The following is a 461,373-nucleotide window of genomic DNA, read 5'->3' as shown; positions in this document are numbered from 1 at the left end:
TCGCTGACCTAGAATAGTGTTCAGCCAATTCTAGTGTTTTGTGTAATATATCAGGATATTTTTCAATTACTCTCATCGCTTCACCTTTTTGATAAAAATTACAGCTTAATAAACTCTCAATATTCGTTCCAATGACGTCTACATGGATTTTATATATATTTTCTAACTTCATTACTATATCAAGTAGTTCTTGAAAATTAACTAATACTTCTTCTCCACCACCAGAACCACTATCTCCCATTGATACTTGCATTATTGAATACCTCCTAACGAGAATTGTCTCGGGTCAATTAACTTTTTATATGGCATTTTTAACACGTCATACAATTTCTTATTAACCGCATAGAGGCTCACCCAGTCATATCGATTACGATCTACATCTATTTGAACGAAATCTTCTCCTTCAGTAAAATATAAGAAACATTCCCATTTTCCTCCTCTATTACTTCGAGGCCTCGTATACGTTTCTATCGCTATAACGTCTTTATTTGATAAATCTTTTTCCTCAAATGTTTGTTGTTCTGCCTCTGTCATTCTCTTTGAGAAAAATGTATCTTCTATTTCCCTCGGTTCTCTCAATAAGAAAGGAATGCGTGTTAATAATGAAAAATATACGTCCGGTTTTGGTATGTAGTCGATCTCGTATTTTTTATTTGGTTCTATTTCTGTTAATACAGCCACTCGGTCTTTATCCTCTTTTAAAAAGCCAATTAATACATTATTCATTCTCGTGTATTCATGACAATTTTCATATTCCTTTAATAGTTCAATTATTTGAAAAGCTGCAGGGGTAATTCCATTTTCACTTGTAAGTAGGCCTTTTTCTTTTAAACTCGTAGTTGCTTTCGTGACACATTCTGCATCAAGTAAAATAATTGCGTCACGGTTTGGCAATCCAAATATATCGGTAACCCCAGCTGCACCTGCGAGAACATATAATTCAGCAGGTGCAAAACTCATTTCTTTCCCCATTCTTTTATCCCTCGTTTCTCCATCACAGTTGTTTTATCTCCCTTACTTCCGATTTATCTCCGTACGTTTGAATGCTTTTATCTAACTCTTTCAAAGCTTTCGTATGTCCTTCAAATGCCTCTACCATTTCTGAATTATATTGAATGATCAAATCAAGATAACTTAAAAATGCATCTCTCGTTTTTCCATTCCATTTCGCACCTGTGACATATGCTTTTAAGTCTTTCGCTTGGTTTAAAGAATCCTTCATACCATTTTCAATGTTTTGTGCGTAAGAAATGGCACTTGCAGTGTTACTTCCTATAATTTCAACCTCTTTACCACTCATGTTGGTTCCCTCCATTCTTTGTATGGTTAATGGATAAGTTTTTCAAATTCCTTTTTCTTTTCTTCAAAAGCCTTGGTCGCTGCAGCGTATGCTGACGCTTTCTCCGATTCTGCTTTCGCTTTATATTCCAAATACTTTGCATAAGCTGTACTTTTTGCAGATCCAACATCGCTTAATGCACTTTTAAAATAGGATACTAATGTATGTAATTCTTCATCCTTTTCATGACGTTTTTGTTCAAATTCAACTGCCGGAATTTTATTAGCTTCTAAACCATTACTTTTACTCTCATAATCTCTCTTCGCTGATTCAGCATCTTGAATGAATTGCTTTAACTCTCTTTCTTTATCTTTTAAATAATCATGTAAATCATCATACCGATCTCGTTTCCTCGCACTTTCTGTAAAACCAGACGCATTTAAAAAAGCATTGTACAATTCATCTAACATCTTTCTCCCCCTTTAGCACAATAACTATGTAGTTAAATTCGTATATTTAAACATGAATATTCATTACATTAAGAATTAACAAATAATTATTTTTACATATTGCTATTTTATCAAAGGGATTTTAACATTTCCATATTTTATGAATGGCTTTCGCATTTTTCTTCAATAAAGTGAAACTTTAATCAATATGACTATGTATTTATGTGCAGAAATAATAAAAAACACTGCCAAGCGCAGTGTTTTTTATTATTACCTTTTATCCAATTCATTCGTATTAAATCCTTGCTTGAGAGTAAGACCAGTTCTTTCTTATTTCATAAACAACTATTTCTGGATAATCCCAATGAAGCGTACGAGTAGGCTCCCGGACTCGTTTTACTATTCCTTGGGCTGTTTTATTTCTATATTCATTCCAATATTTTGGCTCAGTCGCTCTTAAAAGAACAATAGAAAAAGGATCTGATATGAATATCAGATCCTTAACTTTAATTTCTTAATACATACATCTTTTTACACGATAACTGGTTCATACGTGCTCAAATTATCATACTCAGTTTTTACAATACTAGGCGGAAGGTTAACACATCCTCAGATTCACCTTTTCTTGTAGCAGTGCATAATGTTTAATAAAATTAAAGCATATTTTTACTTACCAGACTTAATTTTTTCGTTATATTCTTCTAAAGTTAACCCTTTTTCTTTTAGATAAACAGCAACTTCTTTCCCTACATAACGATAGTGCCATGGCTCATACTTAATGCCAGTAATATTCTCTTTATCTTTTGGATAGCGGAGAGTAAATCCATATTCTGCAGCGTTCTTATCTAACCATTTGAATGCATCGGTAGTTTCAAATTTTGCATTTAAATCTTCTACAGTATTTTGCCATTCAACTGAAATAATGTCTAACGCTAATCCAGTATGATGTTCACTTGCACCAGGATACTGAAGATATTCCAATGCCTTAGCACTAGCCTCTTTATCCGACAAGCCTTGAGATTTATAGCTTTTAACTGAAGCATCATAATAAGTTTGTTGTAATTTTATAGCTCGATAACCTGATCTTAAATAAAGATTGATTCCCTCTTTTTTTGCAGCTGCTACCATATCCTGATAGGAAGTTGCAATTCTACTATCTATTTTCATATTTGGCTTCGCATTTTGAGTGATACTTGTTAATTCAATTCCTAGTTCCTTTGATAACATATGCTCTCTATTTACAAGGATAATTCTCCAATCATTAACATCAGAGATAGGTAAAACATCTTTTTTCTTCGCATGTATTTCATTTTTATTTTTATCGTTATTATTAGTAGTTGCCTGAGATGTTTGCTTTCCACTACAAGCAGCAAGACTCCACCCCATTGCTAATACCAATGCTAAAATTATAAATTTTTTAATTGTATCTCATTCCCTTTTTGTTTATTAGTCTTTATACCAATTTCCCAACACGTCTCTAGGAATCTCCTTGAAATCCTTCAAAGAAACGGGACCGACAAATTTTTTAATTCCATGTTTTTTAGAATTTTCATCCGAATAATCTTTTAAAAATTGAATTTTAAATTGTTTCTTACCATCGGCATAGTCGGTTACTGTCGGTACGATTGCCGCTTGTCGTATACCAAAAGTTTTATCTTCATACTTAACAAATTGTACATAAGATAATCCTCCAACTAATGTTTCTAATTTTTCTTGCGCAGAAATAAGATTTCCAAGAGAATAATAGATTAGCGTTTCATGTCCATCTTTATTTTGTTTCCACTCAATTGGTTGAATTACATGTGGATGATTTCCAATTACTACATCTACACCTAAATCTGTTAAATATTGAGCAACTTCTTTTTGTTGCTTTGAAGGTGTTGAGGTATATTCTACTCCCCAATGCACCATAACAATCACCATATCAGAGCTACTCTTTGCCTTTTCCACATCATTTTGTATCGCTTTTTTATCAATTAAATTTAAAGCCCAAGACTTATCAGCTGGAATTTTAATTCCATTCGTACCATATGTATAATTTAGTAACGCAAAACGAATACCATTTTTTGTAATCGTTTTTATTTCATTACGCTCGTTTTTACTCTCATTAATACCTACCGGGATAACATCCGGATATTTCTTCCAGTATTCTCTTGTATTCGCAACACCTTTAATACCCATATCCATAGCGTGATTTGTCGCTTGCGTCACTATATTGAATCCAGTGTCCACTAAAGATTGGCCTACTTCTTCAGGTGTATTGAAAGTCGGATATCCCTGTACTTTTAAATTATTTCCGGCAATCGGAGTCTCCTGGTTCACTATAGCAAGATCACTTGATTTAACAGCTTTTTTGATATTTTCATAAATATAATTATAATCATATGAACCGTCTTTTTGTTTGCCATCTTTAATTACTGCGTCATGATATAAATTATCACCCGTAGCTATTAAATTCACAACCGATTGTACTTTTTTATCTTCCGTAAAATTAGGAGACTGTTGGATAGGACTTTTCTCTACCCAATTTGGTGCTTTTAATGATGTATCTATATTGGATTCAGCCGGTGGTAATGAAGCTTTAGACGTCTTAACATCTGTATTACCACAAGCGGTTAAAAGCACTAAAAAAATAAGACATACTAAAAAAAACTTTTTACTTCTCTGTAAAGTATCTAACATGTGATCCTCTTTTCTGTTTTATTCCTTATAACCAGTTCTAACAAATCATTCTTTAAAACAACGTATTTTGGTTTTACCCTTAATTATGGAAGGACACTCTGTTACACCTGCTTCGGAATATACTAATAATTGTTTTCCGCTTTCTAGCAATCTATCGATTCCATCAGAAGTGATAGGTTACTAGAAAAAGATGATCCATCAGGATGTCGACTAGTTTGATATACCTATTCCAATTGCAATAACTCGTTTAATATTTAAACAAGATAGGAGAATCGTTCATATAGCCTCTTCTCTCGCTTTATGTTTAAAGTGCCTCCAAAAAAGGGATCGTTGCTGTACCCCTTTACATAGTACGAAATTTTTGTAACTAATTTCTTTCATTCAAGCGACAAACATTATACCGATAACAATAAGTAAGACCCAAGAACTTATTTTACCAATATACGAAAAAAGTAGCAATCTTTTGTCCCATATAAAGAAGCCCATTAGGAGAAATGAACGAGAGATTCATTCTATTCAATTCCTGCATTGATTAATAAAAAAACAAGCCACCCAACTATTGGATGGCTCTATACTATAAAGAGAATTTGTTATTGGATTACTTCAATTTCCCTTCAAAAACAATCTTCCTACCGCACGGTTCAACTACTGTTTTGCCGTCTTTTTTTACTTCATGAAAGATTGGCTCTTCCATACGACGAGACGGAGCGTAGCCTTCTTGTTCCATACGTGCTAAGCAGTCTGTAATTGTTTCATTTTCAAGTACTTCAAATTTCTTTTTATTAGGTTGTTTTGTCATGCCCTAACCTACTTTCTATTTTTCTTGATGCAAATTGATTTTTCATGTAGACCATATATAACATTGCGAGAATTCCCATTATAATCATAACCGCAATAAAAAAGCTTGTATACTGTATTTTTTCTATAAATACGCCGCCTAATACAGGTCCCATAATACTTCCTAAACTAAAAGCGATTCCGGATAATATATTACCTGCCGGTAGTAAATGTCTCGGTAATAAATCAGTCATAAATCCAAGCCCTAAAGAGAAGCACGATCCAATAACCATACCCGCTAAAAGCATGCAGGCAAAGACGATCCAGTAATATTGATCAAATACGGCGGCAAGTAGAAAAATGCCCGTACTTATGCTAAACGTCCACGTTAATATACGGTCCCTTCCGTATTTATCACTCAATATACCGAGCGGAATTTGTGTAATAATACCCCCAACTGCAAATGCTGGTAATAAGAAGGATACATCTGAAACAGACCACCCTTTACGAAGTGCGTATACTGGTAAGTTACTGTTTAACATTGCTTCAAGTACGCCATATGCAAGTGGTCCTAGCAGTGCAATCCATCCTAATCCAACAACTTGTTTATAACGAGAAAATGATGATTCACTCTTCACTTCTCTTTCATCTTGCGCTGGGAATGCATTTTTTGTTGGAAGTAGTAAAAGCCAACCTATTAAACAAAGTAAAGTAGATATAATAAATGGCGTTGCAAGACCGTACTGCACAGTGCTTGCTAAATACGGGCCAACGGCAAAACCAATTCCGAAGAATACACCGTATATCGATACTTGTCTCCCTATTTTACTTGGGTCTGATGTTGTCGTGATCCACGTTTGTGTTCCGACATGAAGCATATGATCTCCGACTCCAACTAGAAATCTAAGGATAAACCATACCCAAAACGAAAATGTTTGTGTAAAAAAGAATAATGAAATAATAACGAGAAACCCACCTATAACAATAATCGGCTTCATTCCAAACCTTTGCATCGGTTTTTCAAGAAACGGCGAAATGACTAATATCCCAATGTACAATGCCGTCGCATGAATACCATTAATACTTGAACTAACCCCTTCTTGTTCAAAAATCATTGCAATGGCCGGTAAGAGCATTCCTTGTGATAAACCCGAGATTGCTACAATCCCAACCATAATCCAAAAAGTAAAACGCATTGACATCCCTTTCCCTCTCCTTCTCACGCTTCCACTTTTCATTATAAACTGTTTCTGCAAATGCGTGTACGAATATTCGCAATAAAAAACAAGCTAAAAGAATGAATCTTTTAGCTTGTTACCTTATCCTTCCCAAACTTGTGCTTTCACATTGTTATGAAATTGCTTAAAGTATGGATGTTTATAAAAAGCAGTTTCATATAAGTATTGCTGTGCGTTAGCGATTGGTGGCTGCGGATATTGCATTTGTAAAGGAACTACAGCTGGCGAAACTTGCATATACAGCGGTTTTATCATCATTTTTGTATATGCGTAATGATTATATGGCGAATAAGCGATGAAAAATGGTTGATGCATTGATAATCTCCCCTTTAACATACAAATGTTATAGTATATGCAATACTGTTCATTTCGGGGATTATTTCTGTTCTAACCAATTCTCTACATGTTTTATAAATACATCTAAACAATCAATAAACGGCGAGTGTCCGCAATCTTCTAATACCTTCAACTCTGCATTTTGCAAATGTTTCGCTAATTCCTCACCGACTACTTGCGGAACGACATAATCTCTATCGCCTTGTATGACGAGTGTTGGCGCTTTAATACGATGAATTTGCTTACTTCCCTCTACAACCCCATTATATTCATCTGAAATATTAAATGTAATGAGCGCATAATTCACATCTACGAAATTACGTTGCGTTAACATATCATCTAAATACTTTTCATAACGGTCCGGTTCAGGTTGGTTATGCGTATATATTAATAGATTCCATACTGTACGGTAATATAGTTTGTTCATATTTTTTATCGCGTCTAATACTGGAGCGATTTGTACTGGATCTTGTGCAATTTCTTCTTTCGTCTTTACTAAACTTGATACAATCGGCTGCCCATTCGTATCTTTTTTAAAGATTGGGTAACCTTTCATTCCTACTGATTCTACTAAAATTAACTTTTCTACAAAAGTTGGGTGGTTCGCTGTAAATTGCATCGCAACGCCACCGCCCATTGACCAGCCCATTAATGAGAATTTCTCTAGCTTTAACTCGTCGATAAATAATTTTACATCTTCTGCAAAGTCTTGTAATGAATCTATCGATTGATTATACGTTGATTGTCCAAACCCTCTTAAATCAAGAGCGTAAATATGGTATTGATCTTGCAACTTTTCAATAACTAAATCCCAATGTTGTGACGATGTCATGTTCCCGTGAATGAGTACAAGAATATCTGTATTTCGCCTTCCAACTTCCTGATATGCAATCGTTTCTCCGTTCGATAGTGAAACAAACTCCATTGTTGCAGGCTTAATCATCACAAGTTCCCCCATTCTATTTAATAGAAAGAAAATTCTTTACTTAATTAAAGAATAGCACGTAGAATGTACGTTCGCAACATAAAACCTATAAGAATTTTTTACATAAATCAACATGTCTATTACTAGACAATTATTATAAAAAAGTATATAGTTAGCTAGGTAACTAATTTGAAAGGATCAAAATACATGGACGAAAAACAACATTTTTTTCACATCGTCAGCCAGACTTCTCGAAAGTTTACGAAGAAATTTAATGAACGTGTATCTCCAACAGGGTTATTTAGTGCGCAATGGGCTGTTATTTTCCGCATTAATCAAACTGGTTCTTGTACGCAAACAGAATTGTGCCAGTATTTAAATGTTGAATCACCAACGATGACTCGTACGTTAACACGTATGGAAACGATGGGATGGATTATTCGTACAGAAGGTAAAGATCGCCGTGAGAAGCTCATTTCTTTATCCGAAACAGCGATAAAGATGATTCCAATATGGCAAGAAGAAGTTGATACTTTCGAAGAAAAAACGCTAGAAGGTATTAACGAAGATGATTTACATCAAGCATTTCAAGTGTTACAACAAATTATTAAAAGTTTAGATTAAATTGGAGGGATGACGATGCAAAGTGAGAAACTTTGGACGAAGGATTTCCTCGGAACTTGTTTTAGTAGTCTATTTCTCTTCTTAACATTTTACATGCTTATGACTACTCTACCTGTCTATGTAATAGACGGCCTAAAAGGAAAACCTGAGGAAATTGGTTTAGTTGCAACTGTGTTTCTTATTTCTTCTGTTTTATGTAGACCATTCACAGGAAAATGGCTCGATGATTTAGGAAGAAAGAAAATATTATTTATTTCACTTTCATTATTTTTAGCCGCTACTGTTATGTATTTCGGTGCGCAAAGTTTATTCTTATTACTTGCCCTTCGCTTCTTACACGGTATTGGGTTCGGGATGGCAACGACAGCTACTGGTACGATCGTAACTGATGTTGCGCCAGCTCATCGACGAGGCGAAGCACTTGCATATTTCGGCGTATTTATGAGTCTGCCGATGGTAATTGGTCCTTTTTTAGGTTTAACAATTATTTCTCATTTTTCGTTTACTGTGTTATTTATCGTTTGTTCCGTATTTTCATTACTTGCATTTTTATTAGGACTACTTGTAGATATTCCACACGAAGCACCTGTTAGCAAACAAAAACGTGAAAAAATGAAATGGAAAGACTTAATCGAACCATCTTCTATTCCAATTGCACTTACAGGATTTGTTTTAGCCTTTTCTTATAGTGGTATTTTATCCTTTATTCCTATTTATGCGAAAGAACTCGGTTTAAGTGAAATTGCAAGTTACTTCTTTATTTTATACGCACTTGTTGTTGTCATTTCTCGTCCATTTACAGGAAAGATTTTTGATCGCTTCGGTGAAAATGTACTCGTTTACCCTGCTATCATTATTTTCACAATCGGAATGTTCATATTAAGCCAAGCACAAACTTCATTTTGGTTCCTTGGCGCAGGTATGCTAATCGGTTTAGGTTACGGAACATTAATTCCGAGTTTCCAAACGATTGCGATTTCTGCCGCTCCAAACCATAGACGTGGTTCTGCGACAGCTACGTATTTCTCATTCTTTGATAGTGGTATTGGCTTTGGTTCTTTCATTTTAGGTATTGTCGCAGCGAAATCCAGTTATCATAATATGTATTTTATCGCAGCTATTATCGTTGCGTTCACTTTACTTTTATATTATGGATTACACGGACGAAAACAAAAATTCAAGAAACAACCTACAGACGGAAAAATTTCCGCTTAACGTTAATAAGGAAAGTAAACTTCCCCGTTTACTTTCCTTATTTTGTATTTCTTTCAAGACGAGCGTATACTTATAGTAGAAATAAAAAGGAGGGCCATATATGAAACTAAAAAAATCTCCCCTACTCTTACTTATACTAACATTCATATTTGTAATTACAGGGCTTGGGTTTACTTACTTCAAACAAAATAAAACGACCCCATCAAAACATAATGTGACAAAAGAAAACTGGTTAAATGACCCTTACTTACGTTGGTCATATACCCATATGAAAGAATTCACTTTAGTTAATAACGTAAAAAACAATCCTGACCAAATTGCTCACTTCCCTTCCGCATTGCAAAACTTAGACGATTTTGCTGTGGAGCGTAGATTCGGAAATACAACTCCTCTAAAAAAACTTTTAGACGATAACAAAACAGATGCTTTTGTCGTTGTACATAATGGACAACTTGTTTATGAACGATATTTCAATGGGTATAAACAGAATGAACCTCATGGTATGGCATCATTAGCAAAAGTCTTTACCGGGGCGATTATACAATCTCTCGCTGAAGAAAAACGTATTGACTTAGAAAAAACAGCTGACACTTACATAAAAGAATTAAAAAACACACCGTTCGGTAATGCCACACTTCAGCAATTAATGGACATGCAAGTGTCAGCTGAATATCCTACTCATGGATATGAGCAGCCTGGGCTAGAAAATCAAGATGCACAATTATATTTAGCTAGCAATATTTTACCCCGCGGCAAAAATTACGACGGTCCGATGAAAATTTATGATATGTTACGAGAAGCCGAAGAAACTGCACCGCCTGGTTCTTCCTTTTCTTACAATAACGGATCAACAGAAACGCTCGCTTGGATTATTAGAACTATTACTGGTAAATCACTAGCTGAAAATGTAAGTGAACGAATTTGGTCTCAAATTGGTATGGAAGAAAACGCGTATTACGTTACAGATGAAACAAAAGTAGAACAAGCTAGTGCTGGATTAAATGCAACTGCTAGAGATATGGCGAGATTCGGGCAATTACTATTAAACAACGGGGAATATAACGGAAAACAAATTCTCCCTTCTTCTATTACAGAAAGTGTAAAAAATGTACAAGAAGGTGAACTTGAAATTAGTAGTGGCGCTTCTATTTCTTATCATAATCAATGGTGGATTCCCCACAATGAACAAGGTGCTTTCGAAGTGTTAGGTAGTTACGGACAAACACTTTACATCGATCCGAAAGCAAATATGGTAATCGCCCACTTCTCTTCTAACGCAACGCCAAGTAATGAAATACATTCGGTTTATTCAAATATGTATATTGATATTGCACATTATTTAGAAAAGCTTCCACAGTAGTGGAAGCTTTTTCTTGTTGGGACATTTTATTTATACTCCTACATATTAGAAGATACTGAAAGAATAACTGCTTAAAACACGCCTATCAAAATTTATATAAGCAGTTTACATGTTTAATTAAGTGTTTAACTAATACATCCACACCTTTTGGAGAATTCGTTAAAACACTTCCCTTACAAAGATTGTCTGTTCATATTGGTCGAAAATTTCTTCTATAGATGAAAATAAAGTTTCTTCCGGGATGATGAACTTTATTTTTTGACCATTTTTTAACATAAAGGAAATTGTTCCATTATCATTAAAACCTGTATGAAACGTTCCTCGTTTATTTAATACTACCTCTTCAATTGTATTTATTTCAATTGAAAAGTTATTCTTTAATTGCAAGAGTTCATGTACATCGCCAGTATGTATTTTTGTATCTATTTCAGTTTCTAAGTTTAATTGTTTTTTCTCAATTTTTTTGAACCAGAACAAAAACAATAGCTCTGAAATACCAGGTAATTGTTTTTTATAAGCATATCGACTATGAAACTGTCCGCCAATCTTTATAAAATATATACAGTCACCTGTAATAAAAACTTTATAATACATATCTGCCGTAAACATTTTAGGCTTTAAAAGATAAAAACTTTTGATCATAATTCCCCCATCAATTTTAAATGTATTTGTATAAACATTTTTAGCTAGATTTGTGCTAAAACATATTTCTCATGTAATACAACACTATTGTATTGAATCTCCTCTCCCTTTGCAACAGTTGCTTTGAAGCCAGCTAGTAACCTTTCTGTATACTATCCCTATAAGTGCTACCCCATTTCCAACCGTTTTCTTCTAGTATATTAAAAGCAGAATCTGATACAAGGCTCTATATCAACCTATCAATAAATTATCACCCTATAAATATCTGAATTTTCTTTATATTAGAGGTTATCTCCTAAACAACCTCGAATAATTGTACTACATATACATAAGGAGGGTGATCTATTTTGTTTCGTTCCTTTACAAATGGTTGCGTCGCCTTAGTGCAACGCTTCTTGCCAGAACCGTTTATTTTATCATGTTTACTAACTGTTTTTGTTATCTTCTTTGGTATGTTTGCGACTCACCAAACCCCTGTAGAAATGATTAATCACTGGGGTAATGGAATTTGGGGACTCCTCGCCTTTTCTATGCAAATGGCACTTGTACTCGTGACTGGATCTGCTTTAGCAAATGCTCCTCTTATTAAAAAGGGATTAACGAAAGCTGCCAGACTACCAAAAACGAATGGACAAGGCATTATTGCCATTTCAATTGTAAGTTTACTTGGTGCATACATAAACTGGGGCTTTGGAATTGTTGTATCTGTTTTATACGCAAAAGAAGTGGCAAGGCAGCTGGACGGATTAGATTATAGACTAGCAATCGCCTCTTCTTACTCTGGGTTTCTCATTTGGCATGCCGGTCTTTCTGCCTCTATCCCTCTTACGTTAGCAACAGGCGGTGAAACGTTAATTAAAACGACTGCTGGAAGTATTAAAGAGGCGATTCCAATAACAGAAACGTTATTCTCACCATACGCTCTCGTTCCAGTTATTATTTTTCTCGTTACGATGCCTCTCATTAATAAAGCGATGCATCCAGATGAAAAACATACGATTACAGTAGATCCTAGCGTGTTCCATGAAGAAGCTGCTGCTCAAGAAGTAGAAAAAAATACGTTCGCTGAAAAGATGGAAAATAGCATTATTATTACACTTTGCGTTGGATTGTTAGGTCTCATTTATATTTTCAATTACTTTTATACGAAAGGTTTTAACCTTACTCTCGATATCGTGATTTTTATGTTATTAATTGCAGGTCTTATTTTCCACCGTACTCCGATTCAGTATATTCGCGCTTTTTCAGACTCTACGAAAAGTGCTTCTGGCATTTTACTTCAATTTCCGTTTTACGCAGGAATTATGGGCATGATGATTGGAGCAAATAGTGAAGGACTTTCACTTGGAGGAGCTATTTCTAATTTCTTTATTAGCATTTCAAATGAAACGACTTTTCCGCTCTTTACATTTTTAAGTGCTGGCATTGTTAACATTTTCGTTCCATCTGGCGGCGGTCAATGGGCTGTGCAAGCACCAATTATGATTCCAGCTGGCGCTGAACTTGGTGTACCTGCTGCAAAAACAGCAATGGCAATTGCATGGGGCGATGCTTGGACGAATTTAATTCAACCTTTCTGGGCATTACCAGCATTAGCGATAGCTGGTTTAGGTGCTCGTAACATTATGGGATTTTGTGTTGTGAACTTACTATATGCGGGTTTTATCATTAGTCTATGCTTCTTATTTATTTAAACGAAAAGCTAGTTTTATACTAGCTTTTTTACATAATAAATCACTTATTTCCCATGCAATTTATAATCTTCTCCCACTCTATCTCCGTAAGATGTAATGACTCAAATGCAAAAAAATCTTCGCAAATTTTTCCGATTAAGTGTGGATGTTCACTCAAAAAATTCCACTGTAACGCTTTAGGAAGAAAATATGTTTCATATTCTTTACTTCCCCGTACTATCTCATCTACTTCTCTTTCACAAATTCCTCTTATTAAATAATCATTTCTTAACTCTATTTGAATTTGCTGAAATGTTTCGCTACATTTTTTCAATTGAAGTAAACGCGTAACATACTTCCGAAAAAGTTCGCCATCATACTGAACACAGTTTATAATACAGTCAACTTCATTCATAATGTACGAGCCTTTTCTTCTATTTGTAATAACCATTTTTCACGCTTTGATACTTTACTCTTTTTCACAGATTGAAACACTGACCGTTTTATATTGCGAATGCCACAAAAACGTAAAACACCTCTCTTCATCATAATCCAATCTGCTGATCGATATAACAATGCGACGTACCATAGGGGCGAGTCTAACTTATTAATAACCCATGCTTTTTTCCCTTGCAATAATCCTTTCGGCAGAGCCCCTTCATATTTATAAGCAAATCCAGCTACGAAAATACGATCGATAAATCCTTTTAAAATTGCTGGCATCCCCCACCACCATATTGGATAGATGAATAAAAGTGTATCTACTTCTTCTACTAACGTTCTGTACCGAGCTGTTTCTTCTTCATTTACTAAATCACGTCTTTTCTTCTCTTCATTAAATACGAGGACTAGATCAAATTGTTCTTTGTATAAATCAAGCAGCGTAACTGAATGATTTGTTTCCGGTAGTCCTTTTTGCACATGATTTAAAATCGCCGCGTTAAAACTTGAAGGATTAGGATGAGCGTATACAATTAGTACGTTCACTACATAACAACTCCCTCTATACGTTAAAGTTTCCCCTTCTTTAACATCTTCTCTACAATCTGTACGTTTTTCGAACTTTGCAATAATCGATTCAATAATATAAGTAATTCTTCTTTTTCTAAATCTCTCAGTTTCTCTTTAACTGCACTCTCACCAGCACCTTGAATATCATAAACAACTGCCGCCATATGCTTACAAAGATTCTCATATGGACATTCGCAGCTACTTTCTGAAAAATCTTCGAGATCGATAACTACTTCATAATTTCCTGCATTTCCAGTAACGAAAGCAAACACTTTTTTATCATGTATTTCAACATCTTCTACATGTCCATCTTCATAATATTCATATCCCTTATCTACAATGTACTTTGGGATCCATTTCGTTATATCTTTTAATAAGTAAGCGTACATAATTGTACCCCTTCCTTTAATTCCCTTTTGACTTCAAAAATCCTGTATGTTATTCTAATAACTGTCAAATAGCAAGTCTATATGACAAAACGACTGACACCTATTCGGCGAAGGTGTCTCTTTTCATTTGCAGCCGATATGAATTGCCTCTTTCAGGCACATTCAATTTTTGACACTACACACTCAACACCATTCCCTGTATCAGGCTGCTTTAGCAGTCTTTTACTCTACATACTCCGTTATTTTAAGAAAAAAAGAGAGCTTAGCTCCCTTTTCTCGCCTTATACAATACCCCTTTTTCAGCATAGAGATATTCATCAGCTAATGTAATTTTCCCATCCAGTTTTAGTTCGTCTAATAATCTTGATAAATAAAATTGATGCAACATCTTTTTCGTGAATTTTCCTTCATGATGCGAAACGATATGTTCTTGAATATCTAACAATGATATCGGCTTATCTTGCTCTATCATATATTCATAAACTGTACTACGCAGTTTTACGTATTTTTCGAGTGTCACAGTAATGCGCAACCCCTTTCTTCTTAATATAAATTTTCGTAATCGGTTTTTTTGCAATAAAAAAACCTCTCCGATAAGAAGAAGTTACGTATATATCTTCGTCTTATCTCCCAGAACAAATATGTTCTGCTGGAATTAGCACCTGCATCGCGGTTGCTGGGTTTCATCGGGCCAGTCCCTCCACCTCTCTGGATAAGAAAATATTCACTTAATTCTTACTATACGTAATTCCACTTTAATTGTCAAATAAATATAACAAATTATATTTTCTTCCTTACTGTTCATACTACCCATATACGAACACGCAAGGAGGATTATGAAATGCATCAAAATGCTCGCGGATATGTACAAGATTCTTTTCAATCATTACAAGAAGCTAAAAATTGTTTAGAAGAAGCGCTCGAAACAGTTGAAAAAGATTTTAATCGCGCTCGTATTGAACAATCACTTTATGCTGTTGAACAAGCTATTCAACGTTGCGAGTACACCGTTCACATTTTAGAAAAAGATTAAAAACTTCCCATCAATTGATGGGAAGTTTTTTCAAATGGCATACTTCATAATTATTGCCGTTATAATTAAAAAATATACAGAATTAGCAATTTCTAAAATTCCTACTTTTATAATAGAAATTTTTTTGCCATACAACACAATTGCTCGAATGGCACTTGGTATAAAAATAAGAGAACACCAGGGATTAATCACAAATATGATTATCGTTAATACGATATGATATCCCCAAGATATAAGACGATACTTCGGGTTATTTTTTTCACGAATCATCGTTTTCACATAGAACGTACTACCTAAAAAGTATAAAAATGAAATAAGTGCAATGAATATAGCTGTATGACCGATTTGCTTCATTGAAAAGTAATAACTAATTAATCCACCGATACAAAACACAATAATCGCACAAATATCATTTAATAGTGCTCTTTCATTTTTTTGACGAGCGTAATACATATTCACTATAAATAATGGAATCATTACTATTACGAATAAAAGAATTCGCCACTCATATAATAAAGAAATCATCCCAAATAGGAACGCAATACTGAAATAAACAATGGCAGCTTGTAAAAACTCTTTTTTTCGTCTTTGCTTTATGTACGTAAGAAATGGATACGTGGCTAAATAGATAAAAAACCACGCTAAAAACAATGGAATATGATAAATAGTAGGTTTCCCAAGTATGACACTTAATAAAAAAGGAATAACAAGCATAGCCCATGCACCATGTTGCTTCGGAATAACTAACTTCATTAACTATACACCTCCCTTTTGAAAAAAGTTCTCACCTACCATTATACAAATAATTTTATATAATAACGGATGTATATTAAATCGATTTTTTGACAAAAAAATGCTCCTTACAGTATGTAAGAAGCATGAAAGAGGCAAACGAATATGTAAGTCGCGACCCTACCTTATATGAGTATGCTTTTCTATGTCACGTTATGCTCATCTAATATACCGTATTTCTTTTTAAATCTTGTAAGAATCGTAATCCATGAAGTACTAAATAGTAATAAGAAAATAACATTCGAAATCGCATGGCTCAAATCAAAGTAAAAACTTGCGATATAATACGAAATGACAGTTTCCCATGTTGCTTCTCGTATAAAACCGAGAAGACCCCAGAAATTCATAATCCAGCCAAATAAAAAGCCAACAATTACTCCGTAAAGAAGTCTTCCCCATAGCTTTTTCATAAAAAATGTATTACGAAGTAAACCTGCTATAAAACCAATCATGCCCCATGAAAACATTTGCCACGGTGTCCATGGACCTTGTCCTAAAAAAATATTAGATACGATTGCTGCTGTAGCACCAATCATAAAACCAGTTTCACTACCAAATACAATTGCAGAAACGATAATGACAAAAGAAGTTGGTTGTACACTTGGTAAAATAGAAAATGGCACCCGGCTTACTGCTGCAATTGCCGCTAATACAGCAACGAGAACAATTTCACGTGAAACAAACGCCTTTCTTTCAAAACGGATATAGAAAGGTAACATAATAACCGCTAATATAAACAAACTACTTAACATGTAATAACCGTCCATGACAAGTGTCGTAAGGAGTAATGTGCCGATTATTACTGCAAAGATACATATTATGAATGCAACATATCTTTTGGACAAGCTTCGTACACATCCTCCCACGTTAATGCATATGGCAATTCTTTTCGAATGAATCGGTTAATAGATGTTGTATAAAAGAAGTTGCCGCTAAAAAATTCTTTCGGTGCATCATTCATAATGACTGTTCCATCAAATAACATCATACATTGATCAACGTATTTCGCTGCAAACTCAATATCATGCGTTGCCATTACAATTGTTGTACCTTCTTTTTGTAGCTTCCTAAATAGCTCTCCTACTCTTTCTTTCTTCCATGGATCTAATCCCTTTGTCGGTTCATCAAGTAATAATAAAGTCGGCTTTGATAATAACGTTGTACATAATGCAAGAAGTTGTTGCTCTCCCCCGCTACAATCGTGCGGATGGCGTTCTTTAAGCGAGTACAACCAAAACTGTTTTAGCGTATCTTCTGCTATTTCTTTTCCTTGTTCTCCATATAATTCACGCGCACGTTCATAAACCTCGTCCCATACTGTATCAAATGTAAAATGGTAATACGGATGCTGCGATACATACCCAATACTTTTAAAACGTTCTTTCGAATCAATTTTATGTATTACTTTTCCGTTCCACTTTACTTTCCCTCTTCTCGCTTTTTGTAATCCTGCTAAAATCGTTAACAGTGTAGACTTACCTGTACCATTCTTCCCAACGAGTGCTACCCATTTTCCTTTTTCAATCGAAACTGATAAATCACGTAAAATAAGCGGACTATTTTTTTCATATTGGAACGAAATATGCTCTGCGCTTAAAATTACCTCTTGCTTTTCACTTTGTGCTATTGGCTCATTTACATATGATATCGCTGCAAAATCATTCATTTTCATTTGCGCCTCTCGCACTGTAAACGGAATATCTCTCACATTCCACTCTAAAAATAGCCTTGGAATTTGCGGAATAAATGGACGGAATGTTTCTACTCCCCACATATCCGTAATAACAATTTTAGGACTACCATCATACATAATACGGCCATTATCCATACAAACAACGCGTGTTGCAAGCGGGATAACTTCATCTAAACGATGTTCACTTAAAATAATCGTAATTCCAAGTTCTTCATTAATCCGTTTTAATAATCCTAAAAACTCTTTTGCAGCGATTGGATCTAACTGCGCTGTCGGTTCATCTAATAATAGCAATTTCGGCTGCATAACTAATACCGCAGCTAAATTAACAAGTTGCTTTTGCCCACCAGATAACGTGTGAACAGATTGATGCAATAAATCTTGAAATCCTAAAAAGCTAATAAGCTCTGCTATTCTTTTTTGAATAATATGTGATGATAATCCGATATTTTCTAAAGAAAATGCTAATTCTTGAATTACTGTATCCATAACGATCTGATTTTCTGGGTTTTGAAATACCATCCCAATTTCTTGGGCAGATAACAAATCAGCTACTTCCTCTATTAAAACACCCTCATAAAATATCTCTCCAGAACGCGTACCAATTGGAAGTAACTCCTTTTTAAAATGTTTTAATAAAGTCGTCTTCCCAGATCCCGATCCTCCAGCAAGTGCAATAAACTCACCTTTTTGAACAGAAAGAGAAATATGCTGTAACGCTTTTTCATTTTCATCAGCATATACAAATGATAAATTGTTTATTTCTGCATGCGCCACCATATCCATTCTCTCCCTTCCATTATGATTGGTAAACTAATAAACATCGTAAATACGACAAACATCATCCCATCGTATTGCTGAAATAGAATCGATTCGACTTTCGGATAAATAATCAATTTCCCCCCGCCATAATTACTACATATAATAGCAGCTATAAATAAAATGATTAAATAACTGAGCGTATACCAATCGCGCCTTTCCATTCTATAGCGAATATACGTCGTACGCTTCGTTACACCAAATCCACGAGCTTGCATAGAATCTGCCGTTTGCAGTGCATCTTCTAATGAACAAATTAATAATACTTGCAGCAATTGCATACCATTTTTGACGCGTTCAATTATCGAACCTGAATCTACCTGCACACCTTTCGTCTTTTGAACGAGTGTGATTTTCTTTAATCGCCTTATAAACAAAGGAACAAATCTCACTGTAATCATCGTTAACAATGCAACTTTCGGTGAAATTCTTGAAAACAAATATAAAAATTTATGACTGGAAATAATATCATTGTATGACGCAAACGTAAACATAACTGCAACTAGTAATAACCCCATTACTATTCCAAACATAATCGCCTCAAGCTTAATACGGCTATCACCTAACCAAAATAACGTAGTTCGACCTCTATGCGTTAATAACGAATTAAATAAAATTACCATAAAGAAGAAAACAATTGTGCTCGGTAGCATCTTTCTTATCTTTTCGCTATTTCCTTGCATCACATTTAACATAATAATTAATACTATTGCTCCAATTAAAAAAAGAGGATGAAGACACATCATACATAGTATCATCACCCCGATATAATAGAAAAAATTCACAAAAGGATGTAAAGAAGAAAAACTTATTTTCATAGCCCTTTACCGAATGCCTTTCTTATTGTAATACGTATACCCACTCAATTGTATCTCCTGGTTTTACCGTAGCTACACCAGCACTATGGTTTGGAAAAGCACCGTTCACACGATATTTCCATCCACTAGTATCCGCAATATCTTTTTCATATAAATCATTAATACCTTTTACATAAATACTATCTCTAGATCCGCTTGCATCAACATCTAATCCTGTACGTTGCAATACTTTATACACAGTATCGCCATCTTGTACATCCATCTTTTTCGCACCCATTATATATCCGTTATTTCCTTTTACTGAGATTGTTACTTGTTTTGCTTGCGGTTTCGGTACTGGTACTGGATCTGGTTTTGGTGGTTCAGGTTTTGGTACTGCCGGAGTCGGTATCGTTTTCTCCGCTTTATTCGGATCTTCTTTTTGCTCCTGCTTCGGTGTTTCTTTCGGCTGATTCACAACCTTTGCTTCTTCTTTTACTTCTGGTGCTTTCGGTTGTTGTTTCTCTTCTTGTACTTGTTGCTGCTCTGGTTGCTTATTTACAGCAGGTTGCTCTTTCGGTTGTTCCTGTTGTTTCTCTTCTTTCTTTACCTCTGGTTGTGCCTGCGGCTTTTCCTCTTTCGGCTTCTCTTCTACTTTTTGTTCTTGTTTCTCTTTCTGTTCTTCTTGCTGCTTTTGCTCTGATTCAGCTTGCTTTTCTTTTGTTTTTTCTTCCGGCTTCGCTTCATCTTTTTGTTCTTTTTGTTTCGCTACCTCTTCTTGCTTCGGTTCTACCTTCTTCTCAGGCTTTACAGCTGCCTCTTCACATCCGGCAAGTAGCCCGAGCGAAAGCAGTAAAGAAATGAACCATTTCACCTTACTCATCCTATCTCTCACCTTTCATACGAAAATTAGGAGCAAATAATTGCTCCTAATTTTTTGTTAAGCTGCTTTACGTCTCCATAATACATATGCAGAAGCAATACATAATACACCCATACCTACTTCTGTTGCTGGACTATGAGAAGATGCTCCTGTTTTTGGTAGACTGTTACCGTTTCCGATTTTTTTATTCTTAACCGGTTCGTTATCTACAACTACTTTTAGATTTTCATCTTTTGTTTCTTGTTGTACTTGTTTTTGTTCTTTCGGTTCTTCAGTAACTTCTTTTTCTACTACATTATTTTCTGGTTCAACGACCTTTTCTGGCTCTTCAATCGGTTTTGGCTTAATTACATCACCAGCGTCTACATTAGACCAATCATAAATAGATTTTCCCATTTCCTTAAATTGAAGTAATGCTAAAAGAGCCTGTTCTGTAGCCATTCCGTTACCATTTTGATCACTTGGTAACCATTTAAATTCACCATTTGAAAGTTGATATGATAATAGGTTTTGCATTGCCTTATGAAGACGATTTTGATCTACATCTTTAACAAGCGATAATCCAATAATTGCTTGCGCAGTACTATTTGAATTTTCTTGTCCATCAGCTGAAAAACCGCCATTTTGCAGTTGTTCGTTATATAAATACGCAACAGCTTTTTGTATAGCTGGTTTCACATCTGATCGCTCTTGATAAGGAGCTAATGCTGATAAAACCATACCTGTTACATCAACGCTACTAGCACTATCTTTACTACCTGAACTATTATAAGTCCATCCACCGTCTGTATGCTGATTATTTAACAGTGCTTCCACTAGAGCAACTCTGTTCCATTTTGATTCAACTGGAATCTCATACTTCTTCGTATCAAATGCAAGTAAAGCAAATGCATAACCTGTAACAGAATTCACTTTATCTGACTCATACAATTTTTGAACTAAATTATGTCCACCTACATTTTTAGGGTCTGCACTCATTGCATTCATCATAATAATTGTTCTAGCTAAATCTGTCGCTGAAAAACGGTTAATACGCTTTTCTACTTTTTCAGTTACTGACTTAACATAATTTAATTTCGCCTCAATTGGCACATTCTTTCCAGAACGAGAAAGCGCTACAGCTACCCAGTCACTTTCAATTCCATCTTGTAACATCTTATCTGATGTTTTAGAAATGGCTTCGTTTAATTGTGCACTTGGAACTTGAATGTTCTCTTGCTGTGGTTGTTCTGGTTTTTTACCATCTTGGTCACCTTGATTTTTCCCATCTAGCGTTTTATCGTCTTGGTCACCTTGGTTTTTCCCATCTAGCGTTTTATCGTCTTGGTCACCTTGGTTTTTCCCATCTAGCGTTTTATCGTCTTGGTCACCTTGGTTTTTCCCATCTAGCGTTTTACCATCTTGATCACCTTGGTTTTTCTCATCTGGCGTTTTACCGTCTTGGTCACCTTGGTTTTTCTCATCTGGCGTTTTACCGTCTTGACCTTTTGATTTTGGTTCTTCTGTTTTGCCACCGTTAGGTTCTTCTGTTTTACACGTCCCGAACTTATCTAACGTTTCTTTCAATGTTTCCTGGCTTATATTGCTCCAGTCTGAAACAAAGCGAAAGACAACAACATCTCCAGATTTTAATTTATAACTATCTACTCCGACTTCTGCAGACTTATCATTTACATCATACAGCCAAGCACTTGTAGCCCCGGCCATTAAACCATCGATGCCTTTTACATATGTTCCAAACGACATCGTTTCAGATTCTACCTTGTCCCCCATGACCTTTTGCAGCAAACTTAAAGCTGTTTCCCCATCTTTAATTTGCTCTTCTTTCGGACATAACATAATGCCTTTTTGTGATTCCCCAATAATTGCAAGTTTTGCTGTATTTTCTTCAGCAAACGTAATATGTACTGTATTCGCAAAAGAAACAAATACAAGTGTCACTGCCATTAACGACGTAAGCAGCCACTTTTTCAACATTGCCATCCCAAAATTTCCTCCCTTACTACCATTTACACAAAAAAAGGCCCTTCAAGGGCGTGCGATTGACACTCTCTTTTTGTAAGTGTCGAACAAAAATGTACAACACCTCCTACCCGCATTATTCGCGGCTATATTTGTATAGGAAAAATAATTTTGTTTATGAACGTATCATTGTGATAACATTCACTTTTCTTGGCACAACTTACTTCCATTTAAGTTATCGTAAAACGATAAACCTATACATTCTGTAAATTTTAAATTTCTGTATTATTTTACTATTGACAAAGAATTTTGTCCATGCTTTATCGGATTTATTTTCTAAGAATAATAACTTATTAACTCTTAACTATGTAAACTCTTTTCACTAATAATGACGCCATCTTCATCCGCATAGACATATTCATTTGGATTCCAATCCACTTGTCCAAAGTGCAATGAAATATTTCGTTCTCCTTTTCCTTCTTTCACACTTCTATTTGGCATCGTTCCTAACGCTAAAATACCAATATTAATATTCTTTAGTTCACTAGAATCACGAACATACCCATTCACAATAATTCCTGCTAGCTTTCTTTCTTCCGCAATAGCTGCCAAATTATCACCAAGTAACGCACAATTAGTAGACGCTCCGCCATCAACAACTAATACTGTTCCTTCTGGTAATGTTTGCAATCCTTCCTTCACTAGTACATTATCATCTTTCACTTTTACAGTTGCAATTTTCCCGTGGAATTGTTCTTTCTTCCCAAAAGACCGAAAAGACTGGCGACATATTTGTAATTCCTTTTCAAACTCATCACATAGATCTGTAGTTTTCCACATCTTGTTCCCTCTTTTCCTTTTTCTTTCTACATAACATATTCTTGGCTTATTATCGTTTCCCTGTCTAATATTGCAATAATTTGTATGTACGGGAAAAGGATACAAAAACTATTGCCTTAAGAAGCTACCTTTATTATAATCTATTTCACGGATTGAATTCAGAATATTAAAATTAATAAAGTGAAGAAGGAGGAATTTTATGCAAATACAAACTGAGGCAAAAAAACAACCTAGTAAACAAAAGTTTAAAATGCCTGATGCGTACGTACTACTATTTTTTATTGCCTTACTTTGCGCCATTGCTACGTATTTCGTTCCTGCTGGAGAATTTAAAAGAGTTACAAACGGGACCGTTACAACGACAATACCAGGTAGCTATCATTCTGTTCCGCAATCACCTGTAGGATTTGTTTCTTTTTTTACCGCTATTGAAAAAGGAATGACACTTGCTGCTCCGATCATCTTTTTAATTTTATTTACAGGCGGTGCCATTGCCATTCTTGAAAAAACAGGTGCTCTTGACGGTTTAATCTATCATGTTATAAACAAATTTCGTAATCAGCAATTACTTTTCATTTGTATCGTTGCCGCACTTTTTTCTATTCTCGGAACGACTGGCATTATCGTTAATTCAGTTATCGGTTTTATCCCCATCGGTATCATCGTTGCACGCACATTAAAATGGGACGCTATCGTCGGTGTAGCAATTATTTATTTAGGCACTTATGCTGGTTTTAACGCTACTATTTTATCCCCCTCACCTTTAGGCATTTCACAAAAGATCGCAGAACTTCCGATGTTTTCGGGAATTGGTTTACGTACAGCTATCTATATATCTTTTTTACTTGCCACTATCCTTTATATTAATTGGTATGTAAAGCGCTTGAAAAAATTGAATAAAGGAAGCATTCTTGGCGACAACTGGTTTCCAAGTAACGCTCTTTCAAGCGAAAAGGAAGCAGAGAAAAAAGAAGTTCCTTGGACGATACGTCATAAATTAATTTTACTCGTTTCAGCTTTATCATTAATTGCATTTTTAATAGGCGCTTTTCGTCTACATTGGACGGACGCAGAAATGACCGCTACTTTTATTTTCATAGCAATTACAGCCGGAATAATAGGTGGCATGAAAGCAAACGATATCGCTTCTACTTTTCTAAATGGCTGCCAAAACCTTATCTATGGTGCTTTAATTGTCGGAATGGCTCGCTGTATTTCAGTCATTTTAGAACAAGGCAAATTACTTGATACTATCGTTAACCAGCTCGCACAGTCTCTTGAAGGACAAAGCCCTGTATTTGGTGTTATCGGTATGTACGTAAGTAGTGCCGCATTACATTTCCTTATTTCATCCGGAACAGGAGAATCGGTTATTTTTATTCCGATATTAGCTCCATTAGCTGATTTCATGCACATTACACGCCAAGTTACAGTACAGGCTGTTATGCTCGGCGAGGGTGTAGTAAACTGCCTTAATCCAACTTCCGGTGTTTTAATGGGCGTTCTCGCAGCGAGCGGCATTTCTTATGGAAAATGGATTCGTTTCATGGCTCCACTTGCACTCATTTGGTTTATCATTGGACTTGTTTTTCTTATTGTTGGGGTGAATATTGAGTGGGGACCTTACTAAATACTTAACTAGATAAATAAGTACTATCGTTCCATATAAATATCTATTCTATTTCCCTCACTAGTCCTATAAAAATCATTTATTCTAGTAAAAATATAAGAAGGGATTGATCATAATGATCAATCCCTTTTATCAAAATATAATACCTTTAAAGATCTTAGTTCCAGATTTTATTTACCCATTCAGGATGATCAATAAAAGGATTGCGGTTATGTTGATATTTTGTAAAAATCACTTCATTACGCTTTCGCTCTAAATCATCGACCGGGTCTTGTTCATTCCATTTTAATAAAACAGATACAGTCTAAGACAGAAATAATAAAAATCAAGATGATAGCTCGACTTTTCCCTTTTCCATAACTGTCTTTATTTTTGTGTAAAACCTTTTTTTCTCTGAATAATACGTACAAAAATAGATTGGATACCATGTAGGCACCAATCTATTTTAATTAAAGAAACTGTGTCAATTCTGAGTTCACAATACGTTGTGCAGTAATGATAACACTGTCAGCTGTTAGTCCATAAACACTATATAGTCCACCAGGTTGATTAGGAACAATTTGAACTTCATATTCAAATGCTTGTCCAAAAGCAGGATGAACTAAACTTAGAGTTACAAAAGTAGAAGCATTAGAATTCACATTGAAGTTTACCTGTTCAATTAATACTAATGAACCGTCAAGTCTAAAAACTCTAGCTACTCCAGTAAGTGGGCCCGCAGTACGGTTAAGGATTTTCACCCTAACTCTATTTGCATTAGCAGGTTGATTTCCTACGTTTTCAATTGGTCCTGTAGTAAGAGCCATATAACATCACCTCCATTATATTATTATGATATTCAACGATAAACATTAATGTTATAGTCTAATTACCCAATCTACTTAAAATAAAAAGAAGCTCCAAATTCTATTATATTTAGGTCATAGATATTAAACTTAATAAAATCAAAGGCAGGAGCATATTTGATATGTTCCTGCCTTTTTATTGTGGGATACCGATAAATAGCCCTCTAGCTAAGATTTTAAAGTGCTACAAAATCAAAAATTTTATCTCACCACAGTTTTCTACGAGAATCCAGTGAACAGCTTATTTACATAATTTTTGTTCTCGGAAGTTGATTTTGTAGCGCCCTTTCTCGTAATTCACTATGTTTTCCAAAGAAAATAGTGAAAAACAGGGCGATGAATACATTTACAAAATGACAAAACTGTAAGAATACACGAATGTTTGTAAGAAAGTTCGATGTTTTCTTTTTCCTTTTTTTATTATAGTGAAAAAGAAGAACAAAATATTCTCTTATGTAGGAAAGGAAGATAATAATGATTGATCTATTAAATAAATGGATGTTAGAAAGTACAGCCAATTTTAATATCGTTGTAGGACTTACAGCACTTCTATTTTTGGGTTCAGTAATTGCACTTATTATTATTTACAAAAAATTGGTAAACCGGTTGAAAGAACAAATACTATTTATTTAAAAATTACTTCTCGTATGTTTACTACTCAAATTCTAATGAATGCTATATTTATTTCTTTAGTTGGTAAAGATATTGAGAATTTCCGTCAAATCTTTATATTATTTGAAGCTTTTGTATTCTTTATTGGAGCTATTTATTCGTTTAAATTATATAGACAGGAGTACAAATAGTTGATCCCCATCTAATTTCTTTGCTTCCGCTGAATTTTGAGGTGAGGGTCTTACTTCCCGGCGAATAGCGGGATAAAACTAGAACTTCTTTTCCTATGTATCATTATTTCGTTACTTCACCAAACTGCGCTCTCGTCACTTTCGCCAAGTCCTCTACTTTAAGCTCAATTTGTATACCAATTTTCCCGCCACTCACTATCATCGTTTCAAGTGATTGGGCACTTTCATCAATACATGTAGAAAATAGCTTTTTCATTCCAACTGGTGAACAACCGCCGCGAATGTATCCTGACACTTTCGTAATATCTTTAACAGGAATCATTTCAATTTTCTTTTCACTTACTGCTTTTGCGGCAGCTTTTAAATTTAGTTCCTCATCTACCGGAATGATAAACACATGATAATTTTTACTATTCCCTTGAGCAATTAACGTTTTATATACTTCTCTCACTTCTCGTCCAATTTTCTCAGCTACTGATACGCCATCAATTTTTCCATCGTCTGGATCATATGACATCATCGAATATTCAATTTTTTCTTTATCTAATATTCGCATCGCATTTGTTTTATCTTTTTTCATAACGTTCTCCTTAAAAGGTTATTTCATATTATTAAGTTTTATTATACACCCTTTTCCATTTCTCCTACATAACTTCACGTATATTTCAAAACTAAAAATATTGATAATTCAAAAATCATCTGATATAATTTGGAAAAACTTATGTTAAGGAGAGATTTGTCATGCGAAATGTTAATACTTCTTTCCAACTTCATCATCATACGTAACGCCGTGTATCCGAAGAAAAATTTTTCTTCGTGGGTACAGGGCTTTTCCTGTTGACCCACGAAGCGTTCATAAAGCTATGTGGGTATTTTTATACCTGCATAGCTTTTTTTAATTTAAAAAAGGAGTGATTATGATGGAAATGAGAAATGTAAAAGGAACGAAAGACTATTTACCAGAGGAGCAAGTGCTGCGAAATAAAATTAAAAGAGCTTGTGAAGATACGTTTGGACGATACGGATGCAAACCTTTAGAAACGCCGACGTTAAATATGTATGAGCTTATGTCTTACAAGTACGGCGGTGGTGATGAAATATTAAAAGAAATATATACACTTCAAGATCAAGGAAAACGTGATATTGCCTTACGATACGATTTAACTATTCCATTCGCAAAAGTTGTGGCAATGAACCCGAACCTCCGCCTCCCTTTTAAACGTTATGAAATTGGGAAAGTATTTCGAGATGGGCCAATTAAACAAGGAAGATTTCGTGAATTTATACAATGCGACGTTGATATTGTCGGTGTAGAATCAGTCATGGCTGAAGCGGAACTCATGAGCATGGCGTTTGAGCTGTTCCGAACATTAAACTTAGAGATATCGATCCAATATAATAACCGAAAATTGTTAAATGGTATTCTTCAGGCCATTAACATCCCTACTGAATTAACAAATGACGTCATTTTATCATTAGACAAAATCGAAAAGATTGGGATTGATGGTGTACGAAAAGATGTATTAGAGCGCGGAATTTCTGAAGAAATGGCTGATACAATATGTAATACTGTATTATCTTGTCTAAAGCTTACAATTGTTGACTTTAAAGAAGCTTTCAATAACCAACTCGTTGCCGATGGCGTAAACGAATTGCAACAATTACAGCAATATTTAATCGCTCTCGGAATAAATGAAAATACGATATTCAATCCGTTTTTAGCAAGAGGACTGACAATGTACACAGGTACTGTATATGAAATCTTCCTAAAAGATGGCTCAATTACATCTAGCATAGGTAGCGGCGGCCGTTACGATAACATTATCGGAGCATTCCGTGGTGATAGTATGAACTATCCAACAGTCGGTATTTCATTCGGTTTAGACGTTATTTATGCAGCACTATCGCAGAAAGAAACAATCTCATCTACAGCGGATCTATTTATCATCCCGCTCGGGACAGAATTACAATGCTTACAAATTGCCCAGCAATTACGTTCTACCACTTCCTTAAAAATCGAACTCGAACTAGCAGGACGCAAATTAAAACGTGCCCTTAATTATGCCAATAAAGAGAATATCCCTTATGTGCTTATTATTGGTGAAGAAGAACTTAGTACAAACACTGTTGTGCTGCGGAATATGAAGGAAGGTAGTGAGATGAAGGTTCCGCTTACTTCTTTGAAAAATAATACATTGAATAAATATTTTACTACGCCTACTACGTTATGACTGTGAAGTATTCTCAAAATGTAAATCAGGTAAACAAAAAAGGGCTGTCCGCGCATGACAGCCCTTTTCCCTTAATGAACAACACCTTCATAAGTGAAATTATATTAACGATTTTCCGAATATATCTATCATAATTTACACTATATCAACGATACATAGATTTTTCATTTGATAGATAACCGGGCAATTAGTTTACATAAAATAATTATACTCAATTTAATCTTACAAAACTTTAACATCCAATTACCTATTTTAATAATATATGGTTTTCTAATTTCACTACCAATTTAAGAAAAATTCATATCCTTCTCTACTATACCACTTTCATCTATTAACTTTTATTTTGTGCATTCCTACTCTCCAAAACTTTCTCCATATTATGAGTTGCCCATTCCATCATTAATAGAATCATTGGACGAAGTGATTCACCAAGCTCGGTTAACGAATATTCTACTTTAGGTGGCACTTCACGGTATACTTCACGATGTATGATGCCATCTGCTTCAAGTTCTCTAAGCTGCAGTGTTAACATTCTTTGTGTGATATTAGGTTTTAATCTTTTTAATTCATTAAACCTCTTTTTCCCATCTAATAAATGATACAAAATAACACCTTTCCATTTTCCACCAATCACCTCAACCATAGCTTCAACTGGACAAGAATATTTATTTAAAAATGGGTAATTTATATTATTTTCATTTGAACAATCCATAATAAATCCCTTCCCTTAACATTAGTATCTTTTTTGATACTATACCACATAAATGTGCGTACTTGTATCTATGTTACTTTAAAAATATAATTTACTTACAAAATAAATTAAAGAAAAGAGGAACTTTTATGACAAATACAAACGAAATTACAAAAGAGAAAATTATGGAGGCTTTTCATTTCAGACATGCATGTAAAGAGTTCGATCCTATGCACAAAATTTCAGAAGAGGATTTTAAATTCATTTTAGAAACAGGCAGATTATCTCCTTCTTCTTTTGGATATGAACCTTGGAAATTTATTGTCGTACAAAATAAAGAATTAAGAGAAAAACTACAACCGTATTCATGGGGCGCTGGTGGGCAACTTGCAACAGCAAGCCATTTCGTCATTGTTCTTTCAAGAAACATTAAAGATATGCATTATGATGCAGAGTATATTAAATATATGATGAACGATATTATTGGATTGCCTGAAGACACTCAAAAAATTAGATATGAATTCTTCAAAAAGTTCCAGGAAACAGATTTTAACTTATTACAATCCGATCGTACTGTATTTGATTGGGCATCTAAACAAACTTATATTGCTTTAGGTAATATGATGACGAGCGCAGCTCAAATCGGTATTGATTCTTGTCCGATAGAAGGATTCGATAAAGAGAAAGTAGACTCTTTACTTCGTCAAGAAGGCATTATACAGGGCGATAACTTTGAAGTATCTGTTATGGTTGCCTTTGGTTACCGTAAAGAAGATCCAAAACGTGATAAAACAAGACAGACTATAGATACAATTGTTGAATGGATTAAGTAATGTAGCACACACAAATAATGCTCCTAATAGCTGGATACTTATACTAAAGAACTATTAGTCGTTTTTCTTATGTATGAATTTGGTTTTTCATGGAAAGATATATTAGTATGTATGCAGTTTGAGCACTCTATTTTTTAGAGTCGAACAGGAGGAGAATGAATATGTCTGATATTGAAGTTGGCGAAGTGTTTACTCTTAGTGATGAGAATAACGAAGAGCAAGAAGTAGAAGTACTTGGAGCGATGGATGTCGAAGGCGCAGAATATATTGCAGTTGCCTTTGTTGAAGATATCCAAACAGAAACTGAGGAAGACATTGATATTTTCTTTTTAAAAGTAGAAGAAGATAATGAGTTTTCATACATTGAAAATGATGAAGAGTTTGATAAAGTATCTGCTGCGTTTGAAAAGATTTTGGATGAGCAAGAGCAAGAATAGTATGAATGAAAAACACGAGGGCGGATGCATATCCGCCCTCTTTTTATTACTCATCCAGAGACTCACGCAGTAATTGCAGTACATCTTTCATCGCAAAAGGTCCATCTTTTTTAACATGCTCCGCAAATTCTGAAACGAGACGTAATGTTCTCACACTTTCGATTGGATGTTCTCCTGATGCACTTTCAGCTGAAAGCATAACTGCATTCGTCCCGTCCAGTACAGCTTGAAACACATCAGTCACCTCAGCCCTTGTTGGAATAGAATGATCTACCATAGATTGAAGCATTTGTGTTGCTGTAATGACATATGTATTCGTTCGATTACATTCCTGAATCATCATTTTCTGTAAAAGCGGAATGCATTGATACGGTAACTCTACTCCTAAATCGCCCCTTGCAATCATAATTCCATCTGCTTCTTTACATATATCCTGAAAATTCTCGATTGCTTCCATCGTTTCTATTTTTGCAATTATATTAGGTGACGTTTCTTTATACTGTTGTATAAAATCTCGTATTTCTTTTATATGACTAGGTTTTCTTACGAAAGAACATGCGATAAAATCAACATTCTCCTCTAAAAGAAACTGAATATCTTTTTTATCTTTCTCTGTAATAGCTGGTAAACGAACAGCCGCACCTGGTAAATTAACTCCTTTATGAGATGAGATATTGCCACCTGTTTTTACCTTCGTTTCTATTTTGTCCGTACTTATCTTTTCAACAATTAATTCAACTTCTCCATCATTAATTAAAATTCTACTGCCTACTTTCACATCATTCGGTATTCCTTCATAATCAACACTCGCTTCTGTATTACTCCCTGTAACTGGTTGTGTATGTAAAATAAAAGAATCTCCTGCCTGAAGTGTAATTTGCTCTCCCTTCACTTCACCTAATCTTATTTTAGGTCCTTGTACATCACCCAAAAATTTAATAGAGTCATCTAATGATTTCACTAAACGAATGATGTCTTTATGACTTTCATGCGTGCCATGCGATAAATTCAGTCGAATAATTTTCATACCATTCTTTATTAACTGTGCTAATGTTTCTTTATTATTACTTGCGGGTCCAATTGTACAAATTCGATCGATTGTCATTTTTGTCACCATCCTTTTTTTAATAAGTTTCCCATATGAACTTAAAAATAACAGAGATTCTGACATGAATAGATTTAAATTTACATGAATTTCATAAAATTAAACCTGTATCCCTTGCTGGCTAAGCATTAGAAGATATATTCGCTTTTTTGCAAATGAAGACATGTTGAATCGAAAGTAAAAGAAAAGTTAAGTATGGGATAAACCATTGAGAGTTTCGAAATTTTCATATATTGTATGAATTGAGTTCGAACTCAAAAATTTAAAAAGGTGGGAAAATTAGTGAATATGAAAAAATCTTTATCGGTGACAACTTTAGGGTTAGCGGTTTTAGGTTTTGGTTTTACTAATAACGCAAGTGCTTCAGAGATCGATACTGTAGACAAGCAGCCCGTTTTAGTTGACTTTGATACAATTCAATCAACAAAAACATCTAGTGTTCCTAGTTTGACTATTGCAGCTGCACCTAAGAATGACTCTAACATTAGCGTATATACTCCCTTTTTTGGTAACCCATATGCAGTTGCTAAATCGACATCAACTACGACCGAAGACTATGTTTATGCAAAAGCAAGAACTTTCAATGGCGATAGCTCATTAGTAAATACGAAAAGTAATAGTGCAAAAAAATCATCCTTTGTAAGTGCTACAGCGACCAACACAAGCATTTATTATGGAGATGATTACGCTATCGGTAATCATACCTATAAATTAAGTGGTTATAATGATGTGAATCACGAAACAAAAGCTTTCTGGTAAGAAAGAGAAAAAAGATATGCATCTTGCATATCTTTTTTCTCTAATATTTTACATATATTGAGGTGCTATTTATGAAACAAATATATATTATTAGCGGTGTTTTACTTATTTCATTACTTACAATTTATATTTTGTTCAATACTTCAATCATACAACCTCATCCACCTTCCATAGAAAATAAACGCGAGCAACAAACCAATACTATTTCTTACGGATTGAAGGATAATCAAGGCCAACATATTAACAATGGCAGTACAATTACTAGTGAGGATAATAAAATTAATGTAACATTATCATTCGTACATACTATTAATGAAAACCGAAAATATGGATTAATTGTTCTAGAAGATTACGAACAAAAACCTTTTAAAATAGAAGATACTACTAATGAAATATCACACTATTTTTTTGATATGAAACCAAACAGTTCAATGACTACGAAAATCTCTTTACACACTTCTCCTAATGCAAGTGCATTAACCTTTTTAATAATAAAAAAACCTGAATACAAATTAAAAGATAATAACTTAAATAAAGCAGCTATTTTAGAAGATATTCTAAGTATGCGATATTCAATGCATCCTCTTCAGAAAGAAAACGAAAAAATAAAACTCCCCCTTATAGATCCAGATGCTATTTTAAAAGATGGTCTTTACGAACCAGTATTTGTTACGAACCGTGAAGAGAACTTACAAACTGTCTTCTTTGAAAAGGAAGGCAAGCAATTAATTTTATCAAACGGTAATGAAACAAATGATGAAATGACTTACGCAATCGTGGCTTTTAAAGATTGGAAACAAGTTGAAATATTTAGCAATAGAAAAGTCGTTTATACTAAGGTTGCACCTGAAACAAGACAAATCTTTAATTTCACATTGCCTTCAGTGGATCAAGAAAGTAATTTTCAACTCGTCGCTTTTCCATTTCCTTATAAAGTTAGCGAAGAAGATTATGTCAGTCAACAAGCATTCAGTTCCTTTCGCATCGTAATTGAAAATGAAAATAAATAAGTTATACTGTGCACATTACAACAACCTAAAAAAGGCCTACTCACACGAGTAGGCTTTTGAAACTATGAAAGTTTCGTCAATAACTGATTTAAATCTTTTTTCGTTTTCGTCGTTAATGATTTCATTTTATTAACATCAATCTTTTCCTTCTCCGCCCCTACAATTAACGGATACATACTTTGACCGATTGTTTTAGAATCCGTCGGATGTGATGCTTCTAGCTCTTTTTCAATCACATCCCACTTTTCGTTAATTTGTTTGCCAAGCTTATTCACTGTTTCCAATTTCGGATTAGCAGCTAACTGCTTGTCCAAGCTATCAATTAATGCTACAACTTCTTTAACATTCGTTTTCACAGCAACACTTTTCTTCGGATCTTTCGTTGCCTTTCCGTTATTGTTTGTGCTTGTACTTGTGCTTTGATCTGCTGTTTTCCCGCTAGTCGTTTGATCATTCGTTTTTCCTGTCGTTTCTTTTTCTTTTGTTTTTACATTTTCGTTTTGAGTTGACGTTTTGCCGTTACTTTCTGTTCCTGATGATTCTTTCGTATTTTTTGCATCCTTATCTGTTTTTTCATTTGAAGAAGTATTTGTTTCTTTTTCAGTATCTTTCGTTGTTTTTGAAGCTTCATCTGCACTTGTCGTTTTTGCTTCTCCATCCTTTTGCGCAGTTACTTGCTCTTTCTTTTCCGTTTCTTTATCTGCTGAAGGACTACAAGCTGCCATAGTAAGCATTGTACCAATTGTAATCGATGCGATAGCGACCTTTTTCATTTTCATATAAATCCCCCTATGTTTTACATAATTTATCCTCCCCTTTACGATTCGATTCCCCCTTAAAAAATCCCTTTTCATACGAATTATCATCTTTCCGACAGTAATCTTCATAATAATACGTACAAAAACTGATAAACTCATTTTAATATTCGAGTTTCTTCTACTTCATTTTTCTGCTCACAAGTAAAAGAAAAAGAGTATATTGTCACATTAAGAATTACTATCTTCATATGACAATATACTCTTCTATCAAATTTTTATCTTTCTTGACATTTTATTTATACAAAAAAATAAAATTTTCTTTCGTTTTTTGTTTCTCAACATTTGTTAACATAATATTTTTATGAATAACCACCATTCGAGTGAATGACTTGCCCAGTAACCCATTTCGCTTCTTCACTTACTAAAAAAGAAATTAAGCGCGCAGCATCCACCGGTTCTCCTACTTTACCTTGCGGGAATTTCCATACTAAATGATGCTTCAGCTCCTCTGTAATCCATCCTGTATTCGTCGGTCCTGGATCTACAGCATTCACTGTAATCCCCTTCTCCATTGCAACTGGTGCTACTGACTTTGTAAATGCTTCAATTGCCCCTTTCGTTGCTGCATATGCTAGTTCATCTGGCATTGGGCCTACTGACTGTCCTGAAGTAAGATTAATAATACTCCCGCCCGTTTTAAGTGAATAATGTTTTATAAACATTGAACTTAATAGCATAGTAGCCCGAACATTAACTGTATAATGTTTATCCAACTGCTCTACATCTAATTCCTCAATCCTCGTATGATTAGAATACACTGCATTATTAACTAGAATAGATGGATCACCTAACCGTTCTGATACCATATAAAACAAACGATTTGGCGAATAAGACTGCGATAAATTGATTTCTGCCATTTCACATCGAACATCGTAACTTTCAATTTCCTTTTTCAGCAAAAAGGGTTCTTGATCACTCATTCCCCATGGCATCGCTTTATCATACTTTGGCCAGTACGTGAAAAAAATGTCTATCCCCTTTTGAGCAAGCACCTTGCATACAGCTGCACCAATTCCATTCAGACGAGTTGCCCCTGTTACAATTGCTATTTTCTTCACCTTTTTCTCCTCCATCTATACACAGATCCCCTGCATGAATACAGAGGATCTATCTTCTTATTGAATATTTGACAGTATACGTTCAGCACCTAATTTTAACATTTTAATAAAGATATAATTTACAATCGTAAACATTACAAATAAAACGATAAACATAACCCACAGTCCGACATGAAGGAAGAAGTATAATACACTTACTCCCCCCACAATAATTAAAGCTATTAAAATATTAGCTAAAAAATTCCACAAAGTTGTATATCGACTTTTAAATAATTTCTGCTCTGTATCCCAATGAATATCTGCAGTTTGTGCGTCCCAGCGTGTTCCGATTAAATTAATTAATAACAACCCGTTCGCACTTAGTAAAAACCACAGTATCATAAAGACTGGAGAAATCCCAGCTACAACTGCCATCGTAATACCGAATACTGCTAAAATGATCACATTAATTAACCAAGCAGTGATTGCTTTCGCAAAAAAGATATCCGAAGCCTTTACTGGTAAATAACGATTCACAAACCAAGAGCTTCCATCTCGCGAAAATGACGTTGTTGCAATGACGTTACTACCCATTAAAAATAACGATGCACAAAGGCCAACACCAATTGCAAATCCCGTTGTCTCTGGATTGTTAATATACTCTGTAATAAACTTTAAATTTCCATCTTGCACAAATAAAATAAAGAACAACATAATTGGCATAACGAAAGTTTGTACAATGCAATTTAAGAAAAATTGTGGTGTACGGAATAACGTTTTAAATTCTTTTTTCACATACGCTTTTAAATGCGAACTTTGTACTGTTGATTTCTGTAAACCTTCCGCCGAAATAACTTGTTTCTTTGCTGTACTCGTCGAAAGTCCAATAACCCCTTTTAAATATGTACGCTCTGCTATGTAATAAAACAACACAAAGAAGACAAATGAAATAACTGCAAAGATTATTACATATAAAGGTCCCTTCCAATTTGCATTTTCTACTAATGCCACTGCTCCAAAATATGTAGTTGGAAAATAGTTTGTCATTTGTACTAAAAGAGAAGACTGGTTGTTTGCAAGGTAATCCGCAATTGCATCTTCAGAAAACGAACTTTTATTTTTCCACTGCAAAAATACGTTAATTCCTACAATAAATAGTATACTTACGATTCCAATAAATATATTTCCTCGGTCTTTATTTTTCGCTATATTTGTATACCTCATAATAACTGTCATCAGTAACGAAGCTAGTACTAACGGCACAATTGGGAAGAGTAAGTAAATGAAAATCATATATATGTAATATGTAATAAATGCGCCACTTTTTAAACCGTACGTAATAAAGATCGGTAATAAAATAAATGAACTCATTACGTATTGTGTAATTAATACTGTTAAAAATTTGGCTGAAATAATTTGCGCTGGTTTTAATGGTAATGGTAATAACATTTCAATGTCATTGCTGTAGTAAAATACAGTTAAAATGTTCGTAATACTCATTAAAAATACCCATATACTCGCAATCGCAAGTCCCATTGCGATAATCATTCCTGGATCTTGCCCTAAATGTATCATTCCCTCATACATTGCATGCGTGATAGAACCAAACAGTAAAAAGCCGACAAATAAAATAGCTGCAAATGAAAATACATACGCCCATCGCTTCTTCTTATCTGTTATAAAATCTGCATAATTTAATTTCAATAATACCTTCGTTAACGTCCAAATTTTACTCATTGCCCGTCATCTCCAAGAACATTTTTTCAAGTGATTCATTGGATTTAAAATGATCTCTCATTTCATCTAAATTTCCTTTAAACTGTAAATTCCCCTTATTAATAATAGCAACCCGGTCACATATTTTTTCCGCTACTTCTAATACGTGTGTAGAGAAAAATACAATCTTTCCTTTATCCGCATGCTCTCTCATCATTTCTTTTAAAATATATGCAGATTTCGGATCAAGCCCAGTTAATGGTTCATCTAAAATCCATACATCTGGCTCATGTACGAGCACACCAATAATAACGATTTTTTGTCTCATACCGTGCGAATAACTTTGAATTTGATCAGATAAAGCATTATAAAGATCAAACTTCTTCGCTAAAGACTCTATTCGTTCTTGTCGTACTTCTTTCGGCACTTCATACATATCGGCCATAAAGTTTAAATATTCAATTCCTTTTAATCGTAAAAACATATCTGGACTATCTGGTACATAACCAAACGTCTTCTTCGCTTCCATCGGCTCTTCCATAATATTTTTTCCGTTAATCGTAATAGTCCCTTTGTCCACCCCGTGAATGCCAGTAATCATCTTAATTGTCGTTGATTTACCCGCACCATTCGGTCCTAAAAATCCAAAGATTTCGCCGCTAGGTACAGATAAACTTAAGTCTTTTACTGCATAGGTAGACCCATTATAACTTTTTGACACATTCGTAATTTCAATCATTCCATCCAATCCTTTCCTTAATTACCAAATAACTATATTGATATTATAGCATAGTTCTATTTTAATATTTTTACATTTTTCAGTTTATTTAACCTTTAAAATAAATATACACCCCTAATCCAACAACTAAAACGACAGCTAGTATAATATAAATCATTGTTAAGCGTTTAATATTCCCCTTTGTCGCTTTGCTATAATTTGCATCACCATTCCGCCCAATTAACACCGTCGCAATGACAGTAATCACTACAAGTAATACAACGATCATGATCCAAGTTAGCATTTCTTCCTCCCCCTCCTTACAACCATTTTACAATATTATCCTCTTTATTTCGCAGCATATTTCCTCTTTTTACTATTATTATGAAGCAAACTGGAAAACTATTATTACCATTCCTATCCAATTGCGATATATTTATAACATAACGTGACTTATTTCTAACAACATAAGGAGGACCTATCATGAAAACAACTTGGATAAAATATTTAGGATTTCTCGGTTTCTTCGGATTTTTTTATGAAAAAGGATTGTTTACTATGTTCTGTTTCTTCTCCTTTTTCACATCGTATAGAACAGTTCAACACGATGAACTGTTTGAACAAATTGTCAATAAATCGTGTCGCAATGCATTTATCGTTACGTTACTAACTACCACAATCATTATGTTTATTGAAATGTTATTTCCAAACCCTACGCTACAAGAGATTGATATCGCTCTTATTTTCGGCACACTCATTCTTACATTCGGCTTTTCTATGTTCTTTTTCGATAAACCAATTGATGAAATGGAAGATGCACCATGGCGTTCGTAACGAGAATAAAAGAATACCGTGCCAAATTGAACATGACACAAGAAGATTTAGCGAAGAGCGTTGGTGTGCGACGTGAAACAATTAGTCATCTCGAAAAAGGTAAATACAACCCTTCCTTACAACTTGCTCACGATATAGCGAAGGCATTACATAGTACGATTGATGAGATTTTTATTTTTGAGGATTGATTAAAGACGTCCAGTCACAAGAATCACATAAAAAAATACCGTCATTCTTTCCAAGAAGAATGACGGTATTTCTCATTGATTATCCATATAAAACCGCATGAAATACGCCTAATAGCAAGTATTGATCCTGCATGTAATCTTCATCATATACATTCATCTCAATGTAATACATATCTTCCTCAAGACGAATATTCCAATCTGCAATTACATAGCCCTTTCGTAATAACTTTCCCATTCCAAATGAAGTTTTATGAACAACATATTCTTCTGCCTTATATGTAAAGGTAAATAAGAAATTTGCATCCAATAACTTTCCGTCACATACAAGTATTTCATGCTCTGCATCATGATTATCTTTGTACGTTACTAAAATCCTTCTTTGGCGCTGCCTACTTACATCCTTTGCAATGACGCGAATATTGTCCTTACTATCCTTTATTTCATAAATAATATTACCACCAATTTTTGGAATGAAATCCAGCACTCTCATCAGCGTATTTTTATAATAGCCCCTTACTACGCCTACTTGCTCACTTCCATTATAAACCTCTATCGGTGTCGTATCTGCTTTGCTATCACACGGTCGTTTGTAAGAGAGCTGCATCATTCGCTCTCCTCTTAAGTACTGATCAAACGTCACAGGATATTCTATCATGCGCAGTTCTTTATTTAGCTCATACAAATAGCGTTGAACACTCTCTATTAATGTTGTAGTAGCTATACGCTCTTGAAGTTCAAATTCTTGCCAGCTGGAAAAAACATTCCATTGATTATGATCCTCTTCATAGAAGAAACCAAGAATTACCTCTTCACGGTCAGCCGTTTCATATTTCATAGGCACGTTCTGCCCATGTTGAACTTGTTCCATCCACTGACCTAAATAAATGCCCAGCTCTGCAACCTTCATACATGATTTTTGAAAAAATACGCTGTCACTCGCGCAAATCGTTACATCTCCTTCGATAAAGCCCTTTGAATAAGCATCATACCGTGGCTCATCCTTCTGCGGGATACTCTTATCTAACTCAAATAAAAACGTTAACATCCTTTATTCACCTCTAGTTGTTACACTAATCATACATGACATCGCATCACTCTGAGAGACTATTTATATACGCATATTTAATTCACGCATTATAACACGTGAATGATCTTGTATAGTAGCGCTATTTTTTGTTCTATATCTTAGTATATGAATTTATATGAGCGATTTTTCAAATATATCTATCACAACTTACAATATATCAACGATTTTTCAAATATATCGATTTTTCGACAAATATCAGCACAATTAAAATGAAACTACCTTTTCTTCAGCCACTTCTACAATTTCTAAAATTTGTAGCAGACTCTCCACTTCATAAGTCGGATTAACACTCGTCTTATTCTCTTTCAAACTCGGATTATACCAACACGTATCAATGCCGAAGTCTTCTCCGCCTTTCATATCAGAAGTTAGCGAATCTCCGACCATTAGTACACTTGATTTATCCGTAATTCCAAATTTCTCAAATGCATAATCAAAAATCTCACGCGCTGGTTTTTGATGACCAACTTCTTCAGAAATAATAATGTGATCAAAGAAATTACATAAAGGCGAATTTCCGATTCTTGATTGTTGCACCTTCGTATATCCATTCGTAATAATACCTAACTTGCAATCTTGAAGATTTTCACATAATTGTACTGCGCCTTCTATAAGATGTACCTCTTTTCCTAAGTTTTCAAGATATACATCACTAAATTGCTGTGCATCTACTTTTATATTATGAAGGGCAAATAATTGTCTAAATCGATCTACTGCTAATTCACTTAGCGTAATCATTTTATTTTCTAGATCTCTCCATAATCCATTACTAATCTCTTTATAACTTGCAAGATAATCATTATACCCTGTAGGCATACCAAACTGTACAAACGCATTATGTAATGCGTGTCTTTCTGTTTCAGGGAAATCTAATAATGTATCGTCTACGTCGAATAATATAAATTTGTATTTCATGATGTTCTCCTCAATTCCTATTTTAAAAGCTTCGTTCTCATTGCTTATAAGTTTTTATATATGTCGTGATGAAGCGCTTTAACCCGCTCTTTATAGAATACACCTTTATCTTTTATTTTCAAATGTGCTATAAATAAGTTTGCTAGCATGACTGCTGTATCTAGTCTATAAAATAAACTAACAATATGAGGAGTAACATTAAAGATACTATCATTCTTATATCCATCTTTAAATTCATCCCAACTAACCTCATTTGTTTCAGCTATTCTCATAAGCTCCAGCAATGGATGACCAATTAAAGCATTATCCCAATCAACTATTGCTTTAACTTCTCCATTATATCCGATTAAATTGGCTGGTCGAATGTCCATATGTAATAAACATTTTACATGATCTGCTGTACTAAGAATATATTCAATTGTTTTTGTATCCGGAAGATTAATTTTGCAGTTCGTGATTGTATTAAACCCTTCTATCCGTTTCACAATTCGTTCTGCTATATACTTACTAATGGGCTCTCTAATATTTTGTTTGTAATACAAACCATCAATTGGCATACTATGAAGATTGCTCACTAACTCCCCTATTTTGCATGCGGAAATTGGCATATGATCAGCATACACACAATCCGAAATTAAAAAATCAAGTTCGGTTGAAAGATGCAATCCGTGTATCCTTGGTACTGGAATACCTTTTGAATGACAATACTTAGACAGCTCCGCTTCCTTTTGCAACGAAATCCGACTGTTAAATAAGTCTTCATTTATATTTTCCACTTCTCTTTCCCACGGTACTCGAAATGCCAAAGACCCCTTTTCTGAATCTCCTTGAAAAACAATATTTTGCACTCCCGTTCCAATCACCTTTAAATCTTGAATAGCTAGTTCCTTATACTCTTGACTTAGTATTGTTGCCAGCTTTTCTCTTATCCCCTCTGCTTTTACACGTGTATGAATCATTTTATCCCCCGATTCTTAAGCTCTTTTCATCCATTTTCTCCTCGGTGCACAACATCCTCATTAACAAAATTATAGCAACAATAGTAAAAGGAGGCTAATCCGCTCAGCCTCCTTCTCATTATTAATCTTCTAGCAATAACTCTTTCATTTCCTCTAACGACTCTTTCGTAAAGCCAAGAGCTTTTTCAGCGTATGCTTCAACTGATCCGTATTGCTTTTGAATTTCACCAATCGCAGCTTGCAAGTATTCAGCACGTGCTTCAAACATTGCACCTAATATCGCTCTGCTCTCATCGTTTTGTAATTTCGCACCTAAAAAGGCCATCATTTTTTCATTTAGCTTTTCACGGAATCCGTTACTTAGTAAGTAGTCTTCCATTACTGTTTTTTCTGGTACACCTAGTAAAAGTAGTAATAATGCTGAACCAAATCCAGTACGATCTTTTCCAGCTGTACAGTGGTTTACTAACGGTAAGTTTTCCGGGTTTTGCGCTAAGTTTAAGAAGCTCACGAATGCTTCATTACCACTTACGAAATCTTGATTCATTTTCACAAGATACTCACCTGGTTTTCCTAACATAGAAAGGTCACCAACTTGGAAAAACTCATTTATATTTAAGTCTTTCGCTAAGTCTTGCATAACTGGTAAGCACACTTGACGAGCACCTGTAATTTCTGGATTCGGCTTATGCTTCACTTCAAAGTCTGTACGGTAATCGCAAATTAACTTTAAACCAGACTTTTGTAAATAGGCAATATCCCATTCAGTTAGCCCTGCTAATTCTTCAGAGCGGTATAATTTGCCCCATTTTACTTTACGGCCTTCAGTCGTTTCATATCCTCCCATATCACGGAAGTTAAACGCACCTTGTAATGGCAATCTACGCTCGGCTACTGTTACTGCTTGTCCATTACTTCCTACTAATCTAAAATATGGACGTTCATTTTCACTGGGGTTTTCAATTGTATATGATAATTCCCCATTTACTGTTGCAAGTAATTCTCCATTTTCTTCAATATGATCTGGTGAAGTACTCCAATAAATACGAACTTCTTCTATATTATTTTCCCACTTTATTTGTAACGTATTATCTTTATTTCTTTCTACAGTTGCTTGTAACCAATTTCTTTGCTGTCCCATTCTTTCACCAACGCTTTCTCATATAATCGAATCTCACTCTATTGTATTATACAAATATCTACTTTGTCGTTCTCATTTTTCTTTTTATCTTACAAACAGGCGAAAAGTTCTTTTACTTGTTCAAAATTTGTACAAGGATTACCGCGAAATACGTATGCGATTTGTTCATTACCTAAATCTTCGTATACAACTGTTCCGCGATTAGGGTGCGGATAAAACTCTAACCCGTTTATAATTTGTTTTGGGCCATAGTTCATTGTCCATGAAGAAATAGGATAATACGCTTTGTTTTTATGTCTACAAACCCAAAGTGCATATAGTTTATTAACTTCGTCCCAGTATACATACTGCGTTTCGTCATTTCCGAAACCGACCGATTCAAGTTTCCAATTTAGTTTTTCATGAATTAACAAATTTACATAGGATACGTCATCTGGAGCATTCCACTCTCTACATCTTCCTATCTCACCAATTCCATCTCTTTTTGCTTGAAAGCTCAATAGGTGAAATGGTGTATGTAATATCATTTTCGCAAACTCCATATTTACTGGTTGTAACCCGAATAGAAATCTTTCCATTTCATCTTTGTTTACATACCCACGATCAATAGAAATTTCAACTTGTGTTTTCCATATAGATGTAACGTAACTTTCTTTTCCTTTATAATTTATACCTTTCCAATACACAAGCCCTTTATATTGAAAACAATCTCCTTTTGCTTGAGAAATACAGCTATCCGGAAATACTGGTTCCATTATATCGAGAAAAAATTCCTTTACTCGAAACATCCCAGTTGGAGTAACAACCTGAAACCAAAAAGTTCCCCACTTTTCACCTTCATAACGTTCTGAAACTTTTTCAACATTCCAGCCTTCTAACAATACATTTGGATACAATAACACGAATGAATGCATGGATTGCTTTAACATATATAGTCCCCTCCCGCTATACGAGTTCGAGAGTATACATCATTCATCCTCCTAAAACTTTCTCACATATCTCTCAGTTGAACTAAGCAGCTGACATCCATTCTTTTCAAAAACATCCTTCATCCATTCATTTTGTATATTTGTCTCACCAATATAATAAGATGCACCTATTTCCTTTAAGACAAACATCGCAGCTGCAAATAATGCCGCTTCATATCCCTTATTACGCATATTTGGAGTAACTGCGAAGTACATAAGTTTCCCTTCTTCTAACGTACCTCTTTCAATATGCGGGATTACAATTCCTATCGGCTCTTCATCGACACTCGCTGTTAAGCAATGTTCTTTCCATTGCTCACCAATTTCTTGTAGCATCATATGCACAAATTGATCATGAGCGACTGGTTCTCCCGTCGCTTCATTCCACAGTGAATAAAAAGCCTCTTCTCCAACTTCTTCAATAAGCTTAAAATCAATTTCACTTTCTGCATCTTCTACTTCATATATATCTTTAAATACAATCATGTTTTCCGTAACATATTCAAATGAATACGTTTCAAAACATTTTTTATACACATCATAATTTGGACTTTTTGAAGAGATTTCAAAATGTAGTTTTTCTAATCCATCTTTTTTAGCTTCAGCAACGCAATATTGCATCATTTCCTCTAATTGCTCTTCTGTAAAAATCTCTGCATTATTTTCTTTTATCATAATAGAAGAAGCATTTCTTCTTATTTTAAAATATTTTTCTAACTGTTCTATCGTCGTCATATTCTTCCCTCATCTATATCATACTCGAATTTCTAATCGTTCTCCTTGCATGAGCAGGATTGTCCTTGAATATATAGAATACTAGAAAAGATCGCATCTTTAAAGTGCGGAGGAGGTTCTCCAGTGGATATTACAGCATTGCAACAACAGTTAGAGCTTATACAACAAAATGACTATACGCAACTACAGCATATAGACGTAAATGAGTTAACTTTGAACATGCTTCAGTATATCGGAACGACTGATAGCTACGTTCGTTACCAACTTATATATAAATGTTTTGCGCATTTCATTCATCATGAATTCCTTATGGATGATCAGCTGAAATTACTTCTGCAAACTTGTTTAAGTGATGAGTATTTATATTGTGACATTTACTCCCCACATTCAGATGGGGTTTTCACACGTTCTTACACTATTTCGTTAATTGCGTTAATACTCCAATTTGCTAATTCGCACTACTTTTGTACAGAGGAGGATATCGAAGAAATAAAAAACAAACTCATTACATACACAAACTTAGAAACGGATTTTCGGGGCTATATCGAAAATAAAGGATGGGCTCATTGTCTTGCTCACGTATCTGATGCCTTTACTGAAATTGTTCATAATACGTATACAACTTTTGAATGGTACGAAGAATTAATTCATTGTTTATTAAATAAAATCTTTATTCCATCTGACCTTTTTCATAATAACGAAGATGAACGCATTGTTACTCCATTACTAGCAATGCTGTATCATGATTTTCCTCAAAACGAGTTAATTTCTATTATTCATAAAAAAATAAAAAGGCTTCCTCAAATTAGAAAACGCCTTTCGCTTAATGAGTATTGTATTTTATGTGCCAATATTAAAACCTTTTTACGCACATTATTTTTCAGAACGAAAGATGACCATAACTTAGCCTTTACAGCACGTAAAACAGAAAGAATGTTAAAAGAACTTCCTAACTATTATTAAATACAAGGAGCAATGACATGGGTTATATTGAAGATATGAGAAATCTAGTAGGAAATCATCCACTTATTTTAATAGGATCACACGCCATTATATTAAATGAAAAAGATGAAGTATTGCTGCAGCTCCGTACAGATTTTAAACGCTGGGGCATTATTGGAGGCGCATTAGAATATAACGAAACGTTAGAAGAAGCTTTAAAACGAGAAGTATATGAAGAAACTGGACTTATCATTAAAAATCCAGAACTATTCCGTACATACTCAGGGCCTGATTTCTTTCAAATCTATCCAAACGGCGATCAAGTACACGGTGTACTCGTTGTTTATATTTGCCGAGAATTTTATGGTGAATTTGTATGCGATCAAAGTGAATCAAAAGAACTACGCTTCTTTTCACTTGATGAATTACCTAATAATCTTCCCCCTGTTATTGAGAGGATTATTACAGATTATCAAAAAAAATAAGGGAACGCTTAACGTTCCCTCTCAAATCCAATCCGTTTTTTAATTTCCGCTAAATTTACCTTTGCAATAGCGCGTGCCTTCTCAGCACCGTTTTCTAATGCTTCATATAATAAATCCGGCTCATTCATATACATTGCGTACTTTTCACGAGGTCCAGCTAACTCTCGATCTACAACGCGAAACAACTCTTTTTTTACATCGCCCCATCCGATTCCAGTCTCATATTTTTCACGTAATGACTGTATTTCGTCTTCTGTCGCAAATTCTTTATAAATTGTAAATAAGGTTTCTAGTTCTTTCGGTTCATTTGGAAGTGAAGAATCTGTTTTGATTTTAAATATTAACTTTCGTAGTTTTTCTTGCTCTGCAAATAATGGGATTACATTTCCGTAACTTTTACTCATCTTCCTTCCGTCAAGACCAGGTAAAATAGCTCCTTCTTCTTGTATGACATACTCCGGAAGTGTAAATGTCGTGCCAAATGTATGATTAAAATACGTCGCAATATCACGCGCGATTTCAATATGCTGAATTTGGTCTTTTCCAACTGGTACATGGGTAGCTTGAAATAATAATATGTCAGCTGCCATTAAAATCGGATACGTATATAACCCCATATTCACTCCTGCATCGACCTCTAACCCCGCTTCTTTATTTTGCTCCACCTTCGCTTTATACGCATGAGCACGGTTCATAAGACCTTTCGGAGTTAGGCAAGCTAAAATCCAAGCTAATTCTAGAATTTCTGGTACTTCTGTTTGCCGATAAAAAACAACATCTTCCCCAAGTCCAAGCGATAACCAAGTAGCTGCTACCTCTTTCGTATAACTGCTGAACTTTTCTGAATCATGCACAGCATTTAATGCATGATAATCAGCTATAAAGTACAATGCTTTTCCTTCATTATTCTTTGACATTTGTAATGCAGGTTTAATCGCACCAATATAATTCCCTAAATGCGGATAACCTGTCGGCTTAATTCCTGTTAACATTATTTTTTCACTCACACTAACTCCTCCTTTCGCAAAATAAAAAGAGCCCCTCATCCTTAAAAAGGACGAGAGACTCCCGCGGTACCACCTTAATTAGCTATCATTAGCTCACTTCATACTTCAATAACGTGAAGTAACCGTCTTTACCTACTCATTTCAGTTAGAAGCTCCAGAGTCCATTCCATATTCATCCCTTACTGATTCTCACCACATATCAGCTCTCTGAAAAGTTTCGAATATGTACTCTTCTCTTTCATTGCTTTTTCGTTATTTTTTACAGTTTATCACATTTCACTTCCAAACAAACCCGAATTTTCTATTTTATATAGCAGGAATTTCCACTTCAATTGTCTAATATTATATAGGTTTGCAGAAATATTCGAAACAACTTTGGAGGTTTTTTCATGGTAAAATATATATCCATTTTAGGTTCCACAGGATCCATCGGCACATCTGCATTAGATGTCGTTTCAGCTCATCCTGAACATTTCAAAATCGTCGGTTTAACCGCAAATTATAATATCGATCTTCTTGAGCAACAAATCAAAACGTTTCAACCTCGTATTGTAAGCGTTGCAACAAAAGACTTAGCAGACACGCTTCGTACGCGTATTTCAGCGAATACAAAAATCACATACGGAACTGATGGCTTAATTGCGGTAGCTACTCACCCTGATTCAAATCTTGTATTAAGTTCTGTTGTCGGAGTTTCCGGACTACTTCCAACGATTGAAGCATTAAAGGCGAAGAAAGATATTGCCATCGCTAATAAAGAAACGTTAGTTGCAGCTGGACATATCGTAACTGAACTAGCGAAACAAAACGGATGTCGCTTAATTCCAGTAGATAGCGAACATTCAGCTATTTTCCAATGTTTAAACGGAGAAAATAATAAAGAAATTGAGAAATTAATCGTTACAGCTTCTGGCGGTGCATTCCGTGATAAAACACGTGATGAAATGCAAACATTACAAGCAAAAGATGCTTTAAAGCACCCAAACTGGTTAATGGGCGCAAAACTAACGATTGATTCTGCCACATTAATGAATAAAGGGTTCGAAGTAATGGAAGCGAGATGGCTATTTGATATTCCATATGAAAAAATTGATGTAATGATTCATAAAGAAAGTATCATTCATTCTTTAGTAGAATTTATTGATGGATCAGTTATGGCACAGCTCGGTGCTCCTGATATGAGAATGCCGATTCAATATGCGTTTCACTATCCTACTCGGCTACCTTCTTCCTATGAAAAATTAAATTTATTAGAAATCGGTAGTTTACATTTTGAAAAACCAGATTTAGAGAAGTTCCCTTGTCTACAATACGCATATGAATGTGGCAAAATCGGTGGTACTACTCCCGCTGTATTAAATGCAGCAAATGAACTTGCGAATGCACTATTCTTAAAAAATGAAATTGCCTTTTTCGATATTGAAAAAACAATTTACAAAACAGTTGAAGCTCATCATAACGTAAAAGATCCTTCACTAGATGCTATATTAGAAGCGGATCAATGGGCGCGCCAATATGCAAATGAATTGTTAATAAAAAAGCGCTAAAATAATCCCCATAATCCCGAATAAGTTTCCGGCAGTTAAAATGATAAAAATGATAGTAATCGGGTGAATATCTAACTTTTTACCCATGACTTGCGGAGAAATAAATTTACCTTCTGCTAATTGTACAACCATCATAACGATGATTACTTTTAACACCATTGCTGGCGAGTCGATAAATGCGATAATTAACGCTGGTGTAATGGCGATAATTGGTCCTACGTACGGAACGATATTTACAATCATCGCTAAAATAGCAAGCAGTACAGCATATTTAATACCGATAATAAGGTAACCGATTAATAACATAATACCGATAAATAAGCTCACGATAATTTGACCTCTAATATACGAGCTAATCGCATAATGCATATCATCTAGTATTCTCATTGCTGCTGGTTGTCTTTGCTCTGAAATAAACTTTAAAAAGTGATTCGGCAATTGCTCACCATCTTTTAAAAGATAGAACAATATAAATGGAACCATTACAAATGTTAAAACAACCTCTGTAACAGTACTCAAAAATCCAGTTACATTCCCAGTTACTGATGATAATGACTTTGTAAAATCAACTGTGTATTCTTTTACCATATTCGCAACATTAATATTTAAATTCTCTTGAATTTTACCGAGTAAATTACTTTCCCCGAATCTACGTGCTGCTTGTTCAATCTCATGGCCAAAATACGGTAAGTTATCAATTAATGCATCAATTTGATCTTTAATAATAGGGATAACCGTTACAACTAAAAATACAAATAATCCTAGTACGATTAAATATATGGAAGCTATCGATACGATTCTTGAAACACCTTTCTTTTCTAAAAGCGAAACGAATGGATGTAAAATATAGAATAGTACGCCTGCTAATAGTACTGGGAAGAAAATTGTTTTTAAAAATACGATAAACGGTGTAAAAACAAATGATATTTTTGTTAGCAATAAAATATTAATGAACAATAACGCAAATCCAAGTAATACCGCCAAATAATTTTGTTCTCTAAAAAACTTTCTTAACTTATCTCTTTTTCTTATATTTATTTTCTCCAATGAAACCACCTCTTCGAATGATGAAAAGCCCTTATTCAGGGCTCTTCATCATAATCTATATATCTATTTCTTTGCAGCTTTCACTACAAATGATACAATAAAAATTAACACGATTGCACCTAATAATGCTGGCACGACGTGAATCCCACCAAATGATGGCCCAAAGGAGCCAAATAATCTACCACCTAACGAAGCACCTAATAAACCTGCGATAATATTTCCGAACATACCACCTGGGAAATTTTTACCTGTTATAGAACTAGCAATTGCACCTATAATAGCACCAACTATTAATGTGATAATCCACCCCATTTTTAGTCCTCCATTTCTATTATAGTTTGTATGATTTAATACAAACATATGTATTTATCATTGCTAACCATATTTCACTATAGAAATATATTTACTACTATTTTACATATGGAGATACATATATTATATGCAAAAAAGAAAAATATTGTCAAACTCACCCATAAAGCAATTATATTCATATACCATATTTAAAGGAGGCTTCATTATCTATGATTCTTAAGTTAAATTCCACTTCTTTTGAAGTAGCAACATCCATTTTACAGGTTCAAATTCCAGCTTATAAAGTTGAAGCAGGCTACTTAAATAGTACTGCCATACCTCGTTTATATGATACTGTAAACGATATTCAAAATTGCGTTGAAACATTCTATGGATATTTTTCTGAAAATAAACTTGTCGGTTTTATTTCTTTTGTACAAGAAGAAAAACTAATCGATATCCACAGGCTAGTTGTATCGCCCGATTTTTTTTCAAAAAGGAATCGCAACGAAACTCCTAATTTATATATTTAACATGTTTCCCTCTTCAATGACATACATTGTACAAACAGGTAAAGCGAATACCCCTGCTATTACTTTATATAAAAAACACGGATTCATTACAGTATCAGATACAATACTTCCTGACGGTATGATTCTTACGCAATTAAAAAAGACAGAATACACAAAATAATTTGACTTGTTCGCTCCTTTATGTTATTTTTTACTTTATAAAACCTTTTGCTGAGTCCAAATTTTGGAGCGGGGGAACCATTTTTGTAGCTATGCTACTTGGGGCGAATCTTTTTTAAGTAGGGAAACTCTCACTTCCCGAGTCCGACAGCTAACCTCGTAAGCGTAATGGGAGAGGAAGGTGCTTTTTGCCTATGTTACACATTTTGCCTCCTTAATTATAAATATGGGATCGATATCAAATAGTCACCTATATTTATAGAAAAGGAGAATGTATTATGTTACGTTTATCTGATCACGCAATAAAAATGATGGAGCAAAGACTCCGAATTGAAAAACAACGCACATATCAAGCAAATAAAGTTGTAGATAACTTACATCACAAATACTTCTTTCAGCATATTTTCCAACCGAAAAGATGAAGAAAATGTTTATTTAATATTAAAAAACACAAGGTGTGTCTTACAAAGACTTTCCTTGTGTTTTTTATATTCTTTATAAAATTCTCACTATATTTAAGCTTGCTGTAATCGCACCTGCTATAGTAGTCACATGCCCTACACCTAACGGGCCATTTTGTAATATTAATGTTGAATTGGCACTCGTCACATTCACAAGAAGTGTATTTGAAATGGCTGGTTCGATTACTACAGTTGATGTCGTTACGTTTTGTATAAAACTCCCTGTTAGTTGCGTTCCATTTAATAGCAATCTAACAGATACTGTCTCATTCCTACCATTGGCATCCCCTTGAAAATATTACACCTTTTATATGAAATGCATTTTTATAAGAAAAGTACACCTTTGACCTCATTTTTTTAAAATAAAGAAGCCTATCATTTCATCTATTTGAAATGATAGGCTTCTTTTTATAAAACAATTTACTTCCTCGCCTTAATAATAAAAGTAGTTGGCACCATCCTAGCTTTATATAAAGAATAATATTTCGTAGACGGCTCAGCTAGTTCTCCATCAAGCGAGCTCGATGGTTCAGGCTCTTCTATTCTCTCAATTTTAAATCCCGCTCTATTTAACTCATTTATGTATGTACTTATTTTTCTCTTATGTAATGTCGCTTGTACATTTTCTCCTTTAAAAGTTTCAAACGTAATGGGCGTTTCCTCATGATAAGAAGACTTTATAGCAACTTCTTCCGTACCATACTGTAAGTTTGAATATACTGGGTGCTCCCAACTAAAAATAAAACTTCCCCCTGGCTTTACATATGAATAAATCAGTTCCAACGTTTTTCTTAAATCTGAAGTCCAACCTAATGCATAAATGGAATATACAATATCAAAATATCCTTTCGGAATATCTCCTTCTTCTTCCATTGCTCCGCATACTAACTTTGGATTCCAATCCTTTAACGTCTTATTCGCTATTTCAATTTGTGTACTCGAAAGATCAAGCCCCCATAATTCCTCTGCCCCTTGTTCCGCCATATATTGCAACGAATGCCCACTTCCACAGCCAATATCAAGAACCTTTTTCTTTCTGATTGAATCGAACAAACGAATCTCATCTTCAGACGCCGTATACGGACCATATTTAGGTAAACAATCCACTTGAAAGAAATAAGGTGCAACTGTATCCCAACACTTTTTATTTGTAGCTAGCATTTGTGTGCCTTTCATATTATTCATTCCCCCATCCATTTTTCTTTCTCTAATATTACTTACATATCATAACCAGATCGCCCTTTTCTCTTCGCCCTGTAGTTTTTCACTTTCGCAATCGTACCGCATGCTCTTCCTCCTTCTTCTCCAGCATACATACCGCACCATCTTTTACTTCCATTTCGCGAATGATCATAAAATACCCAGCGACAATCTGGACATGCTTTTAACCTTCCCCACACATTTTCTTGAATTGACATTAACACAATGCTTAACACTTTTGTATACACATTCTCTTCATATACTGGTTCATATGTAATACCTTTCATATCATCCTTTATATGTACATGAAATGGGTATTTCTCTAACCATTTTTGCAATGATTCTTCGCCTTCAATTGTCATCCGAATCTCTTCTCGAAAACCTCTTAATTCCTCTATCGTATGAAATGGAAACTCTTCATCAAAATATTCTTTCATAAAGAGCTTTATATCTTCTTTTGTTTGCAGCAAATCAATTGGCTCTCTCGTATCGTTTGGTATTCTCCATGTATTTAAAAATTCCCGAATATATTCTAGTTCATTTGGAGCGTTTTGATTCAATTCAATCCACCTTCTTCTTAAAATTTACTTTTTTCTGACTTTATGTATAATTATAATATAAAGTAGTTAACCATCAAATAATTTTACTGGTTACATAATTAGGAGGATTTCTATGAAAAGTTTCTCAACACCGATACGTTTCATGCTTATTTCTTCATTTTTTATGTCTTTTGGGTATTTTGCAGTATACGCATTTTTAGCTATTTATCTATTAACCTTTCTTCATTTTTCTGCTGTCCAAGTAGGAACAGTGTTGACGATTATGACAATTACATCACGAGTTATCCCATTATTCTCAGGGTTAATTGCTGACAAAATAGGCTATATCATTATGATGATAGCCGGATTATTTTTAAGAGGAGTCGGATTTATCGCTTTAGGAATATGCTCTGATTTCTATACAATTTCTATTTTTTCTGCACTTATTGGCTTCGGAACTGCATTTTACGAACCTGCCGCTCGCGCTATATTTGGCTCACAGCCAGCTCATTTGAGAAAAAATTTATTTACATATTTAAACCTTAGCTTTAATTGCGGTGCAATAATCGGACCAATTGCAGGAGGATTCTTACTCTTACTCGATCCACTCTACGCTTTCTCTCTAACAGGATCTCTTATGCTGTTATTTGCTTTTATTTTTTACTTACTTAAAAATCACTTCCAAGTCACTACTGAAAACACGTCTATTACATTAGGAATACAGGTCATCTTACAAAACAAATCTTTCCTTCTGTTTTCCTTTATCATGATTTTCTTCTATATTATGTTTACTCAGCTTACTGTCGCACTTCCACTTCATATGAAAAACATTAGTAATAGCAATCAACTTGCTACACTCGTTATTACGATAAATGCGATAACAGGCGTCATATTTATGGTATTATTCCGAAAATTATTCCACAAATACAACACACTTTCGATTATTAAATACGGTGTTTTATTAATGAGTATTTCCTTTTTACTCATTCCTTTATTTCAACACCCATATTGGTTCTTTATTTGTGTAATTTTATTTACAATCGGTGAAACACTCGTATTACCTAACGCTGATATCGCTATTGCAAATTACAGTAATGAATCATATACAGCCACTTTCTTCGGATTTTATCAACTATCACTCGCATTTGGTTTTATCATTGGTAATTATACCGGTACATCTTTTACATCCAACTTAAGCGGAATGTATACACCATGGCTTATTTTTGGCGGAATAGGACTTATTGGTTTTATTTCACTACATATTTTGAATATAAAAAAAGTGGCCTCTAAAGAGGATATACACCTATGTAATACAAGCGACCTATAACGAAAAAGATTCGACCATCATATGTGACAGTCGAATCTTTTTATTTTTCATATTCAAGGTGATTATGTCTTTTACAACGAAATAAATAGCAAGCCCCTATATAATCAGTTTCAAACTCTAATCCTGGAACGTATCCAGATTTGATACGTTCTACCATTGTTTTATAACAATTATTCTCTTCTGTATATTCCTTAATTAACTCTTTCTTATCATTTTCTGTCCAGTTTTCTTCTACTTCTTCACTCTGAACATCTTCTATTTCTGCTGTTTTCGCTTCGATAGATTCCCGTATAACTTCATTTATACGGGAGAAATTATTCGTTTTATATAGAGCATACACAAATCTACCAATCCAATTAGGACTTTTCCAGCATTCTTTATATCCCTTTTCGAACCATTCAATTGCTTCTTTATAGCAATTCAATTCAACATATAAATCTGCTACATTAATTTCCCCTAAAAAATTATCAGATTCCCTGTTAAAAGTATCTAACTTCTCTTTTGCTTCTGTCGTTCGTTCTAAATCAATTAAACATTTTACATAGCTATACATGATATAGTCCGAATCCCCTGCAACTCGTAAAAAAAATTCCGAAGCTTTTTCCAGCTCTCCAAGATTATAATGAGCTACAGCTAGATTGTGATATGCTTCATCGGATGGTTGAATCGAAATAGATTTTTGTAATACTTCTTTCGCTTCTGTCCATTTTTCTTGTTTCATGTAAATGTCCCCTAAGATGTTATAAGGAAAGTATGAAGAAGGATTCAACTTAACAACTTCTCTTATTAATTCAAGAGCTTTATCATCATTCTCTTCCTCATAGAAGTACATCCAAGCAAGATTATTGAGAGATTGTACGTCTCTAGATTCATGTACTGCTTGTTGAAACAGTTCCATTGCTTCCTCATATTTATTTTGTTCAAACATTTCAATTGCCTTCTCGTTAATGTTCAAATAACTACCTCCGAAGTGAATAAATTCATCTACGCTTTATCATTATTTTAAGATGTAAAAATTGAAATTTCTATAAAAAATTTCTTTATCCTGTCTACATTTCGATTGAAATAGAAGCTAAAACACACGAATTTACAACAATGAGTAAATTTTTCAATCTCCCTTAAATTGGATATACATCCTGTTTTATTTTACATATTATGGTACAATCAAAAGGGTACTAACTAAACATTTACGCTCCACACTAGTAATCTAGCAATACCAAAATCAAAATTCACATGGAATTGAGGGATGTTATGAAACAGAAATTAGCTGTTCTTCTATTCACTGGAATCATATTATCAGGATGTTCAACTATAGCAGAGAATTCTTTAGAAAGCGGGAAAGGCAGTATGGAATTATTAACACCAACGATCACAGCAAAAGATAATGAATCAGAAATTAAAACTAAAGGCATTGATGAAAATAAAGTAACTTTTATTTATGTTGCTAATAAAAAAGTATTGGAACAAAAACTAAAAAATGGTGAATCCTACAAGCTTAATATTAAAGATATCGAACACGCTCATAGGACAGACTACAAACCAAAAGTTCAACTTTTCCAAACGAAAGATGATAATGATGATGGAGAAATGGTAACCTTCAAACAAGTTAGATATACAGTTAAAAACTGATTTTAAAGTTGTTTCATTATAAATGTAACGAACGAAAATATACTTTTAACAGTAGATAAATGTAGGGGGTGCTAACATGAAAAAACGATGGATTTCTTGGTGGATTGGTAACATATTTTGGATTATCGTTTTTGGAATATGGGCCGCTATTATTTGGCTACGAGATGTTGATGGTGCTGGTGTTATTCAAACACCTGAAATTAAATCAATATCACTTATCGTTTTATTAATTGCGTTTATCATACCGGTATTTTTTCAAATTATATGGCTAATCATTAATTTGAGAATGAGTAAAAAAAATAATTATACGATTTAGTTTTTTTGAATTAACAGATCAATATTTTTCATAAAAAAAGAGAGGAATCTACATCAAAATAGATTCCTCCTTTTACATTTGGACTTATACTGCACTTTTACTGCAGCACTACTCCTCTTTTTTACGATGCATGTTCATCTTTCTTCTTCATTAACGCTCTTTTCTTCATCGCCTTCGTTAAATATCCACCCTTAAACGAGCGAATTTCATACGAAGACATAAACGCTTTCGGTGCAATTTCATTAATGATTTCTAAAAGCTCTTTCTCTCTAGAACGCTTTGCGACGATATCTAAGCGATAACGTATAGAATTAATACCTTCGCCTTCAAATACTGTAACGCCAAATCCAGAGTGACGTAACTCATCTACTAATTCATTACAACGGTCTAGTAAACTAACTTGATACGTAATATAACCAATTGCTAATTTATTCTCTATATAACCGCCTAATAACAGTCCCGCACTAAAGCCAATGACATAGGCAACGATGTTCATCCAATTTGATAAATCTTGAAACACAATACCTAAACTGACAATGTAAATAGCTCCTTCTAACAATCCAACACCAGCAGCGGATCTTGTTTGATTCTTTACAAGCAAAATCGTACGGATTGTTAAAATTGGAACGTAAATAATTTGTAGCACAAAAATAAGTAGCGCTTGTAACATTGGTATCCACCTCTTTCAAAAAGTCTTTTGTCATAATAACATACATAACCTTTAGAAATCGATGGGTTTTTTAAAATTTTTTTATTATTTTTCATACTATTGAAAAACGTAAAAAAGAAGCGTATTATATTTGTCGTTAATTTGTTTACTTGTATCAAATCACTAAAATAAAAAAGGAACCCGATTAGGTCCCTTTCATCATAGCTCTATGTTTTTCGAAGCATGTTCCCTTTGCTTCTCTTCTTCTTTCACTAACTGCATATTTGCATACGCTAAATTTGCAATCATTAAAAAGTGGCCACCTAAAATACCTGTACCGAATGCCCACATTTCCATCTCATGCTCAATTTCATACATGATGATAGCCCCTAAAATAGCAGCTGCAAATCGGTTTAAAACTCCTAATCCAGGAGCCTTTTCCTTCATTACGATACTTTTTCCGAGTTTCTCCACTCTGCGAGCTAATAACCAAAGACAATAGGCGCTTACTGCTAATCCAATACCGAACCCTGTCACTTGTTTTCCAAACGGAGTAATCGTCCACATAAGTAGTAAACCACTAAAGATCACATACAATTGTAATCGATATACACGTAAGGCTTCTTGAATCAAAATATCCGCTCCTAAGTTCTCATTTTTTGTACTTTAGAAGAAAAGCAGCAACTTACACAGTTGCTGCTTTCTCTTCTTCTTGTTCTTGTTCCATCTTACGAATTTCAACACGTTTAATTTGGTAAGCGTCTTTTTCTAACACTTTAAATTCATAACCTTCCGCGTCAACATGTTGTCCTTCTTCGATTTCATGATTTTGCATCATAATCCATCCACCGATTGTATCCACATCATCTTCTTCGATGTGTAATCCAAATAAATCTTTCACTTCTGAAATAAGCACTTTTCCATCAACAATGATATGTTGCTCGTTCACATGTTGAATTGGCGGTGCCTCATCTTCATCATATTCGTCACGAATTTCGCCGACGATTTCCTCCAAGATATCTTCAAGCGTTACAATTCCGGCTGTTCCTCCGTACTCATCATATAAAACAGCCATCGGAATTCGCTTCTTCTGCATTTGAAGTAATAAATCGTGAATTGGAGTCGTTTCCATCACTTCAATAATCGGACGCATATACGAGCGAATAGATGATAAATCTTTTTGATCCTCGGTCATATATCGAATAAAGAAATCTTTTACGTTGACCATACCGATAATATCATCTTTATCTTCTCCAAAAATCGGATAACGTGTGTATCGCTCATTTTGGATTACTTTCATGTGTTCTTCTACTGAATCTTCCAGGTAGAAACCAACGATTTCTGTTCGCGGTACCATAATCTCTTTTGCAATACGATTATCAAATTCAAAAATGTTATTTACATACTTGTATTCAGCTTGATTAATTTCGCCACTTTCATAGCTATCTGAAAGGATAAGACGTAATTCTTCTTCTGTATGAGCTACTTCATGTTCTGAAGCTGGCTTTAAACCGAATAAACCAGTTATCACACGAGCTGAACCGTTCAATACCCAAATAAATGGATACATTACTTTATAGAACATCATTAATGGACCTGCCAATAATAACGTTACCCTTTCAGCCTTTTGAATTGCCATCGTTTTCGGAGCTAATTCCCCTACTACAACGTGTAAATACGTCATAATCATAAAAGCAAGACCAAATGTTAATACTGATGAAATAGAAGGATTTAAGTTCCATTTCTCAAATAACGGGTGTAATAACTTTTCAATTGTCGGTTCACCTAACCAACCTAATCCCATAGCTGTAACTGTAATACCTAATTGACAAGCAGATAAATATTCATCTAAATTTGTTGTTACCTTTTTCGCTGCTAAAGCACCGCGTTTTCCTTCCGCAACAAGCTGATCGATACGACTTGAACGTATCTTTACAATCGCAAACTCTGCTGCTACGAAAAATCCAGTAAATGCGATTAAAATCGCAACCATGACTAAATTAAATATTTCCAATGAATCCCCTTAGTTAAAAAACTAAGGTGTCCACCTCCTGTATACTATAATGTTTTCTTATTTGTTTGTTAGAAAACATAGCCCGATACAAAAATTAAAGAGGTCGGATTTCACTTATTCTATAATAATAGAGCAAGTGTCTGTATTAAAGCTGTCGTTTGACCTGATAAAGATTTCGATATTTTTTCACGTTGTGAATCAGTCAATTCATCTAAAAGCGGCTTTAACTCAGTAAGCTCCACTTCTAATTGATGAATATGGTCTGTCACTTCATTCACTTGTTTCGAAACGTGTTCATTGATACCGAGCAGCTTCTTCTTCTCCTCGATTTTCTCTTTAATCTCACAAAGCGGCATATGCATTTCTTTGCACTTCTCAATAAATTGTAATGTCTCAAATGCTGTTTCGTCGTAATAGCGATAATTAGATTGAGATCGCTCCGCTTTTAAGATACCTAGATTCGTATAATAATCAATCGTTCGTTTCGACACGTGAGCCATGAGAGCCAACTGTCCGATTCGATACACCTTCCCAACGATCTTCCCCCCTTGTTTATATTACATACATCATACAACACATAAACTGTACAGTCAAACGTGACGGTTTATTATTCACAATTTATACAAAATTCCAATCTCCTCCTATGATGATTCAATACGAGTAATCTACACTTATACAATAAAATTACTAAACTACTACCTAATCACTACATTGCCTGCCACTTTTAACCTTTCTTATTTAAAAGCATATCCTACTAATAATGATTGCTTGTATAGGAGGGAATTAATATGAAAAAGACAATCATTTCTCATTTTTATAATGAAGAATACCTACTTCCATGGTGGCTTATGCATCACACGAAAATATTCGATCACGGCATTTTAATTAATAGAGGGTCTACAGATCGTTCCGTAGAGATTTGTAAACTATTAGCACCCCACTGGGAGGTACGAAATTCAAGATTTCTTGAGTTTGATCCAACTAATACTGATATTGAAGTGATGGAAATTGAAAGAGAAGTTTCAGGTTGGAAAATCGTTTTAAATACTACTGAATTCTTTTGTTGTAATAATACTGAAGAATTTTTTTCATCTCTTCATACACTAGGCCAAAACATGTATGCGATTAGAATGATTTTAATGATAGATAATCATAATTATAATTATTCAAAGCCTAGATATTCTATCCCCTTAGTAGAACAGCGATACCACGGTGTCTTCCCTTATAACCCAAATCTCGGATGTGCTTGGAGATTTATTCACAATCATCTAGACGGTGCATATTTACCTGGTAGACATCATTCGCGGCACGGATATATAATTTATGACTATCCTTCATTTATTTTAAAATTTTATTTTAGCCCTTGGAATGAACAATCAAAGGCAAGAAAATTACAAATTACACCTACCCTTTCAAAAAGGGGTGTTCAAATGGGACTTCAAACACATTACGGTCAATCTCCTGAAGTACTGGACATACGTTTTTTAGAGCTTAGTAACCTAACACAAGACCTCCGTCATAACCCTGAATATCAAGAATTATTTCCAAAATTCAAACCGTAATATTTTCTGCATCGTCATCACCTCAAACATTTTCATTCACTTAATCAAAAACAATCTCATTTGCATAAAACATGAATACTGTATAAATAATAAATTTTTATTTTAGGAGGAAAAAATGAAAGCTGTTATTCTTGCTGGTGGGTACGGTACAAGAATTGGGGAAGAAACACATTTAAAACCGAAACCTATGATTGAAATTGGAACAAAACCCATTCTATGGCACATTATGAGTTTGTATAGTCATTACGGAATTACTGAGTTTATTATTTGCTTAGGCTATAAAGGATATGCAATTAAAGAGTTCTTTCTAAATTACAACTTACACATGTCTGATTTCACAATACAGTTAAACGATAATACAATTACTAGCCATTCTCATCGTGTAGAACCATGGAAAGTTACACTAATCGATACTGGTGTAAATACCGAAACGGGTGGCCGAGTGAAAAAGATTCAAAATTATGTCGGAGACGAACCTTTCTGCCTCACTTATGGTGATGGATTAAGTAATGTAAATATAAAAGAACTTATTACATTCCATAAAAAACATGGAAAAATGGCTACTGTTACTGCCGTACAACCTCCTGGTAGATTCGGTTCTCTCATATTAGATAAACAGTCTGTAACATCTTTTCAAGAAAAACCATTAGGTGATGGCGGATGGGTTAATGGTGGATTTTTCGTTTTAAATCCTGAAGTTTTCAATTACATTAGTGGAGATAAGTCTGTTTTTGAAACAGACTCTTTAGTTCAGTTAGTAAATAAAAATGAATTGGCCGCATATCAACATTCTGGTTTTTGGCATCCGATGGATACATTGCGCGATAAAAATAAATTAGTCGAGCTATGGGAAAGTAATAACGCTCCGTGGAAGGTTTGGTAATATGGCTTCATCATCTTTTTGGAATAAGAAAAAAGTATTTATTACGGGACATACTGGATTTAAAGGCTCCTGGCTCACCCTTTTCTTAAGTTCTTTAGGTGCAGAAGTAGTAGGCTTTTCTTCTCATCCCCCATCCATTCCTAACATTTTTGAACAAGGTAACGTAGCAAAAGAGTGCACGACAATGAAAGGCAATATTACAGATTACCATTCTTTATTTCATGCCATGAAGCAGCATAAACCTGACATAATATTTCATTTAGCAGCTCAGCCAATCGTAACCGCTTCATACAAAAACCCTATCGATACATTCAAAACGAATGTTTTAGGTACTGTTCACGTGCTAGAAGCAGCAAAGTCCGTCGAAAGCGTACGTGCCATTATTAATGTGACAAGCGATAAATGTTATGAGAATGACGGTAGTGGCGACCGATCGTTCGTGGAAAATGACCGACTAGGAGGTTTCGACCCTTATAGCGCTAGTAAAGCTTGCGCTGAAATATTGGCAACATCCTATCAAAAATCATTCTTCCGCACTAATACCCAGAAACTCGCCTCAGTCAGAGCTGGTAACGTCATCGGCGGTGGTGATTGGGCAGAAGATCGATTATTCCCTGATATCATTCGGGCATATTTGCACAATCATACTTTGTGTATTCGAAACAAATATGCCGTCCGTCCGTGGCAACATGTTTTAGATCCTCTACATGGCTATATCCTTTTAGCTGAGAAACTTTGGAATGATGCTAAATATGCAGAAGCGTGGAATTTCGGCCCAATGAATGAACCTAACAGAACCGTTCATGATGTCATTGAATCTGTAATAAAATTATGGAATAACCCACTAACAATCATTTCCTCCTCTACAAATACTCCTTATGAATCACCTGTTTTAACACTCGATAGTACAAAAGCAGTAAACAAACTCAGCTGGACTCCTAAGTTATCAACAGATGATTCTATCGCTTGGACTGTTGATTGGTACAAAAAATATGCATCTGGTGAAAATATAGAATCTTTCACATGACAACAAATCGATGCATTCAAAAATTTATAAAGGGGCTATAAAATGGAACAGAAAAAATGCCGTTTTTGCCACTCATTACTAACCAACACTTTTTTAGATTTGGGCGTTTCCCCTCTCGCTAATTCATTTGTAGCTCCTGAAAGCTCATATAAAATGGAACCTTTTTATCCGCTGCACACATTTGTTTGTCACTCTTGTTTACTCGTACAGCTAGATGAATTTGAATCCCCGCAAAATATTTTTCATAACTATTTATACTTCAGCTCTTACTCCTCAAGTTGGCTACTACACGCTAAACAATATGTAGAAATGGCGATTAAGCGTTTCAACTTAACGAAACATTCAAAAGTGATTGAAATCGCAAGTAACGATGGGTACTTATTACAATACTTTAAAAAAGAAAATATCGAGACATTGGGAATTGAACCCGCGAAAAACGTAGCAGAAATTGCTATCAAAAAAGGAATTCCTACTCATGTGAATTTTTTCAGTAATGACTTAGCAAAAAAATTGCCACAAGCTGATTTAATCGTCGCAAATAACGTATTAGCACATGTTCCAAACTTGCATGATTTTGTTGCTGGTTTAAAAACACTATTAAAACGTGATGGCACGATAACAATCGAATTCCCGCACTTATTAAACCTTATATCCTTTAACCAATTTGATACCATCTACCATGAACACTTCTCCTACTTCTCACTTATAAGCCTTCAAAAAATTTTAGCTCATCATCATTTACAAATTGTTGATGTAGAAGAGCTTTCAACACATGGTGGTTCATTACGTATTTTTGTAAACCATCTAAGTTCCCAATCCACTATCCATTCCAACGTTACAAACTTACTCCAAAAAGAAGTCAATCACGGACTCGATACATTAGATTGCTATCTCCTTTTTTCTAAACGAGTGGAACAATTGAAAATAAATATTTTAAAGTTTTTTATCAAAGCAAAAGCTTTAAACAAACAAATCATCGGCTACGGCGCTCCGGCTAAAGGAAACACCCTGTTGAATTATTGCGGAATAGGTAAAGAATTTTTAGCGTATACAGTAGATAAAAATCCTCACAAACAAAATCTCCTTTTACCAGGAACTCGTATTCCAATAAAATCTCCAGCAGAAATTAAACGTACAAAACCGGATTACATTCTCATACTTCCTTGGAATTTGAAAGACGAAATTATAAAAGAATGCTCTTTCATTCGTGAATGGGGCGGTAAATTTTTAGTGACAGTTCCAGAAGTTGAGGTGATTGAGCCATGAAGAAAGTTGTTGTAACAGGTGGTAGTGGCTGGATAGGTAAATATGTTGTACATTCACTTATACAAAAGGGATACGAAGTGCACGCCACGTATAATAAAAATAAACCCTCTCACCTCCCTTGCCACTGGCATAAAGTAAACTTGCTCCGCAATGACGAAGTAAAACAATTCATTTACGACGTTCAGCCTAGCCATCTCATTCACCTTGCTTGGGAAGCAGTACCACCAGCATGCTATGTATCTATTAATAATTACTATTGGCTAAAGTCTAGTATTTCATTGATTCAACACTTTACAACATGCGGCGGAAAGCGTGTTGTCGTTGCAGGTACTGGCGCAGAATACGAATGGTTTAACGGCGTATTATTTGAAGATTCACCGCTCCTTTCCTATAAAACCCCGTATTCTTTATGTAAAAATGCACTGCACTCCTGGCTAGAAACGTATGCACAACAAACAGGCCTCAGCATGTGTTGGGGCCGCATTTTTCATATGTATGGACCTCACGAACAAGGTAATCGGCTCGTTTCTAACATTATCACTTCCTTATTAAAAAACGAGGAAGCACTATGTACACATGGAAAACAATCGAGAGATTTCCTCCATGTGAGTGACGTCGCTGACGCTCTCGTAACAATATTAGAACACGGCGTTACAGGCACCATCAATATCGCTTCTGGTCAATCTGTACAAATTAAAGAGTTAGCTTCTATCATTGCTAAAAAGATAGGAAAAGAACATTTAATTAAACTAGGTGCAATCCCTTTCTCTAAAGATGAACCTTTATTTGTCGGGGTTAATGTAAAACGTTTAAAAACTGAAGTAAACTGGAAACCAACATACGATCTAAATACAGGAATAGAAGAAACAATTTTATGGTGGAAATCATTTATACAAAAACATAACGATATGCATCATTAAAACGTAAATCCTTCGTTCCTCTCGCTAATTCCTTATACCATTCTTCTAATCTTTCCGGCGTAACAATATGATGCGTACCCATTCCTCCATGCTTACTAGCTTCAGAAAGAGTCGGACCAATTTGTAACTTTCTCTTTCTCATCGCATCATTCCACGGACTAAACCCAAACCATAATATACAGGCAAGAGGTGGATAAATCATCGATTCATGCGCAGATAAATGTCTTCCAACCGTATAACTTCCATGCTCATGATTATGAATAAATCTTCCCCTTCTCCATAGTCTCCACTCCTCTGGTAAATAACCATGAAATCGCTGTTTCATTAAAGGTATTCCAAAGTTAAGTTCCGGATAATTATAGTTAGGATCATCGACCATAATAAGCCCTTCTAGCCAATACATCCTACCTCCCAATTCATCTAGTGATTTCCAAAACTGATTTTTATCTTGCATGCAAAGAAACTCAGTCGTATTTAAAATCATTTTCCATCCTTGTACTTCTTGTTCTATCCTCATCACTTCATGATCTGTCGCATATGCATCAAACTCTGGATTTACAGAATCTCGCACTTCCCAATGCGGTGCGAATTTTTTACAAATCTCAACGGAACGATCTGTTGAACCTTTATTAATTAAAATACCATGATCAAAAAGTTTCGTATGATGCATAAGCCACCATGGCAATAAATATTCTTCATTGTAAAAATGCGAAATAACGGTTGTAGTTATAATAATCTCCTCCTCTTTCTCTATTAATCTACTTTTTATCCTACAACCAATATACTCATAAGCAAAAATATGTTTCCTAATTATTGATCAAATATTATTATTAATATTTTTGTAAGTTTTCCTTTGGTACCCAGCCCTTCTCACCATCTCTTCCTTCGCCCCAAACCCATCCATTGAATTCTTCTAATCCAATCACTCTTTCTCCAATACTCACATTTAATTCTTTCGCAGTATATTGTTTTATAATAATTCCTGTTCCATTCATATCTTTTTTTATAATTTGCTCCGGAACCCATCCTTTCCGGTCATATTTCTCTTCGTGACAAAACATCCAGTTTTCCCAGTTTTCCGGACCAGCGTAACTCTCTATCATTTTCACTACATCCCCCTCTTCTAAGCGAATTGGATTAGGATAATTGCTAACATGTGATTTTATAACGATATATTTCATAACAACCTCCAATAATCAGAAAATTAAGTTATAATATCATTATAACTTAAAGAGGAGGAATGCACGCATGTACTACAACACTTCATTCGAAAACGATCAACCTGTAGGCCGTCTATAAACTAAGACGGGCAATCATATAACACATACACTACGCCTCGTCTTAGGGAACTCATAATACCCTAAAAATAGACGGAGGTACTTTACATGAAACAAACAATTTTAGGAGCTATATGTTTATCACTAGCAGCAAGTATATGGGGTGGTATGTATGTTGTTAGCAAATACGTACTCGATTTTATCCCACCACTAACCCTCGTTTGGCTACGCTTTATCATTGCTTTTGTTGTTTTGTATGGCATTTTGAAACTAGCTGAGAAAAAGCAAAAGAAAAAAGTAACCATTCGCAAAAAAGATTGGCTCCTATTCGCTTGGATTGGATTTATCGGCTATTTCATTTCGATCACATGCCAATTTATCGGAACAAAATTATCCGACGCTCATACAGGCTCGTTAGTTACATCAGCTACACCTGCATTTATGGTTATATTTGCAGCGCTCATTTTGAAAGAAAAACTAACCGCTCGTAGACTTTTATCTACTATAATAGCGACAATCGGCGTCATTATCGTAATCGGGTGGGATATTGAAATTGGCTCCTATTTTATTGGAACAATCATTTTAGTTGGAGCCGCTATTACGTGGGCTTTACTATCTATTTATGTAAAGATCGCTTCAATCCAATTCTCATCCTTAGTTATTACAACGTATGCCATATTCTTTTCACTCTTTTTTATTACACCCTTTATGATATGGGAACTACAAACATCCTCTATCGGAACAGTAAATACGTACGTAATATTAGGCGTATTATACTTAGGTATTGTCTCAACAGCAGGTGCCTTTTTCCTTTGGAATAAAGGATTAGAATTAATAGACGCAAGCATCGGTTCCTTATTTTTCTTCTTCCAACCTATTGTTGGATCATTACTTGGCTGGCTCTTATTAAATGAGACATTAAATAGTAACTTTTTTATTGGCGGTATTCTTATTATATGTAGCGTTTTAATTACTACTTTTGAAAAGAAATAAAAAGCAGGCAGAGATTCTTAGTCTCTGCCTGTTCGCATTATTGGATCTTGATCGTGAAAACCAATACAAATCGGTATATTACTTTGCACTTCACTACGTACACTTATAAAACTACACAGCGTTTTAGCAATTAAATATAAAGTTACACCGACTGCTTTTTCACTTGTGTCAAAGCCATTTCCATTATACATATCTGCTAATTCTACAGACCCCGGCCCCTCAATATTATATGTCCATTCAGATGCCCAATCATCGTCCTCTTCTTCAAGTGGAATATATTCCTCACAAATATAAAACTGACTATCCCATTCGTTATCAAGGTCATACTCAAAATAAATCGCTTTTGATTCTTCATTAGTAGCCATTTCTACAGCTGCATCCAAACCTACTCGAATACTTTTCTTATATGACTCTAAATCAATTGCTTTAATTCGTTCTGCATATTCTGCAGACGCTAACATGCTACAAATTTCAAAATACTTCGCTTCTATTTGCTCTACTGCTAACGAAAAGACATCCTCTTGCATCTCTTCTAAATACTGAAATATATCCACACTAAACACTCCTCACTCTTTACGCACTCCAATGCGATGGACGGGATAACATTTTCGGTAATTTCGTATGCTTATCCCCTTTCGCTGCGTTAATTTGAACTTGCGTCAGAAAAATACTATTTGTAAAATCAGCCCCGCGAATATCTGCATCTCTTAAATCTGCTCCGATAAGATCTGCTCCTCTTAAATTTGCTCCATTTAAGTTAGCCGCAATTAAGTAAGCACCCCTTAAATTTGCACCTTGTAAATTTTTCTTTTTCAAATTTGCTCCCATAAGATCTGCTCCGCGGTGAATGATTCGTTTCTTACGTGCAGTATTCATTTCCTTCCATACTAATTCGCTCGTTTCTAAAAGAAGAATGTTCACCTCTGCCCTATGCATTGGAACATTTATTTTCATTAACTCATCTGGATTTAAATTCGAAAGTCGCTCTGTCTCCTCAATTGCGGTCTCCAGCTCTTTATGAATTGGCTGTGTTGCCTTTAAAAGAATCGCTTCATTTAAATACCAAAGCATTTCATGAAGTTGATGTATAACCGGAAAAGCATCGTACATTTTTCTTGCATGCTTTGCATCTTTCCGCCAATCAATCCCTTTAAACGTACCCTGAGAAATCTTCTGCCCAGCACCGAAACACTCAAATACTGTACAACCTTTATAACCTTTTCCTCTAAGATTTTTATGTATACTACATTTAAAATCTGATTGTAAGTTAGAACATGGTTTACCACCATCTTTATTCACTGCAAAATCTACCGATGCTGCGAACGGTAATGCAACGCAACATAGACCGAAGCATTTTTCGCAGTTTGCTTTTAAATGATCATTATGATTAGTCAAAATCTATACCCCCTGTTGTCTTTTGACTATTTCATAATATTCCAACTGTAATAAATAATCAATTTTAAAATAAACCGGCATCTTTCGTTCCAATTCATAACTTTATCATTCGATTTCCTTTCAATTGAAAAGGACTATTTCTATTTAATGAATTATAATTAAATTATAAATTTTCTAACTAAAAGGAGACTTATTATGGCACTAGAAATGAAAACAAACTGTCAAATTTGCAATCAATCGCTCGAACAAGATTCTGAAGCATACATTTGTGTATATGAATGTACATTTTGCGCACCATGTACAGAAGAAAGACAAAACGTTTGTCCAAACTGCGGCGGCGAATTAGTACGTAGGCCGAAAAAGAAACAATAAAAAGCAAAGCGATATCGCTTTGCTTTTTATTGTTTTCTGAGTATATGAAATTATATCGAACACAACTTAAACATTTAAAAACTTCACACAAACAGGCTCTGGCACAGCAACATCAGATTGTAAAAGTGTTAACTTTCCTGTAGATTCATCTCTTGAAAATAGCACAAGATTATGTGACTTTTCATTTGTAGCAACAAGAAACTTTTCAGTAGGATCTAATACAAAGTCTCTTGGCCAATTTCCTTCTGTAGATGTATGTTCCACAAATGCAAGCTCACCTGAGTTTTGATCTACGCTATAAACAGCGATACTATTATGACCACGATTACCTGCATATACAAAGCGGCCGTCAGAAGAAATATGGATAGCACTGCCTTGACTATTTTCATCAAATTGTTCTGGAAGAGTAGAAATATACTGTAATTCTGTAAAGGATCCTTCTTCCGAGTTATATGTTAGCGCAATAACCTCTGAACTAAGCTCCGTCATTACATAAGCGTATTTTCCATTTGGATGAAAAGCAATGTGTCTTGGTCCACTTCCCGGATTCACAGACAGGCTATTCACTTCTATTAATGTACTATCTTTTACTTCATACGTAATTATTTTATCTATCCCTAAATCAACGCCCACTACATATTTTTCATCAGGAGTGTACCCCGCGTAATGTGCATGTGGTTTTTCTTGTCTTTCTTTATTCGGACCTGAACCTTCATGTGCCATAATAGATGAAGCAGGATTTACAGTTCCATTTTCTTCATTTATTTCAAAAGACTCAATCGTTCCTTTATGGTAATTTGCTGTAACTACTGTATGATTTCCACTATCAACACTAATATGACAAGGAGAAGCCCCTTCTACTACTTGTCTATTTTTCGCTTTTAGTTCTCCAGTATGACTATCAATGGAATAAGCAGCTACACCGCCAGATTCGCCTTCCTTAACAACAGAATAGAGATATTCATTATTTCGGTTAATCGTTACATATGTAGGGTTATCCAGCTTAGCAGTAAGTGTTACATTACCAATTTTTTTTGCTTCCGTGTCTAAAATAAACTTATATATTCCTTCGCTATTTTCTTTCGTGTAAGTCCCAACATATCCGATAAACTCTTTGTTATCCTTCATTTTCATAACCCTCTCTCCCTATATTTTTCGTTCATCATACTTTTTAAAATATTTTATGTTGAAAGAGTATCCTAAAAAATCGGAGTACCTCTTTATACGTTACCATATTTTCTTGGTAAATAGCTTTTAAACCCACTTTTTTTGATACGCTGCTATACTTTCATATTCTTCTTCCAATTGACGGGACAAGCGGATATAGATTGGCGTTAAATCTTTATATTTTTCCACACTTTCCATGTTTGGCTCATGATGAAAATCTGCACCTACCATTTCAGAAACTACGGATAATGTATCTATTTCACCTAAACTATATAAACCGAGGATTGCAGCTCCTAAGCAAGAGCTTTCGAAACTTTCCGGAACATATACGTCTTGATGGAAAATATCCGCCATCATCTGTCTCCAAAGTTCCGACCTTGCAAAACCGCCTGTCGCTTGAATTTTTTTCGGTTCGCCAATTAGTTCTTTTAAAGCGAGAAGAACTGTATATAAGTTATAAATTACTCCTTCTAAAACAGCACGTATCAGATGTTCTTTCTTATGATGCAATCCGAGTCCAAAGAAAGATCCTCGCGCATTTGCATTCCATAAAGGAGCCCTTTCCCCCGCTAAATACGGGTGAAATAATAAACCGTCAGATCCCGGATTCACTTTTGCTGCTATTTCAGTAAGCACCTCATATGGATCTTTTCCTAAGCGCTTTGCAAGTTCAATCTCTGAAGTGCCCAATTGGTCACGAGCCCATCTGAAAATCATACCGCCGTTATTAACTGGTCCACCGATTACCCAATGGTCTTCAGTTAACGCATAACAAAAAATTCTACCTTTTGGATCTGTTACAGGACGATTTGTTACAGCACGTATCGCACCGCTTGTACCAATTGTAACAGCCACAACGCCAGGATCTATTGCATTTACACCTAAATTAGATAGTACTCCATCACTCGCTCCTACTACAAAAGGCGTAGAAACAAGTACATTCATCTCTTTGGCAAACTCTTCATCTAATCCTGTTAAACTGTGCGTTGTTGGAACAAGCTTTGAAAGCTTTTCATCTGTAATTCCTGCTACATGTAAAGCCTCTTCATCCCACTTTAAAGATTTTAAATTGAACATTCCTGTCGCTGATGCTATAGAATAATCAATTACATATTCTTTATATAACTTGTAAAAAACATATTCTTTAATAGAAATGAATTTATAACTTTTTGCGAATAACTCTGCTTGCTCATTCTGTAGCCAAACTAATTTCGAAAGTGGTGACATCGGATGAATTGGTGTCCCAGTACGAAGATAAATTTCATGACCATTCATATCATTCTTTATTTTCTCCGCCCAGCTTGCACTTCTATTATCTGCCCAAGTGATACATCTCGTTAACGGCTTTCCCTTTTCATCTACAGCAATGATACTATGCATTGCCGAACTAAAAGAGACACAAAGAATATCATTCGGCTGTACACTACTTATTCGTACAGTTTCTTTAATCGTATTTATTACTGCATGAAAGATTTCTTCTGGGTCTTGTTCTGCTGTTTCAGGTGTAGGAGAATATAAAGGATATTCAATTCCATGACTAGCAATAACAGATCCATCAGTAGAAAATAGAACTGATTTTGTACTAGTTGTCCCAATATCTACACCAATCATATATTTTGAGCTCACCATCTCTTCCTCCTAACAAAAATCCCTACAGTGTCCTAATCATATAAGAACCATAAAAATATATTTATTTTATCTATTCATAACGTTATGTGCTAAAGTTGTCTCTCTCAATTCATATAAAAATATCCTTATTTTAAACAAACATATCGAGTAGTAAAACGCCTCCAAAAGCGATAAATGAAAGTAACGTTTCTAATACTGTCCATGTTTTAAATGTTTCTTTCACTGTTAAGCCTAGGTATTCTTTTACCATCCAGAACCCAGCATCGTTTACGTGAGAAAACATTAACGCTCCTGCACCTGTTGCAATAACGAGTAACTCTAAGTTCACACCTATCGTATTTTCAACGATTGGCGAAACGATACCCGCTGCTGTTGTTAAAGCGACTGTCGCTGACCCTGTCGCAATTCGAATTAATCCTGCTACTATAAATGCTAATACAATTGGAGATAGAGCTAAATGCTCAGACATTTGAGCAATAGCATTCCCTACACCACTATCGATAAGAATTTGCTTAAATCCGCCACCAGCACCAATAATCGCAACAATTGAACCGATTGGTAATAAGCTATCTTCTGTTACCTTCTTAATAGCCTTTTTATCGATACCTTGACGAAATCCAAGAAAATAAAACGCTGCAAAACATGCAATCAATAACGCAATGATAGGACTACCGATTAATGTGACAATCTTCATCAAAGTAGTAGACAGTGGAACATACGGAGCCGCTGCAGCTAAAACCATTAACATAACTGGTAACAATATAACTAAAAATGAAACTCCTATTCCTGGTAATTTCGTTGATTTTGTATTTACACGAATCAATTCTGGCTCATTTTCAGGAATTACACGTTTGTGAATCCATTTAGCGAATATAGGACCTGCAATAATCGCTGCAAAAAATGTAATAATGAGTGAATACAATAGTACCTTCCCAAGGTTCGCTTTATAAATACCAATTGCAACTATGGCCCCTGGATGCGGAGGAACAAGGCCGTGTACGACAGATAGCCCAGCAATTGCTGGTAATGCTATCAATAAAATATTTTGTTTCGTTGTTTTATGAATTGAAATTACTAACGGCAGTAATATTAAAATGCCTACTTCAAAAAACACCGGGATTCCAATAATAAAACCTGCAATTAACATCGCCCATGGTAAGTTTTTTATCCCAAAGGATTTAATAAAGAACTCTGCCACTTGCATTCCAGCACCTGACTCTGCCATCATTTTCCCTAAAATTGTACCTAATACTAAAATACCTACTAAATGCCCGAGAACACTGCCGACTCCCGTTTCATAAGCACTCACTATTTTATCCATTGGCATCCCAGACATAATTGCTAAAAACAAACTTGCAATCGTTAAACTAATAAATGCATGCCATCTCCACCACGATACCCCTAAAATAACAATTACGATTGATAATAATGTAATCATTAAAAGGTACATATTCATACGCAGTTCCACCCCTTTATGTAAACCCTTTCAAAATTGCTATACAATTAAGAGAACCTATATAGTTCTTTCATGAGTAAGAATTTATATATCGATATACAAATCATCTTCACAAAATAATAATTTATACAAAAAGAATCTCCCTTATCAGAGATACATGTTAACTCACCTCTCTGATAAGGGGATTTCTCTTCCATAATTATAATGTTATTGTGATAAACGCTTCGCGCGATCAATTTTCCCTTTTTTAAAAGTGAATGACACTTTCTTCTCTTGCTGTTTTCACGTAGTAAGACTACAAACTCAGTATCCACTTTAAACGATGAAGTTACTTAGGATTTGTCTTCTCATGAAAAACAACTTTCGGAAAGCACCTTCACTTTCATAACATTATAATTTAAGCGTTTTCGCCCAATCAGCAGCAAATTTCTCAATACCTTGGTCTGTTAATGGGTGCATAGCAAGTTGTTCAATTACTTTATAAGGGATTGTTGCAATGTGAGCACCTGCCATCGCTACACGAGTTACATGATCTGGATGTCTAACAGAAGCCGCAATAATTTGTGTATCTAGTTGATGAACATCGAATAATTCAGCAATTTTAGCAACTAATAGTACACCATCTTCAGAAATATCATCTAAGCGACCTAAAAATGGAGAAACGTACGTTGCACCTGCTCGAGCAGCTAAAAGTGCTTGGTTCACCGTGAAAATAAGTGTAACATTCGTTTTCACACCTTTTTCAGTAAGGTAGCGACAAGCTTCTAATCCTGCTAACGTCATCGGAAGTTTAATTGTAACTTTTTCATCGCCACCGTTAATTTTAATCAGTTCTTCTGCTTGGGCGATCATCTCTTCAGCTGTAACAGCATCTGGCGTTACTTCTGCCGAAACAGATTCAACTTTAGGAACTGCCTGACAAATTTCTGCAATACGGTCTTCAAATTTAATGCCCTCTTTTGCTACTAAAGAAGGATTCGTTGTAACACCAGCTAAAACTCCAAGTTTATATGCTTTTTTTATATCCTCAAGATTTGCAGTATCAATAAAAAATTTCATGATTAATTCCCTCCAGTTTTTAAACGTTGATGAGTTACATGTTTAATATGCTTATCCCGTAAAAGCCCGATTTGTGTGGAATGAAGCCCCTACTTATTAAAGTTTCACTTTATTTCTTTTCTACTGCATGTCCGCCAAATTCATTGCGCAGAGCTGCTACAACTTTTCCTGTAAATGTATCATTGTCTAATGAGCGGTAGCGCATTAATAGAGACATTGCGATAACAGGAGTTGCTGTTTGAAGGTCTAATGCTGTTTCTACTGTCCATTTTCCTTCACCAGAAGAATGCATAACACCCTTAATCTCATCCAGTTTTGCATCTTTAGAAAATGCATTTTCTGTTAATTCCATTAACCAAGAACGAATGACTGAACCGTTGTTCCATACTCTTGATACTTTTTCATAATCGTAGTCAAATTCACTTTTTTCTAGAATCTCAAATCCTTCACCAATAGCAGCCATCATACCGTATTCAATTCCGTTATGAACCATTTTTAAGAAGTGACCACTACCAGCTTTTCCAGCATATAAGAATCCATTTTCTACAGCAGTATCGCGGAAGATAGGTTCAACGATGTCCCAAGCTTCTTGATCTCCTCCGATCATGTAACAAGCACCATTACGAGCGCCTTCCATTCCACCAGAAGTTCCTGCATCCATAAAGTGAATGCCATCTTTCTTTAATTGCTCATATCGGCGGATAGACTCTTTATAATGTGAATTACCAGCTTCAATTAAAATATCTCCTTTTGATAAAAGTGGTGTAACCTCATCAATAACAGAATCAACAACAGCGTGTGGTACCATTACCCAAAGAATTCTTAGTGATTGTAATGACTGAACAAGTTCACTTAAACTAGATGTACCTGTTGCCCCGTACTCTTTCATTTCTTCTACTGCGCTCGTATTTAAATCAAACGCTACTACTTCATGTTTATGATCCATTAAATTTTTCCCTAAATTTAATCCCATTTTACCTAACCCAATTAATCCTACTTGCATAATATAATTCCTCCTCAAATCATCTTTTATTAAAAATCCATATCACTACAATCTGGAATACCTTTCAGCACTGAAATGTTAGTATGTACAGAAAGGTATTCACAGTCATAGCTTAAGAATTCAACACATTTTTTGTAATTTGAACAACATTTTCTGTCGTAAATCCAAATAGATTCATGACTTCAGCTCCAGTACCTGAAGCTCCAAATGTTTCAATTGATATTACTTTTCCTTCTTGTCCTACATAACGTTCCCAACCGAGAGATACACCCATCTCAAGAGATACTCGTTTCGTTATAGAAGACGGAAGAACGGATTCTTTATATTCGTTCGATTGGCGATCGAATAACTCCCAGCTCGGCATTGCAACGATGCGAACAGAAACTTGATCTTCTTCTAATTTTGCTTTCGCACTAGCAGCTAAGGATACTTCAGAACCTGTCGCAATTAAAATTACATCCGGATTTTCATTTGTTTGTGTTAATACGTAAGCTCCTTTAGAGAAATTCTCTATGTTCGCTTTCGTTTCATTAAACACCGGTAAATTTTGACGACTCAGTACTAAAACGACTGGACCATCCGTTTGCTGTAAAGCATACGCCCAAGCACTTGCTGTTTCATTTGCATCTGACGGGCGGATAACTGTTAAACCAGGAATTGCTCGAAGAGCTGCCAATTGTTCAATTGGTTCATGCGTTGGACCATCTTCTCCTACAGCAATCGAATCATGTGTAAATACGTAAGTAACAGGTAACTTTTGCAGTGCAGCCAGTCGAATGGACGGACGAAGATAATCATTAAATACAAAGAATGTACTTACGAAAGGTTTTACTCCTCCATGAAGCGCCAATCCATTCGCTGCAGCGCCCATTGCATGTTCACGTACACCAAAATATATATTTCGTCCAGCATATGATTCTACTGCATATACTGCTTCACCTTTTATATCTGTCATCGTAGAATGAGAAAGATCCGCACTTCCACCGAAAATAGAAGGAATCGATTTCACATAATGATTAATAGCTTCCCCACTTGCAACACGAGTGGAAATCGTTTTTTCAGTATCAAAAGATAGAATGTCTTTTGCTTCAATTAAAACCTCACCTGTAATCGCTTTTTCTAATTCATCTGCCAGTGTAGGATTCGCTTCTCTGTATAAGTTGAACTGCTCATTCCAGTCATTGTCTTTTTCAATACCTTTTTGTTTTAGTTCATTAAAATGAGCTTTTACTTCTTCAGGTACAAAGAAATCTTCCTCATAATCCCAACCATACACTTGTTTTGTCGCTGTCGCTTCTTCTACTCCAAGCGGATTACCATGTGCTTTGTTCGTTCCAGCAACTTTTGGACTTCCATAACCTATAATGGTTCTAATTTCTATAAGAGTAGGTTGATCCGTATTTTCTTTCGCTGATTGAATAGCTTTTGTAATCGCATCAACATCGTTTCCATCTTCAACTCTTACATATTGCCAATGTACAGATTCTGCCCTTTTCTGAATATCTTCAGAGAAAGCAATGCCTAATTCACCATCAAGTGAAATTTCATTTGAATCATACAGTACAATTAACTTGCCAAGTTTCATATGTCCTGCCATTGACATCGCTTCATAAGCGACACCCTCCATTAAGTCACCATCTCCGACTAAAGCATACGTATTGTGATCTATAATAGAGTGACCATCCTTATTGAACTTCGCTGCTAAATGAGCTTCTGCCATTGCCATTCCTACAGCATTAGCAATCCCTTGTCCTAACGGGCCTGTAGTCGCTTCAACTCCAGGAGTATGCCCAAACTCAGGATGTCCAGGTGTTTTACTATTTAACTTTCTGAAATTTTTCAAGTCATCAATTGAAACGTCATATCCAGCTAAATGAAGTAGGCTATATAACAGACTAGATCCATGTCCCGCCGATAAAACGAAACGATCACGGTTAAACCATTCTGGGTGATTAGGATTGTAATTTAAATGATTCGCCCATAATGCATAAGCCATTGGTGCTGCTCCCATCGGAAGACCTGGATGACCTGAGTTTGCCGCATTAATAGCATCAATCGATAACGTACGAAGTGTATTCACTGCTAATTGATTTATGTTTTGTGTCATAGTAATCGTCCCCCTAAATGCTTTCATTAAAGAAAGTACTTATTTTTCCGTCTCTTGATCTAACCACCATTTAAATCCACTTTCTTGTAACAGTTCATTAGACGCTTCTGGACCATATGAACCAGACTCATATTCATGAAGCGGTAATAAGTTTTCCTCGAACGCTTCAAGAATTGGTTGTACCCATTCCCATGACAATTCAACTTCTCTCCAATGTGCAAAGAATGTAGCGTCTCCACTCACAGCATCATGAATGAGTCTTTCATACGCTTCAGGTACTCCCACATCCGCTTGCTCACAAGTAAAGTTAATACGCATCGGTTCAATTTCTCCATTTTTCAATGGATTTTTACTGTTTAACTGTAATGAAACGTTCTCACCTGGGCTAATTTCAATTATTAATAAGTTAGGTGCTGCATTTGGATTATTATCTTGATATTGCTGTTTTAACGTATTTTTAAATTCGATTACAATACGAGTAGACTTTTCTTTCATTCGTTTGCCTGTTCGTATATAGAAGGGAACGCCAGTCCAAAATGGATTATCGATCCACAGGCGAGCAGCAACAAATGTGTCTATGTTAGAAGAAGGATTTACTCCTGGCTCCTCTTTGTATGCTACAACTTGCCCGCCTTTTATCTCACCTGCAGCGTATTGTCCGCGAATGATATGGCTTTGAACGTCTTCTTTTTTCACTTTACGAAGCGTTTCCATTACCTTTCGCTTTTCCTCTCGAATTTCACATGCATTAACCTTTTCCGGCAGATTCATAGCAGTCATCATTAATATTTGTAACATATGATTTTGAACCATATCTCGAATGGCCCCTGCCTGGTCATAATATCCTGCCCTTTCTTCAACCCCAACTGTTTCACTCGCTGTGATTTGTACATTCGCTATATGTTCTTTATTCCAAATTGATTGGAGAACAGGATTTGCAAATTCTAATGCTTCAAGATTTTGAATCATCGGTTTACCTAAATAATGATCGATACGGTATATCTCGTCTTCTTCAAACGTGCGACTAAGCTTATCGTTAAGCTCACGAGCAGATGTAAGGTCGTGCCCGAATGGTTTCTCAATCATCAGACGTTTCCATCCATCCGTTTTATCAAGTCCGCTTTCCTTAATATTTAAAGCAATGGTCTCGAAAAATTCAGGAGCAACGGAAAGATAAAACATTCTATTTCCTTTTATATGTAATTCTTCTTCCCTTTCACGAACGACTTGTAATAACCTCTCATAGTCTTCCGGCTTACTCACATCTAATGGACAATAGCGAAAATTATCTAAAAAACCTTCCAGTTCCGGAGTACCTTCTTCTCTATGACGGGAAAACGTCTCTATTGATTCTTTTATTCTTTCTTGAAAATCTACATGAGATACTTGACGTCTCCCAAGCCCGATAACGGATATTTGCTTTGGAAGCTTTTGATCTCTATATAAATTATATAGTGCTGGGTAAATTTTGCGTTTCGCTAAGTCCCCTGTCGCTCCAAATAAAACAAAGGTCATTGATTCCAAGTTCAGTCCCCCTCTTGTTGTATAATCCTCGTCGATATACTAAAAATGAATTGTACAGAAGCCCCTGTTTTTATAAAAAAACAAAGAGTTATCAAATCCCAATTCTTTTTATACCTTTCGCTTTTTAATTGTCCCCAATATTAATAGTGGCAATTCAAAGCATTTCTACCACAACTTACTTATTTATAGAATTTAACGAAACATTTTATATCTGATTACTTTTAGTAATTAAATAATCTTATATCTAATATATTAACCACATAAATTATTATCGTCAATAAAAATGTCTTGAATTACATACGATTTATTTCGTAATACTTTTCTAAGTGTATTCCTAGTTACCATTCATTTTCAAAGATAATGATCGTTATAATAAATATCATTTTTATCAAAATATTCAATTAATTTAGCGCTAAACTCACGAGCAGACGTTACATTATAACCAAAAGGCTTCTCTATAATAAGACGATTTAATCCTTTTGTAGCTCACAATCCACTTTCCTTAATATTTAAAGCAATGACATCAAATACTTCTGGTATAACAGATAGGTAAAACATGCGGTTTTCAGGAATGTTTAATTCTGTTTCACGCCTCTTTACAAGACTCAACAAATCTTGATAGTCCTCTACATTCGCTGTATTTAATTGACAATAACGAAATGTGCTAATAAACCCTTCTACTCCTGATTCGTCATCAGTAGATCTTCTAGAAAATATAGCAATGGATTGTTCTACCTTTGTTTGAAATTCCACATCTGACATTACCCTTCTGCCAATACCGATAATCGAAATAGACTGCGGTATATTTTAATTACTAAATAGTTTGTATAAAGCAGGGTAAATTTTGCGTTTCGCTAAATCCCCTGTCGCTCCGAATAAAGTTAAACTTTAATTAGCCCTCACCAATCTGGCTTTTACGAGCAGCCCAACTCCCACCTAACTTCTTTGCTTTCGCTGAATTTTGAGGCGGGGTCTTACTGCCCGGCAAATAGCGGGATAAACATAATGAATAAATCATGCTGCAAAAATAACATCTACCCTTTCTTCAAAAAGCTTTACAGTAGTTTTTAGAAGTACGTTACATTATTTCATTTCATGCACTTTCCCCTTCTCTATATAAAATTCTCACTAACAAAATTCAAAATATTATACTTATTTTTCGTACTTTGCTATGCTATAACCACAAACAGGAGGTATAAACTATGAAAGCACAAATTATCCATTCTTTTGGGGATTCATCTGTATTTCAATTAGAAAAAGTTTCAAAACCAAAACTTTTACCAGGTCATGTTCTAATCGATGTAAAAGCAACAAGTGTAAATCCAATCGATACAAAAATGCGTAGTGGGGCCGTTTCAGCCGTCGCTCCTGAGTTTCCAGCTATATTACACGGCGATGTAGCTGGTATTGTTATTGAAGTAGGAGAAGGTGTTTCGAAATTCAAATCAGGGGATAAAGTATACGGATGTGCCGGAGGTTTTAAAGAAACTGGAGGTGCACTTGCAGAATTTATGCTTGCTGATGCACGATTAATTGCTCACAAACCTAACAATTTAACAATGGAAGAAGCTGCTGCTCTACCATTAGTTGCAATTACAGCTTGGGAATCTTTATTTGATCGTGCAAATATTAAACCTGGTCAAAATGTTCTCATTCATGGAGCTACTGGTGGCGTAGGACACGTAGCCATTCAACTAGCTAAATGGGCAGGCGCTAAAGTTTTTACAACAGCTTCTCAGCAAAACAAAATGGAAATAGCCCATCGTTTAGGAGCCGATATAGCTATTAATTATAAAGAAGAATCTGTTCAAGAATATGTACAAAAACATACGAACGGAAACGGATTTGAAGTTATATTTGATACAGTAGGCGGCAAGAATCTTGATCATTCTTTTGAAGCTGCTGCGGTCAATGGAACTGTCATAACTATTGCAGCTCGTTCAACCCATGACCTCTCTCCTTTACACGCAAAAGGACTCTCTCTGCACGTTACTTTTATGGCATTAAAAATATTACATACAGATAAGCGTAATGATTGCGGAGAAATCTTAACGAAAATAACGCAAATTGTAGAAGAAGGAAAACTTCGTCCATTGCTAGATTCTAAATCTTTTACGTTTGATGAAGTTGCACAAGCACATGAATATTTGGAGTCAAATAAAGCAATAGGTAAAATAGTTTTGAAAAACGTTTGGTAACTTTCACTAAATAATACAAATAACAAATGTTTGTTGTTGGAAAATAACAGCGAGATCGCTTCGCCTTATCTTTTTCTTAAGAGGCGTGCCACAACCTTAAAAGCTTTCCATCCTTTACAACAAGTAAAAAAATAACAGCTGAATTTTGAAGCGGGGTCTTACCGCCCGGCAAATAGCGGGATAACATTCAAAAACCTTGCAGAAAAATTCTACAAGGTTTTTGTCTATAAATACAAATTAATCACTATATTAAAATGAAAGAGTTTGTAATTCATCACAATAATATTAAATATACGCTGCTTTAAAGGCTTGTTGGACAGCTTGTACTTCTAATGAGTCTTTACCATATAAGTTCGTTGCTACACGAATACAAGCTTCTTTTAATTCTTTAAAATCAGAAGTCATATTTAATTCATCCGTATTTGCATAATAGAAAATATCAAACATTTTATCTTCTCCAATGCCATGTACGTTTACTCCATTATGGCTTCCACCACTAGCAATCAAGTAAGCTACTTTATTAATAATGCTAGAGTTCGTGTGTACACCACCATGATCGTGGTCAGCATCAATAGGTAAGTTATTATAATGCCTATAATCCTCTGGATATCTAGAAGAGATAGATGATGGGTTTTTCATATCTCTAAAAATACGACCTGATTGTTCTCCCATTGTCCAATTGAACTTTCCGTTATTGGCATACTTTTCAACGGCTACTCCTAAAATATCAGATAACGCTTCATTAATTGCACCAGCTTCTCCTGCGTACTCAAGTCCAGACTCAATTCTTGTAACCGCGTGTGTAAATTCATGTCCTGCCACATCAAATGCTCTAACAATTGGGTCTCCGTATACTAGCATAGCGCCATTACTAAATGCATTAAACCACTGCTTAGGATTTCCTTTATTCGTACCATTTGTGTTCCAACCATGAACGACAGAAATTACTTTTTGTCCGTTATTATCAAAGCTGTTACGGCCATATTTTTCTTGATAAAAATCATATACTTTCGTTGCTAAATAATGGGCACTAACTGCTTTAGGATCTGTAAAATTTGTAGAATTACTTGTTACTAAATCATCGAGATAACCCCATACATTTCTTCTATAATTATTAGAATCTTTATAATTAGCAGTATATGTTTCAATTCCCTTACCACGAGAATAATCTGCAAGCATGTACGTTCCATCACTTCTTTGTGTAATTCCAAACGTACGATTAATACCTAAGTCATCTTTTCCTGTACCTGTTAATTTTGAAGGATCTGTTGATTTATTTGATGTCGCAGATTGGACAATACTACTCTCTACTTGTATACCCAATTTTTGAACGAGTTCTTTTAATAGATTACCACCAAAAGCATCAATTAATACTGTACCGGATACATATTCAGGTGTAGATGCACTAAAAGTAATTTGATATGCGTTTGTAGCTTTATTTGTATTTTCATCTACATATACCACTTGTTTAATTTCTGGTTCTTCGATAAATGTGAGATCATTTCCATAGATGTTGAAAAGCTGTTTCTTTGCATCCTCTTCTGATAGAGTAATAGGTTGTTTCAAATCTTCCTGTTGTTGTAAATTTTGGGCACTATCTCCCGAAACGCTCGTAAGTACACCATCATCATTAATATGTGCTGTTAGTTGATATCCGTATACATCACGTCCTTCATACGTTTGTTGAAGACGTACCAATGTAGTACCATCATAAGATTTACGACTTTGCGTAACATTATAATTAACTTTGGATTCCGTATTAACTTGCTTTGATGATAATGCTTGTTCTGTTTTTCCTTTTAGTGCATCCTTTGCTACATTTTCTGCCGAATTTTGAGAAGGTGCTGTTAAATTACCTGTTCGGAACGTATCTTCCTTTGTTTCCACTTTTAAATCTTCTGTTTCCGCATGTACTCCTCCATAAGGCATAATCGCCGATAACACCACTCCTGTAGTTAAACCTACCTTTACGAAATTATTCATATTTTTACCCCTTTATAATCGTATTATTAAATTAAATAAATGTATTTTAGAATTTTAAGCATAGATAAAAAATTTTAACTATAGCCAATCGTTTTTACATACCTCTACATACATAGGTTAATAGATTGGTTTGCTACTTTTTTAGATTCAATTCATTTCTCAAAAATTATTCATTATATAAGCTATCTTTATATTTATTCATATACGTTATTTTTTGTGGTTCTGATAACATATTTATTGCCATCCACACATTCTTTTTCATTTCTAATTTTTGCATTGGTATCTCTTTTAAAAACTGATTACCTATAATCGCTTCCATTTCTTCATCAATTCTTTGTATAAGATTTTCTTCTGGATTATTTTGCAAAGAAGTATTTTTCAATCCCCATTTTGTTATTATAAATTCATTCATTTTATTCATAGGATTAATAATAGTAGCTTTACTAGTTAATCGTTTTTTTATTTCATCATGATAGATTTTAATTCTATATCCCTCTTTTAGTGGAATGATATCTTTTACAATTGTTACATTTGTTCCTTCCATTTCCTTCGTATAAATTTTTTCACCTTTTTCATTAAAGACCTCTATCGATGCATATTTTTCACCTGCATAATAGCTATGAGGCGTTTTAGTAGTAATCGTAAAAATAGCTCGATTTTGCTCTAAGTCTGTATTTAATACGGCAAACTGGTCATCTCCTAATCCTAGGAATTGAATCGTTTCATTTACCAACTTACTCACTTTCATTTCGTTAATATCAATCTTTAGACTATTATCTTTTTCTTTTACATAGGCATAATACGAACTGAAATGGTACATACTATTCGTTTTCCCACCTGAAATTTCAACCGTATACACTCCATTTGGTACGTCTTGTAAATTGATATCTGTTGTTTCAATTGTTTTCTCTTGAATAACTGTATTCCCTTCTTTTAATTTAATTTTTCCTCCTTTTAATGTATCTATTTCATTTGTATTTAAATGGATATGCAAATTCCCTTTTAGCCCAAGTGGAGCAATTTGCTGATTCGTAACTATTTCGAAGTTGGAGTTTATCGGAATATCAGGATCAACTATAGCTCTTGCTTTCGCTAATTGTGATTCAGGCACTATATAAGCTAAAGAAGTAACAGCCGGAAAACCTTTCGCCCTATTCATCTCTATTTGTTTATGATTAAGCTTAAAGCCCCATCTTTCAAAAACAGGTGTAAAATCAACTTGTCCATTCTCACTATAATACTGATTCATTAAATCTGGTAAAGAATGGTCACCTTTTTTGAAAGCAGCATTGCTAGCTAGTTTTCGATAACCTTGATACATTTTTGCAAATGCTTCATCGCCAGCTTTTTGTTTCGCCATCGTTAAAAGAATAAGTTTTTGTCGTAAATCTAAATCATCATAATTTTTATTTTCTTTCATTAAAGCATTATATAAATTCCGTTCTACCTGTTCCTTTTTCCCGAAATTAAACAACCAACCAACTTGATCTGCTTTTTTGCCGTATTTACTATATTGATATTGAACACCAAATAGATTATTAGAAACTTCTCCTGTAAATATTCCTTGATTATCAAAACCAGCTTGGTATCCATGAGCGATTTCATGTAAAGTTCCCCAACTTAGTTTATCTAACCACATCTTTGTACTATCTGTACTATTCGCTGTCCAATTTGTGCCATAATAGGCACCGCCAGCACCAGATATATCTGCTTTTAAGAAATAACGATTTTGACTTTTTTTATTTTCAAACGTTGAGCCATCTAAACCAATAATTGAATCATACATCACAAAAATATCTTCATAATACGCAATTAACTCATCCAATGATTGAAAATCTTTTAAAGATCTTACTAACTCTTTATCTTTTTTAGGTACAAATAATTGAAAACTCTCCCCTTGAAGTAACGCATACTCTCCATCAAATTGATCCCATGTACTAAAAAATTGAGATACACTTCCTTGTTGTTTATAAATGGGAAGGGGGTTAGTAGCACTTTCATTCCCTACTTGGTACTCAAGTACAGCGTGCTCTTCACCATACGGAGTATCTATGAAAGGAACTAAAGACGTATCACCTTGGATAGTAACCCATTCATTTCCTACTTGTATGGATTTTTCATTTTTTGAGTCATTAGACAATAAACGTAATGTTAATTTGTCTTTAAAATTAGGATTTGTTTGTCTTACCTTTAATGGTGTATTTCTCTTCAAAATAAATCCTAAATCTTGTCGGTCATGATATTTCCCCTTACTTATGCCCGCCTGAAATATCCAAGTAGGCTCTTCTAAACTAGTAATTTTTTTTGCATTTATTCGTTCATCAGCATGTAAGTGTATATTTCCTATGAGGAAAAACATTGTATACATTAGGCCTATAACAAGTAACCTTTTCATTTGCATATCTCCTTCTCTATTTTTTTATATACAAAATACAATAAAGCCCTCCTTCTTCACTTATAATTGTCGTCAATAAGTTACTTATCAGTGTAATTATTATAGTTACATTAACTCGTGATTATCAATCATTAAATGTATGTAATTTTGCATATATGAATATTTTGTGATAAATTCCAAAATATCGTATAATTATCAATATTTTTTCAGACATTATTCAATAAAAAAAACACGAAGACTCTTAAGTCTTCATGTTTTTTATACATGTTATTACACTTGTGATTGAATTAATTACTAAAATCTTTTTAATCGTAAAAAATCAATTATTTTTAGGCTGATAGCCGTACCTAATCTTTTACAATTTACTTATTCTTTTTGTTCTGTAATATTAAATTTTGAAACCAATTCCGTTAATTCTTCCACCTTTTCTTTCATTTTGTTGGATTGGATTGATATTTGTTCAATTGATACGGCCTGTGATTGAATTGAATTTACAGTTTGAAGAGTCTCCTTTTTCACATCCGTTGCAGTTTCAGAAACTAGCGAAAGAGAAGCATTTACTTCTTCTGTACCAGCAGACATCTCTTCTGTCGCTGCGGATACTTCTTGAATTTGACCTGTAATCTTATCAATATCTCTCATAATAGACAAGAAGGTTTGATTCGCTTTGTAAGCAGCTTCTTTTCCTTCTACTGCCTTTTGTTGTCCTTTTTGCATGACATTAACTGTATCTTGGGTATCTTTTTGAATGGATTTTATTAAATGATTAACTTCTTTTGCAGATTCTTTAGATTGCTCAGCCAAGTCTCGAACTTCTGCGGCAACCACTGCAAATCCTTTCCCATTCTCTCCAGCACGTGCCGCTTCAATAGCGGCATTTAAGGCAAGAAGATTCGTTTGTTCGGCAATATTAGTAATTGCAGCGAGAGCTGTATCAATCTGTTGTGTACGTGTAACAAGTTTATTTATTACTTTTGATGTTTCCTCGACAACATCATGCACACTATTCATTTGAAGAATAGAGTGATTTATCACTTCACTACCGATATTTATTCGTTCTGTAGTCGTTACTGCTACCTCAGCGACTACTGCTGAAGATTCAGCTACAGTTTGCACCCCGGTTGTAATTTCTTCCATTGAGGATGAGCTCTCCTGAATACTAGTTACCTGTCCTTCTATTTTTGTTTTTACTTCTAAAACAGTCTGTACAACCTCATTTGAAATACTAGACGCTTGATTTGTATCTTGTAATACACTCTCCGTAGTAAAAATAACCTCTTGTGTTGTCATCTTAACATTCGCAATTAATTGTTGAAGGTTATCTAACATACTATTAAAAGACTGAACAATATGCCCTAATTCATTATTTGCTTTATAAGGAGTACGTGTTGTTAAATCTCCAGCTGCTACTTTTTCCATATCATTTTGTAGTAATGCAAGTGGTTTTCGGATAGTTAATTTAATAACATATCCAATTAATATAATTATTAAAATTGCTAAAATCGAAATACTAACAAACATTATCATTGTATTTTGAGCACTATTATTATTTTCCTTCTGTAAAAGCTCTGCATTATTACTATTATATAAAATCAATTCACGAATTGATTTTATTGATTTTTGCATATTAGGTTCAATCTCTTTTAGATAATATGCATATGCTTCCTCATTATTAGACTTCCCTAATTCTTGTGCTTTCTTCATTTGAGTCCTTAATTCATTAAATGTTTCATGAAACGTGTTATATAATTCTTTTTCTTTAGTAGAAATAAGTTTAGCCTCAAACTGCTTTAAAAGATGATCATTTTCCTTACGAATCCCATCCATTTCTCTTATTAATTCGTTCATTCTTTTTTCATCTTTTGATAACATTATTTCCATAAAGTTCATATTAACGTGATAAAAATTAGATTCTACAATTCCAATCCACTCAATTGGCAGTAAATTATCCTCATACATATTAGAGGAAGTACTTTTCCCTCTTTCTAACCCCCAAAACCCTATTAGGGATAATACTATACATGCAATACTTGATATAGTTATTAATATGTTTAGTTTTGTACCAATCTTACTGTTTCTTAATAATTCCAATTCACTTTCTCCATTCTAATATATAGTTTAAGTAATGTATTTTATACCAAGAATCCAAAAATTACGATGTTTATTTTGTAATATGTAATTTTGCATATCGTCCACTACTGATTCAAAATAACCTAACATTGTAATTTTCGTTTTCCAAAAATTCATGATCATGAACACATCTCATTAATTCTTGAACTTCTTACCCAAAATATCCGCATATACTGTGGCACCAGGGAAAACCATCACTGGTATGATATATAAATTACGCTTCCATACAAGACTAGCTTAAAAATATTTTTCTTATTGCTCATTTTTCTATTCCCCCTCTATTAGAAGTACTCCTAGCACATCACACTAATAAAAACGATAATATTAAAAAATAAGGAAAGACATAATACGTATGTCTTTCCTCTAAAATTGTAATACTCAATATGCTCTTGGCTCTATTTGATTTTCCATTTAAATCCTCACATATCTTTCTTTATAATATCTCCTAACTCCATCCAATTTGTAATACGCGGGATATTGAGATATTGATTGTAAGAAGTAGTTTTTGCATATACATTTATCGGTTTTCCTATTAACGTTTCTAAAACAGCCGGCTTATCATCAAAGAAATAGTTTAATTTTATTTCTTGTATAAAGTGTATTTTTTCTTCATCCTTCATTCCATAGAAAAAGCGATCTTCATGTACCGGAAATCCTTTTTCTATTAACCATTTTTTTGTTTGCTCTCCATGCTCTTTAGGTCGCGCCGTTATATAGTAAATTTCATGTCCCTGTCTTTCTAATTCTTGCAATGTCTCTACAGCATACGGAAACGGTGAACAAGAAGTATAATAAATCTCATCCAGCAAACTATTCCACATATGACCGCCTTCCTCGGAAGTCATGCCAAATGCTTCATGAATTTCAATTGTTTTTAAAGAATGGAATACATCCAACCCTACTTTTTTGTTTAATTTCTTATTATATAAATGAAAAGCATGCTGCCTTAAATCAATTAGTGTATCATCGATATCAAATCCAAACTTCACTCTTCATCGCTCCTTTCTGCAATCCATTTATCGGAACATATAAGTAGTTTTTATTCCCCTTATTGCTCATCTTTCCGATATGCTGGATAGCCAATAAATCTATAATCTTTTCCAATCTGGGTAAATGATATATCCTTAAATTCAATTGCATCTTTCATTTTAGTAATACCAGTCCCCTCTACAAAACTAGGCGCCAATCTACCTCCAATAATTTTAGGTGCGAAATATAAAATAATTTTATCCATTAGTTTATTTTCAATAAACGAAGCATTTACTTCTCCACCACCTTCAATAAGCAGGGAGGAAACTCCTTTTTGTCCTAAAACATCAAGCATTTCATGTAAGTTTATATGCTTTTCTCCGCTAGTAACAAATACTTTAACTCCTGCATTTTCTAATGCTTTCTTTTTTTCCTCTGCATGATTACTTGTTGTAAATATCCAGGTAGGAGCTTCTCTATCTGTAACAACGTTAGCTTCCATCGGTATGCGTAATGTCGAGTCCAATATTACTCGAATTGGATTTCGGCCATTTGGAATACGCGTTGTCAATGATGGATTATCCTTTTGAACAGTATTCGCTCCTACTAAAATAGCCGCATTTTCGTTTCGTATTTGGTGTACTTCTTGTCTTGCTTCTGTAGATGTAATCCACTTACTATCCGATAAAGACGTAGCGATTTTCCCATCTAATGTAACTCCTGATTTAATCGTTACAAATGGGCGCTTTGTCAAAATATATTTATTAAAGACTTCATTCATTTTTTTAGATTCTTCTTCACACACTCCTACAAGTACTTCAATACCTGCATCTTGTAGAATTTTAATTCCACGTCCAGAAACAAGCGGGTTGGGATCAAGTGTAGCAACTACTACCTTCTTAATTCCTGCTTGTACAATTGCTTCAGCACAAGGCCCTGTTCTACCATGATGAGAACAAGGTTCAAGAGTTACATAAATTGTACCACCACGTGCCTGTTCTCCAGCCATACGTATCGCATGTATTTCGGCATGTGGTTCTCCGGCCTTCATATGTGCTCCGACCCCTACAATTCGATTATCATTTACAATTACAGATCCAACCAATGGATTTGGAGTCGTTTGTCCCTTCATAGCCTTGGCATTTTCTAGTGCTAGCTTCATATACAATTCATGCTCAAGCATGTAAGTGTCCCCCTTCAAAATGTCCAGAACGCTGAATCTTCGTTTGCAAATATTTCTCATTAAACTCTGAGACATCACCCCATAACGGTTCACGACTCGTAACATTTAATCCAGCTTTTTGTAACGCTTCTAATTTTTTCGGATTATTTGTAATAAGTTTTACAGGTTTTGAGCGTAGCGCTTTTAATACTTCAATTGTATCATCATAGTTTCGAACATCATCTTCAAAACCTAGGTTCAGATTAGCTTCTACTGTATCTAACCCATTTTCTTGCAAGAGGTACGTCATAGCTTTACTAAACAAGCCAATTCCTCTTCCTTCATGATTCGCTAAGTAAAATAAAGCACCTGAACCATGTTCTGTAATCATTTGTAAAGACTGCTTTAATTGGAATCCACAGTCACAACGTTTACTACCAAAGATATCACCGGTGTGACAAATACTATGCATACGAATTAGGGCATCTTCAGAATTCTCAAAATCACCATATACAAGTACACTAGATTGCTGCATATCAGCTAAATTAATAGATGAGAGTTTTTCGATAATTCCTTCTACACTATTTGTAACCTCACTACATTGTAACCAAGAATACCATTGAAAAACTTTAGTCTCCCCATATAAATTAATTGGCAATTTGATAGGACCTACTAAATAAATATCCTTTCCATCTTGATGTATAAATTGAATTTTATCTTCTAACATATGAATTGTATCTGTTGTAACCATTAGGTACCTCCTAGTATAGAGAATCTCTAAAATTCTCTTCCATTGTTATATTTTTTATTGTTTAACTTACACAACGTAAGTGTTTTTACAGATGCTATTCTTTTTTCTCTCAGCTTATATGCAATATGTATCATTACAACTTTGGCCATTTAAAGAAAAGAGTTTTAGTTACATAAAACAACTTAGTTACTTTATGTAAGTGAGTATACATTCGTAATCAATTTACGTCAAGTAATTAATTATAAAAACATTTGTTACTAATAGTAAGATGTTATATAATTTATTTTAGGAGGTGAAGGAAAATGAATGATTCTACATTATGCCCTCGCTTTGAAAAAGGAATGAAATTTTTTAGTCAACGATGGACAGCACTAATTATTTACCAACTTTTTTCTGGATCTCAGCGCTTTTGTACACTTGAATCTTCTCTTCCTGTTAGCGGAAGATTACTTTCAGAAAGATTGAAAGAATTAGAACTAGAAGGAATTGTCGAACGTAAAGTCTTTCCTGAGACACCAGTTCGTATAGAATATTCTTTAACTCAAAAAGGATTTGCTTTAGAAGCTATTATTCGCGGAATAGAAGAATGGTCACAGGAATGGATAGAACTTGAGGAATAACATAAAAGCTTTTTCGTATATAGTTTTAAGTAATCAAATTACAGATACCTATTATTAAAACGCTAATTTTTCAAGCATTTATGAAAAGCTAGCGTTTTTTAATAAATAAAATGTAAGAAATAAAGCAAGGTGATCAAAACGATCACCTTGTTCCCTTACAGATTAAAATAGTGTTTTAAAATCTTTTATTCATACATACTCGATTAATAAAAAAAACGAATAAGCTTTTTTATTAATAAACAGTTTTATTTTTACAATACAGTTAGCTTCCCCTGCTATTTGCGGACAGTAAGACCACCACTGATTAAATTTCTATTTTATTACATTCGAATATTACTTATGAAATTTCACACGCTCTTCAAGTGGTTGGAATTCTTTTTCACCTGGTGCAGCTGTTGGATTACCAAATGGCATTTGTGCAATTAGTTTCCAATTAGCAGGGACATTCCATTCTTGTTTTACCTCATCGTCAATTAATGGATTATAATGTTGTAATGATGCCCCTAATCCCTCTGCTTCTAAACCTGTCCACACGACTAATTGGTGCATACCTGATGCTTGGTGTGACCAAATTGGGAAGTTTTCAGCATATGCAGCAAACTTTTCTTGAAGCGATTTAACGATAGCCTCATCTTCAAAGAATAATACTGTTCCATAACCAGCTTTAAAAGAATCCATTTTTTGTTGCGTTCCTGAAAAGTCTCCATCTCCAACTACTTTTCTTAATGTTTCAGTGGTAATATCCCATAATTTATCATGAGCTTCACCAAATAATACAACTAATCGTGCAGTTTGAGAATTGAAAGCGGATGGAGTATATTTCACAGCAAACTCCACGATTTCTTTAATTTTTTCATCCGATACTTGTACCTCTTTATTAATCCCATAGTAAGTACGTCTTTCTTTCAGTGCAGTATAGAAATCTTTTGTCATAATTCCGTTCCTCCTAAGTTTTAATATTCTTCAAAATGATACATCTCGAAGATAGTATGCGTTTAAATGAGTTCATTTTTGAATCATTGAACTTCCTAGCACCCATTGCCAGTCATTCTAAATCTAAACACACTGCTTCCTTCAGTTTTCCTAAAAAAAGCCTTATAACATCATTCATAAAATCTAATCATCATTCGGTACTATTTTACCCATTCTCTATTCATGTATCCTGCTTGTTTCATATTTACACAAATATGAAATGTAGCTACTTTAATCACCAAATTTCACATTAATTTAGAGCATCTTCAATTACAGCAATTTCGCTCACTCGAACAAAACGATGCAATTTAAAGAACATTGCAAAATTAAGTGCTACCTGTAAAAGAACCCTCTTAGCCGACTATAAGAAAAAATAATAAAAAGCCAAAAACGAACAATAATATGTTCATTCTTGGCTTTTACTTAACCATCACATTTATTTTTACTATTGCTTCAAATGATTTTTAACTGCCCTTATTACCAATTCGTGATCTTCTTCTGGTGGTAATCCTGAAACTGTTATCATTCCAATAACCCCTACGTTTTTTATTCTGATAGGAAAACATCCACCAAACGCAGCGTATTCTGAAGTATCTAAAAGATATTTTTCATTATAGGAGACCCCAGTTATTTCACTTTGTATCTGCATATAATACGAGCTACGATCATGCAGGGAAACGACTCGTTTTTTACGCTCAATCCATTTCGTATTTTCCTCATTTGTCCCTGTCATCTTGAAATGAAATAATTGCACACCATTTTTCGTTATATCAACAGCAATCAATTTCCCCTCTTGCTTTGCTGTTTCAACGATAAATAAACCTAGTTGCAAGGCATCTTCATTTGTAAAAGAGGAAAATTGAAGTGTTTCCTCCTCTTTTAAAATTTGTTTACTTATTTCATTCAAATTTGAAGTACTCATATCTTTGTCCCCCTTACTCACTTTATGCCAGATTGCTACTTTTAAAATTATGCAATCCTATCGTGCGGTCTTTCCATATAACTAATACCGTAAAGCGTATTCATTTCTTCTTGGTGCTATTATGAATTATATTTAACTCATTAAAAATGTATGTCCTCTAGTGCTAAACATTTCGTATAGAAGTTTTCTTCCGAATACTACTTACAAACATAAAAAACAGTTGATTGAGCAACCGGTTCGCTAAAAGTTTCATATGGGATATTCATTTAACCAAAGGAATGCTTGTTCATAATCATCAAAAAATTACACTCAATAAAGCAACCTTATGTACGAAAAGAGACTATGGAAAAGATGACCTTTTGTCACTCATTTAAAAAGGGACAAACTCTCCAAATGGAGAAGCCTGTCCCAAAATCGCTTTATTTTATTTTGCACTAGAACTAACAATCGTGAATTAGAATAATGACTTAATACTTGCTAAGACAGTAAGTACACCTACAATAATAACAAATACGTTACTCATTTTCCCTTTGTATTTAGCTAGTACTGGAACTTTTTGAATCGCATACATCGGTAATAGACATAAGATAGCAGCAACTAATGGACCGCTTAGAGAATCAATAAGTCCAAGAATACTTGGATTTGTATAAGCAACAAACCAGCATGATAATACAACAAAAGTAAGGATTACTGTCTTAATTGTTTTTTCTTCAATATCTTTTCCACGTGATTTACCGAACTTAATAATCATGTCACGCATTACTTCAAATGCTCCGATATAATGGCCAAGGAAAGACTTTGTAATAGCCACAAAAGCAATAATTGGAGCTGCAATAGTGATTACAGGCGAATTAAGCTCATTAGCAAGATATGAAAGAATTGATAAGTTTTGTTCTTTTGCCATTTTTATATCATCTGGAGTCAAGCTCAATGCGCTACTCCAAACGAAGAACATAACAACAGCGAATGTCATGATATAACAAACCTTTTGTATTTGCGCACATTTAGCATCAGTGGCTTCGATTCCATACGTAGCTCTCTGTTTCACAACAAATGATGAAATCATAGGTGAATGATTAAATGAGAATACGATGATTGGTAGAATCATCAATATCGTTCCAAAATAGCCTGTTCCTGTTGAAGCAGTTGAAACAGCTGAAAAACTAAGCATTGACGTATTCCACTGTGGAATTAAAGATATTGCGATAAAAAGTAAAGAAACTATGAAAGGATACACTAACATACTCATTACCTTTACAGTAATATCTTGACCAAAATTCAGTATAGCGATAAGACCAAGAACTAATACAAGTGATAAAATAGCTCTTGGAGGTTCTGGCATGTGCAATTGATGCACGATAAAACTACTTGCAGTGTTTGTAAGCGCAACCGAATACATTAGTACGATTGTATAAATTGAACCGAAATATACGATGTTAAAAATGATACTCGCTTTATTTCCGAAATACTCTCTAATTGTACCTGTGATCCCCTCATCAGCAGAATTAGAAGCGTATATCATTTTAGCAAGCGCCCTATGTGAGTAATACATAACTGGATATGCAAGTAATGTAATTAGTAGTAAAGATAATAAACCACCTGAACCTGCATTAATCGGTAAAAAGAGCACCCCTGCTCCAATTGCAGTTCCAAATAGACTGAGTGCCCATGTAGTATCCTGCTTATGCCACTTTTTCGGATCTGCATATTGCTCATTTTTTCGTGCGGTATTTTCAGCTTGAACTTCTATTTTCTTTGCAGTATTCCCGTTCATATAATAACTCCCCCTTGTATCTATTCCTGCATCTCTCTTTACACCTAACAAATATTCCCTTTTCGGAAAATGAATTCCTTACAAGTTGCCCCACTTTGTATGTCCTTCATCATAATGAATCCAAATTGAAACATTCGCTAGTTAGCGTCCTAATATAATTGTTAGCGTTCACAAAAAAGTTTACTCGTAATATCCGCTCTTTATATAAAGACCTCTTAAGAGAACAATATAGAATAGACTTCATAAATACGTTGCAACATTTCTAATAACAGTGTATTACTTTAATGGTTTCTCTTTTTTACTTTTAACAGTAATTTTAGATAAACCGGCCTCTCTTCATTTGCGAGGCATTTCTTTCTCAATTCTATACATTACCTTCATAACTTCGGTAGCACTGATGATATTGCTTACACAAGCCACTGAAGCACATTACATACATTTCGCCTCTAATCACACACCTTTCTTACTAGTAATCGCATTTTTTATATTTTCTCCAGAGATAATAAAATTTCTCTCGACGCCCTCATTATAACGTGTATATTTATAAAATTAATATTTTTATATTTTCAGAAATATTAAAGTGCAATAATTTTATATGGATAATATTTTACAGTTAGCATGTAGCCATTGTTTTTATCGCTTAAAGCTGAATTAGTTAGTAAAAAAATACAATAATACATTGTTTTTCTAGGTTACTCATTATAAAGATACTTATATCCCCTTTATCAAAAAATTTCATTTTAAACATAAAAGATATTCTAATAAATAATTAATGTAGGTAAAAAGAAAAAATTCCAAAATAAAAAAACCAAATTTTAGGATATATATTATTAATATTGAATTCATATACATTTTAAAAAGATACACTGAGTAAAAAACAAAAAAGCTGCCCCATATGGACAGCTCATTTACATAATTATCGTTATCAGGAATATCTCTATGTTTGTAATGAATCGTTTTTACATCATTTCCTTTTATGCGAAAAGTAATTGTGTCCTCTCCATAAGGCGGATTGTGTGCACCCTCAAAAGTTTAAATTTTAAAATCCCTCATTAACTAGCTCTTTTATCGAGTTTAATTTTGAAGAAAGCTCGATAAACCATTCTTCATCCCCTGTTAATAATGCAAGATCTATAAGATAAAGGATTTGTTCCTTATTTATTACCTTTGATTCAGGGAGTTTGTTAACGTGTTTACTAAAGAGTAAAATCGCTTCGTTTATTGTGTACTGGCCGTCACGTTTCACAATACTAACTGTAACTATATCCTCTACATCATCAAGTGATACAATATAACCAACTATTAATTCACCTTCATTTGATATTCCACGAACCCAATCTCCTACTTTTAAAACATGATTATTATTTGACATCATACCGTTTCACCTTCCTATAAATATTTTTTGTGACAATAAAAAAGATATAAAAACAATTATACTGTAATATTTTTCATTACATTTAAGTGTTAAGAACTCACGGCTATATAATAATTAAGCCGCTTAACGCTCTTGATTGATAAGGTCAACAACTTCTTTCATTGTATAATTCTTTAAGTATTCACCTAGATGCTCTTCAGCACCTAAGAAAATAGCGAAAAGAACTTTTCGCATGTTCGAACCTACAACACACTGATTGTTTGATTCTGGACACTTCGGCTGCAAAGCACCTTCAGAGGTTATCTGATAAATATGCCAAAGATTAATTTCATCTAAATCGCGAGCGAAAATAAAACCGCCACCAGTCCCCTCTTTCGATTGTATAAACTTATGTTTTTTTAACAAACTTAGTACTTTGCGAATGCGTACTGGATGTACACCTGCACTTTCTGAAATAGCATTACTTGTTGACATCCGATCTGGCTGTAAAGCTAAATAAGTTAAACTGTGTATGGCCAAGGTAAAGTCGCTGTTCATGATTTTCCTCCTACGATCAAAAATATTGTTTCTCATATATTAACTGTAGCCATAAATATTACAGATAGGTTAGAACGTTAAAACATATAGAATACTTCTTGCCATAAAAAATTAATTCTCTTATATTCTATCCGGTCCCACCTATATCTGATAACTTCATTTAGCTTTTTAAGTTGAAAATAAAATTAAACACTCCACTGTTTCTTCACTTGTTCTTCTGCCAACTGTTTAATTTTTGTCCAAATCGTATCTTTACTCACAATAACATTTGTTTGATAATTTCTATCATTATAATTAACTGTAACACATACTTCAATCATCTTCTGCTTCCTCCTTTCAAAAAACTTTTTCTAAAAATACTACTTATTAATTGGCCAATTTTTGCAATTCAATGTTCAAAAACGTTCGAACGCTACGTGGTAAAAATTTACGAATTTCTTCCTCATTAAAACCAATCTGCAATCTTTTCTCGTCCAGCATAATTGGGCGTCGTAACATTAGTGGATGCTCAATTATTAATGTATAAAATTCATTTAGCGAGAGCTCATCAATATTTATATTTAAGTCCTGAAAAGTTTTGGATCTAGTTGAAATAATTTCAGTAGCCCCCTCTTCAGTTAAACGAAGAATCGATTTAAGCTCATCAACTGTCATAGAATTTGATACGATGTTTTTTTCAATATAATCAATTTGATGCTCTTCAAGCCATGCTTTCGCTTTTCGGCATGAGGCACAGCTTGCTGTTGTATATAGAATTACCATATTTAACTCACTCCTTTAATGTTATGAAACGTACATTTTAAACATCGGTTATTGAAATGTATTAAAAAAAATTACAGTTTAGAATCAAATACAAGCAATATTATTTATTCGAGAATATTTAATTTATCTACATTTTACAGACGATAACAACTCACTTCTAAAAACTATACTGTAATTTTAAACTTTACAGTTCTATAAATCAAATGTTAAGTCTTGGATTCATTCTATTAACGTATAATAGGAGCAGTTGAGACAATACTTGCCTCAACCGATTTTTATATCTCTTTATAATTTTTTGCAGTAATGACTGTTTCAAACTCAAAGGTTTCGGGTAGATGATCTGCATAAGAATATTCAAAAGTTCGTCCATCCGTTAAATAAGCTACTTGTTCAACTCGCATTAGGAAATCCTGATTTGTTAAGTTCATAAACTGCTTTTCCCTATCATGTGGGCGAATTCCTTTAACCCTGACAACAGATGTCCCTACTTCAAGACCAAGTTTATTTTGAATATGTGAGTATATCGACTCCTCTAAAACAGAAGCCTCAACACCTGGGATAACCGAAATTGGCATCCATGTATGCTCCATAATCGTCGGAATGCTGTGAATGATGCGGAGGCGAATGATTTTATAGACGAAATCACCGATTGAAACTCCCAATTTCTCAGCAACTACTTCATCAGCCCCAACAATCGCAAACTCGATAATTTTACTTTCTACCTCACTGCCGTATACAGCTTTCGTACCCGTTAAAGTTTGAATCATTCGTGCCTTTTCCTGTTGACGCCAATCTTGCACCACTGTTCCACTTCCGCGCCGGCGGATGATGTAGCCATCTCTAACTAATAGATCCAGCGCTTTCTTAATAGTAAGGGCTGAAACACCAAATTCTTCAGCAAGGACGGGGCTACTCGGAATTTTTTCGTTGATTTTATATTCACCATCTAAAATTTGCTGTTTAATCTTTTGATAAATGCCGAGGTATTTTACTTGTGTTGATCCGCTTGCCATTTCCATACCTCCTTTATACTGCAAACTCTCTTCTATTCATTCAAATGTAAAGCCTCAAGTTTGTAAACTGAAGGTGATGGGGCAGCAAATCCATTTTCTAAGATTTCAATATTCGTTACCGCTTCTTCGTCTTTCACAAGTTTTGGTGCACCATTTATAATTGTTTCATACGCGGCATCATAGAAACGACCGTAATCACCAAGTGGCGTTTTAATTTGTTTTTCAATCCAGTCACCATTTGCATTACGATACTTAGCAACTCCATAGTACATCGGTGAATCTTCACCAAATCCTGCACTCTCAGGCATAACACCCGCTTTCAAATCATTTTCCTGCTGATCTTCACCATATTTAATAAATGATCCGTTTGTTCCATGAACGATAAAGCGTGGATAATCTTTTGCTACGACATGGTTCGTTTTCAGCTTAATCTTCAACTGATTTCCGTAATGTAAACCAACATCGAAATAGTTATCAACCGCACCTTCCATTTCATTATTACGAATATCGTATGTCACCGTATCTGGACGGCCGAATAGTGAAATCATACGGTCCATCGTATGAATACCTAAACTGTAAAATGAACCTTCTTCTTTTGGAGCTTCATGAGTGATTGAACCAGGACGGAAATAATCAATATGTGATTCAATCTCAATAATATCACCAAGGAACCCTTGTTCAATTACTTGCTTCACAGCTAAAAAATCACCATCAAAACGGCGGTTTTGATAAGGCATAACTACTACACCTTTTTCTCGTCCTAAAGCTAATAATTCTTTCGCATGTTCCACTGTATCGCAAAATGGTTTTTCAACGATAACTGATTTTCCAGCAAGTATAACTTTTTTCGCTAATTCGTAATGCGTATGTGCTGGCGTACAGACCGTCACCACTTGAATTTCCTTGTCATTCAACAATTCGTCCAAATCAGTAGTGAAGTAAACACCTTTTTCCTTATATGGAGCCGCTAATTTTTCATTTATTTGACGTACAAAAATCGTTTTTATTTTTATATTATTACGCGTGTTTACATAAGGTAAGTGATAGCGGTTAGCTGACTTTCCAAATCCAATAAAGCCCATTGTTAATGTCATATTTTTCAACTTCCTTGCTCATAAATTTTCGTTTCTATATTTATTATATAATTTAATTATTAAAAGTATATAGTTTTAAATTTATAATTATATATTAAATAAAAAATCCACGATAAAATTCGTTCTCACTATAAGTTATGGACCTATAAAGTGAAACTTTAATCAGTGGGGCGATTTATTCTCTACTGATTATTTACCCGTAAATACCGAGATGAAAAGGAGCGTAATGAACATGGCATATACTACTATATCTATGGAAATTTTCGGATCAACTGAACAAGTATGGCAATTAATCGGAGGTTTCAACTCCCTTCCAGACTGGTTACCTTATATACCTAGCAGTAAATTAACTGAAGGCGGTCGTGTACGTCATCTAGCTAATCCAGATGGTGAAACAATTATAGAACGCTTAGAAGTATTCAATGATAAGGAACGCTACTACACGTATTCAATCATGAATGCACCGTTCCCGGTCACTAATTATTTATCTACAATCCAAGTTAAAGAAGGTACTGAAAGTAACACATCGTTAGTAGAGTGGTCTGGTACGTTCACTCCTGTTGCAGTTAGTGATGAAGAGGCAATAAATCTGGTTCATGGTATATACAGCGATGGACTGAAAGCATTGCAGCAAGCATTTCTAGATTGATTCATGTAATTGATTGAGACGAAAAAGTTAATTAACAGTCAAACATTCGACTTTGTGGTTAAGTTCATTATGAAAGATAAACAAATACAAATTTCATGCCTGCTTGTTAATGACAAGAAATAAAAAATACTACCTCCAAATGGAAGGTAGTATTTTTTTATTAATCAGGAAAAACAATTAATCCCTCTTCTTTTTCTTGCTGTTTTAAATCTTCTTCTGGGAATGTTACAGTTGAATTTTTATCCCCTGTTTTTTTTGTTTCTTCACCTGGAAATACGAAAGTTGAATTTTCTTTTCCTTCATTTTTTTCTACGTTATCTGGAAATACCATAGAATCATTGGTAGTTAAATCACTATGAAAACCAAGGTTAGACAAAATCGCTTTTAAATCTGGTAAAACCCCTATTTTATCAGATGATGGGTCATTAGATTTTGTGCCTGTATTAGGATTACTTAAAATTGCTCTCAATTCTTTTGGTGTATATGCCTTACCTAAATGTTCTTTAGCAATCCCTTGAATTGATACAGCAGCCCCAGCGATTATAGGCGAAGCGCTAGAAGTACCACGGAAATTAGAAGTATAACGATTCATTATACTCTGATCTGTAACTTTTTGTCCTTTACTATTTTGATTTTGATATGTATCTAATGTATCAACATACTCTCCCCAACCATATACATCAATTCTACTACCATAGTTAGAGAAACCTAAACGTTTATGAGGAACTCTTGCAGTAGATGCTCCAACTATAATAGCTCCTGAATCTTTAAAGTCTGGACTATTTCGATTTAAAATCTGTTTACCATTACGGTCTTTAAATTTATCTAAATCAATCCCACCATTACCAGCTGCTTCTACAATAATAATACCTTTATCTGTACCTTTACGAATTGCGTTAAATATACTCGGGTATACTTCTACTGGTAAAGGGTCATCTCCATATCCATCATATTTAAAGGATTCTTCTATTAATAAAACATCTCCAGCCTGTAAAGAATCTACGGCACTTAAAATAGCATCTCTTACATCGATTCTCCCATTATCTCGGATCACTGAAATTACTTTTGCCTTTGCTTTTGGTGCAATCCCAATGTTCCCAATCCTATTGTCAGCTGCAGAAACAACACCTAGAACTGAAGTACCGTGAGAAAGATCATTACTCATTTTTCCAGACATAAATTCAATATTTTGACCGACTAAATCTTCATGATTTAATAACCAGCCTTCTTCCAAATCTACAAAGGTTGCTCCTTGACCATCTCCTCCTTTAATTCCCCAAGCATAAGGAGCATTAATTCCTAAAGGTGCCTCTTCAAGATATCCCTGTCTCAAAAATCTAGGTTCATCATAAGGATTGATTGATAATACAGGCAATCTCGAGCTAGTTGTTGTGTTTATACTCTTATTAGAACGAAATTGTATTTTACTAGAATCGTTATTGGCAGCATGTACTGTATTTGTTACAAATGTCGTACCTACCCCAGCAAAAGTTGTAATTGCAAGTGATGATATCAACATACCTTTAAAATTTTTCATCTTTCCACCTCTAGTTTTCTATTAGAATTAACATATTTAATAATGTGTATGAACCGAAAAGCTTTTTATCTTATTATAAAAATTAATAGATTTTTATAACTTTTTGATTTACATAAAAACTCCTTTCATTCTTGTAATTCAATGTGTATATTTCAAAATAACAAACTAACTGTAACTATTATAGTTACACCTTTATTGATTTTCAACTACGAAATATAAATTTTTAAAAATAAATTTATATTACTTTAAAACAGAGCTAACCTTTTACGCATATAAAAAAAACAAAATATCTGTGCAAATTACAGCGGTGAATAAGTTTATAGACTGCAAAAAAACAAGAAAAAGCAAAACACTAAGTGCTTTGCTCCTTATAAAATTCCTTTTAACTTTTCACCAATTAACCTCGCTACATACTCATAGCCTTCTGGTCCAAAGTGTAATCCATCTTTTTCACCATTTTCTACAAATCTTTTATAATCCCGTTCTTGAATCATTTCAGCGAATACGTTTAGAAAATAACTTCCTGTTTCCCTCGCCACTTTCTCCACCACGTCTGCATACTGACCAAGCACTCTATTTGTTCTATTACGCTGTTTTTCTTCATCAACTGGTGCAGGACTAATCAGTAGTACTTTATCTGATGAAATATGGTTCACAATCTTCTCTAAGTTTTCTTTATATGCTTGTAATGACACTTGAGAAAAAGAAACCGCATCATTCGTACCAAGAAAAACTGTTACGAAATCTGGTTTATATGATATTACATCTTCTTCAATCCTATTTAACGCATCGAATGTATTATCCCCTGGAACACCTGCATTCACTACTTTCCACTTCGGAAACATCTCTTGCAAACGTGGTGTTAATCTCGGCATTCCATCAAAAAATGTTTCATCAGCTGTAATACTATCTCCAAAGCATACTAACGTTTTCATTAAGCTACTCTCCTTTTACGTATGAAACAACTTTCCTTCTATTGCTTTTATATATCTTTCAGCAGAACGTTCAACTGCCTCATTTGCATTTTCTTTTACTACTCGATGAAAAGCATTGTATAAACGATTAAACTGTAACGGCTTCACTCGGTTCACCATTTCTTCCACTTTTCTCGCTGGTAATGGAATTAAGTTTGGATAGCTATACATAAAACTTACCCACCGCTCATCCGCTACAACTTGAATAATATCACCTGTTAACAAAATCCCTTTTCCATCATTACCTTCTTCCCAATGCAATACAGAACCACCACTAAAATGTCCTCCAAGACGATGTACAGTAATCCCATCCGCTAATTGTAAAGACTCACCAGACCAATAAATAATACGACTACTTGGGCGCATCACCCATTCTTTATCATCTTCGTGTATATAAATTGGTACATCAAATGTCTCTGCCCATTCTACTTGCGTTGAATAATAATGAGGATGAGACAATGCAATCGCATCTAATCCACCAAGCTCTTTTATTTTCGCAATTGTCGTTTCATCTAAATACGTAATACAGTCCCATAGTAAACGATATGACTCTGTTTTCACTATAAATGCCGTTTGACCGATCGCAAATCCTGGTTTTGTCGTAATACTATAAAGTCCATTTTCCTCTTCGATTATTACATTTTTATATGTATCATCTGTTTGCAAATTTTCTAAAGTCGTCCAAGACTGCCCTTTCGGATTCACATATTGCCTCTCTTCATCACAAATATGACAACTCACCGGTTCCTCTACACTCGCTGCATACTGCACACCGCACGTTGTACAAACGTAATTTTTCATCATAATTCCCCCTATCCCTATATTTTTATTAAACTGATTTTTGTTGATAATAATCTACTTTTTTATTTTCAATTAATAAACTTATAAAAGTAAGTAAATAAACAACTGTAACTGACAATGGAATTACAGTAAATCCTTTTTCGCTTCTGCAACATTCATCTCACTATCTCCCCAAAAATATTTGTGCTATAAAGTCACCTCAACCTCACCCATCCAATAACGCCAAGCTGCTAAATAATCTTCTAAATCTTTCGGGTGGTGCCGTAAACACGTATCTATACGCAAATATAATCCTATGACTATTTCTTCATATAAATCACGGTCTTTTTTATGAAATACACATTGTTTCATCGCATAATCGATTGTTTCTTTTGTTAAATCTTCCGGGGTTGAACAGAACGCATAAATTAAATCATATATAGGATCTCCTAACACTGGTAAAGGATCAATTACACCGTGCAGTTTATTCTCTTGAAATATAAAATTATGAAATCCAAGATCACCATGCAATAAAAATGGCTGATTTATTCCAGTCCCCCTACTTGGACTATTTGCTAACTTAAAAACCGTTCTATACTCTTCCTCACTTATGTAACGTCTTACATTTTCATGAGCTTCCATCACATTTGTCGTTAAAAATTCATTCCAAGATTGAACTGGGCTTTCTTTCCATCCCCAGCCATCAACCTCTGTAGCTACTTCATACTTATTGATAACTTCCTTTACAAGTTTACTAAGAACACTCCGTTTATGGCCTAGTTTGCAAGAAGTTGTGCCCTCAAGGAATGAGTAAACAATATAGCGATTTAAAGGTTCCTTATATAAAAGCTTTGGAAATAATTCGTCCTTTTTATAAAACTGAAGAAAATAAGCTTCTTCACGTATGACATCCGATTCATTCAACTTTATAACGTATTGTTCATCTAACAAATATATAGTACTTGTCGTTCCCCCGTTTAATGCTTTTACGCTATTTGGATAATGTGAAATAACTTTTTCCTTAACTAGTTGTGCAGTGATTATTGAAATGTCCATTCTCTCACCCTTCAACTCCGAATATTTCCTTAATTCAAAAGACAACTTTACTATCATTTGACAAACAAAAGTAAAATCCTTTCAATCGCCCTGATATAACAAACAACAATTTTATTTTATTACAATGACTTTCTTCAATATTCCATTTATGATAACGTGATTTTATCACTCTAAATGCTCTTCATATACTCTAATAATTTCTATTGCAGGGTCTCTGTCTTGTAATTTATGAGCCAAACTTTCTACACCAAACACTTCTGTAAACGTATGACTACCTACAATTAAATTAATTCCTTTAAATTTCGCATGTTGCACTGTATATAATGTTTTTTCACCTGTTATGTACGTGTCACATCCTTTTTCTAATGCACGTTCAATCAAATTTGTATTATTTCCTGCACCGGTTAAGATTGCAATCCGTTTTACTGGTTTATCGTGATTTCTCCAGCTCTTCACTTTCTCTTCCATTTTTTCTTCAAGTTTTCCAACTAAGTTTGAAAAAGGAATGGCTTCTTTATATTCTCCTATTCCTGGTAGTTCTTCTTCCTCATAGGTTGAATATTCCAGTATTGTATCTATCCTAATTTCGTTAAATAACGATGTACACGTGCCAAACTTTACAAAATCTAACGGCAAATGAATCCAAAAATGATTCATTTCATATTGCTTCAATTTCTCAATACATGCCTCTTCCATACCAAATAAAAAACTCCACGGCGCATGATGTGTAACTATCATATCGACTCCATTTCGATACGCTTCTTCAATAGTTTCTAACGTTAAATTTGTTGTGTAACCGATTTTGTGAAATTCATCTTTACTTATATAAGTAAAACCATATTCATCATCGCCATATTTATGAAGATGCTCTCCAAATAGTGATGTTATATGTTCATTAAATTGCTTTATATTCATTTTTATTTCTCCTTTCATTTACTTTTATATTTCATAAATAAGGAAATACTAAATTACAACGTTACATACATATAGGAGGACAATATGAAACCTGAATTTTTAAAAGCTGTACATGATGCAATCGGAAATGTCGAACACATTCATATAGAGGAAAGCGGTGCTGACAGCTTACTTATTCATCATGATGATGCACAGCAGTTACAACAAGTTGCTAAGGCGTTAGAAAATAATAATTTCCGCTCCGCTTTAAGAACAACTGGAAATGCTTCGTACATTGAAGTATTGAACAGATAATGAAAGTCCGGATGTATTCCGGGCTTTCTTTTTATCCCGCTATTCACCGGGCAGTAAGACCCCACTGATTAAAGTTCCACTTTATATTGAAACTTCAAACTCTTTCACATACACCGCTGTTCCAGCAATATCTATTTGTAACTTTTCGTTTTCTATCCCTTTCGTTACATAAACAGTTACACGACCATCTTTATTTATTTCCTGTCCTTGCTCAACGATTAAACCCAATTCATGTTCAAAACCTTTCTCTAAATACTCCACATAATACGCTCCCATTACACCTGAAGCTGTTCCTGTCACTGGATCTTCAATCGTCCCAGCGTAAGCTGATGAAAAATGACGGCCGTGCATTTGTGCTAGTTCATCATAAGTTTCTAGACAAATTGGGTGAATAGAAGCATTAGGTATTTCTTTTAATACTGATGGAAATGCAGCATTATTAGGTTTCATTCTCTCACATGCATTAAGATTTTTAATCGGTACAATTACAGTCCAATTACCGGTACTTCCATATACAATCGGTAAACTTACATCTAAATCATTTACTTCTAAACCGATACTATGAGCTAATTCTTCTGTTGAACCTGTAAATTCTTTAAACTGAGGTGCTGCCTGTCTCATTTTAATAAAGGTTTCTCCATTTTCATTTACACCTATTTGTATCGGTAAAATCCCAGCCTTCGTTTCAATCGTAAGGTTACTTTTCTCTTCTAATAAACCTTTTTCGCGCAAGGCAAATATCGTCCCTACTGTCCCATGACCACATAAATCCATTTCAAAACCAGGTGTAAAATAGCGCATTCTTATATCTCCTACTTCTGTGGAAAGAACAAAAGTTATTTCGTTATATCCAACTTTTTCAGCAATAATTTGCATTTCCTCTTCCGTTAATCCATCTGCTTCTAATACAATACCTGCTGGATTTCCCTTATTTGGTTTATTCGTAAATGCGTCGTAATGAAATACATTTATAGTCTTCATTTTCTTTTCTCCTAACCTTCTTTAAAGATTTTATAATACAGCTCTATCTCCGTTTTCAACGAACAATTATTTCTCCAAAATATCCTCTGCATCTTTTCATTTGAAGTATGTGTGCTTCCAATGTAATAAGTAGCCCCTATTTCCTTTAACATATGCAACGATTGAAAATGCATATGGGAAGCAATTCCTTTCCCCCGATAATAAGGCATTACCCCAAAATAAAATAACCGTCCTTCACTTTCTGTTCCAGTTTCTATATGCGGTATGGACATACCAATCGGCTCATTTTTATCATAAAAAACAATACATGACTTTTCCCAGCCCGTACCTAACTCTGTTTGCACTGAATAAAAATGTTCATTGATAGTTAAAATTGAAGTTTGATTCCCTGAACCCGACATACATTGTTCCCAAATATATTTAAATTCTTTTTCCGATAACGTTCCTTCTGCTATTGATCGATATGTATATTGTCTTTCAAGCTTTTCTACATTATTCAATTCTCTACATACTTCTATCTTTGCGGCATACAAAGAAAAACCGGCATCAAGTAACACTTTCACACTTGAGTTATAACTACTAAACCTTTTGTTTAATACAATACTCGCTCTTTTTAACTCCCAATTAGAACAAACCTCTTCCAATCTACTTATCTTTTCTTTATATGTTTGTACGTTATACAAAACATCTTCTTCTATTTCTTCAATCGTTACTGCCTTTGGTAAGCCATTTAATATTTTTTTAGAAGGGCCAAATAAGTTTTTGATGACTGTAAGATCGTACTTCACCACTGCACCTCCAATCTACAATTTCTATCCGTAATAACCACTCTCATATACTCATCTCCTTATTTTTAAAATAAATAAGAAAATCCATCCACTTACCATTCTCTAATGAAAACGCCTTTCTCTTGCATTCAAATGAAAAGCCTGCTCTTTCCGCAAGACGAACCGATGGCTCATTATCAACACGTATATGTAATTCGATTCTATGAAAATCAAGGCTACTAAAAAATAACGGTAACGCAGCTTTCACACTTTCAACACCATATCCATTTCTCCAATATTGATTATGTATGGAGTATCCCATCATCGCCCATTGATAGTCCATACGTAAAATTTTTATTAGCTCTAGCTTTCCAATATTAGCCCCATCTTCTTTACGAAAAATACCTAATACATACATCTCATCTCGATGTGCTGCTTCATCAAATCCTCTAATCCATTCCGTGAACCATTCTTTTGTTGATGATGCCATAACTTGATAACCATCGTCGTATTTATACTGAGATGGCAGCCTCTTATTAAATCCATCTAACCAACTTTCATAATCATCATTTTGGAACGGACGGATCATGAGTCTCTCTGTCTCTATCTGTAATAGCGGCAGCTTCATTTACATCTCTTCCCTTGATTAATATTTGAATATTCTTTATTATCTTACACAAAATACAAAATCTAGTAAATTATTATGTTTTTGATAAACATGCTTCTATTAAAATACAAAAGGAAACCCTGTTCTAAAGGATTTCCTTTTGTCATCACACTACCAAACTTATCTGTAATTTAAAACGTTGTATTCTGTCTTTAATATTCCATAAACATCAACATCTTCATATGTATTTAATAAACGTCTATTTTGTCTCAATGTGCCTTCTTTACGTAAACCCGACTTCTCTAATACTTTAATCGACGATCTATTTCTGGAAATGGCAGATGCCCAAATTTTGTTTAGACCTAATTCGATAAAGCCAAATTGAATCATTCTGTTTACAGCCTCAGTTGCAAAACCCTTTCCCCAATAATTCTTACCAATCCAATAACCAAGTTCACCTCTATTGTTACCCTTGTCAATTCTTAGTGTAATTGTACCTACAATTTCTCTTGATTCTTTAGAGACAATTCCTAAAGGATATTCGATTCCTTTCCTAATAAGTTCTGGTTGCATATCAACCCAATCTTGCGCGAACTCCAGTTTATATGGATGCGGAAGCCCAAGAATATTAGCTAATTCCTTGTCATTAGCCAATTCTTTAATTCTAAAAACATCATCATTGGTAAAAGGTTCTATACATAAATGCTCAGTTTCTAATTTTATAGCCATCTTTTCTCCCCCTTGTACTGAAATTAGTTAGATCCCTTTATTTTCAATATTACACCAAAAACACAAAATTTTTAAAATCTTTATGATATCTACTAACAGAACCATAAACAAAAAATCCAGTTATGCTTTGTACATAACTGGATTCCTCATTATCTAATGTTTTTTATTTTACAAGTACATTTTCTCTTAATTCCCTCTTCAACACTTTTCCTAAAGCATTTTTCGGTAACTCTTCTAAGAATACCACTTCTGGAATTTTGTAACTTGCTAACTTCTCTTTACAATACTGAAGAATACTTTCTTCTGTTAATGTTGTTTCGCCATCCTTCACAATGTAAGCTCTTGGAACCTCTCCCCAAAAGTCATCTGGAACTCCAACTACTGCAACTTCTAAAACACCATGTATTTCATGAATAACATCTTCTACTTGATCTGGATATACGTTGTCACCACCGCGTATAATAACGTCTTTATATCTTCCCATAATATGCAGGAATCCATCATCATCTATCATGCCAGCATCGCCCATGTTAAACCAGTTATCTTTTACTACCTTCTTTGTTGCCTTTTCATTATTCCAATATCCTTTAAACATGTATGGACTTTTCACATGAATCTCTCCAACTTCATTTGTTGTTAGTTCATGTCCTGTTTCCGGGTGAACAATTTTCACCTCTACATTTTTCAAGGTCTTTCCTACAGAAGACATCTTTTCTTTTCCCATCATTGGATGCCATGAGGTTACAACCCAACCTTCTGTACTACCATAGCCTTGCACCATATATATGCCTTTTTCCATATATTTTTGAATGAGTGTTTCTGGCACTTTTGTACCACCGCTTTGTGCTACTTTAAAGGTTGAAATGTTACGTTCTTTTTTATTTAGTTCATCAAGCATGTAACTATAAACAGCTGGGAAAGCAAGCATCGTAGTAATTTTCTCTTCTTCAATCTTATCCCAAATAAGAGCAGGATTCGAATCAGCTAAGAAGATCATCGTAACGCCATGATAAATACAATTTAAAATAGAAAGCACGCCACTCATATGAAACAATGGATGCACAGATAAAAAGCGTTCACCTGCTGGGATTTCTCTTTGTCCCGCAATTTCAGCAAAATAATGATGTAAGTTTTTATGTCCAATTACACATGCTTTTGCCTGTCCAGTCGTTCCTGATGTAAACAAGTAAATGGCATCGTCTTCTTCATGAACTTCTACGTTCGGTTCTGTCGTTGGCTGTTTTTGCAACTCTAATTCAAATGAACCAAAGCCTTCTTTTGTTGTTTGAATTACATAAGGAATTTCTTTAACAGCATCAACCTTTAATAACACTTCATTAAATTCTTCATCAATAACTAACACTTTTAATTTCGCTTCTTTTACAATCGTTTCTAATTCATAAACAGTCAGCTGATGATTTAGCGGAATAAATACCGCTCCAATTTTTAAACTTGCCATCATAACGCTTGGAAATGGGTGATTATTTTTGCATAGTATTCCTATACGATCTCCTCTTTGCACACCATTATATAACAAATAATGTGCAAACTGATTTACTCGTTCATTATATTGCTGAAACGAATATCTTTTCTTCCCCCCTACAAGCGCTTCCAAATTTGGTGATTGCATTGCTCTCTTTTGTAATAATTGTCGCATCGTTCTCAAGTAAAACTCCCCTTTATATATGTTAGGTTTTTTATTTTACCAGATTAACTATTAATTTACTAAAGATTACACTTAGTGAATATAAAAAGAATATAAAATATCCATTATATATTAGAATACTTCTTGTTCATCACATATTGCACATACTCAGGTGCACTTTTATCAATCTCTTCATCACTTAGTTTATATTCTGCACCATATAAATAAAAGGAAGGTATAAATTCCATACCTGTGTATAAGCATGTAGCTTGGAATGGTTTCGTCAACTCATCCATTGTAATTCCACTATTTTCATAGTCTTTTTCTAATCCACCTATAGAAATAGCCACACCAAATTCTTTCCCCTTCACTTTATCTCCTTTAGATCCGTACGCAAATCCATATGTTAATACATCATCGAACCATTTTTTTAATAATGGTGGTGAACTGTACCAGTAAAGCGGAAATTGAAATATATATCTGTCATGTTCTACTAATAACTTTTGCTCTTCTTCAATATCAAACTCCCAATTCGGTGCCACTTTATACAATTCATGCACCGTAATTTCATCCGAATATTTCTCAAGTTCTTCAATCCATCTTTTATTAATTTTTGATTTTTCAATATCAGGATGTGCTACAATTACAAGTGTTTTCATCTTTTTTCATCCCCTTTATAAATTATTCAACCCTTTACGTATTAGTATGAATGAGTCACATATAATTGAAAAGTACGTACTTTAAAGTGCTATAGGAACCTTAAAGTACCTGTGGAGGTGTTATATGAATCAAAATGATAATTGCCCAATTGCAACAACACTCGATGTAATCGGTGGAAAATGGAAAGTTCATATTTTATGTATTTTGTCGGATGGAAAAATGCGAACAAATGAAATTAAACGAGAAATCCCAAACATTACACAAAAGGTTCTTACACAACAACTTCGGCAACTTGAAGCTGATGGGATTATCTATCGTACCGTATATCAAGAAGTTCCACCAAAGGTTGAGTACACACTAAGTGAATATGGAAAATCTTTAATGCAAATAATGGATAATCTGTTTGAATGGGGAAAAGATCATCAGATTAAAAGATTACATGACTAAAAAAGCACTATATACTTTGTTTAATCCTCTACGTTCATATTTTTTATTTCTATAAAGTTTATTTTCATCATTTTTTAGCTAACTTGTTTTCTTAGATTGATGGACGTGACCCCACATCCATCAATCTAAAAAGATACAATTAGAAAAATGAGATTTCTATAAAGTTTCACATATAAACACTACTTCCGCCTCATTAAACGCTCGCTCTACTTTTTCTAATCTCAATTGTACGTAAGCTATAAAGAAGCACCCCTAAACCGAGAATTTTTTCATTATTAGACGCATTAGAACCTAAGGTAATAGTAGGTACATTTAAACCCATAAACCTTTCACTCCGTTCTATAGGCATATAAAAAGATACTCCTTAAAAATAAAAAACGCTATTCTCTCTGTAAAATCATAGAAAAGAATAGCGCTTTTTATTTTGAAATAGAAATCATCATTTAAACTAAACATGCTAATATTGATTTTGTGCGATTGTCAGTTACCTCATAATAAATTTCTAATCCTTTCCGAGTACCTGTAACCATTTTAGCAGCTTTTAGTTTAGATAAATGTTGACTAATTGTACTTTGAGGCATTTGTAAATCTCCATACATTGTTGTTACATTAGTAGGACCTTTTGCAAGCATTATTTTTACTAAAGATAGACGAACTGGATGCGCCAATACCTTTAACACCTCAGCGATTTCTTGAAACATTTCTTTTTTTCTTTCATCTTATTTCTCCCCTTTTATATACATATTTATGTTATCCATATATATAATTCGGAGGTATATGCGTTTTTGTGTCCGTCATTTTAAAAAAATATAAAAAAACTTTAATCCGAAACTAAAGGATTAGCTTAACATAATGTCTCACCATTAATGATGAATAGGAATCTCATTATAGAAGCAGCAGTTTTTATACTACAACTCTACATTCAACTAACTAAAACCAATGAAAAAAAGAGCAGATAGTCTGCTCTTTTATGATGCCTCCTTATGTTCCGTGGAATGTTTAACACTCCCCAGTCTCTTTAGTTTATTCCACCCTACCGCTACTCCTCGAAGCGATGAGAATATAGATTTAATGACAACATAAGTCATAAATTGGCGATAAATAAAACGTTGTAAAATTAACCATGCCAATGGTTTTGGGTTCTCTTCCTCTAATTTAAATGCGAACAGAGAAGCGAGAAGATCCATTAAAAAGAAAACAAGATAAAATCCTAAAACTTTTAGCGGATTACTACTAAATAGTCCTATAATCATTAATATATCTGCAAAAGGAGCAATGAATTGCAGCACATATTGGAATAACCACATATTAGGCAGTGCAATAAATCCTAATGTTTTATGCTTTGGATTACATAACGCTTTTCGATGTTTCCAAAGACATTGAAGTGTACCATATGACCAACGATACCGCTGTTTAATGAGACTTTTCACATCTTCAGGTGATTCCGTAAAAGCATGCGCTTTTTCTTCATATACAATTCTATGCCCTTGACGTAAAAATGTAATAGTAAGATCCGTATCTTCTGCTAACGTATCTTCGCTTAAATATCCAGATTCAACTACATTCTTTTTGCGCCACGCCCCAATAGCTCCTGGAACTACTGTAATACAATTTAACTCATCAAAAGCTCTACGTTCTAAATTAAACCCTGTAATGTACTCAACATGTTGCCAAGTAGTTAACAAATTCCGTCTATTCCCCACTTTGACATTACCTGAAACTGCAGCTACATTCTGATCTTCAAAGTGTCTAACCATTAGAGAAATGGCGTCTTGCGCAATAATAGTATCCGCATCTAAAGTGACAATGATTTCTCCTCGCGATTGTTGAAACCCTAGGTTCATTGCCGATGATTTCCCGCCGTTTTCTTTCTGAATGAAACGAACTTTAGGGTGTTTATAAAATGTTTCTTTCATTACTTTTGACGTACCATCTGTCGATCCGTCATCCACAACAATAACTTCAAATTCTCTATAATTACTATCCAAAATTGAGTGAATTGTCTTGGCTATCACCTTTTCTTCATTATATGCTGCCATGACAACACTAACAAAAGGTTGATAGGACGAATTAATATAGCGAGATAACGTTTTTCTTTTCTGCTTCCATGCAAAATAAATTAAGAATAAAAATCGAAAAATCCCTAATCCAATAGCAATATAAAAAATAGTTGTCTATATATGCTTAAAGTATCCTGCCCCTGAAAAGACAGCTTTATTGTAAAGTAAATATTGCTTCCCCTCAGAAGAAACAGGAGGCATGATTTCATCTCGTTCTTTATTCATTAAATCTGAAATTGTTACAAAACTATATCCATGCTTTTTTAGGTCTTTAATAATGATTGGGAGCGCCTCTACTGTATGTGTACGGTTCCCTCCCGCATCATGGAGAAGAATAATATTTCCCTCTCCCTTATAAATGGGATTAAGAGCACGCTTTACTAATTCATTTGTTGATGGTATTGCCCAGTCTTCGGGATCAACTTTTTCCGCTACCATTGTATAGTTCATATTTTGCGCACGTAAAATAGGCAATATTTCATTTGATGAATCCGGGTTAGCATCCGCTTCATATGGCGGTCTAAATAAAACCGTAGAATGTCCAGTTACTTCCTGAATTAAACGTTGCGTCGTATTAAGTTCTACTTTCGTTCGTAGTAAAGACGTATCTGCTATGTTAGGATGCTTGAAAGTATGATTGCCAATTTCATGCCCTTCATCGTATATTCTTTTTACAATACTAGTATTTAGTTGCGCGTTTTCACCAAGTACAAAAAAAGCAGCTTTTATTTGATTCTCTTTTAATATATCTAATATTTCTGGCGTATATTTCGGGTCTGGTCCATCATCAAATGTTAATACTACTTGTTTCCCATTTGGTTTTCCATATCGTTGCACTTCATATGCAGATGGTAAGGATTGATATACTTCATCTGTAATATAATCATCTTTGCCTACTTTAAAATCTCTCAATCCATTTTTTCTTTCATTCTCAATCTGTAAAATTTCACCTTGTCCAGAATAATTCACTTCATCTAAACTACTGATTTTATGTAATACATTAGGATTTTTTTGTACCTCAATAGGATTTTTTAAAACTTTCCATATTGTAGGATCTTCTGCTCCTAATCTCCATAGCGCAAACCCCTTTGCATGATTGTCCATTGCGATTTTCACTTGATTATAAAGAGTAACACCGTCTAAGAACCAAGCAGTATGTTCTTTCTCTCCTGTTTTATATCTAAAATACGGATTTCCACTCACCTTATCCCATTGAATTTTTATATTTGAATCATGAGCCATTGCCATAACTTCTGAGAAAGTCATAGACTTTGCAGCTTCTTTACTATTTACTTCCCAATCATATCCATAGTTACCGAAAGCAACTACAAGTTTATCAGACGGAATATTCAGTTCTTTCAATGTATGTTGGAACCATTTATTTGAAGCAATTGGTCCTGGTTCCCCGGCTCCATAGTGCTCATCGTACATCATTACAATCATTCGATCTATTATTTTTGCTAACGCACTATAATCAAAAGCCTTATCATTAGCTGGAACATCTTGTGTAACGAGCAAATCATGTTCATGAAATTCCGTAGTAAGTTCTTTCATAAAATTTGTTAAGTTTTCTCTATCACTTTCAGGTACGGCCTCAAAGTCAATATTAATACCTGAAAACTGATTTTTTTTAACTTGGATTACTAAATCATTAATAAACTTTGTCTTTACATCGTTTGAGGAACTCAGTAACTTATGAATTAGCCCACTATCAGGACCAGAAGCTTCCTCAGTATAGTTAGTAAGCAAAGGCATAATCTTCACTTGATTTTTTTCTGCCAACTTTACTATCTCAGGTTTTATCTCACTTCTAATCGTTAAATCTGCTTTTAAATGATACCACTCTGGTACTAACGTAGTTAATGAATCGATATTTTCTTTTAAAGAAGCGGTACTATTTTCATCCCAGTTTACATAAAAACCATACACTTCTTTAGGATGTTTACTATCCTTCGGCGGATTCACCAAATTTTTATTATCCTTCGTTTCGGTATTTGGGTTAAATGCTTCCTCCTTTAACTGCTGATCACTAAGTTTTTGATTAATTGGTACAAGTTTAGTATCTTGTTGTACAGCGGTATTCATATTTGGAATTTCTGGTGTTGAAAAAATACTTTGAAAGAAAAAATAAAATACAACACTTACACTAACTATTGAGATACATAGAAACCAAATAAAGGCTATGTTTCTCCTTCCTTTCGGATCATAAAAAACAGGTTTTTCTTTATCTTTCTCTTGTTGAATGTTTTTCTCCATTATATTTTTCACATACTCCTTCTTAATAGAACTATAGAATATTAAAGTGCAACTTTAATCAGTGGGGGTTTTGTTCACCCCCCCACTAATCATCAGCCCTCACCAATCGGGCTGCCCAGCAAATAGCGGAATAAATCCTTTTAGCTTTGAAGTGAATCTCTCACTTCCATATTCTATTGATTCTTCTTTTCATTCCCTTGCTGGTGGCCCCTATTTTCTTGTTGAGACCCCCTACCATTGTTCCCTTGCTCGTTTCCGTCATTTTCTTTCTGGGATCCTCTTCCATTGTTCCCTTGCCCATTTCCATTATTCCCTTGTTGAGATCCTCTTCCATTGTTCCCTTGCTGATTCCCATTATTTCCTTGTTGAGGATTTCTTCCATTGTTCCCTTGCCCATTTCCATTATTCCCTTGTTGAGACCCTCTTCCATTGTTCTCTTGCTCATTTCCATTGTTCCCTTGCTCGTTTCCATTATTTCCTTGTTGAGATCCTCTTCCATTGTTCCCTTGCTCGTTTCCGTTATTTCCCTGTTGAGATCCTCTTCCGTTGTTCTCTTTCCCATTTCCATTATTCCCCTGTTGAGATCCTCTTCCGTTGTTCCCTTTCCCATTTCCATTATTCCCTTGTTGAGATCCTCTTCCGTTGTTCCCTTGCTGATTCCCATTATTTCCTTGTTGAGCTTCTCTACTGTTATTCTCCTGTTGATTCCCTCTATTTTCTTGCTGAGATCCTCTTCCATTGTTTTCTTTTATTTGCTTCGATGGCTGTTCCTCTGTTTTCTTTTGTTCTTTCTGCTCTTGCTTTTCATATTTTTTTTCTTTTACAGGAGACAAATCGAGTGTTGCATCAGGAGATGACTCCGGGTGTGATTGCACCTCTTCTTCGTTTTCCACCGGATTAGACGGGGTGACAGGAGGCGTAAGTGATTTGTTCTTCTCATTCTCTTGCTTTATATAAACACCTGTGCCAATTCCAGCTTTTCTAGCATTCTCTCGTATTTGCATTGTGCTACTTTGATATTCAACTGTAATATGTTTTAGCTCATATTCTTTCTTTAATTCTTTCATTGCCTTTTCCAAAAGTGGTTCTAGTGCCTTGTCCTTTGCAACAGCTGTTAGCATAACTTGCTTATCATTCGTTAAATACTTATCCTCTTGACTTTGCTTTATAATAGTACGTATTACTTCTTGTAATTGTTTATTTTTCCATTGCTTCAATTCTTTTAAAATACGCCTTCCATCATCATTACAAGCCTGCAAATCTATAACACGAAAATCCTTTGTTACGCTCACCTCTAAACTTGGATTTATATCAACTGAGACGTAAGCAAATACTTTTTCTTCTGGTTGGTTGTAGAAAAACAGCACTGCAAATAGAAAACAAGCAACAAGTATTGATGCAGGCTTTAAAAAGGAAGGAATCGAAAAATGCGATGCTTTTTGTTCTTGCTCATCAAACGAGATTTCCTCCCCGATTATGCAAGAATCCCCTCTTCTTTTACACGTAATAAACTCTCCATTTGGTGTTAAAACAACTACGCTATGCTTTTTTATATCCATCACAATTCCTTTATTCATCATGCTTTTCCCCTCTTATGTAATCCAGAATATATGTATAGTTGTTTGCAAAAATAATACACATTGCAATAATGTATTTTCTATGTCGTTCCAACGTTTTACGACTTACCCTAACACGCGGTTCAATCTGTTTAAGCGGTAACTTTTTCTTTCGGAACAGCTCTTCCATCATTTCCTCTTCTTTTATAATTATTTTCACAATTTCTATTAAGTGCTCACGTGTATCACGATGCTTAGGAGATTCTTTAGCAAGCTCTGAGAATGTGATTTTAAACTCAGCTAGCACACTTTGAAAATGAAGAATTTCCTCCTTACGGTTACTATTTTCCATCTCTTTCATATACTCCGTAAGCGACACTTGCATTTCTAACATTTCCTCTTGCTCATCTTCTTTTAAAAAGACAAAGTTATGTTTAGACTCCTTACGTATATAGTCAATTACATCTCTTTTTATAAGAAGATCAGCAAACGCTAAAAAGGATTTTCCTTTTGTATAGGAATACTGTTCAATTGCTTCGTTAAAAGCAAACAATCCAATGCTATATTCATCATCCTGTTCTGTAATATATCGACGGCAGACAGATGAGATTGATTTTCTAATAAAAGGCTGATACTGTACGATAAACGCTTCTTTGTCTTCTTCGTTGTTTTGTATGTTACATACGATATCTTCTATTTTCGGTTTTCTTAAGATCTTCATTACTAAACTCAACACTTGTAATCTCCCAGCCTCCTTCAAATAGCAAAATGGCCACTACACAAGTGACCATTTAACCAGATTTTCTTGGTACTTTTCTTCGGTCTTGTTTTCTTGCTGTTAGTTATATTTTTCGAGTCTAACTTTTCCCAACGTTTTCTTAATAATTTTCCTTTTCTCTCGGCACTAAAGTTAAGTTTGTATTTTTATCTACTTTCTTATTTTCTACCGTTCGTTTTGCTTATTCTCTTTCTATTTTATCTGCAATCCTTGAATAACTCTTCTCTATATAATTGGTAATTTCATCCTTCCATTTTGGATGCCACTTAATCTAGTAATTTTATTAATACTTCTATATTCTTTCATAGTCATTTTTCTTCTATTTATTTTTTTCACTATACATATTCGGAGGAGTACAAAGTTTTATGGGGGTCAAAAAATATTTTCATAAAAAAATACATATTTATTTCAAAAATAAAAACCATCAATTTGAAAAAGGGTAATCAAATTGATGGTTTTCTTATAATATCTATTAAATTAAGTTGGATTCTCATTATATCTAAAAAAGCACTAACTATTTTCTACCGGTTTTCTCCATTTTTATCTTTCTTGGTTATCATAATATGTCTTATCTGCGTATTTTCTATCATTTCCTTTTAGATAAGCTAAAATTACTTTTGGATTTTTAAGTAAAGTCCAGTCTCCATATGTATCAAATCTTCTGCATGAAGTCATCATTCCATTTTTAATTGTACCGAATTTCTTATTATTTCGCTTTCCCCATTTTTTTAACCGTTTGGCAAAATCAGCATCTTCTGCCATAAGCATGTTTTCATTAAATCCGTTGATTGCCATAAAGTCTTTTCTATAGCACCAAAAAATCCCTACAGATATAGCTCCATACTTAAAAAGTAAGGGAATTATTATTAACATTGCGGAAACGAATATTCCTAAGGACATTCTTTCAAACTTTCCAGTTACCCCACCACCAATGTATTTGCCTGAAGCTAGATGTTTATCTACATTAGACAACATAGACTCTGTCATTTGGGTATCAGCGTCTATAGTAATGATTATTTCTCCACTAGCTATTTGGGCTCCTGCATTTCGGATTTTGGATAAGTTTTTATCGTTATTTTTTAATGTAATACAGTTATAAGACTTTGCTATTTCCTCTGTTTTATCTGTGCAACGATTTAAAACAACTATAACTTCCGTTTGCTCTTTATATGCCTCTGATGCCTTTGCAATTGAATCTAAACATTTTCTAATGTACTTTTCTTCATTGTGTGCAGAAATTATAATAGAAAACTTCACATCTTTTTTCAAATTGACTCCTGAAGATTCGTTTGTCTCAGTCATAATATGCCCCCCTTATTTTATAAGGTAAATATCTGTTATACATAACGTATATTAAAATTCAATAAATTATATGATAGGAACTGCAGGTAAACTATTACTTGAGTATTAAAAAATAAAAACGTTATTCTTTCTAAATAAGCAAAATTACTAGAAAGAATAACGTTTTTTATTAGTTACATTAATATTTTATTCGTTGCTTTATTTCTTCAAAACGAGCATGTATAATTTTTCTGATATCTGGATGATTCTTATATAAAGTAACAGTATACATGATGGAAGATGCAAGAATAGTAGACCATATTAACCAATCTCCAGCATGAGAAAGAACTTTAATTATTTCACTCGTAAATTCTTCCTGTCCGTCATGAAATGTATAGCTGAGTAGTTACCTTATTTTTAAAAAAACATTCTGATTATTTCTTTTTCACTTCTTCTACAAATTCCCATGTCTCTCCGTTATCTTTTGATTGATAAAGTGCACTACTATCGCCATTGTAGTCTCCATCTGCCCCTTGTCCAACTAACATATTAAAAACCCCATCTTTCTCATATGGCATACTAGGAGAATCAAAAGGACTTATTGTGGACTGTGTATGATCTAATTTCACTTCATGCGGCGGATATTCTACCTTTTTGAAAGATACTCCCCCATCATCTGTGCGATATAACTCTCCTTCATTACCAGAAGGCCTAATTGCTCCTAAAAACCCAAGTTTATCATTTATAAAAATGATTCCTGATACACTACCAATCCCCCCATTAAATGGGTCTGGATTGATAACCTCCCATGTTTTCCCTTCATCACTAGTCTTGCTTAATGAATAAAAAGCGCTCCCTAATGCTTTATCTGTCATATTTAGTTTATAACCAACTTCTTTCGATAGGAAAAACTGTTCTTTTTCATTCTTTAAATCTTGTTGTTCCTTCTCTTTAAGCATATCTTCTTTTGGAGGCGTCTTTGATTTACTCCAACTTGCGTCACTTATTAAATTATATCTAGCAGGGACTAGCTCTTTCTCTTTTCCAGGGACAAATATAGATACAGTATATCCAATGATATCAGAAGCTGCTTCTTTAACACTCTGCCTCTTACCATCCTCAGTAATATTAATAATTCCCTCTGTATTGGATCCCCAATTTCTTTTTCCATAATAAATCAACCCATACTTACTTTCATTCCATTTTTTGACCGTTTGCTTAACTGGGATCGCCTTAACCGTTTTAATTAAAGGTTCTACTAATTTATCATCATTATAATCAGGCTTTGCATATCCATCTCGTATTATAGTAATATCTTCTGATTTCTTCTTATTATAAGAGATTAAATAAGTTTCTTCTTTCCCATCAACATTTTTCCCATAAACAAATGTATCAAACGCTGTGATTGTTCCATCTGAATGAAATGTAAGATCAAAATCAGTTGCCATATACAATTTCTTTGGCAAAGGATATTTTTTATTTATATCTTCAAAAATACCTTCTACTCCAGATTTATATATATTATTATGTTTAAGTTTAACTGACCTTTCATGTTTTAACTTTTCTATAAACCATGCCAATTTGCCATTGTAATTTATTGCACTTTTATAAATCTGCATCCCATAAAATGATGTAATTGCAACAATAATGATAATAGAAATGGATCTCCATGCTATTGAATTTGTTAATTTTTTAGATTCATATTCTCTATTTTTTATCACCCGCATTGTAGTAAATGTAGTTATGGATATAAAAAGTACTATACACAATAACAAAATGTAAATATTATAATTCATTCTTCCGTACTTACAGTATAAGGCCAACTCATAGCAAAAGATCCCGTATACAATTATTAGTATTGGATTTGTTACTAATGACAGAAGTATCCTTTTTGTATTTTCTCTAAATATAGAAACCACTCCTAATTATATGAATTACTGATATTAAGTATACTTTATTGTAAAGTAACAAAAAAGCTATTTAATCTTGCCGCAAAAAATACAATAGACATATGAATATTATATTCATGTTAAAAAGGCCAACAATCCAAGATTGTTAGCCTCTACTTCCCCTATTCGTACCTTTTATCACTTTACTTCCTAACAACTGGAATCCACATTTCACCAAACACTAAGCCGTTTCTTTTCCCCATCTCAACCGTCGTATTTGGTCCACCAACATAAGCAAACTCATTTGCATCTGGTAAAGCTTGACCGAAGGCGATGCCAGTCAACTTATTACTTAACTCTTCAGCTGTTTTGTCTTCCCCTTTTACTACTAAGTATTCTCCCCTCGGAAACTGAATTACTCTAGATTCTTCTTCTATTTGTGCTTCTGTCATGACACCCGCATAATACATCATTTTGTTATTCACCGCTTCGCTCACAGAAAAAATGTATTCATTTGTCGCTAAAGCTTTTAAAGTGTCCAGCCTTCCATCTTCTTTAACAGCCGACCAAAAGGCTTCCTTTTCTTTATTTATTCCAGCAAAGTCTGTATATTCACTCTTAATTTCAGTTCCAATACCTAACACAATAAAGCTATCTTTTTCTTCTATAGTATAATTTTTCATATGCAAAACCTGCCTCTTTTTTTATTAATCAAACGATTTATCTTTTCATCTGATACGTTTATAATATCTTTAAACCATGTCAAAAAATGATACTGTTTAGGAGACCAACATGAAAAAAGTTGAACGGATCAATACAATTATGCGATATATCAACAACCGCTCCCACTTTACAATTTCTGAAATCATACGAGAATTTAACATATCAAGATCGACAGCTATTAGAGACATTAGAGAAATTGAAGCTATGGGAATGCCACTTGTCGCTGAAGTTGGGAGAACGGGTGGATATTTTGTTATGCATAATTCTATCCTGCCCGTTGTTCGCTTTACTGATAATGAAGTGAAAGCTCTTTTTATTGCCTTTATGGCTACGAGGAATCAACAACTTCCCTACCTAAAGAGTCGTCAATCTTTAGCCGAAAAACTACTAGGACTCATCTCAGAAACCCAGCAGGATGACCTTGTTCTTTTAAATCAACTCTTGCTGTTCCAAGGAACTAATCCTCATAATCCCGATCTACTTGAGCTTTCTGATCTCCCCCATCCTATGTTAGAAAAACTCATTCAAATCCTTCTTTTGGATAACCATTTATTGATTACCATTAAAAAAGATGAAGAAATTAAGTCTTATCCAATTTATCTATTACACCTTTATCAAGAAAAAAGCCATTGGATTATTGAAGGATTTGACTTAAAAGAAGAAAAGAAGTTAATGTTTCCTGTCGATGATCTCATCAATATCGAACCATACACGACGAATAAAAGGCTCAATAAGAAAAAGATTTTAGAAAAACTAAGTAAGAAGGCTGAAGCAATTAACCTTGTACTTGAACTTGGTCCGACAGCAATTGCCCAGTTCAAAAAATACCATCCTTTAAAAATTTCAATATCTTATACTAATCCTTACCAATCCACAGCCATTTTAAAAACTTTTATCAATGTTAACAATCCCGATGAAGTGACGGAAATAATAAATTGGCTGCTTTTTCTAGGGAAGGATATTAAAATCAAAGAAATACCCGATGAAGTATTAGCAGATTTACAAAAACGAGTGTGCTTATACATTCCATAAGCAGTGAGCCTCAAATATTAAGCTTTATCACTGGACAATTATTCTATTTTTAAATACCATTTCATTTACTACAATGAGAGCATGATAAATAATAAAAGCACGGAAAATCTCCCGTGCTTTTCTAAATATATATTATTCCTGAAGGTTTCGTTTATCTCGTTTCTTACCCTAGCTGACGTTTAAATGCTTTACTAGCAAAGAAGTAAGCAATAACCATAATTCCGACGCACCAAGCGAGCGCAATCCAAATATCGTTTCCAACAGTTCCTTCATATAAAAGAGCACGAATCGCATTCACGATTGAAGTTACAGGCTGATTCTCTGCAAACACACGAACAATTTTTGGCATCGTTTCGGTAGGTACGAAGGCTGAACTAATAAATGGAAGAAAAACTAGTGGGTACGAGTAGGCTGTCGCCCCTTCCATAGACTTTGCCGTCAGCCCTGGAATGATAGCCAACCATGTTAGCGCTAACGTAAACATTCCTAGTATCCCAGCTACTGCAAGCCAATCTAGAATATTCGCACTGGAACGGAAACCCATTAAGAGCGCAACAAGAATAACTACAACGATAGTAAGTACATTAGCAACAAGAGAGGTTAAAACATGAGCCCACAATATCGATGAACGCTTAATAGGCATCGTAATGAAACGTGCCATCAGCCCACTCTTTACATCCGTAAAGAGTCGCACGGAAGTGTAAGCTACACCGGATGCGATAGCCATTAGCAAAATTCCCGGCAATAAATAATTGACGTAGTTATCTGTTCCTGTCTGTATAGCCCCACCAAATACGTATACAAACAATAGCATCATCATAATCGGTGTAATCGCTACCGTAATAATTGTATCTGGACTACGCATAATATTGCGCATTAAGCGCCCAAGTAATACCCCTGTTTTGCTTTTCATTTACATCTCCTCCTTTTTGCCAATGATCGCAAGGAATATTTCTTCCAATGTAGGCTGCTTCTCGATATACTCCACTTTTGCCGGTGGGAACATCTCTTTCAGTTCAGTAAGAGTACCTGTCGTAATAATTTTTCCACCATGCAAAATTGCGATACGATCAGCCAGTTGTTCTGCTTCCTCCAAGTACTGAGTCGTAAGCAAAATAGTTGTACCACTATCAGCAAGTTCCTTGACTGTATCCCACACTTCAATCCGCGCTTCAGGATCGAGTCCAGTCGTTGGTTCGTCAAGAAAAATAACTGCTGGCGCCCCAATCAAACTCATCGCGATATCAAGCCGGCGCTTCATCCCGCCTGAATACTGATCTGCCCTTTGGTTTGCCGCATCAGTCAGGCTAAATCTTGCAAGTAGATTGTCAGCAACTTGAGCGGGACTGGAAACACCACGTAGCCTAGCAATCATTATCAAGTTTTCCCTCCCAGTCAGCATACCGTCTAAAGCTGCGAACTGCCCTGTCAAACTGATACTTTGACGAACATGATTTGGTTGACGCTGTACATCAAATCCGCAAATACTTACTTCACCACTATCTTGCTTCATGAGTGTCGAAAGGATGTTGACCGTTGTCGTCTTTCCCGCTCCATTTGAGCCTAGCAGCGCGAAAATTTCTCCACGCTGCACCTCAAAATCTACTCCTTTTAAAACTTCCTTGTCTTTAAAGGATTTTTTCAAGCCTTTTATAGAAATCGCTGCATGACTCATACTTTTTTCCTCCCTATAAAAATGTTTTGCGGAGATAATTTATTTACCTCTATCTATTTAGTACCACTGATATTCTGTATCACTTAGTACCGAGCTAAAAATATAACTGAATAGCTATGGTGGCAATTCATATGTGTAACCAGCTAATCAGTCGGTATTACTTATTCCATTTATTCTTTTCTCAATTTCTTCATAATACTTTCATTCAAATCTTCACGATACTTGGAGACGTAAGTTTTAGCATTTGCCACTAGTTCGTCAGCAAAGGAAGCCACGTCATCCCCAGTAATGTCAAGCACTTGTCTTCCTTCTGCTGCACCAGCTTCAAACAAATCGATTAATTCATACTGTATGTGTAACATATCCATCCCGTTACCCGCTGAGAAATTCCACATGTAGTTTTGAATTTTCTTAAATACAAATTGGTAGTCCTCTGGCAGAGCCTCAACTCGTGCCATCATCATTTTGTACTCTTTTTTATCACCAATTAACTTTTTAAACATTTCTAACATCTTATTTTCCTCCTTTTTTATAAAACCGAACAAGAAATTCCCAAAGTATCGGCCGGAACATTTTATCTTATGAACCTATTTTGACTTCAAGACGTTAATTTTTGACGATACAAAATCCCATTTTTTCCAAAACAATTCAAGCTCTTGGCGGCCCTCTTCATTTAATGAATAAAACTTACGAGGCGGTCCCATATCTGATGGTTTCTTTTCAATATTCACAAGCTTTTTCTTCTCTAATCGTACAAGGATGGTATACACCGTACCTTCCACAACTTCGGTAAACCCAAGATCATTCAGATGGCGGGTAATCTCATAGCCATACGTTTCACGGCGACTGATGATTTCCAGTACACACCCTTCCAGTGAACCTTTTAGCATTTCAGTTAAATTTTCCATGTCCTGATCCTCCTTTACCCCCTATTCTGTCTGACTTATATTCAGTATCACAGAGTACTAAGGCGAATTTTTTACTGAATAGCTTTTGAGTAAAACCACACTATTCAGTATTACTTATTACAACTACATTGTATGACTAAGTAGTTGTGGATGTCAACTTTATTTTCAAAAAAATTAAAAATCCGCTTTACCCTAACCGGATACAGCCTCCTTTTTTGTTGTAAGGGCCATCAAACTAGTAAAACAGAGCTGATTCAAAGTGTAATTTAAATCAGCTCTGTTTTATTGTTTTTATACCGATATATCTTGTTTTTTCACGATACAAATTGTTTCTCACTACCATTCCCATTGCATATAAAGCATAAAGGCAAGTGCGATCAGAGAAAATTTCCAGAGATTATCCGTACATGATACGAGCCCCTAAAATACAATTCTGTTAGAAATCTGTTCTCTATATTCTCTTTTATTTTATTTCTGATAGTTGATTAGCAACACTATCTAAAAATTTTTCTACCTTTTCTTTTGATGTATCCGGCGCATGATAACCGATCGTAAATGTAAGCCTTCCATTATAAGAGCTTGCTCCCATTGAAAAGAATGGTGCATACATAATAGGTGATGTCATATACCCGTCCTCAGCTTGAATTTCACCAAACTGAATAGATTCATCAGCGATTACTCCCAAATTTGTCAGTAACGGCAATGCCATTCCCATCTGTACAGCCTGTTCATATTGCTGATTAAACATTTCCTTCACTGTAGATAGCTTCATTTCTGCCAGTAACTCCATTCCTGCTGCTGAAGAAAGACCTGGATTTTGAGACTTTATTTTATCCATTGATTGTTTAACTCGAACAAGAGTCTGCTTAAATGTTTCATCGTCTTCCATTTTAATCACTGGCATTTCCATACCGGATAAATTGCAAATAGCACCAGTTGTATTATTAGGCAGATATCGACGTAAATCAATTGTCAAGCCAATCATTTTTTCTGCAGTGCGCGGTTCTGCATACACAGTGAAATGTGATAAAGCTCGGAAGTATGCAGTCATGATTACATCATTCAAGGTAGCCTGTTGAGCTTTTGTCCATTGGGTTAAACGTAGAGTTTGCTCATGGCTCAATCGCCGTACGGACATTTGGGGAAATTTATTTTTGTTAGGTTGAGATGGAAAAGACCATAACGATGCCTGTTGTTCTTGGTTAGGACGATACGCACTTTTTATGTCCGATATTCCAGCGTATTTGAATACATGTAATTGATCTCGACAACTCTCATTTCCCTCATCAAATTCCTTTATAATTTGCTTCTTAGACCGTCCCAATGAAAGGTGAGTATATATCGTTCCAAGCAATTTAATATATTCCTTGACTCCTGCACCATCTGAACATAGATGAGACAATTTCACAACTAACATATCTGTTGTAGTGCCCCGAAATAATTTCGTTTGAACCATAGGCCCCTGAATACGATCACCAGGTTCCTTAATAAAATCTATTGCCATTATTTCAAGTTCTTGATTATTTCCTTCTGCAAAAAAGCAAATAGATGAATTAGTGTCAGATGAATGTTCCTCCCAGTAAGGAATATCATTTTCTACAAACCGGCTGTTCAAAACTGGTTGCAATTGCAACGTTATCCTTACTGATTCTTCAAGTATTTCCTTGGATATACCTACAGGAAAATAAAGAACTGCATTAATTTGTTGATCTGCAGAATAAAGACCTAATACATAATTCATTCGATCTTGTGGTGTTACTGAATACTTTCTTTTCTCCATAATTCCGTCCCCCTTTAGGACTTTTTGTATAACCCTATTTTCCATATGCTTATAATTTTTCTAGTCATTTTTCTTCAAGAGCTAATAACGCTTATTTTTCGAATTTTTAACGAAATCATCTTCTCCGTATTGGTTGCATTCTTTTTGCAGGTGATATATTCATTATTTTATTGTTATTAACACTGCCTAACCTCACAATAAAACCAAACAATAATAAATTAAGTTTACATATACGTAAACATTTTATTATAACGTCTATAAATTATCAATATAGCAAATAAATCATTTTTATGTCTGTCAATAAAAAATAATATATTCAAGGGCCACTTCATCATAAAAGATTGATGTGCATGTAAATGTACCCATATCACTTTCAAAATAAGAATGAGAATTTTTTCAACAAAATAAGCTGCAGTTATTGATTTTACAGTAAGAAAAGCCCCTCCATTTTGAAAATGCGCAATCAAAATGAGTAGGGCTATTTCCAATTTAAATTTTATAAAAAAATGATTATCATAAATAATATTTTACTTTTTAGTCTACCTTATTATTTTCAATCCATTTTCCTAATAAATGAATGGATTTTATTCATATAATTTGAGGTGGTATCGTTGGTTTTTAAAAATAGAAAGCTTATTTTCAAATCAAATGAAAAAGAGGTAAAATTATAGATATTCATGTAGAAATTTCGTTTTGGGGATACTTAAAATCTTAAGGTGATGGGCATGTGGTGTTACACTTTAAAAGCTTTATAAAATTATAAAATTTATAGATATAGCAGATTTTCTTTATTAATAATCATTTGTATGTACGTTTACTCACATACATACAAATGATTTATAAAGCTACAATTAAGTGAAAACATCTTTTCCGTTACGATAACATCATAGCCATGTCTTCTGCTACATTTGTAATTAGTTTTAAACCAAATGTTTCTTGTAATACATCAAGCACGCCAGGTGAAATAAATTCAGGAGCCTTTGGACCGATGCGAATATCTTGAATCCCAAGACTAAATAGCCCGAGTAAAATGGCAACCGCTTTTTGTTCAAACCATGATAGCACAATACTTACTGGCAATTCATTCACTTCACATTGGAAAGCATCAGCTAAAGCAGCCGCTATTTTCACTGTAGAAATTGAATTATTGCACTGTCCTAAATCAATGTAACGCGGAATTTCCGTACCAGGTACAACACCGTAATCCACATCATTAAAGCGGAATTTCCCGCAAGAAGTTGTTAAAATAACCGTTTCTGGCGGAAGTGACGTTGCTAATTCACGATAATATTCTCCGCCTTTTCCCGGTGCATCACAACCGGCGATAACAAAGAAACGCTTTATTTTCCCCTCTTTTACTGCATCAATAATTTCTGGAGCTAATGATAATACTGTATTATGATGAAACCCTGTCACTAACTGTTCATCCGACTCCATATGTACTTCTGGAAGTTCTAGTGCTTTTTGAATTAATGGTGTAAAATCATCATTTTCAATTTTTTGTACACCTTCTAAACCTGCAATGTCATATGAAAAGAATCGATCAGAGTACGATCCTTTAATTGGCATAACACAGTTCGTTGTAGCTAATATGGCACCAGTAAATTTTTCAAAAAGGCGTCTTTGATCATACCATGCCTTACCGATGTTTCCTTTTAAATGTTTATATTTTTTCAGCTGCGGGTATCCGTGTGCTGGTAGCATTTCAGAATGTGTATAAATATTAATGTCTTTTCCTTCTGTTTGCTTTAATAGTTCTTCTAGTGCAAATAAATTATGACCTGTAACTACAATTGCTTTACCTTCTACACGATTTTGTGTAATTTGTACAGGCTCTGGCACACCAAAATGATTCGTATGTGCCTCATCTAATAATTCCATCACCCGTAAAGCTGATTTCCCCACTTTCATAGCCATATCAATATGCTCTTGTTCGTTAAAGTTAGAATTTGTTAATGTCATATATAAAGCTTCTTGTGTTGTAGCATCTACAAATGCATCCGTATATCCTAGCTGAGCAGCATGTGTGCGATAAGCTGCAATTCCTTTTAGCCCAAACACAATCGTATCTTGTAAACTCGCAATCGTTTCATTCTTGCCGCACACACCCATTACTTTACATCCGCCTGCTGGCGTTTGTTCACATTGATAACAAAACATATCATCCCACCCTCTCCCAATCATTCATTACACCTTAAGCATAATACCCATTGAAAAAAAGTGATGTGATATCAATCACAATAATATATAAAGATTTGTGACAGTTCATATTGTTGACATAATATTTTTATTGACACTAAAAAATATGCATTAGTGTACACACATCTTTCGATACTTTTAAATAGCTAATTAATTTGGAGAAATATATACAACGAAAAAAATTTTTGAATCCCATGTACAAATAGTTGCAATTCATCACATATGAAATAGATATAAAAATACGCTCTTCTTTCTATCATTCAATAGAAAGAAGAGCGCATTTGTCATTTTAAGGAACTATCATTTTTTATTAAAGTCTTTATTGTAAACCTTTTTATTTACAATACATTTACATTATCTTAACATTACTTACATTATTTATATGATGTATTTATATAGAAGCTACTTAAGAAATTTCATATACATTTTATCTTTATGATCTCTTATCTAATCAATAAAAAGATCATGTTATATTTTTATAACAGGGGTGAATTACGATGACTGAAACTTTAAAAACACTTATAATGCTTGATGCTACTTATGTTGTTATAGCAATTATGACAGTACTAGTATTTGTATACTTGGAATTAAAATCTCAGTAATATATGCTGACGTAATCAACAGATTCAGCATTTAAATATAGTTAGAAGAAAGAGAGGAGAAAATTATTTCTCCTCTCTTTTGTATTTCTACAATTTCTTATTTTAATAAATCCAATGTATATAAAAGTAATCCTTTGTTCCCTACTTCTCCATGACCAGGCACTACTACATTTATATTTCTATATCGCTTCAGCACATTCTCAATCGATGTAGACCATTCATTTACATAAGCATCCGCAACGTTTCCTAAATCTTTCGCGGACGTAGATTTCACTAAACAGCCTCCAACTAAAATATTGTATTGCGGTAACCATACGACAATATTATCTTCTGTATGCCCTTTCCCTGGATAAAATGTTTCTACTTTCATATTTCCAAACTTCAAATTTGTAACGGTTTGTAAATCTCCAAGTGGCTCTTCATATCCACTTTTCTTTGCTAGTTCTGCGGTTAATGCTGTACTATGCGCTTTAATTCCTCTTTCTTTCAACGTTTTTATTCCGCCAATTCGATCAGCGTGCGCATGTGTAATAATGACATCCGTTACACGCTTCTGAAACTTCTTTTCTACCATTTCTATTAGTTCCTTCGTTAATTTGTCATCCCAAGAAGAATCAACAAGTACTAACCCTTTAGAAGTATTAAGAACTAGACCGTTCGAAGGAACTGCTTCTCCATTAAAAGAACCTAACTCCGTATGAACCCATACATTCTTGTTTAACTGAGATATTGAAATGGTTCCCGTCTCATTTTTTATTACTGTTTTCTCTACCTTTTGTGATGCTTGTACAGAAGAAATTGTGCTAACAAATTGAATTGTTCCTAGTAAACCTACACATAATCCTACTTTTAACAACGTATTCTTTTTCATGTCATCAACCCTTTCCTTCAAGCCAAATAGTTATTACCTATATTAGACAATTTATCTTCAGTGTTTGTTCCATATAATTGAACACTTTATAATCGCGGCTTATGTAAATACACGCATGGTGCAGTAAAAAAGATCACCCAAATGGATGATCTTTTTTATAATTTATCAACATATTGCTTCGCTTCTAGTAAGGAAAAAACAAAAACTTCTCTTACTCTCTTAACTGCTGTAACTTTTTTGCCTTCTTCTACAAGCTGGCGTAGTTCTTTATTAATTTCAGGTTCTCTTTCTACAATTCCCATTTCTTTCGTAATTAATTGTAATCTATCTTCAATTCTCTTTAAACGCGCATCATTTTTCTTTTCAATTGTAGCTAATTTTTCAGCGATATAAATGAAACCAAAGGCTAATATTAGTATAACCATCCAGAATTCCATGAATGTTCCCCCTTACTAACTTTCATTTGTTTTATTTCACTAACTTATCAGCTTTAGTTATTGAAATCATTCATTCCTTACAAGGAAAGGGCAAACTAAAACTTTCTCAAAAATTTGTACTAGACATGATTTCTCCTCAAGGTTGCTCAAAATGGACTGGATTAGGTGTTTTTCTAGATGATTCTAATGAAGAATTACAGATTTATTCACTCGGATGGGGCGTCGGATTTCAATGTATGATGGTTTGTTATCCATACTGCGGGAATGGTGCTGTTATTATGACCAATTCCGATTTAGGTGTTCATCAAATGGAAGGGATCATTGGTGAGGTTGTAAAAACGTTATCCTTATATAGATAAAGAAGCTGTTCCTTCCAGCTTCTTTATCTATATAACATTTTTCGCAACAATTTTTATATGTTCTGGTGCGATAATTTCCGTTATACTTTCTTGGAAATCTTCCCGCAACATTTCTTCCAAATGTTCTAACTGCACTTCAACATGTGTGCATTCTAAATTATGTATATTTAACAGTGCATAATGATCTTTTTTCTTAATTACTAAATATTGATTTTCCTCTGTCACAAGTACAGAACCTAATCGGACTCCTAATAAGCGTTGATCATCAAACTTCATAATTACTTCTCCTTCCCTCATATAAACAAAACTACAATGAAAATAATTACATTTATGGAAAAACACGCTTATTTAGACTATATCATAATTTACTAAAATAGAAATATCTTTTTCTGTTTCAATAAAAATCCCTATTCTTTCATATATTTCGATACAAAAAACTTTCTCAACATTAAATTTGAATTTTCAGTTTTTAATTCCGTAAAAATCTATTATAATAAAGTTAATAAATGTTTGACCTCTCCTAATTCATGTACATATGGATGATCAGTAGTTATCGCTACTGATCTATTTTTTTGATTTCAGAAAGTACATACGCTGCATCCTTTCCTACACCACAAATAAGTGCGGAACCCCTTTGAGATTGCCATGGTAAACCGATATAATACAATCCTTTTACTGGACTGATTCCCTTTATATGATTAGGAAATCCTTTCTCATTCACTGCCTGTTCAATTTCAATCCAATTATAATTTTGTACAAAACCAGTTTACCATAAAGTAAACGCTCCTTCATTCTATCTTCCCAGTCTTTAGCGCCTGTGCCCAGTCATATCTTTCTTGTTGAACAGCCAATCCAGCAGCTTCTTCCCAATTATAAGGAACTGAAATTTGTTCAATTGTCCATTCTCCCAAAACCTTTTCTATCACTACATATTTTGCATGCGGAGTTCCTGATTCCATTTTATGCATAACAGGTAACTCATCTTTGTATGCTGGAAGTCCTACACTTCCTGGATTTATAATGATCTTTCCGTTCGCTAAATAAACAACTCTAGGAATATGTGTATGACCACATACTATTATTTTTTGTTCTATATTTTGGAGTTGATCCATTATATTTTTTTCATTCTTTAATATTGCACCATTCTCATTTATCTCTTCTAACAAATACACTTCATCTGAAGTTGGCGTACCGTGACAACATAACATATCGTCTACAATAAATTGTGAAGGATGTTGTTTTAACCAATCTATATGATCTTTTGTTAATTGATTTTGGACAAAAGTTAGTGTAGCAGACTGCTCTTGTATTGTCTCCCAAAGCATGCGATCACAATTACCTTTAATATGTATCATCTCGCTACTCATTAATATATCGATTGTCTCTAAAGGATCTAACGGCCCATACACACTATCTCCTAAATTTATTATCATTTCGACCTTGCGACGTGTAATATCTTTTAATACCGATTTTAAAGCGTGACTATTTCCGTGGATATCTGAAATTATAGCTATTTTCATCTTAATCCCTACTTTAATATATTATTTATAAACATCCGCAGCCAATTCCCGCAAAACTTCTACATTCACTACTTCAAAACAACCATTGTTTTTGTTAATTATATTTTTATCACAAAAGAGATTCAAAGTACGTAATAAATGCCGATAACTCGTTCCTAACAACTCCGCTATTTCCGTTAAATTCCCACTAAACACAATTCTATTTTCATGCTGAACTGCTCGTTCTCCTGCTGCTAACATGTAACTCGCAAGTCTATTTTCAAGCGGATACAATAAATTAATTGTACTGTTTTTGGAAAGTCGGTTTAATTTATGTGCCAATGATCCGCAAATACATCTTAAAAATTTCGCATCATGAAATAGCTTATTTCTCACCTTTCCTAAAGGTAAACCCACACAATACGAATCTGCCATCACTTGTACGTTTGAAGTGATTCTTTGAGAATGAATTAACTCCACATCTCCAAGTAACTGCAAACTATCATAAAAACACAGTAATACGGATTTCCCATTACTTAATGTGTTAAACGCTTTCGCTTTTCCTTCAACAAAGAAATATAAATAATCTATCTCTTCATTTTCTCTACAAATAAACTCATTCTTTTTAAAAAATATAAGTTCCATATATGGCTTCATATCATGACTAAAAAATGAATCAATATTATTTTGCTTTATATACTCCGCTAATTTAATAGAATTACATACTTTCTTCATAGTTCCCCACCTTTACAACTCATCCCCATTGTAATCAAAATTTTCTTCTTCCACTATGACATATGTCATAACAATACACAATTTCAGCATGATACAGTCATTACAAATATGAAATATAAAGGGGATATTACATTGTATAACTTTCTTTCTGTCTTTATTGGTGTGCTCATCGCCGTTATGCTTCCATTGAATGGAATTTTATCCGAGTTAATTGGGAAGTATACAGCAAACGTTGTCATTCACCTTGTCGGTTTAATTGCAGTTATCTTCATTTTAATCATAAACAAAAATAAAATTCGTTTCGATAAAAGTATTCCACTTTTTTTATATAGCGCTGGAGCGATTGGAGTATTCACTGTTCTTTTTAACAATATAAGTTTCTCCGTCCTTGGTGCTTCTATTACGATCGCATTAAGTTTACTCGGTCAATCTATTGCTTCCATCATTATCGATCATTTCGGCTTATTAGGAATGAAAGTTGCAAAGTTTGAAAAGAAAAAACTAATTGGATTATGTTTCATCTCTTCTGGAATTATAATCATGACAATTTATTAATGGGGGCAAGAAAATGTTATATATTACGATCGCTATTTTAGCTGGTGTTTCTATCGTTGTTGCTAGAATTATTAACGCGAATTTAGCAGCAAAAATCGGAAATTGGGAAGGCACGTTTTTTAATTATATTACTGGATTATTTTTCTCTATGTTATTTTTAATTTTCAGTTCAGATTCATTGTATATTCCAATGCAGACGTTACAATCTATTCCTATTGCTGTGTACTTAGGCGGATTAGTAGGCGTTATCGTTATTTCATTATCCAACTATATTACTCCTAAAATATCAGCCTTTTATTTAACATTACTCATCTTTATCGGACAATTATTTGCGGGGACTATTATTGATTTCTTCCTGACAAATGAACTCTCAATCGGTAAAGTTATCGGTGGCATTTTCGTATTAATTGGGCTCACTTACAATTTACTCATAGATCGCCCGATAAAAACTGTGAAGCATAACCAAGTTCAACTATAATACTTTACGCTTACCTATCATATATTAATAGAAAAGCTCTTCACACGAAATAATAGAGAGGAGAAAACCCTATTAAAAAAATTATTTTATTGCTAGGTAGCGTATTAATTATTTGTGGAATTGTATGGTTTGTAAACTCGGGAAAATCTATTCAAGATCTCTATACTGCAAACAAACCGAAAAAGAAAGCTACTATTATTTCAAGCTCGCGAGATCCAAATGAGCCCCCTGCTTTTTTAGGAAAGCAGGAAATAAAAGATATACATGTAGAATCAATTAAAACAAAAAAGGATATCTTTCTCACAAAAACAGATGAATTAAAAACATTTATTAACAGTATGAATACCGCAAAAAAAGGCAAATTAACATTGGATGAAGAAGGATCAGATTTAATAGATTGTGATATGTGGATTACTTTCGAGGATGGAACTTATAAAAAATATTTCATATGGGTAGTTGATCATCACAGCAGCGAAGTGATGATTGCTCAGCAAGATACTCCTGATGATGTAAACCTTACGTACTATCAGTTAAACGAAGATAGTTCAAAAAAAGTTTATAATTTATTTAAAAAAATTATTTAAACGAAAAAGTCATGAGCACGCGAACTCATGACTTTTTGCACTATATATATTCCGGGAACACTCTACAACTCTTTTCCTGCTCTATATCATGACCAAAGAAAATAATTGGTTTCTCTTTTTTCACAACTTCTTTTAAACGTTTAATTGAAGATAAAGCTAATTCTGGATCAAATCCTGCGAACGGCACTTCATCTTCAAAATTCTCTTTCGTGTACGATGCATCAATCGTTAATAAAACTGAACCGGATTGCTCCGTCTCAATGAATAGCGACTGATGGCCTGGAGAATGACCTGGCGTATACAATAATTGAACACCTGGTACCACTTCATAATCCCCTTCAATAATTTTGTAGTTCAAATGCGGTAATATACATTCTTTCATATATTCTTCTCTATGAAGTGCTGCCTCATATTCCGTTCGCTGCACAATAATTGGTGTATTTGTAAAAGCACCGTTTCCTCCTGCATGATCAAAATGTAAGTGAGAACTAATAATATATAAAAGGTCGTCCGGCTCATACCCTACACGCTTTAATATATTCACGATTCTATCTTCTTCAGTCATTTTCGGTAAGATCTGTCCTTCAACAAATGTACCGTTAAAAAGCCCTTCATTATTAACTGCACTTTCTGGCATACCTGTGTCTACTAAAATAGGACCTTCTTCCGTCTCCAAAAGATAACACCACACCGGCAAGTTTAATAGTTTCCCCGGTGTTAACGCACTGTTAACAGACGAATGATCCAACATGCAACGACCTGCTGGGATGAAATAAAGTTTCTTTACTGTCATTATGTATCCACCTTTACATTTAGTTTTGGATAAAGTAATACAGTAAAAAATTCTTCTTTTTAGAAATAAACTCCTTCTAGACTATCAGTACAGCTTGCATAAAAAAAAGGGTATTTTTTTACATAGCAGTATTTCACCATCTATAATATAGAAGTAAAGAATTCTTACTTTAAATGAAACATTAACACCGATTAACGCTGAAAACTTAAAAAAAGCACATGCACTACTTGAAAGCGGGCACACCATTGGGAAAATCGTATTAGAGAAATTTTAATCATGATAGTGATAGGTAGTATGTGAAATTATATTAACGATTTTTCGAATATATCTATCACAAATCAAATTATATCAACGATTCGACAAGTTATATCGATTTATCGACAAATAACAACAATAAGAAAAGGCTGTTCCAGATGAACAGCCTCTTCTTTATTTACTTGAAATCTCTTTATTATTTTGAACGTCTAACGGAGCTCGCTTTCCTATTCCGAAAGCATAGAAACTAATTGTAACGATAGCTAAGAAAATAATACCTACAACTAATGAAATGCGTGTATCATCGTTAAACCACATTCCGATTAATACCATAATTAAAAAGGCAATTGTTAAATAGTTTGTTACAGGAGCAAATGGCATTTTGAACGGATGATCTTTCATCTCTGCTCCCTTTTCTTTCCTAAAACGAATTTGACTAATTAAAATGACGAACCATGGTACCATACCAGGAAGTACACTCGCACTATATACATATACGAATAAGTTTTTCGGTGCGATGTAACTTAAAACAACACCAACCGCCAGACCGATAATTACGCCAACTGTACCAAATAAAGGCACACCATTTCCAGAAAGTTTCGTGAAATATTTCGGTGCTTGTCCATTTACACCTAACGTATACAGCATACGTCCAGCACTATAAATACCACTATTACAACCAGACATTGCTGCTGTAATAACAACGAAGTTAATAAGGCCAGCTGCTGCCGTAATACCAACCTTCGCAAAAGTTGCTACGAACGGGCTACCAATTGTACTTAATTGATCCCACGGATACACAGTTACAATAACGAAAATAGCACCGATGTAGAAAATTAAAATACGCCAAATTGTACTTTGAATCGCTCTTGTAAGTGTCTTCTTTGGATCCTTCGCTTCACCAGCAGTAATACCGATTAATTCCACACCTTGATACGCTCCAACTACAAGTGATAATGCAAAGAAGAATCCTGAAAAACCACCTGTAAAGAAACCGCCATTTGACCAAAGATTAGATATGCCAATCGCTTCTCCGCCGTTACCAATTCCGAAGAAAATAAGGCCAAATCCTGCAATAATCATTAATAGAATCGTAACGATTTTAATCATCGCAAACCAAAATTCAAATTCACCAAATGACTTAACAGAAATTAAGTTAGCTGCACCAAGAATAACCATTGCAATTATACCTGGTATCCAAGCTGGTAAATCCGGGAACCAATATTGCATATACGCTCCAACCGCGATAATTTCTGACATCCCAACGATAACCCACTGGAACCAGTTACTCCACGCTGTCATATAACCAGCTAGTGGATGAATATACTTATGACCGAATGTCGCAAATGAGCCTGTACTTGGCTCCATATACAACATTTCTCCCATGGCACGCATGATGAAGAAGATGAAAATACCTGCAATTGCATAAGCAAGCATTACTGACGGACCTGTCCATTTAATTGTGCTGGCTGATCCCATAAACAAACCAACACCAATCGTTCCGCCTAAAGCAATCATTTGAATATGACGTGCTTCTAAACCTCTTTTCAATTCTTTGTTTGCCACTTCACTTCCCCCTCTTAGATGATTCATAGCCGCATTTTAACACAAGATGCTTTCCCCTAACTCCTTTCGGCCCTGAAAATGATGAAGCAAACGTCATTTTACACTAGCTTTAAAGCTATCCTAAAATCGTTTTGTGCTCCTAATAAAATTCTCAAAACCTTTCATCTTCCAATATTCTATAAATCTTAAAATTACTTATCTTATATTAATTCATTAATCTGAAAAATTCAATTATTTTTTCAATAAATTATTATACATAAGTCTGATTAATTTTTAACTAAATTAACAATAAAATACATCTATTCAATATGATTCCGGCATGTATATTATTACAATATAAATAACCGAGGAGATGCTATCTTCCTCGGTTTCATATCTCAAATACTTCAACCTTTATAGTTGATAACGTAATTTCCCACACATTCGATTCATATACCAATAAGAAATTTAATATATTAATAAACTACTAACTTCTTTACCCCAGCCAAATTTTGAGGCAGAAACCTTTCTGCCTCAAAACAACGGGATAAAATGTAAAAGAGTCTCATTAAAAAATGAGACTCTTTTACAATTTCATATTTAAATCGATTTCGAAGTTTGCTTACCAAAGATAAATACCCTAGTAAACACTGCCATTATAACTACAATAACTAGAAAATAAAGTGGCATCACCAGTAACGAGCCCGTATGCAATTGACTCATTCCCCAAATTGTCATCGTTACAATTACATAGTATCCTAAGCTAAACAACGCTCCAGCTGTACCAATGACATCTTGAAAATCTACTAACGCTAAACTTAAACAATTAGGTAACGCTACTCCAATTCCTAATAGCAATATAAACATCGCTATTAAAAATACAACCATATATATTACATTCGGATTTGATCCCACAAACGTAATAACAGATAAAAAGATAGCTCCTCCTGTCATTACGAGACAACCGATATATATAATTTTCTCTGGTTTATAAGTAGCAAGTAAACGTTTTGAAATTTTCGCTCCAACAATAGAAGCAGACGCTACAACAATTCCTAGAAATCCATACATACTAGGCGATAATTGAAAATATTCAATAAAGATAAACGGCGCTTCTGCGTAATAGCTAAATAAAACACCATTTGCTCCTCCAATTAACAACCCATATGTTACCACTTTCGGATTTGTAATTAACCTCTTCAAGACTGAAAATACATTTATTTTATTCGTTACTGAGCCCGTTTTTGTTTCAGGAAGAGAAACAAACGTATACAGAAAAATACCGATACTCATAACTACTAAACTTAAAAATACTATTTTAAATCCAAACATTTGATCAAGAAAGCCACCAATTAACGGTCCTATCGCTGGTGTAAAAGCAATGACTGCCGAGATTTGAGCAAACATAACATGCCTCTTATGCCCTTCTACACTTTCACGAAGAATCGTTTGCGTCACAACTGATCCTGCACTTGCTCCAAACGCTTGAATAAAACGACTTACCAATAAAACTTCAATGGAATTTGCAATAAAGCACAAGAAACTCCCAGCGCCGTATACAACAATTCCAAATAACATTGCCCAGCGACGGCCAATTATATCTGATAGCCATCCAATAAAAAATACACCTAAAGCAAATCCAGCAAAATACACACTAAGCGTTAACTGCACCTCATTATTACTTACATGTAACGCCTTTGAAATGTCCGGTAAAGACGGTGTGTAAATCGTTTCACTAATTTGCGGAAATGCGACAAGAATAATCATTAACAAAAGTGATGGTACTGAGACTTTTTTCATTTTTCATACCCTCCTATAACTTTGAAAATCTCAGAAATAAAAAGACTTTCCTTAGCTACGGAACAGGAGGGGCCATTATAGAAATCCGGTCATAAAACAACAAAGAAAACACCTCAATTACGTATGTTAATACTTATAGGAGGGTAATATTAACATCGATTTTTAAATATACTTTTTCAATTATATTACATATTAATTTTATTTTTCTAGTATTATCATTTCGAATGCTCTTTTTATATTAGTGAACAAATAATAAACGCCATAAAAGATAACAACTTGATATGAACGCCTTATTATGGAATAATTAGAAATAGTTTGAATTAATAAACCTGATTATAAAATGATAGACTCATATATTCCTAATGTCATAAAGTTGAACAAGTAGGAGGACTTTCGTAATGATTGAAATTTTAAGGACAGTAGTAAACTTCCTAATTTCTCTATTCTCAGGAGAATTACCCTTTGTGTATTATGTATGGATTATTACCCTATTCCTAATTCAAATAATCCAATCTACTCTGAACTATAAGCTTTTTAACAAGAAAAACAATTTCAGCACTTATATATCGGAAGGATTACTTGCTTTTATTATTTTATTGTTTGGAGGAATATTAGTATCTAAGTTACTTGCTTACATAATAGACGATTCTACTATTAGTATGACGAATTTAACACATTATTTTGTTTCTCTTATCATATTAACTATATTTGTTGTAATAACCTGTGTTAAAGACTTTATAGAGGCATCTATAAAGAATAAAAATATATCTCTTTTGAGCTTTTTAGTAATTTCCTTCATAACAAGTATACTTTCATTCAAGTTTTTATCACCTTTAATTGAAGGTTCTTTTTCTCTTTCTAAATCTTTTATAACTACTTTAATCATTCTAGTAACTATATCAATCCCTCTATTAATTTCCTTAGAGGATAAGTATGCAGACGAAAAGGAAACGGAAAATTTATAGTTTCTCATTTACATAAAAGAAAGAGGGAGCTCCCCTCTTTCTTTTCTATCGTTCTATTTCACAAGACTAAATCATTCCTTTTAATATTAATCCTAAAACTGACATTATTATCGCGCTAATAATAATTCGCAAAATCCAAGTAGTGTTTGTACTTATTTTTTCTAATTGCTTATTGATTGTTGCTATATCTTTCTCATTAATAGTGGTACGCGTTTCTAAATTTCGAATGTCTCTCATAATTTCTTTTTGCTCCGCCTTGAGATTGTCAATTTTAGCGTAAACATCTTCCATATATTCACACCCTCTGTTCATCTTAATAGAAAAATCTATATATATTATGAGACAACCCTCTTATCTGTGAATACGTTGCGTATATCCGCGTACCAAATTTTTTGTACAATCTAATTGAATTACTCACACGTTTCCATTCTTCTATTTATAAATTAGCGTTGAGATACATTAAAATTAGAAAAGGAATCCCTTGTTTATTTAACAACAAACAAGGTGCAATCCACCATTCGGGAGCACCTACGATAATTTCTATTGTTTTCATATTTACAACTCCATATAATCAGTATGATTTTCTGAAGAAGCCAATTTTTGAACTGCTTAAAGTATACTAATATGAATACGAAATAGCTGTATTGATAAACTCTCTAGAACAATAAATATACTGGCTGAAACGGATCTATATCCAATATTTTTTCCAGTAACATGAATGGTTATTTCTGATAAATGCGTTTGTACATCATTGTTTTCAAAAATTTCATCCTCAACCTTTACAATATCTGCTTCACAATCTACTTCTTTAAAAGTTTTCAATAATTTTGTTTCCAATAAACTACAATCAAAGCTCTCATCTTTTATTACGGCAAATTTAACCTTCATATCGATTTCCCCATTTTTAACAAACTAAAATCACTAAATCAATATAAATATATATTATTCTATTAAATAATTCAAAATATACGCTTCTTATATACATTATTAAAAATAGGTTCTAAAGAATTAAATGAAAAAAGAAATTACATATACAAATCCCCTCTTTCAACCAATCAATATAGAATTCCCTTATGCCCAATGATTAAAATCTTTTCATATTAAAGCCGTAGATTCTAAGGACTTTTTGTTTTTATATTGATAAGTCATTTCTTGAATTTTGTATCATCGGAATTAATAATATAGTAAAACAAATTAAATATTAGGCGTTCAACTAATCTTTCATATAATTCGTCTCTTAATTATTTTGCTCATTGCGCTTTTTTATTTTCCTCACTATTTCAACTAAACTTTGTGTAATAATACATATTTCAAATACATTATTTCCTTTCACTCATACTTTTATCATTGAGTTTTTATTCACAAATTCGTAACACATATATATGAGTTATCATGCTAAAATTAGTTTATTCACAAAAAGAAGTTCTTCTTAATAAATCAATCATTTTTAATACCCTGTTTAAAGCCTTGCCCCCCTGCAAGGTTTTTTCCTATTTAAATAGAGTAGTAGTTTTCGTTATGCTTCTCTCCCCCTTGTTCCTTACCCTACAAATAATACTTCATATTTATTTTAATTTTTCAGCATCCGTACTCGCTCTGTTCGAGAGCTCTTTACCAAATATTCAATCTAATGATAAGATTGACCAAATTGTAGAGTAGGAAGCGAGCGCCTTGTCATATTGCTATGATAGGTTTCTCAAAACCCCTCACCGAACCGTACGTACTCCTCTCAGAGTATACGGCTCTCCATCAATTGCTTGTCAAAGTTATTTTTTTCTGTTTTTCGCTATAAGTTCTACTCTCATATCATAGTGAATTTCATTATGGCAATCCTCACATACGGCTAATGTTTTGCGTCTACGGGCAATCATTAATTTTTGCCATTTGGCTTTGCCTTTCTCAACATCTTTCATTTTTCGGACATGGTGCATTACTAAGTTAGAATCGGTTTTACCACAATGTTCACATTTGTTGGCTGACAACCTATCCATAAGACTAGTTGTTGACATATGAACTCTTGAGGCTAACAAGTTGTCGATGTTATTTTCTTGTGTTTTCATCTTAGTTATATCAACCATTCTAAATCCTTCCCTGTAGAAAGAATGAGAGTGTTGTTTGCCTTTTTTATCTTTGTAATTGACTATGAATACACCGTTTTTGCAATATTTCCCCTTAATTTTTCCGATTGAGCTTTTATATTTATTGGCGAATGTTTTATACATGCTGTATTCTAGAACGTAACTGAATTTTTGGAGTACCGTTGAATTAACTGCATATTTGTAGTAGTTGTACATCCCTCTGATCTGTAATACATAATTATGTAGTATTTCCAAATCATCTAGGTGTGCCATTTCCGGTCTATGCTTTGGTTTCCAAGTTTCTTTCCCATTCACATACTTCATTTCTAAAACATTCAGGGCAAGTAATTTATTTCGCCATGTTTCATGGGGGATTTCAAGTCTTACTTTTAGATTGTGATGTCTTCTTTTTGCACCTTTCACCGAGTATTTGGTAAATAACTCGTTTCTAGTGATATTGACGTTGTACCCAAGAAATGTTGCTTTCTTGCTAGAGTGGGTGATAAGTGTTTTTTCTTCTGATAAAGTTAATTTTAATTCTTCATTGAGAAATTGAGCTATATCAGATTTAATGGCTTTGGCATCATCTTTACTGCCGATTATCATTACAATAAAGTCATCAGCATATCTAACATATTTTAGTGACTTAAATTTATCCGACATTGGATTGTAGTAGGGACGTTGTCCCCTTTCCTTAACCCATTCGTTGACTTGCTCGATTAATTCCTGAGCTTCATTGTGTTTACCTTGTTCTCTTAGTAAGTCTGCTTTCTTACGCCCTCTTTTTATTTTGAGGTGTAAGTATTGATATCTTTTATCAACTTCTCTGTCTTTTGGTTGACCTTTTCCGAACTTTTCAGCGTATTTTTCCATGTATATATCTAGTTCGTTTAGATATATGTTGGCAAGAAGAGGACTGAGAATCCCTCCTTGTGGTGTTCCACTGAATGTTTTGTGGAATTGCCAATCCTCCATGTACCCAGCTCTTAGGAACTTCCATATTAATCCGATGAGTGTTTCGTCATTGATACGTTTTCTTAGTAGGTTAATTAGGATATGGTGGTCGATATTGTCAAAGAAACCTTGAATATCACCTTCAATAAACCATTTAGTTCCATTACCACTCTTTTTAATTTGTTTCAAAGCTGTATGACAACCCCTATTTTTCCTGAATCCATGTGAGTTCTCAGAGAAGTTTGGTTCATAAATTGCTTCTAAGATATACTTTATTACTAATTGGACAAGTTTATCGTCAAATGTCGGTACCCCAAGAGGACGTTTTTTCTTACTCCCTTTTTTATCAATATATACTCGCTTAACAGGAGTAGGTTTATAGTTACCATTTTTAATGTTGTTGATGATTTTAGATACTCTATTTTTTGAGAAGCCATCAACAGTTTTATTTATGGTTCCTCTGGTCATATTACCTGGATTGGCATATATTTCTTGATAACCTTTATAGTAGAATTCTGGATTATAAAGATTTCTATATAATCTTTTGAACTTATAGTTTTCTTTAATAGTATTCTTCGACAAGGTGTTCAATACATAAACTGGATTTCTCATCAGCATCTCGCTTCCTTCCTGTTTATTATCATCATGAACTAATTGACTACCTTCCTTCGCCATCCTGATTTCACAACCATGACCTAACGTAATTTGTCATACGTTAGTGTGATAGGCTTTCCCTATCTCTGACTACTACGAAGGCTCCGTTACCATATGGAATATTCAAGAGCCACATTTCTTGGTTTTTACCTTGAAATCATCCTCTATAGCCATAAATGGCGCTTCCACTTAGGTAATCCCCATTTAGTACCTTGTAAATAGTTTGTAGTAATGTCGGTTGGGACTTTCAATCTTTACTAATGTACTTTAGTTGGTTCTCTAGTGTGAAACACACCTCTCTCCACAAAAAATAGATGAGCTGAACTAGAGACATATCGTTTCAATGTCTATTTCGATATGGTCGTCGATAAGACCCCTTGATTTATCCTTCACGCAGTTTAGCATTCAACCTTGTTTACCACGGTACACCTAGAAATTCAGTCGCACTCATGACATTAGAGTGACTTATCCCGTTGCAGCCATGCTACACTCCCCGCTCACTTTCGATTACGGATAAGGCTACCGGTGTCGGGTTGTTATCTTGTTTCACTTCACCCGCTGATTTACTAAATCAGAGTTTACAAGGCCCTTATGGGCGCACAATATTTTCGTCCATAACTGTATCAAAAAGTACACTAAAGAAAAAATAGCACTCTCACAATTAAGTAAACGCGAGCTTTTTCTTCTATCTACTTACTATTTAAGGTTAATAGTGATATAACCAGATTTAAAAATTCGACTTAAATTCATTGATGAATGGAGAGGTTTATATGAAATTGAAAGACAAAGTAGCAATCATAACTGGTGGTGCAAGTGGAATTGGCGAATCTACTGTTCGTCTTTTTATCGAAGAAGGTGCAAAAGTAGTTATTGCTGACTTTTCTGAACGTGGAAAAGAACTATCAGATGAATTGAATGCACATGGATATAATACGTTATTTATTAAAACTGATGTAACAAAAGAGGCAGATATTAAACAGCTAATTCATGAGACAGTAAGTACATACGGTAAATTAGATATTATGTATGCCAATGCCGGCGTTGCTGATGATGCACCAGCAAACGAATTATCCTATGAAAAGTGGAAAAGAACTATTGATATTAATTTGTCTGGGGTATTCCTTTCTGATAAATATTCGATTGAACAATTCCTTAAACAAGGTACAGGTGGTGTCATCGTTAACGCTGGTTCGATTCATAGTTTTGTTTCATTACCTACCCCAACAGCATACTCCTCTGCAAAAGGTGGTGTGAAACTATTAACTCAAAATTTATGTACTGCCTACGCTAAATATGGAATACGTATTAATGCGGTGTGCCCCGGTTATATTGACACCCCTTTACTTGGTAGTGTTAATCCTGAACAGAAAGAATATTTAGCTTCACTTCATCCACAAGGCAGACTTGGAACACCAGAAGAAGTCGCTAAAGCTGTCTTATTTTTAGCAAGTGATGATGCTAGTTTTGTTAACGGTACAACACTTCTTGTTGATGGAGGCTATACTGCACGTTAATTTAAAAATTTTGAAGCACCCTAAGAAATATATAGTCTTCAACAAGAAAAAGCGCCATCACAAGTGACGGCGCTTTTTCTATGTAAGAGCAACTAGAAGGTATCCTTCTAGCCTACTCCCATTTATAAGTCCAAAACTGTTCAAGTTGCAGCCATTTTAATGTTGCTGCATCTTTGTTTTTTATTTTTGCATGCGTGTCTTCAAGCATTGCTTCTGTTTGTGAACGGTGCGCACCTAATGCAGTTAATTTATGATCAAATACTTCACTAATGTTATTTACAACATCCGGTTCTCCTAATACTGCTTCACGATTTTTCGTAATCGCAACAGCATGGATAACTGGGCGCTCTTCTTTTGGCATACGTGATACAGCGCGAACGACAGCGCGGCCAAATGCATTATGATCTGGATGTACACCGTGCTCTGGATAAAATGTAATAATTCGAGATGGATTTACTTCTTGAATAATTGCTTCAATTTTGTCAGCAACGAAATCAACATCTTCAAATTCTAACGTTTTATCATGGAAGCCAAGCATTCTTAAATCTTTAATACCCATCGCTTCACAAGCATCTTTCAATTCTTTCTTACGGATATGTGGAATCGTTTCACGGTTAGCGAATACGTTCTTACCCATGTTACGTCCCATTTGTCCTAGAGTACCACATGCATACGTTACAGGTACTCCTTGATCTGTTAATAAGCGAATTGTTCCTCCCGCAGCATATGCTTCATCATCTGGATGCGGAAATACAACAAGTACATGTCTCTCCATAAGTTTCCCTCCTTCTTACTTAAATGGTGTTAAGCTTAACTCAAGTGCAACTGCTAGACGACCTAAATTATCATGTCCAGCTAATAATAAACGCTCTTGATCGTCTACTTCCCAGTGCGTAATACCTTCAGCATATACCCAACCGTGATCCATTTTCAAACCAACTCGGTATGGATTTGTTCCAGTTATCTTCCCGCGTTCAAAACGGATAATCGCATTTCGAATGAAAGCACCAACTGTCATCATCTTTTCATTTATGTGTGATGCATACGCTCCGTTTGTCGTTTCTAAATGAATATATACATCTTTATTTACAAAACGTTCAATTTCATTTTGAATAAGAGAACTATCTTTTACTATTTCCATCGGAATTCACCTCTTTAAACCATTTTACGCAAAAATAATGTAAATTGCTATCTCTATATTAGAGGACAACGCTCACTTTTCCTAATAATTTGCACTGTGTTTTTTATATGATATGTAAAAAATACATTTTTTCCTTCACTTTGTTAAATAGTTTTCTTTCTTTTTTGAATTTGCTACAATATATTTTATCCCGTATTATTGCAGCGAGATACATTTCGACAATTGAATACATAATTTAAAGAAGGTGACATGATTGGAACAGTCAGCACATGAAGTAGCAAATTGGCAATATTATTTTGCAATTGCCGTATTTTTAATCACGTACGGATTTATTATTTCTGAGAAATTGAATCGTGCTGTAATCGCACTATTCGGTGCTGCTATTATGATTATTTTTGGAGTTGTAGATTTACATACTGCTTTCACATCACATATTCAATGGGAAACGATTACCCTTTTAATTGGGATGATGATTCTCGTACATATTACGAGTCAATCAGGCGTCTTTGAATTTGTGGCCATTAAAGCGGCAAAAGCAGCTGGTGGAAAACCGATTCGCATTTTATTATTACTATCCCTATTAACTGCTGTCGGATCAGCATTTTTGGACAATGTAACGACTGTTTTATTAATCGTTCCTGTTACATTATCCATTACACGTATTTTAAAAGTAAATCCTGTGCCTTATTTGATTTCAGAAGTGCTGTTTTCAAATATAGGCGGAACAGCAACATTAATCGGTGATCCACCTAATATTATGATTGGATCAGCAAACAAGCATTTAGACTTTAACGCCTTTTTACTTAACTTAGCTCCAATCGTAATTATTATTTCTATCGTGACACTTGGCATTATTTACTTCATGTATCGTAACAAACTAAAAACAACACCTGAACAAATCGAAAAACTAATGGCATTAAACGAAAAAGATTACATTAAAGATCAAAGCCTCCTTTTAAAATCTATTTCGATTTTAGGACTAACTATTTTAGGCTTCGTACTTCATTCGATTATTCATGTAGACGCTGCTGTTATCGCGATGACAGGCGCTACACTTCTTATGTTAATCGGCGTGAAAGAACATGATATTGAAGATGTATTTGCCCATGTTGAATGGGTAACCATTTTCTTCTTCGCCGGATTATTTGTTCTCGTTGGCGGGTTAATTGATATCGGACTTATCTCTTCACTTGCAAGAGAAGTAATCGACGTAACAAACGGTGACATCGGATTCGCAGCTATACTTATTTTATGGGTATCTGGCATCGCATCTGCGACAATCGACAACATCCCATTTGTCGCAACGATGATTCCTCTTATTCAAGACTTAGCTACAGGACTCGGACTATCTGTCGATTCTCCGCAAATCGAAGTACTATGGTGGGCGTTATCTCTTGGAGCTTGCTTAGGAGGAAATGGAACACTAATCGGTGCATCTGCAAACGTAGTCGTTGCTGGTATTGCAAAACGTGAAGGACATGGCTTCTCTTATATGGACTTCTTAAAAATTGGTTTACCATTAACTATTGTTGCACTCTTGTTATCACATGCTTATATATATTTACGTTATTTAATGTAAAAGTTGTATTGCATGAAATTATATCGTCAAATACAAAAGGTTTGCAGCATCCGTGCTGCAAACCTTTTTTCATCACCAAAATATACCGATAATTGCTAAACCACCTAAAATCATACCACCAATTTGTCCGACAATTGTTGGTGATAATTGAACACCTTTTCTCACTTCAACAACTGGTCTTTCGTGCCTTAGTTGCTGCACTTCACTTTGAAGTTGGTGCACACTTCCGTGTAACTCTTTAATAAGTTCTTTTAATTCGGCGACCTCTTCATTTACTGGTTTTGCCTTTTCTAAATTCATTTTACATGACTCCTTATAAATTCAATCAACACACTGTAAATTTTCGCCAATTACCATTATATCTCCTGCATACTACATATATAATTTCGAATGTACTTTCTAACCTTGCAGCTCTATCCATTCATCCCGCAATATCCCCATAATCATACGGTCAAAACACTTCCCATCTCTTTGAACCGCTTCTCTCATACAGCCTTCCATTTGAAAACCCATCTTTTTATACAATGCAATGGCAGGTTTATTATACGAAATAACATCGAGACCGATGCGGTGTAAATTCAATTCATAGAAAGCATACTTTAGAATAAGATGTATTGCTTCTTTCCCATATCCTCTTCCTCTATCATTCGCATCTCCTATACCAATGGCTAATAAACCTGTTTTGTTATTCCACTCTATACCATGAATCGCCACAAAACCAATTAAGCGATCTTCTTGAACTGTCCTTACCATGAAAGAAACACTATTCGATCTCCGTCCTTTTAATAACTCATCACTTGCTATTTCTTGTAACGATTGCGGAAACGCTACATCTGTATCGACATTTCTTAAATACTCACTATCCTCTTGCCACATAACCATTACTACAGCATCTGATTCTCTAATAGCGGATAATTTTACAATTTTATTTTGAAAAAGATTCATCGTCATTTCAAACTCCCCCTTTTTTAATAACGGGGATACTTATTTTAGCCTATTTATCCCCTTGTTCCATAAACTGCTTTATAAACGGGATACTTACAATAAGCGCTGACATTGGCACATCTCCTCTACACGAAATTAACTTCATTGTATAATTTTTCGTTTATTCTAACAATAATAAAAAGCCCTCCAAATTTAGAGGGCCTTTCCTAATAGCAAAACTATATTATTTCGTAAACATTTTCTCTGCTTCATCCATTGCCATTTTGTTACCTAAAGCAGAATAGTCAAGCCATGGTTGGTCATTGATAATATATACATGCTTGCCTTTAACAGCTTTTAAGTCTTTCCAAATTGGTGTTTCTTGAAGTTGTTTAAATGCAGCTTTTGCTTTATCATCTCTATTTACAACAACGAAAATCGCATCTGCATCAAAGTCAGGTAATACTTCTTGTGAAATGACTTCGAAAGGACGTTTTCCATTGATTTTCTCTACACCATTTGCAGGTTGTAATCCTAAGTCTTGGAATAAAATTGGTCCCATCGGTCTTTTCGTACTAAATACACGTAATTCTTTTGCAGTAACGCGAATTGCCATTACTTTTTCGTTATTACCTAGCTCTTTATCTATTAAACCTTTTACTCGTTTTGATTGCTCTTCGTAATCTTGAATATATTGATCCGCTTCTTTCTCACGGTTTACAAGTTTACCAACTTGTTTTAAATGGTCTCTCCATGTACCTTCATCTAAATTGAAAGTATGCGTTTTTGCAATTTTTTCGTATTTCGCTACATCTTTACCAGCATATTTTTCATCAACATAAATGTCAGTTGGCTTTAATTGAAGTAACGCTTCCATATTCGGATCTGTTACAACACCAAGCTTCTTCGTATCTTTCAACTTCTCTTTAGCGTGCGGTAAGAAATCTTTTAAATCTCCACCAATAACAGAACCTACTGGTGTAATTCCTAATGCAAGTAAATCATTCGTTAAATGAATAGACATAGAGGCGATTTTTGGGTCATTACTTTTTTTCGTTTTTTTCGTTGCCTCTTCATTAGATTTCGTTTGACCACATGCTGCTAGTACTAAAATACACATGATGCTAAATAAAATAGTAAGTTTCTTTTTCATATGTTCTCCTCTTTGAAGTATTTATTTTGTTTTTGTAAGTAAATAAAGAAAATACGGCGCTCCTAAAGCTGCCACTACTACACCAGCTGGAATAGAGTTTGGCTCAAATATAGAACGACCTATCGTATCTGCTAGCACTAAAATAATCATTCCGATAATGCCAGCTAGTGGAAGGAAATGTTGATACGTAGTACCTACTAACTTTCTTGCAATATGCGGAGCAACTAAACCAATAAAACCAATCCCTCCTGCCATCGATACACTCGCGCAAGATAATCCAACCGCTGTAGCTAAAAGGAGTAACCGTTCTTTTTGAACAGAAACACCAAGTCCCGCTGCCACACTATCACCGAGTGACAATGCATTTAACGTTTCAGATTTTAGCCATGCATACGGAGTTAGTATGAAAATCCAAGGTAATAATGCAAGGACATGAATCCAATCCCTTCCCCACACGTTACCAACTAACCATCTAGAAGCGAATGTATATGTCTCATCATTTAACTTGAGAGAGAAAAATAACGAAATTGCACTAAAGCCAGCTGAAACCGCAATACCAACGAGAATAAGTCTAATGGGAAGTAAACCTTTTGATCGATCACTCGCAAGTAAAATAATAAGAAATGCAGCTAATACTCCTCCGCCAAATGTAAATAACGGTATTAATATCGATGCATTCTCATTAATAGAATGAAAGAAAGTAACGAATATAATTAGCCCGAAAGATGCACCTGAATGCAGTCCAAGAATACCAGGATCGGCCAACGCATTCCTTGATAACCCTTGCAAAATCGCACCGGAAATCCCAAGGCCAATACCAGCTAACATTGTGATTATAATTCTTGGCATACGATAATCGTACAGCACGGTTGCACTCTCAAAATCACCATGACCGAAAAGCGTTTGAATTACTTTGAGCGGTGCAATGCTAAGTGTCCCCGTATTTAAGCTAAGCAAAATGACAGCGATACTAATACAACCAAATATTGTAGTTACAGTAACGGCTCTCGTTTTATCTGTGTTTAAAATCTTCTTCACTTACAACTCCCTCCCAACTTTACGTGCTATATAGAGGAAGAACGGAACTCCAACAAGAGCCACCATAATTCCTATCGCCAGTTCTTTAGGAGGGTTTACTGTTCTTGCCCCTAGGTCAGCTAAAACTAATAACATAGCACCTAATAATGCTGACATAGGAATAATGAGTCGATAATTCACACCAACTAATTTTCTAGCAATATGCGGGATAACTAGTCCTACAAATCCAATAGAGCCAACAGCTGAAACAGATACACCTGCAAGAATGACTACTATAATCATCCCTAGTATTCTCGTTCGGTTCGTTTTTACTCCTAAATTCGTAGCGACATCATCCCCCATTGATATGAGTGAAATAGACCGCCCTAAAATTGTCGCAAAAACAATTGTTATGAGAATAATAGGAACTAAAAATTTCAAGTGTTCCCACTTAACCCCTGCAACACCACCAGCGTACCAAAAAGCTAAATCTTGACTTAAGTCATAATAAATCGCGACACCTGAACTTAACGAATGTAAAAGCGCAGCCATAACTGCCCCAGCGATCGTTAATCTCATCGGTGTTAATCCGCCTGATGTGGCCGATCCGATAATAAAAATGAGTACTGTACTTAAGACCGCTCCAATAAAGGAGACAATCATTAAATAGGAATACGGCATATGCGGAAAAAAGGCAAAACTAAGTGCTACTACAAACATCGCACCTGCATTTATGCCAAGTACACCTGCATCAGCTAAAGGATTTCGTGTTACTCCTTGCATAACAGCCCCAGCGACCGCAAAAGCCGCTCCTACAACTGCTGCGCCAATTACCCTTGGGAGCCTTAATTCGTAAATGATTTGATGCTGCGTTAATTTCGGATTGTAATCAAAAACCGCTGTCCACACCGTTTGCAAATGAATATCCTTTGCACCAAATGCGACGGCCAAAAATATAGATCCAATTAAACATATAATTGTTAAGCTCATAAAACATATGAACTTAATATGTATCCAGCGGTTATTGCCAGCATGTATAGTAGACTTATGTAACATGTTTCATTTCATCCTTTATATGCAGTTGTTTTTTATAATTATTTTTAATTTATAATCATTACTGATAATAATTATCATTTTCATTTAGATATTATATCCTCACTTTTTTTAAATAGCAAACTATTTTTTTACTTCGTTAAATATTAAAATACTTATTACAATTCCCTTCCAAAGCTTACAAATACACGCAAAATAGAATACTAGCTTATTTTTAAAAGTGTAGTATACTTAATCATTATTTTGAGTTTTCAAATAAAAACATCCAAGGTGATGCAATGTTATATATAAAACAACTACTCTATTTTACTTATGAACAAGCATTATCCTGCTTATTCCCAGTCGTTATTTTCTTAACACTAGCCCTTTCAAAAATCGTTTCGATCCCAGGGTTATACCGCTACGATTTCATACTCATCGTATGCCTTCTTATGCAGTGGGTTATGTACAAGACTGGCCTTGAGACGAAAGACGAATTAAAAGTAATTACTGTCTTCCACCTCATCGGCCTTTTACTAGAAATATATAAAGTTCATTTCGGTTCATGGAGTTATCCGGAAGAGGCATATTCAAAGGTTTTTGGAGTTCCACTTTACAGCGGCTTTATGTATGCAAGTGTTGCCAGTTACATATGCCAAGCGTGGAGAAGATTGCATTTACAAATGCATCATTGGCCGAAAGCTATTTTTGTAATACCTCTAGGAGCACTGATTTACTTCAATTTTTTCACACATCATTTTCTATACGATTTTAGATGGTTCTTAACGTTACTTCTATTCATCGTTTTCTTTCGAACATTTGTGGAATTTTCATTACGAGGCGTTACATATAAAATGCCGCTCGTTCTCTCCTTTTTTCTTATCGGATTCTTTATTTGGATTGCAGAAAACATCGCAACATTTTTCGGTGCATGGCAATATCCAAACCAACGGGAAGCTTGGAATCTCGTTCACTTAAGTAAAATCAGCTCATGGTTTTTACTCGTTGTTATTAGCATTATGATTGTCACGCAGCTCAAACATTTGAAGCAATCAAAAAGATAATGCTAATTATGTAAAAACAGTTAGCCCATCAATCATTAGAGAGTGATGGGCTTTTTTTTAGTAATATTTTTTAAACCAACCTTATCAAAGGAGTTATAATTTACAAGAGTATAAGCAGTTGCACATTATGAACTACTACTAGCAGAAGATGTTGCTGCAGATGAAGCGGCAATCGTTGCCATCATAGCAGCCTGTTGTGCTTGTATGAGGACTTCTATCATTGTTTGTAAACCTGTGTTGGTAGTTTTACTTTCCTCACCTTTCTGACTTACGAACAGTTGAATAGCAATAAGAATATTTGTATCTGTATGCCAACGGAACAATTTATCCCCCTGCAATTTTTCAATAAATGCTCTAATAGAATGAATCTCTTTTTCTCCATCCTCGAGTAACGCTAGTAACCCGATAGCTGGGTAATGCATCTGTTTTACTTTTACCTTTTCTTGCTTTAACAAATTCCATATATTTGTGCATTTTGCGACTAACAGTTCTTCCCTGACATCCTTCTTTAGTGAAAGAATATGACTCAAAAATTGAAGATCATTCCCTTTATGCAAACCAGCTGTCGCTAGTTTCTGATAAAGGCGTTCCACTCGGTCCATAAGTGTGTCTACATTCTCTGATTGTCCTGCTAATAAAACCGCGAGCGGATAATCATTTGTACTTGTAAGAAAGAGGTGATCCTTTTTCATGCGTTTATATACTTGCATTGAGCGTTGAATGTGCGCGCCATGCTGTTCATTTTCTTCTGTTAAAAGTACAGCTGCTGCGAGATAAGTAAATATACTGCGGCTAAACCCACCAGTGACCAATTGTTCATATAAATCTAAAAACTCCCGAAAAGCTTTCTGGTAATCTGTAAAGTGAATATCTAATGTTGCTGCCACTACAAAACGATGATAAGACTTTAAGTATGAAAACATCCCTACCTGATTCTTAATATAACTACTAATTTCTAAAAAACGTCCGCGATCAAACAGTTTATCACTACCTGCATACATAGCAGCAATCATCATTCCTGTTCGAGAATCGCTCGTTTTCCATTTTAGTTCTCCCTTTAACTGTACATATGTATGTTTATATTGCTCCAACTTTTGCTCTAATGTAATCATAGTATTCACCCCTATTTCTAGTTCTTCTCTATCATTATACTTATATTCCATATTTAGGAATACTACAATTAATAATCACACCATAAAAATTATAAAATCCTCTTATCCTTCTTCATCAGCATCACGATGATACTCCCTAATCCTTCAAGAAGTTAAACAAAAAAGGTAGATAATAATAATCTGTACCCTTTGTAAAGGACATTTTGAAAAAAGTTAGGCAACATCAAGAAGATGGTTTCTGTATCCAACAGGAGTCATCTTTTTTAAATTCCATTGATATCTATAATGATTATAATACGTCATATATTTCTTAATCTCTTGTTTCAATTCATTAAAGGACACGCAAGGTTTTATATGAGCTTCATCTTTCAGATGACCAAAAAATGATTCTTGTGGGGCGTTATCCCAACAGTTTCCTCTTCTTGACATGGATTGTCCTAGGTTTAGCTTTTTAACTAGCTTTTGATAGGTAGGGCTTGTGTAGTGGGATCCTTGATCTGAATGAATATAAGCACCTTCAGTCAATCGAATCCGCGGATTCCTTTTTAGTTTATGGAGAGTTGTCGTTACGAGCTCTAATGTCATCTGTTCTGAAACATGGTAAGCTAAAATTTCATTAGTTGAGCCGTCTAAAATTGTAGATAAATAGGCCCTTTGATTCTTACCGTAAACTAAATAGGTGATATCTGTAAGAAGTGTTTTCCCTGGGGTATTTTGTTTAAATTCCCGATTTAATTGATTTGGTACTATTCGATGTTCTTTTGTAGCTTTAAGCATTCTTTTATAAGGATTCGCTTTGCGAACCGGACAGATAATCTCGTATTTCTTCATAATTCTACGGATACGCTTTAAATTGTAGACAACTTGAAACTGACCCGCCAATGTCATCTTTATCTGACGAGCCCCTTTGTTTCTATTTCTAAATCGAAGTGCTTTTAATATGGTTTCCTTCAAGATTTCATCTCGATCACTCTTTTGTTTCCGTTGTTCTTGAGATGAAACTGAAAAGTAATTATAGTATCCCGAACGGGATACACCAGCTACTTTACACAAATGACTGACCATATTCCTTAAGTTGTATTTCATGATGACAGAACGAATCAAGATGAATTTCTGACTAGGTGGTAGTGTTATTTCCTTCTCATCCTCCCTTCCATAAGTTTGATTTTTTTTAGCAATTCGTTTTCCGCCTTTAGTAAGTTTCGTTCGGCTTCTAAACGGGCATACTTTTCTTCTAACGTAAGCTCTCTCTCAAGAGTTCTTCCAGCGTTTTCGATACGTGTATCCCTTAAACCCAATACACCATTTTTTCTATAAGCAGCACGCCATCTACTTCCCGATGACATAACTCGTTTCATTCCAATCATATCTATATCAAAACCACATTCTTCAAAAATATTTCGAGGTAGCTTTCCTTTTTCATTTTCCTCAATAAAAATATGCTTAAATTCCTCTGTATAAGTGATACCTTTCTGACTTACAGATTTTACGTATAGGTTATTTGATAGAATTTGAATTTCTCTTTCTGTAAATAGTTTTTTTGTCATTTTCAACATTCTCCGATCCCAATTTTCCTTTTATTATACAAGAAATACCCTATAGAATAGACTTTTTTCAAGTGTCTATTCTATAGGGTACATTTTATAATTTATCTACCTTTTTTGTTTATATCATTTAACATTACACCTGTATTGCTTGTTATATGCAATTAAGACTAAAGAGCTTTAATAATACGTTCCATCGCCTTCATTTGTCCAATATGATCAGCTTCATGATAAAGCATCATACCGTAAAGCTCACCAACTGTTTCCAATCCTAGAAATGGCTCTGGCAGTTTATTTTCAAATGCTTCTGCTGGAATTTCTTTAATACGTTTTGCTTGTTCTTTTAATTGGACCGTTAACACTTCTAATGATGGTCCTTCTGTTGTCCATTTAGATGGTCTTGATCCATATCCAAACATACCTGGATATTCAGTTGGTAATTGTTTGAATTCTTTTCCAAACATGAAAACTTCTGCTGCCGTTAATACATGACCGATATGCCAACGAATTGTATTGTTAAAACCCTCTGGCTGCGTATCCACAGTTTTATCATCTAGCGTCTCCATAAATTTAAGTAATGCCCCGCGCGTTATTTCAAATTGTTTTAGACCAATTATTCTATTCATTTTATCGTTCTCCTTCTTCATGTACATTTTATTATGAACTAAGAATGTTCAATTCATTAAAGTTTCACTTTGTTTAATCTATCAGAAACAATGAAGAAATACATCTAATATGCTTAGTAAAAATAATAAAAAGGTTCACCTCTCGTACATATAGAATTACTTATTACACAAATAGTTTAGTAAATAAAAGAGGAGTGTTAATTTCATGTTACATGTTTTAAAACAGCAATATAATCTTATTAGCTCTACAAGAGAAACTCTATTTTCGTTTTTGGAAGAAATCCCAGTAGAAAAATTACATAGCACAGTTCCTAATTTCGGGAGCGGTAGCATTATAAAGACTCATATTCATGTAGCCGATTGCTACCGATACTGGCTTGGATCATTCGCATTTAAACAAAAGCGAGTAGACTTTTCATTTGCTAGCGATTACGAAATTGAGCATGCAGATGTGAAAAAAGTTCGCGCTAGATTTAAGTTAGTAGATGAGACTGTACAACGTTTTTTAGATGAATACAATGACCGTTGGCTCGAAAATATTGCAAATGAAGTAAAGTGGCAAAAAGGGCCTTGGAGTACAACTCCGCTATGGCTTTTAACTCATACGGAAACCCATGAGTTTCATCATAAAGGACAAATTGTATCAATGGCCAGGCACCTTGGATATACTCCTCCTGATACAGACCTTAGTTAATACATTCATGTTCATTTCAAAGCGGAATGGGCAGCAAGAATAATAGTATGATCAAAAAACTCGTTGATACATTTTGTTGTGTATAAAACTTTTATTATTTGTTTTAGGTATACCATACCATTATAAAATTCATGTAACATCGAATTAAGGTTCATATTTTTTATGTAACTCATTGAAGAAAGTTTAAGTATTTATACATTCAATTACTAACTAAAGGAGAAAATTATAATGAGATTAGAGAGCGAAAGAATTTATTTAAGGCCTCTTTGCCAGCTAGATGCTCCTATTATATTAGAAAGTACAATGGATGATGAAATAAGATATATGACTGGAACTAAGTCCACTTTTTCATTGGAGCAAATTACGAAACATATAGATCATATAAATAATGATTCAAGTCGCTATGATTTCGCTATTTGTTTACAAAGTACTGACGAGATGATTGGAGAGTTGTCGCTTTTAGATATCGATGAGGAGAACGAAAGAGCAGGATTCAGAATATCAATGCTTTCCATAGCATTAACAGGACAAGGTTATGGAACTGAAGCTATTAAAATCGTTTTAAGATTTGTTTTTGAACAACTATCATTAAATCGTTTACAGTTAGAAGTATTTAGCCATAATTTACGCGGAATTAAAGCTTATGAAAAAGTTGGTTTTGCAAAAGAAGGAACCTTACGTCAATCTTTATTTTATAACGATACATACTCAGATGAAATTATTATGGCCATACTTAAAAGTGATTATATAGAGAGACCTTTGTAAATGAATGTACTTAATCTATTAAACAATTTTAAAGAACCTTACCACAATAAAATGCAGTAAGGCTCTTTCATTTTTATATCAAATAACAGCTCTTAAAACATGTATAATCGTATCAATACCAAATAGTCTCCGCATAATTATATGCATCACTATTCGGAATTGCATGTTTCCCCTGCGCTTGTGCTTTTCTTGGATCTAAATCATATACCATTGGCGTATAGCATGATGTTTGCCCTTTATTTACAACACCATTTCCTCCAGCACTTCCGCAAGTGTATGCCTTTCCATCTGTTTTTCTAACAATCCTTGCATCAGCTTCATTATTATAAACTGCCAGGCGAGTTACAGTAACTTTTGCCCACGCTGTTTTACACGTCGTGCTAAATTTTAATTCCACATAAGAATTTGAATCAATCCACTTCTTTTCTTTCGTTACTGCTGATTGATCACAACTATTGTAATACGGACTTTTCCCATCATACGAATGGTCTTCTGCAAATGCTTTATCATTATTGGTCGTACTAAACACACTAGTTACGACGAGCAATGCCAGACAAAGACATGCGCTTACCTTTTTAATAAGTTTCACAGGATTCCACTCCTTTATTAATAACGTCCAGTTTTCCCGTAACCATTATTAATCGTCACTGCTTCGGCATCAGCTGTATAACCAAAATCAGCAGTCAAATCAAACACCATTCCTGTATAAGTGCTCGTTTGCCCCGTTTTAATTGCTCCATTACCACTATTAGAATCTACTGATTTTTGGAATACACCATTTTTATATTTATTAATAACAGCGTAAGCATATACTCCTCCAGAAACAGAAGGTGCTGGTTGATCTAAAACAAGCTTAGACCATGCCGCATGACATGTATTACTGTAACGTAAATACACTGTTCCTACTTTTTTACTACCTTCATAAACTGCTGTAGACTTTGCATTAAATCCATCTGCATCACATGTTGTACTTCCCCCGTATACTTTCGTTGTTGCTGGATTTTTTCCGTCATAATAGCTACTCAGATCAGTAGCTGCAAATGTACTTTCTTGAAAACTAAATAATACCCCTACACTCGCTACACTTAACACACATACTTTCATTAACTTTTTAAACATTTTTAATTCCCCCTCAAAATGATTATGTATACTAAACACAACCTATACTGCTGTGTCAGCCCTCCTTCCATGCTTCCTAGAGGCATCTTACAAAAACGAATTAACGTTGTAAATTCCCTTATGATTATTGGAATATACGAAGAACTTTACTTATCCTTGTAAGAAAAAAAGTTGAGAAATACACATTTTATAGCATCCTTTATTTAAAACATAAAAGAACCGATACTTGTTATATTCAAGCATCAGTTCTTTATACAAAATTGCCATTTTTTCTTTTATATAAAATAAATATTTCTCCACTTAATTTGTTGTAAAAAACTCCCTCGTTACATCAATAAATTGCTGCAGTGGTGCTGTCATCCATTTATCTTTATGCCAAGCAATTTGTGTATAAATTGGAGGTATTGTTTCGTTTAACATTAACTCCTTTAACGTCCCTTCCCGTATATCTTTTTCTACTACTATCGCTGGTAAAACGGCTATACCTAAATCTGCAATAACACATTGTTTAATTGCTTCCACACTAACAAACTCAATTTTATTTGCTGGATATAGATCTTCCCCGCGAAATAGCTCTTCAAATAAAGTTCTATATGAGCAGCCTAATTCTGTTAATAAAAGTGTTTCACTCTCTAAATCTTTTATAGAAACAGTAGTCTGTTCAAGTAAAATATGCCCTGGAGCAGCTACTACTTTTAATTCTTCTTTCATAAGTGGTTCCACATGTAAAACATCTTCTGTTTTACATTCGTCCAAAATAAATGCAAGATCTACTTTTCCCTCCATCAATTGTTCCTTCGCATCTTTATTGGAATGTGCTGGTTTAAATATAAGCTTTATTTTGGGGAATTGTATTTTAAACCTCTTTAATATAGAAGGCAATCTGTATGTACATTGACTTTCTTGTGCACCAATTATTAACGTACCTGCTATTTCCTCATCATCTTTCACGGCCGTCTTTGCTTCGTTACTAAGTGCGATTATCTTGTCTGCATATAGTTGAAACTTTCTTCCTGCTTCAGTTAAGAAAAGACGTTTCCCTAATCTCTCAAATAGTGGTGTACCGAGCTCAGCCTCTAACGTTTTAATTTGTGCTGTAACGCTCGATTGAGCAAAGTTTAATTTCTTCGCAGTTTGTGTAAAGTTCAAAGTATCTGCTGCTACTTTAAATGTAATTAATTGTTTTATCTCCATTTATCATCCCTCTTTTTCAATCGATATTTCCGATTGATTTCATCGAAATAATCCTCTTTGTCTATTGATATTTATATTGTATGATAAAGAGCATCGACAAACAATAAAATGGAGGTATTCCATATGAAAGCACTTTGTTTCGAAACATTCGGAGATGCTGATGTACTTCAATATAAAGAAATCCCTGATCCAATCATTAATCCAAATGAAATTCTTATCCTCACGAAAGCAATCGGTCTAAATTTCGCAGATATTTATAGACGCCGTGGTGATTATCACCTCGCTGGTAACCCTCCTTATATATTAGGTTATGAAGGCGCTGGTATCGTTGAAGAAGTAGGTGCTAACGTTACTACTATCAATCCTGGAGACCGTATTGCATTTGCTGACGTTCCATTCGCAAATGCAGAATTAGTTGCCGTTCCAGCAGAAAAAGCAATCCCGCTTCCAGATTCAATTTCTTTTGAAACAGCCGCTTCTATCTTATTGCAAGGTCTAACGGCACATTATTTAACGAAAGATAGCTATCAAATAAAACAAGGTGATACAGCTTTAGTCCATGCTGCGGCTGGTGGCGTTGGTCAACTTCTTATTCAAATGATTAAACTACTAGGCGGAAAAGTAATCGGTCTTACGTCATCAACCGAAAAAACCAAAGTAGCCACGTTAGTTGGGGCTGATCACGTATTTTTATATACTGAAAAATGGCATTCAAAAGTACTTGAAATAACAAATGGTACTGGAGTAAATGTTGTATATGAATCAGTAGGCTCTACACTAGAGAAAAGTTTTAACGCTACTAAAATCGGTGGTACTGTCGTATTTTACGGAATGGCCGGTGGTAATCCTGCGCCCATTGATCCACGTATGCTTATGGATACTTCGAAAACTTTAACTGGCGGAGACCTTTGGAACGTACTTACTACTTTTGAAGAACGTAAGCAGCGCTCTACTCAATTATTTGATTGGATCGCTACTGGAAAATTGAACATTGCAAGTCCTACTACATTCTCTTTACAAGACGGTGCCCGTGCACATGAATTATTAGAGAGCAGAAAAAGTACTGGGAAGATTTTATTGATCCCATAATTCATAAAATGAAAAGAAAGCTAGATTAAAATTTTGTGAAGACCTATAGTGAAAAAAATTGATAAATGAAAGGACATAACATATTTTATATAACTAATATGTTATGTCCTTACTTCTTCAAATAACGATCCCATGTATCACTCGAATAATTTTTGAGCTCTTTTCTCAATTAAAACTCCCTTTAATTGCATATGTTCTTTTATTTGTATATTGCTAGAAAATTATCATTTTTATTTATGAATAAGGCTACGTACCGATTTAAGCTAAAAACTAGATTTTGATCCTATAACAACAGTGGCATCTAATTCCTCATCTCTAGTCACTTTCGTGGTAAGCCCAGCACCAGCAAAGATTTCAAAAGTCTGAGTTGCCTGCATTTCACTCGTCTCTATTAAAAGATGCCCTCCCGATGCGAGCCAGAGAAATGCTTCTTTTGCTACTCTTCGCTGAATGTCGAGTCCATCCTCTCCTCCGTCTAGCGCCATTTTCGGTTCATGTAGACGGGCCTCCTGTGGAAGCAGCTTTATTGTCTCGGTAGGAACATAAGGTACGTTTGCAACTAGGGTATTCACATGGCCTTTAAGTGCGTGAGGCAAAGCTTTATACAAGTCACCTTCAAAAACATGGCCACCGAAATTTGTTACGTTGCGGCTAGCACATCGTACTGCGACAGGATCAATGTCAACAGAATACAATTCAATTCGTCCTAAAGCTGCCGCCAGAGCTACACCCACAGCACCTGAACCGCAACATAGATCAACGACGATATCACCAAAGCATAACAGAGCTTCTGCTTGGCGAACAAGAAACTCGGTACGTTGACGAGGTACGAAAACACCTCGGTCCACTTCTATCCGCAACCCACAAAATTCTGCGTATCCAACAACATATTCAAGTGGCAAACCATTGGCTCGCATTTCCACCATTCTCTTGAGCTCCTCTGGAGTTCGGGCTGCTGAAATAAGTAACCGGGTCTCTTCTTCTGCGAAAACACAACCCGCGCTCTGAAGTCTGTTAATTATACATTTTTCCGTTTTATTGTCCAAAAAGGAATTACATTCTTTTCCTATTTATCTCACCACTTTTTCTTATTTATAACCCTGTATTCGCTAAAAATTGGATGTATCCTTTTTAACAAAGTGGTCCTATTCAAAAAAATACGCCCTTATTCAATTAAATGACCCGATTGTTGAACAAAGAAACGTTCTACACAATAGAAAGTTTCATTATAATATCCCAATATAACCTTATAAATGATGCACTAAAAAATAAAAAGGAAGCTAGATTTTACTAACTTCCTTTTCTTATATCTATTTAAGATAGTATTATATTTCCACACTTTCTTTCCCTTTTGCAACATAACTCATATCTCCAACCGACTCCACTGTGTATGTTCCATCTTGATATACAATCTTCGTCACGCTAGCATTTTCCACTCCAAGTTTTGTTTTGCTACTGTCTAACATTTCTATTAAGGTAGTAATCAAAAGCCCATGAACGACAACTAAGACGTTACCGCCACCATTTTCAGCAGCTTCTTCACTAATTTTATCTATCTCTGTTTTTATACGAGTAGAAAACAATTCCCAATCTTCCGCCTGTTTTGTCGGATCTGCTACTCTAATAAGATTAATCACTTCTTGAATAGAAAGCTTCAAGAGTTCTTCTGGTGATGCAACGCCTGCAGCTTTTCCAACCACATCCCACATATTCTCAAGTTTTTCACCTTCAAAAATACCGAAATTTAATTCTCGCAAATCTTTTCTTTGCTCAAGTTTTAATTTTGATTGCTCACTATATTTTAATACTAAATTAGCAGTTTCAATTGCGCGGCCGCTATCACTACTATACGCATTCATAAAATGAATATCTTTTAATCCTGTTCCTAAATTTGTGGCAACTTCAACACCTCTTTCTACTAAAGGAGAATCTGCCCAACCTTGCGCGCGATGATTCGTATTTAATATTGTTTTACCGTGTCTTGTAACATATAACGTCACTACATTCTCATTGCTATGTGTTTCTCGCTTATTCATTTCATTCTCTCCCTTTACGTTTCTATATCAATTTTACCACCTCAATTATTCATTGAGCAAAATATACGTCAGTAGATCCGCTTAATAAAAAAAGCTATCTTTCTGTATATCCATACAAAAAGATAGCATCTTTTATGATTACATTTCTTAACCGGTACTCCTATTCAGCAAAAGCACTCGAATATTGTACAATTCCTTCTACACCTCGAAGAGAATTTTCTGTTAATTCCATTATCATAAATACCTCTTCAGGCACTTCAAACGGTGCTTTTACATTCCACTCACTTGCTTTCTTAAAACCAAATTTCGGGTAGTACTCTGGATGTCCTAATACTACAACTGATCCGTATCCAAGTTGTTTCGCTTTTTCTAAAGCAGCCGTAATCAGTTTTCCACCAATTCCTTTCTTCTGATGGCCCCTAGCAACTGAAACTGGTGCAAGTGCTAACGATTCTACAGAAGTTCCATCTTGTTCTATCGCAATTTTAGATAACATAATGTGACCGACTATTTCCTCATCTACTGCAACGATTGATAACTCTGAAATAAATGCGTCACACTCTCTAATACGTTTTACAAGTTCATGTTCCTTTTTATCACTAAACTCTTCATGTAAAAATGCTTCTTTTACAACTTCTTCTGTTTTTCTATAATCATTTTTTTGTTCTTGTCTAATCGTTACCATTTTAACTTATCCTCTATTCTTTCTTATTTCTTTTTGAATTTTACGAAGTGCTTTTTTCGATCCGCGCTCAATATCGTGTTGCATTTTTCTCTCTTTATAATCGACAAATAGTGTATTTAAATCGTATCCCTCTGGATATAACTCCTTCGCTGCTACCTCTAAAGTAATACGTTTTACATTTACTTCAACGAATTCACCGTTATAATATACAACGACGTTATAAAAATTATCTTTTTCCTTATAGATGATACCAAAATCATCATAATCTAATAAATTCACACGATCGCCGATTTTGTACTCATAATGAAATTCTCTTTTTTCTTGTACAAATTTCGGTTTTCTAATTTTACTTTCATTCACTTTTTCTAAAGCGTACTCTTTATTTCCCATGTACTCTTTCGCTCTTTTCAGCACATGTTCTTTTACGCTCATTTTATTCGCAATCCAAAGTGCATTACTTTCTCCTGATTTTCCGATAACTAATTTATAAAGCGGCTCTAGCGTTTCACTATTAAACTGCATCGCTGCATTCATAAAGTCATCGTGCATTTCTGAGAATCGTTTAATTTCTCCGTAATGCGTACTCGCAACGGTAATACATCCCGTAAGGTACAACTCTTCTAAAATAGATATTGCAAGTGCTGCACCTTCATTTGGTTCTGTCCCGCTCCCTATTTCATCAAATAATAGCAACGTATTATTATTTGACATCCTCATAATCTCAGAAAGATTTTTCATATGAGACGAAAATGTACTTAGTGCATTTTCAATACTTTGATTATCACCAATATCTACGAATACATTTTCGAAAATAGCAATTTCTGTACCTTTATCTCCTGCAATATGAAGACCTGACATTGTAGCTAATGTTAACAATCCAATCGTTTTTAACACAATTGTCTTTCCGCCCGCATTCGGCCCTGTAATAATTAAACTACGATACTCTTGACCAATTTTAAAATTTAAGGGTACAACTTGCCCTGTTAAAAGCGGATGCTTACAATTCACTAAATGAATGTAGCCATGATCATTTAACTTCGGTTCTATTCCATCAATCGATTTACTAAACTTCGCTTTTGCAAATACCATATCATACTGACTAATTAGCTCCATATTAATCTTTATACTATAAATGTTTTCTAACACCATTCCTGATAAAGTCGCTAAAATTTGATATTCTTCAACCGCTTCTTCTGCTTTCAAACCCGCTAGTTCCGCATTCAATTTCGTAACCGTATGCGGTTCTATAAATACAGTAGAACCTTTTGCCGAGGCTTCAATAATACTTCCAGCAACTTGGTTTTTATAGGAAGATTTAATTGGAATCGTGTAACGGTCATCCTTTTTACTAATAAAGAATTCCTGAATGAATTTCTTATTTGCACTACTATTTAAAAACTTCGTTAAACGTTCTTTTATTTTCCCATCTACAGAATCGATATTATTTCGAATTCGTTTTAACTCTTTACTTGCAGCTGCATCAATACTATTTCCTTTAATTGAAAAGTTAATTTCCTCTTCAATACTTTTATATTCAGTCATTGAATTTGCATAAGAAGCTAATACTGGTGCAAAAAATTCTTTATCTAACATAAACTTTTTAATCTTTCTACATCCGCGTAAAAAGTCTGAAACACTGACTAATTCTTCTGGATCTAAAATCATCCCTTTTTCTAATTTTTGAATTGTACTAGCAATATTAGAAATGCCGAAGAAAGGAACATGCCCTTCTGCATCTAATATAGCTCGTGCTTCTGTCGTTTCATTCAACCGATTTCTCACTACTTTTATACTCGTACTCGGCTCTAATTTGTTTAATAATTCCTTACCTAATCCACTTACACAATAAGATTTCACTATATCCTTTAATTCGTTATATTGTAGCTTTTCAAAAGTCATCGTATTCATTTTATTTCTCCTCACTATGATTGATTTTTATCATAAATGAAGATACCTACTCATTAGATTCCAATGAGTCATATATAAAATTCCATAATTATACAATAAAAATATATACAAAAAAGCTGCGGGGATACCGCAGCTTTTACATTTACAAGGCATTTGTAATAACATATGAGGAAATATGCCATAAAAAATAGATGGCAGTCCCTTATTACACGCTTTATAAAGTATTGTAGGTATCTTCATAGGTTTTGAAATAAATGCATGACAAAATTAGGGGTATGATGTACATAAAAATACCCTGGTCTTATCCGATTTATTTCATTAAATTTTTCCTATTTAATACCTACCGCACTCACAAAAAGCACCTCTCATTAATTTATATTATAGTCATTGAAATCTAATTTATTGAAATCATCATACTATATGTTACGTGAGAAGTAAAGGTGTCATACTTTTATAACTATACAGAATGTAAAAAGGAATAGGAAAACTTATATTTCAGTCTACCTCTTCTTTTTCATCACCAAATTACTGCTGAACATATATGGAAACTGATCCTCCACTTACTTGAAACTGCCCCCATCCGTCCTTATTAATTGTTACAGTATTCGTTTGATTACCCGTAATATCGTACCATACTTCCCCTGCGTTATTCTTTCCAACATCCATCCACTTTGCCCCTCCTGGTCCATCAGAGATTAATGTTGCTAAACCAGAATTAGCATGTACACTATCACCTTCTCTTGTCCAGCCAATCACATCTGGATGATCAAAATAATCACGCTGCGTACCATATGCAAAGTTTTTTCGTGCCGTCAAAATCGGATCAATTTTGTCCTTTAACGCTGGAATTTCATAGTTACTATTTCCTTTTGTACCATAGTAATCACCATAGAAAACAGAAGGATACCCCTCTGCACGCGTTAAAATAAATGCATATGCCAGCGGCTTGAACCAAGGGCTCACTACAGATTCCAATGACTGACCAGGCTGTGAATCATGATTTTCAACTAGAGTAACCGCAAGTGTAGGATGATTCGCAACTACCGTTCCTTTTAAAATATTTCTCATATCATAATTTCCATTTCCTGTTGAAGCATAATGAAAATTATAATGAAGTGGTGCATCGAACACAGATTGATTATAATTAACCTTCGCTAAATAATTATTTAAAGTCTGGATATCATTTTGCCAATATTCAGCTACTGTAAACATTTCTTTCCCTGTTTGCTGTCTAACGTGATTTACCCAATCGCGCAAATATTCATGATCAATATGTTTAACAGCATCTAAACGAAAACCATCTAAATTTAATTCATTCGCATACCACGTTCCCCATTTTTTCATTTCATTCGCAACATCTGGATGATCAAAATCAAGATCCGCATACATCAAATAATCATAATTCCCATTCTCGCTAGACACTTCCCAGTCCCATGCTTTACCTATGCCCCTAAATTTATAAATTCGGTTTAATTTCCTTCCTTCATCCCAATCCGTTCCGTCAAAATGATACCATTTCCATTTGAAATTAGAATAAGAATCTCCACGCCCTGGAAAGTTAAATCCCGTCCACGCACTAATTTCATAATCACCTGATACTTCAATATTCCGATTGCTCGGGTCTACCTCAACTGCTGTGACAGTTTCTGTATAATCAGCCCCACCTTTATGATTCATAACTACATCACCGTATACATCGATGTTTTTCTTATGTAAAGCGTCAATTGCAGATTTCAATTGTGCTTTCGTCCCATACTTCGTCCGCACTGTTCCCTTTTGATTGAATTCCCCCAGATCATATAAATCATATGCTCCATATCCTACGTCATTTTGCGTAGTTCCTTTATATGCAGGTGGTATCCAAACAGATGTAATTCCTTTTTTCGCTAAATTTTCAGCATCAGTACGCAAACGATTCCAATGATTCCCATCATTCGGAGCATACCACTCAAAATACTGCATTAACGTTCCATTGTTAACTGTGTCTGCATATGCTTTACTCCCGTCATATATACTAGGTAAAAACATAACAACTGACAATCCGACTATTGTTATTCTTTTAAACATCTGTACACCATCCCCTTCCAAGAAAGCGTTTGCATAGTTTATCAGAATTATTATAATATTCGTCCCACCGTTAGTAAAGTAGCAATCTCTCACTCTCTCATATTATTTTTAATCTAATTTCAAATATTCAACGTAGTTTTAATTTCACATCCTATTCAAGATTGTTTACAATTTACCTATAAAAGCATAACGGAGGGATTTCGATGACAGACTTTCAAAAACAATTTTTCGCACGATTACATATAGAAGAAAAAGACACAGTTTCATTTGAAGATTTATCTAACATTATGTACGCAATGGCACAAACTGTCCCTTTTGAAAACTTAAATATTCTCGAAAAGAATTTTAAAGAAATATCAAAAGAAAATTTGAAAGAGAAAATTTTAGTAAATAACCGTGGCGGTCTTTGTTATGAACTCAACCCTACTATGTATTACTTCCTGAAAGATTCTGGATTCGATGTTCATCTCGTTTCAGGAACAGTTTATAACGCTGCAAACTCCATATGGGCTGTTGATTCTGGCCATATCGCAACCGTTTTAACACATCATAATGAACTTTATTTAATTGAAGTAGGATTCGGATCATACTTACCTCTTGCCCCTGTCCCTTTCTCAGGTGAAGTCATTCACTCTATTACAGGAGATTATCGTATTCGTAAAGAAATGACCGAAAAGGGAAACTACATTTTAGAGATGCGGAAAAACAATGAGTTCTTGGATCAATCTTCTGCTGATGATTGGACGTTAGGCTATGCATTTTATATAGAAGAAGTGGATGAAGAAAAAGCAAATACAGCACAAAAAATTATCGTTGAACATGAAGGATCACCCTTTAATAAAGTACCTCTTATTGTAAAACTAACTGAAGATGGGCATGCCTCTTTAACGAAAGATAGCCTTACAGTAGCAAAAAATGGTAAAAAAACGAAAGAAACCGTTACAGACATGCAATATACAAACCTTTTACATTCAAAATTCGAAATTACACTATAAGTAAGTAAGCCTTGTTATTTCAGCAGGGCTTTTCAATTTTCAGCAGGGATTTTTTGCAATTTGTTGTATTTCATAGTTATATAGAAATATAACTACATGTTTAGAAAGGAAATGATTATGACAGAACTTAAAGATCGATTACAAGTAGCTGATATAGAAAAATGGGATTTAACAGACATTTACCATACAATTGAAGATTGGGAAAGTGATTTTCATAAAATTGAAGTATTAACGAAGGAATTACACGAGTTTAATGGAAATATTCACGATGGCAATAGTTTATTAGCTTATTTAACGAAGAGTGAAGAAGTTTCTAGCATAATATCTTTAATGTTCGCTTATGCACGATTACAATCTGACCTTGATACACGCGATACTGACGCGCAATCTCTTGTCGATAAAGTATCACAATTACACGTGAAAGTAAGTGCAGCGAAATCTTTCTTTTCCCCCTTCTTACTTAGCATAGACGAAAACACATTACATTCTTACATAGAAGAAACAGAAGGCTTACAATATTATAAAGAAGACTTATTTGAATTATACCGTTATAAAAAACACGTATTAAATAAGGACCAAGAAGAAATTTTATCACAAATGGGTGAAGCTCTTTCTTCTCCACAGCACACATTTGGTATGTTAAATAATGCAGATATATTATTTGGTGAAGTGACGACTGACGATGGAGAAAAAGTGAACTTAACACGCGGAATGTATGCAAAGTTAATAGAAGATACGAATCGTGAAAAGCGTAAAGAAGCTTATAAAGCATATTACAAACCATATGTTCAGTTAAAGAATTCCATCGCATCTACTTTATCCGCTGCTATTAAAAATAATGTTACTGTTTCGAAATTAAGAAACTATCCATCAGCGCTAGAGAAATCATTATTTGGCGATATGGTTCCGAAAGAAGTATATGAAAACCTAATTGATACAACGAAAAAAAACATTCAAACATTACATACATACAATGAAATTCGAAAAGAAAAATTAAACGTAGATGAACTAAGACAATACGACTTAGGCGTCGATTTAGTAGAAGGTGCAAAACAAGACATCCCATATAGTGAAGCATTTGACATTATGATTGCATCACTAGCTCCTTTAGGAGAAGAATATATTGAGACATTAAAAAGTTTTAAAGATAAAAGATATATAGACGTAAGAGAAACACCAGGGAAACGTTCTGGTGCTTATAACTTTGGTGTATACGGCGTTCATCCTTTCATTCTTTTAAATCATCACGATGATTTAAACAGCCTGTTCACTCTTACTCATGAATGCGGTCACGGTATGCATACGCACTATTCACATGGATACCAACCAAGAATTTCTGCACATTATTCTATCTTTGTCGCAGAAGTCGCTTCTACAGTAAATGAAGTGTTATTAATTCACTATTTATTAAAAGAAGCAAAAGATACGAACGTGCGTAACCATTTAGTTAACCATTTTATTGAGAAATTTAAAGGTACTTTCTTTACACAAATTATGTTTGCAGAATTTGAAAAAATCACACATGAAATGGCTGAACAAGGTAAACCATTACATGCACAAGTCTTCAGTGAAATTTATGAAAAGCTATTTAAAGAATATAACGGTGATTCACTTGTATTTGATGAAGAAGTAAAATACGGATGGGCTAGAATCCCTCATTTCTATCGCCCGTTTTACGTATACAAATATGCAACTGGATTCGCATCTGCCATTCAAATCGCTGATAAACTATTAAGCCGTGATCCGGATGCTCAGAAAAATTATATTGAATTCCTTAAAGGCGGAAGTTCAGACTACCCATTAAACTTATTGAAAAAAGCTGGCGTCGATTTAACAACGCCAGAACCGATTGAAAGTGCATTAAAACAATTCACTCAACTTGTTGAGGAGTTTTCAACATTATAAAAAGCATGCAGAGTATATGCTCTGCATGCTTTTTATTTGAATTACTCTATTCTATATGCTGCTGCGTCACACAATGAATCATACCACCGTATGCATACAATTCGTTAACATATATACCGACAATTCTTCTCCCTGGAAATTGACCTTCAATGATTTGAAGCCCTAATTTATCATGTTCATCACCGTATATAGGTACCAATACAACTTCATTACCAATGTAAAAATTTAAGTACGATCCTTTACAATCTGCTTCTTTTACCACTTTTCTTGTTACTGGTACTGGAATGAGCTGAAATGGCTTTCCATCTATATTTTTCGCTTGCCGCAATTCTTGATAATGCTTTTCGTACGCCTCCAAAAGGTATGGCTCTCCTTCATCGAAAGGATCATATTCATACAGTATCGTATTTTCATTTACAAACCGTGCCGCGCCATCAATATGATAATCCGTATCTTCATCATAATTATCTTCTCCGCGTATACCAGTTATCCATATAAAATTTGTTACTCCTAAATATTTCGTTAACTCCATTTCAATTTCTTTCTGACTTAGTGTGGGATTTCTATTTTCATTTATAATAGACGTTTTCGCCGCCATTAAGGTCCCGTTTCCGTTTATCTCAATTCCCCCACCCTCTAGACAGACACTAGATTCAACTTTTGGAATACGATACATTTCACTTATTTTATTCGGAATATTAGCGTCTTTTTCGTACGGATATTTATTTCCCCAACCATTAAATATCCAGTGCGTTAGGCAGCGATTCCCTTCCTTATCCGTTACAAAAATTGGTCCGTTATCTCGTATCCAAATATCATCAGTTTCTTGAATTAAGAAATCAATTTTATCCATATTCACGTTAGCTACAATTAACTTCGATTGGACATGTATTTTCTCTTCTTCATCACATACAACAATATGGACATTTTCTCCATAGTGAAGCTCCTTTGCCATCGATATCCAAATATCATCTAACTTAGCTCTGTAACCTTCACCTCTATGTGCTTTATCATGTGGCCATTGGAGCCATGTACCTTCATGTTTCTCCCATTCCGCAGGCATATAAAACAAACTATTTTCTATATTTCTCATACGTGTTCACCCCTTATATGAATGTACGTACAGTCTATACTTTGACATCGTGTTAAGGTCAACAGGAATATCTTCATTTACTTGTAGCAACTTTATAAGGTGATTCTTTATTTCTCCTTTTTATTATGATAAATTGCTTTCATACATAGAATAAGGATTGACATAATGTTAATATCAATCCTTATTCTCATTCTATTTTCATAACTAAAAAACAAATTTGTGTCACATACTCTTCTGCTAAACAATCACATTCAGGTCCCTTTATATAAACCTCATATGGCGAATTAATTATCACATACCCATTTCTTTCAATCCATTCTTCTAACGCTATATAAGCGTAACCTATATAGTCGTAACTTCCATAATGCATAGTAGTAACGATATGATGTGGACTTAGTTGTTTCATTTCATACTCTTGCGCTACGTCATCATCATTCCCCTGCATAACCGGAATTCTTAACTCAATATCACTGTTACTCGGAATATATTCTTCATCATAAAAGACTGCAGATGGAGAACCGACTATTTGAAAGTTATTTTTTTGTACCTCTTCATATAAGTCATAAAAATAATCATCCATATCATCTATATCTATTTTTACTCTTTGAGTAATTAACGTTACTTCGTTACTCATTCCCATTAATATATCGTAACTTCTATGGCGTGCAATATTTAGACTACTATTCACCATTACCATTTCATTCATTTCTGAAATAACCTGTAAATTTTGCTTCACTTCCTGAGACAACTCGATAATTTGTGATTGTATATGTTGAACAAACGAATCTTGATCCGATGACTGCAAAACAATTTTAATTTTTGGAAGAGGAAATTTATACTCCCTTAGCTTTTTTATTTTCAATGCTACTTCCAGCTGCTCTTGTTCATAATACCTATACCCATTAACCGGATTCACATATGCCGGTTTTAATATCTCCTCTTTGTCATAATGTCTTAACATCCGCGTACTCATTTTACAAATCCGAGAAAACTCAGCGATGGTATACATATCAATACTCCTTGAATATATTTTCTTTTCATTACTTATTTATTAAAACCAATCAAAAATCTTCTTCATTGAAAAATTTTCATTCTGATTTTTCAATCTTCTCATTTTCGAAGGTAACAAATGACTTGGACAATACCACGTTAAACAATTCATCGCGCCTCCCATTGTTGATATTTCTCCTACATGAATTTGAATAACTTGTTTCTCCGTATACTGTTGAATATATCGTAAAACTTCCTCATCTTTAGCTAGTCCAAACTTAGGAACATAAAGAGCATCACATGATTCTAACATATTTATATACAACCCTTTTGCCGATGCTATCTCTTGATCATATTGTCCTTTCTCTGTATATGATGAAGGAACAACTATAAATTCAGCTTTTGGCATTTGTTCTTTAATAATCTCTTGAACACTATATCTAAATTCATGATCCCCTAAAAAATCACTAATAAACATTGTATGTTCATCAATAAATTTAACCATTCCGTCTGCGTGTGCTAGTACATCCCCTTCCTCAGCAGGAATAATAATAACTCGGCTCACATCTAAATCCCATTCTAACTGCTCAATAATTTCCTCTTCTGTCCAATCATCGTTATCATCAAATATGCGTTCTGTTAATATTACAGTATCTTTTTTATTCCAAATAAGATTACCACCATCTAATATTAATGGGGATTTTACATATTCAAAGTCATTCTTTTTCAACCATTTATTAAATTGTTGATCTAAATATCGCCCTTGATCATTTGGCAAATAATTTGGTCGATATTTAAATTTAACTAGATGATTTGTGACAACCGGTGCAACATCTCTTAGCCAAATATCATCATACTCAAAACAGCTCGTATGAAAGTCTTGTTCTTCAACAGATAAAGATATAAGTTGATCCGCAATTGATTTCTTTTCATTTAAACATTCATTAAAGTAAATCAAGTCTTCATAAAATGGTTGATAATATTCATTTGATTCGTCTGTTATTGCAGTAAAAATAATGCCATTATGTTTTTGTTCCATATTATTTACCTCGCTTTTTAATAGTAGTTACATAACTGATTTTACAAAGTCAACTATTCCTAATTTTATGTCTTTTGTCGTTATAACTCATGCAACATGTACATTTTATGAATGGATTATAGCATGGAGAAATATTATATATTTATATAAAAAATATAAGGCTGACGTTAAGCCTTAAATTGACTCTTGACAAGTTTTTTAAATACCATATTTTAAAACAACAATAAATGATTAAATGATAACTCGATTCATTACCATCCAATTTCAGTTCTTGTATAAACTGAATGACTTCTTTCATAAGAAACACACTTAGAACAACCCCTAAGCAAATTAAAGCTACATTTAAAATGTACTGTAAAACGATAGGGAAATACGAAAAAACTATTTTAAAATTCTTTAACACAAACATTTTTCTCCTTTACCATATAAAACGAAAAGCGAATATACACTATAATTTATTTATCATTACATTAAAATTTTATCATTATAAATAATAAGGAACGACAAAATAGGTAATAAGATTCCACCTATTTTGTCTATATAGCAGAACAACGAAATTACAATCAATTACTTCAATGCAATGGGTTGTTGTTGTGTCACACAATGAATCATACCGCCGTTTTTATACAACTCTCTCACATCAATACCGACTACTTTATGACCTGGGTATAACTTCTGAATCGTATCGTTTGCGATTTTATCATTCGGATCATTATAATTAGGCACTAATACAACTGTATTTCCGATATAATAATTGATATATGACCCTTTATAATCGAGAGTTTTTCCATTTTCTAAAGCAACCTTTTCTTTACTAAGCGGCAAGTATTCATACTTATATTTCTGTCCTGAAGCATTTTTTGCATCTAACAATGTATCCATATCTTTATTAGATAAACCCCATTCGGCTAGGTCATCTTCTTTCATCGTTACAATGGTAGATTTATTATGGAATTTAGCAAATCCATCAATATGAAAGTCCGTAATATCTAAATTAGGTACTCCGTCTAACCAAATAAAGTTTGATACCCCAAGGTCACTTATATATTTTTCAATTTCCTTTTCTGATAAATCAGGATTTCTATTTTTATTCGTCACCGCACTTCGAGTTAATAAAGCAGTCCCATTGCTGTCTAATTCAATTGCGCCGCCTTCAAGGACAAATTTTCCCCAATCAACTCTTTCAATTCCTGATTGTTTACTAACATTTTTACGTATTTGAGCATCATTTTTATACGGTGTTTTCTTCCCCCAACCATTAAATGCTGGATCTAATATTTTGAGATTTTTATTGCTGTCATAAATAAAAATTGGTCCACTGTCCCTTGCCCATACATCATCAGTAGGCGCGATAAAGAAATCAATCTTCTCCATATTTAACCCTTCATCTGTTAAAAGGTTATTGATTCTTTCTTTTTCTTCCTGGTCATATGCAACAATGTGGACTTTCTCACCCTCAGTTAAAGCACTTGCCATCTTAACCCAAATAGGTTCAACTTCCTTCTTATACTCTTCACCATATGTGTATTCATGTGGCCATTGCAGCCATGTACCTTCATGTTTATCTTTTTCATCTGGCATCGTATATTTCCCAGCATTTTTCTGTACCTCTACTTTTTTCCCTTCTTTCCCTTTAACATTTTCATTGTTCCCCTCAAAAGAGCATCCACTAATAATCGTTGTAGATAATGTAGCTATTAAACAAAACTTTATTGCTTTTTTCATTTTTTCAACCTCCTGTTCTTGTCTCCAATAATGTAAAGCTTCACATAGTGTGAAGCTCAAGCTTTTTTATCAATGTAAAAATTACCAATTGTTCTTTGCATTACTTAACATTTAACTACCTATTTAGATTTATTCAAATGCCAATCGCCTTTCTTACCTATTTATCCCGCTATTTATGGGCAGTAAGACCCCCACCTCAAAATTCAGCGGAAGCAAATAATTTAAGTGGGGCCCTGTTGCCCGTAAAAGCCCGATTGATGAGGGCTTCTACTCAGTGGTGGATGAACAAAGCCTCTCCACTGATTAAAGTTTCACTTTATTCAGTAAGTAAAACTTTACAAAATAAAAAAATCGGTATTGATAATTCCATATCAATACCGATTTTTTATAATTATTTTCCTTCTATTAAATCATTCGCCATTTTCCTAAATTCTTGATTAAATGCATCATTCATACCATTTTGGACGTTAGAAAATAATATGACAAACGTTCGTTTATCCCAGTTAAAATTATTAAAAGTGTTCCAGCCAGCTAATACACCGTGGTTATGATAATAATCTGGGTAAATATAGAAACTAAATCCATATTTTCTTGCAGGTGATGCAGAAAACATATCTGATACACTTTGTTTAGAAAGTAGTTTACCATCCATAATAGCTTCATCTAACTTTTTCATATCTTCAACAGTCGTATACATTTCACCACAACCATACAGCCAGTTCATTTTTAAGCGAGGTGTGGCTATTAACTTATTATCTTTTTTCGTATACCCTTCTGCTAAGAAAATATCTTCTGGGAGTGTTGCGCCCATTCCAGATTCATGCATTTCAACAGGATTCAAAATATTTTCTTTCACATATTCAGCAAGTGGTTTATTTGATATTTTTTCTACAATATATGCAAGCACCATATAATTATAATCTGTATATTTCCATCCTGTCCCTGCTGGAAATTGTAACGTTTGTGCCCCAATCCACGTTACTAATTTTAACCGTGATGCTGCGTCAACACTACCTTGTCCCTGTTCTGGTAATCCAGACGTATGTGTTAACAAGTTTCGTAACGTAATGTTTTTATCTGCTGGAAACGATGGGATATATTTATTTACATTGTCTTCAATGTTCAACTTCCCTTTTTCTTTTAGTTGCATAATAGATATTGCAACAACTGTTTTCGTAATAGAGCCAATGCGATATTTCGTTCTTGGCGTTGTTAGTACTTGATCTTTCACATTCGCATAACCGTAGCCTTTTCGTAAAATGACATGACCTTTACTTGCTACAAGAACACTCCCATTAAATCCTTTATCTTTTAAGTACTGATCTAGTTTTCCAGCTGCAATTTCATAACGCTTTTTCTCATTCGCATCAATTTCCTGCTTAACATCTTTTTGCTTACTATTTACATTAGAAAATGCCTTTGCATCATATTTTTTTCCTTTATTTGCATGTATTAGTGTAACAACACTTCCACAAAAAACAGCAAAAATAAAGAAAATGATTAACCATTTCTTTAACATACTAGGAGCCCTCTTTTATCTAGTTTCACTTAACGTACATCCATTCTATTTTATATCTTTTAATTATCAAGTATATTATAATATTATTTAATATTCACTCTGTTAAAACTAGATTCCTTTTTCTCACTTTCAATTTTGACTACTCTCTATTGTATTTCTTTCTTGCAAAATTTCCAACATACAATCGGATGCATTACAATATAATTTCAAATTCTTTTGTAACATTTGTTACATACTAAAAAGAATGGAGATGTATATGAAAAACACCGATAAACGCAATCGTTTAGATGATAAGATGTTTCATTATCGGATAACAAAAAATAACATGTTATTAATTGAATATTACGGAAAACAGATTATGGCATTAAAAGGAAATGATGCTGAAAAATTTTTAAATAAAATAAATCATGCAAATAACGATAAAGAAAAACAGCTAATTATGGCTAAAATTACAGGTAATTTCAAAAGAGGTAATGAACGAAATTGAAAACGAATCTCATTTACATTTTGATTATACAACAAATAAAAAAAGAAATGTCGCTCATTCAACATTTCTTTAGACTTTCTTCATAAAAAATTTACATTGCTAACATTCCTTCATTTTCTATACTTCCTATATAAGCTAACCGCTGAAATAGTTAGTAATACAACTATACATAACCACGCATACGTATATCCCTTCTTATCTACAATATAACCAAATAAAGCAGGCGCAGCAATAATGGCAATTTGATTTAATGTAAGTGCAAAACTCACTGTCATCCCTACCGATTCTTCACTTGCTGATTCCGCAACTTCAGTTATAAAAAGACTAAACCATCCAATTGAAAAGAACCCTAACAATGCACTTACACCATACAATACATTCGTTATTGTATGTATGCTCATTACTAATATTAGAATGAAGAAAATAGAAATACAAACAGTTATAAATAAGAGGGTACGCCGATTTCCCTTATAAAACAAATCACTAGTAGCTGCTAATATAACCCTACCAACCATTCCAGAAAAGAACATAACGGAAAATACTTTTCCAGCTAAAATTGGCGTGATTGATTGTTCCAATACTAAAAATTTTATAAAGTGTGCAACTAACACCATTTGCAATGAAATCATACAAATGCCAGTTATATAAATTGCATACAATTCTTTTTTACACATCACTTCTTTTAACTGCATCCAAAAAGAAAGTTTACTACGTTCTTGTTTAACTTTCTCTTGAATATATGGTTCCTTATAAAATATAAAAAATAAAAACCCTCCAATTATACAAATACATGCAATGCTATTTACCGCATAGGCCATATTATATTTTATTGTAAGAAACGGGATCAATACTCCCGCTAATGTACCACCAATCGGTATACCGGCTTGTCTAATCCCCATCGCTAACCCGCGATTTTCTTTTGAGAACCACTTCATTATCACCTTACTTCCTCCTGGCTGCGAAACACTATAAAACGTTCCTACTAATAAAAGTACAAAGAGTAACCCATTAAATCCATTGACCATATTAGTCAGTAAAAACGAACTTCCTAGTAAAAATGAACTTATCGAAATTAACAACTTTTCATTGTATTGATCAAGTAGCCGCCCGACAAAAAGCATACAAAATAGCGGTCCTATATTTACAACACTTACTAACAATCCAATCTCCGTATTCGTAAGTGCATATTCTTCTTTCCAAAATAAAGCAAACGCTCCAACACCATACGTTATAAGTGTCGCTGTTGTTTGAGCAACCGTCGCAAAAATTAACATAACCCACTTATAAGTACTATTCACCCTTTCTTCCATTAACACAATAATCCCTCCATCCCCTTCCATTGTATGAAAGTTCTGATATCATATAAAATAAAGATTTATCATGTAATCCATCAAAAAAAATGATGCCTTTTCTGGAGGGATGATACTTGGATATAAAAGATTTAACTGTATTTTACGAAGTTGCGAAAGAAAAAAACATATCTCATGCAGCTAAAAATTTAAACTATGTACAGTCTGGCGTAACAATGCGTATGAAACAACTAGAAAACGAATTAGGTGTGCCTTTATTTTATCGAAACGGAAAAGGTGTAACTTTAACTTCCAACGGTGAGATTTTATTAACATACGCCAAACAAATTATCCACTTAATGGATCAATCTGTTAAAGCAGTTCAAAGTAATGGGATCGAACCAAGAGGCACTTTAAAAATTGGATGTACAGAATCTACAACCGCTGTAAGACTTCCATCTATATTAATGGCCTATTATGAGAAATACCCAAAAGTCGAATTAATTTTAGAATCAAATACGACGGAACAATTAATTAGGCTTGTACTAGAACGAAAACTGGACGGAGCGTTTATAGCTGGCTCTACTCAGCATGCCGAACTTCATACAAATATATTTCGTGAAGAAGAATTAGTTCTCATTAGCAAAAAGCCTTTATCTTCCTTTAAAGACATAGGAGACATGAATTTACTTGCATTTAGTCACGGGTGCTATTATAGAAATTTATTAGAAGATTGGCTTCAAGAAGAAGGAATTTCACCTAAGCGAGTATTTGAGTTTGGAACAATTGAAGCGATACTCGCATGTGTAAAATCAGGTATGGGCATAGCAATTATGATGAAGTCTATTTTAAATGGTCATAAACATGACATATCATTCAATCCTTTACCAAATAGCTTCCAAAAAGTTCCTACTACTTTTATTACTAGAAAAGATATATATCACTCTGCTGCATTACAAAAATTTATGGAGATGACTCACAATCCGTGAAAAGAAAATACGTGGTATGAAACGAAAAACAAACACTATGATAAAGCGAATTGAGGAACATACAAAAATGTTCCCTTCTACTTTCTATAACGATGAATACTGGAATATGCCTTTACCAGTTTCTCAAGCTTTTATCGATTCTTGTAAAACGCCTAGAAAAGTAAAACGATTATGTATTCAAACCTTATTAAATCAAGCAAATCATTTAATAAATATAAAACCTAGGGATACACATACATATCGAGTTGTTGTTTTGATTTCTATAAATAATTTATGGGATTCGCAAATCATTATATTTAAAAATGAGGACTACTTTCATAATTTCTTTAATAGAGATAGTGAATTTCAAAAATGGATTCTTCTTTCAAATGAAATTGATTTTTGGGAGACATGGGAAATTTCAGTTTGTCATTCCTTCAAAACGCTTCACTTTCAAGAAATTATTTATGATGCAGATGAATGCTATGAAAAAGAGATTACGTTTATCGGGGAGTTAAATTAAAAAGGGTATACCTAAAACTAAAATGTACCCTATAGAATAGACACTTGAAAAAAGTCTATTCTATAGGGTATTTCTTGTATAATAAAAGGAAAATTGGGATCGGAGAATGTTGAAAATGACAAAAAAACTATTTACAGAAAGAGAAATTCAAATTCTATCAAATAACCTATACGTAAAATCTGTAAGTCAGAAAGGTATCACTTATACAGAGGAATTTAAGCATATTTTTATTGAGGAAAATGAAAAAGGAAAGCTACCTCGAAATATTTTTGAAGAATGTGGTTTTGATATAGATATGATTGGAATGAAACGAGTTATGTCATCGGGAAGTAGATGGCGTGCTGCTTATAGAAAAAATGGTGTATTGGGTTTAAGGGATACACGTATCGAAAACGCTGGAAGAACTCTTGAGAGAGAGCTTACGTTAGAAGAAAAGTATGCCCGTTTAGAAGCCGAACGAAACTTACTAAAGGCGGAAAACGAATTGCTAAAAAAAATCAAACTTATGGAAGGGAGGATGAGAAGGAAATAACACTACCACCTAGTCAGAAATTCATCTTGATTCGTTCTGTCATCATGAAATACAACTTAAGGAATATGGTCAGTCATTTGTGTAAAGTAGCTGGTGTATCCCGTTCGGGATACTATAATTACTTTTCAGTTTCATCTCAAGAACAACGGAAACAAAAGAGTGATCGAGATGAAATCTTGAAGGAAACCATATTAAAAGCACTTCGATTTAGAAATAGAAACAAAGGGGCTCGTCAGATAAAGATGACATTGGCGGGTCAGTTTCAAGTTGTCTACAATTTAAAGCGTATCCGTAGAATTATGAAGAAATACGAGATTATCTGTCCGGTTCGCAAAGCGAATCCTTATAAAAGAATGCTTAAAGCTACAAAAGAACATCGAATAGTACCAAATCAATTAAATCGGGAATTTAAACAAAATACCCCAGGGAAAACACTTCTTACAGATATCACCTATTTAGTTTACGGTAAGAATCAAAGGGCCTATTTATCTACAATTTTAGACGGCTCAACTAATGAAATTTTAGCTTACCATGTTTCAGAACAGATGACATTAGAGCTCGTAACGACAACTCTCCATAAACTAAAAAGGAATCCGCGGATTCGATTGACTGAAGGTGCTTATATTCATTCAGATCAAGGATCCCACTACACAAGCCCTACCTATCAAAAGCTAGTTAAAAAGCTAAACCTAGGACAATCCATGTCAAGAAGAGGAAACTGTTGGGATAACGCCCCACAAGAATCATTTTTTGGTCATCTGAAAGATGAAGCTCATATAAAACCTTGCGTGTCCTTTAATGAATTGAAACAAGAGATTAAGAAATATATGACGTATTATAATCATTATAGATATCAATGGAATTTAAAAAAGATGACTCCTGTTGGATACAGAAACCATCTTCTTGATGTTGCCTAACTTTTTTCAAAATGTCCTTTACAAAGGGTACAGATTAAACACTGGTATACCCTTTTTCACTTATTTTTCCTTTAATACACTATGTAATCGATCCGGATAATTTGTAAACATTCCTGTAGCACCCCATTTGATTAACAGTCTCATATCGGGTTTCTCATTAATTGTATAAGGGTGAATTAACAGTCCATTTTTCCTAGCCATTTTCATATATGACTCATCAATAATTAGTTCTCCGTTATCATTACGTAAGTTTGGTCCAATACCAGCTGCATACTTTTTAATTTCTTGAAAATCATCATTTGTTACACTTTTCGGTTCATGTGTAATACCAGACCATTCAACAATTTCATTGTTTTCATTTGGATAATACCAAAGCAATTGAACTAACGGAATATTTTCATTCATACTATGAATCTTTTTCAAACTATCTTTACTAAATGATTGAATCATAACACGGCTAGAAGACATGTTTTGGCCTACTAAATTATATTTTTGTAACAACGCCAACAAATTCTCTTCCATTCCTGGATACACATCTGGTGATTTTGTTTCAATATAATACTTCATACTTCTTCCATACTTTTGGAAGATTTCTTCAAGAGTTGGAACCTTTTGCCCAACATACTCTTGCTTAGCCTTTTCTGGATACGCTTTATTAAACCATGATCCAGCATCTAAACTCTTTATTTCGCTTAACGTTTTATCTCGTACTTCGCCTGTTCCATTTGTAGTGCGATCAACTGCTGTATCATGCATTGCAATTAATTGGCTATCCTTTGTTAATTGAATATCTAACTCTAAATAATCCGCTTTCATTTTTTTCACTAGATCATAAGAAGCAAAAGTATGCTCAGGTGCATGTCCACTTGCTCCGCGATGTGCAATATTTAAAAACTTATTCGTATTCCATTCATGCTTTCCTTCTGCTTTCGCATGAACAGCTCCCCCAGCAAAGATGCTTCCTGTCATAAAGAAAATAACTAAAACGCTAATAATCTTTCTCATCCTTCAAACCCTTCCTACGTTGCAAATTTCAACAAGCTAATGAGATTTACACGAAATAGAAGACACACTTTCATTATTTTTATAAACCTATATTAAAATTCCAATCTTACAAATGTTTTCTATATTATTAATATAGAAAACTAGTATTATCCTATTTAATTTCTATAGCCCTCCTTTTCACATGTAACTCCCTATTTTGTACGGTTCATTCAATAAAAAAAGCCATAAATTATTTAGAATACACTCCTGTATCCCTAAATAAATTTATGGCTTTTCTCAAATATCTCCGGCCTCTATTAACTTGTCGAATTTAATCATATCAAACCTATTGAAATTTGTGAATATTTTTTCAGTACAGTGAAGTACATAAAACAATATTTCTGTAGTTACTTAAAAATCACATAATAAATTTCTCATTACCTCTTCCAATACTATATCTGGATTTACTACCGTTTTTTCCGAACGCCATCCGATAAAGCCATCTGGTCTAATTAATACAGCACCTCCATTCTCTATACCATATAATTTGCTAAAAATATCTTCTGGAACAATAAAGTCTCCACTTAAGCCAACACGATACCCTTTTAGATGTATTCCTAATTTAGCTGAAACAGCATGTGCTGCCTCAGCCCAAGAACTATTTTCTACTCCTGTAAGTAATACAAAACTGTTACCGAATAAGTCTAATGTAGAAACTTTCTTCCCCTCATACGTTCCCCATAAATGTGGCGCTCGCGTTCCAGGTCTTCCGTTCAACTCTATGCTATCCATTCTATGCGGAGTGACTGAATCATCTATAATCGCCTCTGAACAATACTGATATCCAACTGTAACAGCTAAACCATCCATATTATTCAAACTGCCTTCCTCTCTATTCGCAGCACGAAACAGTAAACTACTTGCATAAGCTGTCGTTAATTTTGCAACAGAGTGTCTCTCCTCATGATATGTTTCTAACAATTTTGGTTTTGCCTTCCCTTTTATAACAGCCGCTAATTTCCAAGCTAGATTGTGCGCATCTTGTATTCCTGTATTTGAACCAAATCCTCCTGTTGGCGGCATAATATGTGCAGAATCGCCAACTAAAAAGGTTCGATTTCCTTGAAATTTCACCGCTGTACTTTCGGCTGCTTCCCACGGTAAAACACTTAATATTTTTGATTCAACATTTGTACTTCCAATTGCTATTTGAATAATTTGTTTACAACGTTCTATAGTGAAGTCCTCTAGCCCCTCTCCTTTTAATGGATCGTAGGCTACATGATAAATCCATTTTTTTACGTTATCAACCGGGATAAGTGCACCAAGAACCTCCGGATGAAGTACCATCGAAAAACCGAATGCATCTCCTTGTATAAACTCACTTAAATCAGCTTCAAAATAAATATTCATATAATAGCCACCAATGGTTCCACGACCCTCAGTTTTAATCCCTAACTGCTCACGTATTTTACTTTTCGCTCCATCCGCTGCAATTACATAGTCACAATGTATGACACTTTCTTTTTCTGTTTCACGATTTCGAATCGTTGCTTTTACCCCGTTTTCATTTTGTTCAAATGAAACTAATTCATGATAAAAAGATAGTTGCTCGCCTAATATTTTCGCTTCTTGTAACATCATCTCTTCTAAAATAATTTGATAACACGCAGTTTGTTTTGATGGACTAATCTTTTCTATTTTTTGAAGTAACTCTTCATCGTTTCCGTATTGCGTCGCTCTCATTTGTTCCAATTCTTCTTTATTCGCCTCAGCTATTGTATGAACCGCTATTCTTCCTCTGCAGTTCTCTAATGCTTTACCTGCCAATTTAATTCTTTGTTCCAAGCCTAATTCTCGAAATAACTCCATTGTACGTAAAGTAAGACCGCCTGCTTTCGGATGAATGGCAGTAGACGGATGCCTTTCAATAAGTAAGTACTCAATATTATGTTTTGCAAGAAATAACGCAGACGCTAACCCAGATAATCCCCCTCCAACAATTAAAACTGGTACATCATTCGATTTCATATATTTACCCTCCACATCATTGTTCTGAGCTCAGTGACATAAATATAATCAAAAAAAACATTAAAATATAGACTTATATTTCATTTTGAATTATCATATAGATAGATTACGCCCCAAAATTCCTTTTACCTTTTCATACATCTATAATCCACCTGAATTGTGTCTGTATGAAAGTGTAAAACAAAAGAATGTAATTTACGTTGAACCATGTTCTATCGTAAAAATCAAAAATAATACAAACATTATAAGCGGCCGTAACCTTATGGATTATACAAGGTTACGACCGCTTATTTTATTGTTACATCATTTTTTGTTTTTAAAACTTCATCTATTGTGTTATGTAATCCTTCCAATCCCTTTTCTATCTCCCTATAATTTTCAACAATAAAAAATTCATTCGTCTCGATTTTCTTTCTCAATATTGCACCTCATGCAACAATCATGTAGCATTACCGTATCGAAGTAATGGTTCATCATCTTAAACCTTTCGACTAATTTTTTGGAGGTAAAGTGATTGAAATGAATAAACAAGAACAATTAAATGTTATAAAAAAAGATTTTATTGATTCTCAAAAAGTATTATTGGCAATTGGCGATGAAACACGTCAAGCTATTTTGTTAGTTCTCATGGAAACGGAATGTCAAACCGGATTACGTGTAGGAGAAATTACGAAACAAACACACCTTTCTCGGCCAGCGGTATCACATCACCTAAGGATTTTACGAGAAGCCGGTATTATTTTAATGCGAAAAGAAGGTACAAAAAACTTTTATTATATTGATATACGTACAAAATTAGGTGTATTAAAAAATCTTGTGTTAGATATTGAGAAACTATTGCACAACTTTTATTAAAATTTGGAGGTATAAGAAATGAAAGCAATGATAATTGATAAGTACGGAAAAGTTCCAATGCGCATGGCAGAGGTACCTACTCCTGAAATAAATCAACATGAAGTGCTCGCAGAAATTCATGCAGCTAGTATTAACCCAATTGACTTTAAAATACGTGATGGAAAAGTAAAGATGTTACTGAAATATGAAATGCCTCTAATCCTTGGTAATGACTTTTCCGGTGTCATCGTGAAGGTTGGATCGCAAGTAACTCGTTTTAAAGTCGGCGATGCAATATATGCACGTCCAAGAAAAAATAAGATCGGTACTTTCGCGGAATATATAGCCATTCATGAGGATGATATAGCTTTAAAACCAAAAAATTTAAGTTTTGAGGAAGCGGCGTCGATTCCACTCGTTGGCTTAACATCCTATCAAGCACTACATGATATTATGCATTTACAAAAAGGACAAAAAATATTAATTCACGCTGGGTCTGGTGGTGTTGGTACTTTCGCAATTCAGTTAGCAAAAATAATGGGCGCTACCGTTACAACAACTGCTAGTGAAGCTGGTTCTGATTTAGTAAAGTCTCTTGGCGCAGATCAAATTATTAATTACAAAACAGAAAAATTTGAAGAAATACTCAAAAATTATGATGCAGTATTTGATACAATCGGCGGAACAACACTTGAAAAATCATTCAATATTATAAAAAGCGGAGGAAACATTGTTTCCGTTTCAGGTATGCCGAATGCTCGCTTCGGTAAAGAATTTGGTTCAGGCTTCTTTAAAACTCTCTTATTTTCATTAGCCAGCAAAAAACTTACTGCACTTGAAAAAAAGCATAATGCTCAATATTCATTTTTATTTATGAAGCCAAGCGGGGATCAATTACGTACTATTGCAAACTATATTGAAGCCGGAAAAATCAAACCGGTAATCGATCGAGTTTTCCCTTTTGAAGATGCTCAAAAAGCAATGGAATATTCAGAGTCTGGAAGAGCAAAAGGAAAAATAATTGCAAAAATTAAATAATAATAAAAACCTCCATTTTCTTAAAATGGAGGTTTTAAATTTGCTGTTAAATAGACATAGTGCAATGAAGTCCTTACAATAGATTGCAAGGGGAAATATTATATTATACTTTTAGTTAACTTTACAAAGAATACATACGTACAAATACATAACTTAAAATACAAAAAGGAGGAGATACAATGACTAAAAATAATGAAACAGGTTGGAATTTAGATAATAGTTATACGACTTTACCACAATCATTTTATACAGAAATCCCCCCTACTCCCGTAAGTTCACCGGAGTTAGTTAAACTAAACCATTCATTAGCGATATCTCTTGGCTTGACCCCTGAAGAACTGAAAAAGGAAGCTGAAATTGCTATTTTCGCTGGTAATGCACTCCCAGAAGGAGCTCATCCATTAGCTCAAGCATATGCTGGCCATCAATTCGGACATTTTAATATGTTAGGCGACGGTCGTGCTCTTTTAATTGGCGAACAAATTACTCCTTCAGGTAAGCGTTTCGATATTCAACTGAAAGGTTCTGGCCCTACTCCCTATTCACGCCGAGGAGATGGTCGTGCTGCACTCGGTCCGATGCTACGTGAATATATTATTAGCGAAGCAATGTATGCACTCGATATTCCAACTACCCGCAGTTTAGCAGTTGTCACAACCGGTGAACCAACATATCGTGAAACAAAGTTACCTGGAGCAATTTTAACTAGAGTAGCTAGTAGCCATATACGCGTCGGTACATTTCAATATGCTGCAGCTCGTGGTTCAATAGAGGACCTGAAATCACTAGCTGACTATACGATAAAAAGGCATTACCCAGAAATTGAATCCCATGAAAACCGATATACTGCATTACTACAAGCAATCATTAAAAGACAAGCTAGTCTTATCGCAAAATGGCAACTTGTTGGATTTATTCACGGTGTAATGAACACTGACAATATAACGATCAGTGGCGAAACAATTGATTACGGTCCTTGTGCATTTATGGACAATTACGACCAAGGAACCGTATTTAGCTCTATTGACACACAAGGTCGTTATGCATATGGAAATCAACCATATATGGCCGCATGGGATCTCGCACGACTAGCAGAATCTTTAATACCGATTCTGCACGAAGATGATGAAGAAGCACTAAAAATCGCTCAAGACGAAATTTCGAAATTTAGCGTACAGTATGAAAACAATTGGTTCCTTGGAATGAAAAAGAAATTAGGACTATTTAGCAACGAAGAACAAGATCAATCACTTATTGAGCAACTTTTAAAAATGATGGAGAAATATAAAGCAGATTACACTAATACATTCCGTTCATTAACTCTTGATACGTTAGAAAATATCCCTCTATTCGATAGTCCTGAATTTAAAGAATGGTACAAACTGTGGCAATCTCGATTAGAAAAACAAGAAGAATCGAAAGAAAACGCCTACGAGATGATGAAAAATAATAACCCATCAATCATCCCGAGGAACCACCGTGTAGAAGAAGCACTAGAAGCAGCTGTTACAAATGACGACTATAGCGTAATGGAGAAACTTCTTGAAGCTTTATCAAATCCTTATGCGTATTCTACAGATCAAGAAGAATACTGCATTCCGCCTGCACCGACGAATCGCCCTTATCGTACTTTTTGTGGGACTTGATTAAAAATTTGTTTTTATTTTAACCCAAAATTTATTAAGTTAACTATTAATCACAAACTTAAAAGTTGCTTTCAATATTGAAAGCAACACATTTAGTATCCACCCTTAAACAAGTCACAAATTATAATTTGTGACTTGTTTAATTACCCACGTTCAATAGAAGGTTTGTTTTGCAGGCATCGTTGTATCTTCAGAGACAGCATATGGATTTTCATTAGGTTTTATAATTATAAACGTTCCACCATATCCACTGTGAGCTAATTTATTGCAAAGACCTTCTACCATAAAACCCCATAACTCCAGCTGCTATTCCCATTATAGATAATCCAAGTTTTTTCTTTATTTTAATGCTTCTTTTTCAAATATTCTCTTTTTTATTTCATAACTCATAAAAAAATACTTTTCTGCTTTTTCTATATTACCTACTTTATGAAACTCTAATGCCAGACTTTCAGTATATTCGTGAATATACTCCGATAAATTTTTTCTTTCAAAGTAAGAAAAACCTTCAAGAATAATTTTTTCTATTTTTTCTACCTCTAAATGCTGACAAAATCCCTTTAGAATTAAAAAGTGATATCTATATTCATCATTTTTTAATTCCTCACAAACCTTCAATCCACTTTCAATTAATTCCTTCGCTTTTTCTATTTCACCTAATTTATAATATTCTCTTGCCTCTAAAAAGATTGCCTTATAATGAGTAGGCATTTTTTTAGAAACCTCAGATAAGTGTCTAATTGCTAAAACTGAAAGATTTTGACTCGCATACAATAAACCTAAATTATGTCTGATTCTTAATACTAACATTTCTGCATCATTTTTTTGTAAAATGTTTATTGCTGACGCAATATATTCCTCACCTTTATCATGCTGCTTTAATTCCGAAAAAGATAATCCTAATATATTTTCGCACAGCGCTATGTTCACTTCATACCCTGCTTGTTTAACAAAGATATCTCTTGCCTTTGAAGCGTATTCAATAGCTGAATATGCGTAATGCAAGTGGTATTTTAATATAGCAACTCTATAATTAAACTCTGCATATTCAATTTCATCTGAAATATGCTCTAATAACCCTTCAGCTTTTTCAAAATAGTTGCTAGCTTCACTATAATTAGTAAGAATTGTATAATGAATGGCTTTGAATAAATAATAATAATAATTAGAATATTCATCATTTGGTTTAGGCAATGCATCTATTTTATCAAAAGCTTTTTTCAAATTACCTAAACCATCTATTAGCACTTTATATCGAAATTCTAACAGATAATAGTGAAATGAAACCTTTATATCTGATTCGATAATATAAAGCTTTTTATCGATCTCTTCTTTTAATTTTTTTGCCTCACTTATACGTTGAGCTCTAATATCTCGATACCAATCATTCAGCATCTTATTAATTAATTCATTGCCAGTGATTTGTATATTCATCAAATCCACTCTCCTTCTTTTAATTATCATAAAAATAACATAATTCGATTATTTATATCTATCTATATATATATATTTCTCAACAATTGAACGAAATTCATTCACTGAATTTTGTTCAATATTTTAATAGACCCGCTGTAAATATGAATACTTTTTCTTATAACCTCTGAATATGAGTATCCTTAAAATCCGTCTCATATTTCAATCCATATCCAAACATTCGATCCATTCCAATATGTGCTGTCCATATTAAGCCAATCATTATAACGGTATCTATCTTAAAATAGACACCTATTAGAACAATTAATATGGATATGATATATGTGTGACATACATTATATATTTTCGCACCAACGTGATTATTAATCCCATATGCTAACATTGATAGATCCGGCGCTAAAAGGAATACAAAAAATATAATCCAACTAAACTCATATATCGAATACATATAAATCGTGGCTAAAAATACAACCATTCCTTCAAAATGTACAATACGTTTTTGCATTATTTATCATTCCTATTTTTCTATATTTATTGATACATTTTCATCGCTGAAAGTATTCTTTGTATTTTTTGACCAGATGGTTGCTAATATTGGCCCTGCAATGTTATGCCATACTGCCGCTAATACACTTGGGAGTGCAGCAACCGGTCCAAAATGTGCTGTCGCCAGCGCAACACCTAAACCTGAATTTTGCATTCCTACTTCTATTGAAATAGCCCTTCTTGTCCCTTCGTCTAGTCCAAGTACGAACGCAGTTATATATCCGAGCAAAAAACCGAAAGCATTATGGAGCATCACCGCAATAAAGATAAGAAGTCCTGAAGAAGTAATGCTACTTACATTTGCTGAAACAACTGCAGAAACAATTATGATAATTGCTACAACTGATATTAAAGGAATAACAGTCATTCCTTTATTAACGATATGAGGGAAAAACTTTTTCACTACTAGTCCTAAAATAATAGGCACAATAATGACTTGTACGATAGAAAGAAACATGGACATAGCATTTACTGGCATCCATTGCCCTGCAAGTAATAGTAGAATGAGCGGTGTAGCAATTGGTGCTAGTAACGTTGATACTGAAGTCATTGCAATAGACAACGCTAAGTTCCCTTTTGCTAAATAAACCATAACATTTGATGCAGTGCCACCCGGTACTGAACCGAGCAACACTAACCCAGCTGCTAATTCCGCTGGCAGATTCATAACGTAGGCTAGTACGTATGCGACAAGTGGCATAATAATAAACTGAGCACATACACCGATAATAACTGGTAATGGTTTTGTAGCTATGATTTTGAAATCAACAGCCTTCAATGTTAATCCCATCCCAAACATGACAACCCCAAGTAAAATCGTTATGTAACTAGTTAATCCGAGAAATGGCGCGGGAATGAAATATGCAATAGCTGCAATACAAATAACCCAAAATGCAAAATACTTTCCAGCTATATTACTTATCGCTTCTAGTACTTTCATCCACTCAGCCCCTATTTTTTAATTGAAACACCTTTTTCGGATTCAAAATATTTTGCGGATCAAGAACTTTCTTTATTTTCTCCATTACAAATAATGCCGCCCCATGTTCTTCTTCTTGATACTTTCGTTTCCCGATTCCAACGCCATGTTCTCCTGTACACGTTCCTCCTCGTTTAAGAGCATACTGAACGATACTTTCATTTATTTCGTCTGCCTTCTTCACTTCCTCCTTATCATTTGTGTCAATCATTAAGAGTACATGGAAATTCCCATCCCCAACATGACCGAGAATACCGCCAATAAGCCCTACTTTATGTAATACCTCTTTCGCATGTTGAATCGCTCCAGCTAATTCCGAAATTGGTACACATACGTCTGTACTCATTAGCTTTTTACCAGGATAACTATGCACGTAAGAGTACGCTAAGTTATGTCTTGCATCCCACAGCTTATTTCTCGCTGCTGTTTCCGTCTCAAACGCAATTTCTATACATTTATGATCAAGAACGATTTCTTTCGTAAATTCAATATCTTGCTTTAACCCTGCTTCATTGCCGTGAAACTCTAAAAACAGTGTCGGTTCTTCTCTGTAACTTGTTTCATTGTAATAATTTACTTGTTTCATAGATAATTCATCAACGAGTTCAATTCTCGCGATTGGAATACCTGCTTGTAATATGTTAATTACAGCTTCTACTGCATCATTTATAGTTGGAAACGATGCCCTCGCAGCCATAACATGTTCTGGTATACCGTATACTTTTAAAGTTAACTCCGTGAAACATCCAAGTGTTCCTTCTGAGCCTACGAAAATACCATTTAAATGATAACCTGATGATGACTTCGCCGCTAAATTCCCGGTATGTATTACTCCTCCATCAGCAAGAACGACTTCTAAATCTCGAACTTGATCACGCATTACCCCATACTTTACCGCTGTCGTTCCGCTCGCATTTGTAGCAGCCATTCCTCCTAACGTTGCATCAGCTCCTGGGTCTACACTAAAAAATAATCCATACTTTTTCAATTCTTTATTAAGCTGAGAGCGCGTCACCCCTGGCTGTACTCTCACAAGAAAATCCTTTTCTCTTATTTCAAGTATTTTGTTCATAAGAGAAAAGTCCATTGTAATTCCTTTTTCGTAAGGAATTACATGTCCCTCTAAACTGGACCCTACTCCAAATGGAACGACAGCTGTTCCGTGCTGAATCGCTATTTTCATTATCGCGCTAACTTCTTCGGTCGTTTTTGGAAAAACAACTACATCAGGTAAACTACTACTATGGTAAGATTCATCTTTACTATGTAACTCTCGTACTGTCATATTTATTACTACTCGATCTTCAGGAAGTATGCCTTTTAATTCATTTACTACATGTTCAATTGTTATTTCCATAATCAACTCTCCTCGTATATTATATTTAAGCTGTAATTCAAACTTAGGTTTTCTTCCTACTATGAGACTTATAAATAATCCTTGGACGTCTCAAGATATTTCTAGATAATGGTCTTAGGATCATTTGGGACAATTCTTTCTTCTCCTGTGGATTTACCACATAAAAAGAGTGTTTCTCAGTGAACGTGCGGGACTTCCTACTCGCAGGCTGAGCAGCCTGACCCTCGAACTTAGATGTTAGTAGCTCTAGGGCGGCTTTCGATTCAGGACTAGCTCTCATACACGAGGTTGTTGATCGGCGTGCACACTAGAGATATCTCGAGACGTCCAAGCAATGATTCTAAATCGAAAGGAGGTCTCTTACATGAGATTATTTGTTGGATTAGATGTAAGTTCGTTTGATATAAAAACTTGTATTCTAAATGGTGACGGAGAAAAGCTAGACTCCTTTTCAGTCAATAATGATTTACCAGGTGCCATAGCGCTAAAAGAGCGATTATTACAGCGTATAGCCAATCAAAAAGTAGAAATTTTTAAAATCGGTTTAGAATCTACATCTGTTTATAGTTTTCATCCATCTATGTTTCTTCATTATGATAAAGAGTTACAAAGTTTTGGAGCAAAAGTATTTCTAATGAATCCAAAACAAATTACGAACTTCAAGAAAAGCTATTCTGACATGGATAAAACAGATGAGATTGATGCCTTCGTCATCGCTGACTATTTACGGTTCGGACGAAATCAAATGTCTATCGTAAAAGAAAGCCAGTACGTAGCACTACAACAATTGACAAGATCTCGTTATCAGCTCGTTAGAATGTTGACAAAGGAAAAGCAACATTTTCTACAACACCTAAGTTATAAGTGTAATACGTTCTCACAAGAGGTGGATTCTTCTATATTCGGCAACGCCATGATGGAGCTATTCCTTGAAAAACTTAGTCTAGAGGAATTAGCTGACATGCCTTTAAACGAACTCGCTGAGTTCCTACAAGCAAAAGGAAAGAATCGGTTCGGTGATCCAAAATGTGTTGCGTCAACCATTCAAAAGGCTGTTCGCTCTTCCTATCGTTTAGATAAGGTAGTGGAAGATTCAATCGATGTCCTTCTCGGAACATCAATTGCGGTCATTCGTACCTATCAACAACAAATTAAGGAAATAGAAAAGTCCATTAAGCAAATCATGGCTGGATTACCTCAAACACTTGAATCCATTCCTGGAGTGGGTCCCGTATTCGCTGCTGGTATTATCGCTGAAATTGGTCAAATCGAAAGATTTGATGATGAAACTAAGATTGCAAAATATGCCGGATTATATTGGCGCAAACATCAATCTGGTCGTTTCATTGCAGAAAACACTTCATTATCTCGTAATGGAAATCACTACTTACGTTATTACCTAGTTGAAGCCGCCAACTCTGTAAGAAAGTATGTATCTGATTACCAAGAATATTACGTAAAAAAATATAATGAAGTACCAAAGCATCAACACAAACGTGCACTCGTTCTAACCGCAAGAAAATTTGTGCGATTGGTGGATGCGCTACTACGCAATCACCAACTCTTTACGCCAGAAAGGTGCGTGAAAGTGTGACATAAAACCTGTCATCGCTACCTTTCAAATATTTTCCAGTAAATTACATACATTACTGGTCTAGTTTCGTAATGTCTTTTTTCAACAAAATGTCCTTTGATAACTTTGATTTCTGTTGTTTTTCCGTTGACATACTACCGCAGGTCTTTTTAATTTTAAAACAAGTATACCATCTTTATACAAAATAATTAGAAAAATAAGATTATTAAACCTGAACATACAAAAAAGAACCTGCAGCACACGCTACAAGTTCTTTTTCACTACATTTTAAACGATTTCTTTATTAACAACATAAACCAAATTAAAGTAACTGCCATCAACGAATGAGAAAATCCTACAATATAAGTTAACCCTTTAAAGTCAGCTCCATTTAACTGAAGAAGCCCTCTCGCTGCTAGCGAACCTAACATTAATGTTAATGCAATATTATGTAAAACAAACCACTTATTAAACCCTTGCACTTCATGAAACGCGAATACTTTTGCTAATCCTAAAGCAATTAAAAAGAAGAAAAAGCCAAGTACAAGTGTATGCGTATGCAAAAGATTTAACAAAGTAGACCCTAAAATCCCTTTATACTTACCATACTCCCTAGCGAAAATCCCTGATAATAAACCGATAATCAAATACGTAAACGATGCATTATATAATTTCTTCATTATGTACCTCCTTGAGTAGAATGTATAGTGTGTCATATTTAGTAATAATGATAGTTATATAGTAAAAACTCCTAATCACCTAGGAGTCATTGTATAAGCATCTCACTCTTTACAATCAATCCTAATTATAAGATATCTCTCTATACAAAACAAACGAACTTTATGTGAACAAACACCCCCATTAAAATATGTTGCACTTTTGTTTTACACAATCCATACTAATTGTTATAACTTTTTAAAGGTGGTGTAATTATTGATAGTTCTTGAAACTGAACGTCTTAATCTTCGCTGGTTTGATATAAAAGACGCTCCTTTTATTCTTGAGTTAGTAAACGATCCTGCATGGATTCAGTTTATCGGTGACAAAGGAGTTAGTAACTTAGAAGATGCAAAAAATTATATTGTAAACGGTCCCATCGATATGTATAACAAACTTGGATTCGGCCTTTACTTAGTAGAACGAAAAAAAGATCTCACTCCACTTGGTATGTGTGGCCTTATTAAAAGAGATTCATTAGAAGACGTTGATATCGGGTTTGCCTTTTTAGAGACATTCCGTTCAAAAGGATATGGCTACGAGTCAGCTTCTGCGATAATCGAATACGGTGTACAAAAGCTCGGCATGAAACGAATTGTAGCAATTACTTCTGTAGATAACATCGCCTCAGGAAAGCTTTTAGAAAAAGTAGGATTACGATTTGAGAAAATCATTTCAGATTCAGGAGAAGATTTAAAATTATTTGGGTATAACGCATAGTAAAGAAGGTCGCCGTGAATGGCGACCTTCTTTACTATTTTACTAATCTTGTCATAATACTTTTAGTTCCATTATAGTTTTGCAGTAATTCTTATGATTATCACTATTCCTTTCATATCACATTTTTGGAAATTCATAGAAGTGAAACTTTCACACCCGAGTAAATTATATTAATATATTAAACAAAGGAAATGAGAATAAATGGAACAACCGCTATTTTTATTAGTTCTTCAATTCATTGCATTCATATTAATCATTTGTATCGTATATGGAATGTTATACAATACCGTATTAAATTTAAATATGCCTAAATGGACTGCACATATGGTAGCTACGGTATTTTCCCTTGGTATTGCCTATCAAGCTTTTATAAATTTTATTTGAAAAACTTTTGTAGCAATTACTTCTATTGTTGATGCAGTAAAGCTTTTAGAAAAAGCAGGATTGCAATTTGAGAGGGTTATTTCAAGATCAGAAAACGTAACCATTTTTTATAAAGTCTTTCCAGCGCAAAATAGTGAAGAAGTTAGTTCCGCTAAAAATGTGTTTGCATAACAAGGAATGAATTTAATTGATCCTGCAAAAATTTTATTTGAATTCTGGTTCTATTGTTTGGAATCGTTCTAGGGTACCATTTGTGTGGACTTTAAAAATTTTCATTTGCGCACCAAAATGTTGAGTTAAGTAAAATGTATCACTAGTTATTAAATTTCCAATCTTCCAATCAGGTTGATATGTACTTTCCATGGAACTTTCTAAATCCCCAATCATTATTAAATTGATATATAATGAAGATGAATTACTCAACATTTTCGTTAAAGATAGTCTATCAACCTCTAACTACCTAATGAACTCCAGTAAACACATCTTCAGTCATTTTAAGAGGTACAAAAGGCACCCTTTCGGGTGATTTTTGTATAAAAATTCTATTTTTTTATATTCGATACCAACCACGAACCTTTTTAAAATAATAGTATCATTATGTCTCCTTTTTAGAGATTATTTTTAATTACCTTGAATTTTTTGCACCAGAACCGGAAAATCCCTGACTACACGAAATATCAACTATCAAGTGCTAATATTCAATAACGCGTACTGAAAATGATTAAACATTTTTATAAACCAGTGGAACATTTAAGAAATCAATTTTTCTCTTATCGAAATTTAATTAGCTTACAGTAATACAGTGGTCATATATTTTTAAGAATAACGGAAGAATATATAGAAATTGCTACAGAAATGTGAAGTTTAATTAATTTAGGAGGAACAAACTTGTTTAATCAGCTTGTAAAAGTTATACCGAATTTATTTACGATTGGAAATTTATTGTGCGGTGTTTTCTCAATCACCTTGAATATGAGTGAATATTTAGGAGCAGCCTCCATTCTCATTTTCTTTTCAGCTGTTTTAGATTTTCTTGATGGAAGAATTGCAAGAAAATTAAAAGTGAACAGTGAGTTTGGCGTAGAATTGGATTCCTTAGCTGATATTGTTAGTTTCGGCGTCGCTCCTGCGCTTTTATTTCATACGATAGCAACACCTTCTATTTTAACTTCTTTGGCATTTATCCTATTCCCAACAATGGGTGCTTTAAGATTAGCTAAATTTAGTATTAAACCAACTATTGGATATTTTAAGGGATTACCTATTCCAGCTGCAGGATTATCATTGGCTGGTATGGCATTGTTTTCATATAGTAATGCATGGATTACTTTAATCCTCGCCCTCTTAATGGTAAGTCCCATTAGGTTTAAAAAATTTTAATGAAGGTCACGCCCAACGCCATTAAGGAGCATTTTAAATGGATTTAACGCGTCAATAAGTATAAAAAAGCGGGACAATAATATTAAATTAGGTGCCCTTCGAAAAATTAAAACCTTGTATTTATGGCTATTGGGTTAATCCATCGATATGTTATTCTGAAACGTCAATCCACTTTTAACAGGAGCTCCCTTTATCAAGAGAGCTCCTGTTCTTATTTCTTCTTCTTTTCTGTCGGTTGGCTTTGTTTAGCAAAATTAGATGAATCATCAAAATTCGGTTGCTTTTTACCAGCATTATTACTTCTACCTTTTCCCATATGTAATGCACCTCCCCTCCCCCTTACTATTCCCAATAAAAAAATTCTCTTGCATCCAAGAGAATTTTAAATTGGGTTCTTATTGATACTACCTAAGTACTTCCAACACTGCCATTTCATAAAAGATGGATCCAATGTTAAATTATTTAATGCTAAAACAAATATTACATTTTCATATTTAACTGGATAATCAATTAATAATCCTAATGTATTTCCTGAAGCTGCAACAATTATGATTCCCTTTTCTAACACGTCATCTATAACTTCTTTTAATTATTCTTACCTAGCATATAATATTTTTCTACACATTGAGATTGCTTGTTGTATAAGGAAGCTTTTCTTTTTTCCATGCAAGAAATCCTCCCTTTAAATTCACTACTTCCTTTATACCAGCTCTTTGTAAAATACTAGCTGCTATAGCGGAACGTAATCCGGTTCGACATTGCAAAACTATTGGAAAATCTTTCGGTATATAATCTAGTTGTTCAAATAGATTACCTAAAGTGATATGTATTGCATCATGAAGGTGTCCTTCCTCCCACTCTTTTTTACTACGCACATCGATAACCTTAACGCTTCCACCTTTTATATGCGGATATAATTCAATCGATGTTTTTTCTTTGTAACTTTCAAATCTATCAAGTCTTTGTATTACTTTTAAGGGTGCAAAAGCAATAATATTATCTAACCCAATAGATTCAAATTCTCTAATAACTGCCTCTACTTTAACCTTTTCCTCATCTAGAATTATTAAAGTTTCTTTTTTATAATCTAATAACCATCCACACCAAGTTGTGAAAGAATTGTTATAAGGTATGTTAATTGACTTCTCGATATGACCTGCAGCAAAACTCTCTACATCCCTTATATCAACTATTTGATGAACGCTCTTCAAAATTTCTTGAAGTTCTTCTACTGTATTAATAGCAGTACTTTTTCTCTTCTTACGAATTGGCGGACCATACTTATTTAAATTCTTCATTAATGAAAAATACTTTGGAGGCTCTGGCTGTCCCGTCAATAAAGTCGATATAAAATCACTTTCTTCATTACACTGAAATGCCCAATTGAACATCTTTTCATAACCTAATGTAGAAGTTGGAATTGCTCCTAATGCTTTTCCACATGCGCTTCCCGCACCATGTGATGGCCATATTTGCAAATAATCAGGAAGTATTTTTATTTTTTGTATAGAATTAAATAATTGTTTCGCTCCTATTTTTGCAGTATCCTTAATACCGACTGCAGTTTCTAATAAATCCGGCCTTCCTATATCTCCTACAAATATAAAATCACCTGTGAATATCCCTATCGGCTTATCATTCGTATAATTATTTTGACTTGTATCAGTTATTAAAAAAGAAATACTTTCAGGCGTATGCCCTGGGGTGTGAATTACATTAAATTTTATATGACCTACTTTAAACTCCGTGCCCTCTCTAACCAATTTGTATCGACCTTCGTTAAGATATTGATATTTCCAATCACAATCCCCTTCATCAGATACATATAAATTTGCATGGTAAAGAGTAGAAAGTTCTCTAGACCCAGAAAGAAAATCAGCATGAATATGTGTCTCAGCCGCAGCAATTACTTCCATCCCCTCTTTCTTAGCAAATTCTATATATTGTTCTATATAGCGACTAGGATCAATAACGATTGCTACGCCTTCTTTCTGACAACCGACTAAATAGGAAGCATGTGCTAATTTTTCATCATAAAAATATTTTAAAAGCATATCTATTCCCTCCAATTAGTTATTTCAAATTGATTTTCAATTTTTGTAACCATTTTTTATCTTCTCCTATAGAATCCCTTTCAACATTAAATTCCAATACATATATGGCAACATATATCTTTTAAGTAAAAACATACTATACCTTTCTTTCGCTTGATTAAATGGAAACGTTTCTTGTGGCTCATGTTCATAGTTAAATTCAGCGAGTATAAGACTTTTATATCCTGTAACAATCGGACATGATGTATATCCATCATATTTAGCCTGTAAATCTCTTCCGCTAAGTACGTCCATAATATTTTGTTTTAAGACGGGTATTTGTTTTCGAATTGCTGCTCCAGTTTTAGAGGTAGGTAAATTGGTACAATCTCCAAGTCCAAAAATATTTTTATATTGCACATGCTGCAAAGTATAAGGGCTTATATCTACCCATCCCTGATGATCACTTATCTCACTCTCTTTAATAAAATTAGGTGGCCCCATTGGTGGAACAACATGTATCATACTATATGGTACGGTTTCTCTTTTTAGTGTTTGCGTATCTTCAAAAATTGCCTCTCTCTTTTCGGCGATAATTTCCACTAAATTTTTATTATAATTCGTTATAATTTGCTTTCTTTCTAGTACTTGTTCTAAAGTATTTGCATATCGTGGAACCTGAAATATGTTATTGTTTGCAGAATAAAACATTACTTCACTTCTGTTTCTTACACCACTATTACAAAAATACTCCTCTGCTAAGTACATAATTTTTTGTGGAGCACCACCGCATTTAATAGGAGTATTAGGGTGGGTAAAAAGCGCATTTCCTCCTTTGAATTTTTCGATTTCTCTCCAAGTAGAATCAACATATGTATAAGAATAATTGCTACATACCCCATTAGTGCCAATAGACTCTTTTAAACCTTTAATACTGTCCCAATTTATTTGTATACCAGCTGCTACAATAAGAATTTCATATTCAAGTAACAGTCCGTCATCTAAAAGTATCTTATTTTCAGATGGAAATAACTTAACAACACTTTTAGGGATCCACGTTGCCCCTTTTGGAATAAGCGATTCCTGATTACGCATCGTACTTTCCTTTGAAACAATTCCTCCCCCCACTAAACTCCATAGTGGCTGAAAGTAATGTTTTTTTGATGGATCAATAATTGCTATACTTTCTTTAAATAGGGGTACATTTCGTAATAAATGTGCAGTAGAAGATAGTCCTGCTGTCCCAGCACCAATTACAATAATTTTATAACTATCTCTGGTCTTCATTATCCTCTTCCTATCTAAAATTGATTTTTAAATTAACTAATTAGTAGCCATTTTTTCATCGTAGTAACATTATTATAAGTTAAAAACACCATAGTTTTATCTGATTTAAATGAAAATTTTGTTAATTTTACCATCAACATTACTATATGCGTAAATCCCTTATGTTACTTCCATATTTTAGTTTTAATATTAAAACTTTATATTTTTATATAAAATAAAAATAATATATTAAAATACTTTTCATGAATCCGGATAAGTAATGTTAAAAAACAACATCTAACATCTTAGATGTTACAATAAACAAATTCACATACTTCACAAATATGAAAAGTATTAAATATCACTTAAGTTTCGTTACCTTTTCTTCTGTATATATTGATAAAAAATTGTGAAATTTTATCGCATTATGCAAGACATTTAATATCAAATATATTACTTTCACTATGAACTAAATGGTTTATAGGAAATTTATAGATAAATAAAGTGCTAAATTGACTCTTATGCAGTAATTATCGTTTAATTTATCGAAAAATTGAAAAAATATGTGTAGATAGATATCATTTAAAATACATATATAATTAATTTTAATTTTCCGACACGTTTTTTCACATAGTTCTTAAACTAGTTTTTTGCGTGCATTATGAAAAAAATTGTACCGTGTCAATCTTAAAAAATTATATATCATAACTTTAAGAGAGGAAGGAAAACTATGAAGATGAAACGAAAAATCATTATGACAACAGCACTTGCAGCTACGTTAGCTACAGGTGCACTACCTACTACCTCGGTGTTTGCTGCAGAAAAGGAGGCTCCTATTCAACCAAAAGAGGCACAATTAAGTATTCAACCTTTTGCACAAAACAATTTGGAAACAGCCGTTCAAGCTGCCTTAAATGGTCCAGAAGTCAAAAAAATCAAAGTATTTGAACATGAATTTAATGTAAAAGAAATAGAAGTAGTAAATCTAGGTGCAGGAAAAAAATATGTTAAGGGGCAAATCTCTCACCATTTAAGTTTTCGTCCAGATGATCAATTTTATTATGAGTTTACAGTACAAGATGGAAAGGTACTAGATAAACCTGTATTTAATATTGATAGAGGTGGTTGGACACCATTTGCTGCTCCACTTTTATCAATTCTTGCTGCGTATAATGGAATTCCAGTTAATCCAAATGATTTAAATGCACTTGGTCAGCAGATTGGTAAAGTTATAGATGGAAGCTGGGAACATGCAGCTCAATCAATTGCAACTGTAGTTAGTCTAAGTTTTAATGAGTAGAATTTTTCAATTTTTATTAGCAGTGTAGAGATCCGCTTTTTGTAATCAGCCTTGTTATAAGAGATTCTAAAACAGCTATTAATAAATTTTTACCACTCAATCACATTATCTTGATTTGTTTACCACCTTATCATTCATTATATGTCACAAAATAGAAGTCTTTTTTAGGACTTCTGTTTTGTTTGTATTCAATACGATAAACAGTTGTTTTTTGGAGGCTATACTTCGAGTTTTCAAGAATCCGTTTGACTATTAGGGACAATTTATAATAAAAAATTATTAAAGTCTCAAATAACTTACTCCCCCCTATTGTTAATTATTTTTAAATACAAAAATTTATTATCTTAAGAATGAAAAACAATAAATATAGTAAAAAATCATCTAACAATTGTTTAAAGGTCAGGAGAGAAAAAATGAACAAAATAAAAATGAGAAATTTCTTTAAAATTAGCATCCTTACTTGTATTACACTAGCAAGTTTAAATAGACCATCTACTATTTTAGCTGATAGTCATCCAGGTTACTCCTATGAATCCAATATAGGGTATCAAAATCCATCGTGGATGTCGAAAATAGAAGATTCAACAAAAATAAGTGAAATATCTATTCCAGGGACTCACGGTACGATGGCTTTACATGGAGCGAGTTTTCTTGATGAAAATTTGACAAGAAATCAAACTATGAGTTTATCCCAACAATTAAATTCCGGAATTCGATATGTAGATATGCGTGTTAAACGTGTAAAAGATTCTTTTGCAATGTATCATGGCGTTGTAAATCAAAAAGCTGTGTTTGAAGATGTGTTAAAAGAGACCATTCAATTTTTAAAAGATCATCCAACAGAAACAATATTAATGCGCTTAAAAGAAGAAACTACTCCTGAAAGTGGATCTCTATCATTTGAGGAGATATTTTTAAAATATAAAAACGTTAATGCTTCATATTTTTGGGATCCTAATTCCGTACCAACTTCAGATAGAAATAACCCTACTTTAGGAGATACCCGCGGGAAAATTGTAATCTTACAAAACTTTACATCCGCTCAATTGTACGGGATTGATTACGAAGGTTTGAATATACAAGATAAATTTGAAATTGGAAGCGGACCAGACGAAATATATACAAAATGGATTGCGATAAAAAACCATCTACAAAATACAAATACTAATTTTAATAATGAAAAAATTTATCTCAACCATTTTAGTGGTACGGGAGGCGCAGCCGCATTTTTAAATAATGTATATCCTTGGTTTGTTGCAAGCGGAAAAGAGAGCAGAAATACTGACAGTAGTCCTAAATTGATTCAAACGAATTCCACTAATGCGTGGAGTGATTTTCCTCGCGATAGAAACGGACAAGTATACTATGGGGGGATGAATACACTTGGGACCGAACTCTTACAACAAGGCGCAATTAAACATTCTGGTATCATCGCAGCTGATTTTCCCGGTCCAGGTTTAATTGATAGTATCATTAAATTAAATGGTATACATTCAAATGAAAAAGAAATATTAATTTCACAAATATCATCTGAATCTAGTCCTTTATCAGGGCAACAAAATCGATCCAGCCAAAACTTTAAAATTGATAGTTTACCTGTAGGTACCAAAGAATTAAAATGGGTTATTGAGCCTTCAGAAAAAGATTATCCTTCTACTATTTCTTTCAATGTAATGATTGATGTTTCCCTAGGAATAGATTCTACTCGTTGGAAAAATATTTTACATGAATCTAGGACTGAAGCTTACACAAATACTAAATATTATATTGCAAGTCCAATTGGTGCCACTAGCAAATTCACAGTGAAAATATATGCTATTACAAATTAGAAAATAAAGAATCCAAATGGAATTCCTTTTTGATGGAATACCATTCGGATTCTTTTTTGATTTTAATTCGTTAACATTAGGATGATGATTAAATTTATTAATATACCATTTAAACCATTAGATAATTCATGCTTGGAACGACCCTTACTTTTTAAAGAGCAATCCAAAATTGTTAACTACCTTTTTCAGCTTATCACTTATTCAAAACTGGCTTCCAAAGCGATAAAGCAAAAATCCAATTTGAGTCGCCATTCCCTTGATGATTTTGAACCGCTTCGTACACTTTCCCCTCATGTACTACTCTATCACCTTTAGTATATGCTTTTCTTGCATCCCATTTTTCATATGCGGGATCCTCTAACTTTGTTGTTACATTCAAAACATCACTTCTACTAGATTCATTTCCAGCTAAATCAACCGCCGTCACTACATATTTATACGATGTATTAGCCTTCAAATCTTTATCCATAAAAGATGTATTAGCCGCCGTCCCAATTTTATTCATAACCCCAGCGCTTTCTCTATATACAATATAATGGTCAACACCTACATTATCTTCTGACGGACTCCACATTAAATTAACAGTTGTCGCTGTTGTACCCATACTATGTAATCCTTTTGGCTGAGTTGGAGCCTCTATATCTGGGATTGTATGTGTTGTCTTAACCTTCAGTTTTTCACTTTCTTTTGATATGTTTCCAGCAGAGTCTAATGCCTTTATTGTATAAGTATATTCCGTATCTGCTTTTAATTTTTTATCAATAAAAGTTGTACCTGATACCGTATCAATTACTTCTCCATTACGTAACACTTGATATTCTTTTACACCTATATTATCAGTGGAGGCCTTCCATGTTATTTCAACACTATTGGCAGAAACTTTAGAGGCATTTAATTCAGTTGGTTGACTTGGAGCTACTGTATCAGGAGTTTCATTATTTACTAAATTTACATCAACTACATTATAAAAAGCGTTTGACGTATCTGCTACATCCCATACAGCTAAAATAACATGATAACCATTACGATCAGTTGGTACATTAATTGTATGTGTTAAATTATTTGATGCGGCCGAACCGTCATGTTTCACAGTTCCGATTGGTTCTAATTCAGCACGTGTTAATGGTTTGTTAGGATCCCATCCTTTTTTGGTAATGTAATAATGCCATTTACTTGTAGAATGTGGCGCTGTATATTTCCATGTAAATGTATTTACTCCACCTTTAATTGTGTTTTTGAACCAACGATTTGATGTTTGTTGGTCAAGAATACCTCCAAACAATCCTCCTGCCGAAGCAATTTCCCCATCAATCGGTCCACTATCTGGAAATCCTTTAGGTGCTTCTAGACTTTGAGGTTCATACATTACATTTCCACAATTTAAATTTAATGCCCCATAATTCTGACTACATAAAGCAGCACGACTACTCGGCTTTTCAACAAACCCATGTGCATACGCACTTTGAGGAGTCATTGTGATTGCCGTCATGCCTGCAGCCAAAACACAAGCACCAATCCCCTTTTTACTTGTTCTTAATCTTTCCAATTTAGATGTTAATTTCAATTTCATTTTTGTCCCCCCAATATATTGCTTTCGCTAATATAATAGCAATATAGGGATAAACGAACAAATCGTCAATTAATATATTAATATCTCTCATAAATTGGTACATTTATTATTATTTTTAATCTCCTATAAAAATAAAGTAAATACAATTAAGGAATTTTGTAACATTATGTATTAAAAGAAGAATAAAAACCCCATTTAATTTCACAAAAAATTCAAATATTAAAACAAAAAAATCCTCATGTAGGAAAAATAAATTTTTTATATTACAAAAAGAAAAAAAGTCTGGAAAAAACCGATTATATCCGTTTCTTCCAGACTTCCGCTACTTTTATACCACTCACAAATCCTTTAACCTTAAACATATACACTTGAGGTTAAAACACATATAATACCCCTACTAATTCAAACTAACGCTTAATTACTTATAAAATAACTTAAGGTATCTAGCTTAACTGTATTTTCTTTATTAATAGCTATTTTCTATTCTGTATTTCCTTACTTTAAACAGATTATCAAGAAATTGTTAACGTTTAAGAAAAGAGAAAGTATTTAAAAATCTAGTTTTAACTATCAAATTTTAATAATTTATTGTGTTATTTTTATCTAATAAGGCACAGAAACAAAAGATGAACTTCAGTGTGCTTTAGAAAAGGTTCTTAGGGTGAAACGTTTAAAGGGTATTTTAGTACTGGGTTTTTATTAAATGTTCCTGTACCTAATATTTAAATTAACGGATGTCAAAATATTTTACAATACGAGTATTAAACGTTACATATTTTTATATAAAATGATACATTTCATCAACACGCCTCTTCTAATCTTTATGATAAATATAGAAAATTCGGCTCTTTAGGATTTTATTTTAGAATTCTCATAAAAGTATATAATAGATTAGACACATAATTGTCACAAATTAATAGTTTATCTACTTTATGATTACCTATGAAAATTTTATTACCACTTCAATATTTATCGATAAACTAAAGCACTCTATACTTACAATTTCTTAAAACCCTTTTAAATAATCTTTCAAAAGAGTCGCTAGTTTTATATTTTTTATTTTTTTATTGTACATTTGTACATTTGATGTTAGGATTATGCCTATTAAAATTGAATCCTAACGATTCTTCTTTATAATTTCCATGTTTTAATTGTTAAATAAAAATATAGATTCTGATATATATTTAAAATCAGAACGAAAATGTCGTTATTTTACAATGATTTCGTGGAATACCTTTAGAATGGAAAGATATATGCAACAACGTGTTAAGGGCTTACAGGGGGAACAAAAATGAGAGACTTTTTTGATGATAAGTATAAAAATATTGAATTAAAAAGGAGGTTAATAAATTTAATAAGTGAAATTAGCGAATTCAAAGGAAAATTAGCTGCTTATCAGGAACAAAACCCAGACATATTTAATAGCTTAGAAAAAACTATACCACTACATTACATAAAAAATTTCACAACTATTTATGAGGATATAAAAGTTCCTAATAAAAGATTAAAAGAACTTATTTTAGATGATATCGTACCTCAAAATATTTCGGAAGATGCTATTTTTTGCTATTATCAAACACTTTCTTTTGTACATAAAAACTCCTGTACTTTATTAATCAATCCAGCAACTATACAGGAATTACATTTTCAACTAATACATTACATTACCTCTGACAGTGCCAAATGGCGTGAAAAACCTTTTATCATTCCAGGAATTCCAGAACATGGAATGCACTTGAATAGTTACCGCATTCTTCCGCATGAACTTATTCCACAGTTTATGGAGCAATTATGTGATCAATACAACTCATTAAATACTAGTAAGGGGCTACATTCACTTTTATTAATAGCTCGTTTTATATTAAATTTTTATTGCATAGTCCCTTTCAATCAAGGTAATAACAGGCTGGCATTTATGTTAATGCAATTGCTGTTAATTAAGAGTGGACATACATTTGTAAAATATGTATGTTTGGATAAATATATTAAGAAACATGAATCTGATTATTACAATTCGCTTTATAAATCTTCGGTGAATTGGTACTGCGAGGAACATAATAATAGCTTTTGGTTAAAAACGTTTTTAACCATTATATTAGAGGCTTACAAAGATCTTCATAACACAGTTCTAGATTCTATATGTAAACATACTAAAGTTGAGAGAATTCAGGATTTTATACTTAAACAAAAACAACCCTTTACTAAGGAAAGTATTCGTAACACTTATCCAGACATTGCAGAGAGTACAATCAGTAAGGCTTTAAATTCCTTGCAACTGTTTGGCCATATTAAGCTAGTTACAAAAGGAAGAAACGCAAAGTGGATTAAAATTTGACCATACTTTCAAGATATCTGAGCTTCAAAAATTCAATAATAACTTTATCATTGAATTTCATTTTAATTTTAAGCTATTATTACTTTTTTAGTTATTTCTAATTCCAACAAAACAGTTTATAGGAAAAGGTCCGCTTCCCTCCGCCTTTTCCTATAATAAAATTAAATATAGACATAGAATAATTGTCGAAAAAAGTCGTATTTTAATATTTTTTCTTTATTTTCTGGTTGTAAACGTTTCACTTTCATGTTACCATCTTAATCAAACAATAGATGGTAACATGAAAGTATTTCTTTCCCTTAGAAACATATAAACGTACGGTAATATCAAGAAAATAAGGCCAAAGAAATATTTGATACCTACCAAAATAATTAATAGGAATTTTGCGCGTTTTTTCTGTTAATTCAGAAAAAAACATTTTGTCCCTAAACAAAATTTGTTAGCGCGCAAACTTTAATTACACTAGAACACCCAAATAAATGTACTGTCTTTTTAATTGAGCATTAAGATATGAAAAAAGAGTTCTTCCTACAAAATTCAGCTGATGAACTTAAAGATATCTAAATTACTACCTTAAACGCCATCTATTGTTGACAATATATTTATCAACTATGAAAAAGAGCCTATCAAGGGTTCTTTTTTGTTATGATCATTCAAATTTCAATTCTATCTTGATACTTAGATTCCCCCACAAATCACCTCTACTTTTTTTGCTCTCAATTATTAATTTCCGTTCCCAATTTAATTGAATTTGTGAATAAAATTCCATCTTATAAAAATAATAAATACAACTAATCGTTATATATTAAAGAGGTGTCAATTTTGTCTTTAAATGAAGAGATTTTAGAAACTAAAACAGATAAAAACATTGAAAAGATCCAAACAAATAACTTAAAACAACTTAAAAATACACTAGATAATATCTTTGATATTAGTGCAGATTTAATTGAACATCCTTTGCAATTAAAAACAAGCACAAATATTTTACTATATTATTTTGAAGGACTTACAGATAGTGTCGCATTAAAAAGCAATGTTGTTACACCATTATTACAAAAAGTGAATGAAGACAGTCAAATATTTAATTCTAATATTATTGCTACTCATACCAAAATAGTATATACATGGAATGAAATTAAAGAAGGATTACTTGAGGGGCAATGTGTACTATTTATGGAAGGAGAAAATCGGTCACTTCTAATAAATACAAAAGGCTGGGCAGAGAGAGCAATTCAAGAGCCAATTTCAGAAGTTACTATTAAAGGATCACATGATGGTTTCATTGAAAATGCCACAAAAAATATAGGCTTAATTCGTCGATATCTTCCTTCTGCAGAGTTAAAAATCAAAAAGTTGACGATTGGAGAACGGGCCACTTCTTTCGTATACTTAATTTACTTAGGTGATGTAGCAAACGCAGATGTAGTCCAAGAAGTAGAAACCAGAATCTGTAAAATTAAAACAGATGCAATATTGAGCATTGGTGAACTATCTAATTTTACAAAGGATCAAAATTGGTCTCCTTTTCCACAGGCTTATTTAAGCGAACGCCCAGATGCTATTTCAAATCATATACTTGATGGAAAAGTAGCGGTGTTAATGGATAGATCCCCTGGCGCAATGATTGTTCCAATGAATTTAATTGGATTCTTTCAAACTCCAGATGATTATAATATTCATTGGCTCGTTGCATCATTTTTTCGCTTATTACGATTTGCAGGATTTATTATAGCTATTTTTTTACCAGCATTTTATATAGCTATAGTCTCTTTTCACTTTGAAATCATTCCTATAGATTTATACACTTCTATTGCAACGTCAAGAGTCAAAGTCCCTTTCTCTCCCTTATTGGAAGCTTTTATAATGGAAATCACACTAGAAATGCTACGTGAAGCGGGTATTCGCTTACCACAACCAATTGGACAAACCATTGGAATAGTTGGAGGAATTGTAATTGGACAAGCGGCTGTTCAAGCTGGTCTTGTTAGTAACGTTATGGTTATCATCGTATCTATTACAGCCATTGCTTCATTTATTGTTTCTAATTATGATTTATCAAGTTCTATACGCCTTATTCGTTTTCCAATGATGTTATTGGCTTACTTTTATGGCATTGTAGGTATTGTTAGTGGATTAATGCTCTTATTTGCTCATTTTGTTTCACTAACTTCATATGGTTCACCATATGGATTGCCAATCGCGCCATTTCGTCTCCAAGAGTTAAAAGATTCTTTTGTAAGATTTCCTATTTCTATGCTTACCAGCCGTTCGAGTACAGGGCAGCCGAAACAAAGAAAGAAAAAAGAAGGTGGTTAACATGGGGAATCTTAAATTTAAAAATATAACTTTATTCGAATTTATTATTTTCATCCATTCGCTGCAACTTGCATCTGGTATGTTAATTATGCCAAGCCCACTTGCAACTACTGCTGGCACAGATGGCTGGATTTCAATCATTCTTGGATGGATGGTTACTTCTATAATCGGTGTATTTATTATATTAATGTTACAAAAAAATCCTAACAAAAATTTCTCACAAATCTTAAAAACATACTTTGGTAAATGGATAGGGACAATTCTTTTTCTTACATATGCCTTTTATCTATTTTTTGCTGGATTTAATACTTTATTAAAGGCAACTGATATTGTAAAAGTGTGGATATTCCCTTCCACTCCTGCTTATCAAATCACCATATTATTACTATTACCTTTTATTATTTTAGCCTTGAGTGGGTTAAGGGCTCTTACTAGTTATTCTATGCTTGTTTTCTTCTTCACTACTTGGATGCCACTATTTCTTCTTTTTTCACTAAAGAGTAACTACAATCCTTTACACCTACTACCTATTTTTAAAGAGGGATTATACCCTATTTTAAAGGCAACAAAAGAAACTATTACTCCTTATGCTGGCTTAGAAATTGCATATTATATATATCCGTTCTTACAAAAAAAACAAAAGGCCATAAAAGGACTACTAATAGCGAATACTGGAACCATGTTTTTCTATCTATATGTTACTATTCTTTCTTATATATACTTTAGTCCAGAGGGGATAAAAGACGTAATTTGGCCCGTATTTCATTTGTTACAAGGGGTTCGTTTTTCTTTCATGGAACGATTAGAAATTATTTATATCGCTTACTATTTAATTGTATTCTCCACTACTTTATATCCGTATTTATTTTTCAGTTTTGAATCTATGACCATATCACTTCAAAAAAACGCCCGAAATTGGGCGCTGCTTGCTTTTATGTTATTTATAGTTGGGCTATTTATTTTCCTAAATCCCGATGTGGATGAATATTTGTTTATATATTCTCTTATGGATATCTTAAATGTCATTTTCTTTATTCTATTACCAATCTTATTTTTCGCTTACAGTATTCTTTTTACTTGGATTACTAGGAGGAAACAACTTTGATTCGAAAATGGATATGGATTGTAATTTGTTGTGTGTATATAATTGGTTGTAGTCAGAGAATTCCTCTTGAGAAGGTTTCATTAATCCTTTTAATTGGCTTGGATAGAACCTCTAATGGAAACATAAAAGTTGGAACAAGCATACCACTCTTTCATCATAAGCAGCAAAAAAGTACTATAGAGCATTGGACACAAGCATCAACTGTATATAATGGATTCAGTAAGATAGATACGAAGTTAACGGGATATCTGACAGCTTCCAAAGCTGAAATCATTTTAATTGGGAAAAAATTAGCGCAAGAAGCAAATTGGTTGCAGGAGCTTGATTCTTCTTACCGTGATCCTTACGCTACCATTAATGCTAAAGTAGTACTTGTAGATGGGCCTGCAGAAGAAATTTTTAAAATTTATAAGCCTAGTAAACCATCACTATCATCTTATATAAATGGTGTAATCGAATCCTCAATTCAAAATAACCAATCCGTCTCTTCTACAATTCAGCAATTAATGAGAGAACAAAATGAAGATGGAATGACGCAAACTGTTCCAATTATCAAAAAAACAAAGAATGAAATCGACACAGTAGGAATTGCATTTTTAAATCGAAAAGGGAAATATTTGACTTATATCCCTAAAAAAGATGTTAAATTTTTCAATCTTATAAATAAGCCAAAAAGTAACGGGCGAATGATACTACACCTTGCACTTCCTCCTAAAAATTCCAACAAAAAAACAAATACTTCTATCTTCGTACAGAACGCGACAAGGAAGGTAGATGTTACTTTTCAAAACGGAAAGTTTGTATTTAATCTCGATATATATGCTAATGTAGCTTTAATAGAAAAAACCAATCCTAATTTAATTAAGGGGTACTATGATAATAAAAAAAATATAAATAATTTAAAAAGTGCTATTCAAAAAGAAATTAATAATAATTTACAAAATATGTTGTATGAAATACAGCAGAATAAAATTGATCCAATCGGATTATCCCTATATGCTAAAGCATTTCAATATAAAGAGTGGAAAAAAGTAAAAGGAGATTGGTCGCAAGCGTTAGCAGAGGCTAAAATAAATGTAAAGACACACGTCAAAATAAAAGATACTGGGACCATTAGAAATTAGTCTAATATTTAATAGCATTTCTTAATAGAATTTTCCCTCTTCAATAATTATTATGTAAAAGATACTAATTCAAAGAAAGATCTAATGGTTAAATGCTAACTACTAGATCTTTCTTTTTATCTAAGTATTTTTTTAGGATTACAATTTTCCTATAGTAAACAAGCACAGGTTTCTAAATTAAGTTACTGGAGAATATATAACTCTGGTGCAATATCCCTACCAGCTTTCATTCCAATAATAACTCCATGATATAACGTCAAAGATGAAATCCCTCAACTTAGGTATTTGACTTTTTAAATTTATACAAATGTCTTAGCTCTATGTACTGTGATATATAGGTCCACATCAATATGTTATTGCATCATATACTGAACAGATAATTTAAATTACTTTTATAAAGGATGATGAGGATGAACTTAGAAGATATACAAAAATCCTATGGCGTAATTGTAAGTTTAGGAGGATTGTGTCAAGTCACCAACCAAATCAAAAGACACAATTTAAGAACATTTTCTGGACCTTTAGATTGGTTTTATTATCCATCACTTTCAGATGTAAACAGATTACTTCAAAATCGATTTAAAAAATTTATGAAGTTGGAAAATATGGTTATAGAAGGTTCAGAAAGTTACGGTCTTATTGAATCAGAATTTGATAATCAAATTAAATGGGCAGAACGAATTACCTACTGTATAAAGGACACTTATTATAATTGTTTTTCAATGCATGATTTTCCTATTAATTCAGAAAAGGATTTGAAATCAACCTATCCTTCTTTTAAAGCTAAATTAGACACTAGAATTAATCGATTCTTTGAAAAAATAAATAGTAGTGAATCCATTTTATTCATTAGAATTTGGGGAAATCGAGATGAAGCGGTTGAATTACAAAACGTATTATCTAAAATTACAAATAAGGATTTTAATATCCTTATTGTTAATTTCAAGGAGGGTATATCTAATATTGTTGAACAAAATTGGGGAATATCGAGGGTTTGTTCAATTGAACTCCCACGTTATCAGGATAGATGGGAAGGTGATGATTCCGATTGGGATGTTATTTTAAACAAAATAACATTAACTTAATAATTTTCTTCTTACTTTTAACATGATTTGGCCCGTAAAATCAAATAGGTGTAGAGAAATAAAATTCCTGTCTAATTGATACACACTTAATTAACAAAACGTTCATATAATAATTCGTAAGTCCTTCTTTATTGAATAAATAGTTCTTTACAAAATTAGTTCCATCACTAGAGCACCTTTATGCGGTGCTCTTTTTTGAATTTATAAAATGTAAAAATAGTTGTTCCATTTTCCTTCAAATGGCTAATTCCCTTTGTTATTCTTCTGTTGATTTCTGTATAATCATTTATGCGATCAGCATATTCTGCTTATGTAGTGCATTCACGACTACTTACTTCCATACTTTATCTTATATTTTGTCTTCTTGGATATTTCATTATAAGCTTCTTCAATTCCCTTGATTTCCTTCCCCTTCTTTTATCTTAAGAACAAGCAATTTCTTTCATCAATATTAAATAAACTAAAGCATAGATTTTAAAAGAACCTAATTTACATATAATTAATGATAAACTACAATGTGTATTCTCCACGTTTAATCAACATCTGAATTATAAATCTAACATATTTTTTTTAGTTGATTGTCATTATGGTACAACCGTGTATAAATGCTAACTTAAATATGTACATTAACGCTTGAATAAATATGTACATTTTCAATTGGATTCTCCATACTGACTCTGAGGTGGTTAGTATGTATATTAAGCTAGATATTCAAACAGAATTTGAGGTTAAAAGTCTTTCAGACTTACCAAATTTTAAAAAACTAATGGGGAACTTAAAAATGAAGATAAATAAAAGTCAATTAGCCAGAGAATTGAATGTGGATCGGCGTACCATAGATAAGTATTTGAATGGTTTTACACCAAAAGGGACAAAAAATAAAACATCGAAAATCGATACATATTATGAAGTGATTGCAGCTCTTTTATCTAGTGATTCTAAACAAATCTTCTACTACAAACGAGTGTTATGGCAGTATCTAACAGACAATCACGGTTTAAAATGTTCACAGTCTGCATTTCGTGCTTATATTAATAGAAAGCCTGAATTTAGAACATATTTTGATGAGGGGAAGCGTATTTTATCAGGTCATTCAGTGGGTGTCCGTTATGAGACACCTCCAGGAGAACAAGCTCAATTAGATTGGAAAGAAAGCATACGATTTGAAACCAAAAGTGGCGAAATCGTATATGTGAATGTAGCTGTACTTTTATTGTCCTACTCGAGATTTAAAGTTTTTCATTTGAATATTTCAAAATCACAAAGTGTTTTAATGTCATTTATGACAGAGGCATTTGAAATGTTTGGTGGTGTACCGAAGGTAATTGTCACGGATAATATGAAGACGGTAATGGATGAAGCTCGAACAGAACACTTTACAGGAACGATTAACAATAAGTTTGCCCAATTCGCTCAAGATTTTGGATTTAAGGTACAACCTTGTATCGCAGGGCGACCAAATACCAAAGGGAAAGTAGAAGCGCCAATGAAACTTCTAGACGAAATTCATGCTTATCAAGGAAGATTCACTTTTGAAGAATTACATGAATTTGTGCAAAAATTATGTGCAAGAATTAATCAAACATTTCATCAAGGGACTGGTAAGATTCCAGTGTTTGCCCTAAAACAGGAAAAGAATCTCCTACAACCACTCCCGAAGAGCGCGATAAGAGATTCCTATATGATTAAGCATAAACTTGTAAAAGTTAATACATCAGGCATGATATCTTACAAATCGAATCAATACTCAGTTCCAGCTGAATATCAAGGTAAAACCGTCGGTTTACAAGTATATGATAATCAAATATATGTTTATCATAACATGAAGTTAATTGTACAACATAAAATCAGCCAATCTAAGCTCAATTATAAAGAAGAACATTATAAAAAAGCATTGGCTAAGTCACTACCTAAATATCCGAACATTGACAATTTGGCGAAACAAAATTTATCAGTAATTGGTGAGGTATATAGAAATGAAGAATAGCTATCAACAATTAACAACAAACCTAGAGTATTTAAAATTAAAACAAATGGCACAACATTTAGGTGACGTAGTCGATTTTAGCATTAATAATGAATTATCCTTCGTAGAGACACTTGTTAAACTGACAAACTATGAGATTGATGTACGAGAACAAAATATGATTCATTCTATGGTGAAAATGGGCGCATTTCCTCATAGAAAGGAGGTTGATGAGTTTGATTTCGAATTCCAGCCGAGTATTAATAAACAACAAATCTTAGATTTTATTTCTCTACGTTTCTTAGAGCAACAAGAAAACATAGTATTTTTAGGACCTAGTGGTGTTGGTAAGACCCATTTGGCCACGTCTATTGGTATAGCAGCAGCTAAAAAGCGAACAAGTACTTATTTTATTAAATGTCATGATTTACTTCAAAATTTAAAACGTGCCAAGATTGAGAATCGCCTAGAATCTCGTTTAAAGCACTATACAAAATACAAATTACTTATTATTGATGAAATTGGGTACTTGCCTATTGATCCGGAGGATGCAAAATTATTCTTTCAATTAATCGATATGCGTTATGAAAAGCGTAGTACCATCCTAACGACCAATATCAACTTCAAGTCTTGGGACGAAGTATTCCAGGACCCTAAACTCGCCAATGCCATACTAGATCGTGTCTTACATCATGCCACGGTGGTCAGTATTGTAGGACAATCCTATCGAATTAAAGATCATTTTAGCAAAGAAAATGATTGATTTTGTACATGCTTAAACAAGCGAAAATGTACATGTTTATCTTGACATTTACAACCGTGTATACATTTACCAAACAAACTACATAGTTTAAATTAGTAAAATATATTGAGAGGAAGGAAATAAATCTATGAAAGTCATAATTTTGTGTGGCGGAAAAGGGCTTCGGATGCAAGGAATTTTAGAGGACATTCCCAAACCATTAGTTCGAGTTCAAGGAAAGCCTCTCCTCTTGCATATAATGAATTGGTATAGAAAATATGGACATTCTGATTTCATTTTGCCCTTAGGATATAAAGGTGAGAAAATTAAGGAATATTTTATGGACTTTAGCTGGAAAGAGAATGACTTTAGTTTGAATTTTAAAACCAGTCAATATACGCTACTTCAGAAATTAGAAAATTGGAATATACACTTTATAGATACAGGAATTGATACAATGACCGGGGCAAGACTAAAAAAACTTGAATCCTTTGTACAGGGTGAAACCTTTTTATTAACTTATGGTGACGGATTAGCCAATATAGATATTGATCAACTAATAGCATTCCATAAAGAAAAAGGAAAAATTGCTACATTAACTGGAATTAAAAAAAATAGTCAATACGGCCTATTGGCGGTCGAAGATGGAATTGCTATTGATTTTAAAGAAAAACCATTACTTGATGAAGTAATTAATGGCGGTTTTTTTGTATTTAACAAAGAAATATTCGATTATTTAAGTAATAATGATGATTGTGTTCTAGAAGAAGATCCTCTTCGAAATTTAATAAAAGACAATGAGCTCGCAGTCTATGAACACAATGACTTTTGGGCTAGTGTCGATACACCTAAAGATTTAAAAACTGTAAATGAAAGTTGGAATCCAAATAAATTTTAGTGGAGAGGACTGAATAAGCATTGAACTCTAATGATAAAAAAATAAGTTTACCTCGATTGTATATCCCCTCTAATGAGAAAATAGTTAACCCACTTTCAACAGGAATTAAAGCTTCAAATCTCTCCAAAAAAAATACTCAAAAAAGAATTGATCCCCAATTCTATAATCAACAACATGATCTAAATAATCATTTCTGCGTCATTGTAGGTAGTGAGTATGTCTTGAAAATTATTGCTTTACAGCAATCATTAATGCAGTACTCAGAAAAATTCACATTGTGGATTTGTTGTATAGATCCTTTTGCATATTCACTATTAAAAGAAATGAGTTTAATTAATGTAAACCTTTTACAAGTTGAAGAATTGGAAGATCGTGAACTAAAAGCAATTAAGAGAAAAAGAAAAGTAAATGAATATTGTTGGACTTTAAAATCTGTCTTGATAGAATATTTATTGGTCAATTATGATTTACCATCTATTCTATATTGTGATGGTGATTTATGCTTTTTCTCTGACCCTAATATTATTTTTGAGGAATGGGGTGACCATTCTATTTTCCTAACCCCCCAAAGAGATCGTGATTGGGTAGAAAAAATGTATGGAAAATATCAGGCTGGTCTAATTGGATTTAAGAATGATCTCTATGGACTAAAAAGTGTAAGATGGTGGAAAAATAAATGTATAGATTGGTGCAGTGCCGAGGCTGAGGAGGGGAAATTTGGAGACCAAAAGTATTTAGATTATATCCCTATATATTTTCCAAAAGTAAAAATTTCAAATAACTTAGGTATAAATGCTGCACCTTGGAACTGTATATATAATAACGATTATAAAATTGACAAGACTAAAAACGATATATTTATTGAAAACGACAAACTAGTTGTTTACCATTTTGCATGTATTACTATCTTTACTGAAAATGATTTTGATCTTTGGTCTTTGGGAGAAATTTCAATACCCAATAATATATTAAACCATATTTACACTCCGTATTTAGAGAGAATTCAATTTGTTTTAAAGCAATTAAAGGATAAATTCAATAAAGATACTAAACAATTTTTAAGTAAAAAAGATATAAATAAAGCTCAAACTTTATATAAAGATTCACAATTAAGAAGAAAAATGAATCAATCCAATCATTTTATGAACTTTTCCATGATTATAAGTAAAGAACGATTAATTCAAGGATTGACCTCTTATTATTCCTTAGAAAATTTCAACGCTAAATTTACTGTATGGATCTGTTGTATGGATGATTTAACTTATCAAATATTAGAAAAATTAAAATTAAAGCACGCCATACTAATTCCGGTACAAGAAATTGAAAATCATGAACTCCTCAGTATAAAAAATGATAGAAGTTTACAAGAGTATTGTTGGACATTAAAAGCGCCCCTATGTCTACATGTCCTTAGTCTTTATCCGGAAGTTGATCACATTATATATTGTGATGCTGATATGTATTTCTTTACAGCACCTAATATCATTCTTGATGAATGGTGGAAGTACTCTGTATTCCTTTGCCCTCAAAGAAGCTCTACTGAAATTGAAAGCATACACGGTATATACCAAGCTGGTTTAGTAGGCTTCAAGAACGATCAAAATAGTAAAGAAATTTTAACATGGTGGAAAGATAAATGCCTAGAATATTGCAATAATCAATATGATGTTGAAATGAATAGATGGGGTGACCAAAAATATTTAAATCACATTCCTAACATCTTTTCTAATATAAAAATCATGACTCATAAAGGTATTGATGCAGCACCTTGGAATGTCATTTTAAATAGCAGTTCTATATCCAAAACAGATAATAAAGTTTTTATTGATCAAGATGAATTAATAGCTTTTCATTTTGGAAGTATGCAAATTATTAATCCAAATGAGTTCGATTTATGGAAACAAGAAACTTTAGAATTACCTCCAGCAGTTTTAGATTATATATACATTCCTTATATTGAACAATTGAACAAGACATGTCATACCCTTCATAATACTTTTCAAAAATCTCCCTCCTCTTTATTTGCTGACCAAATTGATACAACAACAATAAAAAATTATTTTAAATACCCCTCCACTCATCACAATTAAGACTGATACTTTCCTTATTTAAAAATAAATCTATTTATTTCAGCAACTAAAAATACATCTTAATAAAGGATAGATTATCACTATGATTGCTTCATTTAAAAATAAAACTTTCCTTATTACTGGTGGATACGGTTTTATTGGTTCTCACTTGGCACGAAGACTTTTAAATTTACAAGCAAAAATTGTTCTTTTCATAAGAACACCATCAAACTCTTGGAGACTAAAGGATATTCTAAAATATATTGAAACCTATGAAGTAGATATACGAGATAAAAAACAAGTACAAGATGCAATAAAGAAAATTAATCCCGATTATATCTTTCATCTGGCAGCCTATGGTGTAAATTCTGCCCATACAGATTACATCCATGCTATAGAAACAAATGTTATAGGGACTTGTAACATTATTCAAGCAGCAAAATTGGTGAATTGTAAAAAAATCATCAATTTTGGGAGTAGTTCTGAATACGGTAACAAGATGGAACCTATTCATGAAAATATGTTACTAACTCCTGTGGACATCTATGGAAGTACCAAAGCTGCTGCTACTATACTCGCCCATCAAATTGCTAGCGAAAACAATATTAATCTTATAACATTAAGACCTTTTGGCATATTCGGAGAAGGCGAAGAGCCGCATAAAATTTTTAGCTATATAATCTTGCGAGTATTACAAAACAAAGATGTAAATTTAACTTTATGTAATCAATTAAGAGATTATTGTTATATAGAAAATGTAATAGATGCCTGTATCCTAGCCGTAGAAAATACTACTGTACAAAATGAAATCTTTAATATTGGGAGCGGCACTATTCACCCCTTGAAACATTATGTAGAATTATTATTCAAACATTTGAAAACCAATTCCAGACCAAATTACGGTGCAATTTCCTCTAGAACAAATGAAAGATGGGTTCCTGAAGCGGATGTGCAAAAAATAAAAAACTCTCTTTTCTGGGAACCTAGAATTAATATTGAAGAAGGAATTATAAAAACTGTTAATTGGTATAAAAATAATAAACATTTATACCTAACCCCCTAAAAATAGGGTACTAAAGGAGGTGGACTAATTGTTAAACCAAAACTTTAATAATGCTTTTTACGGAAAAAGAATTTTAATTACTGGACATACTGGTTTTAAAGGTTCTTGGTTATCCCTATGGTTGAATGAATTAGGTGCTACTGTAATCGGATATTCATTAGATTCTAAAAATAAAAATGATAACTTTAACATTACTAACCTTCAAAATAATATAATTGATATTCGTGGAGACATTAGAGATTTTAATAAATTAAATAACGTTTTTACAGATTATAAACCTGAAATTGTATTCCATTTAGCTGCCCAACCTCTAGTTAAGTATTCATATGAATATCCTAGAGAAACATACGAGGTAAACGTTGTAGGAACTATGAATGTACTAGAGGCAATTCGATTACATGAATCAGCTAAAATAGGAATTATGGTGACAAGTGACAAGTGCTATGAAAATAAAGAATGGCCTTGGGGTTATCGTGAAATTGACCCTATGGGCGGCCATGACATATATAGCTCAAGCAAAGGATGCTGCGAACTTTTAATTTCTTCCTATCGTAATTCTTACTTTTCAGAAGAAAAATTTTCTCAACATAAGAAAATAATTGCAAGTGTTCGAGCTGGTAATGTAATTGGTGGTGGTGATTGGTCAATAGATAGAATTATTCCCGATTGTATACGAGCATTAGAATCAAACAAAAAGATTATTATTAGAAATCCTACTGCTATTAGACCCTGGCAACATGTACTAGAACCTTTAAGCGGTTATTTACTCCTTACAGAAAAAATTATAAATAATGGTATCCTTTTTTCAGGAGCATGGAACTTCGGGCCATCCCTAAGCAATATTGTTTCAGTAGAAAAATTAGTGACAAGTTTACTAGATATTTGGGGCTGCGGGGATTGGACAGCAGAAAATATAGGTCCAATAAATTTTCATGAAGCAAATTTACTAAACCTTGACATTAGCAAAGCAAAATTCAATCTTAATTGGCAGCCAAAATGGTCCCTACAACAGACTTTAGAAAATACAATAGAATGGTATAAACATTATAATTCTTACACCAGTTCTGAGATGAGAAATCTATGTATTAGCCAAATCAAACAATATTGCATGCTTTGAACTACTCCCACTTACCCATACTTGCTGTGAGTTCCTTATGGAGGGAGTCTTCTTGGTTAAAATAATAAAAGATACATTAATTTTTATAGTCTAAATTATAAACCTACTATACCTAAAATTATGTGATTGTCCATTAACAAAAATTTTATTTCTTCGGTTATTTCAAATCAACTATTGACATTATATTGAAGAATAAAGGAATCACGTATTTTTCTAGTGATTCCCTTGTTCTGAGAAAATAATGTCTTGCTTTAACGACAATACAGTATATGTGATTATTAATTTATTTGTTCTAGTTATGAAAAAATCTATTCCTGTCAAAAGAGCTTTCTTCAAAGAAAAACTTCCTTTTTTTTTTTACTTATCCTACTCGAAAAGTAAATAATGTTATTTTTCAGATAATTATATCTACTATTTATAGAATTACACTGAGCTTTAACAAGTTTATGCTTATATATTGATTCTCTTATTTATTATCACCAATGTTGATGAATTTATGCATAGCTTATTCTATACACAAATAGCTTTTTGAATTATCTTTTCAGAATAAATAAAGGAGACTTTCTCTTTTATGCACTTTCCCCTTACCAGTCTTAAATTTCCCTTTAATCAACAATAAGAACAAATCTTCAATATAGTACATCTTCTATAAAATAAAACCATACGTAAGATAATTTTACTATTACAAATAATGACATAGTCTGTTTCACCTTTTACATTATCTAAAAAAGAACTTGTAGGAATTCTTACAAGTTCTTTTTTATTTCCTTTATTCTCTTCTTATTTACATACGCAAGATTTATACATTTGGTGGTGATACATACTATATTTATCCGATAAAATAATCTAAAAATTAATACATAATTGATCGTTTTAAGAAAAAGAAATTTCATAAATCTTCAATCACAGTTCTTAGTTCACCTAATAGAACGTATAAAGACTCATATCATCTTTTGATTATTTTTGGATGTTTTATTCTACGTATATTCGACACAAATTGATTGTTTTTTATGAATTTTCTTGAAAAATATTGTAATATCACTCCATTTTTTCTTCTATTTTGTTATGATGTTTATAATTAAATTGGATTAGGATTTTTTTAGAAAATGGGGGCGTATATTATGAGTGTCTCAGTAAAAGGAAATGAGCAATTAACCTCTCTATTGAACGACTGGTATCGATCTATGCTATCTCAGCAAGTTATAAAAGCTACTAATCTAAAAAAGAAAATTGATGAAAAAATTAATAAGTTAAGCATTGAACCGAATCAAGAGCATCAGGATCAAAATTTGTTACTATACTATTCACTACTCGAATTTCGTTACAAGGTCTTAACAGATAGCCTTGGTATTCAACAAAATAGTTTTGATACTATTAGCGATTATGATATGCCTACAGATCAATTTCTACAATTCTATTATCATTTTTTCAAATCCATTCATTCCACTTTTATATCAAATTATACTGAGGCAGAGGAACATTATAAACTAGCAGAAAAAATATTGGTAGCTATACCAGATGAAATTGAACACGCCGAATTTTACTATAGAATTGCTACTTTCTATCACCATACCTATAACAATCTCGCTTCTATCGAATACGCAAATAAATCGAGAGCAATCTTTTCAAAGTACGAAGGTTATGAAGTAAAAACAGCCTTTTGTAATAGTTTGCTAGGTGGTTGCTGCATCTATTTAAAACAGTACGAACAAGCAGAAGAATATCTACATTGTGCAATTGATTTACTACAAAAAAATAGGGAAGAAGATTCCTTGTTATACGTAAAAAATACTATGGGGTGGCTGTATTCTGATCAAAGTATGTCTACTTTAGCTATTCGTCACCTTTCAGAAGTAACAGAGAAAATCCCTACACACTTCAAGGCCATCTTCCTACAAGCTAAGGAACATTATAAGTTAGGAGAACAATCAACGGCCAGCCAACTCATTGATAAGGGACTACAGATTTGCAGAGAGATTCATAACGAAGAATATACACACCACTTCTCTATTTTAAAAAAATTAAACGAAAATATTCCATTGGAAGAATTAGAAAAAATCATTCAAGAAGGAATCTTATACTTTGAGGAAGAAGAATTATGGGAATATGTTGTCGAATACGCCGAATTATTTGCCACAAAATGTAGACAATTAGAGAACCACCAAAAAGTAAGTGACTATTTCCATATTTGTTATCAAGCAAGACAAAAATCAATCGCAAAAGGAGTGTTAAAATAATGAAAAAAATTAGCTTATTATTATCAAGCATTGCTTTTATTGGGGTATTAACGGTGGGAATTTTTCAGTTTTCTAAAACAGATCAGCTTGCTACTCATGGGCATTATCCTGCTCCTTCATATAGTGTTGGCGATTATGGTGGTGCACCACCACAAATTTAATGTAAATGTATTTAAAAACCCTCCAAATGGAGGGTTTTTAAATGGCTTATCTGCCTGTTCAATACGCATAGAGAGTACATATTATACTTATTTACTATGTTATAAGATTTTTCATTTCCACTCTGTAACAAGATTCTAGCATTCTCTCCTAGAATCTCAACTTAAATCTTAAATCCACCAATTAACTCTTGAAGTTCTTCCGCCATCTGTGCTAATTGTATTGCTGAAGAATTTATCTCTTCCATAGAAGCATGTTGTTCCTCAGATGAACCAGCTATCGTTTGCATACTTGAAGAATTTTCTTTTACAGCCATAGCTATTTGATCAATCGATGTATCGACTTTCATTGCATCAGTAGTCATTGTATTAGATAGTTCCACCATACCATGCACTTTTGACACAATATCATTTGCAGATTTTGAAATCTCATAAAAACTTTGTTTTGTATCGTTAGCAACTTTAATTCCCGACTGTACTTCTACGCCTACTTCATTCATAGCTTTTACAGTCTCATATACGTCTGCTTGTATTTCCTTAATTAAACTTCCAATTTCCATTGAAGATTCGGATGATTGCTCCGCCAACTTTCTAACTTCATCGGCAACAATTGCAAATCCTCTCCCCTGTTCCCCAGCTCTAGCTGCTTCAATCGCTGCATTTAATGCTAATAAATTTGTTTGTTCCGCAATATTTTGAATCGCTTCTAATATACTGCCAATTTGCTGTGATTTCTTATCTAATAATTTTATGACATTATCGGATTGAGAAACAGAGTGATGGATAGACTGCATTTGTGTTACAGTTTGTTCTACTAATTGTTCACCTTCATTGGCTTTTTGTTTAGTGTATATGGATGAAGCCGATACTTCAGAAGCATTCTCAGCTACGTATTGAATATTTCGTGTTACCTCACCAATTAATTCAGCTCCAGACTCAACTTCATTATTTTGAACCTCTGCACTGTTCGAGATTTCTTCCATCTCTTTTGTAATTTGTTCTGTCGCAACACTTGCTTGCTCTACACTAGCAGTTAGTTCCTCAGAAGACGCAGCTACATGTCCTGCAGATGTGTTAATTTGAGAAATAATATTACGTAACGACTCTGCCATTGTATTGAAACTACCACCTAATTGACCAAGTTCATCCTTTGAACGAATATCTATTTTCTCGGTTAAATCTCCTTGACTAATTCTTTGAGCTGAAATGACTAATTGTCTTAGTGGAGTAATTATAGATTTGAGTATGAATAGAATTACAATTCCACCTAACAATAATGAAGCACCTATTATAGTGAGCGTTTTATAAAAAATAGGATTGGTAGCTTCTTCAATTTCTTTCGTAGGCATTACGCCAGCTATTTTCCAACCTGTTTTTTTATTTGTCTTAAAGCTTATGTTTCGATCTTCACCATTGAGGCTATAAGTAATTACTCCATCTTCTGTCTTGTACAATTCATCCACTAAAGTTTTATCTAATTTCTCTCCAGGTTTTAGTGATGGATGAACAACTATAGTTTTATCTTGACTAACTATAGATACAAATCCTTGCTTCCCAATTTTTATCATTTTGGATGTTTTTACGATATCTTTAATATTCAAATCTACGCCAATGACACCACTTTTATCTGCATTCTGCTTTGCAATTGCAATTACCATATTTCCTGTAGACTTTGATTTATATGGAGATGAAACAATAATCTCTCCATCTGCTTTTACTGCATCCTTATACCAACTGCTTTCTAGCGGATTAAACCCTTCTGGTATTTTTCCAACAGGTGCATGAATAAATTGATTGTTACTGGATGCCGTATAAATCGTTTCTATCTCTGGATGTAACTGTATATATTGATCAAATTTATTCTGTACATTTTGCGATTGTTCAGGATTATAATCCCCTTGTGTGAGTACCTTTGCAAAATGAGTGATATCTGTATGCTTATTTTCTAATTCATCATCAACAATCTTATCTAAAATACTTATATTATCTTTTGCTGATTGTAGAATTGTTTCATTAAGATCTGTTTTTGCTTTATTATAAGATGATACTCCTACGATAAGGCTTGGTATAATTAATATTGCTATAAATGCCATAGACAACTTCGTTTTAAGCTTTATTTTCCCCAATCTTTCTTTTATATTAAACACTAGCTACTTCTCCTTTTCATTTTTACTACTTATATAGTTTATTTAAATTTTTCTCCTTTACTTTTCCACATTCATTTATGGTACCATTCGAAATGAAACCACAATTACATCCTATTATCCGTACTTTATAATTTAGAGATTTAATTTTCACAGACAGAGTTTTATCTGCCCTCCTTTCGAATATGTTATTTTTCTAGATTCAGCAATTATTAGACTACGAATTATTCCAAATAAACTTGATGCAACATATACTTCATTTAAAAAATAATTATTGGATTTGTTTGGATAAAAATCTAGTTTAGCGCTAATCCAATCGGATGAAATTCTTACCATAATACATTCACTAAACATAAATAAGTAAATTTATTTCTTTTAATACTTATATTTAACTGCCTTTTAACCATTCTAACTGTATTATTTCATCGTTTTATCTATTTATTACAACCACTTTTGTATTATTGAATCACTAAACTATAAATTCTAAATAGGAGAATAAAATAAATTAGAGAATTACATTGTAACACACATATATAAGTTGTTAATATTAAAATTTAAAACTTTACTATTTTTCATATGCAATATTACATGCGAAAAGCCATAATTTTTTTGTTATACTATGCATGTAGATTTTTCATCCAAAATCCACCCAAACGCATATTTATGTATATGCCACCCTAATTGATGAAAGTGAGAAGAGTGTTTATCATTTTTCTCACTTTTTTATTTAGGCTCTGTTAATATTGATTATTGATAAAAAGTATTAAATAAGGGAAGACACCTTAGAGTTGGTGCTTCCCTTATTTGTTGATTATTCAAATCTAAAATAGGTATTTTCTAAACCTATTCTTTGCTTTAATGTTCTGCCCAAAGCATAATTATTTGGTAATTCTTTTTCAATGACACAAATAATATAACCTGCTTTTCCTGTTGTTAAATTAGTTAGTTGTAAGTAGTTAGTGTTGTCGTAGATATAAGAAATAATATATTCATAGAAATTATTTTCTTTATCTTCTCTATTCATACCAACATTGTACACCCTAACTCTTGCTCCTACCCAAATTTCCTCATCATCATCAACATTACTTAAAGGCATCCATTTCGAGTTATCCAATATTTCACCCTTTTCTTAATTCATTCGTTTATACACGAATGTTGCTAGACACAAACTATCATAAGCATCCGTCATTTCATTGATTAGACGACCACCGACAGAGAAAAAAGACTCAACATAGCTTTTTACCCATTGAAACACTTGCTCTTTTAGTTATTTTTACATTTTGAATCTACGAAAATGAATTCCCTTATAAAAACTCTAACAGAGAATCTTCCTTCCAAATTTCACCTAGGGAATTATTTGTTTTCCAAAAAACCTACCAACATCTTTATCAACTCATTTTAGAATATTTAAACAATAATTCCATATACATTACCTGCATAAATTATTCATTTTCTTTTATATAAGACCTACCTTTTTACTTTTGATAGATTATTAGACATTGGATTATTATACATAAATCCCAAAAACATGCGGTATTTTGTAGAATTTTGTCTATCAATATGTATGTACACCCTTTTGTAGTGGATATAGACTGTGAGGTGTAAGGAGATACCTTACAAAATAATAAAAAGGAGATTATAGAATGAGTAGATTAACAAAATTCTCAAAGTTAGTATTTGCAACTTTAATCGCGGGAAGTAGTCTAAGCACCTTTGTTTCGTCACACAGTGTACAAGCTGACACCTTAGATCCTAATTACCAAGACAATATAAAATTCATACCACCTTCTAGTGCTAGGCCAAAATTGGAACAAAAAAACACTATTGTTCCAGAAGCAAAAGTTGTTAAAAACCATTATGTAAAGTACTCTAAAGCACATTTCCAAACTAAAGAAAGTATACCAAAAGAGATTTATTATTCTTCAGAAGGCTTTAAGGGCTATATACAGGCAAGTACCGTTTGGGATATGGGAGATCATTTCGCAACACTATATTCCGGAACCGTTATTCGATGTTAGACTTTTAATCCATTCTCCCCTAATGCTTAAAATGGTTAATAACTCACTGCCAATACTGTAATATCTATTGTTCATAAAATAAACCACAAAATCTTTCGATTTCATGGTTTATCAAATATAAAGATAATGCTAAACGAATACTCTAACATTACCTTCCCCAAAGTTAATTATAGAGTATTTTCAAAAAAAAGACACTCTTGTAGTGTCTTTTTTATAGTATTTTAAAAAGAATTCCACCTACTAACACCTTTTTGTTGCGCCTATTCGTTTATTTCAATATAATACTTTTCCATCTCGTATATGCAATAGACAATGATAGCTAAACTCCAACTGACACTATAATAATTATGTGTGTAGAAGTCATAGCCCGCTTTAATACCTTTCTCTATTACAACTAATGTAAATCCTAAAGCCACCCATCTGTTAATTTTCATCTTTATAAACGTTAAAGAGATAATTATTAAAAATAAAATATTTGTAAGATGATTTATCATTAGCTCATATTTTTGAATGTATACTGCCATTATACAAGCAACGATATTAGTCGCAATGCCAAAGGCAATCACCGCTCCCCAAACCCTGTCCGAAAGTCCCACTCCTGAGTCAGTCCCTTCCTAAACAAATATCCCTTTCTTTAATTCGTTCCTACACCCTATTCAAGATATGCTAAATTATCCTTGTCTGATGAATATCTATTTATCTTTTCATATAGAGCAAACAAAATTTCTACCCATAATTTTTTCTTTATTAAACAAACTATGTCTAAGCCGTTTGAACTAGCGGCTTCACTCTTCTGGTAATGAGATAGCACAATTTATTGAATTGACTAACTCATTCAATCCACTGGCACCGGCAGGCAACAAAATAGTTGTCTGCCATTTTCATGTATACTTTTTCTAATTTCATTACAAACCAAATGTGTGCTGTACTGATTTCAAAAGGACAGCATTTCATTTTTTAAAATGTAAAAAAGATAAGATCCTGTCTACTTTTGGTATAGGACTTTTTCTTTTCACACATACTATTTTTGAACCTGTTTACCGATACGTGTCCTAATGGTGTCTTGAATTCCTCCTAAAAAGGGCTGCAGATACGACTGCATGCCCTTTTATTTACGTTGCTTCTCTATATTGAGTAAAATAATTAAAAACTAAAAATGTAATATTACATATTTTTTCTGTTCAGATTATGTTAAGATTTACTTCTTAGTCGAATTATGGTTTCGTATCTAATTCAGCAATATGTGAACTGTTTATCTAAAGAAAAGACACCCAAAAGGTGTCTTTTCTTCTTTTAATCTAAAAAACATTTCTCCTATTTAGTAAGATCCAATTAGCCCTCTAACCTAAGCCTCATATTTAAAGGTAATTTAATCATACACTCAAGAATTTTCATCTATTTCAATATACTTATAACTTAATTTCCAATCACATTTCCAGCACTATATTTGCTTTCTTACAGAATTTCTGTCTTGTTCTTAATTCTGTCAAAATCCTCATGTAGCTATACAAAGAATATATGCTACTATGATATTAAGAAACTATGCGTTCCCTTAACCCTGTATCCGGCCCTGTATTTATTACAGGGTCTTTGTTTATTTTATTGGCTTATAAAGGTTAATACACAACCAATTTCAATTAAAACCGTTTAAATGTTAGTTAGAATTTGAAAAAATATATCTATTAACTTTTTTAACAAATGTAATCTAATATTAAATTTCTAAATCTATACTGTACTATACACCAGTTAACACTATATAAATAGTATTAACTATCTTAATTGAATATTAGCAATAATAAGTATAAACATTATCAATTTACTATATCTTACATTTATGTAAAAATTGATGTATGTTAAGCTTATTCAAAATCTTTCCCCTAATAAAGATTTGAAGTAGCATTTCATGATTCTCCTTACTGTTAATATGCCTTGAAAAAGAACCCTATAGGGTTCTTTTTCTTTTCATTATAACCTCAGTAAGTCCTTATTTAACATGCAAAAGGACTGCTAATTACTTGCAGCCCTTTTACATGTTAATATACACTTGTATTAAATACTTAATACTTTCTTGTATTAGGCGTTTATACAAACTAAACATGCCATTATTATTTAGATATATAACACTTCAAAGTTTAGAAGTATACAATAACAAATCTTTCCCAACTTCCAGCTACATAACTATTAGCAGTTAATTCTCTACCACCATTTGCTGATATAAACCTACCATTACTTAGTGCTTGTAATACATATATCCTATTGTCTCCACCATTATATAAGATAAATTTTTCCCATGCCCCAATTGATGTACGATCTGCTACTACTCTACCGTTTGGCTCAAACGAAACGTACTTTCCATTACTTTTTGCTTTTAAAGCAAACGTATATAATTCCCCAGTCGGAATTAATTCAAATTTCTCCCATTCATTAACTGCATTACGATTTGCTACTACATTACCCGATGGCTCAGCAGAAACATATTGTAAATTTGCTGCCTGTATAGCAACTGTCCAACTTCCATTAAATAAATTCACGCCTTTTAGTGAACCTGCTCTTGATAGATTTGCTGCCGATACATCATTCGATGGTGTAATCATCAATATCATTAAAACCATCGGCAACATCATTAAAACTAACTTTTTTGAGATTGTATTACCACTTGCACGTGTTATGAACCTCTTCATTCCCATTCCTCCCTTAATATGCATAGAACTCATATACATCATACCAAATATGTAAAATATTGTAACGGAAGAGGGGTTTTATCAATAAATACCTTACTATTCTGTTTCTTTTTTCTCAAATCTATAGCACTTAAACATTTATCAATTCTCAAGCACATTTTTAAAATCCCCCCTGATAAACAAATATAGCAGTTGATAGCAAGGAGAGTATATACAAAAGAGAGAGTATTTTCATTTCACTTTTCTTTAAATAAAAACCAAATAGCCGTTCATAATGAACGACTATTTGCATCTAACGAATAATTAGAAGGTTCTTCATGTTAATCTATTTTGTTTAATCCCGTTGAAGTAACTTGATAGGTTCTTTTTTTGCCTATATATTCTTGTTTATTATTCTCAAGGTTAAGAAGTGTAGCACGTGTCTTTTCCTTTACTGCTTCCCCTTCTATATGGGTAAACTCAATGTAATCCCCCGCTTTTAAGGACACCGTTTGGATTTCAGCAGTTTGTTGTCTGTTTCCCACTATTTCCTTATTATACACAACATTACCGGTTGAATTCTTTACTGTAATACTTGCATATGTCTGATTAAAGTAAGAATGTGGTACGCCTGCTTCTAAATTCACCTGCATTTTCTCTGTTGTCCTATTATAATCAACTTTTGCGATTTCTCTATCACTATATCCTTTTAAAGACCACCTAAAATGATTTCCATCTAAAACCGTTGTTTCTGGCATTTTTTCTACTTTCTTCAAGCCTTCTTTTGTAACTTCGTACATGACTTTTTTTCCAAAACTTTCTTGTTTACTGCTGTCTACATTTATTAAAGTAGCTCTATGCACACCTTCTAGGTGTGTCAACTCAATATAATCTCCTACTTTAACTGGAACTTTTTGCGATTCAGCATTTTGTTGTTTGTTTCCATAAATGTCTTTATTGTATACTACTTTCCCTGTTGCATTTTGTACTTTAATACTCGCATATGTCTGATTAAAATAATGATGCGGTACGCCTGCTTTTAAGTCGATTTGCATTTCTTCTGTCGACTTATTGAAATTAATTTTTGCAAACTCGAAATCACTAATTCCTTTTAGTGACCATGCAAACTGGTTTCCTTCTAAAATACTAGAAGAGTTCGGGATATCTGAATTAAAACCTAAGTTATCTAATATAGATTTTAGATCAGGTAAAACACCTATTCTATCATTCCACGGATCTTGAGATTTTGTTCCTGTATTCGGATTACTTAAGATATTTCTTAATTCGGCTGGTGTATAAGGAGAACCTCGATGTTCTTTAGCAATACCTTGAATCGAAGTTGCTGCTCCAGCAATAATTGGTGAAGCACTTGATGTTCCACTAAATGTTGATGTATATAAATTTGTAGTATTTTGACTTGGATTTGCTGATGTTGTATCAACATTTTCTCCCCATCCATATACATCTAATCGACTTCCATAATTTGAAAACCATAAACGTTGATGTGGAACAGTTGATGATCCCGCCCCAACCATAATAGCACCTGAATCCTTGAAGTCTGGACTATTTCGATTTAAAATCTTTTTTCCATTACGATCTTTAAAATTATCTAAGTCGTTTGAACCATTTGCGCCAGCTTCTATAATAATAATCCCTTTATCTGTACCAACACGAATTGCATCAAAAATATCTGGATGTACTTCTACAGGTAAATATTTATCCCCATACCCATCATACGAAGCTTGTGCCTCTAATAAAAGAATATCTCCCGCTTGTAAATTATGTACAGCACTTAAAATAGCATCCGCTGTATTATAAATTCCATTATCCCTAATCTGGGATATTACTTTTACATTTGCTTTTGGTGCAATTCCAATATTTCCAATTTGATTATCTTCAGATGAAACAATTCCTAATACAGAAGTACCATGAGCTCTATGCTGGCTTATATTTTGTCCCGACATAAGCTTAATATTTTTATTGACTAAATCCTCATGGTTCAATAACCATCCATATTCCATATCCACAAAAGTTGTATCCTTCCCATCACCACCTTTAATGCTCCAAGCATGCGAGGCATTAATTCCCTTTGGTGCCGCTTCAAGATATCCTTGATTTTTAAATCTAGGGTCATCGTACGGATTAACAGATAAATTTGGTAACTGTATTTCAGGAGGGGTCAAAATTTGTTTTTCTTGTATATAAGCCTCCTCTACGAGAGGAGATGTTTCAAATTTTTTCAGTAATAATTCTATTTCTATGTTATTAGGAGCTTGTACAATATAATAATTTAATAAATTATTAGCTGATTCATTAGCAACTGATTTAGATTGTACTGATAACTTTTCAATCTCTATCGGATTTACAGATGAGAACAGACGATTCAAAGTAAGTTTTGTATTTTCGGAAAATAACTGCTTTAAATTGTTATCATAATCCCCATTTTTTATTCGTTTCTCAATACCATCTTCATAAGGTAAGTCAATTTGATTTTTAAACTTTACAATTAATCTTTCTTCCTGTGAATCTCTTTCTTTGTATGTGACATTATTAGATTCAGCGTAAACTTTATTATGAATACTATCATTTTGTAGGATTAAATCTGTTCCTACAAATGTGGTCATTGCAATTGATGAAATTAGAAACCCTTTGAATATGTTCATACTATACCCGCCAATCTATATTCTCTTGAGAATTTTTTAATGCGTATAATGGTTAAGATTTTTATATAATATATATATCTATAATTTAACTTTTGTAGTGAAATCTATGACTTTATTAATAATCCCATAGAGGTAACCTGATATATTCTTTTCTTTCCCATATACTCCTGTTTACTATTCTCAAGATTAGTAAGTGTGGCGCGTGTCTTTTCCGTTTGTGCTTCTCCCTCTATATGAGTAAACTCAATACAATCTCCTACTTTGACTGAAACGGTTTGGCTCTCAGCATCTTGTTGTCTATTTCCTATAATTTCTTTATTGTACAAAATATTACCGGATAAATTCTGGACTTTAATGCTTGCATACGTATTAGTAAAATAAGGATGGGGTATACCCGCTTCTAATTTAAGCTGCATTTTTTCTGTTGCTTTGTTATATTCTATTTTCGCGATTTCTCGATTATTATATCCCTTTAAAGACCACCTAAAATGATTTCCATCTAAAACCGTTGTTTCTGGCATTTTTTCTACTTTCTTCAAGCCTTCTTTTGTAACTTGATATCTTGCTGTTTTTCCAATGGTTTCATTTTTGTTATTTTCAAGGTTAATTAAAGTTGCTCGCGTTTTTTCCTTTGTTGCTTCTCCTTCTATATGGGTAAATTCAATGTAATCCCCTACCTTGACGGGCACAGTTTGGCTTTCAGCATTTTGTTGTTTATTTCCCACGATTTCCTTATTGTACAGAACGTTACCAGAAGAATTCTGGACCTTAATACTAGCATACGTACTAGCAAAATAGGAATGTGGTACACCTGCTTCTAGTTTTACCTTCATCTCTTCTACCGTTTTATCATAATCTACTTTTGCAATTTCTCTATCACTATATCCTTTTAATGACCATGCAAACTTGTTTCCTTCTAAAATTGTTGCTTCTGGCATTTTTTCTATTTTCTTCAGGCCTTCCTTTGTAACTTCGTATAGGGCTTTTTTTCCAAAGCTCTCTTGTTTACTATTATCTACATTTGTAAGAGTAGCTCTATGTACACCTTCTAGATGTGTTAACTCTATATAATCGCCTACTTTGACTGGAACTTTCTGCGATTCAGCATTTTGCTGTTTGTTTCCATAAATCTCTTTGTTATAGACCACTTTACCTGATGTGTTTTGCACTTTAATACTTGCATATGTACTATCAAAGTAGTCATGTGGTACACCTGCTTTTAGATCAATTTGCATTTCTTCTGTTGATTTATTTAAATTTACTTTCGCAAATTCAAAATCTCCAATCCCTTTCAGCGACCATGCAAATTCATTACCTTCAAAAATGTTTGGAGATTCATTTTTGATTTGTACCTTTTTCTCAACAGTTTGATCAAATATATCCGTTAATACAATTTTTGCATAAGCATTTGTTGGTAATGATATAGATTGACTGATTCCATTTTGATAAGATTTAATATCATTAATTACGTTAATAGGTTGGCCCGTCATATTTTCATTGTTATAAATTTCAATTTTCCCCTTAAATTGCGGTGTACTATTTTCTTTTAGTTTCCAAGATACATTTAATTTTTCATTTTCATAATATATAGATTGGATATCAAAATCTAATTTTCCTATTTCAGGTTGAGTAGGTTGATTTAGCGTGAATATTTTTCCTGCCCCAATAGTAGACTGCGTATTACCTCCTGCTTTGACCCATACATATTCTGAAGTAGATCCTCCATCATATTGATAAGTATTATCATGCGTTCCAGAAATACTTTGATTATTCCAAGAACTCCATTGTTTATCAACTAATTTTCGGCTATAACCATTTTTTAAGCGCGCTTCTCGAACATTCTGTCCACTATCAGCCCAGTCTTCTTGAAACATTCCTAAACCATGATTAAATGCAACATTAGCAACCGGAAAGTCCATAATTGCAATTTGATGCCATTTATTCTTTGTTACATCTTTCATCCATTGTCCAAATTTAGTATGACCATTTTCTTGCCATGAACGCATTGTCATTGTGTACCAATTGTAGTCTTTCCAACCATAAGTTGTTTGAACCTTCATTCCTGTTCCTTCTCCTCCAAAGGGTCCAGCTTGCGAATTCGGAGATAAGTATTCGGCCTTTATTGCTTCTTTAGAGGAAATTGGATCCCATAAGGCAAAATGTAAAGTACGTTTTCCATTTTCATCAAACCCACTTTGTTGTTGAAAACCAGCATATCCTCCAGCTTCACCACCTGCATTCCAGTTGTGTACAGCCCAGTACGTATAAGGTGGTGTCTGAACTGGTGACCAGTCTATACTAATAATATCTGAGGCAGGTATATTTTGGGGACTCACATAAACTGCTGGAGCAGCTGAATGTGTTGCAGCTTTAGTGTGCAAAATAGACGTTCCAAACATAGAAAACATGCTACATGCTGCGGTAATTATAATAACTTTATTAAATCTTTGCTTTGTTTTCTGACTAATCACTAATCTACATCCTTTTCTAATTTTTATTATTGAATACTAACGTAGTAGAGAAATCTATCAAAATTCAAACAACATCCAGTAATTCTTTAAAATACTGGATGTTGTTCTATCTTTACATCTGATTCTTACATATTAATTGATTGTAATTGCTTTCCATAACGATAGTGCAAATATCCAATTCGGGTCACCATTTCCTTGATGATTTTGAACAGCTTCATACACTGTCCCTTGATGTTCTACTTTATCCCCCTTTGTATATGCCTTCTTTGGATCCCATTTTTCATAAGATACATTTTGATCTTTGGTTTTTACAAGAAGAATTTCACTTTGGATTGATGTATTTCCAGCTGCATCTACAGCCTTCACTGCATATTTATATTCCTTATTAACTGTTAAGTTTTGATCAGTAAACGTCGTTCCTTGTACCGTTTGAATCAATTGTCCATCGCGTAATACCTGATATTCTTTTACACCTACATTATCTGTAGAAGGATTCCATTTTAGCTCTACACTGTTAGAAGTAAGGTTGCTTGCATATAATCCTTGTGGCTGTGTGGGAGCTTCTGTATCTGGTTTCGGATTAACAATTTGATTTACTTTCTTCAGACCTTCCTTTGTAACTTCGTACATGGCTTTTTTTCCAAAGCTCTCTTGTTTACTATTATCTACATTTGTGAGAGTAGCTCTATGCACACCTTCTAGATGTGTTAACTCAATATAATCTCCTACTTTGACTGAAACTTTTTGCGATTCAGCATTTTGTTGTTTATTTCCATAAATGTCTTTATTGTATACTACTTTCCCTGATGCATTTTGTACTTTAATACTCGCATATGTTTCATTAAAATAATGATGCGGTACGCCTGCTTTTAAGTCTACTTGCATTTCTTCTGTCGATTTATTGAAATTAATTTTAGCAAACTCGAAATCACTAATCCCTTTCAGCGACCATGCAAACTGGTTTCCTTCTAAAATATTATTTACATTAGGCATATCTGGTTTAATTGGATTAGAATCCGTACTCTTCCAAATCTCTGCTGTTAAAATTGGATATCCTAATGCAGCTACTTTTTGAATGGTATCGTTATTTGGACGTAATCCCCACTTCTCAAAGAAAGGAATCAAATTTTGTTTGGCTACTTTTGATGCTGAAATCATAAATAATTGTTTTTTATTATCATCAGTTTGTGGAAGTTCACCTGAAGGCATGTCTCTATACAATTGATGCAATTTAGGATAGAAATCCTCTCCATACGCTAACTGTAGTTGCCAAAGCATAACAAGCTTTACAAAAACATCGCTAATTTCATCATAATTTTTATTCACTTGTTCTAGATATTGAAATGCTTTTGGATAAATTCCACTTTTCTCTAAGTTGGATGGTTGATTAAATGCTTTTTCTACAGAAAGGCTGTATATATTATTTTGTACTTCTGTCATATTATAAAACTTCCAGGGCGATTGTTGTCTCAAATGTCCTGCCTCATGCCAAGGGCCCCAACCATCTGTTATAAATTTATTAATATCTAACACGTATTGGATTGCATCTCCTACATATGCTGTTCGATAAGAAGTTGCATACATATAATAATCGGGAGAATGATTTTCTTCTACGTAATGAACATAATGTTTATCTACTTGTTCTTCGGATAATCCAGCTACTTTGTCTTGAATTCGAGTAGCTTCATCCATCTTTTTTAAGAGTTGTACAGGATCTGTATTAGAACCCAACAAATATTTCTTAACACGTGCAAGGCTGGCCGTAATTAATACACGTTCTCCTTTTAACTCCACTGCATGTGCATTAGGATATTGGTCCAGCATGTTTATTAAATCTTGTTTCGTATGCTTTCCTAGTTCAAAGAAAGGCGTAGTCGTTCCACCTGTTGTGATTGTTGTTCGAATGGTACCCCCTTGTTGTTTATTATAAAAATAAATCATCCCCCCACTTGGAGATTGGATTGTGTTTATACCAGGTTTTAATGTAAATGATTTTATCTTAGAATCTTCTCTCCAAGAAGCATCATACGAATAAGTTCCAATATATACCTGAATATCTTGATTACCTTCTACATTAATCGTTATTTGTTCATTTGGCTTTGCATATAAACCAGTTGGTTCATATGGACTAAATGCCATACTTTTTCTTTCCTGTTGTTTCAGTACCTCAACATCCCCTTTTCCTGGGACTGTAAATGTTCTATTTTCTGATTTAACTGACTTTTCTTTTTGCAATGATGTCGATAAATTTTTTTGCTGCTCCTTTTGCTCCGCAAAGACATCCGATGAAAAAATCATTCCAGTCGCAAGCATAGTTACTGTAGCAGTGGCCGCAAGTATTTTTCTAGTTTTATGTTTTGAATTATTCCCCATATTATCTCCCTCATTTTTCCTTAGTACTCTTAAGTTTTTTTGTTTTCTTCTCCATGTTTTTACAATCTAAACTATTCATACTATTTAAATTGTGTCTATTACTCTATATTTTTTCATAAATATCTCCTTTTCTTTATGTATTATTGTATATAAATGTTATTTGATGACACATTAAATAACAACTTTACGATAAACTCATCGATAACAGCCTATTATGTTTTGATTCTGTATTCTAAACTTCCATCCAATTAGAGAAATATATCCAATTGGAGAAATAAGTAAATAAATTACAACATTTAAAGGTTGGGATCTCACGAAAAATTCATAAATTTTTTTTACTTTAAAGGTTTAAACAATTGTGACCACATTTGTTTGAACCTCCACAATTTTTTTCTAAGCTATTCTCTAAAAATCTTATTTTTCGTTGTAAATAAACCTGATTGGTACTCTTTATGCAAAAGAAAAGATGGAATCTTTAATTCAACTCCATCTTTTTTCGAAATAAAAAGCATCTAATTCTATTTGAATTAGATGCTTACATTTAGTCCTTAAGCCTAATATTCTAAACTATTTACGCGTTTGTAAATCTTTTTTTATTACATCCCAGAGTGAATTATCTTGACGCATCGGTTTACCCTCTTCATCCCATTTTATTTTTTCTGTTCCCAATTCATAATTCATCCCTGTCCATGTGTCTTCACGGAATGCATAGAATGATTTATGCCATCCTTTTTGGTTAAAGATAGAAATAAGATCTTGCATGTATTGGGTAGCACCTGGAACAGTACGGTTAATTCCAAACTCCTCTGCAATAATTCGATTAGATGGTACATGATTTTTCTTAGACCATTGTTGAATTGGCTTCAAAAATTTCTCTAATCCCTGCTTATTCCACATTACAGGTTTCTCTAAGTCTCCTACTTTTACTAATCCTGGATATTGATATTCTTTATTTTTCTTTTCACCTTGACTCGTTAATTCATATGGTTCATACATATGAAATGCGTAAAGCGTTTTTTTATCCTTTACTGGCTTTAAGTATTTAAAGGCCCATGGAGTAGCATATAAACCTGAATCTAAAATAACCGGTGTTTCTTGGTCTACTTCACGAATGGAGTTAATCACCTTTTCATAAAATCTGTTTAAATCCGCTGTCGTTCCCTCCACTTTTGCATACCATTTCTCGTAATCTTCCGTCCAAAAATCATTATATCTATTATTTTTAGCTGTTTCTGGATGTGGTTCATTTATAATATTATAACCAACCACCGCGGGGTGATCTTTTAGTTCCAGAGCGAGGTCCTTCCAAAATTGACTTGCTTGTTCTTGATACTTCTCTTCTTCCCATATTCTGTCGTCATTCTTATTATTATTAAATTGGCGCCATCGATCACCAGGTAAGGATAACATTGTAAGAACGACTTTCATTCCTTGTGATTGTGCGGCATCTAAATCCGCCTTTAATTTTTCTAGATCTTCCTTTACTAATCCCCGATAGTTATCTGCATTACCTATCAGAAAATCCTTTCCAGAAGTATCTGGTTTATCCTCAAATAGAAAATCTTTATCTTTTACCCATTTATCAGGTGCTAAACGTACATATTCAATATTAGCTTCTTTTGCACTTTTATAGTTTTCAGGTAATGACGTACTATTCATGAAATTAGTACCCTTTCTTTTCGAATCCCAAAAACTAATTTTTGAATCGCCCTTGTGGTATGTATCAGCTCTTACATTCATTTCCTGTACTCCAAAACTCATCATGCCTAATAACGCAACAATTGGCAAAACTTTTTTCACAACTTTTCCTTCTTTCTCTTTATATTTAACACACATAACATACCTTTGTTTTGTTACAGGAATATGGCAATTTTCCAAAAATACCTTTTAAATTTATACATTGGTAGTTCATTCATAAAAAAAGAAAGAGATAATTAGAACGTTGCTTCATTTTAAAAGAAACAAAAAAGGAATCCTTTACGGATTCCTTTTTGCAATGCACTCTTTTTCAAATGGTACATTTTGCACCTACTTTTAGTATAACTTATAATTCCTATAAAATAAATAAGATTAACTGAAATTTACTTCAAATTGTGATAAAAAACATAATTAAGAAGCGCAGATAACTAAATATCATCCCTTTATTAAATAAAAAAGATTAAATAATTCCCCCTCCAAACTAGGACCCCTTTACACTTTTTACAAATATTGTTATAATTAGATAAACTAAAGCATTATCCCATTAACAAAGGGACTCCATAATTGGAGTCCTTTTGTTAATTAGCTATTAAAAATGATAGCATGTGATTATTGTATAATTTCTTCCTTTTTTAGATCTGCATATTCTTCTACGAAATCCCATAAACCTTGCTTTTCGAAGTAAGAAATACTTTTTTCACTTCTTCTAAGAGTTTAATTGCTTCATCTTCATTAAGAGAACGTAAAATATTGAAATGATATACATACTCTTCATTTCCTAATTCCATACAAACTGCTAATCCTTTTTCAATAAGTTCTTTTACAATATTTGTTTTTCTTAGCTTATAGTGTTCACGCGCTTGTAAGAACACTGCTTTAAAATGGGCAATATTCTTCTCTGTGACTTCTGATAAATGACGAATTGCTAATTTAGATAAATTTTGAGTTGCATATAATAGTCCTAGATTATGCCTTACTATTAAAATCAATTTTTCTTCATTATGTTTTTGCAAAAGGTCAATGGAACGATTGAAATGTTCTTCCGCTTTTTCAAATTGCTTTAAGAATATACGAGCTGTCCCTAATGCGGTTTCACAAGAAGCAACTTTCACCTCATATCCCATTAGCCCTAAATACAAGGAATATAGATACTTATTTTACTTTCAAAGGCTGAAACCTTGCTGCATAACTACTGAAAATAAAGTGAAAAGACGTTCAAATCCATATGGATAGATCGTCTTTTCACTTTATTTCATACATATACTGATTTTTCACTTATTCATTTTGTATTGTACTTAAAAAACCAATAAATTCATCTTCATTTACAGGTTTACTGTAGTAATAGCCCTGAATTAGATAACATGCATTACGTTGTAACACTGTTAATTGTTCCTTCGTTTCTACCCCTTCTGCTATCACTTTCATGTTTAAAGTATGAGCAAGTGAAATAATGGTTTGTATAATTTCATCTCCATCAGTAGAAGTTCCAATCCTATTAACAAATTCTCTTGGAATTTTCAAAGTATCAATTGGATAAAGAGGCAGATACGCTAATGAAGAATAACCTGTACCAAAATCGTCAATTGATAAATGTACACCATATGATTTTAATGCTTTTAACTTCGATAAGGTTTCCTTTTCATCTACCATTGCTATTCGCTCTGTTAATTCCAAATCAATCGAATTAGCAGGTACTCCTATCTCTTCTATGGTAGATATAATGGTTTGAACAAAATCTTTCTGTTCAAACTCTATAGCTGATAAATTTATCCCCATCTTTAGATTTGAAAAGCCCGCAGAATGCCATTCTTTCAGTTGTTGACACGCTTTCTGTAACGTCCACTTCCCAATTGAAATAATCTGCGCCGTTTCTTCTGCGATAGGTATAAACTCAAAAGGAGAAATCAGTCCAAGCTCTGGATGTTGCCAACGTATTAAAGCCTCTGCACCAATAACCTTACCTGCCTTACTATCAATTTGTGGTTGATACAATAAAAACAACTCATTATTTTCAATTGCATTTGGTAAATCCTGTTCTAATCGTAATCGACGAGTTACTTTTTGAGATAATGTCTCGTCATACATACAAACAGCATTGTTACCTTTTTCCTTTGCGCTATACATAGCGATATCAGCGTGTTGTAAAAGTGTAGTAGTATTTATTCCTCCAAATGGATACACTGCTATTCCTATACTAAGAGATAAGTAAAAACTATGCTGATTTACTACAAATGGTTCTTCAGTTATACGAAATAGAGTTTTACACAAATCCAATAGCTGTTGCTCTGTTTGGTTATGGACAATGATCGCAAACTCATCACCACCTATTCTTGCTAGAGGAATAGTCGGTGACAGACATGTCCTAAAACGTTTGGCAACTTCTTTTAAAACCTTGTCACCAATCGAATGACCCAATGTATCATTAATAGTCTTAAAGCGATTTAAATCAATATACAGGAGCCCAAACTTATCCTGTGTTTTTTGTGCACGCTTAATAGATCTATCTAATTCTTGTTGGAAGAATATACGATTTCCAATCTCCGTCACCGTATCATGGAATGCAAGGTAATTTATCTCTTCCTGTTGTTGTTTCATCCTTGTTATGTCTTTTACCATTACATAGCTCCCAAAGGTTTGTCCTTCTATCATAATAGGAACTATAGTGACATACCAAAAGAGTATATCTTTCTCATTGTTATTTTTCACACGTAACTGTAGTGAAGATGAACTACATCGTTTCCCTTTCTTTATAGCTGCTTCCAATTCAGATTTATCTTCATCTAAAAAAATAGAGAAGCACTCTTTCCCTATCAATACAGCACTTTCTTTTCCTAATAACATACTTCCAGCCTGGTTTATATTTAATACGATACCGTTTGAATCAATCGTTAAAATAGGATCCGGATGATACTCATATAATGACTTAAATCTCTCTTGATTTTTTACTAAATCATTAGATTTATTTATTAAATCCCTTGTTCTTTGAGATACTGTTTGTTCTAATTGATTATTAAACACTTTTAATGTTTTAGTTAACTCTTTGTTTTGCATTCGTACGATTGTATGACGAATCAGTACAAATACAAAAGCAATACAATTTCCCGTAATTAATGTAGCTGAAGAAGTTTGCTCTTTCAAAGTAAAGCCAATTAAGACTGCAACTGCAAGATAAGGGAATATACCAAGAAGTTTCTCTCCAAATGTCGGATTAATAATAAAATAATTTCTTTTAAAAGAAGTATTCTTTGGGATTGTAGCAGCAATAGCGATAAATAATAGGAAAACTCTATACAAACACCTTAAAAATATAACTGAACGCTCTGACAAATCACCTTGTAAGTAAAAATACAAATAGTCCGTAATAGCCAATCCAGTTAATACTAGGATAAAAATAAACAATTTACTTTTTGCATTGAAAATAGCAGGTCGAAAGATCAGTGTAACTCCAAGTAATAGAAGCAATAAATCTATAATCGGAAAAATAAATGAGAGAAAAACATCTCCAATTGATAAGAATAAAATATTTGCAGATGGTTTATTAAATAGGTACCACTCTAATGTAAAAATAGCAGTAACAACAATGCATAAATCACAAAGTAAATATGCTTTCTCCCATTTATTACATTCCATCATAATTTTATAAAAGAACGCAAAAAGAAAGAAGAATAAGAAAAACAGTAGAAATACATCAGAAATATTAAAATTTTGTATTGGTAATTCTACATTAAGTACTTGAAAAGCGGATATGAAATTTCCTATCAAAAAACACCCTATTGCAATAGTAATGCAAACCCAGAATACTCCTAACTTAATTTTTTGGGATAATATAGAATACAGTAATGAGATAAATACAGTAGTTTCAACGACTAAAGATGATAGTCGGATATTAAAATCTGATACGAAATAATGATTCGGAAAAACAAATAAAAATATAAAGCAAAAGCTTATATAAGCTATTAAAGCCAATATCAATACATAAAATTGCACATATGCATGCTTACGCAATGGACTCACCTTCTTGAGTTTTTTCTATACTTTTATTAAAAAATGTCTTGATAGTGGCACAACTCCTACTAAATTTAAATGTGTGCTACCTATTATCCATATTATGACCTTTTTAAAAGATTTCTTTCTACATACAACAGTCTTGTTAACTTTTTGTAGATGTTTACAATTATTAATACTGAGGATTCTAAAAAGGATAAGCTGAAAAATGTAGTTTTTTAAGTATTTGCGCATCGTAAATTTGGCGGGTACAACTTATCTACTCTTTACATATGAGATAGAATCTACTCCTCTATTGGATTATAGTTGCTATCTGTCACACTTAAAAAGGAATGAAAATATACTATCATTAAAATAGAAATTCAAATTAGTTTACGAAACCAACTGTAACTATTATAGTTACATAAAAAGTTGATGTCAATTTCATATCCTCCCTTTTTAACGGACAAAAGACATGACCTATTGAACAAAAATGTGATGTTTATAAAAAGGGCGGTAAAGTTTTATCTCCTTACTCAAAGAATTATAAATGATTTAGAATTAGATGAAATTGAAGCTAATATTGCATCTCCCTAAAAAGAATGTTACTCTAAAAATAGAATTATGAAAGGAATGATGGATGAATAATGATTAACTAATTTATATTTTAAGTTGAATTTTATAACTTCAAACTACAAAATATAGGGTTAGTCTATCCATTTTTAAAATTCAGTTCATACTTTATTTGTCATGATTCAAATGATTAATAAGTACTTATTAAGTATAGACGAAAGACTAATCCTTCCGATTACAAATTGGGGGATTTTTTTATTCCCGTTTGTCTTAGTTGAAACTTACTAATTGTTAAATGTACTTCACAAATAAAGGAGCGAGAAAAATGAGTACTTCAGATACTATTGTTACACATGTAATGCTCTATATAAGTCGTTAATATCCATCAAACTTATATAGAGGAATTAAAAAATGGATGGATGTTCCGACTTTATATGAAACGTTTCGATATATAAAGGAGGAATTATTATGTCAATGATAAAGGTCCAAGACTTAACTTTTTCATACCCAGGTAGCTTTGATAATATTTTTGAAAGTGTAAACTTCCAAATAGATACGGATTGGAAGCTAGGATTTATTGGTAGAAACGGACGAGGTAAAACGACATTCTTTAATTTATTGTTAGGGAATTATGAGTATAGCGGGAAAATCCTTGCTTCAGTAGAATTCAATTACTTCCCCTACTCTGTTTCAGATAAGAACAAATTCACTCATGAAATCCTTGAAGAAATTTGTCCCCAAGCCGCAGATTGGGAACTTCTACGTGAGATATCCTATTTAAATGTTGATGCTGAGGTCATGTACAGACCATTTAAAACATTATCAAATGGGGAACAAACAAAAGTGTTGCTTGCTGCACTGTTTTTAAATGCGGGTCAATTTCTATTAATTGATGAACCAACAAATCACTTAGATACAGATGCACGAAAGATAGTCTCCGATTATCTAAGGAAGAAAAAAGGATTTATTTTAATTTCACATGACAGAATCTTTTTAGATGGGTGCATTGACCATATCCTATCTATTAATAGAGCAAATATTGAAGTTCAAAGTGGTAACTATTCTTCTTGGAAGTTAAATTTTGATAGACAGCAAGAACACGAGAAGGCTACAAATGAGCGTCTACAAAAAGACATAGGGCGATTAAAACAGTCTTCCAAACGTTCAGCAAGTTGGTCTAATGACGTAGAAGCTTCAAAAAATGGAACGAGGAATTCAGGCTCTAAGTTGGATAAGGGGTTTGTAGGACATAAAGCAGCCAAGATGATGAAAAGAGCAAAAAACCTTGAATCAAGGCAACAAAAAGCTATTGAGGAAAAATCAAAATTACTAAAAAATGCGGAAAAAACTGAGTCATTAAAATTGGAACAATTGCAATTTAAATCAAATGAATTGGTTACTTTAGTTGACGTGTCCGTTAAGTACAATGATCAAATTGTGAATGAGCCGATTAGCTTCATAGTTGAACAAGGTGACCGAATTGTACTTGATGGAACGAATGGGAGCGGAAAAAGTAGTATCCTAAAACTAATTCTAGGACATCCGATACAGCATACAGGCTTAGTTACTTTAGGTACAGGACTCATCATTTCCTATGTCCAACAAGATACTTCTCATTTGAAGGGATCACTATCAGGCTTTATTGAAGAGCACAAGATTGATGAAACCTTATTTAAGTCCATCCTAAGTAAGATGGACTTTGACCGAATTCAATTTGAAAAAGATATATCTCATTATTCTGGTGGACAAAAGAAAAAACTGCTTATCGCTAAAAGTTTATGTGAAAAAGCTCATATATATATATGGGACGAACCACTAAATTTTATAGATATCTATTCCCGCATGCAGATTGAAGAACTTATTCAACAATTTAATCCCACAATGGTTATTGTTGAGCATGATAAAATATTTCAACAAACAGTTGCAACGAAAACTATATCTATGTAGCTCAAAACGAATACTTGAAAATATAATCATTAACTTGAGTCCTTGAATTATAAAAACTTTAATGAATTGATAAAAAAAGCCTAATTTCTCTACAATACATTGAGAAATTAGGCTTTAAATAGTAATAATAGAATTCATAAACACTGAATAATTTACACATTAGGTTTATCTGTTAATGCAGTAACAATCCTGTCCACTAAGTTTTCTGGCATCCATTCATGATTTGTATCATTCGTTTCATTTGGTCCTAAAAAATCAATAAACTTTTTAAACTTTGGAAATAAAACAATAGAAGTGATCCAATGTATTGTATGATTTATGGAGAAGAAATGAAAAACTCCTTGCTTTTCACCCTCCTGTAATATTTCTTTTAACTGTTCAAAATTACCTATAAAATATGGTTGCTATTTTAAATGCCATTCACGCTTAAATATAGGAGTCTTCTTGGCTAAAATGATAAAAATAAGCACATCTTGTTATAAAAACAGATGTGCTTATTTTTTAATTTCTATGCATTTTTACGTTTTAAGAAAATCACTCCACCAACAATTAACAGTAATGCTCCTGCAGCCATAGAGATCCAACTTGTAAGATTAGTACCTGTTTGCGGTAACCATCCAATTTTAGATTGAATTTCTTTCTTAAGTTGTGGTTGTTCTTTTACTTGCTCGTTAGGTTGCTCTGGTGTTGGCGTATTTTTACCTGAATTTGGGTGTTCTGGTTTTGGTTGTTCCGATTTTCCCTCTTTAAATTTCACTGTTTGTCCCTTATCTTCAATTTCAGCGTGAATAGCTACTAATATATTATCTTGATACAGTTCTTCAAATACTACTACTTCTTTACCTTGTAATGCAGAAGCATTGAAAGTGAAGTCTAATGTGATAGAACCATTCTTCTCTTTAGCAGTAAACTTAGATTCTACTGTTACTTCTTTACCATCAACTAATAATGGCTTGTTTGTTGCTTTATCCACTAGTTTACCTTTTACTACGTACTCTTTACCCACGATTAAGTCTTTGTATTCCACTTTATCTTGGATTGTTACAGTTTTAGAAGCGTCTAACTCTTTAGAACCATCAGCTTTATTTGTAGCTGTCGTTTTAATAGAAGGCTCTACAAATCGAACTGTTTGACCTACATCGTTAATATCAGCGTGAGTTGCAATTACTTGCCCTTCATGTAATAAGTCTTCGAACACAACTACTTCTCTTCCTTGCTGTTCAGCACCAACAAAAGTAAAGTCTAATGTTACAAAACCGTTCTTTTCTTTTGCAGTAAATTTAGTCTCAGCTGTTACTTCTTTACCATCAATTAGTAATGGTTTGTTAATAGCTTTGTTCATTAATTTTCCTTTTACAGTGTACTCTTTACCAACAACTAAGTTAGTGTACTCCACTTTATCCTGGATTGTGATAGAATCCTTTGAATGAATCTCTTTTCCACCATCAGCTTTGTTTGTTGCTGTCGTTTTTACTGATGGCTTAACGAACTTAACTGTTTGACCTTTATCATTGATATCAGCATGTGTCGTAACAACTTTTCCGTCTTTCAGTAACTCTTCGAATACTACTACTTCTTTTTCTTCTAAACCAGTTGCATCAAAAGTGAAATCTAGTGTAATAGAACCATTTGCTTCTTTTGGTGTAAACTTCGTTTCAACAGTTACTTCTTTACCATTTACAACGAATGGTTTATTAGTCTCTTTATTCATTAATTTACCTTTTAAAGTGTACTCTTTACCTACTTGTAGGTCTTTGTATTCCACTTTATCTTGGATTGTTACAGACTTAGACGTGTGCATTTCTTTTGTACCATCTGTTTTATCAGTAGCTGTTGTTTTTATTGAAGGAATCTTTTCATCCTTGACAATGTGTTTAATGATTTGATCATTCTCTTTAATTTCAAAAGAGAACGTTTCTTCATTTAATACATAACCGTTTGGTGCAACAGTTTCTTTATATGTGTATTTTCCAAATGGTAACTTTTCAAATTTAGCGATTCCTTTATCGTCTGTTTTTCCTTTTACTACTTCTTTTCCTGCTTCGTTATAAATCGTAAATTCTGCATTTGGAAGCTTGTTATTTCCATCAGCTACATCTACCTTTGTAATTTCTAGATCACCTTTGATAAGATGATTAACTGCCAATAACTCAATAACCTTTCCATGTTCCTTTATTTCGAACATAATCGGTTCTTTAACAAGAACGTAACCATTTGGAGAAGCCTTTTCTACAAATGAATATTTACCATACGCTAAATCTTTGACGTTAATCTCACCATTTTTATCTGTCTTATATTCCCCAACTACTTTTCCACTTGCATCTTTTAGCTCGAATGCTGCACCTTCTAATTTTTTACTAATATCTTCATTATCTACTTTTAGTAATTTTACACTACCTTTCACTTCGGTATTTTCCACTGTAAAAGTAAGTGTTTTATTGTGCTCTTTAATTTCAAAAGGATACTTTGTTTTATTTCCAATATATCCATTAGGTGTTTTTGTCTCTAAGAAATAATATTTACCATACGTAAGATCTTCAACGTTTGCAATTCCATTTTCTTTTGTTACTACTTTTTTCACTTCTTTTCCATCTTCAGTGAAGACTGTGAATTCAACATTTGGTAAAATCTTTCCTGAATCACTAAGCTTTTTAATTTCGATGTTACCTTTTACTTTGTTATTTACTATTTGGACAGCTCCTGTTTCCCCTGTCTTAACTTCAATAGTTTGTGGTTTATCATCTGAAACATAGCCTGTTGGTGCTTTAATTTCTTTTAATGTGTAAGTACCAATTGGTAAGTTGTTTAATTCTGCCATACCATCAGCACCAGTCGTGATTTTTCCGACTGATTCATTATTTGCATTAAAGACCTCAAATACTGCACCAGCTAAAACTTCTCCATTTTCTCCAACCTTTTTAATTTTTAAAGAACCAGCTGCTTCCCAATTTACTGCAAGATCACTACTAAGCTTTTCTTCATTTCTCTCTAATAGTACTGTAGCATTCTGAACAGTATCCGTACCACGATAAGCAATTGCTTGAACTTGAGTTAGATTAGCAGCAACACTTAAATTAAATTCACCCGTTTTTGTATTCTTAGGAATTTGGATACGAAATTTTTCTCCAACTGAAAGCTGATCTTTCACTTCTCCATTTTCACTAACAATTCTAACTCCATTAGGTGCATTTTTCGCTACTACCTTATAAGAACCACTCTTAGCATTTGTTTGTACTGAATATAGATTTGTTTCGAAGAATTCACCCTTTAATTCTGCTTTTTGCTTTTCAGCAGGAATCACATTCATAAAAACATCTTGAGTCTCTTCACTATTGTTAGCATTACTAATAATAGCCTTAGCTGCTTTTTCAACATTTTTATTCTCATGTTTTAATTCATTTACATCGAGTTGACCTAATGCATTCCAAACCGCAAGTTGCGTTGCATAATGCGCTTCATTTTTATTAGCTACTCCCAGCTGTTCAGCACTTTTTTGCGGGAAACCATTTAATAAGACTCTATATACTACATTATCTGTTTTCCCCATTTCAGGAAGATCTTCACCATTTGGTGATTTTAATCCAAGGGTTAAGCAATAAGCAATTTGACCACTTGAATTTTTAATCATTTCAGTGCGAATGTACTTACCTAGACTATTACTATAACTCCAGTCCATTGAATATTTCTCATGCGTCATAACCTCTGCACTAGCCCTAGGTAAAAATACATTAAGGAATAATGCCAGTACTGATAATAATGTAAAAACTCTTATAATGACTCTCTTACCCAATTTTGTAACCTCCCTAAAATAAATTAATCCGAGTATATATCGCAATATCTAAAACATTCACGATCGACCCAATTATCATTATAAAACAATAAATTACAAATATTAAATAATTTTAATAAAATAGTCAAAAAATTTACACATTTTATTATTTATCAAGTTTTTTAACGAATTTACTATATACAAATTCTAAAACACGCCTACAATTTAAAAGACAAATATGTATGTTAAATATATAAATAGCAATTCCTTTACTCCAGTTATTAAGCTTTCCCCTATTAAAAATAGCCTTTTCATTTTCTTGTTAACCTGAGTAATTTATACACCTCTTTTAATCTATTACACTCCTTCATTTAAATATAAAGGTGACTTCTCGTTCAAATAATAAAGTGAAACTTTAATCCGCCCGATTCCCACCTAACTTCTTTACTTTCATTGAATTTTTGTGCGGGAGTCTTACTGCCCAAAAATAACGAGATATATTATGCAATATTGCATTTGATAATCATTTTCATTGTAACTATAATGATTACAGGATTACTATTAATCTAATATTCTACATGGAGGTTTTATTATGTTTAAAAAAATTATTGTATCTTCTATGGCGCTTACTATGTTCGGTGGAGCTGCAACTATGCTAGAGGCACCTACTGCTCAAGCAGCTTCTTATAACTCAACGTCATCCTCTTACTTTGATGTCACTCCTGAAGAGGCTGTGGCTTTCTATCAATCTCAAGACTATAAAAAATTAAAAGTATTTTTGGATGACTTTGAAGCTAGAAACCCTTATACTCCAGGTGGAGGCTACGCTCAAGGGAGTGTACGTATGCAAAAATTCAACGATGCTCTTAGAGATGCCAAATTAACAAATGTCTACCAAGAATTTATTAGAATCTCATACTACAATCATTATCCAGAACCAAAATAATAACAACAGATTAAATGTTTATTATTTCTATAACTTAGCCTAATTTTAAATGTATAACCTAAAAATAATTACTAAAAACCACTCATATAAGGGTGGTTTTTCTATTTCCCCATATAATTTAGCGGAATGTTACATCATCTTTATTTTAATATCTTTTATAGTAGACATTCTCTCGTTGACACAATCTAGTAGGTTAGCAATGGGGATATCAAAATATATTTATAATTATTTTCTGTTTAATAGCAAAAAACGAACACCCTCTCACAATTAGATAAGGTGCTCGTTTTCATTTTTATCGGTAATTCTCAATTCATTTTAGCTTCTTTCCAATAAGCAAAGATTAAATTAACTTAAAAACAAAGCGTTTTAAATTTAATTCACAGATCTTACTGAAACTTGGAATTGCCCCTTAGAACCATCATCATTTGAAACGTAAATTTTATATGTTCCATTCGGTAATGGAGATAAAGCATTCCGTACATTTGTAACATTAATTTGTTGTTCTCCAGGTTTTATATAACCACCAACAATTAGCTCTGTATTTGGACCTTTTACACTATATCCCATTGTATTTTGACCATTATTTTTCATAGAGAAGCTTAAGTCAGTACTCCCATCATATACGAAAGAAGTTTCAGCCTCGCCACTATAATTCATTGTTTGGGTTAATAATAAGTCTGCAGAAACATGTTCAACTACATGAATTGGATCATTCGTTTTGTGTACTTCTTCAGCATAAGTATTATTCCCTAACACACCAAGTGTTAATGCTGAAACTACTCCACAACTAAGCACTAGTTTATTTAACTTCATTTTAAGTTCCCCCTTGATGTTTGTATTCTATTACCATCATACATCCTTTTTTAAGTGCGTTTTTATGTAATAATTCATATCTATAAACCTATATATTTTAACTTTTCGCCTTAATAGTTATTGAGAAAGCCCCATAGATAAAGCTACAATATTACACTTCATAAAAAACATGTAAATTTTAAAGTCTTTTTCTAACAAAGTTTTATACGAGTAAGTACCAAAATACTCAAATAAATAGCATTTCTATTTCAGATAAAATGTACTAATAAAATTTTTCTAAAATTTCACTTTGTAATTTGATATATTCCATGTTAATATAACGAAGGCTACAAAACAGGAGTCACCACGCATATCTTTTTCACAGAATATTCATACTTAAAAAGACTTATTTTATCAGTAACTCAATCCAAATTTCACCTATACAAAAGTTAGTTTATGATTTCATATGTACATAAATTTAAATAGATTTTTTATCTATTATTTTTTTCTATTTTCCTTATCAATTTTAATACGAGTAATATAACAGCACTTTTCAAGTACCCTTCCTTTTTTAGATAAAAAGTCTACTAATACTAAACATCTATGTCCAACTCATACATAATTCTACTTACAAACTATCGGAGATGCAAAACTATGGGAATTTCTACTCTTTTATTAAATACCTTTATTATAATAATTTGTATCCTTAGCTATCACGTATTTTGGCTAGAGTTTAAAGAAAAAATAACATGTAATAATATGTTATTTTCTATCCTTTCCTCCATTGCTATTATTTTTTGTATGACTTTTCCTTTTCATTTACATGTGGGATTTATTTATGATTTACGTTTTATTCCTATAATATTAGTTTTTCTATATGGAAATACAAAAAACATTGTTTTTATAGGAATTTTATATCTTTCTTACCGGTTTTACTTAGGCGGAAATGGCGTTCTTCCATCATTTATTATCTTTACTATCATTTCTGTTATAACAATGCTCTTTCGTTACTTATTACCTATGTATTTTAAAGAAAAAAAGATATTATTAAGCTTACTTCTTATTTTAGTATGTACAGCTTCCCTTTCTATTTGCGGTATTGTAACTCAAATAAATACAGGAGGTAAAATAGACTCTACTCTCATAGAATTTTTATTAAATTATATAGTCATTAATATTTTCACAGTATTATTATCAGTTTATTTTATAGAGGAAATGATTGAGAAATATAAAATGAAAGAAAAACTGCAACGAGCTGAAAAATTTTATATAGCTAGCGAACTAGCAGCGTCAATTGCACACGAAATCCACAATCCACTAACCACGGTACATGGATTCACTCAATTATTAAATGAAAAACATGCCTCTAAGCTATCTCAGGATCAATACTTAGAAATCATGTTAATTGAAATGCAGCAAATACAATCTACTATTAATAACTATTTATCTTTAACCAAACCACAGAATACCCTAAAAGAAAAAATAGATATTAATCACATTTTAAATCAGGTGAAAGATACTATTTCACCACTCGCTCTATCATACAAAGTTGAAATCAAACAAAATAGTACAGATTCCTTTTATATAAATGGGGACCCCGAAAAATTCAAACTCTGTCTAAACAACATCATCCAAAACGGAATTGAGGCTATGAAAAATGGTGGATTATTACAAATAAATATACAAAAAGTAAAAGGAAATATCATAATTGATATTATTGATTCAGGAATTGGGATGTCATCTCAACAAATAAAACGAATTGCTTTGCCATTCTATTCAACAACAGAAAAAGGAACTGGGCTTGGTACTATGATTGCTTATAGTATTATTAGAGAATTAAACGGTGATATAGAAATAGAGAGTGAATTAGGTAAAGGGACACGCTTTTCTATTAGTATCCCTTGCTAATGTGATAACAATTTTCTGTTTAGTTAATTACATAAATGAATTTTAAGAATCCCGCTAGCTAGCTTACTTATTAATTATCTTAAATTCATATGCGTTAATTAAATATAATAAGGATCAGAGCCTATCTATTGTTACAGATACACTCTGATCCTTTAGTTTAATTCAATTAAAAACACTTAATATTTATAACTTTTCTTACATCGTGATGAAATACTAGTTCATCTATTTTATCTTATTTACTGATTAGATTGGTTTAATATAAATATAACATCTCGCGACACTTAATTTGTTATTATCATTAGAGACATTGCCTGCAGTTGTTTTTTCATTAAAGTACAGACCTTTTTCCATTCATTGAACAAGATAACTCCCCTTTTACTACTTCACTTCCACCGTATAATTCCCTGTCCCCCCGCCATACTGATACACATGTAAATAATACTTCCCTGGATACGTATAGTAACTACCTACTAGTTTATTCCCTTGTTGCTGAGCATACGTAACATAATTATTTAAATCTGCTTCAGAATAAAGTACCCAGTTCATTCCAATATTATTTTCATTCGTTACGTTAATTTGAAGGTTTTTAGCAGTCTCCACATTAATTTCAAAGAAATCACTTGTATCGCCATTTCCTAAACTAGCACGTAAAACTTGATTTAACTGCAATTTGTTTGCTGTTTGGAATGAGTTATTCGGTTCTTTTTCTACACTGTTATCTTCTTTCTTTTGAACAGTTACAGTCGCTGTAGCAGTATTAGTTGCTCCTTTATCGTCTGTTACCGTTAATTTCGTCGTATACGTTCCTTCTTTTGTATATACGTGAGTTGGATTTTGCTCATTACTTACTGCTCCATCACCAAACTCCCATTTATACGAAGTAATTTTCCCGTCTTCATCTTTTGATCCGTCGCTTGTAAATGAAATTGCTTCATTTACATTTCCGCTATACGGACCGTTTATAACTGCAACTGGTGCTTTATTCTCTGCACCTTCTTCTGTATTAATACCGTGGAACACAACATCATATTCAAATTGTCCTGATGTATTCACGCGATAATTTACAAAGTATGCTGTTACTGTTTTATAGCCTGTCCATTCCTTTGCACTTAAACGTTTTAACGTATCATTAACGTTTTGTGTAATTGTTTTCCAATCTTCATATTCTCCTTTTGCTGCAGTTCCTGTATATGTTCCTTGTAGTGTGAATGTATTAAAGAACTGTGATTTATTTTTCTTCACTGATACATTTTTCAATTTTGCTTCCGCTGTTATTTCTGCTGCAATATCTGAAACTGGCTTCGATGCATGATTCGCTAAATAATCGTCTGATACTAATGGCACATTATATTTCTCACGATTATCAACTAGCATTTGCATATAGTCCTGATATTCTTTATTTAAATTCGCATCTTTACTTAATGTAGAGCGATATGCATCATATGCTGTTACATCATTTTTCCTAATAAGATCATGTATTTTATCGAACATATCATATCTCTTATTGTACATATACGATTGTAAAGCAAAGGAATAATTATAGAAATCCCACGTTCCATACTTTGCATTTAACGTTCGCTCTGCCGTATAACGCTCTGCTGGATTTGAAGATAATCCTCCTATAATACTCTTTCTCGGTACAACATTATCCGTTCTCGTTGCCCCTGCAAAAAATTCAGCATTTCCTTCTTCAAACCAAGATAATCTTTCATTTTCATATATTTTCCCTTGTCCCCATAACCCTGGTACTTCATATCTACCTTGTAAATAATGCGTGAACTCGTGTCTGAATAATTCTTCTAAACTATAAATACTTTCTTCTGGCGTACGCTCATAAGTAAAGAACGTACCTGTTCCTTCTATATAAAGACCACCGTTATTCGTTTCATAACCGTACAATTGACGATTAAATTGATATTCTGCTGGGCTATTATAAATAACCATCGTTAATACATCATCAGGATTTCCTTTTTCTAAAGGTTGATCACTTTCAACCGTACGATGGAATTGTGCCTTTACTTCTTTTGCCGCCCAATATAAACGTTTTACTTTTTCTTCTGTCACTTTATCTCCAGCTTTTAAAACAATTGCTCCATCATCAAACGTATACGTTTTTGGCAAATATTTTTTCTTTCCATCTTCTCTTATTTGATCTAAATTCACCACTTTACCATTTGCATCTTTTCCGCCATAATTCGTTGCAATTTGCTCAGCAGCTACGAAATATTGCTCCCCTAAATACGGATACATTTTCATCGCATCTGTTACAACTTGTAACCCTTTAGTTCCTGTACTATGGAACATACCGAGTCTACCTGTATAATAAATGCCATTATTAATAAGCCAACCGTTTTTTGCTGTAATCGTTCCCATTAATGCAAAACGACTTAATTCATTAATATAACTATCTATTTTCTGATACCATACTGTATCTTTCGGTGCTTTCCTCGTATCGTACAAATACGATTGAATGTCGTAATCAACACCTTGCATAATATCGTAAATAGCATTTCCAGCTGAAAGATTATCTACTAATGTAGAAAAATTATCATTATATTGTTTAAAAATCTTTGCAGCCGATGTTATCGTTTCCACATCGCTCGAAGCGTTTCCTATTAACTTTCCGTATGATGATACCACTCTATTTTGCTCTAATGTACCCAGCTTAAAATTTGAATTGTTAGCCATCGCTTTTAATGCAGGTAAGCATTTATCATGATAACTCCGTTCATTTAATTTACTAAGTTCCGAATTATAAAATCCTAAATAAAATCCTGAACGTAATACCTCTACTAATGTCTCAATCCCTTTTGAATCATCCTTCGTATAGGCTTGTCCTTGCTGCTTCAATTTATCAATAATCGTCTGCATCCTACTATCATTTTGATAGAATGCTAGACTGTCTGTATTAAACTGAAATAGCCCCGTAATTTGCTCCCAATCAATTGTTACAAGTAAATCTACTAACTGCTGATTGCTTAATTGATTTAATTCGGCAATTGTATAAGTTTTCGCTACAGCTAATTGCTTACTTTCTTTTTTCACCTCAGGTGGTCTTTGTGATAAATCGGCAAATTGTAACCTTTTCTCAAAAGACTTGCTTTCGAGCACTTTCGATGAATGAGCTAATTCTTGTACTGGTAGTTGTACACCGACTGGCTCCATTTTGAGCACATTTCGATAAGAAACTTGCTCTCCCTTAGTATCTTCTGCCAAACTTACCCCTTGAAAACTCCCTAACATTAAACTAGCAAAACTTACCCCTACTAACATTTTCTTTGAATAGCCTTTCATGCTCTCCCCTACCTTACATTTTTAGTGTCCCGCTCCATTATTTTACTATTTTTACTTTTTGTCCTGTATTGAGAAAAAATAAGGTAACGTTCACACATGTATCCATTCCATATAAAATTAACGCTTGACTTTCCGTGCATTTTATATCAAAAAAAGATAGATAATAGCAAAATTCCTGCTACATCTATCCTCGTTTTCAACACTATGATTTTAACTTTATAAATGTAACTTCCGGTAATGTTTGCATATGCTGAATAAACTCATTCTTTTCTTCTGACGATATATTTTTCAGTTGCATCCCTACCTTATAAACAGTTTCTGTACCTTGCTGTGAAGCTTCCACCTCATATGAGAGTATTGGGATGCCTTTCACTTGTAGTGTTTCTAATATTTGTTGTACCGCTTCATGTTTATTTACAAACATTTGCACTGTTATATTTTGTGGAAATAAAAATTGCACCTTAAAAATACGACTTACAATTTCTAAACCAATTAAAACGAGAATCGTCGCTCCAATGCCTACTACATACATTCCCGCTCCAATTGCTAATCCTATGCCGGCAGTAGCCCATAAACCAGCCGCAGTCGTTAATCCTTTCACCGCCTGCTTTTGAATAATAATTGTGCCTGCACCTAAAAAACCAACTCCACTAACGACTTGTGCTGCAATACGACTTGGGTCTAGAGATATATGCTCTTCAAACACAATATCTGAAAAGGCATATTTCGAAACAACCATTATTAACGCACTTCCTACCGCTACGAGGAAATGAGTCTTTAATCCAGCTTCTTTCGATCGAATTTCTCTTTCAATACCAATCATTGCTCCTAACAAGCCAGCAACACCGATTCGTATAATAAAATCAAAATCTACACTCACGGGCACTTCCCCCCTTCATTCATTATAGATAGATAAAACAAAAATTATCACAAACATCCTTTTATTTACATGTAGGGATACCGCTAAAATATACTTAATACTCCGACCGTTTTATGTTAATATTTTAAATATTAACATAAAATAAATAACTTCTAATTTTAAACCTCCACTAATTTTCTAAAAAAACAAAGATGGATTACATGAAATTAGGTTGAGAAATTATAGAAAACGCTTTCACTTTGTATCGTAATTTTTTATAAAAACTATATAAATAAAGGAGCTTACTAACAATGAACGTCTCATTACTCACACCTACTACTGATTTACAAGAAGAATACTTAGATTTCTATAACGAATGGAAAGATAGCGGTGAAACAATGATCCCGTGGGTTATCTCAAAAAATCCTGCCAACTTCCCAGCTATGGTTCAAGAACTTCTCGATGCGCATAACGGAATAAATATCCCTGAAACTTGGGTACCAGACTCTACATATTGGCTTGTTACAGATGAAAATAAAATTGTGGGAGCTGTTAATATACGTCATAGTTTAACCAAACATTTATTTAACGCTGGCGGTCACATTGGTTATGGCATTCGCCCTTCTGAAAGAAGAAAAGGTTATGCTACGAAGTTACTAGCATTATCATTAGAAAAAACGAAGGAGTTAGACATCACGAAAGTACTTGTCGTTTGCGACGCTGTGAATACCGCTTCTGAAAAAACGATTTTGCATAACGGCGGGATTCGTGATGATGATTTCACTGAGGAAGATGGGAATATAGTAAGAAGATATTGGATTGAGCTATGAATAATTACAAATAAGCGAGAAAGTGATTATACACTTTCTCGCTTATTTTACACTGCTTCTATTTCAAACTGCACTGTAATACCACTTGGATCTACCACCACAAACCCATTTGTAGTTTCATTTATTTCATGTTGTTTTTCTATTAATCTTTCTTTCACTTCGTCTAACGCTTCTTTATGCGGTAGTACAATAGCATATACCTTTAGTCCAGTTGCATATACTGGTGGGTGTGGATTGTTTACTCCGTTCCACGTATTTGCACCAATATGGTGATGATATCCCCCTGCTGAAATAAATAAGCAATCCTCTTCACGCTGTTGTACTTCAAAACCTACTGTTTCCACATAAAATTCATGTGATTTCTCTACATCAGCTATTCGTAAATGTACGTGCCCAACGACAGTATTAGCAGGCAAACCATCAAACTCATAATCAACGAGTGTCGCCAATTCTTTTAAATCAAGTGGTGTACTTCCTCCTGACCCTTCTCCCCATTGATCACGCGGACGGTCTGCATAAATTTCAATACCATTCCCCTCTAAATCTTGCAAATAAAAAGCTTCGCTATATGTATGATCACTTGCACTATTAAACCTTGAAATTGGTAAAATTTCATTTGAATATGTATAACGCCCTTCTTGCTCATCCGGGCTGTCAATTACATTCTTATTACGAAGAACCCCAAATAGCGCAGAAGCAAAAGCTTCACGAGTCGGAACTAAAAAGGCTACATGATATATACCAGTCGTACGCGGTTCTTGCAGTACCCCGTCCTCTAGCTTTTCAAGAACAAGTAACGCGTTCTTTCCACCTTTTCCAGATAAATATGCTTTATTCCCCTCTTGCTTAATTACCTCTAATCCTACAACATTCTCATAAAAAGCAATTTGACGCTCTAAGTCTTTCACTTTAAATTCAACATGACCAATACGTGTTTTCGGATGAATTTGTACCATGAATAACTCCATCTCCTTATCCCTATATTTTTCCATTACATATAACCGTTACTATGAAGGATACAACTAAAATCATCCTATGTAAATAAGAAAAGTCAGAATTTATATACATTTTTATTTTCATAATAAAAAAGCCACCTTTTCTAAATTTCAGAAAAGGTGGCTTTATAACTCTTATCTCATTTTATGTACTTCAGCAACTAGCTTTCCACCCTGAATGCCCATATAAAGCTTCACAGGTGCATCATTCGTATTTTCAAATACTAAATCTAAATATGGATATGCAATTGTAGCATCTCTTCCTTGTGGAACATAACCTACCGTTTTAGAATGTGTAGTTCTCTCCACCATTTTCAGGCCAGCTTGATCTGCTGCATTGTATAAAGTTGAAGATGTTTGACAAACACCACCGCCATATCCATCTACTAATTTACCATCAACTATTTCTTTCCCTAATTGATATCCTTTATCTGGTGTTGTATCACCGATTAATGAATTAAAAGAGAAACGGTCTCCTTTTGCTAACACAACTCCATTTATGCTCGCTGCTGACAAACGAATATTCTCAATACGGCCACCTGTTGAACCACCTAAGTTCGTTTCATATCTACCAATTACCGCACCATTTCCTTGCGCATCACTTAATGTTGCGACTGGTTTTTTCTCCACGATCGGCAACTGATACGTAGCATCCCACATACCAACATTTAACAATTTATCTACTAATTCTTTTTCCATTAATTCATAAGAAGGTTTTCCTTCTTGCCAACTTCCATCAGGTGCTATACGTGAAGGAACCATTTTTTTGTCGACGCTTTTTCCAATCTCACCAACAACCTTTGTGACAGACTTTTTAAATTTCGCTTCATCTTCAAAATAGCCTAAACTAGATAAATCTAATTTTTTCACTTCAGTACCAGTTCGACCATCAACTAAACTAATAGTATCCTGTACTTCTGCTTTAGCCTCTACAGTGTGCCCACCAATATCACTTACCAATGCAACATCACTTACTTTTGCACCACAGCCACTCATTATAGCTACACATAACACCCCAACTAATATACCCTTTACTTTACGGAACAATATACTCTCTCCCTTTCCCCAACATCACTATTATGTATTTATTTCATTTTTATGTATGTTTTGTTACAATCATTTTACAATATGTTTATAAAATGTTACAAGTTATTTTTCACTCTATATAAATTACTCTTTTCTTTTATAAATGTCTATACATATTTACATAAAAGTTTGAGTTTGATAGAATTGTAACTTTTATGTAAACTCTCCCTTTTATCCAGTATATACCATTACACAAAAGAAATACAAATCAAAAACCCTCAAGCTATTTTTTATAAAGTGAAACTGTAACCAGTGGGGGTCTTATTGCCCAGCAAATAGCGGGATAAAGAGAAATCCCGTCAACATAAATAGGTATTTGCCGTGCCACCGCTCCGCTTTTGCACATACATTATGGTGAATTCAACCTATTTTAAAGAAATGGAGGATGTTATTATGTATCCCTACAATCCATATGATCCATATAATCAATATGCGTACCAACAACCACAGTATGACTTACAAACACAATATCAATCTTATATAGATCAAGCAGAGCACACGAATCCATATGACCAAAATAGACAATTCCAACTTCCAATCTCTTTTCCTGGCACTGGAAATCGTCAATTAGAAAGACGCGTAAATGAGCTTGAACAAAGAGTTCGTCAACTAGAAAATACAGTTGAGCGCCATACACGTAGACTAAACCGCTTAAACCAACGTTTACGCACAGTAGAAAACAGACTAAACATTCCATTCGCAGCATTAGAAGACGGATTTTAATCGAGAAAATAAAGATTATATAAAGGAAGGGGCTTCCCCTTCCTTATATAAATTGACGAAAGTTTTTTCCATCTCTATACTGATAAGAGTTAATGAAATGAAACAAGGTGATAAATATGGATTTTGAAATAAATTATCTTTCCTTTTATGTTGTACAAGTAGAAGGAAAAGGTGAAGCAGTTGATAAACGCTACAAACATTTTCAAACTTTAGACGCTGAAGAATATGAAGATAGTTCCTTAAAAGAATTTTTGAATGGTGAGTTATTAAAAATATCGAAGCGAAAAGTAGAACGTCATGCAAAAACAGAACAAGCCCCAACAAAAATTGGTCGCTTTATTGTAGAAGAAGGGCACGAACTTGATTCAAACCCTCATTACAACCTTTTTAATCGTATTCGCTTTGCAGAAACAAAAGAAAACTTTAAAGATATGAGCGAACCTCTCGTTTATACATATCTTGACACAAGCGCTGTACGTGGTGGTGTATTTTTAATTGCTCAGGCAAAACTACGCAAATACTTTGATGATCCATTCGTATTCGTAATGAAATGCGACTTTGAACCAAAGGTTGCTTCTATTTCTGATGAATCAACACTGATTCGTAACGTTGAAATGGCCATCACAACAAAGAATATGAAATCTATCCAATATCCGTACATGCCTGAAGAAGGAATGGTTGAAGTAGGCGAACTAAAAATACATCAAGCATCACATGCCCGCTACTTTGAAGACTTCTTAAAATTCGTCGAATATGAACGCTCTATGCCTGAAATTATGAAAACACAAGTAATGGACATGGTATACGACCAAATTGAAGATGTATTTGAAGAAGGTACGGAAGAACGCGAACAATTCGACCAAGCGATGGAAGTATGGGCTGCCAGTCCGAAACGCGAAATTATGGAACAATTTTCAACTGAAGAAGTAATGGAAGCAACCGCTCAAATCGTCGAGCATGCTCCTGAAGTGGAATTAAAACTAAAAGCCGATCATATCTCTGTGAAGGCGTTGCTTGCGGATTTTGGGGATCAAATACATATTGCGAAGGTAAATGATCGATATGTACTTATGATTGAAGCAGACACACTTACATTTGAAAAAGGCTTCTCTCCTATTGAGTTTCTGAAGCCAGATGAGCTGCAAGATGTGATTGAGCGGATTGAGAATAAGCAGCAGTATTCGTTTGATCCGAGCGGTATTGAATAAAGTGAAACTTTAATCTGTGGGGTTTTGTTCATCCCCCACTAATTATTAGCCCTCACCAATCGGGCTTTTACGGGATAAATACTTCCATATAACTGTTGTTACTGGGCGCTTTTAATAAGCGCTCTTTTATTTATATTAAAAACCGATTCTACTAAGAATCGATTTTTCTGCTTTATAATAAAACATGTTTATTTTTAAATTTTTTTGATGCAAGATGACATTTGTTGCAGAATCAAATATATCCCTTCCTTGTTATACAGGCTTATTTCCATTAGAAATATCTACTTCAATATTTCTAGTTGACCAAGTCCTTCTATAAGTTGTTAAAATGCAAATTTCACTTTACTACCTCAAATTTATTGTACTCGTAAAAAGATAATTGAAAACGATATTCCGGATGTTCTCTCACCCAATCGTAGGCTTCTTCTAAAATTTCCATTTTGTTTTGCAAGTCATTAAGTTCACTACATTCGTCCCTTTTCTGTTTGCACAGAGGGCAGAATCCATTCACTATTTCCGCACTCGTCGCCCTAATAGTTTTACTTTCTAAATCAACTACTAGACGAAGAATAACGGAATGCTCTTCTTTTGTAGTCACCTTCATTTCAGCAATCCGATCCTCATTCCAAAAGACACCGTTTAATTCCATCTTTACTGTGACATCTTTAATATCCAAGTCTACCACTATCATACCTCCCTTGTACAAAACTCAATCTTACTCTTCTATTTTAAACTTTAATACACCACAACTTAAAGAGATATTAAGTTTTTTCCAATTCTTCTTTACTATGAAAGAAAGTGTAGTTAATGCTAATTGTGTGGTAAATATTATCCCAAAAACTAAAACAGTTAAAATGTTAAAGATTGTTTCCATTAAACTACACTCTTTTCTTTATATATATTTTTATTTTATTAATACAGTTTAAAACTCTTATTACGTCTTAACACTCCCAAAGCAATTATAATGTACAATCACAACAACAAGTTGATGCCTATTTAATATCAATACGCTGTTATTACATGTATGTAGTTAGAGATGGAGGAGCAATTCATTTAACCTCTGTATTCTCCTCCATCTCAGCCAAATACCTAATCTGTCGTTCCGCTTTTCTCACTGCTGTACGAAAATGTTTTTTCAGGAGTTCTACTGTATTTTCACTTATATAATATCTTTCCGTTATACTTTCCCACGTGTCACCACTTTCAAATGTACTCCATTCAAAAGGGCGTTCTGTATTTTTCTTTAGTTCTTTAAACACCCATTTTCGCATCTTTTTTTTCGCTTTTTCTGTTATTTTTCCGTTTTTTACAAGTTCAAGTTCACCATGTCTTTTGTATCGCTTATTAATATCTCTCTCGCTATACACTTTAAGAAGTATATTTGCTGTATTTTCAGCATCTGCTAAAGCACGGTGCTGTTTTCCTTCCCACGTTAAAGCGAGCTGTTCTACCGCAAATTGTAAACTTGGCGTATGTTCAAACAATTCCTCATATGCTTGGAAAACAAATTTTTGCAAATCAATTCTATTTTCTTTTTCTATACTTGGGCATTCAACACCATATAATGTACAATCATGAGATAGAAAGCGATAATCTTCTTTTCCCCATGAAACAAATATAGAACCTTCGCCGATGAACTGAATAAATTTCTCTATAATTTGAGGGAATTTTTCTACACCCATTAAATCTTTTTTCGTAATACCGGTTAATTTTGTTGTATGACGAGTTAATCGTGCACTTGGTTTTACTAACTCCGAAAATTCTTCAATTATCTTCATTGTACCTATTTCTATTTTTACAGCTCCGATATCAACTATTTCTGATGGATCTTCTGATTTATACGGTCTGAAATTCCTTTCAATATCAAACACAATGAAATGTGTAGCGTTTTTCAATTTATTTACCTCTTTCTAAATTGCTTTTCACACAAACACTTTATTTTCAGTATTTATTTATTCATGTACTTTATACAAAAATACTCCGAATAAATAAATGAAAATTCAGTCTTGTTATGATATGTAAGTAGGAGGACATCTATAAAAGTGCAAAAAAAAAGAAGGGCGAGCCCTTCTTTTTTCAAAAATTACTTCTTGTTTACGTTAGTAGCTTGAGGTCCACGGTTACCTTGTTCTACTTCGAAAGTAACTTCTTGACCTTCTTCTAAAGTTTTGAAGCCTTCGCCTTGGATAGCTGAGAAATGAACGAATACGTCTTCTCCGCCTTCAACTTCGATGAAACCGAAACCTTTTTCTGAGTTAAACCATTTTACTTTACCGTTTTGCATGAAAAAAATCCTCCTACAATGTACCTATATGTACATATTCATTTTCAACCACCTTACAATAATAAGCCAGATATTAAAAAACTGCAACCCCTGAGGAGATTTAACATTGCTATCCTCCTCGGAAGTTACAGCTCATTTAAATCTCTATATTATTAAAAGTAAAATGGTTTAAACATACTATATCATATCAATATAATAAAAGTAAAGTTTTTTCTTAAATTATTTTTTGTTCCCACTGCATTGCTTTTAATTCACCTGATCCGGCTACTACATAACCCTCTTTTTGATTAACAATGCGCCATCCGTGCCCTTTAACTGAATCACATACTGTAACAATACCTTCTTCAAGAAGCACACGGCACACACCACTAATACCCGCCTTATTTTGCGTTGAAGTTGTATATAAAACATGTTGATCTACACTTAAGTCTAAATAACTACTTGCTTTCTGCTCACTTTGACATGTGTGCCAATATATTTTTTCACTTGCAATACTTTCATCTATTTTACAATAAGAAATATTCCCGCTAACTCCCTTGCACGATCCACTTGCCGCTACTAAATAAGAATTGTGTAAAGTCAACGCGGAGATCATTTGATTCATCGCAATTTTAATCCTCTTTAATTTACGTGTCTTCAAATCAAAGAGCCAAACACCACCATATTTAGCATGTATTTTCGTACCAATAAATAAGTAATGTTTATATAAAAATAACGATCGAATAGACGGTGCCGCACTGCCATACTCAAGAAACGGATGAATAGTTTCCCATGTCGAACCGAAATTATTAGAAAGATACAGCGTTTTTTCTCCATGAGCAACAACATTTCCTTGTACATTGCTACATACATTCCAACTCGTTGCTTTTGTTGGAAAACGCTGAATTGTCCAGTTCTCTCCACCATTCATACTACGAATAAAAATCCCTTCGTCACCTACACCATAAACTACATTATCTTCGCTATGTAAATCCCTAATTCGTTTTTGAAAACCATTTAAAATTCGTTTCCATTCTCCGTCTTGTTCAACAAATAAGCCATTATATGTAGTAGCTAACAACAGTTTTCCATCTCTTAACTTTGTAATAGCAGTTACACTTAACATTGTCTCCACGTTGACACTCCCATTCTTAGAACTTCTCAGCAAATACAATTGCAAAATTACTGCATTTTTCAACATCCTCTTCATCTTCTGGAGCTAATTCAATTTTTAGCCCTTCTTGTACAAGCTCTGCACCGCGCTCTACAAGACGTTCTTCAAATATCGTTACCGCTTCACAAAACAGTTCATACGCTGTATCACCCGATCCGAACACCGCTACCTTTTTCCCAGCTAAATCTATATTTTCTAAGTCATCATGAAAATCTTCCGCTTCAAATGGTAATTCACCATCGCCCCACGTATAAGATCCTAAAATGATTCCATCATAAGCTAATAATTCTTCAGCATCCATGCCTTCCATTTCTTGCAATACTACTTCATGATCAAAAGCATCTAAACTAACTTTAATTAAATCAGCAATACTCTCTGTATTTCCTGACATACTTGCATAAGCTATTAAAATTTTTGCCACTTTGGCATCCCCCTCTAACAATAAATGATTCTCATTCTCATTATATTAATAATGAGAATCAATTTCAATTGATTTTTTTCTACTTTTATTTACATTTCACATCTGACTATTTATATTTCATTTTAAATATCTACATTCATATTCAACTATTGCCAAATCTATCTTCAAACATTATTGTATTATCATCATTTCACATTACTTATTTCAAATAAAAAATGTTTTTGTATCATGCTCAATCTCTAATCAATTGTTCACTTTACAGAAAGAGGAGTCCTTATGATGAGAAAGTATTTTATTAGATTTTTAAAAGCAACCTCCCTTTTAACAATATTCTTACTAATAGGAGCTGCTATTATTTTATTCGGTACTTCATACGGTCATAATTTACGTGTTATCGCAGCCGAGAGTATTTTAACTTCTCAGCATCCACAATATGCAAAATTCACGTTATTGTCTGATGAAGAATTAAATGATATTTCTCAATCCATCACAAATCCAAAATGGAAAAATAGTGAATTTTTAACTTCTAAACTTTCAAAAAAAGAGTTAGAAAGACGAAAAGATTTACCACTAGATGTTTCTATTGAAACAATAAAGAAAAAATATAATGATCATTTTTTCGAAGGGAAATTAATGACAATTAGTAATCCATTCAACGTAAAACTTGTTACCCAGCAAGGTTCAGAAGGTAAAGACGTCGGAGAAAAAATATACGTAATGGCAAAGCGAAACCATGCAGTTGCCGCTGTCAATGCCAGTGGTTTTTGGGATGAAACCGGGCATGGTGGTGGTAAAACCGGAATCGGTATTGTTATTGAAAACGGTAAAGTTATAAACACGCCGAAAGATATTAATACCCCTACCCTCACTAGTGGTATTACAAAATATGGACAAATGGTTTCTGGAGAGTTTTCTGCTAACCAATTGTTAAATAAAAATGTTGTTTCCGCTGCTGGATTTATGCCTCAGCTAATTGTAAATGGAGAAAAAATGATTACAAATGATGGTGGTTGGGGATATGGCCCTCGAAGCATTATGGCTCAGAAAAAAGATGGATCGATTATGTTTTTCGTCATTGATGGTAGACAACCTCATAGCATTGGTGCTTCCTTGAGAGATTGTCAAGATATTCTTTATGAAAAAGGTGCTGTCAATGCGATGGCAATGGACGGTGGATCATCAGCAACATTATATGCAATGGGAGATATTTTAAATATCCCTTCCACCTTATCTCATAAATCACGCTATTTACCAAACGCATGGGTAGTTACAGCGAACCCTAAGCAACAAGTTCATGTAACAATAGACGGTAATTCTGCGAGCTCTCAAAAAATTTCTGAATTAACAAGGACGACTGCTATAGCTTTCAATAAATAAAAAAGCACAGATGACTATACAATCATCTGTGCTTTTTTATTACTTTTTAAAAATACCAAACGGCTTTCCAACTGGTAAAACAACTTTTCCGAAGTGTGTGTTTAACACTGCTGCTGCTGAACCATAGAAAGATAATAATGAAATAAGAAGTTCAGAATATGCTGCTAAATTATGCATTGCATGCGGCATAACACCTAAAGTACTTAATGAAAGACCGATAAATAAGAAATCAATAAGGACGAAAATCATAAATAATACTTTATGTGTTTCCATTGCACCAATTGTCATAAAGATTGTGAAAATCAAATATCCGATAAAGGCTACACCAAGCTGTTTTGAATCTGCAGCTTGTGCTAATTTTTCGCCAAATACTCCAAGTTGAATTAACCAAGTCATTCCAACACCTAGCCAAAATAGACCGTACGCACCGAATGCTGTTGTACCGAATGTATTGTTATGCTTTGCATCATGAATGCAAGCAAAGATTTGTGCAAATCCTCCTAAAAAGATTGCCCACGGTAATACAAGTGAAACGCCATCTGTTAAGCCTAACTTTTGAGATGATGCTACAAGTGTTACCATCGCTAATCCAAATAGACCAATTCCAGATGGATCTGCTGTTGTCATTTTCACATGATGTGTAGTAGTTTGATTGCTCATATAAACCTCCTGATTATAAACATACTCGAATACAATACTTAAATCAGAAGCCTATGTCAATGGTTTTTTTTGTATGTTGTCAGACGTTATATTTTATAATGATTAAATATATTTCCGACCACTTCATAAGGTTTTATATTCACTTTTTCCAACTCATTTATCGGTAGCCATAACGGAATATAACTTCCTCTACCTTCCCACTGAAATTCCTCAGCTGTTCCACTTCCGAACACTCCGCCTGTAATATAGGCAGCATAATAATATTCATTCCCTTTATATTTTACCTGTGCAATAAGGTGCTCCACTTTTATATGTACCCCTAATTCTTCGTATACCTCTCTTTTCGTTGCCTCTTCAGGCGTTTCACCTTCCTCAATCCCTCCGCCCGGAAACACATAATATGTTTCCTCTTCTCGAATACGTTTTATAAGAGCGATTTTTCCTTCCTGTACAATGATAGCCGCTCCGCGATTTCTTATCATTTTATTACCTCAATACAAATCGCAACTGTTCCCCACTCTTTTTCTTGTTCTTTCGTATATATTTTGTATGTACTTTCTAACATTTCCTCTAAACTATCATTTTCACAATCCAATAATTTTTTATCGATTTGTTCATACATGGCTTTAAAGCTCTCGTATCGCTTTATTTCCGTTACTTTTACCGTCATCATTTCTTTTGTCGTAAGATTCGTAAATACGATTTCATCGCCTTTGTTTATTAGTTGACGTTTTTCATCGTATAGGCGTACTTCATATACTTTTTTTCCTGATTGAATTGACTGAAACGGTTTATTATATAAACCCATTTCGTATCGCATACATCCCACTCCCTTTTGTTCATTTCACCTATTAATACAGTTCACATTACTACATCTTGCATATAATATTCCATACGTATCACTTAATTGAGAAAGGAGGCTGAAGAAGCATGTTATATTTAAATCAAAAACCTGAATATAATAAATATGATATTGGTGATTATACTTATAGTAAAGTAGGGCCAACCATTTTTTCTTGGAACGATGAAACAAAATTAAAAATAGGTAAGTTTTGTTCATTAGCAGAAGAAATCGTTTTCATACTTGGCGGTGAACATCGCGCAGACTGGATAACAACTTATCCATTTAATGCACTTTTTGATGAAGGAGCACATATTACTGGTCACCCTTCTTCAAAAGGTGATATCGTAGTCGGCAATGATGTATGGATTGGTTATCAATCCTGCATTTTATCTGGTGTTACAATTGGTAACGGGGCCATTATCGGCGCCAGGAGCATTGTTACAAAAGATGTACCCCCGTATGCAATTGTAGCTGGTAATCCTGCAAAATTTGTTCGATATCGTTTCCCCCAAGAAACGATTGACAAACTAGAGAATCTCGCATGGTGGGACTGGGACATTTCTGTTATAAAAGAAGCCATTCCATTACTACTCTCCGACAAAATCGACGAATTTTTCACCTCACCCGAAAAAGAATCTACATGATAAATACAGAAAGAGCATCCTTTTTTCCGGATGCTCTTTCTGTATTTATTTTTTATTTATTTGCAAATGATTACACGGAGAACATTGAAAAGGAATTTTCCCTAAGCAATTAAGATTTGTTTCACAAATTTGTTCTATCGTTGGAACAAATGGAATGACAACTATGTTACTTTCTACCATTTGTGTAACAGGTGGCAATACTGTGCCTACTTGATGTTCGAAACGAATACTCGCTTGATTTATATAATTTCCTGAACCATTTGGCGCGCTCTGCACTACTACTTGGAACGAAACTGTCCGTGCTTCACCTGGATTTAAATTTCCTATAATAAAACCTGATACTGGGTTTACATTTGGCACTGGCGTATTATCAATCGTTACAGTTCCAAGGACAAATTGAACACTACTATCTAACATATCTTGAAAACGAATATTTTGTATTGCTGTATCCCCCGTATTTGTAATAACTGTCGTAAACGTAATAACATCGCCAATTGTTGCTGCCTGTAAATTTGCCGTTTTTACGACTGTCGTTGAGACATTTTGAGGAATAAACGGGATAACAACTGTATTGCTATCACCTTCAACTACTACTGGCGGCTCATTCGGATTTACAGTTGCGAGCCCATTTGCTATAGCAGTATTTGTAACTAAATTATTTATTTGTCCTCCTGTTATTACAACTTGGAAATTAATAATTGCTGCGTCATTTGGCTGAAAATCACCTAACGGAATACCGGTATTCGGATTAGCAAATGGAAGAGGTACATCATTTACCGTTACCGTGCCATTTATAAATAAAGTATTCGGATCAATGATATCTGTTAAAACAATATTCGTCACAGGAACTGTACTGTCATTTATAACGGCAATTCCATAAGTGACAACATCTCCTACCATCGCTACTTCAAAGTTTGCTCCTTTTGCAACAAATAAGATTGCAGTATTTACCGTCACTATAACTGTATTGCTCGTATCCATCACTGTAACTGGCGGCTCCCCTGGTACTAAAATATATTCTGCTAACGCCCCAGCAACGTTCACTACTGTACCACCATCTGGAAAGCTCGTAATCGTAGCTTCATATGTTACAATCGCCGTCTCACCGACTGGAATGTCTACAATCGTAAATCCAACCTGCGGATTTACTCCCGGACGAGCTACTCCATTTACAGTTACACTATTTGGTACAAAAACAGCTTCCGGAGATAGGACATCGATAAATTGAATATTCATCGCATCAGCAGTACCAGTATTTAATATTCGAACCGTATACTTTACTGTTTCTCCTACTCCAACAATTGAATGATCTACTTCTTTTTGCATATCTAAACTGCCTCTATTTACTGGTGTGACTGTCGTATTACTTGAATTCGTAATTGTAAACGGAGGTTCTCCTGGAATTAATTCAAAATCACCCGTTACTCTTGCTGTATTCATAATGCTATTAGAAGGCGGAACTGCGATTACATTTACTTCAAATGTAATTAATACGCTATCCCCTACTGCAAGATTAGGCAATGCAAAGCCTACAAATGGATCTAAACCTACTTGCGGAATCCCATTTATTTGTACACTTCCAGGAACGAATTCTAAACTAGGTGATGGAACATCGCTAAACTGAACGTTCGTCGCTGTTACCGTTCCCGTATTTGTAACTTGCACACTATACGTTAACGTATCTCCTAATCGTGTCGCTTCTTTATTTACAGATTTTATAACGCTGAATCGTCCTCTATTCACTCTAGTTATCGTCGTATTACTCGGCTCTGTTACTACAACCGGTGGCTCTCCTGGCACTAAAGTAAAGCTTCCTGTTATATTTGCAACGTTCGTAATTGTTCCTGATGACGGGGATGTTTGTAACTGTCGCTTGAAACGTCACTATAACTGTTTCACCAACTGGGATATCTCCAACTCCAAATCCAGTAATCGGATTTAAGTTTGGTTGCGGGGCTCCATTTATCGTTACACTATTTGGTACAAATGACGCACCTGTTGAAATCGTATCAATAAACTGAACATTGTTAGCTGTTACTGTTCCTGTATTCGTTATTTGCACTGTATACGTCAATACATCTCCAACTAGAGTAGCGGCTCTATTTACTTGTTTAATAACATTAAAGCGTCCTCTATTTACAGTTGTGAGTGTTGTATTACTTGGCTGATTTACTATAACTGGTGGTTCTCCTGGTACTAAAATAAAGCTTCCGGTAACATTTGCCGTATTGGCAATTGTTCCGTTTGACGGAACGCTAACAACTGTTACTTGGAATGTGACTTCTACACTTTCACCTGGAGTTATATCCGGAAGTGAGAAGCCAGTGTTGGGATCTAATCCAGGCTGTAACACACCGTTTATCGTTACACTATTCGGTACGAATGTTATAGAGGATGGTAATACATCACTATATTGAACATTCGTCGCTATCACTGTTCCCGTATTTTGAACTACTGTTGTATATGTGATTGTATCGCCTACTGCAACAACCGGCTGACTTACTGATTTTAAAACATTCCAACCAGATTCATTTATTTCTGTTAATGTCGTGTTACTTGTCGTCGTTTCAGTAATAGGAGGCTCTGTTTCACTTACAGCAAACGTAGCCGTAACGTCCACAAAGTTAACAACTGTTCCACCTTGAGGTATGCTCGTTACCATCTCTTGGTATGTGACAAGTACAAAATCACCTACAGGTATATCTGGAACTGTAAAGCCTATGAACGGATCTAATCCTGGTTCTGGCACTCCGTTTATACTCACACTTCCTGGAACAAACGCTACACCACTCGTACTAGAATCAAGAAATTGGACATTCGTTGCCGGTACCGTTCCAAAGTTAAAAATTAGTACATCGTAGGTTAATATTTCCCCAACCGTCGCTGCCCCTTTATCTACTATTTTTACTGGAAAAATTGAAGCTATATTAATTGTCGTAACGACTAAATTCGTTAATATCGTTTGCGTAATCGGTGGCTCCTGCGGATTCGGTTGTGAAGTAAATGTAACGTCAGCATCATTTAATATGACTTCATTATCAGGAATTTCCGTAATGGTCACTTGGAACGTTACAGAAATACTCGCACCAGCATTTAATAACGGACTAACTGTAAAGCCTATTTCTGGATTTAATCCAGGTTGCTGCACTCCACCTATCGTTACACTGTTGTCAACAAACGTCGTCCCTTCTGGAATGACATCTTGGAAGAGTACATCTGTAACAGGGATAATTCCTACATTCGTTATTAGCACTGTATACGTTAATACATCCCCAACAGCCCCAGTTGCAATATTTACTGTTTTTATTGCTGTCACTTCACCAGGAGGAGGTAACGGTATTGTAACTACCGTTGTATTACTTGAGTTCGTTGTTGTTACAGGTGGTTGTAAAGGATTCAATAAGAAAGTAGCTGTAGCAGACGCTGTGTTTAGAACTGCCCCAAGCGTTGATGGTGCAACAACTATCACTTGGAATGTTACTGTCAATGATGTGCCAGCTGCAATATTAGGAAGCGGGAAACCAATATTTGGATCAAATCCAGGTTGAGGCGTTCCATTTATCGTTACACTATTTGCTACAAATGTTGTTTCTGGAGCAATCGTGTCAATGAAAGAAATATTTGTAGCTGCAACTGTACCTGTATTTCGTATAACAACAGAATATGTGTAAGTCTCTCCAAGTGCTGCTTGTTGTACAGATGAAGATTTTTGTATAGTTAGTCTCGCTGTATTTACTTGTGTTACTACAAAATTACTATTTGTAGTAGTCGTTATAGGAGGTCCTGCCGGATTTATAAGGAAACTTGCAGTAACATTCGATTGATTTCTTATATTTCCACCACTCGGAACGCTTGTCACTGTCACTTGGAACGTAATTGTAGCAGTTTGCCCAACTGGAATATTTGTAACAGGAAAACCCACTATAGGATTCGCACCTTGCTGAACGACTCCATTAATCGTTACACTATTCGCTACAAATGTAGCTCCAGATGGGATTGGATCTTGAAAAATAATATTCGTTGCGGGGACAGTTCCTGTATTTTGAATAAGAATCGTATACGTTAACGTATCTCCTACACCTGCTTGTGGTGTATTTACACTTTTTATTACATTAATTGATCCTACATTCACCCGCGTCACAACAATATTACTAATCGTTACAATTGTAATTGGTGGCTGGAGAGGACTTACTTGGAAATCAGCAGTTACATTCGCATTATTCGGAAGAACTCTATTTGGTGGTACACTCGTGATTGCCACTTGGAAAGTAACTGTTACTATACCTCCTACTGGAATATTAGCAAGTGGAAATCCAGTTGTCGGGTTTAAACCTGGTTGAGGTGTCCCGTTTATTGTTACACTATTCGCTACAAAAGTGGTTCCAACTGGAATCGGATCAAGGAATGATACATTTGTCGCTACTACCGTTCCACTATTTTGTATAGCAACTGTATATGTTAGTGTATCTCCTACACCTGCTTCAGTAGCGCTTACACTCTTCATTACATTTAGTCCTGAGGAATTCACAACTGTCATAACAGTATTACTTGGAACCGTCACAGTAATTGGTGGCTCTGTTGGATTTACAAGAAAATCTCCAGTTACATTCGCGTTATTTACAACATTATTCCCTGGCGGAATTTCATCAATTAATACTTCAAATGAAATAATTACACTCGCGCCAGTAGGTAAATCATTTAATGGGAATCCTAGTCCTGGATCTGCCCCCTCTTGTAAAACACCATTAACCAATACACTATTTTCAATAAATAATGTCCCTGGCGGAATTGAATCTTGGAAAAATACACTTGTAGCTGGTACACTACCTGCATTTATAACTTCGATTGTATATACTAAAACATCTCCTACCGTTGCCACATTCGTATTCACTGCTTTCACAACTTCAAAGTTCCCTGATTGTACTGTCGTATTCACAACATTACTCGGTACATTGATTGTTACTGGTGGTTCATTCGGATTCACTTGAAAGCTTGCTGTTACATTTGCTTGATTTAAAATATCTTCATTTTCTGGATTCTGTACAATTACTACGTCAAATGTGACTACAACCGTTTGAGCCGCAGGAATATTTGGAAGAGAGAATCCTGTATTCGGATTTAGTCCACTTTGCTGTACTCCATTAATTGTTACAGAATTTGCAACGAAGGAAACAGCGGAAGAAATAGTGTCTTGAAATAACACATTTGTTAGCGGAACGTTTCCTGTATTTTGAACGGCAATCGTATATGTTAAAGTATCTCCTACTGCTGCTTGTGTTGTATTCACTTCTTTTATTACATTTAAACTGCCTGTATTAACTTGTGTCACAACTGTATTCGTTTGTCTATTAATCGTTATTGGCGGCTGATTCGGAATAACGACGAAATTAGCAGACACATTTCCGCGATTCGGAATCGTACCTCCTGATGGCGTAGAAGTTACTCGTACTTGAAATGTAACTGTCCTAGTCCCACCTGGAGATATGTTAGCAACTGTAAAGCCAGTTGCCGGATTTGCCCCAGGTTGCGAAATTCCATCTACAGTTACACTATTTGTGATAAAAGTCGTTCCAGTTGGGATTGGATCTTGAAAAATAACATTCGTCGCAAGTACATTTCCTGTATTTTGAATTGTTACCGTGTACGTAAGAACGTCGTTAACCGTTGCAAAAGCTTTATCCACTGTTTTTCTCGTTGTTATATCAGCTATATTAATTGTCGTAACTACAGTATTGCTTGTCGCTTGCCCTGAAACTGGTGGTTGACCAGGTACTGGAGTAAAGTTAAATGTTACACTCGCACGGTTTGGAATTGGATTGACAAGAGGGTTTGATGTCACTCGAACTTGAAAGCGCACTACAGTCGTTTGCGATGCATTAATACTTCCAAGATTAATACTACTTGCTGGATTCGCTCCTGGACGTGCTACCCCGTTTACCGTAACGCTATTTGCGACAAATGTTGTTCCAGCAGGGATACTATCAACAAAAATAACATTGTTTGCAGTGATGTTTCCATTATTCGTTACATTAACCGTGTACGTTAATACATCATTAAGTGTTGCCGTCTGTAGATCTACAGACTTTTGCATACTTATAGTTGCTTGATTCACTGTCGTTTGTACTGTATTTGAAGAAGACGTACTTGCAATAGGAAGGCTACCAACGAAAGGACGAAATTGGTAAGACACCATTGCACGATTTGAAATAGGGTTTGGATTTGGAAACGATGTAATTCTTACTTGGAATGTAACGATTCTTTGAGCATTATTTGGTATCGTTCCTAAATTAATTCCACTAGCTGGATTCGCACTTGGTTGTGTTACTCCACCAACCGTTACACTACCAGCTATAAATGCTGTGCCGTTCGGAATACTATCTTGTAATAAAACGTTGTCCGCACTTCCTGTTCCTGTATTCGGAACTGTAATCGTATAAGTGAGAATATCTCCTATACCTGCAACTGCTTTATCAACAGATTTGACAGGATTTATAATCGGTCCCGTCGCATCAATTTGAACACCAAAACCAGCCGCTGCATAACCATCACCATTTGTAACGAACCGAACGGTTGCTGACGTTTGATTATTTACTAATGATGATGAAGCATCTACGTTTGTAATATCCCATCCTTGTCTTCGAACAGCCAAAGCTATCCCTAATGGCTGATTCAAATCTCCAAACGTTCCGGTTGTATCTAATTCCCCAAAGTCATTACAAATTTGAGATTGAAAGAAATTATTTGCCGGATTTCTCGGTCCGAATAATGCAACTGTAGCATTTGGGTTTGGTCCAAAGCGAAGTTGATCTCCAGAAATGTTGGAATCTCCCTCTTGAACAGTTACGAGTACTCTTCCTGTAACAGCTCCTGTAGCTGGAGTAGCAAATCCTGAAATAGTAGCATCAACAGGCGGGGATGAAGCATCAATAATTTCTTGGCCTGCATAAACTGACAAATTCCGAAGAGGTAAACTTGCATTTTGATATACAACCTCAAGCGTCCAGCCAGCTGAACGACTGATTGTTGGATCAGCTGAAGTTCTTGCAGCGGGCACAGCACCTGTTGTATATGTGCCTGCCCCACCTGCACTAACAAGATTGGTTACATTAGCAGAGCGAGCATAATAAAACTGATTTCCTACTGAACCTTGCTGCGCGGTAGCGGGATCTGGCGTAACAGCAAACGTCCCTGATGGTGTTGTAAATGTAATATCATCATTTAAAAATGGTAAAACATCTTCCGTATCAGTCCGAAAAGTACCAGCCCAAACTAACTCTGCATATAGTACACTACTCCCCGCCGGAAGATTTAAAATTGCACTTGAAGAATTCAATTGCCATTCATCCGTCGTTCCTGCTGGGAACCCTGGTACTTGCAGCGCTGTATTTACCGTAGTAAATACAGCAAGTGTACCAAAAATATTACCTGGCGCAGGTGATGTAGGGCTAAGCCCTAACGTGTTCCCAGTGAACGTGACGGCACCAGGTACTGTTGTTGTAAAACGGTTTATAAAAGGCACACAATCATCTCATTTCATTTATAGTAAAAAGTGCTCTATACTATAAAATGTAGACAAACTATGCAATGTACGTTGTCCAACAAAATTCCGCACATACGAGAGGAGTTTATAAAACTATGCGCTACGTTATCATAACAGGAACTTCACAAGGTTTAGGTGAGGCTATTGCCACTCAGTTGTTAGAAGAAAGTACAACTGTCATCTCTATTTCTAGAAGAGAAAATAAAGAACTTACTAAACTTGCAGAGCAATATAACAGCAATTGCATTTTTCATTCCTTAGATCTTCAAGATGTACATAACTTAGAAACTAACTTTAAAGAAATCATTTCATCCATTAAAGAAGACAATGTATCCTCTATTCATTTAATTAATAATGCAGGTACAGTTGCACCTATGAAGCCGATTGAAAAAGCAGAAAGTGAACAATTCATTACGAACGTTCACATTAATTTACTTGCACCTATGATTCTTACATCTACGTTTATGAAACATACGAAAGAATGGAAAGTAGATAAACGCGTTATAAATATTTCATCTGGTGCAGGAAAAAATCCTTATTTCGGATGGGGCGCTTATTGTACGACGAAAGCTGGTGTAAATATGTTTACACAATGCGTAGCAACTGAAGAATGGGAAAAAGAATATCCAGTAAAAATCGTCGCTTTTGCCCCCGGTGTTGTTGATACAAATATGCAAGCACAAATTCGTGAAACAGCTAAAGAAGACTTCACAAATTTAGACCGCTTCATTGCATTAAAAGAAGAAGGAAAGCTATTATCACCTGAATATGTTGCGAAAGCTATTCGTAACTTACTAGAAACTGAGGAATTCCCTCAAGGCGAGGTTATTAGAATTGATGAATAACAAAAAGGCGTGCTAAAATAGCACGCCTTTTTGTTTTACTTCTCTAAAAATATGAGCACAGATTCCGCAATTTGTTCATAACCAATTTCTTGATAAATTTTATTAGATGTCGGATTCGCTAGATCAGTATATAACGTAGTCGTCTGGTAGCCTTCATCTAACATACGTTGACTAAGTGCTGCTACACAATGAGATGCATACCCTTTTTTCCTTGCTTCTTTCGGCGTATATACGAAATTGACTGTTATATTATTTTTAGTTGGTCTCGTTTTTGCAGCTACAGAAACGAGTTTCCCATCCACTTCCAAACCAAACAGTCGATTTGTAGTTATTAATGTATACGCAGTTTGTTTTGCTTCTTCTTTCGTAGTAGGAAGCTTTACGTCTTCACAAAATTGATATATCCACTGTTCTATTAATGGTAATTCATCATTATTTACCGCTCGGAAAAGTCCATTCGCATTACACTTCTTCTTTACTCTGTTCAGCTCATACACACCTTGCTCCATTGCAACATTCGTTTTTTTATTTTCTAATACGGCAATCTCTTCCGCTAATTTCTGTACAATTTTCTTATTACCGATCAATCCAGGAATATCCGGATATACTTTCGTTAATTCTTTTGCAAGTTCCTCAATAGTTACTCCCGCAATTTCAGAAGTTGCAACAATGATTTGTTTCTTCTCTTCTGTTTGCAGAAATACAACCGCAATTTCTTCTCCTTGTTTCGCTATCCCCATAAATATCGGTTCTTGGACCATTTGTAATACACCTAATATGAGATTGTTTTCCTGCTCATTCTTTTCTAGAAATGGTGTAACATCTTCTTTAAAATGAAAAATCTCTTCATATACATGTAATTGAATCATCGACAATCTCTTCTCTCTATTCATAGTTTAATTAAGTATTGGCGATTAATTCATCAAATCCCTCTTTTACGATTCAATAATATTCAAAGCTAATGTATTCAAAGCATTTTCAGCTTGTAAAATTCTCTGTTTTTCCTTTTCAAATACATCTTCTTCTTTTTGAAATGACTCTTTTCGATTTTTGATCATGCGCTCCATCTCTTTTTTACTCGGTCCACCGTATACATTTCTTTTTTGAATAAAAGCTTCTGGCGATATAATTTCTTTCCACTCTTTTTCTAATAAATTTATTTTAAAATGTTCTTGCAAGTACATATTTACCTCTTTGAAGTGTAATTCATGTAGTTCTTTTTTCTGCTCCAATGACATATTTGCAATAGCACTTGCTGCATGATGAGCATGCCGAAATGGAATTTCATAGTTTTTTGTTAAAACATCGGCGAAATCCGTTATCGTTATTGCATGTTTATAGGAACGACTTTTTAACGTTTCTTCTTCTACTTTCATCGTTCGGATCACTGCATTCATCATACAAAAAACACGAATTGCCTTTTCAATCCCTTTATATAAATATGGCTGCAAGTCATCTTCCGTATCGACAATATCACCAAATGGTGTATTATGAATCATTTGAAATACTGTAAATGCTTCTCCTAAAGCACTACTCGTAATTGCACGAGCATGTTCAATTGAAACCGGGTTTCGTTTTTGCGGCATAATACTACTGATTTGTACATATGACTTTGCAACAGTAATACCGTCATATTCTTTCGTTGCTAACAACAAAAAGTCATGAATCCATCTACTCGTATTCGTCATCATTACCATAAGTAGCGAGCTAACTTCTAATAAATAATCCGCTCCAGCAACAGCATCATATGAGTTCTCAATTACATTTGTAAATCCAAGTAGATGAGCAACTCGTTCTCGTTTAATCGGGAAACTTGTTGTAGAGAGTGCAGCCGCCCCCATTGGAGACTGATTTAAAAGCTGGTACGTTTTTTTCATTCGTTCTAAATCTCTTTGCATCGTATCATAAATTGCTAACGTATAATGACCAAATGTTGTTGGCTGTGCTGGTTGTGTATGTGTATAAGCTGGCATGATCGTTTCCTTATGATCAGCAGCAAGTTGCAGTACACTTTCTTGCAATAACAAATGATGTTCTATTAATCGTAATACATATCGCCTTAAACTCATGCGATACATCGTTACGCCCATATCATTTCTACTTCTACCAATATGCATATTACTTACAAAATCGCATTTCGCTTCTTGAGAAATTAAATGTTCGACTAAAAAAAAGAGATCTTCATGCTGCTCTGTATAGAGCAATTGCTCTTCTGGAATTCCCTCTACCTTTTTTAATGCGTGTAATATAACTTTAGCTTCTTCCTTTTTCATTAAATTTTCTTCCGTCAGCATCGTAATATGTGCTTTATGCACTTGAAACATATCTTTCAATAAGTAATTTCGTTGAAAATCAAATACATGTTGTAATACACAATCCACATATGTTTTCCCAGGGAAATCAGCGCCTTCACTCTTTATAAACTCTTCTTTACTTTGTTTCATCACCTTTTCCCCTCTCACCTAAGTATTACTACCCATCATACCCAGAGATAGAAAAAAAGTGCTTGTACATAAAAATAAACTCGGTGCTCTCTGCACCGAGTTTATTTAATAAAAGTCGCATCATACTTATCACTTTGCAACACTTGGAAATGCAAGTTTGCTAAATGTTTCCGTATTTCTGCACTATCGTCTTCATTTAAATTATTCGCCAAAAACACAATTTCTGTACAGTTTCCACGTTTATCCATAGCATAAACTGCTTTTGTAACCGTCCATGGTGTGTAACCATTCTTTTGCCCCGCATGTCTGAATGTTTTACGGTATTTCTTGGCACTCATGTCTGTTTCAACGATATTTGCCCACACTTTTTCTTCAGCCTCTGTCAAGCCACCTTTATGGTTTGCCTTTTGAAGTAATACCATATAATCATTTGCAGAAGCTGCTGGTAATCTATCTGACCAAATTTTGTCGTAACGTTCCTCTAAATAAAGCGGAATTTCCTTCTGTAATAATGGTCCCTTCTTCTTTAAGCGTTCATGAATAATCATCGCATATTCACGATATTGCTCTTGAGACATTTCTTTTAACTTTTTCTCTATTTTATATTTTGGAACATGTAATTCTTTATGCAAATATCCCGGGATATACAAAGATGAAACGATTGGAAATAGTGGTTGATGTGCAGGAAGTGATAAACTTTGTAAATTTCGATTGATGTTATCTAATCCTAACAATTCCATTAAGTATTCAGCATTTGCATTCGAACTAAACTTAACCATTCCTTTTGCCACTTCTTCTAAAGAAACCGCTCCTTCAGTTATCTTGCCCGTCTTCTCCAAATACTTTTGCCATCTATCTTGTGCACCACCATCTGTATTCGGCACATAATAACGATTCACATCATTAATCGACACGAAACTAGAAGAATCAATTTTCCCTTCAGTAACTTGTTTCGTATATTCAAGCGCCACAATTAATTTCATCGTACTAGCAACTGGCAATACAACATTTGGGTTTACAGAATAAACAACTTTATCATTTCTCTTTACTAGAAGCGCACTATTTTTTTCATCTTTATGTTCTTCAATAAAAGATGCAATATACTGTGCATCATCATTATTTGAACTCCACACTTTTTTCACTAAAAAGTTACCCGATATTAGCAAAACAAAAATACCCACAATTACTGCGCATACTATAGTTTTTTTCAAGTAAAATTCCTCTCCTATTGTGTAACTCTTCTCTATTTATCATTTAAAAACAAAATAATGGAGATGGTCATTTAAATAACCATCTCCATTATTTTAACTTGTATGCTCCTATTATGTCTACGTCATAAATTTCACAAAATCCTCAAGAAACTTTTTATAATGTAACGACCAACCAATTCGCACCCAATTTTTTAATGCTTTTGCATCAGGTTGAGGCCGAAAATCAGCAATACTCTCTCCTTTTGCAATTCCAACTGTATCTACATCGACACGACGATATACATAATCTAAAAGGGATGGATTTGCCGCAACCATCATTGTAACGACGTCATGTACTGGACTTCCTTTTATTTTCGGATTTAACTTTCTATAAGCTTTATAATAGTACGTAAATATCGGCTCGATTAACTTATTAAAACTCGTTTTAGAGTGTTTCGTAATATATTTTACCATTTCCGGTGTAATAATTGCTTCAGATGTAACGTTAAGTGGCACTAATGTTACATTTTTGGCATTTTGCATAACTAATTGTGACGCAATGGGATCACCATGAAAATTCGCCTCTGCGACTGGTGTTACATTGCCAGGCATTAAGAAAGCACCGCCCATTATATAATATTCTTTCACATACTTCATCATCGGCTTTTCTAAAATAAATGCTGTCGCTAATGTTGTTGATCTACCAGCATCGACTATTATTAATTCTCCTTTATATTTTTCAAGAAGATCAAAAAATGTACAAAAAGGCTTTATATTTGGTGAAAAAGTTTTTGGAGGTTTAATTGGCCCTAAACCGTCTGTCCCATGAATTTCTGGATAATACGTCGTAATATCTCCGGATAAAGGAATTTTCGCACCATTAATAACAGGTATATCTTCCCGTCCTGCCATTTGCAATAAATATGCGGCATTACTTGTCGCCTTTTCTTGTGTTACATTTCCATATCCCGTTACTACACCAACAATATCAATATCAGGATGCAACAATCCATACATAATTGCTAAAGAGTCATCAATGCCTGGGTCTCCTAAAAATAATACTTTTTTCATCGACCTCAACTCCATCCCCTCAGTTGTTATTAATTTATGAATAACCGTGGATATACAGAATAAAAAATGAACAAATTCACACAAAAAAACGCAGTCTTATAAGGACTACGTTTCTTCAGCTAACCTATACTGTTTTTTTTACAGCACTCATACTTCCAATGATGTAAGCGATAAACGCAAAACAAATCGGGAAGACAACTGTATGTATACCGAACGGATTTGGATAGAAAAGATGAATACACATATATGAGCCTACCCCAACTAAAATAGACGCAAGCGCTCCTGTAGCATTTCCTTTCCTCCAATATAACCCTAATACGATTGGCCAAATGAATGCTGCTTCTAATCCACCGAAAGAAAATAAATTTAGCCATATTAAAAAATCTGGTGGTTTAATTGCCGCTGCATAAACGAGTAGTCCTACAATACCCGTAATCCACAAACTTCCTTTTTTTATCGTACTGTCTGCTGCATCTTTATTTATGTAATTTACGTATATATCTTTAATAATTGACGAGCTTACAAGTAATAATAAAGAGTTTACTGTAGACATAATCGCTGCCATCGGTGCAGCTAAGAAAACTCCAGCTAACCAAGGTGGCAACACTTCCATCGCAAGTAGCGGCATTACTTTATCTGGTACCGTTATACCTGGAAGTACTACTCTTGCAAATACACCTGTTAAATGCATACCGATCATAATTGTGCCAACGACAACGGTTCCAATTATTAAAGCTTGGTGCATCGCTTTTGAATTTTTATAAGACATGGCACGCACGCTAATTTGCGGTAAACCGACAACGCCAATTCCAATTAAAATCCAAAATGATGTAACATATGATTTCGTTAAACTGCCATCTGCTCCGAATGGTGTAATTAACTTTGGATTAATTTGAACAAGTTCCTGCATAATCTTTTCAATTCCACCACCAGCAATGACAGTAGCAATTAAAATGATTGTTGTTCCAACTAACATAATGATTCCTAATAATGTATCTGATAGAGCAACTGCACGAAATCCACCAATTAATACGTACACAAGTACAGAAAAAGTAAATAAAAATAGTGCTGTTGTATACGATAGCCCCGTTAGTGACTCGATTAATCGTCCACCACCGACCCACTGGGCTACTGTCGCTGAAAATAAAAAGATAATAATACATAACGCAGAAAGTATAACAACTGCTTTATTATTGTATCTCCCTTTTAAATAATCGATAAGAGTAATTGCTTCCATCTTCCTAGCGATAATTGCAAACTTTTTACCGATAACCGTTAAAACGATATACCCTGTTACAACTTGAATCGCAGATAACAGTACCCATCCAAGACCCATATTGTAAGCAATACCAGGGCCACCAATAAAGCTACTTGCACTACCGTACGTAGCAATCATTGTCATCGCTAATAATAAACCGCCTAGCTCACGCCCACCAAGAAAATATTCTTGCAAAAATTTATTATGAGCAGTTGCTTGCACGCGTCTTGAAGCATATACACCAATTAAAAATACAACGATAAACGAAATTATCATTGGAATGATTACATACCAATTCATCTATTATTCCTCACTTTTTTCTTCCTCATCGAGTGAAATATCTTGAAATACAAAACGAACAACTAAACTAAGTAAAATAACCATAACGATAAATCCAACGATACAGCTATAAAAAAACCATGCGGGAAAACCTAATACATATGTATATTCATTCGGATTTTTACTACCAAGCCCATAAGCAAATCCGTACCAAATTATAAAATTAATAATAGCAAGTCCAAGACCAATTAACGCTTCTCTATGGGCTATTCGAAAGCGTGGATCATCATGATAATCTTTCATTTTTACCCCTCCTCTCACGATGTATTATTGTACCATTGTTCTTCTAGTTTTTCCTACTAGAAAGCAAAAACAAGCAGGATTTTTTTATAATCATATAGAAGATTCTCTTACATTACATATTTTTTACAATTGTAACACAAATGAAATTTGAATTTTCAGTATTTCTTAATTATGATTTTAATTAGAGGCTTTCCATCTAGTTTCCACATCCTTGATTTCGGAATAAGCGCCGTCTCGTACTGCGTTTACATTATATTTTCAAGGGGGTTATACAATGAGTCAACTAGCTGTAAATCTTCATGAAAAGGTAGAGAAGTTTCTTCAAGGTACAAAAAAGTTATATGTGAATGGATCTTTCATTGAAAGCGCTTCCGGTAAAACATTTAAAACACCTAACCCAGCAACTGGTGAAACACTTGCCGTCGTTTCTGAAGCTGGTCGCGAAGATATTCATAAAGCTGTAGTCGCAGCTCGTATGGCTTTTGACGAAGGTCCTTGGTCTCGTATGAGCACTGCTGAGCGAAGCCGTCTCATGTACAAGTTAGCTGATTTAATGGAAGAACATAAAGAAGAGCTCGCACAGCTCGAAACATTAGATAACGGAAAGCCAATCCGTGAAACAATGGCAGCAGACATCCCACTTGCAATTGAGCATATGCGCTATTACGCTGGCTGGGCTACGAAAATCGTTGGTCAAACAATTCCTGTTTCCGGTGATTACTTTAACTATACACGCCATGAAGCTGTTGGTGTCGTTGGTCAAATTATTCCTTGGAACTTCCCGCTTCTTATGGCAATGTGGAAAATGGGAGCAGCGCTTGCTACAGGATGTACAATCGTTTTAAAACCTGCAGAACAAACTCCACTATCTGCTCTATACTTAGCTGAATTAATTGAAGAAGCTGGATTCCCGAAAGGTGTTATTAATATCGTACCTGGATTCGGTGAATCAGCTGGACAAGCTCTCGTTAATCATCCACTCGTTGATAAAATTGCATTTACCGGTTCTACTCCTGTCGGTAAACAAATTATGCGACAAGCATCCGAATCATTAAAACGCGTTACACTTGAGTTAGGCGGTAAATCACCAAATATCATCTTGCCGGATGCTGATTTATCTCGCGCGATTCCTGGTGCACTTTCTGGTGTTATGTTTAACCAAGGACAAGTATGCTCTGCTGGATCACGCTTATTTGTTCCGAAGAAAATGTATGATAATGTCATGGCTGATCTCGTCCTCTATTCTAAAAAACTAAATCAAGGTGTCGGTCTTAACCCTGAAACAACAATTGGTCCTCTCGTTTCTGAAGAACAACAAAAACGTGTAATGGGCTACATTGAAAAAGGGATTGAAGAAGGCGCTGAAGTACTTTGCGGAGGAAGTAATCCATTCGATCAAGGCTACTTCGTTTCTCCTACAGTATTCGCTGACGTAAATGATGAAATGACGATCGCAAAAGAAGAAATTTTCGGTCCAGTTATTTCTGCAATACCATTTAACGATATTGATGAAGTAATTGAACGTGCAAATAAATCACAATTCGGCTTAGCGGCTGGTGTATGGACAGAAAATGTTAAAACAGCACACTATGTTGCAAGCAAAGTACGTGCAGGTACAGTGTGGGTAAACTGTTATAACGTTTTTGATGCAGCATCTCCATTTGGAGGATTTAAACAATCTGGTCTTGGCCGTGAAATGGGATCTTATGCATTAAATAACTATACAGAAGTAAAGAGCGTTTGGCTTAACTTAAATTAATGAAAAGAACCTGACCTATCCGGTCAGGTTCTTTTCATTATGTATTCCTTTAAATTTGCAGTCCTCCGCTCACATTTAATACTTCACCTGTAATATAAGATGCGTATTCTGATGCTAAAAAGGCTGCTGCGTTCGCAATATCTTCTGGCGTTCCAATTCTACCAACTGGAATAGCGCCAACCATCTTTTCTTTCACTTTATCTGGTATCGTTTTGGTCATATCTGTATCCATAAACCCCGGACAAATCGCATTACAAGTAATACCGAAACTTCCAACTTCTTTCGCTGCTGTTTTCGTTAATCCTACAACTCCAGCTTTCGTTGCAGCATAATTTGCCTGTCCAATATTCCCCTCTCTACTTATAGAAGAAATATTAATAATTCTTCCATATCCTTGTTGTCTCATATAAAGAAGCGCTGGTTGCATACAATAAAAAACTCCAGTTAAATTCACTTGTAATACTTGTTCCCAAGCAGATTTCTCCATTTTATGTAACATTGCGTCTCTTGTAATTCCAGCATTATTCACCAAAATATGTAATGTACCAAATTTTTGAACCGCATATTCAATTAACGACTTTGCTTCATTTTGATTACTCACATCACATCGATATGAGCACACTTCATATCCTTCATCTGATAACTCACGTGTCGTTTTTTGTAGCGTCTCTTCATTTACATCGCTAATTAATACTTTCGCCCCTAGCTTTGCATAAACCCTTGCAATCTCTTTTCCAATTCCCTGTGCAGCTCCTGTTACAACAGCTGTTTTCCCATTTAAAAACTCCATTCCTATCCCCCATTTCTATTACTTATACTGTATATTTCGGCTTTTTACTTTCCAACTCCTCTTTGTATAAAAAAGTCTATTTGTGTCAAACTAACTTTGCAACGTCGCATAAAGTGAAACTTTAATTAGTGGGAAGTTTGTTCATCCCCCACTGATTATCAGCCCTCACCAATCGGGCATTTAATCTCCCACCTAGCTTCTTTGTTCCATCTGAGTTTTAAGGTGGGAGTTTTACTACCCGTTATGCGGGATAAATTGCAAGGAGATTGTGTCGAATGAATAAAAAAAATTTCAAACAAAGCAAAACAACTGATGGCATTGATGTTGAGTTCTCTCGCGAACTCGCTGACCACAATGACTTAGAAGCAAACGCACGTGCAAATGCCGCTGATGCACGTCAAAAGCGCCAATCAACCGAAAAATAAGGTACATCACAACCTTATTCTTTTCAAAAGGGACCTACTACCCAACAAAATAAACCGAGAGACATCTCTCGGTTTATTTTCTATATTTTTTTGCATAATGAGCCAAAGTAAGCAACGGATATATATGAGCATAACTATGATAACGAATATAAAACCCACCTGGTAAACCTGTTCCAGTAGGATATTTTTCATTTATATAAGGGTTGGAGAGCAAATATGAAATACCTTTTCGAATAACTGGCGTTTCTTTATCATAGTAAGAAATGAGGGCATCTAACGCCCATGCTGTTTGGGATGGTGTACTAAATGGCAAAGTAACAAATCTTTTTTCCACACTACTTTGGCAAGATTCTCCCCAGCCACCATCTTCATGCTGTATATGTTCAAGCCATAAAACGGCTCGTTTCAATGATGAATCGCTAGATGGTATTCCTAGTGACCGTAAACCAGTCAACACTGCCCACGTACCATATATATAACAAATTCCCCATTTCCCATACCACGATCCATTTTCTTCCTGTACATTCATTAACCAATTTATCGCACTTTGTTTTTGTTTCTCGGGCAATTCATTTTGCGTATACGTCCCAAAAAATTCTAGCACTCTTCCTGTAATATCTGGTGTAGAAGGATCTGTAATCATATCACTTGCATTCTCGATTGGTAAATTTGCTAATATACGGCTCGTTACCCCTTTTTCAAAAGCTCCCCAACCACCATCATTATTTTGCAATCCTTTAACCCAATTAACCGCTCGCTTCCAAGCATTATCTACATTTTCGTTCCCTCTACTTCGCGCCAACGCTCTTAACACAGCAGTTGTATCATCAATATCTGGAATCGTCGTATTCACATCCGAAAAGCCCCAACCACCTGGGAAGAGATCCGGTGCATGTACACTCCAATCTACTTTCTTCGTTTGCTGTTTTCTTAGTAAATACGCTGATGCATTTTGAATCACTTTACTTACTTTCGGAACTTGAGCTTCTTGCAAAGCATAACTGAGTAAAGCTGTATCCCATATAGTTGACGGAGAGTTTTGCAAATGGCTCCCTCTCTCCATCTTCCATATATAAGATGTAATTCCCATTATAGCCTTCTCAATAATTGGTGATTGAATAGAATGTCCTAATGCAAGTAAAGCATAAATCATATAAAACGAGGCAGTTGCGTAGCTATATAATGTTCCATTTTCATCAATACGCCCTTTCATAAAACGTTCTACTTCCTCATATCCTTTATGATGCAAAGAAAGTGGATACGTTATAATTTTCTTCACGTCACTTACTAACGTTTGAAAAACTGGAGACCGATCCTCCCGAAACCATTCTCCGCCCCCGCCTGCAATGTGATTTAAATTTGGCAATAACTTTTTCCCTACTCGAAATCTTTTATTTAAACACAACATCATCGGAATTAAATGAATACGTGCTGAGCTACTCAGTTCAAATATACTGAGAGGGGAATCATTCTGCAGAAACATAATTGGTGTTGGCAAATGAAAGAGAGAAGGATATTCATATTCTCCATGAATCGCTAATAAAAACTTCGTCATAAAATGAGCACGCGCTACCCCACCGCGCTCATTTATAAACATTTCCGCTCGCTTCATATTCGCATCTTCTTTTGTATATTTTTCCGATGCAAGTAAGGCAGCATAAGATTGAATTGTAGCAGATAAATTACCACCCACCTCATCTTCATACAATTTCCATGTTCCTTCATTTGTTTGGAGTGATGCTAATCTTTTTACAAACGGTTCTATCTCTTTATCTCTACCTAATAATTTTAATAAAAAAATCATATGACAATCTGTTAATGGCGCTCCCTCAAAACAAAACCGCCACGTACCATCTTGCCGTTGCATTGTTTGAAGTGCAGTTGTTCTTCTCGCTATTTCTTCATACACTTTTTCATATAATAACAAGTTACTCACCCACCCTTTCGAAATCCGTATAACGATATTCAAAAAGGTAGCTGAATATGTATAAAAACAAAGAAAAGCAGAACATATAAAATGTTCTGCTCATAAACAATACCCTACTCCGACAATAATTCCTAATAAAGCACCGACTACTACTTCATACGGTGTATGCCCAACAAGTTCATTTAACTTCTTATATTCTGTTTCTCTACCGTGAAAAAAGTCATTCAATATTTTTGCTTGTTTACTTACTGCAAGCCTTACTCCTGAAGCATCATACATAACAATAATGGCAAAAATAGTAGCAACCGCAAACATCGAGCTTTCCACACCTTCCACTACTCCAACTCCTGTAGCAAGCGCTGTAACTGTTGAAGCATGAGAACTTGGCATCCCACCTGAAGCAAAAAACTTTGCAAAATCAAATTCACCTGTTTTAACTAATTTAAAGACTACTTTCGTTAATTGTGCTAAAAACCATGAAATTACAGCTGCCATAAGCGGATCATTATGTAAAATTGTTTCCATGTTCTCAGCTCCTTACTAGCTATAATGGAAATCCTATATAGTATCAGTATAAAGAAAAATGCGTAGAAAATACTACGCATTATGATACTTTTGCTGATTTATTTTTTATAAATTTCGGTTGTTTCTGCACTAAAAACTTAGTCTTCGCTACCGAGAATACAAATAATGCAACCCATATACAGAAAAATGCAATCATATGAGTAGATGTGAAATGTTCACCAAATACGAATACACCTAAAATTAAGCTAATTGTTGGTGCAATATATTGTAAAAAACCTACCATATAAAGCGGAATAAGTTGGGCTCCTTTTGCAAAATAAAAAAGTGGTAGAGCTGTAACAATACCCGCTCCTATTAATAGTAATGTCGATAACATTGAGATAGAGCCAAATGAGCCGAAACCATGTACTCCTGTCATTACTAGATAAATAATCGCAAACGGCGTTACTAACATCGTTTCCATCGTAAGTCCAATTGTCGCATCATAGTTTAACAATTTTTTCGTTAATCCGTATAATCCAAATGAAAGGGCAAGTGATAAAGAAACCCACGGGATAGCCCCGAAACGTACTGTTAAAATGATAACCCCCACTCCAGCTAAACCAACTGCAACATATTGCCAGAAGTTTAACTTTTCCTTTAAAACGACTGTACCAAGTAAAATACTAATAAGCGGATTAATATAATAGCCAAGACTCGCTTCAATAACATGATTATGATTAACGGCCCATATGTAAACAAACCAGTTTCCACTAATCAAGACTGAAGCTATTGTTAATGACATTAATAATTTAGGTCGTTTAAAAAGATTCACAAATTCCCCAATAAACTGGCGAAACCTCTTCGTAACACCTAATACGAGTAACATAAAAACAAACGCCCAAACGATGCGGTGTGCTAATATTTCATCTGCTGGAACTTCCTCAACCCATTTCCAATAAATCGGTAGGATTCCCCACATCGTGTAAGCACCAGCCGCATATAGTATCCCTTTTTTTTGCTCTGCTGATTGACTCCCCATCTTCCTTTTTCTCCTCTTCTCATTTTTTCTCCATTATACGGTCTCACATGCTCACTTTACCAATAATCAATCTGCATTTCTTTCGACATTTCTCATACAACGAATAATAAACATACCGTTATTACAACAAGTAACGGTATGCCGAAAACAAATTTCTTTTTATGAGTTTTATGATGAAACATATACATGCCAATCCAAGTTCCAACTGCTCCCCCAACTGCCGCTGATAAAAACAACGTACTTTCTGGCGTTCTCCACTGTTTCTTCTTCGCTTTTCGTTTATCAAGCCCCATAAGGCTAAAAGCTATAATGTTAATAATAAGAAAATAAATCCATTTCATCGCTTTCTCTCCTTATGAAAAATTCGCTTAATGGTAACACGAAAAAACGACGGAAACAACTGAAGAACTCTTTTTATCCAACTAGTTTCATTCCTTTTTCTTAATTAGTTACCTTCATATTTACATAACCAACTAAAATCGCAGTTAAAGCATTTAATATAGAAAAATGTTATGAGCAGAATCCTATATTTCATTACATTCATCCACTACCATATCATCAAAAAAATTGCTCTCAATCACTTTCTCATCAAAACGAAGAACTACAATTAGCCCTACATATAAAGAAACAAAATTTAGAAACCATTCCCCATTCTCATCTTTCTTAGCTAAGCATTTAAATATCTCTTGAAATTGCATACGCTCATCTGTCGCAACAACCGGTCGCACGCCAAAATATTTCAATACAAGATGTAGGTTGAGCTGCACGGATAATGATAAAATATACTTTAATAACTCGGTATAATGAGCAACATTTTTTTGACTATATAACTTCACAAGCTCTTGATGTAAAGTAGAAATTGATAATTCTTCTTTAGTCACTTTTGTTGCTTCTATCATTTCAATCATCTTTTTCATATCCATTCCATTTACCCCTCCTGTTACAAAACAAAAGCCAAAGTATACTTATTTTATAATCAACAATAATTGATTATTTCTCGTCTCTCTTTCTTCTTCACTTACTAAGTCATACTTTTTTAAAAGATGAAATACATCATTTAATATTTCTTGTGAGTGATTACCTTGTAAAAAATTTTTTAACCCTTTAAAAATCTCTTCTGATAAAAAACTCTTTTGACTTTCAAGCTTATTCATCACATCTTCAATAGAATGATCAATGTTACATGCCATACTAAACTTCCCCCTCTATCCTCTATAAATAATATCCTCAGCTAACGATGTAAACACTTCTCCAACAAGAGAATCTTCATCATATACAGATGAACCATTATTTTCTTCACGTTTCGCAAAAGGTATTTGAGCAATTACTTCTGTTTGCAATTGTTCTGCAAGCATTTCGCCGCCGCCTTTTCCGAAGAGATAATTTTTCGATCCATCTTGTTCTTCATAATAAGCCATATTTTCCACAATACCTAAAATCTCATGCTTCGTATGTTTTGCCATTACACCGACTCTTGAAGCAACGAATGAAGCTACATTGTGCGGAGTTGTAACAATTATTTCTTTCGCTTGCGGAATCATCGCTGCAACATCGATCGCAACATCTCCTGTACCTGGTGGTAAATCAAGTAATAAATAATCTAATTCTCCCCAGTGCGTATTCGCAAGAAAATTTTGAATCCATTTATTTAGCATCGGTCCGCGCCACATAACTGGGTTATTTCCTTCTGTAAAAAATCCCATCGACATGATTTTAACACCGTGACTAATGACTGGAATTGCCGTTTGATCAATCATCGTTGGTTTCTTATTCGTTTCCATCATAGCTGGAATACTAAAACCATATATATCTGCATCTAGTATCCCCACTTTTTTGCCCATACGCGCTAGTGCAGTTGCAAGATTAATTGTCACCGTTGATTTTCCAACTCCGCCTTTTCCACTCGTTACAGTAATAAAACGTACTCCTGAATCCGGGCGAAGCATGCTCGGCATACCAGTTTCTGTTCTAGTATTTTTCTTTAATTTCTCTGTTAAAGCTGTACGTTCTTCTTGTGTCATAGAACCAAATGTTACCTCCACTTTAGAGGCACCAATTGCGTGAAGTGATTCTTCAATATCTTGCTGAATTTTTGCTTTTAACGGACAACCTTGGATTGTTAGTACTACTTCAAGTTTAACCTTTGTTCCGTTCATTTGTATATTTCTAACCATATTTAATTCTACAACACTTTTGTGTAACTCTGGATCCTCTACATGTTTTAATGCATTCATTATTTGTTCTTGAGTAAGCATAGAACTCATCCCTTCTCTTATTCTAATTTATATACAACATTTTCTTGGCGCTTCATCTGGTGAAAAAACTTATCATCCACCGCTAACAGGCGGGATTAATGCGACTATATCTCCAGCTTTTATCATCTCTTCATTCATTACAAACTCTTCGTTAACAGCGACCATCACTTTATCCAACGATTGTAAACAATAGCTGGCTTTAAGCCATTCTTTTAATTGTTGCACTGTCATTTCTTGCTTTTCTGAAATCACTAATCGATCCGATCCAACTTCCTCACGCAAATTTGCAAACAATAAAATTATAATCATTTTCTCATTCTTCCTTCTTTGGTTTTCCTTCTGGATATGGTGTATTTTCAAGTTGATCTCCAATCCACATCGTTCCATCTTCCCAAAATTCTTTTTTCCAAATTGGAACAATTCGTTTTATACGTTCAATCGCGTACTCATTCGCTTCATAAGCTACTTTACGATGCGGTGATGAAACTGCAATGACTACCGCAATATCCATTATTTCTAGCCGCCCTACACGGTGCGTAATTGCTACTTTTGTATCCGGCCATCTTTCACAAATTTCTTCTCCAATTCTCATAAGTTGTTTTACTGCCATCGGTTTATATGCTTCATACTCTAAATGTAGCGTTCGTTTTCCTTTTGTTAATTCTCTCACCGTACCAATAAATGTTGTAATCGCACCTGCTTCTCTTCTTGCGACTTTATTCGTTACTTCTTCAACTAAAATCGGATTATCTACAATCTCAAATAGCACTTGTTCCATTAAAACCACCTCTCACTTTATGAAATGTCCAAGGCCATTCACTACCTTCGTTATCTTCTAATAAAAGAACATCGACAAACATATCTTTTTTATATCCTCTTGTCCCGCCCGGCAATACGATAAACGCGTTGGATTTTGCCAATGAAGAAACTGAGCTAGATTTATCAAACCCTGATGGATAAGCGATTAATTTCCCCTCATCATATTGCAATTTTGCTCGTACAAATCTTGTAAATGGATTCGGTTTTAGAAAATCTTCTCCTAATAACGCTTTTTCTCTTTTTAAATGTACTTTTTCACTAAACATATACGTCCGAATACACGGTCTTACGAATAATTCAAACCCTACGTAACAAGCTGATGGATTTCCTGATAAACCAAATAATAACTTGCCATTTAATTGTGCTACAGTCGTAACACTTCCTGGTCGCATTGCAACTTTATTAAAAAGAACAGATGCACCTAACTTTTCGTAAATAGCTGGTAAATAATCATAATCTCCTACTGATACACCGCCCGTTGTAATTAACATATCTACTTGGCCAAGCGCTTCTTTCACAGCTGTAAAACACGTATTAAAATCATCACTAAACTTCCCAAAATATTTTACTCTTCCGCCCGCTCTTCGAATTTGAGACAATATCATGTACGTATTACTGTTTCGGATTTTCCCTGGCTGTAATGAATCATTGACATCCAGTAATTCACTCCCAGTCGCTAACAGTCCAATTACAGGCTTTCTCGCAACTGGTACTTCACTATAACCGAATGTAGCAAGAAGAGCTGAAATACCTGGATTAATGTACGATCCTTTCTTTGCAAGAACCGTTCCTTTACGAGCATCTTCACCTTGAAAAGAAATATTGTCGCCCTTTTTGAATGATCGCTTCACTTCCATATAATTGTTGCCATTCTTCTCATATTGACGAGTCAGCTCTAACATAACAACCGCATCACACCCATTCGGAATTTGTGCTCCCGTCATAATTCGAACTGCTTGAAACGGAGCTACTTTCTCATGGAATAGCGATCCTGCACCAATTTCACCCACTACTTCAAATACAATTGGCGTTTCATAACTTGCTAAATTAGTATCTTCTGCTCGAATAGCAAATCCGTCATATGGCGAACGATTAAATGACGGTACATCATGGTCAGCTACTAAATCCTCTGCTAATATACGTCCATAAGCTAATTCAATTGGTAATAGCTCCTTTAAGCCTTTATCAGCAAATCCCATCACTTTACGAACAGCTTCTTCAACCGTAATTGGCACTCTTCTTTCCATTGTTGACACCCTCTCTATTAACCGAATACGCGATAATATAGTTGTTTCGCTTTCGAAATATCATTTGTACCATGAATAAAAACACGACCATCTCGAAAAACAACCACGCGGTAATCATCGAATTGGCAAGATAGTAAATACGGATTCCGATCTACTTTCCCCAGTTTTTGTAATACTTTTTCTATATCATCAAAATTGTATTTCCTATTGTCTACTGTTCTAATTTGAACTGTATTTCTTCCGCATAAAACAGCTGCTTTCGTTTGATTTTCGTATGATAAATAAGGATAAGTTCGATTTGAACCGCATGAGAGACAAGCGTCTGTTTTTATTTTCCCTAATTTTATAAAATGATTTTGATTACTCCATATATCAAACATGAAAAATGTTTTTCTAATTGCTGAGAAATCTTCCACTAAAATTTTGAGTGCTTCTGCCACTTGATATGCTGCGACGATTTGAACAGTAGGGCTAATAATTCCAGCGGTATCACATGTCACACCTGTAACAGGAATATTTTTAAGCATACAATGTAAACACGGTGTCTCTTGTGGAATAATTGTATAACTCATACCATACGATCCAACGCAAGAACCATATACCCACGGAATATTATGTTTTTGTGATAAATCATTTATTACAAATCGAATATCAAAATTATCTGTTGCATCAATGATTACATCTACATTTTTTAATAGACCTTCCATATTTTCTGAAGTTGCATCCATTACGAAAGCATGTATTTGTACTTCCGAATTAATTTGTTCTAGCCGATTTTTTGCAGCAATTGCTTTCGGCATTTTCTCTCTCGCATTTTGTTCAGAGTACAATTGTTGCCTTTGTAAATTACTCCATTCAACGTAGTCACGATCAATAATCGTCAACTTGCCAACACCTGCACGTACGAAACTTTCGGCACTTGCACTTCCTAATGCGCCTGCCCCTACAATTAACACATGTTTATTTCGAATTTTTTCTTGTCCTTTACTCCCAATTGGTTTGAACAACTGTTGTCGTGAATACCGATCAGCCATTACATACCCTTCCTCTCAAGAACTCTATTTCATATTAGAATGTTGTTTCTGATAACAAGCAAAGTAAGCAAAACCAACAAACCCAGCTCCTCCAATTACATTTCCGATAAAAACAGGAACAAAATTTTTAGCCAAATCCATCCACGTTAGATGACCAGCAAAAATAACAGCGGAAATGACAAACATATTTGCTACTACTTGCTGAAATCCAATCACTACAAATGCCATAATTGGAATCCAAATTCCGATGATTTTTCCGACAAAATCACTCGTCCCGTAAGCGAGCCAAAGAGCAAGACAAACGAGCCAATTACAACCAATTGCTAAAATTAAAGTTCTCCCAAATGATTCATGTAACTTCCCTTCCGCTATCGCTACCGTTTTATTTAAATACTCTCCCTCTGTTAATCCGCCAAGATGCCCAAAGCAATACGCAACGAAAATTGCCCCAATAAAATTCATGAGAGTAATCCAAACCCAGTTATTCAGTACGCTTATCAATGTAATTTTCTTTGCATAAAGCGCCATAGACAGTGACATCATATTTCCCGTAATTAATTCTCCTCCTGCTAATACTACGAGCATGAGTCCAACAGGAAATACTGCTCCTCCTAAAACATTCACTAGACTTCCCCAGCGCTCAGGTAAATTCCCTAAAACTCGAATGTTAAGTAAAAAACCTATCGCAATAAACGCTCCTCCTAAAAAACCGAGAATAAGCATCGCTGGCAATGTCTGTCTTACTTTTTGAACACCGGCCTCAATGACAAGCTCAGCAATTTGTTCCGGCTTATGAAATGCCATTACCCATTCCTCCATTTTCTCCAAATAAAAAAGCAGCTTCAAAAAACCTCCTCAAAATAAAGGTTTTTGAATGCTGCTTAATTTCTCTGCACATCTTTTACAGAGATATCAATCATCACTTTTACTATAAAATAGAAAATCCACAACTCTTGTAAATTTTCCATTTTTCACTATGAAGCTAGCTTTATATATTAACCACCGATATGTGACATTTCAATTTTAGGTATTGTTTTCTTATTTGTATGATTTAAGCGTTCATCTGAATAACGATCTTCCCTATTATTCCATATATCGCGTACTACATCTGTAATGTCCTCATCTGTATGTTCAGAACGAAGCAATTCTCTTAAATCATTTCCTTTAGAAGCAAATAAGCAAGTATATAATTTTCCTTCTGCAGAAATACGAGCTCTCGTACATGATGAGCAAAAAGAATCTGTTACTGATGAAATAATACCTATTTCCTCATCGCTTCCTATATAACGATACCTAGTAGCCACTTCACCAGAATAATTTGCTTCTATCCGTTCTAACGGCATAACTTGATGAATCGTATCTACTATTTCTTGTTTAGAGACGACCTCTTTTAAATCCCAACCATTATAATTTCCAACATCCATATACTCAATAAAACGAAGAATATGCTTATTTTCCTTAAAATATTGCGCCATCTGCAAAATGTCCTGTTCGTTTTTTCCCTTTTGAACGACCATGTTTATTTTAATTTTCATTCCAACTTCAGCTGCAGCCTGTATTCCTTCCAGAACCCTTTGCACTTTGCTCCTATTACCATTTAAATAGAAAAACCGCTCTTCTTCTAAGGAATCTAAGCTAACTGTTACACGTGATAGTCCCGCCTTATATAAATCAGGAGCAAACTTTTTAAGTAACGATCCATTGGTTGTTAAACCGATATCTTCTACACCATCAATTTTATTAAGGCGCTCAATAAGCTTTGGAAGCCCTCTTCGAAGTAACGGTTCTCCGCCCGTAATCCGTAATTTTCTCACACCTAAAGAAACGAAAATACGTGTTATCCTTTCAATTTCATCAAAAGATAAAATTTTATCATTAGACAAAAACGAGTAATCAGGACCAAATATTTCTTCTGGCATACAATATCGACAGCGAAAATTACAGCGATCAGTAACTGAAATGCGTAAATCCTTTAACGGACGTTGCAACTTGTCTAATGTAACTGATTTCATCTTCATTGCCTCACTTTTATTTTATATTTAAAACACGTTCTGGATGGGTATATACATTTAAGGAGTGATTACGAATAAATCCTATTGTCGTAATACCTAAATCTTCCGCTAGTTGCAAAGCTAACTCAGTTGGAGCTGATTTTGATAGTATAATTTCACAACCGATTTTTGCAACTTTCAATAATATTTCCGAAGAAATACGACCACTAAAAACAATGATTTTATCTTTTATAGAAATATCGTTTCTTAAACAATAACCGTAAATTTTGTCTAATGCATTATGCCTACCAATATCCATTCGACTTAAAATAATACCATTCACATCACATAAAGCTGCATTATGAACCCCACCAGTATGATGAAACGTATCCGCAGATTGCTGCATTTCTTTCATTAACCGAAAACAATCCTCTGCAGCAACCTGTACATGGACACCCTTCATTTTTTTTGCACTTAGTGCATCATTTGCAAAAACAAACCCTTGCCTACTCATACCACAACAAGACGTAATATAGCGTTTATTTTGCATTTGTTCATAATACGGATTTACTTTTGTCGTTGTTACATGCACAAATCCTTCTTTCTCCTGCACCCATACACTATCAATATCTTCATACTTCCGAATGATTCCTTCAGACGCTAAGAAGCCTATTACCATATCTTCTATATATTCTGGAGTACTAACCATTGTAACAAACTCCTGTCCGTTCATTTTAATGGTGACAGGAAACTCTGTTACAATGCTGTCCTCTATATGTTTAAATGCTCCTTGTTCATAACGAAAGATTTCTCTTTCTACCTGTATCGGTTTCACGATCAGTATCCTTCTCTCACGTTATATTTTTATCAAAAACAAATACAGAAACTGCAATATCTTCTTCTACTTTCATATCTGAAAACAAATTCACTAATTTCGCTCCAACAAGTTCCTCCAAATGTTCACGTGAATTCACAGCATACACCTCTTGAATCATTTTCGTTCTAGCCATATGAACCATTTCCGCACCGTCCATCGTACTTGAAATAAATTTTTCAGTAGGTGTTAAGTTTCCATAAAGAGTCGCTATAGCCATATTTTCTGCAAAAACAGTATGAATTCGTTCTGGTCCTTTTCCGAAAAGTTCTTTTCGAAGTTTTCGTATCATATCATTAAATTCATGTACTTTTTTTGACATACAATCATACCTCCCAAAAGCCTCATTTTACTTTATTATATATTTTACCAAAATGAGCCTTCCGCCCAAACTATTTCGTACAAATATTTAGGCGGAAAGGTTCACTTCATGAAGTTTATTCGTCTTTTAACCCTTTCCCCATACCTTTTAAGAAATGAAGCCCAAACCCGATAGCACGGTTAATATCTGGGTCTTTCAATACTTTCATAAGATCGAATACCCCTACTTTTTTATTACTTTCTAGATGTTCATTACCTTCTTCTAGCCCGACTAATAAACTACCTATAAGCTTTTTCGTAAGTTCTGGGTCAAGTTCAGTTAACGCCCCTGCAGCACCCATCATATTATTAATTAAATTTGTAACAGGCTCACGAGTTACTTGACCTAGAACGATCTTTGCAATTGGTTCTTTCGCTTTCAGCATAGAATTTGCAGCTTCTAGCATTCCAATGTCATTTAATTCCCCTACTATATTAAACATCTGATTTAGAGCTTCTTCATTATTAGTTAAAAGCTCCTTTAAATCATCTAATTTTTGCTGTTTTATTTCTTCCTCAGTTAATTCTTGTTTTTGAATCATTTTTATAGGTGCAGCCATAGTTTTCTCCTCCTACTTATCCGTTAAATGCACATACCCTGGACGTGCCCACTTACGATGTACCTCAATGCCAGCTTGAGGGTGACGTTTTTTATTGCGTGGGTTCGCTTTTGGCATCGGATTTTCGCCATCAACTTCTAACACTTCCATACGCACTTTCGTTTGTTTATACGCAGGTGTATTCGTACGTACATCCACAGCAGGACCTGTTAAGAAATTAATTGCCGTTTCGTTATCTGTAGAGTTCATCGGTAAATATAACTCATTCGCTTTTACACGATCTGTAACGAGTGCACGTAATTTTAATGCTCCAAAAGGAGAGACAAGACGAACTAACGAACCTGTTTTTACGCCACGTTCTTTTGCAAGGTCTGGAGAGATTTCAACGAAAACACCAGGTACTTTCGTTTGAATACCTGTTGATTTATTTGTCATATTCCCTTCATGGAAATGCTCAAGCATACGACCGTTGTTAATGTGAAGGTCGAACTCAGCTGGAAATTCAGCTGGACGTACCCAGTCAGCAATCGCAAAACGAGCTTTTTTATCTGGGAAGTTAAATCCATCTTGGAACAGAAGTGGTGTATTTGTTCCATCAAAACTTCCCCAATGGAAACTGTTCCATCCTTCAAGCACTTCATAGTTCGCTTGCGAGAACAATGGTGATAAACTTGCCATTTCAGCAAAGATTTCACTTGGGTGGCTATAATTCCAGTTTGCACCTAGTTTATTCGCAACTTCCTGGACGATCCACCAGTCTGGTTTCGCGTCTCCTAGCGTAGGAAGAACTTGATATAATCTTTGGACACGGCGCTCTGTATTTGTGAAAGTACCTTCTTTCTCAAGAGATGGCGCTGCTGGTAATACAACATCTGCATATTGAGCAGTTTTAGAAAGGAAAACATCTTGCACAACGAAGAAATCAAGGCTAGATAACACTTCATGTACATGATTTGCATTAGAATCTACAAGAGCCATATCTTCTCCGACAAGATACATTGCTTTCATTTTTCCTTCGTCAATTGCGTGAAGCATTTCAATATTATTAAGACCTGGTTCACTATCAATTTTCACTCCGTAAGCAGTTTCAAATTTCGCACGTTCCATTTCGTTAGTAACGTGCTGATATCCTGGAAGCCATCCTGGTAAAGTACCCATATCACAAGCACCTTGTACGTTATTGTGACCTCGAAGTGGGTATGCACCTGCTCCTGGACGACGATAGTTCCCTGTTGCAAGAAGTAAGTTTGAAATTGCAGCGGAAGTATCAGAACCACCTGTATTTTGCGTTACCCCCATACCCCAAAGGATACATGTACCATCTGCATCACGAATCATTTCAGCCATTTGAATAAGTGTTTCTTTTGAAATACCTGTTACTTCTTCTGCATATTCAAGTGTATATTCTTCTAGGCTCTCTTTGAAATCTTCAAAGAAGTTTACATTCTCATTAATAAATTCCTGATCATGCCAACCTTGATCGATCATATATTTCGTAACAGCCATTAACCATACTTGATCTGTTCCTTGTTTTGGACTAATAAAGACATCTGATCGCTCTGCCATTTCGGTTTTACGAAGATCAGCTACAATTAACTTTTGTCCGTGTAATTTATGTGCACGTTTAATACGTGTAGCTAGAACAGGATGACCTTCTGTCGGATTACATCCCACAATAATAACAAGACCAGATTGCGCAATATCTTTAATCGTTCCGGCATCACCGCCGATACCAATTGTACGGAACAAACCATCCGTTGCTGGTGATTGGCAATAACGTGAGCAGTTATCAATATTATTCGTTCCAAATACTTGTCGAGCTAATTTTTGAATTACATAATTGTCTTCATTTGTAATTTTAGAGGAAGAAATAAATCCAATAGAACCTTTACCGTACTCTTCTTTAATAGCGCCTAATTTATTTGCAACTACATTCAGTGCTTCTTCCCATGTAGATTCAACAAACGTTCCATTTTTACGGATTAAAGGTTTTGTTATTCGTTCTTTAGAATTTACGAAATCCCAACCAAATTTCCCTTTTACACAAGTGGAAATTGCATTAACTGGTGCATCTGAAGATGGCTGTACTTTAAGGATTTTACGCCCCTTCGTCCACACTTCAAACGAACAACCTACACCACAAAATGTACATACTGTTTTCGTTTTCTTCGTACGAGTATCACGCATGGCCGCTTCCACTTCTGATACCGCAAAAATACCGCTATACCCAGGCTCAACTTCTTTAATTAAATCTACCATCGGTTCAAGAATATCTGGTTTTAATCCCGTCATAAATCCAGCTTCACCGAGCATCGTTTTCTCCATTAAAGCGTTACAAGGACAAATCGTTACACATTGACCACAGCTAACGCATGAAGAATCATTAATATTTACTCCTTTATCCCAAATAACTCGTGGGCGTTCCGCTTCCCAGTCTATCGATAACGTTTCATTTACTTGTAAGTTTTGACACACCTCAACGCATTGACCGCATGCAATACATTGATTAGGATCATAGCGATAAAACGGATGCGTCATATCAACTTCACTTACATCTACTTTCGGTTCATACGGATATTTTTGATGTTCGATTTCCATTAATTCTGCTGTATTATGCAGTTTACAGTTCCCATTGTTGTTGTCACATACTGTACAGTATAATAAATGATTTTCTAGTAACCGATCCATCGCCTCTGTTTGTGCTTCTTTTGCGCGAACAGAAGCACGTTCAATGTTCATACCTTCCGTTGCTATCGTCGAACAAGAACGCATTAACTTTCCGTCAACTTCTACAATACAAGTGTCACATGTTTGAATAGGATCTACTTCTGGCACGTAACAAATTTGCGGATGTTCAATCCCGTTCTCATTAATAACACCCAATATCGTCGAACCAGGCTCCGCTGTATACTTTTTTCCGTCAATTGTAATATGAACCATGTTGTCATTCATGGTCTTTCCCCCTTTTTGAGAATAAAAAAACTCCACCACGAAAATATACGCACCACATTTTTGGCACGCTATCATCATGGTGGAGTAGTTTATTAGCACATCTTGCTAAAATACCAATCCATTTATTCATAAATAAAACGATAGATTCATAACAGGTCATATCACGATTCCATCTTTAACACTATAATTATAGCGTTAAAGTTAAAAATATACAATATAAAATTTAAACTACGCATATGTCAGCTTGTAACTATCCATAATAATCCATATAAAACATAACAAGGAGTAAGCGAACAAATGGGGTCTTTTAATAAATGGATTCGTGGTGAAAAATCTTTTTCTACCCAAGAGCAAGCTAATCACACATTAAATAAATCTATCTCTTCTTCCCTTTCCCTTAATTTAAAGCACTTGTCCAAACTGTTTAGCGGTATTCCAGAATTAATAACACGCACTTTTCCATTAAAAAACGGACAGGAAGCTGCACTTATATATATGGAAGGACTTGTAGACAAAACTGTTATTAACGTAAACATTCTTCGTCCTCTCTTATTTAAAGAGTGGAATGAAGACGATTTTTGGGAAGCCTCTGTTTCTATCGGAAATATTAAAAAAGTTCAACAGTGGACAGACATTGAACAATCTCTTTTACACGGCAAAAGTATTTTATTTATAAACGGGCAACTATCCGCTTTAGAGCTTGATACGCAAGCGGCACCAAAAAGGAGCATTGAAGAACCTACAACAGAGAGCTCCATAAAAAGCTCACACGAAGGATTTAATGAAGTAGCGAGCGACAGCCTTGCACTTATTCGTCGATATATTCCAAATCGCGAATTGAAAGTGAAGGAATTCACTGTTGGTGAACGAGCTACTTCAAAGGTTTTTTTGCTTTATCTAGCAGATGTTGCGAACGAAAATGTCGTAAAAGAAATGGCATCCCGTATCGAGTCAGTAAAAGTTGATGCGATTCTTACTACTGGTGAATTAGAGGGATTTGTTGAAGATAATTCCTTTACTCTCTTTCCGCAATTATCAATAACTGAACGTCCTGACACAACAACACATCATATTCTAGATGGGCGAATTGCCGTTATTGTAGATCGCTCACCAGGCGTATTAATAGGACCTATGACCTTTTCATCCTTTTTTCAGACGATAGATGATTACAGCTTCAGACCTATGATTCCATCTTTTATACGACTCCTTCGTTTCACTGGACTATTTATTGCAATATTTGCTCCTGCTCTTTATATTGCTATGATTTCCTTTCATTATGAAGTAATTCCACTTAAATTATTGTTAACAATTGGAGAATCTCGAGCCAAAATTCCTTTTCCGCCTATATTAGAAGCACTTTTGATGGAATTAGTACTTGAAATGCTACGCGAAGCTGCAGTTCGACTTCCCGGTCCCGTCGGACAAACAATTGGCGTCGTAGGAGGGATTGTTATTGGACAAGCTGCAGTTCAAGCAGGAATCGTAAGTAATGTTATGGTTATCGTCGTATCTATTACCGCAGTCGCTTCTTTTATCATTCCCAATCTGGAAATGTCAGCAGGAGTTCGGATTCTTCGCTTTCCAATGATGATAATCGCTTCTTTATTCGGAGTCATTGGAATTATGGTTGGAATGTCAGTTATCATCATCCATATTCTTTCTATGGACTCACTTGGTGTTCCTTACGGTAGTCCTTTTTCTCCATCATTTGCTACGGATTTAAAAGACGTTCTTGTGCGTTTGCCATGGAAACTAATGAAGAAACGACCACTATCCCTTAACTTAAAACAAGAAAATCGACAACCGGATATAGAAGAAAAGGAGGAAGATAAGTGACAAAGCGTGTAAAGAGGGAGATTAGTTTATTTCAATACATTTTAACGATTAGTGGTGTTCAAGTAGGATTCGGTGTACTTACACTGCCACGTGAAGTGGCCCAAGGGGCGAATACAGATGGCTGGATGTCTATTATTATAGGGTCAGTCTATGTATTGTAAAAATCATGGAGAAGCATCCTGGTTACCATTTACTTGATGTGCTAACTCGTTATCTTGGAAAATGGTTAGGAAGAGTAGGAATGATTTTTTGGATTTTATATGCTGTTCTTGCAGCGGTTTCTTTAATTTTTTCCCTCTTATACGTTATTCACATTTGGATTTTGCCTAGATCTCCAATGTTTTTAATCATGATGCTATTATCTATTCCAATGGTAATGCTCGCATGTAAAGGTGTTCTTATTATTAGCCGCTATGCTGTTTTTACTGTCTTATTTACACTCTGGATGCCATTACTATTATTTATCCCACTTAAAGATGGGCATTGGATCTATCTTCTTCCTCTCCTTAAAGAGGGATGGATACCAGTTTTCAACACAGTAAAATCAACTATTATTGCCTTTCTCGGATTTGAGTTTGCATTCGTCCTTTATCCTTACCTCAGTAATAAATCATCTGCAAAAAAAGGGATTGTTCTTGCGAATTTGATTACTTTATTCGTTTACCTGCAAGTGACGTTCGTTTCTTTCCTTTATTTTAGCCCAGATGGTATAACTAAGTTTTTATGGCCTACCCTTTCTCTCGTTACACCATTTCACTTCTCATTTCTTGAGCGATTTGAAATTATCTTTTTGTCATTTTATCTCTTTATTATTTTTGATTCTTGCATTCCTTATATTTTTACTGCTTCAGATGGAATCAATCAATTACTTAACAAAAAAAGGAGTTCATTACCTATTTATGGTTTATTATTCGGGTGTATCTTCATCTTATTCTTTTATATCCCTTCCTCTTACCAAATAAGTGCGTTGCGAGAATTTTGGGGAACTGCAAGTTATTTTATCGTTTTTCTATTCCCGGTCGTATTTCTCTTATACATGACACTTTATCAGCATTGGAAAAGGAGCAGAGTTTAAATGAGGCGCTTTATTCATTTCACTATACTTTACTTTCTCATAACCTTTTTAACAGGCTGTGGAGATCGACTCGACTTAGAAAAACAATCGATTTCATTAATTTACGGCTTTGATGCAAAAGCAAAAGGAAAATTAATTGTGTACCACGTAAATCCTATTTTTAATGAAGACGTAGAAAAAAAGTACGAAACACATGAAGCGAAAGTACGTACACCTCGAGAAGCAAAAGCAACGTTTAATAGTTCAAGTGGCGGTTTAGTATCTACAGAAAAGTTACAGCTCATTTTATTTAGCACAAATTTTTTAAAACAAGAAGGGGCTATGCCTTACCTTGATGTTTGGTATCGTGATCCTAAAAACACTGGAAACATGCGCATGGTTGCAGTAGACGGTCCAATTTCTTCAGTTATATATAATAACTTTAAAGATAAGCCTGCCCTTCCCGAGTATTTAACAGATTTAATTAATACGAACAAACTGTACAATCGGACCGTTTTTACGACATTCCATGAATTTCACAGGCAAACGTTTAATAAAGGTATAACACCTGCTATTTCAGAAATAAAAAAAGGTAAAAAGGATGTTATCGTTACTGGTTCCGCGCTATTAACTTCTCGCGGAATTTATAAAATGTCATTAAATCGTTATGAAAGCGCCCTTCTTCTTTTGTTACAAAAGAAAGCGAATACACCGGTTTCGCTTACATTGAAAATCCCTTCTACTTCAGTTGAAAGTAATAGTGATTTAAAAGATACCGATGGCGGCGATTTCGTAACAATAAATGTTCTTAGCATGGATCGTGATATCCATACAGATTATAGCGATAACCACTTCAAATTTCATGTTAAAATGGATTTGAAAATTGCTGTCTCTGAACTTACATTCAATATGGATATAGACAAAGATAGAAAGAAATTAACTTCTCTTATTACAAAACAACTAAACAAAGATTTGAACGATTTAATCCACAACATTCAAAAACAGCAACTTGATCCATTCGGATTTGGTGATTATGCGAGAGCGTTTCAATATAAAGAATGGAAACAAGTCGAAGTTGATTGGCCGAGTGCCTTTTCAAAAGCTAATGTGAAAGTGGCACCAACTATTAAAATTTTAGAAAATGGGATTATTAAATAGAAAAAACACGCTACTTGTTCTTATATGAATAAGTAGCGTGTTTTCATTTCCATTACAAGTATTATTTCAATGGACTATACTTTATTTCTATTTCTAACATTACTATGTTTTTTAGCATATACAAAATATATGAAAACCCCTATTATAATCCATGCCACAAAACTAATTAAAGTAAGCTTAGAAAGGTTCAATGCCAAATATATACAACTTACTATTGAAACGATAGGTAAAAAAGGTACTAGAGGGGCACGGAATGGCCTCTTCATATTAGGATGTGTCTTTCTTAATACAATGACAGCTATAGATACAAACACAAATGCTGTTATCGTTCCCATATTCACTAAATTAGCTAATAAATTCAAATCCACTAATCCCGCTAATAAAGCTGCTAGTATACCTGTAACCCACGTATTAAAAAATGGAGTTTGTAAACGTTTATGGACACTTGAAAGTCTTTTTGGTAACAGTCCATCTCGACTCATCGAGTAAGATACACGAACAAATGCAAACATAGCTACTAACAGAACTGTTGTTAGCCCTGCTATCGCTCCCACCGATAACAACCCAGCAATTCTATCTTCTCCTACAGTGCGCAACGCATATGCAACCGGATCAGCAACATTTAATTCCGTAAACGGAACCATTCCAGTTAGCACGAATGAAACACCTACATATAGAACGGTACAAATGAACAAGGAAACAAGTAGCCCAATTGGCACGTTACGTTGTGGACGCTTCACTTCCTCTGCGGCTGTTGCAACTGCATCAAATCCTAAAAAAGCAAAAAATACAGTAGCAGCGCCCCCTACCACACCGTGAAAACCAAACGGTAGAAATGGTTGCCAATTCTCTGGTCTTACATATTGTGTCCCTACAACAATAAATCCTACAATAACAGCCAGTTTAATAATAACCATTATATTATTAATTCGTGCACTTTCTTTTGCACCACGGCTTAATAAAAATGTAACAACTAAAATAATAAGAACTGCTGGTAAATCAATGATTCCACCCTTCCCCATTCCTGGTGCCGAAGCAAAAACCGTAGGAATGTGAATATTAAAACCTAGTAGCAATGACTGAAAATATGCTGACCAGCCTGCTGCAACCGCAGAAGTCGCTAATAAATACTCCAGCATAACACACCAGCCAACTATAAATGCAAAAATCTCACCTAGTGTCATATATGTATATGAATATACACTTCCCGAAACTGGAACTGTAGATGCAAATTCAGCATAACAGAAAGCTACACATGCACATATAATTGCCGCTAATACAAAAGATAATACAATCGCCGGACCAGCATGTTTCGCTGCTACAATACCAGTTAATACGAAAATACCTGTACCAATAATTGCTCCAATACCTAAAAGAGTTAAATCAATCGCTCCTAAAGTTTGATTCAATACTTTTTTCTTTTCTTCATCCATTGCTTTCTTTATGAAAAGACTCATTCTTTGAAACCTCTTTTTCAAGTTTATCTCTTACTTGTTACATTCTTTATTACTGTTCTATTTTAAAAATAAAAATATACATAGTTCACTTCCCCTATAGACTTAGTAACCCGTCTCAATAAAAACAGAAAAATCAATCTCTTTATACCGTATTGAATTTTCAAAATATTAACCATACCAAAAAACCATTAAGAATGCTGATTGAATTTATCATACAATTAATTATATTGTCAATAATAAATCACTCAAAAATAATCGGCTGATTATGTATCAAATGTTATTTTTATACATAATTATTTTCTCAAAAACATTGTTGTTTTCCACCTTAATATTCATATGCATTTTATTACATTGATTTTCATACAATTTTCATTACATACAATGTAATGAAAATCATAATAACCTCAAATGAATTATTATTCAAAAATAATAATTCATTTGAGGTTATGTCACCATTTTAATACTAACAAAAAAGTGCAGATTTTCATCTGCACTTTTTTTTATTCTTCCACTTCAGCTTCTGCACTACTATTTTCAAGATGCTCCTTCTGAGCTTCCTCTTGCAACTCTGCTGAAATCATCCCATAATAAAGTTCCGGATATAACCCAAATATTTGATATACACTTCCTAAAAACGGCATCAGAATCCCTCTTTTCTAAAGTTGTATTGCCACTTTTAAGGATTCCCTTTTCATTCATTATACATTCGTTTTTGGCGTTTCTTCTTCATCTTGAACACTTAATAAATTTTGCCATTTTTTATACGGAGCGCTATTTGGATCTACATATCCTTTTGCATGCGAGCGATCCCACAATTGTTTAATAAACATTTCTTTCTCTTTCTTTGCCACCATATCGGCACCTGTACCGTAATAGTTCTGGAAATACAACTCGATTTCATCGAGGAATAGTCTTAATAATTCATCTGATGTTTCTTCTAATGTCGGATCATACTTCGCTTCACGGTCATACATTAAAATCATATCTAAAAGATTGTGGACATGTTCTTTTCTAAGCCATCTTACATCTTGGGCTCCTAATACGAACGGATGTGTATATAAATGTCCACCTTGTATCATCGCCTTTTCTTGCTCTTCTTCAAATCGTGACAAGATGTTTTCATAAATAAACGGATTATGAAGCAATGCTCTGTGTAATTTATAACTTTCGCTTGAAATATTTTTCCCCATCGACTGAATTAAAAAGCTACGTCCTACACCGTTATATTGATACACAAATTGTCCATCAACAGCAACTAAACTAATCCAGCGATACATATATGCGTATAGTAATGCACGATTACATTTATCATAATCTAATTTTGTTTGAGTCGCGTTTAAATCTGGCATAAAGGCTGGTAAGTGCCAATACTTATCTAAATGCGGCGTTAAACTAGATTTTTTACTATTTAATTTATTTACACGGCGATAATACGATTGGAAATAGTCACCTTTATCATTCATAAATCCGTTTGAAATATGTCCTGATGATAATTTAGGAAAATCTTGCAGCGATAAGCCGTAATGCGCTCGATAACAGATTACTTCAAATGGCGAAAAGGCTTCATGTACTGTATCTTTTTCTTTAAACATTTCTTGAATTAATTCCTCTTGCAGCTCTTTCTTTAAAGAAGGATGTATACCCCAATATTGTAATTCCCTATGATGAGCAACTTTCGGAACGAATGGACTCGCTAAATGGAACAGGTCTTCAATTTTTTCACGAACGTATTCATCGCGATCACGTTTCTTATAATCTGCTTCTTTTCGCAACGCTTCAATGATATTCAGTTCTAATTTATCACGATAGCGTACTTGCAGTTCGTCATAACAATAGCTCAGTATATGTTCTCGGTAGAAATCCTCTACCTTTTTCGACTGAATCTCTTCTGTTTTCGCATCACGACAATATTCCCCGTACAAACTCATATAAATTTCCGCTGATATATCTTTCGGTAGTACACCTAAATTTAAATGTTGCTGCATATCTTGCCATATCTTTTCTTGCAGCTGTTCTTCAGCTAATACATATACATTCGTCGGGTTTGTTTTCCCTTCAAATTCCTTACTGCGCTTTTGGATTTCAAACAGTAAATTTTCACGTGTTTCATGTAAATTATCAAAAAATCTTTCCCAATATTGAATCATTTTATTAACTGCTTGATATAGCGATTGATATACAAGTTCTAATAGCATTTCTTTTCGATATTCATTTAATTTGTGTACATATTGCGTTATAATGTCTTCAAATTCTCTTTTGAATAAACGTTGCTGATTATTAATCATTTTTCCAAACCAGCCTTGTTGTTGAGCAATTTCTACTCGGCGTACAGCCGTTACCGTTCCATCGATATTACCCACATTAAATTTTTTATCGTAGTTTTGAATTACATTTCGCTTTTGTTCATTATTTTCATGTAGTCGATTCATTTTTTCCACTAACTGCTTTCGAATTTCATATAACATAAAACGTGCTGCTACTGGGTGAACTGGATCTGTTTTCTTTAAAAACCATGTATTTAATTGATAGGACTGCCCTTCAGAACCACTTGGTGAAAAGCGGTCTGATTCAATCATGTCATATAAAAGTGTCGTTACATGTTCATGTACACGGCTCGGAATCGCATACGCATATAAACGAACCGCATGATCCACTCTTGCCACTTCACCTTTCATTTGTTCCATCATTTTCAGTTTCGCAGCTGAAATTTTACACTCATGTTGCAGACGATTTAATTCCTCATCTTTTTGCACCGTTCGTTGTACATAACTTTCTACAGCTTCTAAAAACAGTTTTGATTTCGCAACTCCGAGCTTACCACCCTCTGCTCCTTCACGTGTTTCATTGTACATTTGTCTATAGAAAATATGAGCTTGCTCTGGACGGGTAGCAAGATGTTCCAAGTCCTCTAAATAACTTTTACCTCTCTCCGGCTTTTCACGCTGCATCCCACGTTTTACATCTTGGTCATATCTTTGCTTCTTCTCTTGAAACAGTTGATCTAAATGAAGCCACGATTCATCTAAACCTTGCACAGCCCATTTTAAAGCACAATATTTTAACACATGCTCATACGGATAAATGAGTTTTGCCGTTCCTGCCCCGCAATATCGTCCTTTTCCGCTTGATTCTGCTAATTGCTGAATTTGATTGTCTTCTTGTGCAAAATGACTTGTGGACATCGGGCTAAATAACTGTAAATAAATTGTATTTGCCATCTGTTCCATATAATCTGATAAATTGTGTAAATGGTGTCCATGTAGGTTTTCATAATCGTATAAGAAACAATAATTGTACGGTAAATGATGTTGTTTAATTGTATGATTCGTTCTTCCGTCTTCATCTACTTGATCAGGGCGATACTCTAATTCAATTGTTACACCGCCGCGTTTTGATAATTCTCCAGTAGAACCGAGCGTAATAGCATGTAATTCTTTTAACGATGCATAGCCATTTGCTTGCACCGTTTCAAATTCTTTCGCGCTAACTGTTCTCGTCTTTACTAAAACATCCGGCATTAAAAACGCACCGCGTATTAAAATGTTATGATGCTGCAATTTCTTCCGAAGCATTTCACGTAAATATAATGCAATTTGCAGAAACATCCCTGAACCTGTTCCGCCTGCTAGTGATGTTACTATAATGACACGCACACCATATTCCGTTTGATCACTTGTAACCGGAAAAATTTTCTCGATTTCTTGCCAAAAAGACGTCAATTTATCTTCTTTCATCGCAGCACGTAACGCTAAACGTGAAATAACGCGTAACTGTCCTGCTCCTTCTGTTAATGGCTTATCAAGTATAGTCGGATCCATCGGAAACCACTCTGGGATCGTTGGATCTCCTGCAATATACTCCCTAGGCGTTTTACTAGAACTTGTTTGTGTCTTAAACTTTCGAATATGATCAAATTTACTTAATGTATTCACATCTGTATCAAATACGTGCATTGCTACCTTTTTTCGGCGCTCTTCAGGCAGTTTTTCATATATTTGATGCGTCACAGTACTACCGATTCCACCTAAACCAATTAATATTGTTGGAACTTGTAATGTCATGTGAACCACCTTCCTATTCTTGCTTGTTTGAAAAAAGGGAAAGAGAATGAATACTCCATCCCCTTCTTATCCCTACCTACTATTCACATTCGTACTTGTAAATCTCCTTACCATATCCTCTATCAATTAGTAAAAGTTCATTTGGATATAGTGTCTTATGTTCCATTCCTACTTCATCCTCTGTTATAAACATTCCATCAATAATCATTCCAACTACTTGTGATTCTTTCGCTACAAAGACAGATTTCGAACCTTTCTTCGCTATAAATGTAACGGATTGCACAGTTTTTCTTTCTGCTCTAAATGGGATCCCAAAATAATGGTTCCACCATTTATTTCGAAGTAATTCTGGTTCAGATTGATATAGCCAATCTTTCGCTACCTCTTGATCCCATTCATAATACAGTAGTGCTTTCCGGTGAAATCTTGGCCGAACAATCCATCCTAAAACAATGATTCCTACTACTAACAGTAATAAAGTGATAGGAATGACAAACTTAAAAATAAGCGCATATTTTTCATAAAACGGAGCATCTTGAATATGGAATGTTATGTTTTTCTTTACTTCTTGTAACTTTGAATCCTGCATTACGATGGTAGCTTCTACGGTGCCGGTATCTGTAAAATTAAATGTGTCGGAGTAATAGGGACGAGGATAAACATAGATTTGATTTCCATGTTGCTTTATTTCATAGTTGATTGATTGTTTAGATGTGACACCAGTAGATTTTAATAGTTTCTTTACAGCCTCTTCTGTCATCGGCTTACCATCTAACTGTGGTTGTATAATAAACGGTTTACTATTCTCTAAATTTGTCACTTTTTCTTCATAATCTTTTGTAACAGTTTGAAGTGATAATTTCGGTTTCTCAGCTGTTTCAATTTTAAATTCTTTCGTCTGTCTATAAAACCCCTTTATATTCATATGAACTTTCCCGCGTACTAACCCTTTACCAAGCTTCGTTTCGTAATAAAACACATGCCTTTTATCGTTCCACTTCATTGCATATTGTTTTCCGTCTATTTCTACTTCTGCCTGAAAGTAAGAAGACTGAACTGGCAACTCCGTAGGCCTTGCTTCAATAACAGCTGTCACACCTTCATACATTTCCTCAACATTTTTTCTATCCTTATCCTCTTTATCATAAGTAGAAACAGTATAATTAAGTGCCGGTTCGACTAGTACTTGTAACCCTTCTTTCTCAATATCTCGGTCCACTTCTATCGTATAAGTTCCTGGTTTAATAACTTCCTCATTTTCCGTACTTATATGAACTATATTTCCGAACAACTTTGCTTCTCCTGGTGCATGTATGGAAAAAGAAGATTGTAATTGTAATGGTTTAGAAATTTGTGTGACCTGATAATCGGGCAGAGAAGGCGATTGTCGTACAAGCGTCATACGCTTTAACGGAAACGGTGTTGTAATCTCTACTCTTTTCCCCACTACTTTCGTTTTTACAATCGATTCAACAGAGGAGAATGGATCACGATTTGCAACTAATGCTGCCACTTGATTTACACTTTTTACAATGCCATCTTCTCCGCTTGACGGCATCGTAACACCATTTATCTCTTTCTTCCATATTTCCTTGAACGTATTTAGTTGTTCTTTTTCTTGTTGTCCTAAATCTTCTTCCATCGTAATTAAGACTGGATGTAACGATATCTTTTTTGCATCCATTTCTTTCTTAAACTGGGCTAATTTCTGCAAAATTTGTTCTTTTCCGCCAACCTTATCTTTCTCTAAATCATTAAATGCCCCGTCAGTTAATACAATAAGCCAAAATTCACGTTTTCCATCTATATCTGCTTCCTTTTTTATAGATTGCATCGCCGTTTCTACCGCGCTAAATGGAGTATTTAAATACGTTTTCCATGCTCCAATTCCCTCAATTTCTGTTTGCCTTTTATCCTTCGTTAACGAAATGTTTAATGGCTCATTCGGCTTACTCATTGGAACGTAAGAAAATTTATCTTTTTCATCCAATAGCGCAACTAAACTTTGCAAAGCATAATTGGCATATTTCCAGCGATCGTTATTTCTCATGCTGTCCGAATCGTCATATACAAGTGAAACGACCCTTTCCTTTGCCTCCTCTCCTTTTGCAAAAGCTGATAAAGGTAAACATATAAATAGAAACAACATGAACGTGGCACAAATTCGGATTTTCATGATGAGGCTTCGCCACCTTTGTAGACAAATTCCTATGTTTAAATTTATGAGAGGAAACAAGATATATGACTTGTATTTTAGGACAACGAACCCAGCATAATTTTATTATGTAAACAGTTATAAGAACTGAATATTATTCCTTCTAGCGTTTTCTATCCGATACTATAAGTAAAAAAGCCTGTTTAAGCTCCACACTTAAAACAGACTTTTCCTACTTTTTATTTTAAAAACACATAACAAAAAGTTTGATTTTTGACTTAACACATCACTTCTATTGTAAATCCACCAGGTGCTTCAACGTAAAACGTATACGCATGGACATGCTTAGGAGGCTCGACCAAAAATCCATCTTCCTTCAATCTTTCATTTATCTTATCTACTTGTTCTTCACTTTCTTGTGGAAATCCTACGTGAAATGTTCTTGGATACTGAACTTCTTTTCCTTTCATTAAAGTTAGTATAAATCCATCATTATCACGCATAACTGCAAAGGCATTCCCTCTTGTTCCACTACAAGTTAGACCAAAATACTTCTCTAAAAACTCTCTAGCTGCTGTTACATCTGTAACTGTTAAATTAAGATGTTTAATTCCCAATCCTTCACCTTCTTTCTCAATTTTCTAACATTTTATCATACAAATAAAAAACACGCCTTCCACAGCGTGTTTCATTGCTTTACATACACTTCAACAATCGGATTCTCTTTATTATCCGCATGCAAGCGTATATTCTCTTCACTTGTATTATAAATACTAGCTAATAACATTATCGTTAACACATTAGGTGTCTTCGCATCACTTCCGTATTTTCTCTCAAGCGCTTCCTTATATTCAAAATCTAAATCCCCCTGCACATATGTATACACTTCAAAACCATCTTCTAAATTGCAAACTACTGTATCAATAATATCTGTCCCTACTTGCTTCTTCATTTCCTCTCGTAACGCTTCAATAAAATCTTCCCATGGTACTTCGTATGTCTGAAACTGATCTGTAGATTTCATGCCTTTTCCTCCTTATATATCCTCTTCTTATATTTCCCCTTTCCTATAACAATTATGATAGATAGGGCATTCGTACAAGCCGCACTTGTCCCCCTTACATATCGTATTACTGTAATGCGGAAGGAGGAAAGAATATGCATAGACAAAAATGTTATGATACATGCCAACGTTATTTCGGAAAAGTTGTTCGGATTGAAGACCGTGATGGCCGTATACATTTAGGTAAAATAATCGATGTGACACAAAACTCTGTATGGATCGAACCGGTGCAACAGCGCTCATCTTTCGATTCAGGGTTCGGATACTACGACGCTTATGCAAACGGTGGTTGTGACCTTTGTGGAGGCCTTAGCAGGTGTGATAGTTGTGGATTCGGATGCGGTGGTGGATTCAGCAGCTGCGGATGTGGTGGTCGTGGTTGTAGTAGTTGTGGTTGCGGCGGCTGGGGAGGCGGCGGTTGTGGCTGGGGTGTTGAACTCGGATTTGGTTTCATCTTCGGAATTACATTAGCTGCATTATTTTTCATTTAACATAGTAAAGAGTTGGCTACCTTTAGCCAACTCTTTTTCTTTATTTTTCACATATAAAAATACGATGCCCTAAAATGTGTTGGTACATAAGCCGTACATTTTCATGCTGTGCCCACGCCTCATATAACTCATTCGGAATATGTGAGGATACATTCCATTCTGGCTCTTCTACATAGCCAGAGATTGTTTCTGCAATCGTGCCACCACCCGCAATTGTAATTCTTTTAAAATTTGCTTTCTGAAATAATTGTACCCACTCATTCTCAGTTAACAGTTCTTTCATGCCATATAATTGGGCGATTTTTTCTTCCTCACCCTTATCAATGTGCCTATCAATAATCATTTCAATGACAACAAGCTTACCGTCCTGCTGTAATACACGATAACACTCCGAGATAACCCTTTCTTTGTCTGTAAAAGCGATGATTGATTCTCCAAGTACGAACTCAAATGAGTTATTCAAACACGGTAAATGCTCTACATTTCCTTCAATTAATTGTATATCTAACCCTTCAAACAACCATCTATCTTTTGCCTTTTGAATCATAATTTCATTCTTTTCAACCGTTGTTACTTTATAGCCAAATTCCCTTGTCATATACGCCGCTGTTTTCCCCGTACCACAACCTATCTCAAGGACATTCGCTCCATATTTAAAAGGCAGTTGTGCTAACAATTGTTTTGTTAACGTAAAGCCACCAGGATGAGCACTTCCTATTCCGTAATAAGCTAGGAAATCGATGTATGTGTTTCGTTTCATGGGATTCTCCCTTTTTTATTTTATATATTCGAGCACGGAAGAAAAGTGCATAGAAAAAAGGGCGTATTGTACGCCCCTCATCTTACTTATCCTCTGTAATATATGCCCATTTATAGCTGTAGTCTCCACCAACCGGATGGTGAACAATACCTTTTACTTTCTGTCTTTGAACGATAGCATCACCACGTTGATATAATGGTGCAATTACAGCATCATCAAGTAATATTTTCTCAGCTTTTAGTAAGCTATCCCAACGTTCTTTCGTTTTCGTTAATAGCTCGCCTTTACCTTTTTCTACAATTTCATCATATTTTGGATTTGAATATCCAGTTTGGTTATGAGGACCATTTGTAACGAACATATCAATGAATGTCATTGGATCTAAGTAGTCAGGGCCCCAACCAGCGTAAGATAAATCATAATCTAAATCTGATTCTAATTTTAATTTTTGTTTAAACGGTTGATTTTTCAAGTTCACTGTTAACCCTGGTAAGTTTTTCTCAAGTTCTCCTTTTAAGAATTCTCCTACTTTCTTCGCATTATCGCTATCGTAGTTTAATAGCTCAATCGTTACTTGCTCTTTTCCAAGTTCTTTTTTCGCTTTTTCCCAATGCTCTTTTGCTTTTTTCACATCTGTTTTTAAAATATCTCCATTTTCTTTACGGAAGTCTTTTCCATCTGGACTCTTAGCAAATTCTTTTGGTACTAAGTAATCTGCTGGTGTAGATCCGTCATTTAAAATAACGTTCGTTAAGCCTTTTTTATCATATGCCTTTGCAATCGCTAAACGTAAATCTTTGTTCTTTAATACTGTATCTTGCCCACCACGTTTTTGGTTTAAACGTAAGAAGAACGTTGATGGTGTTTTTTGTGTATAAAAGTCTGGATTTGATTTATATTTGTCAACCATTTCAGATGTAAGTCCCGCACGATCGATTTGTCCGCTTTCATATAAGTTTACACGTGTACCGCTATCTTTTACTACGTTAAAGTTGATTTCATCTAACTTAACTGTTTTATTATCCCAATATTGTGCATTTTTCTTTAATTTCCATCCTTCTTCATGTTTCCAGTCTGTTAATGTAAATGGTCCGTTGTATAACGTTGTATCTGCTTCTAAACCAAATTTTTCACCTTTTTCTTTTACGAATTTTTCATTTAACGGATAGAATGTTCCGAATGAAGTTAATTCTACAAAGTAAGGAACTGGATTTTCTAATTCTACCTCTAATGTGTAATCATCTACAGCTTTTACACCTAACGTATCAAGTGGTGCTTTCCCATCATTAATTGCTTTTGCGTTCTTTAAATCAAACATAATGTATGCATATTCCGCTGCTGTATTTTTATCTACCGCACGTTTCCAAGCAAACACGAAATCCTTCGCTGTTACAGGGTCTCCATTTGACCATTTTGCATTTTTATTTAATGTAAATGTATACTTTTTACCATCATCACTCTTTTTATATGATTCAGCAACTCCTGGTGTTGCTTTATTATCTTTATCAAGTCGATATAAACCTTCCATTACGTTGTTTAAAGCTAGAAACGATACTTGGTCTGTCGCTTTAGCAGAGTCCATAGATGGAATCTCTTGAGACTCTGTTAAATTAAGCACTTGCTTCGCCGCTAGCTTTCCGCCTTCTTTTTCACCGCTTTTTGGTGTTGTGCTTGCCTTCTCTTTATCTCCTGATCCAGAGCAAGCTGTTAATGCCATACTCATTACTAAAACTGGTGCTACGACCGCTGTCAATTTTTTCATCTTTTTTCTCTTCATTTTTTTGTACCCTCCCCAATTATATGTACGATATTAACATTTAGAAATTCTCTACTAACTTTCGTTATCAGAAAATTCTTATTAATTAATATTCTACTGTTTTTTTAAATTTTGTAAAGTATTTTTGTGAATTTTCTAAATATTTATTTTTTTATTATAGTAACTTGTTGTTTTAACTACTATATGAATTATCCCCCGTCTACTATATGTAAACATCTCTCCCCTTATTCCACTCTATTACTACGTTCTATATTTTTCTTATTAGCATGAGGTCTCTTACTATCATCTGTATTACTACTTACTGACCTCTCTAAATTCCTCCGATAGAACCTTCCTAATTACCTACCCGATTCTCAATAGACTAACGAGATTTATTCCCTTATACATACTAAAAAGCATTTCAAAAGCAGCTCAGCCACTTTTGAAATGCTTTCACTTTATTTTTTTCCGCCATCCTCAGTTACATACGCCCACTTAAAGCTATATTCTGGACTGATGTTATGTTTCACAATTCCTTTTACATTCGGTTTCATTACATACGATCTTCCTGTTTGATATAAAGGAACTAACCCTGCATCTTCTTCAAGGAATAATTTTTCAGCTTTCCCTAACGTTTCCCAGCGTTTTTTCGCATCACTCATTAATTCATTACCTGCTTTTCCTACCATTTCATCGTATTTTGGATTTGAATAACTCATTTGGTTGTACGGGCTCTTCGATTCAAACATATCAATAAATGTCATTGGATCCGCATAGTCTGGACTCCAACCTGCATAAGAAATTTCATAATCTTGCGCAGTTTCTAATTTTAATTTTTGTTTGAACGGCTGAATTTTCGTATTAATCGTTACACCTTTTAAATTTTTCTCAATTTGATCTTTTACATAGTCAGCAATCTTTTTCGCAGTTCCATCATCATAGCTTAGCAATTCAATTGTAACTTGATCTTTTCCAAGTTCTTTTTTCGCTTCTTCCCACGCTGCTGCTCCTTTTTTCGGATTATATTTCAGACCATTTTTAAATGTATCTTGATAATCTTTACCATCTGGCCCTGTCGCAAGTCCTTTTGGAACCAATTGATCTGTTGCTTTTGAACCATTATTTAAAATTACATTTGCCAATCCTTTTTTATCAACTGATAATGCAATTGCTTCACGAAGTTTTTTGCTCTTTAAAGGCGTATCTTGTCCGTTACGTTTTTGATTTAAACGTAAGAAGAATGTACTTGATTCCGCATACTCACCATATTCTTCTTTGTTCGATTTATATTTATCTACAAACTCTCCTGATAGTAATGTAAAATCAATTGATCCTGTATCATATAAGTTTACTTTCGTTGCAACCTCTTTTACTACACTATAGTTAATTTCTTCTAATTTCACAGTCTTTTTATCCCAGTACTTATCATTTTTCTTCAGCTGCCAACCTTGTTCATGTTTCCATGAAGACATAACGAATGGACCATTATACACAGTTGTATCTGCTTCTAAACCGTACTTATCACCTTTTTCTTTTACGAATTTTTCATTTAATGGATAGTATGATGGGAATGCTAATAAATTTAAGAAATACGGTACCGGTTTTTCTAATTCTACTTCTAGCGTGTAATCATCTACCGCCTTCGCTCCTAATTCAGTTACAGGTTTTTCTCCTTTATTAATCGCTTCTGCATTTTTAATATAGTAAGCAATAAATGCATATTCTGCTGCAGTATTCTTATCAAGTAAGCGCTTCCACGCAAAAACGAAATCTTTCGCTGTTACAGGATCACCATTTGACCATTTTGCATCTTTTCGCAGTTTAAACGTATACTTTTTACCATCTTCACTTTTCGTACTAGACTCTGCCGCAGCAGGAATTGGCTTATTATCTTTATCAAGGCGATATAGGCCTTCCATCGTGTTCCCTAAAATTTGCGAACCTAATGTATCAGTAGATTTAGAAGTATCCATCGTCGGAATTTCTTGGTTTTCCGTACGATTTAATACTTGTTTCGCTGCATATTTAATATCAGATTTTTTTTCTTCCCCACTATTTGATGTAGTAGTCGTTTTCTTTTCCCCACCTGACCCAGAACATGCTGTCAATGCAACACTCATCGCTAAAACTGGTACTACAACTGCCGTTAACTTTTTCATCTTTTTTCTCTTCATTTTTGTACCCTCCCTAATTATATGTACATTACCAACCCTTGAGAGACCCCTTACTAAAGATTTATTTTTCAGAAAATTATAACTAATGTTATTCTACTCTTTTTTTCGTATTTGTAAATAGTTTTTTAAATATCCTGGTTTTTTTTAATTTAGTAGGATTTATCCCCCATCTACTATATGTACATACTATACACCTTATTCTCCTCTATTTAACCACACTAAAAATTAGTATTTTAAGCTCACAAAAAAAGCATTTAAAAGTAGCTAAGCCACTTTTAAATGCTTTTTCAACTCTATTATTTTTCAGTCACATATGCCCACTTAAAGCTAAATTCTGGACTGATATTATGTTTTACTACTCCCTTTACATTTGGTTGTAAAACATAAGAATCTCCTCGTTGATATAAAGGTACAATCGCTACATCTTCTTCAAGTAATGTTTTTTCAGCTTTTCCTAACTCTTCCCAACGTTTTTTCGCATCGCTCATTAATTCCGTTCCAGCTTTTTTCACCATGCCGTCATATTTAGGGTCAGAGAAGCTCATTTGGTTATGAGAATGTCCAGTCTCAAACATATCTAAGAACGTCATTGGATCTGCATAATCCGGATTCCATCCGCCATACGAAATATCATATTGTTGTTCAGTTTCTAATTTTAGTTTTTGCTTAAATGGTTGAAGTTTAATGTTAACTGTTACACCTTTTAAGTTTTTCTCAATCTGATCTTTAATATATTCGCCAACTTTTTTCGCATTACCAGTATCGTAGTTTAAGAATTCAATTGTAACTTGGTCTTTACCTAGCTCTTTTTTCGCTTCTTCCCAAGCTGCAGCAGCTTTTTTAGCATTTGGTTTTAAACCATTTTTAAACGTTTCTTGGAAGTCTTTACCGTCTGGTCCAGTTGCTAAACCTTTTGGTACTAAGAAGTCAGCTTCTTTTGATCCATCATTTAAAATTACGTTTGCTAAATTCTTTTTATCAACTGATAGTGCAATTGCTTCACGTAACTTTTTACTCTTTAATGGTGTATCTTGTCCATCACGTTTTTGGTTCATACGAATGAAATACGTACTCACTTGTGAATATGTTCCGAATTCATCTTTCTTATTTCTGTATTTATCTACGAACTCTCCAGTTAATAAAGCAAAGTCAACTTGACCGCTATCATATAAATTGATAAGAGTTGCTGGTTCTTTAACAACACTGAAGTTAACTTCTTCAAGTTTTACAGTCTTTTTATCCCAATATTGATCATTTTTCTTTAATTGCCATCCTTGTTCATGCTTCCAATCTTTAAGAACGAACGGTCCATTATAAACTGTTGTATCAGACTCTATACCGAACTTCTCGCCCTTTTCTTTAACGAACTTTTCGTTTAATGGATAATATGATGGGAATGCTACTAAGTTTAAGAAGTACGGTACTGCTTGCTCTAACTCAACTTCAAGCGTAAGATCATCTACTGCTTTTACTCCTAATTCAGTTACAGGTTTTTCTCCTTTATTTACTACTTCTGCATTTTTAATCGGGAATGCGATAAATGCATACTCAGCAGCTGTTTTTGGATCTAATAGACGTTGCCAAGCATATACGAAATCTTTCGCCGTTACTGGATCTCCATTTGACCATTTTGCATCTTTACGTAGTTTAAATGTATATTTTTTACCATCTTCACTTTTCGTGCTAGATTCTGCTGCAGCTGGAATAGGTTTATTATCTTTATCAAGACGATATAATCCTTCCATCGTATTCCCTAGCATTTGTGAAGATACTGTATCTGTTGATTTAGAAGAATCCATCGTTGGAATCTCTTGGTTTACTGTTCGATTCAACACTTGTTTTGCCGCTAATTTTCCCTCTGACTTGCTATCTCCACTTGAGTTTGTGCTTGTCTTTTTATCTCCGCCTGATGTAGAACATGCTGTTAGTGCCATGCTCATTGCCAAAACCGGTACTACAACTGCTGTTAGTTTTTTCATTTTTTTCTTTTTCATTTTCTGTACCCTCCCTAATTCTAAACGATAGCTATTAAAGAATTTTCTGATAATTCTGTTTTTCTCTATATATTTATCAGACGATTCTTACTAATTCTTATTCTACTAATTTTTTAATTTTTGTAAAGTATTATTATTGAAAATTTTTAAAAAATTATTTTTTTACAGTAATATTCATAAAAATTCCATATGTTGTTCAAACCTTATTTTGCATTCATACACATTCGTTGTTTTAATCACTTCGATCTCATTTACCGCTTGAATACTGGTTAATTATTGCTAATAAATAATGCATATATGTAAAAACATCTTTTCTACAAAAATAAAAAAGCAGACATTTCGTCTGCTTTAATTCTCCTCAATTTGCTTTTCACTTAACCCTAGATGTGTTCTAAGAGTATTACTCAAACTCTGTAGATCTTTTTTATTAGGATTATAATAATATACACGTTTCCCGTTTGGGCCATTAGGTAAGTATAAATCATCACCAGCTAATTGTATTTTTTCAACTGAACCGTTTAAACCGTATTTATAAAAAGATAAAATATCATCCATTACTAAATTTGTTTTAAAATCACCATCAACCGCCTCAACTATTTTTTCTAGCTTCGTAATCGATCCTACACTTTTTAATTTACTTAAAATCGCTTCAATAACAAGTTGTTGGCGCTGTCCTCTCATTGCATCACTATCAATATGGCGCGTTCTTGCTAGTGCAAGTGCTTCTTCCCCATTTAATTTTTGTAATCCTTTTTTCAAATGAATCGCATCAGGTTCATCTTTACTATTTTGCTCCGTAAATTCAACTGGGACATCCACTTCAATACCATCTAACCCATCAACAATTTTAGTAAAGGAACCAAAATTAAATTTCACAAAATAATCAACAGGCACCTGTAACAATTTTTCTACCGCTTCCACAGAAGCTTGCGGTCCTCCATCTTTACCATTTTTAACGAAACCACTTCCATATGCATGGGTTATTTTATCTTTTTTCTTTTCAACTGGAACATATGTATATGTATCACGCGGTATGCTTGTTAATTTCACTGTTTTATCGTCTTTATTAAAAGTCGCTAACAATAATGCATCTGTATGAAATGCACCATTATATTCCTTTTGTCGTTCTTGATTTTCATCAATTCCCATAATTAAAAGTGAAACATGATTTGCAATTGGCTTTACAGATTTCTCACGTAAATTGGATTTTTCACCTCGTGCTAAATTCAAATTAGATTTTTGTACAAGACTAGAAGTTTTCATATATACATAGGCTCCATAGCCAATTCCACCAAATAGTAATACCGCCAGTAGTAAACTTGTTATCTTTTTCTTTTTATATTTTTGCTTATTTTTCTCTTCTCTTAAAGATGAATGATTCCCCATTTACTCTCCTCCTGTTTCTATTGATCCAATATGTTTCTCATTTTTTCATATTTAGCGCTATCCTTTTGAAACATACTTTCTTTCAATCCCTTATCTATTTGTATCCATTCAGTCGTAACTGAATATTGAATCAAGCCTTCTTGAAAACTAAGAAATTTCAACATAATCCCTGTATTTTTCTCCACAACCATTTCGAATTTCCCTCTTAAATCTTCAGAGGTGCTAACAGGCATCTCTATGTTTATAACTCCTTCAATTTTGTAACAATCTAATCCAAGATATTTCGTTTCTTTATAATTCCAATCTTTATATCGAATTAATAAATCTGCGAATTCTGATTGAATACTATATTTAGCTAGCCCTACATATTCATCATCATATCTCTTTTTCTCATCTGATTTTCTCACTAACCTTTCCGTAGGATTTAATTTTAATAGTTCATTGTTTCTTTCTTTCGGGTTCCATTTTGTCTCTTTATAGGTATACTTCTCATCATCAAACTCTTTTTTCTTGCCCTCGTTATATATAATTGTTCGTTTTTTGGCTAGTTTATCTTCTTTCGAAGAGATACCTCTTTGTTTCTCCGTATCAATCGCATACTTATATGTTGTAGCAATTCTTGATGAGCTAGAATATTCCTCAAATTGTCCTGAAATATTTTTAAAATAATCAATAGAATCTAGCATTTTTTGATGAATCTTTTCTTTATCTGGATAATGTACATTCGATTTTATTTCTTCTTCATTTTCATAATCAGAAAACGCTTTTTTCTTTACATATTCAAATACTCCACCATTTTGCGCAAAACTTTGTATAGAAAACTCAGACATAGATACCACTGAAAGTATACAAACCGCTGCACTAATTATCATCATATGAATTTTGTAACTCTTCTTTTTTACCTTAAGATTATGTAGCGTACCATTAATCTTTTCATTTAACTCTGGAGGTACTATAACATTTTCATCTTTGATTCTCTTTTTTAATTTCTCATCAAATAATTTTTCATTATCCATCCTTTACACCCCCTATTCCATCTTTAATCGTTTTTGTAGTTGTTCCCTCGCGCGTGATAATCTTGATTTCACTGTTCCTTTCGGTATTTCTAACAGCTTTGCTATACTCTCTTGATTCATATCTTCATAATAATAAAGCACCGTAACAGCTCTTAATTCTTCATGTAACGATTGAATCGCATTACACAAATCTATATCTTCATACTGATCACACGCACTCATATTGTAATCATTCTCTTCTGTCACAATTACATTTTTATACGCTCTAATAATATTGTTACACTCATTTATTAGTATTCGAATTAACCAAGTGTGAAAAAATTCTTCTTTTTTTAATTTTTTTATATTTTCATAGGCTTTTAAAATTGTTGTCTGTATCGCATCCTCTATATTTGTCTCATCACGTAACATCGCCTTTGCTATTCGATACATCTTCACTTTTTCTGTATGTATAAGCGCTATAAAGGCTTCATGATCACCTTTTTTCGCTAAAGAAACATCCGTTTCTTCTTTTATAACCATTTTATATAAAGGGATTACTTTCACAATCGCTCCTCCTGCTTCATCCTCACTTCATCACTTCCAATTTAACTTTACATGTATTAGACGTATGAACCTAGAAAAAGGTTCACTTTTTTGAATATTTTTGTAATTAAAAAGATAAATATCCTTTATAAGGATGCAATAAACATACTAGTTTAAATTTACAAATAAAAAAAGCCCACTTTCTCAGTGGACTTTCTACTCTATAACGGTAAATCCCTCTTCCTAAATACTACAATCGCTACGATAAAAATACAAAGCGCTACAGCAGTTAAACCTATGCTTACCGGCCATATATTATATGATCCTTCAGCAATTTCTTTCGGACGAAACAGCGTGAATAATGATAGGTTTTTCATCCATTCTAACTTATCACTTAACTTCCCTACCATATCCAATACGAAAAATAAGATAGTTAAACTCGCTGAATAACTTAGTGCTTTTCTTTCGTCATTACATATACAAGAAAAGAAAAATGAATACGCACTAACGACTAAAAATATGAGCCCTCCGACTACATTTATCTTCAAAAATAACTCTTTATTTAAGTTATTATCTTGTAAAAACCATTCTGCACCTACTAACCCAGCTACATACGTAACAGATACAATAATCAGAAGTCCCAATATGAGAACAGCAGCTTGTGTAATCGCAATTTGCACTCTAGATACAGGTGTTGCTAGCATGTATGCCATTGCTCCTTTATCTACATGACGAGCAATTAAATGTGTCGCAACTGTTACGCAAAAAATTGTTAAAATGATAATAAACAATAAACTATAGTATTCGCCCGCTAGAAAATCCATTACGTTTTGAATCGGACTTTCCATACCAACGATTTTTTTCACACTATCAGGCATGGCACCTATTAATTCATTTAGCCCTTTCGCTGATACCATTGACGGGAATATCCAAATTAATAACCACAGATATAAAGCTGCACCAGACGCATAACTCAAAATACTTTTTTGTGTTTCTTTCAAACTAGCTAAAAATAATTGCTTATTCATGCGTTATCCCTTCTTTCTTATCGTAATAATGCATAAATAAATGTTCTAAATCCATCGCTCTCGTTTGAAGTGCCGTTACATTGTAGTTTGAAAGTGTTTGTAAAACAGTTTGATAGTTTCCTTGTACAATGATAGATGCCTCTCTGCCTTTTACCGCTTCAAATTGCAAATTACACTTTGTAAGAGACTCAATCTCTTCTTGTGATGATACTGTTACATCTATCACTTGTCTTCTCATACTTTGTAAATCGTGAATATTTTCAACTGTTACGAGTCGACCATCTTTAATAATAGCTACTCTGTCACAAGTTCTCTCAATTTCAGTGAAAATATGCGAAGACATAAGAATTGTTTTTCCTCTTTGCTTTTCCTCTAATATTAAATCTATAAACACTTGCTGCATAAGTGGATCAAGTCCAGATGTTGGTTCATCTAAAATTAACACCTCTGGATCGTGCATAAATGCAGCGACTATCCCTACTTTTTGCTTCATTCCTTTAGACATTTTGCGAATCGGTGTTTTCACATCAAATTGCAGACGCTCTATCAGTTCATCTCGTCTTTTCGTATCCTTTAATCCACGCATTCCTTGCATTAATTTTAAAAACTCTAATCCGTTCATTCCTTCAATAAAAGAAATTTCACCCGGTAGATAACCAACTTCCCTTTGAATTTTCGCTGCTTCATTCCAACAATCTAATCCGAAAATTGTCGCTTTACCAGCTGTCGGTTTTATAAATCCCATTAAATTACGAATCGTCGTTGATTTTCCGGCACCATTCGGTCCTAAATAACCAAATACTTCTCCCTCTTTTACATCAAATGTAATATGAAACAAACCTTTTCCATTCGAAAACTGTTTTGTGACATCTTGAACTGAAATCATAATTCCACCTCATTTTTTGAAATATTTAATATGTGATATTTCAAAATTATTGTACTCCTCATCTTTCATATTCGCAACAACTTTTTGAAATATTTATCAGTCTATATTTCAAAATTATTGTTTTCCATTATTTTTTCTTGTATATTTTAAGTGAGGTGATTGCATTGAACGGCTTTGAAAGAGTAAAAGAAAAGAAAAAGCGTGCCATTAAAGAAGCAGCATTCTTATTATTTTCAGAACGTGGATTTAATGAAGTGAAAATAGAACATATCGCAAAAGAAGCAAACGTTTCTCAAGTTACAATTTATAATCATTTCGGAAGTAAAGATGCGTTATTTAGGGAGCTTATACAAGAATTTATCATATCTGAATTTCAATATTATAAAGAGCTTGCAGAAGAAAAATTACCTTTTCATGATATGATGCAAAAAATGATTGTAAGAAAAATGAATACTGGCGGATTATTTCAACCTGATATGTTACTACAAATGATGCAAAGGGACGAAGAACTCCGTAAGTTTATTTATAGTTATCAAAATGAAAAAATCCTACCCTGGTATTTAGAAATATTAGAACGAGCTCAGCGCAAAAACGAAATTAATCCACACCTTACTAAAGAAATGATGTTACTTTACATTCAAATGTTTACAAAATTAGGTGATGAATTTGGAGCACAACTTCTTGAAGGAGATCGGGAAAAACATATAAAAGATATCGTTACGATGTTCTTCTATGGTCTTTCTGTTCCACAAAAGTAATTTTTCTAAAGAACAAATAAAATCATCAAAAAGCCCTTTGGATATTTAAATCGCAAGGGCTTTTTCATATCAAAAAATGACTAAAACTAACTTTATCTTAAAGAAGTTAAATGCTGCTTTATAGATAACACCTTATTATAGATTAACTCTTTTAGCATCACAGGCTGAATTGAAATAATCGTTTCACCAAAATTTAGAAAATAACTTGAAATAAACTCAACTTCTTGCTTGTTAAAATAGCCTGTTATACTATAATTTTCATTTTCTTTTTGTATCCTCATGGAAGGATAATTCTCTTTATCAAAAATGTCCTTTCCTTTTTGATTAACAATGACGCTAAAATCAATTGCATCAGGTTTTCTGTGAAAGTTTGTAAGATAACTTAATAGTTCTTCAAGATTTTTTGAATTCGTGTTGCTTGTTTCCTCAATAGAAAGAATTTTATCACATCTAATTATTTGAACACCATTTGTCTCAAAATTAAAGATTTTAGCATACCACTGGCCAAATTTAGATTCGATTCGAATAAATTGGGCGACCAATACTTTCTCCTCATCTTTTTTTAAATATGTTAAATAATAAACTCGCTCAGCAAAAATCCCCTGTAAAATTTCTTTTAAGAACGGACTAAAATTACTATGATTTGTTACTTCAAAGGAAAGCGTTCGTTCCATAATCGAAATGTTTTTACTCACATTATCAGGTAGTACATGTTTAAATTTATTTTCAAGCGCAATACTTTCTATATTAAATGGTTTTGTCTTGTATCCATTTAGTGTAAGAATCGAAAAGTATAACGCATACATTTCATCCACACTAAAATAAATTGGCGATAACACACTATTTTCTATAATTTTATAACTTCCATTTCTACCTAGTTCAGAATATATGGGTACACCTATTTCTTCCAATGATTGAATATCTCGTAAAGCTGTACTTTTAGAAATATCATATCTAACCATTAAATCTTTTAAATTAAAATTTCTTTTATTATTTAAGAAAATAAGCATATCATTTATTCGTTCCGTTTTTTTCATATTTACCTCCCGAAAGGTGTCATGTATTGAAACCTTTTTAGTCTATATTATAATTATTAACTAATAAAGGAGTTGTAAATTTATGACATTAGAAATAGCTATTTTTCTCTCAATGAATGGGCAAGCAAAGGAGGCAATTAACTTTTATACACGTAATTTAGAAGCCAAAAAATTAATGGTTGTTACGTATGAAGAACTGGCGAAAAGAGATCGTTCTTTTAAAATTACAAGTGAAAATAAAGAACATATCGCTCACTCTGTTTTACAAATTGGGAATACAAAGCTAATGATAGCAGAAGATACAATGAATACTAATGAACGTTATAACGTTGGAAATAACATGTCACTTTGCATTCAAAGCGCTAATTTAGAAGAAATACAAAGATTTTATAATAATTTAATTTCCGATAAGCATGTGAAAATAATCTCTCCGCTAGAAAAAAATATATTTAGTGAAGCATATGGTATTATTGAAGATCCTTATGGCATACAAATCCAATTAATGTATGATAAACGACTAAACTAAATAATTAATCATATTCACATATTCCTAATAAAAAGACACGAATTTCGTGTCTTTTTATTTTATAGAAATGACTCTACCTTTTTCACTGCTTTCAATCGCTAATTGAATCAGTTTAATAACATCTAAACCTTCTTTTGCTGTTACAGGTAGTTTCTCACCATTTAATATACTATCTCGTACACCTTTATAATAATTGTCATAACAACCGACTTCTGTTGGAATACGCTCTAAGCTTTCTTCTGTTTCTAAAGTAGCAAAATTCTCTTCATCGTCTACTCCATAACCGTTATCACCTGGCTTCATTCCATTTTTTAATTGCTCTTCCTGCGAATCCATACCGTACTTCACGATAGAACCTTTCTCTCCATGCACTATAAAATGCGGTCCAGCTTTTTTCACATAACTGCTACTACGTAAAATGACACGTTTAACTCCGTAATGAAGTACTATGTGGAAATAATCATCCACCTCTGCACCTGGTCTTTGTTTTATTACATCTGCACTTATCGCATCGGGTTTCCCGAATATTGATAACGCTTGGTCAATTAAATGCGATCCTAAATCGTATAATATACCGGAGCCTGGTAGATTTTTTTCTCTCCATCGATCACGTACATGTGGACGGAAACGATCAAAATTCGATTCATATGCGTATACATTCCCTACTCTGTTTTCTCCTAACAATTTCTTAATTGTTAAGAAATCATTATCAAAACGACGATTATGATATACGCTTAACATTATATTATGCTGCTCTGCTAATGAAATAAGCTTTTCCCCTTCTTCAATTGAGACAACAAATGGTTTTTCTACAACAACATGCTTACCGTTTAAAATTGCTTCTTTTACATATGGAAAATGAGTTGTATTAGGTGATGTAATAACAACTAAGTCAACATCAGCTCGCTTCACCAATTCATCAATTGTACTAACAACATTAGCATTTGGTAATGTTTCTTTTACTACCTCTTCTTTTGAGGATAATACAGCACGAATATCATATTCTTCTATCGTTTGTAATAGTGGGATATGAAATGTCGTACTAGAAAAACCAAATCCTACAATCCCTACACCTATTTTTTTCATGTTGCCCCTCCATTTGTCTCGCTTTAACAGGCAGTAAGATTCCTAACTCAAAATTCAGCGAAAACTAAGGAACTAGGTGAGGAATCAACTGCTCGTTAAAGCCCGATTGGTTTAACTAATAATCAGTGTGGATAAAGAAAATCCCCATTGATTAAAGTTTCACTTTATGAGAACGATTTCATTCAGTTATTATAACAAGATTATTATTATTTATATAATAAATTGCCTAGAAAAAAGCATCTTGCTATTATTCATAGCAAGATGCCCTCTTTATTCTGGTCTTTTCTTCGTCCACGTTTCTACTACTTCACCAGTATCATTAACATCTAGCACTAGGCTACCATTACTATACCGGTCTTTATTTCGATACGCTTTCGGATCAATCTCTTCTACAATGTTTTTCTCTGTCTTCATGTAAACTAATTCATCGTCCCGAACAATTTCAATACCGACAATGCGGTACGGATTACGTTTTAATTCTTTGAAAATAACAAGACCTCGTTTCGCCCTCGTTGATTTTTCAATTTCTGATGCTTTTAGACGTTTTACAGCACCGCGCTGTGTTACGAGAATAAGTTGATCTTTGTCACCATTTAACGGTTTACCAGAAGCGACATAGTCATCTTCTTTTAAATTAATTGCTTTCACGCCAGCAGCTCTTACACCGACTGGACTTACTTCATCTTCATGGAAAATAAGTGCATATGCACCGTGTGTAGCAAGAACGATATCACTCGTTCCATCTGTCGCAAATATATCGACAACTTCATCATCTTTTTTCAAGTTTACAGCAACGAATGCCCTTGAATAACGCTGAACTTTATATTGATTTAATTCTGTTTTCTTTATCATACCATTTCTTGTTACAAATACGATAAATCGTTTTTCTTCCTCAAAGTTCGGTACAACCGTTGCCCAAATGATTGTTTCATCCCGGTCGAGTGAAACGATATTAGCAACGTGCTGACCTAAATCTTTCCAACGAATATCTGGCATTTCGTATACTGGCAGATATATATAGTTGCCTTTATTCGTAAATAAGAGGACTGTCTCTGTCGTATTCGTATCGAATCGTTCAAGTAAGATGTCACCCTCTTTCATACCGAAGTCTTTGCCATTTGAGGCATTATGTGAGCGCCATCCAGTACGTTTCACATATCCTTCTTTCGTTACAGTAACGATGACATCTTCTTGTGGGATCATCACTTCTACATCGATTTTAATTTCCTCGATTTGATCTTCAATAATTGCGCGTCGATCATCACTATATGTTTTCTTAACTCTCTTTAAATCTGTTTTAATTACTTGAAGTAATCTTTTTTCACTTTGTAAAATTGCCTGTAGCTCAATAATTTTCTTATTAAGCTCATCTGCTTCTTCTTGTAACGCCGTAATGTCTGTATTCGTTAAGCGATATAATTGCAAGGAAACAATTGCTTCTGCCTGTGCTTCTGTAAAGCCAAATTTTGCACTTAAATTATCTTTCGCGTTACGTTTATCTTTTGAAGCTCGAATTGTTTCAATTACTTGGTCTAAAATCGATAATGCTTTCTTTAAACCTTCTACAATATGTTGACGATTTTCTGCTTTTCTTAATTCATATTGCGAACGTCTCGTAATAACCTCTTTTTGATGTCCAATATAAGCATCTAAAATTTTCGGTAATGTCATAAGTGTTGGACGACGATTATTGATCGCTACCATATTAAAGTTATATGGAATTTGCAAATCTGTATTTTTATATAAATAATTTAAAATACCTTCGGCGTTTGCTTCTTTCTTTAATTCAACAACAATTCGTAAACCAGTACGATCTGTCTCATCACGCACTTCAGCAATACCATCTAACTTTTTATCTAGACGTAATTCATCCATTTTCTTTACAAGATTTGCCTTATTCACTTCGTAAGGAATTTCAGTGATTACAATTTGTTGTTTCCCACCGCGCACTGTTTCAACTTCTGCTTTTCCGCGAATAATAATTTTACCTTTACCTGTTTCATACGCCTTTTTAATACCATCAATCCCCTGAATAATACCGCCTGTTGGGAAATCTGGTCCTTTCATAACTGTTAATAAATCATCAACAGTACTATTTGGCTTATCAATACGCATCATTGTAGCATCAATAACTTCTCCAAGATGATGCGGAGGAATTTCTGTTGCATAACCAGCGGAAATCCCTGTAGATCCGTTCACTAATAAATTCGGGAACGCTGCTGGTAATACAACCGGTTCTTCACTCGTATCATCAAAGTTTGACACGAATTCAACTGTTTCTTTATCAAGATCACGTAATAATTCAGATGCGATTGGTGATAAACGAGCTTCCGTATAACGCATCGCTGCCGCTGGGTCCCCATCAACACTACCGTTATTACCATGCATTTCAACTAAAACATTACGTACTTTCCAAGTTTGGCTTAAGCGTACCATTGCTTCATATACAGAGGAATCTCCATGTGGATGATAATTACCGATAACATTACCTACTGTTTTAGCTGATTTACGAAACGCTTTATCATGTACATTGCCTTCTACATACATAGAATATAAAATACGTCTTTGTACTGGCTTTAAGCCATCACGTGCATCTGGAAGTGCACGATCTTGAATAATATATTTACTATAACGTGCAAAGCGATCACCTAACACGTCTTCAAGCGGGAGGTCATGAAACTTCTCTGCTTGCATGTTATTCCACCTCCGTCTCCATAATCATTTCATTTTCTAAAATATTTCCTTCTTCTTGCATACCAAACTGTACATTACGTTCAATCCATTTACGGCGCGGTTCTACTTTATCGCCCATTAATGTTGTAACGCGACGCTCTGCTCTTGCTGCATCATCAATTTTCACGCGAATTAATGTACGCGTTTCAGGATTCATTGTTGTTTCCCATAATTGATCCGCATTCATTTCACCAAGTCCTTTATAACGTTGTAACATATAGCCTTTTCCAACTTTTTTCGTTACACCGTCTAATTCCTCATCTGACCAAGCGTATTCAATTACCTCACTCTTACCTTTTCCTTTACTTACTTTGTATAAAGGAGGAAGTGCGATAAACACTTTACCAGCTTCGATAAGTGGCTTCATATATCTGTAGAAGAACGTTAATAACAATACTTGAATATGAGCCCCATCCGTATCGGCATCGGTCATAATTACAACTTTATCGTAGTTAATATCTTCAACATCAAATTCATTTCCTACACCGCCGCCAATCGCATAAATGATTGTATTAATCTCTTCATTTTTAAAGATATCAGCAAGCTTTGCTTTTTCTGTATTAATTACTTTACCACGTAACGGTAATACGGCCTGGAAACGTCGGTCTCGTCCTTGTTTCGCAGAACCACCGGCAGAGTCACCCTCTACTAGGTACAGTTCATTTTTTTGCGGGTTACGTGATTGTGCAGGTGTTAATTTCCCGCTTAACGTACCTTCTGATTTTTTCTTTTTCTTACCACTACGCGCTTCTTCTCTTGCTTTACGGGCTGCTTCACGGGCTTGTGCTGCTTTAATTGCTTTTCTCACAAGAAGTGTAGCTACATCAGGATTTTCTTCTAAAAAGTATGCTAAATGCTCAGATACAATGGCATCAATTGAAGAACGCGCTTCACTTGTACCTAGTTTCCCTTTCGTTTGCCCTTCAAACTGAAGCACTTCTTCTGGTACACGTACCGAAACGATAGCCGCTACACCTTCACGAATATCTGTGCCTTCTAAGTTTTTATCTTTTTCTTTTAATAGTGCTACTTTACGAGCATACTCGTTAAACACACGCGTCATCGCTGTTTTAAATCCAGCTTCGTGTGTTCCACCATCTTTTGTACGTACGTTATTTACAAACGATAAAATGTTTTCTGAGTAGCCATCGTTAAATTGAAATGCTAGTTCTGCTTCAATTCCATTTTGTTCACCAGTGAAATATACAACTGGATGAATGGAATCTTTTTCTTCGTTTAAATATGAAACGAAAGCTTCAATTCCCGTTTCATAATGAAATACATCCTCTAAATCATTTCGTTCATCTTTTATTGAAATTTTCATTCCTTTTAATAAGAATGCAGATTCACGTAATCTCTCACATAATGTTTCATAATTATAATTTGTTGTGCTGAAAATCGTTGTATCTGGTTTGAAATGCATCGTAGTACCAGACTCTTTCGTCTTCCCGATTTTCTCAAGCGTCGTTACAGGAACACCGCCATTTTCAAAGCGTTGTTCGTAAATATTTCCGTCACGCTTAATCGTTACGACTAACCATTCTGATAAGGCATTTACAACCGATGCCCCAACCCCGTGCAAACCACCACTCGTTTTGTAACCACCTTGACCAAACTTACCACCGGCATGAAGTACAGTTAAAATAACTTCAGGTGTAGGTTTCCCAAGTTTATGCATTCCCGTAGGCATTCCTCGCCCTTTATCTATAACGCTAATACTATTATCTTTATGTATTACGACTGAAATTTCGTCGCCAAATCCCGCTAACGCTTCGTCAACGGAGTTATCTACTATTTCATATACTAAATGATGCAATCCACGGCTGTCCGTGCTCCCGATATACATACCCGGGCGTTTTCGAACGGCTTCAAGTCCTTCTAACACTTGAATCGCATCTTCATTATATTGGAACTGATGCTTCGCCAAACTCCTTGCCCCTTTCCTAATCCAAAATCAGAACATATGTTTCTATTATAGAATAACGCCTCGACTATAGTTTTGGCAAGTTATCTTATCTCTTTTATATACCATTTTCAATAGAAAAATCCTTGTTTTCTCACAAGGATTCCTCTAGGCTACTATTTCAGAAAAATAATCGTTTGTCAACGAGAAATGGATATGTATTCCAAGATTACACATTCCAAACCTTTATTATGATCCAAATGATCAAGATCCAAAATGGGATTACAAATAACAACCCCCAAAAACAGCCTTTAAAAAATCTCATGATGAACACCTCGTTCATCGGCCCTACTTATCTATAATGAGGGCTGAATCAATCTTTCTACCTTTAAATCTATACTATTTTGTCATCGCATGTTCTACTTTAATACAACGATCCATTATTACAGTATAGTCTTTTTCTTTTAAAAATTTGTATGTATCCTCATCTTGTACTCCTAATTGTGCCCAAAAAACATCTGCATCAATCTCTACAAATTCTTTTGCAACATCCATTAAAAACTCTGAGCGACGAAATACATTTACAATGTCAACGTGTTCCTTAATATCCTTTAGTGAAGAAACTGCCTTTTCTCCAAGCACCTCATCTACTGTTGGATTAACTGGAATAATGCGGTATCCAGCATCTTGCATTGCTTTTGAAACCATATACGATGTACGTTCTGGCTTATCTGATAATCCAACAACCGCAATTGTTTTGCTTTTCTTTAACACTTCACCAATTTCCGTACGAGTTGGGTTTTCAATTGTCATAATTAATCCCTCCTATTCCTTTAGTATAGCCGATAAAGAAAGTCTCTTTCAATATGAAAGAGACTTTCTTTTATCCACTATTTGCGGATAACCTTACTAATTAAGGTTTAAACTTATTGATTCTTAGTAGTTGAATTATCTGCTAATGTAGCTGTTTTCGTCATTTTTTGGCCGTTGCGATAGAATGTAACTTCTACTTTCTCGCCTACTTTTTTCTTTTCATATAAATATTTGCGGAATTGAAGTGAATTTTCTACTTTTTGGCCATCTAATGCTACTACAATATCATATTGCTCTAAACCAGCTTTTTCAGCCGGTGATATTGGGTAAATTTTACCTAATACAACGCCATTTGTTACCTCTTTCGGTACTTTCAATTGATTTACTGCATAAGCTTGCACATCTTCTAATGAAACAACACCTACGCCAAGTGCTGGACGTTTCACTACACCATCTTTTTCAAGTGATTCAATGACTGGTTTCGCAATATTAATTGGGATTGCAAAACCAATTCCCTCTACTGATTGCTGAGCTATTTTACTTGAATTGATACCAATTACCTCACCGTTTTGGTTAAATAATGCACCACCACTGTTACCTGGGTTAATCGCTGCATCTGTTTGAATAACTTGTGCTTGCCAATCTGGTCGTTTATCCCCATCAATATCAACTGGAATTTCACGTTCTTTACTACTAATAATACCTTCCGTTACACTTCCATCAAATCCTAACGGGTTACCGATGGCAATTGCTTTCTCACCAGCACGGATTTTACTTGAGTCGCCTAAACTTGCAACTTTATTCACATTAGCCCCATCAATTTCTACAACAGCTAAGTCTAACCAAGGGTCCTTCCCCACTAATTTCGCATCAACTTGCTTTTCATTGCTTAGTTTAACAGCAAGTTTATTCGCACCATCTACTACATGGTTGTTTGTTACAATATATGCTTTATTTCCTGCTTTTTTATAAATAACACCTGATCCTGTACCAGCTGTTTGCTCTTGACCTGTCGGTTGCATTGCAAATGGATCTACACTTTGTTGCATATTAATAACACCTACAACAACATCTTTCGCCCCTTCAATCATACCAGGTAAATCAGTTTCATTTTTCGCTTTATTTACAACTGGAACTACAGTACCTTCTACTTTTGAATCCGAACTAAATGATGATACTGGCGCTCCATTATTTTGAGCCCATGGCATATATGGTGCTGCAAAACTAATCGAAACCGCTCCGACTACAGCCCCCACTAAACCTGTGAAGAAATAGCCTTTTTTACTACCTGATTTTCTCACTTCTCTCGTCTCACTATGCTCTTCATTTAAATTTGGTCCGTCGTAATATCCCATGTTTTATTTCCCCTCTCTGGTGAATTCGTATTTTCAGTATAGTCACGTTTTGTGTCCTTCTTGTGAACTCATCGTGAAATCTAATTAAAAAAATACTCCTATCTAACATTGTAGACAAAAAAAGTATTTTTTGTACATTCTACCTTCAAAAGAGAGTATAAAATCGCCATTTCCCTAGGCTAAATTACACAAATCGTTCTAGATTATTCTTCAAATTTATAACCAACTCGAATAACAGTACCGATATGCTTCGCTTTATCTCCTAGCTTATTTCGAAGTTTTTTAATATGGGTATCAACCGTTCTGTCATCACCGTAATAGTCATATCCCCATAACTGGTCTAATAAATGTTGACGTGATAACACAATTCCTTTGTTCTCCATTAAATAAACGAGAAGTTCAAATTCTTTATGTGTCAATATAATTTCTTCTCCATCTACTAAAACAGTTCTAGATAGACGATTCACTTCTATTCCAGCTAAAGACATAGCATTTTCTTCCGCTACTCCTACCGCACCATCCGCACGTTTCAATAACGTCTTTGCACGAGCTACTAATACTTTCGGGCTAAATGGTTTCGTTACATACTCATCTGCACCTAATTCAAAACCTAGCAATGTATCATCCTCATCCGAACGTGCTGTCAACATAATAATTGGTACTGCTGATTCTTTTCTAATTCTTCTACAAACAGACCATCCATCTATTTCCGGTAACATAATATCTAACATAATTAAATCAATTTCATGCTCTGCAAATAACTCTAACGCTTTTTTTCCATCTTCTGCTTCGATTACTTCAAAACCTTCATTACGAAAATAATCACTAACAATTTCACGTAATCTTCTTTCATCTTCAACAAGCAATACTGTTTTATTCATATAATCTATCCCGCCTTTTTACTCTTTCAATCGAATAATACGTTGATTGGAGCTTCCGCGAAATGGAAGTGTTAAATCTTTTTTCTCAATTTCAAACCTTCCATCGACTAAAACATCCCCATAATGTAACAACTCTATCATATCATTATTTTGAGAACTCTGTATCTCTTCTAACGTATAACCTGTATACATCCATAGGTTTTTTTTCAAATCTTTCACGATTTTTGCTACCTTTTTCACTTCAGCAGCTTGAAAAAATGGATCTCCACCTGAAAATGTTACATCAGTTAATGGATTACTTGCAATCTCTTTCACAATTTCTTCTACTGTCATTTCCGTTCCATTGCAAATATTCCACGATTTCGGATTATGGCAACCAACGCAACGATGCGGACAGCCCGCAAAAAACACGACTGTCCGCAATCCTTCTCCATCTACTACACTATCATGAATAATATTCATCACTTTCATTTATGTTTCACCCGATCTATCTCTTCACTACGTTTCGCACTATTCCACTTCGACATATCTCCTACAAGATAGCCTGTTATACGGCGAATTCTTTCTATATTAGCCTCATCTTTATTCCCGCAACTTGGACATTCATTCCCAATAACCCCGTGATAACTACAGCACTTACAACGGTCAACAGGATGATTAATTGAACCGTATCCAACGCCATGTTCTGCCATGGCTTGTACAATTTGTTTTAATGCCTTTTTGTTATGCATTGCTGCTCCATCTAGTTCAATATAAGTAATGTGTCCTCCATTACAGAGAGCGTGGAACGGGCCTTCTAAACGGATTTTATTTATAGCTTGAATGTTATAATAAACTGGAATATGGAATGAATTCGTATAGTAATTATGGTTCGTTATACCATTAATTTCACCAAATTCTTCTCTATCTTTTTTCACAAACTTCCCTGATAATCCTTCTGCTGGAGTTGCAATTACTGAGAAATTCAGTTGATGTTCTTCTGTCGCTTTATCCATTCTATCTCTCATAAAGGAAATAATTTCATACCCAAGTTTCCATGATTCTCCATCTTCCCCATGATGCTTTCCTGTTAAAGCTACTAAACATTCCGCAAGACCGATAAAACCAATACTTAACGTCCCTTGTTTTAAAATCGAGGCTACGGAGTCTTCAGGCTGCAACGTTTCTCCACCACGCCATACACCTTGTGAATATAAAAACTGAAAATCTCTTGCTCGTTTCGTACATTGATACGCATATCTTTCTAATAGCTGCTTAATTCCTAAATCTAAATAATAGTTTAGCGCTTCAAAAAACGCTTCTTTTGAACCACTAATTAACGCTAATTTCACTAAATTAATAGACGTAAATGATAAATTCCCTCTACCAATCGCTGTTTCTTCTCCATGTATATTAGACATAACACGGGTACGACATCCCATGTAACATACTTCACTTTCCGGTCTTCCATCATAATGTACTGCATTAAACGGAGCATCTAAAAATGAAAAGTTAGGGAACAATCGTTCAGCCGTTGTCTCTAATGCTAATTCAAATAAATCGTAGTTCGGATCACTTTCTTCAAAATTTACACCTTTTTTCATCTTGAAAATTTGAATCGGAAAAATCGGTGTCTCTCCTTTACCAAGTCCAGCTTGTGTCGCTTTTAAAAGTTGTTTAATTAACATTCTTCCTTCTTTTGATGTATCTGTTCCATAATTAATAGAAATAAATGGTACTTGTCCTCCGCCCCTACTATGCATACTATTCGAATTATGAACGAAAGCCTCACACGCTTGATACGTATCATTTTCCGTTTCTTTCCATGCAAATTCCTCTATTTGTTCTTTCGTAAGCGGATATGATTGTAATCGTTTTTTATGTCTCTCAATTGTTTTTCGTACATAAGGTGCTAAATCAATATCAAAGAGTGCAAACGATTGACCACCATGCTGCATATTTTGATTCGCTTGAAAAATAATAGACGAAAGAGCCAATGCACTTTTAATGTCTTGCGGTTGTCTCATATGTCCATGTCCAGTATGAAAACCGTTAGCAAGCATTTGCGCTAACGGAATTTGTGAACAAGTCGTCGTTCCTGTCGCATAAAAATCTAAATCATGTGGATATAATATATTTTCATTTATCGCTTTTTTCACTTGATCTGACAATAAATTCTCAACAGCATAATATTTTGCACTCTCAGATGCGAACGTTCCCATTACGCCCATTGGAGAGCGGCCGTCTACATTTGCATTTTCTTGCATTAAATCTTGTTCATTGCCGTGGACTATTGTCTCGAACACTTTCATTAATTCTTCTTCTCCACGTGTATTATTTTGTAACATTTATAACCCTCCACCAATATGTTGTTATCTTTTGATTAAAATGTTACTACATATAGTCTTACTGTTTCTGTGAGAAATGTAACATTACTGTGAAATTTTTTTCACGAAATAATGAATTTTTCATTTACAAAAAAGAAATGTGCTCTTTACAAATGTATGGTACAATATACGGGAAAAACTCTTTTTACCCTTTATCAACACATTTGAATAAAGGAGACTGAACTTATGGTTACTACATATCTTTTATTTATCGTTGCCTACTTACTTGGCTCGATTCCATTTGCACTAGTTGTTGGAAAAATCGGCTACGGAATCGATATTCGTGAGCACGGGAGCGGTAATCTAGGCGGAACAAACACATTCCGCACATTAGGGAAAAAAGCAGGTTTTACCGTTACAATTGCTGACATTTTAAAAGGGACATTAGCAACAAGTCTACCAATGATTTTCGGATTAGATATTCATCCACTATGGTTCGGGTTAGCGGCTGTTCTTGGACATGTCTATCCAATCTTCGCGAAATTCCGCGGTGGTAAAGCAGTTGCAACTTCTGCTGGGGTGCTATTATGCTATTCACCAGTTGTTTTTGCAATATTGGCTGTTGTATTTTTCACCCTTTTATTTACAACAAGATACGTATCACTTTCTTCTATGGTAACAGCAGTTGTTGCTGTTATTGCATCCATTGTTAGCGGGGATAAAATCTTCATTATTGCGATGTGTTTATTAGCAGGTATGGTTATTTATAAACACCGTGCAAATATCGGACGAATTATAAATAAAACTGAACCAAAAGCAAACTTTTCAAAAAAGCAAAAATAAGATCGTAACCCACATAACGCAAAAAGAAAACGTGAAGCATATTAATAGCGTCTTTTTGCGTTATTTTTTATACTAAAGAAAAAGCAACATAATTTGGAGGAACTATACATGAATCTTTCCGTAACAAAAGAAGCAGCACAATGGTATAAAAATGAATTAAACTTACAATCAAATGAAACACTACGCTTTTTCGTACAATACGGTGGTTGCAGTACTGTGCAAAAAGGACTTTCTTTAGGGATTCGTAAAGATGATCCTGCACATCCTGCTGTTCAAGTTCAAGAAGAAGGTATTAACTTCTTTATTGAAGGCGATGATGAATGGTTCTTCGATGGACATAATTTATCTGTTACACTTAACGAAGGTGACGACTTCCCACAATTTAATTATGAAAAATAAAAAAACGTGGCTTCTGCCACGCTTTTTTATTTTTTCTTAATTTCCTCATATTTCGCATACCACTCAGGATATAACTTTTTAAATGATACAGGGCGGAACCCTTCTTTTTTCGCACAAATATTCGTCGTACTTGCAGTAATACAAAGTTCACCATCACCATTATATATTTCATATCCATATACAACGCGAAGTGGGCTCACAGTATCTACCCATGTTTTTACGATTGCTTTTTCTCCGTAACGCATCGCTTTACGGTATGAAATTTGTAAATCTAACACAGGAGAAATAATTCCTTCTTTCTCCATTTCAACATATGAAAAACCTAAATCTTGTATAAGTTTCGTGCGACCTAACTCAAGCCACACTAAGTAGTTTGAATGGTAAACAACACCCATTTGATCTGTTTCCGCATAACGGATTTCAACTTCATGTTCTGCTACAAACATATGTATATTCGCCGTTGCCATAAACTTATAAAAATCTATAATTTTTGTTTATTTCCCTGTTCTACGTGTCCGATTTCACAGAAGCTACTTTCGTTTGATGTAACACTCCGAGGGCGTAAATTCGGATACAACGAATCCTACATATTAGCCGTAACTTTTTTAGATGTTAACTGGCTAATTCATACCGTGACAAATTGATAGCCGCATTTAAATCCCTATCCATTTCGTGACCACAAGTGCATTTGTATACACGGTCAGAAAGTTTTAGTTCTTTGTTAATGCTTCCACAACTGGAACACATTTTTGAAGAAGGATACCATGTATCAGCTTCTACAAATTCAATACCATATTTTTCACACTTGTATTGAATTTGTCTTTTGAACTCATATAAACACTGCTTCGCAATCGCTTTAGCTAGGTATCTATTCTTCATCAGACCTTTCATATGCAACGTCTCCATCACAATGCGAAATGGCTTGGTTTTCACAATTTCGCTCGTGGATTGATGAAGATGATTCTTTCTGATATTTGATAACCTTCTATGTAGTTGTCGTATCTCTTTCTCGATTTTTATAATATTGCTTGTTTTGACAAAACGGTTTCCCTCCTTATTCATTTCATATTTACGAGAAACTTGACGTTGCAACCTACGAAGGCGTTTCTCTACCTGTCTTACCATTTTTGTTTTGTTGATATTGTTCTTCCTCTGCCCATCAGAACAATATGCTAATTCTTTGATTCCAATATCTATTCCTAACGAAACAGCCGTTAATTTCTCTTTTGTAAACTCCTGTTCAATACCGACAGACAAATACCAATACTTACCGTCAAAGCTAACGCGTGGATTAGAGTACTTAACCCCTACAGGTAACTTTTCGGATGTTTTTACCCAACCAACTTTCTCAATCAAAACTTGTTTTTCTTTTACTTTTAACTTGACATTATCATTGTAAAAAGAGAGTTTTGCTTTCCTTCTGCTTTTGAATCGTGGTTTATCAGCCAGTCCCTTGAAAAATCGCTTATATGCTTCACAAGCATCTTTAATCGCTTGTTTGGCTATATTATTTGAAACATCGTACAACCAAGCATATTCTTCAGACTGCTTTAATACAGTTAATTCTTTCCGTAAAAAAACGTCTGATATGAACTTTCCGCCATTCTTGTAATTCTCTTCTTGCTTCGCCAGTGTCCAATTATAAGCCCATCTTGCCGTACCAACAGATTTCCAAAGTTGCAATTCTTGTTCTTTATTCGGCTTGATTCTCACTTTCTTCGCAAGCATCATTTTCCAGCAACCCCTTAACCATCTTCTTAGCTTATTTTCCCTTGAAGATGGCAACTAGTTTGTTCTATCCTACCTGCCTTTTTTTGCAAAATCACCAATTGAATATACTTTCATATTTTTCATCCCATGAAACTACTTTACTCCGGCGACAATTTTTCATCTACAAATATTTTATCACTAATTATATATTTTTGTAGATATACACTAACTGTTTCTTCCCTTCTTTCACTTCTGCTACCTTGCATACATTTAATCATAATACAGTGACATCAAAAATAAAATAAAAATAGTGAATCTTTTCCCGAAAGGAGCAAGCATATGATTCAAATTGTAACGGTTCGTAGCGGTGATAGCGTATATAGCTTGGCATCAAAATATGGATCAACACCTGACGAAATAGTAAAAGACAATGGACTAAATCCCGCTGAAACGCTCGTTGTTGGTCAGGCACTTATCGTTAATACGAAAGGAAATAATTATTATGTACAGCCTGGTGACAGCCTCTATCGGATTTCTCAAACATATAATGTCCCCCTCGCTAGTTTAGCTAAAGTTAATAATTTATCTTTAAAATCTATTCTCCATGTCGGACAACAATTATATGTACCAAAAGGCACAAAACGAGCTGTAGAATCCATCGCTTATTTACAACCTTCCACTATACCGATTAAAGAGAGTTTAGTTAATGCTACACGTGCCATCAATCCATTTTTAACATATTTAGCTTATTTTAGTTTTGAGGCAAAAAGAGATGGCACATTAAAAGAACCTACTGAAACAGCTAAAATTGCTAATATTGCAACGCAAGGGCAAACAATCCCTATGCTCGTTATTACAAATATTGAAAATGGTAATTTCAGTGCCGATCTAACATCGGTTATTTTACGCGACGCAACGATTCAAAACAAATTTATTACTAACATTTTGCAAACAGCTGAAAAATATGGCATGCGAGACATTCATTTCGATTTCGAGAGTGTAGCACCCGAAGACCGCGAGGCGTATAATCGCTTTTTACGAAATGTAAAAACACGCTTACCTAGCGGGTACACATTAAGCACAACTCTCGTACCGAAAACAAGTTCAAATCAAAAGGGAAAATTTTTCGAAGCCCATGATTATAAAGCGCAAGGGCAAATTGTTGATTTCGTCGTCATTATGACATATGACTGGGGTTGGCAGGGCGGGCCACCAATGGCAATCTCTCCTATCGGTCCTGTAAAAGAAGTACTTCAATACGCAAAATCTCAAATGCCTCCCCAAAAAATTATGATGGGGCAAAACTTATACGGATTCGATTGGAAACTTCCGTTCAAACAAGGGAATCCACCAGCAAAAGCAGTTAGCTCTGTCGCAGCTGTTGCACTTGCTCGTAAATATAATGTTCCTATCCGCTATGATTTCACAGCTCAAGCTCCACATTTTAATTACTTTGACGAAAATGGCGTACAACATGAAGTTTGGTTTGAAGATGCGAGGTCTATTCAAAGTAAATTCAATTTAATGAAAGAGCAGGGCATTGGCGGTATTAGTTATTGGAAGATTGGCTTGCCATTTCCACAAAATTGGCGTTTACTTGTTGAAAACTTTACGATTACGAAAAAGGGCCGACAAAAGTCAGCCCTTTTTGTACATTTTGTTAAGATTCATCTTTGATTTCACTTTTTAATGAGTCAATACTTTCTAAACGTCTTTGATTTTTTGCTTCAATAGCAGCACGATCTTTTTCATTAGAAAGTTCCGCTGTTTCTTTTGCTTCATTAAAGTTATCAACTGTATTTTGCACCATTTCTTGTAACTTTTCAGCGTTGTCACTTCGATTATCTGGATTTGGCATGTACTTCCCTCCTAATATTGTATATACACACCATCTTAAATTACCTATCTTTCCTCAAATTTATACATAAAAAAGGAGAATGTAATATTCTCCTTTTCTTTAACCATTATCAACAATCGGTTGTTTACCTGTTTGATCTTGCATTTGCTTTCCTTTATTTCCACCAGCTTTTTTTGATTGTGTTCCAATATGATTCGGTGCAAAATCTTTTGAATTTTTTTTCGGATTACCCATTACTATCGCCTCCTTAATACTAGTATCGTACTAGTGTTAAGAATTATTCAGCTTGCTTAAAAAGTTTCATTTCATAACGTTTTTCAATGCGCTCTTCAATGCGATCAATTGCCTCACGATCGCTTAATAATTGTTGTTTATTTTCATTTACAAGTTCTTCAAACGATTTACGGCGACTTCTTCTCATGTTGTTCACCCTCTCTCCTTCGCTTTCTTATTACATAGTATGAGCAAACAAAAAACTCTTTAATCAGATTTGCAAGAAAATTTTATGTTTTAGTACTCCTAAAAAAACTCCGTGTACAATATATTGCACACGGAGTTTTTTATACCATAATATTTAAATACTCTTTCAACTTTTCATCTGCATTCATTTCATTTTCTTTATAATCATGAAGCGCCTGTAATACAAAATCATACTGCTCTAAAATATAACTTTCTAATTTCATAACATCCTCTAAGCTATTAAGCATAATTCTCGTATTACCAGCTTCACTTTTTAACGCCGGTTCACATTTTAAACTTGTACATATTTCTTTCACATCTTCTTCTAATATCTCTGTTAATACATATTTCTTTCGCCCTTTTACCTTTAATCTCATAACTGGATAAAAAGCTTTTATATCTAAATAACTTCCTACGTTCATACAACGTAGCCATTCTACATTACGTTTATTACATGCAAGTATTTCTTTCACCGCTTCATATACCGCAGTTTCATCAAGCATAGCCTTATTTACTTTTCGTTTCCCTTCTTCTTCAATAGCTGCACACTTTTGATAAACAGCAGCACACGTAATGCAATCGTCAAATGCATTATGAGAGCTTAAACGAATTCCAAGCATTCGTTTTAACGTTTCAAGTTTATGATTAGGCGCATGCTTCATGTATTTCTTTGCTAAAAATACAGTATCAATTACTTTATTTTTAGGTTCAGGCAACCCAAGCATATTTACATTACTTTTCAAAAAGCGCATATCAAAAGAAGCATTATGGGCCACAATAACATTTGTATGTAAAAATGCTAAAAATAAAGGTAACACTTCTTCAATCGTCGGTGCATCTGAAACGCGATAATTAGTAATACCTGTTAAACTCGTTATTCGGTCCGGAATTGGCCGCTCTGGATTCACGTATGAAACAAATTGATCTACTAATTCATGATTACGATATTTCACTGCTGCAACTTGAATAATTTTATCATTATAAGGGTTAAATCCTGTTGTTTCAAAATCAATTACAACATAATCTAACGGTAAGGATACATTCCCCACTCCATACACTCCTTTATCTCTAAACGGTTATATTTCTTACATCATATCATGAAGTGATTACTACTTGAAAAAGAAAAGGCAGAAATGGGAACTCTCCATCTCTACCTTTTCACCATTATTTTAATTTAGCAACTCTTTTCTCCATCTCTTTTTGTGTCATCGGCCCAATAAACTTATCTTGAATGACACCTTTTGTATCTATAAAATACGAAGTTGGAATCGTAATTACTTTATAAGCTGTTGTCACATCAATGTTCTTGTCCAATAAAATAGGAAAAGTAATTCCTTTTTCTTTAGCAAAATTGCTTACCTTCTCTTCCCCCCCACCTTTTTCTGAAGGCGTATAATTGACCGCTAAAATTTCTACGTTCTCTTTATGTTCTTTATAGAAAGCCTCCATATCAGGCATTTCTTGCTGACATGGTCCACACCACGTAGCCCAAAAGTTTAAAATTACTTTCTTTCCTTTTAAATCCGATAACTTTACATTTGTCCCATCTAACTTCGTTAATGTAAAGTCCGGTGCACTCTTCCCTATCTCAATACCATTCCTTGCGATAATCTCTTTCATCGCAGCTTCACTTTTTTCTTGCTTCACTTTTACCGCCTGCTCTTTATAACCAAACTGTTCATAAGCTGCATATCCCGCTAAACAAAGTAACACTACAATAATCGTAAGCTTCCGCCACATTTTATATCACCCTAACGTATTATCTTCTTTTAACACATTCATCAAAATACTATATACCTTATTTTAGCTTATACGGACAAGCTTGGAAATATTCACATTCTAAATAATCAGAATTTTTATAACTAAGATGAAATATTTACCTTTTAATCATATAATTAGAAATACATAGAACATTTTACAATGAAAGGAGCTCTCATGAATTTATTTAAAAAAATACTTCTATATATTCTTAGTTTTATATTTTCCCCAATCGGAATTATCACATGGATTATCTCACTATTTAGTAAAGATCCTGAAAAAAAACAGTTGGACATATTTGTCTCTATATCGCATTAATCTCATTTATCCTTTTGGCAGGCCTCGGCATTATTACTTTTTTCACGATGACTACCATTACTACTATAGAATAGCTATAGAAAGGATGATTGTTTTGGGAGAACACCCTATCACCAAAGAGCTACGCTATATACGAATATGCTTAGTTATTTTAGTAATCGTTCTTTTATTTTTCAACAGTGAAAAAGTCGTTGAAATTTCTACAAATCATGATTCCATAGAAAATGTTCCCACCAGTAATATGACACAAATCGCGGAAAATACATTCGCTATTCAAGAATATAATCCATTACTAAGTAGCGAACATACAATTAAGATTTTCAAATATAATCCAGATACAAATCAACTTACTCTCGTCAAAGAAGTTAATTCTAGTGATTCGAATTCTTATACTTATCAACTTAATGAGACCGAATAAAGTGAAACTTTAATCAGCCCTCACCAATCGGGCTGCCCGGCAAATAGCGGAATAAAGATAAGAGCATTACATATCTCTTATCTTTTTGTTTGCAACTCTTTGTACAATGAGTTGCAATTTAATAATTCTCTAGGATTCCCACATTCCACAATAGTCCCATTCTTTATGACAACAACACAATCTGCTATCATCGCTCTCTCTACATCATGTGTTGCCACAATTCTCGTTACATCTCTTCCTATCCCTTCAATCATATTCCAAACCAGTTCTTGATTGCCCGGATCTAACCCAGCCGTCGGTTCATCTAAAATAATAAGAGTTGGATTTGATACAATCGCGCGCAATAATGCAAGACGTTTTCTTTCGCCTCCCGAAAACTCTTCACCGCTTTTATGTAGCACAGTTTGACTCCCTTCAGGTAACCCTCTAATAATCGGCGTTGCATTTATAAGTTCACTATTTTTTTCTAACTGATTTTCTAAACCCTCTTCCCCGAAATACATATTCTCTGTTACCGTCGTTCGGAAAAAACGTGGTTCTTGCCACACTGTAGTCATACGAGCTTCATTACCATAATAAGCAATGCTACCGTTAGATGGTTTATACAAGCCCGTTATTAACTTTAAAAGCGTTGTTTTTCCTGCACCGCTTTCTCCCACAATCATAACGAGTTCACCAGGACGAATTTGCAAATCAATATTATGAATTCTGCATTTCTCTTCGTCATTCTCCTGAAATGAAACATTTGTTATCCTGATCCCCATCGCTCTTTCTACATTGCTATCTGCTGCTCGTTTATTTAAAAAGCAAAAAGCTCTATTTGCCGAAGCGACTGCAACTTGTGTCATTATTAATAAATCGCCCACATAACGGACAGGGAAAAAGAGCATCTCAATTGTCGCTAACACTGCAATGAGTGAACCAACTTCTATTTCTCCCCTCATTATTTTTTGTGCACCTATAATGAGAACAACAATATATGCTCCTGTTTCAATCACCGTTCCAACTACTCCAATGCAATGTTGCATCATCGTCTTCTTTACTTCTGATTTATACGATTGTGCCGTTACTTCTTTAAATAAGCGAATTGCCCATTTTTCTTTTTGTAAACTCCGCAAATCTTGTATCCCCTTTACAAACTGTGACACCATCTCTACAACACTTGAGTGATTTTTTTGAGAAACGCTTGCAATATCTCTTACCTTTTCTCCCATCAGTATTGGAACAATTGTACTTAAAAATAAAAACGGAGTTACCCACAATATAAACTGTATATCTATATGTTGTAGTGCTATGAAAGCTCCAATAAATTGGGCAATAGCGTGTATATATTCTATTAATATAGAGCCATATAATCTGACCCAGTTCGGAATATCAGACACGACCAAAGTTTCTAACTCTCCTTGCTTAATCTTCTCACTCTCTTCAAACGGTAATGAGAAATAGTGACGCAATAATTCTATACGTTTCGTTTGTAATATACGTTGACTCGCTTTTGAACTTATATAATCAAATAAAAGATTGTTCGCCCACATTAAAAAGTGACTACCCGCAAACAAAGCTATATATACATACGCACCTTTTAGCTCCCTTTGAATAAGATTGTCTACAATTAATCCCATGAAAATTGGGCGGGATAAATTTAAAATGGCAGCAATTATCCCACTACATACAGCTGCTATTACTAATATTTTTTCTTTCTGTAACGGTAACAAAATTCTTTTATATTCTTTCATGACGTTTCCTCCATTTTTCGTAGTAAAAAAGAAAGGGATGAAACCATATGGTTTCATCCCTTTCCATAAAATAAGGAAGCTAACTATTGTTAGCTTCCTTCAGGCTGTGGAGAAAGTCTTCTCCACAGCCTGTTTTTGTGTCTGAACCTCTTTTTATGTGTCAACACTGATAAAAAAGAGGAAAAGGAGAGAGTTTTTATGATGGGTGCTTTAAAAAATCATCGTGATGAACGTGTATCTGTTTCTGTAGAAGAGTTGGTTCCACAAGATCATTTCCTTCGTGCGATTGAAGCGACAATTAGTTTTGATTTTATTGAAGAGAAATTACGCCCTTATTACTGTGAAAACAATGGACGTCCGTCAATCCATCCTATCGTTTTATTTAAAATGATGTTTATTGGATATTTTTACGGTATTCGTTCGGAGCGTCAATTGGAAAAAGAGATTAAAACGAATATCGCCTACCGTTGGTTTTTAGGATTTTCTCTATCAGATACTATTCCAGATCATTCTACAATCAGTTGGAATCGCCGTACCCGCTTTATTCATACAAATATTTTCGAAGAAATTTTTGATGAGATCGTGAGGCAAGCGACAGAGCACCGGATGGTGGGAGGACGTGCGCTAATGACAGATTCTACGCACATTAAGGCCAATGCCAATAAAAATAAATTTGTACATAAATATAAAAAAGAAAAAGCAAAGTTTTATATAGATGAGCTAGAAGCTGCGGTAATCGAAGATCGTAAGGTACATGGAAAAAAGAATTAAAACCTAGAGAGGAAAGTGATACCCCTACCAAAAAAACTCGTATAAGTACAACGGATCCAGATAGTGGATTTTTAATGAGAGATGGAAAACCGAACGGTTTTCATTTCTTAGACCATCGTACGACTGATGCGAAGTACAATATTATTACAGATACCTATGTAACGGCTGGAAATATGGCAGATTCCGAGCCATATTTAGCACGCCTCCAAGCTCAAATTGATAAATTCGGGTTCAAAGTAGAAGCTGTAGCTCTTGATGCAGGCTATTTTACGAGCTATATCTGTAAGAAATTATCGGAGAGAAATATATTTATGGTGATGGGGTATCGCCGATTTGGAAAAAGAAATAAAGAAGTACCAAAAAGCCAATTTAAATATGTAGAAGAAATGAATGCATTCGCTTGTCCGATGGGGTGTATTTTAGAGTATGCGACAACGGATCGTGAAGGATATCGTCAATATAAATCGAAGCCAGAAGACTGCGCTGTTTGTCCGCTACGTGAGGTATGTTTTTCAAAGAAACAAAAACAAAAAGTTATCACTCATCATATATGGGAGAAATATAAGGATATCGCTAGAAAAAACAAACTAACAGTTACAGGGAAAAAGTTGTACAAAGTACGCTGTTCAACTATAGAGCGAAGCTTTGCAGACGCCAAAGAACTACATGGCTATCGATATGCTCGATTTCGAGGGCTGAAGTCTGTCCAAATGCAGGCTTATCTCACCGCAGCTTGTCAAAACATGAAAAAAATAGCCCTCCATCTGACCAAAAAAGGTCTGGTGGAGGGCTATTTTTTTGAAACTCTATTATTTTATGTTGTTTTTATTCGCTAAAATCAAAATGATTACAGAGTGTTGGGAACCCCTAAAGGGTTTCCCAACACTCTGAAGGAAGCTAACTATTGTTAGCTTCCTTATTATTCATTTCAATTATTTAGTTCGACACTTTAGACTCTTCAATTTTCTCACGAAGAACCATTTGCAGAATACCACCGTGACGGTAGTAGTCAATTTCTACTTCACTATCGAAACGAGCTACTACTTCAAATTGTTTTTCATTGCCATCTGCATCAGTTGCAACTACTTTCACAAGATCGCGTGGTCTAACTGTTTTGTCGATTTGAATTTCAAATGACTCGTTACCAACAAGACCTAACGTTTCAGCACTTTCGCCATCTTTAAATTGAAGTGGTAGTACACCCATTAACACTAAGTTACTGCGGTGAATACGCTCAAAGCTTTCTGCAATTACTGCTTTAATACCTAGTAAGTTTGTTCCTTTCGCAGCCCAGTCACGAGAACTTCCCATACCGTAATCTTTACCAGCAACAACTAGAAGACCTGTGCCATCTTCTTTATATTTCATAGCAGCATCATAGATAGATGTTACTTCACCAGTTGGCCAATATGTTGTATATCCGCCTTCTGTTCCTGGTGCGATTTGGTTTTTAATACGGATGTTCGCGAATGTACCACGCATCATAACTTCATGGTTACCACGACGAGAACCGTAAGAGTTAAAGTCAACTGGTTGTACGCCGTTTTCTAATAAGTAGCGTCCAGCTGGTGTATGCTTACCGATTGAACCTGCTGGTGAAATGTGGTCTGTCGTTACAGAGTCACCAAATTTACCAACTACGCGTAGGCCTGATAATGTTTCAACTTCACCTGGCTCTTTAGATAAACCTTCAAAGAATGGTGGGTTTTGAATGTATGTTGAATCATTATCCCAAGTATATAAAGCTTCGTTTGAAGTTTGGATTTCATTCCAACGCTCATTGCTGTTAAATACTTGTGCATATTCTTTCTTGAACAGTTCAGATGTAACAACACTTTGAACTACATCTTCAATTTCTTTAGCTGATGGCCAAATATCGTTGAAGTAAACAGCATTGCCATTTGCATCTTTACCGATTTCATCATTTTTCAGGTCAATATCAACAGTACCTGCAAGTGCATATGCCACAACTAGTGGTGGTGATGCTAAGTAGTTTGCTTTTACAAGTGGGTGGATACGCCCTTCAAAGTTACGGTTACCAGATAAAACAGATGTTACTAATAAGTCGTTTGCTGCGATTGCTTCTTCTAATTCTGGCGCTAATGGACCAGAGTTACCGATACAAGTCGTACAACCGTAACCAACTGTTTGGAAACCTAATTGATCTAAATATGTTGTTAAACCAGACTTATCTAAGTACTCAGTAACAACTTTAGATCCTGGTGCTAATGATGTTTTTACATACTCAGGTACTACAAGTCCTTTTTCAATTGCTTTCTTCGCAACTAGACCTGCTCCAATTAATACGTATGGGTTTGATGTATTTGTACAGCTTGTAATTGCAGCGATTGCAATTGCACCTGTTTTCATCGTTACTTCTTTATCTTCTAATGTAACCTTCACTTCTTTATCGAACTCTTGCTCATTAAATCCAAGTCCTTGTGTTCCAACTGGTGCTAAAACAGCTTTGTGGAACGCATCTTTCATATCTGAAAGTGGAATTAAATCTTGTGGGCGTTTCGGTCCAGAAAGGTTAGATTCGATTGTATTTAAATCAATTTCTACAAGATCAGTGTAGATTGGATCTTTACTGTCTGCTGTATAGAATAAACCGTTCGCTTTACAGTATTCTTCAACAACGCGAATTTGTTCTTCATCTCTACCTGTTAAACGTAAGTATTCTAATGAAATATCATCGATTGGGAAGAATCCACAAGTTGCGCCGTATTCTGGTGCCATATTTGAAATTGTTGCACGGTCAGCTAAAGGCATGCTCTTTAGTCCATTACCGAAGAACTCAACGAATTTACCAACTACACCTTTTTGACGTAATACTTGCGTTACTTTTAAGGCAACGTCAGTTGCTGTTGTACCACTTGGAAGTGTACCCGTTAATTTCACACCGATTACTTCAGGTACTGGGAAGTATGAAGGCTGTCCAAGCATTCCTGCTTCTGCTTCAATACCACCAACACCCCATCCAAGAACGCCGATACCATTAATCATTGTTGTATGTGAGTCTGTTCCAACTAATGAATCTGGGTATGCAACTAAGTCACCTTCAGCATTTTTCACAGCATGAACAACTGGTGCTAAATATTCAAGGTTTACTTGGTGTACAATACCTGTAGCTGGTGGAACTGCACGATAGTTATCAAATGATTTTTGTGCCCAGCTTAAAAATTTATAACGTTCTTCATTACGTTTAAACTCTAAGTCCATGTTGAATGCAAGCGCGTCTGCCGTACCCGCTCTATCAACCTGTACAGAGTGATCAATTACAAGGTCTACAGTAATTTCTGGATTGATTTTATCAGGATCTCCACCCATGTCTGCCATTGCTTTACGAAGCGAAGCCAAATCAACAACAGCTGGTACACCAGTGAAATCTTGTAAAATTACACGAGATGGTTTAAATGGAACATCGATATCTTGCACATCTTTCGTTCCCCATTTCGCTAAATTTGTAACATGCTCTTCTGTAATTACACGTCCGTCTACTTGACGAAGTACTGATTCAAGTAAAACTTTCACGGAATATGGTAATTGAGATACGTTGCCAACCCCTGCATTTTCAAGCGCTTTCAAATCATAATAATGATACGTTTTTCCATCTACTTCAAAAGTTGCACGTGATTGAAATGGATTATGTTTGACCATTATGTTTCCCCCCTGTTAAACGTGACTAAGTTGTCTGAATATAAAATGTAGACAAACTTTTCAATACCTTACGATAATATCTTATTACAACTTTCTAAATAAGTAAATAATAAGAAACTTATAGATTATCATAAGTTTTCTTTATGTTTCTAAATTTGAATAGTGTTCATGCTCCTTATGAATACTATTACCATAAAGTAAAGTGCTCTATTAGCGCTTTACTTATAGTTCATACACACTATGAACTGCTCATCATTCAACATACAAAAAAATGTTATAGAGGTGAAATAAAATGGGTAAAAGAAAAGCAAATCATACTATTTCAGGAATGAATGCAGCATCCGCACAAGGACAAGGTACTGGTTATAACGAAGAGTTTGCAAATGAAAACTTAACTCCTGCAGAAAGACAAAATAATAAGAAACGCAAAAAGAACCAGTAACGAAAAATCCCAAAAGGAACATTCACCTTTTGGGATTTTTTCTAATGTTTATAACGTAACAATTCCGAAACCGTTACAAATCGATAGCCTTGTTTTTTTAGCTCAGGTAAAATTTTGGCTAGTGCTGCTACCGTTTGACTACGATCATTTCCTCCATCATGTAACAATACAATATCGCCACTTTTAGCATTTTTCACTACATGATTTACGATAGATTCCACCCCTGGATTTGCCCAATCACGTGGGTCTTGATGCCACGACCATAGAACGGTTTGATAACCTGCTTCTTTTGCTGTTTTAAATACAGCATCGTTAATATATCCACCAGGAGGACGGAATAGCAACGGTTCTTTCACCCATTTTTCGAAAAATTTCTTTCCATCCAAAATATCTTTTTTTAATTTTTCATCTGATGAACTATTTGCATATAAATGATTCATCGTATGATTTCCAATCTCATGTCCCTCTTTTAACACTTGTTTCACTAAATATGGATTGCGCTGAACTCGAAATCCAATCATAAAAAATGTCGCTTCAGCCTTATATTGACGTAATAAATGTAAAACTTGTGGTGTATATGTTGGATCTGGTCCATCATCAAATGTAATGGCAATAATTTTTTCATTATTAGGTACTTCCCACGTTACATAGCCAGTTGGTTCTAGCTCTTTTCTGAGCAACATTTTCGCTTCCACTTTTTCAACTTGAAATATATGTACTGCGCATAATAAAGAAAAAACGAATAGAAAAATTTTCTGTTTTCGCATAATGTTCATTAAAGTAAATTAGGTTGTCAAATACACAACAACCTAATTTACTTTTCTAATTGATCTACATTTCGCATTATATTTTGGAGATTATTTTCATATTGCTCAAGTTGTGGACGTTGTGTTTCTGAAGCTACCTCTAGTGCATTTTGAATTTGTTCATATGCTTCCTGAACCTCTTGGCGTAATTCTTTTAAATCATGACCGTAGTTTGGATCATTTTTCACAATGTTGTTAAATGCATTTTCTGCTTGTGTAACGCCTTGCTGCGCTGCTTGAAACGCTTGTTGTTTATCTTTATGATATGGCATTATATAATCCCCTTTCTGTAATAGTTAGTCCCAATTATCTTTACCTTTTTTTCTAAAAACATTCTCGTATAAATTTGCAAACTTCTCTCATTCTAAAAAGGAAGAGGAGGTGTCACATACAATGGGAAAAAACAATCGTGAAGCGAAAGAAAAAAAAGGACAACCTGAACCATTAAGCGGATCTCATAAAGTAAAAAACCGTAACCATTCACGCCAAAAACATCATGCGCATCATGATATGTAAAACAAAAAGTGCACACTAGCTATCTTTTCCACATACAATGTTTATATTTTTCCATTTATTCTTCACCCCTAATTCATTCATGCATAACATAGTATGAATTGAGATTTTACGGAGGGTGTCTTACATGGGCAAGAAAAAGAAGGATTGTCTTTTTCATGTTGATGGTTTCGAAGAATGGATGGATCAGTTTTGTTCTGACTCTTGTAGTAACTTTAGTTTCCCAAATCAAATTCATATTGACCTTTGCGAAACTGAACAAGAATACATTTTGGAAACAGATGTACCAAATGCCAATGAACAAAATGTAGTCATTAAAAAGATGGAGACAGGCCTAACCATTTGCATACTTCATAAAAACATTTCTTTGCAGCGAACTATCCCTTTACCCGCTAATGTTATTTATAAGAAGATGCTAGCCTGCTTAGAGAATGGTTTTTTGGCCATTCATATTTCCAAAAATGAAGTTGCTGATAAACATGAAAAGAAAGTTCTTTTTTCAAATTAAGAGTTAATATAATACAAACATAAGCCCCAGTTGGTACTGGGGCTTATGTTATTTCGCATGCATTTCTATATTAGAATTTCTATCATACCTTTTTTTCAATAAACCTTTTGTAACTAAAAGCACAGGAAATGCCACAGTTGAGAATGTAGCTAATGCTGAAAATACTGCAAACCCATTTTGGTACCCGTAGTAATCGAGAAGTACTCCTCCAAACCACGGACCTATTACTGCTCCAATTCCCGAAAAGCCCATCGCACCGAAGTATGTTCCTTTTAGATGCGCAACAGCAATATCATCAATAAATACATCCGTCATCGAAAACATTAAGACTTCTCCAATTGTAAAAATAATTGTACAAACGGCAGCACCTAGCATGGATTCTACTATTCCAAAGCCAAATAATCCCCCACTCACAAATAAAGCCCCCACCATAATTGATGTTAACGGTGTATACTTTTTACAAATTTGAATAACAGGGTATTGAATTACGACTACAACAATCGCATTTAAAGCTAGCATATATGAAAATAATTTCACTCCATCCTGAAATATATGTGCATTTGCAAAATATTGAGATACTGTTGTCGTTAAATGTGAAAAACCACAATTACTCAAAATAATACCAACTAGTGCAACTAAAAATACGACATCCTTTCGCAAAATACGAATTGCCTTTAACATTGTGACAGGCTTTTCTGTATTTACTTTCTTTTTTTCAATCGGATACTTCTTAAATTGGAACGCTAATATAGCTGTATATAAAATGTATACTCCAGCTGCTACTAAAAACGGAATTGTTGATTTTGCGCTTCCAATCTGTAACCCGACAAGTGGGCCAATCGCTACTCCAACATTGATTGCACCGTAACGCAAATTATATACGAGTAAACGATACTCAGGTTTCGTTAAATCTGATAATAACGCTCTTGATGTTGGCTCAAAAAATGACCTACATAATCCATTCAAAGCATTTAATAAAAAGAAACTTAAAACATGATCTGCAAGTGAAAAACCAATGAATACAAAGACCCAAACGATCATGGACCATATTATAATCATATTTCGACCGAATCGATCTGATAAATTCCCTCCGATAAAACTAGCAAACACTCCAACAAGTGCACTCGTTCCGATAATAGCACCTGTCATTCCAGCTGATACACCTTTCACAGTCGTTAAATAAATTGCTAAAAAAGGAATACTCATTGACGTGGCAAACCTCGCAAATAAAGTCCCTATTATAATTGTCATTCCTAACGGATGAATATTTTGCAACTTCCCCTTCATCTTAAAAACCTACTCTCCCTGTTCTTACATAAAAAAAGAAAGCAAAGGATCTGCTTTCTTTTCCCTTTTTATACTTGCGCTGTTGATACCCGCGCTGTTCTCGTTATATCCATATCTATGCCATATGTAAACTGTAATTCTTTACAAACATCTTTAATTAATATTGCAACATTATACTTCTCATTAAATTGTAAAACGATGTTCTCCACTTCTTCATATGTATACTTATATTCGCCTGTAATGACACTTTTTAGATCAAAGCATTCGTTAATACAAAGTTGTACAAGTAGCTGGTCATATTTCTCTATTACATCTTCTTTCTTCCAAAGTAACTCTTTTACATATAACCGATCAAACTTCACACTTTCTCGATTACACTCCGTTAAAATCCGGGTCATTTCATTTAATTCTCGATACAATTCAGAAATATTTTTGCTTAAACTAAGCAGTTTATCTACGCCATTTTCATATAACATATTTATTCCACCCCCGCATTTTCTTCTTATTATAGCAAGAAAATTCTAAAAATAGTTTCTTTCTTCTGAAATATTAGGAAACTAATTTCAATTGCTTTACAATGAAACTAGTTAATGCGAGAGGAGAAAGAAAATTGGAGCACAAATTATATTACACTGACGCTTATAAGCAAGACTTTACTACTAAAATTATAAAGCAAGATTATGATAAAAACGGTAACTTATACGTTGTTTTGAATGAAACAGCATTTTATCCGACAGGTGGCGGACAACCATATGATACTGGTACATTAAATGATATCAATGTAATCAATGTAGAAGAGATAAACGGAGAAATTCGTCACTACATCGCAGAACAATTACATACAGAAGACGTAGAAGGTAAAATTAATTGGGAGCGCCGTTTTGATCATATGCAGCAACATGCGGCTCAGCACATTTTATCTGCTGCTTTTTGGGACCATTTTAACATACCTACGATTGGATTCCATCTTGGTAAAGAAACGGTAACAATCGATTTAGAAACAGAAAATCTGCATACAGAAACAGTTGAAAAAGCAGTACAAATTGCAAACAAAATTGTTTTTGAAAACCATCCAATCCGTATAGAGTGGATGAACTTAGAAGAAGCGAAAACATTACCTCTTCGTAAAGAACCGAATATAACAGAAAATATACGCGTTGTTATTATCGAAAATTACGACTACAACGGCTGTGGTGGAACCCATCCGAAACGCACTGGTGAAGTTGGTCTTATTCAAGTACTAGGATGGGAGCGCAATAAAGGTGGTATACGCTTAACCTTTATCGCTGGTTGGCGTACACTTAAATTAATGGGGCAACAGCAACAAATTATGAAAGATGTTTCCAAACAATTAAACAGTAGCGAAACTGATATCCCAGCAAAAGTGGCACAGCTTCTTACCTCTCAAAAGGAAAACGAAAAAACAATACAAACAATGAATGAAAAATTATTATTTGCAGAGGCAAATGAATTACTGCAACAGCCCACCGAAATACATGCTGGGTTACTTATTTCTAAAGCATTTACAGATCGTTCTATGCAAGAAATTGCAAAAATATCAGCTATCATTACAGAACAACAAGAGCATGCAATTACGTATTTCGTTATTGAAAATGATGACAAACTACAATGTATTCTCGCTTGCGGAAAAACAGTAACGCTCGATATGAATGCTCTTTTAAAAGATGCTCTTCCTACAATTGAAGGAAAAGGTGGCGGAAATAAAAAGAGTGCACGCGGCGGCGGAAAAGCGGTTATGAACGGGGACGAGTTTTTAAATCAGCTTGTTTCTTCTTTACAGTCAGCAGTGTAAAACATGTTTATGAAGGATAGCTAACGGCTATCCTTCAACTATATTTACAGGCCTATATGTTGTTTCAACCCTTGATAACTTCCTGCATTTGCAAAACCGCCACTTATAAGATTGATAAAAGTTTCCGAAAAACCATAATAACTTAATTCGTTAATCGGTACCATTTGCACATCATGAATCGGATTATGATCGAACTCGTTAGAAGGTAGTGTAATTTCACCTTCAATCCTTTCAAGCAGAAACGTAATATGTAACAAAGATGGACTAGCATCTGGTTTATCACAAACATAGAGTAGCTTCTTAATTTTAACTTCTAATCCTGTTTCTTCTCTCATTTCTCGAATCATCGCTTCTTCTAACGTTTCACCATTCTCTACCCTTCCTCCAGGTAAAGACCAATCGCGATTAGCCACTTTTTGCTTTACTAGCAATACTTTTTCATCTTCAATTAAAATTCCCGTAACACGAACTTGCATTATATTTTCTATATATAACCTCCTCTTCCCATTATATTTACACATTAATCCTTCCATAAAAAGAACGTATGTTTTATAATTAAAGAAAATTATGGAAGAAAGTAGTTGTTACATTCATGCGACCATCTTTAACAAAAACTATATCTCTTACAGATTTCCAAAATTATTATTGGTTAAAAGCAGAACTGCAAACATTTTGTCGCGAGCATGGTCTGCCAGCTAGTGGCTCTAAGATCGAAATAACCGAGCGTATCTCACATTATTTAACTACGGGGAAAGTCTTAAAAAACAGCTCTGTGCCAAAAGTGAGCAAAGCTCCCCTCTCTTATAAAGACCTTTCTCTTCAAACGATTATTACTAAAAATCACCGCTGTAGCGAAGATGTTCGTGCTTTTTTCAAAGAAAAAATCGAAACAAACTTCCGCTTTACAGTAGCTCTTCAAAAGTTTTTTAAAGAGAATGTTGGAAAAACATATGAAGACGCGATAACATTTTGGTATGAAGAAAACGAACGAAAAAAAGATCCTACTTATAAAACAACGATCAGCGCGCAATTTGAATACAATCGCTTTACTCGGGACTTTTTCAAAGATCCAAATAATAAAGGAAAAGCAAAAGCTGATGCGATTGCTGCTTGGAACGAAATGAAAGCGAAGCCTGGCAGCAATGTTTATGTTCCTCAAAAAGTAGAAAACTAGTTACCTCACTAGTCTTCTACTTTCTCAAATAATAGCGCAATCCCTATCCCGCCTCCAATTCCTAATGTAGCAATTCCATATTTCATAAACTCTCTTTGAGCCTGATAAAACAAACGTGTTACAAGCATAGCCCCAGATGCACCGTACGGATGACCGAGCGCAATTGCCCCACCATTTACATTTAATTTTTCATACGGAATTTGTAACTCTTTTGCGCAAGCAACAACTTTTGAGGCGAATGCTTCATTTATTTCAAAATAATCGATGTCCTCTACTTTTACATTCATTTCGTTTAATAATCTGTTCACCGCAAATATCGGACCAGTCCCTGGAAGATTGGGATCCACTCCCACTACAGTACTACGAACGAAACGAAGGACAGGTTTATAACCGAACTTTAGGGCTTGTCCCTCTTCCATTACAAGAACAGCACATGCCCCATCATTTACACCACATGAATTACCTGCCGTCACTGTTCCATTTTGTAAAAATGCGGGCTTCGTTCTTTTAATGATTCGTTCATAATTCATTTCTGGCTTTATAGATTCATCTAATAATCCATTAAAAGAAAATATTTCATCATGTATATATCCTTTTTCTAACGCTTGCAGTGTCCGCTTATAACTAAGACAAGCGTACTCGTCTTGCATTTCTCTCGTTATGTTATAACGCTCCGCAACATATTCAGCCGCTACTCCCATGTCAGGATCACCAATTGTTTCAGGTGAAAATCTTGCTCTTTTTTGAAAAGGTGACGTACTTGTACTCTCTACTCCTCCGGCGATATAGCAATTACCTGCCCCGCCTTGAATGAGATGACACGCAGTTCGAATTGCTTCTAAACCAGCACCACATTGCCGATCAATCGTTACACCAGGAATATGATAGCCAAGTCCTGCCTCTAAAGCAGATAATCTTGCAACATTCCCTCCTGGCCCAACAACATTTCCTAATATAACATCGTCTATCTCTCTCTTAATTCCTTTACTTAAAAACGTAAGAAGCGGCGTTGCTAATTGCTGAACTTCATACTCTTTTAATATCCCATCCTTCTTACCGATAGGTGTTCTTTTCGCCTCTACAATAACTGCCTTATTCATATGTTTTCTCCCGGTTTTCAATCATACTTTTTGCTTCCATACGAGCGATTTTCCCACTATTTGTATAAGGTATTCCATCTACAAAATGCCATTCTTTCGGTATTTTAAACGAGGATAATCGTTGTAAGCAAAAACTCTTTAATTGTTGTTTCGTAGCACTTCCTTTTACGATCGCGACGGGCTTTTCACCCCAGTAACTATCTTTCACACCAATTACAACTATTTCATCAACAGCTGGGTGTTCATGTAATACACTTTCTATTTCTTCTGGATAAATATTGATTCCTCCAAATAAAATCATATTCTTCTCTCTACCAACAATATATATAAAGCCTTCTTCATCTTCATAGCCTACATCTCGCACTGTCATCCAGCCATCTGCATTCAACTCCCGTGTTAAACCCCCATCTATTATGTATCCCATAAAAAACTGATCACTTTTCACATAAACAGTTCCTATCTCGCCTTTTTGTACTTCTTCGCCTGCTTCATTACATATTCGAACTTGCACATTGTGACAAGGTTTTCCTACTGAATTTGGCCTTCTTTCGCTTTCTGCATCGACTAGTGCTGTTACAAAACTTAACTCTGATGCACCATAAAATTCATATCTTTTCGCATAAGGAAATATATTCTTTATTTTTTCTTTCGCTTCAGCTTCCCATTTCGCTCCTGATGAAATAATTTTCATTTTATTTTCTATTAATCTATTTTCTTTATATAAAGATTCAAGCATTGTCGGAACTGTATACATAACCGATATATTTTCAGTTTCTAACTTATCTAATACTTGATTCGGAATGAACTTTCTCATAATGTGCACCGTTTGTCCTACATATAATGCACTTATTGCCCCGTATAAGAAAAGAGAATGAACGAGCGTCCCAGCTATTAAAATTGAATCCTCCATTTTCATATGAAAGTCATGTACATTACAATCAAAACTATGAACCCACGATTGCTGTGCACGTAAAAATGCTTTTGCTTTTCCAGTTGATCCTGATGTAAATCCCATATAAAAGGGAGCATTTCGTAAACTTTCTACAGTGGAATGTGTAGGAAGATATTTCTCTATCATTCTTTTCCACTCATCAATTTCAATTACTCTTCCTTCTTCATCAGGTAGATCATTTACCTTATATCGTTCTGTCACAATCATATCCAGATTACTGATCTCAATTCTTTCTCTGAGCTCATCTTGTTTCCACTTTATATCTAACGGAACACAAACCCACCCGGCCATAGCGGCATCAGCGAATAGTTGTAAAAACTCTATACGATTTTCTAATAGGATTGCTATTGTTTTATTCTTTGATTCTGTTGCGTGCAACCAGTTTGCTACTTTACAAACTGATTCGAACCACTCTTTATATGTTAAAACTCTATCATTTTCCTTTATCGCTATTTTATTTGGTTGTAAAGAGGCATGCTTTTTGTATTCTTTTGTAATACCCATATGAGACGTCCTTTCTTTACAAAAATAATAAAAAGAAACACGGAATTAACGTGTTTCTTCCCTTTATCATCCCGCATTTGTATATTTTCCATTCTTTAAAGCGGGCGTAATAATATGTTTCAATGAACGATGTAATTTTGTTACGAGAATCGCCGCGATAATTGCTTTTATACAATCCCCTGGTAAAAACACAGCACTCACTTTCATTGTCTCCCATACAGAAACATCCATTAAAAACGCTTGTACAGTAATACCAAATACATAAACTACGAAAATACCACCAATTATATTAATACATAATACTTTTATAATAGAAACTTCACGTAAACGCTCAATTAAATAACCAATAACAAACGCTCCAATGATGTAACCAAGTAAATATCCTGCACTTGGCCCAACAAATACACCAAGGCCACCGCGTCCACCAGCAAGTAATGGTGCTCCAACTCCTACAATAAGTAAGAAAATAAGCTGACTTAATGCACCAAGGCGTGACCCTAACAATCCACCCGCAAGCATAACACCGAGTGATTGCAATGTAATCGGAACTGGTGTAATAGAAAGAGCAATCGGAGGTATTAACCCTAACACTCCCATAATAGAACTAAATAAAGCGACGAAAACTAATTTTTTTGTATGCATATTTTCTTCTCCTGTTTGTAAACTTAAAAGTGTTTTTAGGTAACATATCACGAAAATTATATTATCTTTCCACCCTTCTTTTGTCAACTTTTATTTAATTTAAGTTTACAAATAAGAATTCACTTATTTCTCTCTATGCAAATGCTCCAGTTCTTTCCGAAGCGCCTGTTTCAAAAACTTCCCAACAGATGTTTTCGGTATTTCTTCCATAAATACAATATCATCTGGTAACCACCACTTCGCAAACTGTGGTTTTAAAAACTCATATATTTCTTCTTTTGTAACCGTACTATTTTTCTTTTGAACGACGCAGGCAATTGGTCGCTCTTGCCACTGAGGGTGAGGAATCGCAACGACGGCCGCTTCAAATATAGCATCATGTGCCATTAAAGCATTTTCAAGATCGACCGAAGAAATCCATTCTCCCCCGCTTTTAATAACATCCTTCGTACGGTCAACAATTTTCACGCAGCCTTCCTCATCAACCGTAACGACATCTCCTGTATATAACCAACCATCACGAAAACCTTCGACAGTACGATTATCGTTATAATAGCTTTCAGCGATCCATGGCGCTCGTAAACATAGTTCTCCCATCTCCGTACCATCCCACTTCACTTCACCATTTGTACCGACTACTTTCATCTCTACACCAGGGACAAGATACCCTTGTTTTGATCTAATTTCTAATTGCTCTTCATACGATAATTCTGTTTCATAACTTTTTAAACGTGCAAGTGTTACGAGTGGGCTCGTTTCAGTCATACCATATGCATGTATGAATGGAACATTATGTTTCTGTTCAAATGCTTTAATAACGCTTTTCGGCGCAGCTGCACCTCTGCATAGTATTCTCGTCATACTAGATAAATCGTAACTATTATTTTCTAACTCTTGTAATACGCCGAGCCAAATTGTCGGCACACCCGCAGCTAACGTCACTTTTTCTGATTGAATCATCTCTAATAAAATTTTCGGGGTAAACATCGGTCCAGGAAGAACTTGTTTTGATCCAAACCAAGTAGCCGCAAAAGGAAGTCCCCAAGCGTTCACATGAAACATCGGGACGATTGCCATTGCTGCGTCACTTTCCGATAAAGCAGCTGTATCAGCTAAACCGAGTGCCATACAATGCAATACAGTACTACGATGCGTATATACAACACCTTTTGGGTTTCCTGTAGTCGCTGACGTATAACACATACCAGCAGGTGTATTTTCATCAATATCTTTTACAAATTGGAAATTGGGATCGCCTTCTTCTAATAGCTTTTCATAATGATATACAGGCTCCAGCATAGTATTTGGAAGTTCATCTTTATCAGTCATAATAATGTAAGCTTGTACAGTTGATAATTGTGATTGAATATTTTCAACGAGCGGTACGAGATCTTCATCTATAAGTAGAATTCGGTCTTCTGCGTGCTGAATAATGTATGAAATATGTTGAGGAGATAAACGAATATTAATCGTGTGCAAAACAGAAGCAATACCTGGAATAGCAAAATACGCTTCTACATGTCGATGATGGTTCCACGCTAATGTTCCTACAGGTTCACCTTCTTTAATTCCAAGCTTTTTCAACGCACTGGAAAGTCTTCTCGTCCTTTCCCCTAACTGCTTATATGTTAACGTTGTAACTGTATCATGTGTCCGTGAAACAATTTCTTTCTTCGAAAACAGTTTCTCTGCTCTTTCCATCATAGAACTAATTGTTAGCGGTACATTCATCATCATATTGGTTATATCCCCCTTTAAAGCGTTTTCATTTTTCGTTTATTATAACAGACTTCCGCAAATGGTTACGACATTTTTCTGTTTTTTCTGAATTATTTCTTTGGAAATAATTCAGAACGATAAAAAACATGTTTTGAATACATTGATTCGAAACATGTTTTTTATCTTTTATAAACTATCTACCTTTTTTCTTACTTTCTTTTTCAGTTTAAAAATAAAACGATTACTGTATTCCTTATTTTCTACTAAAATTCGATATATCTCCCATACTCCTAACACACGAACAAAAAGATAAACTCCGATAGCAATAAGTACAACACAGTACGGATAATACTGAACTAATTCCCCTGAAGTGATATGCTTTTTCTCAAACAAAAACGGGATCGCGCCTGCTGCTATAAAACAAAATCCAACGATCATTACCGCGGCATACTTCTTCTTAATAATCACATATCTTTTTGTCAATTCTTTTAGAAAGTTTTGATCAAATAGTAGTTCTTCCTTTTTCAATACATTGTATCGACTCTCTTCTATCGTTACAGGTGCCATCATTGCTCCAATTCCAAGAACAGCAATGATAATGACAAGAAATGTCGACATTGTTGCATTTTCTTTAAATAATAGATACGGTATTGTAGACAAAATAAGCAAACTAAACCCTAACGCTATATATTTTGAAATCTTTTGTCCGTACACTATATACCCTTCTGCCATTTCCTGACTTACGTAATAGCCATCCACATTTTCATTACTTTGCTCTGCAGTTTCTTTTAATAAATAGTCGAGTGATACTTCAAAAACATTTCCAATCATTATTAACTTTTCAGTTTCAGGAAAACCTTGACCGTTTTCCCATTTACTAACCGCTTGCCTTGTTGTGTTTAATTTTTCAGCTAATGCTTCTTGAGAAAGGCCCTTTTCCTTTCTTAATTTAAAAAGCTTTTCACCAAATCCCATATGTGTGCCCCCCTTTGTTTTCTTACCTAAATTGTATGTAGACATTGCCCTTATCTCTATCTTCCCGGGGTTGCACTTTGTCAACTTACGGTTGCGATTGTGTTATTTAGTGGTTTTATAGACGATTTAGCTATTTTCCTTCTATGATTATGGCGTTAATAAACCAAGACCCCTTAACAACCAATTATAACAATTAAAGGTAATTATTGTTATGAAAAATAAAAAAACTCCTTTATTCATTTAAAGGAGTTTTTTATATGAAATATTTCATTTATCCATATATCTTTCTCGAGATATACAATATCTTTTCGTGTCACGATACTTACCTTTAATGAACATATCCTTTTGAATCGTGCACTCGTACTCCATATTCAAACGTTTCATTAATTTTTCAGATGCTTCATTTTCTGAATCACATCCCGCTTCAATACTATTAAGATGCAACTCATGAAAACCATAGTAGAAAAAAGCTAATGCAGCCTCCGTAGCTAATCCTCTTCCCCAATATTTTCGAGATAAGGCGTATGCAATTTCTGCTGTATGTGTGACCAAATCATATTTTATAAATCCACACGTGCCTATAAGTTTCTTCTCCTCTTTTAATACAATTCCAAGAGGTGCTACTTGCCCTCCATTATATTGCCCCACAATTTCTTCTATATAGTTATATGTGTCACATAACGATCAATGAGCATCCCATACAGTAAAAGTTGTCATCTCTTTATCTGTAGCATACTCATATATATGTAAACTATCACTCATATTCATTTTCCTTAACATAAGTCGTTTCGTATACAAAGTTGGATATGACCACTTCTCAATAATCATAAAGGTTTCTGTTTAAACCTTTCATAATTCCTTACCTTTAATAAAAGGATATTCCCACAATCTGTACAAATATAAGCATCCACCGGTGAAGATGTGAACATCGTTTCCTTTTTCCGTATTTGTGCATATCCAACAAACTCACCTTCTCCTATATTTTGAGAACCACAATTAGAGCATGTCTGCACGTCTTTCTGTTTCATGAGAGCACCACCTTTAATCTGTTTCTACTCCCTTCGACAGTTCAATTCCATTTCCCTTCCAAAAAACTTCTTATTCTCCTACATTACAACAGGAATCTCAAAACAAAAATCGTATATATACTATGAAATATATTTATTAACGGAGGAATTTTATGACTACTGTTATGACACTCGATATAGCAACAGAAATTGAAAATGCAGAAATTGATATGCTCTCTTCTAGATTAGAGAGACTACAAACAATAAGCGGAAACCCCATGCAAGTGCAAATAAAAAAATTCGGTAGCGCCACTGCCTTTTCATCAAAAATAATTGCTGGTCCTGCTTTTAATACGGTAAAAGGTATTACAAATGCAGATGCGATTGATGCAATCATTTCTTATTATGAATCACTACAAATCCCTTGTCGTTTTGAAATTACCCCAGCACAAGGTACAACTGAATTATTTCAATACTTATCTCAAAAAGGGTTTTATCAATCTAGCTTCCATACCGCTTTGTATAGTATACCGAGAGAGGGTTCATCACTTCTTCCTTCTAATATTACAATACGAAAACTAAAAGAAAATGAGTTTGATATTTTTGCAGACATTTATGTATGTGGATTTAATATGCCATCCTTTACAAAAGATAGCGTGCGCCAAAATAATGAAATTCTTTACAATGAACCAGGATGGCATTTTTTCATAGCTGAAGTTCAAAATATCCCTGCTGGTATTGGTGTCCTGTATATAAATAAGGGTGTCGCATCATTAGCTGCTTCTGCTACTTTGCCAGAATTTCAGCGTAAAGGCTGTCATACTGCATTAATTCAAAAACGAATTAAGACAGCTATTGAATCCAATTGTACTTTAATAGTTGGACAAGCAAGGTTCGGTAGCGGCAGTCAAAATAACATGGAACGTGCCCACATGAAAATTGCTTATACAAAATCAATATGGACCGCAAGAGACATATTATAATTTACTTTATTTCTCCTTCCGTTACATTTTTAAACATTTTATGACAATTCCTTTTCTATCCTATTAATCATTTGAATATTCCAACTAGATTTGTTACGCTATTACTAGGTACATCATTCAACTTGCACTATGAAAAGAGAATTCTAATCAAACTACAAGGAGGAGAAATGTATGACTAAGCATGAACACGGTTTAAAAGAAAAAGTAGAAGGTGCCATTGATAAGGTAAAAGGCGAAGTAAAAGAAGCTGTTGGGAAAGTAACTGACAATAAGAAATTACAAGCTGAAGGAAAATGGGATAAGGTGAAAGGCACTGCTAAAGATACAGTTGGTAATGTGAAAGAAAAAGTACATGAATATAAGGAACATAAATAATAAAAAACACGTTGGATGAATTTTCATCTAACGTGTTTTTTATTTTACTTTATATACATAATGAACCAAATGACATATGATATATTTTTATTTCTCTATGCTCTTTGTAAGCGGTTCTTTAAAGGCATTTCTATTCCATACAACAAAAACAATAAGAGAAATAATAAAGAATGCAACAAGACATATACCCAGATAATCAAAATTAACTACTTGTATGAGATTCCAAAACGGGCCCTGTAAATTATAGCTTTCAATAAGCAAAGATAATAGTTGATATCCCCCTATTAAAAAAGCCGTAATAACAGATATTGAGGTAATTAATACATTATATGAATTTCTTATTCGACTATTTTCCATTGCCCACTTATAATTCGTATTCATGAATGTACTATCTAATGTATCCATCAATGACATTCCGGCAGCAAACAAAACGGGGAAAGCAAATATACTTACAAGTGGAATAGATTGACTTGTTGCAGTTACTGTAGAAAGAGCAATTAATCCAATTTCACTCGCTGTATCAAAACCAAGTCCAAATAAAAAACCGATTATATACAATTGCTTCTGACTATCAATAAACGTAAATAAGCGCTGTGTGAAACGATATATAAACCCTAAATTTTCTGGCTGTTTGTCCTCGTGGCTTCTCAACACTTTAATAAGGTACAACAGATTGGTAAGACCAATAATGATAAGGAATGTACTAGAAACGATTGTACCGATAATACCGCCTATAGTTGAAAAGCTCTCCATTCCATGTTTTGCCGTTTTTCCAATTAAAGCAATTAATACAATCATCGCAAATACTACCGTAGAGTGTCCTAATGAGAAGTAAAATCCCACCCCCTGTGAGTTTTTACCTTTTTCAATTAATTTCCGAACAGTATTATCAATTGCGACAATATGATCACTATCAAACGCATGACGCAACCCTAAAGAATATGCAATAATAGCCATTCCGATTATGCTATTACCTTTATATAGCGCCGGTAATAATAATAAAATTCCAAGCACATGAAGAAATATAATAATAACAAAAAAGTTGGTTGCCTTTTTCAGTTCACTTTTCCACATAGTTACTAACCCTTTCTACTTTAAATTGAATACTCTTGAAAAAGAAAAGTGCCATAATAAAAACTAAAATCGTTATAATAGTCGCTAAAATAATTACAAAATTATTTAACACGTCGGTATGATTTGTAAGTGTTAACAGAGCTGGTACTGTTGCAGTAATCCAAGATTCAATGAAGCAAACAATACCTACATAAATATGAATCTTCTTTTTCAATCCATCTTGTAGGAAAAATAAAAACCAAAGGAATGCCCAAAAGAACCAAATTATTGTACTTTGCAAACTACCACTCTCATGTAATTGATTCACAATTCCCATAACCGTTGCAATGATAGCAACCCAAAGAGAATAGTAACCTACACCTGAAGAATCAAGTTTTAATATATTCGTAAGACCAACATATAAATAAGTAAAACCAAATAAAAAAATAGTTCCATTAGATAGGATAGTCCACTCATCGGATTGACTTCCTGTAAATAATAAATATAATGGTGTCAAAGTTTGTAATGCCCCTACAAATAAATTAAAGTATCCTACACTTTTGCTATCAATAAGTTTAAAAGCTGCTAGTGAATTCATAAATAGAACTGCACCGACAAACAATAATCCCACATTAGTCATAGTATCCCCTTCTCCTACTTAATATTTTCGATAGGATGTTAATTCTTCATGTAGACAATTCTCTCTAACAAAACGATGACACTGAAAAAATATAGACTCCATATCCTCAGTATTATGACTAAGTATGCGAATGACAAAGCCTTTACATGGTGTAGAAGATATTCCAATTTTCATATTGTTAGTGTTAGAAAGTGATGTTTTCAATGTTGCAATTAAATCATTTGTAATGTTCTCATTAATAACTATGAAAGTACCATAATGGGAATATTGATTTAATATTCCCATTTGATCTAACGACTCTTTGAAAGGGTTTAGCAATAAATGATCGTATACTACAAGTTTATTTTCCATATATATTTTTGTTAACGAATCAAAATATTGGTATGTGAACTTCTCCATATTTGGCGACCAACCAGGCGTAACTGAATCGCATAAAATCAATGTAGAATTATTTTGCATATATATATTTGTTTTTTGCTTATATGCTGCATCCTTGTACATAATTAACGGGTCTGGTAAATACTCCATAACAGCATTCTCACCAATATAAAAATTCAATTCTTGCAAAGCATAACTATTTGGAGTCTTGTAAACTTTCGTTGCTGATTGGCTTGTTATATATGTTTTCGCATCTTTACCAACATTTATATTTATAGAATAGAAATCTCCTTTTAAATAGCCTCCACCAGAATTCATAATATAGTAATATGCTCTACCATACTCATCCAAATATATTGGCTGCGTTACTTTTAAGGCATCTTTATGATAAACCTTAATAGGTACGGTTTTATGTCTCTTTTCCATCATATCAATGTTTAAGACACCTGTAGGGGATTTCATTTTTTCAGTCCTTCTAACATAATGTTCTGTCTCATCCAATTTATTAATTCTTGTAAACCTTCCTCATCCTTCAAATTTGTAAAAAAGTATGGTTTATTATGTCGGTAATTTTTCGTATCCTGCTCCATAACTCCAAGATTAGCTCCTACATAAGGTGCCAAATCCGTTTTATTAATTACAAATACATCAGATTTGATCATTCCTTGTCCACCTTTACGCGGAATCTTTTCTCCCTGTGCCACATCAATAATATAAATTGAAAAATCCACTAGCTCCGGACTAAATGTGGCAGCTAAATTATCACCCCCGCTTTCAATAAAAATAATATCTAAATTATTATGTCTAATCATGAGTTCTTCAATTGCTTCAAAATTCATAGAAGCGTCCTCTCGAATTGCTGTATGCGGGCACCCCCCTGTCTCTACACCAATAATTCTATCTTCTGATAAAACACCTGTTTTCAATAAAATCTTTGCATCTTCTTTCGTATAAATATCGTTTGTAATTGCTGCAATTTCATAATCTGTATTTAGATGTTTTGTTAACTTTTCAACTAACATGGTTTTCCCAGCACCTACCGGACCACCGATACCAATTTTAATAGGCTTTATCATTTTATTCTTCCTCCCTATGACATGAAGACCCTTACATTTACATCTTCATGTTGCATTTGATTTATTTCGAATTCAGGATCATTCAATCCAAAATCTTCTAATGAAAGTATTTGAATTCTATCAATAGATTCGCAGATTAATTCATGGCATTCTTGTAATAGTTTTTGACCATCTGTTTGTCCAAGAGGAATGGCTCTCACACCGTTTTGAATTATACTTCCAACACTTGAGTATAAGAAAACTAAGAGCGTTTCTTCTATTGTCATTTTCAATTCCGCCCCTAATATTCCGTATACAATACTCGGATGACCTTGTAATTTATTACCCATAATATTTTCTTTATATATATTTAAATTTACAAACGAGAACAATTCACACAATAATTTAGAAGTACTTTTACTAATCATTCTATTTGCTTTTCTACATTCAAAAGGCAATGTTTGTGCTGTTATTAAATCATCTAAAAATGTAATTTGTTCTCCCTCATTATTCTTAATGGCTTCGTAAGTATATTTGCAAATTAAGCCGTCCGTGTATGTTAATTGGACTTTTACATATCGATTAACCCATTTGAAAAACCCGTCTTTATTTGTAACTTGTCCCTCTTGAATAAATGTTTCTAATCCAAAAGAGTGACTAAAACTTCCTGTTGGGAAGTTCGAATCACTAATTTGGAGTAGGTTAAGTAGGTTAAATATGTTTGTGCGAAGCATGCTTGAACGGTTTTGGTAATACTCTATTTTCTTTTTGATAAGGAACACCTTCCTTTTTAAGTAAATCTTCTACTAAGTAGTCGTTCGCCAAAATCATGCACCCTTCATCGAATTGTGCTGGTAAATGTCTATTCCCTAAGTTATGAGCAATAATCCCCATTTCTTTTATTGGTTTTGGAGTAATTACAATTACCTCTTCTGGTAATACTTCAATATACACAATTCGATTTTCATCTTCATATAAAATATCACCGTTCTTTAATGTTTCTCCACTATCTAAAGACACCCCAATTTCAAAACCAGATTCTGAATATAATTTCTGAACTCTCTTCAGTAAAAGCTCACTAGAAATTAATATCTTATCAAGATGCTTTTTTGTGTTTGAGAAATCATTCATATTGCATACGTTGTTATTAATTTTTTCAATAATCATTTTATCTCCCCCGTTATATCAAAATAAAAAATATCTTTGAGCCATAGGTAGTACATCTACTGCTTCACACGTGATTACTTGTCCATCAACTTTAACTTCATATGTCTGCGGATCTACTTCAATTTCTGGTGTTGCATTATTTAACTTCATATCTTGCTTCGAAATCTCTCTCGTATTTTTAACAGGTAATACAACTTTATTTAAACCCAATTTTTCTTTAATATTATTCTCATAAGCTACTTTCGATACAAATGTAATCGAACTTGACTGTACTGCTTTTCCATATGCACCAAACATCTTTTTTTCATAATATGGTTGTGGGGTAGGAATTGAAGCATTCTCGTCTCCCATTAATGCCATCACTACCATTCCGCTTTTCAAAACCATATCTGGCTTAACACCGAAAAATTGTGGATCCCATATTACAAGGTCTGCATACTTTCCTATTTCAATAGAGCCCACGTATTCTGAAATCCCATGTGTAATAGCTGGATTAATTGTATACTTAGCTATATAACGTTGAATTCTATTATTATCGTTATATTCTTTATCTCCCTCTAAACTACCAATCTGCTTTTTCATTTTATCGGCGGTTTGCCAATTGCGAATAATAACCTCTCCACCCCTTCCCATCGCCTGTGAGTCAGAGCTAATCATGCTGAAAACCCCTAAATCTTGCAAAATATCCTCTGCCGCGATTGTTTCTTTTCGAATCCTTGAATCTGCAAACATTACATCTTCTGGAATATTCGCTTTTAAATGATGACATACCATGAGCATATCTAAATGTTCATCCAGCGTATTCACTGTATATGGCAAGGTCGGGTTCGTTGATGATGGTAAAATATTATTCAGCGCAGCAATCTTTATAATATCTGGTGCATGCCCACCTCCAGCTCCTTCAGTGTGGTACGTATGAATAACACGATTATCAATAGCTTTTATCGTTTCTTCCACAAAACCACATTCGTTTAACGTATCCGTATGAATAGCGACTTGAATATCATATTTATCAGCAATCTGTAACGAGTGATTAATTGCTGACGAAGTTGCTCCCCAATCTTCATGGATTTTCAATCCGATAGCCCCTGCAAATATTTGTTCTTCCAGGGCAGGTAAACTTGAACTATTTCCTTTCCCTAAAAATCCAAGATTTATAGGAAAAGCTTCTGCTGCTTCTAGCATTTTTCTTAAATTCCAAGATCCAGGTGTTATTGTAGTTGCCTTAGTCCCTTCTGCCGGTCCTGTTCCCCCACCAATTAAAGTTGTTATACCTGAAGCCAATGCCGTATCAATTTGTTGTGGGGATATGAAATGCACATGTGTATCAATACCTCCAGCTGTAACGATTTTCCGCTCACCAGAAATTACTTCCGTTGATGTTCCAATGATGATATCAATATTATCCATAACTGAAGGATTACCACTCTTACCAATTGCTGAAATCTTCCCATCTTTTATACCAATATCCGCTTTATATACTCCCGTATAATCAATAATAATTGCATTCGTAATAACAACATCCACAACCCCCTGTTCTCTTGTAAGTTGTGAATTTTGTCCCATACCATCCCTAATTGATTTTCCTCCACCAAAGACAGCTTCATCACCATATACAGTGGCATTTCGATCAACATGTGCGAATAATTGTGTATCCGCTAAACGAATAGAATCTCCTGTAGTTGGACCATATAAATCAGCATATTGTTTACGTGACATCTTAAAACTCATGCTATCTCCCTCTTTTTGTGTAAGATTGAATATCGCCATCCACTTTATTTTTAAATCCATATACTTCTTGTTCCCCTGAATATGGAACTAGTTCAATCGTTTTTTCATCTCCAGGCTCAAATCTTACCGCTGTACCTGCTGGAATATTTAAATGTTGTCCAATTGCTACACTGCGATTGAATTTTAACGCCTCATTCACTTCATAAAAGTGGTAATGAGATCCAATTTGAATGGGTCTATCTCCCTGATTTATTACTTTGACTTTCATTGCTTTTTTATTTCCATTACACACTATGTCTTCTTTCGCAAGGATATATTGCCCTGGAATCATAACATTCACTTCCTTTAATGAATTGGCTGATGAATAGTTACTAATTTTGTTCCATCAGGAAAAGTTGCCTCAACTTGAATATCTGATATCATGTCTGCAATACCATCCATAACATCTTCAGCACTTAAAATGTTTTTTCCAAGTTCCATTAATTCCGCTACATTTTTACCATCTCTTGCTCCTTCCAAAATTTCATACGTAATAATAGCGATACTTTCTGGATAGTTTAACTTAAGCCCCCTCTCCTTTCGTCGATAAGCTAAATCAGCCGCAACAACTACTAGCAGTTTATCAATTTCTCTTGGCGTTAATCTCATTACAATCTTCCTTTCTGAAGTATTTTAAAACTAAGAATATTCTAAAAATAAAAAGTGTATTTTCAATGTCTTTTCCGTGTTTTCCCTATGTTTTTTTGCTATCAATCAAATAAAAAAAGAGCCGATGGGCTCTTTTTTTATTTTCCTTCATTCTTCTCTAACACGTATAAATCTTCTTCGATATTCGTTAATTTCTCACTTACAAGCTTTCTTGCATCTCCAATTGCTTGATTGTATGCAAATGGTCCAACTAATTTAACCATTTCTTCTATTAAACGCTCTGCTTGGAAACGTCCAATTTCATCTAAATCTTCTTCAACGAAAAATTGCTGAATTTGCGCTACAAGCTCTTCTTTTTTATCATTTGGTATTTTTATATTCATCATCGTTGTTACTCCTCTATATTTAAGATAATATCTTCCTTAACTCTACCATAGAAAAACGATTACCAGGACAGCTTTTTGTAACTCCTTCTAACTCTCTATGACCTAGTATATTTTCTTTCTTTATAGCAAATTGCTTCATAAACATTTTGCATAAAGAATATAATGCATTCACTTGTGCAGGAGTTGGATCGTATTTATCGAAATTTCCCGTCATACATATTCCAATTGTATGACGGTTATGGTCTTTCGCGTGCGCTCCAATATGTAAACCTCGCCCTTCCACTACAGTTCCGTCCTTTTCGATAAAATAGTTGTAACCAATCCCGCTCCACCCTCTTACAGTTTGATGAAATTCATGCGTTTTATACACGTCCCATCCATCTTCAGCTGTATGGTGGATAATCAGTTGATTTACTTTTTCTAAAGGAACTAATTCATCTTGAAATGTTAGATTGACATATTTAATTTCCATTTGAACTGCCTCCTCTTAAAAATCAATCATAATAATCGTTTTATCATCTGGTTTTATTCTCTTTTCCCCTTCCAGCTTTTCAATGATTGCTACATATTCGTTTATACTATTCTTTCTTATATATGCAACAGTTTGTTCTAATGACCAATCTGGGTGGAATAACCCGTCTGAACAAATAAAAATTCCACTCACTTCATCTATATGTAATTCACCATGTTGTAAATAATGTATCGCTTCTTTCATTCCATTTGCAACTGAATAACCATTTGGCATATTTGCAAGATAACGATTGTATTTTAACTGTTCTCGCACATCTTGAAAAACATATTCTTCTGGTACAGATAACCCTTTTTTACGATCTTCTTCCCTCTTCCTTTTTGCTCGTTTACTAATTCCTTCAACTGTGTCTTTCGTTAATACTTGCATCGTTCCATTTTGAAAAGTTGCGACAATCATACAGTCCCCAAGCTGCGCATATTCAATTTTCTCACCAACTATTTGAACTGCCGCGATACATGTGCACCACAAATGCTCTTTTTTTCTCGTGTCTACTTCATATTCTAACATTTTGCTTTGTAATGCTTCATTTGCTTTGGTAACTGCAAATTGTAAACTATGATTCTCTCGTAATGCAGTAAAATAATTTGCAAATAAATGCGAAGCGATGTATGCTCCATTATGTCCATTTTCATCACGAAACGGGACAAGTGGTGTTGCACCGTCACATACACCATAAATCTTTTTATCTTTATTACAAAAATAAGAATCCTCACATTCTTGCTTCAACGGGCTTTTCTGTTGATATGTTTTTATCTTCACAACTGTATCCCCTTTCAAATGATAAAATACTCAAATTCTTTCGATTAATCTAATTTACCAAAATAAACTGTTTTTACCCAAAACTTTCAATATCATATATAATCTTGAAATAATATGAATTTTTCAGTGAAGGACGGGAAAGAAATGGTCAGATTCCTTGGTGTTATTATCGGTTCTATTATTATTGCGGTTGCCTTTAATCTTTTCCTTATCCCCCACAAAATTTTAAGTAGTGGAATTGGCGGAATTGCTATTATTTTAGGGATTGTAACCCCTGTAAACACAGGCATTATTAACTTTGTATTAAACTTACCTATCCTTATTTTAGGGTACATAGGCCTTGGAAAAAAAGTGATTTTTAACACAGTTGTCTCTGTAGTTGTATTATCTGTTGCATTATACTACGTTCCAGTAAAAGTCGTAGCAACAGATCCATTGTTATCTTCTATCTTCGGGGGTGTCATCGCCGGAGCTGGTATTGGTCTTGTTTTTAACTGTAATGGATCCACTGGTGGATTTGATATTATCGGTATGCTTTTATCCCGCAAGCGAGACATTAAACTTGGCGGATTCCTTATTATTTTAAATGCAGTCGTTGTAATAATCGCAGGATTCTTCTTCACCTGGGATGTTGCACTTACAAGCTTACTTTCAATTTATGTAACTGGTAAAGTAATTGATGCTGTTCATACAAAACATCGTAAAGTTACACTTATGATTGTAACAAATGAAGCAGAAAAAATGAAAAAACAGCTTCTTTCAACTGTTGTACGTGGAATAACGTTACTTGATGGCGAAGGCGCTTATTCAAGCGAGAAAAAGCGTGTACTTATGACGGTCGTTTCTCGTGAAGAATTAGCAAGTATGAAACTTACAATTTCTGAAATTGACCCGAATGCATTCGTTAATATTACAGAAACTGTAGAAGTGTTAGGACTTTTCAGAAGAAGTTAAAGACTAGGTGGGAATACACCTAGTCTTTATTTTGCATAAATTCAATTCTGTTTCCAAACGGGTCTGATACGTAAAATCGAATTACATCTGGCCGTGCATAATCATCAATCACTTTTACACCTTTCTCTATAAGTGTTTGCTTAAATTCATTAATTTCATTCACATAAAAAGCTGGATGAGCCTTTTTAGCTGGTGTAAAGTTCCGCTCGACACCAATATGGATTTCTTGATTTCCACATTTAAACCAACATCCACCTCGTTTTTTCAACTCTTCTGGCTTTGGAATTTCTACCATACCAATTTTATTCCCATAAAAATCACGCGCCTCTTCTTCACACTCTACAGGTGCAGCTACTTGCACGTGATCAATCCCTTGAATATAATTTTTCATTTTCTCTCCCCCTCCTCTACCCTAATGTTATACGGAAAACAGCCGTCTGTAACTTACAAAAGGGTTATAAAACAATATAAGCTCCCCTTATTACCATCCTGCATTCACTTTGCAAAAAAAATAAAAAAATAAAATTTATTCTATAACTTCCATTTTTTATAGAAATACACATCACATCTATATTATAGTTATGAATAGACAAATCTTTTTAGATGCTATTTGTACGGAGGAACTATTATGAGTCGTAAAAAATATTCACCAACTCAAAAAAAACGTCATCCGAACATTTCTAGACGTTTGCGAAACCATATACAAGATCGTTCATTAACAGAAATGTACGCATCTCTGTTCGAACATAATCCTGATAGTATTATTTCATTAAACTTAGAAGGAGTTATTCTACATATAAATCCTTCTGCCGAAAGAATATTAGGTTACACTTCTTTAGAATTAGAACAGAAAAATATTACCTCTATTTTAGGAGCCCATATTTCTGAGCAAGTATTACAAAATATAAAGAATACTGAAGCGGATAATCAACAAGAGTATATCTTATCTATTTATCATAAAAATGGATTCTTATTAGATGTTGTGACAAAACTAGTTCCTATTTTTGTTCAAAATCGTCTTACTGGTGTATACGCTATTATGAAGCCACTTGAAAAATCAGAAAGAATTGAGAATATGCTAAAAGAAAGTGAGAAGAGATTACGTACATTAGTAAACTCCATGCCTGCGTTTGTTATATTTAAAGATCATGAAGGGCGCTGGCTTGAGGCAAATGACTACGCACTTTCTTGCTTCAACTTCCATCATGTACCTTACCACGGGAAAAAAGATAGCGAACTCATTCAATATAATGAAGCATACCGAGAAGCTTTTTTACATTGTGAAGAAGTCGATGAACTAGCATGGCAACAAAGACAAATTCTTCATGGCGAGGAATTTATTATACATAGAGATGATTTCGATTTAATCTTAAGTATATCAAAAGTTCCGCTTTATCATCCTAATGGTTCTCGCAAAGGTCTTATCGTGATGGGGAGAGATGTTACAGAGCTAAAAGAAACTGAAAAGTTACTACGAAAATCTGAGAAGCTCGCAGTAGTCGGACAACTGACAGCTGGAATTGCCCATGAAATTCGAAATCCACTCACTTCCCTAAAGGGTTTTCTAACATTGCTCCTCCCTGAAATAAATGAGGAGCAAAAATGGTATATCGATGTTATGTTAAGTGAGATTTCACAAATGGAATCCATCACGAGTCAATTTATGGCGATGTCTAAGCCACAAGTATTATCTATCCAAACTTGTAACATACAAACTTTAATTGAAGAGGTAGTTACATTTATTTTACCGACTGCAATTATGCATAGCGTTCATATCATCATGGATCATTTTGATTACGTATATGATATTCAATGTGACGGTAACCAATTAAAACAAGTTTTTATAAACATATTAAAAAATGCGATAGAAGCGATGCCAAATGGCGGAAATATTTTCATCCAAACAAAACCATTAGAGGATAATTTCATCTTAATACGAATTATCGATGAAGGTTGTGGCATTCCAGAAGATCGTATCTCCCGTCTAGGCGAACCTTTTTATAGTTTAAAAGAAAAAGGCACAGGACTAGGATTAATGATGTGTTACAAAATAATTGAAGAACATCATGGTAAATTACACATTTCAAGCGAATTAAATAAAGGTACAATTGTTGATATTGAGCTACCACTTTCTTCATCTCATCTTGCAATCCAGTCCTAAATAAAAAAGAAGCATCTGCTAATGGTTAGCAGATGCTTCTTTTTTAAAATACTTTGTCATACCACTCTTTTGCTTTTTCTACTTCACCCATCGTTAATTGATGCCCTCGATTTTCCCAATGCATTGTTACATTCGCGTTTGCATTTTCTAATAGTATCTTCAATTCCTCTGACTCTGCTGATGAACAAATTGGGTCATTTGTCCCAGCAGCAATAAACACAGATTTCCCTGCTAAATTTGCTAATTGCATTCCTCTTCTTGGTACCATTGGGTGATGAAGCACAGCACCTTTCAATGCATTTTCGTAATGGAATAATAAGCTTGCTGCGATATTTGCCCCATTCGAATAACCGATAGCTACAATGTTATTTCTATCGAATTTATATTCTTTAGCCGCTTCATCTAAAAATTCATTTAATTCCTTCGTACGGAAAATTAAATCCTCTTCATCAAAAATGCCCTCTGCTAATCGGCGGAAGAAACGCGGCATCCCATTCTCTAACACATTTCCCCTAACGCTTAATACCGACGCTTCCGGATCAACTATTTCTGCAAGTGGTAGTAAATCTAATTCATTACCACCTGTGCCATGAAGTAATAACAACACTGGTTTTGACGTATCTTTTCCTTTTTGAAAAACATGTTTCATCATAATCCTTTTCCCCCTTCAATCACTTTAATCTAAATTTCTCACTTCAAATGGTAAAAGCGTTTGTTCAATCTGTTTTCTATGTTGTTCATATTGTTCCGGTAACTTTAATTCCTCACCCATCGTCTCTAACGATTCATCATGAGCGAAACCAGGAGGATCTGTTGCAATTTCAAATAAGATTTCACCATGTTCTCTAAAATAAATCGCGTTAAAATAATTTCGATCTTGTACAGGAGTTACGTGATATCCAAAACGCGACACATGCTCTTTCCAGTCTAGCTGATCAGCATCGTCACTCGCTCTCCAGGCAATATGATGAACTGTGCCAACGCCCATTTGGCCACGACCGATTGTTGATAATTTCAAATCAATAATATTTCCAATGTCAGCAGAAGAACGGAATCGAACAAATTCACCCTCTTCTCCAATTTTCTCAAGACCCATAATATGTTCTAACAATTCAGCTGTTTTTTGAGGCTGTGTAGATAAAAGAACAGCACCTCCAAACCCTTTAATTGCTACTTCTGGTGTAACTTCTCCAAAACTCCAATTATTTAATTCGCCTTTTTCTCTTTCAACTAATTCTATATGCAAACCATGCGGATCATCAAATTCTAAATACTGCTCTCCAAAACGAGTCATTTTTGTATACGAAACATCGAATTTTTCTAATCTATTTTCCCAAAACTCCATTGCACCTTTTGGTACAACGTAAGACGTAATTCCTACTTGACCATCTCCAATAATACCTTGACGAGCACCTGCCCATGGGAAAAACGTAATAATTGTTCCAGGCTTTCCTCCTTCATTTCCAAAATAAAGATGGTACGTACCTGGATCATCAAAATTCACTGTTTGTTTCACTAAACGTAACCCCAATACACCAGCATAAAAGTCTACATTTTCTTGTGGATGCCCTACAATCGCTGTAATATGATGGATTCCCATTGTTTTCTTTTCCATTTCTTCCACTCCTTTTTTATTTCATTATAAAAATTCTTTTACATTTAAATTCATTATTCATTTTGTCCATGCTACAAAGTAAAATCCGTCATTATAATTTTATCTCGAATTCGAGATATTAATCACAAAATTACGTATCGGCGTCTAACCTATTGAATTATCTCGAATTCAAGATAATTCACAAAAAATATTTGTTCGATTTATAACCATAATAAATTTTCATTATGAACATTATTTATCTCGAACTCAAGATTTATTATAAGTTACTTATTTTTTATTGTCAATAAGTCCTTACTTTCATTTTTCTTGTTTTCACTTATGGTTCCCTACCTTAACAAACATTTTTTGTTCTTTCAAGTGAACGAGCACTTTTCATTACATGTGAAAACCTTTATAAACGCCTTTATCCCAGTGGATTACAATGATTTTTCAAGGAATTAAAGTAATAATATTCAGAAGATTAAAGAGTGTTTTTTCACACCTTATTTTCATTCCTTTACCCGATAAATTTTAAAAACTAAAAGCCATACAAATGTATGACTTTTAGCTTATTGACGTCTCAAATTTTGCTTTCTCTACATATACTTTACGAAATTTCATATAGCATCCAATACGCCAAGGTACTATATAACAAACCGCAAGAGTGTAGAAAAGAATGCCGATTGACTTTGGATCTAGACCTTGTAAATGTCTTCTAAAATAAGCACGTAAAAGAACGATAACTAAAAATGTAGCAATAAAAGCGATACTTTTTTTTGCATAAATTTGACCATCTTCTCTGACTTCATACCCACTTAAAATAATAAGTGGAATTGACAATAACAGTCCGATCCCAGCAGCTATACCAATTTGCCAACCAGCAAGTTGTATCGGTGCTGCGTATAAAGAAAAACCTGGTAATAAGAAGAATAATGGCAATAGTAGTCGTCTTCCTTTATTATTAATTGGTCGATTCATAGAGCGCATGCGTCTAAATATAACGAGCCCTATGACGAGTAAAAAAATTGTAATACTGTACGAACCTTGCTGCAAGTGAATCTCTCCCTAAAAATAGTCATTTTCAAAAATACTCCCCTATTATACTCCTAATTTTTCCAAAAATATAATTATTCCTCTAAAAAATCTTACACATCAAATATACTTTTAGGTTTGATTTACTATAGGAAACAATTCCGAAAGAGGAACTACTCTCCCCACCTCGTCTTTAAACACAATATGCTCTCTAGTTAAATGGCGCGGGCTCTTCACTCCCGCCGCTGCCGCTAATGAAAATAAACTATATCTCATACTAATAATATAATTCATGACTCGCCACTTCTTCTCATACGGATCTAACGCTTTTTGATAATGCGGATTCGTCGTGGCTACACCAGATGGACATTGACCAGAATTACATTGAAGGGCCATAATACAGCCACTTGCCATCATAAACCCACGGGCTGAACTTACAGCATCCGCCCCAATCGCTAAAGCAATCGCCACTTTATCTGGTGTGATTAATTTACCCGATGCAAATACTTTAAACTTGTTACGGACACCATAATGGTTTGCTGTATCAATAAATGTAAGTAATGCTGGAATAAGCGGCAGTCCCATACAATCTGCCATCGATTTATACGTTGCCCCTGACCCGCCTTCTGAACCGTCGATTGTAATAAAATCTGGGTAAATGTTTAGTTCTTTCATTGTTTTTATTAAATCTTCCAAAGGCTCCTGCTGACCAATTACAATTTTCATTCCAACTGGTTTACCGCTGTTTTCTTGCAACTGTTGAATAAAACAAAGTGTATCCGCTGCATTCTTTAAAAATGAAAATCGATTCGGTGAATTAATCGTCTCTCCCTTTCGGACGTTGCGAACAAAAGCAATTTTCTCATTTACTTTTTGTCCCTCTAAATGACCACCACGTATTTTAGCACCTTGCCCAAATTTCAATTCGAATGCTCTAATATTACTTTCTTTCGCTTTCTCCATGAATTTTCCCATTGAAAAATTACCGTCTTCATCACGGTATCCAAATAACCCTGGACCAATTTGCGCAACGATACTCGCTCCTGTATGTAAATGTTCTGGAATAACGCCACCTTCACCCGTATTAATCCACGATCCGCCTGCCATTTTTGCTCCAAAACCACTCGCTAAAATATAATTTTCTCCAATCGCACCGTAAGAAGTCGCAGATGCACCAAACATGCCATGTAGCTTCCACGGATATTTACGGTTCTCACCGACTATAATTGCATCATCTTCTTCGTACAGCCAAAGATTCGTTGTATCCGCTGTCAATTTTTCTCTTCTTGAAAATAACCCTTCTTTATGAATCACGTACTTTTTACCTTCCCGCTCTTGCGTGAGATTCACACTTAATTCCTCAGTTAATATCGGAAATAATGTATTAGCAATATAATATCCAGAAGCTTCAAAATCTCGTTTTGATCCAAAACCAAGTATTTCAGAGCGATATTTCGCTAAAAACATAACACTTTGAAAATCATAACGTGAGAAAGGCTTTCCATCCGTATCATGATCAAACCAATATTGTCGAAATTCAGGCCCTATCTTTTCCAGTAAGTAGCGCATTCTTCCTAAGTACGGATGTAATTTTAAAATAGAATGGTGTGTTCGTTTTTTTATAAAAAATGTAATGATAAAAAAGACGATTAAAAGCAACATTAAAAATAGTAATATACTAATAATAACGAGTAGCGTTTCACTCATCCCGCTTCCCCCTATGAAATTCCATAATAAAAGGAGAACACTCGATGTGCTCTCCTTTTATCTTTATTCATACTAACGTAGCAAGATGCTCTTTCGCGTCATATTCAACTAAACTTTCAGCGTGTTTAATTCGATGAACAAAGTCTGGATTAGCAATTAACGGTCTTCCGAATGCCGCTACATCAATCGTTCCTTCTTGCAACGCTTCTTCGGCCTCTTTCGGATTTAAATTACCAACCCCAACAATCGTACCATCCCAATATTTTCTTACTAGTTGATGAAAATTCTTTCCGTCAGCAATCTCTTGCGTATAATTCATCGTTGAAGGATGGATCATCGTTAACCCAACCTCTTTAAACATATTTATGAACGTTTCAATTGCAAACTCAGGATTTTCCCACATATAAGTAGGATTATCACCTTTGAAAGCAGAGAAACGAAGAAGTGTTTTATTAGCTCCAACAGCTTCTATTACAGCCGCCGTTACTTCTTTCATAAACGTTAACCTTTGTTTTAAATCACCGCCATATTTATCTGTTCGCTTATTCGCAAACTCATACGTAAATTGATCGATTAAATATCCGTGTGCACCGTGAATTTCTACTCCATCAAATCCAGCTTCGATCGCATTTTTCGCAGCTTGTGCGTATTGACCGATCACTTCTTGTATTTCTTCTAACGTCATTGCTTCTGGCGTATCAAACGGTTTACGAAAGCGTGGAACATTTCCCTCTGCAGCGATAGCCGATGGTGCTTGTGGCATTTGACCACCAATTATTTCATGATGACTCATACGCCCAACATGCCATATTTGAGCAATAATCGTCCCGCCTTCTTTATGTACTGCCTCTGTAACAGGTTTCCAAGAATCGATTTGTTCTTGTGTATAAATACCTGGTACTCCTGGGTTTCCTTTTGCTCTCGGACTAATGACAATTCCTTCTGTAATAATTAGTCCAATTCCATCCGCAGCACGTTTTCTGTAGTACTCCACTACATCAGCACCAACTACTCCAGTCTCATTATCTGCAAAGCATCTTGTCATCGGTGCCATCACTATACGATTACGAAGAGACCAAGCTCCAACTTGAATTGGATCAAACAACTTTGTTTCTTCAACGTTTTCAAAAAATCCCCCAGCATTTACATTTGTTCCTTCATAAATACTCGCTGCTTTATTACTTGAACTTGTCATTTTTCTTCCCCCCTAAAAAATCTTACTATAATCGCATCATACTTACTTTTAGATAGTAACGTCAATTTTTACGACTTTATAACAAAAAATTCGAATATTCAAAAACAAAACACTGCAAATAATATTAAAAAGGTTTCCTTAGGAGGAAACCTTTTTTGTTGACCATATATGGCTGTCAATTCGTTTATCTCTTTAATAAAAAACACCTTATCAATAGAAGTGAAAATGGTTCAGTATTCTTCTAAAAATAATAACTTATATACCTAAAACAATGAAAGCCCTACCTCTCTTTCATCCTTACGGCTCCTCGTCCGTGCCAGTGTGAATCAGGATTGCAAAAATCAAGTAACTATTTTATCGAAGTATTCAATTAAACTTCGAACATTCATAAATGAAATTAAAAAATAAAAATGGATTTGATTGTAGTAATAACAATAGAGGTAATGCTCTAAAAGTGGTTTGAAAGAGTTGAATGTCTTTGAAATGATAAATTTTCTATAATTATGTTCCCAAAAAATTCAAGATCTTTTTTGGGATATAATACATTATTTGTAATGAACCTTAACAAAAGCTTTTTATCTGATTTTCTGTGATACCTTCAATTAATCCCAGTTCACTAATCAAAAATTCATATGCGTTATCTAACATCTTCTTTTCGCTTGCATTAAGTGCTTTTTCTTTCTGTATACGCATTAAATCACGCACAACTTCAGCACCTTCTTGCATTTTACCCGTCTTTATTTTATCAGTGTTCAATTTATACCTTTGTTTCCACGTAAGTAATCTATCTGATTCCCCATGTTGAAAAATATCCATTATGTGTGCTAATGCGGTTATATCCGTAACTGGTCGTATATTCGAATTCAATATTCTCCCTGCTGGAATCATTAGTTCCATATTACTAGCCGACATTTTTATAACATAATACTGTTGTTTTTCTCCTGAGATTTCCTTCTCTTCTATGGCTTTAATTATACCTGCTCCCTGCATTGGATAAACAATATTATCACCAATTTGAAACAAATAATCCACCTCCATATATGGTAACCTTCTCAAGCTTAACATACTTTTAGTTTTTTAGCAAAATTTTTATTTTATCATAAAATTATTTTACGAGTCAATACTTCAGAAGCAAGAAATTAAATTTACACAATACATTATAAAAATCGCAATTCCATTAACGGTTCCACACACATTCATTCTCCTTTAACACAAAAACACATCACTACATTTAAGTAGTGATGTGTTTTTGATAAGGCATAAATAAATATCTACTTTTCCGTCTATATACTAACCTGTTTGCTAACTGTTTCCCTCGCTAAAAGAAAACTCATAATCACTTGCGCTGCTACTCTACTCGTCATATCTCTGAAATCAAGAGTTGGATCAATCTCTACTATATCCATCCCTTGAACGAGCGATTCTTTACCAAGGAATTCAATCGCATCTAGTAAAGTCGTACTATCCATCCCACCAGGCCCAATTGCTGGACAACCTGGTGCAAACGCTTGGTCTAGCACATCCATATCAAGAGAAATATAAATAGAAGTCACACCTTGATTTCTTAATACTTCAATACTTTCCGTGATAATATCTTTTATTTCTCGCTCTCGTACGTCTTTCATTGTATACACTGTTACACCATGCTCTATTGCATATTCATGGTACGCACGTGCATTAGAAAAATTACGAATTCCAATTTGAACAAGTTGTTTTCCAGTAATGACATCATTTTCTAGTAAACTACGGAATGGTGTACCATTTGACGGGCCTCCATCATCTAAATTACGTAAATCATGATGAGCATCAAATTGAATAATTCCGACCTTTCCTTTACTGTTTGCAAAACCTGTTATACTCGGAAAACTAATCGAGTGGTCACCGCCAAGAACGATTGGTATCACGTTCGGGTTTACTTTCGTTACATGCCCAACTGTTTTCGCAATTCGTTTATGACTTTCTTTTATATCCGTCACATGCATCGTAATATCGCCGCAATCATATAAGACACTTTCTTTCATATCGTGTTCTTCTGTAATTGCATATGTGCTATATGCATCTAACATCGCACGAATTGTTTTTGGCGCAAAACTCGCTCCTGAATGACTAATAGACGGTTTAGAAAGGGGTGCTCCAATTAAGGCAGCACCGAATATTTCCACACCTTCCTCCCAATCTTTAATCATCTCACTCCATTTCGTCACTTCACGATCAATAAACTTTGCATTTTTCTTTAAATAGTGGCCGTGCTCCACGATTGTTCACCTCTTGTATATGCAATATTACCATTCTTCCATACTGTATTCACATGACTTACGCCGTAATGATACGGTACGTAAGCATAATTGTAAGCATCCCATAAAACTAAATCTGCCTTACGACCAACTCTAATTTTCCCAGCTACATCACCACGGTTAATGGCATATGATGAGTTAACCGTTACGGCATTCCAAACTTCTTCTGGTGTCATTTTCAATTTTAGCATCGCAATGCTCATAATAAGCTGAATATTTTCAGTTGGACAGCTACCTGGGTTAAAGTCTGTAGCTAACGCAACTGCAACACCTTCATCAATCATTTTACGTCCACGAGCAAAGCTTTCTTTATTTAAATAGAAAGTTGTTCCTGGTAATAAAGTTGCTACTGTATTAGAATTTGCAAGCATTTCAATTCCTTTATCAGAAGCACCAACTAAATGGTCCGCTGATGCTGCACCGATTTCTGCCGCTGCTTCCGCACCACCAAGAGGGTCGATTTCATCTGCATGAATTTTCACATCAAAGCCAAGCTCTTTCGCTTTTAATAAAAATTCTTTTGATTCTTCTACAGAGAACACACCTGTTTCACAGAAAATATCAACGAACTCCGCTAATTGCTTCTCTTTCATTTCTGGTAGTAGGTCTAACATCCATTGTAAAAATTCTTTCGATCTACCTTTATACTCTTTCGGAACTGCATGAGCACCTAAAAATGTTGAAACTAAATCGATCGGATGCTCTTTTTGTAATTGTGCTGTTGCCTCTAATTGTTTCCATTCCGTCTCATCATCTAATCCGTAACCACTCTTCGCTTCTACAGTAGTAACTCCGAAAGATAGCATACGGTCTAAATGGAATTTCGCTTTTTGAACAAGTTCTTCTTTCGACGCCTGTTTCGTTGCATTTACAGTTGAAAGTATGCCTCCGCCTTGTTCTAAAATTTCTAAGTACGGAACTCCTTGTAGTTTTAGTGCGATTTCATTTTCACGAGATCCACCAAATACAAGATGAGTATGCGGGTCAACGAGACCAGGAGAAACCATTTTCCCGCCGCAATCAATAACTTCTCTCGCTTGTAATCCTTTCGCTTCTTCCGCTGTTCCAACGAAAGTAATTACACCATTTTCAATTCCAACCGCACCGTTTTCGATAACAGGAAGCGTGTTCATCGCTTCCCGTCTTAACAAGCCATCTTCTTGATCCATTGTTAGTAATTGACCGATATTTATTAGTAAAGTGTCCAGCATGTTTTCTCCTCCTTATTTCATCATCGGAATGTTAACGCCTTTTTCTTTCGCAGTTTCCACAGCTAAGTCATACCCTGCATCCACGTGACGAACAACACCCATACCAGGGTCAGAAGTTAATACGCGCTCAATTCGTTTTGCTGCTGCTTCTGTTCCATCTGCAACGATAACCATTCCCGCATGAAGTGAATAACCCATACCAACGCCACCACCGTGGTGAACAGATACCCAGCTTGCACCGTTTACACTATTAATTAATGCATTTAAAATTGGCCAGTCAGCTACTGCATCACTACCATCTTTCATCGCTTCTGTTTCACGATTTGGAGATGCTACTGATCCACAATCTAAATGGTCACGACCGATAACGATTGGTGCTGATAATTCACCATTTGCAACCATTTCATTAATGATGCGACCAAATTTCGCTCGCTCACCGTAACCAAGCCAACAAATACGTGATGGAAGCCCTTGGAATTCAACTTGTTGACGTGCCATACGAATCCAGTTACATAAATGTTCATTATCAGCGAACTCACGTAAAATTACTTCGTCTGTTTTATAAATATCTTCTGGATCACCAGAAAGTGCTACCCAGCGGAATGGTCCTTTTCCTTCGCAGAATAATGGACGGATAAATGCTGGAACGAATCCTGGGAAATCGAATGCATTTTTCAAACCTTCATCGAAAGCAACTTGGCGAATGTTATTTCCGTAATCAAATGTAATTGCGCCTTTTTCTTGCATAGCAAGCATTGCTTCCACATGTTTTGTCATACTTTCTTTTGATAATTGTACGTAGCGTTCTGGATCTTCTTCACGAAGTTTCGCTGCTTCTTCTAACGTGTAGCCTACTGGAATATAACCGTTTAATGGATCATGAGCAGATGTTTGATCTGTAACTAAGTCTGGTGTAATATTGCGCTTCACTAGTTCTGGTAAAATTTCTGCCGCATTTCCTAATAAACCAATAGAAATCGGTTCTTTCTTCTCTTTATACTCGTTCGCAACCGTTAACGCTTCTTCTAATGATTCTGTATACATATCACAGTATCTCTTTTCAATACGACGATCGATGCTGCGCTTATCAACATCAATAGCAATGACAACACCGCCGTTCATCGTTACAGCAAGAGGTTGTGCACCACCCATACCACCTAAACCAGCAGTAAGTGTTAATGTACCTTTTAATGAACCATCGAAATGTTGACGAGCTGCTTCACCAAATGTTTCATATGTTCCTTGTAGAATCCCTTGCGTTCCAATGTAAATCCAGCTACCAGCTGTCATTTGTCCGTACATCATAAGACCTTTTTTCTCTAGTTCTCGGAAGTGATCCCAGTTTGCCCATTTCGGTACTAAGTTTGAGTTCGCTAACAGAACGCGAGGTGCATCTGCATGTGATTTAAAAATGGCAACTGGTTTTCCTGATTGAACAAGTAACGTTTCATCGCTTTCTAACGTTTTTAATGAATCTACAATCGCCTGATAACTTTCCCAGTTACGAGCTGCACGGCCAATTCCGCCATATACAACTAATTCTTCTGGTTTTTCAGCAACTTCAGGATCTAAATTGTTCATTAACATACGAAGTGCAGCTTCTTGCACCCACCCTTTCGTTTGTAACTCTGTACCTCTTGGCGCGCGAATTGTTTGTTGTACTTTTTCCATTTCAATCTCTCCCTTTTCTCATTTTATAGTGCTGCGTTTACATCTAATCTTTCTTTTATCGAATAATTCGTTTTTAACCAATGCGCAATATTTTCAATATCTGTTGAGAATATACGGTCATTTTTAATAGATGGCACCTGCTGACGACCTTGATGGTAGAAGCTCTTCGTCACTGTACTCATGTTTTCAATTCCGCGATATTCTGCTGCTTGCATCGCACAAATCATCTCAATAGAAAGAACACGTCTTGCATTTTGAATAATCTGATGTGCATGGCGTGAAGCAATTGTTCCCATACTTACATGATCTTCTTGGTTAGCAGAAGACGGAATTGAATCTACACTCGCCGGATGTGCCAACGTTTTATTTTCAGAAACTAGTGACGCTGCAGCATATTGCATAATCATTGCACCAGACTGAAGTCCTGGTTCTGGACTTAAAAATGGTGGTAAATCATTTAATTGCGGATTCACTAAACGCTCAATACGGCGCTCCGAAATATTTGCAAGTTCTGCCATTCCTACTTTTAAGAAGTCCATCGCAAACGCAATCGGTTGACCATGGAAATTCCCGCCCGAAATTACTTTTTCCCCACCATCAAAGATAAGCGGATTATCTGTTGCTGCATTCATTTCAATTTCTAATTTTTCTTTCACATAATTTAAAACTTGCCAAGAAGCACCGTGTACTTGCGGGATACAGCGAAGTGAATAGGCATCCTGTACACGTAGTTCTCCTTGTTTTGTTGTTAATTTACTATCATGAAGAATGTCACGAATTCTGCTCGCTACTTCCACTTGCTCTTTATAACCACGTGCTTTATGAACATTTTCATCAAATGCATCAATAATGCCTTGTAACCCTTCAATTGTCATCGAAGCAATTAGTTCAGCTTGATACGCCGTTGCTTCTGCTTCTATATAAGAAAGAACTCCTTGTGCTGTCATCGCCTGCGTACCATTAATTAACGCAAGACCTTCTTTTGCTTCAAGTTCAATTGGCTCAAGCCCTTCTTCTGTAAGAGCAACCATTGCATGAACGCGTTTCCCCTTATAGAACACTTCACCTTCGCCTAATAATACGAGCGCAAGATGAGATAAAGGTGCTAAATCGCCACTTGCACCAAGTGAACCTTGTTGCGGAACGACTGGATGAATTTTACGGTTTACAAACTCAAGAAGCATATTTACAACAAGCGGCCTAACACCAGATACTCCTTTAAGCATCGTGTTCGCTCGTAAAATTAACATTCCACGCGATACTTCTTCCGGGAATGGATCACCAATCCCACATGCATGTGACTGAATTAAATTATGTTGAAGTGCCTTTACATCATCTTTTTGGATAAGCACATCACTAAACTTTCCAAATCCAGTTGTAATTCCGTAAACGACTTTTCCGTCCTCTACAATTTTCTCAACTACTTCGCGGCACTCCGCTACCTTTTGCATACTAGTTGGACAAGCTGTTACACCTTCTCCTTCCAGTAATAACCTCTTCATTTCTTCAACTGTCAATGTATGTCCTGTTAACGTAATCATCATTTTTCCTCCTTAAAAAGGCAAAAGGGGACCTTATCTTTTTAAGACAGACTTCTGTCCTAAAAAAGTAAGGCCCCCTTCTAACTAATAGACTATGGGCAAATCATATGTGATTAATTCCTAAACCAATCGCCTCATGCTCAGATCCTTTTACAGGTGCACCAATCGTTCCATATAATGCAACAGCAACCCATTCGCCTTCTTTTTTTCCGTCGTATGGTGTACCGCGCACAATCGCAAAACGAAGTCCTACTGTACGAAGAACGTCTGCTAACTGAATTTGACCTCTCGTCACTCCGTACAAAGCTTCCATAATTGCATGATAAAGTGCATGTGTTTCTCTGTAAACGTCTGTTTCAATAACTTGGTTGCTTTTAGCCGCTGTTTCCATTGCTGCGACAACCTTTTGCGAATTCATCGAACCCACTTTCCCCGTACAATACTTCCAACCTTTTGGAATGGATAATACAGGACTTTCATTCTCATCCGCAAGTGCCAACAGCATGGCCATACGACCAATTCGATGTGTTCCTTGAAGAAGCATGTGACTCTCTCATTTCTTTTGAATTATTTGAATATTACTTAATTTAAGAATATATGAAAACGTTTAAATCGTCAATAGTTTAAAATCATATTCAAACATTTTTTTCATCCCCATAATTTTGTGTACACAAATGATTTACACAATTTTTCCAAGCATGCTATAGTCTCACTAACAGATGCAAAGGGGCGAAATTTCAGTGACAAAACGAAAAGATATTCATTTTCGAATTGAAGAGAAATTACTTAAAAGGTTTGAATCAGCACTCCATTACGAAGGTTTAAAGAAAACAGATGTATTAACACATGCAATCCAACAATTTTGCACAAAGGTGGAATGTGACAAAATGAATGATGTAAAACGTCAGTATAACGTTAGCAACCATTTACAAACACGCATCGACACACATACACATTACGAAGAAAAACACGTAGATTTAGATAAGATCGTCATTGAACATTTACAACTTCAAGGGGAAGAAAATATATTAGAGGTTGGGTGCGCTAGTGGAAAATTCCTTTCCCTTTTACAAACAAATGGTCATAAAGGCCCATTAACCGGGTTTGATCAATCCGAAGCTATGCTTGCTGAAGCTGCTAAAACAAATAACTTAATAGAATGGAAACGAGGGGATGCTAGTAAACTTCCTTTCGAAACAAATTGTTATGACCTAATAATTGCAAGACATATGTTATACCATGTGAAAGATGTTGAAAAAACGATTCAAGGATTCCATAAAGTAATTCGTCCTGGCGGAACACTTTTAGCTACAACAAATTCTAGCGTTACACTACCTCGTATAGTTGAAATGTGTAACCGTATGTTAGACGCATTTGATTTACCGAAAACAACATCATCAGTCACTCCATTTTGTTTAGAAAACGGTAAAGAGATATTACAATCTGTTTTTCCAACTGTTGAAGAAACAGTTATTCATAATGCTCTCGTTTTTCATCATGCTACTCCGATTGTAAACTATATTTCTAGCATGTTTCCGTCGCTAAATATACCTGATAATACATACCTTCACGCGGAAATGAAGGTATGGCTAAAAGAAGAAGTAGAAAATGAATTGTCACTTCATAACGGTATATGGCGTGACCCAAAAACGTTAGCCATTTATCGATGTCAAAAAGAAAAAAGCTAGCATTTGCTAGCTTTTACACGTTTTCTCGTAAAAGTTTCTCCATTACTACATTGCCTTTACCACAATAAAAATCTGTATTATGTTCGTCTGCCACTCCAAAATAAGAGGCAATTGCTATTCCAAATGGTACAAATGCATGCCCTTGTGCTGTAATGATATTTGAGTGTTTCACAACTTCTTCATACACGAAATTTTCTACTGGAAAACAATCAAATTTTTGATAATCTATAGTCGCAGTATAAGCAATCCCTTTAAATAACCCTGCTTTTGCTAGTGCATACGGTCCAGCACAAATTGCCGCCACTAATTTTTCTTGTTCATGAAATTGACGAATGATTGAAAAAAGAGGTTTTGCATCTTCCAACTGTCCTTCTTCTCCACCTGGAATAAGTATCCCCTCATACTCATCTACACGTACTTCACTTACTTCTATATGCGGCTGCACTTGCAATCCAGTTTCACTTATAACCAATTCTTTAGTTAAGCCCGCTGTAATGATTTCATATTTATTTTTCAGCAATGCCGTCGCTACTGTTATTTCAAACTCTGCAAATGTTGAGTATACAAATAAAAGTATTTTTTTCATAGCCCTCTCTCCTTTAACCAGTCCATAAAATATACCTCTAAATCGTCCACTGTTAATCTATTCGTGTCCACATAAGTTACAGGAAATTTTTTATACCAGTCTTTTTCAGTTTCTACTAATTTAAATTGCTCCTCAAACGTACTTCTGTTTCTTGTTCTATCATTATTTTTTCTATCATATACATTCTTTTTCGTAACATCTAAGTAAAAAATCACATCCGAACGGCATGCTCTTAATTTATATAATTCATCTTTCAATTCAGTTTCTATATCCCACTCTTCTCCTATAATCGTTGGATAAAAGAGTGTAAAGAACTCAATGTCTTCTGGTCCGCGATCAAAAATTACGACTGAATCTTTCACATTTTGAAACTCCTTTATTTTTGCTTCCATAAACATTTTTTGATTCATAATAAACCCTACTTTTGAATTCATATCTAAATTCAATTTTTTTCGCTTCTCTACAATTGGATATGGATTTTCATATATAACTCGAAACCCTCTCTTTTCTAACCTTTTTGCTAATGTTGTTTTTCCGCTAGCCATCGGCCCTTGCAGTGAAATTACGTATGCCACACCTCTCATTCCCTTACACTTTAGTACACCTATAATATACAGAATCTTGAAAACTCTCAACATTATATATATCATCTTGTTTCTTATTCATATCTAACTTATAATGAAAAATAGAGATTATGACGGACGCATCAATAATGTAAGCTTGGAAATCCAAGCTTACATTATTTTTTGCTTTCCCTTTTCTAATAAAAAGAGTATACTAGATTAGAACGTATGTTCTTAGTAATTACATACAGTAAGGAGATAGAACAATGGTATACGACACAAAAGCAATTTCTTGGAATGAATCTTTAAAACAACTTCAACGCCGCTATACAAACAAACAAGTTGACCGAAAAGAATTTGAGGATATTGAACTGATGGAATTCTTCCGCGATAACGACTACATTTCTTTACCTACACATATAAGCGGCCTATCAAAAACACGTTTTACTTCTTACTCTATTTTCACAACTGAAGATAAAGATCGTAAAGTTGGCACACTTATTATTGAGTATGTTGAAGACGATAATAATAATTTATGTGTTGAACAACTATACTTCGTTTAAACTATAACGCTTGGTCAAAATGACCAAGCGTTCTTGCTTTCTATGAATCTCACTGTATATAATATGAATAAAAGAAAACCGCTATCATTAAGGGGGGATATGCGTGCTCGAAGGATGGTTCAGTTGGTTCATTGTATTATGGACGGTTATTTTATTAGGGCTTATGTCTATCGGTGGATACTTTATGTTCAGAAAATTTTTAAAACGTTTACCAAAAGAAGACGGCATGTCCATTTTGGATTGGGAAGAACACTACATAAATAAAACGAGACATTTATGGGATGATGAACAAAAACAATTGTTAGAAGAGCTTGTAAGTCCTGTTCCAGAACTATTTCGTGATGTTGCAAAATCAAAGATTGCTGGCAAAATCGGGGAACTTGCATTACAAGAAAATGCCTCTCAAATTACACAAGACTTGATTATTAAGGGATATATCATTGCCACACCAAAGCGTGATCATAAATTTTTAATAAAAAAACTACAAGAAAAAAAGATTGATTATTCTAACTATCGATCTTTACTCGCAAAGTAACTTCATATTATTTTCGATAAAAAAGACAGCGCCTTTGACGCTGTCTTTTTATTTGGTACATATACAGTTTTTAAGTTAGCTTCATATCTTTTTCATTATAAAAACCATCTTCTTTTTCCATTTCCTTCTGTAATTTCGTAAAGGAACGATACATTGCAATTCTCCATGACACAATCATCGCAAACGCAAGTAAGAAGAACATGCCACTAAGTTGTCCTAAATCAAGAGATTGACTTAAGTAGGTTTTAAATACAATCCGCACTACAAGTAATCCAATTAATATGAAAACAAAGGCTTTTGAACGCTTCAAATAAATCTCTTGTCCTCTAATTTCAAATTTAGATGTTTTAATAAGAAAAATAGAGAAAATCAAACCGACACCAATTGCTTCTAACATTTCTGCTGGAGTTAATCGAAATTCAGGGAAAACATACATCAATGCACCCGTACTCATAAAAAATGGTGGAAGTATAATTTTTTTCAATGTTGCAGGTTTCTTAGCTGCTTTTAAACGAATAAACATCGCACCGACAGCCATACAAACAGCAACGATACTTGATAAAAGAACTATGTTCATATTTTCTCATCCTTTTTTGTGGCTATATGCAAAATATACTTTCATTATATGCTTTTCCGTTAGTATTTCCAACATTTTCGCAGAATAATACTAAAAACCAGTAAAACCACCAAATAAACTTGAGAAATATACGATAATTTTCGTCATCCAGTTAAAGTATAGGAAGACACCCATAACAATCATAATATATCCTCCGACTTTCATGAAGGCCATACTATTTCTTTTAATCCAAGACATTTTCGTAATAAAGAATGACAGTACGAAAAACGGGATTGCAAATCCAAGTATGTAAGCAATCATATATATCATTGCTGATTCTGGATTTGTTGCTGCTAATCCAATTACAGACACTAGAATTGGTCCGGTACATGGCGTCCACCCTGCTGCAAAAGCTAATCCGATTAGTACTGATCCAAAATAGCCACTTGGACGATTTTTAAATGTAAATTTACGGTCTTGCATTAAAAATTTCGGCTTAAACACCCCGACAATAATTAAGCCGAACACGATGATAAATATACCACCTAACTGTCTGATTAAATCTTTATAGTCAGTAAAGATTCCTCCAATAAAACTTGTACCAAATCCAATTGCAATAAATATAATTGAAAATCCAAGTAAGAAAAACGCTGTATGTATCATACTTCTTTTGCGAAGCATTGCATTTTCTTCTTTCAATTCAGAAACCGACATACCTGTTATGTACGATAAAAATGCCGGATAAAGCGGTAAGCAACATGGGGAAATAAATGATAAGAACCCGGCGCCAAACGCTAAAAAAATACTAATATCTTGCATCATTCCACTCCTCTCCCTAAATATTGTAACAAAAACACATAAAAATACTATGAACAATTCGTGAAATCACTTTTACAACGTGGCAATAAGAAAAACCGCACTTCCTCACAGTTTCTAATAAAACGTTTTCATTTCCTTCTATTATATAGAAAAAACCCAAATGGATTATAAAACTCCTTTAATTGTTATTACCATAACAAAGGTAACATAGTTTCTCAAATAATTAGCACGTTACTAGTACGTCTATATACATATTGGTTTAAAAAATATTTTTTTCAAATGCTATCTCTATACAATGCAAAGTTTATTTTATAATACTTCTACTATTAAAAATTTCAAGATTATGCATAAATATCATACTTTTATTATTATTCTATAAAATGTCATACTTTTCTTTCATTTGACCCTTTATTTCTAATTTTGTATACTTCCCTCTAGTTATATATTTTCGATACGGAACAACTTCATATAGATGGGAGGAATTTTTCATGCTTCGTTATTCTCTTTTAGTTTTATTAGGAGCGTGTAGTTATGGAATTTTAGCTATTTTTGTTAAGCTTGCATATGCAGAAGGATTTTCACTTGGAGAGGTAATTGGCAGCCAATATTTGTTCGGTTGGATTATTTTGCTTGCTATTACACTTCTATTTTCTAGACATCGCGTTCCTTTAAAGCAAGCATTACTTTTATTCGTTGCAGGAACATCTGCAAGTTTTACCGGAATTTTTTATTATGCTTCATTAAAAACTGTACCAGCTTCTATTGCAATTATTCTTTTATTCCAATTCGTTTGGGTCGGAATTATCATTGAAGCAGTCGCAACAAAAACATTACCTTCAAGAGAAAAAGTTATTTCTGTTATTTTCTTACTTGTAGGGACATTTTTATCAAGTGGTTTACTTGAACAATCAGTAGGTGCTTTCGATACGACTGGGGTCATTTTAGGTTTATTATCTGCTGTTACATTCGCAACATACATTTTCGTAAGCGGAAAAGTTGCTGTTGAAGTACCTTCATTACCGCGCGGTGTTCTCTTAATGACTGGTGCTTTAACTTTAGTCATGATTGTATTCCCACCAACATTTATTTTTAATGGTGCCATTTCTCAAGGTCTTTGGAAATACGGTTTAGGATTAGGAACATTTAGTATCGTTATTCCATCTATTGCCTTTACAATCGGGATTCCAAAAATCGGTTCTGGCTTAGCGACTATTCTTGGTGCAGCGGAACTACCAGTTACAACAATTATGTCAGTATTCGTTTTAAAAGAGGCTGTACTATCTTCACAATGGTTCGGTGTATCACTTATATTAATTGGGATTGCAATCCCGCAAATTGCATACGCAATGCGTGGACGTTATCGTAAACATCATACGCATAAAAAAGTCGCAGCATAAAGTGAAACTTTAATTAGTTGAACCAATCGGGCTTTTATGGGATAAACGAGAGAGGATTTTCATTTGAGAATCCTCTCTTTTATTGTTGTATACTTATGATAAATATTTTGCTGAAGAAAGAAGGCATACTACATGGTATCTATTTCAAATCAACTAAAAGAAAAACTTATTTCCATCCGTCGACATTTACATGAGTATCCAGAACTATCATATGAAGAGTTCGAAACAACAAAAGCAATAAAAAATTGGTTAGAAGAAAAAAACATTACTATCATTGATTCCAATTTAGAAACAGGAATTATCGCTGAAGTGTCTGGTAATAAAAACGGACCAATTGTAGCAGTTCGTGCTGATATTGATGCCCTTCCTATTCAAGAAGAAACACATTTGTCCTATGCATCTAAAGTACGAGGGAAAATGCATGCTTGTGGACACGATTTTCATACAGCTGCTATTTTAGGTACTGCTTTCTTATTAAAAGAAAGAGAATCTTCCCTAAATGGAACGGTTCGCTTCATATTCCAACCAGCTGAAGAAAGTAGTAATGGCGCTTGCAAAGTTATTGATGCTGGACATTTACGTAATGTGCAAGCGATTTTCGGCATGCATAATAAACCTGATTTACCAATAGGTACAATTGGCATTAAAGATGGTCCACTGATGGCCGGAGTTGATCGATTTGAAATTGAAATTCACGGAGTTGGTACACACGCGGCTGTACCAGATGCTGGAGTAGATCCTATTGTCGCATCCTCTCAAATTGTGATGGCACTGCAAACAATTGTAAGCCGAAATATAAGTTCATCTCATAATGCAGTTGTTAGTGTTACAAATATTCATGCAGGAAATACGTGGAACGTGATTCCTGAAAAAGCTACGTTAGAAGGAACGATTCGCACATTCCAAGCTGAAACACGTGAAAAGATTCCAGCACTCATGGAGCGTATTATTAAAGGTGTATCTGATGCATTAGGTGTAAAAACGAAATTCCGTTTTTATTCAGGTCCTCCTGCTGTTCACAACGATAAAGCTCTTACAGACTTATCTACTCAAGTTGCCACAAAGATGAATCTTAATATCATCTCGCCTAGTCCGTCAATGGCTGGAGAAGATTTCTCATTTTACCAACAGGAAATACCAGGTTCATTCGTCTTTATGGGAACGAGCGGTACACATGAATGGCATCATCCTGCTTTTACAATTAATGAAGAGGCACTGCCTATAAGTGCAGAATACTTTGCTTTACTAGCCGAAAGAGCACTTAAACAATTCTCATAAAAAAAGCCGTTCAAAGTGCATCTCAGCACTGAAGTGCACCCCAATTGTTAGACACAGTCTAACAATTGGGGGTGCATTTTTTATGGCTAAATTTTCTTCAAAAGAAAAAATCCAAGCGGTGAAACGATATTTAGATGGTACAGAAAGTGGAAAAACAATTGCTAAATCTATAGGAGTTAACCCTAGCGTACTTCGTGAGTGGATTAGACGATATGAGTCTTCAGGTGAAAAGGCCTTTGAAAAGTGCTATACATTCTACCCAGCCCAGTATAAACTAGATGTACTTTATTATATGAATGAACACGGGACATCTATCAGAGAAACAGCGGCACTTTTCAATATACCGTCTTATGAAACACTTCGGAAATGGAAAATAGCTTATGAAACAGGAGGATTGGATGCCCTACAATCAAAGAAAAAGGGGCGTCCAACCATGAAAGATAAAAAAATAAAGCCAGTAGATGAAGGATCAATCGAAGCCTTACAAGCGGAAAATGAGCGTTTACGTATGGAAAATGCATATTTAAAAAAGTTGAATGCCTTAGTTCAAAACAAAGAAAAATCACCAAACAAGACAAAGCGCAAGTAATCTACGAGTTAAGGCATGAATTTCCTATCAAGGAGTTACTTCAACTCGCAAACATTCCACGTAGTACGTACTATTACTGGATGAAACGTTTTAATCGTCCTGATCCAAATGCGGAGGTAAAAGAACTGATTCAAGCTATTTATAATGAACACGATGGGTGTTATGGTTATCGTCGTATTCGTGATGAACTTATGAATCGTGGACACAAAGTAAATCATAAAAAAGTGTATCGCCTTATGAAAGAATTAGGGTTAAAATGTCTGGTTCGTATGAAAAAATACCGCTCTTACAAAGGGACAGTTGGGAAAATTGCGCCAAATATTTTAAATCGCAACTTCCAAGCTGAAAAACCAAATGAAAAGTGGGTTACAGATATTACGGAGTTTAAGTTATTTGGGGAGAAGTTATACCTATCACCAATGTTGGATTTATTTAATGGTGAAATTATCACGTATACAATTGGTTCAAGACCGACCTATTCCCTTGTTTCAACGATGTTGGACCAAGCCCTTTATTGTGTAACCAATCCGGATAAACTCCTCATTCACTCTGATCAAGGTTGGCACTATCAAATGAAACAATACCGTCATTCTCTTAAGAATTGTGGCATAACTCAAAGTATGTCTCGCAAAGGAAACTGTTATGACAATGCCGTTATTGAAAATTTCTTCGGTATCATGAAATCGGAATTTCTGTATCGAAAAGAATTTGAAAGTATAACACATTTCAAACAAGAATTAGCAAAGTATATAGAATACTATAATCATAAAAGAATTAAGGCAAAATTAAAGGGTATGAGCCCAGTACAATACCGGGCTCATACCCTAGAGGCTGCCTAATGAAACGACCTGTCTAACTTTCGGGGGTCACTTCACACCCTGAACGGCTTTTCTTATTAAGTTAAATCACGTTTTAAAAACACAGTATATGAAATACATAAAAATACGAACAAATAAAGTAACAACATACATAATGCAAACGAGAATGTTACTCCATCAATAAAACTTCCATTCTTTGAAATACTATATAAATCTGTGTTTGCTGGCAATAAATATTTCGCCCAGTTATATCTAGTGGCTGCTAATAGCGCAATATTGCCTGATAAAGCAAGGAATAGTGAAATACCAATTGCACCTCCACTAGATCTTGTTAACACAGAAATCATAAATGCAAACGATGCGTACACAACCGTTGGTAACCACGATAAAACATAATATTTACTTGCTTCTACAAAAATGTTTTGTTTTATTATATTTCCATCTTGGAAAATAAACTCACTCCATGCAGGCTGTTGGAATTTATAAATAACAAGTCCACATAAAGCGGAGAAGATCATATTAAATATAAATAATAAAGCTGCAAATATAACAATTGCTAAAAATTTTGCTGTTAAAATTTTAAAGCGACTCGCTGGTCGTATCGTTAAAAATTTATATGTTCCCCAGCTATATTCATTCGCAAAAATTGTACTTGCATACACGAGGATAAATGGGAGCAAAATTGGAAATACGATAAAACCTGTATCTCTCATGAAAGAAAGTGGAGAACTGCTTGCCGGTGCTGTATCCGTATCTAAATGCTTCATCTTAAGCTGGTATTCTTTTACAAGCTCATCCCCTGATTTTTCTGCTAAAATAGCTTCTTTTTTCATGCCAAGCTTTTTCTCAATTTCTACAGTTCGTTCTGTATAATCTACTTTCCATCCTTTTGTTTCCGGTTCAAAATACTTTACCGTAACCCATCCTAATCCGATTATTAATACTGCAATAACTGCAAATGGAATAATCGATCGCTTCCGCTTAAATATTTTATACAGTTCGTTATATACTAAATTAAACAATATCTTTTCCCCCTGTTAATTCTAAAAATTGCTCTTCTAACGTTTTTCTTTCTTCATATACACGATACACTTGAATATTTTTCTCAAGCAATGTACGAATAACATTTGGGATTTCTTCATCTTTTACATTAATAAGTAATTCATTATCTTTTACTAAAACATCATGCCCTAATATTTCTGCTGCTTTATTCGCATCATCTACACGTATACGGATCGTCTCCATCTCTTCGCTTTGGCTATGCTGAATATTTTGCGTAGCCACATATTCCCCGTGCTGAATAATGATAACTCTGTCACACATTAATTCAACTTCTGAAAGTAAGTGACTTGATACAAGTACAGCTTTTCCTTGTTCATGTGCAATTTTTTTTATGTACATTCTCATTTCATGTATTCCACTAGGGTCTAATCCATTTGTCGGTTCATCTAGTATCAACACGTCTGGATCGTGAATAAGTGCCTGAGCGATTCCTAAACGTTGTCTCATGCCGAGTGAATACGCTTTTACTTTGCGATCAATTACTTGTCCCATCCCTAACAATTTCACTACTTCATCGATACGTTCTTCGGTCACATTACCATTCATTCGTCCGAAATATGTTAAATTTTCATAGCCGCTCAAAAAAGGATAAAATTCAGGTGTCTCAATTACCGCTCCAATTTTCGCAGCTGTTTTTTCGAATTGCTGTTTCACAGATTGACCATCAATCCATACTTCACCTTCTGTCATACGGATCATACCAACCATCATTCTCATTAAAGTCGTTTTTCCAGCACCGTTTGGTCCGAGTAAACCGACAACCTCGCCTTTTTTCACTTCAAAACTAATATTTTGTACAAGTGTCTTTGATCCGATTCGCTTCGTTAACCGATCGACTTTTACAATTGATTGTTCATTTGTCATTCTATACAACCTTTCCTTCCCATTCTTTGTCAGGTCTTTTCACTGTAACATGATTATTTTTATGTGTAAAATAGAAAAAAGCATGATTTCTCATGCCCTTTCTTTAAACCGCAACGAATTTTCACCTTTTAAATTTCGAACAAATCGATAACATTGCATCATCGATATTAAAACGACAGTCATCATAATTACACTAATAATTACAACTGCATATATTGTAATTGGCGCACTATTTATTCCTTGTATCCCTGCGATTTTCATAAAGATAACCGTGAATAATTTCAAAAATAGCATCCCATTAATTAATCCAAAAACAAATGCTGCTCCATAAATGAATAATTGCTCCTGACATAATACACATAGTACCTCTTTTCTTTTCATATTTTCTTCTACATAAGATATAAACTCCTCCCTCCTCACATGCAAAAGGGAGTACATCATTTTATATGTAGTAAAAATACATATGAAAATTAGTACAATAAAAAGTGTGTAAAAGTACATTTGAAATACAAATGCATTCCCTACTTTCAAAATAGCTCCTTCATTAAATTGTAACGATATCATAAAAAACAAAATCATAGTACTCATAGCAATCCACATAAATTGCTTCATCCTTTTGGTAGCAAATGTTATAATATTTTTTCTCGCTAACCGACATAAAGACATAAAATTCTTCCCCTACCTTATTACATACGCATTCTATACTACTAGTGTATAAAAATATGACATTTTAAACATCGCACTACAATCGGAATTTCTTCTAAGTCTTTAGTCCTAGAAAACGAAATGATAAAAAATCACATTTAGAATATAATTGTAAAAAGGAGGAGGTTGCATGCGTATAAAATTACTATCAATCTTGTGTTTATTATTACTCACAAGTTGTAGCCAAATAAAAAACAATGAAGTTGCCATTGTTGAGCCATACAAATTAACAAAAGAGCAAGCTTCTATTTTACAAATGACTCCTTTTCAAGAAGGAAATAGCATATTTTATAACGTTACGCTTAAAAATGATAAAGATGAAATAAATGCTACAATTGATTATTATAACAATGGTAAGAAAACAAAAGAAATTGCTAATATAGCTACCTCACATTTTTCAAAAAAGAAAGTAAAGCTTTCTTTTTTACCACCACATTTCCAATTTGATAAAGATATACAAGAAAAAAGGCAGTGGTATCTGAATATTGAAGGTGGTTCAACACTTGTTCCTGAAGAAGCGCCACCAAGCGTAAATAGCTCTGCAACTACTACAATCCAATCTATAAAAAATTTAAAATACAATCAAAAAACAACTTTAGCTGCTGTAATCCAAACCAGTAAAGAAACTGTAAGCGTCCCTACAATTGACGAAGAAAAGGGTATTGATTTACTCTTAAAAGAAAATGAACACGTTTATCTATTTAGTATCGAGCTAAAAAAAGAACAATAAAGCGGAAATGCAACTTAAGTTGCATTTCCGCTTTATTGTTTAATAAGGTGTACTTTTATGAATTTGAATCAAATCCATTTTCTGTTACTACTATTACTCATCTTCTACTTCTATTCTTTTCTTCTCTCTTGCAATTTTTAAAAACTCTAGCAGCTCTGGATTACTATTCATTTTTTTGTAAGCCACTGACATTTCTGCAACGAAATTAGAATCATATAACTCTTTATATACAACTTCTGTTTTATATAACTTATTTGCCGACACGGGTATTACTGTAATTCCAATCCCTGCTGCTACAAGCCCCATAACTGTTTGATACTCTGTTGCTTCTTGTACAATACGTGGACTAAATCCAACTTCTCTACAAAGAGATAAAATTGTATCATACAAAGCTGGCCATACTGGTCTCGTAATAAATACAAACGGCTCATCTCGTAAATCTTCTATATGTATTTCATCTTTCTCTGCAAGTGGATGTGCCTTTGGTAAACACAAAGTGCAAGATAACCTTTGAATTGGCTCTAATTCTAATAATTGCGTTGGAATTGGTGGACGTAAAAAGCCAATATCGATACGGTTATCATGAAGTGCATGAACTTGATCTGGTGTTGACAATTCATGTAATGCAACAGACACTCTCGGAAATTTCTTTCTATATTCCCTAACAATTGATGGTAAAATATCATATATCGCCGCACCTACAAAACCAATTGAAAGTGATCCTACTTCTCCCCTTTGCGCACTTTGTGCAACTTCTACTGCTTTTTCAATTTGTTCAAACGCTTTTTTTACTTCTTTTAAAAACATTTCTCCTGCTTCTGTTAGTTCAACCTTTCTTTTCGTTCTTGAAAATAATGTAACTCCCATTTCTTTTTCTAATTGCTGTATTTGTTGACTAAGTGGTGGTTGTGTCATTTGTAAACGAGCAGCCGCCCGTCCAAAGTGTAACTCTTCTGCCACAACAACAAAATATTGCAAATGCCGTAATTCCATTTTTGGACACCCTTTTCACTTTCGATTAATATGTCTTATATATTAATAACATATAATTTATATATTAGACAAATATTTTGAATGAACGTATAGTAGAAATTGTTAATTCTTTTTTACAATTTTTATGTAACAAAAGAAAGAGGTGGTTACTGTATGAAATGGTGGAAGTTAAGCGGACAAATTTTATTACTATTTTGTTTCGCTTGGACAGGTGAATGGATCGCAAAACAGGCACACCTCCCAGTTCCAGGAAGTATAATCGGTATTTTCTTATTATTAATTTCATTAAAATTTAACCTAGTTAAAAAAGAATGGATACAGGACGGAGCAGATTTTTTATTAAAAGAACTTATTTTATTTTTCATCCCTTCTGCAGTCGCTGTCATACGTTACAGAGATACACTAACACAATATGGAATCGATCTCATTTTAATTATTATGATTAGCACTCTTTGCGTTACCTTAGTTACAGGACTTTTAACAGAATTGCTACTAAAGCGGAAAGGATCAACGCAATGATCGGATTTCTTTGTTTACTATTAACACTATTCACATATTGGCTATCAAAAAAAATGTATCAACGCTGGAATTGGAGTCTACTTTCTCCTCTTCTCGTCTGTCCCATTATTTTAATTGCTTTATTGCTCGGATTAGATACACCTTATGAAACATATGAATCTGGTGGTCATTGGTTAACTGAATTATTAAAACCCGCAACAGTTGCTTTTGCATGGCCAATCTATAAATACTTTGATTTATTAAAGAAACATGGAATGGCTATCTTACTTAATGTCATTGTCGGTTCGTTTTTATCAGTCATTACTTCAGCACTACTAGCAAATTATTTTCAAATTGATTCATCACTAGAACATAGTTTAGCGCCACATATCGTAACAACACCAATCGCAATGGCTATTTCAGAAATGATTGGTGGCATGTCACAATTAACTGCTGTATTTGTCGTTTTAACTGCCTTAACAGGAGCATTGCTCGGTCCTTCTCTCATACGTATTTGCCGTATTAAAACAGCAATCGCAAAAGGTATTATGTTAGGAACAAGCGCAAATGGAACCGGTACATCAAAAGCATTCGAAATCGGTCCTGTGGAAGGAACAATTGCAAGTTTATCTATGCTTTTAACAGCAGGCGCTAGTTTAGTTATCGTTCCGCTTTTCTTGTCTTGGATACATTAAAGAAGCAAGTATTTACATACTTGCTTCTTTATCTATATATTGGCACAGCAATTCATAATCCTCTGGAAAAGCTAAACACAATTATTCAACTTCATGTATCCCTTTCCAAGCAATTTCATGTATTAACTCATCAGGATCTTGGATTTTCATATTACCGCCTATTTGTTTAACAAAATAATAATGGACATACACTGGAACACCGTATGTAATACCCTCTTTTTCATATATTTTATTTACAACTTCCACATTGTAACCTGTTTCTTCCCAAACTTCCCTAATACAACATTCTTCTAGTGTCTCTCCCTTTTCAAGTCCTCCACTTGGGACAGACCACCTTTTTTCTTCTCCCTCTTTGCCCTGCAGTACCATTAAAACTTCCTTTCTTTCATTTACACATACCGCTGCACTACCTATCCATCTCTCCATAAACATCCCTCCCCTACTAAAATTCGCCCTCTTTTTTATTTTCCCCTTGAAAAAAAGAGAAAAAAAATAAAACAATGACGAAAGATTACATCAACTTCATAGGCAATCCCTTCTTAGAAATTAAAACTGGAAGGATGAAAATATGATTTCTAATTATGTTGTGGAATGTGTCTTTTGTGAAGAAAATCGAAAGCCTCGCCAAGCTATTGTCACAGTTCCCGCCACTACTCAGCTACTAGCCATTGAAAAAGTGCGTGCGGAATGCAAACGTCGCTTCGGAAAAACTGTATTATTACAAACAGAAATTAAAGAAAAAATTGTTTTTGAACAAAAAGAAAGCTGACCATCAATTGGTCAGCTTTCTTATCCGATCATATTTTCACATGAAGATTAGGGGCATCCTCTTTAAGGATCGGGATTTTCCCATTATGTACGTTCCATAATGGTCATCGAACAATATATTTCTATACAATTAACTATTGAATAGAATAGGGCAAAACTTGTTCGCATTTTTAGAAAAGGGATAGGGATATAATTCAAGTAGTACTTCGAATACTCGAACTTTACACTCATAATATTAAAACAAATCCTTTTATATGGGAAATATGAATTACCTACATAATTCATTCGTAAAATATATTAATAGTTTGCTATATTAATTTTATCCCGCTATTTGTAAGCAGTAACCCCCTACTTATTATAATTTCACCTTATTCCATCAATAGCATACATCCAGCTAAAACCGGTGTCATAATCATCGAAAACCTCAAAAGCATTCGCGGTGCATAATTTGTAAACTTCGCGCCAATATATGCCCCTAACATGGTCCCGATTAATACTTGCAATAACAATATATAATCTAAATATCCTTCCGAACTATATCCTAGCCCACCCCCAATTGCAATCGGTAATATAACAAGCATCGTTGTCCCTACAGATTGCTGAATCGTTAGTCTCAATAGAACCATTAATCCAAGCTGAATAAACGGTGCAGAACCAATCCCAAATGAACCAGCCATCATTCCAGTAACTAATCCAAGGCATATACATTTCAACAAGTAGTTCATGGAAAACTCTTTATGCTTATATAAAGATGACTGTTCTTTGTTTTGGAACATAATTAATTTAATAAACATAAAAATTGCCGATAAAAATAACATCCCAGCTGTAAACCAATGAAGAAGATGTGCTGGTATAAGTGAACCAAATTTAGAACCAATATAAGAGCCAATTGCGCCAAATCCTCCAACAATCCCGCCTATAATAAATGCAACATTGCCTTCACGGTAATGACTGACAACACCTGATAATGTCGTAAATGCCATTGCAGTTAAAGATGTTGCAAGAGCAACATGAATAGGAATATGAAATACTAAAGTGAGTATCGCGATAATAAACCCAGCTCCTCCAGCTCCAACAAATCCTAATAAAATACCCATTACTAACATTGTTATAATAATTGCCACAGACTTTCCCTCCAGTAACACAATTATCCATCATATTTATCCTTACATACAAATAAAAAGCATCCTAGACGGATGCTTTTTATTTCAAAAATATGTACTTAATCTTGATTAATCAAAATAACCGCTGGACCAGCGACCACTACTCCAGCTACTTCTATTTTTTCAAATTCCTTTACTGTAATAGATATAACTCCTTCTCTTTCCATCAATTCTTTACTCAGGACATCAGTCGGGATTGCTTTCACCGTCTTACCTCCTTTTCATTTATACAATATGATAAAGTAAAACTTTAATGAGTGGGGTTTTTGTCCGTACTTATTAATTATTACCCCTCACCAATCGGACTAATAATCACCCAATGCATCTATATATATGCATCACCTCCGCTTTCATTCCTTATTCCACTCAAAAACCTTCTCCCCCTTCCGTGACATATTGAAAAATAAAAAAGAAGCTATAACATATAGCTTCCCTCTACGTTTCTTTAATCTTTATGCACCGTATATTCCATGACTTTTCCATCTCTATCAAATTGGAAAACAAGCTGTTCGCTATCTATTGGAATAAAGCCACGTTCAGTCCCAAGATAATACAAAGTGGTAACTCCTTCTTCCCCACTTCTCGTTTCCGTTGGAGCTCCTAACAATTGTATAATTTCTTCATTTGATTTCCCTATTAATTTATATTTTTGTAATAGATCATCTACCATATATACCCGCTTATCTGCATGATTTAACCATCTATTTTGATTAAACTTTGATGTATATTCATTTACACTTAGTTGTACAGTGCACACTATTAATGGTATGAGTGCTACTATTAAAACCCCCAACATTTGCTTCTTTTCTTCATTACGATTTTTAGAAACATATAAAATAGCCCTTTAAATCATGACTAATAAAACAAATGGTATGAATACTACAAAAATGCTCCTTACACTTAAGGGTATATGGACCATATCAATGACGAATATAAATAGAATGTACATTACTATATACAAACAAAAATAGACATACAAAATGCCACGTAGCATAGCGTTCAGAAAGATCTCCCCTTTTAACTCACTATATAATTCATCCGGCTAATCATTTCTCGAATCTGTTCTAATTCTTGCACTGTATATACTACTTTCCCTGCTAAGATTTCATTTCTGAAGAACGTTACAATTTGCTCCCGATTTTTTAATCTAGGTGTTTCCTCACTAGAAAGATCTATTATTTCTTTTCCATTTTCATTATAAAAATATACAACTGGTTTTACCTTTTCTTTTATACTATTAGCCTGCATTTCTTTCAAACAATTGTATAAAATTTGAGATAGTTTCTTCACCTTATATACTGGATTCCCTTCATTTTTCACTTGTATAGTTGACGAATCTTTACCTACTATATATTCAAATGTCTCTTCTTTTTCAACTTCTTGTTGATACTTACCCATTTCATCAATCATAAATGAATATATACCAGCATTTTCTTTCGTTAAACCATGAATTAATTTCTCTTCCCATTCTTTCGTCTCAAGTAGATAAATACCAGTTTTGCACAAGATGAGATGATGGATTCGATTATCGTTTATTTCACTATTATTTTTAATAAAAACATTCGGCATGATTTGAATTTCAGCATCTAATATGATGCCTTGCTCTATGAATCCTCGCTTCATATAATGTAATGTTTCGTACGTATTCATTTCAGCACCGTTTTTAGTATATTCTCGTAAATTTGCAATTAATTTTTGAAACATATGTATTTCGTTATTATGTTTATTTTGTATTTCACTACGTTCTTTACTATGCTGCATAGCTAATTGATTTTTCATCATACGCATATTTTCAATTTCTCTATTTGCACTTACTTGTAAATCATTGTATTTTTTCTGTTCCATATTTTTTAAATTATTTTGTTGTTCTTTATGCTCTATCACTGTAGCTGCAATTTCATTTTTATACGTTTCAATCGCTTGTTTCTTTTCAAATTCTACTTGCTGACTCTCTGATTCTAACTGTTTATTTTTATAAAACAGCACAAATGCTACAGCTAATAATATTAAAATCGCACCTATTAGCACATAATTCATATTTTTACTCCTTTATTTCATTTTCGATTATTTTTTATAAATATATCTACTATAGTATACTATGGTTTCGATATAGACTTTGTAAAAGTTGTATATTTTTAATAAAAGGCACCTCTGACGGGGCACCTTTTATTTTCACTCTATTGTACACCATACTGAATATAACTCGGATCGTAGTATATCCATTGATTTGTCCCTAAGCAAAGCCATCCATCTTGCTTACTCCACACTCGATACGATTCACCCTGATGTAACTGTCTTATAACATTTCCATTTAATGATGGAGCATCACGCAAATTTACATTATCACCAGTAATAGTCGCTACATAATGTTTATACTGAATATAACTCGGATCATTATATACCCACTGATTTGTCCCTAAACAAAGCCATCCATCTTGTTCTCCCCAAACTTCATATGTTTCGCCACGATTCAATTGGCGAATTACACTAGACTGTAAAGATGGTCCACTTCTCAAATTCACATTATCTCCATTAATTATAGCAACCCCGTACACTGGAGTTGCATTATTAGGCGGGGAAACATTACCTCCACCACTTGCTCCATTCCCTTTTAAAGCTTCTAATGAAACTGCAGCTGATACATCACAATTTCCTACGCCTGAAATTTGTCCAGAATCTGTGTACTGCCACGCTGTCCACGCTGTCCATCCACCAGCATCAGCAGGCGGTGTACTCGAGTATTTAGCAATCCAAAGCGGTATATCACTTAATCCGCTAATTCCGAACTCATTAATATACCAAACTCCTGTATATAACATTACATCTTTTCCAGTAGCCTGTTTCACATAATTTATGAAGCTTCTTGCCCAATTCGATATAGCGTTACCAGTTAAATTACTGTTGCTCGGATCTGTTGGTGATTCTAAATCCAGAACTGGCATTAAGTCTGTCTGGTTATTTTGTAATATACCCACAAAATATTTTGCCTCTGAAATTGCATCATTTTGTTCTGGGCGTGCAAAATGGTATGCACCAATTAATACATTCGCATTTCGTGCTGCTTGTACATTCTTAGTAAAAGTAGGATCAATGTAGTTTACACCTTCTGTCGCTTTTGCATACGCTGCTGGAATTCCAGATGCCTTCACTGCATTCCAATCAATATTCCCTTCCCAATGAGACACATCAATAAACGTAACATTTGAACTTGATCTGTTTTGCATATAAAATCTCCTATCAATTTTTTTACTTCGTATACATACAATATGTACAAGTTTCATAAGAGGACACAACATTTATGCTATAGAAACAAAGAGTAAACATATGTTGTATACAAAATAAAAAAGACCTTGTATTACAAGGCCTTTTGCAAACTCACTTTATTTTGTAGCAAGTACATATTATAATACAAACCTTGCTCACTTAGTAATTCTTGATGTGTTCCTCTTTCTACTATCTCTCCATCATGCATCACAAAAATTTGATCTGAATCTTGAATTGTAGATAACCTATGCGCAATGGCTATCGTCGTTCTACCTTTTCGCATTTGTTGCAACGCTGTTTGAATAGCCTCTTCTGTTTCTGTATCGATATTAGCTGTTGCTTCATCTAATACTAATACTTTCGGATTCGTTGCTATCGTTCTAGCAAAAGCAATTAATTGTCGTTGACCGCTTGAAAATGCTGCACCTCTTTCTACTACTTCTGTTTCATACTGTTTTGGTAACTTTTCAATAAACGTATTTGCTTGCACAAATCGAGCAGCTTCTTTTACTTCTTCATCCGTAATTTCTTCATTATACATACGAATATTTTGCTTTACATTTCCAGCAAATAAAAATGCATCTTGCAATACGAGTCCTATTTTCTTTCTAATTTCTCGTTCTTCAAATTTTTCTAAATCTACACCGTCTATTACAATATTTCCTGACTTAATATTATAAAATCGCATTAACAAATTCATAATCGTACTTTTTCCGCTACCAGTATGCCCAACAAAAGCAACCGTTTGCCCTTGTTTCACGTGAAATGATACATTTTTTAAAACGTCACGCTTTCCATCATATGAAAAAGTAACATTTTTAAATTCAATATCCCCATCCACAACTTGAGGATTCTCATTGCCTTTTTGAACCGGTGCTAAATCTTTCTCGTCCATTAAATGAAATACACGTGATGACGAAACAAGTGCCTGTTGGAAAAAGGACAATTTCATCATCATCTCATTTACAGGTTGGAAGAAACGATGTATATAGTTAACAAAAGCATATAAAACTCCTACTTCAACAGGGCTCTTTAAAGCATCAATCCCAAATAAACCTAGTACTAACGCAATAGCTACAATATGCACTAAATCCGTAGCTGGTCGTAAAAGTAATGCGTCTAACTTCAAAGTACGTCGCCCTGCACTATAATGTTTATTATTCACTTCTTCAAACTCTTTTCTCATACGTTTTTCTTGTCTGAACACTTGAACAATATTCATTCCTTGTATGGACTCGTTCAACTTTGCATTTAACACGCTTAGTTGATTACGTACTTCTAAATAAAAAGCTGCACTTTTCCGGCGATATAATACCATAATCGCAAACATTATCGGAATTAATACGAGAGAAAATAGCGCTAATTTTACATCTAATAAAAACATCGCTACTAAAATACCTACTAAAAAGACTACATTTTTCACAAATGTTGATAATACACTAACATAAAAATCTTTAATCGCTTCCGTATCATTTGTTATACGCGATACAAGTGTACCAATCGGCGTACGATCAAAGAAACTTAATGACAGCTTTTGAACATGTTCATATACTTCAACTCGCATATCTTGAACAATCTTAAAAGCAATGTTCTGAAAGTACAATAGATTTAAATACGTAAATAATACTTTTAATAAATGAGCAACTATGTAAATTACAAATAAAGTAACGAGCGCTGATCGTTCAAAATCCCGCGGTACTAGGTGTTCATCGAGGAATTGTTTAATTAAAAAAGGACCCATCATTTCCGTTACTGTCGCACCAACTAAAAAGATAAATGCTAAAGATAGCAACCCTTTATATGGCTTCATATAGGAAAGCAATCTACTTAAATCACTTCGCTTCTTCTCTACCATCATACGCCTCCTTTCTCGACTAAAGCTTCTAATTGCTGGCTTTCATACATTTCCTTATACCAGCCGTTTTCCTTCATTAATTCCTCATGTGTACCTCTTTGTACAATTCTACCTTCATCAACAACAAGAATAAGATTGGCATGCTGAATTGCACTTAATCGGTGTGCAGTAATAATCGTCGTTTTCCCTGCTCTTTCCCTCTTTAAGGCACTTAAAATCGTCTCTTCTGTTTTTGCATCTACTGCTGATAAACAATCATCCAAAATTAAAATTTCAGCATTTGTTAATAAAGCACGAGCAATAGAGATTCGCTGTTTTTGGCCACCAGATAACGAAACACCTCTTTCCCCTACTACTGTTTCATATCCTTCTGAAAATTGGAGGATGTCATTATGAATACAAGCAATCTCTGCAGCTTGGGTAATTTCATTATATGTAGCATCCGCCTTTCCAAAGGCAATATTCTCACCAATACTTGCTGAGAATAAAAAATGATCTTGCGGCACGTATGAAATGGCAGAACGGACACCATGAAGTGTTATATCTCGAATATCTCGCTCCCCAATTTTTAATTCACCATTAAAATGATCATACTCACGGATTAAACATTTTAATAAAGTTGTTTTCCCTGCGCCTGTACGTCCTACAACTCCTAGCGTTTCGCCCTTCTTCAAATCAAAGTGAATATCGTTTAAATGTAACAATTCATTTTTCTTATACGAAAATGAATCAACGGCAAACGAAACATTACCGCTCGCTATTGTCTGTACAGCTTTTTCGCTATTTACTACATCTGATTTTTGTGAAAGAATTTTTTCTACACGGTCATATGAAGCACGCCCACGCTCCATAATATTGAATAACCATCCAAACGCTAACATTGGCCAAACGAGGGTACCTAAATATGTCGTAAATGTAACGAGATCACCTACTGTTAATTCACCTCTTACAACTAATACCGATCCATAACATACTGCGATTAAAAAAGAAAATCCAACGATAAGAGAGATTGTCGGATCAAATAACGAATCAATACGTGCAACTAACACATTTTTATTTACAACATCTTCTGATTTTCTTCGAAACGCCTGCAAATCTTCTTTCTCTTGTCCAAGCGAGCGAATCACTTTCATTCCACTCATACTCTCTTGCACTTTATCATTGATTTCCGAAAACGATTGCTGTGCTTTATGAAACCTTTTATGTAATAAAGTTCCATAATAATTTGTCGAAATAGCTACAATCGGCATTGGAATTAAACTTAATAATGTTAACTTCCAGCTAATTGTAAAACCCATCGCTACGAGTACACATCCTCCGACAGCTAATGAGTCAACAAGCGTCAAAACACCTGCTCCAGCAGTTTGCTGGATCGCTTGAATATCATTGGTCGCATGTGCCATTAAATCACCTGTTCGATTTGACTGATAGAAAGATGGACTCATCTTTGTAAAATGTTCATATAAATTTTTTCGTAATTGGCGAGCTAATTTTAATGAAGACCCGAAAATCATAATACGCCATATGTAACGTAATATGTACATCGTAATGCCTACAATTACTAATAGTACAACCCATTTTAGTAACTTATCGGTCGTCAATGTTCCATCATTAATTTCATCTACAACGATTCCAATTACTTTTGGTGCTACAAGTTCTAAAAGTGCAACGCCAAACAATAAAATAATTCCAGTTATGTACGCTCGTTTTTCTTGTTTAAAAAACCACGCTAAATTCATAAACACTTTCATTTTTTTCCTCCTCCCTTAAAATGAGCGATGTTTTCAGTTTACCAAAAATACAGAATTTTTAAAAGTTTTAAAAACTATAACTAACAAAAAGAAAGACACTCTTAGCGAGTGTCTTTTAGCGAGTGTCTTTTAGCGCTTATTTCATTTGTTGCTTGTTCATTGCGCTCATCATTTGATTGATTTTCTTTTGGGAAGGTTTTTGTCCCATTTGCATCATCATCATTTTTAACATTTGTTCGTTAATTGGTGGATTTTTTTGTAAGTAATTCATCATATATTTGCGGGCAATGAAAAATCCTAACGCCACGCCTGCTACTAGTGCTACTACGCCCACTAGAATACCTAACCAAATTGGCATATATTTTCCTCCTTCATGTTGTCTACCTTACAGTGTACTAAAACCTTTTCAATAAGACAAGATACAATTCGACATTTTTTACACATATGTTCGTACTTGTTTTAGAGGATTCAGCCATCCGTACTTTGTATTTTCATAATCCATAGCTAAAAATGTTAATTCACACTTTCTTAACACCTCAAAGAATGTTGTTTCCATAGAGACATTTCCAGAGGTATTCATACGAATATAGTGCGGTTTCACCATTATTTCGCCGTACTCCGCTCCCGTATAAAGTGTATGTGTATGATGTGTTCTATCATATTTACCAAGAACGCGCAAAGCTTGTTCTAATTTATGATGAATTTTCATTACTTGCAATGGCATCGTTATATACATCATTTGCTTATATAACACTTTTTTCTCCGAAAGGGACCCAGATTCTGAAAATCGAGCAAATAAATCAAAAAACAAATATTCACGACCAAAATAAGCTTTCGCAATATCCTCTTGAATTAAATACAATTCATACGTTTTCATTTTTCCACTCCCAATCTGGACAACCTTTTCTCTTCATTATATATAAGAAAATTTGCAATGATTGTCTGACTGCGGAGAGATAAAAAACTTTTTCTGTCGAAAAAACTCATTTACATAGAAAAACCTCTCCATGCCGGAGAGATTTTTCTGAAATCATTAAAGCATTTCTTTTACTTTACGAACAACGTTCTCTACAGTAAATCCATACTCTTCCATAATCTTCTCACCAGGAGCAGAAGCACCGAATGTATCGATACCTAACACATCTCCTTCAAGACCTACGTAACGGTGCCATCCGAATGTAGCACCCATTTCGATTGCGAAACGTTTTGTTACTGCTTTTGGTAATACAGATTCTTTGTACTCTGCAGTTTGAGCTTCGAAGCGATCCATAGATGGCATGCTGACAACCGCTGCGTCAACGCCGTCTACTGCTAATGCTTTTTGAGCTTCAACAGCTAGGCTTACTTCAGATCCAGTTGCAAGTAAGATTACATCAGCCGTTTCTTTCTTGCTTGCAGAAACTACATATGCACCTTTTGCTACTTTTTCATACGTATCATCTTTTGCACCTTCTAATGTTGGAAGGTCTTGACGAGTTAATACTAAAGTAGTTGGTTTGTTTGTAGATTCTAAAGCAAGTCTCCAAGCTGCAACAGATTCGTTACCATCAGCAGGACGGATAACAGAAACGTTTGGCATTGCACGAAGCGCTGCTAATTGCTCGATTGGTTCATGTGTTGGACCATCTTCACCAACAGCGATACTGTCATGTGTGAATACATACGTTACTGGCAATTGCATTAATGCTGCAAGGCGAATTGCTGGACGTAAGTAATCAGAGAATACGAAGAACGTACCACCGTAAGTTTTTAAACCACCATGTAGTGCAATACCGTTCATTGCTGCACCCATTGCGAACTCACGTACACCGTACCAAATGTTTTTACCGCTGTAATCATCTCTTGTAAAGTCTTTTTCGTTATTCATGTATGTTTTGTTAGAACCAGCAAGGTCAGCAGATCCACCGAAGAATGATGGTACAGACTCTGCAATTGCATTAATTACAGCACCAGAAGAATTACGAGTTGCTGCTTTTGATCCTAATTCATAAGTTGGTAGGTTTTGCTCCCAACCTTCTGGAAGTTGACCGTTCATTGCTGCTTGGAATTCGTTTGCTAATTCTGGGTATGCTTGTGCATATTCACCTAGCATCGTGTTCCACTCAGCTTGCGCAGTTTCACCAACATCTTGTACTGTTTTACGGAAGTTGTCATATACTTCTTCTGCTACGTGGAAGTCTTGCTCAGCAGTCCAAGCATATGCTTCTTTCGTTAATTTCGTTTCTTCTACACCAAGTGGAGAACCATGTGAAGCTGATTTTCCTGATTTGTTTGGAGAACCGAAACCAATTGTCGTTCTTACTTCAATTAGCGTTGGGCGTTTTTCGTCAGCTTTCGCTTCTTCAATTGCTTTCGCGATTGCTTCAATATCGTTTCCATCCTCAACACGGATTACTTGCCATCCGTATGCTTTGTAACGATCTTCTACACTTTCAGAGAATGAACGATTTAAATCGCCATCTAATGAAATATCGTTTGAATCATAAAGCACAACAAGACGACCTAATTGTAAATGAGCAGCTAATGAAGATGCTTCAGCAGAAACGCCCTCCATTAAATCTCCATCACCACAAATAGCGTATGTATAATGATCTACTACACTATACGCATCACGGTTATATTTAGCAGCTAAATGTCTTTCAGCCATTGCCATACCTACAGCAGTTGCAATACCTTGTCCAAGTGGACCAGTCGTTGCATCTACACCAGCTGTATGACCGTACTCAGGATGTCCTGGAGTTTTGCTTCCCCATTGACGGAAGTTCTTTAAGTCATCCATTGTTACATCATAACCAGATAGGTGAAGTAGGCTGTATAATAACATTGAACCATGACCTGCAGATAATACGAAACGATCACGGTTAAACCACGTTGGGTTATTTGGATTGTGTTTCATAAATTGAGTCCATAATGTATAAGCCATTGGTGCTGCACCCATTGGCATTCCTGGGTGACCAGAGTTTGCTTTTTCAATCGCATCGATGGATAATGTGCGAATCGTGTTGATAGAAAGTTGTTCGATTGAATGTGACATGCTATTCTTCCCTTCGCTTATATTAGTAAACGTTTTATACATTTATATGATAGCTTCCCACGCAAGATTATACAACATGTATCGACAAATATGTTGATATTTTTTTGGTTTTTTATAAAAAAATCAATGTTCCCGGGAATGTATGGGCATTCAATATGACATACTTTTTCATTATTTTTATTTTAAAAAGAAAGGGAATTATCTGTATATTTATACAAATTTCTTCTATACTTACTTTTTTTAATACGTTTTTAAAAACACAAAAAGCATCTAACTTCGATGCTTTTCAAATAAGTTAAACAATCCGTTTCCGAATCGAGCTTGAAATCAAATCAATTATAATTACCATTAAAATAATACCTAATAAAATAATCCCAACACGAGACCAATTCCGTGAACTCAGCGCAAAAATTAAAGGTGTACCAATCCCTCCTGCTCCGATAACCCCTAAAATCGCAGCGGATCGTACATTAATTTCAAATCTGTATAACGTATACGATAGAAAATCTGGTAACACTTGTGGTAACACCGCATACCAAAGTATTTGAAAACGGTTTGCTCCTGTTGCTAGTAACGCTTCCGTCGGTCCTTTATCTATGTTTTCAATTCCTTCTGAATATAGTTTTCCTAACATTCCAATAGAATGTAATCCTAAGGCTAATACTCCTGCAAAAGAGCCTGGACCAACAGCTTTTATAAATAAAAGAGCCATAACTAATTCAGGAAACGTACGAACAAAACTAAGCACAAATTTCCCAGATCCTGAAGTTAATTTTCCAATACTCATATTCGTTGCCGCCCAAAAGGCAAACGGAACAGATAAAAATGCAGAAATAAATGTACCTAATATCGCAATTGCCAACGTATCAATTAATCCATGTAATAAATCTTCACCATCTGGCAAAGATACATACGACCAGTCTGGATTTAATATCCCTGTCATAATTGCTTTCGTGATTTCACCTGCTGTGTCCTTTATCCCTTCTAATGGTACTCCTGAAAAGGCCCATACATATACAACTGTAAGTGCTATTAAAATAATCCAGCGATATATACTCGGTTTCTTCGGTTTTGGCACAATCATCGTCGTTCTATTCATTATAGTTTCTCCCGTAACAATGTACTAATGTAGTCAATTAACAAAACAACAATAAGGGTATAAATAATTATAGAAGCAGTTTGTTTATATTGTAAAAATCCAAGTGTACGATCATAATATAGTCCAATACCACCTGCTCCTACTAAACCTAAAACAGCTGCTGCACGTACGTTCACCTCAAATGTATAAAGAACATAGGAGACAAAATGTGCTTTCACTTGCGGAATTACCCCATAAACAATCCATTGCACCTTATTAGCTCCTACCGCTGTCATCGCCTCTAACGGACCTGGATCAATTGATTCAATTGACTCATACAACAATTTCGCTACAAGTCCAATTGAAAAAAAAGTAAGAGCCAAAATACCTGGAAGTGGCCCAATTCCAAAAATCGATACGAAAATTGCCGCTAATAATAAATCTGGTATCGTTCGTATCAAATTTAAAATCATTCGAGCTAGACTGTATAAAAATGTGTTAGTAAACACATTACTTGCTGCAAACAGTGCAAGTGGAATAGCTAAAATCGCTCCTAAGGTCGTCCCAATAATGGCCATACGTATTGTATCTAACATCGCTGTTGTAATAACTTGAAAATAACTCCAACAGGTGGCACCATCTCTTTCAATAGATCTACCATATTGGGAAAACCGTCTACCAGTTTTGAAAATGATGCATCTACTTGTACACTACTACTCCACAGCATTAAAATAACTAAAATAAACGTTAACATATGTTTCAACTTACTCGGCGGCTTCGGTATCGATTTCGAATATATCGTTACGTCACTCATTTAACTGCCACCTCTAACAATTCATTTTTCTGTGCTACATCTCCATAAATTTCAGCAAATTTTTCATCTGTCGCCTCTTCTACTGAACCATCAAAAACAATTTCTCCTGCATGTAATCCAATAATACGTGTCGCATATTGCCTAGCTAAATCAATAGAATGCAAATTCACAATTGTTGTAATTCCAAAATCTTCATTGATTTTTTTCAAATCATTTAATACTTGCTTTGTCGTAAGTGGATCTAACGATGCAACAGGCTCATCTGCCAATATGATTTTTGCTTCTTGTGCCAATGCTCTAGCTATTGATACACGTTGCTGTTGTCCTCCTGATAATTCATCAGCACGTGCATATGCTTTTTCTAAAATATTCACTCTTTTTAACGCTTGAAATGCGAGCTCCACATCTTCTTTCGGAAACAAACCTAACGTTGTACGTAATGTGGAATGATATCCAACACGACCAGCTAATACATTTTTTAATACTGTTGATCGCTTTACAAGGTTAAAACTTTGGAAGATCATACCGATATCCCGGCGCATACGCCTTAATCCTTTTCCTTTCGCAGCAGTAATAGACTCACCTTCAATAATGATTTCTCCTTCGGTAATCTCATGAAGACGATTTACGGATCTGAGAAGTGTAGATTTTCCAGCTCCAGACAGCCCTACCATTACAACAAACTCACCTTTTTGAATTTTCAAGTTTATATTATTCAATCCTTTTGTACCGTTTGGATACACTTTGGAGACATTTCGAAACTCTATCACACATCTTACCTACCTTCTATGTATTCAAAACGGCAAACTAACTGAAAACATCCCCTTTCAGCTAGCTGCCATTTCCATATGTATTATTGCGTTTTTACTTTCTTCCCATATTCACGAACGATATCAAATTTACTATCATCAGATTTAACATATCCTTCATGTGAATATACTTCTTTAATGATTTTACGGCCTTCCTCATTCTTTCCAATTTCAATGAAAGCATCTTGTAATTTCTTGCTCCATTCTGCATCTAAATCAGATCGTACAGAAATTGTATCGTTCGGAATTTTCTCAGTAAATTTCACTATTTTCGTTTGATCAAATATATTCGGATAATCTTTTTTTACAATATTACGAGCATCTTGGAATACAACAGCCGCATCTACGTCACCATTTAAAAGAGCAATAAGCGACTGATCGTGACCTTTTAATGTAACAGGTTTCACATCTTTTAACGGATCAATTCCCTCTTTTAATAGAACAGCTGCAGGCCACACATATCCCGCTGATGACGTTACATCTTGATAGCCAATTTTTTTACCTTTTAAATCTTTTACACTATTAATATTTGAATCTTTCTTAACAACAAACTCAGATTTATAATAATCTACTAAATCTTTTGTAGGGGCTCCTGTTTCATTCTCTACTCCAAAACGTTGTGCTTGTAAAATTACATTTGCAGCCTTCTTTTCATGTGCTAATACGTACGCTGTCGGCGGTAAAAATCCTACATCTACTTGTTTAGATGCCATCGCTTCTACAATTGTATTGTAGTTCGTTGAAATACTAACTTTTACTGGAATATTTAACTTATCACTTAATAGCTTCTCAAGCGGTTTTGCCTTCGCCTCTAACGTATCTGCATTTTGAGAAGGAACAAATTGAACATTTAAAGTCTTCGGTACATACCCTTTTTTCGTATCTTCATTTTTACTTGCGCTTGATTCCTTCGTTCCACAGCCACTTAATAATCCCGCTGCTAGTACAACTGTTGTGCTCATTGCAAAAACTTTTTTCAACATATTAATGCCTCCATTTTTCATTGTTATAAAATAACCTTTCATAAACATGAAGAAATATATCACATATTTTTACAAATAATTGATTATTTACAGAATCTTTACACATTCTATACACTCACATTAAAATTCTCTTCACATATTTGATATGATGAATTGGAAGATAACAATAGAAAAGGTGAGTCATATTGGAACAAAATCAAACTGTAACTTTAAACATCTTATTAACAAGCGATATACATGGCACTGTTTATCCTATTCACTACCAAGATAACTCCCCAGCAGAACTTGGTTTAGCTAAAATTTCTACTCTTATAAAAAAAGAACGTTCCCAAAATACAAACGTTCTTTTAATTGATAATGGCGACTTTATTCAAGGAACACCATTTACTTATCATTATGTTACATACGAAAAAAACAAAAAAAACCCAATGTCCTTATTAGCGAATTACTTACAGTATGACGCTGCAATTATCGGCAATCATGAATTTAATTACGGGATGGATATATTAAATAATGCTGTGACTACTGCGAACTTCCCGTACCTATCAGCAAACATTTTAGATAAAAACATAAAGAAACCTTATTTCGGAAAACCTTATATAATCAAACAGATTGAATCCAATATAAAAATTGCTATTTTAGGGGTAACAACACATTACATACCAAATTGGGAACAGTCCCATCACATTAAAGATTTACTATTTGAAGATGCATTAAAGACTACAAAAGAATGGGTTTCTTATATTCGCGAACATGAGAAACCAGATTTACTAGTCGTAGCGTATCACGGGGGAGTTGAACGAGATTTACAAACCGGGGTACCGACTGAAGTGTTAACAGGAGAAAACCAAGGATATGCAATGTGCCATGAAATTGAAGGCATAGATATCTTATTAACAGGCCACCAACACCGGGAAATTTCTCACACAATGGCTAACGGTGTAACAATTTTACAGACCGGATGCAATGGACACTCAGTTGGAAAAGTAAAAGTAACATTCGAAAAAACGAAACATAAATGGGTGAAAAAAGAGAGTTCTTCTGAATTATTATCTGTACAAGGATTTGAGGCGGACCAAGATGTACTTTCATTGGTAGCCGATTACGAAAAGAAAACACAAAAGTGGCTTGATCAACCTATTGGAATCATTCAAGGGGACATGCAAATTTCAGATGCTATGCAAACTCGTTTGCATGATCATCCTTTTATAGAATTCATAAATAAAATACAGATGAATATAGCTAATGTATCAATTTCTTGTACAAGTTTGTTCCATAATACATCTCCAGGTTTCCCGGAACATGTAACAATGCGTGATATCGTTTCTAATTATATTTATCCAAACACATTAAAAGTAATTAAAATAACTGGAGCAGATATAAAAAATGCTCTTGAACTCTCTGCTTCTTATTTCACATTAAAAACAGATGGATCAATCACCATAAGTCCTACCTACATAGAACCAAAGCCACAACATTATAATTATGATATGTGGGAAGGGATTTCATACGTATTAAACATTTCAAAACCAATTGGTGAAAGAGTAGAATCTTTACAGCATAACAGTGCTCCTCTTAATATGAATGAAGAATATGACGTTGTAATGAATAATTATCGTGCAAGTGGCGGGGGAAATTTCTTTATGTTTCAAAACAAACCAGTAGTAAAAGATATACCCACAGATATGTCTGAACTTATCGCTAATTATATATTGGAACATAAAACGATAGAAGCAACAGTTAATAACAACTGGAAAGTTATTAAATAACGATTTTTACAAATAAAAAAGATGGGCTTCGCCCATCTTTTAATTTAATTTTGCATTATCTTGCTTTTTTAAAGCTTTTAATTTCGTCGGTGTAACATCTGTACCTTCTTCGTTAACAACTTTAATACCTTTAAGTTCGTTTAACATATTTTGACGAAATCCTTTTAAATATTGTTCACGTAGCGATTGACGCTCACGTTGCTCTTCTTCAGTTAAACCTTCAGCTTTTGCTTTTTTCGCTAAGAAGTTAATGCGTTCAACGAGTTCGTGATTAATCATCTCGAATCCCCCTTCTAATCAAAACTGATTATTATCATACAATAGTTACTCTTCTTTATCAAGCAATTGCTTCGTATACTCTACATATCTACGATGTACAGTCGCCTTTGAAACATTATGACCAAATCCACGTAATGTTGCTGCAATTTCTTCAAACGTGAGTTCACTTTTTCGCAAACGTACAATTTCCTCAATTGGCACTTCTTTTTTCTCTCTTCCTACACTTAAATGACGATTTTTTAAATTTTTTTCTGGACGATAACCTTTTTCTACTGCACGTTGCATACCTCGTTTAATTTTCATATTATGAATCTTTCTTTGATATTCTTCAACAATACCAATAATATCTAATACCATCGAATCAGAATCCGACAATTGTAATTCACCGTTATGTGTATGCGTATATACTTTTATGCCTTCTTTATGTAAACAATGCATTAACGCGATCTTCGCATTTCCTCTACCAAGACGCGTTTCATCTTGTATAAGTAACACATCAATTTGTTCGTCTCGAATTGTATCCAACACCTCTAATATACCGTCACGTTCAATTGTATATCCACTAGCCTGCTCTTCAATCACCTTAGTAACATTCATTTGATAGCGCTCAGCTAAATGCAATAATTCATCTTTTTGACGTAATAATGATGTTTCTTGTGCTTCTTTCGTTGTACTCACACGTGCATAAATAATTGCATTCATTTTGAACCCCTCTTTCTCCCTATTATTTCCCTATAGTGTAACATAAATCCGCCATTTGTTCGAACTTATGTTTGTAGAATGTTTTTTCACATGTTATACTTATTAATAAGAAAAATGAAAGAAAACGAGGTGTTAGAAAACATGGAAAAGTTAACGAAACGCCAGCAAGACATTCTCGACTTTATTAAGCTAAAAGTACAAGAAAAAGGATATCCACCTTCCGTACGTGAAATTGGTCAAGCAGTCGGCCTCGCTTCTAGTTCTACAGTGCACGGACATTTATCACGATTAGAAGAAAAAGGATACATTCGACGCGATCCAACAAAACCACGTGCCATTGAAATTTTAGGTGAAGACCGAATGGATACGGAAACACAATCTGTTATTCAAGTTCCAATTGTCGGAAAAGTTACTGCTGGTTTACCAATTACAGCGGTCGAAAGCGTAGAGGAACATTTCCCACTTCCAGCTAGTATTGTTGCTGGAGCAGACCAAGTGTTCATGTTACGTATTTCTGGAGATAGTATGATTGAAGCTGGTATTTTCGATGGAGATTTAGTTGTTGTTCGCCAACAACAGTCTGCATATAATGGTGAAATTGTAGTCGCTTTAACAGAAGATAATGAAGCAACTGTTAAACGTTTCTATAAAGAAAAAGACCATTTCCGTTTACAACCAGAAAATTCTTCATTAGAACCTATCATTTTAAAACAAGTGTCAGTTATCGGGAAAGTAATTGGCGTATATCGTGATTTACATTAAAAAATAATAAAAAGAAGATAATTACCTTATTTATATACGGTAATTATCTTCTTTTTTGTATTTTGATAGATTTCCATGCATTCTATTTCTTATTAACGAGTTTTAATCGTCACATCTCCAGCAGCCGTTTTACCACTAATCTTTTTACTACCATTTCCAATTGTTACGTTTTTATTTTCTTCATTAAAAATCGTTACATCTCCGGCAGCACTTTGCCCAGTAATTACCGCATCTTGTGGTTTTTCCGATAAAGTAATATCTATATCTCCCGCAGTTGAACTTGCTTCTAGATTATACTTAGAATCATGATCTTGAATATTTATTTCCCCACTTGTTGTTTTTGCGGTCACTTTCCCTAATACCTTCTTAAAATTCACCTCACCAGCTTTTGTCGATCCCTCCACATTCTTAGCCGTTATTTGTTTCAACTCTACTTCTCCAGCAAGTGTTCTAACACTTACGCTATCACTTTTCACATCACTCATCTCGATTTGTCCAGCAGATGAATTTACTTTTACATCTTGGTAAGAGCGTTCGGGCACAAGGAGAGTCAATTTAGACGTTTGAAACCTAAAATCGTAAAAAGAAAAATCAAATGAAGCACCTTTTTCTCTTTCCCCAATAACTTTTAATGTGTCACCATCTTCTGCGATACGAATCTCTTGTTTACGTACATCTCCTGATTGCTTGATATAAAAAGAAGAGTCAGGAGATTTTTGGACAATAATATCCCCGGCATCTAACTTAACTTCTATATTTTTTAATGTTTCGTTTTTAATTACATTTTCTTTATCGCCTTTTTTAGCAGTTTGTACTGCTTTTTCATATGTTTGGGAAATTCCTATTACTCCAATAATGATACAAGCAATAGCGATTAAAAATAGTTTTTTCATCATTTACTCTCCTTTTATCATTTTGAAGTTCCATATTACATATCGTACACACAATCTCTTAAACCACTTTGTACTATAAAAAGCGATAATACATAACAATAAACCTACTCCAACAAACGTTATACTAACGAAAAGATCCAACCATATAAAAGTACCCATAAATACTTTTCCAATAACGAAAAATGGTGTTACTACACTAGCAATACCACCGATCCAAAAAGAAAATATAAAAGCAATAATTGCGACTAACGGTCCTAACACAATAATAAAATTAAACAAACTAAGTCCAATCGCTGCCATAACAGCTCTTGTCACATTTGAAGTCGATGGATTTTTTTTCATTTCATCGAAGCGATACATCGCAAGTAATTCTTTCGCTATTACTTTCGGAGAACCAAGGCCTTGTATTATTTCTGATTCAGTTTTCCCCTCTTCTAGTCCAAACTGAAAGTGCTCTTCATAATCCAATAAAATATCTTGCCTCTCTTCCTCTGGTAACTTTCTAAGATAACTTGATAATTCTTTAAGAAACCCTTCTTTACTCATCCCATTCCACCCCTTCAATAATTTCTTGTACCCCTTTCGCAAAATCACACCATTCTGTTACTAACAAATGAAATTGCGTCTCCCCTTGCTCTGTTAATTGATAATATTTACGAGGTGGCCCTTCCGTAGATTCCTTTAAATACGTTTGAAAATACCCTTCTTTCGTCAAACGACGTAATAAAGGGTATACTGACCCTTCCGATATTAAAAATTTATTAGAAATTTGCTGAACAAGTTCATAACCGTAACTATCTTTACGTTTTACAAGTGCTAATACACAAAGTTCAAGCACACCTTTTTTAAACTGAACGTTCAAGTGCCATCCTCCTTTCCTATCTTAGTACTGTTCAATGCACAGTACCTATCTTATCCATAATATACCACTCGGTATTGTTTATTGCAAGGTACTAAGCTATATTTATTTCCAAAATTTAGAAAATGAACTAACGAAATCCTGAATAAGACTATGTTATAACTAAGCAGCATTACGTTAATATCATTGAGTAATGATTCGATTCACAAGCCACAAACTTACAGCCTTGCAGATGAGGACGTAAAAATCATTGGTCGCGTTGTACAAGCAGTAAAGAATTATTAAGTTATAGCACAAGTGATTTAAAAAAAGATAAAATCAATTCTTTTGAAAAGATTTTCTTAGTAACATGATTCAAAATAACCAAAAATAATCCATTGCCTAGTAGTTAATATATCCAATAACTTCACTAAAAAAGCCCTGATACCGTAGTATCAAGGCTTTTTCATTTCACAAATTATATAAAACTTACGTTTATCTGATAATGTTTTTCTATGATATCACTACTTGTTATTAATTCGTGGCTTTTATGTGGCTTTTTTCATTTTGCAACCACATAAAAGTGTAATAATTGGGAATTAAAAAACCCTTGATACGAGTTGTATCAAGGGTTCAAGCCTCTTAGTATAGAGACATATATTGATCGCGTTCCCATTGGTGAACTTGTGTTCTAAATATATCCCACTCAATCTCTTTCGCTTCGATGAAGTGCTCAAGTAAGTGTTCTCCTAGTGCACCGCATACTACTTCATTAGATTGTAATGTAACTAATGCTTGCGCTAATGTTGCTGGTAAGTCAACGATACCTGCTTCTTCGCGCTCTTCTTTTGTCATTACATAGATGTTACGATCTACTGCTGCTGGTGGAGTTAATTTGTTTTTAATTCCATCAAGACCTGCAGCTAATAATATAGCCATTACTAAATATGGGTTTGCAGCTGGGTCAACACTACGTACTTCTACGCGTGTACTAATACCACGAGATGCAGGGATACGTACTAACGGACTACGGTTTTGTGCAGACCATGCTACGTAACAAGGCGCTTCATATCCAGGCACTAGACGTTTGTATGAGTTTACAGTTGGGTTTGCTATCGCTGTAAATGCTGGTGCATGTTTTAAAATACCTGCGATGAAGTGACGAGCATCATCACTTAATTGTAAGTCACCGTTTGCATCAAAGAATACGTTCTCACCATTTTTAAATAATGATAAGTTACAGTGCATACCTGAACCGTTCACACCGTATAGTGGTTTTGGCATAAACGTTGCGTGTAAACCATGTTTACGAGCAATTGTTTTTACAACAAGTTTGAATGTTTGAATGTCATCACATGAGCGAATTGCATTTGCATATTTAAAGTCAATTTCGTGCTGCCCTGGAGCAACCTCATGGTGAGATGCTTCAATTTCAAATCCCATTTCTTCAAGTTCAAGAACGATATCACGACGACAGTTTTCCCCTAGATCCATCGGCGCAAGGTCGAAGTATCCACCGTTATCGTTTAGTTCTAATGTTGGATTTCCTTTTTCATCAACCTTAAATAGGAAGAATTCTGGCTCTGGTCCAAGATTGAAGTCTGAAAATCCTAAAGCTTCCATTTCTTTTAACACACGTTTTAAGTTGTTACGTGGGTCTCCATCAAATGGAGTGCCATCTGCATTGTAAATATCACAGATTAGTCGAGCTACTTTACCTTTTTCAGCTGTCCAAGGGAAAATTACCCAAGTGTCTAAATCAGGATATAAATACATATCAGATTCTTCAATACGTACGAAACCTTCAATCGAAGATCCATCAAACATCATTTTGTTATCAAGAGCTTTCGTTAATTGTCTCACTGGAATCTCTACGTTTTTAATTACCCCTAAAAGGTCCGTAAATTGTAAACGGATATACTTTACATTCTCTTCTTTCGCCAAACGGAAAATATCTTCTTTTGTGTATCTAGACATTATAAATTCCTCCTTAGTCCCTCTAATCGCCTTCAGAATCAGTTATCTTTAGTGAAAAAATCTTGAAATGTCACCTTGTCGCAATGAAGTTCGATTGAATCTACCTGTATGTTGTAGTTCATCTCGAAGTATTTTGCGAAGCTCAGTTTTTGAAATTTCTTTCGTTTCTTCTTTTACTTTCACTGCTTCTGTTTGATTTTCTTTCATTAGTAACACTTGTTTAATACCAGCCATATTCAAGCCTTGATCTAACAAATCTTTAATTTCTAACAACTTATCTACATCGTTAAATGAAAATAATCTACGATTCCCCTTTGTACGGGTTGGAGAAACAAGATTATGCTCTTCATAGTAGCGAATTTGACGTGCAGACAATTGTGTTAAATCCATAACAATACCAATAGGAAACAGCGGGGCAGAACGTCTATCTTCTTTCATTTTTCAGTTCCTCCTTCGCCTTAACTGCTTCTCATTTTATACTATGTTATGTTTAGTGTCAATAGATGTTAGCTTTTCTTACATGATTTTTTATAATTTTTTTTATGAATTTTTTCATTCTTTTTCTAATCGCATAAATCATTACTTTTATACGAAAAAAGCTGCCGAAATCGACAGCTTCCCCTTAAGAAATTGTTAATAATTCTTTTTCAATTAATGCATCAATTGCAGAACAAATCGCAATCTTCACATGTGAATAAGTTAACCCACCTTGGACGTAAGCAACATAAGGCGGACGAATTGGACCATCAGCAGACAATTCAATACTTGCACCTTGAATAAATGTTCCCGCAGCCATAATTACATCATCTTCATAGCCTGGCATATAGTTTGCATACGGAGTAAAATGCGAATTAATTGGAGATGCATATTGAATCGCTTGGCAGAAGGCAATCATACGGTCTTTATCGTCAAATTGAACAGATTGAATTAAGTCTGTTCTTGGTGCATTCCACGCTGGTGACGTGTTCATTCCTAACTTTTCTAAAAACGCAGCTGTAAAAATTGCACCTTTCAGCGCTTGTCCTGCAACATGTGGCGCTAAGAAGAACCCTTGATACATTTCTTGCAGACTGTATAAAGACGCTCCAGCTTCCGCGCCAATTCCCGGAGATGTTAAACGATATGCACACGCTTCAACATACTGTTCTTTCCCGACAATATAACCACCAGTTTTAACAATTCCGCCGCCCGGGTTTTTAATAAGCGAACCCGCCATTAAATCTGCACCAACATGACATGGCTCTTGCTCTTCAATAAACTCGCCATAACAGTTATCTACAAACACAACAACATCAGGTTTAATTTCTTTAACAAACGCGATCATCTCTTTAATTTGAGAAATAGTAAACGATGGACGAGTAGCATAACCTTTCGAGCGCTGAATACCGATCATTTTCGTATTATTATGAATCGCTGCTGCAACAGCCTCAAAATCAACAAGCCCAGCTTCAGTTAGCGGAACTGCATTGTAACCGATATTATATTCTTTAAATGAACCTACACCTTTCCCACGCACACCAACAATTTCCTCTAACGTATCATACGGTTTCCCAGTGATATACAATAACTCATCTCCCGGGCGTAAAATACCAAATAACGCTGTAGAGATAGCGTGAGTACCTGAAATAATTTGCGGACGAACAAGTCCAGCTTCCGCCCCAAATACATCAGCATACACTTTTTCTAACGTATCACGGCCAATATCATCATAACCATAACCTGTTGTCGGGATAAAATGCGAGTCACTAATTTTATGTTTACGAAAACTTTCTAATACACGAAACTGATTGCTTTCAATTACTTCATCCGCACGTTTATGTACTTCTGTAATCTGACTCTCTACTTCTTTTACGATTGGAGCAATTTTTTCTCCATTTTTCAAACGATCAAACATTTTTATTTTCTCCTTCTTCCACTAAAAATCTCTTTAATTGCACATTAAGCGACGAATGAGTAAAAATATACCCTGCACAATCATATACAAATTTATCTTCTAGAAACTCCATCTTTGCTAATAGAGTTTCCGTCTTTAAAAGCGTTAACAACTTACCTTCACTCGGAGGGATTTCCACTCGATAACGATCCATTTCTTTCTTCATCTTCGTTTCTATCGCTTCTTTTATACGCAATAAATCACTTTTTTCAAAAGCACTAGTCATTAAGAAATCACTTTTCGGAAACGGAATAAAGTTTTGATGTAATTCATCTTTTTTATTATATAACGTAATAACAGGAATATGGTTAATTTCAAGTTCTGATAATAATCTTTTTACTGTTTTTTCATGCCCTATGTAGTTAGGATCCGCGGAATCAACTACATGTAAAATGACATCTGCTTCCCCCGCTTCTTCCAGTGTTGAACGAAAAGCAGCGATTAATGAAGTAGGTAAATCTTGTATAAAACCAACAGTATCAGTTAGTAATACTGTATAACCAGAAGGTAACGGCATCTTCCTTGTCGTTGGGTCTAATGTTGCAAACAGAAGGTTTTCTTCAAACGTATCAGCTTCCGTTAATCTATTAAACAGTGTCGATTTCCCTGCATTTGTATACCCTATTAATGACACTTGAAATACTTTATTATCTTTTCTTCTCTCACGATATCTTTTTCGATGTTCCACAACAACTGCAAGTTGTTTCTTTATTTCATCAATACGCGATCGAATATGACGACGATCCGTCTCTAATTTCGTCTCACCCGGTCCTCTTGTTCCAATACCACCACCAAGACGCGATAAGGACAATCCTTGCCCCATAAGACGCGGCATTGTATATTGCAACTGAGCTAATTCTACTTGAAGCTTACCTTCCCTCGACTTCGCACGTTGCGCAAAAATATCCAGTATTAGTTGCGTTCGATCAATTACTCTCGCATCTAATACTGAGGATAAATTCCGAATTTGACTCGGCGTTAATTCATTATTAAATACAATAACATCCGGCTCTAACTCTTCAGTTAACATTGTAAGCTCTTCTAATTTCCCTTTACCTATGTAAGTTGCCGGATGAAACTTTGGTCGTTTTTGCGTTGTTGACACTAACAATTCTGCTCGTGCAGTCTTCGCTAGTGATGCAAGCTCTTTCATGGAATGCATAAATTTTTCATCATCATCTTGTGGCAATTGACAGCCTACTAATATGACTTTTTCTTTTTCTTCCATCAAATATGTTCACTCATCCTTTTCGAAATTTAAACCTTCTAATATAATAGCAGAGGAAGCACATTTCATCTAGTTAGCGGGGGAGAAAATTCATGGCATGGGAGATTTTTAGCATCATAGGCACAATCGCTTTCGCACTAAGCGGAGCCATTGTTGCAATGGAAGAGGATTATGATATTTTCGGGGTGTATATTTTAGGAATGGCAACCGCATTGGGGGGAGGTGCCCTTCGTAATTTATTAATCGGTTATCCGATTGTCGCGTTTTGGCAACAAGACATGTTATTCCAAATCGCACTTTTATCAATGACTATTATTTTTCTTTTTCCAAATAAGTTAATTAGACATTGGAAAAAGTGGGAAAATATCACTGACGCTATCGGCTTATCGGCATTTGCTGTACAAGGAGCATTATATGCCCAAAAATTAAATTTACCAATTAGCGCCACAATTGTAGCAGCTGTTTTAACTGGTATCGGCGGCGGTATCATTCGCGATCTTTTAGCCCGCAGAAAACCTCTCGTTCTTCGAGCTGAAGTATATGCCTTTTGGACAATTTTAGCAGGTTTCTTAATTGGAGCTCAAATTATTGTTAGCGATTGGGCTCTTTACATTCTATTCATTTTAATTGTTTGCTTCCGCATGGTTTCTATTCATTACAAATGGCATTTACCGCACAGACGTATCGAAACGAAAGAACGTTCAATGCATAAATAGCAATCTAACCTCTTTACATATCGTAAAGAGGTTTTTCTTTTCTAACGATTTTTTCTTTATATAATGTTTATACTAATTTTTAAAGTGAGGTGAATACAAATGACAAACCACGTTAATAAAGGAGCTCAAAAAAGCTCAGTAAATCAATTTGGACACGATCCTAATTCAGCACACGAAAAGAGCGCTAAAATGGAACACTTCCATAAAACACACCAAGAAAAAGCAAAAAAAGAGTAAACGAACTTATACACAAAAATTGACGCACAGTTTATGTACTGTGCGTCTCCTCTTCGAGCATCAAATCCATACTCGATATTCCAATTAAATCATTTTTATCATACGCATCTTCTTGCAACAACCGCATCGCCTGTGTACGAATTGATTTTTCAACAATATTCCGTACATATCGCCCATTACTAAACGATGTAATTTGCGACGAATACTTCACCGCATGTAAATGATCCCTAAATTTCCATTCAGCTTCTTTTGATAACTGATATTCACGATCTTCATACATTCTCTTCCCAATTTCCAATAGCTGATTTACCGAGTAATCCGCAAACTCAATAATAAATGGAAAACGAGATTGAAGCCCTGGATTTAATGAAAGAAAGTGATTCATCTCTCTTGAATATCCAGCTAAAATCAATACAAAACCATGTTGTTTATCTTCCATATGTTTTACAAGCGTATCAATTGCTTCTTTTCCAAAGTCCTTCTCTCCTCCTCGAGCTAAAGAATACGCCTCATCAATAAACAAAATACCTCCCATTGCTTTTTTTATTAAATCTCTTGTTTTTTGGGCTGTATGGCCGATGTACTCTCCTACAAGATCAGCACGTTCAGCTTCAACCAAGTGGCCTTTCGATAGAATATTCATCTCAAACAGCAATTTTCCTATCATTCTAGCAACAGTTGTCTTCCCTGTACCTGGATTCCCTTTAAACAGCATATGAAGTACTTGCTTCTCTGACTTCAATCCCTTTTCTTGTCTTTTTTTATTCACATAAATCCAAGCATATATTTCTTTTATTATCTTTTTTATATCCTCCATCCCAACAAGCTTCCCCATCTCTTCTTCAATTCTCTGCAGCATTTCATGTTTAATTGCAGTTTCATTTGAAATTACCGTTTTATTTTCTGCGGCTGGCAAAGAAATTTTCTTTCGATGGTTTAACACAATATTAATTTGATTGTTGTTTTTCTTTCGCATCGATTGTTCCATACAATCACCTCATTTTATCCACTCACCAAATATTATTATTCCTGTCCCCCTTGTAAATGCCTATTTTCAGAAAAGCTTGCTATAATATAAGAAATAATTAAGGTGGTGGGACTATGGAGACAACGGAATTCCATGATACAATACAAGCCTTTTCTATTTTTTTATTGAATAAAGGCCGAAAACCCTCAACTATTAAACGTTATGTTTATGACATTGAAGACTTCGGACATTGGTTAGAAAAAAACAAAAAGCTCCCTTCCAGTAATATATGGGCTACACTTTGTACAAAAGACTACGAAGATTACTTTTCCGATTTAAAAACGAATCGACATTACTCAGAAAAAACGATGCATCGTGTATTTATTGTACTAAATAGAATGCATCATTTTCTAAACATTCCTAATCCATTGAAGAATATGGAAATATCTATTCAACCAGACCGTACACTTCGTAACGAAGATTTCATTTCACCTGATGAAGAAAAAAGGTTAAAGTATATAGTCACTTCATTAGAAGGACTTTCAGAAAAACAACTTCCTGTGCGCCCCTTATTAATGGATCGCAATATTGCTATTTTAAATCTATTGATTGACTACGGTTTATCCTTACAGGAACTTACAGCATTAACAATGCATCACGTTCACTTTGAAACTAATACATTATCAATCCCAGCAACCGCAGGTGTAGAAAGAACAATTACATTAGCAAAAGAAGACAAAAAACAACTATATAATTATTACAAAAGCATCCCAGAACCAGTTCGTCCTAAATACCATAGTGATGATCCATTATTTGTCGCATTCGATTTTAACCGTGGAACATACAGGTGGGTATATGAAAATGATGCACCAAAGGCATTAACGGAAATTGCTATACAAAAAATGATTCGCCTCGAAGTGGCTAGAGCCAATTTACGTAAAGGAATTTCAGGACAACATTTTCGTAACACCTATATTTTAAACTTAATAAAAAAAGAAACTCCTGAATCAGAAATTATAAAACTCGCTGGATTCAAATCAAAAATTTCCTTAAAGCGATATTATCAATACGCAGAAAATAGAAAAAACGCCTTATTGTAAGGCGTTTTTTCTATTTTTTCTTTAAACAAACGATTTTACTATGACCATTTAACTAATTTCTGCATCTACTATGATGAGTTTCGTTCACATTTTCGTGAGAAAGGAGAGATTTAATGTCTCGTTATAACGACAATCAAAACAAATTCTCCAAACCATGCTTTCCAAGTAGCGCCGGACGAATCCCGAATACTCCATCAATCCCAATTACTAAAGCTCAACTTAGAACATTTCGTGCGATTATTATTGATTTAACAAAAATAATCCCAAAACTTTTCGCAAATCCATCTCCCCAAAATATTGAAGACCTAATCGATACATTGAACCTACTGAGTAAATTTATTTGTTCACTAGACGCTACTTCCTCCCTGAAAGCACAAGGGTTAGCTATTATTAAAAACTTAATAACTATATTAAGAAATCCAACCTTTGTAGCAAGCGCTGTATTTATTGAGCTTCAAAATCTCATTAACTATTTACTATACATTACAAAATTATTCCGAATTGACCCTTGCACACTTCAAGAGCTCCTTAAATTAATAGCAGCATTACAAACTGCTCTAGTTAATTCTGCTTCGTTCATTCAAGGACCTACCGGACCTACTGGACCAGCAGGCGCTACTGGTGCCACTGGGCCTCGAGGTAACACGGGCGCTACCGGCGCTACTGGGCCTCGAGGTAACACGGGCGCTACCGGCGCTACTGGGCCTCGAGGTAACACGGGCGCTACCGGCGCTACTGGGCCTCGAGGTAACACGGGCGCTACCGGCGCTACTGGGCCTCGAGGTAACACGGGCGCTACTGGCGCTACCGGTGCCACTGGACCTCGAGGTAACACGGGCGCTACTGGCGCTACTGGACCTCAAGGTAACACGGGCGCTACTGGTGCCACTGGACCTCAAGGTAACACGGGCGCTACTGGCGCTACCGGTGCCACTGGGCCTCGAGGTAACACGGGCGCCACTGGTGCCACTGGACCTCAAGGTAACACGGGCGCTACTGGTGCTACTGGACCTCAAGGTGCTCAAGGTAACACGGGTGCTACTGGCGCTACTGGTGCCACTGGACCTCAAGGTGTTCAAGGTAACACAGGCGCTACCGGGCCTCAAGGCATTCAAGGACCAACGGGTGCTACCGGCGCTACTGGCATAGGAGTTACTGGACCTACTGGACCTTCTGGTGGACCTACCGGACCTACTGGGCCTACTGGACCTAGCTTCCCTATAGCAACAATTGTTGTAACAAACAATATTCAGCAAACAGTACTGCAATTTAATAATTTTATTTTTAGTACTGCAATTAACGTAAACAATATTATCTTCAACGGCACAGATACAGTTACTGTTATTAACGGTGGTATTTATGTAATTAGCGTATCCATTTCTACAACTGCGCCAGGATGCGCTCCACTCGGAGTAGGAATTTCAATTAATGGAGCAGTCGCAACTGATAATTTCTCTTCAAATTTAATAGGCGACTCACTTTCATTTACTACAATAGAAACATTAGCAGCTGGTGCAAGAATCTCTGTCCAATCTACACTTAATGAGATTACGATCCCTGCAACAGGAAATACTAACATCCGCCTTACTGTATTTAGAATCGCTTAAATTTCACTATATATTGTTTATGACAAATAAAAAAAGAGCGAGGAAACTCGCTCTTTTTTGTTATGTACAATAATTCATTACTATTCTAATTCAATTGAAACATTTTTTTGTGGTACAAATGTAGAAATTGCATGTTTATAAATAAGCTGTTGCTTACCTTCTGTTTCCAGCAGGACTGTAAAATTATCAAATCCTTTAATTAGTCCACGAAGCTGGAAACCATTTAATAAGTACAGCGTAACAAACGTATTTTCTTTACGGAGTTGATTTAAAAACTGATCTTGAATATTGATTGATTGCTTCATGTCGAATCCTCCTCTTTTTCTCTACTTACTATTATTCGACTTTACTTGTAACTTTCCTTCTATGTATCGTAAAATTTCTGACGTTTTTTCACCGTTTGTAACATCAAACCACGTGACATCCATTTTATTACGGAACCACGTTAATTGACGCTTTGCATAACGACGCGAATTCGTCTTTAATTGTGATACCGCATCTTCTAAAGAAACTCGATTCTCAAAATAATCATAGATTTCTTTATATCCAATCGCTTGAATAGATTGACAATCTCGTATCCCTCTATTATACAGCCCTTCTACTTCCTCTAATAGGCCTTGTTCCATCATCAAATCCACTCGTAAGTTAATGCGATCGTATAGCATTTCTCGATCCATTGTCAAGCCAATTAATGAAACATCATAGAGTAACTCTTTTTCTTGTTTCTCAATTTGTTCACTCATTTTTTCACCCGACGTGTGGAAAATTTCTAACGCCCGAATGACACGTCGTACATTATTTGCGTGAATACGCTCCGCACTTTCTGGATCTACTTCTTGCAATTTTTTATGTACATATTCCACACCGCGTTCTAAAGCTAACTTTTCCATTTGCTCTCGGTATATCACATCACCAGCATCATCTGTAAACTGATAATCGAATAAAACAGATTGTATATAAAGACCGGTCCCACCAACTATAATTGGTAATTTACCACGTTCTGTAATTTCTCGAATATGCTTGCGAACACGTTCTTGAAATTCCGCGACAGAAAATGAATCTTCCGGATTTTTTATATCGATCATATAATGTGGAATTCCGTCCATCTCTGCTTTTGTTACCTTTGCAGTTCCAATATCCATCGTTCGATAGATCTGCATGGAATCACCACTAATAATTTCACCGTTCAACGCTTTGGCAAGATCGATACTTAACTTCGTCTTTCCAACAGCAGTTGGTCCAATGATGACAGCAACTTTTTCACGTTGCACTTCTCCCATATTATTCAACTCTCTTTATGTAATATACTCCATCTATTGATTATACCCAATCTTACCAATTTTAACGGCATGATTGCAAGTTCTTTCATTTCGGTACATGAAATTACACAGAAAAAAGAACATAGTTTGTCCAATTCTGCATATACATGATAAAAATAGTTTCGAGAGGATGAGTTAACTATGAAACAATCCACCATCAATTTTTCATCTTTGACAAAAGACCTCATTTTAGCTACTTCTATAAAAGAACAAAATTGTTCACAAGAGGAATTATACTTCGCCCTAAATTGTTTACTACGGGCTTTTCATTCTACCCTCCATGAAACAACATTACATCCAGAAAATAAAAATACAGAATATATACAAACGCAATTTTGCAGTGCATATAAAATTATTACAGGTAAAACTATTTATCCATTTCAATAATCCATAAAAAGCGGCTGCTTACATAATTTCAAGCAACCGCTTTTTATATTAATATCGATAACCTATTGTATAACTTTCACTTTTACAGATTTACGCCCCCAGCTATTAGCACTACCATCTGAACCGACTAATACATCAATACGATTTCCTTTAATCGCACCACCAGTGTCTCCAGCAATCGCTTCTCCATATCCTTCTACCCATACTTTTGATCCAAGCGGAATTACTTTCGGATCAACAGCAATTACTTTCATATTTGGATTTGCTGTTAAATCATGCCCCATTGCAGTTAATACACGACCACCATACGAACCATTCTCACTCGGATCTGCTGTATATGCCGTCGCTTCTACTGTAATTTCACGACCACCAGTAGGCGCACTTGTTTCAGTAGATTTTGCAACTGGTTTTGCAGCCGGTTTTTCTTTTACCACAGGTTTACTTGATTCTACATTCTTAATAGAATCGTTACTCTTAACAGACTCTTTATTCTTAACTACTGTATTATTTTTAACCGGCGTATTTGTTCTAGCTGGCGCTTCTTCTTGAGCTACAACCTCTTTCTTTTCGATTACAGGTGCTGTTCCTGTTAAAAATGGCACGTGAACATATCCAACTTTTCCATTGTAGTCGAATTGTAACCATTCATTTTGAACTTGATTCGTCGTTTCAATCACATCATTTTTATTAAGTTTACCTAAAATTTCAGAATCAGTATTCGCTCCAGCACGAACATTTAATACGCCCGCCGTTACATAATATGTGCTCTTTGTAAAATCGGCACTTACAAACGCTTCCTTACCGTTCAACTTAATTTTTGTCCATCCATTTTCTGTATTTATAACATCTAGTGTATTCCCACTTAACACTTTACCTACAAGCTTTGACTCTACATTTGGGTTTTCTCTAACATTTAATACGTCTGTTGTTACAATTGTTTCCGCTTTAGCAGAACCCGCAAAAATCCCAAGACCAAAAACTGCTGCTGTTGCTATACCTAATAATTTTTTCATGAATAGCCTCCATTTGCTTTGTTTTCGTATTTTCATTATAGCAACAGATTTTTAGAATTTTTAGAAATCACACAATTACAAAGCATTCGTAATATACGATTAACGAGTTGTAACATAAATTTCCATATTAATAAAATGTATTTCTCATACAATCTCCAGTGGTTTTCATATATTTTTCATATACGAGCACAAGAACTTTTTTCCAGAAAAAATTACAGTGTTACTTTTTTGTTACAAAAAATTCACAATTCGTTACATCTTTTACCAAAAAACATCAATATTTAATTGTTAACCTATTTTTTTGTAATAAAAAGAGAGCAGCTACTAAAAGCTGCTCTCTTTTTCAGAGTGTTGGGAAACCCTTTAGGGGTTCCCAACACTCTGTAATCATTTTGATTTTAGCGAATAAAAACAACATAAAATAATAGAGTTTCAAAAAAATAGCCCTCCACCAGACCTTTTTTGGTCAGATGGAGGGCTATTTTTTTCATGTTTTGACAAGCTGCGGTGAGATAAGCCTGCATTTGGACAGACTTCAGCCCTCGAAATCGAGCATATCGATAGCCATGTAGTTCTTTGGCGTCTGCAAAGCTTCGCTCTATAGTTGAACAGCGTACTTTGTACAACTTTTTCCCTGTAACTGTTAGTTTGTTTTTTCTAGCGATATCCTTATATTTCTCCCATATATGATGAGTGATAACTTTTTGTTTTTGTTTCTTTGAAAAACATACCTCACGTAGCGGACAAACAGCGCAGTCTTCTGGCTTCGATTTATATTGACGATATCCTTCACGATCCGTTGTCGCATACTCTAAAATACACCCCATCGGACAAGCGAATGCATTCATTTCTTCTACATATTTAAATTGGCTTTTTGGTACTTCTTTATTTCTTTTTCCAAATCGGCGATACCCCATCACCATAAATATATTTCTCTCCGATAATTTCTTACAGATATAGCTCGTAAAATAGCCTGCATCAAGAGCTACAGCTTCTACTTTGAACCCGAATTTATCAATTTGAGCTTGGAGGCGTGCTAAATATGGCTCGGAATCTGCCATATTTCCAGCCGTTACATAGGTATCTGTAATAATATTGTACTTCGCATCAGTCGTACGATGGTCTAAGAAATGAAAACCGTTCGGTTTTCCATCTCTCATTAAAAATCCACTATCTGGATCCGTTGTACTTATACGAGTTTTTTTGGTAGGGGTATCACTTTCCTCTCTAGGTTTTAATTCTTTTTTCCATGTACCTTACGATCTTCGATTACCGCAGCTTCTAGCTCATCTATATAAAACTTTGCTTTTTCTTTTTTATATTTATGTACAAATTTATTTTTATTGGCATTGGCCTTAATGTGCGTAGAATCTGTCATTAGCGCACGTCCTCCCACCATCCGGTGCTCTGTCGCTTGCCTCACGATCTCATCAAAAATTTCTTCGAAAATATTTGTATGAATAAAGCGGGTACGGCGATTCCAACTGATTGTAGAATGATCTGGAATAGTATCTGATAGAGAAAATCCTAAAAACCAACGGTAGGCGATATTCGTTTTAATCTCTTTTTCCAATTGACGCTCCGAACGAATACCGTAAAAATATCCAATAAACATCATTTTAAATAAAACGATAGGATGGATTGACGGACGTCCATTGTTTTCACAGTAATAAGGGCGTAATTTCTCTTCAATAAAATCAAAACTAATTGTCGCTTCAATCGCACGAAGGAAATGATCTTGTGGAACCAACTCTTCTACAGAAACAGATACACGTTCATCACGATGATTTTTTAAAGCACCCATCATAAAAACTCTCTCCTTTTCCTCTTTTTTATCAGTGTTGACACATAAAAAGAGGTTCAGACACAAAAACAGGCTGTGGAGAAGACTTTCTCCACAGCCTGAAAAAGAGAGCAGCTACTAAAAGCTGCTCTCTTTTTATTTGTTATTGAACTTTCTTTTTCCAAACACCTAGCATAATGGCCGAGACAATCGTTCCAATTAATATAGAGAAAATATATAGTAACGGTTTATTTACTAACGCTATTACAAATAATCCACCATGCGGTGCTGGTAATGTAATTTGGAATAACATAGATAACGCACCTGCAATACTTGAACCAACAACACAACTTACGATTACTCGAACCGGATCTGCAGCTGCAAACGGAATCGCACCTTCTGTAATGAACGATGCTCCCATAATATAATTTGTTAAACCAGATTTACGTTCCGCTTCTGTAAACTTTGATTTAAAGAATGTAGTTGCAAATGCAATCGCAAGTGGCGGTACCATACCACCAGCCATAACTGCTGAGTGCACTCCAAAATTCTGTGCTTCTATTGCAGCAATACCAAACGTAAACGCCGCTTTATTAATTGGACCACCCATATCAATTGCCATCATACCACCTAAAATAAGACCTAGTAATATAGCATTCGTACCGTTTAAACCATTTAACCACCCTGTCAACATTTCATTTAATGCTACTACAGGCGGAATCACTGCTTTTTGCATTACAACTCCTGTAATCAATAATCCAAAGACTGGATATAACAAAACAGGTTTAATTCCTTCTAATTGTACTGGTAGTCCTGAAAATAATCTTTTCAACCCTAAAACAACATATCCAGCTAAGAAACCAGCAATTAATCCACCTAAAAAGCCAGCATTCGCATTCGCCGCTAAAAATCCACCTACAACACCAGGCATAAAACCAGGACGATCAGCAATAGAACTTGCAATAAATCCAGCTAAAATTGGTACAAGGAATAAAAACGCACCTGTTTTTCCTCCACCAATTGACATGAACAATTCAGCTAAAGGACCTTCCGCCTTTATACCACCAAACGAAAACGCTAGCGCTATTAAAATCCCGCCGCCAACAACGAACGGAAGCATATTACTTACGCCATTCATTAAATGCTTATAAATTCCTAATCCTTTTTCTTTTTCCGTACTTTCTGCCTTTCCATCTTCTTTTACACCTTTAAAGATTGGTGCATCTTGCTTTACAGCTCGATTAAGAAGTGTTTCCGTTTTTCTAATCCCATCAGCGACTGGTACTTGAATGACATGTTTACCAGCAAAACGATTCATTTCTACTTGTTTATCCGCCGCAACAATAATAGCTGTTGCTCGTTCAATGTCTTCTTTTGTTAAACCGTTTTTTATACCTGTTGATCCGTTCGTTTCAACTTTAATTGCGATTCCTAGCTCTGCTGCTTTTGCTTTCAAGCTATCTGCGGCCATATACGTGTGAGCGATTCCAGTTGGGCAAGCCGTAACTGCCAATACGTACGGTTCATTTCCTTCTGGTTTGGCGACTTCAATCTCTTCTTCTTTTTCATTCTCTTTTTCATCAAATAGTTGAAGAAGCTCACTTTCATCCTTTGCTTCTAATAGTTGCTTGCGAAACCCTTCATCCATTAATAATGTCGATAAACGAGACAACGTTTCTAAATGAGTATTATTCGCTCCTTCACTTGCAGCAATCATAAAGAATAAGTGTGCTGGCTGTCCGTCAAGCGACTCATAATTGATACCGCTTACACTTCTACCAAAACAAATCGATGGTTGTTTAACAGCCTTTGTCTTCGCATGAGGTATTGCAATACCTTCCCCTATTCCAGTCGTACTTTGGGACTCCCGCTTTAAAATAGCTTCTTTAAATTCCATTTTACTATTTAAACGATTTGCCCCATTTAATTTCTCAACTAATTCATCTATGACAGCTTCTTTATTTGAAGCTGTCAAATCCATAATGACTGTATCTCTTTTTAATAGTTCTGTAATTTTCATATGTTGCTTCCCCCTATCGCTTAGCTACAATTACTTGCGACAATAATTCTTCTACTTTTTCCTTCTTACATAAATCAGCTGAAAATGCTGTTGCACTCCCTGTTGCAACGCCGTATTGAAATGCCTTTTCAATATCTTTTGTCTGTTCATATTTGCCTACAAACCCTGCAACAAGAGAATCTCCGGCCCCAACTGAATTAATTACAACACCTTTTGGAACAGTCGCTTCATATATACCTTCTGCCGTAAATAATAAAGCTCCCTCTCCAGCCATCGATACGATAACGTGTTTTATACCTTGTTCAATTAATTTTCTTCCATAAGGTAAAACGTCCTCTACTGTTGAAAGCTCCACTCCAAACAACTCACCAAGTTCATGATGGTTTGGCTTAATTAAAAATGGCTTATTTTTAATTACATGCTGCAGTGCACTTCCACTCGCATCGACTACTACTCGAATACCTTTTTCAGCTCCGAGCGCTGCGATTGATTCATAAAAGGTAGTTGGGATAGATGCAGGTACACTTCCAGCTAGCACAACGCAATCTCCCTGCTTCATACTTTCGATTTGTTTCATTAATTGTTCAAATTGCTCATTTGTCACATTAGGACCTTGCCCATTTAATTCTGTCTCTTCTTGTCCTTTTATTTTCACATTAATTCGGGAATCTCCGTCTACTTGGATGAAGTTTGTCATTACGCCTTCCGCCTGTAATACACCTTTAATAAATTGACCGGTGAATCCACCAGTAAATCCAAGTGCTATATTTTCCACACCTAAACGATGGAGAACGCGAGAAACATTAATCCCTTTTCCTCCAGGAAACTTCATATCTTTCTCTGCTCGATTGACTGCGCCTAAATCAAAGGAATTAACTTGTACTACATAATCAATAGATGGGTTTAAAGTAACTGTATAGATCATTGTTTATCAGCCTCAATTACATTGGTTTGTCTTTTATATTTTTCTAAATCAATTTCTAAATGGTTTGTAATAATATTTGCTTCTTCAACATTTGCAATTTTCGCAAATGCAACTTCTGAAAACTTACTTTCATCAATTAAGAAATATCCTTCGTTTGCTAATGTTAATGCCATTTGTTTTAAGAGCGCTTCTTCTGGATCTGGCGTTGTAAAGCCAAGCTGTTCATGTACACCATTTGCACCTAAAAAACATTTATCAAAACGATACTTCTGCATACTTTCCTGTGCCATAGCACCGATTAAAGCTTTCGTCCTACTCTTCATCATTCCACCTAGTAAATACGCACGAATATTATTTTCAACTAAAGCTTCAATATGCATAAGTCCATTCGTAACGACAGTCACATCTTTATTTATTAAAAATGGAATCATTTCAAATGTTGTACTTCCTGCATCTAAATAAATACAATCACCTTGTTCAATAACGCTAGCCGCATAATTAGCAATTTGTTGTTTTATTTGAATGTTTTTGGATGATTTTTCAACCATCGTTGGTTCTTGCCCTTTTCCTGTTAAAACAGCGGCACCACCATGAACTCTTTTTAATAACCTTTGCTTTTCCAATTGTGCTAAATCACGGCGAATTGTCGACTCAGAGCTTTCTGTTCTTTCAACTAATTGCTGTAATTTTACAACTTTCTGTTCTTTTACAAGTTGCAATATCATTTGATGACGTTCAGGAGTTAACATTTTATTCACCTCTTCTTTGATTACAGTATAATGAAAACGGTCACAAAAATCAACCACAAACAATCAAAAATAATCAAAAACACCCATAAACATTTATAAACAGTAAAAAGAAACCTATTCGATTAAACAATCAAATAGGTTTCTTTTCTAAATTCACTTATAAAGAAGCTTTATATATACTTAAAACATCATCTTTATTTAATTTTTTAAAGTTACCAAATTCACCATACGCCATCGCTTTATTAGCCATTATATCAATTTCATTTTCTCCAATACCGTAATCAGCTAATGTTGCTGGCGCTTCAATTGAAGTCCAAAATTGACGCAGCGCCTTAATTCCTTCTAAAGCCACTTCTTTATCTGTTTTGCCATCTGTTTCTATATCAAATACACGAATAGCGAACTGTTTAAAACGACTTACATTTTCCTCTACAACATGTTTCATCCAGTTCGGGAATAAAATCGCAAGGCCACCCCCGTGTGGTATATCATGAACAGCAGAAACTGCATGCTCAATATTATGAGTCGCCCAATCTCCTTTTACTCCCATCGCTAAAATGCCGTTTAACGCCATAGTACCACAATATAAAATAGTTTCTCTATGCTCATAATTTTCTAAATCACTTAAAAGCTTAGGTGCTGTCTCAATTACTGTTTTTAAAACAGCTTCACAATAACGATCTTGTAGTTCTGTATTCGTTCCATGATGGAAATATTGTTCTAATACGTGCGACATAATATCTACCATACCGTAAATTGTTTGATCTTTCGGTACAGAAGTAGTATGAACTGGATCTAAAATTGAAAACTGCGGGAAAGTAACCGGGCTACCCCATCCATACTTTTCATTCGTTTCCCAGTTTGTAATTACCGAGCCTGCATTCATTTCAGATCCTGTTGCTGCAAGAGTAAGTACAGTACCAAATGGTAATGCCTCATTAGCAAATGTTTTTTTCGTTACAATATCCCATACATCTCCATCGTACTTACTACCAGCTGCAATTGCCTTCGTACAGTCGATCACACTTCCTCCACCAACTGCTAAAATAAATTCAACACCATTTTCTTTACAAATTTGAATCCCTTTCTTTACAGTTGATACACGTGGATTCGGTTCAACACCTGTCAATTCAAATACTTCTGCATTTATATCCTTTAAAATAGAAATTACATTATCATAAATACCGTTTCTTTTAATGCTGCCTCCCCCGTATACGAGAAGAACTTTTTTACCGAACTGTGGAATTTCAGTTTTTAACTGCTCTAATTGACCTTTACCGAAAATAAGTTTCGTTGGATTACGAAATACAAAATTTTGCATATTCCTTTACCATCCCTTCTATATGAAAAGCAACTATACTTTTGTATACCATATTTTTTTCATTTCACAAAAATATTTGCTTAATAAAAAAATCCCAGCCTACAGGCTGAGATTTTTTATTGGTAATAAGGTGAGATCATTAAGTAAACAATAACACCAGATAAACTTACATATAACCAAATCGGCATCGTCCAACGTACAATTTTACGATGACGTGTTAATTGATTTGTAAAACCAAATACAAGTGCAAACAATGCAAGCGGTACAATAATTGCCGCCAGGATAATATGTGTAATTAAAATGATGAAATACACATATTTAATGAATCCTTCTCCGCCAAAATGTGTTGCTGGCGCTAAGTAATGATAAGATAAATAAGAAACACAAAATAGCAACGTCGTTGTAAATGCTGCCAGGATGAAACCACGGTGCATTTTCACATTCTTCTTAATAATAGAGTATAGAGCTGCTAATAAGAATACGAACGTAAAGCTATTAAAAATTGCATTTAACATTGGTAAAATTGTTACATCAAAATGTAATTCTCCTTCATAGCCAACAGGTCCAAAGAACAAAAATAAAATAATCGCATTTACAATTACAGAAAGCGTTATCACAATAGGAGCATAGCTTTTCTGATTTGTTGATTGATCCACCAAAATGGTCACTCCCTCTTCCTTCAAATATGTATACGTAACCTCACTATTTTAACATACTATTCACAGTGTAAATGTGACAATAGTTTGACACAGCAAGATAAGACAAAGAAAAAATCCTTCTTAATAAAACTTCTTAAGAAGGATTTTATCGCTTTATTATTCAAATAGCAACGCGATTAGTTTTTGTTAAAAAATGTATCGCTATATGCTTGAAAAATTTCAGACACTTGATATCCCATTAAAGAAATTGCTGTTAATGAAAAGAAACCAATCATAAGAAATCGAAACCACATATAAATCTCCTCCTTGTATTTAGCTTAAAAAACATTCGCTATATTACAAGTTGAGTGGCACTCTTCATCGTCACTTTCCTTTTTCCTTACAATTGCTGTAATAAATCGAATCATAAAGAAAATAACAAAAGGAATTTGTTCGTAATTCACATTGGCATAGTTTAGCAACGGCTCGCGCTGCATATCGAACGGGGATGAGAAGGAATAGAACATACCTTGCTCTTCCATATATACAATTACAATTTTCATGCAAAATACGATTCCTAGAAACGAAACAATATCTTGCCATTCTGTCGTATATAACAGGTTATACAGCTCTAATACGTACTCTTCCATTATCATCCCCCCCTTCCTTTTTTACCATTTTGCTCGCCTTCGTATAAAAAGTCAAGAAAAAAGTTTATATCCACTATGACAATAGTAATTACTTGTTTCTATGATTATATATGATTCTTTTATAGCAATGACTGGGTGTAACTCTCTTCGAAAATTAGAATCGAACAGATTCCTCATTCTTACTTTTAGGATTCAAAACTGTGCTATTTTTATTTCTATTAAAAATAAAATAAGAAAGTATGATAAGAACAGTAACAAACATTGTTAAAAGTGCTTGTGAACGTAAAGTATCAATTGCGAACATCGCAACTAAAACTGCTATAATAGCAACAATTGTAACATACGTTACATACGGAAAAAGCCACATTTTCACTTTCAAATTTTGTTGTTCCACTTTCCCCATTTTTTTACGCATCTTTAAATGCGAAACTGCAATAACGAGATAAACTAGTAACGCAATCCCGCCAGATGCATTCACTAAAAACAAAAAGACTTTATCTGGAGAAATGTAACTAAACACAACGCCAATATAAGCGAAGAAAGTTCCAAATAAAACGGCCCGAACTGGAACACCACTACTGTTCAATTTCAAAAACGCCTTTGGAGCATCTCCTCTTTCTGCCATCGAAAAAAGCATTCTTGAGTTTGTATATAAACCCGAATTTAAACAAGAGAGTACAGCTGTTAAAACGATAAAATTCATAATTTGTGCCGCAGCTGGTATTCCTATATGTTCCAATACAGCTACAAATGGACTTTTTAATATGTTTGCTGAATTCCATGGCAGTAGCGTAACAACTACCGCTATAGACCCAATAAAAAATACAAGAATACGCCAAATCACACTGTTTGTTGCTGTTTTTACTGCTTTTACAGGTTCTGCAGATTCACCTGCGGCTACCGCTACAATTTCTGATCCCATAAATGAAAATATAACGACAGTAATTCCAAGCAGTACCGAACTTATACCGTTTGGCATAAATCCACCTTGTCCAATTAAATTCGAAGTGCCGGGTGCTTCTGTTCCTGGAACAAATCCTAAAATAACAGCAAGACCTAGACAAAGGAACAAAACAATACTTATTACTTTAATAAAAGAAAACCAATATTCAAACTCTCCAAATGATTTCACCGAAAAAACGTTCGTCAGCGTTAATAAAATTGTTAATATTAAACTTAATAACCAAAGCGGTATTTGTGGAATCCAATATTGGATAATACCAGCACCTGCTGTGGCTTCTATTGCAATAACAATTACCCAAAAAAACCAGTATAACCAGCCTATTGTATAACCCGCCCAAGGACCAATCGCTTCTCTTGCATACGTTGCAAATGAACCACTTGTCGGATTAACAGCTGCCATTTCTCCTAGCATTCTCATGACGAAAATGACTAGAAGTCCTGCTAATGCATATGAAACGATAGAACCTGGTCCTGCCGAATGTACAACTGCACCACTTCCAACAAACAAACCAGCCCCTATTACACCGCCAATTGAAATCATTGTAATGTGGCGTATTTTGAGGTCTTTCTTTAGATTTTTATCCAAATCTTGTACATCCCCTTCCAAACTAAATTTTGAAATTTATGTAAGAGTACTGTGCGAAAGATTTTGTCCTATACTTTAAAATATATCAAAATATTCTGAATTCAACAATTAAAATTCAACCTCCTTCAAAAATTATTACATTAGGTTTAATACTTTCCCATACACAATTGTTGAGAAAATTATAGTCCCTTTACAAAAGAAAGAATTTTCAGATATTATTAAATAAACAAGATTATACATCTAGACAACTTTTTGTATAGGAGTGTTGATATGTTAAACAAGTTCAAATTTTTTTGTTGTATTTTAGTAATGTTCTTACTTCTACCGTTATCCCCTTTCCAAGCACAAGCAGCAAACAATTTAGGTTCAAAATTACTCGTTGGATACTGGCATAATTTTGATAACGGTACTGGCATTATTAAATTAAAAGACGTTTCACCAAAATGGGATGTAATCAATGTATCTTTTGGTGAAACTGGTGGTGATCGTTCCACTGTTGAATTTTCTCCTGTGTATGGTACAGATGTAGAATTCAAATCAGATATTTCTTATTTAAAAAGTAAAGGAAAGAAAATAGTTCTTTCAATAGGTGGACAAAATGGGGTCGTTTTACTTCCTGACAATGCCGCTAAGGATCGTTTTATTAATTCCATACAATCTCTGATCGATAAATACGGTTTTGACGGAATAGATATTGACCTTGAATCAGGTATTTACTTAAACGGAAATGACACTAACTTCAAAAACCCAACTACCCCTCAAATCGTAAATCTTATTTCAGCTATTCGAACAATCTCAGATCATTATGGTCCAGATTTTCTATTAAGCATGGCCCCTGAAACAGCTTATGTTCAAGGCGGATATAGCGCATATGGAAGCATATGGGGTGCATATTTACCAATTATTTATGGAGTGAAAGATAAACTAACATACATTCACGTTCAACACTACAACGCTGGTAGCGGGATTGGAATGGACGGTAATAACTACAATCAAGGTACTGCAGACTACGAGGTCGCTATGGCAGATATGCTCTTACATGGTTTTCCTGTAGGTGGTAATGCAAATAACATTTTCCCAGCTCTTCGTTCAGATCAAGTCATGATTGGGCTTCCAGCAGCACCAGCGGCAGCTCCAAGTGGTGGATACATTTCGCCAACTGAAATGAAAAAAGCTTTAAATTATATCATTAAAGGAGTTCCATTCGGAGGAAAGTATAAACTTTCTAACCAGAGTGGCTATCCTGCATTCCGCGGCCTAATGTCTTGGTCTATTAATTGGGATGCAAAAAACAACTTTGAATTCTCTAGTAACTATAGAACATATTTTGATGGTCTTTCCTTGCAAAAATAACAAAGTAAAACTATAATTAGCCCTCATCAATCGGACATTTATGGGCAATCAATGCAGGATAAAAACAACAATAGGTCCCTTTATAGGTCCTATTGTTGTTTTTTACTTATGAAAATTACTTTGTCACATCTAAAGTTTTAAGAAACTCTTTTCCATCGACCAACATCGCACGTTCCTTGGAATCATATTGTTAAATATTCTAGTTACTATTTTGCTTCAACACAAAAATTGAAAGCTCAGGTACACTACAAAATCTAACAGGCATCCTAGTAGTCCCAATGCCACGATTTACATATAAATATAACGGCTTACTCTTCCCCTCTACTTCATACATACCTTCAACGTAGTGCTCAGCTAGTTTGGTAGTAATTAACGGACCTACAAAAGGAATTTGGACTTGTCCTCCGTGACTATGTCCTGACAGTTGAAGATCAACTGGGTAACGATTTATTTTGGTTACAACATCCGGCTCATGTACTAATAACATGTTGAAATCATTTTGTTTCAAGTTTTTTAAAGTTGAATCTATTGCGGCTTCCCTAATAGAAAATCATCCAAACCTGATATTATAATATATTTGCCGTTTTCCACTTTAATTTTCTGCACTTCATTTACTAATACAGAAAAACCAGCTTCTTCCATATATTTTTTGTAAAATAAACTACCGCCCCCGCCCCTATCATGATTCCCAAACACAGCATATTTCCCTAAGGGAGCGTAAATTTTCTGCAAAATAACCTTCGCTTCTTCTCTTTCCGCACTATAAGACCCAAATTTATCTATTAAATCTCCGGTAAAAACTACTATATCTGGATGTAATTCATTCATCTTCTCCACTAAATGTTCAAGTTGTTTCAGTGTAAACTCTGGTCCTAAATGTACATCTGAAAACTGCAATATTTTTTTATTATTAAACTCTTTAGGAATTGTAGAAGCTTCTATTTCATTCCACGTAACTGTTACTAGTTTTCGTTCTATTTCTGTCGCATAATAATACAAACTTACTGGTATCATTAATATACTTATAAAACTAATAATAAATATCTTTACGATTGATTTTTTTCGTTCTTTTTTTACATGATTCGTATTCATGTTTTCACCTCTAGAAACACTTTAAATCCTTATTGTTACATTCATGTGACAACATGAACAATGTTATCAATATGTAATTCCCTCTCTATTCACTTTGACAATTTTATACAGAAGTCATAACATATTTTTATAATACATAGATTTTCGAAATTTTTTCTATTCATTCCATCATTTTATTACGGAGGGGTTATTCATGTCTGTATTTACACCAGAAGAAATTACGGAACTTGCTGCTAATTCCGGAAGAAAAAAAGCTCATTTATCATTACTCCCTATGTTAATTCTCGGTTTTTTTGGCGGTGCTTTTATAGCATTAGGGTATTTACTCGATATTCATGTTATTGGAACAATGCCAAAGGCTTGGGGATCATTTACTAGTTTTCTAGGCGCTGCTGTATTCCCTATTGGCCTTATTCTCGTTATTCTTGCAGGCGGTGAACTAGTAACTGGTAACATGATGACAGTTTCTATGGCCTGGCTTCAAAAGAAAATTACTTTATTTTATTTCATACGAAATTTAGTTATTGTTACATTTAGCAATTTCATAGGGGCTGTATTTGTAGCCTACTTTTTCGGTCATATCGTTGGCTTAACTGAAGGAGCTTTTTTAGCAAAAACTATTTCTATCGCTCAAGCGAAACTACAAGATACACCATTGCAAGCATTTATTTCTGCAATCGGATGTAATTGGCTCGTTTGTTTAGCTGTTTGGCTCAGTATGGGAAGTAAAGAATTTATCGGAAAGATTATCGGTATTTGGTTCCCGGTTATGACTTTTGTTGCGATTGGATTTCAACACGTTGTAGCCAATATGTTTGTCATCCCAGCCGCCATTTTTGCCGGTCATTTCACTTGGGCTGAATATTTTCCAAACTTTATTTTTGTTTTCTTTGGAAATTTAGTAGGAGGTATGTTATTTGTAGCACTACCTTACTTCATATCTTATAATAAGAAACTACCTGCTCATCAAGAGAAGACTGAAATGAAGAACAAATCTCTGTCCGCTTAAATGGAATGTCTATAAAGTGCCCTAAAAAATATTACAAATTTCATTTTTTTTGCGAATATATGTACGTACACTTGTTCTCGAATGTTTTATACGTTATAATAACAACTTAAATAGCATTATTTACATATGAGGTGAAAAACATGAACAAAACAGAATTAATTAAAAACGTAGCACAAAATGCTGAGATTTCTCAAAAAGAAGCTACTGTAGTTGTACAAACTGTAGTAGAATCAATCACTAACACTTTAGCTGCTGGTGAAAAAGTACAACTTATCGGATTCGGTACATTCGAAGTTCGTGAAAGAGCTGCTCGTACAGGCCGTAACCCACAAACTGGTGAAGAAATGCAAATCGCAGCTTCTAAAGTACCTGCTTTCAAAGCTGGTAAAGAACTAAAAGAAGCTGTAAAATAATGAAAAATATCCTTCTCATTTATGAGAAGGATATTTTTTTCATAACATAATTAATAAAAATCTGACCATTATGTTGTTTCTTTTGTTCTTTTATGCAAATAAAACCTTTACTTTCAAAAAAAGGTTTTGCGGTAATGCTCGCCTCTGTATATATCTCCCTATGCCCTAGGTTCACTGCTTCTTTTTCTAACTTCTGTAGTATGTATGAAGCGACTCTTTTCCCTTGATAATCTTTATGCGTAAATAAACGATCTACGTAACGATCATCGTTATAATCCCCAAACCCCACAATCACACCTTTATGATCCGCTACATAGCTAATATTCTTTTCTAAAGACTGTAACCAATTTTCTCTATCTAGTTGCTCCGGTGCCCACGCCTGTAGCTGTAACTCATTATAATCTTTTGCATTAACCGTATGAACTGTTTCATAGAACAATTGTAATACTTGATCTAAATCTTCTTTCTGGAATGTTCTAATTATAATATCTTTTAACATATATAAGTCTCCTTACGAAACTACCTCTTAACTTTTCTACTACATACGATTCTATATTTCTACTTTATTATATCGTTTTAATTTCTATACGAACAAAAAAAACAATACTTATTCAAAGTATTGTTTTTTAATTCTATTCAATTACTTAATGTAGCTCTTTAAGATTTTAATTTAACTCTTTGTAATCGTAATGCATTTAATACAACGGATACAGAACTAAATGCCATCGCTGCTCCAGCAACCCAAGGGGCTAAGAAACCTAATGCCGCAATTGGAATTCCTAACGCGTTATAAGCTAATGCCCAGAATAAATTTTGTTTAATATTTCTTATCGTCATTTTACTCATAAAGATCGCATCAGCAATACTATTTAAGTCACCGCGGATTAACGTTATATCCGCTGCTTCCATCGCTACATCCGTTCCCGTTCCAATTGCCATACCAATGTTCGCTGTAGCAAGAGCAGGAGCATCATTTATCCCGTCTCCAACCATCGCTACTTTCTTACCATTTGCTTGCAGTTTTTTCACTTCTTCTGCTTTTCCTTCTGGCAATACTTCTGCAATTACGTGATCAATACCAACTTGCTTTGCAATTGCCTGAGCAGTTTGTGTATTATCTCCTGTAATCATCACAACGTCTAGACCCATTTTTTTCAGTCTTGCGATAGCTGCTTTTGAAGTATCTTTTACAGTATCTGCAACGGCAACTATACCAGCATATTCTTTATCGATTGCAATAAGCATTGCTGTTTTTCCTTCTCGTTCTTGCGCTTCCATTGATTTAGAAACTTCTTCAATATCAATATTGAATTTCTTCATTAATCGACGTGTACCAATTAATAAGTGTTTTCCTTCTACAACTGATTCGATACCAAATCCCGGAATCGCTTCAAACGTTTCTGAACTTGGGATATCAATTTTCTTTTCTTTAATTCCTTCTACAATCGCTTCTGCAAGTGGATGTTCAGAATTTCTTTCTGCTGCCCCTACTAATCTAAGCAGTTCATTTTCATTGAATCCATCTGCTACAATTACATCTGTTAACACCGGCTTCCCATTTGTCACTGTACCCGTTTTATCTAAAATAACCGTATCTAATCGGTGCGTTGCTTCTAAATGCTCTCCACCTTTAAATAAAATACCATACTCTGCTGATCTTCCTGATCCTGCCATAATAGATGTAGGCGTTGCAAGACCTAATGCACATGGACAAGCGATAACAAGTACTGCTATCATTTTCTCAAGTGCTCCGCCAAAATCACCAGGTGTAACAAATATCATCCATACTGCAAATGTGATAATCGCAATCACAACTACAACCGGTACGAAAATACCTGAAATTTGATCTGCTACCCTTTGAATAGGAGCTTTTGAACCTTGTGCCTCTTCTACTACTTTAATAATTTGAGCTAATGCAGTATCTCTTCCTACTTTAGTTGCTTTCACTTTTAAAAATCCATTTTTATTTATTGTCGAACCTATTACTACATCCCCAATTGACTTATCAACAGGAATACTTTCACCCGTTAACATCGATTCATCAATTGCTGACTTTCCTTCTACAATCTCACCATCTACTGGTATTTTTTCACCAGGCTTTACATAGACGATATCACCAGCTACTACTTCTTCAATCAAAATTTTTATTTCTGTTCCATCTCGCACAACTGTAGCTGTCTTCGCTTGTAAACCCATCAATTTTTTAATTGCTTCTGATGAGCGCCCTTTTGCTTTCGCTTCAAATAATTTACCTAAAATAATTAATGTAATAAGTACCGCACTCGTTTCAAAATATAAATCTGTCATATGTTTCGAAGAACCAATAGATTGAATACTTAAATATACACTATAGAAATACGCGGCCGACGTTCCAAGTGCCACGAGAACATCCATATTCGCACTTTTATTACGTAACGCTTTATAAGCTCCAACATAAAACTGTCCACCAATGATAAATTGAACAGGGGTTGCAAGTGCTAGTTGCACCCAAGGGCTCATTAACATATCCGGTAAATAAATAAACGACGTAAATGAGAAATGACTAACCATTGCCCACAATAATGGGAAAGATAAAATAAACGAAATAATAAACTTCTTCTTTTGTCTTTCAATTTCTTGTAATCGATGATCAGTTGATGCATCTTGATTATCTGGTTTCACTTCTAATTTATATCCTAGCTTCGTAATCGCACTCTTCATTTCATTTACATTAACTTCATCAGGATTAAAGTCTACTGTAGCTGATTCTAAAGCAAAATTTACTGTCGCTTTGTTCACACCATCTAACTTATTTAAGCGCTTTTCAACTCTATTTGCACATGCTGCACATGTCATTCCTGAAACAGTAAATTCAGCTTTATCACTTACAATTCCATATCCTAACGATTCAACTTTTTCTTTAAACTGTTGCGGATTTGTTTTAGTTGGATCGTACATTATTTTTGTTTTTTCAAGTGCAAAATTTACATTCGCCTCATGAACACCTTCTACTTTTTTTAGACCTTTTTCAATTCTATTTGCACATGCCACACATGTCATTCCTGATATTTGAAGATTGGCCTCTTTTTTTTCATTCATGTCTCTCACCTCTATATACCCTTATGAGGTATAATTATTAGCAAAATAAATCGTACTTCATTTAAAGTACGATTTATTTCCATATCTAAAAATAATTATTGAACATCGTATCCTTGGTCTTCGATTACAGCAACGATATCTTTTAATGTTACGGCAGACGAGTCGATAGTAACTTCAACAGTTCCTTCTGCTAATTGAACCTTCACTTGTTCAACACCGTTTAGCTCTTTCACACTGCTTTCGATAGCATTTACACAATGTCCACAAGACATACCTTCAACCTGTAATGTTAACTGTTCCATTTAAAATCCTCCTCTTGTTTATTCATTGTTTGTTAATCACAATTACATCTTACCATACCCCCCTAAGGTAATCAATGGTTTTATATCATGATTTTTCAATTATTTTCTAAAAGTTTATTTTACACACACTTTTTCACATCAATACGCCGAGATCTTATTATGAAGGTAAACAAAAAAACAAGCCAGTGACATACTAGCTTGTTTTTACGCTTTTGAAAAACGTTCAAATACAGTCATTAATTCTTCAATTGCTTCGTCACCATTGCCATCTTTAATAGCACCTGAAACACAATGACTTGTATGGTTTTTTAATACACCCATTCCTACTTTTTTCATCGCTGCATTAATCGCTGAAATTTGCACTAAAATATCCACGCAATAACGATCATTTTCAATCATATTTTGAATACCGCGGACCTGTCCTTCAATTCTCTTTAATCTATTTATAATCTGTTCTTTTTCTTTTTCTGATCTATGTGTTACTGCTTCATGCTCTTTATGATCCATATTATCACCTTCTTAAAGTTTCTCTTCACCCAATAAAACAATTGTTTTTATGAGTATACCAATTATAGCATTAAATATCTACGCACGATACCCCATAAGAGTATATTTACGCTTTATGATTATTCTTAACAATGCATTAGCTTCTTAATCTCAATTTTTAGTATACCCTTTCCTTTTTGTCAAAAAAATCATTATATCTCTCATCAAAATTCAATAAAGTGAAACAAGAATAAGCGGGGATTACCCGCCCCCGCTTATTCTTCATCTATAATATTAAAATCTTAATTTTCAGATATTTAATCCAAGAATTTTTTCTTTCCATATATAATTATTGTTGATCACATACTTTTGTATCATTCACTACTGAAGTTCCTTCAACGGTTACCGTATGAAAACAGTCATTTACTCGAACTGTTACAACATTATCTTGCCGGTCAATGATATGATATTCATTAAAATTTTTATTCAGAGCACTGCGAATTTGTTCTCCTTCATAAATTGGGATGCCATGCGATAGAACCCAAATAAGTCCAGCGATAGCAAGAATAGTTTTCATACGATCTACCTCCTTGGGAATATAGTGAACTTTTAATCCATACTTTTTCAGCTCTACAAATCATGATC

430 protein-coding genes, 23 pseudogenes, 2 riboswitches and 1 other annotated feature (1 of these 456 running past the window's edge) are annotated in these 461,373 nt (G+C 34.4%); of the genes and pseudogenes, 129 read left to right on the top strand and 324 right to left on the bottom strand.

The features are described 5' to 3' along the window. From QCI79_RS24390 to phaZ, 10 genes are all read right to left on the bottom strand, one after another. A protein-coding gene (locus tag QCI79_RS24390) for a hypothetical protein (RefSeq protein ID WP_001198203.1) crosses the window boundary here: on the bottom strand, positions 1-253 show its 5' portion. 74 nt of this gene lie to the left of the window's left edge; 253 of the gene's 327 nt are visible here — the first part of the coding sequence; the start codon lies at positions 251-253; the stop codon falls past the left edge of the window. After that, positions 253-972: a DUF5081 family protein gene (locus QCI79_RS24385; RefSeq protein ID WP_000514121.1), complete on the bottom strand. Its 720-nt coding sequence runs from the start codon at positions 970-972 to the stop codon at positions 253-255. The genes QCI79_RS24390 and QCI79_RS24385 overlap by 1 nt, the downstream gene beginning before the upstream one ends. A 22-nt stretch (positions 973-994) precedes the next feature. Then, positions 995-1,300 (bottom strand): WXG100 family type VII secretion target, encoded by a 306-nt coding sequence (locus tag QCI79_RS24380; RefSeq protein ID WP_000014537.1) that lies wholly within the window; start codon positions 1,298-1,300, stop codon positions 995-997. A 26-nt stretch (positions 1,301-1,326) separates the two neighbouring features. Then, positions 1,327-1,749 carry a hypothetical protein gene (locus QCI79_RS24375; protein ID WP_000883455.1) on the bottom strand — a complete coding sequence of 141 codons (423 nt, stop codon included), beginning with the start codon at positions 1,747-1,749 and terminating at the stop codon, positions 1,327-1,329. Between the two features lie 645 nt (positions 1,750-2,394). Beyond that, positions 2,395-3,126 carry a M15 family metallopeptidase gene (locus QCI79_RS24370; RefSeq protein ID WP_000241986.1) on the bottom strand — a complete coding sequence of 244 codons (732 nt, stop codon included), beginning with the start codon at positions 3,124-3,126 and terminating at the stop codon, positions 2,395-2,397. Between the two features lie 48 nt (positions 3,127-3,174). Further along, positions 3,175-4,410: a CapA family protein gene (locus tag QCI79_RS24365; RefSeq protein ID WP_000887606.1), complete on the bottom strand. Its 1,236-nt coding sequence runs from the start codon at positions 4,408-4,410 to the stop codon at positions 3,175-3,177. A 598-nt stretch (positions 4,411-5,008) separates the two neighbouring features. Continuing rightward, positions 5,009-5,209 carry an NETI motif-containing protein gene (locus tag QCI79_RS24360; protein WP_000166303.1) on the bottom strand — a complete coding sequence of 67 codons (201 nt, stop codon included), beginning with the start codon at positions 5,207-5,209 and terminating at the stop codon, positions 5,009-5,011. Further along, positions 5,193-6,389: an MFS transporter gene (locus QCI79_RS24355; protein ID WP_000062802.1), complete on the bottom strand. Its 1,197-nt coding sequence runs from the start codon at positions 6,387-6,389 to the stop codon at positions 5,193-5,195. The genes QCI79_RS24360 and QCI79_RS24355 overlap by 17 nt, the downstream gene beginning before the upstream one ends. A 117-nt stretch (positions 6,390-6,506) precedes the next feature. Beyond that, positions 6,507-6,740 (bottom strand): hypothetical protein, encoded by a 234-nt coding sequence (locus QCI79_RS24350; protein ID WP_000554159.1) that lies wholly within the window; start codon positions 6,738-6,740, stop codon positions 6,507-6,509. 61 nt (positions 6,741-6,801) lie between these two features. Continuing rightward, positions 6,802-7,704: an intracellular short-chain-length polyhydroxyalkanoate depolymerase gene (gene phaZ, locus QCI79_RS24345; protein ID WP_000594883.1), complete on the bottom strand. Its 903-nt coding sequence runs from the start codon at positions 7,702-7,704 to the stop codon at positions 6,802-6,804. Between the two features lie 189 nt (positions 7,705-7,893). Between phaZ and QCI79_RS24340 the strand changes: the two genes are divergently transcribed. From QCI79_RS24340 to QCI79_RS24330, 3 genes are all read left to right on the top strand, one after another. Beyond that, complete coding sequence (locus QCI79_RS24340; RefSeq protein WP_021728562.1) at positions 7,894-8,310, top strand: MarR family winged helix-turn-helix transcriptional regulator; 417 nt, start codon at positions 7,894-7,896, stop codon at positions 8,308-8,310. A gap of 15 nt (positions 8,311-8,325) precedes the next feature. Beyond that, positions 8,326-9,525 carry an MFS transporter gene (locus tag QCI79_RS24335; protein ID WP_001190318.1) on the top strand — a complete coding sequence of 400 codons (1,200 nt, stop codon included), beginning with the start codon at positions 8,326-8,328 and terminating at the stop codon, positions 9,523-9,525. A 100-nt stretch (positions 9,526-9,625) separates the two neighbouring features. Continuing rightward, positions 9,626-10,885, top strand: coding sequence for a serine hydrolase domain-containing protein (locus QCI79_RS24330; RefSeq protein WP_000768752.1), 1,260 nt, complete (start codon positions 9,626-9,628; stop codon positions 10,883-10,885). 159 nt (positions 10,886-11,044) lie between these two features. Here the strand turns inward: QCI79_RS24330 and QCI79_RS24325 are convergent, their stop codons facing one another. After that, positions 11,045-11,527 carry a hypothetical protein gene (locus QCI79_RS24325; RefSeq protein WP_000597313.1) on the bottom strand — a complete coding sequence of 161 codons (483 nt, stop codon included), beginning with the start codon at positions 11,525-11,527 and terminating at the stop codon, positions 11,045-11,047. 347 nt (positions 11,528-11,874) lie between these two features. Here QCI79_RS24325 and QCI79_RS24320 point away from each other — a divergent pair, with 347 nt between their 5' ends. Continuing rightward, complete coding sequence (locus QCI79_RS24320) at positions 11,875-13,221, top strand: short-chain fatty acid transporter (protein WP_021728563.1); 1,347 nt, start codon at positions 11,875-11,877, stop codon at positions 13,219-13,221. Between the two features lie 40 nt (positions 13,222-13,261). Here QCI79_RS24320 and QCI79_RS24315 read toward each other — a convergent pair whose 3' ends face one another. From QCI79_RS24315 to QCI79_RS24300, 4 genes are all read right to left on the bottom strand, one after another. Further along, entirely contained in the window at positions 13,262-13,615 is a 354-nt protein-coding gene (locus QCI79_RS24315; RefSeq protein ID WP_001006460.1) for a hypothetical protein, read from the bottom strand. Continuing rightward, positions 13,612-14,187, bottom strand: a complete 576-nt coding sequence (locus tag QCI79_RS24310) for an NAD(P)H-dependent oxidoreductase (RefSeq protein WP_001101651.1) — start codon at positions 14,185-14,187, stop codon at positions 13,612-13,614. Before QCI79_RS24310 ends, QCI79_RS24315 begins: the two co-directional genes overlap by 4 nt. 23 nt (positions 14,188-14,210) lie before the next feature. Then, a complete protein-coding gene (locus tag QCI79_RS24305) occupies positions 14,211-14,600 on the bottom strand; it encodes an SWIM zinc finger family protein (protein ID WP_000271523.1) in 390 nt (129 codons plus the stop codon). Between the two features lie 262 nt (positions 14,601-14,862). Beyond that, the gene (locus QCI79_RS24300; RefSeq protein WP_000171476.1) at positions 14,863-15,120 is read right to left on the bottom strand and encodes a hypothetical protein; all 258 of its coding nucleotides are present in this window, start codon (positions 15,118-15,120) and stop codon (positions 14,863-14,865) included. 100 nt (positions 15,121-15,220) lie between these two features. Beyond that, positions 15,221-15,319: riboswitch (SAM riboswitch) on the bottom strand. A 122-nt stretch (positions 15,320-15,441) separates the two neighbouring features. On the opposite strand from QCI79_RS24300, the gene QCI79_RS24295 reads away from it, so the two are divergent. Further along, the gene (locus QCI79_RS24295) at positions 15,442-15,633 is read left to right on the top strand and encodes a hypothetical protein (RefSeq protein WP_000554032.1); all 192 of its coding nucleotides are present in this window, start codon (positions 15,442-15,444) and stop codon (positions 15,631-15,633) included. 30 nt (positions 15,634-15,663) lie between these two features. Here the strand turns inward: QCI79_RS24295 and QCI79_RS24290 are convergent, their stop codons facing one another. The 7 genes from QCI79_RS24290 to rraA all read right to left on the bottom strand — a co-directional run bounded on the left by QCI79_RS24290 (position 15,664) and on the right by rraA (position 23,419). Beyond that, on the bottom strand, positions 15,664-16,386 hold the full coding sequence (locus tag QCI79_RS24290) for a YwiC-like family protein (protein ID WP_000779981.1): 723 nt from the start codon (positions 16,384-16,386) through the stop codon (positions 15,664-15,666). A 182-nt stretch (positions 16,387-16,568) separates the two neighbouring features. Continuing rightward, the gene (locus QCI79_RS24285; protein WP_000044907.1) at positions 16,569-17,270 is read right to left on the bottom strand and encodes an ECF transporter S component; all 702 of its coding nucleotides are present in this window, start codon (positions 17,268-17,270) and stop codon (positions 16,569-16,571) included. Beyond that, positions 17,243-18,904 carry an ABC transporter ATP-binding protein gene (locus tag QCI79_RS24280; protein ID WP_023901390.1) on the bottom strand — a complete coding sequence of 554 codons (1,662 nt, stop codon included), beginning with the start codon at positions 18,902-18,904 and terminating at the stop codon, positions 17,243-17,245. Before QCI79_RS24280 ends, QCI79_RS24285 begins: the two co-directional genes overlap by 28 nt. Continuing rightward, positions 18,877-19,755, bottom strand: coding sequence for an energy-coupling factor transporter transmembrane component T (locus QCI79_RS24275; protein WP_002101120.1), 879 nt, complete (start codon positions 19,753-19,755; stop codon positions 18,877-18,879). The genes QCI79_RS24280 and QCI79_RS24275 overlap by 28 nt, the downstream gene beginning before the upstream one ends. Positions 19,756-19,777: 22 nt before the next feature. Next, positions 19,778-20,617 carry a DUF4430 domain-containing protein gene (locus tag QCI79_RS24270; protein ID WP_000048903.1) on the bottom strand — a complete coding sequence of 280 codons (840 nt, stop codon included), beginning with the start codon at positions 20,615-20,617 and terminating at the stop codon, positions 19,778-19,780. A 57-nt stretch (positions 20,618-20,674) separates the two neighbouring features. After that, positions 20,675-22,600 (bottom strand): DUF4430 domain-containing protein, encoded by a 1,926-nt coding sequence (locus tag QCI79_RS24265; protein ID WP_042991560.1) that lies wholly within the window; start codon positions 22,598-22,600, stop codon positions 20,675-20,677. Between the two features lie 339 nt (positions 22,601-22,939). Continuing rightward, positions 22,940-23,419: a ribonuclease E activity regulator RraA gene (gene rraA / locus QCI79_RS24260; RefSeq protein ID WP_000266038.1), complete on the bottom strand. Its 480-nt coding sequence runs from the start codon at positions 23,417-23,419 to the stop codon at positions 22,940-22,942. Between the two features lie 199 nt (positions 23,420-23,618). Here rraA and QCI79_RS24255 point away from each other — a divergent pair, with 199 nt between their 5' ends. Beyond that, complete coding sequence (locus tag QCI79_RS24255) at positions 23,619-25,049, top strand: YfcC family protein (protein WP_001166970.1); 1,431 nt, start codon at positions 23,619-23,621, stop codon at positions 25,047-25,049. Between the two features lie 157 nt (positions 25,050-25,206). On the opposite strand, the pseudogene QCI79_RS24250 reads toward QCI79_RS24255, so the two are convergent. Continuing rightward, positions 25,207-25,347 (bottom strand): annotated as a pseudogene (locus QCI79_RS24250) (endonuclease); the annotation flags it as partial. Between the two features lie 151 nt (positions 25,348-25,498). Beyond that, positions 25,499-25,855: a hypothetical protein gene (locus QCI79_RS24245; protein WP_001229426.1), complete on the bottom strand. Its 357-nt coding sequence runs from the start codon at positions 25,853-25,855 to the stop codon at positions 25,499-25,501. 513 nt (positions 25,856-26,368) lie between these two features. Between QCI79_RS24245 and QCI79_RS24240 the strand changes: the two are divergent. After that, positions 26,369-26,697: pseudogene (locus QCI79_RS24240) on the top strand (6-aminohexanoate hydrolase). 103 nt (positions 26,698-26,800) lie between these two features. On the opposite strand, the gene ybaK reads toward QCI79_RS24240, so the two are convergent. Continuing rightward, entirely contained in the window at positions 26,801-27,277 is a 477-nt protein-coding gene (ybaK, locus tag QCI79_RS24235; protein WP_000710861.1) for a Cys-tRNA(Pro) deacylase, read from the bottom strand. A gap of 337 nt (positions 27,278-27,614) precedes the next feature. On the opposite strand from ybaK, the gene QCI79_RS24230 reads away from it, so the two are divergent. Next, positions 27,615-28,928 carry a histidine--tRNA ligase gene (locus QCI79_RS24230; protein ID WP_100240250.1) on the top strand — a complete coding sequence of 438 codons (1,314 nt, stop codon included), beginning with the start codon at positions 27,615-27,617 and terminating at the stop codon, positions 28,926-28,928. 331 nt (positions 28,929-29,259) lie between these two features. Here the strand turns inward: QCI79_RS24230 and QCI79_RS24225 are convergent, their stop codons facing one another. Next, on the bottom strand, positions 29,260-29,640 hold the full coding sequence (locus QCI79_RS24225) for a winged helix-turn-helix transcriptional regulator (protein ID WP_000340650.1): 381 nt from the start codon (positions 29,638-29,640) through the stop codon (positions 29,260-29,262). Positions 29,641-29,768: 128 nt separating this feature from the next. Here QCI79_RS24225 and QCI79_RS24220 point away from each other — a divergent pair, with 128 nt between their 5' ends. After that, positions 29,769-30,452: an NAD(P)H-dependent oxidoreductase gene (locus tag QCI79_RS24220; protein ID WP_000185717.1), complete on the top strand. Its 684-nt coding sequence runs from the start codon at positions 29,769-29,771 to the stop codon at positions 30,450-30,452. A gap of 155 nt (positions 30,453-30,607) precedes the next feature. Continuing rightward, positions 30,608-30,889 carry a DUF1292 domain-containing protein gene (locus QCI79_RS24215; protein WP_002005464.1) on the top strand — a complete coding sequence of 94 codons (282 nt, stop codon included), beginning with the start codon at positions 30,608-30,610 and terminating at the stop codon, positions 30,887-30,889. A gap of 46 nt (positions 30,890-30,935) precedes the next feature. Here QCI79_RS24215 and QCI79_RS24210 read toward each other — a convergent pair whose 3' ends face one another. Further along, positions 30,936-31,994, bottom strand: coding sequence for a pyruvate kinase (locus tag QCI79_RS24210; RefSeq protein WP_000151069.1), 1,059 nt, complete (start codon positions 31,992-31,994; stop codon positions 30,936-30,938). 282 nt (positions 31,995-32,276) lie between these two features. Here QCI79_RS24210 and QCI79_RS24205 point away from each other — a divergent pair, with 282 nt between their 5' ends. Both QCI79_RS24205 and QCI79_RS24200 read left to right on the top strand, forming a co-directional pair. Continuing rightward, positions 32,277-32,753: a hypothetical protein gene (locus QCI79_RS24205; protein WP_001056347.1), complete on the top strand. Its 477-nt coding sequence runs from the start codon at positions 32,277-32,279 to the stop codon at positions 32,751-32,753. Positions 32,754-32,824: 71 nt separating this feature from the next. Beyond that, positions 32,825-33,763, top strand: a complete 939-nt coding sequence (locus tag QCI79_RS24200) for a hypothetical protein (RefSeq protein ID WP_000810170.1) — start codon at positions 32,825-32,827, stop codon at positions 33,761-33,763. 62 nt (positions 33,764-33,825) lie between these two features. Here the strand turns inward: QCI79_RS24200 and QCI79_RS24195 are convergent, their stop codons facing one another. The 5 genes from QCI79_RS24195 to QCI79_RS24175 form a co-directional block, all read right to left on the bottom strand. Further along, positions 33,826-34,542: a hypothetical protein gene (locus QCI79_RS24195; protein WP_000782538.1), complete on the bottom strand. Its 717-nt coding sequence runs from the start codon at positions 34,540-34,542 to the stop codon at positions 33,826-33,828. Positions 34,543-34,880: 338 nt separating this feature from the next. After that, complete coding sequence (locus QCI79_RS24190) at positions 34,881-35,639, bottom strand: SDR family oxidoreductase (protein WP_002101122.1); 759 nt, start codon at positions 35,637-35,639, stop codon at positions 34,881-34,883. A 57-nt stretch (positions 35,640-35,696) separates the two neighbouring features. Further along, positions 35,697-37,355: a putative ABC transporter permease subunit gene (locus tag QCI79_RS24185; protein WP_000036884.1), complete on the bottom strand. Its 1,659-nt coding sequence runs from the start codon at positions 37,353-37,355 to the stop codon at positions 35,697-35,699. Next, on the bottom strand, positions 37,348-38,073 hold the full coding sequence (locus tag QCI79_RS24180; protein ID WP_000570204.1) for an ABC transporter ATP-binding protein: 726 nt from the start codon (positions 38,071-38,073) through the stop codon (positions 37,348-37,350). Before QCI79_RS24180 ends, QCI79_RS24185 begins: the two co-directional genes overlap by 8 nt. An 88-nt stretch (positions 38,074-38,161) precedes the next feature. Beyond that, positions 38,162-38,356 (bottom strand): hypothetical protein, encoded by a 195-nt coding sequence (locus QCI79_RS24175; protein ID WP_000958863.1) that lies wholly within the window; start codon positions 38,354-38,356, stop codon positions 38,162-38,164. 179 nt (positions 38,357-38,535) lie between these two features. On the opposite strand from QCI79_RS24175, the gene QCI79_RS24170 reads away from it, so the two are divergent. Further along, complete coding sequence (locus tag QCI79_RS24170) at positions 38,536-38,886, top strand: DUF3796 domain-containing protein (RefSeq protein ID WP_000859202.1); 351 nt, start codon at positions 38,536-38,538, stop codon at positions 38,884-38,886. Beyond that, positions 38,874-39,074, top strand: coding sequence for a helix-turn-helix transcriptional regulator (locus QCI79_RS24165; protein ID WP_000896323.1), 201 nt, complete (start codon positions 38,874-38,876; stop codon positions 39,072-39,074). Before QCI79_RS24170 ends, QCI79_RS24165 begins: the two co-directional genes overlap by 13 nt. 79 nt (positions 39,075-39,153) lie before the next feature. Here the strand turns inward: QCI79_RS24165 and QCI79_RS24160 are convergent, their stop codons facing one another. The 6 genes from QCI79_RS24160 to QCI79_RS24135 all read right to left on the bottom strand — a co-directional run bounded on the left by QCI79_RS24160 (position 39,154) and on the right by QCI79_RS24135 (position 44,879). After that, positions 39,154-40,119, bottom strand: coding sequence for a tubby C-terminal domain-like protein (locus tag QCI79_RS24160; protein WP_000955119.1), 966 nt, complete (start codon positions 40,117-40,119; stop codon positions 39,154-39,156). A gap of 246 nt (positions 40,120-40,365) precedes the next feature. Next, positions 40,366-41,076, bottom strand: a complete 711-nt coding sequence (locus tag QCI79_RS24155) for a YjjG family noncanonical pyrimidine nucleotidase (protein ID WP_000875418.1) — start codon at positions 41,074-41,076, stop codon at positions 40,366-40,368. Between the two features lie 44 nt (positions 41,077-41,120). After that, positions 41,121-42,035, bottom strand: coding sequence for a phosphotransferase family protein (locus QCI79_RS24150; RefSeq protein WP_000582025.1), 915 nt, complete (start codon positions 42,033-42,035; stop codon positions 41,121-41,123). Between the two features lie 121 nt (positions 42,036-42,156). After that, complete coding sequence (locus tag QCI79_RS24145) at positions 42,157-43,176, bottom strand: tyrosine-protein phosphatase (RefSeq protein ID WP_000531496.1); 1,020 nt, start codon at positions 43,174-43,176, stop codon at positions 42,157-42,159. 89 nt (positions 43,177-43,265) lie between these two features. Beyond that, positions 43,266-44,105, bottom strand: a complete 840-nt coding sequence (locus QCI79_RS24140; protein WP_000917825.1) for a hypothetical protein — start codon at positions 44,103-44,105, stop codon at positions 43,266-43,268. Positions 44,106-44,156: 51 nt separating this feature from the next. Then, positions 44,157-44,879 (bottom strand): GNAT family N-acetyltransferase, encoded by a 723-nt coding sequence (locus tag QCI79_RS24135; protein ID WP_000207425.1) that lies wholly within the window; start codon positions 44,877-44,879, stop codon positions 44,157-44,159. 123 nt (positions 44,880-45,002) lie between these two features. On the opposite strand from QCI79_RS24135, the gene QCI79_RS24130 reads away from it, so the two are divergent. Both QCI79_RS24130 and QCI79_RS24125 read left to right on the top strand, forming a co-directional pair. After that, the gene (locus QCI79_RS24130; protein ID WP_000355449.1) at positions 45,003-45,842 is read left to right on the top strand and encodes a DUF2785 domain-containing protein; all 840 of its coding nucleotides are present in this window, start codon (positions 45,003-45,005) and stop codon (positions 45,840-45,842) included. Between the two features lie 17 nt (positions 45,843-45,859). Then, the gene (locus tag QCI79_RS24125; RefSeq protein WP_000540456.1) at positions 45,860-46,306 is read left to right on the top strand and encodes an NUDIX hydrolase; all 447 of its coding nucleotides are present in this window, start codon (positions 45,860-45,862) and stop codon (positions 46,304-46,306) included. An 8-nt stretch (positions 46,307-46,314) separates the two neighbouring features. Here the strand turns inward: QCI79_RS24125 and QCI79_RS24120 are convergent, their stop codons facing one another. Then, positions 46,315-47,313, bottom strand: coding sequence for a tryptophan--tRNA ligase (locus QCI79_RS24120; RefSeq protein ID WP_001290893.1), 999 nt, complete (start codon positions 47,311-47,313; stop codon positions 46,315-46,317). Positions 47,314-47,356: 43 nt separating this feature from the next. Next, positions 47,357-47,564, bottom strand: a binding site (T-box leader). A 138-nt stretch (positions 47,565-47,702) separates the two neighbouring features. Between QCI79_RS24120 and QCI79_RS24115 the strand changes: the two genes are divergently transcribed. Next, on the top strand, positions 47,703-48,860 hold the full coding sequence (locus tag QCI79_RS24115) for a 1-deoxy-D-xylulose-5-phosphate reductoisomerase (RefSeq protein ID WP_000241795.1): 1,158 nt from the start codon (positions 47,703-47,705) through the stop codon (positions 48,858-48,860). Here the strand turns inward: QCI79_RS24115 and QCI79_RS24110 are convergent. Together QCI79_RS24110 and QCI79_RS24105 are read right to left on the bottom strand one after the other, a co-directional pair. After that, positions 48,852-49,907 (bottom strand): annotated as a pseudogene (locus QCI79_RS24110) (AI-2E family transporter); the annotation flags it as partial. The gene QCI79_RS24115 and the pseudogene QCI79_RS24110 overlap by 9 nt on opposite strands. 63 nt (positions 49,908-49,970) lie before the next feature. Beyond that, positions 49,971-50,219, bottom strand: a complete 249-nt coding sequence (locus tag QCI79_RS24105) for a GlsB/YeaQ/YmgE family stress response membrane protein (RefSeq protein ID WP_000539730.1) — start codon at positions 50,217-50,219, stop codon at positions 49,971-49,973. 209 nt (positions 50,220-50,428) lie between these two features. Here QCI79_RS24105 and QCI79_RS24100 point away from each other — a divergent pair. Together QCI79_RS24100 and QCI79_RS24095 are read left to right on the top strand one after the other, a co-directional pair. Continuing rightward, a pseudogene (locus QCI79_RS24100) lies at positions 50,429-50,891 on the top strand (GNAT family N-acetyltransferase). A gap of 38 nt (positions 50,892-50,929) precedes the next feature. Continuing rightward, a riboswitch (cyclic di-AMP (ydaO/yuaA leader) is annotated at positions 50,930-51,072 on the top strand. 96 nt (positions 51,073-51,168) lie between these two features. Then, positions 51,169-51,312: a hypothetical protein gene (locus tag QCI79_RS24095; protein WP_000945243.1), complete on the top strand. Its 144-nt coding sequence runs from the start codon at positions 51,169-51,171 to the stop codon at positions 51,310-51,312. 73 nt (positions 51,313-51,385) lie between these two features. On the opposite strand, the pseudogene QCI79_RS24090 reads toward QCI79_RS24095, so the two are convergent. The 3 genes and pseudogenes from QCI79_RS24090 to QCI79_RS24080 form a co-directional block, all read right to left on the bottom strand. Next, a pseudogene (locus QCI79_RS24090) lies at positions 51,386-51,649 on the bottom strand (collagen-like protein); the annotation flags it as partial. Positions 51,650-51,771: 122 nt separating this feature from the next. After that, entirely contained in the window at positions 51,772-52,527 is a 756-nt protein-coding gene (locus tag QCI79_RS24085; RefSeq protein ID WP_002101127.1) for a class I SAM-dependent methyltransferase, read from the bottom strand. A 41-nt stretch (positions 52,528-52,568) separates the two neighbouring features. Further along, on the bottom strand, positions 52,569-53,111 hold the full coding sequence (locus QCI79_RS24080; RefSeq protein ID WP_021728177.1) for a CGNR zinc finger domain-containing protein: 543 nt from the start codon (positions 53,109-53,111) through the stop codon (positions 52,569-52,571). Positions 53,112-53,223: 112 nt separating this feature from the next. Between QCI79_RS24080 and QCI79_RS24075 the strand changes: the two genes are divergently transcribed. Beyond that, positions 53,224-54,417, top strand: a complete 1,194-nt coding sequence (locus QCI79_RS24075; protein WP_000834855.1) for an MDR family MFS transporter — start codon at positions 53,224-53,226, stop codon at positions 54,415-54,417. A gap of 40 nt (positions 54,418-54,457) precedes the next feature. On the opposite strand, the gene QCI79_RS24070 is transcribed toward QCI79_RS24075, so the two are convergent. Then, a complete protein-coding gene (locus QCI79_RS24070; RefSeq protein ID WP_001024464.1) occupies positions 54,458-55,372 on the bottom strand; it encodes a tetratricopeptide repeat protein in 915 nt (304 codons plus the stop codon). Between the two features lie 278 nt (positions 55,373-55,650). Between QCI79_RS24070 and QCI79_RS24065 the strand changes: the two genes are divergently transcribed. Both QCI79_RS24065 and QCI79_RS24060 read left to right on the top strand, forming a co-directional pair. Next, entirely contained in the window at positions 55,651-56,046 is a 396-nt protein-coding gene (locus tag QCI79_RS24065; protein ID WP_080346247.1) for a hypothetical protein, read from the top strand. 76 nt (positions 56,047-56,122) lie between these two features. Further along, the gene (locus QCI79_RS24060) at positions 56,123-56,362 is read left to right on the top strand and encodes a DUF3923 family protein (RefSeq protein WP_000747679.1); all 240 of its coding nucleotides are present in this window, start codon (positions 56,123-56,125) and stop codon (positions 56,360-56,362) included. 121 nt (positions 56,363-56,483) lie between these two features. On the opposite strand, the gene QCI79_RS24055 is transcribed toward QCI79_RS24060, so the two are convergent. The 4 genes from QCI79_RS24055 to QCI79_RS24040 form a co-directional block, all read right to left on the bottom strand. Continuing rightward, positions 56,484-57,032, bottom strand: coding sequence for a DUF2179 domain-containing protein (locus QCI79_RS24055; RefSeq protein ID WP_000938438.1), 549 nt, complete (start codon positions 57,030-57,032; stop codon positions 56,484-56,486). Positions 57,033-57,230: 198 nt separating this feature from the next. Continuing rightward, positions 57,231-57,644 carry an ATP synthase subunit I gene (locus QCI79_RS24050; RefSeq protein WP_000613876.1) on the bottom strand — a complete coding sequence of 138 codons (414 nt, stop codon included), beginning with the start codon at positions 57,642-57,644 and terminating at the stop codon, positions 57,231-57,233. 52 nt (positions 57,645-57,696) lie between these two features. After that, positions 57,697-59,025 carry a hemolysin family protein gene (locus tag QCI79_RS24045; protein ID WP_000402256.1) on the bottom strand — a complete coding sequence of 443 codons (1,329 nt, stop codon included), beginning with the start codon at positions 59,023-59,025 and terminating at the stop codon, positions 57,697-57,699. 119 nt (positions 59,026-59,144) lie between these two features. Beyond that, positions 59,145-59,552, bottom strand: a complete 408-nt coding sequence (locus tag QCI79_RS24040) for a MerR family transcriptional regulator (RefSeq protein WP_000285634.1) — start codon at positions 59,550-59,552, stop codon at positions 59,145-59,147. Positions 59,553-59,813: 261 nt separating this feature from the next. Here QCI79_RS24040 and QCI79_RS24035 point away from each other — a divergent pair, with 261 nt between their 5' ends. The 5 genes from QCI79_RS24035 (at position 59,814) to QCI79_RS24015 (ending at position 64,683) form a co-directional block, all read left to right on the top strand. Beyond that, positions 59,814-60,587, top strand: a complete 774-nt coding sequence (locus tag QCI79_RS24035; protein WP_000750973.1) for a glycosyltransferase family 2 protein — start codon at positions 59,814-59,816, stop codon at positions 60,585-60,587. 115 nt (positions 60,588-60,702) lie between these two features. After that, positions 60,703-61,470 (top strand): glucose-1-phosphate cytidylyltransferase, encoded by a 768-nt coding sequence (rfbF, locus tag QCI79_RS24030; protein ID WP_000648806.1) that lies wholly within the window; start codon positions 60,703-60,705, stop codon positions 61,468-61,470. A gap of 1 nt (position 61,471) precedes the next feature. After that, on the top strand, positions 61,472-62,497 hold the full coding sequence (gene rfbG, locus QCI79_RS24025; RefSeq protein WP_000168665.1) for a CDP-glucose 4,6-dehydratase: 1,026 nt from the start codon (positions 61,472-61,474) through the stop codon (positions 62,495-62,497). 42 nt (positions 62,498-62,539) lie between these two features. Beyond that, entirely contained in the window at positions 62,540-63,763 is a 1,224-nt protein-coding gene (locus tag QCI79_RS24020) for a class I SAM-dependent methyltransferase (protein ID WP_000435771.1), read from the top strand. Continuing rightward, a complete protein-coding gene (locus tag QCI79_RS24015) occupies positions 63,760-64,683 on the top strand; it encodes an NAD-dependent epimerase/dehydratase family protein (RefSeq protein WP_000758372.1) in 924 nt (307 codons plus the stop codon). The genes QCI79_RS24020 and QCI79_RS24015 overlap by 4 nt, the downstream gene beginning before the upstream one ends. Here the strand turns inward: QCI79_RS24015 and QCI79_RS24010 are convergent. Next, positions 64,652-65,452: a glycosyltransferase family 2 protein gene (locus QCI79_RS24010; protein WP_071686365.1), complete on the bottom strand. Its 801-nt coding sequence runs from the start codon at positions 65,450-65,452 to the stop codon at positions 64,652-64,654. The two genes, QCI79_RS24015 and QCI79_RS24010, sit on opposite strands and share 32 nt — an antisense overlap. 61 nt (positions 65,453-65,513) lie before the next feature. After that, a complete protein-coding gene (locus QCI79_RS24005) occupies positions 65,514-65,864 on the bottom strand; it encodes an SH3 domain-containing protein (protein WP_000875282.1) in 351 nt (116 codons plus the stop codon). A gap of 204 nt (positions 65,865-66,068) precedes the next feature. On the opposite strand from QCI79_RS24005, the gene QCI79_RS24000 reads away from it, so the two are divergent. Beyond that, the gene (locus QCI79_RS24000; protein ID WP_000814736.1) at positions 66,069-66,953 is read left to right on the top strand and encodes a DMT family transporter; all 885 of its coding nucleotides are present in this window, start codon (positions 66,069-66,071) and stop codon (positions 66,951-66,953) included. A 17-nt stretch (positions 66,954-66,970) separates the two neighbouring features. Here QCI79_RS24000 and QCI79_RS23995 read toward each other — a convergent pair whose 3' ends face one another. Next, positions 66,971-67,507 (bottom strand): hypothetical protein, encoded by a 537-nt coding sequence (locus QCI79_RS23995; RefSeq protein WP_000350931.1) that lies wholly within the window; start codon positions 67,505-67,507, stop codon positions 66,971-66,973. A gap of 19 nt (positions 67,508-67,526) precedes the next feature. Then, a complete protein-coding gene (locus QCI79_RS23990) occupies positions 67,527-68,348 on the bottom strand; it encodes a pentapeptide repeat-containing protein (protein ID WP_000181426.1) in 822 nt (273 codons plus the stop codon). Positions 68,349-68,543: 195 nt separating this feature from the next. Here QCI79_RS23990 and QCI79_RS23985 point away from each other — a divergent pair, with 195 nt between their 5' ends. After that, on the top strand, positions 68,544-68,720 hold the full coding sequence (locus QCI79_RS23985) for a DUF1272 domain-containing protein (RefSeq protein WP_001162798.1): 177 nt from the start codon (positions 68,544-68,546) through the stop codon (positions 68,718-68,720). Between the two features lie 66 nt (positions 68,721-68,786). Here the strand turns inward: QCI79_RS23985 and QCI79_RS23980 are convergent, their stop codons facing one another. From QCI79_RS23980 to QCI79_RS23945, 8 genes and pseudogenes are all read right to left on the bottom strand, one after another. After that, positions 68,787-69,854: a lactonase family protein gene (locus QCI79_RS23980; protein WP_000782217.1), complete on the bottom strand. Its 1,068-nt coding sequence runs from the start codon at positions 69,852-69,854 to the stop codon at positions 68,787-68,789. Positions 69,855-69,974: 120 nt separating this feature from the next. Beyond that, positions 69,975-71,516, bottom strand: coding sequence for a gluconokinase (gene gntK / locus QCI79_RS23975; protein WP_000254931.1), 1,542 nt, complete (start codon positions 71,514-71,516; stop codon positions 69,975-69,977). A gap of 130 nt (positions 71,517-71,646) precedes the next feature. After that, the gene (gntP, locus tag QCI79_RS23970; protein ID WP_001057616.1) at positions 71,647-72,972 is read right to left on the bottom strand and encodes a gluconate permease GntP; all 1,326 of its coding nucleotides are present in this window, start codon (positions 72,970-72,972) and stop codon (positions 71,647-71,649) included. Between the two features lie 390 nt (positions 72,973-73,362). Beyond that, a complete protein-coding gene (fsa, locus tag QCI79_RS23965) occupies positions 73,363-74,031 on the bottom strand; it encodes a fructose-6-phosphate aldolase (protein ID WP_021728179.1) in 669 nt (222 codons plus the stop codon). Positions 74,032-74,140: 109 nt separating this feature from the next. Further along, positions 74,141-75,034 (bottom strand): phosphogluconate dehydrogenase (NAD(+)-dependent, decarboxylating), encoded by an 894-nt coding sequence (gene gnd, locus QCI79_RS23960; protein WP_021728180.1) that lies wholly within the window; start codon positions 75,032-75,034, stop codon positions 74,141-74,143. Positions 75,035-75,146: 112 nt separating this feature from the next. Further along, positions 75,147-77,141 (bottom strand): transketolase, encoded by a 1,995-nt coding sequence (gene tkt, locus QCI79_RS23955; RefSeq protein WP_000193045.1) that lies wholly within the window; start codon positions 77,139-77,141, stop codon positions 75,147-75,149. 39 nt (positions 77,142-77,180) lie between these two features. Next, positions 77,181-78,665 (bottom strand): glucose-6-phosphate dehydrogenase, encoded by a 1,485-nt coding sequence (zwf, locus tag QCI79_RS23950; RefSeq protein WP_000445362.1) that lies wholly within the window; start codon positions 78,663-78,665, stop codon positions 77,181-77,183. 351 nt (positions 78,666-79,016) lie between these two features. Further along, positions 79,017-79,553 (bottom strand): annotated as a pseudogene (locus QCI79_RS23945) (glucose-6-phosphate dehydrogenase); the annotation flags it as partial. A gap of 314 nt (positions 79,554-79,867) precedes the next feature. On the opposite strand from QCI79_RS23945, the gene QCI79_RS23940 reads away from it, so the two are divergent. Further along, entirely contained in the window at positions 79,868-80,863 is a 996-nt protein-coding gene (locus tag QCI79_RS23940) for a zinc-dependent alcohol dehydrogenase family protein (protein WP_000647264.1), read from the top strand. Between the two features lie 285 nt (positions 80,864-81,148). On the opposite strand, the gene QCI79_RS23935 is transcribed toward QCI79_RS23940, so the two are convergent. From QCI79_RS23935 to QCI79_RS23905, 7 genes are all read right to left on the bottom strand, one after another. Continuing rightward, positions 81,149-82,846 carry a M4 family metallopeptidase gene (locus QCI79_RS23935; RefSeq protein WP_021728181.1) on the bottom strand — a complete coding sequence of 566 codons (1,698 nt, stop codon included), beginning with the start codon at positions 82,844-82,846 and terminating at the stop codon, positions 81,149-81,151. Between the two features lie 166 nt (positions 82,847-83,012). After that, a complete protein-coding gene (locus QCI79_RS23930) occupies positions 83,013-85,241 on the bottom strand; it encodes a putative mucin/carbohydrate-binding domain-containing protein (RefSeq protein WP_000826248.1) in 2,229 nt (742 codons plus the stop codon). A gap of 366 nt (positions 85,242-85,607) precedes the next feature. Next, a complete protein-coding gene (locus QCI79_RS23925; RefSeq protein ID WP_000422000.1) occupies positions 85,608-87,332 on the bottom strand; it encodes a methyl-accepting chemotaxis protein in 1,725 nt (574 codons plus the stop codon). A gap of 27 nt (positions 87,333-87,359) precedes the next feature. Next, positions 87,360-87,494, bottom strand: a complete 135-nt coding sequence (locus QCI79_RS23920) for a hypothetical protein (protein WP_000605687.1) — start codon at positions 87,492-87,494, stop codon at positions 87,360-87,362. Between the two features lie 296 nt (positions 87,495-87,790). Further along, a complete protein-coding gene (locus tag QCI79_RS23915; RefSeq protein WP_000668223.1) occupies positions 87,791-88,360 on the bottom strand; it encodes a 5' nucleotidase, NT5C type in 570 nt (189 codons plus the stop codon). 59 nt (positions 88,361-88,419) lie between these two features. Further along, positions 88,420-89,523 carry a bifunctional diaminohydroxyphosphoribosylaminopyrimidine deaminase/5-amino-6-(5-phosphoribosylamino)uracil reductase RibD gene (gene ribD, locus QCI79_RS23910; protein WP_000889429.1) on the bottom strand — a complete coding sequence of 368 codons (1,104 nt, stop codon included), beginning with the start codon at positions 89,521-89,523 and terminating at the stop codon, positions 88,420-88,422. After that, positions 89,516-90,253 (bottom strand): GTP cyclohydrolase II, encoded by a 738-nt coding sequence (locus tag QCI79_RS23905; RefSeq protein ID WP_000258865.1) that lies wholly within the window; start codon positions 90,251-90,253, stop codon positions 89,516-89,518. Before QCI79_RS23905 ends, ribD begins: the two co-directional genes overlap by 8 nt. Before the next feature lie 302 nt (positions 90,254-90,555). Between QCI79_RS23905 and QCI79_RS23900 the strand changes: the two genes are divergently transcribed. Then, the gene (locus QCI79_RS23900) at positions 90,556-90,873 is read left to right on the top strand and encodes a winged helix-turn-helix transcriptional regulator (RefSeq protein ID WP_001000104.1); all 318 of its coding nucleotides are present in this window, start codon (positions 90,556-90,558) and stop codon (positions 90,871-90,873) included. Positions 90,874-91,206: 333 nt separating this feature from the next. Here QCI79_RS23900 and QCI79_RS23895 read toward each other — a convergent pair whose 3' ends face one another. The 10 genes and pseudogenes from QCI79_RS23895 to QCI79_RS23850 form a co-directional block, all read right to left on the bottom strand. Beyond that, positions 91,207-91,806: a nitroreductase family protein gene (locus QCI79_RS23895; RefSeq protein ID WP_000158938.1), complete on the bottom strand. Its 600-nt coding sequence runs from the start codon at positions 91,804-91,806 to the stop codon at positions 91,207-91,209. Positions 91,807-92,290: 484 nt separating this feature from the next. Then, positions 92,291-92,767, bottom strand: coding sequence for a heme-degrading domain-containing protein (locus QCI79_RS23890; protein ID WP_000107937.1), 477 nt, complete (start codon positions 92,765-92,767; stop codon positions 92,291-92,293). A 454-nt stretch (positions 92,768-93,221) separates the two neighbouring features. Further along, the gene (locus QCI79_RS23885) at positions 93,222-94,541 is read right to left on the bottom strand and encodes an aromatic amino acid transport family protein (RefSeq protein ID WP_001014190.1); all 1,320 of its coding nucleotides are present in this window, start codon (positions 94,539-94,541) and stop codon (positions 93,222-93,224) included. A 918-nt stretch (positions 94,542-95,459) separates the two neighbouring features. Next, positions 95,460-95,573 (bottom strand): annotated as a pseudogene (locus tag QCI79_RS23880) (DUF3888 domain-containing protein); the annotation flags it as partial. Positions 95,574-95,580: 7 nt separating this feature from the next. Further along, positions 95,581-95,916, bottom strand: a complete 336-nt coding sequence (locus QCI79_RS23875; protein WP_000987462.1) for an IDEAL domain-containing protein — start codon at positions 95,914-95,916, stop codon at positions 95,581-95,583. 123 nt (positions 95,917-96,039) lie between these two features. Then, on the bottom strand, positions 96,040-96,453 hold the full coding sequence (gene saiR / locus QCI79_RS23870) for an Rrf2-family transcriptional regulator SaiR (RefSeq protein WP_001083465.1): 414 nt from the start codon (positions 96,451-96,453) through the stop codon (positions 96,040-96,042). Positions 96,454-96,638: 185 nt separating this feature from the next. Beyond that, complete coding sequence (locus tag QCI79_RS23865; RefSeq protein WP_000573532.1) at positions 96,639-96,773, bottom strand: BA3454 family stress response protein; 135 nt, start codon at positions 96,771-96,773, stop codon at positions 96,639-96,641. Between the two features lie 46 nt (positions 96,774-96,819). Next, positions 96,820-97,215, bottom strand: coding sequence for a transcriptional regulator SpxA (gene spxA / locus QCI79_RS23860; protein ID WP_000236189.1), 396 nt, complete (start codon positions 97,213-97,215; stop codon positions 96,820-96,822). Positions 97,216-97,490: 275 nt separating this feature from the next. Next, on the bottom strand, positions 97,491-98,228 hold the full coding sequence (locus tag QCI79_RS23855) for a GntR family transcriptional regulator (protein WP_000146281.1): 738 nt from the start codon (positions 98,226-98,228) through the stop codon (positions 97,491-97,493). A 32-nt stretch (positions 98,229-98,260) separates the two neighbouring features. Continuing rightward, a complete protein-coding gene (locus QCI79_RS23850) occupies positions 98,261-99,322 on the bottom strand; it encodes an oxidoreductase (protein ID WP_000176643.1) in 1,062 nt (353 codons plus the stop codon). A 232-nt stretch (positions 99,323-99,554) separates the two neighbouring features. On the opposite strand from QCI79_RS23850, the gene QCI79_RS23845 reads away from it, so the two are divergent. After that, positions 99,555-99,971, top strand: coding sequence for an SRPBCC family protein (locus QCI79_RS23845; RefSeq protein WP_000332045.1), 417 nt, complete (start codon positions 99,555-99,557; stop codon positions 99,969-99,971). A 160-nt stretch (positions 99,972-100,131) separates the two neighbouring features. Here QCI79_RS23845 and QCI79_RS23840 read toward each other — a convergent pair whose 3' ends face one another. The 6 genes and pseudogenes from QCI79_RS23840 to QCI79_RS23820 all read right to left on the bottom strand — a co-directional run bounded on the left by QCI79_RS23840 (position 100,132) and on the right by QCI79_RS23820 (position 105,233). Next, positions 100,132-101,508 (bottom strand): S8 family peptidase, encoded by a 1,377-nt coding sequence (locus QCI79_RS23840; protein WP_002101134.1) that lies wholly within the window; start codon positions 101,506-101,508, stop codon positions 100,132-100,134. 368 nt (positions 101,509-101,876) lie between these two features. Beyond that, entirely contained in the window at positions 101,877-102,443 is a 567-nt protein-coding gene (locus QCI79_RS23835) for an SGNH/GDSL hydrolase family protein (protein WP_000855200.1), read from the bottom strand. Between the two features lie 15 nt (positions 102,444-102,458). After that, complete coding sequence (locus QCI79_RS23830; RefSeq protein ID WP_003284929.1) at positions 102,459-103,286, bottom strand: MBL fold metallo-hydrolase; 828 nt, start codon at positions 103,284-103,286, stop codon at positions 102,459-102,461. 25 nt (positions 103,287-103,311) lie between these two features. Beyond that, a pseudogene (locus tag QCI79_RS35055) lies at positions 103,312-103,428 on the bottom strand (DUF7010 family protein); the annotation flags it as partial. A gap of 41 nt (positions 103,429-103,469) precedes the next feature. Continuing rightward, a complete protein-coding gene (locus QCI79_RS23825) occupies positions 103,470-104,318 on the bottom strand; it encodes an aminoglycoside phosphotransferase family protein (RefSeq protein ID WP_000355251.1) in 849 nt (282 codons plus the stop codon). Between the two features lie 165 nt (positions 104,319-104,483). Continuing rightward, positions 104,484-105,233, bottom strand: coding sequence for a Nif3-like dinuclear metal center hexameric protein (locus QCI79_RS23820; protein WP_001022449.1), 750 nt, complete (start codon positions 105,231-105,233; stop codon positions 104,484-104,486). Positions 105,234-105,317: 84 nt separating this feature from the next. Here QCI79_RS23820 and QCI79_RS23815 point away from each other — a divergent pair, with 84 nt between their 5' ends. Continuing rightward, a complete protein-coding gene (locus QCI79_RS23815; RefSeq protein WP_000801651.1) occupies positions 105,318-105,527 on the top strand; it encodes a hypothetical protein in 210 nt (69 codons plus the stop codon). An 81-nt stretch (positions 105,528-105,608) separates the two neighbouring features. Here the strand turns inward: QCI79_RS23815 and QCI79_RS23810 are convergent, their stop codons facing one another. The 6 genes from QCI79_RS23810 to QCI79_RS23785 all read right to left on the bottom strand — a co-directional run bounded on the left by QCI79_RS23810 (position 105,609) and on the right by QCI79_RS23785 (position 110,915). Beyond that, positions 105,609-106,508 (bottom strand): PhzF family phenazine biosynthesis isomerase, encoded by a 900-nt coding sequence (locus QCI79_RS23810; protein ID WP_000849314.1) that lies wholly within the window; start codon positions 106,506-106,508, stop codon positions 105,609-105,611. 11 nt (positions 106,509-106,519) lie between these two features. Beyond that, positions 106,520-107,296: a GNAT family N-acetyltransferase gene (locus QCI79_RS23805; RefSeq protein ID WP_023901436.1), complete on the bottom strand. Its 777-nt coding sequence runs from the start codon at positions 107,294-107,296 to the stop codon at positions 106,520-106,522. Between the two features lie 43 nt (positions 107,297-107,339). Further along, on the bottom strand, positions 107,340-107,903 hold the full coding sequence (locus QCI79_RS23800; protein WP_000775353.1) for a GNAT family N-acetyltransferase: 564 nt from the start codon (positions 107,901-107,903) through the stop codon (positions 107,340-107,342). Positions 107,904-108,062: 159 nt separating this feature from the next. After that, a complete protein-coding gene (locus tag QCI79_RS23795) occupies positions 108,063-108,611 on the bottom strand; it encodes a GNAT family N-acetyltransferase (RefSeq protein ID WP_021728183.1) in 549 nt (182 codons plus the stop codon). 163 nt (positions 108,612-108,774) lie between these two features. Further along, on the bottom strand, positions 108,775-110,268 hold the full coding sequence (locus tag QCI79_RS23790; protein ID WP_003284924.1) for a class I adenylate-forming enzyme family protein: 1,494 nt from the start codon (positions 110,266-110,268) through the stop codon (positions 108,775-108,777). A gap of 113 nt (positions 110,269-110,381) precedes the next feature. Next, positions 110,382-110,915: an NAD(P)H-dependent oxidoreductase gene (locus QCI79_RS23785; protein ID WP_000855228.1), complete on the bottom strand. Its 534-nt coding sequence runs from the start codon at positions 110,913-110,915 to the stop codon at positions 110,382-110,384. Positions 110,916-111,039: 124 nt separating this feature from the next. Here QCI79_RS23785 and QCI79_RS23780 point away from each other — a divergent pair, with 124 nt between their 5' ends. Next, positions 111,040-111,363, top strand: a complete 324-nt coding sequence (locus QCI79_RS23780) for a winged helix-turn-helix transcriptional regulator (protein WP_001072981.1) — start codon at positions 111,040-111,042, stop codon at positions 111,361-111,363. Positions 111,364-111,556: 193 nt separating this feature from the next. Here the strand turns inward: QCI79_RS23780 and QCI79_RS23775 are convergent, their stop codons facing one another. The 9 genes and pseudogenes from QCI79_RS23775 to QCI79_RS23735 form a co-directional block, all read right to left on the bottom strand. Next, positions 111,557-111,712, bottom strand: coding sequence for a hypothetical protein (locus tag QCI79_RS23775; protein WP_002101139.1), 156 nt, complete (start codon positions 111,710-111,712; stop codon positions 111,557-111,559). Between the two features lie 94 nt (positions 111,713-111,806). Then, complete coding sequence (locus QCI79_RS23770) at positions 111,807-112,064, bottom strand: ArsR/SmtB family transcription factor (RefSeq protein ID WP_000485077.1); 258 nt, start codon at positions 112,062-112,064, stop codon at positions 111,807-111,809. Positions 112,065-112,331: 267 nt separating this feature from the next. Then, a pseudogene (locus QCI79_RS23765) lies at positions 112,332-115,679 on the bottom strand (trifunctional glycoside hydrolase family 18/polysaccharide deacetylase/glycosyltransferase family 2 protein). 173 nt (positions 115,680-115,852) lie between these two features. Next, positions 115,853-117,259, bottom strand: coding sequence for an anti-sigma factor domain-containing protein (locus QCI79_RS23760; protein WP_023901433.1), 1,407 nt, complete (start codon positions 117,257-117,259; stop codon positions 115,853-115,855). After that, positions 117,249-117,971: an RNA polymerase sigma factor SigI gene (sigI, locus tag QCI79_RS23755; protein WP_002101143.1), complete on the bottom strand. Its 723-nt coding sequence runs from the start codon at positions 117,969-117,971 to the stop codon at positions 117,249-117,251. Before sigI ends, QCI79_RS23760 begins: the two co-directional genes overlap by 11 nt. A gap of 582 nt (positions 117,972-118,553) precedes the next feature. Continuing rightward, the gene (locus tag QCI79_RS23750; RefSeq protein ID WP_021728185.1) at positions 118,554-119,315 is read right to left on the bottom strand and encodes a glycosyltransferase; all 762 of its coding nucleotides are present in this window, start codon (positions 119,313-119,315) and stop codon (positions 118,554-118,556) included. A 178-nt stretch (positions 119,316-119,493) separates the two neighbouring features. Further along, a pseudogene (locus tag QCI79_RS23745) lies at positions 119,494-119,688 on the bottom strand (hypothetical protein); the annotation flags it as partial. A gap of 40 nt (positions 119,689-119,728) precedes the next feature. Continuing rightward, positions 119,729-121,213, bottom strand: coding sequence for a WD40/YVTN/BNR-like repeat-containing protein (locus QCI79_RS23740; protein WP_023901655.1), 1,485 nt, complete (start codon positions 121,211-121,213; stop codon positions 119,729-119,731). A 173-nt stretch (positions 121,214-121,386) separates the two neighbouring features. Continuing rightward, positions 121,387-121,866 (bottom strand): GyrI-like domain-containing protein, encoded by a 480-nt coding sequence (locus tag QCI79_RS23735; protein ID WP_000801032.1) that lies wholly within the window; start codon positions 121,864-121,866, stop codon positions 121,387-121,389. A 109-nt stretch (positions 121,867-121,975) separates the two neighbouring features. On the opposite strand from QCI79_RS23735, the gene QCI79_RS23730 reads away from it, so the two are divergent. Then, positions 121,976-122,938, top strand: a complete 963-nt coding sequence (locus tag QCI79_RS23730; protein ID WP_000755059.1) for a helix-turn-helix transcriptional regulator — start codon at positions 121,976-121,978, stop codon at positions 122,936-122,938. 163 nt (positions 122,939-123,101) lie between these two features. Here the strand turns inward: QCI79_RS23730 and QCI79_RS23725 are convergent, their stop codons facing one another. From QCI79_RS23725 to QCI79_RS23690, 8 genes are all read right to left on the bottom strand, one after another. After that, entirely contained in the window at positions 123,102-123,851 is a 750-nt protein-coding gene (locus QCI79_RS23725; RefSeq protein WP_000837827.1) for an ABC transporter permease, read from the bottom strand. Then, positions 123,852-124,613, bottom strand: a complete 762-nt coding sequence (locus tag QCI79_RS23720) for an ABC transporter ATP-binding protein (protein WP_000017469.1) — start codon at positions 124,611-124,613, stop codon at positions 123,852-123,854. A 170-nt stretch (positions 124,614-124,783) separates the two neighbouring features. Beyond that, entirely contained in the window at positions 124,784-125,125 is a 342-nt protein-coding gene (locus tag QCI79_RS23715) for a DUF1048 domain-containing protein (protein WP_021728186.1), read from the bottom strand. A gap of 75 nt (positions 125,126-125,200) precedes the next feature. Then, positions 125,201-125,521 (bottom strand): PadR family transcriptional regulator, encoded by a 321-nt coding sequence (locus tag QCI79_RS23710; RefSeq protein ID WP_000429488.1) that lies wholly within the window; start codon positions 125,519-125,521, stop codon positions 125,201-125,203. A gap of 463 nt (positions 125,522-125,984) precedes the next feature. After that, on the bottom strand, positions 125,985-127,301 hold the full coding sequence (locus QCI79_RS23705) for a condensation domain-containing protein (RefSeq protein ID WP_021728187.1): 1,317 nt from the start codon (positions 127,299-127,301) through the stop codon (positions 125,985-125,987). Between the two features lie 873 nt (positions 127,302-128,174). Then, a complete protein-coding gene (hcp, locus tag QCI79_RS23700) occupies positions 128,175-129,461 on the bottom strand; it encodes a hydroxylamine reductase (RefSeq protein WP_002101147.1) in 1,287 nt (428 codons plus the stop codon). 738 nt (positions 129,462-130,199) lie between these two features. Beyond that, positions 130,200-130,973: a BcII family subclass B1 metallo-beta-lactamase gene (bla2, locus tag QCI79_RS23695; RefSeq protein ID WP_000742473.1), complete on the bottom strand. Its 774-nt coding sequence runs from the start codon at positions 130,971-130,973 to the stop codon at positions 130,200-130,202. A 155-nt stretch (positions 130,974-131,128) separates the two neighbouring features. After that, positions 131,129-131,410, bottom strand: coding sequence for a hypothetical protein (locus QCI79_RS23690; RefSeq protein ID WP_000397718.1), 282 nt, complete (start codon positions 131,408-131,410; stop codon positions 131,129-131,131). Positions 131,411-131,448: 38 nt separating this feature from the next. Between QCI79_RS23690 and QCI79_RS23685 the strand changes: the two are divergent. Continuing rightward, positions 131,449-131,769, top strand: a pseudogene (locus QCI79_RS23685) (penicillin-binding protein); the annotation flags it as partial. A gap of 27 nt (positions 131,770-131,796) precedes the next feature. Here the strand turns inward: QCI79_RS23685 and QCI79_RS23680 are convergent. The 4 genes and pseudogenes from QCI79_RS23680 to yeiL all read right to left on the bottom strand — a co-directional run bounded on the left by QCI79_RS23680 (position 131,797) and on the right by yeiL (position 134,003). Next, positions 131,797-132,045, bottom strand: a complete 249-nt coding sequence (locus QCI79_RS23680) for a hypothetical protein (RefSeq protein ID WP_000666948.1) — start codon at positions 132,043-132,045, stop codon at positions 131,797-131,799. Between the two features lie 280 nt (positions 132,046-132,325). After that, positions 132,326-132,535: pseudogene (locus tag QCI79_RS23675) on the bottom strand (oxidoreductase); the annotation flags it as partial. A 22-nt stretch (positions 132,536-132,557) separates the two neighbouring features. Next, positions 132,558-133,289, bottom strand: coding sequence for a metallophosphoesterase family protein (locus QCI79_RS23670; protein WP_000684249.1), 732 nt, complete (start codon positions 133,287-133,289; stop codon positions 132,558-132,560). Positions 133,290-133,310: 21 nt separating this feature from the next. Then, positions 133,311-134,003, bottom strand: coding sequence for a transcriptional regulator YeiL (yeiL, locus tag QCI79_RS23665; RefSeq protein WP_000754825.1), 693 nt, complete (start codon positions 134,001-134,003; stop codon positions 133,311-133,313). 108 nt (positions 134,004-134,111) lie between these two features. Here yeiL and QCI79_RS23660 point away from each other — a divergent pair, with 108 nt between their 5' ends. The 3 genes from QCI79_RS23660 (at position 134,112) to QCI79_RS23650 (ending at position 135,620) form a co-directional block, all read left to right on the top strand. Continuing rightward, entirely contained in the window at positions 134,112-134,558 is a 447-nt protein-coding gene (locus QCI79_RS23660) for a DMT family transporter (RefSeq protein ID WP_031303540.1), read from the top strand. A 13-nt stretch (positions 134,559-134,571) separates the two neighbouring features. Next, positions 134,572-135,036 carry a DMT family transporter gene (locus QCI79_RS23655; RefSeq protein ID WP_000965802.1) on the top strand — a complete coding sequence of 155 codons (465 nt, stop codon included), beginning with the start codon at positions 134,572-134,574 and terminating at the stop codon, positions 135,034-135,036. Positions 135,037-135,125: 89 nt separating this feature from the next. Further along, positions 135,126-135,620: a YhfM domain-containing protein gene (locus QCI79_RS23650; RefSeq protein ID WP_000901695.1), complete on the top strand. Its 495-nt coding sequence runs from the start codon at positions 135,126-135,128 to the stop codon at positions 135,618-135,620. Between the two features lie 40 nt (positions 135,621-135,660). Here the strand turns inward: QCI79_RS23650 and aiiA are convergent, their stop codons facing one another. Beyond that, positions 135,661-136,413 carry a quorum-quenching N-acyl homoserine lactonase AiiA gene (gene aiiA / locus QCI79_RS23645; RefSeq protein WP_000216581.1) on the bottom strand — a complete coding sequence of 251 codons (753 nt, stop codon included), beginning with the start codon at positions 136,411-136,413 and terminating at the stop codon, positions 135,661-135,663. A 166-nt stretch (positions 136,414-136,579) separates the two neighbouring features. Between aiiA and QCI79_RS23640 the strand changes: the two are divergent. Continuing rightward, positions 136,580-136,687 (top strand): annotated as a pseudogene (locus tag QCI79_RS23640) (zinc-binding alcohol dehydrogenase family protein); the annotation flags it as partial. Between the two features lie 155 nt (positions 136,688-136,842). On the opposite strand, the gene QCI79_RS23635 reads toward QCI79_RS23640, so the two are convergent. Next, positions 136,843-138,234, bottom strand: coding sequence for an amino acid permease (locus tag QCI79_RS23635; protein ID WP_001284405.1), 1,392 nt, complete (start codon positions 138,232-138,234; stop codon positions 136,843-136,845). A gap of 579 nt (positions 138,235-138,813) precedes the next feature. Further along, positions 138,814-140,013: a multidrug effflux MFS transporter gene (locus QCI79_RS23630; RefSeq protein ID WP_000758001.1), complete on the bottom strand. Its 1,200-nt coding sequence runs from the start codon at positions 140,011-140,013 to the stop codon at positions 138,814-138,816. 398 nt (positions 140,014-140,411) lie between these two features. On the opposite strand from QCI79_RS23630, the gene QCI79_RS23625 reads away from it, so the two are divergent. Then, positions 140,412-140,978 carry a DUF5823 family protein gene (locus QCI79_RS23625; RefSeq protein ID WP_000570036.1) on the top strand — a complete coding sequence of 189 codons (567 nt, stop codon included), beginning with the start codon at positions 140,412-140,414 and terminating at the stop codon, positions 140,976-140,978. 66 nt (positions 140,979-141,044) lie between these two features. Here QCI79_RS23625 and QCI79_RS23620 read toward each other — a convergent pair whose 3' ends face one another. The 3 genes from QCI79_RS23620 to QCI79_RS23610 all read right to left on the bottom strand — a co-directional run bounded on the left by QCI79_RS23620 (position 141,045) and on the right by QCI79_RS23610 (position 144,622). Continuing rightward, the gene (locus QCI79_RS23620; protein WP_000390458.1) at positions 141,045-141,269 is read right to left on the bottom strand and encodes a hemolysin XhlA family protein; all 225 of its coding nucleotides are present in this window, start codon (positions 141,267-141,269) and stop codon (positions 141,045-141,047) included. 318 nt (positions 141,270-141,587) lie between these two features. After that, positions 141,588-141,866 carry a hypothetical protein gene (locus QCI79_RS23615; RefSeq protein ID WP_000865018.1) on the bottom strand — a complete coding sequence of 93 codons (279 nt, stop codon included), beginning with the start codon at positions 141,864-141,866 and terminating at the stop codon, positions 141,588-141,590. Between the two features lie 878 nt (positions 141,867-142,744). Further along, positions 142,745-144,622 (bottom strand): reverse transcriptase domain-containing protein, encoded by a 1,878-nt coding sequence (locus QCI79_RS23610; RefSeq protein ID WP_309009757.1) that lies wholly within the window; start codon positions 144,620-144,622, stop codon positions 142,745-142,747. A gap of 812 nt (positions 144,623-145,434) precedes the next feature. Here QCI79_RS23610 and QCI79_RS23605 point away from each other — a divergent pair. Continuing rightward, positions 145,435-146,178, top strand: a complete 744-nt coding sequence (locus QCI79_RS23605; protein WP_000768017.1) for an SDR family NAD(P)-dependent oxidoreductase — start codon at positions 145,435-145,437, stop codon at positions 146,176-146,178. A 112-nt stretch (positions 146,179-146,290) separates the two neighbouring features. Here QCI79_RS23605 and bshB2 read toward each other — a convergent pair whose 3' ends face one another. After that, positions 146,291-146,953: a bacillithiol biosynthesis deacetylase BshB2 gene (gene bshB2 / locus QCI79_RS23600; protein WP_000439483.1), complete on the bottom strand. Its 663-nt coding sequence runs from the start codon at positions 146,951-146,953 to the stop codon at positions 146,291-146,293. A 15-nt stretch (positions 146,954-146,968) separates the two neighbouring features. Then, positions 146,969-147,319, bottom strand: coding sequence for a YojF family protein (locus tag QCI79_RS23595; RefSeq protein ID WP_000407045.1), 351 nt, complete (start codon positions 147,317-147,319; stop codon positions 146,969-146,971). Positions 147,320-147,572: 253 nt separating this feature from the next. Here QCI79_RS23595 and QCI79_RS23590 point away from each other — a divergent pair, with 253 nt between their 5' ends. After that, complete coding sequence (locus QCI79_RS23590) at positions 147,573-148,898, top strand: ArsB/NhaD family transporter (RefSeq protein WP_000437992.1); 1,326 nt, start codon at positions 147,573-147,575, stop codon at positions 148,896-148,898. Positions 148,899-148,970: 72 nt separating this feature from the next. Here the strand turns inward: QCI79_RS23590 and QCI79_RS23585 are convergent, their stop codons facing one another. The 5 genes from QCI79_RS23585 to QCI79_RS23565 form a co-directional block, all read right to left on the bottom strand. Continuing rightward, positions 148,971-149,198: a coiled-coil domain-containing protein gene (locus QCI79_RS23585; RefSeq protein WP_001047304.1), complete on the bottom strand. Its 228-nt coding sequence runs from the start codon at positions 149,196-149,198 to the stop codon at positions 148,971-148,973. Positions 149,199-149,297: 99 nt separating this feature from the next. Next, positions 149,298-149,849, bottom strand: coding sequence for a GNAT family N-acetyltransferase (locus QCI79_RS23580; RefSeq protein ID WP_000178468.1), 552 nt, complete (start codon positions 149,847-149,849; stop codon positions 149,298-149,300). 217 nt (positions 149,850-150,066) lie between these two features. After that, positions 150,067-150,975, bottom strand: coding sequence for an iron-hydroxamate ABC transporter substrate-binding protein (locus QCI79_RS23575; RefSeq protein WP_000728198.1), 909 nt, complete (start codon positions 150,973-150,975; stop codon positions 150,067-150,069). Between the two features lie 21 nt (positions 150,976-150,996). Next, complete coding sequence (locus QCI79_RS23570; protein WP_000722682.1) at positions 150,997-152,013, bottom strand: FecCD family ABC transporter permease; 1,017 nt, start codon at positions 152,011-152,013, stop codon at positions 150,997-150,999. After that, positions 152,014-153,048, bottom strand: a complete 1,035-nt coding sequence (locus tag QCI79_RS23565) for a FecCD family ABC transporter permease (protein WP_000902703.1) — start codon at positions 153,046-153,048, stop codon at positions 152,014-152,016. Between the two features lie 275 nt (positions 153,049-153,323). On the opposite strand from QCI79_RS23565, the gene QCI79_RS23560 reads away from it, so the two are divergent. Then, complete coding sequence (locus tag QCI79_RS23560; protein ID WP_000965755.1) at positions 153,324-154,088, top strand: DUF817 domain-containing protein; 765 nt, start codon at positions 153,324-153,326, stop codon at positions 154,086-154,088. 125 nt (positions 154,089-154,213) lie between these two features. On the opposite strand, the gene QCI79_RS23555 is transcribed toward QCI79_RS23560, so the two are convergent. The 3 genes from QCI79_RS23555 to QCI79_RS23545 form a co-directional block, all read right to left on the bottom strand. Continuing rightward, a complete protein-coding gene (locus tag QCI79_RS23555; protein WP_002101155.1) occupies positions 154,214-155,251 on the bottom strand; it encodes a DUF4003 domain-containing protein in 1,038 nt (345 codons plus the stop codon). A 162-nt stretch (positions 155,252-155,413) separates the two neighbouring features. Then, a protein-coding gene (locus QCI79_RS23550) for an IS3 family transposase (RefSeq protein WP_087942833.1) occupies positions 155,414-156,756 on the bottom strand; the annotation gives its coding sequence in 2 pieces (ribosomal slippage) (positions 155,414-156,375 and positions 156,375-156,756; 1,344 coding nt in all). 158 nt (positions 156,757-156,914) lie between these two features. After that, positions 156,915-157,391 (bottom strand): DinB family protein, encoded by a 477-nt coding sequence (locus tag QCI79_RS23545; protein ID WP_113623480.1) that lies wholly within the window; start codon positions 157,389-157,391, stop codon positions 156,915-156,917. Positions 157,392-157,575: 184 nt separating this feature from the next. On the opposite strand from QCI79_RS23545, the gene QCI79_RS23540 reads away from it, so the two are divergent. Together QCI79_RS23540 and QCI79_RS23535 are read left to right on the top strand one after the other, a co-directional pair. Continuing rightward, positions 157,576-158,064 carry a DinB family protein gene (locus tag QCI79_RS23540; protein WP_000903461.1) on the top strand — a complete coding sequence of 163 codons (489 nt, stop codon included), beginning with the start codon at positions 157,576-157,578 and terminating at the stop codon, positions 158,062-158,064. Positions 158,065-158,292: 228 nt separating this feature from the next. Further along, the gene (locus QCI79_RS23535; protein WP_001235428.1) at positions 158,293-158,829 is read left to right on the top strand and encodes a GNAT family N-acetyltransferase; all 537 of its coding nucleotides are present in this window, start codon (positions 158,293-158,295) and stop codon (positions 158,827-158,829) included. 112 nt (positions 158,830-158,941) lie between these two features. On the opposite strand, the gene QCI79_RS23530 is transcribed toward QCI79_RS23535, so the two are convergent. From QCI79_RS23530 to QCI79_RS23520, 3 genes are all read right to left on the bottom strand, one after another. Then, on the bottom strand, positions 158,942-159,418 hold the full coding sequence (locus QCI79_RS23530; RefSeq protein WP_000767004.1) for a DUF2690 domain-containing protein: 477 nt from the start codon (positions 159,416-159,418) through the stop codon (positions 158,942-158,944). Positions 159,419-159,435: 17 nt separating this feature from the next. After that, on the bottom strand, positions 159,436-159,948 hold the full coding sequence (locus QCI79_RS23525) for a DUF2690 domain-containing protein (protein WP_000473748.1): 513 nt from the start codon (positions 159,946-159,948) through the stop codon (positions 159,436-159,438). 300 nt (positions 159,949-160,248) lie between these two features. Continuing rightward, positions 160,249-161,142, bottom strand: coding sequence for a LysR family transcriptional regulator (locus QCI79_RS23520; RefSeq protein ID WP_000403876.1), 894 nt, complete (start codon positions 161,140-161,142; stop codon positions 160,249-160,251). Positions 161,143-161,265: 123 nt separating this feature from the next. On the opposite strand from QCI79_RS23520, the gene QCI79_RS23515 reads away from it, so the two are divergent. Then, on the top strand, positions 161,266-162,231 hold the full coding sequence (locus QCI79_RS23515) for a quinone oxidoreductase family protein (RefSeq protein WP_000645260.1): 966 nt from the start codon (positions 161,266-161,268) through the stop codon (positions 162,229-162,231). 263 nt (positions 162,232-162,494) lie between these two features. Here the strand turns inward: QCI79_RS23515 and QCI79_RS23510 are convergent, their stop codons facing one another. From QCI79_RS23510 to amyS, 5 genes are all read right to left on the bottom strand, one after another. Further along, positions 162,495-163,277 (bottom strand): putative protein N(5)-glutamine methyltransferase, encoded by a 783-nt coding sequence (locus tag QCI79_RS23510; RefSeq protein ID WP_002196763.1) that lies wholly within the window; start codon positions 163,275-163,277, stop codon positions 162,495-162,497. A 279-nt stretch (positions 163,278-163,556) separates the two neighbouring features. Next, a complete protein-coding gene (locus QCI79_RS23505; RefSeq protein WP_001042056.1) occupies positions 163,557-164,267 on the bottom strand; it encodes a histidine phosphatase family protein in 711 nt (236 codons plus the stop codon). A gap of 160 nt (positions 164,268-164,427) precedes the next feature. Then, positions 164,428-164,952 carry a GNAT family N-acetyltransferase gene (locus QCI79_RS23500; protein ID WP_000256465.1) on the bottom strand — a complete coding sequence of 175 codons (525 nt, stop codon included), beginning with the start codon at positions 164,950-164,952 and terminating at the stop codon, positions 164,428-164,430. A gap of 6 nt (positions 164,953-164,958) precedes the next feature. Further along, positions 164,959-166,860 (bottom strand): endonuclease MutS2, encoded by a 1,902-nt coding sequence (locus QCI79_RS23495; protein WP_001095188.1) that lies wholly within the window; start codon positions 166,858-166,860, stop codon positions 164,959-164,961. Between the two features lie 525 nt (positions 166,861-167,385). Continuing rightward, complete coding sequence (gene amyS / locus QCI79_RS23490) at positions 167,386-168,927, bottom strand: alpha-amylase (RefSeq protein WP_000476401.1); 1,542 nt, start codon at positions 168,925-168,927, stop codon at positions 167,386-167,388. Between the two features lie 203 nt (positions 168,928-169,130). Between amyS and QCI79_RS23485 the strand changes: the two genes are divergently transcribed. Further along, positions 169,131-169,922 carry an arylamine N-acetyltransferase family protein gene (locus QCI79_RS23485; RefSeq protein ID WP_000129194.1) on the top strand — a complete coding sequence of 264 codons (792 nt, stop codon included), beginning with the start codon at positions 169,131-169,133 and terminating at the stop codon, positions 169,920-169,922. Positions 169,923-170,039: 117 nt separating this feature from the next. Then, positions 170,040-171,827: an oligoendopeptidase F gene (gene pepF, locus QCI79_RS23480; protein WP_000137545.1), complete on the top strand. Its 1,788-nt coding sequence runs from the start codon at positions 170,040-170,042 to the stop codon at positions 171,825-171,827. Between the two features lie 46 nt (positions 171,828-171,873). On the opposite strand, the gene QCI79_RS23475 is transcribed toward pepF, so the two are convergent. The 5 genes from QCI79_RS23475 to QCI79_RS23455 form a co-directional block, all read right to left on the bottom strand. After that, entirely contained in the window at positions 171,874-172,920 is a 1,047-nt protein-coding gene (locus QCI79_RS23475; protein ID WP_001244184.1) for an agmatine deiminase family protein, read from the bottom strand. A 187-nt stretch (positions 172,921-173,107) separates the two neighbouring features. Further along, positions 173,108-173,929 carry a MerR family transcriptional regulator gene (locus tag QCI79_RS23470; protein WP_000287985.1) on the bottom strand — a complete coding sequence of 274 codons (822 nt, stop codon included), beginning with the start codon at positions 173,927-173,929 and terminating at the stop codon, positions 173,108-173,110. A 42-nt stretch (positions 173,930-173,971) separates the two neighbouring features. Next, the gene (locus QCI79_RS23465) at positions 173,972-174,949 is read right to left on the bottom strand and encodes an agmatine deiminase family protein (protein WP_000435529.1); all 978 of its coding nucleotides are present in this window, start codon (positions 174,947-174,949) and stop codon (positions 173,972-173,974) included. Positions 174,950-175,516: 567 nt separating this feature from the next. Next, positions 175,517-176,674: an agmatine deiminase family protein gene (locus QCI79_RS23460; protein WP_000709191.1), complete on the bottom strand. Its 1,158-nt coding sequence runs from the start codon at positions 176,672-176,674 to the stop codon at positions 175,517-175,519. 391 nt (positions 176,675-177,065) lie between these two features. After that, complete coding sequence (locus tag QCI79_RS23455; protein WP_000915165.1) at positions 177,066-178,193, bottom strand: serine hydrolase domain-containing protein; 1,128 nt, start codon at positions 178,191-178,193, stop codon at positions 177,066-177,068. A 256-nt stretch (positions 178,194-178,449) separates the two neighbouring features. On the opposite strand from QCI79_RS23455, the gene QCI79_RS23450 reads away from it, so the two are divergent. Next, positions 178,450-178,680 carry a hypothetical protein gene (locus QCI79_RS23450; RefSeq protein WP_000798790.1) on the top strand — a complete coding sequence of 77 codons (231 nt, stop codon included), beginning with the start codon at positions 178,450-178,452 and terminating at the stop codon, positions 178,678-178,680. Positions 178,681-178,790: 110 nt separating this feature from the next. Here the strand turns inward: QCI79_RS23450 and QCI79_RS23445 are convergent, their stop codons facing one another. After that, positions 178,791-180,020, bottom strand: a complete 1,230-nt coding sequence (locus QCI79_RS23445; RefSeq protein WP_002000388.1) for an MFS transporter — start codon at positions 180,018-180,020, stop codon at positions 178,791-178,793. 86 nt (positions 180,021-180,106) lie between these two features. Between QCI79_RS23445 and QCI79_RS23440 the strand changes: the two genes are divergently transcribed. The 3 genes from QCI79_RS23440 (at position 180,107) to QCI79_RS23430 (ending at position 182,909) form a co-directional block, all read left to right on the top strand. After that, on the top strand, positions 180,107-180,958 hold the full coding sequence (locus QCI79_RS23440) for a LysR family transcriptional regulator (RefSeq protein WP_000351685.1): 852 nt from the start codon (positions 180,107-180,109) through the stop codon (positions 180,956-180,958). Further along, on the top strand, positions 180,951-181,460 hold the full coding sequence (locus tag QCI79_RS23435) for a DUF3916 domain-containing protein (protein WP_016111438.1): 510 nt from the start codon (positions 180,951-180,953) through the stop codon (positions 181,458-181,460). The genes QCI79_RS23440 and QCI79_RS23435 overlap by 8 nt, the downstream gene beginning before the upstream one ends. A gap of 106 nt (positions 181,461-181,566) precedes the next feature. After that, positions 181,567-182,909 (top strand): IS3 family transposase gene (locus tag QCI79_RS23430; protein WP_087942833.1). Its coding sequence is split into 2 segments (ribosomal slippage): positions 181,567-181,948 and positions 181,948-182,909, totalling 1,344 coding nucleotides; the frame shifts between segments, so codons are not numbered across the junction. A gap of 60 nt (positions 182,910-182,969) precedes the next feature. Here the strand turns inward: QCI79_RS23430 and QCI79_RS23425 are convergent. From QCI79_RS23425 to QCI79_RS23415, 3 genes are all read right to left on the bottom strand, one after another. Beyond that, positions 182,970-183,914, bottom strand: coding sequence for a glycerophosphodiester phosphodiesterase (locus QCI79_RS23425; RefSeq protein ID WP_021728794.1), 945 nt, complete (start codon positions 183,912-183,914; stop codon positions 182,970-182,972). Positions 183,915-184,304: 390 nt separating this feature from the next. Next, entirely contained in the window at positions 184,305-185,924 is a 1,620-nt protein-coding gene (locus QCI79_RS23420) for an FAD-dependent oxidoreductase (protein WP_000839984.1), read from the bottom strand. A gap of 287 nt (positions 185,925-186,211) precedes the next feature. Further along, positions 186,212-186,343 (bottom strand): hypothetical protein, encoded by a 132-nt coding sequence (locus QCI79_RS23415; RefSeq protein ID WP_001227549.1) that lies wholly within the window; start codon positions 186,341-186,343, stop codon positions 186,212-186,214. 91 nt (positions 186,344-186,434) lie between these two features. Between QCI79_RS23415 and QCI79_RS23410 the strand changes: the two genes are divergently transcribed. From QCI79_RS23410 to QCI79_RS23400, 3 genes are all read left to right on the top strand, one after another. Next, a complete protein-coding gene (locus tag QCI79_RS23410; protein ID WP_000571880.1) occupies positions 186,435-186,779 on the top strand; it encodes an ArsR/SmtB family transcription factor in 345 nt (114 codons plus the stop codon). 18 nt (positions 186,780-186,797) lie between these two features. Next, positions 186,798-187,796 (top strand): NADP-dependent oxidoreductase, encoded by a 999-nt coding sequence (locus tag QCI79_RS23405; RefSeq protein WP_000646425.1) that lies wholly within the window; start codon positions 186,798-186,800, stop codon positions 187,794-187,796. A 179-nt stretch (positions 187,797-187,975) separates the two neighbouring features. Further along, positions 187,976-189,442, top strand: coding sequence for a protein adenylyltransferase SelO (locus QCI79_RS23400; RefSeq protein ID WP_000164926.1), 1,467 nt, complete (start codon positions 187,976-187,978; stop codon positions 189,440-189,442). Positions 189,443-189,595: 153 nt separating this feature from the next. On the opposite strand, the gene QCI79_RS23395 is transcribed toward QCI79_RS23400, so the two are convergent. From QCI79_RS23395 to QCI79_RS23375, 5 genes are all read right to left on the bottom strand, one after another. Continuing rightward, entirely contained in the window at positions 189,596-189,727 is a 132-nt protein-coding gene (locus QCI79_RS23395; RefSeq protein WP_000229164.1) for a hypothetical protein, read from the bottom strand. A gap of 54 nt (positions 189,728-189,781) precedes the next feature. Beyond that, positions 189,782-190,876 carry a response regulator aspartate phosphatase gene (locus QCI79_RS23390; protein WP_001025499.1) on the bottom strand — a complete coding sequence of 365 codons (1,095 nt, stop codon included), beginning with the start codon at positions 190,874-190,876 and terminating at the stop codon, positions 189,782-189,784. 157 nt (positions 190,877-191,033) lie between these two features. Continuing rightward, positions 191,034-191,381, bottom strand: a complete 348-nt coding sequence (locus tag QCI79_RS23385) for a DUF4260 domain-containing protein (protein ID WP_001172063.1) — start codon at positions 191,379-191,381, stop codon at positions 191,034-191,036. 12 nt (positions 191,382-191,393) lie between these two features. Continuing rightward, positions 191,394-192,362, bottom strand: coding sequence for a bile acid:sodium symporter family protein (locus QCI79_RS23380; RefSeq protein ID WP_000865826.1), 969 nt, complete (start codon positions 192,360-192,362; stop codon positions 191,394-191,396). Between the two features lie 4 nt (positions 192,363-192,366). Beyond that, positions 192,367-193,758, bottom strand: a complete 1,392-nt coding sequence (locus QCI79_RS23375) for an FAD-binding oxidoreductase (RefSeq protein ID WP_000406572.1) — start codon at positions 193,756-193,758, stop codon at positions 192,367-192,369. Between the two features lie 364 nt (positions 193,759-194,122). Here QCI79_RS23375 and QCI79_RS23370 point away from each other — a divergent pair, with 364 nt between their 5' ends. Continuing rightward, positions 194,123-195,352, top strand: coding sequence for an IS110 family RNA-guided transposase (locus QCI79_RS23370; RefSeq protein WP_021728073.1), 1,230 nt, complete (start codon positions 194,123-194,125; stop codon positions 195,350-195,352). Between the two features lie 260 nt (positions 195,353-195,612). Here QCI79_RS23370 and QCI79_RS23365 read toward each other — a convergent pair whose 3' ends face one another. Then, positions 195,613-196,011: a DUF2871 family protein gene (locus tag QCI79_RS23365; protein ID WP_000737896.1), complete on the bottom strand. Its 399-nt coding sequence runs from the start codon at positions 196,009-196,011 to the stop codon at positions 195,613-195,615. A gap of 253 nt (positions 196,012-196,264) precedes the next feature. On the opposite strand from QCI79_RS23365, the gene QCI79_RS23360 reads away from it, so the two are divergent. After that, entirely contained in the window at positions 196,265-196,768 is a 504-nt protein-coding gene (locus QCI79_RS23360) for a GNAT family N-acetyltransferase (RefSeq protein WP_000636208.1), read from the top strand. A 201-nt stretch (positions 196,769-196,969) separates the two neighbouring features. Further along, positions 196,970-197,152, top strand: coding sequence for a hypothetical protein (locus QCI79_RS23355; protein ID WP_000437514.1), 183 nt, complete (start codon positions 196,970-196,972; stop codon positions 197,150-197,152). Positions 197,153-197,356: 204 nt separating this feature from the next. Here the strand turns inward: QCI79_RS23355 and QCI79_RS23350 are convergent, their stop codons facing one another. Continuing rightward, positions 197,357-197,539, bottom strand: coding sequence for a DUF5065 family protein (locus tag QCI79_RS23350; protein ID WP_031303325.1), 183 nt, complete (start codon positions 197,537-197,539; stop codon positions 197,357-197,359). A gap of 501 nt (positions 197,540-198,040) precedes the next feature. Between QCI79_RS23350 and pssA the strand changes: the two genes are divergently transcribed. Then, positions 198,041-198,532 carry a CDP-diacylglycerol--serine O-phosphatidyltransferase gene (gene pssA / locus QCI79_RS23345; RefSeq protein ID WP_000483080.1) on the top strand — a complete coding sequence of 164 codons (492 nt, stop codon included), beginning with the start codon at positions 198,041-198,043 and terminating at the stop codon, positions 198,530-198,532. Between the two features lie 617 nt (positions 198,533-199,149). Here the strand turns inward: pssA and QCI79_RS23340 are convergent. Both QCI79_RS23340 and QCI79_RS23335 read right to left on the bottom strand, forming a co-directional pair. Then, complete coding sequence (locus QCI79_RS23340; protein ID WP_000925328.1) at positions 199,150-200,586, bottom strand: MBL fold metallo-hydrolase; 1,437 nt, start codon at positions 200,584-200,586, stop codon at positions 199,150-199,152. 66 nt (positions 200,587-200,652) lie between these two features. Beyond that, the gene (locus tag QCI79_RS23335; RefSeq protein WP_000857307.1) at positions 200,653-201,852 is read right to left on the bottom strand and encodes an FAD/NAD(P)-binding oxidoreductase; all 1,200 of its coding nucleotides are present in this window, start codon (positions 201,850-201,852) and stop codon (positions 200,653-200,655) included. 709 nt (positions 201,853-202,561) lie between these two features. Here QCI79_RS23335 and QCI79_RS23330 point away from each other — a divergent pair. Both QCI79_RS23330 and QCI79_RS23325 read left to right on the top strand, forming a co-directional pair. After that, positions 202,562-203,131 carry a hypothetical protein gene (locus QCI79_RS23330; protein ID WP_000782792.1) on the top strand — a complete coding sequence of 190 codons (570 nt, stop codon included), beginning with the start codon at positions 202,562-202,564 and terminating at the stop codon, positions 203,129-203,131. Between the two features lie 413 nt (positions 203,132-203,544). Beyond that, complete coding sequence (locus tag QCI79_RS23325; protein ID WP_001033590.1) at positions 203,545-204,960, top strand: phosphatidylinositol-specific phospholipase C; 1,416 nt, start codon at positions 203,545-203,547, stop codon at positions 204,958-204,960. A 193-nt stretch (positions 204,961-205,153) separates the two neighbouring features. Here QCI79_RS23325 and QCI79_RS23320 read toward each other — a convergent pair whose 3' ends face one another. Beyond that, entirely contained in the window at positions 205,154-206,530 is a 1,377-nt protein-coding gene (locus QCI79_RS23320) for a lytic polysaccharide monooxygenase (protein ID WP_000769026.1), read from the bottom strand. Between the two features lie 1,291 nt (positions 206,531-207,821). Here QCI79_RS23320 and QCI79_RS23315 point away from each other — a divergent pair. The 13 genes from QCI79_RS23315 to QCI79_RS23255 all read left to right on the top strand — a co-directional run bounded on the left by QCI79_RS23315 (position 207,822) and on the right by QCI79_RS23255 (position 224,748). Next, a complete protein-coding gene (locus QCI79_RS23315) occupies positions 207,822-208,865 on the top strand; it encodes a Fic family protein (RefSeq protein ID WP_001204210.1) in 1,044 nt (347 codons plus the stop codon). An 822-nt stretch (positions 208,866-209,687) separates the two neighbouring features. Next, positions 209,688-211,181: a spore germination protein gene (locus tag QCI79_RS23310; RefSeq protein WP_000055694.1), complete on the top strand. Its 1,494-nt coding sequence runs from the start codon at positions 209,688-209,690 to the stop codon at positions 211,179-211,181. Between the two features lies 1 nt (position 211,182). Then, a complete protein-coding gene (locus QCI79_RS23305) occupies positions 211,183-212,286 on the top strand; it encodes a GerAB/ArcD/ProY family transporter (RefSeq protein WP_000527362.1) in 1,104 nt (367 codons plus the stop codon). Next, on the top strand, positions 212,283-213,410 hold the full coding sequence (locus QCI79_RS23300) for a Ger(x)C family spore germination protein (RefSeq protein ID WP_000619985.1): 1,128 nt from the start codon (positions 212,283-212,285) through the stop codon (positions 213,408-213,410). Before QCI79_RS23305 ends, QCI79_RS23300 begins: the two co-directional genes overlap by 4 nt. 410 nt (positions 213,411-213,820) lie before the next feature. Then, positions 213,821-214,495, top strand: a complete 675-nt coding sequence (locus QCI79_RS23295; protein WP_001047152.1) for a papain-like cysteine peptidase — start codon at positions 213,821-213,823, stop codon at positions 214,493-214,495. Positions 214,496-215,186: 691 nt separating this feature from the next. Then, on the top strand, positions 215,187-216,482 hold the full coding sequence (gene istA, locus QCI79_RS23290; RefSeq protein ID WP_000275580.1) for an IS21-like element IS232 family transposase: 1,296 nt from the start codon (positions 215,187-215,189) through the stop codon (positions 216,480-216,482). Next, positions 216,472-217,224: an IS21-like element IS232 family helper ATPase IstB gene (gene istB / locus QCI79_RS23285; protein WP_000798699.1), complete on the top strand. Its 753-nt coding sequence runs from the start codon at positions 216,472-216,474 to the stop codon at positions 217,222-217,224. The genes istA and istB overlap by 11 nt, the downstream gene beginning before the upstream one ends. Before the next feature lie 127 nt (positions 217,225-217,351). Then, the gene (locus tag QCI79_RS23280; protein ID WP_000864432.1) at positions 217,352-218,101 is read left to right on the top strand and encodes a sugar phosphate nucleotidyltransferase; all 750 of its coding nucleotides are present in this window, start codon (positions 217,352-217,354) and stop codon (positions 218,099-218,101) included. 20 nt (positions 218,102-218,121) lie between these two features. Next, positions 218,122-220,191, top strand: coding sequence for a hypothetical protein (locus tag QCI79_RS23275; protein ID WP_001087523.1), 2,070 nt, complete (start codon positions 218,122-218,124; stop codon positions 220,189-220,191). Between the two features lie 82 nt (positions 220,192-220,273). Further along, entirely contained in the window at positions 220,274-221,233 is a 960-nt protein-coding gene (locus tag QCI79_RS23270; protein WP_000561953.1) for an NAD-dependent epimerase/dehydratase family protein, read from the top strand. Positions 221,234-221,261: 28 nt separating this feature from the next. Next, positions 221,262-222,350, top strand: a complete 1,089-nt coding sequence (gene rfbG / locus QCI79_RS23265) for a CDP-glucose 4,6-dehydratase (protein ID WP_000934341.1) — start codon at positions 221,262-221,264, stop codon at positions 222,348-222,350. A 1,121-nt stretch (positions 222,351-223,471) separates the two neighbouring features. Continuing rightward, the gene (locus QCI79_RS23260; protein ID WP_000116962.1) at positions 223,472-224,587 is read left to right on the top strand and encodes a Rap family tetratricopeptide repeat protein; all 1,116 of its coding nucleotides are present in this window, start codon (positions 223,472-223,474) and stop codon (positions 224,585-224,587) included. Then, positions 224,587-224,748 carry a hypothetical protein gene (locus tag QCI79_RS23255; RefSeq protein WP_000724116.1) on the top strand — a complete coding sequence of 54 codons (162 nt, stop codon included), beginning with the start codon at positions 224,587-224,589 and terminating at the stop codon, positions 224,746-224,748. The genes QCI79_RS23260 and QCI79_RS23255 overlap by 1 nt, the downstream gene beginning before the upstream one ends. Positions 224,749-224,909: 161 nt before the next feature. Here QCI79_RS23255 and QCI79_RS23250 read toward each other — a convergent pair whose 3' ends face one another. Continuing rightward, positions 224,910-226,892 carry a methyl-accepting chemotaxis protein gene (locus QCI79_RS23250; RefSeq protein ID WP_000481853.1) on the bottom strand — a complete coding sequence of 661 codons (1,983 nt, stop codon included), beginning with the start codon at positions 226,890-226,892 and terminating at the stop codon, positions 224,910-224,912. Positions 226,893-227,700: 808 nt separating this feature from the next. Continuing rightward, complete coding sequence (locus QCI79_RS23245) at positions 227,701-227,985, bottom strand: hypothetical protein (protein WP_002062883.1); 285 nt, start codon at positions 227,983-227,985, stop codon at positions 227,701-227,703. A gap of 547 nt (positions 227,986-228,532) precedes the next feature. Between QCI79_RS23245 and QCI79_RS23240 the strand changes: the two genes are divergently transcribed. Next, positions 228,533-228,907, top strand: a complete 375-nt coding sequence (locus QCI79_RS23240; protein WP_000088957.1) for a hypothetical protein — start codon at positions 228,533-228,535, stop codon at positions 228,905-228,907. Between the two features lie 260 nt (positions 228,908-229,167). Here the strand turns inward: QCI79_RS23240 and QCI79_RS23235 are convergent, their stop codons facing one another. From QCI79_RS23235 to QCI79_RS23200, 8 genes are all read right to left on the bottom strand, one after another. Continuing rightward, positions 229,168-229,503 (bottom strand): hypothetical protein, encoded by a 336-nt coding sequence (locus QCI79_RS23235; RefSeq protein WP_000524433.1) that lies wholly within the window; start codon positions 229,501-229,503, stop codon positions 229,168-229,170. A 1,536-nt stretch (positions 229,504-231,039) separates the two neighbouring features. Further along, a complete protein-coding gene (locus QCI79_RS23230; protein WP_000819433.1) occupies positions 231,040-231,588 on the bottom strand; it encodes a fascin domain-containing protein in 549 nt (182 codons plus the stop codon). A 320-nt stretch (positions 231,589-231,908) separates the two neighbouring features. After that, positions 231,909-234,230 (bottom strand): putative mucin/carbohydrate-binding domain-containing protein, encoded by a 2,322-nt coding sequence (locus QCI79_RS23225; RefSeq protein WP_001019977.1) that lies wholly within the window; start codon positions 234,228-234,230, stop codon positions 231,909-231,911. 104 nt (positions 234,231-234,334) lie between these two features. Next, positions 234,335-236,701 (bottom strand): putative mucin/carbohydrate-binding domain-containing protein, encoded by a 2,367-nt coding sequence (locus QCI79_RS23220; protein ID WP_000625385.1) that lies wholly within the window; start codon positions 236,699-236,701, stop codon positions 234,335-234,337. 132 nt (positions 236,702-236,833) lie between these two features. Further along, a complete protein-coding gene (locus QCI79_RS23215) occupies positions 236,834-239,074 on the bottom strand; it encodes a M60 family metallopeptidase (protein WP_000527904.1) in 2,241 nt (746 codons plus the stop codon). 567 nt (positions 239,075-239,641) lie between these two features. Then, positions 239,642-240,910: a glycoside hydrolase family 5 protein gene (locus tag QCI79_RS23210; protein WP_002101176.1), complete on the bottom strand. Its 1,269-nt coding sequence runs from the start codon at positions 240,908-240,910 to the stop codon at positions 239,642-239,644. 512 nt (positions 240,911-241,422) lie between these two features. After that, a complete protein-coding gene (locus tag QCI79_RS23205) occupies positions 241,423-241,896 on the bottom strand; it encodes a tetratricopeptide repeat protein (protein WP_002026151.1) in 474 nt (157 codons plus the stop codon). Between the two features lie 151 nt (positions 241,897-242,047). Continuing rightward, entirely contained in the window at positions 242,048-244,777 is a 2,730-nt protein-coding gene (locus QCI79_RS23200) for a sensor domain-containing protein (protein ID WP_001225488.1), read from the bottom strand. A 1,020-nt stretch (positions 244,778-245,797) separates the two neighbouring features. Between QCI79_RS23200 and QCI79_RS23195 the strand changes: the two genes are divergently transcribed. After that, complete coding sequence (locus QCI79_RS23195) at positions 245,798-247,276, top strand: Lsa family ABC-F type ribosomal protection protein (protein WP_000061793.1); 1,479 nt, start codon at positions 245,798-245,800, stop codon at positions 247,274-247,276. Between the two features lie 152 nt (positions 247,277-247,428). Here QCI79_RS23195 and QCI79_RS23190 read toward each other — a convergent pair. Beyond that, positions 247,429-247,680, bottom strand: a pseudogene (locus QCI79_RS23190) (TetR/AcrR family transcriptional regulator); the annotation flags it as partial. A gap of 104 nt (positions 247,681-247,784) precedes the next feature. After that, on the bottom strand, positions 247,785-251,066 hold the full coding sequence (locus QCI79_RS23185) for a VaFE repeat-containing surface-anchored protein (RefSeq protein ID WP_000520166.1): 3,282 nt from the start codon (positions 251,064-251,066) through the stop codon (positions 247,785-247,787). A gap of 571 nt (positions 251,067-251,637) precedes the next feature. Between QCI79_RS23185 and QCI79_RS23180 the strand changes: the two genes are divergently transcribed. Then, positions 251,638-251,991, top strand: a complete 354-nt coding sequence (locus tag QCI79_RS23180; protein ID WP_000473483.1) for a hypothetical protein — start codon at positions 251,638-251,640, stop codon at positions 251,989-251,991. Between the two features lie 372 nt (positions 251,992-252,363). Here the strand turns inward: QCI79_RS23180 and QCI79_RS23175 are convergent, their stop codons facing one another. Next, entirely contained in the window at positions 252,364-252,804 is a 441-nt protein-coding gene (locus QCI79_RS23175) for a hypothetical protein (RefSeq protein ID WP_000773523.1), read from the bottom strand. 633 nt (positions 252,805-253,437) lie between these two features. Between QCI79_RS23175 and QCI79_RS23170 the strand changes: the two genes are divergently transcribed. Continuing rightward, complete coding sequence (locus QCI79_RS23170; protein ID WP_000513017.1) at positions 253,438-254,691, top strand: sensor histidine kinase; 1,254 nt, start codon at positions 253,438-253,440, stop codon at positions 254,689-254,691. 378 nt (positions 254,692-255,069) lie between these two features. On the opposite strand, the gene colA is transcribed toward QCI79_RS23170, so the two are convergent. Both colA and QCI79_RS23160 read right to left on the bottom strand, forming a co-directional pair. After that, positions 255,070-257,985, bottom strand: coding sequence for a collagenase ColA (gene colA, locus QCI79_RS23165; RefSeq protein ID WP_000679527.1), 2,916 nt, complete (start codon positions 257,983-257,985; stop codon positions 255,070-255,072). 202 nt (positions 257,986-258,187) lie between these two features. After that, on the bottom strand, positions 258,188-258,865 hold the full coding sequence (locus QCI79_RS23160) for an MgtC/SapB family protein (RefSeq protein ID WP_000109717.1): 678 nt from the start codon (positions 258,863-258,865) through the stop codon (positions 258,188-258,190). A 290-nt stretch (positions 258,866-259,155) separates the two neighbouring features. Between QCI79_RS23160 and QCI79_RS23155 the strand changes: the two genes are divergently transcribed. Further along, positions 259,156-259,674 carry a GNAT family N-acetyltransferase gene (locus QCI79_RS23155; protein WP_001103121.1) on the top strand — a complete coding sequence of 173 codons (519 nt, stop codon included), beginning with the start codon at positions 259,156-259,158 and terminating at the stop codon, positions 259,672-259,674. 47 nt (positions 259,675-259,721) lie between these two features. Here the strand turns inward: QCI79_RS23155 and QCI79_RS23150 are convergent, their stop codons facing one another. Both QCI79_RS23150 and QCI79_RS23145 read right to left on the bottom strand, forming a co-directional pair. Beyond that, complete coding sequence (locus QCI79_RS23150) at positions 259,722-260,630, bottom strand: VOC family protein (protein ID WP_000249877.1); 909 nt, start codon at positions 260,628-260,630, stop codon at positions 259,722-259,724. Between the two features lie 174 nt (positions 260,631-260,804). After that, positions 260,805-261,716 carry a VanW family protein gene (locus QCI79_RS23145; protein WP_000488972.1) on the bottom strand — a complete coding sequence of 304 codons (912 nt, stop codon included), beginning with the start codon at positions 261,714-261,716 and terminating at the stop codon, positions 260,805-260,807. Between the two features lie 432 nt (positions 261,717-262,148). Between QCI79_RS23145 and QCI79_RS23140 the strand changes: the two genes are divergently transcribed. Both QCI79_RS23140 and QCI79_RS23135 read left to right on the top strand, forming a co-directional pair. After that, the gene (locus QCI79_RS23140) at positions 262,149-262,478 is read left to right on the top strand and encodes a hypothetical protein (protein WP_000283715.1); all 330 of its coding nucleotides are present in this window, start codon (positions 262,149-262,151) and stop codon (positions 262,476-262,478) included. 116 nt (positions 262,479-262,594) lie between these two features. Then, a complete protein-coding gene (locus QCI79_RS23135) occupies positions 262,595-263,686 on the top strand; it encodes a DUF3900 domain-containing protein (RefSeq protein WP_000345046.1) in 1,092 nt (363 codons plus the stop codon). Between the two features lie 337 nt (positions 263,687-264,023). On the opposite strand, the gene QCI79_RS23130 is transcribed toward QCI79_RS23135, so the two are convergent. The 5 genes from QCI79_RS23130 to QCI79_RS23110 all read right to left on the bottom strand — a co-directional run bounded on the left by QCI79_RS23130 (position 264,024) and on the right by QCI79_RS23110 (position 267,544). Further along, entirely contained in the window at positions 264,024-264,371 is a 348-nt protein-coding gene (locus QCI79_RS23130; RefSeq protein WP_000227983.1) for a hypothetical protein, read from the bottom strand. 364 nt (positions 264,372-264,735) lie between these two features. Beyond that, the gene (locus QCI79_RS23125) at positions 264,736-265,581 is read right to left on the bottom strand and encodes an exonuclease (protein ID WP_000786416.1); all 846 of its coding nucleotides are present in this window, start codon (positions 265,579-265,581) and stop codon (positions 264,736-264,738) included. 188 nt (positions 265,582-265,769) lie between these two features. After that, positions 265,770-265,970: a cold shock-like protein CspB gene (gene cspB, locus QCI79_RS23120; protein ID WP_001179150.1), complete on the bottom strand. Its 201-nt coding sequence runs from the start codon at positions 265,968-265,970 to the stop codon at positions 265,770-265,772. A 214-nt stretch (positions 265,971-266,184) separates the two neighbouring features. Next, positions 266,185-267,084: a WD40/YVTN/BNR-like repeat-containing protein gene (locus QCI79_RS23115; RefSeq protein WP_000449525.1), complete on the bottom strand. Its 900-nt coding sequence runs from the start codon at positions 267,082-267,084 to the stop codon at positions 266,185-266,187. Between the two features lie 16 nt (positions 267,085-267,100). Further along, complete coding sequence (locus QCI79_RS23110; protein ID WP_001062753.1) at positions 267,101-267,544, bottom strand: flavodoxin; 444 nt, start codon at positions 267,542-267,544, stop codon at positions 267,101-267,103. Between the two features lie 279 nt (positions 267,545-267,823). Between QCI79_RS23110 and QCI79_RS23105 the strand changes: the two genes are divergently transcribed. Further along, complete coding sequence (locus QCI79_RS23105) at positions 267,824-268,921, top strand: phosphodiester glycosidase family protein (protein ID WP_001233794.1); 1,098 nt, start codon at positions 267,824-267,826, stop codon at positions 268,919-268,921. Between the two features lie 39 nt (positions 268,922-268,960). On the opposite strand, the gene QCI79_RS23100 is transcribed toward QCI79_RS23105, so the two are convergent. From QCI79_RS23100 to QCI79_RS23090, 3 genes are all read right to left on the bottom strand, one after another. Continuing rightward, on the bottom strand, positions 268,961-269,581 hold the full coding sequence (locus QCI79_RS23100) for an acetate uptake transporter (RefSeq protein ID WP_000070938.1): 621 nt from the start codon (positions 269,579-269,581) through the stop codon (positions 268,961-268,963). An 86-nt stretch (positions 269,582-269,667) separates the two neighbouring features. Further along, positions 269,668-270,063: an NUDIX hydrolase gene (locus QCI79_RS23095; protein WP_000620830.1), complete on the bottom strand. Its 396-nt coding sequence runs from the start codon at positions 270,061-270,063 to the stop codon at positions 269,668-269,670. Next, positions 270,060-270,401, bottom strand: a complete 342-nt coding sequence (locus tag QCI79_RS23090) for an ASCH domain-containing protein (protein WP_001268347.1) — start codon at positions 270,399-270,401, stop codon at positions 270,060-270,062. Before QCI79_RS23090 ends, QCI79_RS23095 begins: the two co-directional genes overlap by 4 nt. 110 nt (positions 270,402-270,511) lie before the next feature. On the opposite strand from QCI79_RS23090, the gene QCI79_RS23085 reads away from it, so the two are divergent. After that, positions 270,512-271,069: a CatB-related O-acetyltransferase gene (locus tag QCI79_RS23085; RefSeq protein ID WP_000966298.1), complete on the top strand. Its 558-nt coding sequence runs from the start codon at positions 270,512-270,514 to the stop codon at positions 271,067-271,069. A gap of 45 nt (positions 271,070-271,114) precedes the next feature. Here QCI79_RS23085 and QCI79_RS23080 read toward each other — a convergent pair. Continuing rightward, positions 271,115-278,588 (bottom strand): annotated as a pseudogene (locus QCI79_RS23080) (DUF7507 domain-containing protein). A 116-nt stretch (positions 278,589-278,704) separates the two neighbouring features. Here QCI79_RS23080 and QCI79_RS23075 point away from each other — a divergent pair. Further along, positions 278,705-279,454 carry a (S)-benzoin forming benzil reductase gene (locus tag QCI79_RS23075; RefSeq protein WP_001271048.1) on the top strand — a complete coding sequence of 250 codons (750 nt, stop codon included), beginning with the start codon at positions 278,705-278,707 and terminating at the stop codon, positions 279,452-279,454. 35 nt (positions 279,455-279,489) lie between these two features. Here QCI79_RS23075 and QCI79_RS23070 read toward each other — a convergent pair whose 3' ends face one another. The 6 genes from QCI79_RS23070 to QCI79_RS23045 all read right to left on the bottom strand — a co-directional run bounded on the left by QCI79_RS23070 (position 279,490) and on the right by QCI79_RS23045 (position 285,999). Continuing rightward, positions 279,490-280,323, bottom strand: coding sequence for a GNAT family N-acetyltransferase (locus QCI79_RS23070; protein ID WP_000615376.1), 834 nt, complete (start codon positions 280,321-280,323; stop codon positions 279,490-279,492). Between the two features lie 66 nt (positions 280,324-280,389). Beyond that, positions 280,390-281,898, bottom strand: a complete 1,509-nt coding sequence (gene argH, locus QCI79_RS23065; RefSeq protein WP_000813961.1) for an argininosuccinate lyase — start codon at positions 281,896-281,898, stop codon at positions 280,390-280,392. Between the two features lie 101 nt (positions 281,899-281,999). Continuing rightward, the gene (locus tag QCI79_RS23060; protein ID WP_000751366.1) at positions 282,000-283,109 is read right to left on the bottom strand and encodes a serine hydrolase; all 1,110 of its coding nucleotides are present in this window, start codon (positions 283,107-283,109) and stop codon (positions 282,000-282,002) included. Positions 283,110-283,226: 117 nt separating this feature from the next. After that, positions 283,227-284,159, bottom strand: coding sequence for a nucleoside hydrolase (locus QCI79_RS23055; RefSeq protein ID WP_000756459.1), 933 nt, complete (start codon positions 284,157-284,159; stop codon positions 283,227-283,229). A gap of 124 nt (positions 284,160-284,283) precedes the next feature. Beyond that, positions 284,284-285,717, bottom strand: coding sequence for a sodium/pantothenate symporter (panF, locus tag QCI79_RS23050; RefSeq protein ID WP_001104819.1), 1,434 nt, complete (start codon positions 285,715-285,717; stop codon positions 284,284-284,286). Between the two features lie 3 nt (positions 285,718-285,720). Then, the gene (locus QCI79_RS23045) at positions 285,721-285,999 is read right to left on the bottom strand and encodes a YhdT family protein (protein ID WP_000656239.1); all 279 of its coding nucleotides are present in this window, start codon (positions 285,997-285,999) and stop codon (positions 285,721-285,723) included. 274 nt (positions 286,000-286,273) lie between these two features. On the opposite strand from QCI79_RS23045, the gene dhaS reads away from it, so the two are divergent. Continuing rightward, a complete protein-coding gene (gene dhaS / locus QCI79_RS23040) occupies positions 286,274-287,758 on the top strand; it encodes an aldehyde dehydrogenase DhaS (RefSeq protein ID WP_000080279.1) in 1,485 nt (494 codons plus the stop codon). A gap of 49 nt (positions 287,759-287,807) precedes the next feature. Here the strand turns inward: dhaS and fabG are convergent, their stop codons facing one another. Then, positions 287,808-288,548 carry a 3-oxoacyl-ACP reductase FabG gene (gene fabG / locus QCI79_RS23035; protein WP_000395042.1) on the bottom strand — a complete coding sequence of 247 codons (741 nt, stop codon included), beginning with the start codon at positions 288,546-288,548 and terminating at the stop codon, positions 287,808-287,810. Positions 288,549-288,823: 275 nt separating this feature from the next. Between fabG and QCI79_RS23030 the strand changes: the two genes are divergently transcribed. After that, complete coding sequence (locus QCI79_RS23030) at positions 288,824-288,973, top strand: YfhD family protein (protein WP_001035818.1); 150 nt, start codon at positions 288,824-288,826, stop codon at positions 288,971-288,973. A gap of 73 nt (positions 288,974-289,046) precedes the next feature. Here the strand turns inward: QCI79_RS23030 and QCI79_RS23025 are convergent, their stop codons facing one another. The 17 genes from QCI79_RS23025 to fdhF form a co-directional block, all read right to left on the bottom strand. Next, positions 289,047-290,900: a terpene cyclase/mutase family protein gene (locus QCI79_RS23025; RefSeq protein ID WP_000928169.1), complete on the bottom strand. Its 1,854-nt coding sequence runs from the start codon at positions 290,898-290,900 to the stop codon at positions 289,047-289,049. Positions 290,901-290,999: 99 nt separating this feature from the next. After that, positions 291,000-291,425, bottom strand: coding sequence for a divergent PAP2 family protein (locus QCI79_RS23020; protein WP_000447820.1), 426 nt, complete (start codon positions 291,423-291,425; stop codon positions 291,000-291,002). Positions 291,426-291,504: 79 nt separating this feature from the next. After that, positions 291,505-292,446 (bottom strand): EamA family transporter RarD, encoded by a 942-nt coding sequence (rarD, locus tag QCI79_RS23015; RefSeq protein ID WP_000535537.1) that lies wholly within the window; start codon positions 292,444-292,446, stop codon positions 291,505-291,507. Positions 292,447-292,538: 92 nt separating this feature from the next. Then, a complete protein-coding gene (locus QCI79_RS23010; protein WP_000871347.1) occupies positions 292,539-292,787 on the bottom strand; it encodes a DUF1294 domain-containing protein in 249 nt (82 codons plus the stop codon). A gap of 183 nt (positions 292,788-292,970) precedes the next feature. Beyond that, positions 292,971-293,369: a hypothetical protein gene (locus tag QCI79_RS23005; protein ID WP_000367289.1), complete on the bottom strand. Its 399-nt coding sequence runs from the start codon at positions 293,367-293,369 to the stop codon at positions 292,971-292,973. Positions 293,370-293,411: 42 nt separating this feature from the next. Further along, complete coding sequence (locus QCI79_RS23000; RefSeq protein ID WP_000752383.1) at positions 293,412-293,636, bottom strand: hypothetical protein; 225 nt, start codon at positions 293,634-293,636, stop codon at positions 293,412-293,414. Positions 293,637-293,651: 15 nt separating this feature from the next. Further along, a complete protein-coding gene (locus QCI79_RS22995) occupies positions 293,652-294,701 on the bottom strand; it encodes a P-loop NTPase (protein ID WP_000957517.1) in 1,050 nt (349 codons plus the stop codon). A gap of 72 nt (positions 294,702-294,773) precedes the next feature. Continuing rightward, on the bottom strand, positions 294,774-295,010 hold the full coding sequence (gene moaD / locus QCI79_RS22990; RefSeq protein ID WP_000583943.1) for a molybdopterin converting factor subunit 1: 237 nt from the start codon (positions 295,008-295,010) through the stop codon (positions 294,774-294,776). A gap of 4 nt (positions 295,011-295,014) precedes the next feature. Further along, a complete protein-coding gene (moaE, locus tag QCI79_RS22985) occupies positions 295,015-295,479 on the bottom strand; it encodes a molybdopterin synthase catalytic subunit MoaE (RefSeq protein WP_000438664.1) in 465 nt (154 codons plus the stop codon). Next, positions 295,460-296,767, bottom strand: coding sequence for a molybdopterin molybdotransferase MoeA (locus QCI79_RS22980; protein ID WP_000442196.1), 1,308 nt, complete (start codon positions 296,765-296,767; stop codon positions 295,460-295,462). The genes moaE and QCI79_RS22980 overlap by 20 nt, the downstream gene beginning before the upstream one ends. Before the next feature lie 17 nt (positions 296,768-296,784). Continuing rightward, complete coding sequence (locus QCI79_RS22975; protein ID WP_000785270.1) at positions 296,785-297,801, bottom strand: molybdopterin-synthase adenylyltransferase MoeB; 1,017 nt, start codon at positions 297,799-297,801, stop codon at positions 296,785-296,787. 24 nt (positions 297,802-297,825) lie between these two features. Then, on the bottom strand, positions 297,826-298,605 hold the full coding sequence (locus QCI79_RS22970; RefSeq protein WP_000863998.1) for a formate channel: 780 nt from the start codon (positions 298,603-298,605) through the stop codon (positions 297,826-297,828). Positions 298,606-298,796: 191 nt separating this feature from the next. Continuing rightward, entirely contained in the window at positions 298,797-299,813 is a 1,017-nt protein-coding gene (moaA, locus tag QCI79_RS22965) for a GTP 3',8-cyclase MoaA (RefSeq protein WP_000844124.1), read from the bottom strand. A gap of 16 nt (positions 299,814-299,829) precedes the next feature. After that, positions 299,830-300,627, bottom strand: a complete 798-nt coding sequence (fdhD, locus tag QCI79_RS22960; protein WP_000802689.1) for a formate dehydrogenase accessory sulfurtransferase FdhD — start codon at positions 300,625-300,627, stop codon at positions 299,830-299,832. Between the two features lie 16 nt (positions 300,628-300,643). Beyond that, a complete protein-coding gene (locus QCI79_RS22955) occupies positions 300,644-300,988 on the bottom strand; it encodes a Na-translocating system protein MpsC family protein (protein WP_000039583.1) in 345 nt (114 codons plus the stop codon). Between the two features lie 115 nt (positions 300,989-301,103). Then, entirely contained in the window at positions 301,104-301,586 is a 483-nt protein-coding gene (locus tag QCI79_RS22950; protein ID WP_000729897.1) for a helical membrane plugin domain-containing protein, read from the bottom strand. A gap of 12 nt (positions 301,587-301,598) precedes the next feature. After that, complete coding sequence (gene fdhF / locus QCI79_RS22945) at positions 301,599-304,538, bottom strand: formate dehydrogenase subunit alpha (RefSeq protein WP_000999400.1); 2,940 nt, start codon at positions 304,536-304,538, stop codon at positions 301,599-301,601. Positions 304,539-304,835: 297 nt separating this feature from the next. On the opposite strand from fdhF, the gene QCI79_RS22940 reads away from it, so the two are divergent. The 3 genes and pseudogenes from QCI79_RS22940 to gerSC all read left to right on the top strand — a co-directional run bounded on the left by QCI79_RS22940 (position 304,836) and on the right by gerSC (position 308,586). Next, complete coding sequence (locus QCI79_RS22940) at positions 304,836-306,374, top strand: spore germination protein (protein WP_000534520.1); 1,539 nt, start codon at positions 304,836-304,838, stop codon at positions 306,372-306,374. After that, positions 306,371-307,449, top strand: a pseudogene (locus tag QCI79_RS22935) (endospore germination permease). Before QCI79_RS22940 ends, QCI79_RS22935 begins: the two are co-directional and overlap by 4 nt. Then, complete coding sequence (gene gerSC, locus QCI79_RS22930) at positions 307,450-308,586, top strand: spore germination protein GerSC (protein WP_001252212.1); 1,137 nt, start codon at positions 307,450-307,452, stop codon at positions 308,584-308,586. Between the two features lie 74 nt (positions 308,587-308,660). Here gerSC and QCI79_RS22925 read toward each other — a convergent pair whose 3' ends face one another. The 6 genes from QCI79_RS22925 to QCI79_RS22900 all read right to left on the bottom strand — a co-directional run bounded on the left by QCI79_RS22925 (position 308,661) and on the right by QCI79_RS22900 (position 317,283). Continuing rightward, a complete protein-coding gene (locus QCI79_RS22925) occupies positions 308,661-310,043 on the bottom strand; it encodes an APC family permease (protein ID WP_000051665.1) in 1,383 nt (460 codons plus the stop codon). A 500-nt stretch (positions 310,044-310,543) separates the two neighbouring features. Continuing rightward, positions 310,544-310,684: a hypothetical protein gene (locus QCI79_RS22920; protein ID WP_001116193.1), complete on the bottom strand. Its 141-nt coding sequence runs from the start codon at positions 310,682-310,684 to the stop codon at positions 310,544-310,546. A 57-nt stretch (positions 310,685-310,741) separates the two neighbouring features. Further along, positions 310,742-314,104, bottom strand: coding sequence for a tubulin-like doman-containing protein (locus QCI79_RS22915; RefSeq protein ID WP_000175107.1), 3,363 nt, complete (start codon positions 314,102-314,104; stop codon positions 310,742-310,744). A 79-nt stretch (positions 314,105-314,183) separates the two neighbouring features. After that, positions 314,184-316,280: a vWA domain-containing protein gene (locus QCI79_RS22910; RefSeq protein ID WP_021727506.1), complete on the bottom strand. Its 2,097-nt coding sequence runs from the start codon at positions 316,278-316,280 to the stop codon at positions 314,184-314,186. A 257-nt stretch (positions 316,281-316,537) separates the two neighbouring features. Beyond that, a complete protein-coding gene (locus tag QCI79_RS22905) occupies positions 316,538-316,876 on the bottom strand; it encodes a VOC family protein (protein ID WP_000511523.1) in 339 nt (112 codons plus the stop codon). A 71-nt stretch (positions 316,877-316,947) separates the two neighbouring features. Then, positions 316,948-317,283 (bottom strand): hypothetical protein, encoded by a 336-nt coding sequence (locus QCI79_RS22900; protein WP_000842888.1) that lies wholly within the window; start codon positions 317,281-317,283, stop codon positions 316,948-316,950. A gap of 134 nt (positions 317,284-317,417) precedes the next feature. Here QCI79_RS22900 and QCI79_RS22895 point away from each other — a divergent pair, with 134 nt between their 5' ends. Next, the gene (locus QCI79_RS22895; RefSeq protein ID WP_000554977.1) at positions 317,418-317,813 is read left to right on the top strand and encodes a hypothetical protein; all 396 of its coding nucleotides are present in this window, start codon (positions 317,418-317,420) and stop codon (positions 317,811-317,813) included. Between the two features lie 40 nt (positions 317,814-317,853). Here the strand turns inward: QCI79_RS22895 and QCI79_RS22890 are convergent, their stop codons facing one another. The 9 genes from QCI79_RS22890 to QCI79_RS22850 form a co-directional block, all read right to left on the bottom strand. Continuing rightward, positions 317,854-318,573 (bottom strand): class I SAM-dependent methyltransferase, encoded by a 720-nt coding sequence (locus QCI79_RS22890; RefSeq protein WP_000828247.1) that lies wholly within the window; start codon positions 318,571-318,573, stop codon positions 317,854-317,856. A gap of 82 nt (positions 318,574-318,655) precedes the next feature. Further along, a complete protein-coding gene (locus tag QCI79_RS22885) occupies positions 318,656-320,350 on the bottom strand; it encodes a peptide ABC transporter substrate-binding protein (RefSeq protein WP_000823443.1) in 1,695 nt (564 codons plus the stop codon). 437 nt (positions 320,351-320,787) lie between these two features. Then, positions 320,788-322,503 (bottom strand): peptide ABC transporter substrate-binding protein, encoded by a 1,716-nt coding sequence (locus QCI79_RS22880; protein ID WP_000823472.1) that lies wholly within the window; start codon positions 322,501-322,503, stop codon positions 320,788-320,790. A gap of 296 nt (positions 322,504-322,799) precedes the next feature. Further along, entirely contained in the window at positions 322,800-324,497 is a 1,698-nt protein-coding gene (locus tag QCI79_RS22875; protein ID WP_000727532.1) for a peptide ABC transporter substrate-binding protein, read from the bottom strand. A 348-nt stretch (positions 324,498-324,845) separates the two neighbouring features. Continuing rightward, the gene (locus tag QCI79_RS22870; RefSeq protein WP_000526729.1) at positions 324,846-325,883 is read right to left on the bottom strand and encodes an LCP family protein; all 1,038 of its coding nucleotides are present in this window, start codon (positions 325,881-325,883) and stop codon (positions 324,846-324,848) included. A gap of 17 nt (positions 325,884-325,900) precedes the next feature. Next, on the bottom strand, positions 325,901-326,899 hold the full coding sequence (locus QCI79_RS22865) for a hypothetical protein (RefSeq protein ID WP_000368243.1): 999 nt from the start codon (positions 326,897-326,899) through the stop codon (positions 325,901-325,903). Between the two features lie 12 nt (positions 326,900-326,911). Beyond that, on the bottom strand, positions 326,912-327,445 hold the full coding sequence (locus QCI79_RS22860) for an RNA polymerase sigma factor (RefSeq protein ID WP_000864758.1): 534 nt from the start codon (positions 327,443-327,445) through the stop codon (positions 326,912-326,914). A 200-nt stretch (positions 327,446-327,645) separates the two neighbouring features. Further along, entirely contained in the window at positions 327,646-328,452 is an 807-nt protein-coding gene (locus tag QCI79_RS22855; RefSeq protein WP_001041439.1) for an ABC transporter permease subunit, read from the bottom strand. After that, positions 328,445-329,338: an ABC transporter ATP-binding protein gene (locus tag QCI79_RS22850; RefSeq protein ID WP_000626568.1), complete on the bottom strand. Its 894-nt coding sequence runs from the start codon at positions 329,336-329,338 to the stop codon at positions 328,445-328,447. The genes QCI79_RS22855 and QCI79_RS22850 overlap by 8 nt, the downstream gene beginning before the upstream one ends. A gap of 155 nt (positions 329,339-329,493) precedes the next feature. Between QCI79_RS22850 and QCI79_RS22845 the strand changes: the two genes are divergently transcribed. Further along, the gene (locus QCI79_RS22845) at positions 329,494-330,096 is read left to right on the top strand and encodes a TetR/AcrR family transcriptional regulator (RefSeq protein WP_002005560.1); all 603 of its coding nucleotides are present in this window, start codon (positions 329,494-329,496) and stop codon (positions 330,094-330,096) included. A 92-nt stretch (positions 330,097-330,188) separates the two neighbouring features. Here the strand turns inward: QCI79_RS22845 and QCI79_RS22840 are convergent, their stop codons facing one another. Continuing rightward, on the bottom strand, positions 330,189-331,133 hold the full coding sequence (locus tag QCI79_RS22840; RefSeq protein ID WP_000750566.1) for a helix-turn-helix transcriptional regulator: 945 nt from the start codon (positions 331,131-331,133) through the stop codon (positions 330,189-330,191). 82 nt (positions 331,134-331,215) lie between these two features. Between QCI79_RS22840 and QCI79_RS22835 the strand changes: the two genes are divergently transcribed. After that, positions 331,216-331,659: a VOC family protein gene (locus QCI79_RS22835; RefSeq protein WP_000171346.1), complete on the top strand. Its 444-nt coding sequence runs from the start codon at positions 331,216-331,218 to the stop codon at positions 331,657-331,659. Between the two features lie 54 nt (positions 331,660-331,713). Here the strand turns inward: QCI79_RS22835 and QCI79_RS22830 are convergent, their stop codons facing one another. From QCI79_RS22830 to QCI79_RS22795, 8 genes are all read right to left on the bottom strand, one after another. Then, positions 331,714-332,745: an oxidoreductase gene (locus QCI79_RS22830; protein WP_000719771.1), complete on the bottom strand. Its 1,032-nt coding sequence runs from the start codon at positions 332,743-332,745 to the stop codon at positions 331,714-331,716. A gap of 270 nt (positions 332,746-333,015) precedes the next feature. Further along, positions 333,016-335,439, bottom strand: coding sequence for a DNA topoisomerase IV subunit A (parC, locus tag QCI79_RS22825; protein ID WP_001147463.1), 2,424 nt, complete (start codon positions 335,437-335,439; stop codon positions 333,016-333,018). 1 nt (position 335,440) lies between these two features. Next, positions 335,441-337,405, bottom strand: a complete 1,965-nt coding sequence (gene parE / locus QCI79_RS22820) for a DNA topoisomerase IV subunit B (RefSeq protein WP_001062202.1) — start codon at positions 337,403-337,405, stop codon at positions 335,441-335,443. A 375-nt stretch (positions 337,406-337,780) separates the two neighbouring features. After that, entirely contained in the window at positions 337,781-338,194 is a 414-nt protein-coding gene (locus QCI79_RS22815) for a CoA-binding protein (protein WP_000151387.1), read from the bottom strand. 113 nt (positions 338,195-338,307) lie between these two features. Beyond that, on the bottom strand, positions 338,308-339,549 hold the full coding sequence (locus QCI79_RS22810; RefSeq protein ID WP_000542647.1) for a S1C family serine protease: 1,242 nt from the start codon (positions 339,547-339,549) through the stop codon (positions 338,308-338,310). Between the two features lie 203 nt (positions 339,550-339,752). Beyond that, on the bottom strand, positions 339,753-340,430 hold the full coding sequence (locus QCI79_RS22805; protein WP_001044679.1) for a response regulator transcription factor: 678 nt from the start codon (positions 340,428-340,430) through the stop codon (positions 339,753-339,755). A gap of 18 nt (positions 340,431-340,448) precedes the next feature. Further along, complete coding sequence (nrdG, locus tag QCI79_RS22800; protein ID WP_000867078.1) at positions 340,449-340,901, bottom strand: anaerobic ribonucleoside-triphosphate reductase activating protein; 453 nt, start codon at positions 340,899-340,901, stop codon at positions 340,449-340,451. Next, positions 340,898-342,757 (bottom strand): anaerobic ribonucleoside triphosphate reductase, encoded by a 1,860-nt coding sequence (locus QCI79_RS22795; protein WP_000940073.1) that lies wholly within the window; start codon positions 342,755-342,757, stop codon positions 340,898-340,900. The genes nrdG and QCI79_RS22795 overlap by 4 nt, the downstream gene beginning before the upstream one ends. Positions 342,758-342,982: 225 nt before the next feature. Here QCI79_RS22795 and plsY point away from each other — a divergent pair, with 225 nt between their 5' ends. Beyond that, positions 342,983-343,579, top strand: a complete 597-nt coding sequence (plsY, locus tag QCI79_RS22790; protein ID WP_000258974.1) for a glycerol-3-phosphate 1-O-acyltransferase PlsY — start codon at positions 342,983-342,985, stop codon at positions 343,577-343,579. Between the two features lie 108 nt (positions 343,580-343,687). After that, positions 343,688-343,978, top strand: coding sequence for a HesB/YadR/YfhF family protein (locus QCI79_RS22785; RefSeq protein ID WP_001054454.1), 291 nt, complete (start codon positions 343,688-343,690; stop codon positions 343,976-343,978). Between the two features lie 26 nt (positions 343,979-344,004). Here QCI79_RS22785 and QCI79_RS22780 read toward each other — a convergent pair whose 3' ends face one another. After that, positions 344,005-344,424: an acyl-CoA thioesterase gene (locus tag QCI79_RS22780; RefSeq protein WP_000495812.1), complete on the bottom strand. Its 420-nt coding sequence runs from the start codon at positions 344,422-344,424 to the stop codon at positions 344,005-344,007. A 166-nt stretch (positions 344,425-344,590) separates the two neighbouring features. Then, positions 344,591-345,709, bottom strand: coding sequence for an RNA-guided endonuclease InsQ/TnpB family protein (locus QCI79_RS22775; protein ID WP_000978854.1), 1,119 nt, complete (start codon positions 345,707-345,709; stop codon positions 344,591-344,593). 318 nt (positions 345,710-346,027) lie between these two features. On the opposite strand from QCI79_RS22775, the gene QCI79_RS22770 reads away from it, so the two are divergent. Then, positions 346,028-347,365 carry a glycoside hydrolase family 18 protein gene (locus QCI79_RS22770; RefSeq protein ID WP_021727504.1) on the top strand — a complete coding sequence of 446 codons (1,338 nt, stop codon included), beginning with the start codon at positions 346,028-346,030 and terminating at the stop codon, positions 347,363-347,365. Here the strand turns inward: QCI79_RS22770 and tlp are convergent. The 5 genes from tlp to QCI79_RS22745 all read right to left on the bottom strand — a co-directional run bounded on the left by tlp (position 347,349) and on the right by QCI79_RS22745 (position 349,745). Beyond that, on the bottom strand, positions 347,349-347,546 hold the full coding sequence (gene tlp / locus QCI79_RS22765; protein ID WP_001133511.1) for a small acid-soluble spore protein Tlp: 198 nt from the start codon (positions 347,544-347,546) through the stop codon (positions 347,349-347,351). The genes QCI79_RS22770 and tlp overlap by 17 nt on opposite strands. 99 nt (positions 347,547-347,645) lie before the next feature. Continuing rightward, complete coding sequence (gene sspN / locus QCI79_RS22760; RefSeq protein WP_000527987.1) at positions 347,646-347,780, bottom strand: acid-soluble spore protein SspN; 135 nt, start codon at positions 347,778-347,780, stop codon at positions 347,646-347,648. A 43-nt stretch (positions 347,781-347,823) separates the two neighbouring features. After that, positions 347,824-347,967, bottom strand: a complete 144-nt coding sequence (locus tag QCI79_RS22755) for an FbpB family small basic protein (protein ID WP_001254703.1) — start codon at positions 347,965-347,967, stop codon at positions 347,824-347,826. A gap of 139 nt (positions 347,968-348,106) precedes the next feature. Continuing rightward, positions 348,107-349,054: a 3'-5' exonuclease gene (locus QCI79_RS22750; RefSeq protein WP_000528753.1), complete on the bottom strand. Its 948-nt coding sequence runs from the start codon at positions 349,052-349,054 to the stop codon at positions 348,107-348,109. A gap of 115 nt (positions 349,055-349,169) precedes the next feature. Then, the gene (locus QCI79_RS22745; protein ID WP_000269087.1) at positions 349,170-349,745 is read right to left on the bottom strand and encodes a redoxin domain-containing protein; all 576 of its coding nucleotides are present in this window, start codon (positions 349,743-349,745) and stop codon (positions 349,170-349,172) included. Positions 349,746-349,940: 195 nt separating this feature from the next. Here QCI79_RS22745 and QCI79_RS22740 point away from each other — a divergent pair. Together QCI79_RS22740 and QCI79_RS22735 are read left to right on the top strand one after the other, a co-directional pair. Continuing rightward, a pseudogene (locus QCI79_RS22740) lies at positions 349,941-350,155 on the top strand (hypothetical protein). Between the two features lie 11 nt (positions 350,156-350,166). Further along, positions 350,167-350,499, top strand: coding sequence for a YmzC family protein (locus QCI79_RS22735; RefSeq protein WP_074595727.1), 333 nt, complete (start codon positions 350,167-350,169; stop codon positions 350,497-350,499). Positions 350,500-350,576: 77 nt separating this feature from the next. Here the strand turns inward: QCI79_RS22735 and QCI79_RS22730 are convergent, their stop codons facing one another. Further along, positions 350,577-352,235 carry an ABC transporter ATP-binding protein gene (locus QCI79_RS22730; RefSeq protein WP_000666360.1) on the bottom strand — a complete coding sequence of 553 codons (1,659 nt, stop codon included), beginning with the start codon at positions 352,233-352,235 and terminating at the stop codon, positions 350,577-350,579. A gap of 198 nt (positions 352,236-352,433) precedes the next feature. Between QCI79_RS22730 and QCI79_RS22725 the strand changes: the two genes are divergently transcribed. Next, positions 352,434-353,842 (top strand): IS1182 family transposase gene (locus tag QCI79_RS22725; protein ID WP_097914644.1). Its coding sequence is split into 2 segments (ribosomal slippage): positions 352,434-352,995 and positions 352,995-353,842, totalling 1,410 coding nucleotides; the frame shifts between segments, so codons are not numbered across the junction. A 100-nt stretch (positions 353,843-353,942) separates the two neighbouring features. On the opposite strand, the gene acnA is transcribed toward QCI79_RS22725, so the two are convergent. Further along, a complete protein-coding gene (gene acnA / locus QCI79_RS22720) occupies positions 353,943-356,666 on the bottom strand; it encodes an aconitate hydratase AcnA (protein ID WP_000238558.1) in 2,724 nt (907 codons plus the stop codon). 292 nt (positions 356,667-356,958) lie between these two features. On the opposite strand from acnA, the gene sspO reads away from it, so the two are divergent. Next, positions 356,959-357,108: an acid-soluble spore protein SspO gene (gene sspO / locus QCI79_RS22715; RefSeq protein ID WP_000518055.1), complete on the top strand. Its 150-nt coding sequence runs from the start codon at positions 356,959-356,961 to the stop codon at positions 357,106-357,108. A gap of 41 nt (positions 357,109-357,149) precedes the next feature. Here the strand turns inward: sspO and pdaB are convergent, their stop codons facing one another. Together pdaB and QCI79_RS22705 are read right to left on the bottom strand one after the other, a co-directional pair. Further along, on the bottom strand, positions 357,150-357,875 hold the full coding sequence (gene pdaB / locus QCI79_RS22710) for a polysaccharide deacetylase family sporulation protein PdaB (protein ID WP_003284976.1): 726 nt from the start codon (positions 357,873-357,875) through the stop codon (positions 357,150-357,152). A gap of 47 nt (positions 357,876-357,922) precedes the next feature. Further along, complete coding sequence (locus QCI79_RS22705; RefSeq protein WP_001146295.1) at positions 357,923-358,186, bottom strand: hypothetical protein; 264 nt, start codon at positions 358,184-358,186, stop codon at positions 357,923-357,925. A gap of 121 nt (positions 358,187-358,307) precedes the next feature. On the opposite strand from QCI79_RS22705, the gene QCI79_RS22700 reads away from it, so the two are divergent. Both QCI79_RS22700 and QCI79_RS22695 read left to right on the top strand, forming a co-directional pair. Further along, positions 358,308-358,430, top strand: coding sequence for a small acid-soluble spore protein P (locus QCI79_RS22700; RefSeq protein WP_000517649.1), 123 nt, complete (start codon positions 358,308-358,310; stop codon positions 358,428-358,430). Between the two features lie 124 nt (positions 358,431-358,554). Further along, complete coding sequence (locus tag QCI79_RS22695) at positions 358,555-358,935, top strand: Hsp20/alpha crystallin family protein (protein ID WP_000516731.1); 381 nt, start codon at positions 358,555-358,557, stop codon at positions 358,933-358,935. 48 nt (positions 358,936-358,983) lie between these two features. Here the strand turns inward: QCI79_RS22695 and QCI79_RS22690 are convergent, their stop codons facing one another. Together QCI79_RS22690 and QCI79_RS22685 are read right to left on the bottom strand one after the other, a co-directional pair. Continuing rightward, entirely contained in the window at positions 358,984-360,222 is a 1,239-nt protein-coding gene (locus QCI79_RS22690; protein ID WP_000676828.1) for an MDR family MFS transporter, read from the bottom strand. 68 nt (positions 360,223-360,290) lie between these two features. Further along, positions 360,291-360,698 (bottom strand): hypothetical protein, encoded by a 408-nt coding sequence (locus QCI79_RS22685; RefSeq protein ID WP_000965148.1) that lies wholly within the window; start codon positions 360,696-360,698, stop codon positions 360,291-360,293. Between the two features lie 134 nt (positions 360,699-360,832). On the opposite strand from QCI79_RS22685, the gene QCI79_RS22680 reads away from it, so the two are divergent. Beyond that, a complete protein-coding gene (locus QCI79_RS22680) occupies positions 360,833-362,035 on the top strand; it encodes a serine-tRNA(Ala) deacylase AlaX (protein WP_000400380.1) in 1,203 nt (400 codons plus the stop codon). Positions 362,036-362,079: 44 nt separating this feature from the next. Here QCI79_RS22680 and QCI79_RS22675 read toward each other — a convergent pair whose 3' ends face one another. Continuing rightward, positions 362,080-362,568, bottom strand: a complete 489-nt coding sequence (locus QCI79_RS22675; RefSeq protein WP_003284971.1) for an NUDIX domain-containing protein — start codon at positions 362,566-362,568, stop codon at positions 362,080-362,082. Positions 362,569-362,627: 59 nt separating this feature from the next. Between QCI79_RS22675 and QCI79_RS22670 the strand changes: the two genes are divergently transcribed. Continuing rightward, complete coding sequence (locus QCI79_RS22670) at positions 362,628-363,209, top strand: DUF6434 domain-containing protein (protein ID WP_001247881.1); 582 nt, start codon at positions 362,628-362,630, stop codon at positions 363,207-363,209. Positions 363,210-363,217: 8 nt separating this feature from the next. Here the strand turns inward: QCI79_RS22670 and QCI79_RS22665 are convergent, their stop codons facing one another. The 7 genes and pseudogenes from QCI79_RS22665 to QCI79_RS22635 form a co-directional block, all read right to left on the bottom strand. Further along, positions 363,218-364,309: an acetyl-CoA C-acyltransferase gene (locus tag QCI79_RS22665; RefSeq protein ID WP_001030509.1), complete on the bottom strand. Its 1,092-nt coding sequence runs from the start codon at positions 364,307-364,309 to the stop codon at positions 363,218-363,220. Then, positions 364,302-365,765: an acyl-CoA synthetase gene (locus tag QCI79_RS22660; protein WP_021727660.1), complete on the bottom strand. Its 1,464-nt coding sequence runs from the start codon at positions 365,763-365,765 to the stop codon at positions 364,302-364,304. Before QCI79_RS22660 ends, QCI79_RS22665 begins: the two co-directional genes overlap by 8 nt. Before the next feature lie 66 nt (positions 365,766-365,831). Next, positions 365,832-366,407: a biotin transporter BioY gene (locus QCI79_RS22655; protein WP_000556954.1), complete on the bottom strand. Its 576-nt coding sequence runs from the start codon at positions 366,405-366,407 to the stop codon at positions 365,832-365,834. 123 nt (positions 366,408-366,530) lie between these two features. Continuing rightward, positions 366,531-368,144 (bottom strand): long-chain fatty acid--CoA ligase, encoded by a 1,614-nt coding sequence (locus QCI79_RS22650; RefSeq protein ID WP_021727659.1) that lies wholly within the window; start codon positions 368,142-368,144, stop codon positions 366,531-366,533. A 168-nt stretch (positions 368,145-368,312) separates the two neighbouring features. Then, positions 368,313-369,101: a helix-turn-helix domain-containing protein gene (locus tag QCI79_RS22645; protein WP_000505614.1), complete on the bottom strand. Its 789-nt coding sequence runs from the start codon at positions 369,099-369,101 to the stop codon at positions 368,313-368,315. A 267-nt stretch (positions 369,102-369,368) separates the two neighbouring features. Further along, positions 369,369-369,929 (bottom strand): annotated as a pseudogene (locus QCI79_RS22640) (GNAT family N-acetyltransferase). Next, the gene (locus QCI79_RS22635; RefSeq protein WP_000810210.1) at positions 369,926-370,129 is read right to left on the bottom strand and encodes a hypothetical protein; all 204 of its coding nucleotides are present in this window, start codon (positions 370,127-370,129) and stop codon (positions 369,926-369,928) included. Before QCI79_RS22635 ends, QCI79_RS22640 begins: the two are co-directional and overlap by 4 nt. 152 nt (positions 370,130-370,281) lie before the next feature. Here QCI79_RS22635 and QCI79_RS22630 point away from each other — a divergent pair, with 152 nt between their 5' ends. After that, positions 370,282-371,091: a GNAT family N-acetyltransferase gene (locus tag QCI79_RS22630; RefSeq protein ID WP_000214338.1), complete on the top strand. Its 810-nt coding sequence runs from the start codon at positions 370,282-370,284 to the stop codon at positions 371,089-371,091. A 171-nt stretch (positions 371,092-371,262) separates the two neighbouring features. After that, entirely contained in the window at positions 371,263-371,466 is a 204-nt protein-coding gene (locus tag QCI79_RS22625; protein WP_000160423.1) for a CsbD family protein, read from the top strand. Positions 371,467-371,553: 87 nt separating this feature from the next. Here QCI79_RS22625 and QCI79_RS22620 read toward each other — a convergent pair whose 3' ends face one another. The 12 genes from QCI79_RS22620 to QCI79_RS22565 form a co-directional block, all read right to left on the bottom strand. After that, the gene (locus tag QCI79_RS22620) at positions 371,554-372,540 is read right to left on the bottom strand and encodes a HoxN/HupN/NixA family nickel/cobalt transporter (protein WP_000265977.1); all 987 of its coding nucleotides are present in this window, start codon (positions 372,538-372,540) and stop codon (positions 371,554-371,556) included. Next, entirely contained in the window at positions 372,527-373,159 is a 633-nt protein-coding gene (locus QCI79_RS22615; protein WP_000185993.1) for an AmiS/UreI family transporter, read from the bottom strand. Before QCI79_RS22615 ends, QCI79_RS22620 begins: the two co-directional genes overlap by 14 nt. Positions 373,160-373,177: 18 nt before the next feature. Then, the gene (locus QCI79_RS22610; protein WP_000841915.1) at positions 373,178-373,999 is read right to left on the bottom strand and encodes an urease accessory protein UreD; all 822 of its coding nucleotides are present in this window, start codon (positions 373,997-373,999) and stop codon (positions 373,178-373,180) included. Further along, positions 373,996-374,613 carry an urease accessory protein UreG gene (gene ureG / locus QCI79_RS22605; protein WP_000594928.1) on the bottom strand — a complete coding sequence of 206 codons (618 nt, stop codon included), beginning with the start codon at positions 374,611-374,613 and terminating at the stop codon, positions 373,996-373,998. Before ureG ends, QCI79_RS22610 begins: the two co-directional genes overlap by 4 nt. A 14-nt stretch (positions 374,614-374,627) precedes the next feature. Further along, complete coding sequence (locus QCI79_RS22600; RefSeq protein ID WP_000946573.1) at positions 374,628-375,326, bottom strand: urease accessory protein UreF; 699 nt, start codon at positions 375,324-375,326, stop codon at positions 374,628-374,630. After that, entirely contained in the window at positions 375,304-375,759 is a 456-nt protein-coding gene (locus tag QCI79_RS22595; protein WP_021727658.1) for an urease accessory protein UreE, read from the bottom strand. The genes QCI79_RS22600 and QCI79_RS22595 overlap by 23 nt, the downstream gene beginning before the upstream one ends. Before the next feature lie 18 nt (positions 375,760-375,777). Continuing rightward, on the bottom strand, positions 375,778-377,490 hold the full coding sequence (gene ureC / locus QCI79_RS22590) for an urease subunit alpha (protein ID WP_021727657.1): 1,713 nt from the start codon (positions 377,488-377,490) through the stop codon (positions 375,778-375,780). Position 377,491: 1 nt separating this feature from the next. Continuing rightward, the gene (locus tag QCI79_RS22585; protein ID WP_000612160.1) at positions 377,492-377,821 is read right to left on the bottom strand and encodes an urease subunit beta; all 330 of its coding nucleotides are present in this window, start codon (positions 377,819-377,821) and stop codon (positions 377,492-377,494) included. Positions 377,822-377,835: 14 nt separating this feature from the next. Beyond that, positions 377,836-378,138, bottom strand: coding sequence for an urease subunit gamma (locus tag QCI79_RS22580; protein WP_001241327.1), 303 nt, complete (start codon positions 378,136-378,138; stop codon positions 377,836-377,838). Between the two features lie 137 nt (positions 378,139-378,275). After that, positions 378,276-378,524, bottom strand: coding sequence for a DUF2164 domain-containing protein (locus tag QCI79_RS22575; protein WP_000981075.1), 249 nt, complete (start codon positions 378,522-378,524; stop codon positions 378,276-378,278). Between the two features lie 19 nt (positions 378,525-378,543). After that, on the bottom strand, positions 378,544-378,996 hold the full coding sequence (locus tag QCI79_RS22570) for a peptidoglycan recognition protein family protein (protein ID WP_000404192.1): 453 nt from the start codon (positions 378,994-378,996) through the stop codon (positions 378,544-378,546). Between the two features lie 15 nt (positions 378,997-379,011). Next, positions 379,012-379,833, bottom strand: coding sequence for a protein phosphatase 2C domain-containing protein (locus QCI79_RS22565; RefSeq protein WP_002101224.1), 822 nt, complete (start codon positions 379,831-379,833; stop codon positions 379,012-379,014). Positions 379,834-379,959: 126 nt separating this feature from the next. Between QCI79_RS22565 and QCI79_RS22560 the strand changes: the two genes are divergently transcribed. Continuing rightward, on the top strand, positions 379,960-380,769 hold the full coding sequence (locus tag QCI79_RS22560; protein ID WP_000251344.1) for a YitT family protein: 810 nt from the start codon (positions 379,960-379,962) through the stop codon (positions 380,767-380,769). Positions 380,770-380,788: 19 nt separating this feature from the next. Here the strand turns inward: QCI79_RS22560 and QCI79_RS22555 are convergent, their stop codons facing one another. Next, entirely contained in the window at positions 380,789-381,160 is a 372-nt protein-coding gene (locus QCI79_RS22555) for a VOC family protein (protein WP_000800766.1), read from the bottom strand. A 237-nt stretch (positions 381,161-381,397) separates the two neighbouring features. On the opposite strand from QCI79_RS22555, the gene QCI79_RS22550 reads away from it, so the two are divergent. Continuing rightward, positions 381,398-382,930, top strand: a complete 1,533-nt coding sequence (locus tag QCI79_RS22550) for a BA3702 family sensor histidine kinase (protein ID WP_000087660.1) — start codon at positions 381,398-381,400, stop codon at positions 382,928-382,930. 43 nt (positions 382,931-382,973) lie between these two features. Here the strand turns inward: QCI79_RS22550 and QCI79_RS22545 are convergent, their stop codons facing one another. The 11 genes from QCI79_RS22545 to hutP form a co-directional block, all read right to left on the bottom strand. Next, a complete protein-coding gene (locus tag QCI79_RS22545; RefSeq protein WP_000975485.1) occupies positions 382,974-383,582 on the bottom strand; it encodes an alpha/beta hydrolase in 609 nt (202 codons plus the stop codon). 24 nt (positions 383,583-383,606) lie between these two features. Beyond that, positions 383,607-384,545 carry a ring-cleaving dioxygenase gene (locus tag QCI79_RS22540; protein ID WP_000412731.1) on the bottom strand — a complete coding sequence of 313 codons (939 nt, stop codon included), beginning with the start codon at positions 384,543-384,545 and terminating at the stop codon, positions 383,607-383,609. 543 nt (positions 384,546-385,088) lie between these two features. Next, on the bottom strand, positions 385,089-385,577 hold the full coding sequence (locus QCI79_RS22535) for a cytochrome c biogenesis protein CcdC (RefSeq protein WP_001183922.1): 489 nt from the start codon (positions 385,575-385,577) through the stop codon (positions 385,089-385,091). A gap of 111 nt (positions 385,578-385,688) precedes the next feature. Beyond that, positions 385,689-387,263, bottom strand: coding sequence for an FMN-binding glutamate synthase family protein (locus tag QCI79_RS22530; protein ID WP_000005165.1), 1,575 nt, complete (start codon positions 387,261-387,263; stop codon positions 385,689-385,691). Positions 387,264-387,330: 67 nt separating this feature from the next. Beyond that, positions 387,331-388,458 (bottom strand): alkene reductase, encoded by a 1,128-nt coding sequence (locus QCI79_RS22525; protein ID WP_000204588.1) that lies wholly within the window; start codon positions 388,456-388,458, stop codon positions 387,331-387,333. A gap of 561 nt (positions 388,459-389,019) precedes the next feature. Continuing rightward, positions 389,020-389,481 (bottom strand): CarD family transcriptional regulator, encoded by a 462-nt coding sequence (locus QCI79_RS22520; protein ID WP_170317877.1) that lies wholly within the window; start codon positions 389,479-389,481, stop codon positions 389,020-389,022. A 260-nt stretch (positions 389,482-389,741) separates the two neighbouring features. Then, positions 389,742-390,713 carry a formimidoylglutamase gene (gene hutG / locus QCI79_RS22515; RefSeq protein WP_000399831.1) on the bottom strand — a complete coding sequence of 324 codons (972 nt, stop codon included), beginning with the start codon at positions 390,711-390,713 and terminating at the stop codon, positions 389,742-389,744. Continuing rightward, on the bottom strand, positions 390,692-391,963 hold the full coding sequence (gene hutI / locus QCI79_RS22510) for an imidazolonepropionase (RefSeq protein WP_000887540.1): 1,272 nt from the start codon (positions 391,961-391,963) through the stop codon (positions 390,692-390,694). The genes hutG and hutI overlap by 22 nt, the downstream gene beginning before the upstream one ends. Positions 391,964-391,975: 12 nt before the next feature. Beyond that, the gene (hutU, locus tag QCI79_RS22505; protein WP_000416941.1) at positions 391,976-393,634 is read right to left on the bottom strand and encodes a urocanate hydratase; all 1,659 of its coding nucleotides are present in this window, start codon (positions 393,632-393,634) and stop codon (positions 391,976-391,978) included. A gap of 23 nt (positions 393,635-393,657) precedes the next feature. Further along, on the bottom strand, positions 393,658-395,175 hold the full coding sequence (gene hutH / locus QCI79_RS22500; RefSeq protein WP_000631875.1) for a histidine ammonia-lyase: 1,518 nt from the start codon (positions 395,173-395,175) through the stop codon (positions 393,658-393,660). Positions 395,176-395,278: 103 nt separating this feature from the next. Further along, positions 395,279-395,719 carry a histidine utilization transcription antiterminator HutP gene (hutP, locus tag QCI79_RS22495; protein ID WP_000926516.1) on the bottom strand — a complete coding sequence of 147 codons (441 nt, stop codon included), beginning with the start codon at positions 395,717-395,719 and terminating at the stop codon, positions 395,279-395,281. A 196-nt stretch (positions 395,720-395,915) separates the two neighbouring features. Between hutP and QCI79_RS22490 the strand changes: the two genes are divergently transcribed. Then, on the top strand, positions 395,916-396,863 hold the full coding sequence (locus QCI79_RS22490; protein ID WP_000166778.1) for a class I SAM-dependent methyltransferase: 948 nt from the start codon (positions 395,916-395,918) through the stop codon (positions 396,861-396,863). 13 nt (positions 396,864-396,876) lie between these two features. On the opposite strand, the gene QCI79_RS22485 is transcribed toward QCI79_RS22490, so the two are convergent. Beyond that, on the bottom strand, positions 396,877-397,449 hold the full coding sequence (locus QCI79_RS22485) for a DJ-1/PfpI family protein (RefSeq protein ID WP_000722231.1): 573 nt from the start codon (positions 397,447-397,449) through the stop codon (positions 396,877-396,879). After that, entirely contained in the window at positions 397,446-398,033 is a 588-nt protein-coding gene (locus QCI79_RS22480) for an AAA family ATPase (RefSeq protein ID WP_001986424.1), read from the bottom strand. The genes QCI79_RS22485 and QCI79_RS22480 overlap by 4 nt, the downstream gene beginning before the upstream one ends. 245 nt (positions 398,034-398,278) lie before the next feature. On the opposite strand from QCI79_RS22480, the gene QCI79_RS22475 reads away from it, so the two are divergent. Further along, positions 398,279-398,575, top strand: coding sequence for a hypothetical protein (locus tag QCI79_RS22475; protein ID WP_000262400.1), 297 nt, complete (start codon positions 398,279-398,281; stop codon positions 398,573-398,575). A gap of 103 nt (positions 398,576-398,678) precedes the next feature. Continuing rightward, the gene (locus tag QCI79_RS22470; RefSeq protein WP_000889387.1) at positions 398,679-399,110 is read left to right on the top strand and encodes a DUF2621 domain-containing protein; all 432 of its coding nucleotides are present in this window, start codon (positions 398,679-398,681) and stop codon (positions 399,108-399,110) included. A 70-nt stretch (positions 399,111-399,180) separates the two neighbouring features. Here the strand turns inward: QCI79_RS22470 and QCI79_RS22465 are convergent, their stop codons facing one another. The 3 genes from QCI79_RS22465 to QCI79_RS35050 form a co-directional block, all read right to left on the bottom strand. Continuing rightward, positions 399,181-399,687, bottom strand: a complete 507-nt coding sequence (locus tag QCI79_RS22465; RefSeq protein WP_001028440.1) for a CcdC family protein — start codon at positions 399,685-399,687, stop codon at positions 399,181-399,183. A gap of 90 nt (positions 399,688-399,777) precedes the next feature. Further along, on the bottom strand, positions 399,778-400,485 hold the full coding sequence (ccdA, locus tag QCI79_RS22460; protein WP_001152676.1) for a cytochrome c-type biogenesis protein CcdA: 708 nt from the start codon (positions 400,483-400,485) through the stop codon (positions 399,778-399,780). Between the two features lie 16 nt (positions 400,486-400,501). Beyond that, positions 400,502-400,651: a peptidase T gene (locus tag QCI79_RS35050; RefSeq protein WP_071686460.1), complete on the bottom strand. Its 150-nt coding sequence runs from the start codon at positions 400,649-400,651 to the stop codon at positions 400,502-400,504. 322 nt (positions 400,652-400,973) lie between these two features. Here QCI79_RS35050 and QCI79_RS22455 point away from each other — a divergent pair, with 322 nt between their 5' ends. From QCI79_RS22455 to QCI79_RS22445, 3 genes are all read left to right on the top strand, one after another. Further along, positions 400,974-401,882, top strand: a complete 909-nt coding sequence (locus tag QCI79_RS22455) for an EamA family transporter (protein WP_000947046.1) — start codon at positions 400,974-400,976, stop codon at positions 401,880-401,882. A 132-nt stretch (positions 401,883-402,014) separates the two neighbouring features. After that, on the top strand, positions 402,015-403,160 hold the full coding sequence (locus tag QCI79_RS22450) for a M20 peptidase aminoacylase family protein (protein WP_000253669.1): 1,146 nt from the start codon (positions 402,015-402,017) through the stop codon (positions 403,158-403,160). Positions 403,161-403,242: 82 nt separating this feature from the next. Beyond that, a protein-coding gene (locus tag QCI79_RS22445; protein ID WP_087942842.1) for an IS3-like element ISBth10 family transposase occupies positions 403,243-404,588 on the top strand; the annotation gives its coding sequence in 2 pieces (ribosomal slippage) (positions 403,243-403,684 and positions 403,684-404,588; 1,347 coding nt in all). 56 nt (positions 404,589-404,644) lie between these two features. Here QCI79_RS22445 and QCI79_RS22440 read toward each other — a convergent pair. The 3 genes from QCI79_RS22440 to QCI79_RS22430 form a co-directional block, all read right to left on the bottom strand. Beyond that, entirely contained in the window at positions 404,645-405,589 is a 945-nt protein-coding gene (locus QCI79_RS22440) for an ABC transporter permease (RefSeq protein ID WP_021728488.1), read from the bottom strand. Continuing rightward, positions 405,582-406,493: an ABC transporter ATP-binding protein gene (locus QCI79_RS22435; RefSeq protein ID WP_000180622.1), complete on the bottom strand. Its 912-nt coding sequence runs from the start codon at positions 406,491-406,493 to the stop codon at positions 405,582-405,584. Before QCI79_RS22435 ends, QCI79_RS22440 begins: the two co-directional genes overlap by 8 nt. A gap of 90 nt (positions 406,494-406,583) precedes the next feature. Then, entirely contained in the window at positions 406,584-407,159 is a 576-nt protein-coding gene (locus tag QCI79_RS22430) for a hypothetical protein (RefSeq protein WP_000050599.1), read from the bottom strand. Positions 407,160-407,328: 169 nt separating this feature from the next. On the opposite strand from QCI79_RS22430, the gene QCI79_RS22425 reads away from it, so the two are divergent. Continuing rightward, on the top strand, positions 407,329-407,928 hold the full coding sequence (locus tag QCI79_RS22425) for a hypothetical protein (RefSeq protein ID WP_001220602.1): 600 nt from the start codon (positions 407,329-407,331) through the stop codon (positions 407,926-407,928). A 93-nt stretch (positions 407,929-408,021) separates the two neighbouring features. On the opposite strand, the gene alsR is transcribed toward QCI79_RS22425, so the two are convergent. Then, positions 408,022-408,921 carry an acetoin biosynthesis transcriptional regulator AlsR gene (alsR, locus tag QCI79_RS22420; RefSeq protein WP_000423234.1) on the bottom strand — a complete coding sequence of 300 codons (900 nt, stop codon included), beginning with the start codon at positions 408,919-408,921 and terminating at the stop codon, positions 408,022-408,024. A 153-nt stretch (positions 408,922-409,074) separates the two neighbouring features. On the opposite strand from alsR, the gene QCI79_RS22415 reads away from it, so the two are divergent. Together QCI79_RS22415 and QCI79_RS22410 are read left to right on the top strand one after the other, a co-directional pair. Next, complete coding sequence (locus tag QCI79_RS22415) at positions 409,075-409,440, top strand: CidA/LrgA family holin-like protein (protein WP_000872365.1); 366 nt, start codon at positions 409,075-409,077, stop codon at positions 409,438-409,440. Next, entirely contained in the window at positions 409,437-410,114 is a 678-nt protein-coding gene (locus tag QCI79_RS22410) for an LrgB family protein (protein ID WP_000578965.1), read from the top strand. Before QCI79_RS22415 ends, QCI79_RS22410 begins: the two co-directional genes overlap by 4 nt. Before the next feature lie 12 nt (positions 410,115-410,126). On the opposite strand, the pseudogene QCI79_RS22405 reads toward QCI79_RS22410, so the two are convergent. After that, positions 410,127-410,540 (bottom strand): annotated as a pseudogene (locus QCI79_RS22405) (NUDIX hydrolase). A gap of 142 nt (positions 410,541-410,682) precedes the next feature. Between QCI79_RS22405 and QCI79_RS22400 the strand changes: the two are divergent. Next, a complete protein-coding gene (locus QCI79_RS22400) occupies positions 410,683-410,883 on the top strand; it encodes a DUF3903 domain-containing protein (RefSeq protein WP_000625225.1) in 201 nt (66 codons plus the stop codon). A 367-nt stretch (positions 410,884-411,250) separates the two neighbouring features. Here the strand turns inward: QCI79_RS22400 and QCI79_RS22395 are convergent, their stop codons facing one another. From QCI79_RS22395 to QCI79_RS22330, 14 genes and pseudogenes are all read right to left on the bottom strand, one after another. Then, on the bottom strand, positions 411,251-412,006 hold the full coding sequence (locus QCI79_RS22395; protein WP_000974654.1) for a sulfite exporter TauE/SafE family protein: 756 nt from the start codon (positions 412,004-412,006) through the stop codon (positions 411,251-411,253). A 98-nt stretch (positions 412,007-412,104) separates the two neighbouring features. After that, complete coding sequence (locus QCI79_RS22390) at positions 412,105-412,251, bottom strand: BC1881 family protein (protein WP_000644411.1); 147 nt, start codon at positions 412,249-412,251, stop codon at positions 412,105-412,107. A gap of 239 nt (positions 412,252-412,490) precedes the next feature. Then, positions 412,491-413,039: pseudogene (locus tag QCI79_RS22385) on the bottom strand (hypothetical protein). Between the two features lie 23 nt (positions 413,040-413,062). Then, positions 413,063-414,082 (bottom strand): NERD domain-containing protein, encoded by a 1,020-nt coding sequence (locus QCI79_RS22380; protein ID WP_001110269.1) that lies wholly within the window; start codon positions 414,080-414,082, stop codon positions 413,063-413,065. Positions 414,083-414,222: 140 nt separating this feature from the next. Then, positions 414,223-415,269 carry a GH25 family lysozyme gene (locus QCI79_RS22375; protein WP_001181392.1) on the bottom strand — a complete coding sequence of 349 codons (1,047 nt, stop codon included), beginning with the start codon at positions 415,267-415,269 and terminating at the stop codon, positions 414,223-414,225. 131 nt (positions 415,270-415,400) lie between these two features. Then, a complete protein-coding gene (locus QCI79_RS22370; protein WP_000229523.1) occupies positions 415,401-417,164 on the bottom strand; it encodes an ABC transporter ATP-binding protein in 1,764 nt (587 codons plus the stop codon). Further along, a complete protein-coding gene (locus QCI79_RS22365; protein ID WP_000862460.1) occupies positions 417,164-418,915 on the bottom strand; it encodes an ABC transporter ATP-binding protein in 1,752 nt (583 codons plus the stop codon). Before QCI79_RS22365 ends, QCI79_RS22370 begins: the two co-directional genes overlap by 1 nt. Positions 418,916-419,051: 136 nt before the next feature. Next, positions 419,052-419,273: a YneF family protein gene (locus tag QCI79_RS22360; RefSeq protein WP_001123317.1), complete on the bottom strand. Its 222-nt coding sequence runs from the start codon at positions 419,271-419,273 to the stop codon at positions 419,052-419,054. 78 nt (positions 419,274-419,351) lie between these two features. Further along, entirely contained in the window at positions 419,352-419,792 is a 441-nt protein-coding gene (gene sirA, locus QCI79_RS22355) for a sporulation inhibitor of replication protein SirA (protein WP_000860645.1), read from the bottom strand. Between the two features lie 156 nt (positions 419,793-419,948). Continuing rightward, positions 419,949-421,949, bottom strand: coding sequence for a transketolase (tkt, locus tag QCI79_RS22350; protein ID WP_021728490.1), 2,001 nt, complete (start codon positions 421,947-421,949; stop codon positions 419,949-419,951). Positions 421,950-422,244: 295 nt separating this feature from the next. Then, positions 422,245-423,048, bottom strand: a complete 804-nt coding sequence (gene phnE, locus QCI79_RS22345; protein WP_001082387.1) for a phosphonate ABC transporter, permease protein PhnE — start codon at positions 423,046-423,048, stop codon at positions 422,245-422,247. After that, a pseudogene (phnE, locus tag QCI79_RS22340) lies at positions 423,048-423,841 on the bottom strand (phosphonate ABC transporter, permease protein PhnE). Before phnE (QCI79_RS22340) ends, phnE (QCI79_RS22345) begins: the two are co-directional and overlap by 1 nt. Continuing rightward, positions 423,838-424,611, bottom strand: a complete 774-nt coding sequence (gene phnC / locus QCI79_RS22335) for a phosphonate ABC transporter ATP-binding protein (RefSeq protein ID WP_000569247.1) — start codon at positions 424,609-424,611, stop codon at positions 423,838-423,840. Before phnC ends, phnE (QCI79_RS22340) begins: the two are co-directional and overlap by 4 nt. 83 nt (positions 424,612-424,694) lie before the next feature. After that, positions 424,695-425,633 (bottom strand): phosphate/phosphite/phosphonate ABC transporter substrate-binding protein, encoded by a 939-nt coding sequence (locus tag QCI79_RS22330; RefSeq protein ID WP_000915068.1) that lies wholly within the window; start codon positions 425,631-425,633, stop codon positions 424,695-424,697. 185 nt (positions 425,634-425,818) lie between these two features. On the opposite strand from QCI79_RS22330, the gene QCI79_RS22325 reads away from it, so the two are divergent. Further along, a complete protein-coding gene (locus QCI79_RS22325; RefSeq protein ID WP_000437446.1) occupies positions 425,819-427,402 on the top strand; it encodes a bifunctional metallophosphatase/5'-nucleotidase in 1,584 nt (527 codons plus the stop codon). A gap of 39 nt (positions 427,403-427,441) precedes the next feature. On the opposite strand, the gene QCI79_RS22320 is transcribed toward QCI79_RS22325, so the two are convergent. Both QCI79_RS22320 and QCI79_RS22315 read right to left on the bottom strand, forming a co-directional pair. Next, positions 427,442-427,681: a DUF896 domain-containing protein gene (locus QCI79_RS22320; RefSeq protein ID WP_000607015.1), complete on the bottom strand. Its 240-nt coding sequence runs from the start codon at positions 427,679-427,681 to the stop codon at positions 427,442-427,444. Between the two features lie 45 nt (positions 427,682-427,726). Continuing rightward, positions 427,727-428,383 carry a YneB family resolvase-like protein gene (locus QCI79_RS22315; RefSeq protein WP_000991472.1) on the bottom strand — a complete coding sequence of 219 codons (657 nt, stop codon included), beginning with the start codon at positions 428,381-428,383 and terminating at the stop codon, positions 427,727-427,729. Between the two features lie 141 nt (positions 428,384-428,524). On the opposite strand from QCI79_RS22315, the gene lexA reads away from it, so the two are divergent. After that, positions 428,525-429,145 carry a transcriptional repressor LexA gene (lexA, locus tag QCI79_RS22310; RefSeq protein WP_000413738.1) on the top strand — a complete coding sequence of 207 codons (621 nt, stop codon included), beginning with the start codon at positions 428,525-428,527 and terminating at the stop codon, positions 429,143-429,145. Positions 429,146-429,237: 92 nt separating this feature from the next. On the opposite strand, the gene QCI79_RS22305 is transcribed toward lexA, so the two are convergent. From QCI79_RS22305 to QCI79_RS22295, 3 genes are read right to left on the bottom strand one after another with little or no spacing between them, the layout of a single operon-like run. Then, positions 429,238-430,041: a DUF4097 family beta strand repeat-containing protein gene (locus QCI79_RS22305; protein WP_000976240.1), complete on the bottom strand. Its 804-nt coding sequence runs from the start codon at positions 430,039-430,041 to the stop codon at positions 429,238-429,240. Beyond that, positions 430,042-430,584 (bottom strand): DUF1700 domain-containing protein, encoded by a 543-nt coding sequence (locus QCI79_RS22300; protein WP_000031383.1) that lies wholly within the window; start codon positions 430,582-430,584, stop codon positions 430,042-430,044. Then, positions 430,577-430,900, bottom strand: a complete 324-nt coding sequence (locus tag QCI79_RS22295; protein WP_001102627.1) for a PadR family transcriptional regulator — start codon at positions 430,898-430,900, stop codon at positions 430,577-430,579. Before QCI79_RS22295 ends, QCI79_RS22300 begins: the two co-directional genes overlap by 8 nt. Positions 430,901-431,062: 162 nt before the next feature. On the opposite strand from QCI79_RS22295, the pseudogene QCI79_RS22290 reads away from it, so the two are divergent. Further along, a pseudogene (locus QCI79_RS22290) lies at positions 431,063-431,182 on the top strand (LexA family protein); the annotation flags it as partial. A gap of 336 nt (positions 431,183-431,518) precedes the next feature. Here QCI79_RS22290 and glnA read toward each other — a convergent pair. From glnA to hflX, 4 genes are all read right to left on the bottom strand, one after another. After that, entirely contained in the window at positions 431,519-432,853 is a 1,335-nt protein-coding gene (gene glnA / locus QCI79_RS22285; RefSeq protein ID WP_021728491.1) for a type I glutamate--ammonia ligase, read from the bottom strand. Between the two features lie 48 nt (positions 432,854-432,901). Beyond that, a complete protein-coding gene (gene glnR / locus QCI79_RS22280) occupies positions 432,902-433,291 on the bottom strand; it encodes a transcriptional repressor GlnR (RefSeq protein ID WP_000656783.1) in 390 nt (129 codons plus the stop codon). Positions 433,292-433,475: 184 nt separating this feature from the next. Continuing rightward, positions 433,476-434,747 carry a methionine gamma-lyase family protein gene (locus QCI79_RS22275; protein WP_000460289.1) on the bottom strand — a complete coding sequence of 424 codons (1,272 nt, stop codon included), beginning with the start codon at positions 434,745-434,747 and terminating at the stop codon, positions 433,476-433,478. Beyond that, positions 434,740-436,014: a GTPase HflX gene (hflX, locus tag QCI79_RS22270; protein ID WP_000391397.1), complete on the bottom strand. Its 1,275-nt coding sequence runs from the start codon at positions 436,012-436,014 to the stop codon at positions 434,740-434,742. The genes QCI79_RS22275 and hflX overlap by 8 nt, the downstream gene beginning before the upstream one ends. A gap of 92 nt (positions 436,015-436,106) precedes the next feature. Between hflX and QCI79_RS22265 the strand changes: the two genes are divergently transcribed. Next, positions 436,107-436,730, top strand: a complete 624-nt coding sequence (locus tag QCI79_RS22265) for a trimeric intracellular cation channel family protein (protein WP_021728493.1) — start codon at positions 436,107-436,109, stop codon at positions 436,728-436,730. 99 nt (positions 436,731-436,829) lie between these two features. Next, entirely contained in the window at positions 436,830-436,967 is a 138-nt protein-coding gene (locus QCI79_RS22260; protein WP_000181501.1) for a hypothetical protein, read from the top strand. 31 nt (positions 436,968-436,998) lie between these two features. Here QCI79_RS22260 and spoVK read toward each other — a convergent pair whose 3' ends face one another. Continuing rightward, positions 436,999-437,955, bottom strand: coding sequence for a stage V sporulation protein K (spoVK, locus tag QCI79_RS22255; protein WP_000438175.1), 957 nt, complete (start codon positions 437,953-437,955; stop codon positions 436,999-437,001). Positions 437,956-438,068: 113 nt separating this feature from the next. Here spoVK and QCI79_RS22250 point away from each other — a divergent pair, with 113 nt between their 5' ends. Then, the gene (locus QCI79_RS22250; protein ID WP_000450319.1) at positions 438,069-439,034 is read left to right on the top strand and encodes a tyrosine-type recombinase/integrase; all 966 of its coding nucleotides are present in this window, start codon (positions 438,069-438,071) and stop codon (positions 439,032-439,034) included. A 113-nt stretch (positions 439,035-439,147) separates the two neighbouring features. Continuing rightward, a complete protein-coding gene (locus tag QCI79_RS22245; RefSeq protein ID WP_088011004.1) occupies positions 439,148-440,641 on the top strand; it encodes a Gly-Xaa-Xaa repeat protein in 1,494 nt (497 codons plus the stop codon). A gap of 80 nt (positions 440,642-440,721) precedes the next feature. Here the strand turns inward: QCI79_RS22245 and hfq are convergent, their stop codons facing one another. Further along, positions 440,722-440,946 (bottom strand): RNA chaperone Hfq, encoded by a 225-nt coding sequence (gene hfq, locus QCI79_RS22240; protein WP_000813896.1) that lies wholly within the window; start codon positions 440,944-440,946, stop codon positions 440,722-440,724. A gap of 21 nt (positions 440,947-440,967) precedes the next feature. Then, a complete protein-coding gene (gene miaA / locus QCI79_RS22235; protein WP_000504928.1) occupies positions 440,968-441,921 on the bottom strand; it encodes a tRNA (adenosine(37)-N6)-dimethylallyltransferase MiaA in 954 nt (317 codons plus the stop codon). 180 nt (positions 441,922-442,101) lie between these two features. Here miaA and QCI79_RS22230 point away from each other — a divergent pair, with 180 nt between their 5' ends. Continuing rightward, the gene (locus QCI79_RS22230; protein WP_000814426.1) at positions 442,102-442,347 is read left to right on the top strand and encodes a hypothetical protein; all 246 of its coding nucleotides are present in this window, start codon (positions 442,102-442,104) and stop codon (positions 442,345-442,347) included. Between the two features lie 62 nt (positions 442,348-442,409). Here the strand turns inward: QCI79_RS22230 and entD are convergent, their stop codons facing one another. The 9 genes from entD to gabP form a co-directional block, all read right to left on the bottom strand. Further along, a complete protein-coding gene (entD, locus tag QCI79_RS22225; RefSeq protein WP_000734613.1) occupies positions 442,410-443,360 on the bottom strand; it encodes a cell wall-binding protein EntD in 951 nt (316 codons plus the stop codon). Between the two features lie 398 nt (positions 443,361-443,758). Further along, positions 443,759-445,167, bottom strand: a protein-coding gene (locus QCI79_RS22220) for an IS1182 family transposase (RefSeq protein ID WP_097914644.1) whose coding sequence is annotated in 2 segments (ribosomal slippage) — positions 443,759-444,606 and positions 444,606-445,167 — 1,410 coding nt in all. Because the reading frame shifts where the segments join, the coding sequence is not laid out codon by codon here. A gap of 139 nt (positions 445,168-445,306) precedes the next feature. Next, positions 445,307-447,163 carry a PTS fructose transporter subunit IIABC gene (locus tag QCI79_RS22215; RefSeq protein ID WP_000704595.1) on the bottom strand — a complete coding sequence of 619 codons (1,857 nt, stop codon included), beginning with the start codon at positions 447,161-447,163 and terminating at the stop codon, positions 445,307-445,309. 13 nt (positions 447,164-447,176) lie between these two features. Beyond that, complete coding sequence (gene pfkB, locus QCI79_RS22210; RefSeq protein WP_000640830.1) at positions 447,177-448,088, bottom strand: 1-phosphofructokinase; 912 nt, start codon at positions 448,086-448,088, stop codon at positions 447,177-447,179. Further along, on the bottom strand, positions 448,085-448,837 hold the full coding sequence (locus QCI79_RS22205; RefSeq protein ID WP_000957286.1) for a DeoR/GlpR family DNA-binding transcription regulator: 753 nt from the start codon (positions 448,835-448,837) through the stop codon (positions 448,085-448,087). Before QCI79_RS22205 ends, pfkB begins: the two co-directional genes overlap by 4 nt. Positions 448,838-448,994: 157 nt before the next feature. Then, on the bottom strand, positions 448,995-450,158 hold the full coding sequence (locus QCI79_RS22200) for an iron-containing alcohol dehydrogenase (RefSeq protein WP_001179092.1): 1,164 nt from the start codon (positions 450,156-450,158) through the stop codon (positions 448,995-448,997). 116 nt (positions 450,159-450,274) lie between these two features. Continuing rightward, positions 450,275-450,817 (bottom strand): DUF420 domain-containing protein, encoded by a 543-nt coding sequence (locus QCI79_RS22195; RefSeq protein WP_000228314.1) that lies wholly within the window; start codon positions 450,815-450,817, stop codon positions 450,275-450,277. A gap of 317 nt (positions 450,818-451,134) precedes the next feature. Continuing rightward, positions 451,135-451,452 (bottom strand): hypothetical protein, encoded by a 318-nt coding sequence (locus QCI79_RS22190; protein ID WP_103595474.1) that lies wholly within the window; start codon positions 451,450-451,452, stop codon positions 451,135-451,137. Positions 451,453-451,600: 148 nt separating this feature from the next. Beyond that, entirely contained in the window at positions 451,601-452,995 is a 1,395-nt protein-coding gene (gabP, locus tag QCI79_RS22185; protein ID WP_000360110.1) for a GABA permease, read from the bottom strand. 270 nt (positions 452,996-453,265) lie between these two features. On the opposite strand from gabP, the gene QCI79_RS22180 reads away from it, so the two are divergent. Next, positions 453,266-454,348 (top strand): chitinase, encoded by a 1,083-nt coding sequence (locus QCI79_RS22180; RefSeq protein ID WP_021727644.1) that lies wholly within the window; start codon positions 453,266-453,268, stop codon positions 454,346-454,348. A 199-nt stretch (positions 454,349-454,547) separates the two neighbouring features. On the opposite strand, the pseudogene QCI79_RS22175 reads toward QCI79_RS22180, so the two are convergent. Beyond that, positions 454,548-455,440 (bottom strand): annotated as a pseudogene (locus tag QCI79_RS22175) (metallophosphoesterase). A 193-nt stretch (positions 455,441-455,633) separates the two neighbouring features. On the opposite strand from QCI79_RS22175, the gene QCI79_RS22170 reads away from it, so the two are divergent. After that, positions 455,634-456,449 carry a formate/nitrite transporter family protein gene (locus QCI79_RS22170; protein ID WP_000110530.1) on the top strand — a complete coding sequence of 272 codons (816 nt, stop codon included), beginning with the start codon at positions 455,634-455,636 and terminating at the stop codon, positions 456,447-456,449. 140 nt (positions 456,450-456,589) lie between these two features. Then, positions 456,590-456,862: an HU family DNA-binding protein gene (locus tag QCI79_RS22165; RefSeq protein ID WP_001043904.1), complete on the top strand. Its 273-nt coding sequence runs from the start codon at positions 456,590-456,592 to the stop codon at positions 456,860-456,862. 19 nt (positions 456,863-456,881) lie between these two features. Here the strand turns inward: QCI79_RS22165 and QCI79_RS22160 are convergent, their stop codons facing one another. The 5 genes from QCI79_RS22160 to QCI79_RS22140 form a co-directional block, all read right to left on the bottom strand. Then, positions 456,882-457,361, bottom strand: a complete 480-nt coding sequence (locus QCI79_RS22160; RefSeq protein ID WP_000910155.1) for a GNAT family N-acetyltransferase — start codon at positions 457,359-457,361, stop codon at positions 456,882-456,884. Between the two features lie 158 nt (positions 457,362-457,519). Beyond that, positions 457,520-459,940, bottom strand: a complete 2,421-nt coding sequence (locus tag QCI79_RS22155) for a heavy metal translocating P-type ATPase (RefSeq protein ID WP_001003187.1) — start codon at positions 459,938-459,940, stop codon at positions 457,520-457,522. Positions 459,941-460,035: 95 nt separating this feature from the next. Then, positions 460,036-460,242 (bottom strand): copper chaperone CopZ, encoded by a 207-nt coding sequence (gene copZ, locus QCI79_RS22150; RefSeq protein WP_000436973.1) that lies wholly within the window; start codon positions 460,240-460,242, stop codon positions 460,036-460,038. Between the two features lie 204 nt (positions 460,243-460,446). Next, complete coding sequence (locus QCI79_RS22145; protein ID WP_000349636.1) at positions 460,447-460,749, bottom strand: metal-sensing transcriptional repressor; 303 nt, start codon at positions 460,747-460,749, stop codon at positions 460,447-460,449. Between the two features lie 328 nt (positions 460,750-461,077). Continuing rightward, positions 461,078-461,305, bottom strand: a complete 228-nt coding sequence (locus QCI79_RS22140; protein WP_000849103.1) for a hypothetical protein — start codon at positions 461,303-461,305, stop codon at positions 461,078-461,080. Between the last annotated feature and the right edge of the window lie 68 nt (positions 461,306-461,373).

This window comes from Bacillus cereus group sp. MG1 (assembly GCF_040460035.1).
Taxonomy (GTDB): Bacteria; Bacillota; Bacilli; order Bacillales; family Bacillaceae_G; genus Bacillus_A; species Bacillus_A cereus.
Note: the sequence above shows the minus strand (reverse complement) of the source record. Positions and strands in the feature narration are given on the sequence as shown.

What these genes read in the sequence shown, in the direction of transcription:
- QCI79_RS23355 (WP_000437514.1), top strand. Translation starts at nt 196,970, where the DNA reads ATGGAACAACCGCTATTTTTATTAGTTCTTCAATTCATTGCATTCATA.
- QCI79_RS23365 (WP_000737896.1), bottom strand. Translation starts at nt 196,011, where the DNA reads ATGAAGAAATTATATAATGCATCGTTTACGTATTTGATTATCGGTTTA.
- QCI79_RS22165 (WP_001043904.1), top strand. Translation starts at nt 456,590, where the DNA reads ATGAACAAAACAGAATTAATTAAAAACGTAGCACAAAATGCTGAGATT.
- QCI79_RS23305 (WP_000527362.1), top strand. Translation starts at nt 211,183, where the DNA reads ATGGGGAATCTTAAATTTAAAAATATAACTTTATTCGAATTTATTATT.
- QCI79_RS24065 (WP_080346247.1), top strand. Translation starts at nt 55,651, where the DNA reads ATGGAATTGAGGGATGTTATGAAACAGAAATTAGCTGTTCTTCTATTC.
- aiiA (WP_000216581.1), bottom strand. Translation starts at nt 136,413, where the DNA reads ATGACAGTAAAGAAACTTTATTTCATCCCAGCAGGTCGTTGCATGTTG.
- QCI79_RS23565 (WP_000902703.1), bottom strand. Translation starts at nt 153,048, where the DNA reads ATGTTACATAAGTCTACTATACATGCTGGCAATAACCGCTGGATACAT.
- QCI79_RS23630 (WP_000758001.1), bottom strand. Translation starts at nt 140,013, where the DNA reads ATGAAAAAAGTCTCAGTACCATCACTTTTGTTAATGATTATTCTTGTC.
- QCI79_RS23395 (WP_000229164.1), bottom strand. Translation starts at nt 189,727, where the DNA reads ATGGTAGAAGGTCTTTGCAATAAATTAGCTCACAGTGGATATGGTGGA.
- QCI79_RS22995 (WP_000957517.1), bottom strand. Translation starts at nt 294,701, where the DNA reads ATGCTTACTCAAGAACAAATAATGAATGCATTAAAACATGTAGAGGAT.
- QCI79_RS23370 (WP_021728073.1), top strand. Translation starts at nt 194,123, where the DNA reads ATGAGATTATTTGTTGGATTAGATGTAAGTTCGTTTGATATAAAAACT.
- QCI79_RS22550 (WP_000087660.1), top strand. Translation starts at nt 381,398, where the DNA reads ATGAGTCGTAAAAAATATTCACCAACTCAAAAAAAACGTCATCCGAAC.
- QCI79_RS23005 (WP_000367289.1), bottom strand. Translation starts at nt 293,369, where the DNA reads ATGGATATGAAAAAGATGATTGAAATGATAGAAGCAACAAAAGTGACT.
- cspB (WP_001179150.1), bottom strand. Translation starts at nt 265,970, where the DNA reads ATGCAAAACGGTAAAGTAAAATGGTTTAACTCAGAAAAAGGTTTCGGT.
- QCI79_RS22360 (WP_001123317.1), bottom strand. Translation starts at nt 419,273, where the DNA reads ATGCCAATTTGGTTAGGTATTCTAGTGGGCGTAGTAGCACTAGTAGCA.
- QCI79_RS23920 (WP_000605687.1), bottom strand. Translation starts at nt 87,494, where the DNA reads ATGATCATGAATTTTTGGAAAACGAAAATTACAATGTTAGGTTATTTT.
- QCI79_RS23465 (WP_000435529.1), bottom strand. Translation starts at nt 174,949, where the DNA reads ATGGAACAAAAACATAATGGCATTATTTTTACTGCAATAACAGACGAA.
- hutH (WP_000631875.1), bottom strand. Translation starts at nt 395,175, where the DNA reads ATGATTACGTTAACAGGACATACATTGACAGTTGAAGAAATGAAGAGG.
- QCI79_RS24375 (WP_000883455.1), bottom strand. Translation starts at nt 1,749, where the DNA reads ATGTTAGATGAATTGTACAATGCTTTTTTAAATGCGTCTGGTTTTACA.
- QCI79_RS22600 (WP_000946573.1), bottom strand. Translation starts at nt 375,326, where the DNA reads ATGCTTCGCACAAACATATTTAACCTACTTAACCTACTCCAAATTAGT.
- QCI79_RS22955 (WP_000039583.1), bottom strand. Translation starts at nt 300,988, where the DNA reads ATGTCAAAAAAAGTACATGAATTTAATGATATGATACGAAAACTTCGA.
- QCI79_RS24270 (WP_000048903.1), bottom strand. Translation starts at nt 20,617, where the DNA reads ATGAGTAAGGTGAAATGGTTCATTTCTTTACTGCTTTCGCTCGGGCTA.
- QCI79_RS23705 (WP_021728187.1), bottom strand. Translation starts at nt 127,301, where the DNA reads ATGGAGAAAAGAAAGTATTCAGTAACACCACAAGATCGAATGAATTAT.
- QCI79_RS23405 (WP_000646425.1), top strand. Translation starts at nt 186,798, where the DNA reads ATGAAAGCAATGATAATTGATAAGTACGGAAAAGTTCCAATGCGCATG.
- QCI79_RS22815 (WP_000151387.1), bottom strand. Translation starts at nt 338,194, where the DNA reads ATGACAATTGAAAACCCAACTCGTACGGAAATTGGTGAAGTGTTAAAG.
- QCI79_RS24180 (WP_000570204.1), bottom strand. Translation starts at nt 38,073, where the DNA reads ATGATTGAAATTACGAATGTGTCAAAAAGTTATAATGGGTCTACCTAT.
- QCI79_RS23445 (WP_002000388.1), bottom strand. Translation starts at nt 180,020, where the DNA reads ATGGAAGGGGATGGAGGGATTATTGTGTTAATGGAAGAAAGGGTGAAT.
- QCI79_RS22245 (WP_088011004.1), top strand. Translation starts at nt 439,148, where the DNA reads ATGTCTCGTTATAACGACAATCAAAACAAATTCTCCAAACCATGCTTT.
- QCI79_RS24255 (WP_001166970.1), top strand. Translation starts at nt 23,619, where the DNA reads ATGCAAATACAAACTGAGGCAAAAAAACAACCTAGTAAACAAAAGTTT.
- QCI79_RS22915 (WP_000175107.1), bottom strand. Translation starts at nt 314,104, where the DNA reads ATGACATTACAAGTTCCAACAATATTAATTGGTTTAGGTGGAATCGGT.
- entD (WP_000734613.1), bottom strand. Translation starts at nt 443,360, where the DNA reads ATGAAAAAATTATTAGGTATAGCAACAGCAGCAGTTTTTGGTCTTGGG.
- QCI79_RS24325 (WP_000597313.1), bottom strand. Translation starts at nt 11,527, where the DNA reads ATGATCAAAAGTTTTTATCTTTTAAAGCCTAAAATGTTTACGGCAGAT.
- QCI79_RS23385 (WP_001172063.1), bottom strand. Translation starts at nt 191,381, where the DNA reads ATGCAAAAACGTATTGTACATTTTGAAGGAATGGTTGTATTTTTAGCC.
- QCI79_RS23780 (WP_001072981.1), top strand. Translation starts at nt 111,040, where the DNA reads ATGAATCAAAATGATAATTGCCCAATTGCAACAACACTCGATGTAATC.
- QCI79_RS23840 (WP_002101134.1), bottom strand. Translation starts at nt 101,508, where the DNA reads ATGAAAAATTTTAAAGGTATGTTGATATCATCACTTGCAATTACAACT.
- QCI79_RS23900 (WP_001000104.1), top strand. Translation starts at nt 90,556, where the DNA reads ATGAATGATTCTACATTATGCCCTCGCTTTGAAAAAGGAATGAAATTT.
- QCI79_RS23810 (WP_000849314.1), bottom strand. Translation starts at nt 106,508, where the DNA reads ATGAAGACTATAAATGTATTTCATTACGACGCATTTACGAATAAACCA.
- QCI79_RS23500 (WP_000256465.1), bottom strand. Translation starts at nt 164,952, where the DNA reads ATGGTAACGATTAGACAAGAACAAAAAAATGATTATAGAAAAACAGAA.
- QCI79_RS24385 (WP_000514121.1), bottom strand. Translation starts at nt 972, where the DNA reads ATGGGGAAAGAAATGAGTTTTGCACCTGCTGAATTATATGTTCTCGCA.
- QCI79_RS23505 (WP_001042056.1), bottom strand. Translation starts at nt 164,267, where the DNA reads ATGAATAAGCGAGAAACACATAGCAATGAGAATGTAGTGACGTTATAT.
- QCI79_RS23255 (WP_000724116.1), top strand. Translation starts at nt 224,587, where the DNA reads ATGAAAAAAATTAGCTTATTATTATCAAGCATTGCTTTTATTGGGGTA.
- QCI79_RS22630 (WP_000214338.1), top strand. Translation starts at nt 370,282, where the DNA reads ATGACTACTGTTATGACACTCGATATAGCAACAGAAATTGAAAATGCA.
- QCI79_RS22980 (WP_000442196.1), bottom strand. Translation starts at nt 296,767, where the DNA reads ATGGAAAGAAGAGTGCCAATTACGGTTGAAGAAGCTGTTCGTAAAGTG.
- QCI79_RS22230 (WP_000814426.1), top strand. Translation starts at nt 442,102, where the DNA reads ATGAAACAATCCACCATCAATTTTTCATCTTTGACAAAAGACCTCATT.
- QCI79_RS22690 (WP_000676828.1), bottom strand. Translation starts at nt 360,222, where the DNA reads ATGAAGGGGAAGTTGCAAAATATTCATCCGTTAGGAATGACAATTATA.
- QCI79_RS22900 (WP_000842888.1), bottom strand. Translation starts at nt 317,283, where the DNA reads ATGAAATCTACAGATCAGTTTCAGACATACGAAGTACCATGGGAAGAT.
- QCI79_RS22475 (WP_000262400.1), top strand. Translation starts at nt 398,279, where the DNA reads ATGGTATACGACACAAAAGCAATTTCTTGGAATGAATCTTTAAAACAA.
- QCI79_RS24135 (WP_000207425.1), bottom strand. Translation starts at nt 44,879, where the DNA reads ATGACGACGATAGAACAGTTAGAAAAATATTTTAAAATAAGAAGAAAT.
- QCI79_RS23575 (WP_000728198.1), bottom strand. Translation starts at nt 150,975, where the DNA reads ATGAAAAAGAAACTTACTATTTTATTTAGCATCATGTGTATTTTAGTA.
- QCI79_RS24355 (WP_000062802.1), bottom strand. Translation starts at nt 6,389, where the DNA reads ATGTCAATGCGTTTTACTTTTTGGATTATGGTTGGGATTGTAGCAATC.
- QCI79_RS23625 (WP_000570036.1), top strand. Translation starts at nt 140,412, where the DNA reads ATGATTGAAATTTTAAGGACAGTAGTAAACTTCCTAATTTCTCTATTC.
- QCI79_RS22480 (WP_001986424.1), bottom strand. Translation starts at nt 398,033, where the DNA reads ATGAGAGGTGTGGCATACGTAATTTCACTGCAAGGGCCGATGGCTAGC.
- pfkB (WP_000640830.1), bottom strand. Translation starts at nt 448,088, where the DNA reads ATGATCTATACAGTTACTTTAAACCCATCTATTGATTATGTAGTACAA.
- QCI79_RS24275 (WP_002101120.1), bottom strand. Translation starts at nt 19,755, where the DNA reads ATGAAAATAAGTTTTTCTTCTTTACATCCTTTTGTGAATTTTTTCTAT.
- QCI79_RS22485 (WP_000722231.1), bottom strand. Translation starts at nt 397,449, where the DNA reads ATGAAAAAAATACTTTTATTTGTATACTCAACATTTGCAGAGTTTGAA.
- tkt (WP_021728490.1), bottom strand. Translation starts at nt 421,949, where the DNA reads ATGTCACATTCAATCGAACAACTTTCTATCAACACGATTCGCACATTA.
- QCI79_RS23020 (WP_000447820.1), bottom strand. Translation starts at nt 291,425, where the DNA reads ATGGAAACAATTTTACATAATGATCCGCTTATGGCAGCTGTAATTTCA.
- QCI79_RS24360 (WP_000166303.1), bottom strand. Translation starts at nt 5,209, where the DNA reads ATGACAAAACAACCTAATAAAAAGAAATTTGAAGTACTTGAAAATGAA.
- moaE (WP_000438664.1), bottom strand. Translation starts at nt 295,479, where the DNA reads ATGGAACAAGTGCTATTTGAGATTGTAGATAATCCGATTTTAGTTGAA.
- QCI79_RS22190 (WP_103595474.1), bottom strand. Translation starts at nt 451,452, where the DNA reads ATGATAATGGAAGAGTACGTATTAGAGCTGTATAACCTGTTATATACG.
- QCI79_RS22320 (WP_000607015.1), bottom strand. Translation starts at nt 427,681, where the DNA reads ATGATTAATCACGAACTCGTTGAACGCATTAACTTCTTAGCGAAAAAA.
- amyS (WP_000476401.1), bottom strand. Translation starts at nt 168,927, where the DNA reads ATGTTTAAAAGAATAACAATAGTCGGATTGTCAGTTGTTATGTTTTTA.
- QCI79_RS22430 (WP_000050599.1), bottom strand. Translation starts at nt 407,159, where the DNA reads ATGTCTTTATGTCGGTTAGCGAGAAAAAATATTATAACATTTGCTACC.
- QCI79_RS24000 (WP_000814736.1), top strand. Translation starts at nt 66,069, where the DNA reads ATGAAACAAACAATTTTAGGAGCTATATGTTTATCACTAGCAGCAAGT.
- QCI79_RS24280 (WP_023901390.1), bottom strand. Translation starts at nt 18,904, where the DNA reads ATGGATATGGTGGCGCATGCAGAAATAAACAATTTATCATTTGTATAT.
- sspO (WP_000518055.1), top strand. Translation starts at nt 356,959, where the DNA reads ATGGGTAAAAGAAAAGCAAATCATACTATTTCAGGAATGAATGCAGCA.
- QCI79_RS23865 (WP_000573532.1), bottom strand. Translation starts at nt 96,773, where the DNA reads ATGATTGAAGTATGTGTTACAGTTAATTATAATGATAGAAATTATCAA.
- QCI79_RS23850 (WP_000176643.1), bottom strand. Translation starts at nt 99,322, where the DNA reads ATGACATTAACAATGGGCTTTATTGGATTTGGAAAGTCAGCTAACCGC.
- QCI79_RS22770 (WP_021727504.1), top strand. Translation starts at nt 346,028, where the DNA reads ATGATTCAAATTGTAACGGTTCGTAGCGGTGATAGCGTATATAGCTTG.
- gnd (WP_021728180.1), bottom strand. Translation starts at nt 75,034, where the DNA reads ATGCAAGTAGGATTAATTGGGTTAGGTAAAATGGGATTAAATTTAGGG.
- QCI79_RS23885 (WP_001014190.1), bottom strand. Translation starts at nt 94,541, where the DNA reads ATGAACGGGAATACTGCAAAGAAAATAGAAGTTCAAGCTGAAAATACC.
- QCI79_RS23775 (WP_002101139.1), bottom strand. Translation starts at nt 111,712, where the DNA reads ATGCCTATAGAACGGAGTGAAAGGTTTATGGGTTTAAATGTACCTACT.
- ribD (WP_000889429.1), bottom strand. Translation starts at nt 89,523, where the DNA reads ATGCTTGAGCATGAATTGTATATGAAGCTAGCACTAGAAAATGCCAAG.
- tlp (WP_001133511.1), bottom strand. Translation starts at nt 347,546, where the DNA reads ATGCCAAATCCAGATAATCGAAGTGACAACGCTGAAAAGTTACAAGAA.
- QCI79_RS23980 (WP_000782217.1), bottom strand. Translation starts at nt 69,854, where the DNA reads ATGAAAATGAAGGATAACAAAGAGTTTATCGGATATGTTGGGACTTAC.
- QCI79_RS23455 (WP_000915165.1), bottom strand. Translation starts at nt 178,193, where the DNA reads ATGTTAAAGAAATGGTTAATCATTTTCTTTATTTTTGCTGTTTTTTGT.
- QCI79_RS22675 (WP_003284971.1), bottom strand. Translation starts at nt 362,568, where the DNA reads ATGGAAGGATTAATGTGTAAATATAATGGGAAGAGGAGGTTATATATA.
- QCI79_RS22615 (WP_000185993.1), bottom strand. Translation starts at nt 373,159, where the DNA reads ATGACTAATGTGGGATTATTGTTTGTCGGTGCAGTTCTATTTATGAAT.
- hutI (WP_000887540.1), bottom strand. Translation starts at nt 391,963, where the DNA reads ATGCTGGACACTTTACTAATAAATATCGGTCAATTACTAACAATGGAT.
- QCI79_RS24330 (WP_000768752.1), top strand. Translation starts at nt 9,626, where the DNA reads ATGAAACTAAAAAAATCTCCCCTACTCTTACTTATACTAACATTCATA.
- QCI79_RS23605 (WP_000768017.1), top strand. Translation starts at nt 145,435, where the DNA reads ATGAAATTGAAAGACAAAGTAGCAATCATAACTGGTGGTGCAAGTGGA.
- QCI79_RS24140 (WP_000917825.1), bottom strand. Translation starts at nt 44,105, where the DNA reads ATGTTAAAGCAATCCATGCATTCATTCGTGTTATTGTATCCAAATGTA.
- QCI79_RS22455 (WP_000947046.1), top strand. Translation starts at nt 400,974, where the DNA reads ATGCTTCGTTATTCTCTTTTAGTTTTATTAGGAGCGTGTAGTTATGGA.
- ccdA (WP_001152676.1), bottom strand. Translation starts at nt 400,485, where the DNA reads ATGCAAGATATTAGTATTTTTTTAGCGTTTGGCGCCGGGTTCTTATCA.
- QCI79_RS23175 (WP_000773523.1), bottom strand. Translation starts at nt 252,804, where the DNA reads ATGAAGTTAAATAAACTAGTGCTTAGTTGTGGAGTAGTTTCAGCATTA.
- hflX (WP_000391397.1), bottom strand. Translation starts at nt 436,014, where the DNA reads ATGGAAGAAAAAGAAAAAGTCATATTAGTAGGCTGTCAATTGCCACAA.
- panF (WP_001104819.1), bottom strand. Translation starts at nt 285,717, where the DNA reads ATGAATTGGTATGTAATCATTCCAATGATAATTTCGTTTATCGTTGTA.
- QCI79_RS23835 (WP_000855200.1), bottom strand. Translation starts at nt 102,443, where the DNA reads ATGAAAACGTTAGTATGCTTTGGAGATAGTATTACAGCTGATGAAACA.
- QCI79_RS22300 (WP_000031383.1), bottom strand. Translation starts at nt 430,584, where the DNA reads ATGAGTAAAGAAGGGTTTCTTAAAGAATTATCAAGTTATCTTAGAAAG.
- QCI79_RS22730 (WP_000666360.1), bottom strand. Translation starts at nt 352,235, where the DNA reads ATGAAAGAATATAAAAGAATTTTGTTACCGTTACAGAAAGAAAAAATA.
- QCI79_RS23785 (WP_000855228.1), bottom strand. Translation starts at nt 110,915, where the DNA reads ATGAAAACACTTGTAATTGTAGCACATCCTGATATTGAAAAATCAAAA.
- QCI79_RS24160 (WP_000955119.1), bottom strand. Translation starts at nt 40,119, where the DNA reads ATGTTAACGTTTTTATTTGAGTTAGATAAGAGTATCCCGCAGAAGGAT.
- QCI79_RS23730 (WP_000755059.1), top strand. Translation starts at nt 121,976, where the DNA reads ATGAAAAAAGTTGAACGGATCAATACAATTATGCGATATATCAACAAC.
- QCI79_RS23495 (WP_001095188.1), bottom strand. Translation starts at nt 166,860, where the DNA reads ATGAATACGATGACTTTTGAAAAGCTACAATATAACGAATTAAAGGAT.
- QCI79_RS23540 (WP_000903461.1), top strand. Translation starts at nt 157,576, where the DNA reads ATGTTACATGTTTTAAAACAGCAATATAATCTTATTAGCTCTACAAGA.
- QCI79_RS23930 (WP_000826248.1), bottom strand. Translation starts at nt 85,241, where the DNA reads ATGAAAAGGTTACTTGTTATAGGCCTAATGTATACAATGTTTTTCCTC.
- QCI79_RS23515 (WP_000645260.1), top strand. Translation starts at nt 161,266, where the DNA reads ATGAAAGCACTTTGTTTCGAAACATTCGGAGATGCTGATGTACTTCAA.
- QCI79_RS22950 (WP_000729897.1), bottom strand. Translation starts at nt 301,586, where the DNA reads ATGGCTGCACCTATAAAAATGATTCAAAAACAAGAATTAACTGAGGAA.
- QCI79_RS23425 (WP_021728794.1), bottom strand. Translation starts at nt 183,914, where the DNA reads ATGAGAAAGATTATTAGCGTTTTAGTTATTTTCTTTATGACAGGAAGC.
- QCI79_RS24210 (WP_000151069.1), bottom strand. Translation starts at nt 31,994, where the DNA reads ATGACAATCGATCGAATTTGTACAATTGGACCCGCAAGTAATAATAAA.
- QCI79_RS24350 (WP_000554159.1), bottom strand. Translation starts at nt 6,740, where the DNA reads ATGCATCAACCATTTTTCATCGCTTATTCGCCATATAATCATTACGCA.
- QCI79_RS23095 (WP_000620830.1), bottom strand. Translation starts at nt 270,063, where the DNA reads ATGATAAGAAATCGCGGAGCGGCTATCATTGTACAGGAAGGAAAAATC.
- QCI79_RS22160 (WP_000910155.1), bottom strand. Translation starts at nt 457,361, where the DNA reads ATGTTAAAAGATATTATAATTAGAACATTCCAGAAAGAAGATTTAGAT.
- QCI79_RS22700 (WP_000517649.1), top strand. Translation starts at nt 358,308, where the DNA reads ATGGGAAAAAACAATCGTGAAGCGAAAGAAAAAAAAGGACAACCTGAA.
- QCI79_RS24305 (WP_000271523.1), bottom strand. Translation starts at nt 14,600, where the DNA reads ATGTACGCTTACTTATTAAAAGATATAACGAAATGGATCCCAAAGTAC.
- QCI79_RS22425 (WP_001220602.1), top strand. Translation starts at nt 407,329, where the DNA reads ATGCGTATAAAATTACTATCAATCTTGTGTTTATTATTACTCACAAGT.
- QCI79_RS22575 (WP_000981075.1), bottom strand. Translation starts at nt 378,524, where the DNA reads ATGATGAATATAAAAATACCAAATGATAAAAAAGAAGAGCTTGTAGCG.
- QCI79_RS24335 (WP_001190318.1), top strand. Translation starts at nt 8,326, where the DNA reads ATGCAAAGTGAGAAACTTTGGACGAAGGATTTCCTCGGAACTTGTTTT.
- hutP (WP_000926516.1), bottom strand. Translation starts at nt 395,719, where the DNA reads ATGCTTCTTCAAGGAACACATCGAATTGGTCGTATGGCCATGCTGTTG.
- QCI79_RS22595 (WP_021727658.1), bottom strand. Translation starts at nt 375,759, where the DNA reads ATGATTATTGAAAAAATTAATAACAACGTATGCAATATGAATGATTTC.
- QCI79_RS22830 (WP_000719771.1), bottom strand. Translation starts at nt 332,745, where the DNA reads ATGAAAAAAATAGGTGTAGGGATTGTAGGATTTGGTTTTTCTAGTACG.
- QCI79_RS23390 (WP_001025499.1), bottom strand. Translation starts at nt 190,876, where the DNA reads ATGAATATACAAATCACTGGCAATGAATTAATTAATAAGATGCTGAAT.
- QCI79_RS24075 (WP_000834855.1), top strand. Translation starts at nt 53,224, where the DNA reads ATGAAAAGTTTCTCAACACCGATACGTTTCATGCTTATTTCTTCATTT.
- QCI79_RS22745 (WP_000269087.1), bottom strand. Translation starts at nt 349,745, where the DNA reads ATGTGGCGGAAGCTTACGATTATTGTAGTGTTACTTTGTTTAGCGGGA.
- QCI79_RS24015 (WP_000758372.1), top strand. Translation starts at nt 63,760, where the DNA reads ATGAAGAAAGTTGTTGTAACAGGTGGTAGTGGCTGGATAGGTAAATAT.
- bla2 (WP_000742473.1), bottom strand. Translation starts at nt 130,973, where the DNA reads ATGAAAAAGAATACGTTGTTAAAAGTAGGATTATGTGTAGGTTTACTA.
- QCI79_RS23195 (WP_000061793.1), top strand. Translation starts at nt 245,798, where the DNA reads ATGTCAATGATAAAGGTCCAAGACTTAACTTTTTCATACCCAGGTAGC.
- QCI79_RS23150 (WP_000249877.1), bottom strand. Translation starts at nt 260,630, where the DNA reads ATGGTACAAATTCATCCGAAAACACGTATTGGTCATGTTGAATTTAAA.
- QCI79_RS22805 (WP_001044679.1), bottom strand. Translation starts at nt 340,430, where the DNA reads ATGAATAAAACAGTATTGCTTGTTGAAGATGAAAGAAGATTACGTGAA.
- QCI79_RS22840 (WP_000750566.1), bottom strand. Translation starts at nt 331,133, where the DNA reads ATGAAAAAAACGGAACGAATAAATGATATGCTTATTTTCTTAAATAAT.
- QCI79_RS24055 (WP_000938438.1), bottom strand. Translation starts at nt 57,032, where the DNA reads ATGTTACAAGCGCTACTTATTTTTGTGCTACAAATTATTTACGTTCCA.
- QCI79_RS23985 (WP_001162798.1), top strand. Translation starts at nt 68,544, where the DNA reads ATGGCACTAGAAATGAAAACAAACTGTCAAATTTGCAATCAATCGCTC.
- QCI79_RS22560 (WP_000251344.1), top strand. Translation starts at nt 379,960, where the DNA reads ATGGTCAGATTCCTTGGTGTTATTATCGGTTCTATTATTATTGCGGTT.
- tkt (WP_000193045.1), bottom strand. Translation starts at nt 77,141, where the DNA reads ATGACACAAAACATAAATCAATTAGCAGTGAATACACTTCGTACGTTA.
- dhaS (WP_000080279.1), top strand. Translation starts at nt 286,274, where the DNA reads ATGAGTCAACTAGCTGTAAATCTTCATGAAAAGGTAGAGAAGTTTCTT.
- QCI79_RS23140 (WP_000283715.1), top strand. Translation starts at nt 262,149, where the DNA reads ATGTATCCCTACAATCCATATGATCCATATAATCAATATGCGTACCAA.
- plsY (WP_000258974.1), top strand. Translation starts at nt 342,983, where the DNA reads ATGGTTACTACATATCTTTTATTTATCGTTGCCTACTTACTTGGCTCG.
- QCI79_RS24005 (WP_000875282.1), bottom strand. Translation starts at nt 65,864, where the DNA reads ATGAAATATATCGTTATAAAATCACATGTTAGCAATTATCCTAATCCA.
- QCI79_RS24195 (WP_000782538.1), bottom strand. Translation starts at nt 34,542, where the DNA reads ATGAAAATGAAAAAGGTCGCTATCGCATCGATTACAATTGGTACAATG.
- QCI79_RS22660 (WP_021727660.1), bottom strand. Translation starts at nt 365,765, where the DNA reads ATGGGTATTACAAAAGAATACAAAAAGCATGCCTCTTTACAACCAAAT.
- QCI79_RS23895 (WP_000158938.1), bottom strand. Translation starts at nt 91,806, where the DNA reads ATGACAAAAGATTTCTATACTGCACTGAAAGAAAGACGTACTTACTAT.
- QCI79_RS23525 (WP_000473748.1), bottom strand. Translation starts at nt 159,948, where the DNA reads ATGTTTAAAAAGTTAATGAAAGTATGTGTGTTAAGTGTAGCGAGTGTA.
- QCI79_RS24315 (WP_001006460.1), bottom strand. Translation starts at nt 13,615, where the DNA reads ATGAATGAAGTTGACTGTATTATAAACTGTGTTCAGTATGATGGCGAA.
- QCI79_RS22835 (WP_000171346.1), top strand. Translation starts at nt 331,216, where the DNA reads ATGACATTAGAAATAGCTATTTTTCTCTCAATGAATGGGCAAGCAAAG.
- ureC (WP_021727657.1), bottom strand. Translation starts at nt 377,490, where the DNA reads ATGAGTTTTAAGATGTCACGTAAACAATATGCTGATTTATATGGTCCA.
- QCI79_RS22540 (WP_000412731.1), bottom strand. Translation starts at nt 384,545, where the DNA reads ATGGAAAAGAAAACAATGGGAATCCATCATATTACAGCGATTGTAGGG.
- moaD (WP_000583943.1), bottom strand. Translation starts at nt 295,010, where the DNA reads ATGATTATAATTTTATTGTTTGCAAATTTGCGTGAGGAAGTTGGATCG.
- QCI79_RS22315 (WP_000991472.1), bottom strand. Translation starts at nt 428,383, where the DNA reads ATGAATGCAATTATTTATGCACGTGTGAGTACAACGAAAGAAGCACAA.
- QCI79_RS23580 (WP_000178468.1), bottom strand. Translation starts at nt 149,849, where the DNA reads ATGACGATGAATCTTTTTCAAAATAAAATTGTAAAATTATCCGCTATT.
- QCI79_RS22650 (WP_021727659.1), bottom strand. Translation starts at nt 368,144, where the DNA reads ATGATGATGAATGTACCGCTAACAATTAGTTCTATGATGGAAAGAGCA.
- QCI79_RS23090 (WP_001268347.1), bottom strand. Translation starts at nt 270,401, where the DNA reads ATGCGATACGAAATGGGTTTATATAATAAACCGTTTCAGTCAATTCAA.
- lexA (WP_000413738.1), top strand. Translation starts at nt 428,525, where the DNA reads ATGGAAAAGTTAACGAAACGCCAGCAAGACATTCTCGACTTTATTAAG.
- QCI79_RS22555 (WP_000800766.1), bottom strand. Translation starts at nt 381,160, where the DNA reads ATGAAAAATTATATTCAAGGGATTGATCACGTGCAAGTAGCTGCACCT.
- QCI79_RS22920 (WP_001116193.1), bottom strand. Translation starts at nt 310,684, where the DNA reads ATGCCGTTTTTAGGAAGTGTATATCAAATATTTGGGTTATATCCGGAA.
- QCI79_RS24105 (WP_000539730.1), bottom strand. Translation starts at nt 50,219, where the DNA reads ATGGGGTGGATTATCACATTAATAGTTGGTGCTATTATAGGTGCAATT.
- QCI79_RS22880 (WP_000823472.1), bottom strand. Translation starts at nt 322,503, where the DNA reads ATGAAGAGAAAAAAGATGAAAAAGTTAACGGCAGTTGTAGTACCAGTT.
- QCI79_RS24220 (WP_000185717.1), top strand. Translation starts at nt 29,769, where the DNA reads ATGACAAATACAAACGAAATTACAAAAGAGAAAATTATGGAGGCTTTT.
- bshB2 (WP_000439483.1), bottom strand. Translation starts at nt 146,953, where the DNA reads ATGGAGAGACATGTACTTGTTGTATTTCCGCATCCAGATGATGAAGCA.
- QCI79_RS24365 (WP_000887606.1), bottom strand. Translation starts at nt 4,410, where the DNA reads ATGTTAGATACTTTACAGAGAAGTAAAAAGTTTTTTTTAGTATGTCTT.
- QCI79_RS23815 (WP_000801651.1), top strand. Translation starts at nt 105,318, where the DNA reads ATGAAACCTGAATTTTTAAAAGCTGTACATGATGCAATCGGAAATGTC.
- QCI79_RS23030 (WP_001035818.1), top strand. Translation starts at nt 288,824, where the DNA reads ATGAATAAAAAAAATTTCAAACAAAGCAAAACAACTGATGGCATTGAT.
- QCI79_RS22910 (WP_021727506.1), bottom strand. Translation starts at nt 316,280, where the DNA reads ATGAAAATCCGAATTTGTGCCACGTTCATGTTGTTTCTATTTATATGT.
- QCI79_RS23555 (WP_002101155.1), bottom strand. Translation starts at nt 155,251, where the DNA reads ATGGAATATAAGTATAATGATAGAGAAGAACTAGAAATAGGGGTGAAT.
- QCI79_RS23280 (WP_000864432.1), top strand. Translation starts at nt 217,352, where the DNA reads ATGAAAGTCATAATTTTGTGTGGCGGAAAAGGGCTTCGGATGCAAGGA.
- QCI79_RS22890 (WP_000828247.1), bottom strand. Translation starts at nt 318,573, where the DNA reads ATGAAACGAAACACATACATCGATTTCCTAGCTTATTACGGAATAGGA.
- QCI79_RS24145 (WP_000531496.1), bottom strand. Translation starts at nt 43,176, where the DNA reads ATGGGACAGCAAAGAAATTGGTTACAAGCAACTGTAGAAAGAAATAAA.
- QCI79_RS23890 (WP_000107937.1), bottom strand. Translation starts at nt 92,767, where the DNA reads ATGAGTACTTCAAATTTGAATGAAATAAGTAAACAAATTTTAAAAGAG.
- QCI79_RS22780 (WP_000495812.1), bottom strand. Translation starts at nt 344,424, where the DNA reads ATGTTTGTAGCAGAACATGAAGTTGAAATCCGTTATGCGGAAACAGAT.
- QCI79_RS24170 (WP_000859202.1), top strand. Translation starts at nt 38,536, where the DNA reads ATGAAAACAACTTGGATAAAATATTTAGGATTTCTCGGTTTCTTCGGA.
- QCI79_RS23725 (WP_000837827.1), bottom strand. Translation starts at nt 123,851, where the DNA reads ATGAAAAGCAAAACAGGGGTATTACTTGGGCGCTTAATGCGCAATATT.
- QCI79_RS24340 (WP_021728562.1), top strand. Translation starts at nt 7,894, where the DNA reads ATGGACGAAAAACAACATTTTTTTCACATCGTCAGCCAGACTTCTCGA.
- QCI79_RS23135 (WP_000345046.1), top strand. Translation starts at nt 262,595, where the DNA reads ATGGATTTTGAAATAAATTATCTTTCCTTTTATGTTGTACAAGTAGAA.
- pepF (WP_000137545.1), top strand. Translation starts at nt 170,040, where the DNA reads ATGACAGAACTTAAAGATCGATTACAAGTAGCTGATATAGAAAAATGG.
- QCI79_RS23420 (WP_000839984.1), bottom strand. Translation starts at nt 185,924, where the DNA reads ATGAAATCGAATGATGTACCAGTTTTAATTGTTGGAGGGGGATTATCT.
- QCI79_RS24035 (WP_000750973.1), top strand. Translation starts at nt 59,814, where the DNA reads ATGAAAAAGACAATCATTTCTCATTTTTATAATGAAGAATACCTACTT.
- QCI79_RS24150 (WP_000582025.1), bottom strand. Translation starts at nt 42,035, where the DNA reads ATGATTCATACACGTGTAAAAGCAGAGGGGATAAGAGAAAAGCTGGCA.
- QCI79_RS22580 (WP_001241327.1), bottom strand. Translation starts at nt 378,138, where the DNA reads ATGAGATTAACGCCAAGAGAAATTGATAAACTGCTAGTAGTTGTTGCG.
- QCI79_RS24115 (WP_000241795.1), top strand. Translation starts at nt 47,703, where the DNA reads ATGGTAAAATATATATCCATTTTAGGTTCCACAGGATCCATCGGCACA.
- saiR (WP_001083465.1), bottom strand. Translation starts at nt 96,453, where the DNA reads ATGAACAGCGACTTTACCTTGGCCATACACAGTTTAACTTATTTAGCT.
- QCI79_RS22145 (WP_000349636.1), bottom strand. Translation starts at nt 460,749, where the DNA reads ATGGATCATAAAGAGCATGAAGCAGTAACACATAGATCAGAAAAAGAA.
- QCI79_RS22205 (WP_000957286.1), bottom strand. Translation starts at nt 448,837, where the DNA reads ATGTTAACTCCTGAACGTCATCAAATGATATTGCAACTTGTAAAAGAA.
- QCI79_RS22810 (WP_000542647.1), bottom strand. Translation starts at nt 339,549, where the DNA reads ATGGGATATTACGACGGACCAAATTTAAATGAAGAGCATAGTGAGACG.
- QCI79_RS24085 (WP_002101127.1), bottom strand. Translation starts at nt 52,527, where the DNA reads ATGAAAGGCACACAAATGCTAGCTACAAATAAAAAGTGTTGGGATACA.
- QCI79_RS22975 (WP_000785270.1), bottom strand. Translation starts at nt 297,801, where the DNA reads ATGGCTGATCGGTATTCACGACAACAGTTGTTCAAACCAATTGGGAGT.
- QCI79_RS22530 (WP_000005165.1), bottom strand. Translation starts at nt 387,263, where the DNA reads ATGAGTGAAACGCTACTCGTTATTATTAGTATATTACTATTTTTAATG.
- QCI79_RS24215 (WP_002005464.1), top strand. Translation starts at nt 30,608, where the DNA reads ATGAATATGTCTGATATTGAAGTTGGCGAAGTGTTTACTCTTAGTGAT.
- QCI79_RS22850 (WP_000626568.1), bottom strand. Translation starts at nt 329,338, where the DNA reads ATGATTTCAGTTCAAGATGTCACAAAACAGTTTTCGAATGGAAAAGGT.
- QCI79_RS22610 (WP_000841915.1), bottom strand. Translation starts at nt 373,999, where the DNA reads ATGAAATCCCCTACAGGTGTCTTAAACATTGATATGATGGAAAAGAGA.
- QCI79_RS22305 (WP_000976240.1), bottom strand. Translation starts at nt 430,041, where the DNA reads ATGATGAAAAAACTATTTTTAATCGCTATTGCTTGTATCATTATTGGA.
- QCI79_RS22570 (WP_000404192.1), bottom strand. Translation starts at nt 378,996, where the DNA reads ATGGAAATTAAATATGTCAATCTAACATTTCAAGATGAATTAGTTCCT.
- QCI79_RS22180 (WP_021727644.1), top strand. Translation starts at nt 453,266, where the DNA reads ATGTTAAACAAGTTCAAATTTTTTTGTTGTATTTTAGTAATGTTCTTA.
- QCI79_RS24185 (WP_000036884.1), bottom strand. Translation starts at nt 37,355, where the DNA reads ATGAGTAAAATTTGGACGTTAACGAAGGTATTATTGAAATTAAATTAT.
- QCI79_RS23450 (WP_000798790.1), top strand. Translation starts at nt 178,450, where the DNA reads ATGAAAAACACCGATAAACGCAATCGTTTAGATGATAAGATGTTTCAT.
- QCI79_RS23715 (WP_021728186.1), bottom strand. Translation starts at nt 125,125, where the DNA reads ATGTTAGAAATGTTTAAAAAGTTAATTGGTGATAAAAAAGAGTACAAA.
- ybaK (WP_000710861.1), bottom strand. Translation starts at nt 27,277, where the DNA reads ATGAAAAAAGATAAAACAAATGCGATGCGAATATTAGATAAAGAAAAA.
- QCI79_RS22525 (WP_000204588.1), bottom strand. Translation starts at nt 388,458, where the DNA reads ATGACAAGTTCAAGTAATAAAGCAGCGAGTATTTATGAAGGAACAAAT.
- QCI79_RS23830 (WP_003284929.1), bottom strand. Translation starts at nt 103,286, where the DNA reads ATGATGAAAAATTACGTTTGTACAACGTGCGGTGTGCAGTATGCAGCG.
- QCI79_RS22695 (WP_000516731.1), top strand. Translation starts at nt 358,555, where the DNA reads ATGGGCAAGAAAAAGAAGGATTGTCTTTTTCATGTTGATGGTTTCGAA.
- QCI79_RS23875 (WP_000987462.1), bottom strand. Translation starts at nt 95,916, where the DNA reads ATGATGTCAAATAATAATCATGTTTTAAAAGTAGGAGATTGGGTTCGT.
- QCI79_RS22705 (WP_001146295.1), bottom strand. Translation starts at nt 358,186, where the DNA reads ATGCCATATCATAAAGATAAACAACAAGCGTTTCAAGCAGCGCAGCAA.
- rraA (WP_000266038.1), bottom strand. Translation starts at nt 23,419, where the DNA reads ATGTGGAAAACTACAGATCTATGTGATGAGTTTGAAAAGGAATTACAA.
- QCI79_RS24245 (WP_001229426.1), bottom strand. Translation starts at nt 25,855, where the DNA reads ATGGCTCTTACTACAGGACCAATTGAAAACGTAGGAAATCAACCTGCT.
- QCI79_RS22410 (WP_000578965.1), top strand. Translation starts at nt 409,437, where the DNA reads ATGATCGGATTTCTTTGTTTACTATTAACACTATTCACATATTGGCTA.
- QCI79_RS23400 (WP_000164926.1), top strand. Translation starts at nt 187,976, where the DNA reads ATGACTAAAAATAATGAAACAGGTTGGAATTTAGATAATAGTTATACG.
- QCI79_RS22275 (WP_000460289.1), bottom strand. Translation starts at nt 434,747, where the DNA reads ATGTTTGATCGTTTGAAAAATGGAGAAAAAATTGCTCCAATCGTAAAA.
- QCI79_RS23225 (WP_001019977.1), bottom strand. Translation starts at nt 234,230, where the DNA reads ATGAACATATTCAAAGGGTTTCTAATTTCATCAATTGCAATGACCACA.
- QCI79_RS23820 (WP_001022449.1), bottom strand. Translation starts at nt 105,233, where the DNA reads ATGAATATAAAGCAATTTAATGAACATATAACATCACTATTTGGAGAG.
- QCI79_RS23615 (WP_000865018.1), bottom strand. Translation starts at nt 141,866, where the DNA reads ATGAAGGTTAAATTTGCCGTAATAAAAGATGAGAGCTTTGATTGTAGT.
- QCI79_RS23520 (WP_000403876.1), bottom strand. Translation starts at nt 161,142, where the DNA reads ATGGAGATAAAACAATTAATTACATTTAAAGTAGCAGCAGATACTTTG.
- QCI79_RS22155 (WP_001003187.1), bottom strand. Translation starts at nt 459,940, where the DNA reads ATGAATGAAAAAAAAGAGGCCAATCTTCAAATATCAGGAATGACATGT.
- QCI79_RS22875 (WP_000727532.1), bottom strand. Translation starts at nt 324,497, where the DNA reads ATGAAAAAGAAAAAAATGAAAAAACTAACAGCAGTTGTAGTACCGGTT.
- QCI79_RS22170 (WP_000110530.1), top strand. Translation starts at nt 455,634, where the DNA reads ATGTCTGTATTTACACCAGAAGAAATTACGGAACTTGCTGCTAATTCC.
- istB (WP_000798699.1), top strand. Translation starts at nt 216,472, where the DNA reads ATGAAGAATAGCTATCAACAATTAACAACAAACCTAGAGTATTTAAAA.
- miaA (WP_000504928.1), bottom strand. Translation starts at nt 441,921, where the DNA reads ATGGGAGAAGTGCAACGTGAAAAAGTTGCTGTCATCATTGGACCAACT.
- QCI79_RS22375 (WP_001181392.1), bottom strand. Translation starts at nt 415,269, where the DNA reads ATGCAAAACAGATCAAGTTCAAATGTTACGTTTATTGATGTGTCTCAT.
- QCI79_RS22260 (WP_000181501.1), top strand. Translation starts at nt 436,830, where the DNA reads ATGACAAACCACGTTAATAAAGGAGCTCAAAAAAGCTCAGTAAATCAA.
- QCI79_RS23205 (WP_002026151.1), bottom strand. Translation starts at nt 241,896, where the DNA reads ATGGGATATGAGGTGAAAGTTGCTTCTTGTGAAACCGCATTAGGGACA.
- QCI79_RS23935 (WP_021728181.1), bottom strand. Translation starts at nt 82,846, where the DNA reads ATGAATAATTTCGTAAAGGTAGGTTTAACTACAGGAGTGGTGTTATCG.
- QCI79_RS23750 (WP_021728185.1), bottom strand. Translation starts at nt 119,315, where the DNA reads ATGACTGAGACAAACGAATCTTCAGGAGTCAATTTGAAAAAAGATGTG.
- QCI79_RS24095 (WP_000945243.1), top strand. Translation starts at nt 51,169, where the DNA reads ATGTTACGTTTATCTGATCACGCAATAAAAATGATGGAGCAAAGACTC.
- QCI79_RS23320 (WP_000769026.1), bottom strand. Translation starts at nt 206,530, where the DNA reads ATGAAATTGAAATTAACATCTAAATTGGAAAGATTAAGAACAAGTAAA.
- QCI79_RS23825 (WP_000355251.1), bottom strand. Translation starts at nt 104,318, where the DNA reads ATGGACATTTCAATAATCACTGCACAACTAGTTAAGGAAAAAGTTATT.
- QCI79_RS22775 (WP_000978854.1), bottom strand. Translation starts at nt 345,709, where the DNA reads ATGATGCTTGCGAAGAAAGTGAGAATCAAGCCGAATAAAGAACAAGAA.
- QCI79_RS22925 (WP_000051665.1), bottom strand. Translation starts at nt 310,043, where the DNA reads ATGAGTCTTTTCATAAAGAAAGCAATGGATGAAGAAAAGAAAAAAGTA.
- QCI79_RS22865 (WP_000368243.1), bottom strand. Translation starts at nt 326,899, where the DNA reads ATGGATAATGAAAAATTATTTGATGAGAAATTAAAAAAGAGAATCAAA.
- QCI79_RS22200 (WP_001179092.1), bottom strand. Translation starts at nt 450,158, where the DNA reads ATGCAAAATTTTGTATTTCGTAATCCAACGAAACTTATTTTCGGTAAA.
- QCI79_RS23855 (WP_000146281.1), bottom strand. Translation starts at nt 98,228, where the DNA reads ATGGCAAGCGGATCAACACAAGTAAAATACCTCGGCATTTATCAAAAG.
- gntP (WP_001057616.1), bottom strand. Translation starts at nt 72,972, where the DNA reads ATGAATATGTACCTTTTAATGATTACATTATTATCAATCGTAATTGTT.
- QCI79_RS23315 (WP_001204210.1), top strand. Translation starts at nt 207,822, where the DNA reads ATGAGAGACTTTTTTGATGATAAGTATAAAAATATTGAATTAAAAAGG.
- QCI79_RS23325 (WP_001033590.1), top strand. Translation starts at nt 203,545, where the DNA reads ATGAACAAAATAAAAATGAGAAATTTCTTTAAAATTAGCATCCTTACT.
- QCI79_RS22645 (WP_000505614.1), bottom strand. Translation starts at nt 369,101, where the DNA reads ATGGGATTTGGTGAAAAGCTTTTTAAATTAAGAAAGGAAAAGGGCCTT.
- QCI79_RS22585 (WP_000612160.1), bottom strand. Translation starts at nt 377,821, where the DNA reads ATGATTCCAGGGCAATATATCCTTGCGAAAGAAGACATAGTGTGTAAT.
- QCI79_RS22940 (WP_000534520.1), top strand. Translation starts at nt 304,836, where the DNA reads ATGGGGTCTTTTAATAAATGGATTCGTGGTGAAAAATCTTTTTCTACC.
- QCI79_RS22855 (WP_001041439.1), bottom strand. Translation starts at nt 328,452, where the DNA reads ATGAATAAGCAATTATTTTTAGCTAGTTTGAAAGAAACACAAAAAAGT.
- QCI79_RS24125 (WP_000540456.1), top strand. Translation starts at nt 45,860, where the DNA reads ATGGGTTATATTGAAGATATGAGAAATCTAGTAGGAAATCATCCACTT.
- QCI79_RS23055 (WP_000756459.1), bottom strand. Translation starts at nt 284,159, where the DNA reads ATGAAAAAAGTATTATTTTTAGGAGACCCAGGCATTGATGACTCTTTA.
- QCI79_RS23760 (WP_023901433.1), bottom strand. Translation starts at nt 117,259, where the DNA reads ATGATGAATAAAGGAATTGTGATGGATATAAAAAAGCATAGCGTAGTT.
- QCI79_RS23270 (WP_000561953.1), top strand. Translation starts at nt 220,274, where the DNA reads ATGATTGCTTCATTTAAAAATAAAACTTTCCTTATTACTGGTGGATAC.
- QCI79_RS23470 (WP_000287985.1), bottom strand. Translation starts at nt 173,929, where the DNA reads ATGTATACCATCGCTGAGTTTTCTCGGATTTGTAAAATGAGTACGCGG.
- argH (WP_000813961.1), bottom strand. Translation starts at nt 281,898, where the DNA reads ATGAAACAAAGTAAAGAAGAGTTTATAAAGAGTGAAGGCGCTGATTTC.
- QCI79_RS23595 (WP_000407045.1), bottom strand. Translation starts at nt 147,319, where the DNA reads ATGGAAATAGTAAAAGATAGTTCTCTTATTCAAAATGAAATTGAACGT.
- QCI79_RS22380 (WP_001110269.1), bottom strand. Translation starts at nt 414,082, where the DNA reads ATGAATTATGTGCTAATAGGTGCGATTTTAATATTATTAGCTGTAGCA.
- QCI79_RS23295 (WP_001047152.1), top strand. Translation starts at nt 213,821, where the DNA reads ATGAACTTAGAAGATATACAAAAATCCTATGGCGTAATTGTAAGTTTA.
- QCI79_RS24175 (WP_000958863.1), bottom strand. Translation starts at nt 38,356, where the DNA reads ATGCTAACTTGGATCATGATCGTTGTATTACTTGTAGTGATTACTGTC.
- nrdG (WP_000867078.1), bottom strand. Translation starts at nt 340,901, where the DNA reads ATGAAAGTGATGAATATTATTCATGATAGTGTAGTAGATGGAGAAGGA.
- QCI79_RS23660 (WP_031303540.1), top strand. Translation starts at nt 134,112, where the DNA reads ATGAAATATAAAGGGGATATTACATTGTATAACTTTCTTTCTGTCTTT.
- QCI79_RS23245 (WP_002062883.1), bottom strand. Translation starts at nt 227,985, where the DNA reads ATGCCTTTAAGTAATGTTGATGATGATGAGGAAATTTGGGTAGGAGCA.
- QCI79_RS24225 (WP_000340650.1), bottom strand. Translation starts at nt 29,640, where the DNA reads ATGGATTGTTCAAATGAAAATAATATAAATTACCCATTTTTAAATAAA.
- QCI79_RS23335 (WP_000857307.1), bottom strand. Translation starts at nt 201,852, where the DNA reads ATGAAGACCAGAGATAGTTATAAAATTATTGTAATTGGTGCTGGGACA.
- QCI79_RS22655 (WP_000556954.1), bottom strand. Translation starts at nt 366,407, where the DNA reads ATGCATACAAAAAAATTAGTTTTCGTCGCTTTATTTAGTTCTATTATG.
- fsa (WP_021728179.1), bottom strand. Translation starts at nt 74,031, where the DNA reads ATGAAATTTTTTATTGATACTGCAAATCTTGAGGATATAAAAAAAGCA.
- gntK (WP_000254931.1), bottom strand. Translation starts at nt 71,516, where the DNA reads ATGGTGAGCTCAAAATATATGATTGGTGTAGATATTGGGACAACTAGT.
- QCI79_RS22370 (WP_000229523.1), bottom strand. Translation starts at nt 417,164, where the DNA reads ATGGTAGAGAAGAAGCGAAGTGATTTAAGTAGATTGCTTTCCTATATG.
- QCI79_RS22970 (WP_000863998.1), bottom strand. Translation starts at nt 298,605, where the DNA reads ATGGCATTTCATAAGCCGGAACAAATTGCTGAGCTTGTCATTGAGGCC.
- QCI79_RS23475 (WP_001244184.1), bottom strand. Translation starts at nt 172,920, where the DNA reads ATGAGAAATATAGAAAATAGTTTGTTTTATATGCCTGCGGAATGGGAG.
- QCI79_RS22785 (WP_001054454.1), top strand. Translation starts at nt 343,688, where the DNA reads ATGAATCTTTCCGTAACAAAAGAAGCAGCACAATGGTATAAAAATGAA.
- QCI79_RS23620 (WP_000390458.1), bottom strand. Translation starts at nt 141,269, where the DNA reads ATGGAAGATGTTTACGCTAAAATTGACAATCTCAAGGCGGAGCAAAAA.
- QCI79_RS23380 (WP_000865826.1), bottom strand. Translation starts at nt 192,362, where the DNA reads ATGAAAGTACTAGAAGCGATAAGTAATATAGCTGGAAAGTATTTTGCA.
- QCI79_RS22250 (WP_000450319.1), top strand. Translation starts at nt 438,069, where the DNA reads ATGGAGACAACGGAATTCCATGATACAATACAAGCCTTTTCTATTTTT.
- QCI79_RS22450 (WP_000253669.1), top strand. Translation starts at nt 402,015, where the DNA reads ATGGTATCTATTTCAAATCAACTAAAAGAAAAACTTATTTCCATCCGT.
- QCI79_RS23210 (WP_002101176.1), bottom strand. Translation starts at nt 240,910, where the DNA reads ATGTGTGTTAAATATAAAGAGAAAGAAGGAAAAGTTGTGAAAAAAGTT.
- QCI79_RS23075 (WP_001271048.1), top strand. Translation starts at nt 278,705, where the DNA reads ATGCGCTACGTTATCATAACAGGAACTTCACAAGGTTTAGGTGAGGCT.
- QCI79_RS23105 (WP_001233794.1), top strand. Translation starts at nt 267,824, where the DNA reads ATGAGAAAGTATTTTATTAGATTTTTAAAAGCAACCTCCCTTTTAACA.
- QCI79_RS22265 (WP_021728493.1), top strand. Translation starts at nt 436,107, where the DNA reads ATGGCATGGGAGATTTTTAGCATCATAGGCACAATCGCTTTCGCACTA.
- hfq (WP_000813896.1), bottom strand. Translation starts at nt 440,946, where the DNA reads ATGAAGCAATCAATCAATATTCAAGATCAGTTTTTAAATCAACTCCGT.
- phnE (WP_001082387.1), bottom strand. Translation starts at nt 423,048, where the DNA reads ATGAATAGAACGACGATGATTGTGCCAAAACCGAAGAAACCGAGTATA.
- QCI79_RS24230 (WP_100240250.1), top strand. Translation starts at nt 27,615, where the DNA reads ATGATGGAAATGAGAAATGTAAAAGGAACGAAAGACTATTTACCAGAG.
- QCI79_RS22465 (WP_001028440.1), bottom strand. Translation starts at nt 399,687, where the DNA reads ATGAACATAGTTCTTTTATCAAGTATCGTTGCTGTTTGTATGGCTGTC.
- QCI79_RS23655 (WP_000965802.1), top strand. Translation starts at nt 134,572, where the DNA reads ATGTTATATATTACGATCGCTATTTTAGCTGGTGTTTCTATCGTTGTT.
- QCI79_RS23330 (WP_000782792.1), top strand. Translation starts at nt 202,562, where the DNA reads ATGAAGATGAAACGAAAAATCATTATGACAACAGCACTTGCAGCTACG.
- fdhF (WP_000999400.1), bottom strand. Translation starts at nt 304,538, where the DNA reads ATGAATGACAACATGGTTCATATTACAATTGACGGAAAAAAGTATACA.
- QCI79_RS22625 (WP_000160423.1), top strand. Translation starts at nt 371,263, where the DNA reads ATGACTAAGCATGAACACGGTTTAAAAGAAAAAGTAGAAGGTGCCATT.
- QCI79_RS23795 (WP_021728183.1), bottom strand. Translation starts at nt 108,611, where the DNA reads ATGGCTATAAAATTAGAAACTGAGCATTTATGTATAGAACCTTTTACC.
- QCI79_RS24380 (WP_000014537.1), bottom strand. Translation starts at nt 1,300, where the DNA reads ATGAGTGGTAAAGAGGTTGAAATTATAGGAAGTAACACTGCAAGTGCC.
- QCI79_RS23350 (WP_031303325.1), bottom strand. Translation starts at nt 197,539, where the DNA reads ATGATTGGGGATTTAGAAAGTTCCATGGAAAGTACATATCAACCTGAT.
- QCI79_RS23690 (WP_000397718.1), bottom strand. Translation starts at nt 131,410, where the DNA reads ATGGAATTCTGGATGGTTATACTAATATTAGCCTTTGGTTTCATTTAT.
- QCI79_RS22870 (WP_000526729.1), bottom strand. Translation starts at nt 325,883, where the DNA reads ATGGGGAATCATTCATCTTTAAGAGAAGAGAAAAATAAGCAAAAATAT.
- QCI79_RS23155 (WP_001103121.1), top strand. Translation starts at nt 259,156, where the DNA reads ATGAACGTCTCATTACTCACACCTACTACTGATTTACAAGAAGAATAC.
- QCI79_RS22895 (WP_000554977.1), top strand. Translation starts at nt 317,418, where the DNA reads ATGCATAGACAAAAATGTTATGATACATGCCAACGTTATTTCGGAAAA.
- QCI79_RS22140 (WP_000849103.1), bottom strand. Translation starts at nt 461,305, where the DNA reads ATGAAAACTATTCTTGCTATCGCTGGACTTATTTGGGTTCTATCGCAT.
- QCI79_RS23735 (WP_000801032.1), bottom strand. Translation starts at nt 121,866, where the DNA reads ATGAAAAATTATACTATAGAAGAAAAAGATAGCTTTATTGTGTTAGGT.
- phaZ (WP_000594883.1), bottom strand. Translation starts at nt 7,704, where the DNA reads ATGATTAAGCCTGCAACAATGGAGTTTGTTTCACTATCGAACGGAGAA.
- gerSC (WP_001252212.1), top strand. Translation starts at nt 307,450, where the DNA reads ATGAGGCGCTTTATTCATTTCACTATACTTTACTTTCTCATAACCTTT.
- QCI79_RS23905 (WP_000258865.1), bottom strand. Translation starts at nt 90,253, where the DNA reads ATGGTTACAACAGATACAATTCATATGTTAGAAGATAAAATTCAATTT.
- QCI79_RS23070 (WP_000615376.1), bottom strand. Translation starts at nt 280,323, where the DNA reads ATGATTCAATTACATGTATATGAAGAGATTTTTCATTTTAAAGAAGAT.
- QCI79_RS22685 (WP_000965148.1), bottom strand. Translation starts at nt 360,698, where the DNA reads ATGTTATATGAAAATGGCGTAGATAAACTGCTTAGTTTAAGCAAAAAT.
- QCI79_RS24265 (WP_042991560.1), bottom strand. Translation starts at nt 22,600, where the DNA reads ATGGCAATGTTGAAAAAGTGGCTGCTTACGTCGTTAATGGCAGTGACA.
- moaA (WP_000844124.1), bottom strand. Translation starts at nt 299,813, where the DNA reads ATGAAATCAGTTACATTAGACAAGTTGCAACGTCCGTTAAAGGATTTA.
- istA (WP_000275580.1), top strand. Translation starts at nt 215,187, where the DNA reads ATGTATATTAAGCTAGATATTCAAACAGAATTTGAGGTTAAAAGTCTT.
- QCI79_RS22635 (WP_000810210.1), bottom strand. Translation starts at nt 370,129, where the DNA reads ATGAAACAGAAAGACGTGCAGACATGCTCTAATTGTGGTTCTCAAAAT.
- QCI79_RS24020 (WP_000435771.1), top strand. Translation starts at nt 62,540, where the DNA reads ATGGAACAGAAAAAATGCCGTTTTTGCCACTCATTACTAACCAACACT.
- QCI79_RS23940 (WP_000647264.1), top strand. Translation starts at nt 79,868, where the DNA reads ATGAAAGCACAAATTATCCATTCTTTTGGGGATTCATCTGTATTTCAA.
- QCI79_RS23215 (WP_000527904.1), bottom strand. Translation starts at nt 239,074, where the DNA reads ATGGGGAATAATTCAAAACATAAAACTAGAAAAATACTTGCGGCCACT.
- QCI79_RS22545 (WP_000975485.1), bottom strand. Translation starts at nt 383,582, where the DNA reads ATGATGAAACATGTTTTTCAAAAAGGAAAAGATACGTCAAAACCAGTG.
- QCI79_RS23000 (WP_000752383.1), bottom strand. Translation starts at nt 293,636, where the DNA reads ATGGCATGTAACATTGATCATTCTATTGAAGATGTGATGAATAAGCTT.
- QCI79_RS22435 (WP_000180622.1), bottom strand. Translation starts at nt 406,493, where the DNA reads ATGACAAATGAACAATCAATTGTAAAAGTCGATCGGTTAACGAAGCGA.
- QCI79_RS23610 (WP_309009757.1), bottom strand. Translation starts at nt 144,622, where the DNA reads ATGAGAAATCCAGTTTATGTATTGAACACCTTGTCGAAGAATACTATT.
- QCI79_RS22620 (WP_000265977.1), bottom strand. Translation starts at nt 372,540, where the DNA reads ATGTGGAAAAGTGAACTGAAAAAGGCAACCAACTTTTTTGTTATTATT.
- QCI79_RS22665 (WP_001030509.1), bottom strand. Translation starts at nt 364,309, where the DNA reads ATGAATAAGGCAGTTATTGTAGAGGCGAAAAGAACACCTATCGGTAAG.
- QCI79_RS22400 (WP_000625225.1), top strand. Translation starts at nt 410,683, where the DNA reads ATGATTTCTAATTATGTTGTGGAATGTGTCTTTTGTGAAGAAAATCGA.
- spoVK (WP_000438175.1), bottom strand. Translation starts at nt 437,955, where the DNA reads ATGGAACAATCGATGCGAAAGAAAAACAACAATCAAATTAATATTGTG.
- QCI79_RS23085 (WP_000966298.1), top strand. Translation starts at nt 270,512, where the DNA reads ATGTTATATTTAAATCAAAAACCTGAATATAATAAATATGATATTGGT.
- QCI79_RS23100 (WP_000070938.1), bottom strand. Translation starts at nt 269,581, where the DNA reads ATGAGCAATCAAACTACTACACATCATGTGAAAATGACAACAGCAGAT.
- QCI79_RS23045 (WP_000656239.1), bottom strand. Translation starts at nt 285,999, where the DNA reads ATGAAAGATTATCATGATGATCCACGCTTTCGAATAGCCCATAGAGAA.
- glnA (WP_021728491.1), bottom strand. Translation starts at nt 432,853, where the DNA reads ATGTCTAGATACACAAAAGAAGATATTTTCCGTTTGGCGAAAGAAGAG.
- copZ (WP_000436973.1), bottom strand. Translation starts at nt 460,242, where the DNA reads ATGGAACAGTTAACATTACAGGTTGAAGGTATGTCTTGTGGACATTGT.
- hutU (WP_000416941.1), bottom strand. Translation starts at nt 393,634, where the DNA reads ATGGAAAAAGTACAACAAACAATTCGCGCGCCAAGAGGTACAGAGTTA.
- QCI79_RS24290 (WP_000779981.1), bottom strand. Translation starts at nt 16,386, where the DNA reads ATGAAGTTAGTTATTCCGAAGCAACATGGTGCATGGGCTATGCTTGTT.
- rarD (WP_000535537.1), bottom strand. Translation starts at nt 292,446, where the DNA reads ATGGGGAGTCAATCAGCAGAGCAAAAAAAAGGGATACTATATGCGGCT.
- QCI79_RS23585 (WP_001047304.1), bottom strand. Translation starts at nt 149,198, where the DNA reads ATGAATTTAGAAAAGGCAAAACCAGTAAATGAAGAGGTCGCCGAATTA.
- QCI79_RS24200 (WP_000810170.1), top strand. Translation starts at nt 32,825, where the DNA reads ATGAAACAAATATATATTATTAGCGGTGTTTTACTTATTTCATTACTT.
- QCI79_RS24155 (WP_000875418.1), bottom strand. Translation starts at nt 41,076, where the DNA reads ATGAAATACAAATTTATATTATTCGACGTAGACGATACATTATTAGAT.
- QCI79_RS23240 (WP_000088957.1), top strand. Translation starts at nt 228,533, where the DNA reads ATGAGTAGATTAACAAAATTCTCAAAGTTAGTATTTGCAACTTTAATC.
- QCI79_RS23800 (WP_000775353.1), bottom strand. Translation starts at nt 107,903, where the DNA reads ATGAAGCTGCCGCTATTACAGATAGAGACAGAGAGACTCATGATCCGT.
- QCI79_RS24060 (WP_000747679.1), top strand. Translation starts at nt 56,123, where the DNA reads ATGAAAAAACGATGGATTTCTTGGTGGATTGGTAACATATTTTGGATT.
- QCI79_RS23180 (WP_000473483.1), top strand. Translation starts at nt 251,638, where the DNA reads ATGTTTAAAAAAATTATTGTATCTTCTATGGCGCTTACTATGTTCGGT.
- QCI79_RS22795 (WP_000940073.1), bottom strand. Translation starts at nt 342,757, where the DNA reads ATGTTACAAAATAATACACGTGGAGAAGAAGAATTAATGAAAGTGTTC.
- QCI79_RS22330 (WP_000915068.1), bottom strand. Translation starts at nt 425,633, where the DNA reads ATGTTGAAAAAAGTTTTTGCAATGAGCACAACAGTTGTACTAGCAGCG.
- hcp (WP_002101147.1), bottom strand. Translation starts at nt 129,461, where the DNA reads ATGTTTTGTTATCAATGTGAACAAACGCCAGCAGGCGGATGTAAAGTA.
- colA (WP_000679527.1), bottom strand. Translation starts at nt 257,985, where the DNA reads ATGAAAGGCTATTCAAAGAAAATGTTAGTAGGGGTAAGTTTTGCTAGT.
- spxA (WP_000236189.1), bottom strand. Translation starts at nt 97,215, where the DNA reads ATGGTAATTCTATATACAACAGCAAGCTGTGCCTCATGCCGAAAAGCG.
- QCI79_RS24295 (WP_000554032.1), top strand. Translation starts at nt 15,442, where the DNA reads ATGCATCAAAATGCTCGCGGATATGTACAAGATTCTTTTCAATCATTA.
- QCI79_RS23010 (WP_000871347.1), bottom strand. Translation starts at nt 292,787, where the DNA reads ATGAAATGGATTTATTTTCTTATTATTAACATTATAGCTTTTAGCCTT.
- yeiL (WP_000754825.1), bottom strand. Translation starts at nt 134,003, where the DNA reads ATGAAGAAAGTATGTAATTCTATTAAATTAGCGGAGTATATAAAGCAA.
- QCI79_RS23670 (WP_000684249.1), bottom strand. Translation starts at nt 133,289, where the DNA reads ATGAAAATAGCTATAATTTCAGATATCCACGGAAATAGTCACGCTTTA.
- QCI79_RS23260 (WP_000116962.1), top strand. Translation starts at nt 223,472, where the DNA reads ATGAGTGTCTCAGTAAAAGGAAATGAGCAATTAACCTCTCTATTGAAC.
- QCI79_RS22755 (WP_001254703.1), bottom strand. Translation starts at nt 347,967, where the DNA reads ATGAGAAGAAGTCGCCGTAAATCGTTTGAAGAACTTGTAAATGAAAAT.
- acnA (WP_000238558.1), bottom strand. Translation starts at nt 356,666, where the DNA reads ATGGTCAAACATAATCCATTTCAATCACGTGCAACTTTTGAAGTAGAT.
- QCI79_RS23230 (WP_000819433.1), bottom strand. Translation starts at nt 231,588, where the DNA reads ATGAAGAGGTTCATAACACGTGCAAGTGGTAATACAATCTCAAAAAAG.
- QCI79_RS23340 (WP_000925328.1), bottom strand. Translation starts at nt 200,586, where the DNA reads ATGCTTTTAAAATATTTTTATGATGAAAAATTAGCACATGCTTCCTAT.
- glnR (WP_000656783.1), bottom strand. Translation starts at nt 433,291, where the DNA reads ATGAAAGAAGATAGACGTTCTGCCCCGCTGTTTCCTATTGGTATTGTT.
- QCI79_RS22885 (WP_000823443.1), bottom strand. Translation starts at nt 320,350, where the DNA reads ATGAAGAGAAAAAAGATGAAAAAATTGACAGCGGTCGTAGCACCAGTT.
- fabG (WP_000395042.1), bottom strand. Translation starts at nt 288,548, where the DNA reads ATGGAGTTTTTAAATGGGAAAACAGCTGTTGTAACAGGAGCTGCACAG.
- QCI79_RS23770 (WP_000485077.1), bottom strand. Translation starts at nt 112,064, where the DNA reads ATGTTTCAAGAAATCGCTGAGGTGTTAAAGGTATTGGCGCATCCAGTT.
- QCI79_RS23170 (WP_000513017.1), top strand. Translation starts at nt 253,438, where the DNA reads ATGGGAATTTCTACTCTTTTATTAAATACCTTTATTATAATAATTTGT.
- QCI79_RS23845 (WP_000332045.1), top strand. Translation starts at nt 99,555, where the DNA reads ATGGCATATACTACTATATCTATGGAAATTTTCGGATCAACTGAACAA.
- QCI79_RS22735 (WP_074595727.1), top strand. Translation starts at nt 350,167, where the DNA reads ATGATTGTTTTGGGAGAACACCCTATCACCAAAGAGCTACGCTATATA.
- QCI79_RS23560 (WP_000965755.1), top strand. Translation starts at nt 153,324, where the DNA reads ATGTTATATATAAAACAACTACTCTATTTTACTTATGAACAAGCATTA.
- QCI79_RS22415 (WP_000872365.1), top strand. Translation starts at nt 409,075, where the DNA reads ATGAAATGGTGGAAGTTAAGCGGACAAATTTTATTACTATTTTGTTTC.
- parC (WP_001147463.1), bottom strand. Translation starts at nt 335,439, where the DNA reads ATGCAAGCAGAGAAGTTTCATGACCTCCCGCTTGAAGACGTGTTAGGT.
- QCI79_RS23535 (WP_001235428.1), top strand. Translation starts at nt 158,293, where the DNA reads ATGAGATTAGAGAGCGAAAGAATTTATTTAAGGCCTCTTTGCCAGCTA.
- sirA (WP_000860645.1), bottom strand. Translation starts at nt 419,792, where the DNA reads ATGAAAACGTATGAATTGTATTTAATTCAAGAGGATATTGCGAAAGCT.
- rfbF (WP_000648806.1), top strand. Translation starts at nt 60,703, where the DNA reads ATGAAAGCTGTTATTCTTGCTGGTGGGTACGGTACAAGAATTGGGGAA.
- QCI79_RS22365 (WP_000862460.1), bottom strand. Translation starts at nt 418,915, where the DNA reads ATGAAAGTGTTTATGAATTTAGCGTGGTTTTTTAAACAAGAAAAACGA.
- QCI79_RS23375 (WP_000406572.1), bottom strand. Translation starts at nt 193,758, where the DNA reads ATGGAAATAACAATTGAACATGTAGTAAATGAATTAAAAGGCATACTT.
- QCI79_RS23710 (WP_000429488.1), bottom strand. Translation starts at nt 125,521, where the DNA reads ATGGAAAATTTAACTGAAATGCTAAAAGGTTCACTGGAAGGGTGTGTA.
- alsR (WP_000423234.1), bottom strand. Translation starts at nt 408,921, where the DNA reads ATGGAATTACGGCATTTGCAATATTTTGTTGTTGTGGCAGAAGAGTTA.
- sspN (WP_000527987.1), bottom strand. Translation starts at nt 347,780, where the DNA reads ATGGGTAATCCGAAAAAAAATTCAAAAGATTTTGCACCGAATCATATT.
- QCI79_RS23545 (WP_113623480.1), bottom strand. Translation starts at nt 157,391, where the DNA reads ATGAAGAAGGAGAACGATAAAATGAATAGAATAATTGGTCTAAAACAA.
- QCI79_RS24165 (WP_000896323.1), top strand. Translation starts at nt 38,874, where the DNA reads ATGGCGTTCGTAACGAGAATAAAAGAATACCGTGCCAAATTGAACATG.
- pdaB (WP_003284976.1), bottom strand. Translation starts at nt 357,875, where the DNA reads ATGCGAAAACAGAAAATTTTTCTATTCGTTTTTTCTTTATTATGCGCA.
- QCI79_RS23790 (WP_003284924.1), bottom strand. Translation starts at nt 110,268, where the DNA reads ATGCGACAATTATTACAAAAGAGAGCAATGCAATCACCAAATTTGGAA.
- QCI79_RS22215 (WP_000704595.1), bottom strand. Translation starts at nt 447,163, where the DNA reads ATGAAAATTACAGAACTATTAAAAAGAGATACAGTCATTATGGATTTG.
- ureG (WP_000594928.1), bottom strand. Translation starts at nt 374,613, where the DNA reads ATGATAAAGCCTATTAAAATTGGTATCGGTGGTCCGGTAGGTGCTGGG.
- rfbG (WP_000168665.1), top strand. Translation starts at nt 61,472, where the DNA reads ATGGCTTCATCATCTTTTTGGAATAAGAAAAAAGTATTTATTACGGGA.
- QCI79_RS23460 (WP_000709191.1), bottom strand. Translation starts at nt 176,674, where the DNA reads ATGAAAAAAGCAATAAAGTTTTGTTTAATAGCTACATTATCTACAACG.
- QCI79_RS23720 (WP_000017469.1), bottom strand. Translation starts at nt 124,613, where the DNA reads ATGAGTCATGCAGCGATTTCTATAAAAGGCTTGAAAAAATCCTTTAAA.
- QCI79_RS22670 (WP_001247881.1), top strand. Translation starts at nt 362,628, where the DNA reads ATGCGACCATCTTTAACAAAAACTATATCTCTTACAGATTTCCAAAAT.
- QCI79_RS23680 (WP_000666948.1), bottom strand. Translation starts at nt 132,045, where the DNA reads ATGAAGTTTGATGATCAACGCTTATTAGGAGTCCGATTAGGTTCTGTA.
- QCI79_RS23485 (WP_000129194.1), top strand. Translation starts at nt 169,131, where the DNA reads ATGACAGACTTTCAAAAACAATTTTTCGCACGATTACATATAGAAGAA.